The sequence below is a fragment of the Nocardia sp. NPDC050718 genome (assembly GCF_040654235.1).
Lineage (GTDB): Bacteria > Actinomycetota > Actinomycetes > Mycobacteriales > Mycobacteriaceae > Nocardia.
In genome coordinates this window covers 92898-531249 of the sequence record NZ_JBFAHQ010000003.1, presented here as the reverse complement: position 1 = coordinate 531249, position 438352 = coordinate 92898, and the positions used below count along the sequence as shown (strand labels likewise).

Annotated in this window: 419 protein-coding genes, 5 tRNA genes, 1 other RNA gene, 3 pseudogenes and 1 riboswitch (1 of these 429 running past the window's edge); of the genes and pseudogenes, 191 read left to right on the top strand and 237 right to left on the bottom strand. The window is 69.5% G+C overall.

Annotated elements, in window-relative coordinates; all coding sequences use genetic code 11:
- Positions 1-118: 118 nt before the first annotated feature.
- The 3 genes from pstS to AB0H54_RS16920 all read right to left on the bottom strand — a co-directional run bounded on the left by pstS (position 119) and on the right by AB0H54_RS16920 (position 3269).
- Entirely contained in the window at positions 119-1231 is a 1113-nt protein-coding gene (pstS, locus tag AB0H54_RS16930) for a phosphate ABC transporter substrate-binding protein PstS (RefSeq protein ID WP_357346324.1), read from the bottom strand.
- 294 nt (positions 1232-1525) lie between these two features.
- Complete coding sequence (gene mshD, locus AB0H54_RS16925) at positions 1526-2434, bottom strand: mycothiol synthase (RefSeq protein WP_357346323.1); 909 nt, start codon at positions 2432-2434, stop codon at positions 1526-1528.
- Between the two features lie 73 nt (positions 2435-2507).
- A complete protein-coding gene (locus AB0H54_RS16920) occupies positions 2508-3269 on the bottom strand; it encodes a response regulator transcription factor (protein WP_355270996.1) in 762 nt (253 codons plus the stop codon).
- Positions 3270-3453: 184 nt separating this feature from the next.
- Between AB0H54_RS16920 and AB0H54_RS16915 the strand changes: the two genes are divergently transcribed.
- The 6 genes from AB0H54_RS16915 to AB0H54_RS16890 all read left to right on the top strand — a co-directional run bounded on the left by AB0H54_RS16915 (position 3454) and on the right by AB0H54_RS16890 (position 7516).
- Positions 3454-4299, top strand: coding sequence for an LmeA family phospholipid-binding protein (locus tag AB0H54_RS16915; RefSeq protein WP_355270994.1), 846 nt, complete (start codon positions 3454-3456; stop codon positions 4297-4299).
- Complete coding sequence (locus AB0H54_RS16910; RefSeq protein ID WP_357346322.1) at positions 4296-4730, top strand: thioredoxin family protein; 435 nt, start codon at positions 4296-4298, stop codon at positions 4728-4730. The genes AB0H54_RS16915 and AB0H54_RS16910 overlap by 4 nt, the downstream gene beginning before the upstream one ends.
- Positions 4731-4998: 268 nt before the next feature.
- A complete protein-coding gene (locus AB0H54_RS16905) occupies positions 4999-5469 on the top strand; it encodes a DUF4395 domain-containing protein (protein WP_355270991.1) in 471 nt (156 codons plus the stop codon).
- Positions 5470-5500: 31 nt separating this feature from the next.
- Positions 5501-6334: a sulfurtransferase gene (locus tag AB0H54_RS16900; protein ID WP_357346321.1), complete on the top strand. Its 834-nt coding sequence runs from the start codon at positions 5501-5503 to the stop codon at positions 6332-6334.
- Between the two features lie 4 nt (positions 6335-6338).
- Positions 6339-6644 (top strand): DUF1416 domain-containing protein, encoded by a 306-nt coding sequence (locus AB0H54_RS16895; protein ID WP_022565856.1) that lies wholly within the window; start codon positions 6339-6341, stop codon positions 6642-6644.
- A 179-nt stretch (positions 6645-6823) separates the two neighbouring features.
- Positions 6824-7516 carry an FABP family protein gene (locus AB0H54_RS16890; RefSeq protein WP_357346320.1) on the top strand — a complete coding sequence of 231 codons (693 nt, stop codon included), beginning with the start codon at positions 6824-6826 and terminating at the stop codon, positions 7514-7516.
- Positions 7517-7849: 333 nt separating this feature from the next.
- Here AB0H54_RS16890 and cydC read toward each other — a convergent pair whose 3' ends face one another.
- The 5 genes from cydC to AB0H54_RS16865 all read right to left on the bottom strand — a co-directional run bounded on the left by cydC (position 7850) and on the right by AB0H54_RS16865 (position 15597).
- Complete coding sequence (cydC, locus tag AB0H54_RS16885) at positions 7850-9895, bottom strand: thiol reductant ABC exporter subunit CydC (RefSeq protein WP_357346611.1); 2046 nt, start codon at positions 9893-9895, stop codon at positions 7850-7852.
- Between the two features lie 62 nt (positions 9896-9957).
- Positions 9958-11979: a thiol reductant ABC exporter subunit CydD gene (gene cydD, locus AB0H54_RS16880; protein ID WP_357346319.1), complete on the bottom strand. Its 2022-nt coding sequence runs from the start codon at positions 11977-11979 to the stop codon at positions 9958-9960.
- A 3-nt stretch (positions 11980-11982) separates the two neighbouring features.
- A complete protein-coding gene (cydB, locus tag AB0H54_RS16875) occupies positions 11983-13011 on the bottom strand; it encodes a cytochrome d ubiquinol oxidase subunit II (RefSeq protein WP_355270984.1) in 1029 nt (342 codons plus the stop codon).
- Between the two features lie 9 nt (positions 13012-13020).
- Positions 13021-14517, bottom strand: coding sequence for a cytochrome ubiquinol oxidase subunit I (locus tag AB0H54_RS16870; RefSeq protein WP_357346318.1), 1497 nt, complete (start codon positions 14515-14517; stop codon positions 13021-13023).
- A gap of 177 nt (positions 14518-14694) precedes the next feature.
- Positions 14695-15597, bottom strand: a complete 903-nt coding sequence (locus AB0H54_RS16865) for an aminodeoxychorismate lyase (RefSeq protein WP_355270981.1) — start codon at positions 15595-15597, stop codon at positions 14695-14697.
- Between the two features lie 91 nt (positions 15598-15688).
- Here AB0H54_RS16865 and AB0H54_RS16860 point away from each other — a divergent pair, with 91 nt between their 5' ends.
- The 4 genes from AB0H54_RS16860 (at position 15689) to AB0H54_RS16845 (ending at position 18837) form a co-directional block, all read left to right on the top strand.
- Complete coding sequence (locus tag AB0H54_RS16860) at positions 15689-16813, top strand: folate-binding protein (RefSeq protein WP_357346317.1); 1125 nt, start codon at positions 15689-15691, stop codon at positions 16811-16813.
- The gene (locus AB0H54_RS16855; protein ID WP_357346316.1) at positions 16810-17493 is read left to right on the top strand and encodes an MOSC domain-containing protein; all 684 of its coding nucleotides are present in this window, start codon (positions 16810-16812) and stop codon (positions 17491-17493) included. Before AB0H54_RS16860 ends, AB0H54_RS16855 begins: the two co-directional genes overlap by 4 nt.
- Positions 17490-18440: an asparaginase gene (locus tag AB0H54_RS16850; RefSeq protein ID WP_355270975.1), complete on the top strand. Its 951-nt coding sequence runs from the start codon at positions 17490-17492 to the stop codon at positions 18438-18440. Before AB0H54_RS16855 ends, AB0H54_RS16850 begins: the two co-directional genes overlap by 4 nt.
- A 175-nt stretch (positions 18441-18615) precedes the next feature.
- Positions 18616-18837, top strand: a complete 222-nt coding sequence (locus AB0H54_RS16845; protein WP_355270973.1) for a DUF3073 domain-containing protein — start codon at positions 18616-18618, stop codon at positions 18835-18837.
- A gap of 289 nt (positions 18838-19126) precedes the next feature.
- Here the strand turns inward: AB0H54_RS16845 and purM are convergent, their stop codons facing one another.
- From purM to purF, 6 genes are all read right to left on the bottom strand, one after another.
- Positions 19127-20206, bottom strand: a complete 1080-nt coding sequence (gene purM, locus AB0H54_RS16840) for a phosphoribosylformylglycinamidine cyclo-ligase (RefSeq protein ID WP_355270972.1) — start codon at positions 20204-20206, stop codon at positions 19127-19129.
- Positions 20207-20294: 88 nt separating this feature from the next.
- Positions 20295-21968, bottom strand: coding sequence for an ABC transporter ATP-binding protein (locus AB0H54_RS16835; RefSeq protein WP_357346315.1), 1674 nt, complete (start codon positions 21966-21968; stop codon positions 20295-20297).
- Complete coding sequence (locus tag AB0H54_RS16830) at positions 21961-22917, bottom strand: ABC transporter permease (RefSeq protein WP_357346314.1); 957 nt, start codon at positions 22915-22917, stop codon at positions 21961-21963. Before AB0H54_RS16830 ends, AB0H54_RS16835 begins: the two co-directional genes overlap by 8 nt.
- Positions 22917-23933, bottom strand: a complete 1017-nt coding sequence (locus tag AB0H54_RS16825; protein ID WP_355271719.1) for an ABC transporter permease — start codon at positions 23931-23933, stop codon at positions 22917-22919. Before AB0H54_RS16825 ends, AB0H54_RS16830 begins: the two co-directional genes overlap by 1 nt.
- 77 nt (positions 23934-24010) lie before the next feature.
- A complete protein-coding gene (locus AB0H54_RS16820) occupies positions 24011-25627 on the bottom strand; it encodes an ABC transporter substrate-binding protein (protein ID WP_357346313.1) in 1617 nt (538 codons plus the stop codon).
- A 255-nt stretch (positions 25628-25882) separates the two neighbouring features.
- On the bottom strand, positions 25883-27430 hold the full coding sequence (gene purF / locus AB0H54_RS16815; RefSeq protein ID WP_357346312.1) for an amidophosphoribosyltransferase: 1548 nt from the start codon (positions 27428-27430) through the stop codon (positions 25883-25885).
- A 293-nt stretch (positions 27431-27723) separates the two neighbouring features.
- Here purF and AB0H54_RS16810 point away from each other — a divergent pair, with 293 nt between their 5' ends.
- Positions 27724-29001 carry a DUF3533 domain-containing protein gene (locus AB0H54_RS16810; protein ID WP_357346311.1) on the top strand — a complete coding sequence of 426 codons (1278 nt, stop codon included), beginning with the start codon at positions 27724-27726 and terminating at the stop codon, positions 28999-29001.
- A 12-nt stretch (positions 29002-29013) separates the two neighbouring features.
- Here AB0H54_RS16810 and AB0H54_RS16805 read toward each other — a convergent pair whose 3' ends face one another.
- The 3 genes from AB0H54_RS16805 to AB0H54_RS16795 all read right to left on the bottom strand — a co-directional run bounded on the left by AB0H54_RS16805 (position 29014) and on the right by AB0H54_RS16795 (position 31053).
- Positions 29014-29769 carry a GNAT family N-acetyltransferase gene (locus AB0H54_RS16805; RefSeq protein ID WP_357346310.1) on the bottom strand — a complete coding sequence of 252 codons (756 nt, stop codon included), beginning with the start codon at positions 29767-29769 and terminating at the stop codon, positions 29014-29016.
- A gap of 227 nt (positions 29770-29996) precedes the next feature.
- On the bottom strand, positions 29997-30389 hold the full coding sequence (locus AB0H54_RS16800; RefSeq protein ID WP_357346309.1) for a sterol carrier family protein: 393 nt from the start codon (positions 30387-30389) through the stop codon (positions 29997-29999).
- Between the two features lie 31 nt (positions 30390-30420).
- A complete protein-coding gene (locus AB0H54_RS16795; protein WP_357346308.1) occupies positions 30421-31053 on the bottom strand; it encodes a helix-turn-helix domain-containing protein in 633 nt (210 codons plus the stop codon).
- 82 nt (positions 31054-31135) lie between these two features.
- On the opposite strand from AB0H54_RS16795, the gene AB0H54_RS16790 reads away from it, so the two are divergent.
- The 3 genes from AB0H54_RS16790 (at position 31136) to AB0H54_RS16780 (ending at position 32682) form a co-directional block, all read left to right on the top strand.
- Positions 31136-32005: an alpha/beta hydrolase gene (locus tag AB0H54_RS16790; protein WP_357346307.1), complete on the top strand. Its 870-nt coding sequence runs from the start codon at positions 31136-31138 to the stop codon at positions 32003-32005.
- A 63-nt stretch (positions 32006-32068) separates the two neighbouring features.
- Positions 32069-32287 carry a type II toxin-antitoxin system HicA family toxin gene (locus AB0H54_RS16785; protein ID WP_357346306.1) on the top strand — a complete coding sequence of 73 codons (219 nt, stop codon included), beginning with the start codon at positions 32069-32071 and terminating at the stop codon, positions 32285-32287.
- A complete protein-coding gene (locus AB0H54_RS16780) occupies positions 32284-32682 on the top strand; it encodes a HicB family toxin-antitoxin system (RefSeq protein WP_357346305.1) in 399 nt (132 codons plus the stop codon). The genes AB0H54_RS16785 and AB0H54_RS16780 overlap by 4 nt, the downstream gene beginning before the upstream one ends.
- Positions 32683-32700: 18 nt before the next feature.
- On the opposite strand, the gene AB0H54_RS16775 is transcribed toward AB0H54_RS16780, so the two are convergent.
- Both AB0H54_RS16775 and AB0H54_RS16770 read right to left on the bottom strand, forming a co-directional pair.
- Positions 32701-33375, bottom strand: a complete 675-nt coding sequence (locus tag AB0H54_RS16775) for a type II CAAX endopeptidase family protein (RefSeq protein WP_357346304.1) — start codon at positions 33373-33375, stop codon at positions 32701-32703.
- 97 nt (positions 33376-33472) lie between these two features.
- On the bottom strand, positions 33473-35203 hold the full coding sequence (locus AB0H54_RS16770; RefSeq protein ID WP_357346303.1) for an alpha/beta hydrolase: 1731 nt from the start codon (positions 35201-35203) through the stop codon (positions 33473-33475).
- A 144-nt stretch (positions 35204-35347) separates the two neighbouring features.
- On the opposite strand from AB0H54_RS16770, the gene AB0H54_RS16765 reads away from it, so the two are divergent.
- Complete coding sequence (locus AB0H54_RS16765; protein WP_019044829.1) at positions 35348-35638, top strand: YiaA/YiaB family inner membrane protein; 291 nt, start codon at positions 35348-35350, stop codon at positions 35636-35638.
- 47 nt (positions 35639-35685) lie between these two features.
- On the opposite strand, the gene AB0H54_RS16760 is transcribed toward AB0H54_RS16765, so the two are convergent.
- A complete protein-coding gene (locus AB0H54_RS16760; protein WP_357346302.1) occupies positions 35686-37545 on the bottom strand; it encodes an alpha/beta-hydrolase family protein in 1860 nt (619 codons plus the stop codon).
- 22 nt (positions 37546-37567) lie between these two features.
- A complete protein-coding gene (gene purL, locus AB0H54_RS16755; RefSeq protein ID WP_357346301.1) occupies positions 37568-39862 on the bottom strand; it encodes a phosphoribosylformylglycinamidine synthase subunit PurL in 2295 nt (764 codons plus the stop codon).
- 162 nt (positions 39863-40024) lie between these two features.
- Between purL and AB0H54_RS16750 the strand changes: the two genes are divergently transcribed.
- Positions 40025-41335: a glycosyltransferase 87 family protein gene (locus tag AB0H54_RS16750; protein ID WP_357346300.1), complete on the top strand. Its 1311-nt coding sequence runs from the start codon at positions 40025-40027 to the stop codon at positions 41333-41335.
- A gap of 147 nt (positions 41336-41482) precedes the next feature.
- On the opposite strand, the gene AB0H54_RS16745 is transcribed toward AB0H54_RS16750, so the two are convergent.
- Complete coding sequence (locus AB0H54_RS16745) at positions 41483-42775, bottom strand: M18 family aminopeptidase (RefSeq protein ID WP_355270946.1); 1293 nt, start codon at positions 42773-42775, stop codon at positions 41483-41485.
- A gap of 54 nt (positions 42776-42829) precedes the next feature.
- Between AB0H54_RS16745 and AB0H54_RS16740 the strand changes: the two genes are divergently transcribed.
- Positions 42830-43696, top strand: coding sequence for a helix-turn-helix domain-containing protein (locus AB0H54_RS16740; protein ID WP_357346299.1), 867 nt, complete (start codon positions 42830-42832; stop codon positions 43694-43696).
- Here AB0H54_RS16740 and AB0H54_RS16735 read toward each other — a convergent pair.
- Positions 43693-44124 carry a MarR family transcriptional regulator gene (locus tag AB0H54_RS16735; RefSeq protein ID WP_355270942.1) on the bottom strand — a complete coding sequence of 144 codons (432 nt, stop codon included), beginning with the start codon at positions 44122-44124 and terminating at the stop codon, positions 43693-43695. The two genes, AB0H54_RS16740 and AB0H54_RS16735, sit on opposite strands and share 4 nt — an antisense overlap.
- Before the next feature lie 60 nt (positions 44125-44184).
- Between AB0H54_RS16735 and AB0H54_RS16730 the strand changes: the two genes are divergently transcribed.
- On the top strand, positions 44185-45261 hold the full coding sequence (locus AB0H54_RS16730) for a substrate-binding domain-containing protein (RefSeq protein WP_357346298.1): 1077 nt from the start codon (positions 44185-44187) through the stop codon (positions 45259-45261).
- Positions 45262-45315: 54 nt separating this feature from the next.
- On the opposite strand, the gene purQ is transcribed toward AB0H54_RS16730, so the two are convergent.
- Entirely contained in the window at positions 45316-45993 is a 678-nt protein-coding gene (purQ, locus tag AB0H54_RS16725; protein WP_355270938.1) for a phosphoribosylformylglycinamidine synthase subunit PurQ, read from the bottom strand.
- Positions 45990-46226, bottom strand: coding sequence for a phosphoribosylformylglycinamidine synthase subunit PurS (purS, locus tag AB0H54_RS16720; protein ID WP_022565847.1), 237 nt, complete (start codon positions 46224-46226; stop codon positions 45990-45992). Before purS ends, purQ begins: the two co-directional genes overlap by 4 nt.
- A gap of 179 nt (positions 46227-46405) precedes the next feature.
- On the opposite strand from purS, the gene AB0H54_RS16715 reads away from it, so the two are divergent.
- A complete protein-coding gene (locus AB0H54_RS16715; protein ID WP_355270937.1) occupies positions 46406-47050 on the top strand; it encodes an MBL fold metallo-hydrolase in 645 nt (214 codons plus the stop codon).
- On the opposite strand, the gene AB0H54_RS16710 is transcribed toward AB0H54_RS16715, so the two are convergent.
- The 3 genes from AB0H54_RS16710 to AB0H54_RS16700 are packed head-to-tail and all read right to left on the bottom strand — an operon-like array spanning position 47051 to position 50272.
- A complete protein-coding gene (locus tag AB0H54_RS16710) occupies positions 47051-48403 on the bottom strand; it encodes a dipeptidase (RefSeq protein ID WP_357346297.1) in 1353 nt (450 codons plus the stop codon).
- Positions 48404-48413: 10 nt separating this feature from the next.
- A complete protein-coding gene (locus AB0H54_RS16705) occupies positions 48414-48851 on the bottom strand; it encodes a hypothetical protein (protein WP_357346296.1) in 438 nt (145 codons plus the stop codon).
- Positions 48848-50272 (bottom strand): APC family permease, encoded by a 1425-nt coding sequence (locus AB0H54_RS16700; RefSeq protein ID WP_355270933.1) that lies wholly within the window; start codon positions 50270-50272, stop codon positions 48848-48850. The genes AB0H54_RS16705 and AB0H54_RS16700 overlap by 4 nt, the downstream gene beginning before the upstream one ends.
- 176 nt (positions 50273-50448) lie before the next feature.
- Here AB0H54_RS16700 and AB0H54_RS16695 point away from each other — a divergent pair, with 176 nt between their 5' ends.
- Entirely contained in the window at positions 50449-51843 is a 1395-nt protein-coding gene (locus tag AB0H54_RS16695) for a glutamate decarboxylase (RefSeq protein WP_355270931.1), read from the top strand.
- A 51-nt stretch (positions 51844-51894) separates the two neighbouring features.
- On the opposite strand, the gene AB0H54_RS16690 is transcribed toward AB0H54_RS16695, so the two are convergent.
- Both AB0H54_RS16690 and AB0H54_RS16685 read right to left on the bottom strand, forming a co-directional pair.
- Complete coding sequence (locus AB0H54_RS16690) at positions 51895-52596, bottom strand: DUF2334 domain-containing protein (protein WP_357346295.1); 702 nt, start codon at positions 52594-52596, stop codon at positions 51895-51897.
- Positions 52597-52670: 74 nt separating this feature from the next.
- A complete protein-coding gene (locus tag AB0H54_RS16685) occupies positions 52671-53318 on the bottom strand; it encodes a nitroreductase family protein (RefSeq protein ID WP_357346294.1) in 648 nt (215 codons plus the stop codon).
- Positions 53319-53365: 47 nt separating this feature from the next.
- Between AB0H54_RS16685 and AB0H54_RS16680 the strand changes: the two genes are divergently transcribed.
- Positions 53366-53800, top strand: coding sequence for a MarR family transcriptional regulator (locus AB0H54_RS16680; protein ID WP_357346293.1), 435 nt, complete (start codon positions 53366-53368; stop codon positions 53798-53800).
- Positions 53801-53841: 41 nt separating this feature from the next.
- Here AB0H54_RS16680 and AB0H54_RS16675 read toward each other — a convergent pair whose 3' ends face one another.
- Positions 53842-55989, bottom strand: a complete 2148-nt coding sequence (locus AB0H54_RS16675; protein ID WP_357346292.1) for a S9 family peptidase — start codon at positions 55987-55989, stop codon at positions 53842-53844.
- 198 nt (positions 55990-56187) lie between these two features.
- Here AB0H54_RS16675 and AB0H54_RS16670 point away from each other — a divergent pair, with 198 nt between their 5' ends.
- Positions 56188-57150, top strand: a complete 963-nt coding sequence (locus tag AB0H54_RS16670; protein WP_357346291.1) for a DUF2330 domain-containing protein — start codon at positions 56188-56190, stop codon at positions 57148-57150.
- 65 nt (positions 57151-57215) lie between these two features.
- Here the strand turns inward: AB0H54_RS16670 and AB0H54_RS16665 are convergent, their stop codons facing one another.
- From AB0H54_RS16665 to AB0H54_RS16645, 5 genes are all read right to left on the bottom strand, one after another.
- Entirely contained in the window at positions 57216-58148 is a 933-nt protein-coding gene (locus tag AB0H54_RS16665; protein ID WP_355270922.1) for an alpha/beta hydrolase family protein, read from the bottom strand.
- 164 nt (positions 58149-58312) lie between these two features.
- A complete protein-coding gene (locus tag AB0H54_RS16660; protein WP_355270920.1) occupies positions 58313-58735 on the bottom strand; it encodes an HIT family protein in 423 nt (140 codons plus the stop codon).
- A 96-nt stretch (positions 58736-58831) separates the two neighbouring features.
- Positions 58832-60253 (bottom strand): adenylosuccinate lyase, encoded by a 1422-nt coding sequence (purB, locus tag AB0H54_RS16655; RefSeq protein WP_357346290.1) that lies wholly within the window; start codon positions 60251-60253, stop codon positions 58832-58834.
- Between the two features lie 6 nt (positions 60254-60259).
- Positions 60260-60913: a TetR family transcriptional regulator gene (locus AB0H54_RS16650; protein ID WP_218718730.1), complete on the bottom strand. Its 654-nt coding sequence runs from the start codon at positions 60911-60913 to the stop codon at positions 60260-60262.
- 156 nt (positions 60914-61069) lie between these two features.
- The gene (locus tag AB0H54_RS16645; protein ID WP_357346289.1) at positions 61070-62230 is read right to left on the bottom strand and encodes a pyridoxal phosphate-dependent aminotransferase; all 1161 of its coding nucleotides are present in this window, start codon (positions 62228-62230) and stop codon (positions 61070-61072) included.
- Between the two features lie 586 nt (positions 62231-62816).
- Here AB0H54_RS16645 and AB0H54_RS16640 point away from each other — a divergent pair.
- Together AB0H54_RS16640 and AB0H54_RS16635 are read left to right on the top strand one after the other, a co-directional pair.
- Positions 62817-63608, top strand: coding sequence for a M23 family metallopeptidase (locus AB0H54_RS16640; protein WP_355271717.1), 792 nt, complete (start codon positions 62817-62819; stop codon positions 63606-63608).
- A gap of 90 nt (positions 63609-63698) precedes the next feature.
- Positions 63699-64514: a HEAT repeat domain-containing protein gene (locus tag AB0H54_RS16635; protein ID WP_357346288.1), complete on the top strand. Its 816-nt coding sequence runs from the start codon at positions 63699-63701 to the stop codon at positions 64512-64514.
- A gap of 10 nt (positions 64515-64524) precedes the next feature.
- Here AB0H54_RS16635 and purD read toward each other — a convergent pair whose 3' ends face one another.
- A complete protein-coding gene (purD, locus tag AB0H54_RS16630; protein ID WP_357346287.1) occupies positions 64525-65799 on the bottom strand; it encodes a phosphoribosylamine--glycine ligase in 1275 nt (424 codons plus the stop codon).
- Positions 65800-66015: 216 nt separating this feature from the next.
- Between purD and AB0H54_RS16625 the strand changes: the two genes are divergently transcribed.
- Complete coding sequence (locus AB0H54_RS16625; RefSeq protein ID WP_355270903.1) at positions 66016-66393, top strand: PH domain-containing protein; 378 nt, start codon at positions 66016-66018, stop codon at positions 66391-66393.
- 14 nt (positions 66394-66407) lie between these two features.
- On the top strand, positions 66408-66833 hold the full coding sequence (locus tag AB0H54_RS16620) for an HIT family protein (RefSeq protein WP_357346286.1): 426 nt from the start codon (positions 66408-66410) through the stop codon (positions 66831-66833).
- 14 nt (positions 66834-66847) lie between these two features.
- Here AB0H54_RS16620 and AB0H54_RS16615 read toward each other — a convergent pair whose 3' ends face one another.
- The 6 genes from AB0H54_RS16615 to AB0H54_RS16590 form a co-directional block, all read right to left on the bottom strand.
- Positions 66848-67780, bottom strand: coding sequence for an SMP-30/gluconolactonase/LRE family protein (locus AB0H54_RS16615; RefSeq protein WP_357346285.1), 933 nt, complete (start codon positions 67778-67780; stop codon positions 66848-66850).
- A 146-nt stretch (positions 67781-67926) separates the two neighbouring features.
- Complete coding sequence (locus tag AB0H54_RS16610) at positions 67927-68145, bottom strand: hypothetical protein (protein WP_357346284.1); 219 nt, start codon at positions 68143-68145, stop codon at positions 67927-67929.
- A gap of 130 nt (positions 68146-68275) precedes the next feature.
- Positions 68276-68650: a DUF4189 domain-containing protein gene (locus tag AB0H54_RS16605; protein ID WP_357346283.1), complete on the bottom strand. Its 375-nt coding sequence runs from the start codon at positions 68648-68650 to the stop codon at positions 68276-68278.
- 219 nt (positions 68651-68869) lie between these two features.
- Positions 68870-68941, bottom strand: a tRNA-Thr gene (locus AB0H54_RS16600).
- A gap of 127 nt (positions 68942-69068) precedes the next feature.
- Positions 69069-69305, bottom strand: a complete 237-nt coding sequence (locus tag AB0H54_RS16595; protein ID WP_022565839.1) for an MbtH family protein — start codon at positions 69303-69305, stop codon at positions 69069-69071.
- Positions 69306-69425: 120 nt separating this feature from the next.
- Positions 69426-70259, bottom strand: coding sequence for an alpha/beta hydrolase (locus tag AB0H54_RS16590; RefSeq protein ID WP_355270883.1), 834 nt, complete (start codon positions 70257-70259; stop codon positions 69426-69428).
- A gap of 172 nt (positions 70260-70431) precedes the next feature.
- Here AB0H54_RS16590 and AB0H54_RS16585 point away from each other — a divergent pair, with 172 nt between their 5' ends.
- From AB0H54_RS16585 to AB0H54_RS16570, 4 genes are all read left to right on the top strand, one after another.
- The gene (locus AB0H54_RS16585; protein WP_019044795.1) at positions 70432-70590 is read left to right on the top strand and encodes a hypothetical protein; all 159 of its coding nucleotides are present in this window, start codon (positions 70432-70434) and stop codon (positions 70588-70590) included.
- 66 nt (positions 70591-70656) lie between these two features.
- Positions 70657-72192, top strand: a complete 1536-nt coding sequence (locus AB0H54_RS16580; protein WP_357346282.1) for a trehalose-6-phosphate synthase — start codon at positions 70657-70659, stop codon at positions 72190-72192.
- 67 nt (positions 72193-72259) lie between these two features.
- Positions 72260-72976: a response regulator transcription factor gene (locus tag AB0H54_RS16575; RefSeq protein WP_355270880.1), complete on the top strand. Its 717-nt coding sequence runs from the start codon at positions 72260-72262 to the stop codon at positions 72974-72976.
- Positions 72973-74424, top strand: a complete 1452-nt coding sequence (locus tag AB0H54_RS16570) for a HAMP domain-containing sensor histidine kinase (RefSeq protein WP_357346281.1) — start codon at positions 72973-72975, stop codon at positions 74422-74424. Before AB0H54_RS16575 ends, AB0H54_RS16570 begins: the two co-directional genes overlap by 4 nt.
- Positions 74425-74463: 39 nt before the next feature.
- Here the strand turns inward: AB0H54_RS16570 and AB0H54_RS16565 are convergent, their stop codons facing one another.
- The 12 genes from AB0H54_RS16565 to AB0H54_RS16510 all read right to left on the bottom strand — a co-directional run bounded on the left by AB0H54_RS16565 (position 74464) and on the right by AB0H54_RS16510 (position 86009).
- Positions 74464-74952, bottom strand: coding sequence for a h domain protein (locus AB0H54_RS16565; RefSeq protein WP_357346280.1), 489 nt, complete (start codon positions 74950-74952; stop codon positions 74464-74466).
- Positions 74949-75752 carry an Mce protein gene (locus AB0H54_RS16560; protein ID WP_357346279.1) on the bottom strand — a complete coding sequence of 268 codons (804 nt, stop codon included), beginning with the start codon at positions 75750-75752 and terminating at the stop codon, positions 74949-74951. The genes AB0H54_RS16565 and AB0H54_RS16560 overlap by 4 nt, the downstream gene beginning before the upstream one ends.
- Positions 75749-77152 (bottom strand): MlaD family protein, encoded by a 1404-nt coding sequence (locus tag AB0H54_RS16555; protein WP_357346278.1) that lies wholly within the window; start codon positions 77150-77152, stop codon positions 75749-75751. Before AB0H54_RS16555 ends, AB0H54_RS16560 begins: the two co-directional genes overlap by 4 nt.
- The gene (locus AB0H54_RS16550) at positions 77149-78375 is read right to left on the bottom strand and encodes an MCE family protein (RefSeq protein WP_357346277.1); all 1227 of its coding nucleotides are present in this window, start codon (positions 78373-78375) and stop codon (positions 77149-77151) included. Before AB0H54_RS16550 ends, AB0H54_RS16555 begins: the two co-directional genes overlap by 4 nt.
- The gene (locus tag AB0H54_RS16545) at positions 78372-79637 is read right to left on the bottom strand and encodes an MCE family protein (RefSeq protein WP_357346276.1); all 1266 of its coding nucleotides are present in this window, start codon (positions 79635-79637) and stop codon (positions 78372-78374) included. The genes AB0H54_RS16550 and AB0H54_RS16545 overlap by 4 nt, the downstream gene beginning before the upstream one ends.
- On the bottom strand, positions 79634-80701 hold the full coding sequence (locus AB0H54_RS16540) for an MCE family protein (protein ID WP_357346275.1): 1068 nt from the start codon (positions 80699-80701) through the stop codon (positions 79634-79636). Before AB0H54_RS16540 ends, AB0H54_RS16545 begins: the two co-directional genes overlap by 4 nt.
- Entirely contained in the window at positions 80694-81722 is a 1029-nt protein-coding gene (locus AB0H54_RS16535; protein WP_357346274.1) for an MCE family protein, read from the bottom strand. The genes AB0H54_RS16540 and AB0H54_RS16535 overlap by 8 nt, the downstream gene beginning before the upstream one ends.
- Positions 81719-82924, bottom strand: a complete 1206-nt coding sequence (locus AB0H54_RS16530; RefSeq protein ID WP_357346273.1) for an MCE family protein — start codon at positions 82922-82924, stop codon at positions 81719-81721. The genes AB0H54_RS16535 and AB0H54_RS16530 overlap by 4 nt, the downstream gene beginning before the upstream one ends.
- 4 nt (positions 82925-82928) lie before the next feature.
- Positions 82929-83780, bottom strand: coding sequence for an ABC transporter permease (locus AB0H54_RS16525; protein WP_355270863.1), 852 nt, complete (start codon positions 83778-83780; stop codon positions 82929-82931).
- A gap of 5 nt (positions 83781-83785) precedes the next feature.
- Positions 83786-84550, bottom strand: coding sequence for an ABC transporter permease (locus AB0H54_RS16520; RefSeq protein ID WP_355271716.1), 765 nt, complete (start codon positions 84548-84550; stop codon positions 83786-83788).
- A 324-nt stretch (positions 84551-84874) separates the two neighbouring features.
- Complete coding sequence (locus tag AB0H54_RS16515; protein WP_355270861.1) at positions 84875-85777, bottom strand: 3-oxoacyl-ACP reductase; 903 nt, start codon at positions 85775-85777, stop codon at positions 84875-84877.
- 43 nt (positions 85778-85820) lie between these two features.
- Positions 85821-86009: a ferredoxin gene (locus AB0H54_RS16510; protein ID WP_019044780.1), complete on the bottom strand. Its 189-nt coding sequence runs from the start codon at positions 86007-86009 to the stop codon at positions 85821-85823.
- A 188-nt stretch (positions 86010-86197) separates the two neighbouring features.
- On the opposite strand from AB0H54_RS16510, the gene AB0H54_RS16505 reads away from it, so the two are divergent.
- Both AB0H54_RS16505 and AB0H54_RS16500 read left to right on the top strand, forming a co-directional pair.
- Positions 86198-87391 carry an acyl-CoA dehydrogenase family protein gene (locus AB0H54_RS16505; protein WP_357346272.1) on the top strand — a complete coding sequence of 398 codons (1194 nt, stop codon included), beginning with the start codon at positions 86198-86200 and terminating at the stop codon, positions 87389-87391.
- Positions 87392-87413: 22 nt separating this feature from the next.
- Entirely contained in the window at positions 87414-88511 is a 1098-nt protein-coding gene (locus tag AB0H54_RS16500; protein ID WP_357346271.1) for an acyl-CoA dehydrogenase family protein, read from the top strand.
- Between the two features lie 76 nt (positions 88512-88587).
- Here AB0H54_RS16500 and AB0H54_RS16495 read toward each other — a convergent pair whose 3' ends face one another.
- From AB0H54_RS16495 to AB0H54_RS16485, 3 genes are read right to left on the bottom strand one after another with little or no spacing between them, the layout of a single operon-like run.
- On the bottom strand, positions 88588-88956 hold the full coding sequence (locus AB0H54_RS16495) for a Fic family protein (protein WP_355271714.1): 369 nt from the start codon (positions 88954-88956) through the stop codon (positions 88588-88590).
- Positions 88956-89153, bottom strand: coding sequence for a hypothetical protein (locus AB0H54_RS16490; RefSeq protein ID WP_189029939.1), 198 nt, complete (start codon positions 89151-89153; stop codon positions 88956-88958). The genes AB0H54_RS16495 and AB0H54_RS16490 overlap by 1 nt, the downstream gene beginning before the upstream one ends.
- Before the next feature lie 33 nt (positions 89154-89186).
- Positions 89187-89792: a TetR family transcriptional regulator gene (locus AB0H54_RS16485; RefSeq protein ID WP_357346270.1), complete on the bottom strand. Its 606-nt coding sequence runs from the start codon at positions 89790-89792 to the stop codon at positions 89187-89189.
- 99 nt (positions 89793-89891) lie between these two features.
- Between AB0H54_RS16485 and AB0H54_RS16480 the strand changes: the two genes are divergently transcribed.
- A complete protein-coding gene (locus AB0H54_RS16480; protein ID WP_357346269.1) occupies positions 89892-91070 on the top strand; it encodes an FAD-dependent monooxygenase in 1179 nt (392 codons plus the stop codon).
- 61 nt (positions 91071-91131) lie between these two features.
- Here AB0H54_RS16480 and AB0H54_RS16475 read toward each other — a convergent pair whose 3' ends face one another.
- Positions 91132-92775 carry an acyl-CoA synthetase gene (locus AB0H54_RS16475; protein WP_355270851.1) on the bottom strand — a complete coding sequence of 548 codons (1644 nt, stop codon included), beginning with the start codon at positions 92773-92775 and terminating at the stop codon, positions 91132-91134.
- Between the two features lie 60 nt (positions 92776-92835).
- On the opposite strand from AB0H54_RS16475, the gene AB0H54_RS16470 reads away from it, so the two are divergent.
- Entirely contained in the window at positions 92836-93618 is a 783-nt protein-coding gene (locus AB0H54_RS16470; RefSeq protein ID WP_357346268.1) for a crotonase/enoyl-CoA hydratase family protein, read from the top strand.
- A gap of 53 nt (positions 93619-93671) precedes the next feature.
- Here AB0H54_RS16470 and AB0H54_RS16465 read toward each other — a convergent pair whose 3' ends face one another.
- Positions 93672-94088 (bottom strand): VOC family protein, encoded by a 417-nt coding sequence (locus AB0H54_RS16465; RefSeq protein ID WP_355270848.1) that lies wholly within the window; start codon positions 94086-94088, stop codon positions 93672-93674.
- Positions 94089-94241: 153 nt separating this feature from the next.
- Here AB0H54_RS16465 and AB0H54_RS16460 point away from each other — a divergent pair, with 153 nt between their 5' ends.
- Positions 94242-95240 (top strand): sigma-70 family RNA polymerase sigma factor, encoded by a 999-nt coding sequence (locus AB0H54_RS16460; protein WP_355270846.1) that lies wholly within the window; start codon positions 94242-94244, stop codon positions 95238-95240.
- Between the two features lie 13 nt (positions 95241-95253).
- Here AB0H54_RS16460 and AB0H54_RS16455 read toward each other — a convergent pair whose 3' ends face one another.
- Together AB0H54_RS16455 and AB0H54_RS16450 are read right to left on the bottom strand one after the other, a co-directional pair.
- A complete protein-coding gene (locus AB0H54_RS16455) occupies positions 95254-96789 on the bottom strand; it encodes an acyl-CoA synthetase (RefSeq protein WP_357346267.1) in 1536 nt (511 codons plus the stop codon).
- Positions 96790-96811: 22 nt separating this feature from the next.
- The gene (locus tag AB0H54_RS16450; RefSeq protein ID WP_355270843.1) at positions 96812-97849 is read right to left on the bottom strand and encodes an LLM class F420-dependent oxidoreductase; all 1038 of its coding nucleotides are present in this window, start codon (positions 97847-97849) and stop codon (positions 96812-96814) included.
- 61 nt (positions 97850-97910) lie between these two features.
- On the opposite strand from AB0H54_RS16450, the gene AB0H54_RS16445 reads away from it, so the two are divergent.
- Genes AB0H54_RS16445 through AB0H54_RS16425 form a run of 5 tightly spaced genes read left to right on the top strand, consistent with a single transcriptional unit; the run spans position 97911 to position 102389 of the window.
- The gene (locus AB0H54_RS16445; RefSeq protein WP_357346266.1) at positions 97911-98882 is read left to right on the top strand and encodes an OB-fold domain-containing protein; all 972 of its coding nucleotides are present in this window, start codon (positions 97911-97913) and stop codon (positions 98880-98882) included.
- Positions 98883-98891: 9 nt separating this feature from the next.
- Positions 98892-99917 (top strand): thiolase domain-containing protein, encoded by a 1026-nt coding sequence (locus AB0H54_RS16440; RefSeq protein WP_357346265.1) that lies wholly within the window; start codon positions 98892-98894, stop codon positions 99915-99917.
- Complete coding sequence (locus AB0H54_RS16435) at positions 99914-101083, top strand: thiolase domain-containing protein (RefSeq protein ID WP_357346264.1); 1170 nt, start codon at positions 99914-99916, stop codon at positions 101081-101083. Before AB0H54_RS16440 ends, AB0H54_RS16435 begins: the two co-directional genes overlap by 4 nt.
- Entirely contained in the window at positions 101080-101970 is an 891-nt protein-coding gene (locus AB0H54_RS16430) for a TIGR03619 family F420-dependent LLM class oxidoreductase (protein WP_355270838.1), read from the top strand. The genes AB0H54_RS16435 and AB0H54_RS16430 overlap by 4 nt, the downstream gene beginning before the upstream one ends.
- Complete coding sequence (locus AB0H54_RS16425) at positions 101967-102389, top strand: nuclear transport factor 2 family protein (protein ID WP_357346263.1); 423 nt, start codon at positions 101967-101969, stop codon at positions 102387-102389. Before AB0H54_RS16430 ends, AB0H54_RS16425 begins: the two co-directional genes overlap by 4 nt.
- Positions 102390-102449: 60 nt before the next feature.
- On the opposite strand, the gene AB0H54_RS16420 is transcribed toward AB0H54_RS16425, so the two are convergent.
- Positions 102450-103748, bottom strand: a complete 1299-nt coding sequence (locus AB0H54_RS16420; RefSeq protein WP_355270834.1) for a cytochrome P450 — start codon at positions 103746-103748, stop codon at positions 102450-102452.
- Between the two features lie 132 nt (positions 103749-103880).
- Between AB0H54_RS16420 and AB0H54_RS16415 the strand changes: the two genes are divergently transcribed.
- Together AB0H54_RS16415 and AB0H54_RS16410 are read left to right on the top strand one after the other, a co-directional pair.
- Positions 103881-105044: a steroid 3-ketoacyl-CoA thiolase gene (locus AB0H54_RS16415; RefSeq protein ID WP_355270832.1), complete on the top strand. Its 1164-nt coding sequence runs from the start codon at positions 103881-103883 to the stop codon at positions 105042-105044.
- Between the two features lie 365 nt (positions 105045-105409).
- On the top strand, positions 105410-105826 hold the full coding sequence (locus AB0H54_RS16410) for a helix-turn-helix domain-containing protein (RefSeq protein WP_019044759.1): 417 nt from the start codon (positions 105410-105412) through the stop codon (positions 105824-105826).
- A 130-nt stretch (positions 105827-105956) separates the two neighbouring features.
- Here the strand turns inward: AB0H54_RS16410 and AB0H54_RS16405 are convergent, their stop codons facing one another.
- From AB0H54_RS16405 to AB0H54_RS16385, 5 genes are all read right to left on the bottom strand, one after another.
- Positions 105957-106991 carry a hypothetical protein gene (locus AB0H54_RS16405; RefSeq protein ID WP_355270831.1) on the bottom strand — a complete coding sequence of 345 codons (1035 nt, stop codon included), beginning with the start codon at positions 106989-106991 and terminating at the stop codon, positions 105957-105959.
- On the bottom strand, positions 106988-107503 hold the full coding sequence (locus tag AB0H54_RS16400; RefSeq protein WP_019044757.1) for an ImmA/IrrE family metallo-endopeptidase: 516 nt from the start codon (positions 107501-107503) through the stop codon (positions 106988-106990). Before AB0H54_RS16400 ends, AB0H54_RS16405 begins: the two co-directional genes overlap by 4 nt.
- A gap of 11 nt (positions 107504-107514) precedes the next feature.
- A complete protein-coding gene (locus tag AB0H54_RS16395) occupies positions 107515-108777 on the bottom strand; it encodes a hypothetical protein (RefSeq protein ID WP_357346262.1) in 1263 nt (420 codons plus the stop codon).
- 201 nt (positions 108778-108978) lie between these two features.
- Positions 108979-109893, bottom strand: a complete 915-nt coding sequence (locus tag AB0H54_RS16390; protein WP_357346261.1) for an SDR family oxidoreductase — start codon at positions 109891-109893, stop codon at positions 108979-108981.
- Positions 109894-109921: 28 nt separating this feature from the next.
- Positions 109922-110698: an SDR family oxidoreductase gene (locus AB0H54_RS16385; RefSeq protein ID WP_355270825.1), complete on the bottom strand. Its 777-nt coding sequence runs from the start codon at positions 110696-110698 to the stop codon at positions 109922-109924.
- Between the two features lie 69 nt (positions 110699-110767).
- On the opposite strand from AB0H54_RS16385, the gene AB0H54_RS16380 reads away from it, so the two are divergent.
- The 4 genes from AB0H54_RS16380 to AB0H54_RS16365 are packed head-to-tail and all read left to right on the top strand — an operon-like array spanning position 110768 to position 114244.
- A complete protein-coding gene (locus tag AB0H54_RS16380) occupies positions 110768-111532 on the top strand; it encodes an enoyl-CoA hydratase family protein (protein WP_355270823.1) in 765 nt (254 codons plus the stop codon).
- Between the two features lie 5 nt (positions 111533-111537).
- Positions 111538-112419 carry a CoA-transferase gene (locus AB0H54_RS16375; protein ID WP_357346260.1) on the top strand — a complete coding sequence of 294 codons (882 nt, stop codon included), beginning with the start codon at positions 111538-111540 and terminating at the stop codon, positions 112417-112419.
- Entirely contained in the window at positions 112416-113162 is a 747-nt protein-coding gene (locus tag AB0H54_RS16370) for a CoA-transferase (RefSeq protein ID WP_357346259.1), read from the top strand. Before AB0H54_RS16375 ends, AB0H54_RS16370 begins: the two co-directional genes overlap by 4 nt.
- Complete coding sequence (locus tag AB0H54_RS16365) at positions 113159-114244, top strand: nitronate monooxygenase (RefSeq protein ID WP_357346258.1); 1086 nt, start codon at positions 113159-113161, stop codon at positions 114242-114244. The genes AB0H54_RS16370 and AB0H54_RS16365 overlap by 4 nt, the downstream gene beginning before the upstream one ends.
- A 140-nt stretch (positions 114245-114384) precedes the next feature.
- On the opposite strand, the gene AB0H54_RS16360 is transcribed toward AB0H54_RS16365, so the two are convergent.
- Positions 114385-114849 (bottom strand): hypothetical protein, encoded by a 465-nt coding sequence (locus tag AB0H54_RS16360; RefSeq protein ID WP_357346257.1) that lies wholly within the window; start codon positions 114847-114849, stop codon positions 114385-114387.
- 203 nt (positions 114850-115052) lie between these two features.
- Positions 115053-115799 (bottom strand): SDR family oxidoreductase, encoded by a 747-nt coding sequence (locus AB0H54_RS16355; protein WP_357346256.1) that lies wholly within the window; start codon positions 115797-115799, stop codon positions 115053-115055.
- A gap of 87 nt (positions 115800-115886) precedes the next feature.
- Here AB0H54_RS16355 and AB0H54_RS16350 point away from each other — a divergent pair, with 87 nt between their 5' ends.
- On the top strand, positions 115887-116720 hold the full coding sequence (locus AB0H54_RS16350) for a helix-turn-helix transcriptional regulator (RefSeq protein WP_357346255.1): 834 nt from the start codon (positions 115887-115889) through the stop codon (positions 116718-116720).
- Here AB0H54_RS16350 and AB0H54_RS16345 read toward each other — a convergent pair.
- Complete coding sequence (locus AB0H54_RS16345; RefSeq protein ID WP_357346254.1) at positions 116717-118687, bottom strand: molybdopterin-dependent oxidoreductase; 1971 nt, start codon at positions 118685-118687, stop codon at positions 116717-116719. The genes AB0H54_RS16350 and AB0H54_RS16345 overlap by 4 nt on opposite strands.
- Before the next feature lie 179 nt (positions 118688-118866).
- Here AB0H54_RS16345 and AB0H54_RS16340 point away from each other — a divergent pair, with 179 nt between their 5' ends.
- A complete protein-coding gene (locus tag AB0H54_RS16340; protein ID WP_355270813.1) occupies positions 118867-119202 on the top strand; it encodes a hypothetical protein in 336 nt (111 codons plus the stop codon).
- 54 nt (positions 119203-119256) lie between these two features.
- Here AB0H54_RS16340 and AB0H54_RS16335 read toward each other — a convergent pair whose 3' ends face one another.
- The 4 genes from AB0H54_RS16335 to AB0H54_RS16320 form a co-directional block, all read right to left on the bottom strand.
- Positions 119257-120417, bottom strand: a complete 1161-nt coding sequence (locus AB0H54_RS16335; protein WP_357346610.1) for an acetyl-CoA C-acetyltransferase — start codon at positions 120415-120417, stop codon at positions 119257-119259.
- A gap of 46 nt (positions 120418-120463) precedes the next feature.
- Positions 120464-121075 (bottom strand): TetR/AcrR family transcriptional regulator, encoded by a 612-nt coding sequence (locus AB0H54_RS16330; RefSeq protein ID WP_355270812.1) that lies wholly within the window; start codon positions 121073-121075, stop codon positions 120464-120466.
- Between the two features lie 64 nt (positions 121076-121139).
- Complete coding sequence (locus AB0H54_RS16325) at positions 121140-121937, bottom strand: SDR family oxidoreductase (RefSeq protein WP_357346253.1); 798 nt, start codon at positions 121935-121937, stop codon at positions 121140-121142.
- Positions 121934-123121, bottom strand: coding sequence for an acyl-CoA dehydrogenase family protein (locus tag AB0H54_RS16320; protein ID WP_355270808.1), 1188 nt, complete (start codon positions 123119-123121; stop codon positions 121934-121936). The genes AB0H54_RS16325 and AB0H54_RS16320 overlap by 4 nt, the downstream gene beginning before the upstream one ends.
- Positions 123122-123176: 55 nt before the next feature.
- Between AB0H54_RS16320 and AB0H54_RS16315 the strand changes: the two genes are divergently transcribed.
- The 8 genes from AB0H54_RS16315 to AB0H54_RS16280 all read left to right on the top strand — a co-directional run bounded on the left by AB0H54_RS16315 (position 123177) and on the right by AB0H54_RS16280 (position 131555).
- On the top strand, positions 123177-124727 hold the full coding sequence (locus tag AB0H54_RS16315) for a FadD3 family acyl-CoA ligase (protein ID WP_357346252.1): 1551 nt from the start codon (positions 123177-123179) through the stop codon (positions 124725-124727).
- On the top strand, positions 124724-125593 hold the full coding sequence (locus AB0H54_RS16310; RefSeq protein ID WP_357346251.1) for an enoyl-CoA hydratase: 870 nt from the start codon (positions 124724-124726) through the stop codon (positions 125591-125593). Before AB0H54_RS16315 ends, AB0H54_RS16310 begins: the two co-directional genes overlap by 4 nt.
- Positions 125594-126736, top strand: coding sequence for an acyl-CoA dehydrogenase family protein (locus tag AB0H54_RS16305; RefSeq protein ID WP_357346250.1), 1143 nt, complete (start codon positions 125594-125596; stop codon positions 126734-126736).
- A gap of 49 nt (positions 126737-126785) precedes the next feature.
- Positions 126786-127793: an acyl-CoA dehydrogenase family protein gene (locus AB0H54_RS16300; protein WP_357346249.1), complete on the top strand. Its 1008-nt coding sequence runs from the start codon at positions 126786-126788 to the stop codon at positions 127791-127793.
- A gap of 13 nt (positions 127794-127806) precedes the next feature.
- Positions 127807-128859: an acyl-CoA dehydrogenase family protein gene (locus AB0H54_RS16295; RefSeq protein ID WP_357346248.1), complete on the top strand. Its 1053-nt coding sequence runs from the start codon at positions 127807-127809 to the stop codon at positions 128857-128859.
- A gap of 118 nt (positions 128860-128977) precedes the next feature.
- The gene (locus AB0H54_RS16290; protein ID WP_355270798.1) at positions 128978-129430 is read left to right on the top strand and encodes a MarR family transcriptional regulator; all 453 of its coding nucleotides are present in this window, start codon (positions 128978-128980) and stop codon (positions 129428-129430) included.
- A gap of 23 nt (positions 129431-129453) precedes the next feature.
- The gene (locus AB0H54_RS16285) at positions 129454-130704 is read left to right on the top strand and encodes an MFS transporter (protein ID WP_357346609.1); all 1251 of its coding nucleotides are present in this window, start codon (positions 129454-129456) and stop codon (positions 130702-130704) included.
- Between the two features lie 101 nt (positions 130705-130805).
- Entirely contained in the window at positions 130806-131555 is a 750-nt protein-coding gene (locus AB0H54_RS16280) for a DUF427 domain-containing protein (protein WP_357346247.1), read from the top strand.
- On the opposite strand, the gene AB0H54_RS16275 is transcribed toward AB0H54_RS16280, so the two are convergent.
- A complete protein-coding gene (locus tag AB0H54_RS16275; RefSeq protein ID WP_357346246.1) occupies positions 131556-131888 on the bottom strand; it encodes a hypothetical protein in 333 nt (110 codons plus the stop codon).
- A gap of 2 nt (positions 131889-131890) precedes the next feature.
- Positions 131891-133069: a Rieske 2Fe-2S domain-containing protein gene (locus AB0H54_RS16270; protein ID WP_355270792.1), complete on the bottom strand. Its 1179-nt coding sequence runs from the start codon at positions 133067-133069 to the stop codon at positions 131891-131893.
- Between the two features lie 194 nt (positions 133070-133263).
- On the opposite strand from AB0H54_RS16270, the gene hsaA reads away from it, so the two are divergent.
- From hsaA to AB0H54_RS16245, 5 genes are all read left to right on the top strand, one after another.
- Positions 133264-134427, top strand: a complete 1164-nt coding sequence (gene hsaA / locus AB0H54_RS16265) for a 3-hydroxy-9,10-secoandrosta-1,3,5(10)-triene-9,17-dione monooxygenase oxygenase subunit (RefSeq protein WP_355270790.1) — start codon at positions 133264-133266, stop codon at positions 134425-134427.
- 3 nt (positions 134428-134430) lie between these two features.
- Positions 134431-135303 carry a 4,5:9,10-diseco-3-hydroxy-5,9,17-trioxoandrosta-1(10),2-diene-4-oate hydrolase gene (gene hsaD, locus AB0H54_RS16260; RefSeq protein WP_355270788.1) on the top strand — a complete coding sequence of 291 codons (873 nt, stop codon included), beginning with the start codon at positions 134431-134433 and terminating at the stop codon, positions 135301-135303.
- Positions 135300-136205 (top strand): iron-dependent extradiol dioxygenase HsaC, encoded by a 906-nt coding sequence (gene hsaC, locus AB0H54_RS16255; protein ID WP_355270786.1) that lies wholly within the window; start codon positions 135300-135302, stop codon positions 136203-136205. The genes hsaD and hsaC overlap by 4 nt, the downstream gene beginning before the upstream one ends.
- A 17-nt stretch (positions 136206-136222) precedes the next feature.
- A complete protein-coding gene (gene hsaB, locus AB0H54_RS16250) occupies positions 136223-136798 on the top strand; it encodes a 3-hydroxy-9,10-secoandrosta-1,3,5(10)-triene-9,17-dione monooxygenase reductase subunit (protein WP_019044727.1) in 576 nt (191 codons plus the stop codon).
- A gap of 100 nt (positions 136799-136898) precedes the next feature.
- Positions 136899-137444, top strand: coding sequence for a YdeI/OmpD-associated family protein (locus AB0H54_RS16245; RefSeq protein ID WP_357346245.1), 546 nt, complete (start codon positions 136899-136901; stop codon positions 137442-137444).
- Between the two features lie 148 nt (positions 137445-137592).
- On the opposite strand, the gene AB0H54_RS16240 is transcribed toward AB0H54_RS16245, so the two are convergent.
- Positions 137593-138435, bottom strand: a complete 843-nt coding sequence (locus AB0H54_RS16240) for a GNAT family N-acetyltransferase (RefSeq protein WP_357346244.1) — start codon at positions 138433-138435, stop codon at positions 137593-137595.
- 115 nt (positions 138436-138550) lie between these two features.
- Positions 138551-138910, bottom strand: coding sequence for a helix-turn-helix domain-containing protein (locus tag AB0H54_RS16235; RefSeq protein ID WP_357346243.1), 360 nt, complete (start codon positions 138908-138910; stop codon positions 138551-138553).
- Positions 138911-138975: 65 nt separating this feature from the next.
- Here AB0H54_RS16235 and AB0H54_RS16230 point away from each other — a divergent pair, with 65 nt between their 5' ends.
- Positions 138976-139776, top strand: a complete 801-nt coding sequence (locus AB0H54_RS16230; RefSeq protein ID WP_357346242.1) for an SDR family oxidoreductase — start codon at positions 138976-138978, stop codon at positions 139774-139776.
- 25 nt (positions 139777-139801) lie between these two features.
- Here the strand turns inward: AB0H54_RS16230 and AB0H54_RS16225 are convergent, their stop codons facing one another.
- The 5 genes from AB0H54_RS16225 to AB0H54_RS16205 all read right to left on the bottom strand — a co-directional run bounded on the left by AB0H54_RS16225 (position 139802) and on the right by AB0H54_RS16205 (position 143378).
- On the bottom strand, positions 139802-140095 hold the full coding sequence (locus tag AB0H54_RS16225) for a helix-turn-helix transcriptional regulator (RefSeq protein WP_357346241.1): 294 nt from the start codon (positions 140093-140095) through the stop codon (positions 139802-139804).
- On the bottom strand, positions 140082-140441 hold the full coding sequence (locus AB0H54_RS16220; protein ID WP_357346240.1) for a type II toxin-antitoxin system RelE/ParE family toxin: 360 nt from the start codon (positions 140439-140441) through the stop codon (positions 140082-140084). The genes AB0H54_RS16225 and AB0H54_RS16220 overlap by 14 nt, the downstream gene beginning before the upstream one ends.
- A 154-nt stretch (positions 140442-140595) precedes the next feature.
- Positions 140596-141651 (bottom strand): 4-hydroxy-2-oxovalerate aldolase, encoded by a 1056-nt coding sequence (gene dmpG / locus AB0H54_RS16215; RefSeq protein ID WP_357346239.1) that lies wholly within the window; start codon positions 141649-141651, stop codon positions 140596-140598.
- Positions 141652-141663: 12 nt separating this feature from the next.
- Positions 141664-142569 (bottom strand): acetaldehyde dehydrogenase (acetylating), encoded by a 906-nt coding sequence (locus tag AB0H54_RS16210; protein ID WP_357346238.1) that lies wholly within the window; start codon positions 142567-142569, stop codon positions 141664-141666.
- A gap of 23 nt (positions 142570-142592) precedes the next feature.
- On the bottom strand, positions 142593-143378 hold the full coding sequence (locus AB0H54_RS16205) for a 2-keto-4-pentenoate hydratase (protein ID WP_357346237.1): 786 nt from the start codon (positions 143376-143378) through the stop codon (positions 142593-142595).
- Between the two features lie 253 nt (positions 143379-143631).
- Between AB0H54_RS16205 and kstD the strand changes: the two genes are divergently transcribed.
- The 3 genes from kstD to AB0H54_RS16190 all read left to right on the top strand — a co-directional run bounded on the left by kstD (position 143632) and on the right by AB0H54_RS16190 (position 146729).
- Positions 143632-145311, top strand: a complete 1680-nt coding sequence (gene kstD, locus AB0H54_RS16200) for a 3-oxosteroid 1-dehydrogenase (protein ID WP_357346236.1) — start codon at positions 143632-143634, stop codon at positions 145309-145311.
- Between the two features lie 37 nt (positions 145312-145348).
- Positions 145349-146209, top strand: coding sequence for a MaoC/PaaZ C-terminal domain-containing protein (locus AB0H54_RS16195; RefSeq protein ID WP_357346235.1), 861 nt, complete (start codon positions 145349-145351; stop codon positions 146207-146209).
- Positions 146210-146312: 103 nt separating this feature from the next.
- Positions 146313-146729: a pyridoxamine 5'-phosphate oxidase family protein gene (locus tag AB0H54_RS16190; protein WP_355270775.1), complete on the top strand. Its 417-nt coding sequence runs from the start codon at positions 146313-146315 to the stop codon at positions 146727-146729.
- A gap of 7 nt (positions 146730-146736) precedes the next feature.
- On the opposite strand, the gene AB0H54_RS16185 is transcribed toward AB0H54_RS16190, so the two are convergent.
- From AB0H54_RS16185 to zapE, 6 genes are all read right to left on the bottom strand, one after another.
- Positions 146737-147168 (bottom strand): hypothetical protein, encoded by a 432-nt coding sequence (locus AB0H54_RS16185; protein WP_355270774.1) that lies wholly within the window; start codon positions 147166-147168, stop codon positions 146737-146739.
- Positions 147165-148439, bottom strand: a complete 1275-nt coding sequence (locus AB0H54_RS16180) for a DUF58 domain-containing protein (RefSeq protein ID WP_355270773.1) — start codon at positions 148437-148439, stop codon at positions 147165-147167. Before AB0H54_RS16180 ends, AB0H54_RS16185 begins: the two co-directional genes overlap by 4 nt.
- Positions 148436-149398, bottom strand: a complete 963-nt coding sequence (locus AB0H54_RS16175) for a MoxR family ATPase (RefSeq protein WP_357346233.1) — start codon at positions 149396-149398, stop codon at positions 148436-148438. The genes AB0H54_RS16180 and AB0H54_RS16175 overlap by 4 nt, the downstream gene beginning before the upstream one ends.
- 17 nt (positions 149399-149415) lie before the next feature.
- Positions 149416-149943 (bottom strand): hypothetical protein, encoded by a 528-nt coding sequence (locus tag AB0H54_RS16170; RefSeq protein ID WP_357346231.1) that lies wholly within the window; start codon positions 149941-149943, stop codon positions 149416-149418.
- The gene (locus AB0H54_RS16165) at positions 149940-150875 is read right to left on the bottom strand and encodes a DUF4129 domain-containing protein (protein WP_357346229.1); all 936 of its coding nucleotides are present in this window, start codon (positions 150873-150875) and stop codon (positions 149940-149942) included. The genes AB0H54_RS16170 and AB0H54_RS16165 overlap by 4 nt, the downstream gene beginning before the upstream one ends.
- A 138-nt stretch (positions 150876-151013) precedes the next feature.
- Positions 151014-151979, bottom strand: coding sequence for a cell division protein ZapE (zapE, locus tag AB0H54_RS16160; protein WP_357346227.1), 966 nt, complete (start codon positions 151977-151979; stop codon positions 151014-151016).
- Between the two features lie 64 nt (positions 151980-152043).
- Between zapE and AB0H54_RS16155 the strand changes: the two genes are divergently transcribed.
- A complete protein-coding gene (locus tag AB0H54_RS16155) occupies positions 152044-152709 on the top strand; it encodes a transcriptional regulator (RefSeq protein ID WP_357346225.1) in 666 nt (221 codons plus the stop codon).
- Here the strand turns inward: AB0H54_RS16155 and AB0H54_RS16150 are convergent.
- The 8 genes from AB0H54_RS16150 to AB0H54_RS16115 all read right to left on the bottom strand — a co-directional run bounded on the left by AB0H54_RS16150 (position 152679) and on the right by AB0H54_RS16115 (position 160590).
- Positions 152679-153119, bottom strand: coding sequence for an NUDIX domain-containing protein (locus tag AB0H54_RS16150; protein WP_355270763.1), 441 nt, complete (start codon positions 153117-153119; stop codon positions 152679-152681). The genes AB0H54_RS16155 and AB0H54_RS16150 overlap by 31 nt on opposite strands.
- Before the next feature lie 27 nt (positions 153120-153146).
- Entirely contained in the window at positions 153147-153632 is a 486-nt protein-coding gene (locus AB0H54_RS16145) for a GNAT family N-acetyltransferase (protein ID WP_357346223.1), read from the bottom strand.
- A 73-nt stretch (positions 153633-153705) separates the two neighbouring features.
- Entirely contained in the window at positions 153706-154875 is a 1170-nt protein-coding gene (locus AB0H54_RS16140) for a lipid-transfer protein (protein WP_357346221.1), read from the bottom strand.
- Positions 154872-155294, bottom strand: a complete 423-nt coding sequence (locus AB0H54_RS16135; RefSeq protein WP_357346219.1) for a MaoC family dehydratase — start codon at positions 155292-155294, stop codon at positions 154872-154874. Before AB0H54_RS16135 ends, AB0H54_RS16140 begins: the two co-directional genes overlap by 4 nt.
- Positions 155291-156235, bottom strand: coding sequence for a MaoC family dehydratase N-terminal domain-containing protein (locus AB0H54_RS16130; RefSeq protein WP_357346217.1), 945 nt, complete (start codon positions 156233-156235; stop codon positions 155291-155293). Before AB0H54_RS16130 ends, AB0H54_RS16135 begins: the two co-directional genes overlap by 4 nt.
- Positions 156232-157395, bottom strand: coding sequence for an acyl-CoA dehydrogenase family protein (locus tag AB0H54_RS16125; protein ID WP_357346215.1), 1164 nt, complete (start codon positions 157393-157395; stop codon positions 156232-156234). Before AB0H54_RS16125 ends, AB0H54_RS16130 begins: the two co-directional genes overlap by 4 nt.
- Positions 157380-158462 (bottom strand): acyl-CoA dehydrogenase family protein, encoded by a 1083-nt coding sequence (locus tag AB0H54_RS16120; protein ID WP_355270753.1) that lies wholly within the window; start codon positions 158460-158462, stop codon positions 157380-157382. Before AB0H54_RS16120 ends, AB0H54_RS16125 begins: the two co-directional genes overlap by 16 nt.
- Positions 158463-158466: 4 nt before the next feature.
- A complete protein-coding gene (locus AB0H54_RS16115) occupies positions 158467-160590 on the bottom strand; it encodes an acyl-CoA dehydrogenase (protein WP_357346213.1) in 2124 nt (707 codons plus the stop codon).
- Positions 160591-160717: 127 nt separating this feature from the next.
- Between AB0H54_RS16115 and kstR the strand changes: the two genes are divergently transcribed.
- From kstR to AB0H54_RS16070, 9 genes are all read left to right on the top strand, one after another.
- Positions 160718-161332, top strand: a complete 615-nt coding sequence (gene kstR, locus AB0H54_RS16110; protein WP_218720591.1) for a cholesterol catabolism transcriptional regulator KstR — start codon at positions 160718-160720, stop codon at positions 161330-161332.
- A gap of 312 nt (positions 161333-161644) precedes the next feature.
- On the top strand, positions 161645-164215 hold the full coding sequence (gene otsB / locus AB0H54_RS16105; RefSeq protein WP_357346211.1) for a trehalose-phosphatase: 2571 nt from the start codon (positions 161645-161647) through the stop codon (positions 164213-164215).
- 87 nt (positions 164216-164302) lie between these two features.
- On the top strand, positions 164303-164728 hold the full coding sequence (locus AB0H54_RS16100; protein WP_357346209.1) for a hypothetical protein: 426 nt from the start codon (positions 164303-164305) through the stop codon (positions 164726-164728).
- A 478-nt stretch (positions 164729-165206) separates the two neighbouring features.
- A complete protein-coding gene (locus AB0H54_RS16095; protein ID WP_357346608.1) occupies positions 165207-165440 on the top strand; it encodes a hypothetical protein in 234 nt (77 codons plus the stop codon).
- A 93-nt stretch (positions 165441-165533) separates the two neighbouring features.
- Positions 165534-166397: a zinc ABC transporter substrate-binding protein gene (locus AB0H54_RS16090; RefSeq protein WP_357346607.1), complete on the top strand. Its 864-nt coding sequence runs from the start codon at positions 165534-165536 to the stop codon at positions 166395-166397.
- A gap of 5 nt (positions 166398-166402) precedes the next feature.
- Positions 166403-167254 (top strand): ATP-binding cassette domain-containing protein, encoded by an 852-nt coding sequence (locus AB0H54_RS16085; protein ID WP_357346206.1) that lies wholly within the window; start codon positions 166403-166405, stop codon positions 167252-167254.
- Positions 167254-168120 (top strand): metal ABC transporter permease, encoded by an 867-nt coding sequence (locus AB0H54_RS16080; protein WP_357346204.1) that lies wholly within the window; start codon positions 167254-167256, stop codon positions 168118-168120. The genes AB0H54_RS16085 and AB0H54_RS16080 overlap by 1 nt, the downstream gene beginning before the upstream one ends.
- A 63-nt stretch (positions 168121-168183) precedes the next feature.
- Positions 168184-169356, top strand: coding sequence for an acyl-CoA dehydrogenase (locus tag AB0H54_RS16075; RefSeq protein ID WP_357346203.1), 1173 nt, complete (start codon positions 168184-168186; stop codon positions 169354-169356).
- 78 nt (positions 169357-169434) lie between these two features.
- The gene (locus tag AB0H54_RS16070; RefSeq protein ID WP_357346201.1) at positions 169435-170235 is read left to right on the top strand and encodes an enoyl-CoA hydratase-related protein; all 801 of its coding nucleotides are present in this window, start codon (positions 169435-169437) and stop codon (positions 170233-170235) included.
- 3 nt (positions 170236-170238) lie between these two features.
- Here AB0H54_RS16070 and AB0H54_RS16065 read toward each other — a convergent pair whose 3' ends face one another.
- The 6 genes from AB0H54_RS16065 to carD all read right to left on the bottom strand — a co-directional run bounded on the left by AB0H54_RS16065 (position 170239) and on the right by carD (position 174775).
- Positions 170239-170517, bottom strand: a complete 279-nt coding sequence (locus tag AB0H54_RS16065; protein ID WP_357346199.1) for a DUF4190 domain-containing protein — start codon at positions 170515-170517, stop codon at positions 170239-170241.
- Between the two features lie 50 nt (positions 170518-170567).
- The gene (gene rlmB, locus AB0H54_RS16060; RefSeq protein ID WP_357346197.1) at positions 170568-171551 is read right to left on the bottom strand and encodes a 23S rRNA (guanosine(2251)-2'-O)-methyltransferase RlmB; all 984 of its coding nucleotides are present in this window, start codon (positions 171549-171551) and stop codon (positions 170568-170570) included.
- The gene (gene cysS / locus AB0H54_RS16055; RefSeq protein ID WP_357346196.1) at positions 171551-172954 is read right to left on the bottom strand and encodes a cysteine--tRNA ligase; all 1404 of its coding nucleotides are present in this window, start codon (positions 172952-172954) and stop codon (positions 171551-171553) included. Before cysS ends, rlmB begins: the two co-directional genes overlap by 1 nt.
- 132 nt (positions 172955-173086) lie before the next feature.
- Positions 173087-173554: a 2-C-methyl-D-erythritol 2,4-cyclodiphosphate synthase gene (gene ispF, locus AB0H54_RS16050; RefSeq protein WP_194825602.1), complete on the bottom strand. Its 468-nt coding sequence runs from the start codon at positions 173552-173554 to the stop codon at positions 173087-173089.
- Positions 173551-174285 (bottom strand): 2-C-methyl-D-erythritol 4-phosphate cytidylyltransferase, encoded by a 735-nt coding sequence (gene ispD / locus AB0H54_RS16045; protein WP_357346194.1) that lies wholly within the window; start codon positions 174283-174285, stop codon positions 173551-173553. Before ispD ends, ispF begins: the two co-directional genes overlap by 4 nt.
- Position 174286: 1 nt before the next feature.
- Positions 174287-174775, bottom strand: coding sequence for an RNA polymerase-binding transcription factor CarD (gene carD / locus AB0H54_RS16040; protein ID WP_019044685.1), 489 nt, complete (start codon positions 174773-174775; stop codon positions 174287-174289).
- 352 nt (positions 174776-175127) lie between these two features.
- Between carD and AB0H54_RS16035 the strand changes: the two genes are divergently transcribed.
- Together AB0H54_RS16035 and radA are read left to right on the top strand one after the other, a co-directional pair.
- On the top strand, positions 175128-175850 hold the full coding sequence (locus AB0H54_RS16035; RefSeq protein ID WP_357346192.1) for a hypothetical protein: 723 nt from the start codon (positions 175128-175130) through the stop codon (positions 175848-175850).
- 80 nt (positions 175851-175930) lie between these two features.
- Entirely contained in the window at positions 175931-177331 is a 1401-nt protein-coding gene (gene radA / locus AB0H54_RS16030; RefSeq protein ID WP_355270733.1) for a DNA repair protein RadA, read from the top strand.
- 155 nt (positions 177332-177486) lie between these two features.
- Here radA and AB0H54_RS16025 read toward each other — a convergent pair whose 3' ends face one another.
- Positions 177487-178167, bottom strand: coding sequence for a hypothetical protein (locus tag AB0H54_RS16025; protein ID WP_357346190.1), 681 nt, complete (start codon positions 178165-178167; stop codon positions 177487-177489).
- Between the two features lie 81 nt (positions 178168-178248).
- Positions 178249-178872: a carbonic anhydrase gene (locus AB0H54_RS16020; protein WP_355270729.1), complete on the bottom strand. Its 624-nt coding sequence runs from the start codon at positions 178870-178872 to the stop codon at positions 178249-178251.
- 90 nt (positions 178873-178962) lie between these two features.
- Between AB0H54_RS16020 and AB0H54_RS16015 the strand changes: the two genes are divergently transcribed.
- Positions 178963-179841, top strand: a complete 879-nt coding sequence (locus AB0H54_RS16015) for an A/G-specific adenine glycosylase (protein ID WP_355270728.1) — start codon at positions 178963-178965, stop codon at positions 179839-179841.
- Between the two features lie 47 nt (positions 179842-179888).
- On the opposite strand, the gene AB0H54_RS16010 is transcribed toward AB0H54_RS16015, so the two are convergent.
- A complete protein-coding gene (locus AB0H54_RS16010; RefSeq protein WP_357346187.1) occupies positions 179889-180632 on the bottom strand; it encodes an alpha/beta hydrolase in 744 nt (247 codons plus the stop codon).
- 55 nt (positions 180633-180687) lie between these two features.
- Here AB0H54_RS16010 and AB0H54_RS16005 point away from each other — a divergent pair, with 55 nt between their 5' ends.
- The 4 genes from AB0H54_RS16005 (at position 180688) to AB0H54_RS15990 (ending at position 182711) form a co-directional block, all read left to right on the top strand.
- Positions 180688-181011, top strand: coding sequence for an antibiotic biosynthesis monooxygenase (locus tag AB0H54_RS16005; RefSeq protein ID WP_355270725.1), 324 nt, complete (start codon positions 180688-180690; stop codon positions 181009-181011).
- 225 nt (positions 181012-181236) lie between these two features.
- Complete coding sequence (locus AB0H54_RS16000; protein WP_355270724.1) at positions 181237-181437, top strand: CbtB-domain containing protein; 201 nt, start codon at positions 181237-181239, stop codon at positions 181435-181437.
- Positions 181428-182216 (top strand): CbtA family protein, encoded by a 789-nt coding sequence (locus AB0H54_RS15995; RefSeq protein ID WP_357346185.1) that lies wholly within the window; start codon positions 181428-181430, stop codon positions 182214-182216. Before AB0H54_RS16000 ends, AB0H54_RS15995 begins: the two co-directional genes overlap by 10 nt.
- Positions 182217-182252: 36 nt before the next feature.
- Complete coding sequence (locus AB0H54_RS15990; protein WP_357346183.1) at positions 182253-182711, top strand: hypothetical protein; 459 nt, start codon at positions 182253-182255, stop codon at positions 182709-182711.
- A 15-nt stretch (positions 182712-182726) separates the two neighbouring features.
- Here the strand turns inward: AB0H54_RS15990 and AB0H54_RS15985 are convergent, their stop codons facing one another.
- The 4 genes from AB0H54_RS15985 to AB0H54_RS15970 all read right to left on the bottom strand — a co-directional run bounded on the left by AB0H54_RS15985 (position 182727) and on the right by AB0H54_RS15970 (position 184719).
- Complete coding sequence (locus AB0H54_RS15985) at positions 182727-183164, bottom strand: OsmC family peroxiredoxin (RefSeq protein WP_357346181.1); 438 nt, start codon at positions 183162-183164, stop codon at positions 182727-182729.
- Between the two features lie 82 nt (positions 183165-183246).
- Positions 183247-183693 (bottom strand): SRPBCC domain-containing protein, encoded by a 447-nt coding sequence (locus AB0H54_RS15980; protein ID WP_355270717.1) that lies wholly within the window; start codon positions 183691-183693, stop codon positions 183247-183249.
- A gap of 55 nt (positions 183694-183748) precedes the next feature.
- Positions 183749-184069, bottom strand: coding sequence for a multidrug efflux SMR transporter (locus AB0H54_RS15975; RefSeq protein WP_189029701.1), 321 nt, complete (start codon positions 184067-184069; stop codon positions 183749-183751).
- Positions 184066-184719: an NAD(P)H-dependent oxidoreductase gene (locus AB0H54_RS15970; protein ID WP_357346179.1), complete on the bottom strand. Its 654-nt coding sequence runs from the start codon at positions 184717-184719 to the stop codon at positions 184066-184068. Before AB0H54_RS15970 ends, AB0H54_RS15975 begins: the two co-directional genes overlap by 4 nt.
- Positions 184720-184828: 109 nt before the next feature.
- On the opposite strand from AB0H54_RS15970, the gene AB0H54_RS15965 reads away from it, so the two are divergent.
- Together AB0H54_RS15965 and AB0H54_RS15960 are read left to right on the top strand one after the other, a co-directional pair.
- Positions 184829-185437, top strand: a complete 609-nt coding sequence (locus tag AB0H54_RS15965; RefSeq protein ID WP_357346177.1) for a helix-turn-helix domain-containing protein — start codon at positions 184829-184831, stop codon at positions 185435-185437.
- A 31-nt stretch (positions 185438-185468) separates the two neighbouring features.
- Positions 185469-185951 carry a DUF4240 domain-containing protein gene (locus AB0H54_RS15960; RefSeq protein WP_355270710.1) on the top strand — a complete coding sequence of 161 codons (483 nt, stop codon included), beginning with the start codon at positions 185469-185471 and terminating at the stop codon, positions 185949-185951.
- Between the two features lie 3 nt (positions 185952-185954).
- Here the strand turns inward: AB0H54_RS15960 and AB0H54_RS15955 are convergent, their stop codons facing one another.
- On the bottom strand, positions 185955-186806 hold the full coding sequence (locus AB0H54_RS15955) for an ABC transporter permease (RefSeq protein WP_357346175.1): 852 nt from the start codon (positions 186804-186806) through the stop codon (positions 185955-185957).
- 5 nt (positions 186807-186811) lie between these two features.
- Positions 186812-187705, bottom strand: coding sequence for an ABC transporter ATP-binding protein (locus AB0H54_RS15950; RefSeq protein WP_355270706.1), 894 nt, complete (start codon positions 187703-187705; stop codon positions 186812-186814).
- Between the two features lie 213 nt (positions 187706-187918).
- Here AB0H54_RS15950 and AB0H54_RS15945 point away from each other — a divergent pair, with 213 nt between their 5' ends.
- Both AB0H54_RS15945 and AB0H54_RS15940 read left to right on the top strand, forming a co-directional pair.
- Positions 187919-189205 (top strand): histidine kinase, encoded by a 1287-nt coding sequence (locus tag AB0H54_RS15945; RefSeq protein ID WP_357346173.1) that lies wholly within the window; start codon positions 187919-187921, stop codon positions 189203-189205.
- A complete protein-coding gene (locus AB0H54_RS15940) occupies positions 189202-189885 on the top strand; it encodes a response regulator transcription factor (RefSeq protein WP_357346171.1) in 684 nt (227 codons plus the stop codon). The genes AB0H54_RS15945 and AB0H54_RS15940 overlap by 4 nt, the downstream gene beginning before the upstream one ends.
- 10 nt (positions 189886-189895) lie before the next feature.
- Here AB0H54_RS15940 and AB0H54_RS15935 read toward each other — a convergent pair whose 3' ends face one another.
- Positions 189896-190543 (bottom strand): VWA domain-containing protein, encoded by a 648-nt coding sequence (locus tag AB0H54_RS15935; RefSeq protein WP_357346169.1) that lies wholly within the window; start codon positions 190541-190543, stop codon positions 189896-189898.
- 182 nt (positions 190544-190725) lie between these two features.
- On the opposite strand from AB0H54_RS15935, the gene AB0H54_RS15930 reads away from it, so the two are divergent.
- Positions 190726-191196, top strand: a complete 471-nt coding sequence (locus AB0H54_RS15930) for a YfbM family protein (protein ID WP_357346167.1) — start codon at positions 190726-190728, stop codon at positions 191194-191196.
- Positions 191197-191268: 72 nt separating this feature from the next.
- A complete protein-coding gene (locus AB0H54_RS15925) occupies positions 191269-192459 on the top strand; it encodes an MFS transporter (protein ID WP_357346165.1) in 1191 nt (396 codons plus the stop codon).
- A gap of 8 nt (positions 192460-192467) precedes the next feature.
- Here AB0H54_RS15925 and AB0H54_RS15920 read toward each other — a convergent pair whose 3' ends face one another.
- On the bottom strand, positions 192468-193322 hold the full coding sequence (locus tag AB0H54_RS15920; RefSeq protein ID WP_357346163.1) for an AraC family transcriptional regulator: 855 nt from the start codon (positions 193320-193322) through the stop codon (positions 192468-192470).
- Positions 193323-193481: 159 nt separating this feature from the next.
- On the opposite strand from AB0H54_RS15920, the gene AB0H54_RS15915 reads away from it, so the two are divergent.
- Positions 193482-193748 (top strand): hypothetical protein, encoded by a 267-nt coding sequence (locus tag AB0H54_RS15915; protein WP_357346161.1) that lies wholly within the window; start codon positions 193482-193484, stop codon positions 193746-193748.
- 9 nt (positions 193749-193757) lie between these two features.
- Positions 193758-194552, top strand: a complete 795-nt coding sequence (locus AB0H54_RS15910; protein WP_357346159.1) for an LLM class flavin-dependent oxidoreductase — start codon at positions 193758-193760, stop codon at positions 194550-194552.
- Here the strand turns inward: AB0H54_RS15910 and AB0H54_RS15905 are convergent.
- On the bottom strand, positions 194542-195039 hold the full coding sequence (locus tag AB0H54_RS15905) for a hypothetical protein (RefSeq protein WP_357346157.1): 498 nt from the start codon (positions 195037-195039) through the stop codon (positions 194542-194544). The two genes, AB0H54_RS15910 and AB0H54_RS15905, sit on opposite strands and share 11 nt — an antisense overlap.
- A 121-nt stretch (positions 195040-195160) precedes the next feature.
- Here AB0H54_RS15905 and AB0H54_RS15900 point away from each other — a divergent pair, with 121 nt between their 5' ends.
- Positions 195161-195625: a YfbM family protein gene (locus tag AB0H54_RS15900; RefSeq protein WP_357346156.1), complete on the top strand. Its 465-nt coding sequence runs from the start codon at positions 195161-195163 to the stop codon at positions 195623-195625.
- A 60-nt stretch (positions 195626-195685) separates the two neighbouring features.
- Here AB0H54_RS15900 and AB0H54_RS15895 read toward each other — a convergent pair whose 3' ends face one another.
- The 19 genes from AB0H54_RS15895 to ftsH all read right to left on the bottom strand — a co-directional run bounded on the left by AB0H54_RS15895 (position 195686) and on the right by ftsH (position 214599).
- On the bottom strand, positions 195686-198253 hold the full coding sequence (locus tag AB0H54_RS15895; RefSeq protein ID WP_357346154.1) for an ATP-dependent Clp protease ATP-binding subunit: 2568 nt from the start codon (positions 198251-198253) through the stop codon (positions 195686-195688).
- A gap of 280 nt (positions 198254-198533) precedes the next feature.
- Positions 198534-199472, bottom strand: coding sequence for a lipase (locus AB0H54_RS15890; RefSeq protein ID WP_357346152.1), 939 nt, complete (start codon positions 199470-199472; stop codon positions 198534-198536).
- 81 nt (positions 199473-199553) lie between these two features.
- Positions 199554-200156, bottom strand: a complete 603-nt coding sequence (locus tag AB0H54_RS15885; RefSeq protein WP_357346150.1) for an anthrone oxygenase family protein — start codon at positions 200154-200156, stop codon at positions 199554-199556.
- Positions 200157-200282: 126 nt separating this feature from the next.
- Positions 200283-200897, bottom strand: a complete 615-nt coding sequence (locus AB0H54_RS15880; protein WP_355270683.1) for an FHA domain-containing protein — start codon at positions 200895-200897, stop codon at positions 200283-200285.
- 298 nt (positions 200898-201195) lie between these two features.
- Complete coding sequence (locus AB0H54_RS15875; RefSeq protein ID WP_019044650.1) at positions 201196-201558, bottom strand: Lsr2 family protein; 363 nt, start codon at positions 201556-201558, stop codon at positions 201196-201198.
- Between the two features lie 115 nt (positions 201559-201673).
- Positions 201674-203140: a lysine--tRNA ligase gene (lysS, locus tag AB0H54_RS15870; RefSeq protein WP_355271703.1), complete on the bottom strand. Its 1467-nt coding sequence runs from the start codon at positions 203138-203140 to the stop codon at positions 201674-201676.
- A gap of 304 nt (positions 203141-203444) precedes the next feature.
- The gene (locus AB0H54_RS15865; protein ID WP_218720644.1) at positions 203445-203867 is read right to left on the bottom strand and encodes a rhodanese-like domain-containing protein; all 423 of its coding nucleotides are present in this window, start codon (positions 203865-203867) and stop codon (positions 203445-203447) included.
- 8 nt (positions 203868-203875) lie between these two features.
- Positions 203876-204472, bottom strand: a complete 597-nt coding sequence (locus AB0H54_RS15860; protein WP_355270681.1) for a cysteine dioxygenase family protein — start codon at positions 204470-204472, stop codon at positions 203876-203878.
- Positions 204473-204634: 162 nt separating this feature from the next.
- Positions 204635-205417 (bottom strand): type III pantothenate kinase, encoded by a 783-nt coding sequence (locus AB0H54_RS15855; protein ID WP_355270679.1) that lies wholly within the window; start codon positions 205415-205417, stop codon positions 204635-204637.
- A gap of 19 nt (positions 205418-205436) precedes the next feature.
- On the bottom strand, positions 205437-205856 hold the full coding sequence (panD, locus tag AB0H54_RS15850) for an aspartate 1-decarboxylase (protein ID WP_110041391.1): 420 nt from the start codon (positions 205854-205856) through the stop codon (positions 205437-205439).
- Between the two features lie 14 nt (positions 205857-205870).
- Positions 205871-206827, bottom strand: a complete 957-nt coding sequence (gene panC / locus AB0H54_RS15845) for a pantoate--beta-alanine ligase (protein ID WP_357346147.1) — start codon at positions 206825-206827, stop codon at positions 205871-205873.
- Positions 206827-207741, bottom strand: coding sequence for a DUF2520 domain-containing protein (locus tag AB0H54_RS15840; RefSeq protein WP_357346145.1), 915 nt, complete (start codon positions 207739-207741; stop codon positions 206827-206829). The genes panC and AB0H54_RS15840 overlap by 1 nt, the downstream gene beginning before the upstream one ends.
- A 228-nt stretch (positions 207742-207969) precedes the next feature.
- On the bottom strand, positions 207970-209145 hold the full coding sequence (locus tag AB0H54_RS15835) for a DUF6779 domain-containing protein (protein ID WP_357346143.1): 1176 nt from the start codon (positions 209143-209145) through the stop codon (positions 207970-207972).
- A gap of 68 nt (positions 209146-209213) precedes the next feature.
- A complete protein-coding gene (locus AB0H54_RS15830; RefSeq protein WP_355270672.1) occupies positions 209214-209687 on the bottom strand; it encodes a DUF3180 domain-containing protein in 474 nt (157 codons plus the stop codon).
- On the bottom strand, positions 209681-210220 hold the full coding sequence (folK, locus tag AB0H54_RS15825) for a 2-amino-4-hydroxy-6-hydroxymethyldihydropteridine diphosphokinase (RefSeq protein WP_357346141.1): 540 nt from the start codon (positions 210218-210220) through the stop codon (positions 209681-209683). The genes AB0H54_RS15830 and folK overlap by 7 nt, the downstream gene beginning before the upstream one ends.
- Positions 210217-210639, bottom strand: a complete 423-nt coding sequence (gene folB / locus AB0H54_RS15820; RefSeq protein WP_357346140.1) for a dihydroneopterin aldolase — start codon at positions 210637-210639, stop codon at positions 210217-210219. The genes folK and folB overlap by 4 nt, the downstream gene beginning before the upstream one ends.
- Complete coding sequence (folP, locus tag AB0H54_RS15815; protein ID WP_355270667.1) at positions 210636-211508, bottom strand: dihydropteroate synthase; 873 nt, start codon at positions 211506-211508, stop codon at positions 210636-210638. Before folP ends, folB begins: the two co-directional genes overlap by 4 nt.
- Positions 211505-212179, bottom strand: a complete 675-nt coding sequence (gene folE, locus AB0H54_RS15810) for a GTP cyclohydrolase I FolE (RefSeq protein WP_355270666.1) — start codon at positions 212177-212179, stop codon at positions 211505-211507. Before folE ends, folP begins: the two co-directional genes overlap by 4 nt.
- 71 nt (positions 212180-212250) lie before the next feature.
- Positions 212251-214599, bottom strand: a complete 2349-nt coding sequence (gene ftsH, locus AB0H54_RS15805) for an ATP-dependent zinc metalloprotease FtsH (protein ID WP_357346137.1) — start codon at positions 214597-214599, stop codon at positions 212251-212253.
- Positions 214600-215001: 402 nt separating this feature from the next.
- Here ftsH and AB0H54_RS15800 point away from each other — a divergent pair, with 402 nt between their 5' ends.
- Positions 215002-215811, top strand: coding sequence for a hypothetical protein (locus AB0H54_RS15800; RefSeq protein ID WP_357346135.1), 810 nt, complete (start codon positions 215002-215004; stop codon positions 215809-215811).
- Between the two features lie 22 nt (positions 215812-215833).
- On the opposite strand, the gene AB0H54_RS15795 is transcribed toward AB0H54_RS15800, so the two are convergent.
- On the bottom strand, positions 215834-216691 hold the full coding sequence (locus tag AB0H54_RS15795; protein WP_355270661.1) for a DUF1266 domain-containing protein: 858 nt from the start codon (positions 216689-216691) through the stop codon (positions 215834-215836).
- Positions 216692-216788: 97 nt separating this feature from the next.
- On the opposite strand from AB0H54_RS15795, the gene AB0H54_RS15790 reads away from it, so the two are divergent.
- On the top strand, positions 216789-217061 hold the full coding sequence (locus AB0H54_RS15790) for a DUF2277 domain-containing protein (RefSeq protein ID WP_189029638.1): 273 nt from the start codon (positions 216789-216791) through the stop codon (positions 217059-217061).
- Here AB0H54_RS15790 and AB0H54_RS15785 read toward each other — a convergent pair.
- Positions 217046-218269, bottom strand: coding sequence for a helix-turn-helix domain-containing protein (locus AB0H54_RS15785; RefSeq protein ID WP_357346132.1), 1224 nt, complete (start codon positions 218267-218269; stop codon positions 217046-217048). The genes AB0H54_RS15790 and AB0H54_RS15785 overlap by 16 nt on opposite strands.
- Positions 218270-218375: 106 nt before the next feature.
- Between AB0H54_RS15785 and AB0H54_RS15780 the strand changes: the two genes are divergently transcribed.
- Complete coding sequence (locus AB0H54_RS15780; protein WP_355270658.1) at positions 218376-219938, top strand: aldehyde dehydrogenase family protein; 1563 nt, start codon at positions 218376-218378, stop codon at positions 219936-219938.
- A gap of 415 nt (positions 219939-220353) precedes the next feature.
- Complete coding sequence (locus tag AB0H54_RS15775; RefSeq protein ID WP_355280830.1) at positions 220354-221250, top strand: LysR substrate-binding domain-containing protein; 897 nt, start codon at positions 220354-220356, stop codon at positions 221248-221250.
- Here AB0H54_RS15775 and AB0H54_RS15770 read toward each other — a convergent pair.
- Positions 221247-222596, bottom strand: coding sequence for an amidase family protein (locus AB0H54_RS15770; protein WP_357346130.1), 1350 nt, complete (start codon positions 222594-222596; stop codon positions 221247-221249). The two genes, AB0H54_RS15775 and AB0H54_RS15770, sit on opposite strands and share 4 nt — an antisense overlap.
- Positions 222597-222821: 225 nt before the next feature.
- On the opposite strand from AB0H54_RS15770, the gene AB0H54_RS15765 reads away from it, so the two are divergent.
- Genes AB0H54_RS15765 through AB0H54_RS15755 form a run of 3 tightly spaced genes read left to right on the top strand, consistent with a single transcriptional unit; the run spans position 222822 to position 229101 of the window.
- The gene (locus AB0H54_RS15765) at positions 222822-225227 is read left to right on the top strand and encodes a serine/threonine-protein kinase (RefSeq protein WP_357346128.1); all 2406 of its coding nucleotides are present in this window, start codon (positions 222822-222824) and stop codon (positions 225225-225227) included.
- A 45-nt stretch (positions 225228-225272) separates the two neighbouring features.
- Complete coding sequence (locus tag AB0H54_RS15760) at positions 225273-227171, top strand: serine/threonine-protein kinase (protein WP_357346126.1); 1899 nt, start codon at positions 225273-225275, stop codon at positions 227169-227171.
- A gap of 31 nt (positions 227172-227202) precedes the next feature.
- Positions 227203-229101, top strand: coding sequence for a serine/threonine-protein kinase (locus AB0H54_RS15755; protein ID WP_357346124.1), 1899 nt, complete (start codon positions 227203-227205; stop codon positions 229099-229101).
- Here the strand turns inward: AB0H54_RS15755 and AB0H54_RS15750 are convergent.
- Entirely contained in the window at positions 229089-229919 is an 831-nt protein-coding gene (locus AB0H54_RS15750; RefSeq protein ID WP_357346123.1) for an SDR family NAD(P)-dependent oxidoreductase, read from the bottom strand. The two genes, AB0H54_RS15755 and AB0H54_RS15750, sit on opposite strands and share 13 nt — an antisense overlap.
- Before the next feature lie 120 nt (positions 229920-230039).
- Between AB0H54_RS15750 and AB0H54_RS15745 the strand changes: the two genes are divergently transcribed.
- Positions 230040-230639 (top strand): TetR/AcrR family transcriptional regulator, encoded by a 600-nt coding sequence (locus AB0H54_RS15745; RefSeq protein WP_355280841.1) that lies wholly within the window; start codon positions 230040-230042, stop codon positions 230637-230639.
- Here the strand turns inward: AB0H54_RS15745 and hpt are convergent.
- The 4 genes from hpt to dacB all read right to left on the bottom strand — a co-directional run bounded on the left by hpt (position 230636) and on the right by dacB (position 234971).
- A complete protein-coding gene (gene hpt / locus AB0H54_RS15740) occupies positions 230636-231187 on the bottom strand; it encodes a hypoxanthine phosphoribosyltransferase (RefSeq protein WP_218720732.1) in 552 nt (183 codons plus the stop codon). The genes AB0H54_RS15745 and hpt overlap by 4 nt on opposite strands.
- A gap of 48 nt (positions 231188-231235) precedes the next feature.
- Complete coding sequence (gene tilS / locus AB0H54_RS15735; RefSeq protein WP_357346120.1) at positions 231236-232306, bottom strand: tRNA lysidine(34) synthetase TilS; 1071 nt, start codon at positions 232304-232306, stop codon at positions 231236-231238.
- A 61-nt stretch (positions 232307-232367) separates the two neighbouring features.
- Complete coding sequence (locus tag AB0H54_RS15730; RefSeq protein WP_357346118.1) at positions 232368-233432, bottom strand: zinc-dependent metalloprotease; 1065 nt, start codon at positions 233430-233432, stop codon at positions 232368-232370.
- A gap of 12 nt (positions 233433-233444) precedes the next feature.
- Entirely contained in the window at positions 233445-234971 is a 1527-nt protein-coding gene (dacB, locus tag AB0H54_RS15725) for a D-alanyl-D-alanine carboxypeptidase/D-alanyl-D-alanine-endopeptidase (RefSeq protein ID WP_357346116.1), read from the bottom strand.
- Positions 234972-235176: 205 nt separating this feature from the next.
- Here dacB and AB0H54_RS15720 point away from each other — a divergent pair, with 205 nt between their 5' ends.
- Entirely contained in the window at positions 235177-235665 is a 489-nt protein-coding gene (locus AB0H54_RS15720; protein ID WP_355280848.1) for an inorganic diphosphatase, read from the top strand.
- 192 nt (positions 235666-235857) lie between these two features.
- Here AB0H54_RS15720 and AB0H54_RS15715 read toward each other — a convergent pair whose 3' ends face one another.
- Positions 235858-238827 carry a BTAD domain-containing putative transcriptional regulator gene (locus AB0H54_RS15715; protein ID WP_357346114.1) on the bottom strand — a complete coding sequence of 990 codons (2970 nt, stop codon included), beginning with the start codon at positions 238825-238827 and terminating at the stop codon, positions 235858-235860.
- Positions 238828-238935: 108 nt separating this feature from the next.
- Positions 238936-239163, bottom strand: coding sequence for a hypothetical protein (locus tag AB0H54_RS15710; RefSeq protein WP_218720726.1), 228 nt, complete (start codon positions 239161-239163; stop codon positions 238936-238938).
- Positions 239164-239406: 243 nt separating this feature from the next.
- Here AB0H54_RS15710 and AB0H54_RS15705 point away from each other — a divergent pair, with 243 nt between their 5' ends.
- Together AB0H54_RS15705 and AB0H54_RS15700 are read left to right on the top strand one after the other, a co-directional pair.
- A complete protein-coding gene (locus tag AB0H54_RS15705; RefSeq protein WP_357346112.1) occupies positions 239407-240579 on the top strand; it encodes a serine hydrolase domain-containing protein in 1173 nt (390 codons plus the stop codon).
- Positions 240576-242081 (top strand): alpha/beta hydrolase, encoded by a 1506-nt coding sequence (locus AB0H54_RS15700; protein WP_357346110.1) that lies wholly within the window; start codon positions 240576-240578, stop codon positions 242079-242081. Before AB0H54_RS15705 ends, AB0H54_RS15700 begins: the two co-directional genes overlap by 4 nt.
- A gap of 4 nt (positions 242082-242085) precedes the next feature.
- Here the strand turns inward: AB0H54_RS15700 and AB0H54_RS15695 are convergent, their stop codons facing one another.
- The 5 genes from AB0H54_RS15695 to AB0H54_RS15675 form a co-directional block, all read right to left on the bottom strand.
- Positions 242086-242745 (bottom strand): response regulator transcription factor, encoded by a 660-nt coding sequence (locus tag AB0H54_RS15695; RefSeq protein WP_357346108.1) that lies wholly within the window; start codon positions 242743-242745, stop codon positions 242086-242088.
- A complete protein-coding gene (locus AB0H54_RS15690; protein ID WP_357346106.1) occupies positions 242733-243983 on the bottom strand; it encodes a sensor domain-containing protein in 1251 nt (416 codons plus the stop codon). The genes AB0H54_RS15695 and AB0H54_RS15690 overlap by 13 nt, the downstream gene beginning before the upstream one ends.
- 7 nt (positions 243984-243990) lie before the next feature.
- Positions 243991-245760 carry an MDR family MFS transporter gene (locus tag AB0H54_RS15685; protein ID WP_357346104.1) on the bottom strand — a complete coding sequence of 590 codons (1770 nt, stop codon included), beginning with the start codon at positions 245758-245760 and terminating at the stop codon, positions 243991-243993.
- Entirely contained in the window at positions 245757-246254 is a 498-nt protein-coding gene (locus AB0H54_RS15680) for a MarR family transcriptional regulator (protein ID WP_357346102.1), read from the bottom strand. The genes AB0H54_RS15685 and AB0H54_RS15680 overlap by 4 nt, the downstream gene beginning before the upstream one ends.
- 90 nt (positions 246255-246344) lie before the next feature.
- A complete protein-coding gene (locus tag AB0H54_RS15675) occupies positions 246345-247166 on the bottom strand; it encodes a crotonase/enoyl-CoA hydratase family protein (RefSeq protein ID WP_355280860.1) in 822 nt (273 codons plus the stop codon).
- Positions 247167-247273: 107 nt separating this feature from the next.
- Here AB0H54_RS15675 and AB0H54_RS15670 point away from each other — a divergent pair, with 107 nt between their 5' ends.
- Both AB0H54_RS15670 and AB0H54_RS15665 read left to right on the top strand, forming a co-directional pair.
- The gene (locus tag AB0H54_RS15670; protein ID WP_355280861.1) at positions 247274-247750 is read left to right on the top strand and encodes a YbaK/EbsC family protein; all 477 of its coding nucleotides are present in this window, start codon (positions 247274-247276) and stop codon (positions 247748-247750) included.
- A 79-nt stretch (positions 247751-247829) separates the two neighbouring features.
- A complete protein-coding gene (locus AB0H54_RS15665; protein ID WP_355280863.1) occupies positions 247830-248381 on the top strand; it encodes a flavin reductase family protein in 552 nt (183 codons plus the stop codon).
- A gap of 60 nt (positions 248382-248441) precedes the next feature.
- Here AB0H54_RS15665 and AB0H54_RS15660 read toward each other — a convergent pair whose 3' ends face one another.
- Positions 248442-249758: an aminotransferase class V-fold PLP-dependent enzyme gene (locus AB0H54_RS15660; protein WP_357346099.1), complete on the bottom strand. Its 1317-nt coding sequence runs from the start codon at positions 249756-249758 to the stop codon at positions 248442-248444.
- Positions 249759-249805: 47 nt separating this feature from the next.
- Positions 249806-249920: riboswitch (SAM riboswitch) on the bottom strand.
- 205 nt (positions 249921-250125) lie between these two features.
- Between AB0H54_RS15660 and AB0H54_RS15655 the strand changes: the two genes are divergently transcribed.
- The 6 genes from AB0H54_RS15655 (at position 250126) to AB0H54_RS15630 (ending at position 260977) form a co-directional block, all read left to right on the top strand.
- Complete coding sequence (locus tag AB0H54_RS15655) at positions 250126-251316, top strand: ATP-binding protein (RefSeq protein ID WP_357346097.1); 1191 nt, start codon at positions 250126-250128, stop codon at positions 251314-251316.
- A gap of 23 nt (positions 251317-251339) precedes the next feature.
- Entirely contained in the window at positions 251340-253538 is a 2199-nt protein-coding gene (locus AB0H54_RS15650) for a S8 family peptidase (protein WP_357346095.1), read from the top strand.
- On the top strand, positions 253531-254904 hold the full coding sequence (locus AB0H54_RS15645) for a hypothetical protein (RefSeq protein ID WP_357346093.1): 1374 nt from the start codon (positions 253531-253533) through the stop codon (positions 254902-254904). The genes AB0H54_RS15650 and AB0H54_RS15645 overlap by 8 nt, the downstream gene beginning before the upstream one ends.
- 200 nt (positions 254905-255104) lie before the next feature.
- The gene (locus AB0H54_RS15640) at positions 255105-255539 is read left to right on the top strand and encodes a MarR family transcriptional regulator (RefSeq protein ID WP_355280866.1); all 435 of its coding nucleotides are present in this window, start codon (positions 255105-255107) and stop codon (positions 255537-255539) included.
- Between the two features lie 156 nt (positions 255540-255695).
- Complete coding sequence (locus AB0H54_RS15635) at positions 255696-259622, top strand: Pls/PosA family non-ribosomal peptide synthetase (RefSeq protein WP_357346091.1); 3927 nt, start codon at positions 255696-255698, stop codon at positions 259620-259622.
- Positions 259622-260977 (top strand): M1 family metallopeptidase, encoded by a 1356-nt coding sequence (locus AB0H54_RS15630; protein ID WP_357346089.1) that lies wholly within the window; start codon positions 259622-259624, stop codon positions 260975-260977. The genes AB0H54_RS15635 and AB0H54_RS15630 overlap by 1 nt, the downstream gene beginning before the upstream one ends.
- Here AB0H54_RS15630 and AB0H54_RS15625 read toward each other — a convergent pair.
- Together AB0H54_RS15625 and AB0H54_RS15620 are read right to left on the bottom strand one after the other, a co-directional pair.
- A complete protein-coding gene (locus AB0H54_RS15625; protein WP_355280869.1) occupies positions 260962-261147 on the bottom strand; it encodes a hypothetical protein in 186 nt (61 codons plus the stop codon). The genes AB0H54_RS15630 and AB0H54_RS15625 overlap by 16 nt on opposite strands.
- Before the next feature lie 38 nt (positions 261148-261185).
- The gene (locus tag AB0H54_RS15620) at positions 261186-261647 is read right to left on the bottom strand and encodes a DUF2752 domain-containing protein (protein ID WP_355280870.1); all 462 of its coding nucleotides are present in this window, start codon (positions 261645-261647) and stop codon (positions 261186-261188) included.
- 208 nt (positions 261648-261855) lie between these two features.
- On the opposite strand from AB0H54_RS15620, the gene AB0H54_RS15615 reads away from it, so the two are divergent.
- From AB0H54_RS15615 to AB0H54_RS15600, 4 genes are all read left to right on the top strand, one after another.
- Positions 261856-262908: an alpha/beta fold hydrolase gene (locus AB0H54_RS15615; RefSeq protein WP_355280871.1), complete on the top strand. Its 1053-nt coding sequence runs from the start codon at positions 261856-261858 to the stop codon at positions 262906-262908.
- A 184-nt stretch (positions 262909-263092) separates the two neighbouring features.
- On the top strand, positions 263093-263998 hold the full coding sequence (locus AB0H54_RS15610) for a peptidase M12 (protein WP_357346086.1): 906 nt from the start codon (positions 263093-263095) through the stop codon (positions 263996-263998).
- Between the two features lie 28 nt (positions 263999-264026).
- The gene (locus tag AB0H54_RS15605) at positions 264027-264296 is read left to right on the top strand and encodes a hypothetical protein (protein ID WP_357346084.1); all 270 of its coding nucleotides are present in this window, start codon (positions 264027-264029) and stop codon (positions 264294-264296) included.
- Positions 264297-264491: 195 nt separating this feature from the next.
- Positions 264492-264854, top strand: coding sequence for a DUF1036 domain-containing protein (locus AB0H54_RS15600; RefSeq protein ID WP_355280876.1), 363 nt, complete (start codon positions 264492-264494; stop codon positions 264852-264854).
- Positions 264855-264903: 49 nt separating this feature from the next.
- Here the strand turns inward: AB0H54_RS15600 and AB0H54_RS15595 are convergent, their stop codons facing one another.
- Together AB0H54_RS15595 and AB0H54_RS15590 are read right to left on the bottom strand one after the other, a co-directional pair.
- Entirely contained in the window at positions 264904-266268 is a 1365-nt protein-coding gene (locus tag AB0H54_RS15595; protein WP_357346082.1) for a prolyl oligopeptidase family serine peptidase, read from the bottom strand.
- Between the two features lie 9 nt (positions 266269-266277).
- On the bottom strand, positions 266278-266859 hold the full coding sequence (locus tag AB0H54_RS15590) for a helix-turn-helix domain-containing protein (RefSeq protein WP_357346081.1): 582 nt from the start codon (positions 266857-266859) through the stop codon (positions 266278-266280).
- A 117-nt stretch (positions 266860-266976) separates the two neighbouring features.
- Here AB0H54_RS15590 and AB0H54_RS15585 point away from each other — a divergent pair, with 117 nt between their 5' ends.
- From AB0H54_RS15585 to AB0H54_RS15570, 4 genes are all read left to right on the top strand, one after another.
- Positions 266977-267879 carry a hypothetical protein gene (locus tag AB0H54_RS15585; RefSeq protein ID WP_357346079.1) on the top strand — a complete coding sequence of 301 codons (903 nt, stop codon included), beginning with the start codon at positions 266977-266979 and terminating at the stop codon, positions 267877-267879.
- 88 nt (positions 267880-267967) lie between these two features.
- Complete coding sequence (locus AB0H54_RS15580) at positions 267968-269332, top strand: DUF1214 domain-containing protein (protein ID WP_357346077.1); 1365 nt, start codon at positions 267968-267970, stop codon at positions 269330-269332.
- A gap of 329 nt (positions 269333-269661) precedes the next feature.
- Positions 269662-270426, top strand: a complete 765-nt coding sequence (locus AB0H54_RS15575) for a hypothetical protein (RefSeq protein ID WP_357346075.1) — start codon at positions 269662-269664, stop codon at positions 270424-270426.
- Positions 270419-270907, top strand: coding sequence for a PIN domain-containing protein (locus AB0H54_RS15570; RefSeq protein ID WP_357346073.1), 489 nt, complete (start codon positions 270419-270421; stop codon positions 270905-270907). The genes AB0H54_RS15575 and AB0H54_RS15570 overlap by 8 nt, the downstream gene beginning before the upstream one ends.
- Before the next feature lie 483 nt (positions 270908-271390).
- Here the strand turns inward: AB0H54_RS15570 and AB0H54_RS15565 are convergent, their stop codons facing one another.
- The 3 genes from AB0H54_RS15565 to AB0H54_RS15555 form a co-directional block, all read right to left on the bottom strand.
- A complete protein-coding gene (locus AB0H54_RS15565; protein WP_357346071.1) occupies positions 271391-271573 on the bottom strand; it encodes a hypothetical protein in 183 nt (60 codons plus the stop codon).
- 1292 nt (positions 271574-272865) lie between these two features.
- Positions 272866-273708, bottom strand: coding sequence for a hypothetical protein (locus AB0H54_RS15560; RefSeq protein ID WP_357346069.1), 843 nt, complete (start codon positions 273706-273708; stop codon positions 272866-272868).
- Entirely contained in the window at positions 273705-274538 is an 834-nt protein-coding gene (locus tag AB0H54_RS15555) for a sigma-70 family RNA polymerase sigma factor (protein WP_357346068.1), read from the bottom strand. The genes AB0H54_RS15560 and AB0H54_RS15555 overlap by 4 nt, the downstream gene beginning before the upstream one ends.
- A gap of 204 nt (positions 274539-274742) precedes the next feature.
- Between AB0H54_RS15555 and AB0H54_RS15550 the strand changes: the two genes are divergently transcribed.
- From AB0H54_RS15550 to AB0H54_RS15485, 14 genes are read left to right on the top strand one after another with little or no spacing between them, the layout of a single operon-like run.
- Positions 274743-275192, top strand: coding sequence for a hypothetical protein (locus AB0H54_RS15550; RefSeq protein WP_357346066.1), 450 nt, complete (start codon positions 274743-274745; stop codon positions 275190-275192).
- A gap of 5 nt (positions 275193-275197) precedes the next feature.
- Positions 275198-275479 (top strand): hypothetical protein, encoded by a 282-nt coding sequence (locus tag AB0H54_RS15545; protein ID WP_357346064.1) that lies wholly within the window; start codon positions 275198-275200, stop codon positions 275477-275479.
- A 2-nt stretch (positions 275480-275481) separates the two neighbouring features.
- Positions 275482-276108 carry a DUF2637 domain-containing protein gene (locus AB0H54_RS15540; RefSeq protein WP_357346062.1) on the top strand — a complete coding sequence of 209 codons (627 nt, stop codon included), beginning with the start codon at positions 275482-275484 and terminating at the stop codon, positions 276106-276108.
- Position 276109: 1 nt separating this feature from the next.
- On the top strand, positions 276110-276340 hold the full coding sequence (locus AB0H54_RS15535) for a hypothetical protein (protein WP_357346060.1): 231 nt from the start codon (positions 276110-276112) through the stop codon (positions 276338-276340).
- Positions 276340-276636 (top strand): hypothetical protein, encoded by a 297-nt coding sequence (locus tag AB0H54_RS15530; RefSeq protein WP_357346058.1) that lies wholly within the window; start codon positions 276340-276342, stop codon positions 276634-276636. The genes AB0H54_RS15535 and AB0H54_RS15530 overlap by 1 nt, the downstream gene beginning before the upstream one ends.
- Positions 276636-277940 (top strand): FtsK/SpoIIIE domain-containing protein, encoded by a 1305-nt coding sequence (locus tag AB0H54_RS15525; protein WP_357346056.1) that lies wholly within the window; start codon positions 276636-276638, stop codon positions 277938-277940. Before AB0H54_RS15530 ends, AB0H54_RS15525 begins: the two co-directional genes overlap by 1 nt.
- Complete coding sequence (locus tag AB0H54_RS15520) at positions 277937-278260, top strand: hypothetical protein (protein WP_357346054.1); 324 nt, start codon at positions 277937-277939, stop codon at positions 278258-278260. Before AB0H54_RS15525 ends, AB0H54_RS15520 begins: the two co-directional genes overlap by 4 nt.
- Positions 278257-278577, top strand: coding sequence for a hypothetical protein (locus AB0H54_RS15515; RefSeq protein ID WP_357346052.1), 321 nt, complete (start codon positions 278257-278259; stop codon positions 278575-278577). The genes AB0H54_RS15520 and AB0H54_RS15515 overlap by 4 nt, the downstream gene beginning before the upstream one ends.
- A 3-nt stretch (positions 278578-278580) precedes the next feature.
- The gene (locus tag AB0H54_RS15510; protein WP_357346050.1) at positions 278581-278778 is read left to right on the top strand and encodes a hypothetical protein; all 198 of its coding nucleotides are present in this window, start codon (positions 278581-278583) and stop codon (positions 278776-278778) included.
- The gene (locus AB0H54_RS15505; RefSeq protein WP_357346048.1) at positions 278775-279005 is read left to right on the top strand and encodes a hypothetical protein; all 231 of its coding nucleotides are present in this window, start codon (positions 278775-278777) and stop codon (positions 279003-279005) included. The genes AB0H54_RS15510 and AB0H54_RS15505 overlap by 4 nt, the downstream gene beginning before the upstream one ends.
- Complete coding sequence (locus AB0H54_RS15500; RefSeq protein ID WP_357346046.1) at positions 279002-279676, top strand: hypothetical protein; 675 nt, start codon at positions 279002-279004, stop codon at positions 279674-279676. The genes AB0H54_RS15505 and AB0H54_RS15500 overlap by 4 nt, the downstream gene beginning before the upstream one ends.
- Positions 279673-281430 carry a replication initiator gene (locus tag AB0H54_RS15495; RefSeq protein ID WP_357346044.1) on the top strand — a complete coding sequence of 586 codons (1758 nt, stop codon included), beginning with the start codon at positions 279673-279675 and terminating at the stop codon, positions 281428-281430. Before AB0H54_RS15500 ends, AB0H54_RS15495 begins: the two co-directional genes overlap by 4 nt.
- Before the next feature lie 13 nt (positions 281431-281443).
- Positions 281444-281623 (top strand): helix-turn-helix domain-containing protein, encoded by a 180-nt coding sequence (locus tag AB0H54_RS15490; RefSeq protein WP_357346042.1) that lies wholly within the window; start codon positions 281444-281446, stop codon positions 281621-281623.
- Positions 281623-282870, top strand: coding sequence for a site-specific integrase (locus AB0H54_RS15485; protein WP_357346040.1), 1248 nt, complete (start codon positions 281623-281625; stop codon positions 282868-282870). Before AB0H54_RS15490 ends, AB0H54_RS15485 begins: the two co-directional genes overlap by 1 nt.
- 71 nt (positions 282871-282941) lie before the next feature.
- On the opposite strand, the gene AB0H54_RS15480 is transcribed toward AB0H54_RS15485, so the two are convergent.
- The 4 genes from AB0H54_RS15480 to AB0H54_RS15465 form a co-directional block, all read right to left on the bottom strand.
- A tRNA-Thr gene (locus tag AB0H54_RS15480) sits at positions 282942-283017 on the bottom strand.
- Positions 283018-283074: 57 nt separating this feature from the next.
- On the bottom strand, positions 283075-284274 hold the full coding sequence (locus AB0H54_RS15475) for a DNA polymerase III subunit delta' (protein WP_357346038.1): 1200 nt from the start codon (positions 284272-284274) through the stop codon (positions 283075-283077).
- Positions 284275-284521: 247 nt separating this feature from the next.
- Positions 284522-287407, bottom strand: a complete 2886-nt coding sequence (gene topA / locus AB0H54_RS15470; RefSeq protein WP_357346606.1) for a type I DNA topoisomerase — start codon at positions 287405-287407, stop codon at positions 284522-284524.
- Positions 287408-287719: 312 nt separating this feature from the next.
- Positions 287720-287926 (bottom strand): cold-shock protein, encoded by a 207-nt coding sequence (locus tag AB0H54_RS15465; RefSeq protein ID WP_019044597.1) that lies wholly within the window; start codon positions 287924-287926, stop codon positions 287720-287722.
- 434 nt (positions 287927-288360) lie between these two features.
- Here AB0H54_RS15465 and AB0H54_RS15460 point away from each other — a divergent pair, with 434 nt between their 5' ends.
- Positions 288361-290751, top strand: coding sequence for a DEAD/DEAH box helicase (locus tag AB0H54_RS15460; RefSeq protein ID WP_357346036.1), 2391 nt, complete (start codon positions 288361-288363; stop codon positions 290749-290751).
- A gap of 299 nt (positions 290752-291050) precedes the next feature.
- Here the strand turns inward: AB0H54_RS15460 and AB0H54_RS15455 are convergent, their stop codons facing one another.
- From AB0H54_RS15455 to ssd, 7 genes are all read right to left on the bottom strand, one after another.
- The gene (locus AB0H54_RS15455; RefSeq protein ID WP_357346034.1) at positions 291051-291428 is read right to left on the bottom strand and encodes an Rv3654c family TadE-like protein; all 378 of its coding nucleotides are present in this window, start codon (positions 291426-291428) and stop codon (positions 291051-291053) included.
- Positions 291425-291739 (bottom strand): TadE family type IV pilus minor pilin, encoded by a 315-nt coding sequence (locus tag AB0H54_RS15450; RefSeq protein WP_357346032.1) that lies wholly within the window; start codon positions 291737-291739, stop codon positions 291425-291427. The genes AB0H54_RS15455 and AB0H54_RS15450 overlap by 4 nt, the downstream gene beginning before the upstream one ends.
- 41 nt (positions 291740-291780) lie before the next feature.
- Positions 291781-291990 (bottom strand): DUF4244 domain-containing protein, encoded by a 210-nt coding sequence (locus AB0H54_RS15445; RefSeq protein WP_355280889.1) that lies wholly within the window; start codon positions 291988-291990, stop codon positions 291781-291783.
- Between the two features lie 72 nt (positions 291991-292062).
- Positions 292063-292647 carry a type II secretion system F family protein gene (locus tag AB0H54_RS15440; RefSeq protein ID WP_357346605.1) on the bottom strand — a complete coding sequence of 195 codons (585 nt, stop codon included), beginning with the start codon at positions 292645-292647 and terminating at the stop codon, positions 292063-292065.
- An 871-nt stretch (positions 292648-293518) separates the two neighbouring features.
- Positions 293519-294061 carry a type II secretion system F family protein gene (locus AB0H54_RS15435; RefSeq protein ID WP_357346030.1) on the bottom strand — a complete coding sequence of 181 codons (543 nt, stop codon included), beginning with the start codon at positions 294059-294061 and terminating at the stop codon, positions 293519-293521.
- Between the two features lie 1839 nt (positions 294062-295900).
- On the bottom strand, positions 295901-297082 hold the full coding sequence (locus AB0H54_RS15430; protein WP_357346028.1) for a TadA family conjugal transfer-associated ATPase: 1182 nt from the start codon (positions 297080-297082) through the stop codon (positions 295901-295903).
- A complete protein-coding gene (gene ssd, locus AB0H54_RS15425; RefSeq protein WP_357346026.1) occupies positions 297079-298179 on the bottom strand; it encodes a septum site-determining protein Ssd in 1101 nt (366 codons plus the stop codon). Before ssd ends, AB0H54_RS15430 begins: the two co-directional genes overlap by 4 nt.
- Positions 298180-298593: 414 nt before the next feature.
- On the opposite strand from ssd, the gene AB0H54_RS15420 reads away from it, so the two are divergent.
- Positions 298594-299388 carry an HAD-IB family hydrolase gene (locus tag AB0H54_RS15420; RefSeq protein ID WP_355281017.1) on the top strand — a complete coding sequence of 265 codons (795 nt, stop codon included), beginning with the start codon at positions 298594-298596 and terminating at the stop codon, positions 299386-299388.
- A gap of 424 nt (positions 299389-299812) precedes the next feature.
- Here the strand turns inward: AB0H54_RS15420 and AB0H54_RS15415 are convergent, their stop codons facing one another.
- From AB0H54_RS15415 to AB0H54_RS15390, 6 genes are all read right to left on the bottom strand, one after another.
- Positions 299813-300559 carry an oxidoreductase gene (locus AB0H54_RS15415; RefSeq protein ID WP_357346023.1) on the bottom strand — a complete coding sequence of 249 codons (747 nt, stop codon included), beginning with the start codon at positions 300557-300559 and terminating at the stop codon, positions 299813-299815.
- Between the two features lie 11 nt (positions 300560-300570).
- The gene (locus AB0H54_RS15410; protein ID WP_355280897.1) at positions 300571-300735 is read right to left on the bottom strand and encodes a hypothetical protein; all 165 of its coding nucleotides are present in this window, start codon (positions 300733-300735) and stop codon (positions 300571-300573) included.
- Between the two features lie 104 nt (positions 300736-300839).
- Positions 300840-302513, bottom strand: coding sequence for an ABC transporter ATP-binding protein (locus tag AB0H54_RS15405; protein WP_357346021.1), 1674 nt, complete (start codon positions 302511-302513; stop codon positions 300840-300842).
- Positions 302510-303439 carry an ABC transporter permease gene (locus tag AB0H54_RS15400; RefSeq protein WP_355280900.1) on the bottom strand — a complete coding sequence of 310 codons (930 nt, stop codon included), beginning with the start codon at positions 303437-303439 and terminating at the stop codon, positions 302510-302512. Before AB0H54_RS15400 ends, AB0H54_RS15405 begins: the two co-directional genes overlap by 4 nt.
- A complete protein-coding gene (locus AB0H54_RS15395) occupies positions 303432-304358 on the bottom strand; it encodes an ABC transporter permease (RefSeq protein ID WP_355280901.1) in 927 nt (308 codons plus the stop codon). Before AB0H54_RS15395 ends, AB0H54_RS15400 begins: the two co-directional genes overlap by 8 nt.
- Before the next feature lie 60 nt (positions 304359-304418).
- Positions 304419-306047 carry an ABC transporter substrate-binding protein gene (locus AB0H54_RS15390; RefSeq protein ID WP_357346018.1) on the bottom strand — a complete coding sequence of 543 codons (1629 nt, stop codon included), beginning with the start codon at positions 306045-306047 and terminating at the stop codon, positions 304419-304421.
- A 359-nt stretch (positions 306048-306406) separates the two neighbouring features.
- Between AB0H54_RS15390 and acs the strand changes: the two genes are divergently transcribed.
- From acs to AB0H54_RS15370, 4 genes are all read left to right on the top strand, one after another.
- Positions 306407-308365: an acetate--CoA ligase gene (gene acs / locus AB0H54_RS15385; RefSeq protein WP_357346016.1), complete on the top strand. Its 1959-nt coding sequence runs from the start codon at positions 306407-306409 to the stop codon at positions 308363-308365.
- 137 nt (positions 308366-308502) lie between these two features.
- Positions 308503-309768, top strand: a complete 1266-nt coding sequence (nhaA, locus tag AB0H54_RS15380) for a Na+/H+ antiporter NhaA (protein WP_357346014.1) — start codon at positions 308503-308505, stop codon at positions 309766-309768.
- A gap of 31 nt (positions 309769-309799) precedes the next feature.
- Positions 309800-310288 (top strand): phage holin family protein, encoded by a 489-nt coding sequence (locus AB0H54_RS15375; protein ID WP_355280906.1) that lies wholly within the window; start codon positions 309800-309802, stop codon positions 310286-310288.
- Between the two features lie 55 nt (positions 310289-310343).
- Entirely contained in the window at positions 310344-311330 is a 987-nt protein-coding gene (locus tag AB0H54_RS15370; protein WP_355280908.1) for an alpha/beta hydrolase, read from the top strand.
- A gap of 46 nt (positions 311331-311376) precedes the next feature.
- On the opposite strand, the gene AB0H54_RS15365 is transcribed toward AB0H54_RS15370, so the two are convergent.
- From AB0H54_RS15365 to nth, 4 genes are read right to left on the bottom strand one after another with little or no spacing between them, the layout of a single operon-like run.
- Positions 311377-312570, bottom strand: a complete 1194-nt coding sequence (locus tag AB0H54_RS15365) for a MarP family serine protease (protein WP_355280910.1) — start codon at positions 312568-312570, stop codon at positions 311377-311379.
- Positions 312567-313295 (bottom strand): CoA pyrophosphatase, encoded by a 729-nt coding sequence (locus tag AB0H54_RS15360; protein ID WP_355280912.1) that lies wholly within the window; start codon positions 313293-313295, stop codon positions 312567-312569. The genes AB0H54_RS15365 and AB0H54_RS15360 overlap by 4 nt, the downstream gene beginning before the upstream one ends.
- A 14-nt stretch (positions 313296-313309) precedes the next feature.
- A complete protein-coding gene (locus AB0H54_RS15355) occupies positions 313310-313969 on the bottom strand; it encodes a TlpA disulfide reductase family protein (RefSeq protein ID WP_357346011.1) in 660 nt (219 codons plus the stop codon).
- Complete coding sequence (gene nth / locus AB0H54_RS15350) at positions 313966-314724, bottom strand: endonuclease III (RefSeq protein WP_355281019.1); 759 nt, start codon at positions 314722-314724, stop codon at positions 313966-313968. Before nth ends, AB0H54_RS15355 begins: the two co-directional genes overlap by 4 nt.
- Before the next feature lie 155 nt (positions 314725-314879).
- Here nth and AB0H54_RS15345 point away from each other — a divergent pair, with 155 nt between their 5' ends.
- Both AB0H54_RS15345 and AB0H54_RS15340 read left to right on the top strand, forming a co-directional pair.
- A complete protein-coding gene (locus AB0H54_RS15345) occupies positions 314880-315122 on the top strand; it encodes a hypothetical protein (RefSeq protein ID WP_255587266.1) in 243 nt (80 codons plus the stop codon).
- A 167-nt stretch (positions 315123-315289) separates the two neighbouring features.
- A complete protein-coding gene (locus tag AB0H54_RS15340; protein WP_019044571.1) occupies positions 315290-315964 on the top strand; it encodes a Crp/Fnr family transcriptional regulator in 675 nt (224 codons plus the stop codon).
- A gap of 176 nt (positions 315965-316140) precedes the next feature.
- Here AB0H54_RS15340 and AB0H54_RS15335 read toward each other — a convergent pair whose 3' ends face one another.
- Genes AB0H54_RS15335 through AB0H54_RS15325 form a run of 3 tightly spaced genes read right to left on the bottom strand, consistent with a single transcriptional unit; the run spans position 316141 to position 317573 of the window.
- Positions 316141-316938 carry an MBL fold metallo-hydrolase gene (locus tag AB0H54_RS15335; RefSeq protein ID WP_357346008.1) on the bottom strand — a complete coding sequence of 266 codons (798 nt, stop codon included), beginning with the start codon at positions 316936-316938 and terminating at the stop codon, positions 316141-316143.
- 9 nt (positions 316939-316947) lie between these two features.
- Positions 316948-317409, bottom strand: coding sequence for a RidA family protein (locus tag AB0H54_RS15330; RefSeq protein ID WP_357346006.1), 462 nt, complete (start codon positions 317407-317409; stop codon positions 316948-316950).
- Between the two features lie 2 nt (positions 317410-317411).
- The gene (locus AB0H54_RS15325) at positions 317412-317573 is read right to left on the bottom strand and encodes a DUF4177 domain-containing protein (protein WP_019044568.1); all 162 of its coding nucleotides are present in this window, start codon (positions 317571-317573) and stop codon (positions 317412-317414) included.
- A 59-nt stretch (positions 317574-317632) separates the two neighbouring features.
- Here AB0H54_RS15325 and AB0H54_RS15320 point away from each other — a divergent pair, with 59 nt between their 5' ends.
- Together AB0H54_RS15320 and AB0H54_RS15315 are read left to right on the top strand one after the other, a co-directional pair.
- Positions 317633-318670, top strand: a complete 1038-nt coding sequence (locus AB0H54_RS15320; RefSeq protein WP_357346004.1) for an ArsA-related P-loop ATPase — start codon at positions 317633-317635, stop codon at positions 318668-318670.
- Entirely contained in the window at positions 318667-319800 is a 1134-nt protein-coding gene (locus AB0H54_RS15315) for an ArsA family ATPase (protein WP_355280922.1), read from the top strand. The genes AB0H54_RS15320 and AB0H54_RS15315 overlap by 4 nt, the downstream gene beginning before the upstream one ends.
- Positions 319801-319936: 136 nt before the next feature.
- Here AB0H54_RS15315 and AB0H54_RS15310 read toward each other — a convergent pair whose 3' ends face one another.
- Entirely contained in the window at positions 319937-320260 is a 324-nt protein-coding gene (locus AB0H54_RS15310; protein WP_019044565.1) for a WhiB family transcriptional regulator, read from the bottom strand.
- Between the two features lie 374 nt (positions 320261-320634).
- Between AB0H54_RS15310 and AB0H54_RS15305 the strand changes: the two genes are divergently transcribed.
- Positions 320635-323013 carry a transglycosylase domain-containing protein gene (locus AB0H54_RS15305; protein ID WP_355280924.1) on the top strand — a complete coding sequence of 793 codons (2379 nt, stop codon included), beginning with the start codon at positions 320635-320637 and terminating at the stop codon, positions 323011-323013.
- A gap of 57 nt (positions 323014-323070) precedes the next feature.
- Here AB0H54_RS15305 and AB0H54_RS15300 read toward each other — a convergent pair whose 3' ends face one another.
- Positions 323071-323535, bottom strand: a complete 465-nt coding sequence (locus tag AB0H54_RS15300; protein WP_357346001.1) for a GatB/YqeY domain-containing protein — start codon at positions 323533-323535, stop codon at positions 323071-323073.
- 121 nt (positions 323536-323656) lie between these two features.
- Here AB0H54_RS15300 and AB0H54_RS15295 point away from each other — a divergent pair, with 121 nt between their 5' ends.
- The 3 genes from AB0H54_RS15295 to AB0H54_RS15285 all read left to right on the top strand — a co-directional run bounded on the left by AB0H54_RS15295 (position 323657) and on the right by AB0H54_RS15285 (position 326785).
- On the top strand, positions 323657-324619 hold the full coding sequence (locus AB0H54_RS15295) for a metallophosphoesterase (protein WP_357345999.1): 963 nt from the start codon (positions 323657-323659) through the stop codon (positions 324617-324619).
- A gap of 1023 nt (positions 324620-325642) precedes the next feature.
- A complete protein-coding gene (locus AB0H54_RS15290; RefSeq protein ID WP_357345997.1) occupies positions 325643-326647 on the top strand; it encodes a hypothetical protein in 1005 nt (334 codons plus the stop codon).
- A 64-nt stretch (positions 326648-326711) separates the two neighbouring features.
- Positions 326712-326785, top strand: a tRNA-Pro gene (locus AB0H54_RS15285).
- 68 nt (positions 326786-326853) lie between these two features.
- Here the strand turns inward: AB0H54_RS15285 and AB0H54_RS15280 are convergent.
- A complete protein-coding gene (locus AB0H54_RS15280) occupies positions 326854-327441 on the bottom strand; it encodes a hypothetical protein (RefSeq protein WP_357345995.1) in 588 nt (195 codons plus the stop codon).
- Between the two features lie 478 nt (positions 327442-327919).
- Between AB0H54_RS15280 and AB0H54_RS15275 the strand changes: the two genes are divergently transcribed.
- Complete coding sequence (locus tag AB0H54_RS15275) at positions 327920-328624, top strand: GntR family transcriptional regulator (protein WP_357345993.1); 705 nt, start codon at positions 327920-327922, stop codon at positions 328622-328624.
- Between the two features lie 12 nt (positions 328625-328636).
- Positions 328637-330346 carry an allophanate hydrolase gene (gene atzF, locus AB0H54_RS15270; protein WP_357345991.1) on the top strand — a complete coding sequence of 570 codons (1710 nt, stop codon included), beginning with the start codon at positions 328637-328639 and terminating at the stop codon, positions 330344-330346.
- On the opposite strand, the gene AB0H54_RS15265 is transcribed toward atzF, so the two are convergent.
- The 5 genes from AB0H54_RS15265 to AB0H54_RS15245 form a co-directional block, all read right to left on the bottom strand.
- Positions 330303-330941 (bottom strand): arsenate reductase ArsC, encoded by a 639-nt coding sequence (locus AB0H54_RS15265; protein WP_357346604.1) that lies wholly within the window; start codon positions 330939-330941, stop codon positions 330303-330305. The two genes, atzF and AB0H54_RS15265, sit on opposite strands and share 44 nt — an antisense overlap.
- Before the next feature lie 554 nt (positions 330942-331495).
- Positions 331496-332956, bottom strand: a complete 1461-nt coding sequence (locus AB0H54_RS15260; RefSeq protein ID WP_357345990.1) for a catalase — start codon at positions 332954-332956, stop codon at positions 331496-331498.
- Positions 332953-333375 (bottom strand): Fur family transcriptional regulator, encoded by a 423-nt coding sequence (locus tag AB0H54_RS15255; protein ID WP_357346603.1) that lies wholly within the window; start codon positions 333373-333375, stop codon positions 332953-332955. The genes AB0H54_RS15260 and AB0H54_RS15255 overlap by 4 nt, the downstream gene beginning before the upstream one ends.
- Before the next feature lie 293 nt (positions 333376-333668).
- Positions 333669-334658 carry a phosphotransferase gene (locus tag AB0H54_RS15250; protein ID WP_357345988.1) on the bottom strand — a complete coding sequence of 330 codons (990 nt, stop codon included), beginning with the start codon at positions 334656-334658 and terminating at the stop codon, positions 333669-333671.
- Between the two features lie 10 nt (positions 334659-334668).
- A complete protein-coding gene (locus AB0H54_RS15245; RefSeq protein WP_357345986.1) occupies positions 334669-337320 on the bottom strand; it encodes a hypothetical protein in 2652 nt (883 codons plus the stop codon).
- 159 nt (positions 337321-337479) lie between these two features.
- On the opposite strand from AB0H54_RS15245, the gene AB0H54_RS15240 reads away from it, so the two are divergent.
- Together AB0H54_RS15240 and AB0H54_RS15235 are read left to right on the top strand one after the other, a co-directional pair.
- Entirely contained in the window at positions 337480-338718 is a 1239-nt protein-coding gene (locus AB0H54_RS15240; protein WP_357345984.1) for an amino acid permease, read from the top strand.
- A gap of 111 nt (positions 338719-338829) precedes the next feature.
- Complete coding sequence (locus tag AB0H54_RS15235) at positions 338830-340146, top strand: serine hydrolase (protein WP_357345982.1); 1317 nt, start codon at positions 338830-338832, stop codon at positions 340144-340146.
- Positions 340147-340156: 10 nt separating this feature from the next.
- Here the strand turns inward: AB0H54_RS15235 and AB0H54_RS15230 are convergent, their stop codons facing one another.
- On the bottom strand, positions 340157-340582 hold the full coding sequence (locus AB0H54_RS15230) for a nuclear transport factor 2 family protein (RefSeq protein ID WP_357345980.1): 426 nt from the start codon (positions 340580-340582) through the stop codon (positions 340157-340159).
- A 90-nt stretch (positions 340583-340672) separates the two neighbouring features.
- Here AB0H54_RS15230 and AB0H54_RS15225 point away from each other — a divergent pair, with 90 nt between their 5' ends.
- On the top strand, positions 340673-341230 hold the full coding sequence (locus AB0H54_RS15225) for a helix-turn-helix domain-containing protein (protein ID WP_357345978.1): 558 nt from the start codon (positions 340673-340675) through the stop codon (positions 341228-341230).
- A 57-nt stretch (positions 341231-341287) separates the two neighbouring features.
- On the opposite strand, the gene AB0H54_RS15220 is transcribed toward AB0H54_RS15225, so the two are convergent.
- The 3 genes from AB0H54_RS15220 to AB0H54_RS15210 all read right to left on the bottom strand — a co-directional run bounded on the left by AB0H54_RS15220 (position 341288) and on the right by AB0H54_RS15210 (position 344301).
- Positions 341288-342322: an aspartate-semialdehyde dehydrogenase gene (locus tag AB0H54_RS15220; protein WP_357345976.1), complete on the bottom strand. Its 1035-nt coding sequence runs from the start codon at positions 342320-342322 to the stop codon at positions 341288-341290.
- A 3-nt stretch (positions 342323-342325) separates the two neighbouring features.
- On the bottom strand, positions 342326-343591 hold the full coding sequence (locus AB0H54_RS15215; protein WP_218716967.1) for an aspartate kinase: 1266 nt from the start codon (positions 343589-343591) through the stop codon (positions 342326-342328).
- Between the two features lie 137 nt (positions 343592-343728).
- Positions 343729-344301 (bottom strand): dihydrofolate reductase family protein, encoded by a 573-nt coding sequence (locus AB0H54_RS15210; protein ID WP_357345974.1) that lies wholly within the window; start codon positions 344299-344301, stop codon positions 343729-343731.
- A gap of 71 nt (positions 344302-344372) precedes the next feature.
- Here AB0H54_RS15210 and AB0H54_RS15205 point away from each other — a divergent pair, with 71 nt between their 5' ends.
- The 3 genes from AB0H54_RS15205 to AB0H54_RS15195 all read left to right on the top strand — a co-directional run bounded on the left by AB0H54_RS15205 (position 344373) and on the right by AB0H54_RS15195 (position 346774).
- A complete protein-coding gene (locus AB0H54_RS15205) occupies positions 344373-344945 on the top strand; it encodes a TetR family transcriptional regulator (protein WP_355280951.1) in 573 nt (190 codons plus the stop codon).
- A 98-nt stretch (positions 344946-345043) separates the two neighbouring features.
- Positions 345044-345502 (top strand): SRPBCC family protein, encoded by a 459-nt coding sequence (locus AB0H54_RS15200; RefSeq protein WP_355280952.1) that lies wholly within the window; start codon positions 345044-345046, stop codon positions 345500-345502.
- A gap of 69 nt (positions 345503-345571) precedes the next feature.
- Positions 345572-346774 carry a low temperature requirement protein A gene (locus AB0H54_RS15195; protein WP_355280954.1) on the top strand — a complete coding sequence of 401 codons (1203 nt, stop codon included), beginning with the start codon at positions 345572-345574 and terminating at the stop codon, positions 346772-346774.
- Here the strand turns inward: AB0H54_RS15195 and AB0H54_RS15190 are convergent.
- The 3 genes from AB0H54_RS15190 to AB0H54_RS15180 all read right to left on the bottom strand — a co-directional run bounded on the left by AB0H54_RS15190 (position 346761) and on the right by AB0H54_RS15180 (position 350196).
- Positions 346761-347618, bottom strand: a complete 858-nt coding sequence (locus AB0H54_RS15190) for an ion transporter (protein ID WP_357345972.1) — start codon at positions 347616-347618, stop codon at positions 346761-346763. The two genes, AB0H54_RS15195 and AB0H54_RS15190, sit on opposite strands and share 14 nt — an antisense overlap.
- Before the next feature lie 69 nt (positions 347619-347687).
- On the bottom strand, positions 347688-349298 hold the full coding sequence (locus AB0H54_RS15185; protein WP_357345970.1) for a GMC oxidoreductase: 1611 nt from the start codon (positions 349296-349298) through the stop codon (positions 347688-347690).
- A gap of 127 nt (positions 349299-349425) precedes the next feature.
- Complete coding sequence (locus AB0H54_RS15180; RefSeq protein WP_355280959.1) at positions 349426-350196, bottom strand: sulfite exporter TauE/SafE family protein; 771 nt, start codon at positions 350194-350196, stop codon at positions 349426-349428.
- 273 nt (positions 350197-350469) lie between these two features.
- Between AB0H54_RS15180 and leuA the strand changes: the two genes are divergently transcribed.
- From leuA to AB0H54_RS15165, 3 genes are all read left to right on the top strand, one after another.
- The gene (gene leuA / locus AB0H54_RS15175) at positions 350470-352269 is read left to right on the top strand and encodes a 2-isopropylmalate synthase (RefSeq protein ID WP_355280961.1); all 1800 of its coding nucleotides are present in this window, start codon (positions 350470-350472) and stop codon (positions 352267-352269) included.
- A 349-nt stretch (positions 352270-352618) separates the two neighbouring features.
- The gene (locus AB0H54_RS15170) at positions 352619-354244 is read left to right on the top strand and encodes a MinD/ParA family protein (protein ID WP_357345968.1); all 1626 of its coding nucleotides are present in this window, start codon (positions 352619-352621) and stop codon (positions 354242-354244) included.
- A 26-nt stretch (positions 354245-354270) separates the two neighbouring features.
- On the top strand, positions 354271-355056 hold the full coding sequence (locus AB0H54_RS15165; RefSeq protein WP_357345966.1) for a DUF6585 family protein: 786 nt from the start codon (positions 354271-354273) through the stop codon (positions 355054-355056).
- On the opposite strand, the gene AB0H54_RS15160 is transcribed toward AB0H54_RS15165, so the two are convergent.
- Positions 355043-355942 carry a LysR family transcriptional regulator gene (locus AB0H54_RS15160; RefSeq protein ID WP_357345964.1) on the bottom strand — a complete coding sequence of 300 codons (900 nt, stop codon included), beginning with the start codon at positions 355940-355942 and terminating at the stop codon, positions 355043-355045. The two genes, AB0H54_RS15165 and AB0H54_RS15160, sit on opposite strands and share 14 nt — an antisense overlap.
- Positions 355943-356013: 71 nt before the next feature.
- Between AB0H54_RS15160 and AB0H54_RS15155 the strand changes: the two genes are divergently transcribed.
- From AB0H54_RS15155 to AB0H54_RS15110, 10 genes are all read left to right on the top strand, one after another.
- Positions 356014-356943, top strand: a complete 930-nt coding sequence (locus tag AB0H54_RS15155) for an EamA family transporter (RefSeq protein WP_357345962.1) — start codon at positions 356014-356016, stop codon at positions 356941-356943.
- 189 nt (positions 356944-357132) lie between these two features.
- On the top strand, positions 357133-358884 hold the full coding sequence (locus AB0H54_RS15150) for an FAD-dependent oxidoreductase (protein WP_357345960.1): 1752 nt from the start codon (positions 357133-357135) through the stop codon (positions 358882-358884).
- Between the two features lie 104 nt (positions 358885-358988).
- The gene (locus AB0H54_RS15145; protein ID WP_357345958.1) at positions 358989-359606 is read left to right on the top strand and encodes a hypothetical protein; all 618 of its coding nucleotides are present in this window, start codon (positions 358989-358991) and stop codon (positions 359604-359606) included.
- A gap of 57 nt (positions 359607-359663) precedes the next feature.
- Positions 359664-360899, top strand: a complete 1236-nt coding sequence (locus AB0H54_RS15140; RefSeq protein WP_357345957.1) for a MurT ligase domain-containing protein — start codon at positions 359664-359666, stop codon at positions 360897-360899.
- Positions 360896-361612 (top strand): glutamine amidotransferase, encoded by a 717-nt coding sequence (locus AB0H54_RS15135; protein WP_357345955.1) that lies wholly within the window; start codon positions 360896-360898, stop codon positions 361610-361612. Before AB0H54_RS15140 ends, AB0H54_RS15135 begins: the two co-directional genes overlap by 4 nt.
- Positions 361613-361651: 39 nt before the next feature.
- Complete coding sequence (locus AB0H54_RS15130; RefSeq protein ID WP_357345953.1) at positions 361652-362119, top strand: hypothetical protein; 468 nt, start codon at positions 361652-361654, stop codon at positions 362117-362119.
- Positions 362116-362475, top strand: coding sequence for a hypothetical protein (locus tag AB0H54_RS15125; protein ID WP_355280979.1), 360 nt, complete (start codon positions 362116-362118; stop codon positions 362473-362475). The genes AB0H54_RS15130 and AB0H54_RS15125 overlap by 4 nt, the downstream gene beginning before the upstream one ends.
- 235 nt (positions 362476-362710) lie before the next feature.
- On the top strand, positions 362711-363496 hold the full coding sequence (locus AB0H54_RS15120) for an ABC transporter permease subunit (protein WP_357346602.1): 786 nt from the start codon (positions 362711-362713) through the stop codon (positions 363494-363496).
- Complete coding sequence (locus tag AB0H54_RS15115) at positions 363493-364554, top strand: ABC transporter substrate-binding protein (RefSeq protein ID WP_357345951.1); 1062 nt, start codon at positions 363493-363495, stop codon at positions 364552-364554. Before AB0H54_RS15120 ends, AB0H54_RS15115 begins: the two co-directional genes overlap by 4 nt.
- The gene (locus AB0H54_RS15110; RefSeq protein ID WP_357345949.1) at positions 364551-365327 is read left to right on the top strand and encodes an ABC transporter ATP-binding protein; all 777 of its coding nucleotides are present in this window, start codon (positions 364551-364553) and stop codon (positions 365325-365327) included. Before AB0H54_RS15115 ends, AB0H54_RS15110 begins: the two co-directional genes overlap by 4 nt.
- A 3-nt stretch (positions 365328-365330) precedes the next feature.
- Here AB0H54_RS15110 and AB0H54_RS15105 read toward each other — a convergent pair whose 3' ends face one another.
- From AB0H54_RS15105 to AB0H54_RS15080, 6 genes and pseudogenes are all read right to left on the bottom strand, one after another.
- Complete coding sequence (locus AB0H54_RS15105; RefSeq protein WP_355280984.1) at positions 365331-366215, bottom strand: bile acid:sodium symporter family protein; 885 nt, start codon at positions 366213-366215, stop codon at positions 365331-365333.
- Positions 366216-366318: 103 nt separating this feature from the next.
- Positions 366319-367383 (bottom strand): putative zinc-binding metallopeptidase, encoded by a 1065-nt coding sequence (locus AB0H54_RS15100; protein WP_357345946.1) that lies wholly within the window; start codon positions 367381-367383, stop codon positions 366319-366321.
- 4 nt (positions 367384-367387) lie between these two features.
- Positions 367388-368284: a transglutaminase family protein gene (locus tag AB0H54_RS15095; protein ID WP_355280986.1), complete on the bottom strand. Its 897-nt coding sequence runs from the start codon at positions 368282-368284 to the stop codon at positions 367388-367390.
- Positions 368281-371439: a circularly permuted type 2 ATP-grasp protein gene (locus tag AB0H54_RS15090; protein WP_357345944.1), complete on the bottom strand. Its 3159-nt coding sequence runs from the start codon at positions 371437-371439 to the stop codon at positions 368281-368283. Before AB0H54_RS15090 ends, AB0H54_RS15095 begins: the two co-directional genes overlap by 4 nt.
- 27 nt (positions 371440-371466) lie before the next feature.
- Positions 371467-373557, bottom strand: a pseudogene (locus tag AB0H54_RS15085) (transglutaminase family protein); the annotation flags it as partial.
- An 837-nt stretch (positions 373558-374394) separates the two neighbouring features.
- Positions 374395-375666 (bottom strand): annotated as a pseudogene (locus AB0H54_RS15080) (transglutaminase family protein); the annotation flags it as partial.
- A gap of 147 nt (positions 375667-375813) precedes the next feature.
- Between AB0H54_RS15080 and AB0H54_RS15075 the strand changes: the two are divergent.
- Positions 375814-376455 carry a hypothetical protein gene (locus tag AB0H54_RS15075; RefSeq protein WP_357345942.1) on the top strand — a complete coding sequence of 214 codons (642 nt, stop codon included), beginning with the start codon at positions 375814-375816 and terminating at the stop codon, positions 376453-376455.
- Here AB0H54_RS15075 and recR read toward each other — a convergent pair.
- Positions 376452-377060: a recombination mediator RecR gene (gene recR, locus AB0H54_RS15070; RefSeq protein WP_019044526.1), complete on the bottom strand. Its 609-nt coding sequence runs from the start codon at positions 377058-377060 to the stop codon at positions 376452-376454. The two genes, AB0H54_RS15075 and recR, sit on opposite strands and share 4 nt — an antisense overlap.
- A complete protein-coding gene (locus AB0H54_RS15065) occupies positions 377060-377404 on the bottom strand; it encodes a YbaB/EbfC family nucleoid-associated protein (protein WP_355280989.1) in 345 nt (114 codons plus the stop codon). Before AB0H54_RS15065 ends, recR begins: the two co-directional genes overlap by 1 nt.
- Before the next feature lie 224 nt (positions 377405-377628).
- Here AB0H54_RS15065 and AB0H54_RS15060 point away from each other — a divergent pair, with 224 nt between their 5' ends.
- From AB0H54_RS15060 to AB0H54_RS15050, 3 genes are read left to right on the top strand one after another with little or no spacing between them, the layout of a single operon-like run.
- On the top strand, positions 377629-378195 hold the full coding sequence (locus AB0H54_RS15060; RefSeq protein WP_357345940.1) for a hypothetical protein: 567 nt from the start codon (positions 377629-377631) through the stop codon (positions 378193-378195).
- A 44-nt stretch (positions 378196-378239) separates the two neighbouring features.
- The gene (locus tag AB0H54_RS15055) at positions 378240-379070 is read left to right on the top strand and encodes a MerR family transcriptional regulator (RefSeq protein WP_357345938.1); all 831 of its coding nucleotides are present in this window, start codon (positions 378240-378242) and stop codon (positions 379068-379070) included.
- On the top strand, positions 379067-379417 hold the full coding sequence (locus AB0H54_RS15050) for a VOC family protein (RefSeq protein ID WP_355280993.1): 351 nt from the start codon (positions 379067-379069) through the stop codon (positions 379415-379417). The genes AB0H54_RS15055 and AB0H54_RS15050 overlap by 4 nt, the downstream gene beginning before the upstream one ends.
- A 1-nt stretch (position 379418) precedes the next feature.
- Here AB0H54_RS15050 and AB0H54_RS15045 read toward each other — a convergent pair whose 3' ends face one another.
- Positions 379419-379853, bottom strand: coding sequence for an SRPBCC family protein (locus AB0H54_RS15045; protein WP_355280994.1), 435 nt, complete (start codon positions 379851-379853; stop codon positions 379419-379421).
- Between the two features lie 175 nt (positions 379854-380028).
- On the opposite strand from AB0H54_RS15045, the gene AB0H54_RS15040 reads away from it, so the two are divergent.
- A complete protein-coding gene (locus AB0H54_RS15040) occupies positions 380029-381465 on the top strand; it encodes an FAD-binding oxidoreductase (protein ID WP_357346601.1) in 1437 nt (478 codons plus the stop codon).
- Entirely contained in the window at positions 381462-382778 is a 1317-nt protein-coding gene (locus AB0H54_RS15035; protein WP_355280995.1) for a class I SAM-dependent methyltransferase, read from the top strand. The genes AB0H54_RS15040 and AB0H54_RS15035 overlap by 4 nt, the downstream gene beginning before the upstream one ends.
- Positions 382779-382824: 46 nt before the next feature.
- Here AB0H54_RS15035 and AB0H54_RS15030 read toward each other — a convergent pair whose 3' ends face one another.
- Entirely contained in the window at positions 382825-386352 is a 3528-nt protein-coding gene (locus AB0H54_RS15030; RefSeq protein ID WP_357345935.1) for a protein kinase, read from the bottom strand.
- A 253-nt stretch (positions 386353-386605) separates the two neighbouring features.
- Between AB0H54_RS15030 and AB0H54_RS15025 the strand changes: the two genes are divergently transcribed.
- Positions 386606-387481, top strand: a complete 876-nt coding sequence (locus AB0H54_RS15025) for an exodeoxyribonuclease III (RefSeq protein WP_357345933.1) — start codon at positions 386606-386608, stop codon at positions 387479-387481.
- A 74-nt stretch (positions 387482-387555) separates the two neighbouring features.
- Here AB0H54_RS15025 and AB0H54_RS15020 read toward each other — a convergent pair whose 3' ends face one another.
- From AB0H54_RS15020 to AB0H54_RS15010, 3 genes and pseudogenes are all read right to left on the bottom strand, one after another.
- Entirely contained in the window at positions 387556-389706 is a 2151-nt protein-coding gene (locus AB0H54_RS15020; protein WP_357345931.1) for a 3-hydroxyacyl-CoA dehydrogenase NAD-binding domain-containing protein, read from the bottom strand.
- Positions 389707-389745: 39 nt separating this feature from the next.
- A complete protein-coding gene (locus tag AB0H54_RS15015; RefSeq protein WP_355281002.1) occupies positions 389746-390960 on the bottom strand; it encodes an acetyl-CoA C-acetyltransferase in 1215 nt (404 codons plus the stop codon).
- A gap of 1361 nt (positions 390961-392321) precedes the next feature.
- A pseudogene (locus AB0H54_RS15010) lies at positions 392322-394184 on the bottom strand (DNA polymerase III subunit gamma and tau); the annotation flags it as partial.
- A gap of 440 nt (positions 394185-394624) precedes the next feature.
- Between AB0H54_RS15010 and AB0H54_RS15005 the strand changes: the two are divergent.
- The gene (locus tag AB0H54_RS15005; protein WP_357345929.1) at positions 394625-395449 is read left to right on the top strand and encodes a hypothetical protein; all 825 of its coding nucleotides are present in this window, start codon (positions 394625-394627) and stop codon (positions 395447-395449) included.
- 77 nt (positions 395450-395526) lie between these two features.
- A complete protein-coding gene (locus AB0H54_RS15000) occupies positions 395527-396807 on the top strand; it encodes an ammonium transporter (protein ID WP_357345927.1) in 1281 nt (426 codons plus the stop codon).
- A 3-nt stretch (positions 396808-396810) separates the two neighbouring features.
- Here AB0H54_RS15000 and AB0H54_RS14995 read toward each other — a convergent pair whose 3' ends face one another.
- Both AB0H54_RS14995 and AB0H54_RS14990 read right to left on the bottom strand, forming a co-directional pair.
- On the bottom strand, positions 396811-397842 hold the full coding sequence (locus AB0H54_RS14995) for a neutral zinc metallopeptidase (RefSeq protein WP_357345925.1): 1032 nt from the start codon (positions 397840-397842) through the stop codon (positions 396811-396813).
- 225 nt (positions 397843-398067) lie between these two features.
- Entirely contained in the window at positions 398068-398979 is a 912-nt protein-coding gene (locus AB0H54_RS14990; RefSeq protein ID WP_357345923.1) for a neutral zinc metallopeptidase, read from the bottom strand.
- 277 nt (positions 398980-399256) lie between these two features.
- On the opposite strand from AB0H54_RS14990, the gene AB0H54_RS14985 reads away from it, so the two are divergent.
- Positions 399257-400882, top strand: a complete 1626-nt coding sequence (locus AB0H54_RS14985; RefSeq protein WP_355281010.1) for a DUF2207 domain-containing protein — start codon at positions 399257-399259, stop codon at positions 400880-400882.
- Between the two features lie 61 nt (positions 400883-400943).
- Here the strand turns inward: AB0H54_RS14985 and AB0H54_RS14980 are convergent, their stop codons facing one another.
- The 3 genes from AB0H54_RS14980 to AB0H54_RS14970 form a co-directional block, all read right to left on the bottom strand.
- Complete coding sequence (locus tag AB0H54_RS14980; protein WP_357345921.1) at positions 400944-402224, bottom strand: ROK family protein; 1281 nt, start codon at positions 402222-402224, stop codon at positions 400944-400946.
- A gap of 372 nt (positions 402225-402596) precedes the next feature.
- Positions 402597-403316, bottom strand: coding sequence for a hypothetical protein (locus AB0H54_RS14975; RefSeq protein WP_357345919.1), 720 nt, complete (start codon positions 403314-403316; stop codon positions 402597-402599).
- A 105-nt stretch (positions 403317-403421) separates the two neighbouring features.
- Positions 403422-404000, bottom strand: coding sequence for an HhH-GPD-type base excision DNA repair protein (locus AB0H54_RS14970; RefSeq protein ID WP_357345917.1), 579 nt, complete (start codon positions 403998-404000; stop codon positions 403422-403424).
- A 79-nt stretch (positions 404001-404079) separates the two neighbouring features.
- On the opposite strand from AB0H54_RS14970, the gene AB0H54_RS14965 reads away from it, so the two are divergent.
- Entirely contained in the window at positions 404080-404886 is an 807-nt protein-coding gene (locus tag AB0H54_RS14965; RefSeq protein ID WP_355283966.1) for a methyltransferase domain-containing protein, read from the top strand.
- A gap of 42 nt (positions 404887-404928) precedes the next feature.
- On the opposite strand, the gene AB0H54_RS14960 is transcribed toward AB0H54_RS14965, so the two are convergent.
- Positions 404929-406221 carry an aminotransferase class I/II-fold pyridoxal phosphate-dependent enzyme gene (locus AB0H54_RS14960; RefSeq protein WP_357345915.1) on the bottom strand — a complete coding sequence of 431 codons (1293 nt, stop codon included), beginning with the start codon at positions 406219-406221 and terminating at the stop codon, positions 404929-404931.
- 168 nt (positions 406222-406389) lie between these two features.
- Positions 406390-406484: signal recognition particle sRNA small type (gene ffs / locus AB0H54_RS14955), an RNA gene on the bottom strand.
- A 102-nt stretch (positions 406485-406586) separates the two neighbouring features.
- On the opposite strand from ffs, the gene AB0H54_RS14950 reads away from it, so the two are divergent.
- Positions 406587-407537: a hypothetical protein gene (locus AB0H54_RS14950; RefSeq protein ID WP_357345913.1), complete on the top strand. Its 951-nt coding sequence runs from the start codon at positions 406587-406589 to the stop codon at positions 407535-407537.
- A gap of 2 nt (positions 407538-407539) precedes the next feature.
- Here AB0H54_RS14950 and AB0H54_RS14945 read toward each other — a convergent pair whose 3' ends face one another.
- Positions 407540-408091 (bottom strand): helix-turn-helix domain-containing protein, encoded by a 552-nt coding sequence (locus AB0H54_RS14945; RefSeq protein WP_357345911.1) that lies wholly within the window; start codon positions 408089-408091, stop codon positions 407540-407542.
- Positions 408092-408238: 147 nt separating this feature from the next.
- Here AB0H54_RS14945 and AB0H54_RS14940 point away from each other — a divergent pair.
- A tRNA-Ser gene (locus tag AB0H54_RS14940) sits at positions 408239-408326 on the top strand.
- A gap of 258 nt (positions 408327-408584) precedes the next feature.
- On the top strand, positions 408585-409004 hold the full coding sequence (locus AB0H54_RS14935) for a DUF5994 family protein (protein ID WP_355283976.1): 420 nt from the start codon (positions 408585-408587) through the stop codon (positions 409002-409004).
- Here AB0H54_RS14935 and AB0H54_RS14930 read toward each other — a convergent pair whose 3' ends face one another.
- Entirely contained in the window at positions 409005-410453 is a 1449-nt protein-coding gene (locus tag AB0H54_RS14930) for a threonine/serine exporter family protein (protein WP_357345909.1), read from the bottom strand. It abuts the gene before it with no gap.
- Positions 410454-410798: 345 nt separating this feature from the next.
- Here AB0H54_RS14930 and AB0H54_RS14925 point away from each other — a divergent pair, with 345 nt between their 5' ends.
- Positions 410799-411443: a helix-turn-helix transcriptional regulator gene (locus tag AB0H54_RS14925; RefSeq protein WP_355283981.1), complete on the top strand. Its 645-nt coding sequence runs from the start codon at positions 410799-410801 to the stop codon at positions 411441-411443.
- A 265-nt stretch (positions 411444-411708) separates the two neighbouring features.
- Positions 411709-412176 carry a helix-turn-helix transcriptional regulator gene (locus tag AB0H54_RS14920; protein WP_357345906.1) on the top strand — a complete coding sequence of 156 codons (468 nt, stop codon included), beginning with the start codon at positions 411709-411711 and terminating at the stop codon, positions 412174-412176.
- Here the strand turns inward: AB0H54_RS14920 and AB0H54_RS14915 are convergent.
- The 3 genes from AB0H54_RS14915 to AB0H54_RS14905 are packed head-to-tail and all read right to left on the bottom strand — an operon-like array spanning position 412173 to position 416324.
- On the bottom strand, positions 412173-413948 hold the full coding sequence (locus tag AB0H54_RS14915; RefSeq protein ID WP_357345904.1) for a long-chain fatty acid--CoA ligase: 1776 nt from the start codon (positions 413946-413948) through the stop codon (positions 412173-412175). The genes AB0H54_RS14920 and AB0H54_RS14915 overlap by 4 nt on opposite strands.
- A gap of 10 nt (positions 413949-413958) precedes the next feature.
- The gene (locus AB0H54_RS14910; RefSeq protein WP_357345902.1) at positions 413959-415419 is read right to left on the bottom strand and encodes an aldehyde dehydrogenase family protein; all 1461 of its coding nucleotides are present in this window, start codon (positions 415417-415419) and stop codon (positions 413959-413961) included.
- Positions 415416-416324: a hypothetical protein gene (locus AB0H54_RS14905; RefSeq protein ID WP_357345900.1), complete on the bottom strand. Its 909-nt coding sequence runs from the start codon at positions 416322-416324 to the stop codon at positions 415416-415418. Before AB0H54_RS14905 ends, AB0H54_RS14910 begins: the two co-directional genes overlap by 4 nt.
- 133 nt (positions 416325-416457) lie before the next feature.
- Here AB0H54_RS14905 and AB0H54_RS14900 point away from each other — a divergent pair, with 133 nt between their 5' ends.
- Positions 416458-417057 (top strand): TetR/AcrR family transcriptional regulator, encoded by a 600-nt coding sequence (locus tag AB0H54_RS14900; RefSeq protein WP_357345898.1) that lies wholly within the window; start codon positions 416458-416460, stop codon positions 417055-417057.
- Positions 417058-417078: 21 nt separating this feature from the next.
- Here the strand turns inward: AB0H54_RS14900 and AB0H54_RS14895 are convergent, their stop codons facing one another.
- Together AB0H54_RS14895 and AB0H54_RS14890 are read right to left on the bottom strand one after the other, a co-directional pair.
- The gene (locus AB0H54_RS14895) at positions 417079-418518 is read right to left on the bottom strand and encodes a wax ester/triacylglycerol synthase domain-containing protein (protein WP_357345896.1); all 1440 of its coding nucleotides are present in this window, start codon (positions 418516-418518) and stop codon (positions 417079-417081) included.
- Between the two features lie 87 nt (positions 418519-418605).
- On the bottom strand, positions 418606-418815 hold the full coding sequence (locus AB0H54_RS14890) for a DUF397 domain-containing protein (protein WP_189032254.1): 210 nt from the start codon (positions 418813-418815) through the stop codon (positions 418606-418608).
- Between the two features lie 419 nt (positions 418816-419234).
- Between AB0H54_RS14890 and AB0H54_RS14885 the strand changes: the two genes are divergently transcribed.
- Genes AB0H54_RS14885 through AB0H54_RS14875 form a run of 3 tightly spaced genes read left to right on the top strand, consistent with a single transcriptional unit; the run spans position 419235 to position 421389 of the window.
- Positions 419235-419723, top strand: a complete 489-nt coding sequence (locus AB0H54_RS14885; RefSeq protein WP_357345894.1) for a DUF309 domain-containing protein — start codon at positions 419235-419237, stop codon at positions 419721-419723.
- A gap of 9 nt (positions 419724-419732) precedes the next feature.
- Complete coding sequence (gluQRS, locus tag AB0H54_RS14880) at positions 419733-420659, top strand: tRNA glutamyl-Q(34) synthetase GluQRS (RefSeq protein ID WP_357345892.1); 927 nt, start codon at positions 419733-419735, stop codon at positions 420657-420659.
- A gap of 43 nt (positions 420660-420702) precedes the next feature.
- On the top strand, positions 420703-421389 hold the full coding sequence (locus AB0H54_RS14875; protein WP_357345890.1) for an RDD family protein: 687 nt from the start codon (positions 420703-420705) through the stop codon (positions 421387-421389).
- Positions 421390-421459: 70 nt separating this feature from the next.
- Here the strand turns inward: AB0H54_RS14875 and AB0H54_RS14870 are convergent, their stop codons facing one another.
- The gene (locus tag AB0H54_RS14870; protein ID WP_355283997.1) at positions 421460-422023 is read right to left on the bottom strand and encodes a DUF4190 domain-containing protein; all 564 of its coding nucleotides are present in this window, start codon (positions 422021-422023) and stop codon (positions 421460-421462) included.
- Between the two features lie 53 nt (positions 422024-422076).
- Between AB0H54_RS14870 and AB0H54_RS14865 the strand changes: the two genes are divergently transcribed.
- A complete protein-coding gene (locus tag AB0H54_RS14865) occupies positions 422077-422859 on the top strand; it encodes a queuosine precursor transporter (RefSeq protein ID WP_355284091.1) in 783 nt (260 codons plus the stop codon).
- A 33-nt stretch (positions 422860-422892) separates the two neighbouring features.
- On the opposite strand, the gene tgt is transcribed toward AB0H54_RS14865, so the two are convergent.
- The 5 genes from tgt to AB0H54_RS14840 form a co-directional block, all read right to left on the bottom strand.
- Positions 422893-424146 (bottom strand): tRNA guanosine(34) transglycosylase Tgt, encoded by a 1254-nt coding sequence (gene tgt, locus AB0H54_RS14860; RefSeq protein ID WP_357345888.1) that lies wholly within the window; start codon positions 424144-424146, stop codon positions 422893-422895.
- Positions 424147-424204: 58 nt separating this feature from the next.
- Positions 424205-426112 carry an ABC transporter ATP-binding protein gene (locus AB0H54_RS14855; protein WP_357345886.1) on the bottom strand — a complete coding sequence of 636 codons (1908 nt, stop codon included), beginning with the start codon at positions 426110-426112 and terminating at the stop codon, positions 424205-424207.
- The gene (locus tag AB0H54_RS14850; RefSeq protein ID WP_357345884.1) at positions 426109-427842 is read right to left on the bottom strand and encodes an ABC transporter ATP-binding protein; all 1734 of its coding nucleotides are present in this window, start codon (positions 427840-427842) and stop codon (positions 426109-426111) included. The genes AB0H54_RS14855 and AB0H54_RS14850 overlap by 4 nt, the downstream gene beginning before the upstream one ends.
- Before the next feature lie 82 nt (positions 427843-427924).
- Positions 427925-428401, bottom strand: coding sequence for an Rrf2 family transcriptional regulator (locus tag AB0H54_RS14845; RefSeq protein WP_355284008.1), 477 nt, complete (start codon positions 428399-428401; stop codon positions 427925-427927).
- Positions 428402-428448: 47 nt separating this feature from the next.
- Positions 428449-429045, bottom strand: coding sequence for a TetR/AcrR family transcriptional regulator (locus AB0H54_RS14840; protein ID WP_355284011.1), 597 nt, complete (start codon positions 429043-429045; stop codon positions 428449-428451).
- 200 nt (positions 429046-429245) lie between these two features.
- On the opposite strand from AB0H54_RS14840, the gene AB0H54_RS14835 reads away from it, so the two are divergent.
- A complete protein-coding gene (locus tag AB0H54_RS14835; protein ID WP_357345881.1) occupies positions 429246-431540 on the top strand; it encodes an MMPL family transporter in 2295 nt (764 codons plus the stop codon).
- Between the two features lie 172 nt (positions 431541-431712).
- Positions 431713-434001 (top strand): MMPL family transporter, encoded by a 2289-nt coding sequence (locus tag AB0H54_RS14830; protein WP_357345879.1) that lies wholly within the window; start codon positions 431713-431715, stop codon positions 433999-434001.
- 5 nt (positions 434002-434006) lie between these two features.
- Here AB0H54_RS14830 and AB0H54_RS14825 read toward each other — a convergent pair whose 3' ends face one another.
- The 4 genes from AB0H54_RS14825 to AB0H54_RS14810 all read right to left on the bottom strand — a co-directional run bounded on the left by AB0H54_RS14825 (position 434007) and on the right by AB0H54_RS14810 (position 435523).
- A complete protein-coding gene (locus AB0H54_RS14825) occupies positions 434007-434198 on the bottom strand; it encodes a hypothetical protein (RefSeq protein WP_355284018.1) in 192 nt (63 codons plus the stop codon).
- Between the two features lie 187 nt (positions 434199-434385).
- A tRNA-Ser gene (locus AB0H54_RS14820) sits at positions 434386-434476 on the bottom strand.
- Positions 434477-434522: 46 nt separating this feature from the next.
- Positions 434523-434957 (bottom strand): nucleoside deaminase, encoded by a 435-nt coding sequence (locus AB0H54_RS14815; protein WP_357346600.1) that lies wholly within the window; start codon positions 434955-434957, stop codon positions 434523-434525.
- Between the two features lie 26 nt (positions 434958-434983).
- The gene (locus tag AB0H54_RS14810) at positions 434984-435523 is read right to left on the bottom strand and encodes a tRNA adenosine deaminase-associated protein (RefSeq protein WP_218721287.1); all 540 of its coding nucleotides are present in this window, start codon (positions 435521-435523) and stop codon (positions 434984-434986) included.
- A 58-nt stretch (positions 435524-435581) separates the two neighbouring features.
- Between AB0H54_RS14810 and AB0H54_RS14805 the strand changes: the two genes are divergently transcribed.
- Entirely contained in the window at positions 435582-436529 is a 948-nt protein-coding gene (locus AB0H54_RS14805) for a prephenate dehydrogenase (protein ID WP_357345877.1), read from the top strand.
- Between the two features lie 67 nt (positions 436530-436596).
- Here the strand turns inward: AB0H54_RS14805 and AB0H54_RS14800 are convergent, their stop codons facing one another.
- The gene (locus tag AB0H54_RS14800; protein WP_355284023.1) at positions 436597-437214 is read right to left on the bottom strand and encodes a putative glycolipid-binding domain-containing protein; all 618 of its coding nucleotides are present in this window, start codon (positions 437212-437214) and stop codon (positions 436597-436599) included.
- Positions 437215-437263: 49 nt separating this feature from the next.
- On the bottom strand, positions 437264-438352 hold the 3' portion of the coding sequence (locus AB0H54_RS14795) for an ABC transporter ATP-binding protein (protein WP_357345874.1). Its footprint extends 765 nt past the window's final position; the window shows 1089 of its 1854 coding nt (coding positions 766-1854); its start codon lies off the right edge, out of view; the stop codon is at positions 437264-437266.

The window sequence follows — 438352 nt, the reverse complement described above, 5'->3', positions numbered from 1 at the left end:
TTTGTCTTTTTTGGTTGCGGCCGCAAATTCCCATTTACCCCCGCCGGCCGGGGGGCTGTGATATTCCCCCCCCCCCACGGCGGTCACCTCAGGGTGCATGGTCATGGCCAGGAAGCGATCAGGAGATGGCGTTGATCGCGGTGGTCAGCTTGGTCTTGAAGGCGTCCGGCAGCGGCACGTAGCCGGCGTCGGCCAGACCGGCCTGACCGTTGGTGACGACCGAGGTCAGGAACGCCTTGACGGCCTTGCTGGTCTCGGCGTCGGCGTACTTGGAGCACACGATCTCGTAGGTCGCCATCATGATCGGGTAGGAGCCCGCGGCGGTCGGCTTGTAGAACGAGCTGGTGTCGAGCACCAGGTCGTTGCCCTCGCCCTTGACCTTCACACCGTCGATCGACTTGCCGGCCGACTCGGCCGACAGCTTGACCGGGTCCTTGGACGCGGAGGTGATGATCTGCGCGATCGACAGGCTCTGTGCCTTGGCGAAGGACCACTCGTTGTAGGTGATCGAGTTCTTGGTGTTCTTGATCGCGGCCGAAGTGCCCTCGTTGCCCTTGGCGCCCTCACCGACACCGCCGTTGAAGGTCTTGCCGCCGCCCTTGCCCCACGCGCCGTCGGAGGCGGCGTCGAGGTAGAGCTGGAAGTTGTCGGTGGTGCCCGACTCGTCGGAGCGGAAGATCACGGCGATCTTCTCCGCGGGCAGCTTGGCGTTGGGGTTCAGCGCCTTGATCTCGGGGGCATCCCAGGTGGCGACGGAGCCGTTGAACACCTTGGCGGCGGTCGGGCCGTCGAGGACCAGGTCGGTCACGCCGTCGACGTTGTAGGTGATGGCGATCGGGCCGAAGACGGTCGGCAGGTTCCACGCCGGGGCGCCGCAGCGCTCCTGGGCCTTGGCCGGCTCTTCCTTCTTCGAGCTCAGCGCCGAGTCGGAGCCACCGAAATCGGTCTGGCCGCCGATGAACTCGTTCACGCCCGCGCCGGAGCCGCTGGAGGTGTAGTTCAGGGTGTAGCCGTCGCAGTTGTTCTCGTACGCGGCGACGAAGCGCTCCATGGCGTTCTTCTGCGAGGAGGCACCGGAGGCCTTGAGCGCCTTCTTGCCGCCGCAGGCGACGCTGGTGTTGGCGGCGTTGCTGGTGTCACCCGTGGTGTTGTCATCGCTGCCACAGGCGGCCAGGGTCATGGCGCCCGCGGCGACGACGCCGACCAGGGCACTGGTGCGCTTGAAGTTCACTTTTCCTCCGACATTGCTGACGACTCGCTCGGTCCCTCACCGGCCCGGGCGAGTTGGGCGGTGCGGATCGCGGGGAACGCGCGCACCAGGCGACGACTGTGCCGCCCAGAAGTAACGTAAGGTCGCCCGGTTGACAGTTGGCCCGACGTGGGTTAACGCAAAATGAACAGCCCGGCGCGATTAGGGCCACGATTGTGACGTTTGCCCCAGTTTTACTCGCGCGTACCCCGTCAGCCGCGCACTATTCAGCGGCGCAGAAGAATTCACCGCGGGTGTGAGGTGTCTCGCACCCGGTCAGGACGCCGCGTAGGCGACGTCGATATGCGCGGGCGCGAACCCGAGCCGGGTGTAGGTGTGCACGGCGGCCGTGTTGTCGGCCTCGGTGTAGAGCAGCACCTCGGCGAGCCCTTCCGCGCGCAGGTACCGCAGCCCGGCCAGGGTCAGGAGTCTGCCGAGACCGCGCCCCTGCGCGGCCGGATCGATGCCGACCACGTAGACCTCGCCCGCGGGCGCGGCGTCCGGATGCGCCTTGGTCCAGTGGAAACCGAGCAGGCGGGCCGGATCGGCGGCGTCGAAGGCCAGGAACAGCCCGGCCGGGTCGAACCAGGATTCGGCGCGGCGGGCGGCGATGTCGCGCTCGGTCCAGCCGCCCTGCTCGGGATGCCAGGCGAAGGCGGCGTTGTTGACGCGCAGCAGTTCGGCGTCGTCGGCGGGGCCGGCGTAGGTGCGCAGGACGAGATCGTCCGGCACCACCAGCTCGGGTAGCTCCGGTGTTGCCAGCGAGCGGCGCATCTGCCACAGTTCGCGCGCGGTGACCAGTCCGAGGCCCGCGGCGAGCGCCTTGGCGGCGGGCAGGTCACCGTGCGCCCACACCCGCGCGCCGGGTCCGCCCTCGGCCAGCGCGGCGCGCACCAGCTCGGTGCCGACGCCGGCGCCCCGGGCCGTCGGGTCGACCGCGACCTCGGCCATGGCGGGATGTTCGGCATGTGCCGCAACGAGATTCGCGTAACCGACGAGTTCGCCACCGCGTTCGGCGAGCAGATGCCTGGTCGCCGGGTCGGTCTCGGCGAGGGACAGCACGGCCTGCTCGGAGACCGGCGCGACGCCGTCGGCGGCCTTCGCCCTGGCGAGCAGCTCGCGCACCAGCGGCGCGGTGTCCGGCTCGACCCGGCCGGTCCAGGTCAGGGTTGCTGTCTGCGACATCGACGTCCTCCTCGCTGTGCGCGGCGCGCCGTTGCCGCGCCGCGCCGTACCGTCTTGGCGCTGCTCGGCGCGACTACTGCGCGGTGCCGTTGAGCGGGGCCAGCGTGTCGTCGCCGTCGACGTCCTCGTCGGGGAAACTCACCACGTCGCCCTTGGCCGCGGGCGTCCTGGCCGGGCGCACCGCCTTGTAGCCGACGTTGCGCACGGTGCCGATCAGCGATTCGTACTCACTGCCCAGCTTGGCGCGCAGGCGCCGCACGTGCACGTCGACGGTGCGGGTGCCGCCGAAGAAGTCGTAGCCCCACACCTCCTGCAGCAGCTGGGCGCGGGTGAAGACCCGGCCCGCGTGCTGGGCGAGGTACTTGAGCAGCTCGAATTCCTTGTAGGTGAGGTCGAGCGGGCGGCCGCGCAGCCGCGCGGTGTAGGTGCCCTCGTCGATCACCAGCTCACCCAGGGTGATCTTGCCCGTGTTCTCGGGGCTGGCCACACCACCGTTGCGGCCGACCAGCAGGCGCAGGCGCGCGTCCAGCTCGGCGGGGCCGGTACCGGGGAGCAGGATGTCGTCCAGGCCCCAGTCCGCGTTGACGGCCACCAGACCGCCCTCGGTCAGCACCGCGACGACCGGTACCGAGGAGCCGGTGCTGCCGAGCAGCCTGCACAGCCCCCTGGCCGCGGCCAGGTCGGTTCTGGCGTCGACCAGCGCGACGTCGGCACTCCCCGCTTCCAGCAGGGACGACACCTCGGTCGGCGCGGGCCGCACGTTGTGCGCCAGCAGCGACAACGACGGCAACACCGCATCGGGGTTGGGGTCGGAGGTCAGTAGGAGCAGCTCCACCGGGCTCTCCTCCTATCTCGTGGCTCCGCGGACGACAGCAGCCGCGTAGCTACGTCGCCGAAACACAGGTAAGTCGTCTGCAACATTAGCGCGTGCGCGGCCATGACCTCGCAACATGGTGGCCACGAGGTAACGCGTCGGCGCGCGCTTCGCCCGAACGGTAGCGCCGGATAGGCTGGCTCGCATGCGCAAGCTGATCATCGGGCTGCTGTGCCTGGCCGGTGTGGCGGTGGTGATCGATTTCGGCGCCGCCGCCTACACCGAGTACCACGTATCGCGGCAACTACGGGCCGGAGCCGATCTGTCGGCCGACCCCGAAGTGACCATCAAGGGATTCCCGTTCATCGCCCAGGCGGTGTCGGGCCGCTACGACGACGTCCTGGTCCGCGCCCGCAGCATGCGCCCCGACATCCCGGGCGAGATCGCGCTCGAGGCCAATCTCTACGGGCTGCACGCCTCGGCGAGTCAGCTGATCGACGGCACGGCGCGCGCGGTGCAGGTGGACCGGGTCGAGGCCCAGATGGCGATCGAGCCGACCGAGCTCGGCCGCCTGTTCGGCATCCCCGATCTGCAGGTCCTCGGCCCACCCGCCGACAAGGCCGACGGCACCGGCGGTTCGGGCGGTTCCGGCCTGACGACCGCGGGCGCCCATGTGCTCAAGGGCACACTGCCGGTCGCGCCCAACGGCCGGATCCTCGCGCCGGGCGTCACCCCGTCGAACAACACGACCAGGGTCGAAGTGCAGGTCGAGGCCGACCTGATGCTGGACGGGGACAAGATCCGGATCCAGGCCACCCGCTTCTACAAGGACCGCTCCGCCACGGCGGACACCCCGGTCTCGACCACCAAGACCGAGATCCTCGACGTCGATCGGCCAGCGGTGCTCGAGCGCTTCAGCCGTACGATCGATACCAAGGAATTGCCGTTCGGCATCGCCCCCACCGAAGTGGAGGCCAAGGGTGGCCAGATCATCGTCTACGGTGTCGGCCGCTCCCTGACCATCGACCTGGACCGATTGCTGCAACCATGATCGAACTAGCCATCCTCGCCGCCGTCGTGCTGGCCGCCGTCGCGGTGGGCCTGCTGCTGCGGCGCAACCAGGGCCGGGTCCGCCCGGCCACCCTCGACCCCGAGACCGCGCAGCGCGCCCGTCTGCTCGACGCGGCAGGCGTCACCGGCGCCACCCCCGCGGTGCTGCACTTCTCGGCCGACTGGTGCGGCCCCTGTGACGCGGTGCGCCGCGTCGTCGCCGGCGTCACCGCCGACCTCGCCACGTCCCCGAATGCCCCGCGCGACATCGAGATCGACATCGACGCCGACCCCGCGCTGGCAAGGGAGCTCAACGTCCTCTCGCTGCCGACGACCTTCGTCTTCGACGCCGACGGCAAGGAGCGTTTCCGCATCTCCGGAGTGCCGAAGGCGGGCGATCTGCGCACCGCGCTGGAACCGCTGACAGTGTGATCTGGCCCCTTGTTCCGGGGGGCCGGGACATTTCCCGACGAGACCGGGTAAACTACTCCCCGTGCAATCCGACCACGAGCTGATGCTCACCCGACGCCGCACAGTTGATCTGTGTCGGCTCGGTGGTTGTTGCTGCCTGTGCCGCTGAACGGTCGGCTTCTCTCCCGAGATTCCTGACGCCGACCTCTGTCCGCCGCGCGAGTGATCGACACGATCCCCCGGCGAACTGCAGTTCCCACTGAACCGACTCAGCGCAGGAGTTCGCACCATGACCATTTCCCCTGATGCCACCCCCCGGGTGGATGTTCGCGGGCCGCGTTTCGTGGCCTGGATCACCACCGGCGTGCTGGTTCTCGTGCTCGTCACCGCCGCGTTCTCGACCGCCGCCGCAGCGCTCCTGATCGGCCTGCAGGCCGTCGTGTTCGCGATCGGCGCGTCGGCCGGCCCCGCCAAGCACCCTTACGGCCGGATCTACGCCGCGCTCGTCGCGCCGCGCAACGGTCCGACCACCGAGACCGAGCCCGTGCCGCCGCTGCGTTTCGCGCAGCTGCTCGGCTTCGCGTTCGCCGGTCTCTCCCTGCTGGGCTTCGCGCTCGGCTCCCCGATCGTCGGCGCGGTGTTCGCCGGCTTCGCCCTGTTCGCGGCGTTCCTGAACGCGGCGTTCGGGGTCTGCCTGGGCTGCCAGATCTACCCGCTGGTGGCCCGCTTCCGCCGGTCCACTGCCCCGGCATCGAACTGAACCCCTGCAAGTCATCTCTGAAAGGAACAACATGGCTCGCTCCGATGTCCTGGTCTCCGTTGACTGGGCCGAAGAGAACCTCAACGCCCCCGGCGTCGTCTTCGTCGAGGTCGACGAGGACACCTCCGCCTACGAGGGTGGCCACATCGAGGGCGCCGTCCGGCTGGACTGGAAGACCGACCTGCAGGATCAGGTTCGTCGCGACTTCGTGAACCAGGAGCAGTTCTCCGACCTGCTCTCCGCGCGCGGCATCGCCAACGACGACACCGTCGTGCTGTACGGCGGCAACAACAACTGGTTCGCGGCCTACGCCTACTGGTACTTCAAGCTGTACGGCCACAACGACGTCAAGCTGCTCGACGGTGGCCGCAAGAAGTGGGAGCTCGACGGTCGTCCGCTCTCGCGTGACGCGGTCTCGCGCCCGGCCACCCAGTACAAGGCCGCCGCCCCCGACACCTCGATCCGCGCGTTCCGCGACGAGGTCATCGCGGCCATCGGCGCCAAGAACCTGGTCGACGTGCGTTCGCCCGACGAGTTCTCCGGCAAGATCCTGGCGCCCGCGCACCTGCCGCAGGAGCAGAGCCAGCGTCCCGGCCACATCCCCGGCGCGATCAACGTGCCGTGGAGCAAGGCGGCCAACGAGGACGGCACCTTCCGTTCCGACGCCGAGCTCGCCGAGCTGTACAAGGACGCGGGCCTGGACGGCGAGAAGGAGACCATCGCCTACTGCCGCATCGGTGAGCGTTCCTCGCACACCTGGTTCGTGCTGCAGGAGCTGCTCGGCCACCAGAACGTCAAGAACTACGACGGCAGCTGGACCGAATACGGTTCGCTCGTCGGTGCACCTATCGAGTTGGGAGCGTAAATCTATGTGTGCAGCACCTACCCAGGGTCAGGCCATCCCGGCCGGCGTCGACGTGGAGAAGGAGACGGTCATCACCGGCCGTGTCCTGAGCGCCGACGGTCAGCCGGTGGGCGGCGCGTTCGTGCGTCTGCTCGACGGCAACGGTGATTTCACCGCCGAGGTCGTGGCCTCCGGCACCGGTGACTTCCGCTTCTTCGCCGCGCCGGGTTCGTGGACCCTGCGCGCGCTGTCCTCGTCGGGCAACGGCTCGGCCGAGGTCCGCCCCGAGGGCGCCGGCATCCACTCGGTGGACGTCGAGGTCGCGAAGTAAGTACCTCACAACGGCCCTGGTAGTTCCTGTGCGGGAACTACCAGGGCCGTTTTCGTGTCCGCCCGGCGGAGTCGCTAGACTCCGATCGTGGTCCTCTTCTTCGAGATTCTCCTCATCGCCGTGTCGATCCTCATCGGCTGGTTCGGCCTGTACGTCTTCTACCGGCTGTTCACCGAGTCATGAGCGGACTCGCGAGCGAGGGTTCCGATCCGGCCGAGCGAGCGAGCACCGAGCACGACGCTCCGGCCGAGCGTCGAAGCGGCGACGAGGCAGTGAACACCGCTGTCGAACGCGCGAAAGAGACCGGCGTCCGAAACATTTCGGTCCTGCCGGGTCTTCCGCTGCCCGAGGACACCGCGAATCTGCGCGAGGGTCCCGATCTGAACCACGCCATGCTGGCGTTGCTGCCGCTGGTCGGCGTGTGGCGCGGCGAGGGCGAGGGCAATCACTCCACCGACGGCGACTACCGCTTCGGCCAGCAGATCGTCGTCTCGCACGACGGCGGCGACTACCTGATCTGGGAGTCGCAGACCTGGAAGCTCGACGGCGAGGGCAATTTCGAGCGCACCGATCTGCGCGAGAGCGGCTTCTGGCGCGTCGGCACCGAGGGTGACGACGAGATGCTCGAACTCCTGCTCACCCACAGCAACGGCATCGTCGAACTGTTCTACGGCACCGCCCGCACCCAGTCCTCCTGGGAACTGGCCACCGACGTGGTGATCCGCAGTCAGTCCGGCGCGGTCGTCGGCGGCGCCAAGCGCCTCTACGGCATCGTCGAGGGCGGCGACCTGGCCTACGTCGAGGAGCGCGTCGACGCCGACGGCGCCCTCGAACCCCGCCTCTCCGCCCGCCTGCAGCGCTACATCGGCTGACAGACGCACCGAAGGCCCCGCGCGTACCCGTGCGGGGCCTTCGACGTTCTCCGGTGGAAATGGAGCGACCCCCGAGCCGTTCCGCCACGCTCGAGAACATGACGGTCCCGGTTGGATAGGCCGGGGGCTCGGGGGTCGGGTGACTGCCTGGGATTCGCTCAGCGCACCGCTGGGGAATCTCCCGCAGTGGTGCTGCTAGCGGGCAGCCACCTCACGCATCCGATGAACATACATTCTTCAGACCACCTCCTCTCTTGTGTACCGACGAATCTATCGGTGCGCCGCGAGGTCGGCAATTGATTTTCTCGCGGGTCTGACCTGGGCGGATGCCGGTCAGTGCGCGAGGTGGACGAGGTGGCGGGCGCCGGTCGCGTCGACGGTGACGATCGTGTCGGCGCGGTGGTGCGCCGGGAGCTGGTGGGTGACCACGACGACCGTCCGATCCGTGGCGACCAGTCCGCTGTCGATGTCGAGCAGATCCAGCAGCAGCCGCTCCCCCTCGGCGGCCGCCAAGTGCTCGGTGGGCTCGTCCAGCAGCAGGGTGTGCGCCGGGGCGACCAGCGCGCGGGCGAGCAGGAGGCGGCGGCGCTGACCACCCGAGACCGTGGCCGCGCCCGCCGTGAGCCCGGTGTGCACCCCGTCGGGCAGGGAGTCCAGCCAGGGACCGAGGCCGACCAGGCGCAGTGCGGCCGCGGCGTCCTCGGCCGTCAGATCGCCTTTGGCGACCCGCAGGTTCTCCAGGATCGAGGTGCCGAACAGATGGGCGTCTTCGGCGAAGAAGGTGACGCCTTCGCGCGGGGTGTCGAACAGGCCCGCCCAGGCCATGAGCAGCGTCGTCTTGCCCGCACCACTCGGTCCTACCACGACGATTCGACGGCCGTCGGGTAGTGGAATTCGCGACGAGGACGGTTTCTCGCCCGTCCCGCGCCCTGGATCCGCCGAACTGTGGGCGGCGGTGCCGTGACCTGCGGTGTCGGTCGGGCCGGTCGCGGCAGTCGCACCCGGCGCGGCAGTCGCACCCGGCGCGGCAGTCGTGCCCGGCGCGGCAGTCGCGCCCCGCGCGGCAGTCGAGTCGGTCGCGGTGGCCCCGACATCGGTATGGGACGTCTCGGGCGCGGCAGCGTCGGTCGTGGCGGTTTCGGCGGCGCGGAGGCGGTGGAGGGCGGCTCGGGAGGTGGTCAGGGTGGTCGCGGCGGCGGGGAGGGCGCCGACGGCTTCGAAGGCCGACAGGGGGACGAGCACCAGGATGGTGAGGGCCATCGGGGTCATGCCGCCGGGGAGGCCGCCGGTCGGGCCGTAGGCCGCGATGCCGACCAGGAGCGCGCCGAGCGCGCTGACGCCGATCGAGAGCGGGGTGGCCGCGGCGGCCCACGCGCTGTGCGCGGCGGCCGTATCCTCGGCCCGCACCGCGCGCCCATTCGCCGTGTCCGCCTGGGCGAGGGCCGCGTCGAGCTTGCCCGCCACCCGCAGTTCGGCCGCGTGGTCGAGCACGGTGACCGCTTCCGCCGTGAACTCCGCCCGATCGGCCCGCACCGCCTGCTCGGCTTCCCGCGCCGACACCCCCGCCAGCCAGGGCGCGAGCATCCCCGAAACAGCAAGGGCGACAGCCAGAATCCCCGCCGCCGGCACCGAGATGAACGCGATCAGCCCGATCGCCGCCAGCGACAGGATCACCGCCACCGCGACCGGAACCAGCACCCGCACCACCACCGCACCGAGATCATCGATATCGGCCCCGACCCGCACCAGCAGATCCCCCCGCCGCATCTCCCGCAGATCGGCACCACCCGAGAGCGCAGGCAGTTCACCGCTCCGGCGCGAAGTCGCCCCCACATCGACGCCGCTGTCCGGAGACTCGGGCAGATCACCGGCGCGCGTCCCCGCATCGACGGCCACGCCCGGCGCGTTGCGCAGACTGTGGGCGGCGCCCGACCTCACCCCCAGATCGGCATACCCGCCCGACTCGTCCGCAGCGCCCGGCGCCTCACGCAAACCGTCGAGCGCACCCGACCCCTCCCGCGGATCAGCACGTCCGCCGGACGACATCGCCGCGAGCCGGTCCGCCGACGACCCGCCCCACCACCAGATATTCGCATGCGCGAGCGTGCGATACACCGTAGTCCGCGCCGTCGTCATCGCCCGCAGCGCCACATCATGGGTGGCCAGCCGCTCCAGATAGCGGCACAGCCCGCGCGAGATGCCGAGTGCCCGGACGGCGACCACCGCCACGCTCAGGTACAGCACCGGCGGCATCTGCCAGGCCCGCGCGATCAACCACGCCGCCAGCGCGGCCAGCGCGAGCCCGCTGCCCAGCGCCGCCACACCCCAGGCGATCGCCACCACGACCCGCCACGGCGAGAGCGCCAGCAATCGCCACATCTCCCGCAGATCCCCGAGCAACGACCCGCCCCCGGAACCCCCACGCACCGACCCGATTCCACTCACGACACCGACACCCCCTCCACACCACGAACGCCCACGTTGCCCCGTCCGCGCCCGCGCGATCCGGAATCGTCGCCACCGAGCACCGTCGGCGGCTGGGCGGGAGCGGGGTCTTCGATGCCGGGCGCGCTGCTCCCGACCACCTCCACGACGACATCGGCGGCGGCCAGGACGGTCGGGCGGTGGCCGACGATGACGACGGTCGCGCCCGCGGTGGCGAGGGTGCGAAGGGTGGTGAGCACCTGTTGTTCGCTGTGGGAGTCGAGGTGGGCGGTGGGTTCGTCGAGCAGGAGGACGGGGCGGCGGGCGGCCAGGACGCGGGTGAGGGCGAGGCGTTGGCGCTGGCCGAGGGACAGGCCCAGACCGCCCTGACCGACCCGGGTGTCCCAGCGGTCGGGGAGTTCGTCGAGGACGGTGTCGAAACCCGTTGCGGCGCTGATCTCGTCGAGGTCGGCGGCGGTGGAGTGCGCGCCGAGTAGTTCGATGTTCTCGCGCAGGGTGCCGGGGACCAGCACCGGGCGCTGGGGCAGCCAGGCGATGTGGGCCCACCAGCTGTCCGGGTCGAGCGCGCGGACGTCGGCGCCGTCGACGAGGACCGCGCCGGCATCAGGTGCGATCAGGCCCAGAATCGCTTGCAGCGTGGTCGATTTGCCGCATCCGTTCGGCCCGGTGAGCACCGTGATCAGGCCCGGGGCCAGGTCCGCGGTCAGGCGATCGGGCGCGTTTCCGGATCGCGCTGCGATGGTCAACCCCCGCACCACGATGCGCGGTCCCGCTTGCCCACCGCGGTCCGCACGGCACCGGACGATCGCTGCCGCGCCTGGTCCGTCGCCGCGATCCACACCGCCCGGGTCGAGCCCGGCACCGCGCACCGCCTCGGCATCCTCGGCGGCAATCCCGGGCGTCTCGCGCTCAACATCGGTTCCGTGGGCGCCGAGAGCCGCCCCGCCGAGCCGCGAGCCCATCGAATCCGCGTGATCGGCCGACGAATTCGCCGATTCCAGGACCGCGAAAGCCTTGTCGGCCGCGGCCATCCCGTCCTGCGCCGCGTGGAACTTCTCCCCCACCTGCCGCAGCGGCCAGTACACCTCCGGCGCGAGGATCAGCGCGACGAGCCCGGCGTACAAGGTCATCTCGCCGTAGACCAGCCGCAGGCCGATCGCGACGGCGATCAGCGCGACGCTCAGCGTCGCCAGCGATTCCAGCACCATCGAGGACAGGAAGGCGATCCGCAGCGCGCGCATGGTCCGCTGCCGCAGCGAATCCCCCAGCGCCCTGACCTGATTCACCATGCTGGGCCCGTCGGGCCCCTCGCGGCCGAGGGCACGCAGCGTCGGCATACCGGCGAACAGGTCGAGCAGCTGATCGGACAGGCGGGTGGTCGCGGCCAGGGTCGCCTCGGCGCGGCCCTGGGTGAGCAGCCCGATGAGGATCATGAACACCGGGATCAGCGGCACCGTGATGATCGCGATCATGGCCGAGGTCGGATCGTGGAAGGCGATGACCACCAGCACGATCGGCGGCACCAGGCAGGCCAGCAGCAGGGCGGGCAGATAGCCGGTGAACCACCCGCGCAGCCCGCTGAGGCCGTTGCCGACGACCACCGCGATCTCGGTGCGACGGGCGTCGAGTTCCCGTGGCGGCAGTTCGGCACCGGCCCGCAACACCGCCGATTCGAGTTCGGCGACGACCGTCGCACCGGCCCGGTGGGCCAGCCGCGCCTGCCACCAGCTCGCCACGGCGCGCACCGCGACCGCGATCGACAGGCCGATCAATTCGCCTGTCCACGCGCCGAACTCACGCTTGCCGGGATCGGTGATCACCCCGGCCAGCACCCGGCCGAGCAGCACCGCCAGCACCACGATGGTCGCCGTGATGACCAGTGCGAGCAGCACCGACACCACCAGATGCGGCCTGGCCGAACGGGCGTACTTCCACAGCCGTGGGTCGACGGGCGGACGCCTGCCCGGCTGCTGCCGCTCGGCGGCCGATCCGTCCGCGGCCGCGTCCGCCCGTGTCATCGCTCAGTCCTTGCTGCGCAGCGGCAGACCGGTCGGCGCCGGGATCTGCTCGACGGTCAGCCGCTGGCGGAACACCCAGTAGGTCCAGCCCTGGTAGACCAGCACCACCGGGGTGGCCAGCACCGCGGCCCAGCTCATCACCTTCAGCGTGTACGCGCTGGAGGCGGCGTTGTAGATGTTCAGGTCGTAGAGCGGGCTGATGGTCGAGGGCAGCACGGTCGGGTACATCGAGCCCACGATGAGCACGGTCGCCGAGGCCACGGTGACCGTGGTGCCGACGAAGGCCCAGCCGTCGCGGCCCGCCACGTTCGCCGCACCGGTGAGCACCAGGCCGAGCACCGCCGTCACCAGCACCGCCCAGGTCCAGCCGGTGCCGTAGGCGAGCTGGGTCCACAGCCCGAACGCGCCGACGACCACCGCGGTCGGCACCAGCAGCAGCCGGACGATGCGCTGGGCGTCGTCGCGGACCTCGCCGCCGGTCTTGAGGACCAGGAACACCGCGCCGTGCAGGGCGAACAGGATGCCGGTCGCCAGGCCGCCGAGCAGGGCGTACGGGCTGAGCAGATCCCACACCGAGCCGACGATCTGCCGCTCCGCGTCCAGCGGCACGCCGCGCACCAGGTTCGCGAACACCCAGCCCCAGGCCAGCGCGGGAATCCAGGAGCCGATCCCGATGCCGATATCGCACCAGGCCCGCCATTTCGGATCGTTGATCTTGGCGCGGTACTCGATCGCGCAGATCCGCAGGATCAGGGCCACCAGCAGGAGCAACAGCGCCAGGTAGAACCCGGAGAACATGCTCGCGTACCACTCGGGGAACGCCGCGAACATCGCGCCGCCCGCGGTGATCAGCCACACCTCGTTGGCGTCCCACACGGGTCCGATCGTGTTGAGCACGACCCGCTTACGGGTATCGGAGCCCTTGCCGAGGATCGGCATCAGCATGCCGACGCCGAAGTCGAAGCCCTCCAGCACGAAGTAGCCGGTGAAGAGCACGCCGATCAGGACGAACCAGAATTGCTGCAGATCCATCACCGGCTCCTAGTAAGCGAAGGAAAGTTGCTCGACGGCAGGCTCTTCCGGTTTGCGATGCCTGCCGGTGTCCGGGCCGTCGGGCCCGTCGTCCGGGGTCGGCGGCGTCGGCGCGTCCGGCCCGGCGATCGTGTACCGGCGGATGAGGTAGAACCACACCACCGCCAGCACGCCGTAGAGCAGGGTGAACACGATCAGGGAGAACACCACCGTCGCGGGCGCGTGGTCGGAGACGGCCTGCTGCACCGTCATCCGGATGTTCGGGTCGCCGGTCGGGTTGGGCACCACCGCCCACGGCTGACGCCCCATCTCGGTGAACACCCAGCCCGCGCTGTTGGCCAGGAAGGGCGTGGGGATCGCGATCAGGCAGAGCCAGGAGAACCAGCGCTGGTCGGGGACGCGGCCGCCGCGGGTCACCCAGAAGCCGACGAGCAGCAGCAGCACCGAACCGGCGGCCAGGCCGATCATCGCGCGGAACGACCAGTAGGTGACGAACAGGTTCGGCCGGTAGTCGCCGGGACCGTACTTGACGGTGTAGGTCTGCTGCAGGTCGACGACGCCGTCGAGGGTGACGCCGGTGAACTGGCCCTCGGCCAGGTACGGCAGCACGTAGGGCACCTCGAGCACGTGGGTGACGCTGTCGCAGTTGTTGTGCGTGCCGACGGTCAGGATGGAGAAGTCGGGGTCGGTCTGGGTGTGGCACAGCGATTCCGCCGAGGCCATCTTCATCGGCTGCTGTTCGAACATCAGCTTGCCCTGGATGTCGCCGGTGAAGATCACCGCGACGCCGGCCAGCGCGACGACCACCAGCGACGCCCGCCCGACCGGGCGCCACATCGTGCGCGCCTCGTCGAGCTTCGCCGGGTCACCGCTGCGCGCGTTGCGCACCATCCACCAGCCGGCGATACCGGCGACGAAGGTGCCCGCGGTGAGGAACGCGCCCGCGACGACGTGCGGGAACGCGGCCAGCGTCGTGTTGTTGGTGAGCAGCGCCCAGATGCTCTCCAGCTCGGCGCGTCCGGTCTCGGGGTTGTAGTGCGCGCCGACCGGGTGCTGCATGAACGAGTTCGCGGCGACGATGAAGTAGGCCGAGGCGTTCACGCCGAACGCGACGATCCAGATCGTGGCCAGGTGCACGAGTTTCGGGAGCCGGGTCCAGCCGAAGATCCACAGGCCGATGAACGTCGACTCCATGAAGAACGCGATGAGCGCTTCCAGCGCCAGTGGCGCGCCGAAGACGTCACCGATGAAGCGGGAGTACTCGCTCCAGTTCATCCCGAACTGGAATTCCTGGACGATGCCGGTCGCGACGCCGATGGCGAAGTTGATCAGGAACAGTTTGCCGAAGAACTTCGTGAGGCGGTACCAGTGTTCCTTGCCGGTGATCACCCAGGCGGTCTGCATCATGGCGATCAGCGGCGCGAGACCGATGGTCAGCGGTACGAAGATGAAGTGATAGACGGTGGTGATTCCGAATTGCCACCGGGAGACGTCCACAATGTCCATCCGACCCTCCAGCTTCTACTACGACAAGTCGTAGTAGATCGTACGCCCGGATTTACCCCCGTGGCGCGTGACAACCGCCACGACACGCCGAAAAGTTGCTGCACGATTGGATATACGCGGTCCGACCGGGCAATCCCGGCGCCGCAGGGGCACGCCCACCCGTGCCCCTCACACGACTCACCAGTCGCCGATGGTCCCCGGCCGCTCGATCCCCAGATCCACCATATCGATGATTTCCTGCGCGTTGTCCGGTGCCGACATGCGCACACCGTCGAGCTGGTTCACCCGCGCGGCCAGCGTGATGCTCGACAGCAGCCAGATGCTGTCGCAGTCGAACAGGTCGGCGGTGAACAGCGACTGGTACTTGCACTCCCAGCCCTGCTTCTCCGCGACCGCGAACAGCGAACGCTGGGTCACCCCGGGCAGCACACCGCTCTTCGCGGGCGGGGTGATGAGCTGCTTGTCCCGCGCGATCACCACGGTCGAGCGCGGGCCCTCGAGCACGCGGTGCTCGGTGCTGTGGAAGATCACGTCCTCGGCGCCCATCCGCCGGGCGAAGCGCAGCGCGGCCATGTTGGTCGCGTAGGACAGCGTCTTCGCGCCGAGCAGCTGCCACGGCGCGGCCTGCGCGAGGTCGACCGAGATGCCGCGGGCCAGCGACATCACCTTGACGCCTTCGGCGCGGGCGGTCGCGACGCGGGCCGGGACCGGGGAGACGAGCACATACGCGGTGGGCTTCGGGTCCGTCGACGTCAGGCCGGTCGGCGCGTCGTATTCCGAGTCGCGGCCGCGGGTGTAGATCAGCCGCAGCAAGCCCTCTTCCTCGGAACCCCATTCCTTGACCGCGACCTCGACGGCGGCGCGCCACTTCGACAGTCCCGGCTCCGGCAGATCCAGCGCCTGCGCCGAACGACGCAGCCTGGCGAGGTGGAATTCCAGCGCGGTCGCCGTGCCGCCGCGCACCAAAATAGTTTCGAAGACGCCATCGCCGCGCAGTGCGCCTATGTCGTCGGCATAAAGCGACGGCGCGTCCGCATCAGCGACCGCGCCGTCGAGTGTCACAAGAACCCGTTCTCCCATGTGACGAGCGTAGGCGTTATCGGTCCGTTATGCCTATGGCTGCTCCAATTCGGACGCCCGGCTGCGGCGCGTGTCGGTGGACGCGCCTACAGTGGGTGATGTGTCGGTGGTCGTCGCCCCCAGTCCTGTTCTCCACACTCCGGGTGCTGTCGCGGGCGCGCCGGGTTCCCCGGACGCTGCCGTCGCCTGGCATTACGGCGATCCGTTCGGTGAACAGAAGGCCGCCGCGCAGCGGGTCGCGGTGGTCGATCGCTCCCATCGCGCCGTCGCCACGATCACCGGCGCCGAGCGCCTGAGCTGGCTGCACACCATCACCAGCCAGCACATCGCCGCGCTCCCCGACGGGCACAGCGCCGAGAATCTCGACCTCGATCTCAACGGCCGCGTGCAGCACCACTTCGTGCTCACCGACCTCGACGGCACCGCCTGGCTCGACACCGAGGCCGAGCGCGGTGCCGAACTGCTGTCGTTCCTGCAGAAGATGGTCTTCTGGGCCGACGCCAAGCCCGTGGCCGCGCCCGATTACGCCGTGCTGAGCCTGCTCGGCCCGCAGGTCGGCACGCTGCTCGGCGCGCTCGGCATCGACGCGCTGCCCGAGGTCTACGTCGCCGTGGCGCTGCCGGGCGGCGGCTTCCTGCGCCGGATGCCGTGGCCGGGTGACGACGCCTTCGACCTCGTCGTCCCGCGCGCCGACCTCACCGCCTGGTGGAGCAAGCTCACCCAGGCCGGAGCCGCGCCGGCGGGCATGTGGGCGTTCGAGGCGCTGCGGGTGGCCGCGCTGCGGCCGCGGATCGGCGTCGACACCGACGAGCGCACCATCCCGCACGAGGCCCGCTGGATCGGCGGCGTCGACGAGCACGGCGCGGTGCACCTGAACAAGGGCTGCTACCGCGGCCAGGAGACGGTCGCCCGGGTGCACAACCTGGGCAAGCCACCGCGCAACCTGGTGCTGCTGCACCTGGACGGTTCCGCCGACGAGCGCCCGGCCACCGGCGACGACGTCACCGCGGGCGGGCGCACCGTCGGCAGGCTCGGCACCGTCGTCGACCACTACGAACTCGGCCCGATCGCGCTGGCGCTGGTCAAGCGGTCGGTCCCCGCCGGCACCGAACTGGTGGTCGGCAGCATGGCCGCCGCCATCGACCCCGACTCGGTCCCCGCCGACGATGCCGTGCAGGCGGGCCGGGCCGCCGTCGACCGGCTGCGCGGGCGATGAGCCGCCCGCTCCTGCGTGTCGGTGCCACCGGCCGGGTCGAGGCCGTGTGCGTCGTGCACGCCGAGATCGAGGTCCGCGGCCGGGTCGGCCGCAGCGCGATCGACAAGCGTCCCGTCGACGGCCGGGTCGCGGTGAGCACGCTCGGCCTGGCCGGTGACCACGTCTGCGACACCGTCAACCACGGCGGCGTGCACCAGGCCGTCTACGCCTACGACGAGCACGACGCCCGGCGCTGGGGCGGCGAACTCGACCGCGACCTGCCCGCCGGCTGGTTCGGCGAGAACCTGCGCCTGAGCGGGCTGCCGATCAGCGACGCGGTGCTCGGCGCGCACCTCACCATCGGCGACACCCTGCTCGAGGTCAGCGCGCCGCGGGTGCCCTGCTCGAGCTTCCAGCAGTGGACGGGCGAACGGCAGTGGGTGAAGCGCTTCACGCTGCGCTCCGACACCGGCGCCTACTTCCGGGTGCTGACCGAGGGCACGATCGGCGCGGGCGACGAGGCACGCGTCGTGCACGTCCCCGCGCACGGGATCACCGTGCGCGACCTGTTCACCGGTGCCGACCCCGCCCTGCTCGAACGCCTGCGGACCGAGGAGCCGACCATCTCCGACGACGTCCGCAGGCAGATCGACCGGCACACCAGAACCCGCGCCGACGTCGACCTGGAGGTGCGGTCATGAGCGTGGAACTGGTCGAGGTCGTTCGCTCGGGCTTCCGTGAGTGCGTGCACCGCGGGTCGGTGGTGGTGCTCGACGCCGACGGCACCCCGACGCTCGAACTCGGCGAGGTGCACGGCCCGATCTTCCCGCGTTCGACCAACAAGCCGATGCAGGCGCTGACCCTGCTGCGCAACGGTTTCGACCCCGTCGACGACGACGAGCTGGCGGTGGCCACCGCCTCGCATTTCGGCGAGCCCGACCACATCGCCCTGGTCCGCAGGCTGCTCGACCGCTACGGCTTCAGCCCAACCGACCTCGCCTGCCCGCCCGACCTGCCCTTCGAGGAGCGGGCCCGCGCCGCCGCGCTCACCGGCTCGGGTCCGAGCCCGCTGTACATGAACTGCTCGGGCAAACACGCGGCGATGCTGGCCACCTGCGTGATCAACGACTGGCCGCGCACCGGGTATCTCGACGTCGAGCACCCGTTGCAGCAGGCCGTGCTCGCCACCGTCGCCGACGTCACCGGCGAACCGGAGACCGACCTTGGCATCGACGGCTGCGGCCTGCCGATCGTGCCCGTCTCGCTGATCAATCTCGCGCGCGCGTTCGCCGGCTTCACCACGGCCGAGCCCGGTACCGCGCCGCGCCGGATCGCCGATGCCGTTCGGGCGAATCCGCGAGTGATTTCGGGCACGAAGGGCCCGGACCTGCTGGCCATGGCGGCGACCCCCGGCCTGTTCTGCAAGATCGGCGCGGACGGCGTGCACGCGGGCGCGCTCCCCGACGGCCGGGCCTTCGCGTACAAGATCGACGACGGTCACGACCGGGCCAGGATGCCGCTGACGCTGGCGATTCTGCGCAGGCTCGGGGTCGACTGGACCGACCGGCACACCGACCTCGCGGCCACCGCGGTGCTCGGCGGCGACGCCAGAGTCGGCGTCATCCGGGCGATCCCGGGAGTGCTCTGAGACCAGGCGGTTCGGGCGAAGAAGGGGCAAACGGCGGCGGTTCGGTAGTTCTTCACCCACTCCTGGGAGCGCGACCGTCTAACACACGCTAAAGTGTCTGTCAGGAAGAGTATTAATTCGAACGGGGCCGCCAACAAACCCCAGGCCGCCCCGCAGTGACGCGAGGGGGTCAGCCATGGGCCGTGGCCGGGCTAAGGCAAAGCAGACCAAAGTCGCACGTGAGCTCAAGTACAGCTCCGCGCCGACCGACTTCGCGAGCCTTCAGCGCGAGCTGTCGGATAGCACTCCGCACTCTCAACCGAGAAGTGGCGGCGTGATTTCCGATGAGCACGACGCAGACGAGTCGGCATCCCGTTGGAACAACGAGGACGACGACTACGACAGCTGGCGCCGCTGACCGAACGCCGGTGAAGGGGGAGGCCAACGCGGCCTCCCCCTTCAGCCGTTGTCCGGTCCACGGCGCCAGGCTCGCAGGAGTACGGCGAACATCCGAATAGACGACGAGCGTCCTGTGCACACACAGGACGCTCGTCGTGTTCGCCGCCTCGAGGCCCCGACCGCCCCGAGCCGACGGGCACCTACCCCACTCGCTCGGGATAGCCGTTTCTACGGCGAACAAACAAACCGCTGCAAAGACGTGAGCCGGGCCGCAGCAGCGACCCGGCTCACGTGGTGGAGACAGCGCGTCAGAACCTGGGGTGATCGCCCAGCAGCACGGCGCGCGGGGCGTCGGCGTCGGCGGCCTTCTTGACCTGGCCCAGGGTCCAGCAGTCGATGTGGCGGGCGGTGAGCACCGCCAGCGCGCGGTCGGCGTCCTCGGGCGCGACGATGGCGACCATGCCGACGCCCATGTTGAACGTCTTCTCCATCTCGACGCGCTCGACGCGACCGCGCTGGGCGATCAGCTTGAACACCGGCGCCGGGTTCCAGGTGCCGCGGTCCAGCTCGGCGACCAGGCCCGCGGGCAGCACGCGCGCCAGGTTGGCGGCCAGGCCACCACCGGTGACGTGCGAGAAGGTGCGCACATCGGTCTCGGCGATCAGCGCGAGGCAGTCCTTGGCGTAGATGCGGGTCGGCTCGAGCAGCTCTTCACCGAGGGTGCGGCCGAACTCCTCGACATAGCCGGTCAGCGACATCCGGTCGATGTCGAGCAGAACCTTGCGGGCCAGGCTGTAGCCGTTGGAGTGCAGGCCCGAGGAGCCCATCGCGATGACGACGTCGCCGGGGCGAACGCGGTCGGGGCCGAGCACCGAATCGGCCTCCACGACGCCGACGCCGGTGGCGGACAGGTCGTAGTCGTCCGGGTCCATCAGGCCCGGGTGCTCCGCGGTCTCGCCGCCGAGCAGCGCGCAACCGGCCTTGATGCAGCCCTCGGCGATGCCGGAGACCAGCTCGGCGACCTTCTCCGGGACGACCTTGCCGATGGCGATGTAGTCCTGCAGGAACAGCGGCTCGGCGCCACAGACCACCAGGTCGTCGACGACCATCGCGACCAGGTCGAGGCCGACGGTGTCGTGCTTGTCCAGCGCCTGGGCGACGGCGATCTTCGTGCCGACACCGTCGGTGGACGCGGCCAGCAGCGGCTCGCGGTATCCGCCCTTGAGGGCGAACAGGCCGGCGAAGCCACCTAGCCCACCCTGCACCTCGGGCCGGCTGGCCTTCTTCGCCAATGGTCCGAACAATTCGACGGCGCGGTCACCGGCTTCGATGTCCACGCCTGCCGCGGCGTAGGAAGCGCCGGCACCGCTGGGGGTCTGTTCAGTCATTGTGGGGGAAAGCTCCAAACCGAATCGGCGGACAGATGCCTAGTAACTCTAAGTGATCCGCCGGTTCAGCCCGCTGGCGGCTCCTAACTCATTGTTCCAGCTCCGTGGCGAAAGTGGCGGCGATCTCAGCCCGGCGCCCGCGCTGTCGCACGGGGTCGGGGACGGGGACCGCGGCGACCAGGCGGCGGGTGTACTCGTGGCGCGGGTGGCGCAGGATCTGTTCGTTGTCGCCTTCCTCGACGCAGGATCCCTCGCGCAGCACCATGATCCGATCGGCGAGCTGGTCGACGACGGCGAGGTCGTGGCTGATGAACAGGCAGGCCCAGCCGCACTCGCGTTGCAGCTGCGCGAACAGCTCGAGCACCGCCGCCTGCACCGAGACGTCGAGCGCGCTGGTCGGCTCGTCGGCCACCAGCAGGTCGGGATCGAGCACCAGCGCCCTGGCCAGACTGGCCCGCTGCCGCTGCCCGCCGGACAACTCGTGCGGGTACCGCTGCTCGGTGCCCGCGGGTAGCTGGACGTCGTCGAGCAGCTTCCTGACCCTGGCCCGGACGGCGTCCCGGTCGCCGGTGCGGTGCACCACCATCGGCTCGGCCACGCACTCGCCGATGGTCAGGCGCGGATTGAGCGAGCCCGCCGGGTCCTGGAAGACGAACCCGAAGCGCCGCCGGATGGGCCGCAGCTTGCGCTGGGACAGCTCCGCGATGTCCTGCCCACGGATCAGCACCCGGCCCGAGGTGGGCCGCTGGAGTGCCGCGACGCACCGGCCGATGGTCGACTTGCCCGACCCCGACTCCCCCACCAGCCCCAGCGTCTCCCCCGGCCGGATCCGCAGGCTCACCCCGTCGACGGCCCGGAACGCGGGGCGCCCGAACGGCCCGGGGAACTGGACCACCAGATCGCGCACCGCGAGCACCGGCTCGGCGTCGGGGTCGATGGCGGGCCGCGCGCTGGTCGCCGCCCCCAGATGCGGGACGGCGGCCAGCAGCGCCCTGGTGTACTCGGCCTGCGGGCTCGCGAACAGCTCGTGCACCGGCGCCTGCTCGACGACCTCGCCCGCCCGCATCACCACCACCCGGTCGGCCAGGTCGGCCACCACGCCCATGTTGTGGGTGATCAGCACGATCGCGCTGCCCAGCCGGTCGCGCAGGTCGCGCAGCAGTTCCAGGATCTCGGCCTGCACGGTGACGTCGAGCGCGGTGGTCGGCTCGTCGGCGATGATCACCTTGGGCTCGCACGCGATGGCGATGGCGATCATCACCCGCTGCTTCTGCCCGCCGGAGAGCTGGTGCGGGTAGTAGTCGACCCGGTGCTCCGGATCGGGCAGCCCGACCGTGCGCAACAGTTCGATCGCCTTGGCCCTGGCGTCCTTGCGGCCCATCCCGCTGTGCGCGCGCAGGGCTTCGCAGATCTGGAAGCCCGCGGTGAACAGCGGGTCGAGCGCCCGGGCCGGTTCCTGGAAGACCATCGAGACCTCGCCACCGCGCAAGGCGGTCAGCTGTTTCTCGGTCATCGAGGTCACCGCGCGGTCGCCCAGGGTGACCAGCCCGCGCACCTGCGCGGTGTGCGGCAGCAGCCCGATCGCGGTGCGCGAGCTCACCGACTTGCCCGACCCGGACTCGCCGACGATGGCGAGCACCTCGCCGGGGAACACCTCGTAGGACACCTCCCGCACGGCCGCGACCGGCCCGCTGTCGGTGGCGAAGGTCACCGACAGCCCCGACACCGACAGCGCGGGGGTGCGGATCGCCGTCTCAGTCATCGGTCGTCTCCTTCTCGTCCACCGTGGTGACCGCCCGCCGGGTGCGCAGCAGCGGGTTCAGCGTCTCGTCGATGCTCTCCCCGACCAGCGTCATCCCGAGGACGACGAGCACGATCGCGGTGCCGGGGAAGATCGAGGTCCACCAGATCCCGTTGGACACGTCGTTGAGCGCCTTGTTCAGGTCGTAGCCCCATTCGGCGGCCTGGGTCGGCTCGATGCCGAAGCCGAGGAAACCGAGCGCGGCCAGCGTGAGGATGGCGTCGGCGGCGTTGATGGTGATGATCACCGGCAGCGAGCCGGTGACGTTGGACAGGATGTGCCGGAACATGATCCGCGCCGTCGAGGCGCCGGTGACCCGCGCCGCGTCCACGTACGGCTCGGTCTTCACCGCCACCGTCGCGTTGCGCACGACCCGGAAGTACTGCGGCACATAGACGACCGTGATCGCGATGGCCGCCGACAGCATGCCGCCGAGACTGCTCGACGTGCCGCCCGCGACGACGATCGACACCACGATGGCCAGCAGCAGCGACGGGAACGCGTAGATGGCGTCCATGACCAGCACCAGCACCCGGTCGACCCAGCGCCCGACGAAGCCGGACAGCAGCCCGAGCGGCACGCCGACCAGCAGCGAGAGCACCACCGCGATCACGATCACCAGCAGCGCGGTGCGCGCGCCGAACAGCACCCGGCTGAACACGTCCTCGCTGCGCACCGAGGTGCCGAACCAGTGCTCGGCCGAGGGCCCCTGCTGCGGCACGAAAGCGACACCGTCGGCACTGTTCTGGGCCAGCCCGTAGGGCGCGAGCAGCGGCGCGAACACCGCGACGAACACGAAGCCGGCGACCAGCACCAGCCCCGTGACGAGCGTGATCCGTTGCAGCCCAGCGGTCATCGAGAGCAGTCCGGCGCCCGGTATCCGGCGCCGCTTCACCGTTGCGGTGCTCATCAGAACCTCACCCTCGGGTCGATCAGCGCGACGATGGCGTCGACGACGAAGCTCATCACCGCGACCACCAGCGCGATGAACGCGACGATGCCCTGCACCGCGATGAAGTCCCGCGCCCGCAGATACTCGGCGAGCTGATAGCCCAGGCCCTTCCATTCGAAGGTGGTCTCGGTGAGTACCGCGCCGCCGAGCATCATCGCGATGCACATGCCCATCACCGTGATGATCGGGATGAGCGCGTTGCGCACCGCGTGCCTGCCGGTGACCACGCGCTGGGACAGGCCGCGCGCCTTGGCCGCCTCCACGTAGTCGCTGCGCAGCGTCTGGATCAGGTTCACCCGCACCAGCCGCAGGAAGATGCCGCCGGTGAGCAGGCCGAGGGCCACGGCGGGCAGCACCGCGTGCTCGAGCACGTCGAGCACATAGGACGGTTCGCCGTACAGGATCGAGTCGATGATCAGGATGTTCGTCTTCGGCGAGACGTGCTGCAGCGCGAGTTCCACATCGGTACTCGCCCGCCCGCCGACCGGGAACCAGCCCAGCCACACCGAGAAGATCAGCTTGAGCAGCATGCCGACGAAGAACACCGGGGCCGCGTACGCCAGCACCGCCGAGAACCGCAGCACCGCGTCCGAGGTCGAATCCCGGTGTGTCGCGGCGTATCTGCCCAGCGGCACGCCGACGGCGAAGGCCACCAGCAGACCCCAGAACACCAGCTCGAACGTGGCGGCGCCGTAGGTGATCACCACCTCGCCGATGGCCTGGTTGTCCTGCGTCCGTCCGAAGTCACCGTGCAGGAAACCGGTGAGGTACTCCCAATACTGGGTCAGGATCGGACGATTGAGGCCGGCCGCCTCCTTGCGCTGCTCGATCTGGTCCTGGGTCAGCCGGCCACCCATGGCCGCGCTGATCGGGTCGCCGATCACCCGCATCAGGAAGAACACCACCGTCACCAGCAACCACGCGGTCGGCAGAATCAGCAGCAGCCGGATCAGCAGGTACCGCAGCAGCGCCACCTGGCGGGAACCCCCGCCGCGCGTCCACCCGAAACGCCGCGCCCGGATCAGCAATCCGGGCGCGGCGGGTACGTCACTCACTTGCTCAGTACCGTGAACCGGAACTTGAAGGAGCCGTCGAGGGTCTGATCGACACCCGAGACCCCGGGCTTGGACACCGCGACCTGCTTACCCGACAGCAGCGGGAGCGTGGGCAGGAAGTTCTGCGCCAGGTCGGTCTGGATCTTGCGCAGCAGCTCGACCCGCTTGGCCGGATCGGATTCGGTGGTCTCGGCGGTCAGCTGGGCGTTGATGCCGGGGTTCTCGAAGTGCGACTGCAGGAAGTTGTTCGGGCCGAAGAACGGCGAGAGGTAGTTGTCGGCGTCCGGGAAGTCCGGGAACCAGCCGAACTGGTACATCGGGTAGCCGTCGGAGGCCCGTTCCTTCTGGTAGGTCACCCATTCGGTGGACTGCAGGTTCACCTTGAACAGGCCCGACGCCTCGAGCTGCGACTTCACCGCGGCGTACTCCTCGGACGAGCTGGAGCCGTAGTGGTCCGGGTTGTACTGCAGGTTCAGCGTCACCGGGGTGGCCACGCCCGCGTCGGCCAGGAACTTCGCCGCCGCCGTCTTGTCCGGCTTGGCGCCGTAGAGCTGCTTGAGCGGCTCGGCCGCACCCGTCATGCCCTGCGGCACATACCCGTACGCGGGCTGATAGGTGTTCTTGTACACCGCCGAGGCCAGCGCCTCACGGTCCACCGAGGACGCGAACGCCTTGCGCACGGCCAGCTTCTGCTCGGGGGTGTTGCCCGGCATGGTGTTCATGTTGAACACGATGTAGCGCAGCTCGCCGCCGGGCCCGTCGGTGACCTTCACCTTGGAATCGGCACGCAGGGAGTCGATGTCGGTGGGCGTGAACGAGCGGTAGCCGACGTCGATGGCGCCGTTCTGCAGGTCCAGCTTGAGGTTGTCGGAGGTGGCGTAGTACTTGGTGGAGACCGTGGTGTTCTTCGGCGTGCCGAGGATGCCCTGGTAGTCCGGGTTGGCCTTGTACTCGACCAGCTTGTTCTTGTCGTAGCTGGTGATCGTGTAGGGCCCGGAATAGCCCTTGCCCGCGACGACCTCGTCGTCGGTGGCGACCTTGTCGGCCGGGAACACCTTCTCGTCGACGATCGGGCCCGCCTGGGTCGGCAGGATCGTCGGGAAGGTCTGGTCGTTGGCGACCTTGAGCGTGAACGCGACGGTGAGATCGTCGACCACATCGGTCTTGTCGAGATTACCGAGCAGCGAAGCGGGACCGTGCGGATCGTTGATCTTCAGCATCCGGTCGAAGGAGAACTTGACGCTCTTGGCGGTCAACGGATTTCCGCTGGCGAATTTCAGCCCGGATTTGATCTTGCAGGTGTACACGGTGGGCGTGCTGAACTCGCACTTCTCCGCCGCGTCGGGTTTGGGCGTGGTGTCGCCGGGCGCGAAATTCAGCAGATACGAATAGATCTGGTTCTCCACCAGCAGCGAGCCGTTGTCGTAGGCGGCCGCCGGGTCGAGCGAGAAGATCTTGTCCGTCGTGCCGACGACCAGCCCCGCCCCGGACCCCGCCTCATCGGTGCGCCCCGAACCGCAACCCGCCAGCGCGGCCGCGACCACCGCCGCGACACCTACTGCGGCAACTTGTTTCGCGCGATTCTTGCGAGCGCTCAATGCACTGTTCAACATCAGGTCCCATTCTCGAACGCCACGTCGTCGCCGCGCCCGGATCACGGGAGCGGCGACCACACGGTGAGCCAGCGATATATCGGGGGACCGTACAGGCGAACCATTACCGCCCAGTTTCAAATCGGGCGAAAAATTGCGGGGATGTTATGAACTAATCTTACGTAATTATCGGTTACCGGAAATATTCACGTACACAGCGCAAAAGGGGCCGATCAGGTTTATCCTGACCGGCCCCTCCTGGAAAGCGTTGCGGCGCTACGGCCTGCTCAGCGCGTCGACATTCACGTTCTCGCCCAGCAGCTTCGACTCCGGCTGACCCGAGAGCATGCCCTCGAGGACGTTCTTGCCGATGGCCGCTTCCTGCGGCAGCGGGATCGGGTAGTCGCCGGTGAAGCAGGCGGTGCACAGCCGGGTGGCCGGCTGCTCCGTGGCGGCGATCATGCCCTCGGTGGAGATGTAGCCGAGGCTGTCGGCGCCGATCGAACGGCGCACGTTCTCCACCATGTCGACGTAGCTGTCGTCGGCGCCAGTGCCGTTGGCGATCAGCTCCGCGCGCGAGGCGAAGTCGATGCCGTAGAAGCAGGGCCACTTCACCGGCGGGGAGGCGATGCGGACGTGGATCTCCAGCGCCCCCGCCTCGCGCAGCATGCGGATCAGCGCGCGCTGGGTGTTGCCGCGCACGATCGAGTCGTCGACGACGATGAGCCGCTTGCCGCGGATCACCTCGCGCAGCGGGTTCAGCTTGAGCCGGATACCCAGCTGACGGATGGTCTGGCTCGGCTGGATGAAGGTGCGGCCCACGTAGGCGTTCTTCATCAGGCCCTGGCCGTAGGGGATGCCGGAACCCTGGGCGTAGCCGACCGCGGCGGGCGTGCCCGACTCGGGCACCGGGATCACCAGATCGGCCTCGATCGGGTGCTCCTTGGCCAGCTTGCGGCCGATCTCCACGCGGGTGGAGTGCACCGAGCGCCCGGCGATGGTGGTGTCGGGGCGGGCCAGGTACACGTACTCGAAGACGCAGCCCTTGGGCTCGGGGTTGGCGAAGCGCATGGAGCGCACGCCGTCGGAGTCGATGGCCAGCAGCTCGCCCGGCTCGATCTCGCGGACGAACGCGGCGCCGACGATGTCGAGCGCGGCGGTCTCGGAGGCGACCACCCAGCCGCGGTCGAGCCTGCCCAGCACCAGCGGGCGCACGCCGTGCGGGTCACGCGCGGCGTAGAGGGTGTGCTCGTCCATGAAGGTCAGGCAGAACGCGCCGCGCAGCTGCGGCAGCAGCTCCATCGCGGCCTGCTCGATGGACGAGTCGGCCGCGGCGTGCGCCAGCAGCGCCGTGACGATGTCGGAATCGGAGGTCGCGCCGGTCATCTGCGGGCGGCCGTCGATGACGCCAGCCCCGATCAGCCCGAGTTCGCGAGCGCGACCGGCCAGTTCGGCGGTGTTGACCAGGTTGCCGTTGTGCCCCAGCGCCAGGCCGGAGCCGACGGCGGTGGTGCGGAAGATCGGCTGCGCGTTCTCCCAGGTGACGCCACCGGTGGTGGAGTAGCGACAGTGACCGACGGCGATATGCCCCGGCATCGCGCCGAGGGTCTGCTCGTCGAAGACCTGGGAGACCAGGCCGAGATCCTTGAAGACCAGGATCTGGGAGCCGTCGGAGACGGCGATACCGGCCGCCTCCTGCCCGCGATGCTGCAGGGCGTACAGGCCGTAGTAGGTGAGCTTGGCGACGTCCTCATCGGGAGCCCAGACGCCGAAGACGCCGCACTCCTCACGGGGCTCGTTCTCGGGCTCTAGGGGGTCATTCACCGTTTGCTCCCTGTTCGGGCGGGCTGGGGGCACCCGTCATTCTACGGGTGATTCGCACCGCGACGTACACCGCGGCGCAAACCTCGCGCAATCGACCACGGGCGATCACACGGATTCCGCGAGGCACAGCTGCTACCGTGCCGATCGTGACCACCGATGGCAGTGCGCACGAACCCGCTGATTCCCCTACGGTCAACGCCGATTCGGAACCGGGGGATTCCGGGACAGCACCCCGGACCGATGCGACGTCGGCCACAGGCCGGATCTCGCCCCGGCAGTGGGTCAGGATCATCGTGGCGCCGACCACTGTTCTCGCGGTCGTGCTGTCCCTGCTCGGCATCATGTACCTGGCCTACATCGCCGATCCGGAGGGCAACCTGCACGATTTCCCGATCGTCCTGGTCAACCAGGATGTCGGTGACACCATCGACGTCGGCGGGCGGACCGAGCAGGTCAACTTCGGCAAGCAGGTGGCCGACGGCCTGGTCGCCGGTGTCCCCGCCGATCAGGTCGACCTGCGCGTGGTCGGGATCAGCGAGTCCGAACGGCTGATGCGCACCGCCCAGATCTACGGCGCCATCATCATCCCCAGCGACTTCAGCAAACGGCTGGGAATTCTCGGGGTGGGCAGCGTGGTCGGCGGCGAGATCGAGCGCCCGATCATCACCGTGCAGACCAACCCCGGGATGGGCCCGTACTCCGCGGGCATCGTGACCCGCATCGGCGCGCAGGCGATGGCCGAGGTGAACGAACAGGTCGGGCAGCAGCTGACCACGCGGGTCCGCGACACCATCGCCGCGACGCCCGCGGGCGCTCCGGCACCCGAGATCTCCGGCGCCGCGCAGCTGACCCTGGCCCAGCCGATCCAGGTGGTCGAGCAGGACTGGCGACCACTGCGCGCGGGCTCGGGGCTCGGCCTGACCGCCTTCTTCTACGCGCTGCTGATCCTGATGGCGGGCGTGGTCGGCGCGATGGTCATCCACACGATGGTCGATGCCCAGCTGGGTTTCCAGCCCACCGAGTACGGCCCCTGGTACGTGCACTATCCGCCGACGCCGATCTCCCGGTTCCACACCCTGCTGATCAAGTGGGGCGTGATGGTCGTCGTCGCCGTCGTGGTCTCGCTGCTCTACCTGGCGGTGGCGAAGGTCCTCGGCGTGGCCGGTGACCAGCCGACGCAGCTGCTGCTGTTCTCGATCCTCGCGCTGATCGCGGTCGGGATGACCTGCATGGCCTCGCTCGCCGCCTTCGGCACCGCGGGCCTGCTGATCAACCTGGCCGTGTTCGTGATCCTCGGCCTGCCCTCGTCGAGCGGCACCGTCCCGATCCAGGCGGTCCCGACCTACATCGCCTGGCTGGCCGAGTTCGAGCCGATGCATCAGGTGTACCTGGGCATGCGCTCGATCCTGTACTTCGAATCCGACTACACCGCGGGACTGGGCCGGGGGATCTGGATGTCGTTGCTCGGGCTGTTCCTGGCGGTGGTCGGCGGGGTGGCGATCACCAAGTACTACGACTTCAAGGGACTGCACCGGGAGAACATGGTCGGCAAGAAGGAGACCGCCGCCTGACCCCGTCCGGCCTCAGACGTGTCGCATCCAGATGTTGGGTTCGTGGTACACGCCCTGATCGGCGGAGCGGTCGACGCGCAGCACGCTCAGTCCGCCCCGGATCACGTAGTCACCGGACTCCGGCAGCGGCAGGCGGGTCCAGCGTTCCCATTCGGACACCGTGCCCGTCATCGTCTGTGAGGCGGGGGCAGCGGCGAGGATCTTCGCGCCCAACCGCTCATGGGTGCGGACCCAGGGGTCGAACGCCGTTCCGTCGTCGCGGCGCCACGTCATGAAGTTCTCGATCGGCGTGAGCGGATAGAAGGCCTTCGTCGTCGGACGGACCGGCACGATCACCCGGCTGAGCCCGGCCGCCTCGGCGGCCCGGCGCAGGGCCATCAGCGCCTGGCCCGCGTATCCGCGCCCCCGCAGCGACGGAACGACGACAGCGCCGCAGATCACCAGGGTGTCCGGCGTTTCGCCCCGCTCGCGGCCCTCGACGGCCTGGACGAGAGCCTGGGTGTACCCGGTGGGGAGCGTGGCTGTCCGCCCGTCCCATCGGATCGGCACTCCGGAGCCCGACGCGACCGGCACGTCCTGCTCATCCAGCAGCATCAGGCTGAGTTCGGGGAAGAATTCCAGCACTCTGCCCATGTACTGGTCCACCACGCGGTCGGCCCTGATGAACTTGGGGAACTTCTCGTTCGCGAGTTCCTCGGCGTGCTCGCCCACCCACTCCCTGGCATCGGTCCGCACGACCCGCAACATCGTTCGCTCGTTCGACGCCATCCGGCTCCTCCCGCGCAAGGGGACCGCCTGTTGTCGCCCAGCGTCCGGCGGTGCCGATGAGCAGAGCGGGCAGGCCCAGGATTCGAACCCTGGCACTCCTACAGCCATTGTGTGGGTTCTTCGCGACTCCGGGCAAGTAGTCGAGGAACGCCGGAACAGTGCAGGTCAGTGCCGGTAAATCCGGGCGGGATGGCGTGCGCGGGACGACGAGGTGCGCAACCGGCGGCTCACTCCGCCAGCGGGACGATCGGCAGCCATCCAGCGATCTCGCCCGCGCGCAGTCCCGAGACCGACAGCGCACCGGATGCCACCGCGTCGTCGAACTCCAGCAGGCCTGTGGCCAGCAGCAACCAGGTTCGCGGGTCGGTCTCCACCACGTTCGGCGGGGTTCCCCTGGTGTGCCGTGGACCCTCGATGCACTGCACGGCGACGAACGGTGGCACCCGCACCTCCACCGAGTGCCCCGGCGCGTCCGCCGCCAGTGCCCTGGCCGTGCCCCGCACCGCCGCGGCCACCTGGGACCGCTCCGGCGCCGCCGCAGCCGCCGACCGCAGCCAGTCCGCCACCGCGAGCACCGCCGCCCGCACCTGCGCGGGCTCCACCGTCTTCCGTCCAGCCATCCCGGGAACGCTACCGAAGGGGTGCGACGGGTCAGCCGCGTCCGGCGCGGAGGGCATCGATGCGCAGGTCGAGGTACTCGACCATCATCGCGCGGGCATCGACGCCGCCGAGCAGGGCGAGGCGCTTGGTGTGGGCGAGCAGGAGCAGGCCGGACAGGTGGGCCAGGACGTCGGCGGTGATGACGCGGGCGCGCTCCTCGGTGGCGCCGAGTTCCACCGCCGCCGAGACGATCGGGCCGAGGCCGCTCAGCATGGCCGCGTTGAGACCGGCGTCCAGTTCGGCGCCGAGGCCGTGCGGGCGGATGCCGCCGCGGAAGAGATAGAAGCCCAGGTCCAGGTCGCGGGGGTTGCCGTCGTAGAAGTCGAAGAAGGCCAGGCCCGCGGCGCGGAACCGGGCGGCGGGGTCGTCGAGGACGGTCACCGCCGCCACCTCGGCCGAGAGCCGGGCCAGCGATTCGCCGAGCAGGGCGGCGTAGATGTGTTCCTTGCTCGGGAAGTAGGCGTAGAGCGCGCCGGGGGTGTAGCCGGCGGCGGTGGCGATGGCCCGGATATTGGCCGCGTCGACGCCGTCTTCCTCGAAGATCGTCCTGGCCGCGCGCAGGATGATCGCGCGCTTGGCCTCGGCGATCTCGTCGCGACGCCCCGCCCGGCTCGATGCGGCCACTGGTCCCCACTTCCCTTCGATCGGGGCCTCACGCTACATTCTGAACAACGTTCAGCACAGTGAACCACGTTCAGGAGGTGTCATGCCGAGCTTCACCGAGCCGACCGAACCGACGACCCTGCGGTTGCGCAGCTCCGACGAGCTGACCCTGGTGGCCGACAGCTTCGGCACCCCGGGTGGCCCGCTGGTCGTGATGCTGCACGGCGGCGGCCAGAACCGGCACTCGTGGAAGCGCACCGGCCGCGCCCTGGCCGCGGCGGGCATGCACGTCGTCGCAGTGGACGCCCGCGGCCACGGCGACAGCGACTGGTCGCCCACCCGCGACTACACCCGCGACGCCATGGTCGGCGACCTGCTCACCGTGCTCGACCAGCTCGGCGCCACCCCAGGCAACGGCGCGGTCGTCGTCGGCGCCAGCATGGGCGGCATCACCGGCCTGCTCGCCACCGCCACGCCCGGCGGCGCCGCCATCCGCGCGCTGGTGCTGGTCGACATCGTGCCGCGCTCGGAATCCGCAGGCGTGGAACGCGTCATGGACTTCCTCGGCAGGCACCGCGACGGCTTCGACACCCTCGACCAGGTCGCCGACGCGGTCGCCGCCTATCTCCCGCACCGCCCGCGCCCCGACAACGCCGACGGCCTGCTGCGCAACCTGCGCCAGCGCGAGGGCCGCTGGTACTGGCACTGGGACCCGGACCTGCTCACCGGCCTCGAGGACAACCCGCAGGCCCGCATCGACGACATGGAAGCCGCCGCCGAGGCCCTCACCATCCCGGTCCTGCTGGTCCGCGGCGGCAAGTCCGACGTGGTCAGCGACGAGGGCGCCGCCGCCTTCCTCGCCCTGGCCCCACACGCCCGCCTGGCCGAGATCACCGCCGCCGCCCACACCGCCGCCGGCGACGACAACGACGCCTTCACCGACGCCGTAGCAGGCTTCGTCGCCACGGCCTGACCAGCAAAACAGGAGTGTCTAGTCGATTAGACTAGATTACTTCCAGCCGACTAGACTAACCTGGTGATTGCACCGGAACCCACGCGCACGACCTTGAAGCGCCTTGTCGCGGCCGGATTCACCAGCCGACCGGGCAAAGGCAGCCACACGATGTGGATTTGCCGACATGGCGTCGTCACAGTGACCGTGGCATCCGGGCACAACTCGCAGTCACCAGGGATGGTCCGCACCGTCAACAAGGCGATCACCCAGTGCCAGGCGCAATGCACGGAGGAAGCATGACCATCTACCAGATCAACGTGTCCCGGGACGACCGCTGGTGGATCATCCGAATCCCTCAGCTGGACGGCGTCAACGGCAACGTCGAAGGTCTCACCCAGGCGCGGCGCTACGCCGATATCGCCAAGGAAGCGACCGACTACATCTGCACGGTCGCCGATGTCGCCCCGTCGACGATCGAACTCGCCATCACCGCCCATGTCGGCGGCACCGACGTGACTGCCGCCGCGGAGGAAGTCTCGCAAGCACGCGCCGAGGCCGCTCGCCAGGAAGCACACGCAATGCGGGTCGCGACCGCGACGGCCCGGCGGTTGGCCGCCAACGGCGTTCCGGTCCGGGACATCGGCGCCGTGCTCGGCGTGACCTTCCAGCGAGCATCCCAACTGGCGAATTCCTGAGCGGAAAACGACAGGCGGTCAGACCCCGCGACCCGACCTGAGTTCGATTCGTTGGGCCACCAGGGGAAGTACCGCTCCCCCCGCGTTGATCGCCAGGTGCAGCAGCGCGGGGGCGGTCGCGCTGTCGGTGTGCCTGCGCAGCGCGCTGAAAACCAGACCGGCGAGGGTGGTGAGCGCGACGGTTCCTGGCACCGATTCGCCGGTGGACTGGGCGGGGCGGATGTGGCACAGCCCGAAATCCAGCGCCCCCGCCAGGGCCGCGACGCGGGGTTCGGTGGTTTCGTCGAGCAGTGGGTCGAGGGTGCCGCGGAACATCGCTTCCTCGGCCAGCACGGTGCCGACGGGGATGTGCAGGGCGATCCATTCGAGCGTTGACGTCTCGGGAACGCGCTCAGCCACTTCGAGCGGCAGCTTCCGCAGCGCCGGAACCGCCAGGGCCACACAGTAACCGGCGAACACCAGTGCGGCACCGCCCAGGCCCCAGCGAAATCCCTTGGCCGACGACCAGTTCGGCCTCCCCCCGAACACCATCGCGTAGCCGGCCGCGAAGCCGAGGTTCGCCACGGTGCGGCCACGCAGCCGAAGGCGCGACGCGGGCAGCAGCCAATTGCTCCACAGCGGTGGCAGACTCAGCGCGACACCCACCCGCACCCGCTCGCGCAGACCGAGTGCGCGTACTCCGCTGAGCCTCACGACCGCCCCTCGCACCCGCGATCCACACCCGCCGCGGCCCACCGGCGGCACCGCCCACCGCTGGACGCGCGGTACGTGAGCGCCGACGCAGCCCGGCTCACTTGACGGCCCGCTCGTACTCGTCCGCCGATTCCAGTGCGGCCCGGATACTCTCGACGACCTCCGGACTCACCCCCGGCGGCGCCCCGACGGCCAGCCACCCGTCCAGCACCAGACTCCCGTACCGGTGCCCGTGCCCGTCCGAAACCCCTTGGGCATTGGTGAGATCCGCTGTCACCTGCCAGAACGTCACGAACGGCGCCCACCGCATCTGAGTGGACACATCCGGTCCGCGCGGCTCGCTGAGCCAGTCCGGCTGGGTGAGGATCAGGTCGGCCGACCACCACACGATCGGGTCGGACGGGTGCTGGAGATACGCGATGCGGGGTTCGCGCCAGGTCGCGGCGGGACCGAGATCGACCGCGTCATCGGCGAATCGGACGACGAGCCCGTCCGCGTACATCGGCGCCACCGCGGGCGAACCGGGGTCGCGCCGATCGACGAACTGCCGCCACAGCCGATTCGAATTCGGCGGCCCCACCCACAGCGCCCCGTCGACCTTCTCGCGCAGGTCACCGAGCCCGCCGAACGCCTCCTCCGAGCCCTGCGACCCCAGACTCTCCCCGTAGACGAACAGCTTCGGCCGATGCTCCGGCGGCTGCGCCAGCCACCGCTCATACACCGCGTCGAACAGCTCCCGGCCCGCCGCGGCCGCCTTCTCCCGGTCCGACAGGAACGACAGCACGCTGGGCAGATACGAGTACTGCGTGGCGACGATGGCCGTATCGCCCCCGTACAGGTACTCCACCGCGCCCGCCGCTGTCGCGTTGACCCACCCGGTCCCGGTGGTGGTGACCACCACCATGGCCTCGCGCTCGAACGCGCCGGTTCGCTCGAGTTCGGCCACGGCCAGCTGCGCGGCGGTCTGTTCGCCGGTCACCGATTCCAGCCCGACGTAGGCCCGAATCGGTTCGCGCGCGGTCTTTCCCGTCACCTCGGTGATGTCGTCGGCGCTCGGCCCGTTGGCGACGAACCAGCGGCCCTCGAACCCGAGGGTCTGCCACGGCGCGAGTGATTCCGGGCTGCCCGAGCGCTCCGGTTTCGCCGGCTGGAGCGCGTAGTCGGAGGTGTGGTCGTTGCGCACGCTGAACGCGGAGTTGGCGACCGCGAAGAACGCCCGCGAGGCGACACCGTTGAACACCGTCACCGCGAAGACGACCAACACCAGCGCGCCCGCGGCGGGCGCGAGCTCGCGCGGCACCCGCACCCAGCGGTTGAGCTGGCGCGCCAGCACCAGCACCAGGATCCGCAGCGTCCGGTAGACGGCGACGACGGCGACCCCGACGGCCACGCTGAGCAGCCCGGTCCGCAGGTAGGCGGGCGTGGTCGTGCCCGTCATCCCCATCAGCGAGGTGATCTCGCGCTGCCAGCGCGCCGACTGCACCAGCATCAGCGCCGCGACCAGCGCGCAGACGACCAGTACGGTCGCCTTGATCGCGTAGCGCAGCCGGTCCGACGGGCTCGGGATCGGGATCCGCGCGCGCACCCAGCGCCGGAAGAGCCACTCGAGCACACAGCCGAGCCCGTACCCGATCGCCGCGTTGATCCCGCTGATCAGGCCCTGGAACAGCCAGTCGCGCGGGACCAGCGACGGCGTCACCGACAGCGCGAAGAACAGCGTCGCCAGGATCAGGCCGGGGTAGTTGAGGTCGACGACGTCCTCGACCCGGCGCAGCAGCCGGGCGCCGCGCGCACGCAGCGTCACGAGGGTCGAGCCTGTCGCGGACACCAGACCAGTATGGCTGGCCGGTTTCGCCCGGCGGGGCGTTGTGGATGGTGGGTCGGTCACTCCCGGCCGGGTCCGGCAACTACCCATCGCACTCGAGTAGTTTCACGCGCCCGCGCGAATCCCCCGGTCAGCACACTGATGGACATGAGCACACCCAATGCCAAGCCGAAGAACACCTCGGCGTACATGGTCCAGGCCGCGATCGCGTTCGGCGTCAGCCTGATCGGCACCGGCGCCGGGATCGCCTACCTGCCGCTGGACGCCTGGCAGCGCGGCTTCCTCGCGATGTCGGGGCTGTTCCTCGTCACCAGTTGCTTCACCCTCGCCAAGGTCGTGCGCGACCAGCAGGAGGCCCAGTCCCTGATCGGCCGGATCGACGAGGCGCGGCTGGAACAGCTGATCGCCGAGCACAATCCGTTCCGATCGGTGTCGTAGCCGGGTCCGGGCAGCCCCGATCGAGGGGTTCGGTGCTGCCCGGCCGGTTACTTCAGCTGATGCTCGGTGGCGGCCGACTCGACCAGATACGCCTTGATCCGCTCCGCCAGTTCCGGTGTGTAGTCCGGTGGTTCGGCCACCGCGGCCCACGCGTCGGGCACCACGTTGCCGTAGTTGTGGCCGTGCCCGTTGGACACCGTCTGCGCGCGGGGCAGATCCGCCGCGACCTGCCAGAACGTGACGATCGGATACCACGACATCGCCGGGGACACATCCGGTCCGCGCTTCTCGCGCAGCCAGTCCGGCTCGGAGAACAGCAGATCCGGTGACCACCACACCACCGGGTCGGACGCGTGCTGCAGGTAGACGATGCGCGGGTCGGTCCAGTTGTCCGAGGGCCTGCCCAGCTGATCGGCGCTCGCGGCGAAGCGCACCGAGAGCCCGTCGGCGAAGATCGGGGTGATCTCCTCGGTGCCCGGATCACGCCTGCGCACGAATTCCGACCACAGCCGGTTCGAATTGGGCGGACCCACCCAGAGCACGCCGTCGGTGCGATTGCGGATGTCGGCCAGGCCGGAGAACGCGCCCTCGGAGCCCTGTGAACCGAGGCTCTCGCCGTAGACCAGCAGCTTGGGCCTGGCGTCCGCGGGCAGCGCCGACCAGCGTTCGTACACCTTGTCGAACAGCAGCCTGCCCATGGTCATCGACTTGTCGCGGTCGGACAGGAACGACAGGGCGCTGGGCAGATACGAGTACTGCGTCGCCACCAGGGCGCTGTCCCCGTTGTACATCAGCTCGATCGACTCGGCGCTGGTCGAGTCGACCCAGCCGGTGCCGGTCGTGCTGATCACCACCAGCACTTCCCGTTCGAAGGCCTTCGTCCGGTCGAGTTCGGCGACGGCCAGATCGGTCTGCGCCTCGAAGCCGTCGGCCGATTCCAGCCCCGCGTACACCCGGATCGGTTCGCGCGCGGGCTTTCCGGTGACCTCCCCGATGGCCAGCGCGGTCGGCGCGTTGGACACGAACCACCGGCCCTCAGAGCCGAGGGTGTCCCACTTCGCCAACGACTCGGGGCTGCCGGAACGTTCGGGCAGCGTCGGCTGGATCGCGTGCGGGGAGGTGTGGCTGTTGCGGGCGCTGAACGCCGAATTCGCCACGGTGAAGAAGCCTTTCGCGAGCACGCCGTTGAACAGCAGCACGGCGGCGATGATCACGATGACCACACCGAGCGGCCGCGCGAACGAGGCCGGGATCCGGACCCACTGGTTCAGGCCGCGCGCCACGAACCGCACCAGCCGGACCACGCCGCGCGAAAGCCAGATCAGCAGGCCGACGACCACCGCGCCGACCAGCACGGTGCGCGGATAGCCGGAGTCGGAGATCGGTTCCATCGCCATCAGGTCGGTGATCTGGTGCTGCCAGTGCGCGGACTGGATACTCAGCGCGATCGAGACGATCAGGCAGGCCAGCACGATCACGGACTTCACCGCGATCGACGTCCAGCTCGGGCGCTTCGCCCAGATCTCGGCGACCCGGGCGGGCAGGGTGATCCTGGGCCGCACCCACTTGCCCCAGGCCCAGGCCAGGGCCGAGCCGATGCCGTAGCCGATGGTCGCGTTGATGCCGCTGACCAGGCCCTGGAAGAACCAGTCGCGCGGCAGCAGCGACGGTGTCAGCGACCAGCAGAAGAAGATCGTGGCCACGACGAGGCCGGTGTAGTTCGGGTGGAAGAACCGCTCGACCAGATGGATTCCGCGCAGGACCAGATTGTCCGGCGCGGCCGTCTTGTCGGGCGCGACGGGAGTCTCGGGCGCGGCCGGGGTGTCGGGCGCGACGGGAGTCTCGGGCGCGGCCGGGGTGTCGGGCGCGGCCGGAGTGGGAGTCGAGCTCGTGTCCTCTGTGGTCAAGCTCGACTCCTCATCCGACGTTTCAGGCGGTGTGCGCTCCGAACAGCTTAGGCAGCGTGCCCTCGAACGCCTCGCGCAATTCGGCGAGTGTCACCGAGAACTGGCCCTGCACCTCGATCGAATCCGAGCCCTGGTCCACCACGCCGATGCGCACCCACGGCAGCTGCCGCGCGTCGCACATCTTGGTGAAGCGGGTCTCCTCCGAGCGCGGCACCGCGACGAGCACGCGCCCGGCCGACTCGGAGAACAGCTGCACGAACGCATCCGTTCCCTCGGGCAGCACGATGCGGCAGCCGGTCTCGCCCGCCAGCGCGGCCTCGACGACGGTCTGCGCCAGGCCACCCTCGGACAGGTCGTGCGCGGCGGAGATCATGCCGTCACGCGAGCCCGAGGTGAGCACCTCCGAGAGCAGCTGCTCGCGGGCGAAGTCGACCTTCGGCGGCACGCCACCGAGGTGATCGTGCACGACCTGCGACCAGATCGAGCCGTCCAGCTCGTCGTGGGTGTCGCCGAGCAGGATCAGCGACTCGCCCGGCTCCAGGCCCAGGCCGGTCGGGATGCGGCGGTGCACGTCGTCGATCACGCCGAGCACGCCGACCACCGGGGTGGGCAGGATGGCGTCCTTGCCGGTCTGGTTGTAGAAGCTGACGTTGCCGCCGGTCACCGGAATGCCCAGGGCCGCACAGCCGTCCGCGAGGCCGCGCACGGCCTGCTGGAACTGCCACATCACGCCCGGGTCCTCCGGCGAACCGAAGTTCAGGCAGTTGGTGACAGCCTTCGGGGTGGCGCCGGTGGTGGCGACATTGCGGAAGGCCTCGGCCAGCGCCAGCTGCGCGCCGGTGTACGGGTCGAGCTTGGTGTAGCGGCCCGAGGCGTCGGTGGCCAGCGCGATGCCGCGGCCGGACTCCTCGTCGATGCGCACCACGCCGGCGTCGGCGTGCTCGGCCAGCACGGTGTTGCCGCGCACGTAGCGGTCGTACTGCTCGGTGATCCACTTGCGGCTGCACAGCTGCGGGCTGGCAACCATCTGCAGCAGGGTCTCGCGCAGTTCGTCGGCCGTCTTGGGCCGGGGCAGCGTGGCGGTGGTGTCGGCGATCAGCGCGTCCTGGGTGTCGGGACGCTGCACCGGGCGCTCGTAGACCGGGCCCTCGTGGGCGACGGTGCGCGGCGGCACGTCGACGACGGTCTCGCCGTGCCAGGTGATGACGAGGTGGTCGCCGTCGGTGACCTCACCGATGACGGTGGCCAGCACGTCGTGGCGCTTGCAGACGGCCATGAAGGCGTCCACGTTCTCGGGGGTGACGACCGCGCACATGCGCTCCTGCGACTCGCTCGACAGGATCTCGGCGGGGGTCATGTGCTTGGCGCGCAGCGGGACCTTGGTCAGGTCGATGTGCATGCCGCCGTCGCCCGCCGCGGCCAGTTCCGAGGTGGCGCAGGACAGCCCGGCGCCGCCGAGGTCCTGGATGCCGACGACGAGGCCGGCCTTGTACAGGTCCAGACAGCACTCGATGAGCACCTTCTCGGTGAACGGGTCACCGACCTGCACGGCGGGCAGCTTCTTGCGGCCGGTGCCGGTCTCCTCGCCGGAGAAGGTGTCCGAGGCGAGCACGGACACGCCACCGATGCCGTCGAGGCCGGTGCGCGCGCCGAACAGGATGATCTTGTTGCCCGCGCCGGAGGCGAAGGCCAGGTGCAGGTCCTCCACGCGCATCGCGCCCGCGCACAGCGCGTTCACCAGCGGGTTGCCCTGGTAGGAGGCGTCGAAGACGGTCTCGCCGCCGACATTGGGCAGGCCGAGGGAGTTGCCGTAGCCGCCGATGCCGCGCACGACGCCGTCGACCACGCGACGGGTGTCGGCCGCGTCCGCCGCGCCGAAGCGCAGCTGGTCCATCACCGCGATCGGGCGCGCGCCCATCGCCATGATGTCGCGCACGATGCCGCCGACGCCGGTGGCCGCGCCCTGGTACGGCTCGACGTAGGACGGGTGGTTGTGGCTCTCGACCTTGAAGGTGACGGCCCAGCCGTCGCCGATGTCGACCACGCCGGCGTTCTCGCCGATGCCGGCCAGCATCGAGGCCTTCATCTCGGGCGTCGTCGTCTCACCGAAGTAGCGCAGGTGCACCTTGGAGGACTTGTAGGAGCAATGCTCGCTCCACATCACGGAGTACATCGCCAGCTCGGCGTCGGTGGGCCGACGGCCGAGGATCTCCTTGATGCGGGCGTACTCGTCGTCTTTGAGACCGAGTTCCTTGTACGGCTGCGGAGCATCCGGGGTGGCTGCGGCGGTGGCGACGGTGTCGACCTGCAGTGTCACGGGAGACCAGGGTCCTTTCGGCCGGGGGACTTGCCACCAGAGTCTAGTTGCCTACGCGGAAGCCGCCCGCCCAGGGCCTGTGTTGCGAACAAGTGACAGACCTCGCACCCGGCCTGGTCACACCTACGCTTCGCCTCGCTACCTACCCGTTAGTCTGACGCCGTGAACGAGAGTCCGGGGGTTGCCGAGCAGGTCGAGTCGACTGCTCCCGCGCATGACGCGGTGCCGAGTTCCACTCCGGCCGGACCGTCGGATCCCCCACCCGCGCAGACCGACCGGAACCGGCGGCTGCGCTGGCTGGCCGCCGCGATCGGATTGTTCGTCGTCTCGGCCGCGATCGCGCTGCTCGCGCACTGGTGGCACGGCTACATCGACCTACGGGTCTACCGCAACGGCGCCCGCGTCTGGCTCGACGGCGGCGATCTGTACGGACCGATGCCGCCGGTCTACGGGCTGGGTCTGCCGTTCACCTATCCCCCGCTGGCCGCAGCGTTCTTCGTGCCGCTGGCGCTGATGCCGATCCCGGTCGCCGAGGTCGTCGTGCTGGTGACCTCGCTGCTGAGCCTGGGGATCGCGCTGTGGCTGGTCCTGGTCCGGGTGCGTCCCGAGCTCGACCGGATCGCGGTGCTGACCGTGGTGATCGCCGGTCTCGGCCTGGCCCAATTCCTCGAACCGGTCCGCCAGACCTTCAACTTCGGCCAGATCAACCTGATCCTGATGGCCGCGATCGCCCTCGACATCCTGGTGCGCAAACCGTTCTGGCCGCGCGGCATGCTGATCGGCATCGCGGTCTCGATCAAGCTCATTCCCGCGGCCTACCTGCTCTACTTCCTGCTGAAGCGGGACTGGAAGGCCGCGATCACCCTGGTCGTGTCGGCCGTCGGCGCGGTCGGGCTCGGTTTCCTGCTGTTCCCGGCCGATTCGGTGGAGTACTGGTTCGACACCGTCACCGATACGGGCCGCATCGGCACCCCGTATTTCGCGGGCAATCAGTCGATCAAGGGCACGCTGTTCCGCCTGGGGATGGACGAGTCGGTCGCCACCGGGCTGTGGATCGCGCTCTCGGCCGTCACGGTCGCGCTGGCCGCGGTGTGGATGTACCGGCTGATCGGCGCGGGCAAGGACGTCTCGGCGCTGCTGGTCAACGCGGCCGCCGTGCTGCTGGTGTCGCCGGTCTCGTGGTCGCACCACTGGGTGTGGGTCGCGCCCGCGCTGGTCGTCGCCGTCGATCAGGTCACCCGGCGTCGCTCGCGGGCGTTCACCACCGTGGTCGCGCTGTTCACCGTGATGTTCATCATCGGCCCGCAGTGGGTGCTGCCGCATTCCGGCGGCAAGGAACTCGACTGGGCGTGGTGGCAGCAGATCATCGGCAGCGCCTACGTCTGGACCACCCTCGCGGTGATCGTCTACGCCGTGATCACCTACCACCCCGCCAAGAAGGCCCCCGCCGCACCGGAACTCGCGACCGCCTGACAGCGGGATTCGCGCGGCGGCCCGGCCCACACCGGACCGGCAGGCTGCCACGCGGGGACACGTCGCAGCTCGACCTCGGCCACCGCCGACGGATTTGTACCGCGGCCGCCCGTGGCCCCGCCGACGGCGCGGCCCTTCGGTATTCGCTCAGTCCAGGGCAGCCGGGGTGAGGAAGGCGGCGAGCGCGGCGGCGTAGGCGGGAACATCGGCAGCGCCCATGAGTTCGCGGCACGAGTGCATGGCCAATTGCGGTGCGCCGACGTCGACCGTCGAGATGCCGGTGCGCGCCGCCGTCATCGGCCCGATGGTCGACCCGCACGGCAGATCCGCGCGATGCACGTAGCGCTGCAACGGAACTCCCGCCTGGGCGCAGGCCAGCGCGAACGCACCGGCCCCCGCCGCGTCGGTGGCGTAGCGCAGGTTCTGGTTGACCTTGAGCACCGGTCCGCCGCCGACCTCGATCCGATGCGCGGGCTCGTGCCGGTCCGGGTAGTTCGGGTGGGTCGCGTGGGCCATGTCACCGGAGGCGACCACCGAACCGGCCAGCGCGGCCAGGTAATCGGCCCGGCCGCCGCCGCGCGCCAGCACGATGCGCTCGAGCACCGCGGGCAGCAGGTCCGACTGCGCGCCCCGGTCGGACTGGCTGCCGACCTCCTCGTGGTCGAACATCACCAGCACCGGCGTCGCGGCGCCCGGCTCGTCGACGGCGGCGAGGAACGCCTGCAGCCCGGCGTAGCAGGTGCCCTGGTTGTCCAGGCGCGGCGCGCTCACCAGGTCGTTGTCCCGGCCGACCAGCGTGCTCGGCGCGAGATCGTGGGTCATCAGCTCCCAGCCGAGGACGTCGGCACCGTCGACGCCGGCGCGGTCGGCCACGAAATCCAGGAAGGAGGCCGGGGCGTCGCCGATGCCCCAGATGGCGTTCACGTGCCGCTGCGGGTCCAGCGTCACCCCGCGCCGATCCTCGGACAGGTGGATCGCCAGCTGCGGCACCCGCAGGATCGGGTCGTCGATGCGGACCAGCACGTCGCTCATCCGCGCGCCGTCGCGCACGCTCAACCGGCCGGAGAGACCGAGTTCGCGGTCCAGCCAGGAGTTCAGCCACGCACCGCCGTAGGGCTCGAGCCCGACCAGCTGCCAGCCCGCCGTCGCCAGGTCGGGATGCTGCTTCACCCGTAGGTTCGGGCTGTCGGTGTGCGCGCCGACCACCCGGAACGGGTCGGCGGGCGCCGCGTCGAAGTCGGCCCACGCGATCAGCGAACCACCGCGCACCACATAGTGTTTCCCGCCCGCGCTGTCCCACGCCTGCGCCTCGGTCAACGGCGTGAACCCGTTGGCGGCCAGCTCGGCCGCGACCGTCGCGCACACGTGGAACGGCGAGGGCGAAGCATCGATGAACGCGCACAAGCCACTCGCCGTGGCCGCAGTCAGGGATACAGGCACAGCCGCGATCCTAGCCCCAGGGTCGCCCGCCACGCCGGTCCGTAGCCTGGACGAGTGGGCAGTGTGGACGTCGAGCGCCGGTCCGACGGTGACTGGGAATTCGCAGGTCCGGCCGCGGTGATGACGCCGGGTACCGGGATCATCGGCTACCGGGACGCGGCCGGGGCCGGGTTGGATCTGCGCGTCGCCGGCGCGGCGTCGGTCACCGTGCTGATCGAATTCGGGGATCGCGACCTGCGCGTCGACGACGCGTTCGGCAGCCGGACCCTCGGCGGCTTCGTCGCCGGACTGCCCATCGAGGCCGTGCGGGTGCGGGCCGCGCGGGCGGCGTGCGTCGAGGTCCGGCTGTCACCGGTGCGGGCGTACTCGCTGCTCGGGGTGTCCCCGGCGGAGCTGGGCCGGGGCGCGGTCGACCTGGAGGACCTGTGGGGCGCGCGGGCCCGGCGGCTGCGTGCCCAACTCGCGTCCGCCCCGACCTGGGACGACCGCTTCGCGATCACCAGATCGTTTCTCGCGCACGGCGATCGGCCGACGCGCACGCCCGACCCGGAGGTGCTCGCCGGCTGGAGCCGCATCCTCAGCACCGGCGGCCAGGTGCGGATCGGCGCGCTCGCCGCCTCGCTCGGCTGGAGCCACAAGCGGCTGTGGGCGCGGTTCGAGTCCCAGATCGGCCTGACCCCCAAGCGGGCGGCCATGCTGGTCCGCTTCCGGTCCGCGGTCGACGAGCTGCTGGCGGGCACACCGGCCGCCGAGGTCGCGGCGGCCTGCGGGTACACCGATCAGGCCCACCTGTGCCGGGACGTGTCGGCCTTCGCCGACCAGACACCGGGTGCGCTGGTCCCGGCCTACCTGCCCACCATCGCCCGGGACCGCTACCGGGCCTGGGGAAGATTCGTCCAGCGCCCGGCGAATGCCGGCTAGAGCTCGGCGATGACGGACAGCGCGGCGGCCAGCTCGCTGTAGCGCCGCGCGCCCAAGCGGGCACGGAGCTCTTCCTCCGCGAGCTGTTCCTCGGCCCGGATCTTGGTGACCAGCTTCGCCCCGAGACTGCTGAGCCCGATCAGGATCCGGCGGCGGTCGTCGGTGGCGGCGACCCGGAAGATCAGCCCGCGCTCGGCGAGATGATCGGCGTGCCGGGTGGCCGAGGACGGCGCCAGCCGCGCGGCCGCCGCCAATTCCGACATGGTCATGCCGTCGTCGGTGGACAACTGCGACAGAATCGCCCAGTGGTCGGCCGTGAGATTGTCGGCCGACAACGCCGATTCCAGCTGGCGCACCCAGTTACGTTCTGCCGAGCGCAGCGCGCCGTGCAGCGTGGAACACCCACTTATGATGGACACCGATTGCATTCCCACCTGCCGACACATTCATTCGAACAAACCTGTTCGCACTAGGCGTTAGAGTACAGAATGCCCACGTTCGACGAGAGTCGGGACGAAACGATCGAGATTCTCTCGATCGTGCCCACTCAGGGCCCCGGCGGCATCATCGCACCGTCGTGCACCGCCGCCATTTCCCTGGCCGTCGACGAAATCAATAGTGGGACAGGAATTCTGGGCCGGGAAATTCGGCTGACAACCCTCGACGGCGGCCGTCCGCCGTACGAGGTGGCCGCCGAAGTCGACGCGTTCCTGGCGACCGGAATGGTCGGCGCGATCACCGGCTGGCACACCTCCGCCGTGCGCCGCGCCGTCGCCGACGCCGTCGACGGCCGGGTTCCCTACCTCTACGCGACCGATCACGAGGGCCTGCCCGACGAGCGCCCCGGCGTCCTGCTGGTGGGCGAGCATCCCGATCACCAGACCGTGCCCGCCGTCGCCTGGATGGCCCGTGAGCTGGGGGTACGCCGCTGGGCGGTGATCGGCAACGACTACATCTGGCCGCGGCAGACCGTCAACGCGCTGCGCCGCGCGCTGCCCTCACCGGCCGACCTCGTGCTCGAGCAGTACGTGCCGCTGGGCACCACCGATTTCCACGTGTTCCTCGACAGCCCGGCTCTGCTGCGCGCCGACGCGGTGCTGATCCTGATGGTCGGCGCCGACACCGCCCGCTTCAATCGCCAGTTCACCGCGACCGGCCTGCCCGCGATCATGCCGCGACTGAGTCCGGCCGTCGACGAGAACGTGCTGCTCAGCGCGGGCCCGGCGGCCAACGCCAACATGTTCGTCGCGTCGAGCTTCTTCGTCGACGAGCACACCGCCGACGGCCGCGACCGCCGCACCCGCTACCGCGAGCACCACGGCGCCTTCGCCCCCGCGCTGACGACGTTCAGCAATTCCACCTACGAGGCCGTCCACCTGCTGCGCACGCTGGCCGACACCGTCGGCACCCTGGACGTCCCGACCATCTCGGCCAGGCTCGCCGACGGCATCGTCCTCGACGGTCCGTCCACCCGCAACGGCTTCCTCGGCAACCAGGCCGTCGGCCCGGCCCACCTGGCGAGAGCGGAAGGCGTCGACTTCGACATCATCGACCGGCTGCCCTGAAACGGGCGACGCCCCGGTCCTCGAAGCGAGGCCGGGGCGTCGGTGCGGGAGAACTCAGGCGTTGATCAGGCTGTCGATCACCGAGAAGAACATGCCGAGACCGTCGTCGCTCGGGCCGGTCAGCGCCTCGGTGGCGTGCTCGGGGTGCGGCATCAGGCCGACGACCCGGCCGTTGGCCGAGGAGATGCCGGCGATGCCGCGCTGCGAGCCGTTCGGGTTGTCGCCCGCGTAGCGGAACACCACGCGACCCTCGCCCTCGAGCTCGTCGAGCACCTGCTGCGACGCCTGGTAGCGGCCCTCGCCCGACTTCAGCGGGATGAGGATCTGCGCGCCCTGCTCGTAGCGGGAGGTCCAGGCGGTGTTCGTCGCCTCGACCTGCAGCCACTCGTCACGGCAGATGAAATGCAGGCCCTCGTTGCGGGTCAGCGCGCCCGGCAGCAGCCCGGCCTCGCACAGCACCTGGAAGCCGTTGCAGATGCCGAGCACCGGCAGGCCCTGACCGGCCGCGCGCACGACCTCGCCCATCACCGGCGCGAACCGGGCGATGGCGCCGCAGCGCAGGTAGTCGCCGTAGGAGAAGCCACCGGGCACGATGACCGCGTCGACACCCTTGATGTCGGCGTCGGCGTGCCACAGGCTCACGGCCTCGGCGCCCGCCAGCTTCACCGCGCGGGCGGCGTCGACATCATCGAGCGTGCCCGGAAAAGTAATAACGCCGATGCGTGCGCTCACGAGACCCGAACGACCTTCCAGTCCTCGATCACCGTGTTGGCCAGCAGCGCCTCGGCGATCTGCTCAAGCTCGGCGTCGGAGACACTCTCGTCCACCTCGAGCTCGAATCGCTTGCCCTGCCGCACATCCGAGATTCCAGCGAATCCCAGACGCGGGAGCGCGCCGACCACGGCCTGTCCCTGGGGGTCCAGGATCTCGGCCTTCGGCATGACCTCGACCACGACTCGTGCCACGCGTTGCTCCTCATGTGGTGTGGGGGGTTACCTCGGAAATCCTAGTTGACCCGGCCGTCGTACCCGCCTTCCGGGGTAGCGGCGGCTGTGTTCGATGGCGCCGACCCCCGAGGGCCCTGCGTGGCCACACTCCGCTTCCGCCTCCGGGCCCACCGGGATCGGCGGCGATAGCATCGGGTATGCGCATCGCCCACTTCGGTCATTCCTGCATCCTCGTGGAACTGCACGGCGTGAAAGTGCTGTTCGATCCCGGCACCTTCGCGCACGGCTTCGAGGGCATCACCGGACTGGACGCGATCGCGGTGACCCACCAGCATCCCGACCACATCGATCCGACCCGGATCGAGGCGCTGATCGAGGCCAACCCGACCGCCCGCCTGCTGTCGGACCCGCAGACCGCCCAGCAGCGCGGCGAGGGCTGGGAGCCGGTCTCGGCGGGCCAGGTGCTCGACATCGGCGACCTGCAGATCACCGGCGGTGGCGGACGTCACGCCGTGATCCACCCGGACATCCCGGTGATCGACAACACGGTCTTCCAGCTCGGCACCGCGGCCGATCCGGCCCAGCTGGTGCACCCCGGCGACTCGCTGTGGGTGCCGCCGGTCCCGGTCGGCGTGCTCGCCATCCCGGCCGTCGCGCCGTGGATGCGGATCTGGGACACCGTCGACTACCTGCGCGCGGTCAACCCCCGCACCGCCGTCCCGGTCCATTTCGGGATCGTCGAGCCGGCGGCGCAGGGCATCTACTTCGGCAGGCTGACCGAGATGGCCCCGGCCGGAACCGAATTCCGGGTGATCCAGCCGGAGGACCAGGCGCAGTTCTGATCAGCGGTAGGTGCTGAGGAACAGCGCCTCGGCCAGCGCCATGTGCTCGATCTCGGTCGGGTCGACGCTCTCGTTGGGCGCGTGGATCAGGCACTTCGGCTCCTCGACGCCGATCAGCATGATCTCGGCCTTCGGATAGGTGTCGGCGAAGACATTGCACAGCGGGATCGAGCCGCCCTGCCCCTCGGTGGTCACATGCCTGCCGTAGGAGGTCGCCATCGCCTGCTCCAGCGCCGAGCGCGCCGGCCCCTGCTCGGAGGCGACGAACGGCTCGCCGAGCGCCTCCACCTCGATCTCGAGCTGGGCGTTCCACGGCAGGTGCGCGCGCAGGTGCTTCTCCAGCAGGTCGAGGGCCTGTTTGGGTTCGGTGCCCGGCGGGATGCGCAGGTTGAGCCGGGCCCTGGTGCTCGGCTGGATTGCCGCCGACGATCCGACGACGGCGGGCACGTCCATGCCGAGCACCGTCAACGCGGGCCGGGCCCACACCATGTCCGAGACGGTGCCGCTGCCGAGCAGGTCGACCCCGTCGAGCACGCCCGCGTCGGCCCGGAAGTCCTCGACCGGGTACTGCACGCCGGTCCACTTCTGATCGTCGGTGAGCCCGTCGATGGTGGTGTTGCCGTGTTCGTCCCGCAGCGACGAGAGCAGCCGGATCATCGCGGCCAGCGCGTCCGGCGCCGGGCCGCCGAACATGCCCGAGTGCATCGGCCCCGCCAGCGTCTTCACCGTGACCACGACATTGACGTTCCCGCGCAGGGTCTGGGTGAAGGTGGGCACGCCGACCGCGAAGTTGCCGCAGTCGGCCACCAGGATCACGTCGGCCGCGAGCAGGTCGGGATTGGCGACGACGAACTTCTCCAGCCCGCCGGTGCCCTGCTCCTCGGAGCCCTCCGACACCACCTTGATCCCGATCGGAAAGTCCGGCCCGATCGCGCGCAGGGCCGTCAGGTGGGTGACGATATTGCCCTTGCAGTCGGCGGCGCCGCGGCCGAACCAGCGACCATCCTTGTCGGTGAGCGTCCAGACCGGGGTGTTCCAGGCGTCGTCGCCCAGCGGCGGCTGCACGTCGTAGTGGCAGTAGAGCAGCACCGTCGGTGTGCCGGGCGGGCCCGGCTTGTGCCCGATGACGGCCTTGCTGCCGTCGGGCGTCTCGTGCAGGCCCACCTCGGTCAGTCCGGCCGCGGCGAAGGCGTCGGCCACCCACTGCGCGGTCTGCTCGCAGCCCTCGGGCGGGAACTGACGCGGGTCGGCGACCGATTTGAGCGAAACCAGCTCGGTGAGATCCTTTTTCGCCCGGCCCATCAGCCCGGCGATCGTGGTGCGCAACGCAGCCACTTCGGGGGTATCCGTCATCGCTCGCGCCTCACTTCGTGGTGTCGTCCAGCTTCAGGGTGTCGAGATGAGAAAGATAGTCCGACAGGCGATCCGGGCAATAGACGGCGATGGTGAGGGCCACCGCCTGGGTGGTGTCGCGCGGGCCGATCACCGGGCGCTGCCCCGGCCCTGCGGCGCCGTTGGTGATCGAGGCCTGGTATTTCGCCTTGATCAGCGGCGAACTCGGATCCTGGCAGACCGAGCCGCCGTCCTCGCCGAGCGCGTCGGCGATCACCTGCGGCTCCGGTGCGGGCAGGCCCGCCGCGACCAGATTGTTGTGCAGCTGTTCGGCTTTGGTGGTGGCCTGGGTGCTCTCGCGGATCTCGCTGAAGGTGAGCAGGCCGATCAGGGCGAAGACCACCAGCAGCACACCCGCGGTGATGTAGATCCAGCGGCGCTTGTGTTCGGGGGCGTCTCCGGTCGTCATACCTGCTCCCCTTCCGGAACGGCGAGTTTCCAGCTGTCCCTGCGATTTCGGTAGAACAGGTACGGGATCAGCAGACCGACGACGCCCATGCCGCCGCCGACGATGAGCAGATACACCCACGGACTGCCCGCACCGAATTGCGAGGGCGGCACGAAGCCGATCGCGAAGGCCGCGATCGAGGACGCGGCGCCGAGACCGCAGAGCGCGAACAGGGCGGGCGCCCGATAGCCGCGCGGATGATCCGGATCGTCGCGGCGCAGTTTGGCGGCCGCCGCGAACATCAGCACGTACATGATCAGATACACCTGCGTGGTGATCACCGACAGAATCCAGTACGCGCTGGAGACATTCGGGATGAAGGCGTAGAGCAGCGCGATGAAGGTCGTGAACACGCCCTGCGCCACCAGCATGTTCTGCTGCACGCCGTGCTTGTTCATCGTGGTCAGCCAGGGCGGCAGATACCCCTCGCTGCGCCCGATCAGCAACAGTCCCTTGGACGGTCCGGCCAGCCAGGTGAGCATGCCGCCGACCGCGGCCGCCACCAGCGCGATGCCGACGATCGGGGTGAGGAAGCCGACGCCGAAGTGGCTGAAGAAGCCGTCGAACGCCTGCATCACACCGGCCGTGAGACTCAGGCTGGCGGACGGGACGACCCAGCTGATCGCCAGCGCGGGCAGGATGAAGATGACCAGCACCAGGCCCATCGCCAGGAACATCGCCTTCGGGAATTCCCTGGCCGGGTTCTTCAGCGACGACACGTGCACCGCGTTCATCTCCATGCCCGCGTAGGACAGGAAATTGTTCACGATCAGCACCAGGCTGGCCAGCCCGGTCCAGGCGGGCAGCAGGTGACTCGAATCCATCGGCGCCGCAGACGGATTACCCTGCGCGAGAAACACCAGACCGAGCACCACCAGCACGGTGCCGGGAATAAGCGTGCCGATCACCAGGCCCATACTCGACAGCCCGGCCACCGTCTTGGTGCCCTGCGAGGACACGTAAACGCCTGCCCAGTACACGGTGATGATCACGATCGCCACATACAGGCCGTTGGACGCCAGCGACGGATCGATGATGTAAGCGAAAGTACTTGCCACATAAGCGAGCAAGCTCGGATAGTAGAAAATCGTCATGGCGAACTGACACCAGACGGCGAGAAAACCGAGCGGCTTGTTCAGCCCGTCCCCGACCCATTTGTAGACGCCGCCCTGCCAGCCCGAGGCGAGTTCCGCGGCGACCAGCGAGGTCGGTAGCAGGAACAGAATCGCGGGAATGATGTAGAGGAATACACAGGCGAGTCCGTAGACCGCCATCGTGGGCGCCGAGCGGAGGCTGGCCACCGAACTCGTGGTCATCAGCGCCAATGTCACCCAGGACAAATACTTCGTCGTCGTCGCGGCTTTCGTCGCGGAGCCCGTCATCAGCGCTGCCTCCTGCTGTGGATGCACAACTAGCGGAAACCCTTGACCAACTGCCCAAGCATAGTAACTGTTCAGCATCCGCCAAGTAGGCTCGAATCGAGGGCATACGCTATGTAATCGTTGCAGAATGCCATCAGAGCTATCACCTGGCAGTGCAGCTCCTGACTGGAGGAACCGTGGCCGAGAATCTCCGATCCCAAGACCTTTTCAGCCTTCCCGGATTCACCCGCCCCGCTCCGCACGGCGGCTTTCCCGCCGCCGAACTACCCGGCGACGTCGCCTACGAGATCGTGCACGACGAATTGATTCTCGACGGCGTCGCGCGGATGAACCTGGCCACCTTCTGCACGACCTGGATCGACGATCAGGCGCGCAGGCTGATGGCCGAATCGATCGACAAGAACATCGTCGACAAAGACGAGTACCCGCAGACCGCCGAGCTGGAGAAGCGCTGTGTGCGCATGCTCGCCGACCTGTGGCAGGCCCCCGATCCCGCGGCCACGCTCGGCACCTCCACCACCGGCTCCAGCGAGGCCGCGATCCTCGGCGGCCTCGCGGCGAAATTCCGCTGGCGAGCCCGTGGCGGCACCGGCGTGCCCAACCTGGTGAGCGGCCCGGTCCAGGTCTGCTGGGAGAAGTTCGCCCGCTACTTCGACGTGGAACTGCGGCAGGTGCCGTTGCGCGCGAACCGCTACACCCTGCACCCCGACGATCTGCCGAAATACTGCGACGACAACACCATCGCGGTGGTGCCGACCTTCGGTCAGACCTTCACCTGTCTGTTCGAGGACGTCGCGGCCATCAGCGCCGAACTGGACCGCATGCACGCCGCGGGCGGCCCGGACATCCCGATCCACGTCGACGCGGCCAGCGGCGGCTTCCTCGGCCCGTTCACCGCGCCGGAGCTGGTGTGGGACTTCCGATTGCCCCGGGTGAAATCGATCAACGCCTCCGGGCACAAGACGGGTCTCGCGCCGCTCGGGGTCGGCTGGGTGATCTGGCGCGAGGCCGCCGATCTCCCCCGCGAGCTGGTCTTCGACGTGGACTACCTCGGCGGCAACATGCCCACCTTCAACCTCAACTTCTCCCGGCCGGGCGGGCAGGTGATCACCCAGTACTACGACTTCATCCGGCTCGGCCGCGAGGGCTACACCCGCGTGCAGTCGGCGATCTATCTCGTCGCCCGGCACTTCGCGAAAGGCCTGGCCGCGGCCGGCCCGTTCGAGCTGATCCACGCGGCCGAACCCGATCGCGGGATCACCGCGGTCGCCTGGCGGCTCACCGAGGGCGCCGACTACAACCTCTACGATCTGTCCGATCGGCTCCGCGCCCGCGGCTGGCTCATCGCCGCCTATCCGCTGCCCGCCGACCGGCAGGACGAGACGATCATGCGCGCGGTGTTCCGGCACGGCTTCACCGTGGACATGGCCGAACTCCTGCTCGCCGATATCCGGCGCGGTCTGCGCCAGCTCGAAGACAACCCGTGGCGGACCCCACTGACCCGCGAGCAAGCGGGCGGGTTCACCCATGACGCCGCGCCCGAAGTGGCTCTGCCGCACACCCAGCCGTGACAGAGGGCCACCGTCGCGCGCCTGATCGCCGACGCGCGCGACGGTGGCCGGTCAGGCAGCCCTGGCCGCGGTGAACGGCTCCCAGCGGTACACGTCGCTGCGGGCGCCGTGGTACAGCGCCAGGTCGACGGCGTCGAGCATGGCCTGGCGCGGGCCCGAACGCTGCAACTGCGCGGCCGAGATCGCCAGCCGCAGCACGCCGCCGCGCCGGGCGGTGCGCGCCGCGCCCATCACCAGCGCCCGGCACCACCACGGCTCGGCACGGAATCCCTCACCGATTCCGTACACCCGGGCGCGCTGGGCCACATCGCGTTCCAGATCGAGGACGGCGGTCAGGCCGAGCGCGAGCCGGAAGCCGACATCGGGCAGCGCGGCCAGCGCGCCCGCCGAAGCGTCCCAGCGCGGCGCGGCGAAGAGCCGGGTGCGCAGTTGCACCTGTTCCATCACCCGGTCGGCCGCCTTGAGCCGCAGCGTTGCCTCGTGCCTCGGCAGGCTCGCGAACTCCGCGCGACGGGTCTTGGTGGCCGCCTGGTCGTAGCCGTGCAGCACGATCGCGTCACCCTCGAGCCGCCTGCCGCGCAACCACGACTGCGTCGCCGGATCGTCGACCAGCCGGTACTTGTTCTTCAACCGGGGCGCGACCAGCAGGGACAGCCGCACATCCCGCTGGTCCATCTCCGCCGCGAACTCGATCGCGGCGTCGCGGGTCGTGTCCCGGATCCCGGATACGGAAACGATCAGCTCAGCGTTCATGAACCTACGGTGTCAGCCCCAGGTGACACCCGCGTGCTCCACCGATGACGCCCCGACGAACATCCGCGCACGCCTCACCACCGCTGCCAGTGCAGTGTTTGCGCGCGAGGCACGCGCACCGCCGGCCTGAAATCCGTGCCGATCGTGTAGGCCAGCGGCAGGAACGCGGCGAGCATCACCTCGTCATACGGGACATCAAGGGCCGCAGCGAGTTCCCGCTCCAGCGGTGCCTGCGCGGTGGTCCACACCGTACCGAGCCCCCGTACCCGTGCGGCCAGCATGAAGCTCCACACCGCGGGCAGGATAGAGCCCCAGGTCCCCGCCTGGATCTCCACCGACGCGCGATCGGTGCGTCCCTCCACCGCCGGGATCACGAACGCGGGCACCCGGTGGATATTGTCGGCCAGGTACCGCAGGCCGTCGAAGACCCGGGCCGTGGACCCGGGATCCACCTGCATCCGCTCCCGGTCCCGCGCCGTCAGCGGCGCCGCCTCCCCCAGCACCAGCGACCGCCGGAAGATGTCGGCGAGCACCCATCTGCGCCGCGCGTCGGTGACGACCAGGAAATGCCAGCGCTGGCGATTGCGCCCGGTCGGCGCCTGGGTGGCCAGGTCGACGCACTCCTCGATCAATTCGCGCGGCACCGGCCGATCGAAGTCGAGTCGCTTGCGCACTGCCCGGGTGGTGGACAACAGCTGGTCGGGGGTCAGATCGAGGGTCATGCGGGCTCCTAGCGCCGAAGAATGGAGACACCCGCCCGAGGAGTGCCATGCCCTACTTCCCCCGCCTCGCCGCCGAGCGCCCCGATATCGCCCTGTGCCGGGCCTCGACCGCCGTCGCCCGCGCCGCCGAAGCGCACGCGACCGCGCAGGGCCTCGGCGTCGGCCAGCACCTGGTGTTGAAGATGCTGGCCGAGGTCGGCGCCTGCTCCCAGCAGACGCTCGCGGTGGAACTGCGGATCGACCGCAGCGTCATGGTGACCGTCTGCGACGACCTCGAACAGTCGGGATACGTTCGCCGCGAACGCAATCCACTCGACCGGCGCTCCTACGCCGTCACCCTCACCGAAGCGGGCAGCGACCGGCTACGCCGGGCCGAAGCCGCAACCCCGGCCTTCCTGGACGACACCTTCGCCGCGCTCACCGCAGACGAACGCGCCCAGCTCACCACCCTGCTCGGCAAGCTCCTCGCTCCGCACCCCTGACCCACAGAAAACGAAACGAAGCGGGCCAGGAGCACTCACCCCTACGCGTCCGCCAGGCCGACCTTGTCGAGTACCCAGGCGTACTCGAAGCCGACTTCCTTCCACTTCTCGTAGCGCCCGCTCACGCCGCCGTGGCCGGCGCTCATCTCCGTCTTGAGCAGCAGCTCGCTGTCACCGGTCTTGGTGTCGCGCAGCTTGGCGATCCACTTGGCGGGCTCGACGTAGAGCACGCGGGTGTCGTTGAGGCTGGTGATGGCCAGGATGGCCGGGTAGTCCTTGGCCTCGACGTTCTCGTACGGCGAGTACGACTTCATGTACTCGTAGACGTCCTTGTCGGCCAGCGGGTTTCCCCACTCGTCCCATTCGATCACCGTCAGCGGCAGCGACGGGTCGAGGATGGAGGTGAGCGGGTCGACGAACGGCACGTTGGCGAGGATGCCGTTGAACAGCTCCGGCGCCAGGTTGGCGACCGCGCCCATCAGCAGACCGCCCGCGCTGCCGCCGTCGGCGATCAGCCGGTCCGCCGCCGTGGCCCCGGTGTCGATGAGATGGCTCGCGCAGGAGACGAAGTCGGTGAAGGTGTTCTTCTTCAGCAGCGTCTTGCCGTGCTCGTACCAGAGCCTGCCCATCTCGCCGCCGCCACGCACGTGCGCCACCGCGAACACCATGCCGCGGTCGAGCAGCGACAGCCGCGAGACCGAGAACGACGGATCGATGCTGGCCTCGTAGGAGCCGTAGCCGTAGAGCAGCGTCGGCTTCGGGCCCGCCGGGAGCCCGCGGCGCTTGATGATCGAGATCGGGATCCGGGTGCCGTCGTGCGCGACCGCCCAATCCCGGTGCTGTTCATAATCGTTCGCGTCGTAGCCGCCGAGCACCGGCTGCTCCTTGCGCAGCAGCAGCTCACCGGTGGCGGGCACGTAGTCGAACACCTGCATCGGGGTGATGAAGGAGGTGACGCCGACCCGCAGCGTCGGCTGCTCCCACTCGGGGCTGGAACCCGCACCGGCGGAGAACAATTCGAGCCCGAAGTCGAGTTCGGTGAGCTCGCCGTAGCCGTCGGCGGTGAGCGGCCACACCGACAGGCGGGGCAGCGCGTCGCGGCGGTAGCCGAGCACCAGGTGGTTGGCGAAGGCGTCGATGTCCTCGAGCCGCACGTCCTCGCGGTGCCCGATCAGGATCGTCATGTTCGACGGATCGGTGGCAGGCGCCTCGGCGAGCACGAAGTTCTCCGCCTTCACGCCGTCGACCACGTCGTTGTGCAGGATCAGGAAGCGGTCCTCGCCGCCGATCACCGCGTGCTCGGCCGAGTACTCCACGCCCTCGCGACGCTCCAGCAGCACCCGGAACTCGCCCTCGGGATTGTCGGACTCCAGCACCCAGCCCTCGGTGGTGATCTTGGAGCCGAGCCAGATCATCAGGTACTTCTCGGAGCGGGTCGCGCCGACACTGACCCAGTAGCGCTCGTCGGGCTCGTGGAACACCGTCACATCGGCGTCGGACGCCGTGCCGACGCGGTGCCGCCACACGGTGTCGGGCCGCCAGGACTCGTCGACGGTCTGATAGAAGATGTGCGTGCCGTCCAGCGACCAGGTCGCGCCGGGGGCGGCGCCTGCCACCTCGTCGGGCAGCAGCTCACCGGTGCGCAGATCCTTGATCCGCAGGGTGTAGCGCTCGTCGCCGGTGCTGTCGACCGAGTAGGCCAGCAGCGTGCCGTCGTGGCTGAGCGAGAACGCGCCGAGCGCGAAGAAGTCCAGGCCCTCGGCCAGGACGTTGCTGTCGAGCAGCACCTCCTCGCCCTCGATCACCGTGTCGACCTCGAGCTGGGGCGGGGTCCACGCGTCGATGCCGTCGACGTTCGCGTCGATGGGACAGCGGCAGTGCACGCCGTACTGCTTGCCCTCGAAGCTGCGCGAGTAGTACCAGAACTCGCCGAGCCGGGTCGGCACCGAGAGGTCGGTCTCCTGGGTCCGCGCCTTGATCTCGTCGAAGATCTTGTCCCGCAGCGGCTGCAGCTGGTCGGTCTGCGCCTCGGTGAAGGCGTTCTCGGCCTCCAGGTACGCGATGACCTCGGGGTTCTCCTTGTCCCGCAGCCACTCGTACTCGTCGACGAACGTGTCGCCGTGATGCACCCGCTCGAAGGGCACCTTCTTCGCGATCGGCGCCGACACCGTCTCATTCTCGCCAGCCATGGGTCCACCGTAGCCGGACCTTTGCGGCCGGGCCCGCCAACTCGGCCGGGGCGGCGGCCGGGCCGGGCCCGCTCGGTGAGTATTTCTGCGCATGTGCGCGTGGCGGCGAGTGCGTAGCCTGCTCGCATGGGGATGCGGTACGCGGTTCGATCGTTCGTCGTGACTGTCGGGGTGGTGCTGGCGGCAGGGTCCGCGGCGATGACACCGGCGACAGCGTGCGCGTGCGGCGGGGTGGTCAGCGGCGGAAACTCGGCGCGGGTCGACAGCGAGACGGCGGTGCTGGGGTGGGACGGCACCCGCGAGACCGTGCTCATGCGCCTCGGCATGCGGTTCGACGGCGCCGACGCGGCGTTGATCGTGCCGACGCCGACTCCGGCGACCGTCTCGGCGGGCACCGCGGCCTCGTTCAGCGAGCTGTCGCGGCTCACCGCGCCCGAGGTCGTCACCGAGTACCACTGGTTCGGCAGCGACTACTCCTCCGGCGACACCTCGGGCGCCGCGCCCGGTTCCGGGCCCGAGGTGCTGGGGCAGGTGCAGCTCGGCCCGCTGGAGGCGACCACCCTGCGCGGCGGCGACCTCACCGGCGTCCGGGAATGGCTGGATGCCAACGGCTATCAGCTCCGTCCCGAGGTCAGCGCCACCCTCGACCCCTATCTCCGCGAGGGCTGGTCCTTCGTCGCGATGCGGCTGACCAGCGCGAAGCCGCTCTCCGGCGCGCTCGATCCGGTCCGGTTGACCTTCGACTCCGACCGGCTCGTGTATCCGATGCGGATGTCGGCCGCCGCCACGGGACACCAGTCGGTGCACCTCTACGTCTTCAGCGACCACCGGGTGACGCGCACCGACGCCGACACCGCCGGCCAATCCAGCATCACCGAATTCGCCGCCCCCGTCGCCGAACTCACCGATCCCGACCTGACCGCGCTCGCGGCGGGCCGGACCTACCTCACCGAGCTCGCCGTCTCCATCCCCCGGCCCGCGACCATCACCACCGATTTCGCCTTCGGCCCCGCCGCGAACGACGACATCGTCCGCGATCGGGTGGTGAGCCGGGAGTACGTCGAGATCCTGGGCTTCCCCGCGGGTTACGTGCTGCTCGTCGCCGGGCTCTCGGTGATCGGCGTGATCGCGGGCGTCGTGCTTCGGCGCCGGACCGGATAGCCCGGACGCACCGCGGCCCGGCTCTCCGGCTGGTAGCCGTCGAACCGGGCCGCGGGGAAGAACTCTCAGGCCCCCAGTGCGGGACCGATGGTCGGCCAGGAGGCGTGCAGCGCGTCCTGCCAGTAGGACCACGAGTGGGTACCGACCGGGTGGTAGTCGATCTTGGCGCCGATCCCGGCACCGCGCAGGCGCTGGTCGAAGGCGACCATGCAGGTGTTGACGCCCAGTTCGATCGGGCCGCCGAGGAAAATGTTCTCCGCCAGCTGCGGCTTCAGTTCGGCCTCGTGCGGGCCGGGGATGCCGGTGCCGGTGGACATGTAGAGCGCCTTGCCACGCAGCCCCTCGAGCATCAGGGCCGGGTCGTGCGAGGCCCACTCGGGGCTGCCGGGCGCGCCCCACATGTTGAGCGGGTTGCCGCCGCGGTTGGCGATGGAGAACATGATCGCGCCCGCCGCCATCGCGCTGTCGGGACACGCGCTGTAGCCGGCGACGGCCCGGTACAGCCCGGGGTGCCGCGCGGCCAGGATGTAGGCCGCGTTACCGCCCATGGACAGGCCGCCGATGCCGTTGACGCCGTTGCCGCCGAACTCCGCGTCGATCAGTCCGGGCAGCTCCTGGGTCAGGAAGGTCTCCCACTTGTACCGGCCGAAGCGCGGGTCGTCGGAGATCCAGTCGGAGTAGTAGCTGGCCTGCCCGCCGGTCGGCATCACCACGTTGACGTTCTTGTTCCGGAAGAAGGCCTCGGCGTCGGTCGCGTTGGTCCAGGTGCTCTGGCCGACGCCGGGATCGAGGCCGTCGAGCAGGTAGTACGTGGGGCGGGAGCCGCCGCCCGCCGGGTGCAGGACCTGCAGGTCGACGTTGCGGCCCATCGCGGGCGAGGCGACGGTGATCGCCGTGCGGGTGGGGCTGAGGTTGTTCACCCCGATGATCTGCGCGGCGGCTGCGGGGGCGGGGTGCACCACCGTGGGTCCGATCACCGCGATGGCGAAAGCCAGCACTGCAGCAGCAACACCTGTACGACGCACGATCCACCCTCCATAACCGCATGCCAATGACAGTCCAAAGTAACCCAGAGGTGAACGAACTGGAAGCATTCGGCGTTTCGGGCGTTTCTTCAGCAAACTTACCGGTATGCAATGCCCGGTTCGCCCGAAAAGGCAGGTCAGCGGGACAGCGCGCCGCGAATCGAGCCGGCCAGGTAATCGAGATCGGCGCGGGCGGGCGAGGTCGGCCGGGCCCGCAGCCCGAAACCGTCGCCCGGCGTCCGCGGGATCACGTGCAGGTGCACGTGGAAGACTTCCTGCCCGGCCGTGACCCCGTCGGCGAGAAAGAAATTCACCCCGTCGGCGGCCACCTCACTGGACCGCAACGCGGCGGCGATCCGCTGCCCGACCTGGAACAGCTTGCCGCCGAGAGCGGGATCGAGCTCGGCCAGGCTCGGCGCGGCCGCCTTCGGCACCACCAGCACATGGCCCGGCGTCACCGGACGGATGTCCATGAACGCCAGCACATCATCGTCCTCGTAGACCTTGGAGGCGGGCGCCTGCCCGGCGATGATGTCGGCGAAGATCGTGTACGGATTCACCCGAGTACGGTAGCGAAACACCGCACGGACCCGCCGTGCGATCGCCCGCCGCCGGTGCCGCCACAGCGACAGCGGCGGGCTGATCCGCACCGGGACTCAGAGAATCGGCGACGGCGTGTAGCGCGCGGCCGCCGGATTGGCCTCGACCAGCTTCTGCACCTGGGCGACGACCTCGGCGACCTGATCGGACGCGGCGCCGATGAACGCGGACTTGTCGGCCAGCGCGGCGTCGAGCGCGGCGCGGTCCAGCGGCATCCGGTCGTCGGCGGCGAGCCGGTCGAGCAGGTCGGGCTCGCGGCCCTGCTCGCGCATGGCCAGCGCCACCGCGACAGCATGCTCCTTGATGACCTCGTGCGCGGTCTCCCGGCCGACCCCGGCCCGCACCGCCGCCATCAGGATGCGGGTGGTGGCCAGGAACGGCAGGTACCGGTCCAGCTCGCGGGCGACCACCGCCGGGTAGGCGCCGAACTCGGCGAGCACGGTCAGGAAGGTCTCCATCTGGCCGTCGATGGCGAAGAACGCATCCGGCAGCGCGACGCGGCGCACCACCGAGCAGAACACGTCGCCCTCGTTCCACTGTGCGCCCGCGAGCTCGGCCGCCATCGAGCCGTAGCCGCGCAGCACCACCTGCAGGCCGTTGACGCGCTCGCAGGAGCGGGTGTTCATCTTGTGCGGCATCGCCGACGACCCGACCTGGCCGGGCTGGAAGCCCTCGGTGACCAGCTCGTGGCCCGCCATCAGCCGGATGGTGTGCGCGAACGACGACGGGCCAGCGCCCAGCTGCACCAGCGCCGAGAGCACGTCGTGGTCCAGCGAGCGCGGGTACACCTGGCCGACGCTGGTGAAGACCTTCGCGAAGCCGAGGTGCGTGGCCACCTGCTGCTCGAGCGCGGCCAGCTTGCCCGCGTCACCGTCGAGCAGGTCGAGCATGTCCTGGGCGGTGCCCATCGGGCCCTTGATGCCGCGCAGCGGGTAGCGGTCGATCAGCTCGCGCAGCCGGGTCAGCGCGACGAGCACCTCGTCGGCGGCCGAGGCGAAGCGCTTGCCCAGCGTCGTGGCCTGCGCGGCGACATTGTGCGAGCGGCCGGCCATCACCAGCGTCTGGTACTCGGCGGCGCGCTCGGCCAGCCGGGCCGCGATGGCGACACCGTGGTCGTAGACGTGCTCGAGCGAGAGCCGGATCTGCAGCTGCTCGACGTTCTCGGTGAGATCGCGGCTGGTCATGCCCTTGTGCACGTGCTCGTGCCCGGCCAGCGCGTTGAACTCCTCGATGCGCGCCTTCACGTCGTGGCGGGTGACCCGCTCACGCTCGGCGATCGAGGCCAGGTCGACGTGTTCGAGCACGCGCTCGTAATCGTCGAGCACTCCCGCGGGGACATCGATGCCGAGTGCCGACTGCGCCCGCAGCACCTCGAGCCACAGCTTGCGCTCGAGCACGATCTTGTTCTCGGGCGACCAGAGCGCGACGAGCTCCGGGCTGGCGTATCGGGTGGCGAGGACGTTCGGGACAAGGCTCACGAACACTCAGTCTAGTTGCCGCGCCCGTTCCAGCTGCTGGGGCATCATGTTGGGCACCACCGGCGGGGCGACGATGTCGATCATCTCCAGCAGACCGGCCCGTGCGGGCCGCCTCGGCTCCGGGTGCCCCTCGATCAGCGCGGCGACCACGGCGCCGTCCACCACCGCGACCAGCCTGCGCAACTGCTCGGGGCGCACCACTCGATCGGAGCGGCGCAGCACGTCGGCGAGCAGTTCTTCGAGCTGCGTGCGTAGTCGGAGCTGGACCTCGCGTAACTCGGGATGACGAGCCGAGGCGACCGAGCGCTCGTAGCGGGCGATCAGCTGACCGCGCGCGTCCAGATCGCTGTCGTCGGGGCCGACCAGCAGGTCGAGAACGAGGTCGACGGTCGCGTCGGTACCGCGCCTGCGATGGCTGACCTCACCGACCCGGCGACGCATCGCGTCGAGCTCGATCGCGCCGCTGAATTCCACGGCCCTGGCGATCAGATCTTCCAGGGATTCGAAGTAGTAGGTGGTCGAGGCGAGCGGAAGATCGGCCCGCGACGCCACCGAGCGATGTCGTACAGCGTCGAAGCCGCCTTCGAGCAACAGTTCAGCCGCCGCCGCCACCAGGGCCTGGCGACGCCGTTCGCCTTTCGGGGTCGTCGCGGTGGTCACCGTGCCATCGTGCCAGTCATCATCAGTTCAACCGTGCGCAATCGTCATCGGGGAAACGCGGGAAATCGGGATAACTGAGTTTTACCGCATCCCGGCACGGAAGTGTTCGTACTAGGCAAAGTTGTTGTCGCACATCACTGTTGACAGCGGTGCCGATCAACCCTTCAGGAACCTTCCCAACCGGTCCAGTGCTGCGGCGATGTCGTCGCCCGAGCCCGCGAAGGAGAAGCGAACCGTGCGAATGCCGTGCACGGTGTCGAAGTCGAGACCGGGTGCCAGCGCGACGCCGGTGTGCTCGAGTACCTCAGCGCACCAGGCCCGGGAATCGTTGGTCAGATGACCGATATCGGCATAGGCGTAAAACGCGCCGTCGGCGGGGGCGAGTTCGGTGATGCCGATACTCGGCAGGCCCTCCAGCAACAGCGCGCGGTTGCGCGCGTACCGGCGCACGTGGCCGTCCAGCTCATCCTTGGCTTCCGCGCCGAACGCGTGCACGGCGGCGTACTGGGAGATGGCGGGCGGGCACACCGTCATGTTCGAGGCCAGCCGCTGCAGCGCCGGGCGCAGGTCGGCCGGGGCCAGCATCCAGCCCAGCCGCCAGCCGGTCATCGAGAAGTACTTCGACACCGAGCCGATCACCACCGCCTGCCGGGAGGTCTCCCAGGCCGACGCGGTCGGCGTCGCGTCGTCGAAGGTGATGCCGTGGTAGATCTCGTCGGAGATCAGCAGGGTGCCGTGCTGCTCGCACCAGCGCGCCAGCGCGGCCAGCTCGGCCGGGTCGATCATCGTGCCGGTCGGGTTGGCCGGGCTCGCTACCACCAGGCCGGCGGGCGGCTCGGGCAGGGCTTCGAGCATCGCCACCGTCGGCTGGAACCGGGTCTGCGGGCCGCAGTCGAGTTCGACGACCTCGCAGCCGAGCGCGGTGAGCGTGTTCCGGTAGGCGGGGTAGCCCGGCCGGGCCACCACCACGGTGTCGCCCGCGTCGAACGCGGCCAGGAAGATCAGCGTGAACGCCCCCGACGAGCCCGTGGTCACCACGACCTCGTCCGGGTGCACGTCGTACCCGTAGGTCCGCCGGTGGTGCTCAGCGATCGCCTCCCGCAGCGGCAGGATCCCGAACGTCTCGGTGTATCCGAGCAGCTCGTCGTCGATCGCCGCCTTGGTCGCCCGCAACACCGGCGCGGGCGCCTTGGTCGATGGCTGCCCCGCCGCCAGCACCAGCACGTCCCCGTGCGACCTGGCCCGTTCCGCGGCCGCCTTCCACACATCCATCACGTAGAAGGGGGGAATGGTCGACCGGTGCGATTCTCTGGACACCCGACTGACGGTAGAGCACCCGATTGCGGGCGTTGACAGATATGGTCGGCACAATGGCTCCGACAGCGAATACGCAGCCACCGGCGCAGCGGGTCAGGCCGCGTCGGGGCAGGGCCGCGGGGGCACCATGGAGTGGGTAAGGACGGCGGGGCGAGTGCGGCGGACGAAGGCGGACACGGTCGATCGTGCCGCCGCGTCGCCGGTCGAGGACGATGCCGAGACAGCCGCGGGCGGGACTCGCGAGCGGGCCGCCGCGGACCGCGCCGGTTCCGCGGTCGGGGAAAGCCGCGAGCCGGAGGGGGACCCGTCGGTCCGCGACCGACCCGGCGATACGGACTCCGCGTCTCCGGAATCCCTTGGTGCCGAAGACAACTCGGAGCCGACCGCGAGCAAGCGCGTCGTCGGCATCAACGGCCGTGTGCTGCGGGCGAATTGGCGTGCGCAATTGCCGGCGAAAGTCGGTGCGCGCGAGCGCGTGACGACCTGGCTCGGCGAGCATCCGACGGTCGGTGCGATCGCCGGGGAACTGCGCGACGGCGATGTCCGCACGGTGTTCTGGCTGCGCCCCAAGGCGCGGGCCGAGGCGCTGTGGGAGCGGCGGCCGAGCCGGGATCTGGTGCGGCGGACACTGATCGAGCAGCGCGTGCTGATCGCGGGCGTGGCGATCGTCGCGGTGTTCGTCGCGGCGGACGGGCGGATCGGCGGCGATGTCGAAGGCGGCCCGCTGGCCCCGGGTGAGGCGCAGCGCGTCGCGATCGCCTACGTCCCGGAACTCGCGCCGAATCCGCAGTCGACGACGCGCCTGCTCGCCGCCATCGCCAACGGCGAGAAGCGGCGCGAGGCGGCGGTGGTCGCGGCGGCGGCCCGCGCCACCCTCGAGCGCGCGAAGGCCGAGGCGGCGGCCGCGGCCTCGGGCGAGTGGCAGGACTGGATGGGGACGCGGGCGCCGGTGGTCCCCGGCGTCGTGACGCCCGGGTCGACCCCCTCCATCGGCGGCTTCAGCCTGCCCGCGAAGGGCGCGTTCACCTCGGGTTTCGGCTCCCGCTGGGGCACCATGCACCGCGGCATCGACATCGCCGCCCCCATCGGCAGCCCCATCTACGCCGTCGCCGACGGCACGGTCGTCGAAGCGGGGCCGGCCCAGGGCTTCGGCCTGTGGGTCCGCATCCGCCACGACGACGGCACCATCAGCATCTACGGCCACATGTACGACTTCTTCGTCTCCCCCGGCGAACGCGTCCCCGCGGGCATGCAGATCGCCCGCATCGGCAACCGCGGCGACTCCACCGGCCCCCACCTGCACTTCGAAATCGTCCAGAACGGCAACCACGTCGACCCCCAGGCCTGGCTCGCCATGCACGGCCTCCAACTCACCTGACCCGAAACCACTCCGGACCAGAATCGCCGCACACCCCTTGATGATTCGCCTCTCCTACGGCCGACAATGACGCAAAACCACGATCGAGAATTGAATCTGCAACGGCTTCGCGAGCAGATCAATCGAATCGAGTCGGGCACCGAAGACATCGCCGAAGCCGCCGCGGCGGCACGAGCGAAGGCCCGCGTGCAGGAGGCGGAGGAACCGGCGAAGCCGACCTGGTCCGGATCGAATTATCCCGGGATGCCCGAGGGGGACGACTGGCTGGCCGATGTGCCGGCGCAGTATCGGGACGGTACCGGCGGCTTCGAATTGCGGCTTGCCCACGACCTCGCCGCCGTCGGAGTTCGCTGCTATCGACTCACCGACCTCGACAACTACGCGGGGACCGATCCACAAGCGATTCCGGTCTACACGGACTGGCTCGCCAACCTGGACGAGAAGATTCCGGGACCCGAAACACGGCACCGGGAGGGTATCCGGGCTCATCTGCTGCACAATCTCGCCGATCCGGCCGCGTACGGGGATCAGGACGCGATCGCGGCACTGATCGCCCAGCTGCGGCGGAATCCACCCATGCCGTCCGATGTGCAGTGGTGGGCGGCAGAAGCACTGGACAAGATCGCGGGCCCGCAGAACTATGCCGAGATCCTGGCACTGTTCCACGAACTGACCGACGACAACCCACGGGCCGCGCTGCTCCCCTACCTCGGGCGATCGAAGACACCGGAGGCCATCCAGATCGCCGTCGACGCACTCGCTGATCGCGGCACCCGCCAGTGGGCTGTGCAAGCCCTCATCCTCGCGGAAGCCGACGGCACACTGCCGCTCATCGCCCGCTACGCCGACGACGAGAGCGAGCAGGTTCGCACCTGGGTCCGCACGGCGATGGAACAGCTCGAATGATGTGGAGGAACTACCCCTTGCGTTCCGGGACGACGACCTCGGTGGCGCCGATGTCGGTGCGGAAGTGGCTGCCGGGCAGCTTGATCTGGGCCAGGCGGGCGTAGGCGCGTTCGCGGGCCTCGGCGAGGTCGGCGCCGACGCCGACGACGTTGAGGACGCGGCCGCCGGCGGAGACCAGCGCCTTGTCCTCGCGCTGCCCGGTGCCCGCGTGCAGCACCAGCGTGTCGCCTTCCAGCGCACCGTCTTCGGCGCCGGTGATCACGTCACCGGTGCGCGGGCGGGAGGGGTAGTTCTCGGCGGCCAGCACGACGGTGATCGCCGAGCCGTCCTTCCAGCGCGGGGGCTCGACCTCGGCCAGGCGGCCGGTGGCGGTGGCGTGCAGCAGCTCGGCGAACGGGCTGTCCAGCAGGGCCAGCACGGCCTGGGTCTCAGGATCGCCGAAGCGGCAGTTGAACTCGACGACCGCGGGACCGTTGGTGCCGACGGCCAGGCCCGCGTACAGCAGGCCGGAGAACGAGCTGCCCCGGCGGACCAGCTCGGCCGCGACCGGCTTCACCACGTCCTCGACGATCTCGGTCAGCGTCTCCTCGGGCAGCCACGGCAGCGGGGTGTAGGCGCCCATGCCGCCGGTGTTGGGGCCGGAGTCGCCGTCGCCGACGCGCTTGTGGTCCTGGGCGGGCAGCAGCGGGACCACGGTCTCGCCGTCGACCAGGCAGAACAGCGACACCTCCGGGCCGTCCAGGAAGGACTCCAGCAGCACCGGGTGCCCCTGTTCGAGCAGCTCGGCGCCGTGATCGCGGGCCGCGCGGCGGTCGTCGGTCACCACGACGCCCTTGCCGGCGGCGAGGCCGTCGTCCTTGACCACCCAGGTGGGGCCGAAGCGGTCGAGCGCGGCGTCCAGGTCGGCCGGGTTGTCGACGATCTCGCTGTGCGCGGTCCGCACACCGGCGGCCGCCATCACGTCCTTGGCGAACGCCTTGGAGCCCTCGATCCGCGCCGCGTCACCGGACGGGCCGAACACCGGGAATCCGGCGGCCCGCACGGCGTCGGCGATCCCGAGCACCAGCGGCACCTCGGGCCCGATCACCACGAGGTCGGCGGCGACGTCGGTCGCCAGCGCGACCACGGCCTCGGCCGAGCAGGGATCGACGGGACGCAGCTGGGCGTGCTGGCCGATGCCCGGATTACCGGGGGCGGCGATCACCGCCGTCACCGACGGATCCCGGCGCAGCGCCAGGACGAGGGCATGTTCACGGGCTCCGGAACCGATGACGAGTACGCGCACGCGTGACAGATTAGTCGCGCACTTCGCACGTACTTCGCACGCCCCGGCTTGCTGCCCGGTCGGGATATCCGGCGGCGGCCGCCCGACCGCGACGGCTCATCCGTGCCCGCTCCCGGCACCGGGAATTCACTCGCACACGCCACCCACAGCGGGTTCGCTTGGGGGACAATGATGCTGGGTCCCCGGCGGCCGGGGAACGCGCGAGGGGAGCACGGCATGGGACTACTCGACGGCATGATGGGCAACGCGGGCCGGATCGACCCGGCCGCCGCCCAGCAGGAGTACGCCAAGCTGTTCGGCCAGGGTGAGCAGGTCTATTCGGCCTTCATCCTGGTGCGCGACGCGATGCTGTTCACCAACCGCAGGCTGATCCTGGTCGACAAGCAGGGCGTCACCGGCCGCAAGGTCAGCTACCACTCCATCCCGTATCGCTCGATCACCCATTTCGCCGTCGAGACCGCGGGCACCTTCGACCTCGACGCCGAGCTCTACATCTGGATCGGCAGCGGGAACGAGCCGGTCAAGCAGCGGTTCAACCGCCAGGTCGACATCTACGAGGTGCAGGGCATCCTGTCGCACTTCGTGGCGATCTAGCTAGGCTCGCCGCTATGGCATCCGTCTTCAGCGCGATCATCGCCGGACAGCTTCCCGGCCGCTTCGTCTGGGAGGACGACGAGTTCGTCGCCTTCCTCACCATCGCCCCCGTCACCCAGGGCCACACCCTCATCGTGCCGCGCGCCGAGATCGACCAGTGGCAGGACGTCGACCCCGCCGTCATGGCGCGGATGACCGGCCTCGCCCAGCAGATCGGCCAGGCCGTCCGCCTCGCCTTCGACGCCCCCCGCGCCGGCCTGCTCATCGCCGGCCTGGAAGTCCCCCACCTGCACACCCACGTCTTCCCCGCCTACACCATGGGCGACTTCGACATCTCCGGCGCCGACACCGCCCCCACCCCCGAGTCCCTCGACGAGGCCCAGGCCAAGATCAAGGCCGCCCTCCGGAAACTCGGCTACGAGGCCAACGTCCCGGCCTGAGGACGGCGGGGCGCTCAGGGTCCGGGTGGGGTCAGTTCGGTGACTGTTCCCAGGAAGCTCGTCACGTACAGGGCGTCGGGGTTCCAGCCAGGGCCCGCCCCGAAGCGGACCGACGAGGACAGCGGGAGCCCGTGGGCGATCGCGCAGCTCTGCCGGGTATCCAGGTCGACCCGCTCGATCCGGCCCGCGAGGTTGAGCGCCACGTAGGCGGTGCCGTCCGGCCCAACGGTCAGGTCGTCCGCCGAGTTCAGCGGGCCGAAGCCGGGGATGACGGTCTGCGGGGCGGGCCGGGCGGGATCGGCGTAGTCGACGAAGGTGACCACCGTCGCCGGGTCGAAGGTCGTCGAGACGACGAGTCGGTCGCGCGCGCGGTCGAAGGCCAGACCGTTGGTGGAGGTGAGCGACGGCGCGTAGGGCGCCGTCGCGCCCGATGCCGAGACTCGCGTCATGGAACCGGTGCCGACGTCCTTGCTGACGATGAAATCGCCGTTCGGCAGTTGGGCCAGGCCGTTCGGCATCGTCAGGTCGGTGGCGACCGTGGTCACCGCGCCGGTGGCGAGGTCGAGTGCCCGAATTGTCCCGTCCGCGCGGCCCATCAGCGCGGCCGAGACGCTGTTTCCGGTGGTGAAATAGGCCGTGTCGCCGACGACGAGGACGCCGCCGGGCCCGTCGACATCGCCCACGGCGACCGACCTCGTGCCGTCGGCGGCCAGGCGCCGCACCGATCCGCTCGCGCCGGTGGCCGATTGCTCCGACAGCAGAACGTTGCCGCGGCCGTCGAACGCGAGGTTCTCCAGCACGCCGTAGCCGGTCGCGATGGTCCGCGTCGTCCACTGCGCACACGATTCGGGCGCGGCCGCGGCTCGGCCGGGCACGATCAGGACGGTGGCCGCCGCGATGACCGCCGAGACGCCGGTGGCCAGGGACGTCGGACGAAAGCTGTGCATCGGCTCTTCCTGGTTGCTCGCCGGTCCCCCACCCTAAGCCGACCGGATCGCGCGCGAGCGCGGTTCCCGGATTCCGGCCGAAACGGGGAAGGCCCCCGACCGCGCGCCAACGCAGGTCGGGGGCCGGACCGGCCGGGATCGCGCCGCTACTGCGTGACGCAGTGCGGGGGCGGGGCGGGGCTCCAGCTGCCGATGCAGCCCGCGGCGAAGTAGGCGAGCAGGTCGATCACGGCCGAACCGGTCTGCAAGACGACCGGCTGGGCGGTCGCGGGCTGGGCGGGCTGCGCCGGGCTCGCGGTGGCGAGCCCGGCGGAGGCGGCGCCGATCGCGGTGACCGCGGCGGCGAGGATGGCGAAGCGTTTCACGAGGATCCCTCTCGAACAGGTACGCCGGTGTTCGGCGTGCGAGTGAGCCTAGTGAGAAACACCACTGTTTCGGAGTGGATCGATCGCCCCTGCTTTCTTGGGCATGACCGGCCGTCACACAGCCTTTCGATCAGAGCACGGTGCAGGCGAAGTCGCGATCGAACGAGCCGGCGCTTCCGGTGCCGGTGGGGAGATTGCGGGTGGCGTCCGCGATCGCCTCCCCCGGGTTCACCCCTTTACCGAAGCCGACGATCGGGAACCCCGCGACGATCGCGAGCGGACTCGTCACGACCGCACCGCAGCCGTCCGCGAACGTCACCATCGTCCGGCAGTCGATGATGCCCTGACCCTTGCACGCCCGGTCGGCGGCCCGAACAGCGTCGGCTTCCGTCGGATGGTTGACCGAGAACGCGTAGACATTGCCCCACGTGCTGAGGGAAACGGCGCCCCAGTTGACCGGTTCGGCGGTGGCGGGCGGTGCTGCGACAACGGCTGCGGCACTCACCGAGAGCACCGCAGCCGCAAAGGACTTCTTGAACATGGGGAACGACTTCCTCTGCGCGCCGGCTGGTGCGGCGATCGCATGGAAGATACCGCAGCACATAGACGCGAGGTGGCCCCAAAAGTCTTGGGGTCACGGCCGATATTCCTGCCCGAGGACGATGCCGTCGCGCACCACGAACGACAAAGAACCCGACCCGTTGGACGGGTCGGGTTCTGCGAGAGCCCCCTGTCAGGATTGAACTGACGACCTTCGCTTTACAAGAGCGGTGCTCTACCACTGAGCTAAGGAGGCGGGTACGAACAGGCGCCCCGGAGGGCAGCGATCATCATAGCGGGACGCGGCAGCCGCGTGGCATCGGTAGAGGTGCCACGCGGCCGTCGCGCTCAGCGATGTCCCGGCGCAGTATCGGTGTTACTGCTCAGGACTGGGCGCGGGCCGCATCGTCGGCGGCCATCGCGTCACGCAGGCTCTTGGGACGCATGTCGGTCCAGTTCTTCTCGACGTACTCGACGCACGCGGCCCGGCTCTCTTCGCCGAACACGACACGCCAACCCGCCGGGACCTCCGCGAAAGCGGGCCACAGGGAGTGCTGCTCTTCGTCGTTGACCAGAACGAAGAAGCGGCCGTCCTCGTCGTCGAAGGGGTTGGTGCTCAATTTCACCTCACTGGATACTGGCGCTGTGTACGGGATCGCTTCGGGGTGCGAGGCCCCGGGCGTTGTGTCGACCCTAGCAAGGCTGACGTTACTGGTAGGTGGTTACCTCAGCCTCGGCGGTCAGACCGCGAAGAAATCGAGGAGGATCTTGTTGACCGCCTCGGGGCGTTCCAGGTAGCCGTAGTGGCCGGTGTCCGGGATTTCCTGGTACCTGGCGCCGGGGATGGCGTCGGCGACTTCCCGCGACAGATAAGGCGGAATCATCCTATCATCGGCGAAGCCAATTGCCAGACAGGGCACCGTGATTGCGCGATAGGCGGCCACCCGCTCGAACTCGTGGTCCATCGCCCGCTGGGCGCGGATGCCCGGGGTCGCGGGCCCGCCGGTGAACTCGAACAGGTCCAGCCAGTCGCGGGCGGCATTGGTGTCGGACATGGTCGCCGGCGACAGATTCATCACGGCGGTGAGCGCCGCCTCGAATTTGGCGGGCAGCTGCACACCGGCCGCGTCGAGGTCCTGTTCACCGGCCGACAGCGTCTTCTGGAACTGGTCCAGCCTGCCGTGACCGGCCATGAACACGGCCTTGCGGACCAGGTCGGGGCGGGCCAGGGCCAGTTCCTGGGCCACCCGCGCGCCCATCGAGGTGCCCGCGACCAGGGCCGGACCCTCGCCGAGGAACTCGATCAGCGCCGCGGTGTCGGCGACCAGTTCCTCGATCCGCATGCCACCGGCCGCCTCGTACGACGGCGCGATACCCCGGTTGTCGAAGGTGCACACCCGGTACCCGGCCGCCACCAGCGCGGGCACCTGATGGAGTTCCCACACCCGGCCCGGCGATCCGGTGCCCATGATCAACACCACCAGCGGACCGCCGCCCTTGACGTCGGTGCCCTTGGTACGGTCGCCCTTGACCTGATAGTTCAGTGCGATGCCGTTCACCGTGGCCACTGGCATGAAACAAACCTCTCTGCGGGGTGGAGCTGTCCGACACTCACGGTAACGGGACCGCCACGACCCTGCACCGGGGTGGGGTGATCGGGTCGGGAGTTCATCGGCCGTGCACAGGCGACCGATAGTATTGACTACTCGCACGCAGAGCGTTTGGAAACCGGGAGGACGAACCACTATGGCCGCCAAGAGCAGCGCCAACGACATCGCCGACGACGAGCTCGAGCCACTGGCCGACGAGACCGCTCGCCAGGCACAGCGGGTCGTCGCGGCGTACGCCGAAGACGCCGACGAGTGCCGGATGCTGCTGTCGATGCTCGGCATCGGCCCCAGCTGACCCTCCTGACGACCACAATCTCAAAGCGGGACCCTGCGACGCGCAAAGGATGCGTGAGTGGACCAAATGATCGATAAACAGTCCAACGACCGTCCGTCCGAGAACAGCGAACCCGTCGCGGCCGCACCCAGCGGTGCCGGCTCGGGATTCGTGGTCGTCGCGAACCGGCTGCCGGTCGACCTCGAGCGCCTGCCCGACGGAACGACCAGGTGGAAGCGCAGCCCGGGTGGTCTGGTGACCGCCCTGGAGCCGGTACTGCGCAGCAACAAGGGGGCGTGGGTCGGCTGGGCGGGCGTCCCGGACGTCGAGGTCGAGCCGATCATCGAAGACGGTCTGGAACTGCATCCCGTGCCGCTGACGGCGCAGGAGGTCGAGGACTACTACGAGGGGTTCTCCAACGGCACGCTGTGGCCGCTGTACCACGATGTGATCGTGCGTCCGGTCTACGACCGGGCCTGGTGGGCCGCCTATGTCGAGGTCAACCGCCGCTTCGCGGAGGAGACCGCCAAGGTGGCCGCCGAGGGCGCCACCGTCTGGGTGCAGGACTACCAGCTGCAGCTGGTGCCGAAGATGCTGCGCATGCTGCGCCCCGACCTCACCATCGGCTTCTTCCTGCACATCCCGTTCCCGCCGGTCGAGCTGTTCATGCAGATGCCGTGGCGGACCGAGATCGTCGAGGGCCTGCTCGGCGCCGACCTGATCGGCTTCCATCTCCCCGGCGGCGCGCAGAACTTCCTCTACCTGGCCCGGCGACTGGCCGGTCAGCCCACCTCACGCGGGACCATCGGGGTGCGCTCCAAGCTGGGCGTCGTGCAGGTCGGCTTCCGTACGGTGCGCGTCGGCGCGTTCCCCATCTCGATCGACTCCGCCGAGCTCGACGAGCATTCCCGGCGCAGGTCGGTCCGCGAGCGGGCCGCCAAGATCCGCGCCGAGCTGGGCAATCCGAAGAACATCATGCTCGGCGTCGACCGCCTGGACTACACCAAGGGCATCGACATCCGGCTCAACGCGCTGCAGGAACTCCTGGAAGAGGGCCGGGTCGACCCGGCCGAGACGGTGATGGTGCAGCTGGCGACGCCGAGCCGGGAGCGGGTGCAGAGCTACATCAAGATGCGCGGCGACATCGAGCGCCAGGTCGGCCGGATCAACGGCGAGTTCGCCAGGGTCGGCTACCCGGTCGTGCACTACCTGCACCGCCCGATCCCCCGCGACGAGCTGATCGCCTTCTTCGTCGCCGCCGACGCCATGCTGGTCACGCCGCTGCGCGACGGCATGAACCTGGTGGCCAAGGAGTACGTGGCCTGCCACAGCGACCTCAACGGCGCCCTGGTGCTCAGCGAGTTCACCGGCGCCGCGGCCGAGCTGCGCCAGTCCTACCTGTGCAACCCGCACGACCTGGACAGCGTCAAGGACGCCATCGTCGGCGCGCTCGACGACGACCGCGACACCAAGCGCCGCCGGATGCGCTCGATGCGCCGCCAGGTGCTGACCCACGACGTCGAGCGCTGGGCCCGTGCCTTCCTCGACGCACTGTCCCAGGGCAATGTCGCCGGATCGGCCCTGCTCAGCGAGGAAGAGGACGTCTTCCGCGAATCCCGCTGACGCGCTCACAGCTACCTCACAGCGCGGGTCCAGCCACTTCCCAGCCGGGTGGTGGACCATGAGATCCATGAGTGGTGTGCCGGAAGCACCCGAAGCCAGGGTGCTCGTCGTCGACGACGAACCGATGATCGTCGAGTTGCTGGCGGTGAGCCTGCGCTACCAGGGCTTCGAGGTGGCGACGGCGAGCGACGGCGCGGAGGGCCTGGACAAGGCCCGCGCGTTCCGCCCGGAGGCGCTGATCGTCGACGTGATGATGCCCGGTATGGACGGCTTCGGCCTGCTGCGCCGGTTGCGCGCCGACGGCATCGACGCCCCGGTGCTGTTCCTGACCGCCCGCGACGAGGTCGAGGACAAGATCACCGGTCTCACCCTCGGCGCCGACGACTACGTCACCAAGCCGTTCAGCCTCGAGGAAGTGGTGGCCCGGCTGCGGGTGATCCTGCGCCGCTCCGGCCGCACCGCGCCCGAGCAGGCCAGCACCCGGCTGCGCTTCGCCGACATCGAGCTCGACGACGACACCCACGAGGTGTGGAAGGCGGGCGAGCCGGTGGCCCTGTCCCCCACCGAGTTCACGCTGCTGCGCTATTTCATGGTGAACGCGGGCAGCGTGCTCAGCAAACCCCGCATCCTGGATCACGTGTGGCGCTACGACTTCGGCGGCGAGGTCGGCGTGGTGGAGACCTACGTGTCGTATCTGCGCAAGAAGGTCGACACCGGAGACCAGCGGTTGATCCACACCCTGCGCGGCGTCGGGTACGTCATGCGGGAGTCGGCCGCGCGATGAGCCTGCGCGCGCGTGTCGCCCGGCGGTTCTCGGCGATCCCACTGCGCGTGACGCTGGTGCTGATGCTGGTGGCGATGGCCGGATTCGGTTTGGTCGCTTCGGGTTTCGTCGTCACCAAGGCGATGGAGAACTCGCTGCAGAACCGCACCGACCAGCAGCTGACCGACGCCGCCGTCGAATGGGAGCGCCGGGTCGGGATGCCCGCTCCCGCCCTGCCCGCGCCGTCGCCGGATCGGCAGCCGCCGGGGCGGTACTACCTCGAGGCCGAGAGCACCGACGGCACCCGGAACATCACCCTGGACAACGTCTTCGGCACCGACGCCAAGCCGGATCTCCCGGATCCCCCCGCGCTGCAACCGGTCACCGTCGGCTCGCAGGGCGACTCGACCGACCAGTGGCGGGTGCTGACCGTCAACGGGCACCGCGCGTCGGCGACGGTCGCGTGGCCGCTGACCGACGACATCGAAACGGTGCGCAAGCTCGTCGTGCTGCAGGTCGTGGTCGGCGCGATCGTGCTGATCGCCCTGGCCGTGGCCGCCTACTTCGTGGTGCGCGGCAGCCTGCGGCCGCTGCGCCGGGTCGAGGCCACCGCGGCGGCGATCGCGGAAGGTCAGCTGCATCGCCGGGTTCCGGTGCGCGGCAACGACACCGAGGTCGACCGGCTCTCGCGCTCGCTCAACAGCATGCTCACCCAGATCCAGCAGGCCTTCGCCGCGACCGAGGCCTCCGAGGCCGCCGCCCGCGAATCCGAGGCCAGGATGCGGCGTTTCGTCGCCGACGCCAGTCACGAACTGCGCACCCCGCTCACCACCATCCGCGGCTTCGCCGAGCTGTACCGGCAGGGCGCGACCGGTGATCCGGCGATGTTCATGAACCGCATCGAACACGAGGCCCAGCGGATGGGCCTGCTGGTGGAGGACCTGCTGATGCTGGCCAGGCTCGACGCGCAACGCCCCGTCGACCTGAAGCCGGTCGACCTGCTCGCGATCGCCGGCGACGCCGTGCACAGCGCCCGCGCGGTGGCGGCCGCCGAGGGCGAGCACCGGCCGATCACCCTCGAGATCGCCGACGGCACCGGCACCCTGGAGATCCTCGGCGACGATCACCGCCTGCGCCAGGTCCTGACCAACCTGCTGAACAACGCACGCACGCACACGCCGGACGGTACGTCGATCACCGTGCGGCTCACGCCCGCCGCCGACGAGGTGCTGCTCGAGGTCGCCGATACCGGCCCCGGGCTGTCCGCGGCGGAATCGGCGCGGATCTTCGAACGCTTCTACCGCGCCGACGCCTCACGCACCCGCAGCAGCGGCGGCACCGGGCTCGGGCTGTCCATCGTGGCCGCGCTGGTCGCCGCGCACGGCGGCAAGGTGACGGTCGGGCCGACACCGGGCGGCGGGGCGACCTTCGTGGTCCGGCTGCCCCGCGACGACAGCGGCCCGGCCTGAATCAGGCCGGGCCGATGGGAACATCCGTGTCGCGCTGACTCAGACCGGCGTGACCTGGGCGACCAGCCAGCGGTTGTCGGCCTTGTCCAGCGACACCCGCACCCGGCTGCCCGAGGTGGTGCCCTGCGGGGAATCCTTGCTGGTGGTCAGCTGGTTCAGGTACAGCAACACCACCACGTGCTCGGGGTCGGCGGAGACGACGCCCTCGGCCTGCGCGGTGGCCTTGACGGTGAGCTGCTTCTCCTTGGCGCCCGGCGCGATGGCCTGCTCGATCAGCTTCAGGTAGTCGGCGCGGAACTCCTCGGTGAGGTTGTCCGCGGCCTTGGGCAGCTCGGTGTCGACCGTGCCCGGCTCGTAGCTGAACATGGCGGTCACCGTGCGGCTGGCCGTGGTCAGCGCGTCGGTGCGGGCCTGCTCGGTGCGGCTGTGCTGGTAGAGCTGGTAGCCGCTGAGGCCGAGGATCACCGCGGCGATCAGGCCGAGGACACCGAGGCCGCCGAAGACGATCTTTACGCGGTTCCCGCTCATCCGACGAACTCCACCTTCGAGACGGTCATGCCGGTATCGCCCTTGGTGACGGTCACCCGGAACCGGTACTGACGCTGCTGCGGTTCGGCCGAGCCGCTGTTGCTCACCGTCTGCTTGGCGGCGACGAGCACCTTGGCGGTCGTGTCGTCGGCCGACTCGATGCCCGACTCGACGACCTCGCCGTGCGACACCACCTTGGCCTGCTTCACCACGTCCATGAACGGATCGAGGCGACCGTCGAATTCCGTCTTGAACTCGCCCGAGGCCACCGACAGGATGCGGTCGATGTCCTCCTTGGCGGAGTCGGCGCGGATGGTGGTGAGGTTGATGACCGCCTGGCGGGCGGTCTGGGTGTACTCCGCGCGCAGGTCCTCGTCGGCGTCGACCGAGCGAACCGCGAAGGCGGCGAAACCGGCGCCCACGACCAGCGCGAGCACCAGGACGACCGCGGCGGCGAGAGCGAGGATCCGGCCGCGGCCGGTCGGCGTCGCCGCGTCGGCGCCGTCGTCGTCGAGGTCGGCGTCGGACTCCGCCGCGACAGCGGCCTTGTCCAGGACGACGGTCTCGTCGGCGACGGGGAGGACCACGGTCTTGTCCGCGGCGGCCGCAACGACATCCGCCGGCACGGCCTTGTCGGCGACCGGCACGGTCTCGGCCGGAGCCGCCGCGGCGGCCACGACCTCGGTGACCTCGGCGTCGTCCTTGCGGATGCTGACCGTGGCCTGCGTCGGCTCGTCGACCGGCGGACCGGCCGACCGTGCGGCCCGCCTGCGCGGGCGGCGGTTGTCGTTGTCACTCATCGTTGCTGCTCCTCCAACATCGCCTGCCAGCTGGCCGGGACAGTGCCCGAGCCGTCGGAACCGATGTCGCCTTGCCGGTACGTACGTCCGTCGGTGCCCAGATAGGTGCCTGTGGACGGATCATAGGGGCGCGCTGAGGCGGGGGTCACACCGCCCGTGGACGCGCCGGTCGGAGCCGAGGCCGGTGCGACCGGCTGCGGCGCGCCGAACGGCGGGTTGGTGCCCAGGGGCACGTACCCGGTCCGGCACAGTTCGGGAGTGGGCGCCCGAACGCCTGGATTCTCCATGCACGGGCTGTTGCGGATGCCGCGCACCTCGATCGGGGAATCCTGTGCCACCTTGCAGTACAGCCCCTGGGGTGTGTCGATCGGGGTGAAGTCACTCGGCTCGCGCCGCTGGTCGGCGGGCAGGAAGCCGGTGGTGCAGGCGGGCGGGTCCTGGACCGCGGTCATGAAGTTGACCATCGCGCCGTACTTGGTCGGTCCGCGCAGGATGGTCTTGAACGCCGCGATCAGCGGCGGGAAAACGACCAGGAGTTGTTCGACACCAGCGTGATACGTCACGCCGACCTGGCCGAGACTCACCAGATTGCTCGCCAGCAACGGCAGCGTCGGGCGCAGGCTCTGGAACTGCTCGTTCACCTTCTGCATCGCGGAAGGACTGTCGTGCAACAGGTTTCGCAAGGTCGGATCGTGCTCGCGGAGTTGATCGGTGAGGGTCGCGAGATCCGCTGTCCAGGAACGGATATTGGCATCGGACTGGATCTGGGTGTCCAGCAGCGGGCCGATCTGATCGAGCAGCTTCTTGGTCGGCTCCACATCGGTCTCGGCCTGCTGCAACAGCAGCGCCGCCGAGTCGATGAACCGCTGCAGGTCCGGGCCAGCGCCGTTGAACGCCTTGAACGCCTCGTCGATCACCTGGCGCAGCCGGGTGTCGGCGACGGTCGAGAGCAGCTTGTCGGTCTGGTCGAGCAGCGAGCCGACGTCCTGGGGCAGCCTGGTGCGTTCCACCGGGATCACCGAGCCGTCACGCAGATCGCCGGAGCCCGCGCCAGCCTCGGGCACCAGGTCGACGTACTGCTCACCGATCGCCGAGACACTGCGGATCCAGGCGATCGAGTCCTTCGGCACCTTGTAGTCGCTGTCGATCGACAGATCTGCCTCGACCCCGGCCGGGGTGAGCCGGACCGCCTCCACCTTGCCGATATTGGTGCCGCGGTAGGAGACGTTCGCGGTCGGATACAGCCCGCCGGTGGCGGCGAGCTGGACCGTCACCCCGTAGCGCCCGATCCCGAGCATCGCCGGTATCTGGATGTACGTCCCGCCCATCACGACGAGACCGATCACGGTGAGGACGGAGAAGATCGCGAGCTGAATATGGACGAACCTGGTGAGTTTCATCGACCCGCTCCTTCCTGGCCGGGCAGCGGCACGGTGATGCCGGGAATGGAGGGCAGGCCGGGGATCGGCGGCAGGCCGGGCAGGGTCGGCGTCGGCGCCGCGCTGGGCGCGGGCGCCGCCGGGACCTTGCTCGGGTCGCCCGCGTCGGTCGACGTCGACGGCGCGAAGGTACCGAGCACACCCTCGACACCACCGAAGCGGCCACCGAGCGGCGTGCCGGTGAGCCAGTTGGTGTCCAGCCGCTTTCCGGTCAGGTCGAAGGTGATGAAGAGATTGAGGTAGTCACCCTTGATCGCGTTGTCGATGTTCTTGATCGGGAACGGGAACGTCGGCAGCACGGCCATCGCCGCGATGAGGTTGGTGCCGGTGTTCGCCAGGGTTTCCAGCACCGGGCCGAGGCTGGCCAGGTTGGCCTTCAGGTCGTCGCCACTGGTCTGGATGATCCGCTCAGTCACGTCGCTGAGCTCGCCGAGCGCGGTGACCGCCCTGGTGATGTTGGCGGTGCGGTCGGCGAGCACCGTCAGCGCCGGCGGGATCTCGTCGAGCGCGCGGGCGAGCACGTCCTTCTGGGCGGCGAAGCTGCCCGCCACCCGGTCCAGGCCTTCCATCGCGGCGATGATGCTGCCGGTCTGCTTTTCCAGGCCGGTGGTCAGCTCGTTGAGCTGCGGCAGCAGGTCGGCGATCTCGGCCTCGCGACCGTTGAGCGCCGCGTTCATCTCCCTGGTGATGGTCTCGAGCTGGGCGATGCCGCCGCCGTTGAGCACGACCGACAGCGAGGACAGCACCTGCTCGGTGGTCGGGTAGGCACCGGCCCGATCCAGCGGGATCACGTCGTTGTTGCGCAGCTGACCCTGGGCGGGCGTATCGGTCGGCGCGGACAGCTCGAGGTGGTTGCTGCCGAGGAGGCTGGTCTGGCCGATCTTGGCGACCGCGTTGGCGGGCAGTTTCACGTCGGGATTCAGCGAGACCGTGACCAGCGCGTGCCAGCCCTCGACCTCGATGCCGGTGACATTGCCGACCTCGACGTCGTCCACCCGCACCGGCGAATTCCTGGTCAGCGTGGTGACATTGGGCATCTGGATGCGCACGGTGTACGAACCGGGAGCGGTGCCCTCGGAACCCGGCATGGGCAGTGAGTTCAGTCCGTCCCACTGACAGCCGGTCGCGCCGAGCGTCACGGCGACGCCCACCGCCAGCCCGGCGAGCATTCGTTGGGGCCTCATCGATGTCCTCCTGGAACGGCGAGTCCGGCGAGACCGCTCGGCACGGTGATCGGCGCAGCCGTCGGGGGCACCTTCGCCGGGTCCACCTCCGCTTCCAAACTCGGCGGGCTGTAGGTCAGCTGGCCGGGCAGGGCGGTGGTGCCCAGGACCGGGTTGAGCATGATCGGCGCGTAGTTCATCGCCAGCGAGCCGATCACCGGGGCCAGGAATTCCGCGCACAGATCCGCCGACCGGTCCGAGTCGTTCATCTCGAGCGCCCGGATGGAGCCGCAGAGGAAGCTCAACGGATTGGCCGTATTGGGCAGTGCCACCGAGCCGCTGAGCGCGCCCTGGGCAGGCTGGTAGATCTGGTAGAAGTTCACCAGCGCGGTCGGCGCGGAATGCAGCAGCCGTTCGATCTCCGGCCGCTTGTCGGCCAGGATCTGGGTGACATCGGCCAATCGCTCGACACCTTCGGTGAGTTCGGCACCGCTGCCGTCGAGGAAGCGCTTCACGTCCGCGAGCGCCACGTCCAGGCTGTCCAGGCCCGCGCCGAGTTCCTCCGACGCGCCGGCGAGGACCGAGGCCACCGAGGCCAGGCGGCCGCCGAACTGCACGATCTGCTCGTTGCTCGCCGAGAGCACCTCGACGAACTTCTGCAGGTTGCGGATGGTGCCGAAGAGGTCGGTTCGCCCGTCGGACAACGTGGTCAGCGTCGCCGACAGTTCCCGCAGGGTGTCGCGGAACTTCTGGCCGTTGCCGTCGAGGTTGTCCGCCGCGGTGTTGACGAAGCGCCCGAAGGAACCCTGCTCGTCGTCCCCGACGGGCCCGAGCGCCGTCGCGAGATTGGACAGCTCGGCCTTGATGTCGTCCCACTCCACCGGCACCGCGGTGCGCTCGATCGGAATCTGGGCACCGTCGGCCAGCTTCGGACCCCCCTCGTAGGCGGGCGCCAGCTGGATGAACCGGGCCGACACCAGCGAGGGCGCGATCAGCACGGCGCGCGCGTCGGCGGGCAGGTCGACGTCGCCGTCGACGGACATCCGCACCTGCACCCGGCCTTCGCCGGGCTCGATCGCGTCGATCCGGCCGATCGTCACACCCAGCATTCGCACCTCGTCACCCGCGTACAGGCCGTTGGTCGAGGTGAAGGCCGCGGTGATCTTGGTCTTCCCGATACCGAGGCTGAAGTAGACCCCGACCGCGACCAGGGCGACGATCACCGCCACGGCGACCCCGAGCGTCCAACGTGGCACGCCACGAACTTTCGATGCGATGTTCATCGCGGCGGGTCCTCCTCGGAAGGCACGATGCTCGGCGGCGCCGGATGGGTGAGGTAGTCGAGCAGGTCCTGCGGCACATGCTCGGGCCAGACCAGCGCGTCGACCAGCGGGCGCAGCGTGGTACTCGTCGCGTTCACCACGTAGGCGTTGAACCACGGGCCGCTGCCGACCTGCTCGCCCAGCGCCGAGGCGTAGGGGCCGACGTTCTCGAGCGCCTGGGTCAGGTTCTCCCTGTTGCGCTGCAACAGCGCGAGCACCGAATTCAGCCGGTCCAGTGTCGGTTTCATCTGCGCCTCGTTGTCGGCGACCAGCCCGGAGAGCTGCTTGGCGACCGCGTCGACGTAGACGATGAGCTGGTTGATGGCGGCGCGGCGGTTGTCGAGCTCGCCGAGCAGGTTGTTGCCGTCGAGCAGCAACGCGTTGAGCTGCGAACTACGGTCGGCCAGGATCGAGGTGACGTTCTGCGCCCGGCCGAGCAGATCGGTGAGCGCCTGGTCGCGGGTGTTGATGCTGCGCGAGAGCGCGGTGACGCCGTCGAGGGCGTTGCGCAGCGGGCCCGGAGTGTCGGCGAAGGCGGCCGAGAGGGCGTCCAGTGTCTGGTCGATCTGATCCATGTCGAGATCGCGGACGGTCCCGCCGAGATCGCTGAGCGCCTCGTTGAGCGAGTACGGCGAGGTGGTCCGGTCGAGCGGGATGGTGTCGGAGGTACGCAGCGCACCCGGTCCGGTCGGCACCACATCGAGGGACTTGCGACCGAGCACCGTGTTGGTCTTGATCGCGGCGGAGGTCTTCTCGCCCAGCACGATCGACTCGTCCAGGGTGAACTTCACCAGCACCTTCGGGCCGTCGAGCGACACATCGTCGACTTCGCCGGATCGCACGCCGGCCACATGCACCGGGTCGCCGGGCACCAGCCCGCCCGCGTCGGCGAAGAACGCGGTGAACGTCGCGCCGGAGCGGATGAACGGCAGCTTGGTGTACTGCAACGTGGCGAGCGAGATCGTCACCGCCAGCACGATGCCGACGACGCCGATGGTGGCGGCCGACGACTTGCTCTCACTCATTCGGCGTACACCTTCCGCTCGCCTGCGAACCCGGGATTCGCACTTCCATCGGCTGACCGTTCGGGCCGTCTACCAGCAGGACGGTGCCGCAGATGTAGAGCTGCAGGAACGCGCCGTAGGAGCCGATGCGGATCAGTTTCTTGTAGGTGTCCGGTAGCTTCCCCAACACCCATTCGAGCTGGTCGGAGCCGTTGTCGAGGTTGGTGGCCAGCCGGCCGGTCTGCTCGATGGTGTTGCGCAGATCGGGACGTGCCGTGGTCAGCAAGTCGTTGAGTTCCTTCGTCGCACCGGCGATCCGCGGGAGCGCGGCGCCGATCGGGTCGCGTTCGGCGGCCAATCCGCTGACCAGGCGCTGCAATTCGTCGATCGTGGTGGTGAACTGCTCGTCGCGATCGTCGATGGTGGCCAGCACCGTGTTCAGGTTGTCGATCACGCTGCCGATCAGGGCGTCGCGGTCGGCGAGGGTTCGGGAGAAGTTGCCGCCGCTGTTGAGCAGCGAGACCAGCGTGCCGCCCTGGCCCTGGAAGATCTGCAGCAGCGCCGAGGTCAGGTCGTTGACCTGGCCGGGGTCGAGCCCACGCAGCAGCGGTTTGAAACCGCCGAGCAGCAGGTCCAGGTCCAATGCGGGCGCGGTCTGCTCCTTGCCGATGGTGGACCCCTCCGGCAGCACGCGAGCCGAGCCCGGACCTTCCATCAGTTCCAGATACCGGTCACCGACCAGGTTCTCGTACTTGATCGCCAGGCGGGTGCTCGACAGCACGGAGTACTTGGTGTCCACGTCGAACTCGACGTGCGCGAAATCGTCGTCGCCGACCTTCACCGAGGTCACCGAGCCCACCGGGACGCCGGCGATGCGCACCTTCGCCCCCGGCAGCATGCCCGAGGAGCTGGTGAAGACCGCCTTGTAGCCGTTCTCGCTGGAGAACCGCGCTTGGCTCAGAACGATCGCCAGGCCCGCGAAGACCAGTGTCATCACCACGGAGAAGATCGCGAGCTTGACCGTCGTCGCCGTGTTTTTCACCGTGTCACTCCCGGCAGTCCGTCCAGCAGGAGCTGGAACACCATTGGTGCGCTGTCGTTCAAGGCGGGCGGCGCGGTGCGCGGGGTGAACGGCGCGCCCTCGCTGGTATCGGTCACCACGTAGTTCGCATGGCTGTCCGGCACCCGGGTCACGACACCCTCACAGTGCGGTCCACCGGTCGCGTTCACCTTGGGCAGATCCTCGGGGTAGCTGTAGGGCTTCTGGCCGGGCATGAAGGAGGCGTGCATGCCGACGCCCGGCAGGACACCGCCGAATACCTCGTTGGCCAGCGGCATGATCGGACCTATTCCGTCGATGAGGCAGCCGAGCGCGGGCGCGTATTCGAACAGCAGGCTGGTAGTCGGTCGCAGCAGGTCGAGCGCGGTGACGATATTGGCTTCGTTCTCCCGCAGCACCGCACCCGTGGTGTCGGACAGGCCGATCACGTTCACCAGCACGTCGTCGAACTGCGCTTGCAGCTCCGCCAGGGTGCGCGAGGTGACCGTGGCGTTGTCCACGGTGCGCAACAGCGCGCCGGACGCGTCGGCGTAGATGTCGGACACCTGGGCCGTCTTGTCCAGATCCTGTTGCAGCGTAGGCAGGTAAGGGTTGATCTCGCGCAGGTAGCGGTCCGAGCTCACCAGCAGTTCGCCCAGCTTGTCCCCGCGGCCCTCGAGCGCGGTGCCGAGCGCGGTCAGCGTCGCGTTCAGCTTCTCCGGCTCCACCTGGGCGAGCACGTCGGACAGGTGCTGGAACAGCGTGTTGAATTCGACGGTCACCGCGCTGGCCGACACCGTGCTGCCCGGGGCCAGCGCGGTCGAGGCCGGCTGCTCGGGCACGATGAAGTTGACGTACTTGGCGCCGAAGACGGTGGTCGAGCGGATATCGACACCCGCGTTGGACGGCACCAGCTTCAGCTGATCGGGGTCGACTTCCAGCCGCAGCTGCGCGCCCTCGTCGTGCAGGGCGATATCGGTGACGCGGCCGATCTCGACACCGCGCACCTTCACCTTGGCGTCGGGGTCGAGCACCAGGCCGGTGCGTGGTGTGTCCACCAGCACCACCGCGGTGGTGGTGAACGCGCCTTGGAACAGCGCGAGTGCGAAGGCCACAGCCCCGACGAGCAGGGCGACCAGGGCGAGCGCGGCGAGCTTGCGCCCGAGCCCGCCCTGCAGTGCGGCGACGATCCGTGATGTATGCATCGCGCTATCCCGAGAGGTGGAAGTTGCTGGAGGTGCCGTAGATGGCCAGCGAGATCATCAGGGTCACCATGACGACCGCGACCAGCGAGGCGCGCACCGCGTTGCCGACCGCGACGCCGACGCCGACCGGACCGCCCGCGGCGTTGTAACCGAAGTAGGTGTGGATCAGCATCACGGCCATCGCCATGACGATCGCCTGCCCGAAGGACCAGAGAATGTCGCTCGGGATGAGGAACGTCGAGAAGTAGTGGTCGTACACACCGGCCGACTGTCCGTAGATCACCACCGTCGCGAAGCGGCTGGCGACGAAGGAGGCGATCACCGCCAGGGCGTAGAGCGGGACGATCGCGATCATGCCCGCCAGCACCCGGGTGCCGACCAGGAACGGAACCGGGCGCACCGCCATCGATTCGAGCGCGTCGATCTCCTCGGCCACCCGCATGGCGCCCAGCTGCGCGGTCGCGCCGGCGCCGATGGTGGCGGCCAGGCCGATACCGGAGATCACCGGTGCCGCGATGCGGACATTGAGGAAGGCGGCGAAGAAGCCGGTCAGTGCCTCGACACCGATATTGCCGAGCGAGCTGTAGCCCTGCACCGCGATGGTGCCACCGGCCATGAGGGTGAGGAACCCGACGATCACGACGGTGCCGCCGATCACGGCCAGCGCGCCGGAGCCCATGCTGATCTCGGCGATGAGCCGGATCGTCTCGGTGCGGTAGTGCACCAGCGCCCTGGGCACCGAGGCGAGCGCCTGGACGAAGAAGATCGCCTTGTCGCCCAGCGAATCCAGGGATTTCGAGGCGCGATCGAAACGGCGAACCGTCCGGGGGAACTTACTGCGAACAACGAATGCCATCGTGGTCACCGCACCGTGAATTTCAGGCCGATCGCGGTGGCGACGACATTCACCACGAACAGCGCCATGAAGGCGAATACGACTGTTTGGTTCACCGCGTCACCGACACTCTTCGGCCCGCCTTTCACCTGCAAACCGAGGTAACAGGCAACCATTCCGGCGATCAATCCGAACAGCCCGGCCTTGACCTCCGAGAGGATCAACTCGGGCAGATTGGTGAGCAGCGGAATCCCGTTGACGAAGGCGCCCGGATTCACGCCCTGCAGGAACACCGAGAACATGAAGCCACCGACGATGCCGACCGTGCAGACCAGGCTGTTGAGCATCAGCGCGACGAACATCGAGGCGAGCACTCGGGGGACGACCAGCCGGGCGATCGGGTCGATGCCGAGCACCATCATCGCGTCGATCTCTTCGCGGATGGTGCGTGCGCCCAGGTCAGCGCAGATCGCGGTGGCGCCCGCACCCGCCACGATCAGCACCGTGACGATCGGTCCGACCTGGGTGACGGCGCCGAACGCGGCCGCCGCGCCACTGAGGTCGGCGGCGCCGATCTCGCGCAACAGGATGTTGAGGGTGAAGACCACCAACACCGTGAACGGAATCGCGACGAGCAATGTCGGCACGATCGAGACGCGGGCGACGAACCACGACTGGTCGACGAATTCGCGCCACTGGAAGGGACGGCGGAACGCGGCTCGCGCCACATTCGCGCCGAGTTCGAAGAATCCGCCAACTGCCCGCAACGGCACAGCAAGGAGGTCGTTCACTCGGTTTCCTCCTTGTCCGACGGGCGGGCAGACCTGCCCGCGCACCCGTACTTCACCGCCACCCCGATCTGAAGACTGCCCAAAGACTAGAACATGTTCCTGTTGATGTCTGCCGTTTGGCGAGACTATTACCAGGACTTTTTCGCGAAATATGTCGAGGAAACTGAAACGAATCCTGACCGAATGCCATTTACCTCCTGTGAGCCGCCACACACCCCGACGCTCATGTCTACCAACACCTGGACCTGTGATCAACACAACTCGGCAGACATGCCCGTCGTGGCGCGCGGCGAGCCAACACCCGGCAAATCGGTGGCGGGAAGATCAGCCCAGATCGCGGAGCGCGCGGGCCGAGAACGTGTGGTCGGCGGGCCGCTCGGCAAAGTAGCCGTGCAGCGTCGAGGCGAGGTCTTCCTCGGCCCATTCGGCACCGGCGGCGTCGAAGCGGGCCTCCACCTCGGGAGCCGCCATCAGGGCGACCATCGGGCCGTAGACGACGAAGACCTGACCGTTCACCGCGTCGGCGGCGGGCGAGGCGAGGTAGGCGACGAGCTTGGCGACGTGCTCGGGCGCGAGCGGGTCGACCGATCCCTCGGGCGCCTCGGAGAACACGGCCTCGGTCATCGCGGTCCTGGCCCGGGGGCAGATCGCGTTGGACCGCACGCCGAAGCGGGACAGGCCACGCGCGGCCGACAGCGTCAGCGCGGTGATGCCCGCCTTCGCGGCGCCGTAGTTGGCCTGGCCCTCCGGTCCGAGCAGGCCCGCCTCCGAGGAGGTGTTGACCAGCCGGCCGTAGACCGGCGCGCCGGCGGCCTTGGACGCCGCGCGCCAGTAGGCGCCCGCGTTGCGCGAGAGCAGGAAGTGGCCGCGCAGGTGCACGGCGATCACCGCGTCGAAGTCCTCGTCGGACATGTTGAACAGCATGCGGTCGCGGGTGATGCCCGCGTTGTTGACGACGATGTCGAGGCCGCCGAGGGATTCCTGGGCGGTCGCGATCAGCGCGTCGGCCGTCGAGCGCTCGGCGATGCTGCCGCCGACGAACTCCGCCTTGCCGCCCAGCTCGCGAATCGCGGCGATGGTCTCGGCGGCGGCGTCCTCGGTGAGGTCGTTGACGACCACCGCCGCGCCCGCCGCGGCCAGCGCGAGGGCCTCGGCCCGGCCGAGACCGGCGCCTGCGCCGGTCACGATCGCGACTCGGCCGTCCAGTGAAGTCTGCATCACACTCATCGGGCCGACTTTAGAACGTGTTTCACTATCCGACAAGAGCGGATCACGCCAACCGCAGCGCGGCCTTGGGACACTGCGCCACCGCTTCCTCGACATCGGCGACGCGATCGTCGGCCACATCGCCCTCGAGCACGTGCAGATTGTCGTCGTCATCGAGTTCAAACATGTCAGGGGCGATTCCTACGCATACGCCGTTCGCTTCGCACCGGTCGAAATCGACGATGATCTTCATGAGAACTTCCTTCCACGCGGTCTCCGCGACACTAACCCAGACAGCACGGCCCGCGAGGCGGAACAGCTGTCGATTCACTGTCAATACTGGAACATGTTCCAGTTCATATGCAATGATCGGTTTCGGCGGGGCCCATCCCCTGCGCCCCGCCGACGTCCGTTTTCGCAGCTGAGACCGAGGTAGGAACCATGCGCGTCGCGTATACGCCGCAGCAGGAAGAATTGCGCGCCGAGCTGCGCGAGTATTTCGCCCAGCTGATGACGCCGGAACGACGCGCGGCGCTGAGCCTGCAGACCGGCGAGTACGGCGAGGGCACTGTCTACCGCGATGTCGTCCGCCAGATGGGCAAGGACGGCTGGCTGACGCTGAGCTGGCCCAAGGAGTACGGCGGTCAGGACCGCACGACCATGGATCAGCTGATCTTCGTCGAGGAAGCCGCCATCGCGGGCGCGCCCGTCCCGTTCCTCACCCTGAACTCGGTCGCGCCGACGATCATGCAGTACGGCACCGAGGAGCAGAAGAAGTTCTTCCTGCCCAAGATCGCCTCGGGCGAGCTGCACTTCGCCATCGGCTACTCCGAGCCGGGCGCCGGCACCGACCTGGCCTCGCTGCGCACCGCCGCGGTGCGCGACGGCGACGACTTCGTCATCAACGGCCAGAAGATGTGGACCAGCCTCATCGCCTACGCCGATTACATCTGGCTGGCGGTGCGCACCGACCCGACGGCCAAGAAGCACAAGGGCATCTCGATGTTCATCGTGCCCACCGATGTCGACGGCTTCTCCTGGACACCGGTGCACACGATGGCCGGGCCCGACACCAGCGCCACCTACTACCAGGACGTGCGGGTGCCCGCCTCCTCGATGGTCGGGCCGGAGAACGGCGGCTGGTCGCTGATCACCAACCAGCTCAACCACGAGCGCGTCGCGCTGACCTCGGCCGGGCCGCTCTCGCTCGCGGTCAACCAGACGGTGCAGTGGGCGCGCGAGACCACCACCTCCGACGGCAAGCGGGTGATCGACCAGGAGTGGGTGCGCCTGAATCTGGCGCGCGTCTACGCCAAGGTCGAGTACCTCAAGCTGCTCAACTGGGAGATCGCCAGCCGCGCCGACCAGGGCGGCGAGGCGGCACCCAAGCCGTGGGACGCCTCCGCGTGCAAGGTCTACGGCACCGAGCTGGCCACCGAGGCCTATCGCCTGCTGATGGAGGTCGTCGGCTCGCACGGCTACCTGCGCCAGGACTCCCCCGGCGCGGTGATGCTCGGCAGGCTCGAGCGGATGCACCGGGCCGCGCTCATCCTCACCTTCGGCGGCGGCACCAACGAGGTGCAGCGCGACATCATCGCCATGACCGCCCTGCGCCAGCCCGCGTCCGCCCGCTGATCCCGAAAGCCGGTATCCCCTCATGGATTTCACCCCCACCGAAGCCCAGACCGATCTCGCCCGGCTGACCGGCGAGATCTGCGCCAAGCTCGTCACCGCCGACCGGCTGCGCGAACTCGACACCGCGGGCCGCTACGACGAGCAGCTCTGGAAGTCGCTCGCCGAGACCGGCGTGCTGGCCGCGGCCCTGCCGGAAGAGCTGGGCGGCAGCGATTTCGGCATGCTCGAGCAGACCGCGATCCTGCGTGAGCTCGGCCGCGTCGTCGCCGCGGTGCCCTACCTGTGGTCGATCGTCGTCGGCGCGGGCGCGCTGGCGAAGTTCGGCGACGCCGACCAGCGGCAGCTGGCCGCGCGGGCGGGCGCGGGCGAGATCGTGCTCACCGCCGCCCTCGCCGAGGAACTGCGCGCGACCACCGCCGCGCCGGGCATCGTCGCCGAGCCCGCGGGCGCGGCCTGGACCCTGACCGGCACCGCGACCACCGTCCCCTTCGCCGATCGGGCCGAGCGCATCCTGGTGCCCGCCATCACCTCCAACGGTGTCGGCGTCTTCGTGGTCGACCCGGACGACGCGTCGGTCACCCGCACCGCCCAGCAGGTCGTCGACCTGAGCCCCGAGTTCGTCGTCGAGCTCGCGGCCACCCCGGCCACGCTGCTCGGCTCCATCGAGTCCGGCGCCGACGTCCTCACCTGGCTGCGCGAGCACGCCTGGCTCGGCCTGTCGGCCCTGCAACTGGGCACCCTGGAGCGCGCGCTCGAACTGACCGCCGAGCACACCCGCACCCGCGAGCAGTTCGGCAAGCCGATCGGCTCGTTCCAGTCCGTCGCCCAGCGCCTGGCCGACGCCTCCATCGACATCGGTGGCCTGCGCCTGACGGTCACCCAGGCCGCCTGGCGCGTGGCCGAAGGCCTCCCCGCCACCGAGTCCATCCACATCGCCAAGTTCTGGGCGGCCGACGCGGGCCACAAGGTCGCCCACACCGTCGTCCACGTCCACGGCGGCCTCGGCATCGACCGCGACCACATCACCCACAACTACTTCACGGCCGCCAAGCACAACGAATTCGCCCTCGGCGGCGCCACTCCCCACCTCCTCGCCCTCGGCGCCGAACTGGCGGGCTAGCCGCTCGCACACAGCAGGGCCCGTGCGGATCGTTCCCCCGATCCGCACGGGCCCTGCCGCGTTCACCCACCCGCGCCTATCGCGCGAAGCGGACGAGTTCCTTGGCTATGGCAGGCACATCGAGCCGGCCCTGGCACACCGCGAGCACGAACTCCTCGGCGCGATCGATATCGAAAGCCTCGTCCAGCGGACATCCGTTGAGATGCAGGAATACCCAGGTCGCGTACCAGGCGAGGCGCTTGTTTCCGTCCACCAAGCCGTGGTTGCGGGCGAGCGATTCCATCAGCGCGGCGGCCTTCTGCCACAGATCGGGGTAGGCGTCCTGCCCGAAAACGCTCGACTGGGGCCGCGCCGAGGCGGAATCGAGCAGCCCGTAATCACGGACATCCGGCGTACCGAGCCGCTCCGCCAAACTCAGCAGCTCCGGCAGCGTCAGATAGTGGATCACGCCAACCGCCGGTTCAGCTCTTCGCTGACCCGGAGCACATGGTCTGCCGCCTCGTTGAACAATCGCGACCGCTCGTTGATGGCGGCGACGACCGCATCGTGCGCGAACTGCTGCATGCTTCGGCCCTCTGCCTCGGCGCGCTGCCGGAGCGCGTCCAGCTCCTCGTCGGTGAATCGCACATTGAGACCAGCCATAGGCCCGATGGTACCGCGCGGTACCAGCTGGTTCTACGACATTTCGGACCGATCGCCGGAGCCGGGTTCCGAGGTCAGGTAGCGCTGGAGGGTGGGGGCGATGTCGGTGGTGATCTGGTGCGGGGTCAGGTCGACTACCGGGGGGATGCGCAGGATGTAGCGGCACAGGGCCAGGCCGAGTAGCTGGGTGACGATGAGGGCGGCGCGGCGGGGGGCGTCGGCGGGGGTGCCGAAACGGAGGACGGCGGGCAGGACCTGCTGGGCGAAGACCTCGCGGAAGCGGGCGGCGACCGCGTCGTCGGTGATCGAGGAGCGCAGCAGGATCAGCAGGACGGTGTTGTCGTTGTCCTCCCAGATGGTGAGGAAGCGGCGGATCAGCAGCTCCCCCATGGTGTCCGGGTCGGCGGCGCCCAGGTCGGGCAGGTCCAGGTCGATCTGGGCGGCGGCGGCGAAAAGCCCGTCCTTGCTGCCGAAGTAGCGCATGACCATCGACGGATCGATCGCGGCATCGGCGGCGATGGCGCGGATGGTCGCCTTCGCGTAGCCGTCGGCGGCGAAGCGGGCGCGCGCGGCGGCGAGGATGGCGGCGCGGGTGGCGTCCGAGCGGCGGGCCGGGGTCTCCTGGTCGGCGGAAGTCATGCCAACAAGTGTAGGCCAACAACTGTTGACTTTCACCGACGGCCCGGTTTATCGTTATGCCTACAAGCGTTGGCAAACAAGCGTTGACCAGGAGTCGCAATGTCCGCCACCCCACTGCCCGAAGCCACTTCCGTCGTCATCGTCGGCGCGGGCCCCGCCGGTCTCACCGCCGCGATCGTGCTCGCCGAAGCCGGCGTCGACCATGTCCTGCTCGATCGCCTGAGCGAGGGCGCCAACACCTCCCGCGCCGCGGTCGTGCACGCCAGGACCCTGGAGGTCCTCGACGAACTCGACATCGCGAAGGAACTGCTCGCCCGCGGCATCCAGGTCCCCACCTTCAAGGTGCACGACGGCCCGAAGACGTTGGCCACCATCGAGTTCGGCGACCTGCCGACGGCCTACCCCTACACCCTGATGATCCCGCAGGACGTCACCGAGCAGGTCCTGCTCGACCGGCTGCACGCGCTGGGCGGCACCGTCCACCGCCCGATCACCGTCGCGCGGGTCGCCGACGAGAACGGCCACGTCACCGTCGAATACAGCACCGCGGACGACACGACCGGCACCATCACCGCCGACTACGTGATCGGCGCCGACGGCATGCACAGCGCGGTGCGCGACCAGGCGGGCATCGGTTTCACCGGCGACACCTACCCCGCCTCGTTCGTCCTGGCCGATGTCCGGATGAGCTGGCCGACCCCGCGTTCGGAAGTCTCGCTGCACCTTTCGCCCGAGGGCGTCACCGTGGTCGCCCCGCTGCCCGACCCCGCCGAGGAGCGCTACCGCGTCGTCGCCACCGTCGACGAGGCCCCCGAGCACCCGACGCGCGACGACATCCAGACCCTCCTCGACGCCAGGGGCCCGGCGGGCGAGGTGCGCGTCGACGAGGTGCTGTGGAGCTCACGCTTCCGCGTGCACCACCGCGTCGCCGACCACTACCGCGCGGGCCGGATCCTGCTCGCGGGCGACGCCGCCCACGTGCACAGCCCGGCGGGCGGCCAGGGCATGAACACCGGCATCCAGGACGCCGCGCTGCTCGCCCGGCTGCTGGCGAAGGTGGTCGCCGGCGAACCGGACGCGCTGCTCGACGAATACGAGACCGTGCGCAGGCCGATCGCGCTGGACGTCGTCGCGTTCACCGACCGGATGACCCGGATGGCCACCCTGCAATCGAGCCCGGCCCGCACCGCGCGCAACACCGCGCTGCGCCTGCTCACCGGCATCCCCGCGGTCCGCGGCAAGCTGGCCTACCAGCTCGCCGAACTCGCCAACCGCTGACGCACGCGACAGGGGCCCTCCCGGCGACATTGCCGGAAGGGCCCCTGGTGCTGTCGATTACCTACGCGGAGCCCGCGTCGGCGTGCTCGTCGGCAGGCCGCTCATCGGTCTGCGACTTGGCCCACCGGTAGTCCGGCTTGCCCGCGGGCGAGCGCTTGATCTCGTCGACGAACCACAGGCTGCGGGGCAGCTTGTAGGACGCGATCTCCTGGGTCAGCACCGGCTTCAGCTCGGCCAGCGTCGGCCGGTTCGCGCCGCGACACTGCACCACCGCGACGACCCGCTGGCCCCAGCGCTCGTCCTCGACGCCGACCACCAGCGCGTCGAAGATCTCCGGATGCGCCTTGAGCGCGCCCTCGACCTCTTCGGGGTAGATCTTCTCGCCACCGCTGTTGATGCTCACCGAACCACGGCCGAGCATGGTGACGGTGCCGTCCTCCTCGACGCGGGCGAAGTCGCCGGGGATCGCGTAGCGAACCCCGTTGAACTCCTTGAACGTCGCGGCCGACTTGACCTCGTCCTTGTAGTAGCCGAGCGGGATGTGGCCGCTGCGCGCCAGCAGGCCGACGACGCCGGAACCCGGCTCGACCGGGTTGCCTTCCTCGTCGAGCACCTGGGTGGCCGCATCGATCTTCACCCGCGGACCGCCGGTGTGGGTCTGCCCCTTGGCGATCGTCGCCAGGCCGCCGAAGCCGGTCTCCGAGGAACCGATGGAGTCGGTGAGCAGGCGGTTGGGCAGCAGCTCGAGGAACTTGTCCTTGAGCGGCGGCGAGAACAGCGCCGCGCTGCTGGCGAGCACGTACAGCGACGAGAGGTCGTAGGGCTCACCGGTTTCCGGGTTGCCCTCCTCCAGCGCGTCGAGCATCGGCCGGGCCATCGCGTCGCCGGTGATGAAGATCAGGTTGATCTTGTGCTTGTCGACGGCCTGCCAGACACCGTGCCCGCTGAACTCGGGGATCATCACGGCCTTGCCGCCGCCGAACAGGCTGTGGAAGGTGGCCCACTGCGCGCCGCCGTGGATCATCGGCGGGATCGGGAAACGCACCATCTGCGGGTTGGCCGCGCCGATCTTGGCCAGCTCCCACTCGTCCTTGGTGTACTCACCGGTGATGAAGTTGATGCCGGCGCCGAGCACCCGCCACACGTCCTCGTGCCGCCACATCACGCCCTTGGGCAGGCCGGTGGTGCCGCCGGTGTAGAGCATGTAGATGTCGTCGGGCGAGCGCTCGCCGAAGTCGCGCTCACCGGAGGAGGCGGCCAGCGCCGCCTCGTACTCCACCGTGTCGGGCGCGGTCGGTCCGTCGGTGCCGTCCTCGACGACGAGCACCGTCTTCAGGCCGGGCACCTTCGGGCGGACCGCCGCGACCTTGTCGGTGTAGCGGCGCTCGTGGATCAGCGCGACCATGTCGGAGTTGTCGAAGATGTGCAGCAACTCGTTCTCGACGTAGCGGTAGTTGACGTTGATCATCACCGCCCGCGCCTTGAAGATCGCCACCATCGCCTCGACGGCTTCGACGGTGTTGCGGGAGTAGATTCCGACTTTGTCGCCGGGTTTCACACCCTGTTCCAGCAGGTAGTGGGCCAGTTTGTTGGCCCGCTCCTCCAGTTCGGCGTAGGTCGACTCGCGATGTTCGCCGACCAGCACGATCCGGTCGGGCATCAGGTCGACGGCGTGTTCGACGAGATCGGCTATGTTGTAGCTCACAAAGACAAAAATAGAACGTGTTACTGTTTCTGACAAGCTCGAACGTCAGGAGATATCGAAATGGCCCACTGTCTGGTCGAGAAGCGAGACCACGTCCTCATCGTCACGATGAACCGGCCGGAGGCTCGCAACGCCCTCTCGGGCGAGATGATGGCGATCATGCGCGACGCCTGGGACCAGGTGGACAGCGATCCCGATATCCGCGTCGCGATCCTCACCGGCGCGGGCGGGGCCTTCTGCGCGGGGATGGATCTGAAGGCGATGAGCTCGCAGCATCCGGGCGACACCGCCACCGCGGGCACCTGGGACCCGGCCTACCTCCCCGCGCTGCTGAAGGGGCGGCGGCTGAGCAAGCCACTGATCGCAGCGGTCGAGGGCCCGGCCATCGCCGGTGGCACCGAGATCCTGCAGGGCACCGACCTGCGCGTGGCCGGGGAAAGCGCCAAGTTCGGCGTCTCCGAGGCCCGCTGGGGCCTGTTCCCGCTCGGCGGTTCCGCGGTGCGGCTGGCTCGGCAGATCCCCTACACCGTGGCCGCCGACCTGCTGCTGACCGGACGGCACATCACCGCCGCCGAGGCCAAGGAGATCGGCCTGATCGGCCACGTCGTCCCCGACGGGACCGCGCTCGACAAGGCCTTGGCGCTGGCGGGCCAGATCGCCGCCAACGGCCCGCTCGCCGTCCAGGCGATGCTGCGCACGCTGCGCGAAACCGAGGCGATGCCGGAGAACGAGGCATTCCCGATCGAGGCGAAGATCGGTATGGAGGTGTTCCGGTCCGCCGATGCCAAGGAAGGGCCGCGCGCCTTCGCGGAGAAGCGCAAGCCGAACTTCACCGGGCAGTAGTCACCGCGAACAGGGCGCGGGCAGCAGCCTCGCGCCCTGTTCCACCGGGGTGCCTACGCGCCCGGGTAGTTCATGTAGAACGGCTCCCACTGGTGGCCGTCGGGGTCGATGAACGTCCGACCGTGCATCCCCACCTGGGCCTCCTGCGCCCGCTTGTCCTCGTTCTTCTCCTCGGTGGCGCCCGCGGCGACGGCGGCGTCGGTCAACGCGTCGACCTCGGCCGCACTGGCCAGCGACAGCGCGTAGCCGGCGGCGGCGGTGTTGATCGTGTCGGCGATCGGACGGGTGCTGAAGGTCGAGAAGAAGGGCTTGGTCAGCAGCATCAGGCAGATGTTGTCGTCGATGACGATGCACGACGCGTTCTGATCGGTGAAATCCTCGTTGACCTTCCAGCCGAGCGCCTCGTAGAAGCTCTTCGAGCGGTCGAGGTCGGCGACGGGGAGGTTGATGAAGATCATCTTGCTGCTCATGGGTGTCAGCCTTTCGGGAACGTCGTTGCGGTCTCGTTCATGTAGACGCGGCGGCGACGGCGAATTCATCGAGACACGGCGAAGTTCGCGAAATTTCGATGGTCCGTTTTCTCCTCTGTCGAGTGTCGGACCCCTGTGGCATCGTGGGAAACTATGAGCGACGCCACAACCGCTACCACCGGCCCCGACCCCGAAGTCCTGGCCGAATTCGAAACCCACCGGCGCGAATTGTGCGCGTACGCCTACCGCATGCTCGGCTCCTCGTTCGAGGCCGAGGACGCGGTGCAGGAGACCTTCACCCGCGCCTGGCGCTCCTACGATTCCTTCGAGGGCCGCGCGAGCCTGCGCTCGTGGCTGTACAAGATCGCCACCAATATCTGTCTGGACATGCTCGACCGGCCGCAGAGCCGGGCCAGACCGATGGACCTCAACGGTCCGGGCCGCCCCGATTCGCCGCTGCCGGCGCCGCAGCCCGACTATGTGTGGATCGAGCCGATCCCGAACGCGCTCGCCTTCGGCGCCGACCCGGCCGAGCACGCCTCGACCAAGGACACGCTGCGCCTGGCGTTCGTGGCGGCCTGCCAGCACCTGCCGGCGACCCAGCGCGCCATCCTGATCATGCGTGAGGTGCTGCGCTTCTCCGCGGGTGAGACCGCCGAGGCGCTGATGATGTCGCCCGCGTCGGTGAACAGCGCGCTGCAACGGGCCCGCGCCACCATGTCGAAGGTCCAGCCGACCGTCACCGACGGTTTCGACGAGACCGATCCCGAGCAGCGCAAACTGGTCGACGATTTCGTGAAGGCGTTCGAGGCCTACGACATGGACGCGCTCACCACGCTGCTCAAAGCCGATGTGGCGCTGTCGATGCCGCCCTTCGATCTCTGGATCTCCGGGCCGGAGAACGTGGCCGCGTTCATGCTCAGCACGGGCAGCGCGTGCCGCGATTCGCGCATGGTTCCGCTGGCAGGCGCCAACGGCCTGCCCGCCTTCGGCCACTACAAGCCCAGCGGGGAGCCCGGCGTATGGGTGCCGTGGTCGATCACCGTGCTCGAGCTCGAGGGCGACACCATCTCGGGCCTGAACTTCTTCCTCGACACCGAGAAGTTGTTCCCGCTCTTCGGGCTCGCGCCGGAGTGGCGCGAAGCCGTCTGAGCGGGAACATCTTTCAGAGCAGGCGGCGCTTGTACAGCTTGCCGTTGGGATCGCGGGGCAGCTCCGCGCGGTATTCCACCGTGCGGGGCAGCTTGTACTTGGCGAGCTGACCGGCCGCGAACTCGAGGATCTCGGCGGTGAGCGCGTCGTCGCCCGCGGCGCCGTCGACCGGCTGCACGAACGCCTTGACCTGCTGGCCCCAATCCGGGTCGGGCACACCGAGAACCGCCACGTCGGCCACCTTCGGGTGGCTCATCAGCACACCCTCGATCTCGGCCGGGTAGATGTTCACGCCACCGGACAGGATCAGGTCGGAGCGGCGGTCGCAGAGGAACAGGTAGCCGTCCTCGTCGAGGTAGCCGATGTCACCGACGGTGAACAGGTCACCGACGCGCGACTCCTCGGTCTTCTCCTTGGCGTGGTGGTACTCGAAGCTGGACGCGCCCATCTTCATGTAGACCATGCCCTCTTTGCCCGCGGGCAGTTCGGAGCCGTCGGTCTCGTCGAGGATCTTGATGACCGACCACGGCCAGGCCTTGCCGACCGAGCCGGGCTTGTTCAGCCACTCGGTCCCGTTGATCACCGTGCCGCCACCCTCGGTGGCCGCGTAGTACTCGGTGACGACCGGACCCCACCACTCGAGCATCTGCCGCTTGGTCGCCTGCGGGCACGGCGCGGCGCCGTGCACCATGCTGCGCAGCGAGGACACGTCGTAGCGGGCGCGCACGTCCTCGGGCAGAGCGAGCAGGCGATGGAACTGGGTGGGCACCATGTGGCTGTGCGTCACCTTGTGCCGCTCGATCAGCGCGAGCATGTCCTCGGCGTCCCAGCGATCCATCAGCACCAGCTTGTGGCCCATCTGGATCGAGATGGTCGAGAAGTTCAGCACCGCCGTGTGGTAGAGCGGCGAGCCGCAGATGTGCACGTGCTCGTCGTAGGGCGCGAGCTCGAACAGGGCGAAGAAGGCCTTGTTCGGCGCCGGGACCTGGTCGGGATCGGCGCCGGTCAGCGGACGGCGAACGCCCTTGGGGCGGCCGGTCGTGCCCGAGGTGTAGAGCATCGGCGCGCCGACCGAGCGCTCGTCGGGGCGGCCGGTGTCGGCGGCACCGAGCCACGACACCGGGCGGAAGCCCTCGATGGTGCCCGCCGAGAAGCGGGCATCGGCGGGCAGGTTCGCGAGGTCGGCGGCCTCGGCGGCGGTGGCGGCGAACCGCTCACTGGCCAGGAAGGCCGCGGCCTCGCTGTCGCCGAGGATGTAGGCGATCTCCGGCGCGGTGAGGTGCCAGTTCACCGCGACGATGTACAGCCCCGCCTGGTAGGCGGCGAAGTACGCGGCGATCGCCTCCACACCGTTGTGCAGCATGCTGACGACCACGTCGCCGGTGCGCAATCCGATGCCGCGTAGTCCGTTGGCGTAGCGGTTGGCGAGGGTGGCCAATTCTCGATAGGTGATCTCCCTGCCGTCCGGGTCGACGACGGCGATCCGCTCGGGATCGGCCGCGGCGATATTCCACAGTCCGAGGACTTCCGTTGTCTGCTGGCTGCTCACCCCATCGAATTTAGAACCTGTTCTACTCGGTTACAAGGGCTTGAAGGCGACGAAGTTGTTCGGCGTCGGAAACCGAGATCAGCATCATCGTCACGCCGGCGTCCTCCCATTCCTTCAGTCGCGTGCGGACGTGCGCCTCGTCGCCGAAGATCGCGGTGTCGGTGATCAGCTCGTCGGGCACCGCGGCGGCGGCCTCGGCCTTGCGGCCCGCCTGGAACAGCGCGGAGATCTCGTCGACCTCGGCGCTGTAGCCCATCCGCTTGTAGACCTGCGCGTGGAAGTTCAGCTCCGGCGCGCCCATGCCGCCGATGTAGAGCGAGGTCACCCAGCGCATCCGCTCGATCTCGGCGGCCGGGTCGTCGGTGAGGACCACCTGCGCGCTGGCGGCGATCTCGAAATCGGCCCTGCTGCGCCGGGCGCCGGGCCGCGCGAAGCCCTCGTCGAGCCACTCGTTGTACATGCCGGCCAGGCGCGGGGCGTAGTAGATCGCGAGCCAGCCGTCGGCGATCTCGGCGGTCTGGGCGACGTTCTTCGGACCCTCCGCACCCAGCCAGATCGGCAGGTCGGCGCGCAGCGGATGCACGATCGGCTTGAGCGGCTTGCCCATGCCGGTGGCGCCGGGACCGGCGTAGGGCAGGCCGTAGTACTTGCTGTCGGAGGTCACCGGGGCCTCGCGGGCCAGCACCTGGCGCACGATGTCGACGTACTCGCGGGTGCGGCGCAGCGGCTGCGCGAACGGCTGCCCGTACCAGCCCTCCACCACCTGCGGCCCGGAGACGCCGAGGCCGAGAATGGCCCGGCCGCCGCTGAGGTGATCGAGGGTGAGCGCGTGCATCGCCGCCGCGGCGGGCGTGCGGGCCGAGAGCTGCGCGACCGAGGTGCCGAGGCGAACCCGCTCGGTCGACGAGCCCCACCAGGCCAGCGGCGTGAAGGCGTCCGAGCCCCACGACTCGGCCGCGAACACGGCGTCGAAGCCCGCTTCCTCGGCCGCGATCACCAGCTCGCCTGCGTTGGCGGGCGGCTGCGCACCCCAGTAACCGAGTTGCAGTCCGAATTTCATGACCGACGCCCTTTCCGGCGAATCCTTGCCAGCAGAATAAGAACCTGTTCTACTCGATATCGTGACCCAGGGGAATACCGCAGTGGAAGTATTGAGTGCACCCCTTCGGGTGCAGTTCGACTACACCAGGTCCGTCGGACCCATCATCGGCGCCTTCCTGACCGGACTGCGCGACCGCCGGATACTCGGCGTGCGCGGCAGTGACGGCCGGGTATTGGTGCCGGCGCAGGAATACGACCCGATCACCTCGGCCCCGCTGGCCGAGCTGGTCGAGGTCGCGCCGACCGGCACGGTGCAGTCGTGGACGTGGGTGGCCGAACCGCTGCAAGGACAGCCGTTCGACCGCCCGTTCGCATGGGCGTTGATCCAGCTCGACGGTGCCGACACGGCACTGCTGCACGCGCTGGACGTGACCGACCCCGCGCAAGTGCACACCGGAATGCGGGTGCGTGTCCGGTGGGCCGACGAGCCGACCGGCAGCATCACCGATATCGCCTGCTTCGAGCCGGGCGAGACCGTCGAGCAGGCGGCACCCGCCGGCGACCCCGCCGAGCCGGTGACCGTGCTGACCACCCCAGTCGATCTGAGCTACAAGCACACCGCGTCCCCTCAGGAGAGCGTCTACCTGCGCGGTCTGGCCGAAGGCAAACTGATCGGCGGCCGGTCCGAGGCCGGTGGCAAGGTGTACTTCCCGCCGCGCGGGGCCAACCCGACCGACGGTACGCCCACCGACGATCTGGTGGAACTGCCCGACAGGGGCACGGTGACCACCTTCTGCATCGTCAACGTGCCGTTCCTCGGCCAGCGCATCAAGCCGCCGTATGTGGCCGCCTACGTGCTCCTCGACGGCGCCGACATCCCGTTCCTGCACCTGGTTCTCGGCTGCGATGCGTCGGAGGTGCGGATGGGCATGCGGGTCGAGGCGGTGTGGAAACCCCGCGAGGAATGGGGCCACGCGCTGGCCAATATCGATCACTTCCGGCCGTCCGGCGAGCCAGATGCCCCGTACGAGTCCTACCAGCACCACCTCTGAGAGGCGACGTTGAGTACACCAGAAATCGCGGTGGTGGGATTCGCCCACGCACCGCACGTGCCGGAGACCTTCGGCACCACCAACGGCGTCGAGATGCTCGTGCCGTGCTTCCAGCAGCTCTACGCCGATCTCGGCATCACCAAGTCCGATATCGACTTCTGGTGCTCCGGGTCGTCGGACTTCCTGGCCGGTCGCGCCTTCTCGTTCATCTCCGCGGTCGACGCGATCGGCGCCGTGCCGCCGATCAACGAGTCGCACGTCGAGATGGACGCGGCCTGGGCGCTGTACGAGGCGTGGGTGAAGCTGCTGTCCGGCCAGGCCGAGACCGCGCTCGTCTACGGCTTCGGCAAGTCCTCGGCCGCGGCGTCCATCCAGCAGGTGCTGACCATGCAGCTCGATCCGTACCTGGTCGGGCCGCTGTGGCCGGACGCCGTGTCGATCGCGGGTCTGCAGGCCAGGGCCGGGCTGGACGCGGGCCGCTGGACCGAGCAGGAGATGGCCGCCGTCGCAGGCGGTGACATCGACGCGCTGCTGGCCGCGCCGTATGTCGCCGACCCGCTGCGCGCCCACGACATCGCGCCGGTGACCGATGGTGCCGCCGCGATCGTGCTCGCGGTCGGCGATCGGGCCCGCGAACTGTGCGAGCGCCCGGCGTGGATCACCGGAATCGCGCACAACATCGATGCCCAGGCGCTCGGCGGACGCGACCTCACCCGCGCGCCGTCGGCCACCGCGGCGGCCGCCGCGGCCACCCGGGGCGACACCACCGGCTTCGACCTGGCCGAGCTGCACGCGCCGTTCAGTCATCAGCAGCTGATCCTGGCCGAGGCCATCGGCCTGCCCGCCGGGACCACGATCAACCCGTCCGGCGGCGCACTCGCCGCCAACCCGATGTTCGCGGCCGGTCTGGAGCGGATCGGCAATGCCGCCACCGCCATCATCTCCGGCGGCGCGAACCGGACCCTCGCTCATGCGACCAGCGGCCCCGCGCTGCAGCAGAACCTGGTCGCCGTTCTGGAATCGGAGGCACGATGAGCTTCCCCGCGGCGGTGCTCGGCACCGGCCAAACCCATCACGTGACGAAGCGCTCGGACGTGTCCATGGCGGGCATGTGCCGTGAGGCGATCGACCGCGCGCTCGACGACGCGGGCCTGACCATCGACGACATCGACGCCGTCGTCGTCGGCAAGGCGCCCGACTACTTCGAGGGCGTCATGATGCCGGAGCTGTATCTCGCCGAGGCCCTCGGTGCCGTCGGCAAGCCGCTGCTGCGCGTGCATACCGCCGGTTCGGTCGGCGGCTCCACCGGTGTCGTGGCCGCCAACCTGGTGCAGGCGGGCGTGCACGGCAAGGTGCTCGCGATCGCGTGGGAGAAGCAGTCGGAGTCGAATGCCATGTGGGCGTTGTCGATTCCGGTGCCGTTCACCATGCCGGTCGGCGCGGGCGCGGGCGGCTACTTCGCCCCGCACGTGCGCTCCTACATCCGCCGCTCCAACGCCCCGGGGCACATCGGCGCGATGGTCGCGGTGAAGGACCGGCGCAACGGCGCCAAGAACCCGCTCGCCCATCTGCACCAGCCCGACATCACCATGGAGTCGGTGCTGGCTTCGCAGATGCTGTGGGACCCGATCCGGTTCGACGAGACCTGCCCGTCCTCCGACGGCGCCTGCGCCCTGGTGATCGGCGATGCCGAGGCCGCCGCGGTGGTCGAGGCCCAGGGCAAGAAGGTCGCCTGGGTGCACGGCACCGCGATGCGCACCGAGCCGACCACCTTCGCGGGCCGCGACCAGGTGAATCCGCAGGCGGGCCGGGACGCGGCCGCCGCGCTGTGGAAGTCGGCCGGGATCACCGACCCGCTCGAGGAGATCGACGTCGCCGAGATCTACGTGCCGTTCTCCTGGTTCGAGCCGATGTGGCTGGAGAACCTGGGCTTCGCGGCCGAGGGCGACGGCTGGAAGCTCACCGACAAGGGCGAGACCGAGATCGGCGGACGCATCCCGGTGAATCCGTCCGGCGGCGTGCTCTCCTCCAACCCGATCGGCGCCTCCGGCCTGATCCGCTTCGCCGAAGCGGCCAAGCAGGTCATGGGCCGCGCGGGCGACTACCAGGTCGAGAACGCCCGCAAGGCGATGGGCCACGCGTACGGCGGTGGCTCCCAGTACTTCTCGATGTGGGTCGTGGGAAGCGAGCGACCGGAATGAAATTCACCCTCGGTGTCGCGCTGAGCCCGCTCGACCAGCTCACCGAGCTGGCCAAGACGGCCGAAGAATGCGGATTCGCCTCGATCGGCCTGCCCGACTCGCTGTTCTACATGAAGTCCCAGGCGGCCGACTACCCGTACACCCCGGACGGCAGCCGGTTCTGGGGTCCGGAGACGCCGTGGGTCGACCCGTTGATCGCCGCGGCCTCGATGGCCGCGGTGACCACGACGCTGCGGTTCTACACCAACGTCCTCAAGCTCGGCTCGCGCAATCCGCTGCTGCTGGCCCGCCAGGTCGGCTCGATCGCCAACATGTCGGGCAACCGCTTCGGCTTCGGCATCGGCATCGGCTGGGCCCCCGAGGAATTCGAGTGGTGCGGGGTGCCCTACGCCCGTCGCGGCGCCCGGGTCGACGAGATGATCGAGATCATCCGGCTGGTGCTCGACGGCGGCATGGTCGAGTACCACGGCGAGTTCTTCGACTTCGACGAGTTGCAGATCAGCCCGGCGCCGAGCGAGCGGGTGCCGTTCTACGTCGGCGGGCACACCGGCCCGGCACTGCGCCGGGCCGCCAAGATCGGTGACGGCTGGACCTCGGCGATGATGAAGTTCGACGACCTGGTCACCACCATCGCCAGCCTGCGCGAGCTGCGCGCGGAGTACGACCGGTCCGACGTGCCGTTCGAGATCCAGGCCGTGTGCATCGACAAGTTCGGTCGCGACGGCTACCAGGATCTGGCCGACGCCGGCGTCACCGACACCATCGTGGTGCCGTGGCTGTCCGACGGGATCGGCTTCGACGGCGAGCTGGCGGCCAAGCAGGACTCGCTGCGCAAGTTCGCCGCGAAGTACATCGCCGACCCCATCATCGGGAAGGACGAGTCATGACCGAGACAGCGGTGGACCGCTCGGCGCGCGCGGCGGGCCTGGCCTCCCAGGCCGCGGTGCGGGCCAGGGACCGGGCGGCCTGGGTCGCCCTGTTCGCGACCGACGGGATCGTCGAAGATCCGGTCGGCCCTTCGGGTTTCGACCCCGAGGGCGTCGGCCATCGCGGCCACGAGGCGATCGGCGCGTTCTGGGACAAGGCCATCGCGCTGACCGAGTCGATCGAGTTCCTCTTCGAGGACTCCTTCGCCTGCGGCAACGAGATCGCCTTCACCGGCAAGATCCGCACCACCATGGCGGGTCACGTGATCGATGCCGAGGGCGTGTTCACCTACAGGGTCGACGCCGAGGGCAAGATCGCCGCCCTGCGCGCGTTCTGGGAGGTGGACCGCGCCATGGCCACCACCCGCAAGGTGTCCTGAACCGCACCGACGAGAACAGCCCCGGACCTTTCGGTCCGGGGCTGTTTCGTTTCCGGGATATCAGTGCGCTACCGGGCACCCGGAGGTCTTGTAGTCGACCGGCAGTTCCTTGATGCCGTTGAGCCAGCCCGAGCGCAGGCGCTTGGGGTCGGCGACCTTGGTGATGTCGGGCAGGTGGTCGGCGATCGCGTTGAAGATCAGGTCGACCTCGAGCCGGGCCAGGTTCGCGCCGACGCAGAAGTGCGCGCCGGTGCCGCCGAAGGCCAGGTGCTGGTTGTCGGCCCGCATGATGTCGAACTTCTCCGGGTTCTCGAAGACGTCCTCGTCGAAGTTGGCCGACCGGTACAGCATCACCAGACGCTGCCCCTTCTTGATCTGCACGCCGCCGAGCTCGGTGTCCTCGAGCGCGGTGCGCTGGAAGGAGGTGACCGGGGTCGCCCAGCGGATGATCTCGTCCACCGCGGTGGACGGGCGCTCCTTCTTGAAGAGCTCCCACTGGTCGGGGTTCTCCATGAAGGCGACCATGCCGTGGCTGATGGCGTTGCGCGTGGTCTCGTTACCGGCGACCGCGAGCAGGATGACGAAGAAGCCGAACTCCTCCGGGGTGAGCGCCTCGCCGTCGACGTCGGCCTCGATCAGCGTGGTGACCAGGTCGTCGGTCGGGTTGGCCTTGCGCGCCTCGGCCATCTGGTACGAGTAGCCGAGCAGTTCCATCGACGCGGCGACCGGATCGATGTCGACATTGTCGGGATCGTCGTAACCGGTCATGTCGTTGGACCACTCGAAGACCTTCATCCGGTCTTCCTGCGGCACGCCGATCAGCTCGGCGATCGCCTGCAGCGGCAACTCACAGGCGACCTGGGTGACGAAGTCGCCCGAGCCCGCCTCGGCGGCCGCCTTGACGATCTTCTCGGCCCGGTCCGACAGCTCGGCGCGCAGGCCGTTGACCGCGCGCGGGGTGAAGCCCTTGGCGATCAGCTTGCGGAGCTTGGTGTGCTCCGGCGCGTCCTTGTTGAGGATGACGAAGCGCTGCAGCTCGATCTGCTCGCGCTGGATGTCGTCGTTGAAGCGCGGGATCGCGGTGTTCTCGTAGGTGGAGAACACATCGCTGCGTCGCGACACTTCCTTCACGTCGGCGTGCTTGCTCACCACCCAGAAGCCGTCGTCATGGAAACCGCCGACGTCGGGCGACTGCGCATTCCACCAGATGGGGGCGGCCCGCCGCAGCTCGGCGAACTCCTCCACCGGGACACGCTCGGCGTAGATATCGGGGTCGGTGACGTCGAACCCGTCCGGCAGGTTCGGCCGGGTACCCGTTGCGTGACCGGGGCCGGCGTGTTCGGTGCGCGGATCTACCACCAGATGTCTCCTTCGACAAACTGAAACACGTTCTACAATCATTCAAGCACAGGGGTTGCCGTGACGGAAGAACCACGCGGTTTTACCCTGGGCACAGGAACAGAACTTGTTGCAGTTACGAGGGAGAATCAGATGGGCACACCCGTCATCGTCGAGGCCGTGCGTACTCCGATCGGTAAGCGCCGCGGACAGCTTTCGGGACTGCACGCGGCCGAACTGCTCGGCCTGGCCCAGCGCGGGCTGCTCGATCGGGCCGGCATCGATCCGGCCGAGGTCGAGCAGGTGATCGGCGGCTGCGTCACCCAGGCGGGCGAGCAGTCCAACAACGTCACCCGGGTGGCGTGGCTGCACGCGGGCCTGCCCTGGCAGACCGGCGCCACCACCATCGACGCCCAGTGCGGCTCGGCCCAGCAGGCCAACCACCTCATCGCCGGCCTCATCGCGACCGGCGCGATCGACGTCGGCATGGCGTGTGGCGTCGAGGCCATGAGCCGGGTGCCGCTGGGCGCGAACGTCGGCACCGAGGCTGGCCCGCGCAGGCCCGCGTCGTGGTCGATCGACCTGCCCGACCAGTTCGGCGCCGCCGAGCGAATCGCCCGCAGGCGCGGCATCACCCGCGCCGATATCGACGGATTCGGTTTGCGCTCACAGCAATTGGCGGCGCAGGCGTGGGCCGAGGGCCGCTTCGACCGCGAGGTGCTCCCGGTCTCGGCGCCGGTGCTCGACAGCGAGGGCAACGCCACCGGCGAGAAGTTCGAGATGACCAGGGACCAGGGCTTGCGCGCCACCACGCTCGAGGGCCTGGCCGCGCTCAAGCCGGTCGTCGCCGACGGCATCCACACCGCGGGCACCTCGTCGCAGATCTCCGACGGCTCCGCCGCCGTGCTGCTGATGGACGAAACTGTCGCGCGCGACAAGGGTTTGCGCCCGCGGGCCCGCATCCGCACCCAGGTGCTCGTCGGCGCTGAGCCGGAGTTCCACCTCGACGGCCCGGTGCAGGCGTGCACCCGGCTGCTCGAGCGCTCCGGAATGAAGATTTCGGATATCGACCTTTTCGAGATCAATGAAGCATTCGCCTCCGTCGCACTTTCGTGGGCTTCTGTACATCAGCCGGACATGGACCGGGTAAATGTCAACGGCGGTGCGATCGCAATCGGGCATCCGGTCGGCTCCACCGGCTCCCGGCTCATCACGACGGCTTTGCACGAGCTGGAGCGAACCGGCAAGGGCACGGCCATGGTGCTCATGTGCGCAGGCGGCGCACTCGCCACCGGAACGATCATCGAACGCCTGTAGACTGACGATCACCGAAACCGGGCGCCCAGGTTGAACATTCATCCCAGGGCGCCCGGAACGTGTCGTACGCCACACAATCCAGGGGGCGAGGGGGAACATGAGACATCAGCTAACTTTGGGCTACCATCGACCTAAGGTTGAAGAACCCCGCGACGGGCACGAACCCGGGCACCCTCCGGCTCCACAAGAGTCGTTGGCGTGACCCGCAAACGCGACCGTCGCGGCCCCTGCACGCAGGTGAGCGTCGGAAACCGTAGAGAAATCCTGAATCAGGCGTAGGTTTTCAGTTACTGAGCCGCTAATATCAATGATACGTATCCGAGATAACGACTGTTAGTACAGTGAAGGGAATTGGGCGGCTCACAATGGCTGATTTCGCGGCGCGGCTGAACAAGCTGTTCGAAACCGTGCATCCCCCGGGGCGCAAGCCGCACACCAACGCAGAGGTTGCGGCTGCGCTGACTGCCTCCGGGCATCCGATCTCGAAGCCGTATCTCTCGCAGCTGCGGTCGGGACAACGAACGAACCCGTCCGACGAGACGGTGGCCGCCCTGGCGAAGTTCTTCAAGGTCAAGCCTGACTACTTCTTCAACGACATCTACGCGGCCAAGATCGATCACGACCTGGAGCTGCTCGCGCAGCTGCAGGGCTACGGGCTGCGTCGACTGTCCAGCAGGGCATTCGACCTCTCGGAAGAATCACAGAATTTGCTCACCTCCATGGCGGAGAAGTTGCGGGCGAGCGAAGGTTTGCCCGAAATTCCGCCGGACGGAACGGAATAGGAACCACAGAGCGGTCGGCCTGACGCACCTGATGGTGTCCTGGGACCGGCCGTGACAGACGGATACGTGCACAGTGAACGGGCCTGAGACGGTGTGATCCACCAGCTCAGGCCCGTTCTCTGTACTCGTTTCAGCTCGAAGCGGCGGCGCTCTTCGGCGCGGCGCCCGCGGCGGCGACCGCCGAGTCGTACTCGGAGGCGATCGCCAGCACCCAGCCGCGCGGACTCACCCCGGGCGGGGGCGCGATCCAGCGCGCGTCGACGAACAAGTCCCCCAACGGATCTCGCACCCACTCGGCGACGACCGCGGCCCGCTCCGGTACCGACGCGGGCGGCTCGCCCGCCGCCGGGATGACGATGCCGCTGCCGGAGAGCAGGTACAGCGCGTCCATCACCTGGGCCACGTGGTCGGACGCCTTGAGCTGCGTCGACGTGGCGTTCTGCTCGGGCGCGACCACATCGGGGAAGCGGCCGACCATCAGCTTGTGCAACGGCCGGATCCGGCGCAGCAGAATCCGGGCCCGCCACCACAACTCGACCACGATCGACACCGCGCCGAACGCGATCAGCAGGCTCGCGATCTCCCAGGCCTGCCAGCCCCAGGTCGGCTCGCCGGGCGGGGACGGCTCGGCGTGCTGGAAGGCGCGGCCCGCGTTGGCGACCGCGAGCACGGCGACCAAAGCCGTACCCGCCGTGTAGATCGCGATGCCGCGACCCAGGGTGGTCCAGTCCAGATTGCGCAGACCGGTGGTCACGATGAACACCGCGCCGAGCGCGACCACGATCCAGCCGAAGGTGAACGACCACCCCAGCGTGATCGCGATGGCGAGCGCGCCGATGCCGTAGACCACCATCGCGATCTGGCGCAGATTGCGCCGCGAGACCACCGGCCACGCGGCCGAGGCGACCACCGAGGTGGCGGTGGTGAACAGAATCCACGCCGAATCCACGATGCCGGTGGACAACCACCCGCTACGCACCCCGCCGGGCAGCAGATTATCGACGGCCACCGCGATATCGGGAATCGCGACGGTCGACGCGAGCGCGACAGCGGCGACCGCGACGACGATGGCGACGCGGGCGGTCGTCGCGGGCTTCACCAGCACGCGACCCACTCGCGCACCCGCGGCAACCCAGACCAGCAGGGCTGTCAACCAGAGTGTCATCCGAGTGCCTCATCGAATCGAAGGACCGAGACGCCTGCGCCCCGGTTGTTGAAGACGCGCAGCCGGGTCATGAGCATGGCCGCGAAGGTCTCGGCCTCCCACTCGGCGAGATCGTCGGCGCCGTCGTCGACGATCTGCGCGTGGGCGCGCTGACTGAGCATGTAGGCGATCAGGTCGTCGCTGACCTCGAGCGTCGTCTCCACCGCGGGGGCACCTTCGTGGTCGAAGACGATGTGGCCGAGTTCGTGCGCGAGGGTGTGATCCCGGCTCGGCAGGGCGTCGGCCAGGACGATGATGTCGCGTTCCGGGTAGAACCGGCGCTGGCCGCACACGCCCGGGCCCAATTGCGCGCTGGTGATCTCGATTTCGCGCTGCCGCTCCAGCGAGATCGCCGCGACCACCTCATCGAGGGTGGTCGCGTCGGAGTCGGCGGCGACCGCGCACACCGCGTCGACGGCGGCGGCGACGCGGCGATAGGACCGGGAGGTGCTCTGGGTCTTGCTCTTGCTCATCGAAGATCCCCTCACGACCTCGGTCCGAAGAATTCGGCACGCGCCGCGTTCACCCGTGCTTGGGCGGCCGCGGCACCTTGGAAACTCACTGCGCCCGAACCGGTTCCGGCCAGGGTCAACGCGATCAGGCCGCCGATCACCGACAGCAGCTTCGGTTCGGGCAGACCGCTGTTATCGCTGGTCGGCTTGAACTCGGGGTTCGGCTTGGCGGCGGGCGCCGGCGCCGCGGCAGCGGGTGGCGCGGGCGCCTCGACCGCGGGCGGCGCCGCGGCCGGAACCGGTGCCGCCACAGCGATATTCGGGGCGGAGACCGACGGCGCGCCGGGCGCGGGCGGAATCGCGATCGAGGGCAGGGCCGGCGCGGCCGGGACGGAAGGGACCTGGAGCAGCAGCAACAACAGCAGCGGGGAGGCGGAGCCGACCGCGGCGGAACCGACGGCAGCCGAACCGACCGCGGCCGAACCGGCGCCCGCGGAGCCGACGGCGGCCGAACCGATACCGGCCGAGCCCACCGCGGCCGAACCGGTGCCGAGCAGGGCGGAGCCGAGGCCGAGGGTGGCGGACCCGGTACCCACCGCGGCCGAGCCGACGGTGGCCGAACCGGTGCCGAGCACCGCGGCCGCACCGGCCGATCCCGTACCGAGGATCGCGGCCGCACCGGCCGAACCGGTGGCGAGGACCGCGCCCGCGCCCGCAGAGCCGGTGCCGAGGACCGCGGCGACGCCCGCCGAACCGGTGCCGAGAATCGCGCCGACGCCCGCCGAACCGGAGCCGAGCAGCAGGCCGAGACCGGCCGAGCCCGTACCGAGGACCGCGCCCGCGGCCGCCGAGCCCGCCGCCGAACCGGCGGCCGCGGAACCCGCGGCGGAACCGGAACCGGCGACTTCCTTCTTGGGGATGTCCTGGGCGACCTGGCCGGGGATGGTCAGCGGCTGCCACTCGCCCTCGCCGGCGACCGGCGCACCCGAGGGGTGCTGCGGATCGGCCGGGCCGGGCCCGGTGGTGCCGTCGGCGCCGCTCTGACCGTTGTCGTTGCCCTGAGTGCCTGCACCGGAACCGCTGGGGAGGCGCAGTTCGGTGGGCTTGCCGGTGTTCTGACCACCGTTGTTCGGACCGTTGTCGTCCTGGCCGCTGCTGCCACTCCCCGGCGCCTGCGCGGCGGGGGTCGGCGGTTTCTCCGGTGCGGCGACGGCGACTACCGCCGGACCCAGTAGAGCGGAACCGGCCAGCACGCTCGCAGCGGCAAGTACGCGCAAGATGCGACCAACGGCCATGCGCTTGTCATCCCCTTAGTTTTTCAGCGCAGCATTACCCCCGGTCGCGACACATTCCGGGATCGACGAACAGTAGCCCATAGTAAACCCACCCCTGATTCCACGCAGAAGAGAGCAAGAGTCGTCCAGCCCCCTGAACGTGTGTGACATGCCATAAGCGCAGGCCGGGGAGGTTTCCCCGGCCTGCGCTCATAGAGTTTGCTATGCGCCGTACACCGGCTCCGGCGGAGTGCTCTTCTCGATCAGTTCGGCCACCACCGGACCCAGTTCGGCGGGGTTCCAGCGGGCACCGCGGTCGACCGGGGCGCCGTGCCGCCAGCCCTGCGCGAGCGCCACCTTTCCGCCCTCGACCTCGAACATCCGGCCGGTCACGCCCGCCGACTCGGTGCTGCCGAGCCACACGACGAGCGGGGAGATGTTCTCCGGCGCCATGGCGTCGAAGCCCGCGTCCGGGGCGGCCATGGTGTCGGCGAAGACCGTCTCGGTCATCCGGGTGCGGGCGGCGGGCGCGATGGCGTTCACGGTCACGCCGTAGCGGCCGAACTCGGCCGAAGCGGTGAGGGTGAGACCGGCGATGCCCGCCTTGGCCGCACCGTAGTTGCCCTGGCCGACGCTGCCCTGCAGACCGGCGCCGGAGCTGGTGTTGATCACGCGGGCGTCGACCGGACGACCGGCCTTGGCCTCGCCGCGCCAGTACTCGGCCGCGTGCCGCATGGTGGCGAAGTGGCCCTTGAGGTGCACGCGGACCACCGCGTCCCACTCGTCCTCACCCAGGTTGACCAGCATCCGGTCGCGCACGAAACCGGCGTTGTTGACCAGCACGTCCAGACCACCGAAGGTGTCGACGGCCTGGCGGATCAGATTGCGGGCGCCCTCCCAGTCGGCGACGTCGTCGTAGTTGGCGACGGCCTCGCCACCGGCGGCGACGATCTCGTCGACCACCTGCTGAGCCGGGGTCTCGGTGGTCGCGGCGCCGTCGAGCGCGGTGCCGACATCGTTGACCACCACCTTCGCGCCCGCCGCGGCGAAGGCCAGCGCGTGCGCGCGGCCGATCCCGCGGCCTGCGCCGGTGACGATGACGGTGCGGCCCGCGCAGATCAACTGCTGGTCGTCCATGTGAAAGCTCCTGTGTCTATCGGTGGGTCTAGTGGTTGGCGTTGGCGGCGTCCAGGAAGGCCGGGCGTTCGCCGCCGCCGTGGACGAGCAGGGTGGCGCCGCTGACGTGCGCGGCCAGCGGGGAGGCCAGGAACAGCGCGGCGTTGCCCACGTCGGCGGGGTTGGCGAGGCGGCCGAGCGGCACCGTCCGCGCCACGGCCGCCACGCCGTCGGCGTCGCCGTAGTGCAGGTGGCTGAGCTCGGTCTCCACCGGGCCGACGACCACCGAGTTGAGCCGCACCTTGGGCGCCCATTCGACGGCCAGCGAGGTGGCGAGGTTGTCCAGGCCCGCCTTGGCGGCGCCGTAGGCGGCGGTGCCCGGCGACGGCCGGTGCCCGCTGACGCTGGTGATCATCACGATCGAGCCGCCCGCGTCCTGCTTCTGCATGACCGCGTTGGCCTGCTGCGAGATGAGCAGCGGCGCGAGCAGATTCAGCTCCACGATCTTGGCGTGGAACTTGGGGCTCGCGGCGTCGGCCATCGCGAACGGGGCACCGCCCGCGTTGTTCACCACATGGTCGATCCGGCCGTGCCTGGCGACGATCTCGGCGAACATCGCGGCGACGGCGTCGGGGTCACGCACATCGCAGGTGAGGTGTTCGGTACCGCGATCTCCCACCGTGATCGGTTCGTCGGCGGGCCTGCGCGCGCAGGTCAGCACGGTCGCGCCCGCGGCGAGGAAGGCCCGGCTGATACCGGCGCCGACACCGCGGACTCCGCCTGTCACCAGAACGATCTGCTCGGAAAGGTCGATTTCTACAGCCACCGTGCTAACCTACCAAGCAATTGCTTGCTTTGTCTCGGGTTCGCCGAGGCGCGCACGATGGGACTTGCGATGGGGATAAACCGTCACACCGAAACCGAGGGCGTCGAAGTCGTCACTGTCGACTACCCGCCGGTCAACGCACTACCGTCCGACGGTTGGTTCGCCCTGGCCGACGCCGTCCGGGCGGCCGGGCGTAATCCGGAGACCCGGGTGGTCGTGCTGCGGGCCGAGGGCCGCGGCTTCAACGCCGGCGTCGACATCAAGGAGATGAACGCCGACACCGGCCACACCGCGCTGATCCGCGCGAACCACGGCTGCTTCGACGCCTTCGCGGCCGTCTACGACTGCGAGGTCCCCGTGGTGACCGCCGTCAACGGCTTCTGCCTCGGCGGCGGCATCGGCCTGGTCGGCAACTCGGATGTGATCATCGCCTCCGACGACGCCACCTTCGGCCTGCCCGAGGTGGACCGTGGCGCGCTCGGCGCGGCCACCCACCTGGCCCGGCTGGTCCCCCAGCACCTGATGCGGACCATGTTCTACACGGCGGGCAAGCTCACCGCCCAGCAGCTGCACCACTACGGCTCGGTGTACCAGGTGGTGCCGCGCGCCGAACTCGACGCCGCGGCCATGGAGGTCGCCAAGAACATCGCGAACAAGGACGGCCGCGTGATCCGGGCCGCCAAGCGCGCGCTCAACGGCATCGACGTGCAGGACGTGCACCGCTCCTACCGCTACGAGCAGGGCTTCACCATGGAGCTCAACCTCGCCGGCGTCGCCGATGAGATCCGGGCGCGTTTCGACGACGATCTCGCCGCGCAGAAGAAGGAGAAGTAGACGCCATGCGCGACAAGAGAATGACGCTCGACGAGGTCGTCGGCGAGCTGCGCAGCGGCATGACCATCGGCATCGGCGGCTGGGGTTCCCGGCGCAAGCCGATGGCGCTGGTGCGCGCGCTGCTGCGCTCGGACGTCACCGATCTGACCGTGGTCACCTACGGCGGCCCCGACCTGGGCCTGCTGTGCTCGGCGGGCAAGGTGCGCAAGGCGTACTACGGCTTCGTCTCGCTGGATTCGGCGCCCTTCTACGATCCGTGGTTCGCCAAGGCGCGCACCGAGGGCGCGATCACCGTGCGCGAGATGGACGAGGGCATGGTCAAGTGCGGTCTGCAGGCCGCGGCCGCCCGGCTGCCGTTCCTGCCGATCCGGGCCGGTCTCGGCTCCTCGGTCATCGACTTCTGGGACGGTGAGCTGGCGACGGTCCAGTCGCCGTACCCGGCCGCCGACGGCCGGACCGAGACGCTCGTCGCCATGCCGGCGCTGAACCTCGACGCCGCCTTCGTGCACCTGGATCTGGCCGACAAGCACGGCAACGCCGCCTACACCGGCGTCGACCCGTACTTCGACGATCTCTACTGCCTGGCCGCCGAACGGCGCTACGTCTCGGTGGATCGCATCGTCGAGACCGAGGAACTGGTGAAAGCCGTTCCGCAGCAGTCGATCATCCTCAACCGCATGCTGGTCGACGGCGTCGTCGAATCGCCCGGCGGCGCGCACTTCACCTTCTCCGGCAGCTACGGCCGCGACGAGAAGTTCCAGAAGCACTATGTGGCCGCCGCGGCGACTCCCGAGTCGTGGGCCGAGTTCAAGGCTCGCTACCTGGATGTCTCCGAGGACGAATACCAGGCCGCTGTTACCGCTTTCGCCGAGGAGCAGAAGCTATGACGATTACCCGTGCTGAAGTCTGCGTGGTCGCCGCCGCAGAGATCTTCCGCGGAGCCGGTGAGATCATGGCGAGCCCGATGTCGACGGTCACCACCATCGGTGCCCGGCTGGCCCGGCTCACCTTCGAGCCCGACCTGCTGCTGTCCGACGGCGAGGCGCTGTTCTTCGCCGAGGTTCCGGCGATCGGCGCGAAAGCCCCGGTCGAGGGCTGGATTCCGTTCTCCAAGGTGTTCGACGTGGTCGCCTCCGGCCGTCGGCACGTGGTGATGGGCGCCAACCAGATCGACCGGTTCGGCAACCAGAATCTGTCGGCCTTCGGTCCGCTGCAGCAGCCGACCCGGCAGATGTTCGGTGTGCGCGGCGCGCCGGGCAACACCATCAACCACGCCACCAGCTACTTCGTGCCCCGGCACAACAAGCGGGTGTTCGTCGATCAGGTCGACATCATCTCCGGCATCGGTTACGACCGCATCGATCCCGAGAACCCGGCCTACCGCTTCCACCACCTGCACCGCGTGGTGACGAACCTGGGCGTGTTCGACTTCAACGGCCCCGACCACACCCTGCGCGCGCTGTCGCTGCATCCGGGCGTGAGCGCCGACGAGGTCGCCGAGAACACCTCCTTCGAGGTCGCCGAGCTGGGAACCGCGGGCGAGACCCGGCTGCCCTCCGAGGAAGAGCTGCGGATCATCCGTACCGTGCTCGACCCCAAGGGCTTCCGGGAGAAGGAAGTGGCGGCGTGAGCGCGCGGCTGCATACTCCGCTGACCGAGCTGGTCGGCATCGAGCATCCGGTCGTGCAGACCGGCATGGGCTGGGTCGCCGGTCCGCGCCTGGTCGCGGCCACCGCCAACGCGGGCGGCCTCGGCATCCTGGCCTCGGCCACGATGACCTTCGAGGAGCTCGAGGCGGCGATCGCCAAGACCAAGTCGCTCACCACCAAGCCGTTCGGCGTGAACATCCGCGCCGACGCGACCGACGCCACCGCGCGCATCGACCTGCTCATCCGCGAGCAGGTCAAGGTCGCCTCCTTCGCGCTCGCACCGAAGCAGGACCTCATTGCCAAGCTGAAAGACGCCGGTGTGGTGGTGGTTCCGTCGATCGGCGCCGCCAAGCACGCGGTGAAGGTGGCCTCCTGGGGCGCCGACGCGGTGATCGTGCAGGGCGGCGAGGGCGGTGGGCACACCGGCCCGGTCGCCACCACGCTGCTGCTGCCGTCGGTGCTCGACGCCGTCGACATCCCGGTGATCGCGGCGGGCGGCTTCTTCGACGGGCGCGGCCTGGCCGCCGCGCTGTCCTACGGCGCGGCCGGTGTCGCGATGGGCACCCGCTTCCTGCTCACCCAGGAGAGCACCGTCCCCGAGGCCGTGAAGCAGGAGTACCTGGCGCGCGGCCTGCAGGACACGGTGGTCTCGGTGAAGGTCGACGGCATGCCGCACCGGATGCTGAACACCGAATTGGTCGACAAGCTGGAGCATTCCGGCGGCTGGCGCGGACTGTCGGCGGCGGTCGGCAACGCGGCCAAGTTCAAGTCCATGACCGGCATGAAGTGGTCGACGATCATGCGCGACGGTCTCGCCATGCGCAAGACCAAGGACCTCAGCTGGTCCCAGGTCGTCATGGCGGCGAACTCGGCGATGCTGACCAAGGCCGGTCTCGTCGAGGGCCGCACCGACGCGGGCGTGCTGCCCGCGGGCCAGGTCACCGGCATCATCGACAGCCTGCCGACCGTGGCCGAGCTGATCGACGGGATCGTCTCCGACGCCGTCGCCCGGATCGAGGCCGTCTCGGCGCTGACCACCGAGCCTGCCGCCGAGGCCCACTGACCAGGAGCCGTACCCGGCTCCCACCACAAGCTCGCCCCGATCGACGGCCCAGAGCCAACCGTCGGTCACCATGGGGCGATCGAACACCGGACCCGGTGCCGCACTCACGAGGTGCGCCCGGGTCCGGTGCTCTTTTCGGCTCAGAGCGCGAAGACGGTGAACTGCGTGGTGCCGGGCAGATGCGCCAGCGGCGTGGTCCGCACGGTCGCCTCGATCCGGCCGGGGCCGGTGGGCAGGAGCACGCCGACCGCGGGGCCGGTCTGGCCCGCGGGGCCGCCGGCGACGACAGTCGCGGTCGAGCCGCTCGCGCCGGTGTCGAGATTGCGCCAGTCGACGGTGGCTGTCACCGAGCAGCCGCTCTCGTGCGAACCCGGCGTCGCGCTCCAGAAGGTGCCGCGCAGGTAGACCGCGGCTTCGCCGGGCCCGCTGTAGTCGCTGGGACCGGGAATGGCGGTGCCGTCGACCTGGCCCGCGCAGGTCCAGCCGGTGGCCAGCGTGTAGGTGGGGGCCAGGGTGGTGGCGGCCGAGGCGGTCGCCGTCGTGCCGAGGAGCAGGCCACCCGCCGCTGCCGCCACGATCGCGGCCCGGCCGAGGTACTGAGGCATCGCTGTCATCCCTTCGTCGCCGTTCAGGGCTCGGTCCAGCCTGGCACTTCGGGCCGGAGAGCACCAGCGTGCCCGGTGGCCGCGCGTCGACTTCCGCTCCGGCTACCTGGCGCCGGCCCGCGAACGGACCGGTGTGCGCGAAGATCTGGTGGGGTGATCCCGAGCAGGACTGGGGCCGGCCACTTTCGAGGGCGGCGACGGGTTCACCACGGCAGGACGCCGTATTCGACGCTGTCGGCGGCGCCCCACCGGTAGCCCCACAGCTGACCGGTGGGGCCGTCGGCGGGCAGTGTCGCCAGGTGGACGCTGACCTCGGCACCCTGCTCGGCGGTGCGGAAACCGCTGTCGGCGTTGAAGTCCGTGGCGCAATAGCCCGGGTTGGCGGCATTCACCTTGATCGGGGTTTCCCAGAGTTCCTTGGCGTACATGGCGGTGAGCATGGTGAGCGCCGTCTTCGACGCGGGGTACGGGACCGCGGCGGCGGGCCACATCGGCCCGTCCGGGTCCATCATCAGGGTGATGGACCCGACCTCGCTGGATACGTTCACGATGCGGGCGGCCTTCGCCCGGCGCAGCAGCGGCAGCATCGCGTTGGTGACCGCGACGGCACCGAAGACATTGGTCTCGAAGACCTCGCGCATCATCGCCGGGTCGGTCGCCGATGGCGCGCCGAAGCTGCCCGCGATGCCCGCGTTGTTGACGAGAACGTCCAGCACGCCGCAGGTTTCGTCGATGTGCGCGGCGGCGGCGGCGATAGACACGGCGTCGGTGACGTCGAGCCGGATCAGCCGCGCGTCGGCGCCCTCGGCACGCAGCTTCTCGACGGCGGCGGCCCCTCGGCCTGCGTCACGCGCGCCGACCAGAACGGTCATCCCCCGCGCTGCCAGCGCCCGCGCGGTCTCGTAGCCGATGCCCTTGTTGGCGCCGGTGATCAGTGCTGTGGTGGTCATGTCGACGAGCGTGGCAGCGACCGCCCCGCCCAGGGAGGACCAAGCTGTACCACCCTGCGACGGCCTCGCTGCGCCACACTGGAAGACGTGGCGAAACGCGAGGAACTGGCGGCCTTCCTGCGGGCACGGCGGGCGGCATTGCGTCCCGCCGACGTGGGACTGCCCGACATCGGGCCGCGGCGCACCCCAGGGCTGCGGCGTCAGGAGGTCGCGCAGCTGGCAGGCATCTCCGTCGACTACTACATCCGGGTCGAGCAGGCGCGTGGCGCGCAGCCGTCCCGGCAGGTACTGACCGCGCTGGCCCGCGCGCTCATGTTGACCGTCGACGAGCGCGACTACCTCTTCCGGATCAGCGGGGAGACTCCGCCGCCGGTCGTCGGGCCGAATCGCGAGGTGTCCGGCGCCGTGCGGATCATGCTGGACAACCTGCGCGCACCGGCCTACGTCGTGGACGCCGCCTTCGAGATCCTGGTCTGGAACACCGCGGCCACCGCGTTCATCGGCGATCTCGCGACCGTGCCGGGGCACGAACGCAATCTGGTGCGCTGGATGTTCCGGATGCCCGCCGACGATCCGCACTGGACCGACCCGGAGACCCTGCGCTACGTCCGCTCCACCGTGGCCGAGCTGCGCGCCACGTACGCGCGCTATCCCGGCAACCCGGACCTGGCCGCCCTCGTCACCGAACTGCTCGGCACCGCACCACGATTCGCGCGGATGTGGGCCGACCACGAGGTCGCGATCCGCCGCTGTCACACCAAACACCTCACCCACCCGGTCCACGGCGAGCTCGAATTCACCTGCCAGGAGATGCGGATAGCCGATACCGACCAGCGCATGATCGTCTACTGCGCCGAACCGGGCTCCCCCACCGCGCGGGTCTTCGGCTCGCTGAGCACCCCCGCGGCAGCGCCGACCTAGCGGGGACGGATCTCGACGCGGTTGTCGTGGAAGACCGCGCCGCCCGCGTAGTCGGCGTCTCGTTCGGCGATGGTGGCGTTGACGGTGGCGCCCCCGGTGAATTTGGCCCAGCGCCCTTTGGTGGTGGCGGCGACGCCGGGGCGGACGCGGTCGGAGACCTCGGCGACGGCTTCGAAGGAGCCGCGGGTGTTGGTGACCAGGACGGGGGTGCCGTCGGTGATGGCGCGGGCGGTGGCGTCGTCGGGGTGCAGGGTGACGGTGGATTCGCCTGCGCGGCGGCGGAGTTCGGGGTTGCTGCCGAACGTGGTGTTCAGGAAGTAGTGGGAGGCGGCCGAGATGAGCACCAGACCGTCGCCGGGGTCGGCCGGTGGAGTGTAGCCGGGCAGCGGTGACTCGCCCGCGAGTTCGGCTCGGCTGGAAACGAATTGGAGCTTGCCCGCCGGGACCGAACCGGGCTGGATCTTCAGGAAGCCGTCGGCGCGGAGCCGGTCCAGGTCGTGGCCCTTCAGCAGTTGCCTGGCCAGTTCCTCGTCGGAGTCGTAGAGCGCCGGTTCGGTGAGACCGAGGCGGCGCGAGAGCCTGCGGAAGGTCTCGGTGGTGGACAGGCACTCGCCCGGCGGCTCGACGGCGGGTTCGTTCCAGACCAGGTAGAGGTGGCCGTAGCCCGCGATCACGTCGAGGTGTTCGGGCTGCATGGTGGCGGGCAGCACGATGTCGCCGTAGTCGACGGTGTCGGTGCCGAAGTGCTCGAGCACGACGGTGAACAGGTCGTCTCGGGCGAGCCCTTCGATCACCCGGCGCTGGTCGGGGTTGGAGCCGACCGGGTTCGCGCCGATCACGAACAGCGCCTTGACCGGCGGGTTCTCGGTCTCGAGCAGGGCTTCGCCGAGCCGGGTCATCGACAGGGTGCGGACCGGGTGCGGCAGCAGGTCGTCGCGGACCAGCGCGGCGTCGTCGAGCCGGAAGTGGCCGCTGGTCGAATAGTGCAGTCCCCCACCGGGAATCGCCCAGTCGCCGGTGACGCCGGGCAGGCAAGCCAGCACCCGCAAGGCCATGCCGCCGCCCGCGTGCCGCTGCATTCCCTGGGAGGCGCGGATGGCGGTCGGCCTGGTGCGGGCGATCCGTTCCCCGAGCGCGACGATCCGCTCCTGTGGCACGCCGGTGATCGCCGCGGTGCGCTCCGGGGTGAATTCCAGGACGCGGTCGCGGAATTCGGGCCAGCCCTCGGTGTGCTCGGCGAGGAAGCGCTCGTCCTGCGCGCCGAGCGAGACGATGACGTGCAGCAGCCCGAGCGCGAGCGCGGCGTCGGTGCCGGGCAGCGGCGCGATGTGCTCGTCGCAGCGTTCGGCGGTCTTGGTGCGCACCGGATCGATCGAGACCAGGTAGGCGCCGCTGTCCTGGACGAACTTCCACAGGTGGTGCCCGGAGGTGAGCGGGTTGGTGCCCCACAGCAGGATCAGCTCCGACTTCGCGAAATCCTCGGGATCCATGCCGCCGGAGGTACCGAGCGTGTAGCGCAGGCCGGCGCCGCCGGCGACCGAGCAGATCGTCGCGGCGTGGTGCGAGGCACCGAGCACGTTGAACATCCGGCGACCGGGATAGCCCTCTAGGCCCTGGAGGTAGCCGAGGCTGCCGGTGCCGTGGAACGGCCAGATCGCCTCGCCGCCGAATTCGTCGATGATGCCGGTGAGCCGGGTGGCGATCTCGTCGAGCGCGTCGTCCCAGCTGATCCGCTCGAAGCGGCCCGAGCCCTTGGGCCCGACCCGGCGCAGCGGATAGCGCAGCCGGTCGGGCGAGCCGACCTGCTCCAGATAGCGATTGACCTTGACGCACAAGGCGCCCCGGGTCACCGGGTGCTCCTTGTTCCCCCGCAGCGCGGTGGCCGCACCGTCCTCGACGGTCACCACCCACGAGCACGCGTCGGGGCAATCGAGCGGGCACGCACCGAGCACCTTCACCCGACCCATCGTAGGCCGGGGGTACGACAGCCGCCCGGCAGCCGACAGCGGTAACACCGACCGTCCGGAATGTGATGTAAGTCACGTAAGGACGGTTTCACGGATGTGGCGCCGTCGGAGCACGAGATGCGCGGAGGCCCTGTCACAGGTCGGGGCGTCGTGCCCCCACGCTCGGTGGGAGGTAGGAGATGATAAAGCTCGGCAAGAAGATGGTGGTCAGCGCGTCGGCGGCGATGCTGCTCGGCGCGGGGGTGGTGATGGGTGCGGCGCCGGTACAGGCGCAATGGGGTCCGTCGGGATGCTCGGCGTATCCGATCAACAACACGTCGGCGTACTCACAGTGCTATTGGCCGGTCCGGCATCAGGTGCGGATCGAATGCAGGCATTGGTGGGGCTGGTTCGGCAGCAGCTGGGCCACCTACGAACGCCGCGGCCCGATCGCGTGGGATGGCCAGCAGTCCTGGGCCCATTGCGATTTCCCCGGGACACTCCAACGCTGGGATGTCGTGACCTATTGGTGGTGAACGAGGTGTGGTCCCCGGCGGAATCCGCCGAGGACCACCAGACTTCGCCCGGAACTACTTGTCCGCGTCCAGCCGCTCGATGATCGTCACGTTCGCCGTGCCGCCACCCTCGCAGATGGTGAGCAGGCCGTAGCGACCGTTCACCCGCTCCAGCTCGTTGAGCAGCGTGGCGAACAGCTTGGCACCGGTCGCGCCGAGCGGGTGACCGAGCGCGATGGCGCCACCGTTGACGTTCACCTTCGCCGGATCGGCGCCGATCTCCTTGATCCAGGCCAGGACCACGGGCGCGAAGGCCTCGTTGATCTCGATGACGTCGATGTCGTCGATGGTCAGGCCGGTCTTCTCCAGCGCCCACTGGGTCGCCGGGATCGGCGCGCTGAGCATGAAGATCGGGTCGGCGCCGCGCGCGCTCACGTGATGGATGCGGGCGCGCGGGGTGAGGCCGTATTCCTTGACCGCCCACTCCGAGGCGAGCAGCGTCGCGCTGGCACCGTCGGAGATCTGGCTGGCGACCGCCGCGGTGAGCGGGCTGCCCTCCGACAGCGGCTGCAGCGAGGCCATCTTCTCCAGGCTGGTCTCGCGCGGACCCTGGTCGACGGTGAAGTCGCCGACCGGCACGATCTCGTTGTCGAAGCGGCCCTCGGCGATGGCGGCCTTGGCGCGCTCGTGGCTCTGCAGCGCCCAGCGCTCCATGTCCTCGCGGCTGATGCCCCACTTCTCGGCGATCATCTCGGCGCCCTTGAACTGGGAGACCTCGCCGGTGCCGTAGCGCGAGTCCCAGCCCTTCGCGCCGATGAACGAGGACTCGAAGCCGTACGGCTTGGCCGCGAGCATGGCGGCGCCGATCGGGATGGCGCTCATGTTCTGCACGCCGCCCGCCACGATGACCTCGGCGGTACCGCTCATGATGGCCTGCGCGCCGAAGTTGATCGCCTGCTGGCTGGAACCGCACTGCCGGTCGACGGTGACGCCGGGCACCTCCTCGGGGTAGCCGGCGACCAGCCACATGGTGCGGCCGATGTTGCCCGCCTGCGGGCCGAGGTTGTCGACGCAGCCGACGATCACGTCGTCGACGATCGCCGGGTCGATGCCGGTGCGCTCGACGAGACCACGCAGCGCGGCCGCGCCGAGATCGGCGGAGTGCACCTCGGCCAGCGCGCCACCGCGCTTGCCGACCGCGGTACGCACCGCATCGATCACATAGGCCTCCCGCAACGGGGCGTAGGGGCGGCGCTCGGCGGATGCGGTCATGATGGAACTCCTATTTCGCGGTGCTCCCGGGCACGGTCAGCCCGTCGAGCACGATGGTGAGATATTGCTGAGCAAGGCTTTGCACGGTGATCGGGCCACCGGGGGTGTACCAGCGGACCGCGACCCACACGGTGTCGCGCAGGAAGCGGAACGCCAGTTCGACGTCGAGTTCGGGGCGGAAGCTGCCGTCGGACACACCGGCGGCCAGCACCTTGTGCCACAGCTCGCGGAACTCGGTGTTGAAGTCGCGGATGTAGCCGAACCGCTCGACGTCGCGCAGGTTCTTGGCCTCGGCCTGGTAGATGGCGACCGCGGCGTGGTGCCGGTCGAAGGCCTCGTAGGAGGCGATCACCAAGGCTTCCAAGGTCGCTCGCGAGCTCAACCCGGCGGCCGCGATCTCGCGGTAGCGGCCGAACAGGTCGTCGAGGAAGCCGCGCAGGATCTCGTCGACCATCGACTCCTTGGAGTCGAAATGGTGATAGAGACTGCCGGACAGGATGCCCGCCGAGTCGGCGATGTCGCGCACCGTGGTGGCGCGCAACCCGCGCTCGGCGAACAGGTTCGCGGCGAGGTCGAGGAGTTCGGCGCGGCGAGAACGTTTCACGGTGTCGGATGCGGTCACGACGTCATCCTACAACCAAGCACTTGCTTGGTTTCTGGAAACTCCGCACTCGGGCGCCCGCTCGTCATGCGCGCTGACTGCTCACCGAGACCACCTCGCCGGTCAGGTACGAGGTGTAGTCGCTGGCCAGCATGGCGATCGTCGCGGCGATCTCCCACGGCTCGGCGGCGCGGCCGAAGGCCTCCCGCTCGCTCAGGGCGTCGAGCAGCTCGCTCGAGCTGACCTTGTCCAGGAACGGATGCCGCGCGATGCTCGGCGCGACGGCGTTGATCCGCACCCCGAACTCGGCGGCCTCGACCGCGCTGCACCTGGTCAGCGCCATCACGCCGGCCTTGGCAGCAGCGTAGTGCGCCTGGCCGTGCTGCGCGCGCCAGCCGAGCACGCTGGCGTTGTTGACGATCACGCCGCCGTGGCCCGCCGACCGGAAGTAGCCGAGCGCCGCGCGGGTGCAACGGAAGGTGCCGGTCAGGGTGATGTCGAGCACCTGATCCCACTGCTCGTCGGTCATGTCGACGACCGGGGTCTCGCCGCCGAGGCCCGCGTTGTTGACCATGATGTCGATCCGGCCGAGTTCGGCGGCGGCGTCGGTGAGCAGCTGGTTCACCTGCGCGGTGTCGCGGACGTCACAGACCACCGCGCCGACCTTGCGCTCGGGGAACTCCTTGGCGAGCAGCTCGGCGGTCTCGGTGAGCCTGCGCTCGTGCCAGTCGGAGACGACGACGTCAGCGCCCTCTTCCAGGAGCCTGCGCGCGGTGGCCGAGCCGATGCCGGTGCCCGCCGCGGCGGTGATGACGGCCTTGCGGCCGGTCAGCAGGCCGTGGCCGGGGATGGACGGGGGCGGGACGGAGAGCGGACCGGTCACGGGCGGGCCTCCCGCGGCAGGCCGAGCACACGCTCGGCGATGATGTTGCGCTGCACTTCGTTCGAACCTCCATAGATCGTGTCGGCGCGGCTGAACAGGTACAGCCGCTGCCATGCGGTCATGTCGTCGGGACCGAGGACCAGCCCGGCGGCGCCCTGCACCGCCATGGCGAGCTCGCCGAGCCCGCGATGCCAGTTGCCCCACAACAGCTTCGAGACCGACGCGCCACCGGCGTCGTCGACGTCCTCGCTCATGGTGCGCAGCGCGTGCGCGCGCAGGACCCGCAGGCCGACCCAGGCGTTGTCGATGCGCTCGGCGATCAGCGGGTCGTCCGCGGCGCCGGTCCGCCGGGCCAGCGCCTCGATGTCGGCGAGCTCACGGGCGAAGCGGATCTGCTGACCGAGCGTGGAGATGCCGCGCTCGAAGGTCAGCGTGCCCATGGCGATGCGCCAGCCGTCGCCCGGCTCGCCGACCACCAGACCGGCCTCGGTGACGGCGTCGTCGAAGAACACCTCGTTGAATTCGGAGGTGCCGGTGAGCTGTTCGATCGGGCGGACTTCGATGCCCGGCTGGTTCATCGGCACCAGCAGGTAGGACAGGCCCTTGTGCCTGCTCGACCCCTTCTCGGTGCGCGCGATGACGAAGCACCAGTCGGCGACGTGCGCGAGCGAGGTCCAGATCTTCTGGCCGTTGATCACCCAGCGGTCGCCGTCCAGGCGCGCGGTGGTGCTCACCGCGGCCAGGTCGGAGCCGGCGCCCGGCTCGGAGTAGCCCTGGCACCACAGCTCGCCGACCGAGCGCACGCCGGGCAGGAATCGCTTCTTCTGTTCTTCGGTGCCGAAGGCCAGCAGCGTCGGGCCGAGCAGTTCCTCACCCACGTGCGAGACGCGCGCTGGCGCGTCGGCCTTCGCGTACTCCTCGTGGAAGATGACCTGCTGGCGCACGCTGGCACCGCGGCCGCCCCACTCGACCGGCCAGCCGAGGCAGGTCCATCCCGCCGCGGCGAGGTGCCGGTCCCAGGCCAGCCGCTCTTCGAAGAACTCGTGCTCGCGCCCCGGGCCGCCGGTGCCGCGCAGGTCACGGAACTCTCCGGCCAGGTTTTCGGCCAGCCAGTCGCGTATTTCCGCGCAAAACTCCGCGTCGGAGGTCGCGGTATCGGAATCTGAGGTCTGGATCACGCCCACGGCGATAGGATAACCTACCAAGCACTTGCTTTGTTAGCCGATTGGTGAGGACCCCGTGACAACCCCTGCACAGACCACCCCGCAGGCTCTGCGAGACGTCGCCGCGGCGCATCCGCACGAGCCGGCCCTGATCGACGGCGCGACCCGCCTGACCTGGTCCGACCTGCTCGACCAGGTACGGATCGCGGCGCGCGCCCTGATCGCCCGCGGGATCGACCGCGGCGACCGGGTCGCGATGTGGGCGCCCAATACCCACCACTGGGTGGTGGCCGCGCTGGCCGCGCACTCGGTCGGCGCCGCGCTGGTACCGCTCAACACCCGCTATGTCGCCGCCGAGGCGGCCGATGTGCTGGTCCGGGTGGACGCCAAGGCGCTGTTCGTCGCCGGGTCGTTCCTCGGCCGCGATCGCGCCACCGAACTGCGCGAGACCGCGCCGGAGCTGAAGATCGGCACCGTCGTGGTGATCCCGGTCGAGGGCGAATCCGCCGTCGACGACGGGTCGCTGAGCTGGTCGGCGCTGCTCGAGCTGGCGGCGACCGTCACCGCCGAGGCGGGCGAGGAGCGGGCGAACGCCGTCTCCCCCGACGACATCTCCGACATCCTGTTCACCTCCGGCACCACCGGCCGCAGCAAGGGCACGCTCGTCGCGCACCGGCAGGCACTGGGCGTGGTCCGCGGCTGGGTCGAGTGCTCGACCCTGCGCGCGGGCGATCGCTACCTGATGATCCCGCCGTTCTTCCACAACTTCGGCTACAAGGCGGGCATTCTCGCCTGCCTGGTCACCGGGGCCACGATCGTCCCGCAGGCCACCTTCGACGTGCCCGCCGCGCTCGCGCTGATCGAGTCGGAGCGGATCACCGTGCTGACCGGCCCGCCGACGATCTACCAGACCATCCTCGAGCATCCCCAGCGCGACGCACGCGACCTGTCCTCGCTGCGCGTTGCGGTGACCGGCGCGGCGACGGTGCCGGTGGTGCTGATCGAGCGGATGCGCGACGACCTCGACTTCGAGGTGGTCATCACCGCCTACGGCCTGTCCGAGTCGGCCGGTTTCGGCACCATGTGCCGCCCCGAGGACGACGCCGCCACCATCGCCAACACCTGCGGCGGCCCGATCGCCGACTTCGAACTGCGCCTGTCCGAGGCCGGTGAGGTGCTGCTGCGCGGCCCCAACGTGATGCTCGGCTACCTCGACGATCCCGAGGCCACCGCCGAGGCCATCGACGCCGACGGCTGGCTGCACACCGGCGACATCGGCGTCGTCGACGAGCGCGGCTACCTGAAGATCACCGACCGGCTCAAGGACATGTACATCACCGGCGGGTTCAACGTGTACCCCGCCGAGATCGAGCAGACCCTCGCCCGGCTCGACGGCGTCGCCGAGTCGGCGGTCATCGGTATCCCGGACGAGCGGATGGGCGAGGTCGGCAAGGCCGTCGTCGTCCGCAAGGCCGGCTCGACGCTGACCGCGGACGAGGTGATCGCCTTCGCCGCGTCCACATTGGCCAATTTCAAAGTGCCCCGGCTCGTGGAGTTCCGCGACCAGCTGCCCTACAGCGCGGCGGGCAAAGTGCTCAAGCGTGAGCTTCGTGAGGAGAAGTCGTGAGTTCCGAAACCGAGACCGAGGTCGTCACCTATGCGGTGCGCGGGTCGGTCGCCGTCGTCACCATGAACCGGCCCGAGTTCCGCAACGCGCAGAACTCGAAGATGACCTACGCCCTCGACGCCGCCTTCGTGCGGGCCGTCGAGGACCCCGAGGTCAAGGTGATCGTGCTGGCGGGCAACGGAAAGCACTTCAGCGCGGGCCACGACATCGGCACCCCGGGCCGCGACCACGACGCGCACTACGAGAACAAGGCCGCCCTGTGGTGGGACCACCTCGACCGCGCCGGCGGCGATCAGCGCTTCGCGCGTGAGTCCGAGGTGTACCTGGGCATGTGCCGCCGCTGGCGGGAGATCCCCAAGCCGATGGTCGCGATGGTGCAGGGCGCCTGCATCGCCGGCGGGCTGATGCTGGCCTGGGTGTGCGACATGATCGTCTGCTCCGACGACGCGTTCTTCTCCGACCCCGTTGTCCGGATGGGCATTCCGGGCGTCGAGTACTTCGCGCATCCGTGGGTGATGGGGCCGCGCGCGGCCAAGGAGTTCCTCTTCACCGGTGACCGGTTCGACGCCGCCCAGGCCAAGGAGTGGGGCATGGTCAACCGGGTCGTGCCGCGCGAGGACCTGGAGTCCGAGGTGCTGGCGCTGGCCGAGAAGATCTCCGCCATGCCGCAATTCGGGCTCGCGCTCACCAAGAAGGCCGTCAACCAGGCCGAAGACCTGATGGGCATGCGCTCCGGCATGGACTCGGTCTTCGGGCTGCACCATTTCGCGCACGCGCACAACGCCGAAGTCGGCGCCGATTCGCTCGGCGGGATGACCGCCCGCTCGATGAAGGGCGCCGCGACCGAACAGAACGGGACGAAGTAAGTGGACCTCGAGATCGACCCGGCAGTCCGGGAGTTCCAGCTGGAGGTGCGCGAGTTCCTCGCCGCCAATGTCCCCAGCGAACCGCTGCCGTCCATGGACACCGCCGAGGGTTTCGAAGCCCACCGTGCCTGGGAGGCGAAGCTGGCCGAGGCCCGCCTGTCGGCGGTGTCGTGGCCCACCGAGTACGGCGGCCGCGACGCCTCCATCCTCGAGTGGGTGCTGTTCGAGCAGGAGTACTACGCGGCGGGTGCGCCGGGGCGCGTCGCCCAGAACGGCATCTTCCTGCTCGCGCCGACCCTGTTCGAGCACGGCACCGAGGAGCAGCTGGCCCGGATCCTGCCGCGGATGGCGCGCGGTGACGACATCTGGGCGCAGGCCTGGTCCGAGCCCGAATCGGGCAGCGACCTGGCGAGCCTGCGCTCGACCGCGCGCCGCACCGAGGGCGGCTGGATCCTCAACGGCCAGAAGACCTGGAGCTCGCGCGCCACCTACGCCGACTGGGCCTTCGGCCTGTTCCGCAGCGACCCGGACGCGCAGCGCCATCACGGCCTGACCTACGTGATGTTCCCGCTGTCCGCCGACGGCGTCAGCGTGCGGCCGATCCCGCAGCTCGACGGCGAGCCCGGCTTCGCCGAGATCTTCCTCGACGACGTCTTCGTCCCCGACCGCGATGTCATCGGCGCGCCGAACGAGGGCTGGCGGGTCGCCATGGCGACCTCGAGCAACGAGCGCGGCCTGTCGCTGCGCAGCCCCGGCCGGTTCAGCGCGACCGCGCAGCGGCTGATCGACCTGTGGACCGAGACGTCCGAGCCCACCGACACCGCCGCGCGCAACGCCGTGGTGGACGCCTGGCTCGGCAGCGAGGCCTACCGGCTGCACACCTTCGGCACCGTCACCCGGCTGACCGACGGCGGCCAGCTCGGCGCGGAGTCCTCGATCACCAAGGTGTTCTGGTCCGAGCTCGACATCGCCATGCACCAGACGGGACTCGACCTGCTCGGCCCCGCCGCCGAACTGACCAGCAAGTGGACCGACGGCTACCTGTTCTCGCTGTCGGGCCCGATCTACGCGGGCACCAACGAGATCCAGCGCAACATCATCGCCGAGCGCATCCTCGGCCTGCCGCGGGAGAGCAAGCGATGACCGTCGACGCACCGGGCGCCTTCGCCCGTCCGAGCACAGGAGGCCTGCGATGAAGTTCGCCCTCAGCACCGAACAACTCGATTTCGCCGCCGAACTGCGCAAGGTCCTCGACGCCGCGCAGGTGCCCGCCGCGACCCGCGCCTGGGCCGCCGGCGACACCGCCAAGGGCACCGCGCTGCTGCGCCAGGTGGCCGAGATGGGCGCCTTCGGCCTGATCGTCGACGAGCAGTACGACGGCGCCGAGGCCACCCCGGTGGACCTCGTCGTCGCGCTCGTCGAGCTTGGCCGGGCCGCCGCGCCGGGCCCGGTGATCGAATCGGCCGCGGTGATTCCGGCGCTGTTGCAGCGGCTTCCGAACACCGAGCCCGCGCGGCGGTGGCTGCCCGCGCTCGCGGGCGGCGCGCTGCTCGGCACCGTCAGCTTCGGCACTCCGCAGCGCGGCATCGCGCTCGACGCCGATGCCGCCGACCTGGTGCTGGTCGCCGACGGCGGCGCGCTGGCCGTCGGGCGGCGCACCGCGGCGGGACCGCTCGCCTCGATCGACCCGGCGCGCAAGCTGTTCCAGGTCGAGGCCGACGAGGCCGTGGCCGACGATGCGCGCGACGCCATCGACTACGCCTTCGACCTCGGCGTCCTCGCCTGTGCCGCGATGCTGCTCGGCGCGGGCCGCGCACTGCTCGACCAGACCACCACCTACGCCAAGCAGCGCAAGCAGTTCGGCCGCGCGATCGGTGAATTCCAGGCGGTCAAGCAGCAGCTCGCGGACGTGCTGATCGCGCTGGATCTGGCCGAGCCGCTGCTCTACCGCGCCGCCCTCACGCTGGACTCCGACGATCGCGCGCGCGATGTGTCGGCGGCCATCGTGGCCTGCGGCGATGCCGCCCACCGCGCCTCCAGGGCCGGTCTGCAGGTGCACGGCGCCATCGGCTACACCGCCGAATGCGACCTGTCGCTGTGGATCACCAAGGTGGCGGCCCTGCGCACCGCCTGGGGCACCGCCGATTTCCACCGCGGCCGCATCGCCGACGCCCTGCGCGCCGCGCCCGCCGCGGGCTGATCGAAGGAATCTCATGTCATCGAATGAACTGCTCGAATTCCGCACCTCCGTCCGCGCCCTGCTGGCCAAGCACGCCACGCCGGCCGCGGTGCGCGCCGCCATGGACACCGACCTCGGGTACGACCCGAAGCTGTGGACCATGCTGTGCGAGCAGGTCGGGGTCGCCGCGCTCGCGGTGCCGGAGGAGTGGGGCGGCGCGGGCGCGGGCCTGGTCGAATCACTGATGGTGGTCGGCGAATTGGCCCGCACGCTGGCCGGTGTCCCGATGCTCGGTTCCGCCGTACTCGGCGTGCAGGCGATCCTGCTCTCGGGCGACGAGCAGGCCTGCGCCCGGCTGCTGCCCGACCTCGCCGATGGCTCGCGCACGGCCGCGCTGTGCTGGGCCGACGCCGCGGGCTGGGACGCTTCCGGCGTCACCGCGAGCGACGGAAAGCTCAACGGCGCGGCGCATTACGTGCTGCACGGCGCCCAGGCCGACCTGCTGCTGGTCCTCACCGACGACGGCCTGTACGAGACGACGGCCGACGCGGCGGGCGTGGTCGTCGCCCCGACGCCCGCCCTCGATCCGACCCGCGAGCTGGCCGTCATCGCCTTCACCGACACCCCGGCGACGCGGATCGGCACGGCCGACCCGGCGGCCCTGCGCACCCGGCTGCGCGAGATCGCCTGGGCGGCGCTGGCCGCCGAGCAGGTCGGCGCGGCCAGGCGCTGCCTGGAGATGACGGTGGAGTACACCGCATCGCGCGTGCAGTTCGGCAGGCCGATCGGCAGCTTCCAGGCCCTCAAGCACCGGATGGCCGATATGTACGTGCTGGTGGAGTCGGCCGAGTCGACGGCGCTGGCCGCCGCCCAGGCCGTGGCGGAGAACAGCGCCTCGGCCGCCGAGGACGTCTACGTCGCGCGCAAGCACTGCACCGAGACCTTCTCGCACGTGGCCGCCGAGACGATCCAGCTGCACGGCGGCATAGCCATCACCTGGGAGCACGACGCCCACCTGTATTTCAAGCGGGCGCACGCCACCGCCGAGCTCTTCGGCACCGGCCGTCGCCCGGTCGCGGCCGCCTGATCGCATCCCATCGAAAGCCCTGGTCGCGCCCCCGCGGCCGGGGCTTTCGGCGTCTGTGCGAGAGGTCACCGGAGCGACCCCTGGAATTAGATAGTTAGCTTATGCAATAATGTTGTTCGTGCAGCAGACAGAGCAGCCATCCCCGGACGACATCGTGGTCGACCTGTTGGTCACTGCCGGTCGGCTCACCCGGCTCGCCGGGGCGATCAGCGACGACGATCTGCCCCGCGCGGTCCTGCGTGCCCTCGCCGTGCTCGACGAGCACGGCGGGCTGCGGGTCAGCGACTTCGCCCGGATCGATCGATGTTCCCAACCGGCGGCAACGGCGCTGATCGGTCGGCTCGTCGCCGACGGCTTCGCCTCCCGCAGCAGGGACCCGCAGGACTCCAGGGCGGTTCTCATCGAACTGACCCCGGCGGGCCGGAACCGCCTCGTCGAGGCCAGACGCGCCTTCGCGGCCGCCGTGGCTCCCGGACTCGCCGACTTCGATCTCGATCGCCTGATCCGGCTCGACACCGACATGAACGACCTGCTGACAGCCCTGCGTGCGGTTGCCCGCGGTCATCAGTGATGCAACCAGGAGCGCCAGTGAGCATTCCCCAGTTGACTCGCGCCGACGACACCGCCGCCGCAGCCACCACCACCCCGTCCGGACAGCCCAAGGCCGTCTGGGCCGTCGCCTTCGCGAGCGTGATCGCGTTCATGGGCATCGGCCTGGTCGACCCCATCCTCAAGCCGATCGGCGAACAGCTGCACGCGAGCCCGTCGCAGGTCTCGCTGCTGTTCACCAGCTATATGGCCGTCACCGGCGTCGCCATGCTGATCACCGGCGTCATCTCCAGCCGCTTCGGCGCCAAGAAGACGCTGCTGTCCGGCCTGGCGATCATCGTGGTGTTCGCCGCGCTGGCGGGCATGTCGAGCACGATCGGCGAGATCATCGGGTTCCGCGCGGGCTGGGGCCTGGGCAACGCGCTGTTCATCGCGACGGCGCTGGCCACCATCGTCGGCGCGGCCACCGGCGGTGTCGCCAAGGCGATCATCCTCTACGAGGCCGCGCTGGGGATCGGCATCGCCACCGGCCCGCTGCTGGGCGGCCTGCTCGGCGGGATCAGCTGGCGCGGACCGTTCTTCGGGGTCTCGGTGCTGATGGCCGTCGCGTTCATCGCGATCGTCGTGTTGCTGCCCGAGATGCCCAAGCCCGCGAAGCCGACCTCGATCACCGCGCCGTTCAAGGCACTGCGGCACCGGGGTCTGCTGACCGTGAGCATCACCGCGCTGCTCTACAACTTCGGCTTCTTCACCCTGCTCGCCTACACCCCGTTCCCGCTGGACATGGGCACCTACGCGATCGGCTTCATCTTCTGCGGCTGGGGCATCCTGCTCGCGCTGGCCTCGGTGTTCCTTGCGCCGAGACTGCAGGCGCGCTTCGGCACCCTGCCGATGATGGCCCTGTCGCTCGGCCTGTTCGCGGTCGATCTGGCCGTGATGGGCATGTTCACCGAGCACAAGGTCGTGCTGGTCGTCGGCGTCGTCATCGCCGGCCTGTTCCTCGGCGTGAACAACACGCTGATCACCGAGGCCGTGATGATCACCGCGCCGGTCGAGCGCTCCACCGCGTCGGCGGCCTACAGCTTCGTCCGGTTCGCCGGTGGCGCCGCGGCGCCGTGGGTGGCGGGCAAGCTCGGCGAGCACAGCGTCTCGCTGCCGTTCTGGCTCGGCGCCGCCTTCACCGCCGCCGCCGTCGGCGCGCTGTTCGTCGGCCGCAACGCATTGGCCCACATCGACGAGCACGACCCGGCGCCGCACAGCGTCGAGGAAGCACAGGCCATCACCGTCGGCGACTGACCAGCCCGCCCTCGGTGACCCCGAGCGCCTCCGGAGCCATGAGCACCGGGGGCGCTCGTGTGCGCGGTCCGCGTTCACCCGGCGGGCGTAGCGTCGCCCCCATGAGCGATGACAAGCGCGGACGCGTCCGAGTCGAGGCATCACAGAAGCGGGTAAGGGCTTATCTCGGTGGCCGATTGGTGGCCGATACGCTGCGGCCACTGCTCGTCTGGGAGATCCCGTACTACCCCACCTACTACGTCCCGCTCACCGACGTGCACGCCGACCTGGAGCCCAACGGCATCAGCGAGCACTCCCCCAGCCGGGGCGAGGCCACCGGCTACGACGTGGTCGTCGACGGCGTGCGCGCCGACGCGGCGGCACAGCGGTATCCGGACTCGCCGCTGCCGGATCTCAACGACGCCGTCCGCCTGGATTTCGCCGCATTCGACTGGTTCGAGGAGGACGAGCTGATCATGGTCCATCCCCGCGACCCGTACTCACGCGTCGACATCCTCGCCAGCACGCGACAGGTGCGGGTGGAGATCGACGGCGTCACCGTCGCCGACTCCACCTCACCGCGCATCCTGTTCGAAACCGGCCTGCCCGCACGGTATTACCTGCCGCTGCCGGATGTCCGGATGGATCTGCTGACCGCCTCCGACACCCACACCAGCTGCCCGTACAAGGGCACCGCCGACTACTGGAACGTCGAGATCGACGGCACCGAACACCGCGACATCGTGTGGATCTATCGCACGCCGCTGCCGGAGAGCCAGAAGATCGCCGGCCTGGCGTGCTTCTACAACGAGAAGGTCGACATCTACCTCGACGGCGTCCGGCAGGACCGGCCGCACACCCCGTTCAGCTGATCATTCGGGGATCTCGAGCACGCCCTCGTCGACCGCCCACTTGATGGACTTCTCCAGCGACGGGCACGATTCCGGCCTGCCCGGCCGGGCACCGTGCGCGCTGAGCTGGGCGAAGACCGGGCAGTGCGTGTCCGGTCGTTCGGTCCACTGCACCGAGGTCTGGTGCGCGCTGGACTTGCGCACCAGCACCTCGGCGGAACAGGCCTGACACCGCACCGGTGTCAGGCCGTCGTCCAGGTAGTGCTGTTTGTCGACCGTGGTCTGGGCCCGCACCGCGGCCTGCCGCACGGGCTGATCGGCGAAATCGGGGGCTTTGGCCCAGGTCGGTGACATGGTTACACGCCCGCTTCGGCTTCTGCCTCGGCCTTGCGGCGCAGGTTCTCCGCCACCTCGGCCTCCCAGGCCTGGTTGGCCTTGGTGGTGTCGACCTCGAACTCGAAGCGCTGGGTCATCTTCTCGGTGACATCGGCGGCATCGACGTAGAACTGCTCGTACCAGCGGCGCAGCTGGTAGACCGGGCCGTCCTCCTCGCACAGCAGCGGGTTCTCGACCTTGGACTTGTGCTTCCAGATCTCGACGTCCTGGAGGAAGCCGTCGCCGAAGAACTCGGTCATCGAGGCCGCCAGCTTCTCGGCGGTCGCGTCGTCGATGCCCTTGGGCTTCTCCACGGCCAGGCCATATTGCAGCACGAACTCGTCCTGGCTGACCGGGTAGTGGCAGTTGATCAGCACGACCTTGATCTCGTACCCGCCGTAGATGTTGACCAGCGGATTGATCATGTAGGACGGGCCGAAGTAGGACGCTTCCGACTTCAGCAGCGTCTCGCCGCCGTACTTGGCGGCCATGCCGATGTCGGGCCTGCCCTTGGTCTCCAGGAACTGCGTCGCCACATGCCCCTCGAAGACGTTCTTGAAGTACGTCGGGAAGGCATAGTGGATGTAGAAGAAGTGCGCCATGTCAACGACGTTGTCGATGATCTCGCGGCAGTTGGAGCCCTCGATGCGCATCGTGTTCCACGTCCACGGCGTCCAGCCGCTGTCATGATCCTCGCGCGGGTTGCCCTCGGAGTCCGTGTAGGGACCCTCGATGTGCGGGATCGTGACGTCGGCGGGCGGCTCGTTGCCCTCGTGGTCGTGCCAGATGAACAGCTGGCCGTTGCGCTCGAGCGTCGTCCACTTCCGGGTGCGCGCCAGCGGCGGAACGCGGCGCGCGTAGGGGATCGACGTGCACTTGCCGCTGGCGCCCCAGCGCCAGTCGTGGAACGGGCAGGCGATGTCGTCGCCCTTGACCGTGCCCATGCTCAGGTCGCCGCCCATATGCCTGCAGTAGGCGTCGAGCACGCGGATCTCGTCATTGGTGTCGGTCCACACCACGAGCTTGGTCCCGAAGATCTCGATCGCGTGCGGCTTGCCGTCGCGGAAGGTCTTCGTGAGGCCGACACAGTGCCAGCCGCGCGCAAACCTGGTCGGCGTTGTACCGACATCGAGTTCCCTCACCTTGGGGTTGACTGCCATCCCGAACCCTCCTTCTTCACTAGAACACGTTACAAAACGAGGGCGCTTCACGCCAGCTATCCAGCGAACTTCGCTCCGAGCCCCTGTTATATCCGAGGTAGGGCGATCTTCTCGACAGAAATGAGAACCTGTTCTAATCTCAGAGTCGAACAAGAACCGGTTGTCGATCCGACAAGGCAGGAGCGGGCTCCGAAATGACGCAAGAAGTGACCGAACGGGTCGAGGCACTGCTGCCGACACTGCGTGAACGTGCGCAGGAGGCCGAAGACCTGCGCCGCATTCCCGACGAATCCATGAAGGCGCTGCAGGAGACCGGGTTCTTCCGGCTGCTCCAGCCCAAGCAGTGGGGCGGCCACGCCGCCGATCCGGTCGTCTTCTACGACACGGTCCGCAAGATCGCCAGCGCGTGCGGCTCCACCGGCTGGGTGGCCGGCATCATCGGCGTGCACAACTGGCACCTCGCGCTGTTCGACCAGCAGGCCCAGGAAGACGTCTGGGGCGAGGACACCGACGTGCGGATCTCCTCCTCCTACGCCCCGATGGGCGCGGGCCAGGCGGTCGACGGCGGCTACATCGTGCGCGGCTCGTGGGCCTGGTCCTCGGGTTCCGATCACGCCACCTGGGCCGTCCTCGGCGGACCGGTGATCAAGAACGGCAAGCCGGTCGACTTCGGCTCCTTCCTGATCCCGCGCTCGGACTACCGCATCGACGATGTCTGGAACGTCGTCGGCCTGCGGGGCACCGGCTCCAACACCGTGGTCGTCGAGGACGTCTTCGTCCCGTCGCACCGCTTCCTGAGCTTCCGCGCGATGAGCGAGGGCCGCGCGCCCGGCCTCGAGCAGAACACCGACGCGGTGTTCAAGATGCCGTGGGGCACCATCCACCCCACCACCATCTCCACCCCGATCGTCGGCATGGGCTACGGCGCCTACGAGGCGCACGTCGAGCACCAGGGCAAGCGCGTGCGCGCGGCCTTCGCCGGCGAGAACGCCAAGGACGATCCGTTCGCCAAGGTGCGCGTCGCCGAGGCGGCCAGCGACATCGACGCCGCGTGGCGTCAGCTCTCGGGCAATGTCGCCGAGGAGTACGCGCTGCTGCAGGCGGGCCAGGAAGTGCCGTTCGACCTGCGCGTGCGGGCTCGCCGCGACCAGGTCCGCGCGACCGGCCGGGTGATCGCCTCGATCGACAAGCTCTTCGAGTCCTCGGGTGCCACCGCCCTGGCCAACGGCACGCCGCTGCAGCGCTTCTGGCGCGACGCGCACGCGGGCCGGGTGCACGCGGCCAACGATCCCGAGCGCGCCTACGTCATGTACGGCACGCACGAGTTCGGCCTGCCCGTCACCGACGCCATGGTGTAGCCGATGACCCAGACCGCTGAACTCACCTACGAATCGACCTCCCGCTACGCGCAGGTCACCCCCGAACTGAAGCTGCACTACCACGAGGCGGGCGTCGGCAACGGCCCCACGATCGTGCTGCTGCACGGCGGCGGGCCCGGCGCCTCGGCGTGGTCGAACTTCGCCCGCAACATCCCGGTGCTGGCCGAGAACTTCCACGTGATCGCGCTCGACCAGCCCGGTTTCGGCAAGTCCGACAAGCCGGTCGACCACCCGCAGTACTTCGTGCACGCGTCCACCGCGCTGCTCGCGCTGCTGGATCACCTGCAGATCACCGATCGGGTGCACCTGCTGGGCAATTCGCTCGGCGGCGGCACCTCGGTGCGCTTCGCCCTGGACAACCCCAAGCGCGCGGGCAAGCTCGTGCTGATGGGCCCCGGCGGGCTGAGCACCAACCTGTTCGCGCCCGACCCGACCGAGGGCGTCAAGCTGCTCTCGGCCTTCAGCTACGCGCCGACCAGGGAGAACCTGGAGAAGTTCCTGCGGATCATGGTCTTCGACCAGTCGCTGATCACCGAGGAACTGATCGACGAGCGGTTCGCCCTGGCGAGCACGCCCGAATCGCTGGCCGCGGTCCGCGCGATGGGCAAGTCCTTCGCCGGCGCCGACTTCGAGAAGGGCATGCTCTGGCGTGACGCGTACAAGCTGCGTCAGCCCGTGCTGCTCATCTGGGGTCGCGAGGACCGGGTGAACCCGCTCGACGGCGCGCTGGTGGCCACCAAGGTCATCCCGCGCGTGCAGCTGCACGTCTTCGGTGGCTGCGGCCACTGGGCGCAGCTGGAGAAGTTCGACGAATTCAACCGGCTCACGGTCGATTTCCTCGAGGAGAAGCAATGAGTATCCGCGCCCTGGGCTACATGCGCATCGAGGCCACCGACATGGCGGCCTGGCGCGAGTACGGCCTGAAGGTCCTCGGCATGATGGAGGGCACCGGGCTGAACCCCGACGCGCTCTACCTGCGCATGGACGATTTCGCCGCCCGCCTGGTGATCGTCCCCGGTGAGCAGGACCGGCTGCTGGTCTCGGGCTGGGAGGTCACCGACGGTCCCGGCCTGCAGCGGCTGCGGGAGACCCTGGACAAGGCCGGGGTCGCCTTCACCGAGGGCACCAAGGAAGAGCTGGGCGAGCGCCGCGTCGAGGGCATGATCCGGTTCCAGGATCCGTCCGGGAACACCCTCGAGGCGTTCTACGGCGCGCAGTACCTGGGCCGCCGCTTCGTCAGCCCCTACGGCCACAAGTTCGTCACCGCCGAGCAGGGTCTGGGCCACGTGGTGCTGACCTGCACCGACGATGCCGCCGCGCAGGCGTTCTACCAGGACGTCCTCGGCTTCCGGCTGCGCGACTCCATGCGGCTGCCACCGCAGATGGTCGGCCGTCCCGCCGACGGCGACCCGGCCTGGCTGCGCTTCTACGGCTGCAACCCGCGCCATCACGCGCTGGCGTTCCTGCCGCTGCCGAACCCGACCGGCATCGTGCACCTGATGGTCGAGGTGGAGAACTCCGACGACGTCGGCCTCTGCCTGGATCGCGCGTACCGCAAGAAGGTGAAGATGTCGGCCACCCTCGGCCGGCACATCAACGACAAGATGCTGTCCTTCTACATGAAGACTCCCGGCGGATTCGACATCGAATTCGGCTGTGAGGGACTCGAAGTCGACGACGACGACTGGATCGCGCGCGAATCGACCGCGGTCAGCCTGTGGGGTCACGACTTCACCGTCGGATTCAAGCAGCAATAGGAATGGCGGCGAGGGACATGACCGAACAGACACCGGCGATCGACGGCCGGCAATTCCGTAATGTGCTGGGGCAGTTCTGCACCGGCATCACCGTGATCACCGCGCTCGATCCGGCGGGCGAGCCGATCGGCTTCGCCTGCCAGTCCTTCGCCGCCCTCTCCCTCGACCCGCCCCTGGTGCTGTTCTGCCCCACCAAGGGGTCGCGCTCCTGGGCGGCGATCGAGGCGGCGGGCAAGTTCTGCGTGAACGTGCTCGCCGAGGCACAGCAGCCGACCTGCGCGCGCTTCGGCTCGCGGGAGACCGACAAGTTCGCCGGAGTCGCCTGGCACACCTCCGAATTGGGGGTTCCGGTGCTCGACGAGTCGCTGGCCACCATCGAGTGCACCGTCGACTCCGTCGTCGACGGCGGTGACCACTACATCGTCATCGGCCGGGTGCACGCCCTGTCGGAATCGGAGACCACCAACGGTCGTCCGCTGCTGTTCTACCGGGGCCAGTACACCGGCATCGAGCCCGACAAGACCACCCCCGCGCCCTGGCGCGCGGACCTGGACCATTTCCTCACGACCACCAGCCTCGACACCTGGCTGTGAGTCCCGCGGGTGCGGCCGCCCACACAATGCGCGGCCGCACCCGTTTCTTTCGCTTTTAAGTGCTCATTCGGTGAGCACTTTGCGGCGGATCATGGTTCGTATGACCATCGACTACATCACCTGCGCCGAAGCGAGCGACTGGGATTCGTGGCTGGCCGCCCATCACGACACCGCCGGTGAGGTCTGGGTGCGGATCGCCAAGAAGGGCGCCCCCGACCCGTCGGTGACGATCACCGAAACCCTCGACGGCGCGCTCTGCTACGGCTGGATCGACAGCCATCGCCGCGGCCTCGACGCCCATCACTACCTGCAGCGTTACTCCCCGCGCCGGGCGCGCAGCCCGTGGTCGCAGGTCAATGTGGCCAAGGCCGAGGCGCTCATCGCGGCGGGCCGGATGCGCCCCGCCGGATTCGCGGCCATCGAAGAAGCCGTCGCCGACGGACGCTGGGCGGGCGCGTACGAACGCCAGCGCACCGCCGAGACACCCGCCGACCTCGTCGCCGCACTCGCCGACGCACCCGAGACACAAGCCGCTTACGCCGCGCTCGGCCGCTCCGATCAGTACCGGCTTTTCCTGCCGATCCTCAAGGCGACGACCCCGGCCGAACGTGCGACGCGAGTCGCCCAGGCCGTCAGCGCCCTGTAGCGCAACGCGATTGCTGTGCCGAGCGCTACCAGCGTCGAAGCGCTGCCGGTACGCAGGCTGGGGCTGTCGGCCACACCGAGCGAGCGGTGCACGGGCCCGCCGCCGCCGGAGTGTTCGCACCGTGGGGGCTGACCATGCGCCCGGCCCGTCAGACCTCTTTGACCAATACCGCGCGGGTGTAGAGCAGCGAAAACCCTCTGCCCTGCGCATTCTGTTGCGACTTGGAGCCCGGCTGGGTTGTGATCACCGCGAGGTCGCAGCCCGCTGCCGCCGCCTCCGTCAGGCGCGCCGACAGCAGCGCGGTCTGCACCCCGCGCCTGCGGTGCGCGGGCAGCGTCGCCGCACCCGCGAGAGCGGCGACGCCACCGTCAGTCCGCATGCTCGCCCCACCGGCAGGCACCCCGTCCCGATAGGCGAGATAGCGACGGGTGTCACCGGTGGCGGCCATATCCCGCATCACGGCGGCGAGCGCTTCCCGCGGAAACTCCTCGTGCGACGGGACACCCTCGTCATCCGGATGCGCGAACCCGTCGACGACGACATCGAGCCACTGCTCGAGCCCATCCCCCGCGTCCCGCCGCACCTCGACGTCGGCAGACCCCGCCCATCGTCGCCCGCCCAGCTCCGTCCCCAGCACATTCTCGAACGACACCAACCGATACCCCCGCCCGGTCAACTCGGCCCCGATCCGCGGATCCCCCAACTGCGCCAGCTCCACCTGCACCGGCACCCCCACCGCCGCATACGCGCCCTCGATCTCCGCCCACTCCCCCGCCGAAGGCACCCCACCGAACCCGACCCCCACCACCTTGTTCAACGGCGACCCCACCTCCGCGAAACACGCCGCCCCACCAGCGAACTCCCGCACGAACCCACCCGACCCCCGCCCCACCGCCAACCGCGTCGCCCCCACAATGGCATCCGCCTCCAGCCGCTCGACCCGAGCCGCCATCGCACCCCCACAGAACAACGTCCCCAAGTCATCACTCATGAACCACTTATATCCCCCCTGTCCAGCACTTTTCGCGAACCGAGGTGTTCCGTGAGCAGCGCCCGACAGGCCGCTTGCAGCGCAGCGCGGCGATCAACCGTCCAGGCGGCCGCGGCTAGCGGGCGGGGCGCCAGGGGATCCGTCCGTTGCCGTCGCCGCTGGGGGTCCATTGTTCGGACCAGTCCCAGAGAGGTTGAAGGGATTCGGCCAGGAGCGCGCCTTCGGTGGTCAGTTCGTAGGCCCCTCGCGGGCCGTGTTTGCGGGTGAGGCCGGCGGATTGGAGTTGTTGCAGGCGGTCGGAGAGCATGCTCGACGAGCAATTTCCCATCCGGCGGCGCAGGTCGAGGAAGCCGAGGGGGCCGGGTTCGAGTTCCCAGATCACCCGCAGCATCCAGCGCTGACCGAGCAGGTCGATCGCGGCCAGGATCTTCTCGGAGGGTTCGGCGGGGATGCTGTCCCCTGTTGCACTTCTCATTCAGAAGCACGATAGTTGCTTCTGAATCAGAAGCATCTGGACCGCTCGGGGACGGCGGAAGGAGAATGATCGTGGATTCGACGGTGCAGCGGGTGGTGTTGGTGACCGGCGCCTCTCGTGGGATCGGGGCGGAGGCGGCCGTGCAGTTCGGGGCAGCGGGGGCGCACGTGATCGTGAACTTCCGGGAGAAGCGCAAGCGGGCACAGGTCGTGGTAGACCGAATCATCGACGCTGGTGGCAGCGCGTCGACACTCGGCGCGGACGTGTCCGATCCGGAGCAGGTCACGGAGATGGCCGCAGAAATCCGGCAGGCATTCGGTCGCCTGGACACCTTGGTACTCAACGCTTCCGGCGGACTGGAACGCGATGCCGATCCCGGATACGCGCTTCGGCTCAACCGAGATGCCCAGGTGAATCTGGCGACATCGTTGCTGCCGTTGCTGCCGGTGGGCGGCCGGATCGTCTTCGTGACCAGCCATCAAGCGCACTTCATTCACGAAAAGACCGATGTGCCACAGGGTTACATCCCGATCGCCACCAGCAAGCGAGCGGGCGAGGACGCGCTGCGCGCCCTGATTCCCGAGTTCCGGACACACGGAGTCGGTTTCACGGTGGTATCCGGCGACATGATCGACGGCACCATCATCGTCCGCCTGCTGGAACGTCGTGACCCGAGCAGTGTCGAATCACGCCGCGCGGCAGGCCCGCTGCCTACGGTCGAGGACTTCGCCCGAGTGATCGTGCGGGCGGGTACGAACGCGGCCGCCGACGGTGAGACGTTCTATGTCGGCGGCAATGACTACCTCGCGGCGGCCGAAGCTTCGCGCTGGAGTCTCCCACCAGATTTCGCTCGCCACCAGCACTGATCGACCAGGTCGATCGTGGTCGTTGTCAGGCGACGCGCGGGCGCACTTGCACGACCAGGTCGGCATCCAGGGCGCGGGCCAGGCGCTCCAGCACCGGCAGGCTGGGTACGGTTCCGCCGGCTTCGAAGCGAGCGACCGCCGACTGGGTCATCCCCGCCGCGTCCGCGAGGGTGGACTGGCTCCAGCCGCGGTCCTCACGCATACCCCGAATGGTCCGGCCCAACTCGAAAGCCAGCCGAGCGGCGTCGTACGCCTCCGCGGCGCCGGGCTCTTTCAGCCGCTGATCCCGCAGGTCAGCCCACTCACTACGCTCCGTCATCGTTGCCCTCCTCCAGAACATGCCGCTCGACATCGCAACGCCGCATCGCGCCGCGCGCCCGAGCTACCTCACGCCGCTCAACCATCCGTGTCTTGACGAAGACCGTCAGCAAGACGATTCTGCGCCCCGACGCGATCCAATACGTCACACGCACCGCGTCCGATCCCAGATAGAAACGCAACTCCCGGAGTTTCCGGTCGAGCTGTCTCGTATACGGCTCGCCCAGCAGCGGACCGACATCCTGCAGCAAGTCGATGTAGAACGCGGCATGAGCGAACATGTCAGCCGGAAGCTTCTCCAACCATTCACGCACCTCTGGTTCCAGTTCAACGCTACCCCAACCCATAGCGTTGATGCTATATCCACGGCAGGGAAGTCATGCAGAAATGGAATAACCGGCACGGTGCATCCCGGCTGTTCGGACGGAAGCGATCAGGTTGTCCCGAAACGCCGAACGGCGTGGCCCGAGGGTTCGGGTCACGCCGTTTCGAGGTGGGTGGTCAGGCCGAGGCGTTGACCGAGGCTTCGCGCTGGAGTTCCAGGGCGATGTCGATGAGCTGGTCCTCCTGGCCGCCGACGAGTTTGCGCTTGCCTGCGCGGACGAGCATTTCGGCGGCCGAGACGCCGTAGCGTTCGGCTTGGCGTTCGGCGTGGCGGAGGAAGCTGGAGTAGACGCCTGCGTAGCCCATCATGAGGGCCTGGCGGTCGAGGAGGCATTCCGACGGCATGGCGGGGCGGACGACGTCTTCGGCGGCGTCGGTGACGGAGAAGAAGTCGACGCCGGTCTTGATGCCGAGTTTGTCGCAGACGCCGATGAAGGCTTCGACGGGCAGGTTGCCCGCGCCCGCGCCGAAGCGGCGGGCGGAGCCGTCGATCTGAGTGGCGCCGGCGCGCACGGCGTAGACCGAGTTCGCGACGGCGAGGCCGAGGTTCTCGTGGCCGTGGAACCCGACCTGGGCGTCGTCACCGAGTTCGGCGACCAGGGCCGAGACGCGGTCGGAGACCTGCTCGAGGACGAGGGCGCCCGCGGAGTCGACGACGTAGACGCACTGGCAGCCCGCGTCGGCCATGATGCGGGCCTGCTTGGCCAGGTTCTCCGGCGTGGTGGAGTGGGCCATCATCAGGAACCCGACGGTCTCCAGGCCGAGGTCACGGGCGTAGCCGAAGTGCTGGATGGAGACGTCGGCCTCGGTGCAGTGGGTGGCGATCCGGCAGATCGAGGCGCCGTTGTCCTGGGAGATCTTGATGTCTTCCTTGATGCCGACGCCGGGCAGCATGAGGAAGGCGATCTTGGCCTGCTTGGCGGTCTCCGCGGCGGCCTTGATCAGTTCCTGCTCGGGGGTTTTGGAGAACCCGTAGTTGAACGATGACCCGGCCAGGCCGTCACCGTGGGTGACCTCGATGACCGGCACACCGGACGCGTCGAGCGCGCCGACGATGTCACGGACCTCGGTGACGGTGAACTGGTGGCGCTTGTGGTGCGAGCCGTCACGCAGCGAGGTATCGGTGACGCGCACATCGAGTTCGCCCGAGAAGGGCTGCAGGATGTTGTTCATGGTCGAATCTCCTTACACCCGAGCCGAAATGATCTGATCGGCCAGCACGTCGCCGACCTTGGTGGCCGCGGCCGTCATGATGTCGAGGTTGCCCGCGTACGGGGGCAGGAAGTCGCCGGCGCCTTCGACCTCGACGAAGATCGACACCTTCGCCAAGCCACCGGACACCAGCGACGGGTCGTCGAACTGCGGGTCGTTGAGCAGCCGGTAGCCGGGCACGTACTCCTGGATCGACTTCTCCATCCGGAAGATCGACTCGGAGATCGCGTCGCGGTCGGCGTCTTCGGGGATGGCGCAGAAGATGGTGTCGCGCATGATCATCGGCGGCTCGGCCGGGTTCAGGATGATGATGGCCTTACCGCGCTGCGCGCCACCGATGGTCTCCACACCCTTGGAGGTGGTCTTGGTGAACTCGTCGATGTTCGCGCGGGTGCCGGGTCCGGCCGAGACCGAGGACACCGAGGCCACGATCTCGGCGTAGGACACCGGCACGACCCGGGACACGGCCGCGACCATGGGGATGGTGGCCTGGCCACCGCAGGTGATCATGTTGACGTTCGCCGCGTCGCGCAGCGAGTCCAGGTTGACCGGCGGGATCACGGCCGGGCCGACCGCGGCCGGGGTGAGGTCGACGGCGCGGATGCCGGCGGCCTCGTACTTCGGCGCGTAGGCGCGGTGGACGTAGGCGGAGGTGGCTTCGAACAGCAGGTCGGGCTTCTCGTCGAGGGCCAGCAGCCAGTCCGCGCCCTCGGCGGAGGTTTCCAGACCGAGTCCGCGTGCCCGCTTGAGCCCCTCCGAATCGGGGTCGATGCCGATCATCCAGCGCGGCTCGATCTTGTCCGAGCGCAGCAGCTTGTAGAGCAGATCGGTGCTGATGTTGCCGGACCCCACGATCGCGGCGGTGACTTTGCTGGTCACGGTGTACTCCTTGGGAAGTCTGGTCAGCTGAAACGCAGGCGGACGGAACCGAGTCCGGAGAACTCGGCATGGAAGTCGTCACCGGGGCGAGCGTCGATGGCGCGCGTGCAGGAACCGGGCAGCACGATGTCGCCCTTCTTCAACCGCACCCCGAAGGTCGCGACCTTGCGCGCCAGCCACGCGACCGCGATCACCGGATCACCGAGCACCGCGTCGCTGCGGCCCTCGGCGATGACCTCACCGTTGCGGGTGAGCACGGCGTCGATGCCCTTGATATCGATATCGCCGGGCGCCACGCGCTCCTTGCCGAGCACGAAACCGGCCGAGGAGGCGTTGTCGGAGATGGTGTCGGTCAGACCGATCTTCCAGTCGTTGATGCGCGAATCGATGAGCTCGATCGAGGGCGCGTAGGCGACGGTCGCGGCCAGCACGTCGGCCTCGGTGCAGTCCTCGCCGGGCAGGTCGGCGCCGAGCACGAACCCGACCTCGACCTCCACGCGCGGCAGCAGGTACTTGGAGGTGTCGACGGGAACGTCCTCGAAGACCTCCATCTCGGCGAGCAGATGACCGTAGTCGGGCTCGTCGACGCCCATCATCTCCTGCATCGCCTTCGACGACAGCCCCACCTTGTGGCCGACGATCTTCGCGCCGCCGTCCAGCCTGCGCCGGATGTTGAGCAGCTGGATCTCGTAGGCGTCGACGACGTCGATGTCGGGATACCGGTCGACGAGCGGCGGCACGGCCACCCGATCGTCTTCGGCACGGGCCAGTTCGTCGGCGAGTTGAGTTCGTACCGCGTCAGGCAGCACGCGGACCTCCTTGGCAGCACGGTCGATGGTTGTGGCAACACGTCGGTCGGAGCAGGCCGCACAGCGAGGCCTCCAGACCACAAAACTGTAACGGGTTTCCCGGACGACCGTCGCCCATTCACCTGACAATACAACGCAACCTCAGGTGATTTCTATAACACGTTCCAGTATGTGGAGGGGAAACGCCGAGCCCACTGGAACAAGTTCCAGTTTGGACTGTCAAACATCGGACCCCTTCTATAACGTGTTGCACATGAGTGATCGGGAATACGATGTGGTGGTGGTCGGTAGCGGCGCCGCCGGGATGACGGCCGCCCTCGCCGCGGCCCACAAGGGACTGAGCGTGGTGCTGCTGGAGAAGGCCGCGCACTACGGCGGGTCGACGGCCCGATCCGGCGGTGGCGTGTGGATTCCGGGCAACAAGGCGCTGAAGGCCTCCGGCCGGCCCGACGACCGCGAGGACGCGCGCACCTACCTGCACAGCATCATCGGCGACGTGGTGCCCGCCGAGAAGATCGACACCTACCTCGATCGCGGCGCCGAGGCGTTCGACTTCGTCCTCGATCACACCCCGCTGAAGATGAAGTGGGTGCCCGGCTACTCCGACTACTACCCGGAGGCTCCGGGCGGCCTCGGCGACGGGCGTTCGTGCGAGCCGACGCCGTTCAACGGCAAGGTGCTCGGCGCGGAGCTGGCCAATCTGGAACCGCCCTACGCCAAGGCGCCGCTGAACGTGGTCGTCATGCAGGCCGACTTCGTGCGGCTCAACCTGATCAAGCGCCACCCCAAGGGCATGATGCGCGCGCTGCGCGTGGGCGCGCGCACCTACCTGGCCAAGTTCACCGGCAAGCACCTGCTCGGCATGGGCCAGGCGATCATCGCCGCGATGCGCAAGGGCCTGCTCGACGCGGGCGTCCCGGTGCTGCTGAACACCCCGCTCACCGACCTGGTGGTCACCGACGGCAAGGTCACCGGGGTCAAGGCCACCGTCGACGGCGAGACGGTCACCTTCACCGCGCGCTACGGCGTCGTGCTCGGCAGCGGTGGGTTCGAGCACAACGCCGACATGCGCGCCAAGTACCAGCGGCAGCCGATAACCACTGAGTGGACAACGGGCGCCGCGGCCAACACCGGCGATGGCATCGTCGCGGGCATGGCAGCGGGAGCGACGGTCGGATTCATGGAGGACGCCTGGTGGGGTCCGACCATCTTCAAGGGCGGCAAGCCCTGGTTCGCCCTCGCCGAGCGCAATCTGCCCGGCACCATCATGGTCAACGACCGCGGCGAGCGGTTCGGCAACGAGTCGGCGCCGTATGTCGAGGCGGTGCACACCATGTACGGCGGTGAGTACGGCCAGGGCGCGGGCCCGGGCGAGAACATCCCGGCCTGGCTGGTGTTCGACCAGCGCTACCGCAACCGCTACATCTTCGCCGGGCTGCAGCCGGGGCAGCGCTTCCCCTCGCGCTGGCTGGAGAACGACTACATCGTCAAGGCCGACACCATCGAGGAGCTGGCCGAGCGCATCGGCGTGCCCGCCGAGAGCCTCAGCGCCACCGTGACCCGGTTCAACGGCTTCGCGGCCGCGGGCAAGGACGAGGACTACGGTCGCGGCAACAGCCACTACGACCGCTACTACGGCGACCCGACCGTGAAGCCCAACCCGTGCCTGGCCGAGATCTCGCAGGGCCCGTTCTACGCGGCCAAGATGGTCCCCGGCGACCTGGGCACCAAGGGCGGCCTGGTCACCGACACCGCCGGTCGCGTCCTGCGCGAAGACGATTCGGTGATCGATGGCCTCTACGCCGCGGGCAACACCAGCGCGCCGGTGATGGGCCACACCTACGCGGGCCCCGGCGCGACCATCGGCCCCGCGATCACCTTCGCCTACCTCGCGGTGCTCGACATCGCGGAGAAGGCGAAAGCCACCGCGTGACGCACGCACCGACCCCGACCTCGCAGGAGTAAGCACCATGCCCATCGACCTCCAGACCGCGCTCGGCGCCCCGCTGCCGGAGCGCGAGTTCAGCTGGACGCCCACCGACGTGCAGCTCTACCACCTCGGCCTCGGCGCGGGCGCGCACCCGACGGACCCGGTCGAGCTGACCTATCTCGACGACCAGGCACCCCAGGTGCTGCCCACGTTCGCCACGGTCGCGCCGACCCTGCGCGAGACCGAGGCGCCGCGGGTCAGCTTCCCCGGCATCGAGATCGACCTGGCCAAGGTCGTGCACGGCCACCAGGAAGTGGTGGTGCACAAGCCGATTCCGGCCAGCGGCAAGGCGAGCAGCACCGGCCGGATCAGCGAGATCTGGGACAAGGGCGCCAACGCGGTGATCGTCCAGGAGAACACCGTGGTCGGCTCCGACGGCGAGCCGCTGTGGACCGTCCGCTCCTCGATCTTCGCCAGGGGCGAGGGCGGTTTCGGCGGCGAGCGCGGCCCGAGTGCCAAGGCCGCGCTGCCGGACCGCGCGCCCGACGCGGAACTCATCACCCCGACGTTGCCGCAGCAGGCCCTGCTCTACCGGCTCTGCGGTGACCGCAACCCGCTGCACTCGGACCCGGAGTTCGCCAAGGGCGCCGGGTTCCCCGCGCCGATCCTGCACGGCCTGTGCACCTACGGCGTGGTCTGCAAGGCGCTCACCGACGGCCTGCTCGACGGCGACGCGAGCCGCGTCGGCGGCTTCCGCGCCAAGTTCGCCGGGGTGCTGTACCCGGGCGAGACGCTGCGGATCAAGGTGTGGCGCGACGGCGACGAGCTGATCGGCGCCGCCACCGTGGTCGAACGCGAGGACGCGCCGGTGCTCGGCGAGATCGCGCTGAAGATCGCCTGATCGAAACACTGCCCTGGTGGCGGATCGGCCCGTGCCGGTCTCGCCACCAGGGCATTCGTGTGCGCGCGGCGGATCTGTCGGTGCGCGGTGCGACCATCGGACGATGGCGCTCACACACACGGAAAAGCAGGAGTTTCTCGCGCGACCGCACGTGGCCGCGCTGTCGGTCGCCCGCTCCGCCCGGGGCCCGCTGACCGTCCCCATCTGGTACGCCTACACCCCCGGTGACCGGCCGTGGATCACCACCCTGCCCGCCTCGGCGAAGATGCGGGCGATCACCGAGGCCGGTCGATTCACCCTGATGGTCGACACGGTCGAGCCCGAAGTGAAGTACGTGTCGGTGGAGGGACCGGTGGCCGATGTCCAGCCCTCGACCGGCGCGCAGATCGCCGATATCGCCGCGCGGTATCTCAGCGGCGACGCCCTCGAGCAGTACCTGGTCTTCGCGCACGAGCAGTTGGGCGAGCACGTCACCGTCTGGCTGGAGCCCGAACACTGGCTGGGCGCCCTGATCGGGTAGCGCGCGGCTAACCGGCGGGCGGGCGCAGGGTGAGTCCGCCGACCAGCAGGGCGTAGATGAGGACGATGAGGATGGGCGCGGCCAGCGGCGCCCACCGCAATTCCACCGGGACCAGGGCCGCGGTGGCGGCGGCGATGGTGAACAGCACCGCGCCGCCGACCGACGGAATCGTCGTCGGCACAACGCCTTCCGGGGCGTGCAGCACGGCGGCGTTGAGCAGGTAGGTGGTGGCGACCAGGCCGGTCGCGGCCGCGGCGATCACCCCGACGTCGGCGAAGGCGAGCGCCGCGATCACCACCAGCACCGCGCCGACGGCGGCGGGCCGCCACCACCAGCTCACGATCACCAGCGCGAGCGCGGCCACCCCGGCGAACGGGTTGATCAGCGCGACCGCGGCCACCAGCAGCAGTCCGGCGAGCAGGGCGAGGAATCTGGTCATCGGCGCACCCGGACTGTTCGGCGATGGTCGGGCAGCAGGCGCATGGCCTGATCGAGCCTGGTCTCGGCGGGCCAGGCGATGATGTCGACGCCGACGGTGCCCATGTCGCGGTACATCGAGGCCCGCTCCAGCTGCCACATCTTGGCCATGGTCGGGTCGAGACCGTCCTCGAACGGGGTACCGCGCAGCACGTCGACGGCGATCACCACGTGACCGCGTTTGCGCAGGTCGATCAGGGCGAGCGCGAACTGGGTGTCGAGCAGCGTGGAGAACGCGACCACGATCGCGCCGATCGGCACCGCGGCGTGCGGGGCCAGCGTGCCGGTGGTCTCGACGTGCTCGTCACCGACGCCGAGCACCGTGTCGACGATCCGGTAGAACTGCCTGCGCCCGATGTCGGGACGCAGCCAGCGCGGTGTGTCGCCCAGGCACACCACCGCGGTCCGGTCGCCCGCCTGGAGGGTGGACTGCACCACCTGCGCCGCGCCGCGCACCGACAGCTCCAGCGAGGCGGTGGCCGGGCCGGGCGCCTGCTGGGAGGTGTCGACCAGGACGACCACGTCGGCGGAGCGGTTGGTGAAGCGTTCGGTGACATAGAGCCTGCCGCGGCGCGCGCTCACCGGCCAGTTCACGGTGCGCAACTGGTCGCCGGGCGCGTACGCGCGGATATCGGCGTACTCGACACCGGGACCGTGCTTGCGGGTCAGATGGGTGCCGATCCGGTCGGGAAGTTCGGTGCGCGGCAGGCGCATTCGCTGCGGGTCGGCGATCGGGTACACGTACAGCTCGGCCGCGGGCAGCTCGGCGGTGGCCACCGCCAATCCGGCCGGGCTCAGCGCGGAGACCTCGACCTGCACCGGATATCGGCCCCAGCGCTTAGCCGAGAGCGCCAGCTGGAGGCCGGCGGGGGCGCCGCCGGAATCGTGCGATTCCTCGACCTCCACCTCGAGGCCGGTCAGCGGGACGGGCGTCATCCGCAGCAGCGCGTGCCCGCTGTCGACGAAGGCGGCGGCGTTGCAGCCGACCACCTCGCCCTCGAAACAGCGCACCGTGCCGCTGCCGTCGACCTGGATCCTGGTCGGGTTCTGCTGCCACGGCGCGGTGGCGAGCACGCCGAGCATCGGGGCGGCGAAGACCACCAGCTGCCACTGCCCGCGCAACACCGCGACGACCAGTGCCGCCGCGGCGCACCCGGCCAGGATGAACACCAGCGGGGCGGGCCGCCAGCGCAGGTCGACCTCGACCGTCCTGGATTCGTCGCGGTGCTTCATGTGCTGGTGGCGCGGGGCACCGGTAGCCGGCGCAGTAGCTCGGAGATGACGTCCTCACCCCGGATGCGGCGCACCCACATCTCCGGCCGCAGCGTGATGCGGTGCGCCATCGCGGGCACCGCCAATGCCTTCACGTCCTCGGGGATCACGTAGTCGCGGCCGAGCAGCAGGGCGCGGGCCCGCGACATCTGCACCAGATCGAGCTCGGCGCGCGGGCTGGCGCCGACCTCGACCTGCGGGTGGCTGCGCGTCGCCGAGGCGAGCGCGACCACGTAGTTCACGACATCGGGATGCACGGTGACGAACTCGACCGACTGGCGCATCTCCATCAGGCCCTGCGCGTCGACGACCTGGCCGACCTGCGGCGGCGTCGCGCCGCGCTCGAGCCTGCGCCGGATCATCTGCGTCTCGTCCTGCTCGGACAGATACCCCAGCCGCAGCTGGATGGCGAAGCGATCGAGCTGGGCCTCCGGCAGCGGGTAGGTGCCCTCGTACTCGATCGGGTTGTCGGTGGCCAGCACGATGAACGGCTGTGGCAGCAGGAAGGTTTCGCCGTCGATGCTCACCTGTCCCTCGGCCATCGCCTCCAGCAGCGCCGCCTGGGTCTTGGGCGGGGTGCGGTTGATCTCGTCGGCGAGCAGGACATTGGTGAAGACCGGACCGCGACGGAAGTTGAACCGGCCCGAGGACATGTCGTAGATCGTCGAGCCGAGCAGGTCGGCGGGCAGTAAATCGGGCGTGAACTGCACGCGGGTGAAATCCAGGCCGAGCGCGGCCGCGAAGGACCGCGCGATCAGCGTCTTGCCCAGACCTGGCAGGTCCTCGATGAGGATGTGTCCTCCGGACAGCACGGCGATCATGATGAGCTGCAACTCATCTCGCTTGCCGACCACGACTCGGCCCAGCTCACGCAGCACGGCGTCGGAGCGCTGGACGGTCACGTTCAACGGCATGGTCATCGGTGGCCTCTAACCCCTCACATCGTCTGCAATCGGCGCAGGATCTCGTCCAGCGCCTCCCTACCCGGCGCGCGACCGGTCTGGTCGCGCAGTGCGGAATTCGCCGGGTCGACCCAGCGCCACAGTTCGGGACCGAACTGCAGTTGCCCGGCCACCTCGGTGGCCCGCCGGTTCTTGGCTACCCGCAATCCGGTCGACAATTCGAATTCCTTGGCCAGCAGGGGCCGCAGGTGGCGGTCCCAGTCGGCGCGGGTGCCGTCGGCACGGGCGGTCAGCATCTCCGCGCGCGCGTGCCAGCGGCCGAGCATCTCGGCCGGGCCGTTGTCGATGTACTCGGTCAGCGGTTCCTCGCGCACCACCCGCCTGCGCAGCGACCACAGCAGCGTGGCCAGCGCGATCGCGACCGGCAGGGCGACGGCGAGCAGTACGGTGTCGCGGGCCATCCGCACCAGCGCGACCTCCATCAGCAGCACCACCACGACCGCGATGACGATGACGGCCGAACGGCTCATCGCCGCACCGGATTCCGGCGTTGTGGCGCTCATGCGGGTACCAGCCTTCGCTGCAGGTCGGACAGGACGATGCGCAGCAGCTGTTCGGCGCGCATGCGCTGCCATTCGAGCATCGAGTGCGGGCTGAACCGCGCCTCCTCGAACAGCGCGACCAGCTCGCGTGCCGAAGCGTCGTGCAGCACACCGCTTTCGAACGCGCGGGCCAGCACTTCCATGGGGGTGTCGGAGGCCTGCGGGCGGGCGGCGCGGTCGCTGGACAGACCGCGCTCCATGGCCACGTAACAGGCGATGATCGCGGTGCGCGGGTCCTGGCCCGGCGCGTTCATCGCGGCCAGGCCCATCTCGGCGGCCCTGGTGAGCGAGTCGACCGCGCTGGGGGTGACCTCGGGTGCGGCCGGGGCGGCCTGCACCGGCTCGCGGCGGGTGGCCACCGCGACCACGACGAGTCCGAGCAGGGCCACCACGATCAGCACGACGGCCAGCACCGCGGCGATGATGAGCGCGGTGCCGGTGAGTTCGGCGGCGCCGGTGCCGGGATCGGGTGCGGGCGCGTCGGTCGGGGTGGGGACGGGACCCGAGCCCTCCGGCAGGGTCTCCGAGGCCGGGCGCATCGGACGCGCTCCCGGCAGCAGGAACAGTGCGGTGACGCCGCCGGCGAAGACCAGCGCGATCACGGCGAGGACGATCGGTCCGAGCAGGGCCAGCCTGCGCCACCGGAAGCGCGGTGTCGCTTCACGTTCGGCTTGCGGCATGGCCAGCGGGAGACGATGCTGACTGGCGATCACCCCGGCGACCAGGATCACGACCGACACCAGCAGCAGCACCGGCATCACCGCGACCAGCAGCGGCGAGGGCGTGCCGTTCGATTCGGCGGGCCCGGCACCGGGGAGATAACCCCGCAACGCGATCGTCGCGGCGGCGAGCAGGGCGATCACGACGATCGCGCGCGGAATGGGCTGACTCACCCCGATCACAGCTGTACCACCAAACCCCAGAGCCTGCACAAAACAGCCACATAGTTACACGCCGAGTGGTTCGCTCGGGAGGAAATCGATAGTTTGGATGACCTCCCTATTTATTGTCCCCCCGAATTCCGTGTCTTGTTACGCGCCGCGAACGATCGCCGCGCCGACCAGGGGCAACTCACCGAGTCTGCTCGCGGTTCTGGCCAGGTCGGGCACCGCGGGGACACCCGCCGTCAGCGTGGTCACCGGCTCGGGCGCGTGGATCGTGCAGGGCAGGTCGGCGTCGTAGAGGACGTCGACGAGATTGACCAGGCGCATCGCCCAGTCGGGTGGCACCGCGCGCAGCGCAGGGACCGCGCAGACGGTCCAGCGGCGGAATCGGCCGGTCAGGCGCAGGTAGTCGGCGGCGCTGGTCGGCGCGCCGCACAGGTGCGCGAAGTCGAAGGTGACCGCGTCGCCGTCGACTTCGCGCGCCCGCACGGTCCGGCCGTCGCCCAGGTCGAGGTCGACGCCGTCGTCGGTGGGTTCGTCCGGTGCCAGCACGTAGCGACCGGCGACGAAACCGCTGTCGCGGTGGGCGCCGATGGTGCGGTAGTCCAGCGGTCCGTCGAGGGTGACCACGTCGAGGTGGGCCAGGATGCGTTCGATGGTCGGCACGAATCGGTCGTGGAACAGCGGGTTCGGCAGCAGCTCGCGCGGCGGGTAGTTCGAGGTGACGACCAGGGTGCGGCGCTCGGCGAACAGGGTCTCGAGCAGGCGGGCGATGAGCATGGCGTCGCCGATGTCGTGGACGTGGAACTCGTCGAAACACACCAGATCGGCGTCGCCGAGCAGGTCGCCGACGGCCCGTTCGATGGAGCCGAGCGTGTGCGCGGCCGTGTGCAGCGCGGCGAAGAAGGTGTGGAAGTGGAAGCGGCGCTTGCGTTCCGGCGCCGCGCTCGCGAAGAAGCGGTCCATCACCATCGTCTTGCCACGGCCGGGCCTGCCGTGCAGGTAGACGCCGCGATGACGCCTGCGCGGCCTGCCGTGACGATCGAGCAGCGCCGCGAGCGCGTCGGCCGCCGCGACCTGCGCCGGGTCCAGAACAACCGTTCCTGGTGTCATGCCAACCTCCTCGGTCCTCTACAGTTGTAGAGGACCGACGGAACGACGACCAGGGAAGGTGACGATGTCCACAGACCGCCGCGCACAGCTGGTGACCGGCGCGATCGACCTCATCGCGACCAGCGGAATCCGCGCGCTCACCCACCGCGCGCTCGACTCCCGGCTGGGACTGCCGCTCGGCTCGGCGTCCTATTACTTCCGCACCAGGCAGGCGCTGATCGAAGCGGTCGCCGACGGCATCACCGCGCGCTCGCGCGCCGACTTCGCGGCGATGCGCGAAAGGCCCGGCTCGCTCGGCAAACACGCAGCGCAGACCGGGCTCAGCCGCCAGGGCGGGCACCCGGACGACATCGCGCGCGGGGTCGCGGGCTGGCTGGATCGGCTGCTGGACCAGCGGCGCAACGAGCTCATCGCCCGGCAAGCGCTGATCGTCGAGGTGCTCGCCGATCCCCCGGTGCGGTCCCGCCTGGCAGGCAGTTTGTTCTCACTGGACCGGGCCACCGAGTTGTGCACCGCCCTCGGCGCGGTCCGGCCCCGCGACTCGGCGGGTGACTTCCTCGCGCTGCTGGAAGGCCTGGTCTTCGATCGGCTCGCGGGCACGCGCGCCGACCTACCGACAGGTACGCCGGACAGCGTCGAGCAACTCACCCGCCCGCTGTCGATATTCCTGACCGCCGTCGCCGATTCGGCCGCATCTGATCAGGCGCCTGCCCAACCGAATTCGGAATAGGGCTCGTTCGAATTCAGCGCGGCGATTCCGAGCGCGGAATACTCGATCAGATCCGCGGGGAGTTCATGCGGTGTAAACCACTGCACCGCATAGCATTTATCGGGTTCCCGATTGAAAGGCTCGCCCTGCCACCGATCGGCGCGGAAGAACAGCCCGAGGCGCGCGTCCCGGCCGGGCGCGGTCACGTGCGCGACATGGATCAGCCGCAGCGCGGCGGGGTCGATGTCCACCCCGACCTCCTCCGCGGCTTCCCTGGCCGCGGCGGCCGTCACCGACTCGCCGAGCTCCACCTTGCCCGACGGCAGATGCCAGCGGTGGTCGTACTCGTCACCGCTGCGGCGCAGACTCAGCAGGAGCGCGCCGTCGCGGATCAGCAGTAGGTGGACGTCGACCAGGTGGCGTGGGGTCACCCGGTCGAGCCTACGAAACCGGCCGGATCAGTCCAGGTCCCGCTGGTAGTACAGGGCCATCGGTCCGGCGGCGGCGCCCTCGTGGCAGGCGAAGCCGTGCTTCTCGTAGACCCGCCTGGCCGCGGTGTCGTCCTCCGATGTCGACAGGCCGATGAAGGTCGCTCCTCGGTCGCGGGCGCGATCGAGGACACCGGCCAGCAGTGCCGAACCGAGGCCGCGGCCGCGTACGCCCGGGACCACGTAGAACTCGTCGAGATCCACCTCGACGGTCGCCGACCACGTACTGACGCGTGCCCGCAGCACCGCGACGCCCACCGCCGGCGTACCGATCAGCAGGACATCGGTGTCGCCGGCGGCGAGCAGGTCGGCCAGATGCGCGGCCAGCTCGTCCGGTTCGGGAGCGGGCTCGTCGAACTCCCGGTTGAAGTCGACCAGGAGCCGCGCGGCGGCGGCCAGGTCGTCGGCGGTTCCGGTGCGGCGGACGGTCGTCGCGGTCTCGGGCTGGGTAGTCATCTCCACCTCGTTCTCGATGCTCGCCAGTTCGGTTCCGCCACGCGCGTCGACGTTACAAAAGGAGGGCAGGCGGCTACGCGGTCAGGACCAGCCCCGAGGTGGGAACGCCGGTGCCCGCGGTGACCAGGATGCGCTCCAGGTCATCGACCTGGTTGACCGAGGTGCCGCGGATCTGGCGCACCGCTTCGGCGATGCCGTTCATGCCGTGGATGTAGGCCTCGCCCAGCTGGCCGCCGTGGGTGTTGAGCGGGAGCCTGCCGCCGATCTCGATCGCGCCGTCGGCGATGAAGTCCTTGGCCTCGCCACGACCGCAGAAGCCCAGTTCCTCGAGCTGCATCAGCACGAAGGGGGTGAAGTGGTCGTAGAGGATCGCGGCCTGCATGTCGGCCGCGCTCAGGCCGCTCTGGGCCCACAGCTGGTCACCGACCAGACCCATCTCCGGCAGGCCGGTCATGGCGTCGCGGTAGTAGCTGGTCATCACGTACTGGTCGGCGCCGCTGCCCTGGGCGGCGGCCGCGATGATCGCGGGACGCTGCGGCAGGTCGCGGGCGCGCTCGGCGCTGGTCACCACGATGGCGACGCCGCCGTCGGACTCCTGGCAGCAGTCGAGCAGGTGCAGCGGTTCGGCGATCCAGCGCGAATCCTGGTGCTGTTCCAGGGTGATCGGCTTGCCGTAGAAGAAGGCGTTCGGGTTCACCGCGGCGTGCTTGCGATCGGCCACCGCGACGGCGCCGAAATCGGCGCTGGTCGCGCCGGTGACGTGCATGTACCGGCGCGCCACCATGGCGACCTGCGCGGCCGGGGTACCCAGGCCCTGCGGGTAGGCCCAGCCCGCGTCGATGCCCGAGGACGTCGGCGCGGCCGCCAGCGCGGGCGAGAACTGCCCGAACCTGGCGCCGGAGCGCTCGTTGAACGCGCGGTAGGCGACCACCACGTCGGCGACCCCGGTGGCCACCGCCATCGCGGCCTGCTGCACGGTCGCGCAGGCCGCGCCGCCGCCGTAGCCGATGTGGCTGAAGAACTTCAGGCTGGGGATGCCGACCGCCCTGGCCACCGCGGCCTGGGTGTTGGTGTCCATCGTGAAGGTGGTCAGGCCGTCGACGTCGGCGGGCGTGAGCCCGGCGTCGGCCAGTGCCGCGCTGACCGCCTCGGCGGCCAGCCGCAGCTCGCTGCGGCCGGAGTCCTTCGAGAAATCGGTGGCGCCGATGCCGACGATGGCGGCATGCCCGGACAGGCCCGTCATGAGTTCTCCAGAGAGGGAAGGGCGATCACCGCGGTCGCCGTGATGTGCTCACCGAGGCTGTCGCGGCCGCGCACATCGATGGTGACCAGCGCGCCGGACACCGCGGTGACGGTGCCGGAGAGGGTCAGCGTGTCACCGGCGTACAGCGGCACACCCAGCCGCAGCGCGATCGACTTCACCAGGGCGGTGGGCCCGGCCCAGTCGGTGACGAACCGCTGCACCAGACCGGTGTCGGTGAGGATGTTGACGAAGATGTCACTGGACCCGCGCTCGACCGCCTTGTCGCGGTCGTGGTGCACGTCCTGGAAATCCCTGGTGGCCAGGGCCGTGCTGATCACGAAGGTGGGATCGGCGTGGATCACCAGCTCGGGTAGCTGGTCACCCACCGCGACGGCGGTGGGTTCGGTCGTGGCGGTCACTGCGCGGCCTCCCAGTAGGGCAGAACGGTTCCGTCGGACAGCTTTTCGAAGGCGACCCGGACGGGCACGCCGACGGCGACCTCGCCCGGTTCGATGCCGCGCAGCTCACCGAGCATGCGCACTCCTTCGTCGAGCTCGACCAGGGCGACGACGAACGGCAGCTCGCGGCCGGGCACCTTCGGCGCGTGGTGCACGACGAAGCTGAACACCGTGCCGGTGCCGGCGGCGACGACGTAATCGGTGGTCTCCGCCTTGTCCTGCCACAGGGCGGGGATCGGTGGATGCCGCAGCGAACCGTCGGGCAGGCGCTGGATCCGCAGCTCGCCGATCTCGGTACCGGCCCAGAAGAATTCGGTGTCCTTGGAGATGACCGGGCCGACCCGTTCGGCGGGCGCGACCGCGATCTCGGACGCCGCGGGCGCCTCCTTCGCGGCGGGCACGAACTTCAGGATGCGGAACAGCATCTCGGTGACCACCTCGTCACCGACCGACCAGGTGGTGGTGAAGGTGAGGAACCAGCCGTCGCCGAGCCCGGTGCGCTTGGGGCCCTTGAACTCCGAGAGCCGGCTCGAGACGGTCACCTCCTCGCCCGGCCGCAGGTAACGGTGGTAGGTCTGCTCGCAGTTGGTGCCGACCACGGAGGTGAAGCCCGCGTCGTCGAGCAGCTGCGTGGCCAGGCCGAGCGGGTCGTCGGCGGTGCGCACGCCGTGCAGGCCGTTCATCGTCCACACCTGGGCCATGGCGGGCGGGGCGACGATGCCGGGGTGACCGGCGGCCTTGGCTGCGGCCTCGTCGACGTAGATCGGGTTGGTGTCGCCGATCGCCTCGACCCAGTTGTGGATCATCGGCTGGTTCACCGGGTCGCGCCCGGCCCGCGGCGCGGACTCGCCCGCCGCGGCGAGTTTCGAGAGTGCTTCCTGCACGCCCTGCTCCTTGTTCATCGGGGGACGCGCGGCAGTTCGAGGCCGGCGGAGGCGACCAGTTCGCGCATGATCTCGTTGACGCCGCCACCGAAGGTGACGACGAGGTTCTGCTTGGTCCGCCGGTCCAGCCAGCCCAGCAGTTCGGCGGTGCCGGGCTCGGCCGGATCGCCGAAGCGGCCGATGATCTCCTCGACCACACGGCCCGCTTCCTGCAGCGACTCGGTGGAGAAGATCTTGGTGGCCGACGCGTCGGCGATCACGGTGTTCTGCGCCGCGGCCGGGTCGGCGGCCGCGACCTGCCAGTTCAGCAACTCGTTGAGCCGCACCATGGTCCGCACCCGGGCCAGCGCGCGCCGGACCTCCGGCTCGCCGAGCAGCTGACGCTGCGCCGACCAGTCGTGCAGGCGGTCGTAGAGCTGCTCGATCTTGCCCGACGGGCCGAGGCTGACCCGCTCGTGATTGAGCTGGGTGGTGATCAGCCGCCAGCCCCGGTTCTCCTCGCCGACCAGCATCTCCGCGGGCACCCGCACGTCGTCGAAGTAGGTGGCGTTGGTGTGGTGGGCGCCGTCGCAGGTGATGATCGGGGTCCAGGAGTAGCCCGGATCCTTGGTGTCGACGATCAGGATCGTGATGCCGCGGTGGCGCGACTCCACCGAACCGGTGCGGCAGGCCAGCCAGACGTAGTCGGCCTCGTGCGCGCCGGTGGTGAAGATCTTCTGCCCGTTGACGATCCAGTCGCCGTCGCCGTCGCGCACCGCGGTGGTGCGCAGCGCCGCCAGGTCGGTGCCCGCTTCGGGTTCGGAGTAGCCGATCGCGAAATGGATGTCACCGGACAGGATGCCGGGCAGGAACTTCTGCTTCTGCGCGTCGGTGCCGTACTTCTGCAGCGTCGGGCCGACGGTCAGCAGCGTCACCAGGGGCAGCGGCACATCGGCGCGCACCGCCTCGTTGAAGAAGATCTGCTGTTCCATCGGGCCGAAACCCTGGCCGCCGAATTCCTTCGGCCAGCCGACGCCGAGCCAGCCGTCGCGGCCCATCCGGCGCACCACCTCGCGGTAGGCGTCGCCGTGCCGGTTGACCGCCATCTCGGCGTGTTCCTCGGGCGTGACGAGATCGGCGAAATAGGAACGCAATTCCTCGCGCAACCGCCGCTGTTCGGCGGTCAGATCGATGAACATCTTGCTCCCAGAAGGTCGAGGCGCAGGCCCTCGCCACCGAGCAGACGGGCGAGATCCTTGGCCTGTGAGTAGTAGCGGTGCATCGGGTGGGTGATATCCACACCCAGTCCACCGTGCAGGTGATGACATTTCTGCATGGCGCGCGGAACCTCGGCGGCCGCCCAGTAGGCGAGCACCTCGAGATCCTCGTCGATACGGTGCTGGTGTTCGGGCGACGCGTCGTCCTGAGCCAGGGCCCAGGACGCCGATTCCGCCGCCACGTGCAGGGTGCGCGAGACCACGTACAGATCGGCGATCTGCTGGGCCACGGCCTGGAATTCGGCCAGCGGCCTGCCGAACTGTTCCCGGGTGCGCACGTGCTCGGCGGTGAGCGCGAGCGCCCCCTTGAGCAGGCCGTCGGCGACCGCGCCGATGGCGGCCAGCGCGTACCGGTGCAGCCGGGGCAGCACGTCGGCGGGCAGCAGCTGGTCGGCGGGGATCTCGACGTCGTCGAGCACCACGGTCGCCTCGGGGATGCCCGCCGAACCCTCGACCGGCAGGAGCGTGAGCCCCGGCGCGACCGATTCCACGAGCGCGACACCCGCGTCGGTGGGCACCAGGATCCAGCGCGCCTGTTCGGCGTAGATCACGCCGACCTTGCGGCCGGTGATCCGCACGGTGTCACCGTCGCGAACCGCCTTGGTGGTCGGCGCGGTGGTGAACGGCGCGCCCGGCTCGCTCAGGGCGGCGGTGAGCACGGTGCCCTTGCCGACCTCGGCGACCACGCGGCCTGCCAGTTCGTCCGACAGCGACGGCAGCAGCGGCAGCACGCCGAACCCGAAGGTCGGCAGCGCAGGCACCGCGACGGCGTCGGTGGCCAGCTCCATGAGCAGGGCCGACACCTCCAGCAGGCCCATGCCGTCGCCACCGAACTGCTCGGGAACGGCGACCGCGAGCAGGCCGGAGTCGATCAGGCTCGGCCACAATTCCATATCTCGGGCCTGCTCACGTTCGAGCAGGCTCACGACCACCTCGGCTACGGCGTCGGCGCTTTCGTCGCGGGTGAAGTCCACGGCGTCCTCCCTCATCGAGCTAACTGTCCGCATCGCGCGGCAGGCCGAGAATCCGCTCGGCGGCCACGGTCAACAGGATCTGCTCGGTACCGCCCGCGATGGAGAGACAGCGTGTGAGCAAGAATTCTTTCAGGGCTTCGTCTTCCAGGGAGCCTTCTCGATCGGAAAGCTCCAGGGCGTACTCCGCCAGGTCCTGCCGGTGCCGGACACCGACGAGCTTGCGGACGCTGGCTTGGGCGCCCGCGTCGACGCCCGCCATCGTCGCCACCGCGATGCGCTGCTCCAGCAATGAGCCTGCGATCGAGGAGGTGATGAGCTCACCGAAGCGGTCCTCCCGCAGTTCGGTTCCCCATCCGCCGACCGGGAAACGGTCCAGCAGCGCCTCCAGCGCGCCGCCGATACCGCCGCCGCCCATGGCGACACGTTCGGCCGACAGGGTGGTCCTGGCGATCTTCCAGCCGTTGTTCAGCGCGCCGACCAGACCCTCGTCGGGGACGAAGACCTCGTCGAGGAAGACCTCGCTGAAGCGGGCCTCCCCGGTGATCGTCACCAGCGGGCGCACCTGCACGCCCGCGGCGTGCATGTCGACCAGGAAGTAGCTGATCCCGCGATGCTTGGCCGCGGCGGGATCGGTGCGCGCCAGGCAGATGCCCCAGTTCGCTTCGGATCCCAGCGAGGTCCACACCTTCTGGCCGCGCAGCACCCAGCCGCCGTCGACCTTCTCGGCGGTGGTGCGCAGCGCGGCGAGGTCCGAGCCTGCGCCCGGTTCGCTGAACAGCTGGCACCAGGTGACCTCGCCACGCAGGGTCGGCCAGACGAAGCTCTCGATCTGCGCCTCGGTGCCGTAGCGCAGCAGGGTCGGCACCGCCCAGCCGGCGACCGCGAGGTCGGGGGTGGTCAGGTCGGCGCGGCGCAGCTGCTCGCCGATCTGCAGGCAGGTCATCGGATCGGCTTCGCGCCCATACGGTTTCGGCCAGTGCGGCATCACGAAACCGCCCTCGACCAGGGCGCGCTGCTGCTCCTCGGGCGAGAGCGCGGCGATGGCGGCGATCTCGGCGGTCAGCGCGGTATCGCCCGCCACGTCGCCGAGCACGCGCTCGGCGCCGGTGGTGCGGCGCTGCCCGGCCCTGGTGAGCTCGGCGACCCTGGCCCGCCAGCGGGCGGACCCGCCGAGCAGCTGCCGCAGCGCGCTCGCCCGGCGCAGGTAGAAGTGCGCGTCGTGCTCCCAGGTGAAGCCGATGCCGCCGAGCACCTGGATGGCGTCCTTGGCGGTGTCGACCGCGGCGTCGAGCGCGGTGGCCGCGGCGACGGCGGCGGCGATCGGCAGTTCGGCGCCGCCTTCGTCGATCGCGGCGGCCGCGTCGGCGGCGACGGCGCGGATCAGCTCGGTGCGGCACAGCATCCAGGCGCAGATGTGCTTGATCGACTGGAAGCTGCCGATCGGCTTGCCGAACTGCTCGCGGACCTTGGCGTAGTCGACCGCCGTGCGCAGGCACCAGCCTGCGACGCCGGCCAGCTCGGCGACCGCGAGGGCGACGAACAGGTCGGTGACATCGGCGGCCGCCTCGAAGCCGCGCGCCGCCGCGACGGTCACGTCGGCGGCGGTGACACGGGCCAGCGGCACCGTGTGATCGCTGTTCGCCAGCGTGGTGATCGTCACATCGGCCGCCGGGATCAGCAGCCAGCGCACGCCCTCGACGGTGTTCGCCGGCAGCAGCACCTGGGTCTCGGCGTCGGCGCCGTAGACGAAGTCCCACGTGCCGGTGACGGTCCAGCCGTCGTCGGTGCCGACCGCCTTCGCGGTGGGCTCCTCGGTCGGCACGGCGATGCCGCACGGGGCGCCATCGGCGACCGCGCCCCGGGTGATCAACGCGGCCAGCGCGGTGGCCAGTACCGGACCGCCGACCAGGTCATCGGCGGTTTGTTCCAGCAGCACGGCCAGGTCGGCCACGGTGCCGCCCAGCCCGCCGTGCTGTTCGTCGAGCGCGACCTCGAACAGGCCGAACTCGGTCAGCGCGGGCCAGTACTGGCGCCAGCTACCGGCGCCGCCGGCCCGCATTGTTGCAATCGGCGCGACCGAACTCGCCCAGCCCCGCAGCGACTCCGCGGCGGCTTTATGCTCGTCAGTGGTGGCGATGGTCACAAGAAAAACCGCCCTTCCGGCGTGGCTCCCACTCCTAGAACATGTTCTAATATCCGGGCCGGGTGTAAGTCAAGAGACCTACACTTGGCCCGTGTTTTCAGGCGCTCGCAGCGAAAGGGTTTCCACGATGGACAGTCCGGCCCCCACGCCCACCGTGACGACACTGTCCGAGGACGAGCTGAGCTCCAACGCGCAGCGGGAGCGCCGCAAGCGCATCCTCGACGCCACCCTGTCGCTGGCCTCCAAGGGCGGCTACGACGCTGTTCAGATGCGCGCGGTGGCCGAGCGGGCCGATGTCGCCGTCGGCACCCTGTACCGGTACTTCCCGTCCAAGGTGCACCTGCTGGTCTCGGCGCTGGCCAGGGAATTCGAGCAGTTCGAGGGCAAGCGCCGTCCGCTACCCGGCGACGGCCCGTCCGAGCGCATGCACGGCCTGCTCACCCAGATCACCCGGATGATGCAGCGCGACCCCCTGCTCACCGAGGCCATGACGCGCGCGTTCATGTTCGCCGACGCCTCGGCCGCCGCCGAGGTCGACCGGGTCGGCAAGGTGATGGACCGGGTCTTCGCCCGCGCGATGAGCGACGGCGAGCCCGACGAGCGTCAGCTCGCCATCGCCAGGGTCATCTCCGATGTGTGGCTGTCCAACCTCGTCGCGTGGCTCACCCGCCGCGCTTCGGCGACCGACGTCACGGAACGGCTCGAGCTCACGGTCGACCTGTTGCTGGGCGATCGCGGATAGACCACAAATCACCCACGCCCGTTGACACGCGTCGGCTGCGCGTCTTCCCCTGAGAAGATGCATAGCCGACGTCGCATATGCGGAACCATGCATCTACCAGCCCCGCGGGCCTCCCCGACCGGCCCGCGGGCCCGATGAGCTCGGCGAACACGGTCCGCCCCGATGGGCGAAAGGCCCGGAATTAGCGGCGCGGTCGCGAGCAACCGGCCGACACCCGAGCGCACAACCCGCCGCGCCGCTCGCGCGGCAAAATTGACGCAGTATTGTTTTTCGCGCCCCCTGATCAACTCCTCCCATCACTAGGTTGGATGCGTGAGCGCACAGGATCTGCCCTTGGATGTCCGCCGTGCACTGGCGTCGGTTGCGCGCGTGCCACGGCTCTTGGTTGCCTCGGACTACGACGGGACTATTGCCCCGATCGTGTCCGACCCCGCGAAAGCGTTTCCCCAACGGGAATCGGTCAGCGCCTTACGCGCGCTGGCGGGGTTGGCCAACACGACCGCCGCGGTGATTTCCGGTCGGGCACTACGCGATCTGGCCGCGCTGTCGCGCCTGCCGGTCGAGGTGCAGCTGATCGGTAGTCACGGTTCGGAGTTCGACGTCGGCTTCGTGCACGCGATCGACAACGACGCCAAACAACTGCTCGCCGAAATCCAGACCGCGTTCGCGCAGATCGCGGCCGAGAACCCCGGTGTGACCGTCGAGTCGAAACCGGCAAGCGCCGCACTGCACGTGCGCAACGCCAGCCCCGAGATCGGCAGGCGCGCACTGAATTCCGTGCGCCAGGGCCCGGCCTGCTGGGTCGGCGTCCAGGTGACCGAAGGCAAGGCGGTGATCGAGCTCGCGGTGATTCCCACCGACAAGGGCACCGCGCTGGACACCATCCGGCATCAGGAAAGCGCCTCGGCCGCAGTGTTCTTCGGTGACGACGTCACCGACGAGAAGGCGTTCCGGGTGCTGTCGGGTCCCGACGTCGGCATCAAGGTCGGCGACGGCGAGAGCCTGGCCAAACTGCGGGTGAGCTCGACCGAGGACGTGGCGCGCGCGCTGGCGTTCCTGGTGGAGGAGCGCCGGACCTGGCTGGCCGGCGCCAGCGCGCCCCGGATCGAGCGGCTGAGCATGCTGGCCAGCCCGCGCTCGGTCGCGCTGCTCACCCCCGACGCGACGGTCACCTGGTTCTGCCACCCCGAGCCGGATTCCGCGGCGGTGTTCGCGCACCTGCTCGGCGGCGCGGGCGCGGGCCACTTCACGGTGGCGCCGGAGCGGGCGGGCCTGCCGCTGTCGCAGCGGTACGTGGACGGCACGATGACCGTCCAAACCCGCTGGGCCAGTTTGCAGGTCACCGATTACCTGCCGCACGACGTCGCTCCCGACCGCACCGACCTGACCCGGGTGATCACCGGTGACGCGAAGGCTGTCGTGACCTTCGCGCCGCGACCGGAATTCGGCCAGGTGCCGGTGCGCATCGAGGCGGTGCCCAACGGCCTGCGGGTCAGCGGCACCAACGATCCGATGGTGCTGCGCTCGCCCGGCGTGGAGTGGGAGATCTCCTCCGACGGCACCAACGAGCAGGCACGCGCCGTCGTCGATCCGGCCAGCGCGCCGGTGATCCTCGAATTGCGCTGCGGCACCGCCGATCTGGCCCCCTCGATGACGCCGGAGCACCAGCGCCGTCAGCTGGCCGAGCAGTACTGGTCGCAGTGGGCGGCCGGGCTGCAGCTGCCGCCGCTCAAGCCGGATCTGATGAAGCGCTCCGCGCTGACCCTGCGCGGGCTCGTGCACCGCCCGTCCGGCTCGATCCTGGCGGCGGCCACCACCTCGCTGCCCGAGGACATCGGCGGCGTGCGCAACTGGGACTACCGCTACTGCTGGCTGCGCGACGCCTCACTGACCGCGCAGGCACTGGTGACGCTGGGCTCGCTGACCGAGGCCGAGGAATTCCTCGGCTGGGTGCACCGGGTCCTCGACACCCTGCCCGGCCCGGAGCGCCTGCACCCGCTGTACACGATCTACGGCGAGACGCTGCCGCCCGAGGCCGTCATCGACCTGCTGCCGGGCTACGCCGGTTCGCGGCCGGTGCGCGTCGGCAACGCGGCGAACATGCAGGTGCAGCTCGACGTGTTCGGGCCGATCGTCGACCTGATCACCTCGATGGCGCACGAGCGGGAACGTCAGGGCGCGGTCGAGGCGGTCAAGGCACTGCCCGACGCCGACTGGGAACTGGTGCACGCCATGGTCTCGGCGGTGCAGCGGCGCTGGACCGAACCCGATCACGGCATCTGGGAGATCCGCGGCAACCCGCGCCACCACGTGTACTCGAAGGTGATGGGCTGGCTCACGATCGATCGCGCGCTGACCCTGGCCGCGCGCTTCGACCGGCCGGTCGATCCGGAGTGGGCGACGCTGCGCGACATCATCTCCGAGGAGGTGAAGGCGAAGGGCTGGAACGAGGAGGTGCAGTCCTACACCGCCGCCTACGACGGCACCGACCTCGACGCCGCGACGCTGCACATCGGCCTGAGCGGGCTGATCGACCCGGCCGACCCCCGCTTCGCCGCCACGGTGGTCGCGACCGAGGCCGAGCTGCGCAGCGGCGCGACGGTCTACCGCTACCACCACGACGACGGCCTGCCCGGCGGCGAGGGCGGGTTCCACCTGTGCGCCGCCTGGCTGGTGGAGGCCTACCTGCTCATCGGCAGGCGCTCCGACGCCGAAGCGCTGTTCGCCCAGCTCGTCGCGGCCGCCGGGCCGACCGGCCTGCTGAGCGAGGAGTACGACCCGGTCGCCGAACGCTCCCTCGGCAACCACCCCCAGGCCTACAGCCACCTCGGCCTCCTGCGCTGCGCCCAACTGCTCAGCCAGCCCGCCGACGTCCTGGTCTGACGGATCACCACAAAGCCGGGCTCGGACTCCGAGCCCGGCTTTTCCGTGTGGTTCGTACTGGTCCGCCGCACCAGAGGAGATACCACGATGCCATCCGCTGATGGCTACACCGATACCGTGAGCAGCGCACTCGAACGTTCCATGAGCGCAAATACCAGCGTAAGAATCGATGCAATAGAGAAGCTCGCTCCATGGGCCAGCCAATCGGCCGTACTGGCCAGGCTCAGCGACATGCTCCATGACCAGAACGTGACCGTGATGATCGACGCCACGGAGGCCCTGGCTCGAAACGGGGGAAAGGTCGGTATCCGAGCCATCGCGGCCGAGATCGGCCGGACTCCCGACGACCCGGATGCCGACTACATCATGTACAAGATCGAGGAACTCGAAGCGCTCGGCGAAGTGCCGATCTTGGACACTTTGAGATCGTTCGACGTCCTCGCAGAGACCGACGATTTTCGCGCTGGGCTGGCCCAGATCGAGCGTTGCATGGGACATCATAACCCCCGGTGACCAGCCGGATCGCGACTGCGGCAACAGCGACGTCGGCGGTCACCGACCGGTTCACGGAGCCATCTACATCCTGCCGCAGCGACTTGACCCTCGCGGACCTGAAAACGCCGATCGCCTTGACGAGCCGGGCGATCTTTGCGGGACAACTACGAAGCATGCATGGGAACAAGTGGAGCGGAGACTACCGTTAGCGAATTTCATGTTACAGACGTATTTTGGATGAGCTCCATAAGCAAGCACTTCATTGTCGGCAGGATGGTCGGAGTATTTGAAATCGGGCAGAGCGTTACGCTTCGCCAGCAGGATGGAACCACAGTGCCAGGCATTCTCGAAGCCATCAACCTCCACCGGCAGAAGCCAGGTTTCTGCACGCTTGTCTTTTCGGAATCAATATCAAATAGGGTGCAGCCGGGTGATCTCATTCACGATTGAGAACTCAGATCGATCCCGGATCGTCTAATGACCCCTGGTGATCCAGATGCCGAGTGACCACGAGGTCGGCTTGCTCGACACCAACATCATGATCCTGCGTCGGTGGATCGACCCGGCGCACCTGCCCGATGCCATCGCGATCAGCACGGTCACCCTGTCAGAACTGTCGGCAGGCGCACACGAAGTACGCCGCGACGACGAGCAGGACCAGGAGCCAGCCCGGACTTCGGGCCCAGATTTCCGTGTGGTTCGTACCGAGTACTCGTTCCTGCTAAAGTAAAACGGTAACGATTTCCATTATGATCTAGGGCACAGCTCCCCGTGCCTGATCGAGCACGGCCAGGAGTACCGCGTGAACAGTCGATTCGCCCGCATGTGTGCCGGTCTCACGGCGGGAGTGGCGGCCGCGGTCGTGCTCACGGCCTGCGGGGGCAGCTCGAAGGACAGCGACGGTCTCTCGATCGTGGCCTCCACCAATGTGTGGGGCTCCATCGCGACGGCGGTCGCCGGGCCGGATGTGCAGGTCACCTCGATCATCAGCGATCCCGCGGCCGACCCGCACTCGTTCGAGACCTCGGCGACCGATACCGCCAAGATCAGCGACGCCGATCTCGTGGTGTTCAACGGCGGGCACTACGACGAGTTCATCGAGAAGGCCATCTCGGGCAAGAACAAGCGGACCGTCGAGGCGTTCGAGCAGCGGACCGACAAGAGCGACGACAACGAGCACGTCTGGTACGACGTCACCACCGTCGCCGCGGTCGCCGACCGGATCGCCGCCCAGCTCGGCGAGGTCGACGCCGCCAACGCCGCCGCCTACACCGAGCGCGCGACCGCCTTCAAGAACCAGCTGATCGGCGTCAGCACCATCACCGGCACCATCGCCACCCAGCACCCGAACGCGCCGGTCGCCCAGTCCGAGCCGCTCGCGCACTACCTGCTGCTGGCCGCGACCGCGCAGGACAAGACCCCGCACGAGTTCCAGGAAGCGATCGAGCAGGAGACCGACCCGGCGCCCGCCGCGGTCGCCGCCACCCGCGACCTGATCACCGGCAAACAGGTCAAGGCGCTGATCTACAACACCCAGACCCAGGACAAGATCACCCAGGACCTGCGCACCACCGCCCAGAGCTCGGGGGTCAACGTCGTCGAAGTCACCGAAACCCTGCCCGCCGGGGTCGATTACATCCAGTGGCAGACCGCGAACGCCAAGGCGCTCGCCGCGGCGCTGCGCTGATCGCCATGTCCACGACCGAGGGAGCGGCCCCGCCCGCCGCGCCGATCGCCCCCGCCGACCCCGTCGGCGGGGCCATCCGGCTGCGCGGGGCGAGCCTGTCCTTCGGCGAACGCACCCTGTGGCGCGATCTCGATCTCGATGTGGCGCCAGGGGAATTCATCGCTGTCCTCGGCCCCAACGGCTCCGGCAAGACCTCGCTGCTGCGCGTCCTGCTCGGCCTGCTGGAACTCGGCTCGGGCACCGCGGAGGTCGCGGGCGCGCCCGCCGGGGTCGGCAATCCGGGCATCGGCTATGTGCCGCAACAGAAGACGATCGACGCCGGCGTGCAGCTGCGCGGCCTCGATCTGGTCGGGCTCGGCGTCGACGGGCACCGGTGGGGACTCGGCTGGCGTGGCCGCCGGGAGCGGGCGCGCAAGGTCGAGGCCGCCGTGGCCGCGGTCGGCGCGCAGCGTTTCGCGCACGCCCCGCTGGACACCCTCTCCGGCGGTGAGCAGCAGCGGCTGCGGGTCGCGCAGGCGCTCGTCGGCGACCCGGCGGTATTGCTCTGCGACGAACCACTGCTCAGCCTGGACCTCGCCAATCAGCGGCTGGTCGCCGAACTCGTCGACAAGCGCCGCCGCGAACACGACACGGCCGTGCTGTTCGTGACCCACGAGATCAACCCGATCCTGCCGATGGTCGACCGGGTGCTCTACCTGGTCGACGGCGAATTCCGGATCGGCACCCCCGACGAGGTGATGACCTCGGCGACGCTCTCGGAGCTCTACGGCACCGAGGTCGAGGTGCTGCGGGTGCGGGACCGGCTCGTCGTCGTCGGCACCGGCGACGACATGGACGCGCTCGGCGGTACCGCCTGATGGACAAGCTGAACAAGGTGCTGCACCAGATGTTCGACCTCGGCACCACCGCCGACCTGCTCACCTACGACTTCGTCCAGCAGGCGCTGCTCGCGAGCGCGCTGCTCGGGCTGCTCGCCGGCCTGATCGGGCCGCTGATCGTCAGCAGGCAGATGTCGTTCGCCGTGCACGGCACCAGCGAGCTCTCGCTGACCGGCGCGTCGGCGGCGCTGCTGGCCGGTGTCGGCGTCGGGATCGGCGCGATCGCCGGTTCGGTGGTCGCCGCCGTCCTGTTCGGCTGGCTCGGTTCCCGTGCGCGGGAACGCGATTCGGTGATCGCGGTGGTGCTCTCGTTCGGCCTCGGCCTGTCCGTGTTGTTCCTGTGGCTGGCACCGGACCGGGCCGGCTCGAAGTTCTCGCTGCTCACCGGCCAGGTCGCCAGCGTCGGCTACGACGGGCTCGCGCTGCTGGTCACCTGCACCGCGGCCGTGCTCGCCGTGCTCGCGGTGATCTACCGGCCGCTGCTGTTCGCCAGCTCCGACCCCGAGGTCGCGGTGGCGCGCGGGGTGCCGGTGCGGGCGCTGTCGGTGGTGTTCGCGGTGCTGCTCGGCATCACCGCCGCCTTCGGCGTGCAGATCGTCGGCGCGCTGCTGGTGCTGGCGCTGCTGATCACCCCGGCCGCCGCGGCGGCGCAGCTCACCGCGAGCCCGCTGCGGGCGACGGTGCTGTCGGTGGTCTTCGCCGAGGTCGCGGCGGTGGGCGGACTGCTGCTGTCGCTGGCGCCCGGGGTGCCGGTGTCGACCTTCGTCACCGGAATCTCGTTCACCATCTATCTGGTGTGCCGGTTCGTCGGCCACCGCAATCGGCGGCTGGCCACCGCCCGCTGAAATTTGGTGCCACTTGGGGCCGAAATTGCCCGAACCGGGGCGCGGGCGAGCAGACTACACAGCATGATCGACTTCGCCGTCCCGGAAGATCTGGCCGCCCTGCGGGATCGAGTTCGCGCCTTCGTCGCCGAACAGATCGTGCCGTTCGAACGCGATCCGCGCCTCACCGCGCACGGTCCGACCGACGACCTGCGCGCCGAACTCGTCGACCTGGCCAGGGCCGAGAAGCTGCTGACCGTCCAGGCCCCGGTGGAATACGGCGGGCTCGGCCTGTCCCATGTCGAGCAGGCGGTGGTCTACGAGGCCGCGGGCTGGTCGACGCTCGGCCCGGTCGCGATGAACTGCGCCGCGCCCGACGAGGGCAATATGTTCCTGCTCGGCAAGGTCGCCGACCCGGACCAAGTGGACCGATACCTGATGCCGATGATCCGCGGCGAACAGCGCTCGGTGTTCGCGATGACCGAACCCGACGGCGCCGGCTCCGACCCGGGTCAGCTGCGTACCGAGGCGGTGTTCGACGGCGAGAACTTCGTGATCAACGGGCGCAAGTGGCTGATCACCGGCGCCGACGGCGCCAAGACCTGGATCATCATGGCCCGCCTCGCCGAGAACCCGCACCTGCCCGCCGGGCCGACGCTGTTCCTCGCCGACGGCGGCACCGAGGGCATCGTCATCGAGCGGATCATGAACACGATGGACCGCAACTACGTCGGCGGGCACGCCGTCGTGCGGTTCGAGAACCTGACCCTGCCGCCCTCGGCCGTGCTCGGCCGCACCGGGCAGGCCCTGCGCTACGCCCAGCTGCGGCTGGCGCCCGCCCGGCTCACGCACTGCATGCGCTGGCTCGGCGCGGCCGAACGGGCGCAGCACATCGCCGTCGAGTACGCGCGCACCCGCACCGCGTTCGGCAGGCCGATCGGCGAACACGAGGGCGTGTCGTTCATGCTCGCCGACAACGAGGTGGCGCTGCACCAGTGCAGGCTGACCATCTGGCACAGCTGCTGGCTGATGGATCAGGGGCAGCAGGCCAGGCACGAGTCGTCGATGGCCAAGTCCTACGTCTCCGAGGAGCTGTTCAAGGTCACCGACCGCTGTGTGCAGGTGCTCGGCGGGATCGGGATCAGCGACGAGACGGTCGTGGAGATGCTGTTCCGGGACATGCGCGCGTTCCGCCTCTACGACGGCCCGACCGAGGTGCACAAGTACGCCATCGGCAAGCATCTGCTCCGCGAATGACCTCGGGCGCGGCAGGCCGGGCCACGCAAGCCACCGTCTCCGGCCGCTGACGCCCGCCCGCTAGTACCATTCGATCCCATGAGTTCGGAACTGCTCGTCGATGTCTCTGCCGGAGTCGCCGTGCTCACGCTCAACCGGCCGGCCCAGCAGAACGCCGTCACCCCGACGATGGCCGCCGAGCTCAGCGCGGCGCTGCGCCGCTGCGACAGCGAGGACTCGATTCGCGCCGTCGTGATCACCGGCACCGCGCCCGCCTTCTGCGCGGGCGCGGATCTGTCCGCCCGGGTCAACGGCGAGGTGACGCTGGACCCGCCGCCGTGGCAGGTCCGCAAGCCGGTGATCGCGGCCGTCAACGGCCACGCGGTCGGAATCGGGCTGGCCCTGGCGCTGCAATGCGATCTGCGGTACTTCGCCCGCGACGCCGTCTACGGACTCAGCCAGGTCCGCCGCGGCGTCCTCGCCGACGGCTACGCGCACTGGACCGTGCCGCGCCTGGCCGGGCTGGCCAACGCCGCCGACATCATGCTGACCGGACGCACCTTCGACGGCGACGAGGCCAAGTCGATGGGCCTGGCCAATGCCAGCTTGCCCGCGGGCGAGGTACTGCCCACCGCGATGGCGGTCGCCCACGACATCGCCAACGGGCCCGCTCCGCTGCCGGTCGCGCTGACCAAGCGACTGATCTGGGAGAGCCTCGGGATGACGCCAGCCGTCGTCGGGCAGCTCGAATCCGAGCTCAACGCGCACGTCGCCAAGAGCATCGACGGCGGGGAGGCGATGGCCGCGTTCAAGGAGCGCCGTCAGCCCAAGTGGACCGGCAGCATCAGCGCGGAATGGCCGGCCTGGGACGCCCCCGAGGAGCGCCCCAGCCTGGACTGAGGGTCAGAAGTTCCCGTTGCAGGAACCCGCGATGTAGAGCATCGCGAACAACACCATCAAGATGGTGCCGATGATGCCCGCGATGTACCCGATCAACACCTGGGAGCGCCCGGACAGGGCGCCGTAGGACGCGTCGATCTCGTTGAGGGCCCGCTTGCCGAGCACCCACGCGACCGGCCCGAAGATCCCGCAGCAGAACGGGCTGAGCAGCCCGAGCGTCAGGATCAGGTTGGCCTGCGGGTGCTCGACCGTCTCACCGATCGGCTGGTTGGGTATCGCCACGCATCGAATTCTACGGCGACAGAGCCGATTTGCCCGGAAACCGCGCGGGGTCAGCCCAGACGGCGCTGCCTGGCGATGTCGGCGAGGACCACACCGGCGGCGACCGAGGCGTTGAGCGACTCGACCGGACCGGCCATCGGGATGCTCAGGATCGAGTCGCAGTTCTCGCGCACCAGGCGCGAGAGACCCTTGCCCTCGGACCCGACGACGACCACCGTCGGCACGCTGCCGTCGAATTCGTCGAGCGGGGTGTCACCGCCCGCGTCGAGGCCGACGATCTGGAAGCCCTGCGACGCCCAGTCCTTCAGCGTGCGGGTCAGGTTGGTCGCCCTGGCGACGGGCAGGCGCGCCGCGGCGCCCGCGCTGGTCCGCCAGGCCACCGCGGTGACGCTGGCACTGCGCCGCTGCGGGATGACAACGCCCTGACCGCCGAACGCGGCGACCGAGCGGATGACCGCGCCGAGGTTGCGCGGATCGGAGATGTTGTCCAGCGCGACCAGCAGACCCGGCTCGCCGGAGGTCTTCACCCGGTCCATCAGGTCGTCCGGGTGGGCGTAGCGGTACGGCGGCACCTGCAGGGCGACGCCCTGGTGCAAACCGTTGGCGCTGAGCCGATCCAGATCGGTGCGCGGCACCTCGAGGATGGAGATGCCCATATCGGCGGCGCGCTGCACGCTCTCGGAGAGGCGGTCGTCGTTCTCGGTGCCGACGGCCACGTAGAGCGCGGTGGCCGGCACGTCGGCGCGCAGGCACTCGAGCACGGGGTTGCGGCCGAGCACCAGCTCGGGACCGTCGTCGGACTTGCGGCCGACCCGCGGCACCCCGGCCTTACCGGTCGGACGGGACTGCGCCGCTTTGGCTTTGGCGGCGGCCGCGGCGCGCTTGGCGGCGGGATGCTTGGTGCGGGCCTCGGCGGGCGGCGTCGCGCCCCTGCCCTCGAGGCCGCGGCGGCGCTTGCCGCCGGAACCGACGACGGCACCCTTCTTGCTGCCGCCCTTCCTGATCGCTCCGCGTCGCTGTGAATTGCCTGCCATCAGTTCGCCTTTCCGCTAGCTGCGCCCAGCGACCATTCCGGCCCCTGCGGGGTGTCGGTGACCTCGATACCCGCCGCCACGAGCCGATCCCGCGCGGCATCGGCCTCTGCCCAGTTCTTCTCCGCCCGCGCGCTCGCCCGGCGATCCAGCTCGGAGCGGACCAACACGTCGAGCGCATCCAGCGCCGCCGAGTTGTCGGCCGGGGTGTACCAGTGCGGGTCGAGCGGGTCGACGCCGAGGATGCCGAGCATCGCGCGGACCTGACCGGCCAATTCGGCCGCGGTCTCCACGGTGCCCGCCTCCAGCGCGCGATTGCCCTCGTGCACCACGTGGTGAATTTCGGCCAGCGCCTTCGGAATCGCCAGATCGTCGTCGAGCGCGGCGGCGAATCCGTCGGTCCATTTACCGATCGGGACCTCGCCGGCCCGGTCCAGCACGCGATGCACGAATGCCTCGATGCGCTGATACGAGGCGACCGCGTCGTCGAGTGCTTTGTCGGAGTATTCGAGCATCGAGCGGTAATGCGCGCTGCCCAGATAGAAACGCAATTCGACCGGGCGGACCCGGCTGAGCACATTCGGCACCGAGAGCACATTGCCGAGCGACTTCGACATCTTCTCCCCGCCCATCGTCACCCAGCCGTTGTGCAGCCAGTAACGGGCGAAACCGTCACCGGCCGCCTTGGACTGGGCGATCTCGTTCTCGTGGTGCGGGAAAATCAAATCCATGCCACCGCAGTGGATATCGAATTCAGGGCCGAGATAGAACTCGGCCATGGCCGAGCATTCCAGGTGCCAGCCGGGGCGGCCGGGGCCCCACGGCGACGGCCAGCTCGGCTCGCCCGGCTTGGCCGACTTCCACAGCGTGAAATCGCGCGGGTCGCGCTTGCCGCGGGTCGGGGTCTCGCCCTGGTGCACGTCGTCGAGTTTGTGGCCGGACAGCTCGCCGTAGTTCGGCCAGCTCAGCACGTCGAAGTAGACGTCACCGTCGGCGGCGTAGGCGTGACCGCGCTCGATCAGTCGCTCCATCAGCCCGACCATCTGGGTGATGTGGCCGGTGGCGCGCGGCTCGGCCGAGGGCGGCAGCACGCCGAGCACCTCGTAGGCCGCGTCGAAGGCGCGCTCGTGCGTGGCGGCCCATTCCCACCACGGCCTGCCCGCCTCGGCGGCCTTGTTCAGGATCTTGTCGTCGATATCGGTGACATTGCGGATGAACCGGACGTCGTAGTCGTGCGCGAGCAGCCAGCGGCGCAGCACATCGAACGCGACGCCGCTGCGCACGTGCCCGATATGGGGCTGACCCTGCACGGTGGCCCCACACAGATACACCGAGGCACGGCCGGGGACCAGCGGGGTGAATTCCCGCAGGGTCCGCGTGTCGGTGTCAAAAAGGCGCAAGGTCACGGCATTCGATCCTAGTCGGTGGGATGGTGGTGGAGATGACCGGCCGGTTCGTGGCTCGCCGTGGTTGTACCCCGGCGAAAGGAAGCGGCGAGAAGGCGTGGTGCGGCAGGAAATTTTCGGGGCCCGTGCGGGCTACGAACACGCCGCGATCAGACAGGTGGCGATGGCCGCGATGCCCTCGCCGCGGCCGGTCAGCCCGAGACCGTCCGTGGTGGTGCCGGAAACGGAGACCGGCGCGTCGAGCAGCTCGCCGAGCACTTTCTGCGCCTCGGCGCGGCGCGGCCCGATCTTGGGTCGATTGCCGATGACCTGCACCGCGGCGTTGACGACCTCGAAGCCCTCTTCGGCCAGCAGCCTACGGACCTCGGTGAGCATGGCGGCGCCGGTGACCCCGGCCCATTCGGGACGGCCGACGCCGAAGACGGCGCCGACATCACCGAGGCCGGCGGCCGAGAGCAGCGCGTCGCAGAGCGCGTGCGCGGCGACGTCACCGTCGGAGTGCCCGGCGCAGCCGTCGGCGTCGGGGAACAGCAGACCCGCCATCCAGCAGGGACGACCTGGCTCGATGGGGTGCACATCGCTGCCGATGCCGACTCTCATCGCGCGACCGCCTGCGCGGCACGTGGTGCGTCGACGGCGCCCTTATCGGCGCGCAGGGCGTCGGCCAGGCGCAGATCGAGCGGGGTGGTGATCTTGAAGGCGAGCGGGTCGCCGGCGACGGTGCGGACGGCGACGCCGAGGCGTTCGACCAGGCCGGCATCGTCGGTCGCGCCGACCTCGGTGGCGTACGCCTCGCGCAGCAGATCGGCGGCGAAGCCCTGGGGGGTCTGGATGGCGCGCAGGTGGGCGCGATCGGGAGTGCCGGTGACGACGCCCGCGTCGTCGACCGATTTCACGGTGTCGACGACCGGCAGGGCGGGCACGACGGCGGGACTGCCCGCGTGCAGCTCGGCGGCCACCCGCGCGATCAGCTCCGGTGGAGTGAGCGCGCGAGCGGCGTCGTGCACGAGGTAGAACGCGGCGTCGGGCGCGGCCGCGATCCCGGCGCGCACCGAATCGGTGCGCTCGGCGCCGCCAACGACGACCTGCACCGGCACAGGGGGCATCGAACCGCCGGTCAGCGAGGAGGTTGACAGCAGAGCGGACGCGGCATCGACCAGCTCGGCGGGCACGACCACGACGACCCGGTGCACCGCACCGGACGCGATCAGCCCGTCGACGGCCAGCCGGACCATAGGTGTGCCGCCGACCGGGACGAACGCCTTCGGGGTGGATTCACCCAGGCGCACGCCACGACCGGCGGCAGGGACCAGTGCTACGACAGGTCGCACTCTAGGAAGCCGCGGCGAGGACCTCGTCGAGCAGCGATTCGGCCTTGCCGTCGTCGGTGCCCTCGGCGAGCGCGAGCTCACCGACGAGGATCTGGCGAGCCTTGGCCAGCATTCGCTTCTCACCGGCGGACAGGCCGCGATCCTGCTCGCGACGCCACAGGTCGCGCACGACCTCGGCCACCTTGTTCACATCGCCGGAGGCGAGCTTCTCGAGGTTGGCCTTGTAACGGCGGGACCAGTTGGTCGGCTCCTCCGTGTGTGGCGCGCGCAGCACCTGGAAGACGCGGTCGAGACCCTCCTGGCCGACGACGTCACGGACGCCGACATATTCGGCGTTCTCCGCGGGAACCCGAACGGTCAGGTCGCCTTGCGCGACCTTCAGGACCAGATACTCTTTCTGCACACCCTTGATGGTGCGGGTCTCGATTGCTTCGATCAGCGCCGCTCCGTGGTGGGGGTAAACGACGGTGTCTCCGACCTTAAAAATCATGTGTCCCGTGCCCCTTTCGATGTTCACAGTTTAACATGCGACTCGATAACGGCGCGATCAACTGTGCAGGTCAGGGCCACAACGAGGCCATCGTAGGGGTTGACAACGCGGAATTGGTGTGCATTGTGTTGCGCCAGAACGGGTTAACCACCAGCACAGCGAGCCGTATCCGCGCCCCACTCCCCCGGCACCGATCCGGCAACCCCGTCCGAGACACCGAACTGTTACTTCCGCGCCCGCGCGTCGCGAGCCCGGACGCCACGCGCGCGAAGCGAACTACTACGCTGCCTAGTTACTACCCTCCGATCCGCTGTGTGGACGGAGTGAGCCCGGTCGACATGGAGGACAAACCGTGACTGCCCTGAAAGCTGTGACCGCCCCGTCGGCGCGACGTCGCATGGCGACGGTTGCCGCGCTCGCCGCCGCCGCGGGTATCGCCCTGAGCGGCTGCAGTGCCGGCCAGCACACCCAGACCTCGTCGCAGGCCGCCGCGATCAACGGCAACCACGCGGACGTGGGCACGATCTCGCTGCGCAACGTGCACATCATCTACCCGGCGTCCCCGGCGGAGCACGACAAGGGCGGCAAGGCGGTGATCGCGCTGTCGATCATCAACGGCAGCGAGACCGTCACCGACGAGCTGACCAGCGTCACCACCGACCTCGGCACCGTCAAGCTCACCGGCCCGGCGGGCGACCCCAAGTTCGTGCTGAAGCCGCAGCAGACCGTCGTCGCCGGCCCGGTGAAGGTCGCCGCCGCCGAGTCCGACGACCACCACGGCGCCACGCCGACCACCACGGCCGCGCCGACCACCACCGCGGCCCCGACGACCTCCGCGGCGCCCACCACGTCCGCGGCAGGTCACGACGTGCCCTCGATCGATCCCGAGGCCAAGCCCGGCTCGATCGAGATCACCGGCCTGAGCAAGCAGATCTACCCCGGCCTGACCTACAACGTCACCTTCAACTTCAAGGACGCGGGCACCGTGCAGGTGTCGGTCCCGGTCGACGCCGCCGAGGTCGACCGCGTCGAGAACGAGAAGTCCGGCCCGGCCCCCGAGGGCGCCGGTCACTGAGACCAGGCCGAACAGAAAGCCGTCGCGGCGTGTCCGCGGCGGCTTTTCTTTTTGTCGGAGCCGGTCCGTAGGGTGCGCGTGTGGCCAAGACCAAAGCTGTCTTCCGGTGCACCGCGTGCTCGCACGAGGTGTCCAAATGGGTGGGTAAGTGCCCGGATTGCGGCGCCTGGGGCACGGTGAACGAGGTGGCCGTGTCCGCGGCCGCCGCGGCGCCGGGCAGGCGCGCGATGCTGCCGAGCACGGCGGCGGCACCGCTGTCGCAGATCGACGCCAAGATCACCCAGGCCCGCTCGACCGGGGTGAGCGAGCTGGACCGGGTGCTCGGCGGCGGCGTTGTGCCCGGATCGGTGGTGCTGCTCTCGGGTGAGCCCGGCGTCGGCAAGTCGACCCTGCTGCTCGAGGTCGCGCACCGCTGGGCCGCCCAGCGCAGCGAGACCTCGCTGTACGTGACCGCGGAGGAGTCGGCCGGGCAGGTGCGGCTGCGGGCCGATCGCACCGGCGCGGTGCACGACCGGGTGTACCTGGCCGCCGAATCGGACCTGTCGATCGTGCTCGGGCACGTGGAACAGGTGCGGCCGACACTGCTGGTGGTCGACTCGGTGCAGACCATGCTGGCGCCCGAGGTGGACGGCGTGATCGGCGGCGTCACCCAGGTGCGCGCGGTGACCGCGGCGCTGACCTCGCTGGCGAAGGCCAGCGGGATCGCGGTGCTGCTGGTCGGTCACGTCACCAAGGACGGCAATGTCGCCGGTCCGCGCACCCTCGAGCATCTGGTCGACGTGGTGCTGCAATTCGAGGGCGACAAGAACTCGACGCTGCGCATGATCCGCGGCATCAAGAATCGGTTCGGCAGCGCCGACGAGGTGGGCTGCTTCGAACTGCACGAAGACGGCATCGCCTGCGTCGACGACCCGTCGGGCCTGTTCCTGCACCACCGCACCGACACCGTCCCCGGCACCGCGGTGACCGTCGCGATGGACGGCAAACGCCCGCTGGTGGCGGAGGTGCAGGGGCTGACCGTCAAGACCGAGATCCCGCAGCCACGGCGCGCGGTGAGCGGCCTGGACTACAACCGCGTCGCCATGGTGCTGGCCGTCCTGCAGAGCCGTGGGCGGGTGTTCCTGGGCAAGCACGACGTGTACGCCGCCACCGTCGGCGGCATGCGCCTGAACGAGCCGACGGCCGACCTGGCCATCGCGCTGGCCATCGCCTCCGCCGAGGCAGATATCGCGCTGCCCGCGGGCTGGGTGATCCTGGGCGAGGTCGGGCTGGCGGGCGAGGTCCGCAAGGTCACCGGGCTGTCGCGGCGCCTGGCCGAGGCCGAGCGACTCGGCTTCACCACCGCGCTGGTACCGCCCGGATCGGAGAAAACCAAGATCGGTTCGATGCGTATCCACGAGGTCGGCGATCTGCGCTCGGCGCTGCGATTGGCCGAACTCCGCAAATCACGCGCAGCCAGGGAGCCGGTCCCCGTGGAATAACTCCGGCAAACCCGGGATATCGCCGATATCGGCCATTCCCGTGGCAACGACCATTGACATAGTCACCGATCATGCGAAGCCTGCAAATCCACCCGAGTTGAACATGTGACTTATAGCGCACCCGCACAATGCCGGGTGCGCGCGGGCGTCCGCGGCTAGGTCGCGAGGTTGAACGGCTCGGCGGCGCTGCGCACAGCGCCGAGCTGGGCCACCACCATGTAGGCCCCGGCGGGCACCTGTAGCCGATCACCGGCGCAGTTCGGCTGGGAGGTGGTCCCGAACCAGCTGCCCTTGTAGGACAACTGCTCACCGGCTTTTAGCGTCTTCACTTCCGGCGGTCCATCCGGGTTGCAGTCGTTGCTCGCCCACAGCCGACGCTGCCCGTCGAGCGTGTAGACCAGGAACTGCGGGCCGGGACCGAGATCGCGCGAACACGGCGCCGAGGAGATATTGGTGATGACGGTGCCGAATCCGGGCTGATCGCCCACCCGGTACGTCGGCTGGCCGACGGTCACCTTCAACGCGAGCGACTGATCACTGCACGGCTGCGCCGCGGGCTGATCCGTCGGCGAACTGCTCGCCGCGGCGCTCGAGGTGGCGGCGGCGCTGGTCGCGGTAGCACTGCTCGACTCCGCGGCACTGCTGGTCGACGCCGCACTGCTCGCCGGAGCGGTGGTCGACGTGGCCGCGGCATTGTCACCGGACGAGTCACCACCACGCGCCACCATCGTGACGAGCCAGATCACGATCGCGAGCGCGACGACGATGACGCCGATGGCGAGTGCGCGGCGACGCCAGTAGATCTCCGGTGGCAGCGGTCCATTCGGTTCCAGCACGCCTCAACGGTAAGCGCACCGCGCGGGCCCGCGCTCGATGACCTCGGCGTGTCGGGGGTGGAACCGGGACGATCGCCCGGTTCAGACCACCTCGCCGATGTTCCCGACGACGCGACGCAGGTGCACGCGCCCGTCCTCGAGCTTGTAGGTGACGCTCGCGATCGCGCACTGACCGGTGGCGACGCGCTGGGAGATGATCATCGACCGCTGCATCAGCAGCCTGCTGGTCTCCACGACGTGGCGCGCCTCGAACTCGTCGATCGAGCTGAGGCCCTCGCGACGGCCGACCAGGATCGACGGCGTCACGCGCTCGACCACGCTGCGGATGAATCCGCCGGGGACCTCGCCGCCGTCGAGCGCGTCGATGGTGGCCTTCACCGCGCCGCAGCTGTCGTGTCCGAGGACGACGATCAGCGGCACGTTGAGCACCTCGACGCCGTACTCGATCGAGCCGAGCACCGAGCTGTCCACCACGTGACCCGCGGTCCGCACGACGAACATGTCGCCGAGGCCCTGATCGAAGATCAGTTCCGCGGCCACCCGGGAGTCACCGCAGCCGAACAGGATCGCGTGCGGGTGCTGGCCGCTGACGAGCTTGGCTCGGTCGGCGGCGCCCTGGCTAGGATGCAGCAGGGTGCCGTTGACGAAGCGCTCATTGCCTTCGCGCAGCGACTTCCAGGCGCTTATCGGATTGGAACCAGGCATACCGACCATTGTGCACAGACCTGTGGTTACCAGCGAGTCCGCCGCGTTACGCGTCGGCAAAGATGGCCTGGCTGAGGCGGAACGGGAACAGTGAGTATCGACGCGGAAGTGCTGCTGGATTGGTTCACCGAGACGGCACGTGACCTGCCGTGGCGCAGGCCGGAAGCGACCGCGTGGCACATCCTGATGAGCGAGATCATGTTGCAGCAGACCCCCGTGGTGCGGGTCGAGCCGATCTGGCGGGAATGGGTGGCGCGGTGGCCGGTGCCCTCGGCGATGGCCGCGTCCTCGCAGGCCGAGGTGCTGCGCGCCTGGGGCAAGCTCGGCTATCCGCGCCGGGCGCTGCGGCTGCACGAGTGCGCGCGGGTGCTGGCCACCGAGCACGGCGACGTGGTGCCGACCGACGTCGACGTGCTGCTGAGCCTGCCCGGCATCGGTGACTACACCGCCCGCGCGGTGGCCTGTTTCGCCTACGGCCGGCGCGTCCCGGTGGTCGACACCAATGTCCGCCGGGTCGTCGCGCGGGCGGTGCACGGACGCGAGCCGGGCAATCCGTCCTCGCGCGACCTCGCCGAAACCGCTGCCCTGCTCCCGATCTCGGTACCGCGCGCCGCGAAGTTCTCGGCGGCGCTGATGGAACTGGGCGCGCTGATCTGCACCGCCCGCAATCCCGACTGCGCGCGGTGCCCGTTGCCCGCGTGCGCGTGGGTCGACGCGGGCAAGCCCGCCGCCGAGGTGGTCCGCAAGGTGCAGAAGTACGAGGGCACCGATCGGCAGGCGCGCGGCAGGCTGCTCGACGTCCTGCGCGACGCGTCCGGCCCGGTCGAGCGGGTCCGCCTCGACCTGGCCTGGACCCGCGATCCCGGCCAGCGGGCGCGGGCGTTGGACTCGCTGCTGGTCGACGGCCTGATCGAGCAGACCGAGGACGGCCTGTTCGCGCTGGCCGGTGAAGGCGGGGCTGCGGGCTAGTCACCGGGCTGCGCGCCCTCGCCCGGCCGAGCAGACCGTCGGGCTGGTCAGCCCAGTACGCGCCGCAGGAACCGGCCGACGTGGTCGCGATAGACCTCGGGCTGCTCGTCGTGCACCAGGTGCGCGGCCCCGGCGACGAGCGTGTACTCCGCGTCGGGGTGCACTTCGGCCATCGTGCGCATCTGCCCCGGCGGGGTGATGGTGTGCTCGCCCTCGATGAGCAGCACGGGGAGCTCCAGCGACTTCCATTCGGTCCAGAAGTCCCTGGTCCCCCACTCCTCGGAGATGGCACGGAAGGTGTCGACCGCACCGTGCAGCCGATAGCCGTCGGGGCCCGCGGTGAAGGCACGCAGGAAATACGTCCCCGCGACGGGCCCGAAGTAGTCGAGCACCGCCTGGTCGTCAGCGAACGGCTGCGGCCAGGAATGAATGAGCTCGGCCCAGTGCGCGGCGGTGCGGCCGGTGAAGTCGGGGGCGATGTCCTCCACGACGAGGGCGCGGACCCGCTCGGGATGGGTGGCGGCGAAGACCCAGCCGTGGATCGCGCCCATCGAGTGCCCGACGATCACCATCGGCTCGGTGATCGCGGCGGTGAGCTCGGCGAGATCGGCGACGAACGCCTCGGTCGTGAGCTCGGCGGGCGGCACGCGACCGTGCCCGGCGGCGTCGACGGTGTAGAGGTGGCCGTATTCGCGCAGCCACGGCAGCTGATCGGTCCAGGTGCGCGCGCTGCCCATCAGCCCGTGCAACAGCAGGATCGGGACGCCGGTCCCGCCTTCGTCGTACAACACCCTGCCGATTGTGCCCCAGACCGGGATGTTTCCCGCGCGGTCGTATTGTCGGCTCATGGCTGTTGTGAAGATCAATGCGATCGAGATCCCTGAAGGTGCCGGCCCGGAGCTGGAGAAGCGGTTCGCCGCCCGCGCGCACGCGGTGGAGAACTCCCCCGGTTTCCTCGGCTTCCAGCTGCTGCGCCCGGTGGCCGGCGACAACCGGTATTTCGTGGTGACGCAATGGGATTCGGAGGAATCCTTCGCCGCGTGGCGCGACGGTCCGGCCCGGGCAGCGCATGCCGGGAACGGTGGCGAGGGCGAGCGCCCGAAGCCGGTGTCGACCGGTGCGTCGCTGCTCGAGTTCGAGGTCGTCCTCGACGTCCCCGCGAAGGCCTGACGACGGCGTTTCCGCTGGACATGCGGATGCGCGTATTGACGTGGACGCCTCGTGACTGTCACAGTTCGAGGGAACATACGCGAGGGTGCGCGGTAATTCCGGTGAGATTCCGGAGCGGTCGCGCCACTGTATCCACGTACCGGGTCCCCGGTGCCGGAGAGCCAGACACCGGCACCTTCGCACCACACTTCGACCATGGGACGCGTATCCCTGAGGAGGACCCGAATGGCTATCGCGCATTCACCCAGCCGGTCTGCCGGCCTGGACACCCTGGCAACCGTGCTCGTCACGGTCGGTGTCGTTCTGCTTGCACTGCTCGCCCTGTACCTGGTCGGTTTCGATCAGGGGGCCGTCTCGCGTAGCGGGATGTTCCTGCACGAGCTGATGCACGACGGACGTCACCTGCTGGGTGTTCCGTGCCACTGACCGGATCACTCAAAACCCTGCTGTTACGTGGCCTGCTGGCCGGCTTGATCGCCGGCCTGCTGGCCGCCACAGTGGGCTATTTCGTCGGCGAGCCCCAGGTGGACGCCGCGATCGCCATCGAAGAAGCTGCCGCCGCTCCGGCGGATCATCCGCACGAGGCGGCCGAGCCCCAGGGCCATTCGCACGGCGGCGAGGAAGAACCGCTGGTCAGCCGGACCGGACAGAAGGCGGGCCAGTTCCTCGCCCTCGGCCTGGCCGGCATGGCGTTCGGCGCGTTGTTCGCCTCGGCCGTGAACATCGCCCGTCGGTTCACCACCCTGTCGGGGGTCGCGTTGTCGCTGGCCTCGGCGGGATTCGCGTGGGCCGCGATCGTCGCGGTGCCGTTCTTCAAGTACCCGGCCAACCCACCGGCGGTGGGCGATCCGGAGACGATCAACAACCGCACCTGGCTGTGGGTCGCGGCCGTCGTGCTCGGCCTGCTCGCCGTCGCGGCCTCGGTCGCCGCGTACCGGGCACTGGCCGGACAGCTGGACACGCTCCGGCTGATCGCGGGCGTGCTCGCGTTCGTCCTGGTCACCACGGTCGGCTACGTGCTGTTGCCAGGCGTGAACGAGGTGGCCGACGACTTCCCGGCGACCCTGCTGTGGAAGTTCCGGGTGGCCTCGCTGGCCGAGACCACCACATTGTGGGTCGCGCTGGGCCTGGCCTTCGCGGCGCTCACCGAATTCGCTTCGCGGCGTAGCACTCCGGTAGCGGGGCAGGTCGCTACCGCAGGGTGATCCTCGCGGGTATCAGTGGAAGGCAGTGTCGGTGTCATGACCGGCACTGCCTTTTCCGTTTCCGTTTCCGACGCCCGGCCGCGCGCGGTGGGTGTCGCGTTCGGCGGTCTCGTGACCGCGCTCGCGGCCGGTGCCGCCGAGGGACTGCTGCGCGCGGTGCGCGGCGGGGGTGAGTTCGCGGCGACCGCGTCCGGGTTGCTGCCCCGGCTGGCCATTTATCTGGTCGTCGCGGCGGTGGGGATGTACATGGCGAACGGCAGCCGGGTCGCGCGGGCGCTGCTCACCGTCGGGATCGGCGTGGTCGGGTTGCTGTCGCTGATCATCGAGCCACTGGCGGTGCTGCTGTCCACCGACGACTTCGGCGCGCTGTTCGCAGGCCTGGCACCGTCGTCGGCGGTGCTCGCCGGGTGCCGCGCCGTCCACATCCTGGCCGTGGTCGTCGCCATCGCGGCCATGTACACGCCCGCGGCCCACCGCTGGTTCACCCAGCGATGAGCCGCGGCGGGGACATCAGATGATCTCGGCGTCCAGTTCGACCTCGGCGACACCGGCCAGCGCCTTGCTGACCGGGCAGCCGTTCTTGGCGGCGACGGCCGCGGCGTAGAAGCCCTCGGCGTCCAGGCCCGCGGCCACGGCGCGCACGGTCAGCTTGATCTTGCTGATCCGGAAGCCGCCCGCCGGGTCGGGGCCGAGGGTCACGTCGGCGGTGACGTCCAGGCTCTCCGGAGTGCCGCCCGCGTTGGCGATCTCGGCCGACAGCGCCATCGAGTAGCACGACGAATGCGCGGCGCCGATCAGCTCCTCCGGGCTGGTGCCCTCGGCGGTGTCGGCCACGCGGCGCGGGAAGGTCACATCGAACTTGCCAGCACCGGAGCTGACCAGTTCGACCTGCCCGGAACCGTCCTGCAGTCCGCCTGCCCAGAGGGTGCGTGCGCTACGAGTCGGCATGACAATCCTTTCGATTCGTTGGGTGTTGCGTCCGATGACGAACCTACTCGGATCCCGGCCGCTCCCCGCCCGGGTTCGCCGTTCAGGCGACGGTGCCGGTGACCTCGTCCAGGCGTTCCAGCATCTCCGGCCAGACCTGCTGGTGCAGGTCGCGGATGGCGGCGGTGGGGAACCCGGAGTGCCGCAGCCGCAGCCGGATACCCCGGGGCTGCTTGAGGAATTCGGCCGCGACCACGGTCTCCACGCCGTCGGTGGCGGCGGTGACCCAGGTGAACTCGACCCGGCGGTCCTGTTCCAGCAGCAGGACGCGGCCGTAGTGCGGGTTGCGCTTGTCGGCCGTGCCGGTGTCGAAGTACAGGGGTTCGTTGACGCCGGGCCGCCCGAGCACCGATCCGGGCACGGCCAGCCACAGGTCCAGGCCCTGGGTCCAGGCCGCGTAGAGCAGGCTGGGCGAGGCTTTCATCACGCGCTCGACCGTGAGCTCGTGCGGTCGCGCAGACAGGTCCGGGGGGCGAACTGGCTGGTCCATCAGCCGACCTTACCGGCTCGGACCGGCCGTTCGCCGCATCGGGTGTGCGACAGCGTCACTCGGGATTGGTGACGCGGGCCAGCACGATCCCGCCGAGGATCAGCGCCAGCGCCAGCATCCGGCCCGCGCTGAGCGGGTCCTTGTGGACGAGCACGCCGAGGCTGATCGCGCCGAGCGCGCCGATGCCGGTGAACACCGCGTACGCGGTGCCGACGGGCAGGGTGTGCATGGCCCGGGAGAGCAGGTACACCGCGAGCGAGCCGAGGGCGATGCAGAGCAGGGTGGGACCGAGTTTGGTGAAGTTCTCGGTGGGCTTGATGGTCTGCGACCAGATGATCTCGACGAGGCCGGCGAGGCCGAGTACTACCCAGCTCATTTCACGTAATCCTTTGCGAGCAGGCGAACTTCGGTCAGCGCCGCGGCGAGCGAGGCCTCGTGCGCGTCGCGCAGGTGGGCCAGGTTCGGGTCCTGGACGGCGTTGGCGAGTTCGGCGTTGACGAACACGGTGTCGGTGACGGCGTAGTGCCCGGCGAAGAAGTCGCGCAGATAGCGCTCCTGATAGTCGAACGCGGCCTTGGGCGCACCCGGCGAGTAGGCGCCGCCGCGCGCGCCGACCACCACGAACCTGCGCTCCCCCAGCGACATCCGCGGGAAGGTGACCTGGTCGAGCCATGCCTTGAGGGTGGCGGGAATCGAGTAGTTGTACATCGGCGTGCCGATGAGGATCACGTCGGCGGCGATGACCTGCGCGAGCATCGGTTCGACGATCTCCCAGGCGGCCCTGGCGGCGGGGGTCGCGGCCAGTTCCGGGAGCCGGTCGAGGTCGGTGCTGCCCGCGGCGAGGACGGCGTCGCAGAGTTCGGTCCAGCCCTCGTCGATGAACGGCACCGGGTCGACGGCCAGGTCGCGGTAGGTGTACTCGCCGTCGGGTTCCGCGGCGCGCCAGGAATCCACGAATTCCGCGCCGAGCCTGCGGCTGACCGACCGGGTGCGAGCGCTGGCGTCGAGGTGCAGCAGGTGTGTCATGGTCGAACCCTTCCAGAACTGGACATCATGTCCGCTTGTCGATGACTCGACCATAGAACACAAGTGGACAGCTAGTCCACATATTCGTTTCTGGGCTACAGTCGAGACCATGGAGCCTCGATCCGACCTGCTCACCGGCACCGCGCTGGACGCACCGCAGCCCGCCGAGCGCACCGACGCGGCCCGTAACCGGGCCAAGGTGCTGGCGGCGGCGGCCGAGCTCTTCGCCACCCGCGACCCGCGCACCGTCACCATGGACGACATCGCCAAGGCGGCGGGCGTCGGCCGCGGCACCCTCTACCGCCGCTACCCCGACCGCACCGCCATCGCCGTCGCCCTGCTCGACGAGCACGAGCGCGCGCTGCAGGAACATCTCCTGCGCGGCGATCCGCCACTTGGCCCCGGCGCGCCACCGGCCGAGCGGCTCGCGGCGTTCTACGCGGCGATGATCGAATTGCTCTCGGCCCACGCGCATCTGGTGCTCGGGGCGGAGACCGGCGGCGCCCGCTTCGCGACCGGCGCGTACGGGTTCTGGTCGGCGCACGTGCGCGCCCTGCTGGCCGACGCCGGTGTGGCCCAACCGGATTCGCTGGTCGACACCGTCCTCGCGCCGCTGGCCGCCGAGGTCTACCTGCAGCAGCGCGAGCGCGGACTGTCGGCGGAGCAGATCGCCGACGGGCTGACCCTGCTCGCCCACCGGCTGCTCGGCCGCGCCTGACGTGTCGGTCCCTGCCGCTACCGTCACGCGGGTGACGACACTTCCGACCGACACCGAAGCCGCCCGATTCTGGGACCTGATCGAAACCGCCTGGGAGCGCACCGGTTCGGCCGCCGCCCGCCGGGCACTGCTCGACGGCGACTTCGACTACGACCTGCTCGGCCGGTTCATCGACGCCCTGCGCTCGGTGAGCACCGATTTCACCAGCGCCGAACTGACCGCGCTGGATCGCGTCGTCGAGCGGGCGCTCTACGAGATCGACCGCGCCGACATCCAGGAGATCACCGACGGCTCCGACGACGGTTTCCTCTACGCTCGCGGCTTCATCGTCGCGATGGGCCGCGAGCACTACGACGCCGTGCGCGCCGATCCGACTGCCGCGGTGCCGGACGCCGAGTGCGAGGAGCTCTGCTATTTCTTCGCCCACCTGCACGACAAGCTCTACGGCGGGTTCCCCGAGACGGGTTCGGGCATCTCCAGGGAGAGCGCCTCGAACCCGGCCGGGTGGCACTGAGCCTCAGGTCAGATCGCGGCGCGTCATCAGCCCGATGGTGCCGCCCGCGAAGACCAGCACGTACGCGCCGAGCAGGGCCAGCGACTCGCCACGGCCGAGAACGTCGAGGACACCGGGGGTGGCCGGGCCGCCGACCGTGCGCATCGCGCCCGCCAGCGACCCCGCGGCGGTGCCGGGCAGCAGGTCGGTGACGGCCCCGATCGGGCCGAAGATGCCCGCCACCCCGCGCAGCAGGTTCTCCACGACGAGCACCCAGATCAGCCCGAGGCCGACGGCGAGCGCGGGCCCACGGGCGATGGCGCCGATGAGGGCGCCCGCCAGCGTCCACATGCCGAGGATGGCCGCGCCGGAACCGAGGCCGAGCACGGATCGGGTCAGCGAGGGCAACACCAGCGGCTGCCCCTCGCTCACCGCGATCAGCGAGGCGACGCCGAGGTCGACGGCGAACGCCACGCAGACCAGCGCCACCACCACGACCAGCAGGCTCGCCAGCAGCCCGCCGACGGCCGCCGGACGGCTCGGACCCTGCGTGAACACGGTTTTCCAGGTGCCCCAGCCGTAGCCGCTGCCCACCGCGAGCGCACCGAGGACCAGCATCAGCGCGCCACCGAACATCGCCATGCCCTGGGTGAAGACCTCGGGGACGGCGGCGGGCAGGAGCTGGCCGAGCAGCACATCGCGGGGCAGCCCGTCGGACATCGCGCCGCTCTCGCCCGAGGTGTAGGCGAGATAGTTGAACAGGTAGGCGAAGGTCAGGTTCAGCAGGATCCAGACGCCGAGGACGATCCAGAACGCGGGCCAGCGACCCAGCCGCACCGACTCCGCGCGCATGCTCGCCCACAGATCCCTTGTCATACCGGTCATTTCGCGACCTCCACAGCCGTCATCTCGAAGAACACTTCTTCCAGGGATTTCTCGTCGACTCGCAGTTCCAGCAGATCGACGCCCGCCGCGACCACCGCGCGCGCCACCTCGGGCGCGGTCGCGGCGGTCGTCTCGACCCTGATGCCGTCGACGCCGGCGCGGGCGGGCGCGACGGAACGGATCGCCGTGAGCGCGCTGTCGGCGGGCTCGGCGCGCACGACGAGCGTTGCGCTGCCCCGCAATTCGGCCACCGTCGATTCGGCGAGCAGGCGGCCGCCGGAGATCACGCCGACCCGGTGACAGATCTCCTGCACCTCGGCGAGCTGGTGGCTCGACAGCAGCACGGTGTGCCCGTCGGCGGCCAGTTCGACGATGAGCGTGCGCATTTCGGCCAGTCCGGCCGGGTCGAGGCCGTTGGTCGGCTCGTCGAGGATCAGCAGGTCGGGGTCACCGAGCAGGGCCGCGCCGACACCGAGGCGCTGCTTCATGCCGAGCGAATAGGTACGGAAGCGGTCGTCCGCCCGGTCGGTCAGGCCGACGCGAGCCAGCGCCTGTTCGACATCGGCGGGGCGGTGGCCGCGATAGCGGGCCAGCACGCGCAGGTTGTCGCGGCCGGAGAGGTACGGATAGAAGCCGGGGCCCTCGATGAGGACGCCGATGCGGCGCAGGACCGCCGGGTCGCCCGGGGCGCGGCCGTGCACCAGGGCGGTGCCGGCGCTGGGCCGGATCAGACCGGCCAGCATGCGCAGGGTGGTGGTCTTGCCCGCGCCGTTCGGGCCGAGGAAGCCGTAGATCTCCCCGGCGGCGACGCGCATGCTCACCGCGTCCACCGCGCGGTGCTCGCCATAGCGTTTGGTCAGCCCGTCGGTGACCACGATCGAATCGTTCATGCGAATCAGAATCCGCGTCACAGGGGTCGCCGGGCATCCGTCCCGGAGCGACTCCCGCACTACGCCGCGCGGCCTACCCACGCCGTCGCCGACGCTGAGAATTCGCCTCGCCGGGCCCGCCGACCGGCCGATCCGGCCCGATGACGGGGTTCGCGGCGGAATTACGAGCGCAGGCCGACGCGGAGGGCGCGCCTACGCAATAGGGTGAGGGAGGTGAGAGCGTCTGCGAAATGGGAGCGTGGTTCGGTCCTGCAGGACTGGGGTCTGGCGGGTGTGGTCGCGCTGATCCAGCTGGCCGGGAGTTCCGGTGCCAACGCGCATCAGACCGGCGTGCGTTCGCTCGACGCGTTCGCGTATCTGTTGCTGCTCGCGGGCCCGATCGCGCTCGGCTTCCGGCGGGTGCTGCCCGAGCCGGTGCTGCTGGTCGCGCTGCTGGCCGCGGTGGCGTATGTGCTGCGCGACTACGGGTACGGGCCGATCTTCCTGTCGTTGGTGATCGCGTTCGTGAGCGCGGCGGTCAACGGATCACGCTGGCGCACCTACCCCTTGGTCGCGGTCGGCTATCTGACCATGGTGTGGCCGGTGCCCGCGCTGCTCGGGCGCGAGACCGGCGCGTGGCAGGTCTTCGGGCTGCTGGCCTGGATGGGGATTCTGGTCGCGATCGCCGAGGGGGTGCGGCAGCGGCGGGCCGCCGTGGTCGCGCGCAGGCAGCGCGCCGAGGCCGCGCAGCGCGACGCGGAGGCGCAGCAGGCCAGGGCCGCCAGCGAGGAGCGGCTGGCCATCGCCAGGGAACTGCACGACGTACTCGCGCACAGTCTTTCGCTGATCAATGTGCAGTCCTCGGTGGCGCTGGAGCTGTTCGACCGCAAACCGCAGCAGGCCGCGGCCGCGCTGGCCACCATCAAGACGACCTCCAAGGAGGCGCTGGCCGAGGTGCACACGCTGCTGCACGCCATCCGCAGCGGCGCCCCGGTCGCGCCGGTGGGCACCGAGCCCGTCGATGCTGTTGCCGCCGTGGCCGATTCGCCACCGCCGATCGCGCCGGCGCCGCCACCCCGGCCCGCGCCCCGCGCGCCGGTGCCCTCGCTCGACGACCTCGACACCCTGCTGGAACGCACCCGCGCGACCGGGCTCGCCGTCGACACCAAGATCATCGGCACGCCCAAGAAGCTGCCCAGCGTGATCGATGTGGCGGCGGCCAGGATCATCCAGGAATCGCTGACCAACGTGGTGCGGCACGCGCCCGGCGCCACCGCGCTGATCACCCTGCGCTACACCCCCGACACCGTCGACATCACCGTCGACAACACCCGGCCCACCGGCACCGCGGTCCGCACCGGCGCCGGTGGCAACGGGATCATCGGGATGCGCGAACGGGCACACGCGCTCGGCGGCGCGCTGACGGCGGGACCACGGCCGTCCGGCGGGTTCCGGGTGGCGGCCAGGCTGCCCGCCCGGCCGGTGGCGGATTCGGTGTCCGGCGACAAGGAGACGGCATGAGCGAACCGTCCGGCAAGACGACGACGCGGGTGCTCGTCGCCGACGACCAGGCGCTGGTGCGCGGCGGGTTCGTCGCGCTGCTCGACGCCCAGGACGACATCGAGGTGATCGGCGAGGCCGAGAACGGCGAACAGGCCGTCCGGATGACCCGCGCGCTCGTCCCCGACGTGGTGCTGATGGACATCCGGATGCCCATCCTCGACGGCTTGGCCGCCACCAGGATGATCGCCGACGACCCCAAGCTCGCCGCGGGCCGCGTCGTCGTGCTCACCACCTTCGAGCTGGACGAATACGTCTTCGAGGCGATCCGGGCCGGCGCGGCCGGGTTCCTGGTCAAACACACCGAACCCGCCGACCTGCTGCGCGCGGTCCGGGTGGTCGCCGCGGGCGACGCCCTGCTCTCCCCCGGCGTCACCCGCCGCCTGCTCGCCGAGTTCTCCACCCACGCCAAACAACCCCCGCCCGCCGCGCTCGCCGACCTCACCGACCGCGAACGCGAGGTGATGGTCCTCGTCGCCGAAGGCCTCACCAACGCCGAGATCGGCGCCCGCCTCTACCTCAGCCCCGCCACCGCCCGCACCCACGTCAGCCGCATCCTCACCAAACTCGACGCCCGCGACCGCACCCAACTCGTCGTCCTCGCCTACGAATCCGGCCTGGTCCGCCCAGGCTGGCAGTAGCGGTCCCGGCTTACGTGCCCGGGTCGGCCTTGCGGCGTTCGGCGGCGGAGAAGCTGGCTCGGCGGGCGGTGCCCGCGGGGGCGGCTTGGGCTCGGGCGGAGTAGGCGGCGAGGGCGTCGAAGGCGCCACGGACGCCGCCGGCGACCGGGGCGTAGGTGATCGCGGAGTCGCGGTCGAAGCCCAGGTGGGTGCCTACTTCGACGGCGTCCATGTTGGCGCCGAGGAAGACGAAGGTCCAGTTGTAGACGTCCTGCTGCTGGGTGATCAGGGACTTCACCGCGGGGTGGGTCCATTCCCTGCTCGAGTTCTCGTGGCCGTCGGTGAGGACGACGACGATCACGGTGCCGGGGCGCTCGGGCTCGGGGCGGGCCGCGAGTTCGGCGCCGACGTCGGTGACCAGCTTGCCGACCGCGTCGTAGAGCGCGGTTCCACCGCGCGGCAACAGGTTCGGCGGAGGCACCTGGTCCAGCGGCACGTTCGCGTAGACCACCTCGTAGGCGGTGTCGAACTGCGCCAGCGTCACCTCGATGGATTTCGGCACCGAACGCTGCTGTTCGAAATAGGCGGCCAGCCCGCCCTCGGTGTCGGCTTTGATCGACTGCATCGAACCGGAACGGTCGAGCAGTACGGCGATCAGTGTGCGGTTGGAATCGGTCATGTGAACACCCCCGTGTTGTTTTCGCTGTGACGAACAATTCCCACCGTACGCCGATTCACCGACCCCGAAATGCCACCGAAAGCCGATGAAAAGCGAACTCCAAGGCGGCGAACATTCACTGCCTGAGGCTGTCGGGCACCGATGGCCAGGTCAACGAAATCGCTACGAACAGAGGGGGATTCATGGGTGCGGTCATGTCGTTCACCAGGGTGGGCGCGGCCGATCTGGAACGGATCGTCGCGGACAGGGAGCTGGCGGCGCGATTCGTCGAGCAGGTGCGGACTCCCGATACCGAGCCCACCGGCTATCTGGACAAATCCTGGGCGGGCCTGAGGTATTTGTTCGAAGCGGCGCGCACCGGTGTCGATCTGTTCTTCACCGGCCGTCCGCTGGATATCGAGGCGGAGGGCTACAGCGTCTGGAGCCCGGAGGACGTGGCCCACACCGCCGCGTTGCTGCGCGCCCTCCCCTTCGACCAGCTGGCCGCGCATTACGACCCGGAGCGCATGGACGCGACCCTGGTGTACCCGCACGTCTGGGTGCGCGACGGTGACGACGGCCTGCGCGAGCTCGGCTTCCACTACGCCCAGCTGGTGCGGGTCTTCGACTTCGCCGACCGGCACGGATCGGGATTCGTCCAAAGCTTCGCCTGAACCCTGGCGTTTGGGTCGGACCGTGTGGCGTCCGGGTCGCGAACCGGCGCGAGAAGCGTTGTTGCACCGGGCATGACGACGACATCGACCATCGACGCCGCGGCACCGGAGACCGGCCGCCGCGCCTGGCCCGCGCTGCTCACCATGTTCCTCGGCAGCTTCACACTGGTGACGGCGGAATTCCTGCCACCGGGCGTCCTGACCGCGCTCGCCGACGACCTGCGAGTGCCAGAAGGAGTGGTCGGGCTCTCCGTCAGCGCGACCGCGCTGACCGCGCTGCTGGCCGCGCTGGGGCTTGGCTCCCTGTTTCCCCGGGTCGACCGCCGCACGCAGCTGCTGGTGTTGACCATCGGGGCCGCCGCGTCGAACGTGCTGGTGGCGGTGTCGCCGAACATCGCGTTGCTGCTGGTCGCGCGGCTGCTGCTCGGCGTCGCGGTGGGTGGGTACTGGTCGATGGCGCTGGTGATCGCCGCGCAGCTGGTGCCTGCGGATCGCCTCGGCAAGGCCATGATGATCGTGAACTCGGGGACCACCGTCGCCACCGTGGCCGGGGTACCGCTGGGGGTGCTGCTGAGCACCTACGCGGGGTGGCGGACCGTGTTCGTCGTGACCGCGGCGCTGACCGTGGTCGCGGCGGTGGCGGTGCGGGTGATGCTGCCGCCGATCGCGCCGAGCAAGGGCATCGGATTCGCGGCGATGGGCGCGGCCCTGCGGGCGCCGGGGGTCGCGTTGGGGCTGGTCAGCGTGGTCGCGGTGATCGGCGGGCATTTCGCCGGATTCACCTACATCCGGCCCGCGCTCGCCGAACTGCTCCAGGCGGGTCCGTCGGCGATTCCGGTATTGCTCGCGCTGTTCGGAGTGGGCGGTCTGCTCGGGAATTTCGTGCTCGGGTCGCTGGCCGACCGGAGGCTCGGTGTCCTGCTGGTCGCGGTGCCGACGGCCATCGGGCTGTCGCTGCTGGCGATCATCGTCTCCGGTGCGGTGCCGGTGCTCGGCTATGTCGCCGTGGTGGTGTGGGGCGGCGCGTTCGGCGGCATCCTCAACCTGGTGCAGGTGTGGGTGTCGCGGGTGCTGCCCGAGCGGATGGAGGCGGGCAGCGGGCTGGTGGTCGGCGGTTTCCAGCTGGCGATCATCCTCGGTTCCGCGGTCGGCGGGCGCGGGGTGGACAGCATCGGCCTGGCCGCGACCTACGGACTCGCGGCGCTGGCCGCCGTGCTCGGCGGGCTGCTGGTGCGGGTGTCGCTCGCCCGCGCAGCGGGCTAGCGGTCGGGTCAGCCCGAGGTCGAGCGGGCCGCGCGTCGCCATTCCGACGGCGTGTGGCCCGTGTGCCTGCGAAAGGCCCGGCCGAAGGCGGTTTCGGACCGGTAGCCCAGCCGCCGCGCCACCGCGCCGACCGACACGTTGTGCTCGGTCAGGAACAGCTGCGCGCGCTCGACCCGCAGCTTCGTCAGGTACCGCCCCGGCGTGAGCCCGGTCGCCGTCTGGAATCTCGCGGCGAAGCCGGAGCGCGAAGCCAGCGCGACCCGGGCCAGCGCCTCGACGGTCCACTCCCGGCCGGGTTCGGCGTGCATCGCGGCCACTGCCCGCGCCACGCCCGGCTCGTGCACCCGCAGCAACCACCGCTTCGGCGCGCATCCGCGCGCATGCCAGGACTCGACCGCCATCGAGCCGATCAGCGTGGCGACCCGGTCGCCCTGCACCCCGTACGGATCGGGGCAGTCCCGCACCAGGTGCTCCAGCATCGTCGCGGCCAGCGGCGCGTGCCGGACGAATTCGGTGAGCAGCACCCGGCGCGGTAGCGCGTCCATCGCACCGCCCGACCCGACCGGTTCCAGCCGCACCCGCAGCACGGTGCTGTCGGTGAGGCCGGTGATCGCGAGGCGGTTCGGGCGGGGGACGAACAGGAAATCGCCGCTGGCCAGATCCTCGGCCTCGGCGTCGTGATCACCGGATGCCTGGCAGTGGACCCGGACCAAGCCGTCGGTCACCACCAGGGCGGTCGGCTCGCCGGCGAGGTGCTCCCAGCCACCGGCGGGGAGCGCGAACTCGTCCCGGCCCGCGAACCGCCATTGCAGGCCGGCGAGGACATCGTCGAGACCGCTCGCACCAGATTCGATCAGCGTCACCGTGCACAACCTCCGGGTGGATCTCCGACGGATTCACGGTACCAAGGCAGCTCGGCGGCGGTGCGGGCGTGAAATCCCCCGGCCCTACGCGCGCAGACGTAGCCGGGATCGGGTCGCGCGGCCGATGTCCGCGACGGCCGTCGCGAGCAGGCTGAAGTCATGAACATTGTCGACAGCGCGACGACGCTGACCTTCCTGGCCGACCACTACGACGGCGGCTGGCACCCCTGGCCGTTCTTCTGGATCTTTCCGTTGCTGTTCTGGATCACCGTGATCGCGGTCCTGTTCTTCGCGCGCAAACGGTGCGCCGGGCGCGGCGGCGCGATCGGGGCCCTGCGCACCGGGTTCGCCCGGGGCGAGATCAGCGAGTCCGAGTACCGCAGCAGGCTCGCGGTGCTGAACGAGCCCCGGCGCGAGAAGAAGTAGGAGGCCGGGATGCGATTCGGGATCGTGCTGACGCCCAGCTCCGGGGCACAGTGGACACGCGCGGTGGTCGAGGCCGAGCGGCAGGGGTACGCCACCGTGCTACTGCCCGACACCCTCTACACCCCGTCGCCGCTCCCCGCGCTCGCCGCCGCGGCCGCCGTGACGACGACACTGCGACTGCGGCCCAATGTCCTCGCGGCACCCTTGCGCACCCTCGGTTCGACGGTCCGGGAAGTCGCCGCGCTGCAACTGCTCTCGGACGGCCGATTCGAGCTCGGCCTCGGCACCGGCCGACCCGACGCCCGGGGCGAAGCCGTAAAGCTCGGCATGCCCTGGGGTTCGGCGCGCGAACGACGACAGCAGCTGATCGACACCGTGGCAGCGGTCCGGGACCGGGTCGACCCGGCCCCGCCGATCGTGATCGCGGCGAACGGCCCGCGCATGCTGGCCACCGCCGCCGCGAACGCCGATCGCGTCCTGCTCGCCGCCGCCCCGGACGCCACCGAGGACGAACTGGCCGCGATGGTCGCCACGGTCACCGCACACACCGATCGCGACGTCCGGTTCACACTCCAATTGGTCGGTGTCGGTGCACAACTGCCGATCTGGTTGAGCGCGCGCCTCGGCTACACCGCGAGCGCACTGCGCGACGCGAACGCCGCCGGACTTCTCCCCAGCGATCCCCAGGCCGCTGTGGACATCCTCGAATCCCGCAGCGCGCGCTACGGAATCGACGAGCTGATCGTTCCCGGCGAACTCGCCGAGTCGTTCGCACCGACCCTCGAGCTGGCGCTCAGTAGATGACACTCCAGTACGCCTCGACGACCATGCCGATGATGTAGCGCGGATTCTGCGGGTCGTCGGTCACCGTGACGGTCGCCTTGGACAGGTCGATCTTCATGCCGTCACCGTTCCGGAACTGCTGGCTGTTGGCGGTGTAGGTGAAGAACGGCGCCTCGAACGGCTGCGCACGCAGGCCCGGCGCCGCGGCCCGCAGCACGCGGGTAGCGTCGGCCCGTTCGCACACCGCGAACTTCTCCTTGGAGTTCCTGGTCGCGCCGATCAGGAGCACCGGCCGCTCACCGTCGAGGCAGCGCGCACCCGGATCGAGCCAGCCCTGCTTGTCGGCACCGCTCGGCAGCACCCCGTCGACGACCGGGGCCTTCGTCGGCGCGGGTGCCGACGACGCGATCGTCGGCGGCGCGGATCCGGCGTCCTCCGCGCCACACCCGGCCACGGCCACCCCGACAACGAACATTCCGGCGCCACGCGCCTTTACCCACCCGAACACGCTGACAAACCTAGCAATCCGGCGCGCTGAAAGTTCGCGCCGCCCAGCTCTACTCGGCCGCGACATGTCGGTCGGCACTGCTAGCTTCGGCCGGAATCCGCAGGAGGAAAGGAAGTTCCGGATGGGGCTGACCATGTCGTTCACCAGGGTGAGCGCGGAGGAGCTGGCGCGGCTGGCGGCGACGACCGAGTGGCCCGACGATTTCCTCGACGGCCTGGCGGTCCAGGACGGCGGGCCGAGCGGCTATCTGGACAAGGCGTGGGCGGGCTTGGGCTACCTGCTGGCCCAGGCGGACCTCGGGATCGATCTCGTCGACACCGGCCGTCCGCTGGCCCACGAGAACTATTTCGCGTGGTCCCCGGACGACGTGGCCGCCACGGCGAAGGTCCTGAGCCGCTTTCCGTTCGACGAACCTGCGCTGTTCTACGACCCCGCGGCGATGGACGCGGCCGGGGTGTACCCGAACATCTGGGTCCGCGACGGCGAGAGCGCGCTGCACTACCTGCGCCACCACTACGACGGCCTGGAGCAGGTGTTCCGGTACGCCGCCGCGCGCGGATCCGGCTTCCTCCAGCACTTCGGCTGACCCGCACACGACGAAGCCCGCCCCTGGAAATCCAGGAGCGGGCTTCGGGGGTTCAGCTGTTTACTCGCCGGAGGCGGCAGCCTCGGGCGCGGTGCCCTCGGCTGCGCCGGTCAGGACGACCTCGGGCTTGTCGTCGCCCGCCGGAGCCTTGGTCAGCTTCGCCTTGCCGGCGAAGGTGAACTTGGCGTCCTCGCCCTGGCCCTCGCCGTTCCAGCCCTCCACGTCGACCGTGATGGTCTGGCCTGCGCCGATCTCGCCGAAGAGGATCTTCTCCGACAGCTGGTCCTCGATCTCGCGCTGGATCGTGCGACGCAGCGGCCGCGCACCGAGGACCGGGTCGAAACCGCGCTTGGCGAGCAGGCTCTTGGCCTGTTCGGTCAGCTCGATGCCCATGTCCTTGTTCTTCAGCTGCTTGGCGACGCGGCCGATCATCAGGTCCACCATCTGCACGATCTGCTCGCTGGTGAGCTGGTGGAAGACGATCACGTCGTCGATGCGGTTGAGGAACTCGGGGCGGAAGTGCTTCTTCAGCTCGTCGTTGACCTTGAGCTTCATCCGCTCGTAGTTCGAGCCCTCGGCGTTGGACTGGGTGAAGCCGAGGCCGACAGCCTTGGAGATGTCGGAGGTGCCCAGGTTCGAGGTGAAGATCAGCACGGTGTTCTTGAAGTCGACCGTACGACCCTGACCGTCGGTGAGACGGCCGTCCTCGAGCACCTGCAGGAGGGTGTTGTAGATCTCCTGGTGCGCCTTCTCGATCTCGTCGAACAGCACCACGGAGAACGGCTTGCGGCGCACCTTCTCGGTGAGCTGGCCGCCCTCCTCGTAGCCCACGTACCCGGGAGGGGCACCGAAGAGCCGCGACGCGGTGAAGCGGTCGTGGAACTCGCCCATGTCGATCTGGATGAGCGCGTCGTCGTCGCCGAACAGGAAGTTCGCCAGCGCCTTGGACAGCTCGGTCTTACCGACACCGGACGGACCGGCGAAGATGAACGAGCCGGAGGGGCGCTTGGGGTCCTTCAGGCCGGCGCGAGTGCGGCGGATCGCCTTGGAGACGGCCTTGACGGCGTCTTCCTGGCCGATGATCCGCTTGTGCAGCTCGTCCTCCATGCGGAGCAGACGGGTGGTCTCCTCCTCGGTGAGCTTGAAGACGGGGATGCCGGTCCAGTTGGCCAGCACCTCCGCGATCTGCTCGTCGTCGACCTCGGCCACGACGTCCAGATCACCGGAACGCCACTGCTTCTCGCGCTCGGCGCGCTTGGCGACGAGCTGCTTCTCCTTGTCCCGCAGGCGCGCGGCCTTCTCGAAGTCCTGCGCGTCGATCGCGCTTTCCTTCTCGCGGCGGGCGTCGGCGATCTTGTCGTCGAACTCGCGCAGGTCCGGCGGCGCGGTCATCCGGCGGATGCGCATGCGCGCGCCCGCCTCGTCGATGAGGTCGATCGCCTTGTCCGGCAGGAACCGGTCGTTGATGTAGCGGTCGGCCAGCGTCGCGGCGGCGACCAGGGCACCGTCGGTGATGGACACCCGGTGGTGCGCCTCGTAGCGGTCGCGCAGACCCTTGAGGATGTTGATGGTGTGCTCGACGGTCGGCTCGCCGACCTGGACCGGCTGGAAGCGGCGTTCCAGGGCGGCGTCCTTCTCGATGTACTTGCGGTACTCGTCGAGGGTGGTCGCGCCGATGGTCTGCAGCTCGCCACGGGCCAGCTTCGGCTTCAGGATCGAGGCCGCGTCGATGGCGCCTTCGGCAGCACCCGCGCCGACGAGCGTGTGCAGCTCGTCGATGAACAGGATGATGTCGCCGCGGGTGTTGATCTCCTTGAGCACCTTCTTCAGGCGCTCTTCGAAGTCACCGCGGTAGCGGCTGCCCGCGACCAGGGAACCCAGGTCGAGGGTGTAGAGCTGCTTGTCCTTGAGGGTCTCGGGGACCTCGCCGTTGACGATGGCCTGCGCCAGGCCCTCGACGACCGCGGTCTTACCGACACCGGGCTCACCGATCAGCACCGGGTTGTTCTTGGTGCGGCGGCTCAGCACCTGCATGACGCGCTCGATTTCCTTCGAGCGGCCGATGACCGGGTCGAGCTTGCCCTCGAGCGCGGCCTGGGTGAGGTTGCGGCCGAACTGGTCGAGCACCAGCGAAGTGGACGGCGTGCCCGCCTCACCGCGCGAGCCGGAGCCCTCGACGGGCTCCTTGCCCTGGTACCCGGACAGCAGCTGGATGACCTGCTGACGGACGCGGTTCAGGTCGGCACCGAGCTTGACCAGAACCTGGGCGGCGACGCCCTCGCCCTCGCGGATGAGACCGAGCAGGATGTGCTCGGTACCGATGTAGTTGTGGCCGAGCTGCAGCGCCTCGCGCAGGCTCAGCTCCAGCACCTTCTTGGCGCGCGGGGTGAAGGGGATGTGGCCGGACGGCGCCTGCTGGCCCTGCCCGATGATCTCCTCGACCTGGCTGCGCACACCCTCCAGCGAGATGCCAAGCGACTCCAGCGACTTCGCCGCCACGCCCTCGCCCTCGTGGATCAACCCAAGCAGGATGTGCTCGGTGCCGATGTAGTTGTGGTTGAGCATCCGGGCCTCTTCTTGGGCCAGGACAACGACACGCCTCGCGCGGTCGGTGAACCTCTCGAACATCGCTCCCTCACTCTCCTGCTCCGACATTCTGGCAACAGACGCCGCAGTGTGCTCGGTACAACCTAGGGCGTCGGACCGACAACTGTCGCCGTCAGCCTGCCATGAAGCCCGGGGGTTGCGGCCCCCGCCTCCACTCTAGTTGGCAGGGGATTCCGCCGCCGCCGGTCCACCCTATTGATGACCGGCGGCAACATGGTCATTCACTCATAACGCGCACGTCGCGGCATTCGTTTCCCTCGGAGTTTTGCCTACAGCGAAATATGACGGAGCGGTGACGGCCTCAGCCGGTGAACGGCGGCACGAACTCGCACGGAACCGGGGCCTGACGGGCCGGATCCAGGGCGTTGAGGACGTGACCGGCCGCGCGCGGGCTGCCCGCGATGGCCATGTGCTCGGAGTAGTCCTGGGCGCAGCCGTCCTGGACGACGATCGAGGTGGCGTTCGGGCCAGGCACGACGCCGGAGGTGTAGGGCACGACCACCTCCTCCAGCGAGGACACGATGTTGGTGTAGGTGACCTGCGGGCTGTACACGCCGTCGGCGTTGAGCGCGGCCAGGAAGTCGGCACCGGCCATCATCTGTCCGCACGCCTGGCACAGCGACGTGGCGACCGCGTCGAACGCGGGGCCTGCGCCGAGGGCCCGGCTGTAGGCGGCGATGTCCGCGATCCCCAGCGCGTTGGTCCCGAGCCACGGCGGGGCGATCCCGACCAGCTTGTCCACCTTGGCCGCGCCGCCGAGGCGCTTGATGTAGTAGTTGCCGACGACGTTGCCCTGCGAATGGGCGACGAAGTCGACCCGCGCGGCGCCGGTGCTCGCGAGCACCCGGTCGACGAAGGCCGACACTTCGAGCGCGCTCTGCTCGATGGGCCGCATCCCACCGATCGCCGACACCGGCCACGGCAGCCCGTACGCGCCGTAGGTGAGGCTGAAGACGCAGTACCCCTCGTTGGCCAGCAGCGGGACGTAGGCGCCCCAATTCGTCTGCGCCCCACCGCCGGTGCCGTGCAGGAGCACCACCGGATTCGGATGCTCGGCCGAGGGGACACAGCCCGGATCGTTCCCACCGGGGAGCGTGCCGCCCGGATTCGTCAGCTCCGGGGGAATGCCGGCGAAGAAGTTGTAATCGACCGGATACTCCGCGGCGGCGGTACCCGAATTCCCCCAGGCCAGCAGCGCGGCGGCGGCCAGTACCAGCAACGATCTCGAACTACGTCGCATCAAACGACTCCTCACTAGAACGTGTTCCGATCATCATGGAACACGTTCTAGTGATCGCGTGGCCCTATTGGCAGATCGCCATCAACGCTGGAACGGCGCTGCCGCGTAGCCACCGGCCAGCGGCGCGCCCATCGCCTGGGCAACCGGCTGCCCGGCACCCGCACCGGCGGCCGCGGCGCTCGACTCGCCCCGCTGCACACCCGCCGCGAACAGCGCGCCGCACAGCACCAGGAACGCCAGCGTGTGCAGCACCCCGCGGACGATGTTCCAGCGCACCCAGGCCGCCTCGAAGTCGGCCCGCACGGCCGCGGTGTCGGCGATCGCCGACGGGTCGCCCGCCGCGGCGAGCGCGTCGTTGAGCGGCACGTTCAGCGCCGCGGTGACGGCGAAGGCGATCACGTTGAGCGCGAGGGCGACGCCGAGCCAGATCAGCGTGGTGCGGTGCTCCTTACCCAGCGACAGGGCCGCGGCCAGCGCCGTGAACCCGACCGTGCCGAGGAAGCCGAGCATGAACCACGGGTTGATGATCACGACATTGATCTTCTGCATGACGTCGATCAGCGTGCGATCGCCGGTCCGCGCCAGGGCCGGCATCACCGAGATCGCGTAGGCGTAGAACACACCCGCGATCAGCCCGGTGCTGAGCAGCGCCAGAACCATGGCGGCCATCCGAAGTGCGAACATGTGAGGTCTCCTGACTCGTGTTCCGGAGCTCGATCCCTGTGCTCCGGTGTTACGAGTAAGTCAACCTTGTCACGCGGCTCGCCGACATGGTTCAGACGCTCAGGCACCTGCGCGAGCGTCGCGGCCTCACAGATCGTGGTCGGAGATCATCCCGCTCTGCATCGCCAGCGCCGCCAGCCGGGTGCGCTTCTGGTTCTGCGGCAGGTTCTCCACCCCGAATTTCGCGAACAGCGCGCGCAGATGCGTCTTGATCGCGTCGATGGAGAGGAACAATTCCTCGGCGATCTGCTGATTCGAGGCGGGGGTGGCGAAACCGGTGCCGTGCTTGTACGGGCGGCACAGCGCGATCAGCACCGCGCGCTGGGTCTCGGTCAGCGAGCGCATGGTGGGAATGGAACCGGACGCGGTGTGCGTCGCGTCGTCGACGACCCCGCCGAAATCGAAGAAATGCACCAGCGTGGTACCGACCCGGATGCGGTCGCCCGGGCTCAGCCTGCGCCTGCCGATCAGCCGCTCGCCGTTGACGAAGGTGCCGTTGCGGGACAGGCCGTCGTCGACGATGGTCCAGTGCGCGCCCAGGTACTCGACGGCGGCGTGCAGACGGGAGACCTCGGCGTCCCAGCCGAGGACGAGGTCGGCCTGCACATTGCGGCCGATGGTGAACCGCTGCTGCGCGGGTTCGAGCGCCAGCTCGTGCTGGCGCCCCGTGTCATCGGTATACCGCAAAAACGAACTCGCCATGCCGGTCACAGTCCCGCCTCTCCGCGATTTTGGCCGGACTCGTGCGCGTTGGCCGAATCGACGGCGGGCGGTGAGACCTTCGCCCGTTCGCCCGTACCCGGTGAGTTACCCATGTACTCGCCGGATCGGGTCGGACGGTCGGCCATCGCCGACGTGAAAAACCTTGCGCACGAACATCAGTCTATCTCCCCAGGACTTCCCTGGAGTCCGCCGACGCATGTCCCGACCTGCGGGTACACCGTTGACAGCAGAGCGGTCCGGGATCGCCGCGTCAGCAACCCCGGACCGCCGTCGAACTTCAGGCCTTGCCGACTTCCTTGTTGTACGCCTCGGTGATGTCGGCCGAGATGCGGCCGCGCGCGGAGACCTTGTGGCCCTTGCGGCGGGCCCATTCACGAATTGCGGCGCTCTGTTCCCGGTCCATGGAAACTCGGCTCTTCCCCTGCGGTGCCGGCGCCCCTGCCGCCTTCACCCGGCGACGGCCACTCACGCGACGGGCGTTGGCGACCCACTCGTCCAAGCCTTCGCGCAGCCGCGCCGCGTTAGCCTCGGACAGATCGATCTCGTACGACACGCCATCGATAGCGAACTCGATGGTCTCGTCCGCGATGGACTCACCGTCGACATCGTCGATCAGGCTAACGGTGACCTTCTTTGCCATGAGATGAACGTCCTCTCGAAATCGTCAAGCCTGCCTCCAGGCCGAATACCCAGGGCAAGAATACCTCTAATTACGAAAATTCCAACACGAGGTCTTCACCCCGCAAATCGACTGGTCAGCGACTAGTCGGGCGGACAATCGGGAACAGGATCGTTTCCCGGATTCCCAAACCGGTCAGTGCCATCAACAAGCGATCGATTCCCATACCGGTTCCGGTGGTCGGCGGCATGCCGTGTTCCATCGCGGCGAGGAAGTCTTCGTCCAGCACCATGGCCTCGTCATCGCCCGCGGCGGCCAGCCTCGCCTGATCGACGAACCGTTCCCGCTGGATCACCGGGTCGACCAACTCCGAATAGCCCGTTGCCAACTCGAAGCCGCGAACATACAGGTCCCACTTCTCCGTGACGCCGCCCTTGCTGCGATGCTGACGCGTCAGCGGCGACGTCTCGACCGGGAAGTCGCGAACGAAAGTCGGCGCGTACAGCTTGTCGCCATACGCGTGTTCCCACAGTTCTTCGACAAGTTTCCCGTGACCGTAGCCCTTGCCCGTGGGAATTTCCAGACCGACCCGATCGGCGAGCGCCAGCAATTCCTCGACAGTGGTTTCGGGAGTGACCTCGACACCGATCGACTCCGACAGCGACGGATACATCTCGACCGTCGTCCACTCGCCGCCGAGATCATATTCCGTACCGTCGGCCAGTGTCACCACGAGGGTGCCGAATGCCTCCTGCGCGACTTCCTGGATCAATTCCCGGGTCATCTTCGCGGAGTCGTCATAGGTGCCGTAAGCCTCGTAGGTTTCCAGCATCGCGAACTCGGGCGAATGGGTCGAGTCGGCGCCCTCGTTGCGGAAGTTCCGGTTGATCTCGAAGACCTTCTCCAGGCCGCCCACCACACAGCGCTTCAGGAACAGTTCCGGCGCGATACGCAGGAACAACTCCATGTCCAGGGCATTGGAATGGGTGACGAACGGGCGCGCCGCCGCGCCGCCGTGGATGGTCTGCAGCATCGGGGTCTCGACCTCGAGGAAGCCGCGGCGCTCCAGCGCGGTGCGCAGCGCGCGGACCACGTTCACGCGGGTACGGGCCATTTCCCTGGCCTCGGGACGCACGATCAGGTCGACGTAGCGCTGCCGGACGCGCGACTCCTCGTTCATCTCCTTGTGCGCGACCGGCAGCGGCCGCAGCGACTTGGCCGCCATCGACCAGGAATCGGCCATCACGCTCAATTCACCGGTCCGCGAGGAGATGACCTCACCGTGCACGAACACGAAGTCACCGAGGTCCACATCGGACTTCCAGGCGGCCAGCGCGTCGGCGCCGACGCCGTTGAGGCTGATCATCGCCTGCAGCTTGGTGCCGTCGCCCTCCTGCAGGGTGGCGAAGCAGAGCTTGCCGGTATTGCGGACGAAAATGACGCGGCCCGCGATGCCGGCCTGCAGACCGGTCTGGGTATCGGGCTCCAGATCCGGGTAGGCGGCCCGAATTTCGGCCAGCGTATGCGTGCGGGGCACCACCACCGGATAGGCCTCACCGCCCTCGGCGAGCAGCCGTTCCCGCTTGTCCCGGCGAATCCGCATCTGCTCGGGAACATCGCTGTCCACGGCGGAACTGACGGCGCGGCCGGTATCGGCGGGGTTAGGGGTGCTCACATCCGATAACAGTAGCGTGCGCCGGAAATGGATAAGCGGCCCGCCCACGGACGACTCGTCGGTAACCGGACACCGCACCGGCCATTCCTCGGCCGAATGCAATCCACGTCACACCATCGAAACAAACTCACGCACCCGAGGCCCCCGAATCAGCACGCCGACAAGCCAACTCACCCCTGGACGAGCAGTGGCCGGGCCACCGCTCGGGCGGCCCGGCCACCGGCCAGGTGTCCTACAACGAGGCGAGCGCATTCACCTCACGGGCAAAGTGCGGCGCCCCCACGGCGACGGTCAGCAAGCCCGCGGACTTCAATGCCTGGTAGCCGCCGATGAGATCGGTGGCGCGGTGCAAACCGAGCTGCTGCAACGACGCCGCCGCCAAACTCGAGGTGTAGCCCTCCGAGCAGAAGATGATCCATTCCACGTCGTGGTCGACGGCCAGCGACAAACGCGCCGACGAGGTCGGGTCGAGGCGCCATTCCAGGACATTGCGTTCGATGACCAGCGCACCCGGTAGGGAACCTTCACGAACCCGCTGCGCGGCCGGGCGGATGTCCACCAGAATCGCGCCCCTGGCCAATGCGGCGGACAGGTCGTAGACGTAGAGCCTGCGTAGGTCGGCGCGGGCGTTCTCGAGCATCTGATCAATCGTCAAACGACTCATCACAGGTCACCTTCGGGCTGGTCGGTGAGGACGGTTTTGGTTCGCCGCAAGGTGCCGTGTCCGGTCACCTCGTAATAGGACATCGCCGACAACGGCGGGGAATAGGCGTGCACGCTCAGCGTGGGATCCAGCGGGCCGACGGATTCGGCGGCGGCGGGCGCCCGCACCACGTCGTGTACCCAGCCGATCGGGAACGAGGCCTGATCGCCGGCGGCGAGCGTGCGCCTGCGTAACTCGGAACCATTCCAGCGGAATTCCGAGAGCGCGCCGCTGAGCACGGTGAGCGCGCCCAGCGAACCGGCGTGATCGTGCAATTCGGTGGATTTACCCGGCGTCCAGCTGATCAGCCAGACATCGACCTCGTCGTCAGCGATCAGCCGGGTGGCCCAGCGTTCCTCTGTCGGCCAGACGCCGTCGGCGGGCAGCAGGTGATCGTAGCGACCGGCGAGAACGTCTTCGGCGCCCTCGTCGGTGAGTCGCAGCAGGTCAGCGGGCCGCAGCCGGGTCGGCAACGCCGAAGCCACCGCCCGGTCGAGCGGGGGCGTCGCGGAGTAGCCGTCGCGGGCGGACGTCAAGGAAAGGACAGAAGAACGCATGAGCGAATCTCCAGGAGGTGCGAAACGGTCGAGGGGAAAACGTCAGCCTCGAACGGTCGAGGCAGGTCAGCCTCGACAACACTCCTGGGTGCTCACACGGAAGGACACGAGCGTGAGTTTAGCAGTTGACACGCGCTCCGGCGAAAATGACCTGCGCCACAGTCACTTCTTGTTGCGTTCGTAGACGTGGCGCAGCCCCGTCAGCGTCAGATGCGGCTCGTGCTGATCGATGGTCTCCGATTCCGGCACGATCAGCGGCGCGCCCGCGCCCGTCGCGACGACGGTGACATCGGTGCCCGCGAAGGCGTCGAACTCGTCGCGGATGCGATCGATCAGGCCGTCGACCAGGCCCGCGAAACCGAAGACGGCGCCGGACTGCATGCATTCCATGCTGTTCTTGCCGAGCACCGAGCGCGGGCGGGTGAGTTCCACCCGGCGCAGCGCGCTGCGCTCGACCAGCGCCTCGGTGGAGATCTCCACGCCGGGCGCGATCACACCGCCCAGGAACTCGCCCTTGGCCGAGACCAGGTCGACGCAGATGGCGGTGCCGAAATCGACCACGATCGCCGGACCACCGAAGCGGCGGTAGGCCGCCAGGCAGTTGACGATGCGGTCGGCGCCGACCTCCTTCGGGTTGTCCACCAGCAGCGGGATGCCGGTCCGCACGCCGGGTTCGACCAGCACATGCGGCACGTGCGCCCAGTAGCGCGCGAGCATGGTGCGCAGCTCGCGCAGTACCGGCGGCACCGTCGACAAGGCCGAGACGCCGACCACCTGGTCGAGCTCGGCACCGACCAGGCCACGCACCTGCATGGCGAACTCGTCGGCGGTGAGCAGCGGATTGGTGTGGATACGCCAGTGCCGCGCCAGTTTCGCGTGCTCGCCGCTGCCCGTGAACAGGCCCAGTTCGATCCCGGTGTTGCGGACGTCGATCGTCAGCAGCATCGCTGTCCCCCCGCCGCGCTCAGGCGAACGACAGGGAGCGCGGGGAGGTCAGGCCGGAACCCTCGGGCGCGTGCGCCGGGTCCGAACCGAGCTCCACCGGGCGGTTGCGGTCGTCGACGAAGACCACCTTGGGGTCGTAGTCGCGCAGCTCCTGCTCGTCCATCTGGCCGTAGGCGATCAGGATGACCAGGTCGCCGGGGTGCACGAGATGGGCGGCGGCGCCGTTGATCCCGATCACGCCCGAACCGCGCTCGCCGGCGATGACGTAGGTCTCCAGCCGGGCGCCGTTGTCGATGTCGACGATGCAGACCTGCTCGCCCTCGAGCAGATCGGCGGCGTCGAGCAGATCCTGGTCGACGGTCACCGAGCCCACGTAGTGCAGGTCCGCGTGGGTCACCGTGGCACGGTGGATCTTCGACTTCATCATGGTGCGCAACATCGTCGTCGCCTTTCTCAGTTCGCCTGCGCGGCAGGCAGGGAGTTCGCGTCGGGGTGCCCGTCGATCTGGGCGCCGAGAACAATCGGGGCATTGTCGATCAGGCGGGTGTCGCCGACCTTGGCGGCGACGAGCAACCGGGCATTGCCCGCGGTGGGCGCGGGGCCCAGGTTGCTGTCGCGCAGTTCGAGGTAGTCCACGTCGAGACCGTCGACGGCGTCGAGGACGGCGCGCGCCGCCCGCACGACCGCCTCCGGGCCGAGGCCGGCGGCGTGCCTGCCCGCGGCCAGCGCGGCCGACAGGCCGAGCGCCGACTCCCGCTGGGCAGCGTCGAGGTAGCGGTTGCGCGAGGACAGCGCCAGACCGTCGGGCTCGCGGACCGTCGGGTAGGCGACGACCTTCACGTCCATGTTCAGGTCGCGGACCATCTGCCGGATCAGCGTGAGCTGCTGGTAGTCCTTCTCGCCGAAGTACGCCTCGGAGGCGTGCGCGATATTGAGCAGCTTGGCGACGACGGTGAGCATGCCCGCGAAGTGCGTCGGCCTGCTGCCGCCCTCGAGCTCGGCGCCGATCGGGCCGGGCAGCACCGTGGTGCGCGGGCCCTCGGGGTACATGTCGGAGACCGACGGCGCGAACACCAGGTCGACACCCTCGTGCCGGAGCAGTTCGAGGTCGGCGTCGAGGGTGCGCGGGTAGGCGTCGAGATCCTCGTTCGCGCCGAACTGCAGCGGGTTGACGAAGATCGAGACGATCACGACCTGATTGGTCAGCTTGGCCTGGCGGACCAGCTGCAGGTGGCCCTCGTGCAGCGCGCCCATGGTCGGCACGAAACCGATCGTGCGGCCCGCGCCGCGCAGCGCCTTGGTCACCGTGTCGACGACCTCGGGGCTGTGGTGGACGGTCAGCACGCCGGGCTTGTACGCGCCGGTGGCCCGCGCGCCGCCCTGGTGGTGGTGCACTTCTCTGGGTTCCATCAGTGGCCTTCCTTGGCGAGCAGGTCCAGCAGGGCCGGATTGGTCTGGGCGAGTTCGGCGGTGCGCAGCGACATCGCGCGATAGGCGGCGGCCAGGCGCTCGTCCACCGCGGCCAGCGCGGACAGGTGCGCGGCGACCGCGTCGACGTCACCGCGCGCGACCGGGCCGGTCAGCGCGGCCTTGCCGCGGCGCAGCGCGTTGTCCAGCGCGGCGGAGACGAGCGGGGCGAGCAGGCGCTCGGGCAGGCCGCCCGGCTGATCGTCGACCACCGGCTGACCGAGCAGGCCCGGCCCGTCCATCGCCGCGCGCAGCGCGGTGACCGCGTCGACGATGACCGTGACCAGGTGATTGGCGCCGTGCGCGAGGGCGGCGTGGTACAGCGTGCGCTGCTCCTCGGCCACCTTCACCGGCTCGCCGCCCATCTCGATGACCAGCGCCTGGCCGATCGCGTAGCCGACCTCGTCGGCGGCGGTGACGCCGAAGCAGGCGTTGGCGAGGCGGTCGATGTCCTCGTCGTGGCCGGTGAAGGTCATCGCGGGGTGGATGGCGAGGCCGAGCGCGCCCTGTTCGGTGAGCGGCGCGAGCACGCCGACCCCGTGCGCGCCCGCGGTGTGCACCACGATCGTGCCGGGACGCACGACCCCGGCACTGGCCAGGCCGCGGACCAGCCCGGCCAGCTCGGCGTCGGGGACGGCGAGCAGCAGCAGCTCGCTGCGCTGGGCGATCTGCTCCACCGGCAGGATCTGCGAATCGGGCAGCCGCGTCTGCGCCCGGTGCACCGAGGCATCGGAGATCGCGGCGACACCGAACACCACGTGACCGGCTCGCTCGAGCGCGACACCGAGCGCCGAACCCACCCGTCCCGCCGAGACGATTCCCACCGTCAGTCGTGCGGGCGCAGGGTCGACACCCACGTTCGCGCCATCGGAATTGACACTTCTCGAGGTCAACACTGTCCTCTCGATTTGCGTTCCAGTCCCGCAGTGCGGGTACCGGACGTTACGGATCGAGAATATCGGGGAGCCCCCAAGCGCCGCCACGGACCCGTCACGTGATCTACGACTCGTTCGCCACCTGCGGCGATGCCGGAAAACGACAAACCGCCCACGCCGGTGCGGCGCGAGCGGTTCGATGCCGGGGGGTCAGTTGCGTGCGCCGGACTCCGACTGGAGGTTGGCCATGATGTCGGCGACCGACAGGCGCGGGGCGCCCTCTTCCTCGGCGCGGCGACGGCGGCGGGAGCTGGTGCCGACGGTCGGGGTGGTGTCGGCGGGCTTGGGTGCGGCCGGGGCCTGGGTGGCGCTGTCGGCGGCGGGAATGTCCGCGCCCGGCTCGGGGGTGCTGTCCGCTACCGGAACGCCGACGGGCTCGGCCGACGCCGGGGCACCGGCCGTGCTGGTCGGCTCGGCGGCCGTACCGTTCGTCGCGGCACTCTCGGCGGGCGAGCCGTTGGCGGCGTTCGCCGGGGCGGTGTCGGTGATCGTCGCGCCGAATTCGTCGACCTTGCGGGTGTTCGGGGCCGACAGGCGGGGCGGCGGGGTCTTGCCGTTCGACGGGGCCGGGGTGGGCGCGGCGGGCTGCGGCGCCGGAGCGGGCGGTGGTGTCGGGGCGGGCTGCGCGGCCTCGGCCTGCTGGGCCTCGGCGTAGTCGTCGAGCTGGACGGCGGAGGTCTCGGCGGTGACCGGGTCGTCGTAGGGGTCGGCGAAATTGGCCGAAACCGGCTGCATGAAGACGGGTTTCAGCGCGCTGGGCGGTTGCTGCCACGGGCCGAACCAGGCGGCATTGGCATCCACCGGGCTATCGGCGTAATCGTGGTCCGCGTCGTCGAACGCGTCGAAGCCACCGGCGGGCAGGGCGTCGATGCGGACCGCGTCGGCCTGCAGGGCGGGCTGCTCGTCGGGCAGCGGGCCATCGAAGAGGACCTGCAGGTTCTGGCGGAGCAGAGTGAGTTCGGCGCGCAGTGCGGCGATCTCGGAGGCGTCGGCGCCGACTTCGGCGCGCACGCGCGCCTCCACGCCCATCTCGTATTCGCGGCGCGCGTTGATCTCGCGTTCGAGCTGCAACTCGTACACCGTCTGGAGATCGCGCACCTTCGCCTTGTCGACCGCGGCGTCCTTGCGGTACCGAGTCGCCGCCAGGGCGCCGATCACCGCCGCCCACAGGGCCGCTACCAGGCCTACTCGAACGTATTGGACGTTCTCGCTGAAGATCAGGAAAACGCTTGCTGTCAGACCGAGCAGGATGAGCACGCCGATGAAGAGCTTTCCCGCGTCGTCCCGCCGTCGACGGGGCGGAGTGCTACGGGAGGGTGAAACCATGTGGGCCAGGGTAGCCGGAAAGTGCTGGTCGGCCCACCGAACCCGGCGGTGATTCCATCCGCAAGTTGCTAGGTGGTAGCGGGCTCGTCCGGCGGTTCCTCGGGGGCCCGGCAGCAATACTCCAGCCACAAAGCCGCAGCAACCAGGGCGGAACCGGCGAGCAGGCCGACGACCGCGCCCGGCGAATCCGCGGCGGCCGCCGTCAGGGTGCCGCGCTGTGGGAATACCCACAGTAGGAAGCCCAGCCACACACCGGCGGCCAGCGAGCCCACCTGCATGGAGGCCTTCGCCAGCGCGGCCGCGCGCGCGACATTGATCGGATGCAGTTCGTTCGGGCCGTCGCCGATCTTCTCGTCGGCGATCTTGGCCTTGATGACGAACCCGAGCGCCGCCTCGATCGCGGCGACCGGCAGCAGCGACGCGCCCGCCGCGACCGAGATGGTCGGGAAGGTCGAATACGCGAAACGGGTGGCGACCCAGGCGATCGCCGCGGCGACCACCACATTGAGCGCCAGATCGAGCACCCTGGTCGGCTTCAGCACGGGCGAGTGCTCTCGTCCCGCAGCACCAGCTCGGTGCGCACGACCCCGGCGCGCTCGGCCGGGTCGAGGCCGGCCAGCAGGTCGACGATCGGCATGTCGACACCGTCGACCCGCAGCCGCGCCGACGGCTCGACATCGAGCCACGGGACCAGCACGAACGCCCGGTTGTGCGCCTGCGGGTGGGGCAGGATCAGCGCGGGATCGGTGGCGCGGACGACGGCGGCACCGGTGGCGTCGGTGCAGGCGACCACGTCGACATCGAGGGTGCGCGCTCCCCACCGGATCTCCCTGACCCGCCCCGACGACTGCTCGAGGTCCTGCCCGAACCGCAGCCAGGCGTAGTCGTCGAAGGCCGGATCCTCGGCCACCACAACGGCATTGAGGTAGTCGTCCTGTTCGACACCGCCCCACGGCGCGGTCGTGTAGACCGGCGAGACCGCGAGCACCCGCTCCCCCAGCGCGGCGACGACGTCGCGCAGGTGCGCGAGCCGGTCGCCCAGGTTCGAGCCGATCGACAGGACGGCGCGACTCATCGGCGCGGCCCCGGCTCGATCGTGCGGTACCGCGTCGCCACCACCCGCACGTCGGCGAAGGTGTGCGGGATCGGCGCGGACGGCTTGTGCACCACGGCTTCCACCGCCTCGATCCGCGGATCGGTCATCACGTCGTCGGCGATCTCGGAGACCACGGTCTCGATCAGATCGCGCGGTGGACCGGCGACGATGTTCACCGCGCGTTCGGCGAGCGCGCCGTAGTCGACGGTGTCGGCCAGGTCGTCGGAGGCGGCGGCCGCCGCGAAATCGACCCACACCGTCAGGTCGACGACGAACTCCTGGCCGTCGCGGCGCTCGAAGTCGAACACGCCGTGCCTGCCGAACACGCGCAGGCCGCGCAGCTCGATCCGCGAGGTCGCGGACCGGCCGGCGGGCGGTGGCAGCAGCGGTGAGGTCATCGGGTGGCTCCTCGGGCGGCAGTGGCTCGGCGCCACGCGTCGACAACGGCGATCGCGTCCAGCGAGGCACGCACATCGTGCACCCGCACACCCCACGCGCCCTGGCTGGCGGCGATCGCCGAGACCGCGGCGGTGGCCGTCTCCCTGCCGTCCGGCGGACGCGGGCCGGACTCGTCGGCCAGCAGCGCGCCGAGGAAACGTTTCCGGGAGGCGCCGATCAGGATCGGCAGGCCGTCCGCGATCAGCTCGGGCAGCGCGCCGAGCAGTTCCCAGTTGTGCTCGGCGTTCTTGGCGAAGCCGAGGCCGGGGTCCAGGATCAGCCGTTCGGGGGCGACACCGGCGGCGACGGCCAGCTCGACCTGGGCGGCGAGCTCGGCACGGACCTCGGCGACGACATCGTCGTAGTGGTCGGCCGGACCGGTGTGGCGGTAGTCGGCGCCCGCGCGCCAGTGCATGAGGATCCACGGCACGCCGGACTCGGCGACGACCTTCACCATGTTCGGGTCGGCGCGCCCGCCGGAGACGTCGTTGACCACCGAGACACCGGCCTCCAGTGCCGCCTCGGCGACCTCGGCGCGCATGGTGTCGACGCTGGTCGGCACGCCGGCGGCGACCAGGCCGCGGATCACCGGCGCCACCCGGCCCGCCTCGGTGGCCGGGTCGACCCGGTCGGCGCCCGGCCTGGTCGACTCACCGCCGACGTCGATGATGTCGGCGCCCGCCGCGTGCAGCGCGACACCGTGCGCGATCGCGAGTTCGGGATCGAGATAGCGACCGCCGTCGGAGAACGAATCCCCGGTCACGTTCACCACACCCATGACCACACACGAGCGGCCGTCCCGCGGCGCGGTCACGAGGTGCTCGCTCATTTGCGCAGGATCAGGTCCAGCGCCTCGGCGCGCGAGGCGGCGTTGGTCTGCAGCAGGCCGCGCACCGCCGAGGTGGTGGTGCTCGCGCCCGGCTTGCGGATGCCGCGCATGGCCATGCACAGGTGCTCGGCCTCGATCACGACGATCGCGCCGCGCGGGTCCAGCCTGCGCATCACCGCGTCGGCGATCTGGCTGGTCAGCCGCTCCTGCACCTGCGGGCGCTTGGCGTACAGGTCGACGACGCGGGCCAGCTTGGACAGGCCGGTGACCCGGCCGTGGGTGCCGGGGATGTAGCCGACGTGCGCGACGCCGTGGAAGGACACCAGGTGGTGCTCGCAGGTCGAGAACATCGGGATGTCGCGGACCAGCACGAGCTCCTGGTGACCCTCGTCGAAGGTCGTCGCCAGCACCTCGTCGGGCTCGGTGTAGAGCCCGGCGAACATCTCCCGGTAGGCACGCGCCACCCGGGCCGGCGTGTCGAGCAGACCGGGACGGTCCGGATCCTCGCCGACCGCGAGCAGCAGTTCCCTGACGGCGCGCTCGGCCCGGTCCTGGTCGAACGGACGACCGGTGGCCAGCGCCGTCAGGTCCGTCGGGCTCGTCGAGCCGAGTTCGCCGTCGGCGATCGACCCGTTCCCTGTTGGCTCAGCGACCTTCTTGTTGGCCGACACTTCTCCGCACCTCCACATGTCGACGCCGGTGATCGTCCGGCATCCGACGGTCGAGCGTAGTTGGCCGCCGGTCAGCGGCGGCCGTTCGGCCCTTCCCAGTCGTTGTTCTCCGGATCGGTGCCGGGCTGCTGCGGCGGCGCGGCGGGCGGCTCAGCCCACGGCTGGAAGCCACCGGCGTGCCGCGGCTGCTCCGGCTGGCCCCAGGCATTGCCCTGGCCCTGCGGGGCCTGCGGCGGCTGGGGCTGCTGCGGCTCGTCGCGCGGCGGCCAGCCGGGCGCCGACCAGCCGGCCGGGGCGCCGTAGTCGGGCCGCGAACCGTGCGTGCCCTGCTGCCGCGGGATCGCCTGGGTGGGCGCGGCGGGCAGCGGGTAGCCACTGGCGGGCGGAGCGGGCTGGCCGTACTGCGGCGGCTGCGCCGGGTAGCCGTTGGCGGGTTCCAGCGGGGCACCGGCGGGCACCGGGGCGGGCTGCACCGGCGGCCACGGCTCGCCGCGCTCGGCGGCCAGCTCGCCCGGGGTCTTCACCGGGGGCTTGTCGGACGGATGACGGTCACCGAAGTCGTTGAACGCGGTGATCCGCGGCCGCTTCTCGACCCCGGCCAGCACCTCTTCGAGGTCCTTGCGATGCAGGGTCTCGCGCTCGAGCAGCGCGGTCGCCAGCGCGTCGAGCTGCTCGCGGTACTCGCTCAGGATCGACCAGGCCTCGGTGTGCGCGGCCTCGATCAGGTTGCGCACCTCCTCGTCGATCTCGCGGGCCACCTCGTGCGAGTAGTCCGAACCCTGGCCCATCGAGCGGCCCAGGAACGGGTCGCCCTGCTCCTGGCCGTAGCGGACCGCGCCGAGGCGGGCGCTCATGCCGTACTCGGTGACCATGCCGCGCGCGATCTTGGTGGCCTGGTCGATATCGGAGGACGCGCCGGTCGTCGGCTCGTGGAACACCAGTTCCTCGGCCGCGCGGCCACCCATCGCGAACACCAGCCGGGCGATCATCTCCGAGCGGGTCATCAGGCCCTTGTCGTCCTCGGGCACCGTCATGGCGTGGCCGCCGGTGCGGCCGCGGGCCAGGATGGTGACCTTGTAGACCGGCTCGATGTCGGGCATCGCCCAGGCCGCCAGGGTGTGGCCGCCCTCGTGGTAGGCGGTGATCTTCTTCTCGTGCTCGCTGATGATCCGGCTCTTGCGGCGCGGACCGCCGATGACGCGGTCGACCGACTCCTCCAGCGATTCACCGGTGATGACCGAGCCGTGCTCACGCGCGGTGAGCAGCGCGGCCTCGTTGATGACGTTGGCCAGGTCGGCGCCGGACATGCCGACGGTGCGCTTGGCCAGACCCTCGAGGTCGGCGTCGGGCGAGATCGGCTTGCCCTGCGAGTGCACGCGCAGGATCGCGCGGCGACCGGCCAGGTCGGGGTTGCCGACCGGGATCTGCCGGTCGAACCGGCCCGGCCGCAGCAGCGCGGGGTCGAGGATGTCGGGGCGGTTGGTCGCCGCGATCAGGATGATGCCGGTGCGGTCACCGAAGCCGTCCATCTCGACGAGCAGCTGGTTGAGGGTCTGCTCACGCTCGTCGTGGCCGCCGCCGAGGCCGGCGCCGCGCTGGCGGCCGACCGCGTCGATCTCGTCGACGAAGATGATGCAGGGGCTGTTCTGCTTGGCCTGCTCGAACAGGTCACGCACGCGCGAGGCGCCGACACCGACGAACATCTCGACGAAGTCCGAACCGGAGATGGTGAAGAACGGGACGCCCGCCTCACCGGCGACAGCGCGCGCGAGCAGCGTCTTACCGGTACCGGGGGGACCGTAGAGCAGCACGCCCTTCGGGATCTTCGCGCCCAGCGCCTGGTAGCGGGCCGGATTCTGCAGGAAGTCCTTGATCTCGTACAGCTCTTCGACGGCCTCGTCGGCACCGGCCACATCGGCGAACGTGGTCTTGGGCATGTCCTTGGACAGCTGTTTGGCCTTCGACTTACCGAAGCCCATCATGCCGCCGCGACCACCGCCCTGCATGCGCGACATCACGAAGATGAACAGGCCGACCAGCAGCACCATCGGCACGATGAACAGCAGCAGCTGCGACAGCCAGCTCTCCTGCTTGACCACCGTGTCGTACTTCGCGCCGGACTGCTGCACCGCGTCGAAGATCTGCGCCGAGGTCTCCCCGCCGCCCGGATACTTGGCGACGATCTTGGTGTTGTTGTTCGTCGCCTCGTTGCCGTTGTTCAATTCGATGCGGAGCTGCTGCTCCTTGTCATCGATCTGGACGTTCTTGACATTGGCTTTGTCGTTCAGCTGGCTGAGCGCCACGGAGGTGTCGACACTCTCCCAGCCGCGCGTGTCATCGCTGAGAAAGCTGAACAGCCAGATCATGAGCATGATGCCCGAGATGATCGCCAAAGTGCGAAACACTGTCTTGCGGTTCATAGAGCGTCGGCCGGACGGCCCAGTCCTTTCCGGTTATTTCTCCGGGTGTGCCTAGCGAAGCGTCGAGATCGGCGGGTTTCGGATGCGGACATGCCACGTTACCGCGTACGGTCTAGTTCGATACATCGCGCAGTTCGGCTGCTGGTGCAGTTGCACTGGTCAACGTTCAGAGCTGGGGAACGGTTCCCGAAAGCTCCGAACGCGTTGTTGCAAGTGGCCACAATCATGTCATGCCCGCCTTATCGTGGGCGACGACACAACTACAGCGCAGGGGGTATGGACATCGTCGAGCTACGAACACCCACAGCGATTCTGCGCCACGGCCGTGGACGTCTCACCGTTCTGCGGCCGGGTACCGATGGCGAACGGGTTCTCGATGTTCCCATCGCCGACCTGCTCAAAGTGCGTCTGAACCGGCGCGCCGACGACGCGGTGGTGATCGAGATCTACCTGCGTTATCCCACCCCGGTGCTCACCGGCGTGCCCGCCGACCGTACCCCGCTGCCGGTCCTCATCGCCGAACACGACGTGCCCGCCGCGCTCGGCATCGTCGACCGGATCAACGACCAGATCATGGCCACCCAGCGGATCGACGTCGCCGCGCCCGACCTCACCCCGCCCGCGCCCGAGTGGGGCAAGTCGGGACCGGTCCGGGCCGATGTCGAGCGCGCGGTGCGCCGGATGGCGCCGCGCAAGGAGGCCCGCTCGGCGGTCAACGCGCTGCACCGCTACGTCACCCCCGACGAGTACGTGCTCGAGACCGCGATCGCCGTCGCCGCGCCGCCCGCAGGCACCGGCACCGGTCTGCTCGCCGCGACCACCACCCGGCTGCTGTTCATCTCCATCGGCAGCGGCGAGCGCTACGCCCACGAACTGGCCGTCGCCGCGATCCTCGGCGCCCGCACGGTCGACGGCGCGCGCTCGGCACCCGGCGAGGTCGACACCAGGCACGGCGGCTCGGGCATGGACGTCAGCGACGGCAACCGGACGCTGCATTTCGCCGGCGTCGACCGCGCCGACACCGAACGGGTGACCTGCGCGGTCAACTTCGCCGTGCGCAGGCAGGCCGCCGACGGCGCGGCCGGGCCCGCCGACCCCGGCGTGTCCCAGCTCTACGCGGAGTGGGAACTGCTGGTCGAGCGGCACTCGCTCGGCATGGTCGACGACACCCAGTTCCAGCGCTACGGCCGCGGCATCCTGCGCAGCCTCTGACCCGACCGGCCGGGCCGAACGTTCAGTTCGGTTCGGCCGCTTCGGTTTCGGTCTTCTGCTCGGGCTCGTTCAGCTCGATCCGGCGCCACGGGCTGGTCGGGCGGGTCCACAGCCGTAGCAGTTCCATCCGGCGGTCCACGCCGCCGTTCTTGAGCTCGGCGAGGTCCTCGGTGGCCTGCCAGTAGGTCCAGCCGGCCAGGTAGGCGTCGCCGAACTGCCGCCAGTTGCGGTAGCGGCGCTGGGCGGGCGCGAGCGCGCGCATGCAGTACTCCCACGCGACATCGGCATCGATGTAGCCGGCGGTGAACGCCATCCGGGCGACCGCGACGACGCGGGCCAGGTCCCAGGCGGAGATGTCGTTGGGCAGCGGGCGGGCCAGGTGGTCGGTAAAACCGATCTTGATGGCCTGGGCCCAGATGTCGTAGTCGCGGACCAGGGCCTCGGGGTTGTCCATGCCGCGGAACGAACCGACCTGACGGAGGAAGGCGCGGTGCCGGTCGGCGCGCTCGCCGAAGCGGTCGCGCTCGCTGGCGTTGATCGAGGCCATCACCAGCGGGTGCACCAGGGAGTAGAGCGGCGCGTGCATGCCCTCGAGGAGCTGTTCCATCGACGCGCGCGCCTCGGTGCCGTCGGTGATGCCCCACGCGCCGGTGAGAGTGTCGATGGCGAGTTCGCGGCGATCGCCCAGCGGGTGCTCGCGCTCGGGACCGAGCAGCATCGCGTCGTGGAAGGCGTCCCAGCGGGTGGAGTAGAAGGCGCCGAGCGCCAGCGCGCGAAGTTCATCGTCGCTCACACCGGCTCCGGACCAGTGGTCTTCCTCGCGGCCGTCCAGTTCCGGGTAGGGAAAGGTGGTCAGCGCTGGTACTCCCCTGGCAGGCATGCGGCCGAGTCTAGTGCGGCGGGTGCTGTCCTGGGCCTAGGAGCGAATCTCCTTTCTTGGCCTGCCGTGACCTGCCACACAGGTCTATGGTTCTGACATGTGTAGAAATATCACCGTCTTGCGTGGTCTGGAGCCTGCCGCCACCGAGCAGGAGATCTACGCTGCCGCCTTGCAATACGTGCGCAAAGTCGGCGGCATCTCCGGGCTGAGCAGCACCACCAAACCCGCGGTCGACAAGGCCGTCGCGGCCATCGCCGCGGCCACGACGACGCTGCTCGCCGAACTGCCCGATCGCCGGGTCCCGCCGCCCACCGAACCGCCGCTGCGCCGGATCGCGGCCAGGGACGGCGCGGTTCAGGAGACCCCGTAGGCGGCGACGCAATCCAGCGCCACCTCCAGCGCGAGCGCGCGCTCGGACACCGGGTGTCCGAGGATCTCCTCCACCCGGGTGATCCGATAGCGCACCGTGTTCTTGTGCACGCCGAGCGTGCGCGCGGCTTCCTCCGGGCTGCGCTGCGCGCGCAGGTAGGCGTGCAGGGTCTCGCGTAGCCGCGTCGCGACCGGATCGGTTCCGGTGAGCCCGCGCAGTTCGCGGGCGATGAGCCCACGCATCGCGGCCGTGTCGATCCCGGCCAGATAGGCGATCTCGACCTCGCGGTAACTGGTGACCGCGCCCGTGCCACGTTCGGCGACCCGGCGCGCCGCGACGGCCTCCCGATGACTGGCGACGAACCCGTCGACGTGCGCGCCGGGCAGCCCGAACGCCACCCGCACCGGCGCCACCACCTCGCAGCGCGCGATCCGCTCGGCGAGCTCGGCGTCGTCCTCGATCGCCGCCCAGGCCCACAGCCCGCTGGCGCTGGCCGCGACGGTGAGCAGGCCGGTGGCGCCGAGCGCGGTGGCGATCCTGGTCGCGGTGCGGTCGAGCAGGCCGCCGGGTTCCTCGCCCGCCGCGTCGCCGGTCCAGAGCAGGAACGCCAGATGACGTTGCGCGAGCCGGTAGCCCAGGACGATCGCGGCCTGGTCGACATCGACCGACGTGCCCGCCAGCAGCGCCCGCACCAGCTCGGTGCGGGTGTTGAGGGCATCGCGCAGCACCCGCTCGCGCTCGGCCATGAAGGTGCCGGTGAGCTGCTCGATCGACAGGCCCATCCAGGTAGCCGTGCGGTCGAACAGGCGCAGCATGACCGCCCGTTCCAGATCCGGCGGCACCTGCCCCTCGTCGACGGTCTCGGTCATCACCGCGAGCGTCTCGGCGAAGCCCGCCTGGTAGGCGCGCAGCAGGACCCGGATATCGAGGCCGCGGCGGGCGATCGTCCTGGCGAGGACGTGCGCTTCCTCGGGCAGGACGAGGTCGTCGCTGTCGGTGGCGAGGCCGCCGAGGACCACCCTGGCGTGCGCGCGGGTGCTGGCGGCCAGATCACGGCGCAGATCGGGGTCGTCGAGTTCGGGTGACCCGGCCAGCACGGCCGCGTCGAGCCGGGCCAGGATCCGGTCCATCGACTGTGTGCGCAGCAGATCGAACACGAACTCGGCGAACCAGCCGCGCACCTGTTCGGTGATTTGTTCTCCAGACACCAAAAATCCCGATTTCGTTGACGTGAACGGCCAAGAATCCGCGCTCTCATTGTGCCAGGCTGATAGTTGGTGAACTGATTCACACAACGCAGTGGGGAGCACGACAGTGACCGAACTCGACCAGACCGCCGCGGCCGATGCCCAGGTGATCGCGGTACACAATCCGGCGACCGGCGTCCAGACCGGCTCGGTGCCGATCGTCGCGCCGGACGACGTGGCGGCCGCGGTCCGGGAACTGCGCCTCTACCAGCCCGAATGGGAGGCGATCGGCCCCGAGGGCCGCAAGAAGTGGCTGCTGAAGATGCAGGACTGGATGATCGACAACACCGAGCATCTGGCCGCGGTCTTGCAGTCCGAGACCGCCAAGCCGCGCGTCGACGCGCTCATCGACCCGGCCTTCGCCGTGGATCTGCTCGGCTACTACGCGCGCCGGGCCGGCAAGTTCCTCGCCGACGAGCATCCCTCCCCGCACAGCCCGCTGGCCCGGGTGAAGTCGCTGACCGTGGCCTACCGGCCGTACCCGGTCGTCGGCGTGATCACGCCGTGGAACTTCCCGCTCGCGATGCCCGCGATCGACGTGTTCCCCGCGCTGGCGGCCGGCGCCGCGGTGATCCTCAAGCCGTCGGAGGTGACTCCGCTGTCGGCGGTCGAGCTGGCCCGCGGCTGGGCCGAGATCGGCGCGCCGCCGGTGTTCAAGGTGGTCACCGGCGCGGGCGCGACCGGCGCGGCCGTCGTCGAGAACGCCGACTACATCCAGTTCACCGGCTCCACCGCGACCGGGCGCAAGATCGCGACCGCCTGCGCGGAGCGGATGGTGCCCTACAGCCTCGAGCTCGGCGGCAAGGATCCGGCGATCGTGCTGGCCGACGCCGACATCGATCGCGCCGCGCACGGCATCGCCTTCGGCGGCATGTTCAACGCCGGGCAGGTCTGCATCTCGGTGGAGCGGGTCTACGTGGAGGCGCCGGTCTACGACGAGTTCGTCACCAAGCTGACCGCCGCCGTCGCCGCCCTGCGCCAGGGCGAGGACGGGCGCGAATCGAAGAACGACGTGGGCGCGCTGGCCAACGAGAACCAGGTGCGGATCGTGCAGCGCCATGTCGACGAGGCGATCGCGGCGGGCGCGCGGGCGACCACCGGCGGCAAGCGCACCGGGGTCGGCACGTTCTTCGAGCCGACCGTGCTCGTCGATGTCGACCATTCGATGTCGTGCGTCGCCGAGGAGACCTTCGGCCCGACGCTGCCGGTGATGAAGGTGGCCGACGAGGCCGAGGCGATCCGGCTGGCCAACGATTCGATCTACGGCCTGTCGGCGTCGGTGTGGACCGGCGACAAGGCGCGCGGCGAACGGGTGGCCCGGCAGCTGAACGCGGGCGCGGTCAACATCAACGACGTGTTCTCGAACCTGTTCAACCCGGCGATGCCGATGGGTGGCTGGGGCCTGTCCGGCGTCGGCGCGCGCTGGGGCGGGGCGGCGGGCCTGCGCAAGTACTGCCGCGCGCAGGCGATGACCAAGCCGAAGCTGCCCACCATGGGCAAGGAACTGTTCTGGTACCCATACGACATGAACAAGCTGGTCATCGCGGTGGGCGCGATGCGGGCCGCCGGTGCGCGCGGCATCCGCCGCATCGACCTTCCCGCGGTGTGGCGGCTCAAGAGCGGTCGATGAGCACCGCCAGCCGCGTGAGCTGAGGCGGCGAATCCGGCCGTGCGCGCACCGCTCGCCACGGCCGGATTCCACCCACCGAAACCTGTTTGTGACGAAACTCACTGCATCGCAGGGTTTCCCGCACGGACAGTGGTCAGCGGTCTGTTTCATCGCCCGACGGCCTCGCCGGGGCGCACGCCACATCGCGCCGAATCGTGTGAGCCCGGACGCATTTCCGCTGGTCAACCGCCCAGCAGTCACACATCCACCGGTCGCCGCCCGGTGCCTGTCCACAAATGACGCCTCAATGATGCAGCGCACCATGTCAGGCCATATGCTGTGCGATACCAACCTGGTGACTGTTTTGATCCACTTACGCGAACTTCCTTGCCCGTTTTGGCTGGAATTTCCCGACCGATTCTGATAGCAAGGTGCTATGGACCCGCATTTGCGCGATCTGCGGTATTTCGTCGCCGTCGCTGAGGAACTGCATTTCACCAACGCCGCCCAGCGGCTGCACATCGCTCAGCCGACGCTCTCACGCCAGATCCGCCAGCTCGAACGCCAGCTCGACGTGGTCCTGTTCGACCGCAACCAGCGCAGTGTCGCCCTGACCGTCGCCGGTAAGGAACTGCTCGAAGGCGCCCGCAAGATCCTGGAGCTGTGGGAGGTGACCAACGTCTCCCTGCAGGAAGCCGGTGAAGTGCTGCGCGTGGGCATCCAGTCCGCCCTCGGCCGCGGCCTGCTCAACGACCTGGAGAGCGCCAGCGGCCACCGCCTGGCCCTGCACGCCGCCTCCTGGAACGACCCGTCCAGCGGCCTGGCGGGTCGGCAGGCCGACCTGGCCCTGGTGTGGCTGCCGCTGCCCGACCCCAACCGCTACCGCTGGCAGGTGCTGCGCACCGAGCCGCGCTGGGTACTACTACCCGAGAACCACCCGCTCGCCGAGCAGGAGACGATCGAGTTCGCCGATCTGCTCGACGAGCCGTTCGTCGCCCTGCCGACCGAGGCGGGCGCGGTCCGTGACTTCTGGCTCGGCAACGACGCCCGCGGCGGCCGCGCGGCCAAGATCGGCGCCGAGGCGGCCACCCCCGAGGACAAGCTCGAGGCCGTGAGCCTGGGCCTGGGCGTGTGCCTGCTCGCCGAGAACAACGTCCCGATGTACCGCTGGCCCGGCCTGACCGCGCGTCCGGTCGCCGGCCTCACCCCGTGTGAGCTGGCGGTGGCGTGGCGCGCCGACGACACCCGGCCGACCATCCTGGAGTTCGCCGGTCGCGCCGTCGACGGTGGCTTCTCCGAACCCCAGCAGCAGCCGCAGCCGATCGCGGTCTAGTTCGACAGTTCCAGTTGGGCGGCGAGGCCGAGCAAGGTGGCCTCGCTCCCCGGCGGACCGGCCAGCTGCGCCGCGAGCGGGGTGTGCGCCTCGGGATGGGTGCCCATCGGCACCGACGCGGCGGGCCAGCCGACCAGATTCCAGATGCCGGTGAACGGCGCGTAGCGCGCCGAGGCCAGGACGTTCGAGGTCCAGCCCCGCCCGCTCCACTTCCTGGCCTTGGGCGGCGGCGCCGCGAGCGTGGGGGTGATCACCACGTCGAAGTTCTCGAAGAAGTCGACCAGCCGGGCCTCGGTCCGGTCGACCTGGTCCGGGCGCACCAGCCGCAACCGCCGGATCAGCCTGCCCAGCGCCAGGTGCCGCTTGGTGCGGCGCTGCAACAGCTCGGGGTGCGGTAGCCGGGCCGCGTCGGCCAGGCCAGCGCTCGGCCAGCGCAGCAGCATCAGCAGCGCCACGTCGCCATAGGGAAGTTCGACCGGTTCCACCAGGTGACCGGCCGCCGCCGCGCGCGCACCCGCGGTACGCGCTGCCGCCGTCCAGTGTCGATCCACCCGGACCAGTCGCGACGGCGGAGCCACGGCAAGTCCGACGCGTAGTCGCTGTGGCGCGCGTAGCTCGGCCAGATCCGACCGATCCGCCAGCACCGACAGCGCCAGCGCCGCGTCCGACACGGTCGTCGCGAGCACGCCGTTCTCGGCCATGCCACCCCAGGAGTCGGCGCCGATCCCGGCGGGCACCACCTGTCGACCCGGCTTGATCCCGAAGACCCCGCACGCCGCGGCGGGCACCCGGATCGAACCGAGCCCGTCGTTGCCGTGCGCGATCGGCACCAGCCCGGCCGCGACCGCGGCGGCCGCCCCGCCCGAGGACCCACCGGCCGACCGGCCGACATCGCGCGGATTGCGGGTGACGGTGCCGTCCTCGTCGGTCGTCGCCCAGAGGCCGAGCTCGGGCATCGCGGTCACCCCGACCACGATCGCGCCGGCGGCCCGCAGCCGGGCCACCACCGGATGATCGGCGGCCGCGGGCTCGGCCGAGGTGGCGGCGGACCCCGTCCTGGTCGGCACGCCGGCGACCTCGATGTTCTGTTTCACCGCGACCGGCACCCCGGCCAGCGGCAGCTCGTCCAGCTCGTCGCGGGCGGTCAGCTCGCGCGCCTCGGCGCGCGCCTGTTCGGCGCGCACGACGGTGAACGCGTTGATCTTGCGATTCTCCGAGGAGATGCGGGTCAGTGCCTCGGTCACCACGTCGACGGGCGCGATCGTGCCCGCGCGTACCCGGGCGGCCAGCGCCGCCGCCGGGCCGCCGATGGGGTACTCGTCGGCGGGTGGGTGGGAAGAGTTCATCGCCACCTCAGCGTCCGTCACGCCGTCGTCGTCGACGGACTCCCATGCTACCGCTGTGAGGTCATCGTGCATGTGCGGATTCGCCCCCGTCGCATGGTCGTCGAAATTCGGGTGATCTGCTCTCGAGGCGCAAAGTATCATTCGGGTACGGCTCGGGGGCCGATGGTGTCGGGTGTGGCGGAAGGAATTTCGGTCACGCTCCACGCGAACCTTAGGTCGGTTTGGATGAGCGATAACACCGGAAGCGGTGACGGACCCGACACGAGCGCCGGTCCGGGTACAAACGTGCGCGCGAGCATGGTCGACGCGTTCGCCGAAGCCTGGGGAGCCACCGGTCAGCCGCCTGATATGTCCGAGTTCCTGCCCGATGCGCAGACCCTGCGCAGGCAGGCGCTGCACGAGCTGATCCGCGTCGATCTGCGGCACCGGTGGCTGCAGCACGCGGGCGAGACCGTCGCCCGCAAGCGCCTGGCCGACTACTGCGCGGAGTTCCCCGAACTCGCGCGCACCACGCTGCCCGCCGGGCTGGTGTTCGAGGAATTCGTCATCCGCAGGCACAGCGGCGAGCGCGTCGACCCCCGCGACTGCCTGCGCGAATACCCGGATCAGGCGGCGAGCCTGCGCGGTCTGCTCAACACCGACGAGCTCGAACAGAGCACCCACCGCACCGACGATCCCGACCCAACGGTGAACCAACCGCCCGCGTCACGTCGTACTACCCAGGTGACCACGCCCGAGCTCGACCTCACCGCGACAGCGACCGCTGCGGCAACCGCCGCGGCGACCGCCGACGCGTCCGGGCCCGGCGCGTTCGCACCGCTGGACCGGATCGAGATCGGTCAGCGGATCGGCGATTTCGAGCTGCTGACCGGGCTCGGGTCCGGCGCGTTCGCGCGGGTCTTCCTGGCTCGGCAGACCTCGATGCAGCGGCTGGTCGCGGTGAAGATCTCCGCCGACCGCGGCACCGAGCCGCAGACCCTGGCCCAGCTCGACCACGACTACATCGTGCGCGTGTTCGACCAGCAGCTGCTCGACACCGACGCGACGCCGTCCGCGGCCCGCCGCCTGCGCCTGCTCTACATGCAGTTCCTGCCCGGCGGCACCCTGCTCGGCCTGCTGCGCTGGGTCCGCGCGACGCCGCCCGAGGAGCGCAGCGGCAAACTGCTGCTCGACGCCGTGGACGCGGCGATGGAGGAGAAGGGCGAGATCCGCCCGACCGACTCGAGCGTGCGCGCCGAACTGGCCGAGCTGAGCTGGCCGGAGACCGTGGCCTGGCTGGGCAGGCGCCTCGCCGAGGCACTCGACTACGCGGCCGCGCACGGCGTGCTGCACCGCGACGTCAAGCCCGCCAACGTCCTGCTGACCGCCGAGGGCGTACCCAAGCTGGCCGACTTCAACATCAGCTTCAGCCGCACCGTCGCCGGTACCAGCCCGGTCTCGTACTTCGGCGGCTCGCTGTCGTACATGTCGCCCGAGCAGCTGGAGGCCTGCCATCCCGGGCTCGGCCGCAGCGCCGCCGACCTGGACACCCGCGCCGACATCTACTCCCTCGGCGTGGTCCTGTGGGAACTGCTGACCGGCGCGAAGCCCTTCGACGACAGCACCGCCGAGGCGGCGGGCGGCGGCGACGAGACCACCCTCGAGGCCATGCTGGAACGCCGCACCGGCGGTGTCGACCAGGTCGCGCTGGACCGGGTACCCGCGAACTGCCCGGCCGCCCTGCGCCGGGTCCTGCTGACCTGCCTGGAACCCGACCGCTCCCGGCGCTGGCCCGACGGCGCGGTGCTGGCCAAGCAGTTCGACCTGTGCCTCGACGAGCGCGCCCGCGATCTGGTCGACCCACCGCCCAACAGCTGGCGGATGGTGCTGCGCAGGCTGCCGCTGCTGGTGATGGTGATCGCCATCGGCATCCCGAACGCCCTCGCCTCCTGGTACAACATCGTGCACAACCAGACGCTGGTGGTGAGCAGGCTCAGCGAGTCGGCGCAGCAATCGTTCGTGGTGATCACCGCCGGGGTGAACCTCGTGTTCTTCCCGGCAGGCACCGTCCTGCTCATCTACCTGGCCCGGTTCGTGCTCTCGGTGCCACGGGGCATGCGCCACGGCAAACGCTACGACCCGGCGACGCTGCGCCGCACCAGACACGACACCCTGCGCCTCGGCGACCGCTCGGTGATCGTCGCGTTCTCGCTGTGGGCGCTGTCGGGGGTCACCTTCCCGATCGCCCTGCAGCTGGCCTCCGGCGACGTTCCCGCGCACGCGGTCGTCCACTTCCTTGCCTCGCTACTGGTCTGCGGCGCGATCGCGGTCGCCTACCCGTTCTTCCTGGTCACCTTCTACATGGTCCGCTGCATCTACCCGATCTTCCTGCGGCACGGTGAGATCAGCACCGACGACGCCGTCTGGCTGCGCGCGCTCAGCCGCCGCAGCACCTGGTACCTGGCGGTGGCCGCGTCGATCCCGCTGCTCGCGGTGGCCGGGGTGACCTTCCTGCCGCCCACCGACATCCCGCAGGTGATCGTCGCCGTCCGGGTCCTGTGCGTCGGCGGCATCGTCGCCTTCGTCGGCTCCTACCTGCTGTTCCGTCAGCTCGAGGCCGACCTGGCCGCCCTGGAGCGGGTCGTCAGCTGACCGGTGCGATGAACCCGGAGGCCGGGCGCGGCCGTACCACCTGAGGTGAGCTCGACACGCACGACCGAGGCGACCCGGCCCGCGCCCGAGACCGCGTATCCGGCCGACCGGCGTGGCCTCGACCGGATCGAGGTCGGCGCGCGGATCGGCGATTTCGAGCTGCTCACCGAACTCGGCACCGGCGCCTTCGCCCGGGTCTTCCTGGCCCGGCAGCGCTCGATGCAGCGACTGGTCGCGGTGAAGGTCTCCGCCGACAGCGGCAGCGAGCCGCAGACCCTGGCCCAGCTCGACCACGACTACATCGTGCGCGTCTTCGACCAGCAGATACTCGACGGCTCACCCCGGCTGCGCATGCTCTACATGCAGTTCCTGCCCGGCGGCACCCTGCTCGACGTGCTGCGCTGGGTCCGCGCCACCCCACCGGCCGAGCGCACCAGCAGGCTGCTGCTCGACGCCGTCGACGCGGCCATGAAGGAGAAGGGCGAGATCCGCCCGACCGACTCGGCCGTGCGCGCCGAGCTCGCCGGGCTGAGCTGGCCGGAGACGGTGGCCTGGCTGGGCAGCAGGCTGGCCTCGGCCTTGCACCACGCGGCGGGCAACGGCGTGCTGCACCGCGACGTCAAACCGGCCAATGTCCTGCTGACCGCCGAGGGCGTGCCCAAGCTGGCCGACTTCAACATCAGCTTCAGCCGCGCGACCGACACCAGCCCGGTGTCCTATTTCGGCGGCTCGCTGGCCTACATGTCCCCGGAGCAGCTGGAGGCCTGTCATCCGGGCTACGAGCGCACCGCCGCCGACCTCGACACCCGCGCCGACATCTACTCCCTCGGCGTGCTCCTGTGGGAACTGCTCACCGGCGCGAAACCCTTCGACGACACCACCGTCCCCGACGACGACCTGCACCCGGAGATCGCCCTGGTCGCCGCCCTGGAACGCCGCGCCGCGGGCGCCACCGCGACGGCCGTCGACCAGGTGCCCGCCGACTGCCCCGCCGCGCTGCGCCGCATCCTGCTGACCTGCCTGGCCCCCGACCGCGCCGACCGGTGGGCCGACGGCGCGATCCTGGCCGCGCAGTTCGACCTGTGCCTTGACCCGCACGCCCGCGACCTCGTCGACCCGCCACCGAACAGCTGGCGCATCCGCCTGCGGCCGTATCTGTTTCCCATCCTGGCGCTCTCGATCGCGATCCCGAACGTGCTGGCCGCCTACTACCAGCGGCAACTGAACACCGCGCTGCTGCACAGCAGGCTCGACCCCGGCACGCGCGCCACCCAGCGCGAGGTCTCCGACCTCACCAATCTGCTCTTCTTCTCCGCCGGCGGCGCCACCCTGATCTACCTGGGCAGGCGGCTGCTGACCATCCCGCATCGGCTCCGCGCGGGCCGGCGCTGTTCACCCCGTTCCCTCGAGCGGGCCAGACAGGACTGTCTGCGGCTCGGGCATCTGGCTGTCGCGGTGGTGTTCGTGCTGTGGGTCGTCGCGGGGGTGATCTACGCGATCACCATCGGGGTCGCGGACGGCGTGCTGCCGGTCCGCACGGTCGTGCACCTGCTGCTGGTGTCCGCGATCTGCGCCGCCGTCGCCATGACGTACCCGTTCTTCCTGATCACCCTGTATTTGCTGCGCTGCGTCTATCCGATGTTCCTGCACCACGGCCAGGACTTCCGCGGCGATGGCGCCTCGCTCATCGCGCTGGCCGCCTGGTGCCGCCGGTACCTGGTGGTCGCGGCGTCGATTCCGCTGCTGGTCGTCGCCAGCGCGACCTTCCTGCCGGTCCCGGACCTGCTGACCACGCTCACGCCGCTACGCACCATCTGTGTGGGCGGGCTGATCGGTTTCGTCGGCTCCTATGTGCTGTTCCGGATCATCGAATCCGATATCCGAGCGCTACTGCGAGTGACCGGGTCCGGCTATCCGCGCGCGGGTCCGCCGACATCGCGATGAACCACCCGGCGCTCGCGCCCGTACCCCCGGCGTGAGCTCCACACGCACCGCCGAGGCGACCAGGCCCGCACTCGACCGCACCGGCGCGGCGCATCCGACCGATCGGCGTGGACTCGACCGGATCGCGGTCGGTACCAGGATCGGTGACTTCGAGCTGCTCACCGAACTCGGCGCGGGCGCGTTCGCGCGGGTCTTCCTGGCTCGGCAGCGCTCGATGCAGCGGCTGGTCGCGGTGAAGATCTCCGCCGACAGCGGCAGCGAGCCGCAGACCCTGGCCCAGCTCGACCACGACTACATCGTGCGTGTCTTCGATCAGCAGGTGCTCGACACGCCCGCCGACGGCTCCCCGCGATTGCGGCTGCTCTACATGCAGTTCCTGCCCGGTGGCACCCTGCTCGGCGTACTGCGCTGGGTTCGCGCGACTCCGCCCGCCGAGCGCACCAGCGCGCTCCTGCTCGACGCCGTCGATGCCGCGATGGAGGAGAAGGGCGAGATCCGCCCGACCGACTCGGCCGTGCGCGCGCAGCTGGCCCGGCTCAGCTGGCCGGAGACCGTCGCGTGGCTCGGCAGCAGGCTCGCCGCCGCCCTGCACCACGCGGCGGGCAACGGTGTGCTGCACCGCGACGTCAAACCGGCCAACGTCCTGCTCACCGCCGAGGGCGTACCCAAGCTGGCCGACTTCAACATCAGCTTCAGCCGCGCGACCGACACCAATCCCGTCTCGTACTTCGGCGGCTCGCTGTCGTACATGTCGCCCGAGCAGCTCGAAGCCTGCCACCCCGGCTACGAGCGCACCGCCGCCGACCTCGACACCCGCGCCGACATCTACTCCCTCGGCGTCCTGCTCTGGGAACTGCTCACCGGCGCGAAACCCTTCGACGACACCACCGTCCCCCTCGACGAACTGCGCCCGGAGATCGCCCTCGACGCGGCCCTGGAACGCCGCGACGAAGGCGTCACCGCCGCCGCGCTCGCCCAGCTGCCCGCCGACTGCCCGGCCGCGCTGCGCCGGGTCCTGCTGGCCTGCCTGGCCGCCGACCGCGCGGACCGCTGGCCCGACGCCGGTGTCCTCGCCGCGCAGTTCGATCTCTGCCTGGACCCGCACGCCCGCGATCTGGTCGACCCGCCACCGAACAGCTGGCGCATCCGGCTGCGGCCGTACCTGTTCGCGATCCTGGCGCTGTCGATCACGATCCCCAATCTGCTGGCCGCGATCTACAACGCCCAGCTGAACACGGCGCTGATCGTCGACCGGCTCGACCCGGCCACCAGGGAAACCCTGCTGGCGGTCGCGGGCGTGACGAACGTGCTCTTCTTCTCCGCGGGCGCCGCGACCCTGATCTACCTGGCCCGGCGGCTGCTGATCGTGCCCCGGCGGCTCCGCGCGGGCCTGCGCTGCTCACCCGGTGCGCTCGATCGCGCCCGCCGCGACTCGCTGCGGTTCGGCAACCAGGCCGTGGTGGTGGCCGTCGTGCTGTGGCTGTCGGCGGCCGTCGTCTTCGCCGCCACGATCGCGCTGGCGGGCAGCCTGACGCTGCGCACGGCGGTGCACTTCCTCATCGCGGCGGCGATCAGCGCGGCGATCGCGACGACCTACCCGTTCTTCCTGATCACGCTCTACCTCACGCGCTGTGTCTATCCGCTGTTCGTGCACCACGGACAGGACTTCCGCGCCGACGGCGCTGCGCTGACGGGCCTGGTCACGCGGTGTCACCGCTATCTGATGACGGCCGCGTCGATTCCGCTGCTCGCCATCGTGAGCGCGACCTTCCTGCCCATCCCGGACCTGCTGACGACCACCACCCCGCTCCGCGCGATCTGCGTGGGCGGGGCGCTGGGTTTCGCCGGTTCCTACGCGCTGTTCCGCGTCATCGAGGGCGATACCCGCGCCCTGCTGCGGGTGGTCGGCACCCGGCCTCAGCCCGCCTGACGGCTGAGGTCCTCCCACTTCGCGAGCTCCGCGGTGCGGGCCGCGCCGAGGTCGGCGACCATGTCGAAGGCCGCGTCGCCCAGGATGATCCGCTTCGGCGGCTCGGCCATGTCCACCAGGCGGACGACGACGGCGGCGGCCGAGGCCGGATCGGCGTCCTTCGACTCGCTCCACATCTCCTCGAGCCAGGCCCGCACCGGGGCGTAGGCCGGGTTCTGCTCGGTCATGGTGAGCCCGGTGGTGAACAGGCCGGTCTCGTAGCCGCCGGGCTGCACGATGGTGACGGCGATGCCGAACCGCTCCACCTCCATGGCCAGCGCCTCGGTCATCGCGTCGAGGGCGGCCTTGCCCGCGCTGTAGACGCCGGTGGCCGCGAAGCCGCCCGCCGACCCCATGGACGACACCTGGAGGATGTGCCCGGAGCCCTGCTCACGCAGCAGCGGCACCACCGCCTGGCTCACCCACAGCGCGCCGAAGAAGTTGACGTCCAGGTGGTCGCGGGCCTGCCGCTCGGTGAGTTCCTCGAGCATGCCGAGCACCACCCCGCCCGCGTTGTTGACGACGACGTCGAGCCGCCCGAACGCGTCGTACGCCCGCCGCACCCCGGCGAAGACCGCCGCGCGATCGGCGACGTCGAGCGCGAAGGTGACCAGCCGCCCGTCGGCGGCGGCGACGAGATCGTCGAGCGGAGTGACATCACGGGCGACGCCGACGACCCGATCACCGGCCGCGAGGGCGGCCTCGGCGAACGCCCGGCCGAGCCCCCGCGAGGCGCCGGTGATGAACCAGGTGCGGGCTTCGTTGTCTGCGCGGGTCATGTGCGTCTCCTTCTGGTGCGACGAGACGGTTCGTCTCGTTTGCTGAATACGAGGATGGGCCATGATCGATCGATTGTCAAGACGAAACGTCTCGTTTTATTTTCGGGCTAGACTCACCCCATGGCACGAACCCCGGACAGCGCCCGCCGCAGCGAACGGTCCCGATCGGCGATCCTGAACGCGACCCGGGAACTCGTCGGCGAGACCGCTTACGCGAAGCTGACCATCGAGGCCATCGCGGCGCGCGCCGGAGTCGGCAAGCAGACGATCTACCGGTGGTGGCCGTCCAAGGGCGCGGTGGTCTTCGACGCCCTGCTCGCGCAGAGCGAGGACCCCGACGGCGGCGGCATCGAACTGCCGGACACCGGCGACCTCGCGGCCGACCTCAAGACGGTGCTGCGCGCGACGGTCGCCGAATTCGCCGATCCCGCGTTCGACGCGCCGATCCGGGCGGTACTCACCGAGGTCATCAACGACCCGGCGCTGGCCGCGCTCTATCGCGAGAAGCTGGAACAGCCGGTGCACGCGGCCAAGGTCCGGCGGCTGGCCGCGGCACAGCGCGCGGGGCAGCTGCGGGCGGACGCCGACCTGGATCTGGTCGTCGACCTGCTCTACGGACCGATCACCCAGCGCTGGCTACCGCGCTCCGGCCCGCTGGACGCGGCCTTCGCCGACGCCCTGGTCGAGTCGGTGCTGCGTGCCTTCGGGCCGGCGGACTAGGAGTAGACCTTCGGGTCCAGCGTGCCGATGAACGGCAGGTCGCGGTAGCGCTCGGCGTAGTCGAGGCCGTAGCCGACGACGAACTCGTTCGGGATGTCGAAGCCCACGTGCGCGACGTCGACCGGGGTGCGCAGCGCGTCGGGCTTGCGCAGCAGGGTCACCACTTCCAGCGAGGCCGGGTTGCGAGTGGACAGGTTGCGCTTGAGCCAGGACAGGGTCAGGCCGGAGTCGATGATGTCCTCGACGATCAGCACATTGCGGCCCGCGATGTCTTTGTCCAGGTCCTTCATGATGCGCACGACGCCCGAGGACGAGGTGGACGAACCATAGGACGACACGGCCATGAACTCGAGCTGGGTGGGGATCGGCAGCGCCCTGGCGAAGTCGGTCATGAAGAAGATCGCGCCCTTGAGCACGCAGACCAGCAGGAGGTCGCCCTCGGGGGAATCCGGCGGGTATCGCTTGGCGACGATCTCGGCCAGCTCTTCGATCTTGGCTTTGATCTCGTCTTCGGTGATCAGCACCGATGCGATGTCGTCTCCGTACACGGAAGTGGGTTTCCCTTCAGTGGTGTCGATCCCGACCGGGCCGATCCATTATGTGGCATCGTTTCGCGGCTGCGCGCGTACCGTCAGCGTGCCATGCGCGCGCGTCACGACCAACCTGTGGTCCCTGCTGCCCCCGGCCACGGCCACCCCGCCCTGCCCGCGCCAGTTGCTCACGAGTTCGTCGATCGCCTGTAAATGTGCGTTCAGCACGCCGCCGATGCCCTGGTCGGCGAGCCAGGCCCGGATCGTCCGGCGACGCAGCGCCGGGGCGGCAGTGGCCAGGATCTCGATCGACAGCGCGGGTCGATCACTGTCGCCGGGGCCACTGCCGCGATTGCCGGTGGTACCAGCGGGCCGATCCGAGCCGCGTCGGCCGTCGTCGCGCACGGTGGCCGCGCGCAGCAGGTCGGCGGTGAGCACGTCGAGGACATCGCCGTCGGCGCGCAGCTGGTCGGCCGTGCGGGCCAGCGCCTGGGCGACGCCGCCACCGAGCACGTCCTCGAGCAGCGGCAGGACTTCGGTGCGCACCCGCACCCGGGTGTAGGCCGGATCGAGGTTGTGCGGGTCCTCCCACGGTTCGATTCCGAGATCGGCGCACAGCTGCCGCGTCTGCGCCCGCCGCACCGCCAGCAACGGCCGCCCCCACGGCTCGTTCCACGCCGCCATGCCCTGAATCGAACGCCCGCCCGACCCGCGTGCCAGCCCGAGCAAGACGGTCTCGGCCTGGTCGTCGAGGGTGTGCCCGAGCAGCACCGGCCGCTCCCCCCGCACCGATTCCAGCGCCGCGTACCTGGCCACCCGCGCCGCCGCCTCGACCCCGCCGTCGCGCCCGACCTCGACCGCGACTACCTCTACAGCCACACACCCCAGCGCCCTCGCCTGCTCGGCAGCCCGCCCGGCCACCTCCCCCGACCCGTCCTGCAACCGGTGATCCACGACGATCGCGGTCACGTCTCCAGCCTCGACGACAGCGGCCGCGACCAGCGCCAGCGAATCGGCGCCCCCGGAGAGCCCGACCACCACCGGCATCGGCCCACCGCGCGCCGCGACCCACTCCCGCACACCCCGCCGCACCGCCAGCACAGCGGGAGTCTCCGGAAGCCGCACCTGACCCGTCATCGAGCACCGCCGGCCGCCGACGAAACCCCAGCGGCACGCGCATCCCCGAGAGGCGGAACAGTCACAGCACGCGGGTGATCCAGCGGCCCGGATCATCCACCTCGTCGAGGCGGGGCAGGGTCTCCGCGTTCGTCCACACCGTGTTGAACTCCGTGACGCCCACCCGCTCCACCACGGCGTCGACGAACTTCTTCCCACGCACGTACTGCGCGACCTTCGCGTCGACCCCGAGCAGCGCGCGCAGCAACCGCTGCACGGGATTGGTCGGCTTCTTCCTGCGCTGGTCGAAGGCGCGCCGGATATCGGCGACCGTCGGGACGACGGCCGGTCCGACGGCGTCCATGACGTGGTCGGCGTGGCCTTCCAGCAGCGTGCCGAGCATGAGCAGCCGGTCCAGCGCCTCGCGCTGCGGCGGTGCCTGGGCGGCGCGCAGCAGGCCGACGACGCCGCGGCTGTTCGGGTCGTCGAGGGTGTCGCCGTCGCGGCGCGAGCGCACCTCGGCGAGCAACCGGCTCAGCATCTCGCTCATCGGCTCCTCGCCGACCTCGCTGAGGATGTCGACATTGGCGCGCATGTAGTCGGCCAGCCACGGGGCCGAGGAGAACTGCACCCGGTGGGTCACCTCGTGCAGGCAGACCCAGAGCCGGAAGTCGGACGGGTCGACCCCGAGCGCCCGCTCCACGCTGAGGATATTGGGCGCGACCAGCAGCAGCGTGCCGTCCTCGCCGGTGAACGGGTCGTACTGGCCCAGGATCGCGGTCGACAGGAACGCCAGCATGGTCCCGGCCTGCAAGCCCGCGGGCTTGCCGACGAGCTTGCCGGTCGTCGAGACGGCCTCGGTGCCGGTGAGCACGGCCATCGACTCGGCGGCGGCGCCGATCCAGCCGGGCCGGTCGACGATCCTGGCCTCGGGCACCGGCCGGTCGTCGAGCAGTCCGCTGACCTCACGCACCGGCCCTTCGGCCCGCACCGACGCGGTGGCCAGCTCGGCGACGACCTGTTCGGCGGTCTGCCGTGAGGTCCGCGGCCCGGCGGGCGCGAGCACGGCGCCCGTGCGGGCGGCGAGCCGCCAGTCCACCGCGCCGCTGAACCCGGAGGTCGTGCGCCCGGTCTTGTCGTCGGTCATCGCCACCCGCTCTCAGGAGCATCCGCAGTTGCGCAGGGTGCCCGCCACCGCGTCGAGGGCGGGCCTGCTGACCTCCGGCAACCGATCGTTGGACATCAGCGCGAAGGTCAGTACCCGGCCGTCCCGGTCGAGCACATATCCGACCAACGCGCTGGCGACACTCAGAGTTCCGGTCTTGGCCCGCACCCAGCCCGCGCCCTGGCGGTTCTGGGTGACGAAGCGCGGCGCCAGCGTCCCGGTGCCGCCCGCGACCGGCAGGTCGTCCAGCAGCGGCGCGAGAGCCGCTGCGCGCGGGTCGTTCTCGGGCCTGGCCTGGGTTCCGGCCGGTGCCACGGCCGCGTCGCCGGTGGGCTCGGCGGCGGTGGCGATGATGGAGTCGAGCAGCCGCGGCGGCACCCGGTCGTCGACGGACAGCCCGCTGTTGTCGGCCAGATGCAGTCCGGCGACGTCGAATCCGGCGCTGGTCAGCGCCCCGGTGGTGGCGGCGACGGCACCGGCGAAGGACGCCTCGTGCCCGGTCGCGACCGCCAGTTCCCGCCCGATCGTCTCGGCGAGCACGTTGTCGGAGTGGATCATCATGTCGTGCAGCCGGACTCGCAGCGGCGCCGATTCCACCTTCGCGATCTCGGCACCGTTCTGCGCGGCCGGGCCGACCCGCACTGCGGCCGGGTCGACGCCGAGTTCGGCGGCCAGCGCGCGCCCGGCGTCCAGGGCGGGCGTCGAGGTGCGCGGCGAGTAGTCGGCCGACGGATCGAAGCGGCCGCCGTCGAGCATGATCGGTTCGATCGGGGTGATCGAGCCCTCCGGGATGTCGACCGGGTCCCAGCCCGAGGCCATCGTCGGCCCGCGATAGGCGGAGGTGTCGACCACGATCGCGGTGACCTGCCTGCCCGTCGCCTTGATCCGCGCGGCCAGATCGGCGATCCGGGCCCCGTCGGTGTAGTAGCCGCCGTCGGCCCTGGTGGTCAGCGTCGGGTCGCCGCCGCCGACGAGCACCAGCTCGCCCGGCGCGCCGGCGAGGACCCTGGTCGCCACCCGCTGATCGTCGGGCAGCGTGAGCAACGCGGCCGCGACGAGCATGACCTTCGCGGTCGAGGACGGGATCATCGCCTTGGCCGGGTCCTGGCTCCACAGCACCGCACCGCTGGTCGGATCGCTCACCTGACCGGCGAAACTGCCCAGATCGGGGCTGCCGACGACCGGCGCGAGGGCGGCGGCGATCCCGGCGGGCGTCGGCGCGGGCGCGTCCGACCGGGCCGGGGTGACCTCGGCGATCGGCTGCTCGGTGGCCGGCGGCGGGGCCACGGTGAGCCCGCCGTGCCGGAACTCCGGGGTCCACGGTTTCGCGATCGCCGCGAACCCACCCGCGATCACCAGCAGCGCGACCACGACCGCGGACAGCCAGATCCACAGCGACGATCGACCACTCTTCGATCCCGGCTGCTCGGCGTTTCGATCGAGCGCCACGGTCGGCGCTTCGTTGCCATAGGGCGGATGACCCGTGCCGTAGGGCGGATGACCCGTTCCGCGCTGATCCATCAAGCCACCCGGCCGACCGGGATCTCGAACCTCGACATCAACGCCTCACCGATCCTCGACTGTTCCGCCCGACACGCCTCGACTGCGCGCTGAGCCGCCTGCCGCACCGGTGTACCAGCACACCACACTATCCTCGTTGCGCAACGGTTCCCCAGAACGATCTGGCGATTCGGCAGAGAAGCACTCGAACGAGCAAGGAGATGGCGTGGAGTTCGACGTCACCATCGAGATCCCCAAGGGCTCTCGGAACAAGTACGAGGTCGATCACGAGAGCGGCCGGGTCAAGCTCGACCGGTACCTGTACACCTCCATGGGCTACCCGGCCGACTACGGCTTCATCGAGAACACCCTCGGCGAGGACGGCGATCCGCTGGACGCGCTGGTGCTGCTGCCCGAGTCGGTCTTCCCCGGTGTGATCGTGGAAGCCCGTCCGATCGGCGTGTACCGCATGACCGACGAGGCAGGCGGCGACGACAAGGTGCTGTGCGTGCCCGCGGGCGACCCGCGCTGGGACCACATCCAGGAACTGGCCGACGTCTCGGAGTTCGAGCTGTCGGCGATCAAGCACTTCTTCGAGCGCTACAAGGACCTGGAGCCGGGCAAGTTCGTCCAGGGTTCGGAGTGGCTGGGCCGCGCCGAGGCCGAGAAGGTCATCGACGAGTCCTTCACCCGCCTGAAGGAAGCCGGCCACTGAGCTGACGTGCACGAAGAACGGGATGTCCGGAGCAGTTCGGACATCCCGTTCTCGTTGTCCCGGTCCGAACCGCCGACCCCCCGGCGACGACGCGGCGCGCTGGCGCGACAACCGGGTACATAGGGCAATCTATCGCGTGAACAGTTGTGTTCGCCAGCGTCCCAGGATTTTTCGTGCCCGGCGATGATGCCGCTATGACGCGGCGATGATGCCGCGACGAGCGCGCAGCGCGGCGAGGTGGTCGTGCAGCAGCGCCAGCACCGGCGCCTCCAGTTCGGCGTCGAGCCGCTCGTGGGTCAGCTGCGGGTCCTGCATCGACTCGAACGCCTCCGCCGCGGCGACGAAGGACTCCTCCGCCTCCCCCGGCTGCCCGGTGGCCTGCTTGATCAGGCCCTGGAGCACGAGCACCCTGGCCCTGGTCAGCGGCCCGATCGCGCGGGTCAGCACCTGGATCGCCTCGTCGACGACGGGTTCCGCGTCCGCGGCCCGGCCCGCCATCAGCAGCACGTGCGCCAGCCGCGACAGCGCCCAGCCCAGCCGCAGTTCGATCCCGCCCGCCCGGCCGAGCGCGACCGCCTCCTCGCACAGCCGCACGCCCTCGGCCGTCTCGCCCTGATAGACCAGGGTGACCCCGAGTTCGTGCATCGCCATCACCTCGAGCGACCGGTTGCCCAGTTCGGCGGCGAGCGCCCGCGCGGTGATCGCCCGCTCGCGCGCGGCCGGGAAATCGCCCGCGTCGGAGTAGGTCTTCACCTCGTGGACCAGGCACGCGCATTCGATCGCCCGGTCGCCGACCCGGCGGGCCAGCCGGATCGCCCGCGCCGAATGGGCCAGCGGCGCGGCCGTTTCGGTCCCGCGCCGGGTCGAGGACGACAGCAGCTGCGCGGCGAACGCGGTGAGCCTGGCGTCGCTGATGGTGCCGCGATCCAGCGAGAGCGCGATGCGCTGATGGTCGCGGCCCTGGCGCAGCGCGCCGAGCGAGTAGGCGAACAGCGCGCCCAGTGCCACCCGCACCCGGCACTCCACCGAGCGGTCCCCCGCGCACAGCGCGGCGTCGAGCAGCTCCTCCAGTGCCCGCGCCACCTCGATGCAGTTCGCGCCGCCGTCGATGAGTTCGGCGGTGGCCCAGGCGATATCGGCGGCGGGGGCCAGCATCGGGCCGCCCGCCTGCGCGCATTGGCGATACAGCGAGACCAGGTTGTGCCGCTGGCCCGCCAGCCACGCCTGGGCCGCGTGCTCGTCGGCGAACCGCACGCCGGGCGCCGCGGTCGGGCGCAGGTGCTCGGGCAGCCGGGTCCCCGGATTGCAGATCGCGACAGCGTGTTTCACGGTGGCGAGGTAGAAGTCGAGCAGCCTGCGCAGCGCGGTCAGCGGTGGGTCGGCGGCGCCGGTGACCGGCAGTTCCCTGGCGAACAGGCGCAGCAGGTCGTGATAGGTGTAGCGGCCCGGCGCGGTGGTCTCGAGCAGGTTCAGGTCGACAAGGTCTTCGCACACCTGCTCGGCCGCGGCGATGTCGAGCTCGAGGATGGCGGCGGCGCCCTCGGCGCAGATCTCGCCGACCTCGGGCACCGCGAGCATCCGGAACGCCCGCGCGTGCCCGGTGTCGAGCTGGTCGTAGCTGATCCGGAAGGCCAGCTCGACGGCGAGTTCGCCGGTGCGCAGGACGCTGAACCGCTGGGCGGTGTCGCGCAGCCGCTCGGCCACGATCCGCACCGTCCAGGCCGGACGCGCGGCCAGCCGGGCCCCGACGATGCGGACCGCGAGTGGCAGCCCACCGCAGGCGCCGAGCACCGCGGCGACCGCCTCGGGTTCGGCCGCGATCCGGTCGGCGCCCGCGATGCCGGCGAGCAGGCTGTGCGCCTCGGCGTCGGTGAGCACGTCCAGGCGCACCGCGGTGGTGCCCGGCAGCTCGGGCAGGGCCGAGCGGCTGGTGACCAGCACCGCCGACCCGGGTGTCCCGGGGATCAGCGGCGCGACCTGGTCGACCGAGCGGGCGTTGTCGAGGACGACGAGCACCCGCTTCCCGGCCAGTCTGCTGCGGAACTGCGCCGAGCGTTCGGCGGCGCCAGCAGCCAGCTCGCCCTCCGGCACGCCGAGGACGCGCAGGAAGTCGCCGAGGGTGTCGGCGGCGGTGGCCCCGCCGTCGCGGTCCGCGGCGAAACCGCGCAGGTCGACGTGCAGCTGCCCGTCGGGGAACCGCTCGCGCACCAGGTGCGCCACATGCACGGCCAGCGCGCTCTTGCCGATCCCGCCCATGCCACCGATCGCGCAGACCGGCACCCCGGTCCCGGTCGCGGTGAGCCGGGCGGCGAGCCGGTCGACCACCTCGGCGCGGCCGGTGAAGTCGACGACGTCGGCGGGCAGCTGCGCGACCCGCTGCGGCGGCTGCGGCCGGGCGGGTGCTACCGGCTCGCGCGGCGCGCTCAGCTCACCGGCCAGAATGCGCCGGTGCAGGTCGGCGAGCTCGCGACCGGGCTCGATCCCGAGCTGGTCGACGAGCTCACGCCGGGTGTCGGCGTAGACGCGCAGCGCCTCGGCCTGACGGCCGGAGTGGTAGAGCGCGGTCATCAGCAGCGCGCGCGGGCGCTCCCGCAGGGGATGCTCGGCGCACAGCGGGGTGAGGTCGGCGACGGCCTCGGCGTAGCGACCGCGGCGCAGGTCGAGTTCGGCGCGTTGTTCCAGCAGCACGAGCCTGCGATCGGCGAGGTGGGCACGCTGTCGCTCGGCGAACGGGCCAGGCAGCCCGGCCAGCGGGGTGCCGGTCCACAGGCGCAGCGCGGCGTCGACGGTGTCGCCCGCCGCGGCGGGGTCGGTGTGCGGGGAGTCCATCAGGTCGTCGACCTGTTCGATGTCCACGCAGCCCGCAGGCACCCGCAGCGCGTAACCACCGCCGAGCGCGACCAGCACCCGCGGCGGCTCCCCCGCCGCCCGGTCGGGTTCGAGGATCCGGCGCAGATGCAGGATGTGATTGCGCAGCGCGCCGACGGCGCTGGCGGTGGGGTTCTCGCCCCAGACGTCGTCGATCAGTTCGTCGACGGTGGCCGAGCGGCCGGTGCGCAGCAGCAGGGCGGCCAGGAGTGCCCGCTGCTGCCGGGAGCCGAGGTCGAGCTCGACCGTGTCGCGCCAGGCACGGATCTCACCGAGCACGGCGAACGTCAGCATGCGCGGCCAATCTCTCTCACTGGGGGAACTCAGACCGACAATCTAGCCGAACACCGAGAAGGGGCACCCGGCGTCGCCGGATGCCCCTGGGTCGGACGTGCGGGTAACTCAGTACCAGATGTAGAGGTCCCAGCCGTCCCAGTTCTCGGTGCACTCCCAGTAGTAGCCGCCGGTGTAGGACGACTCGCCGTCGGCGCGACAGGCGGCCAGCGTGGCGTAGGTGCCGTAGTAGGTGCCGTACGGGCCGGCGGCGGCGTTGCCCGCCGCGACCGTCGACACCCCGGCGACGGTCGCGGCAGCCAGCAGTCCGGCGGCGATGGTGGTTTTGATGCGCATGTCGTTCGCTCCTCTGTGTTCGTTTTCGACGAGATGAACGGTATGGGCGCGCGAGCGTCGAAACAGCCACCCCTAGGGGGAGTTCCCGCCCCACCATGGGCGTTTCACCTTCCCCACCCCTGGGTCGGTAGTGCTGGCACCACCTTCGATTCGGGCGCGCGCGGCATGGGCGCGAGGCGCGCGTCTTCCTACGCTCGGAACAGTCACCGAAAAGCACGTTCCAGCAGGAGGAAAGCGCAGCTCATGAAGCTATTTCGCAGCAGGTCCCGTCGCCTCGTCGCCGTGGGTGCCTGCGCCGCCGCACTGCTCGCCGTGCCCGCGTGCGGTAGCGCGACCACCCCGGTGGCCGCACCGGCGCCCGAGGTGCGCCAGGCCCTCGAAACCTTGGTGCGGGCGGGCTTCCCCGGTGCCCAGGCCGTGATCACCACGCCCGCGGGCGAGCGGACCGTCACCGCGGGCGTCGGCGATCTCGCCTCGGGCGCGCCGATTCCCGACGGCGCGTTCGTCCGGATCGGCAGCAATACCAAGAGTTTCGTGGCGACCGTGCTGCTGCAACTCGTCGCCGAGGGCAGGGTCGAGCTGGACGCGCCCGTCGAGCGGTACCTACCCGGCGTGGTGCACGGCAACGGCAACGACGGCAATCGCGTCACCGTGCGGCAGTTGCTCCAGCACACCAGCGGTCTGCCCGAGTATCTGGCCAGCGGCGATCCGAGCAAGCCCACCGATCCCGGCTCCCCGCAGCTCGATATCGCCACCGAGGCGGCGCGCCGACAGCACTTCACCCCCGCCGAGCTGGTGCGCATCGCGATGACGATGCCGCCGCAGTACGAGCCGGGCGCCCGCGCGGTGTACACCAATACCAACTACGTGCTGCTCGGCATGCTGATCGAGCGGGTCACCGGCCGCCCGACGGCCGCCGAGATCGCCACCAGGATCCTCGAACCGCTCGGCTTGCGCGACACCTACACGCCCGCCGCGGGCGACTCCGGCCTGCGCGCCCCGCACTCGCGCGGCTATCAAGAGATCGACGGCACCCGAGTCGATTTCACCGAGCTCGATCCCTCGTGGGCCGACACCGCGGGCGACATGATCGCGACCGGCGCCGACCTCAATCGCTTCTTCACCGCCCTGCTCGACGGCAAGCTGCTGCCCGCCGCCCAGTTCGCCGAGATGCGCCGCACCGTACCCTTCGACCGGATGCCCACGGCCGGTTACGGTTTGGGCCTGATCCAGCGCACCGCCTCCTGCGGCGACCAGGTGACCGGGCACGGCGGCAGCATCCCCGGTTTCGGCACCCACACCGGCGTCACCGCCGAGGGCGTCGCCGTCACCCTCGTGGTGAACGAGCTGCCCCGCAGCGAGGAGCAGGCGAAACTGGTCGATCAGGCCTTCGACACGATCGTGTGCGCATCATGAAGCGCCTGATCACCGCCGCGCTCGCCGCCACCGCCACCCTCGGATTGCTCACCACCGCACCGGCGTCGGCCGACCCGCTCGACGACTTCCGCCACCAGGCGCTGTCCTGGCGATCCTGCGACGATCCCCGCCTCGACCCGGCGGGCGCGCAGTGCGCCGATGTCACGGTGCCGGTGGACTATTCGGACCCGGGAGGCGCGACGATGACCGTCGCCATCTCCCGCCTGCCCGCCACCGATCCGGCACAGCGGCGCGGGGTGATGCTGTCCAACCCCGGCGGTCCCGGTGGCCCCGGCCTCGACTTCGTCGTCGACATCCGCGGCGGCATGACCCCCGAGGTCGCCGCCCGCTACGACCTGATCGGCCTCGACCCGCGCGGCATCGGCCGCTCCACACCGGTGAATTGCCGCTGGCAAGAAGGGTTCTGGACCCAGTCGGCCGGACTCGACGCGGCCGACTTCGCCGCGAGCACCGTCCGCCAGGCCGAGCTGGCCGCCCGGTGCGCGACGACGGAGGGCGCCCGCCTGCGCCACATCACCACCCGCAACACCGCCCGCGACATGGATCTCATCCGCTCGGTCCTCGGCGAGGACCGGATCAGCTACTACGGCACCTCCTACGGCACCTACCTGGGCGCGGTGTACACCCAGCTCTTCGGCGATCGCGCCGACCACTTCGTGCTCGACAGCGCGGTCGACCCCGAGCGCTACGGCGCGACCGATCTGCTGCGCGACATGGGCCCGGCCAACGAGGCCGCCTTCGATCTGTGGGCAGCCTGGGCCGCCGCGCACGCCGACGAATACCGTTTCGGCACCGACCGTTTCGCGGTGCGCGAATTCATCCAGGCGATGGTGCGCCGGGCGAAGGACCGGCCGATCCGGATCGGCGAGTTCACCGTCGATCAGCACAGCCTGCCGAACATCCTGTTCGCCGGGCTGGACGATCCGCGCAAGTATCCGATGCTGGCCGGGCAGCTCCGTCAGCTCGCCGACGCCGCCGACGGCGCGACCGTGACGCCGGACCCGCAGCTGGCCGCCACCCTGGCCTTCATGCTGAAAGCGGAGCCACGCGACCTGTCCACCGCCACCGCCGTGCTGTGCGGCGACGCGGCGACACCGCGCGATCCCGCCTGGTACTGGCGCAATATCGAAGACAGCCGTGCCGATCAGCCACTGTTCGGGGCGTTCACGAACAACATCACGCCGTGCGCGTTCTGGGCGCCGCCCGCCGAGCCGAAGACCGTGGTCGACAACGCGGTGCCGAGCCTGATCGTGCAGTCCACCGGCGATACCCGCACCACCTACCCCGGCGCGCTCGGCATGCACCGGGCGCTGCGCGGCTCGCGACTGGTGACCCTGCCGGACGTGCCGATCCACTGGATCTACGGCAACTATCCGAACGACTGTGTCAGCGCCGCCGTCAACACCTACCTGCTCGACGGGACGCTGCCCGCTACCGACCTGACCTGCCGCGACGAGGCCGGGTCCGGCGCGGTGCGGTGACCGCTCACGGCCGTCCCGGCCGGGCGTTGAGATAGGTGAGCACCGCGAGCACCCGGCGGTGACCGGACTCGTCGGCGGCCAGGCCGAGCTTGGCGAAGATGCTGCGAATGTGTTTGAGCACAGCGCCTTCGGTGACGACGAGGCCGGCGGCGATGGCGGAGTTGTCCTGGCCCTCCGCCATCAGCGCGAGCACTTCGCGTTCCCTGGCCGTGAGTGTCGACAGCGGGTCGTCCACGCGGCGGCGCACCAGCAGCTGCGCGATCACCTCCGGGTCCATCGCGGTGCCGCCCGCGGCGACCCGGTGCAGCGAATCGAGGAATCGGTCCACCTTGCCGACCCGCTCCTTGAGCAGATAGCCCACCCCGCCCGCGCCGTCGCCGAGCAGTTCGGCGGCGTAGCTGTCCTCGACATAGGCCGAGAGCACGAGAACCGGCAGGCCGGGGTGCACGGTCCTGGCCCGCACGGCGGCGCGCAGGCCGTCGTCGGTGAAGGTCGGCGGGAGCCGCACGTCGACCACCACCACGTCCGGGCGGTCGGCGGTGACCACCGCGAGAAAGTCCTCGGCGTCCTCGACGGCGGCGACCACCTCGATCCCGGCGGTCTTCAGCAGCAGGACCAGGCCTTCCCGGAGGAGGGCGTCGTCCTCGGCGATCACGACCCGCACGGCAACTCCACGCGCACCAGGGTAGGCCCACCGGCGGGGCTGTCGAGCGTCATCCGGCCGTCGAGCGCCTCGGCCCTGCGGCGGATGCCCGCCAGGCCACCGCCCTCGGTGACCGTCGCGCCGCCGACGCCGTCGTCGCGGATCGCCACGGTCAGCAGTGCGGGTGGTCCGCTCAGTTCGATCGACAGATTCCCGGCCGCGGAGTGCTTGGTGGCATTGGTGACGGCCTCGGCGATGACGAAATAGGCCGCCGCCTCCACCGCCATCGGCCTGCGCGTGATCCCGTTCAGCTCCACCACGCACGGGATCGGGCTGCGCGCGGCCAGCGCGGAGACGGCACTGGCCAGGCCCCGATCGGAGAGCACCGGCGGGTAGACGCTGCGGACCACGTCGCGCAGTTCGGCCAGCGCCGCCGACGCCGTGTCCTGGGCGGTGCGCACCATCCGGGCCGCCGCGTCGGGGTCGCGGTCGCGCAGCTGCTCGGCCAGGCCGAGCTGCATGATCACCGCGGCGATCCTGGCCTGGGCGCCGTCGTGCAGGTCGCGCTCGATGCGGCGCAGTTCGGCGCCGTGCGCGTCGAGGGCGGCGGCCCTGGTCGCGGTGAGCTCGGCGACGCGGTCGGCCAGCAGGGCGTGCTCGTCCGGGGCCAGCAGGGAGCGAGCGACCTTCGCCTGGGCCGTCGCCGCGTCGGGCGTGCGCAGGGTCAGCGCGCCGAAGAGGAGTCCGATCAGCGCGGACACCGCGGCCGTCGGCCAGGAGTGCACGACGAGCCCGTTGCTCCCCTCCAACCCGTCCACGCCCGCCCGCCACAGCACCGGAAGCACCAGATGCTGCACCGCGCTCACCGGGAGGGCCACCGCCAGGCCGGCCAGGGGCAGTCCGATCGTGCCGTGCAGCACCAGCCAGGCGAGGTCGCGGCGGTTCGCCGGGTCGGCGGCCAGGGTCGCGAGCTGTTCGCGCAGGTCACCCGTCAGCGGCCGGTAGGCCGGGGTGATCGGCGTGCCGAGTCGCCGCCCCGCCCTGCGCCGTTCCAGGGTGAGCAGCGGGCGGATCAGCTTCACCGCCTCGGGCAGCGCCGGGATCCCGATCCCGATCAGGCTCGCCGCGGCGACGATGGCCAGCGCGACCACCGCGAACAGCGCCGCGACCCCGGTCAGCCCGCCGACCAGCAGATAGCCGACAGCGGCGGGCAGGCGGCGTATCCGCCGTCCCGCTCCGCCGCTGCCGGTTCGATTCATCCCTCGATCATGCCGGGGGTGCCCCGGCGCGGACGCGGCCACCCGCGTCGTCGCTGCGATCGGTACCGGACTCGGTCGTCTGGGCCGCGGTGTCGGCGAGCGCGCCTGCCGCATCGGCGGCCTTGGTGTCACCGGCCGCCTGGATGCCGCCCTGCATCCGCAGCGGAGCCTCCTTCCAGAACAGCACCAGCAGCAGCGCGAGCGCCGCGACCGCGGTCGCCACCAGGAACACCGTCGACATCGAGTCGGCGAAGCCCACCTGGAACGGCTTGGCCAGCACCGGGTTCAGCTGCTGGATGATCGAACTGTCCTCGAGCACCTGGCCCGCCGCCGAGGTGTCGTGCGCCAGCAGCCCCTCGGCCAGCGCGGCGTCGGCCGGGTTGGCGCTCTGCGCACCCGTGACCACGGCCTGCTGGTAGGTGGGATCGGTGGCCGCCTGCTGCATCTGCTCGGTGATGTTCGGGGTGAGCAGCGAGAACAGGATCGACAGGAAGACCGCGGCACCGAGGGTGCCGCCGATCTGCCGGAAGAACGTGGCCGACGCGGTGGACACGCCCATGTCCTCGGGCGGCAACGCGTTCTGCAGCGCCAGCGTCATCGGCTGGAGCAGATTGCCGAGACCGAAGCCGGTCAGCGCCATGAAGATCATCGCCAGCCACAGCGGGCTGTCGGCGTCGAGCAGGTGCAGCAGGAACAGGCCGATGGTCAGCGTGATCGCGCCGATCACCGGGAAGGCCCGGTACCGGCCGGTCTTCGAGATCAGCCTGCCCGACAGGATCGAGCCGAGCATCAGGCCGAGCACCATCGGCAGCATCTGCAGACCCGCCTCGGTCGGCCCGGCACCCCGCACGACCTGCAGGTACTGCGGCAGCAGCAGCATCCCACCGAACATGGCGGCGCCGACGACGAACGAGATCACCACGCCGAGCGCGAAAGTGGTGTTCGAGAAGATGCGCAGCGGGATCAGCGCCGCGTCACCCATGTACTTCTCCACCGCGACGAACCCGACGACGCCCACCGCGCCGATCAGATAGCAGATCACCGACGCGGTACTGCCCCAACCCCATTCACGCCCCTGCTCGGCCACGATCAGCAGCGGCACCAGACCGATCGCGAGCACCAGCGCGCCGGCGAAGTCGATGCGGTGGGTGGCGTGTGGCTTACGCGGCAGCTGCAGCACCCGGGTCACCACGACCAGCGCGAGCAGGCCCAGCGGCACATTCACCAGGAACACCCAGCGCCAGCCGGTGATGCCGAGGATGGTGTCCTGCCCGGCCAGCAGACCGCCGAGCACCGGCCCGAGCACGCTCGAGATGCCGAACACGGCGAGGAAATAGCCCTGGTAGCGGGCCCGTTCCCGGGGACTGATGATGTCGCCCATGATGGCCAGCGCCAGCGACATCAGACCACCGGCGCCCAGACCCTGGAACGCGCGGAAGGCCGCCAGCTGGTACATCGACGTGGCGAACGTGCACAGCAGCGAGCCGATGACGAACAGCCCGATCGCGGTGAGGAAGAACGGCTTGCGGCCGAACATGTCCGAGAGCTTGCCGTAGAGCGGGGTGCTGATCGTCGCGGTGATCAGGTAGGCCGTCGTCGCCCAGGCCTGCAACGAATAGCCGTGCAGGTCGTCGGCGATGGTGCGGATCGAGGTCGACACGATCGTCTGATCGAGCGAGGCCAGCAGCATGCCGAGCATGAGGCCCGACAGGATGGTCAGGATCTGGCGGTGGGTGAAGCCGGCGGGTGAGTCCACCGGGGCCGCGGTTGTCGTCACGAATCGTTCTCCATCGCGGTAGTGCTCAGTGCGGTCGAGCGGGTCAGCAGGGTCGGGCGGGCCGCGTCGTAGTCGTCGACGAAGCGCGTCAGCAGCGCGGCGAAGGTCGCGCGGTCGTCACCCGACCAGTCCTCGGTGACGATGGCGACGGACTCGCGGCGGCGGGTCCGGATGCGTTCGGCGACCTCCCGGCCCTGGTCGGTCACCTCCAGCACGGTGGCGCGGCCGTCGTCGGGATCGGCGACCCGGCGCACCAGCCCGCGTTCGACCAGCTGGGCGACCTGCCTGCTCACCGTCGACGCGTCCGAGTGCACCGCCTCGGCGAGCGCGCCCGAGCGCATCGGCCCGTCGCAGACCAGCCGGAACAGCACCACGAAGCCCGCCGGGTCGATGCCGGAGCGGTCCTTGATCTGGGCCAGCGTGCGGTCCCGCAGCCGGTGCAGCCGGACGAGCTGGACCGCGATCGCGTCGATCGAGGGCTCGTTCTCAACCAATGCTCTTCACCTTTACTTGCATCAATCAATTAGTTGTGTGATGCAAGTATGTAGACAGAACGGTCACCGGGGCAACCGTTTGACCTACCTTTACTCGCCCTTGAACTCCGGCGCGCGCTTCTGGAAGACCGCCGTGATGGCCTCGGTGAGGTCCTTGGACGGCAGGAAGGCCGCGTTCCAGGTCGACACGTAGCGCAGGCCGTCGGCCACCGCGGGCGCGGTCCGGTGCTCGAGCACGTCCTTGATGCCCTGCACCACCAGCGGCGGGTTCTCGGCGATCTCGCGCGCCATCGCGTGCGCGGCCGCGACCACGGCCTCCTGATCGGCGAACACCTCGTTGACCAGGCCGATCCGCTCGGCGCGCGCGGCGTCGATGTCCTTGGCCGTGTAGGCCAGCTCGCGCAGGTTGCCCTCGCCGATGATGCCGGGCAGGCGCTGCAGCGAGCCGATGTCGGCGACGATCGCGACCTTCGCCTCACGCAGGCTGAACTTGGCGTCCTCGCTGGCCAGCCGGATGTCGGCGGCCGCGATCAGGTCCAGGCCACCACCGATGCACCAGCCGGACACGGCCGCGATCACCGGCTTGGTGCACTCGGCGACCGCGGTCACCGAGTCCTGCATCCCGCGCACGACCTTGAGGAACTCGGTGCGCGGCGCCGCCTTCGCGTCGTCGGCCAGCACGGGCGCGAGCATGCCGCCCATCGCCGCCAGGTCGAGCCCGAAGGAGAAGTGCTTGCCCGCGCCGGTGAGCACCACGGCCCGCACCTGCGGGTCGGCGTCGAGCTCGCGGAAGATCTCCGGCAGCTCGCGCCAGAAGTCGGGTCCCATCGCGTTGCCCTTACCCGGCCCGGTCAGTGTGACCTGGGCAACGTGGTCGGCGATCTCGACGGTGAAGGCTTGCCAATCAGTCATGTGCCGAGTCTATTGGCGCGCCGCCAGGGATGCGCGCAGCCCCTGGGGTCGACCCCAAAAATCCACTCCCCCGGCATATTTCCCGCAATCGTCCTACTCTGGATTTCATGCGCAGGTCGTCTCTTCCGGCGGTCGCATGCCGCGTCGCCGACACGCTCATCGCCCGCGGGCATCACGGCGTCATCGTTTCGCCGGAAACGCCCGCTGCCACCGCCGCCGATGCCGCCCGCGCGATGGGCGCCCATCCCACCGCGATCACCACCTCCCAGGTCTTCCTGCTCGACGACGATCCCGTCCTGCTGCTGGTCGCCGACCACCACCAGGTCGACCTGACGCGCACCGGCAAACGCCTGGAGGGCACCCTCACGCCAGCGCCCACCGCCCTGGTCGAGCGCATCACCGGTCAGCCGATCGATGGCACCGCCCCCGTCGGCCATCCCACCAACCTGCCCACCTGGGTGGACACCGCGCTGGCCGAGCACACCGAGGTGTGGGCCGCCGGCGGTCATCCGAACACGGTGTTCCGCACCAACTTCCGCGAACTCGTGCGGATCACCGCCGGGCTGCCGATCGAGGTCGACTGAGCCTGAGCGGGTGTGATGTGCGCCCACCGGGCCGACCGGACCCTGGGCGCGGTCGCGGCACGGGCGTAGTTTGGGGCGGGTGAGTGAAGTGCGACGTACTCCGTCCGAGCTGGTGGTTCCCGACGATCTGAGCGGGATCACGGCCGAGCAGTACCGGGAGTCGATGCGGCACTATCCGGCCGGTGTCACCGTGGTGACGATCGGCGCCGAGCATGGCCCGGTCGGCTTCACCGCCACCTCCTTCGCCTCGCTGTCCCTCGAACCGCCCCTGGTGTCGTTCAACATCGCCCACACCTCGTCGAGCATCGAGGCCCTGCGCGCCGCCGACTCGGTCGTCATCCACTTCCTCGGCGAACACCAGCACCACCTGGCCCACCGCTTCTCCCGCACCGCCGCCGACCGCTTCACCGACCGCTCCCTGTGGACCACCCTCGACACCGGCGAGCCCGTCCTGCACGGCACCCCCCTCTGGCTCCGCACCACCCTCCACCAGCTCATCGACATCGGCGACCACACCCTCGCCGTAGGCCTGGTCACCCGAGTCCACGACCAAACCCACGAATCCCCCACCGCCGCCCCCCTCCTCTACTACAACGGCAAATACCACCGCCCCACCGCCCTCGACACCTGACCGGCGGAAACGACGAGCCCGGCCCCGCTATCCAGGCGGGACCGGGCATGCGAGGTGAACTCAGCCGAGCAGGCAGGGGGCGGCGCCGGTGAGGGTGTCGGGGGTGAGGGGGCGGGTTTCGGGGGTGGGGTTCCAGAGGCCGTCGGTGGTGGCGTAGGTCCAGGTGGGGCCGGAGTCGACGAGGGTGGTGATGGCGGCGATCAGGCGGTCCACGTCGGCGGCGGTGGTGCCGAGGCCGATGCTGGCGCGCAGGGCGGCGTCGAGGCCGAGGGCGGCGAGGAGGGGGTGGGCGCAGAAGCGGCCGTCGCGGACGCCGATGGCGTGTTCGGCGGAGAGGTAGGCGGCGACCTCGCCGGGGGCGCGACCGGCGACGGTGAAACAAACGATGCCGACGGCGTCGGGGCTGTCGGACCAGATCCGCACCAGATCGACACCGGGGATCGCGGACAGTCCGTCCCGCAGCCGGTCGGCCAGGAACCGCTCGTGTGCGACGAGATCGTCCGCGTCGATCGCGGCGAGCGCGTCACAGGCGGCGGCGATGGCGGCCGCCCCCAGCACATTCGGCGACCCGGCCTCGTGCCGCTGCGGCGCCGCGGCCCAGTCGACCTGCGCCACACCGACCTTGCGCACCGCGCCACCACCGGCCAGGTGCGGCACACCGGCATCGAGCCAGTCCCGCCTGCCGACCAGCACCCCGGCACCGAACGGCGCGTACAGCTTGTGCCCGGAGAAGGCGAGATAGTCGATCCCGGTCTCGCGCAGGGAGATCCGGCGATGCGGCGCCAGCTGCGCCGCGTCGACGAGAATCCGGGCGCCGCACTGGTGGGCGATGGTCGCGAGCCGCTCCAGCGGCAGCACCTCACCGGTGACATTGGAGGCCCCGGTCACCGCGAGCAGAGCGGCGGGCTTGCTGCACAATTCGGCGACGACCCGGCGAATGGTCTCCTCGACGGTGTCGGCGGCCCGCACCACCCGGCGCCCGTGCGCGGTCCACGGCAGGAAGTTCGCGTGGTGCTCGATATCGAGCACCACGGTCTCCCCCGGCACGCAGCCTGCCAGCAGGTTCAGCGAATCGGTGGTGTTGCGGGTGAACACGACGACCTGGTCGTCGGCGGCATCGAGGAACCGGGCGACCGCGCCGCGCGAGGCCTCGTAGCACTCGGTGGAGATCCGCGAGGCGTACCCGGCACCGCGGTGCACGCTGGCGTAGTACGGCAGCAGCTGCGAAATCCGGTCGGTGACCTGCTGCAACGCCGGCGCGCTCGCCGCGTAGTCGAAGTTGGCGTACGCCTCGGTCCCGCCCTGCACGAGCGGAACCCGCAGGTCCGCACCGGACACGGTGGCCAGGGCACAGGTGGGGTCGATAACTGCGGTCATGACGAAATCCCGTCGGCTCAGGGACTCGTTCCCGAAAGGGTGCTGCGAGTCCGCGCTTGCCGCGCCCACTGCGGACGGCGGCCTGGTCGTCACCCGGAGCACCCCACCGCGGAGGAGGGTTGCCGACCAGCTAGCCGGGGCTTGTCGCTGGTACTCGTGACCTGTTCCGAGAGTGGCAGACGATCCCGCGCGCTGTCAACCACCCCGATCGGCGCGCCCGAGCCGACGGGAATCGCCGACGCGCACCCCGCGCGCCACTAGCATCCGACGAAAGGCGACAGCTACGCCGACGACTCGGCAGATCAATGTGGCGCTGCGGGTGGGTTCCGATGTCAAACCGGTACACAAGGGGTGAACTTTGCCCGCGATGGACGCCGTACGATCGAGTGAAGCAAAATCAGTCCATGCCTTCGATCGGAAGAACACCATGTCACACGCCATAAGATCCACACCGGCGGACGTGAACGCCGATCTGGCGGACGAATTCGTCCACCTGGCCCGGGTAGCCCTCGCCGGCCGTGAACAGGACGTGACGATGTTCGTCCGCCGCGCCGCGCGACGGCACCGGACCGACTGCCCGGAACTGGCCGAGGCCCTGATCGGCTTGCTGCGGCAGAACCCGACGCGCGCCAATCCCCTACGTGCCGAACTCGATTCACCGATCCCGGTCGACGGCGACAGCCGCCTGCCGCTGCTGCGCGTGGTGGCGCCCGACGCGACCGCCGAGGTGCCGATCCTGCCCGCCGAGACCTACCGCGTGCTCACCCAGATCGTCGACGAACGCAAGCACGCCGACCGGCTCGCCGCCGCCGATCTCGCCCCGGCGCGCAGCCTGCTGTTCGTCGGTCCGCCCGGGGTCGGCAAGACCATGGCCGCGGCCTGGCTGGCCCACCAGCTGTCGTTACCGCTGGTGGTGCTCGACCTGGCCACGATCATGAGCAGCCTGCTCGGCAAGACCGGCACCAACCTGCGCCACGCCATCGACTACGCCAAGCAGCGCCCGTGTGTCCTGCTCCTCGACGAACTCGACGCGATCGCCAAGCGACGCGACGACGACCGCGATGTGGGCGAGCTGAAACGGCTGGTCACGGTGCTGCTCCAGCAGATCGACGACTGGCCCACCGGCGCGGGCCTGGTGATCGGCGCGACCAATCACGCCGACCTGCTCGACCCGGCGGTGTGGCGGCGCTTCGACGTCACCGTCACCTTCGATCTGCCGGAGACATCGCAGCGCGGCGAGGCGATCCGCCGCTTCGCCGGGCAACCGCTGCCCGACGCCGCCGTCGACGCGGCCGCCCTCGCGTCGAAAGGCTTGTCGTTCAATGACATCGAACGCACGATGCTGCGGTTGCGGCGGCGTTGCGTGCTCGAGGACCAGCCACTGCCCGGCATGCTGGCCGAGCACTCCGCGCGTCTGGTAGCTGAACTTCCGCGGACCGATCGGTTACAGCTGGCACAGACCCTGGTCGGCATGTCAGGCTTGTCTCAGCGCCAGATCAGCGCGCTGACGGGGGTGTCGCGCGATACCCTCCGTGGCTTCACGCACCGACGGGAATAACGTGCTCGCTGGGGGGATTTCGGGTGGCCGGACCGCGATTTCTGATCGGCTTCGGTGAACGGCTGACCGCACCGATCGTCCCCAGCAGAGGCGGCGGTTCGCCACCGCCGCCGGATACGGTCGCGCAGGCGCGGGTCCGGCTCGCGCCGCTGGTACGCACGGCGAGCGAGACCGCGATCGCGCTGCCCAAGGTGGCCTGTCCGGACGACGAGACGGTCACCGCCGTCACCCTGCATCCGCAGTACGTGTCCAAGAGTGGTTATCCGACAAGGTTGCTCGCGTCGATGGAGTTCGACCCGCTGGGCAGCAGGCCGGTGACGATCGCCCCGTCCGGCAACGGTCACCCGCCCAGGGCGAGCACCCTGCTGTTCCTGGCGACCACCCGCGCCAACCTGCGCCTGCTGGCCGCGCGCATCTGCGCCGACGATCCGCTGCGCGGCGGCGAGCTGGGCATCGTCAGCCTCGCGGACTTCCGGCTCAACTCCCCCGCCGACCGCCTGAGATTGACCGGCGCCCAGCCGGATTCGGAAACCGTGGCCGAGCTGGTCCTGCACTCCGACCGCGATATCGCCCTCCAGGGCCTGCTCGATTTCTCCCGCGATCTCGACCTGTCCGTGGCGATCGACCGCAGGCTCGACAACGGCGGGCTGGCCTTCGTCCCGGTCACCGGCACGCACGCCGCGATCGCCGAGCTGGCGGGCTACTCCTACACCAGGGTGATCCGCCGGATGCCGCGGATGCGCACCCAACTCGGCCGCGACATCCGTGCCACCGCAACGCTGTCCGGCTTCCGGCCCGATCTGCCGACGGCCGAGCCGACCGACCGCGAACTCACCGTCGCGGTGTTCGACGGCGGGTTGCCCGCCCGCACCCCGCTCACCCGCTGGGTCGACGCGCACACCTTCGCCGACAGCGCGCCGCCGCATCGCAACTACCTCGACCACGGCCACCGGGTCACCTCGGCGCTGCTGTTCGGCAGTGTCGATCCCACGCAGCCGGTTCCGGTGCCCTACGGCTACGTCGACCACTACCAGGTCCTGGACGAGGACACCGACGACGACCAGTGCGAGCTCTACGCCGCGATCGATCGCATCGATACGGTGCTGCGCCAGCGCAAATACGAGTTCGTGAACGTCAGCATCGGCCCCGAACTGCCGATCGAGGACGACGAGGTGCACGCCTGGACCGCGTTCTGGGACGACTACCTCAGCGACGGCACCACCCTGGCCACCATCGCCGTCGGCAACAACGGCGAGGCCGACCGGCCCAGCGGCAACGCCCGCGTGCAGGTGCCCGCCGACAGCGTCAACGCGCTCGCGATCGGGTCCTCGGATCGCAGTGGCGCCCAGTGGAATCGCGCGCCCTACTCGGCGATCGGGCCGGGCCGTTCGCCCGGCACGGTGAAGCCGGATCTCCTCGCCTTCGGTGGCAGTGATCACGAGCCGTTCCACGTCGTCGGACCCGACGGCACCGCGATCCCCGATTCCGGCACCAGCTTCGCCGCGCCGATGGCCCTGCGCGCCGCCCTCGGCGCGCGCACCCTGTTCGGGCCGAAGCTGGGCGCGCTCGACCTCAAGGCGCTGCTCGTGCACACCGCCGAACGGCGCGGCAGCTCACCGGATTCCGATTCCGGCCACGGTCGGATCGCCGCGACGCTGGCCGAGCTCGTGCTGTGCGGCGACGGCGAAGCCAGGGTGCTCTACCAGGGCGAACTGACCCCCGCCAAGTACCTGCGCGCGCAGATCCCGCTACCCGCCGCGCTCCCCGCCGGCATGGTGCGCATCCGGGCGACGCTGGTCTACGCCACCCCGGTCGACCCCGCCGACCCCGGCAGCTACACCCGCAGCGGCCTCGACGTCACCTTCCGCCCGCACGACGAGAAGTTCGCCGAACCGACCAGAATCCACCCGGACTCGGCGCCGTTCTTCCGTGCCACCGAGCCGGAGACCGAGTCCCTGCGCCGCGACGCGCGCAAGTGGGACACGGTGCTGCACGCCGAGCGCAGCAAGCGGGTCACCAGCCTGCGCAATCCCGTCTTCGACATCCACCACACCGCGCGGCAGTCGGGTCACGCCACGACCTCGGCGCAGCCGATCCGGTATTCGATGGTCATCACCGTGCGCCACGCCAAGGTCGACGACCTGTACGAGCGGGTGCTCAGCGCCTACGTCACCCAGCTGGAGGCGTTGCGCCCGACCGTGGACATCCCGCTCGATGTCTGAGTTCCCCGCGGAGATCTTCGTCGACCCGATCGCGGCACGCAGGCTCAGCTGCCAGAGCGTGTACCGATTGCAGCACCTGGGCGCGCGGAAGTTCCCCTGGCAGGAGGAGACGTTCACCGAGATCCTGCTCGGCCACCTCACCGGCGTCGACTACCGCATCGACGCGGCCTGCCCCGATTGCGAGCCGCCCCGGCGCTGTTCGGCGTGGGGCTCGGCGACCCGCGCACCGGCCGGAGTGCGATTGCTGACCAGGTCGGACGAGGGCGACCGACGCAGCGTGCGATTGCTGACCCGGCCAGAGGAAGGCGGCAACCGGGCACGCGGCAGACGCGGCGTCGGCGCCGACTTCATCTACCGCGTGCAGGATCCCTCAGGTGACCGCGAGGTACGCCTGCTGATCCAGGCCAAGCGGGCCCGCCGCGGCGAACTCGTCAAAGCGGGCGCCCTGCCCGCCGCCCAGCGCGCCGATCTGATCGACGCCGCAACACATTTCGGTGCCACCGCCTATTACCTGTTCTATGCCGAGTCGGCATCGGCGCACGTCGGGCACGTCACCCGCTGCGCGGAACACACCAGCCCGTCGGACACCTCCATCGTGATCGTCGCCGCGCAGGTGCTCCGGCGCGCCTTCGACGAGAACGGAAAGCGCTCGGTCCCAGCGGAATCGGTGTTCTCGCAGGGGCGCACGCTGATGTGCCTCGACGGTTGCACCCCGGCCGCCGGATTGTCCGCGTTCGATCGCGCACTCGGATTCGTCCGCGAGGACACCCCCGACTATCAGCCGGTCGGCGTCGCTGATCGCCTACGGCCCGGCGCTGCACCTGCCACCGATGAACCATCGCTCGGCGTCCCCGCCGGATCCGCATTGCCGGAAATCCCCGCCGTCACAGTCCTGGGCAAACGCGCCAAACCGCCACGGCGGCCACCTTCCGGGCGAGTGACCCGCGGTGGGCACCAAGTACACGACGGTGAGATCCTGTGGGTCGACCTCGGCGACTGGGTACCGGCGGACTCCGACGCCGATGCCGCCGATCCGGACGCCCTCCGCGACCGCGACGGATACGGCTGGTACCCGGGGATCACCACGGAACGCCTGCGTGACTCGGCGCGCATGTACTGGCGTCTCGCGCTCACCCGCGCCGTCGCCGTGCGGTACCTGGCGGCCTGGGCAGAGGGCGAGCTCCGCGCGATCTACCAGGTCGTCGACGATTCCCTGGTCATCCACCACGATCACGACGGCAAGGTCTCCTTCGAGCTCACCGAATTGGCCCCCGACTCCACCACGTATCGCCAGGTCGCGCAGCGTTCCAACGCCTACGTCGGAGCGCGGAAACCGGGCGCTCGCAACGTGGTCGGCTATCCCTGATCGGAGTCGGCGTCGGCAGGCCGGTGCACGCTCACTCGATCGCCTTGCGGCCCGTAACCCCAACGCCCGCACCATCATCGACGCGCACCGCCGATTGCCGATGTGTTGCCCCTCACGCGTTCACCACACAACCATCTCCGAACCCCATTGTGGATCACCCAAATGATTGAGCTCCCCCACTATCTGTTAGGGTGGCCGTCATGTCCACGAACTCGAACTCCGTCCGCGGCCTGCCGCGCTATCCGGTGTACGCGCTCGGACGGCTCACCAAGGCACTGCACGCCGAGATCGATGTCCCGCTGCGCGATCACTGGGTGCTCACCTTCATCGAGGAGAACGCCGACCTGACGCAGAAGAAGGTCGGCGACGCCCTCGGCATCGACCGCAGCGAAGTCGTCCGGCTGGTCGACGCGCTGGAACGCGCCGGCCTGGTCGAACGCACCCGCGACGGCACGGATCGCCGCAAATACCGGCTGCGGATCACCGAGGCCGGGCGCAAGCAGTGCAAGCGCACCGACCGGCTGATCGCCGAGGCCACCGCGCGCGTGCTCGAGCGGCTCGACCCCGAGGAACAGCGCACGCTGCACCGGCTGACGCTGACCGCGCTCGGCGAGTCACCGGACGCACCGTCGTGATCGGCGCCGACGGCACGCCTCGCGCTGCCGTCCGGCCACACCTTCTCCGAGTACCGTTGGCATCTGGTGACCATCCTGTTTGCCCTCCGGTAACCCGCCCGTGAAACAACAAACACCACCGATGGGGGTCGACCGATGAGAGGTGGACTGAGCGCCATGCTCGAGCCACGCACTGAGGACCCGGCGAGCCGGTTGCGTGATCCACTCCTGCGCGCCGACCTGGCCGCGCCGCCGCGCACCCTGGTAGACATCCTGACCAGCACCGCCCTGGCCCACCCCGACGCACCGGCCATCGACGACGGCACCGTCGTCCTCAGCTACATGGAGCTGATCGCCGCGATCGAGGCCAGGATGACCGAGCTGACCGCGGCGGGCGTCCGCCCCGGCGACCGGGTCGGCGTGCGGATGCCCTCGGGCAGCGCCGCGCTGTACGTCACGATCCTGGCCGTCCTCTACTGCGGCGCCGCCTATGTCCCCGTCGACGCCGACGACCCGGAGGAGCGGGCCCGGCTGGTCTTCGGCGAGGCCAGGGTGAGCGCGCTGGCCACCGGCGACGGCATCGAGTCGGCCACCGCGGCCGCGGGCCGCACGCCCGCCTCGGACTGGAACACCCTGCCGACCCCCGCCGACGACGCCTGGATCATCTTCACCTCCGGTTCCACCGGCACGCCGAAGGGCGTCGCGGTCACCCACCGCAATGCCGCCGCCTTCGTCGACGCCGAGGCCAGGCTGTTCCTGCAGCGTGCCCCGATCGGCCCCGGCGACCGGGTGCTGGCCGGGCTGTCGGTGGCCTTCGACGCCTCCTGCGAGGAGATGTGGCTGGCCTGGCGCAACGGCGCCTGCCTGGTCCCCGCCCCGCGCGACCTGGTCCGCACCGGCGCCGACCTGGGCCCGTGGCTGATGCGCCGCGAGATCAGCATCGTCTCCACGGTGCCGACACTGGCCGCCACCTGGCCCGCCGAGGCGCTCGACTCGGTGCGCTTGCTGATCTTCGGCGGCGAGGCCGTCCCGCCGGAACTGGCCGAACGTCTCGCCGGTGGCGCCGAGCGGGAGGTGTGGAACACCTACGGGCCCACCGAGGCCACCGTCGTCGCCTGCGCCGCGCTGCTCGACGGCGGCATGCCGATCCGCATCGGCCTGCCGCTGGACGGCTGGGACCTGACCGTCGTCGACCCGCAGGGCAACCCGGTGCCCGAGGGCGAGACCGGCGAGCTCGTCATCGGTGGCGTCGGCCTGGCCCGCTACCTGGACCCGGCCAAGGACGCCGAGAAGTACGCCCCGCTGCCCTCGCTGGGCTGGGAACGCGCCTACCGCAGTGGCGATCTGGTCCGCAACGACCATCAGGGCCTGATCTTCCTCGGCCGGGCCGACGACCAGATCAAGATCGGCGGCCGGCGCATCGAGCTCGGCGAGATCGACAACGCGCTGCAACACCTGCCCGGCGTCAGCGGCGCGGCCGCCGCCATCCGGACCACCAAGGCGGGCAACAAGATCCTCGTCGGCTACCTCACCGGCGCGGGCCCCGACTTCGACGTCAAGAAGGCCAGGGAGATTCTGGCCGAACAGCTGCCTGCCCCGCTGGTGCCGCGGCTCGCGGTCGTCCCCGACCTGCCGACCCGCACCTCGGGCAAGGTCGACCGCAACGCGCTGCCCTGGCCGCTGCCGAGCGCCGAGGACCAGGCCGAATCCGGTCTCGGCGGCACGGCGGCCTGGGTGGCCGGGCTGTGGGACGCCATCCTGGGCGCCGAGGCCACCGACCTCGACGCCGACTTCTTCGATCTGGGTGGCGGCTCGCTGTCGGCGGCCCAGCTGGTCGGCGCGCTGCGCGAGCGGTATCCGCACATCACCGTCGCCGATCTGTACGACCATCCCCGGCTTGGCTCGCTGGTGGAACTGCTCGACGGCAGCGCGCCGGTCGCGGCGGTCGACGAGCGGGTCGTCGCGCCGACGCCGTTGCGCGCGCAACTCACCCAGGTGCTGGCCACCATCCCGCTGACCACCCTCACCGGATTGCAGTGGGTCACCTGGCTGGCGGTGGTGTCGGCGATCGCGGGCTGGTCCGGCTCGCTGCCGTGGCTGCCGCGGCTGTCCTGGTGGTGGATCGCGCTGGCGTTCGTGCTGTTCATCTCGCCGCTGGGCCGGATGACGCTGTGCGTCGCGGGCGCGCGCGTGCTGCTGGCCGGGCTGCGCCCCGGCACCTATCCGCGCGGCTCCCTGGTGCACCTGCGGCTGTGGGCGGCCGTGCGCCTGTCGGAGGCCAGTGGTGCCGAAAGCCTGTCCGGCGCACCGCTGATGGTGCCGTTCGCGCGGGCACTCGGCGCGAAGATCGGCAAGGGCGTCGACCTGCACACCCTGCCGCCGGTCACCGGCATGCTCGAACTCGGTGACGGCGCCAGCGTCGAACCCGAGGTGGACCTGTCCGGCTACTGGGTCGACGGCGACCTCGTGCACATCGGCGGCATCACCATCGGCGACGGCGCGGTGATCGGCGCGCGCTCGATCCTGCTGCCCGGCACCAAGATCGGCAAGAAGGCCGAGATCGCGCCCGGTTCCGCGGTGTCCGGCAAGGTCAAGGCCGAACAGGAATGGGCGGGCTCGCCCGCGACGAAGGCGGGCAAGGCCCCGCGCCGCTGGCCCGACCACGCCCCCGAGCGGGCCCGGCACTGGCTGGTCGTCTTCGGCCTGTCCTCGATGGCGCTGGCCGCGATGCCGGTCCTCGGGCTGGCCGTCGGCGGCACGTTCATCGCCTGGTGGGTCCGCGAGGAGACCACCATCGGCGCCGCCGCGCTGCGTGGCTTCGCCATCCTGCCGGTGGCGACCCTGCTCAGTCTCGCCGTGTACGCCGCGGCCACCGTGATCGCCGTGCGCCTGCTCGGCATCGGCCTGCGCGAGGGCTACCACCCGGTGCGCAGCCGGACCGGCTGGCAGGTGTGGGCCACCGAACGCCTGCTCGACTCGGCCCGCACCTTCCTGTTCCCGCTCTACGCCAGCCTGCTGACCCCGCTGTGGCTGCGCCTGCTCGGCGCGCGGATCGGCAAGAACGTCGAAGCCTCGACCGTGCTGCTGCTGCCCAAGTTCACCGTGGTCGCCGACGGCGCCTTCCTGGCCGACGACACCATGATCGCCAGCTACGAACTCGGCGGCGGCTGGCTGCGCATCGGCGAGGCCAAGGTCGGCAAGCGCGCCTTCCTCGGCAACTCCGGCATGACCGCGGTCGGTCGCCGGGTGCCCAAGAACGGGCTGGTCGCGGTGCTCTCGGCCGCGCCGAGCAAGGCCAAGGCCGGCTCGTCCTGGCTGGGCAGCCCGCCGGTGCGGCTGCGCCGGGCGGCCGAATCCAGCGACACCTCACGCACATTCGATCCGCCCCTGCGCCTGAAGGTGGCACGCGCGTTCGTCGAGACCTGCCGGTTGATCCCGGTGATGGTGACCTTCGCCATCGGCCTCGGCGTGCTGTTCGTGCTGGCCCTGATCGCCCAGCATTCCGACTACCTCGTCGCCGCCCTGCTGTCCGGCCTGGTCCTGATGGCGGCGGGCGCGCTGGCCGGTGCCATCGCGGTGGCCGCGAAGTGGTTGCTGGTCGGGCGGATTCGGGCCGTCGAGCATCCGCTGTGGAGTTCGTTCGTGTGGCGCAACGAGGTCTCCGACGCCTTCGTCGAGACCGTCGCCGCGCCCTGGTTCGCCCGCGCCGCCACGGGTACTCCCGTGATGAATCTGTGGCTTCGCGGACTCGGTGCCAAGATAGGCCGCGGGGTATGGTGCGAGTCCTATTGGCTTCCGGAGGCAGACCTCGTGACACTCGGTGACGGCGCGACCGTGGAACGCGGCTGCGTGGTGCAGACCCATCTGTTCCACGACCGCATCATGTCCATGGACACGGTGACACTGGACGCGGGCGCCACCCTCGGCCCGCACTGCGTCGCCCTGCCCGCCGCCCATATCGGCGCGGGCGCCACCATCGGTCCGGCCTCGCTGGTGATGCGCGGCGACGTGGTCCCGCCGTCGACCCGCTGGTGGGGCAACCCCATCTCGCCGTGGTCCGGGACCGCCTCGACGCCGGAGTCGAGGCAGCGCGGAGCCGCCTGATGCGGAGCAAGTTCTACGAGGAACCGATCGACGCCTACCTGCCACAGAACGGCAATCGTGGGTACCGCGTGTCCAGGTACGAGCTGGAGCTGGGCTACCGGCCCGCCAGCAACCGGCTGGCCGGGCGCGCGGTGATCATCGCGGTCACGACCACCGTGCGGGGGTGGTTCACCCTCGATCTGTCGCAGGCGCTGACGGTGTCGAAGGTGCTGGTCAACGGGGCCAAGGCCGCGAAGTTCAGCCATCAGCAGGGCAAGCTGGCGATCACCCCGCAGCAGAAGATCCCCGCGGGCGGCGTCCTGGAGATCACCGTCCACTACGCGGGCACGCCGCGGCCGGTGCGCGGGCCGTGGGGCGAGGTCGGCTGGGAGGAGCTCACCGAGGGCGCGCTGGTGGCCAGCCAGCCCAACGGCGCCGCCTCCTGGTTCCCGTGCGACGACCACCCGAGTTCCAAAGCGTCGTACCGGATCTCGATCACCACCGACAGCCCGTTCTACGCCCTGGCCAACGGCACCCTGGTCCGCAAGCAGGCCAAGGCCAGCCAGACCACCTGGGTGTACGAGGCGCCCGAGCCGATGGCCAGCTACCTGGCGACCATCCAGATCGGCAACTACCGCAAGCACCGGATCGGCGCGCCCGGCGAGCCGGTGCCGATGCAGGCCGTCATCCCGCAGCGGCTGCGCGCGAACTTCGACCACGACTTCGCCCGGCAGCCCGAGATGATGGCGCTGTTCACCGAGAAGTTCGGCCCGTACCCGTTCGAGAACTACACCGTGGTCGTCACCGACGACGAACTCGACATCCCGATCGAGGCACAGGGCATCTCGGTGTTCGGCGCCAATCACTGCGACGGCAAGCGTGGTTCGGAGCGGCTGGTCGCGCACGAACTGGCGCACCAGTGGTTCGGCAACAGCCTGACCCTGAAGCAGTGGCGCGACATCTGGCTGCACGAGGGCTTCGCCTGTTACGCCGAGTGGATCTGGTCGGAGGCCGCCGGCGGACCGACCGCGGATCAGCTGGCCAGGGCGGCGCGGGCGAATCTGGCCCGGCAGCCGCAGGACATCATCGTCGGCGATCCCGGCCCCAAGGACATGTTCGACGACCGGGTCTACAAGCGCGGCGCGCTCACCCTGCACGCGCTGCGGCTGGAACTGCGCGACCACCTGTTCTTCGAACTGATCCGGGAATGGACCGCGCGCTATCGACACGCCTCGGTCACCACCGAGGAATTCGTGGATCTGGCAGGTCATTACAGTGTGGCGCCGCTGCGTCCGCTGTTCGCGGTCTGGCTCGGCACCAAGCCGCTGCCGCAGCTACCGCCGCTGGGCGGCCAGGCGCATCAGAAGACCAGGTAGCGCTGGGCGAGTTCCTCGACGAGGGGATCGTCGGACGGCACCATCTCGAGCGCCTCGAGATCGTCGGCCACCGAGATGCTGCGGGAGTCGTCGCGTTCGGGGTCGGGGCCGTCCTCGGCGAGCTGACGCTGCAACTTCCGCCGGACTCGATCCTTCAGTGAATCGCGCATGCCTCCAGACTGCCCGCCGATCCGCGCGGGCACCAGTATCAAACGGGCGTGAGCCACGTTCCCCACGGCGTGTTGCGCACAACGGTATAGACGGCCAGCAATCCGAAGAACGACCACACCAGCACCGGGCTCAGCCCGGGCACCCGCCAGCGTTGTCCGCGCCGGGCACGCAGCAGCCAGTCGACGACGAACACCGCGAACGCGACGACCAGCGGCAGCACCAGCACATTGCTGTGCAGCGAATCGATGATCCGGCCGTCGGTCAGGTTGTGCATCGCCCGCATCCCACCGCAGCCGGGGCAGTACACCCCGAGCAGCGCGTACACGGGGCACAGTCCGTAGGAACCCTCGACGTGCGGATCGCGGAAGTGCAGCAACGCGAGCGTGCCGACCCCGAGTCCGGCGGCGATCAGCGGCGGGGCGAAGCGCTGCCAGGCCGGGCGTGCCGGTTCGCGGTGCGGGGCGCCGGAGAAATCGGCCATGACGGGCGTGCTGTCCACGCTCCTACGGTAGCCGCGCCCGGTCGGGGCCGCCAGCATGCCCGGATCGCGGCGGCACGCTGTAATTTTCCGGCGATTTCGGGCGATTTCACAGTGTCGGCGCGCCCGGTGACCCAGTTCACAACAAATGGGACACTGTGACCCGCTAACACTAGCTAGCACCCCAGCTCGCACTGTACGGTGGCCTACGACACAAAGGAGTGCCGACATGCTTGCAAAGTCGATGATGACGGTAGGCGTACTCACCGCACAGTTCCGTGCCGGACTGCGTACCCGGAGCTTCGCGACAGCGAAACTCAACACCCCCTCCGTCGCGCACCGGGTCGTCCCGGTGACCACCGCGGACGGCGCCGACCTCCGGGTCCACGTCTACGGCCCCGACACCGCCCCCACCCTGGTCCTCATCCACGGCTGGGCGTGCAGCATCGAATACTGGAACCCGCAGATCACCGCCTTCGCCGGTGAGTACCGCGTGGTCAGCTACGACCAGCGCGGCCACGGCGAGTCCACTCTCGGCACCGCCGCCCCCAGCGAGCACACCCTGGCCGACGATCTCGCCGCCGTCCTCGACGCGACGCTGCGTCCGGGCGAGCGGGCCGTTCTGGCCGGGCACAGCATGGGCGGCCTCACCATCCAGGCCTGGGCCAAGCACCACCCCGAGCAGGTGTCCGAGCGCGCCGCCGCCGTCCTGCTGGCGAACACGGCCAACGGCGACATCCGCTGGGAAACCGATCTGCTGCCGGTGCTGAACAAGCAGCTCACCGTCGCCGAGTACCCGGTCACGATCATGGGCGCGCCCGTGCGCATGCCGCAGCCGGTCAGCGAGTCGCTGTTGTTCGCGCCGCTGCCGATCCCGGGTGGCTGGTTCACCGAGCAGCTGTTCCGCTACCGCATCCTCACCCCGGACGCCACCGCCGACGAGGTCGACTTCGCGGTCGGCATCATCCGCTCCTGCCGTCCGCTCGCGCGCGGCCGCCACGCCGCCGCGATGGCCGACATGGATCTGTCGGCGGGCACCGCCAACCTGAACGTCCCGACCACGGTGCTGGCCGGCGCCCAGGACCGGCTGCTCCCGCAGCGCATGTCCCGCTCGATCGTCGACATCCTGCGCCGCACCGGCCACCTGGCCGACTTCCACGTGCTCCCGCACGGGCACCTCAGCAATGTCGAGGACACCGCCGCCTTCGACGCCATCCTGCACCAGATCCTGCGTTCCGCCACCAACTCTCGGGCCACCCGCCGCAACGTCGCCGCCCGCTGACCCGAGTCGGTTCTCCCGAGTCGGTCAACGAGGCCCGACTCGGGAGGAACGCGAACGAAAGGCCCTCGACCACCAGGTCGGGGGCCTTTTTCGCGCCCCTGATCGAGTAGTCGACTACGCGGGACCCGCATCGATTCGCCGTGCCACAGTCACATCCCACGGTTGATTCGATGAGGAGGATCCGATGCGTACCCCACCCGACCACGAACTCCACGGCGACGGCCACCACGAGGAATTCGCGCCCGTCGAGGACCCCGGCTGCGTGATTCCCGCCCTGCCGACCCGGCTGCTGGCGCGCGCGGCCGAAGTCGCCACGCTGCTCAATCCGGTGAACGCGCCGCTCACCCAGAGCGCGGCGACGGAGGGCGGCCTGCCGCAGGTGGCCGAACTGGCGGTGCTGACCTCGAAGTACTGGGGCATGCAGCGCCGCACCCTGACGGTCAGCTTCCTGGAAGCGACCCCCACCGACCTGAAGCAGCGCATCCTCGGCCACATGAACGCCTGGGGCATCGGCGTCACCTTCGTCCTGACGAACGGCACCGGCCAGGTGCGTATTTCCCGTGCCGGCCAGGGCTATTGGTCCTATCTCGGCACCGATGTCCTGCTGATCCCGCAGAGCCGTCCGACGATGAACCTGCAGGGCTTCACGATGGCCACCTCGGAGGCCGAGTACAAGCGGGTCGTGCGCCACGAGACGGGGCACACCCTCGGTTTCCCGCACGAGCATCTGCGCCGCGCGCTGATCGAGCGGCTCGATGTCGCCAAGACGATCGCCCACTTCCGCGACACCTACGGGTGGAGCGAGCAGCAGACGCGGTCGAATGTCCTGACCCCGCTGGACGAACGCTCGATCATGGCGACGCCGAACGCCGATCAGGACTCGATCATGTGCTACCAGCTGCCCGGCAAGATCACCACCGACGGGCAGCCGATTCGCGGCGGCCTGGACATCAACGCCGCCGATCGTGCCTTCGCGCGCTCCATCTACCCGACGCTGTGGCCCTTCTTCAGCGAGACGGCGGACTGGGACGAAGCGGAGGACGTCAGCGTGGAATCCGCACTCGCGCAAGCACATGCCACGGCTGGTTGATCTGCGCGCGGATCCGATCGGAGCGCGGTTGGCGCTCGAGCCCGGCGACATCGTGCTGCTGCCCGCCGCGGGCGCCCGGGTGACCTCGGGCGCGACGGTCGAGGTGCTCGGCGTCTACCGCGACGCCGCCCCGCTCGCGGACGGACGGGTGCTCGCGCCCGAGGGTCCGCCGGACGTGGTGGTACTCGCCGCGCTGACGCCCGGCGACGCGACCGTGCGGCTGATGACCGGCGACCCCTTCCACGGGGCCACCCCACAGGAGTTATCGGTAACCGTAGCCGAAGCAGAAGAAAGGTGAAATCCATGACCGCCGAACCACAAACGGGGCAGGTTGCCCCCGCGCAGGCGCCGGCCGTCCGCGAGACGACCGCGCACACCTCGGAAGATCATCGGGCCGCCAGCCCGGAGCCACCGGCGGGCGCGAGTGTGGCCGCGCCGTTCCACGAGGCCGCGAGTCTGCCGGCCCCGTCACTCGAGCAGGAAGGGTAGTCCGATGCCTTGGTTGGCCTTCCACAACAACTATCACCTGGTGGTTTCCGTCGCGGTCATGCAGGTCGACCCGGATTCCTGCCCCGGCCAGTACGGCGGCTGGGCGACCCACGGCTGGTGGAATCTGAATCCGGGAGAGTCGAAGACCGCGATCTGGACGAAATACGACGCGGCGTACTACTACGCCAGGGCGGGCAACGGTGCGTGGTGGGGTGACGCGAACGGCCCTCGGGTCTACGTCAATCCCTTCGACCGGTTCGACTCCTGCCTCCTGATCGGAACATCCACGTGGGACATCGTGAACATGCGACGTGTGTTCGTCGGCTCGAATCTGCACAACACGCACACCGTGAACCTGAACCCCTGACCCCGATCCGGAAGGTCCCGACCAGCAGGTCGGGACCTTCCGCGTTTTCTCAGGGCAGCAGTAGTCCCCAGTACAGCGCCCACAGCGTGAATCCGGTACCGCCGCACACCAGCAGCGCCCAGCGGACCCGCCCGCCCGTGCCGACACCGTCGAGCAGCCGCCCGCGCCGCGCGACGACGACGCCGAGCGCGGCCACCGCGCACAGCGCGCTCAGTTGCAGCGCCACCCAGGGCAGCGTGCGGCCGAACAGCAAGGGGCCGAACGAGGTCGACTTGGTGGAGGCGACGAACAGAAACAGGGCGATCGTGCCGACGATGCCGATCCCGATCGCCGCCGCCAAGATTCGCGCGGGCCGGGCATGGGACAGGCGCCAATCCCTCTTGAACCCGCTCACCGCGTAGCCGCAGAGGGCGAGAACGGTCCCGAGCAGCAGGATCAGCTGGACCGGAGTGGACTCCCACCAGGCCAGCGGTGCCAGCGGCGTCACCGAATGTCCCTGCACCGCAGGCTGATCCACCTGCCTGTTCGCCGAGCCGGGCAGCCCGTTCACCCAGTCGCCCATGAGCTCGGCGTAGCCGGGCGCGAGCTCGGTGCCCTTGTCGAATCCGTCGGTCGTCGTGAGGCACGCGTGCTGGGCATTCGGCAGTGTGCGCAGCGTGTAGTTCGTCTTGCCGACCCGATCGAAGGCCGCGCGGAAGTCGCGCAGACTGTCACCGGGCGGGGTCAGCCGGTCCTGGTCGCCCCAGATCGCGAGCACCGGCTGCGGAATCCGTTCCAGCACCGGCACCGGATCGTAGTCGGCCTGGGCGAACTGCCCCGCGCCCGCGAGCTGACGGATTCCGTTGCGCCCCAGCACATCGATCATCGATCCGCGCACGCCCGCCGCCGCGAATCTGGTCTCGTTGGCCCAGGTCTGCTGGGCGGCGGGCGCGCCGGAATTGGCGCCGATGGTGATCAGGAAGGCGACATCGGCCGAGCGCGAGGCGGCCAACGGCGCCACCCAGCCGCCTTCCGACAGTCCCCAGAGGCCGACCCGCGACGGGTCGACCTCGGGCCGGCTCCGCAGCGCGGCGATGCCGGACAGCGCGTCGTCGGCGAGCAGGGAGTAGTCACGATGGGCGGGGGTGTAGTCCTCGGCCCGCTTCGCGTACTGCAACGCGACGATGCCCGCACGCGCGAAAGCATCGGCGACCTGTGCGTAATGGGGACTGGGGCTGGTCCCGGAGCCGTGCACGAGCACGACGCCCGGCCTGCCGGTGGCACCCGCCGGTGCGTGGATGGTGCCGGTCGTGGTGGTGCCGTCGGAGCGGGTGACGGTGATGTCGGTGGTGACGCGGTCGTCCGCGGTGGCCGTCGGCGCGGCCGCGACCAGCGCCGCGATCATGGTGGCGAACAGAGCGATACGAATGAGCACGGTGGATCCCTATTGGCTGTCGTTCATCCCCGGGGCCGGGAACGCGATGAACCGGGTCAGTACCCGGCGCGCGCCCGGCCGGTCTTCGGCATGGGTGGCTTGGAAGCGTTTGAGCAGCGCGAGGTACTCCTCGCAGAAGGCGTCGAGTTCCTCGCGGGTCGCGTAGATCGCGCCGCGCGAGAACGGCATCGTGTCGGCCCACTCCCCCAGCTCGGCGCGCTCGGCGCGGAACCGCTGGAAGAGCTCGACATCCTCGGAAATGTGCTGCGCGACCATCCCTTCCAGCAGCTCGCGCATTTCCGGCGACTGGTCCTTGTCCAGCCGGTACCGCAGATCCTTCGGCGGCGACCGCCACCACCGCTCCTTCCCCTTCGCCAGCTCGGGCGCCTCCTCGATGAACCCGTGCTCGGCCAGCTGACGCAGGTGATAGCTGGTCGCGCCGGTGTTCTGACCCAGCTGCGCTGCCAGCGCGGTCGCGGTCGCCGGGCCCTTCTCGGCGAGGGCGCGCAGAATGCGCTGCCGGAGCGGATGGGCGAGCGCGCGCAGCGCGGCGGGGTCGGTGATCTCCCTCGGCGGTACCTCGTCGGTCATAGTTGCACAGTACTCTTTGCATAAATTCTTGTGCAAAGAAGATTGTGCACCTATCGCGCTCCCGCACCGCGTGGCACCATCGAGGCAGCGCTCGACTCGGCCGTCGGACGGAGACCGGTGTACGTCTACACGAACCTTTCCGCCGCGCTGCGCGACACGACGTCGCCACTGCGCACCTACCTGCACCAGCGGTTCCCGCACACCCGCGGCGTGCAGGCCGAGTATCGGCGCGGGGCCGGACCACTGCTGGTCGACACCGGTGGCGCCAACCCCGCGACCCTCGGCGCCGCCTTCGACTTCGCGGTGCGTTTCCTGCTCGTCCCCGACCACCGCCCCGTACTACCGCTGCTCGGATTCTTCGGCCATCCCCGGGAATCGGCGGTCGTGGAGTCGGTGATCGACACCGCGGGCGCGGCCGTCGCCCCGACCGCGGGCGACGTCGACCTGCTCAGCCGCGCCTGCTGGGCCCTGGCCCTGTGCACCGACGTCTACCGCCGCGGCCTACTCCGCGATTCCGCGCTCGCGAATCTCCTGACCACCGACCGCTTCACCCCCGACCACCTGCTCGCTCTCGCCCCCGCCGACGCGATCCGCCAGCTCTGGGAACTGCGCGGCATCGCCGACGACCAACTCCTTCCCCACCTGCGTCCACCCACCGTCCCCGGCCCCACCTTCGACGCCTCGGTCCTGTGCAACGCCGACGCCGACATCATCAGCGACGGCCTGCTCCTCGACCTCAAAACCCACCTCGGCCCGAAGAACCAGCGCACCGGCGTCCGCGCCGACTCCCTCAGCGCCACCGACCTCTACCAGGTCCTCACCTACGCCCTCTTCGACCACACCGACACCTACCGCCTCACCCACACGGGCATCTACTCCGCCCGCTACGGCCACCTCGCCACCTGGTCCCTCCCCACCCTCCTGGACACTCTCGCGGGTCACCCGATCGATCTCGCCGGGGAACGCGACACGGTCTGGGCGCTGCTCGGCGGCCACCGAACAGCCCCGCCACCGGCGTAACTCATCCGTTTCGGATGATTCGGCACCCACCGCCGCGCACCTACCGTCGGAGCATCGCCAGCAAGCCGACACGAAAGGTGGGGTTCGGATGTCAGCTCCGCGGAACTTCGCGAGTCAGCAGGTCACCCCGGCCTATGCCGCCACAGTGGGACGCACCGCGTATCTGTGGGGCTGGCCGCTGGTCAACATCCACAACCGGTTGACGCTGATGGCGAAGCTGCCCGGCCCCGGCCTGCTGGCGGGCATCGTGCCCGCCGGTCCGCCCGGCACCCTCGGGATGCTGCACGACTACATCCGGCCGGAGGAGCGCGTCGTCGCCTGCCCGAACCAGGATGTGGTCTACGGCTTCGGCCTCGTCGACGCCGAACGCGGACCGTCGGTGATCCAGATCCCGGAATTCGGCGATCGGTTCTGGGTCTATCAGATCGTCGATCAGCGCACCGATTCCTTCGTGGAGCTCGGCCGGATGTACGGGACCGAGCCGGGCTTCTACCTCCTCGCCCACACCACCTGGGACGGCGCGGTGCCCGCGGGCATCACCGGCGTCTTCCGCCACGACACCCGGCTCGGCGTCGCCATTCCGCGCGTCTTCCTCGACGACACCCCCGAGGACCGCGAGGCCATCGCGCCGCTGGTGAATCGGATCAGCATGTATCCGCTGTCCGATTTCGACGGCGTCACCAAGGTGACCGACTGGTCGACCGTGCCGTCCTTCGGCGGCGGAGGCAGCACGAGCGGCGAGGCCGAGACCCAGTGGGTCGATCCGGCGACCTTCTTCACCATCCTCCCGCAGGTACTCGACGAGGTTCCGCCACTGCCGGGCGAGGAAGCCCTGTACACGTGGCTGCGCTCGATCGTCGACGCCGCCGACCGCGATCCCGCCGTCGCCGACGCCCTCACCCAGGCCGCGCTCGCGGCCGACGAGGTGGTCACCGAGCTGTTCCAGTTCCGCAATATCGGCCTGCCGGTCGCCGACCACTGGACCACCCAGCGCAACGGCGCCGCCTTCGGCACCGACTACCTCTCCCGCACCGCGATCGGCAAGTCCAACATCTTCGTCAACACCCCCAACGAAACCGCCTACTACTACCAGGATCTCGACGCCGACGGTGACCGCCTGCACGGCGCGAACACCTACACCGTGTACTTCGCCGCGGGCCAGGTCCCCCCGGTCCGCGGCTTCTGGTCACTGACCGTCTACAACAAGCACCATTTCTTCCACCCGAACGACCTCGACCGCTACTCCCTCGGCACCAAGAACCAGGACCTGTCCTACGGCGAGGACGGTTCCCTCACCCTCACGGTCGGCAGCAAACCCCCCACCGACCCGACCCACACCACCAACTGGCTCCCCGCCCCCGACGACGAATTCACCGTCTACCTGCGCGCCTACTGGCCCGACGACACCATCCTCGACGGCACCTGGCACCCACCCGCCGTCACCCGCGACTAGAAACGCCACAGGCCCTTTCCCGGAATTCCCAGGAAAGGGCCTGTGACTGTGGAGCCGCCTGGGGGAATCGAACCCCCGACCTTTTCATTACGAGGGTCAGGCCGAGCGGCTGACCAGCGGAAACGATGCGTTGATCAGCTCGGCGGCACAGGCGTCCGGGTTGTGGATGTCGTCTGCGTTGTCGTCAAGGCTGTCGTCAGCGTCGACGACTGGCCGCAGCCTGCGAGCAGTAGTGGGCTGTACACGGTGGCGCGGCACAGAATCGCACAGGCACAGCCTTTTTGCTGCATGATGGACATAGAAGCAACCACAGGCGAGGAGGTGGCGGCGTGGATGACCTAAGGCGTGAACCAATCACCATTGATCTGGAGGGCGGGCGTGGACTCGACCCCCGCGCGGTCGCCGATGCGATCATCGCCATAGAGACGATGGTTAGAAGCCTCGAAGGCCATGAACCGCACAGCGACCTCGGCCTGACTGGGTTGTCGATGGGTAGCGCCCACATGACCATAATGGCCCCAGCTTCGGATGTGGCCCACCTCCGGCGAGGACTACGCCAACTGTCCAACGAAGCGATAATCCCGCAAGGTTGGAGCCGAAAGGGCGTGCACGCTTTAGTGGAACTCGGAAGGGTGAGTAAGAGACATGGAGTCGAAGAAGTAAATCTTCAATTCATTTCAATGCACCCCATCCGGATTGACTCAATCGTGCAGGAGAATGCAGAAAAAGCTTTGGCCCCAGCATCGGTTGCGCTAGGTTCCGCCCGAGGAGTTCTTTATCGCTATTCAAACGATCAGTCGAAGCACCGGCGATCGGCAGCGTTACGCGACTATCGGACCGGCGATGCAATTGAACTCTCCTTCCCCGCAGCCCTCGCTACACACTTCAAGAGGTTCCTCGATGCCGAGGTTGAAGTCTGGGGAGAAGTTGCACGCGACCAAGAAGGGAAGCTCTTGAAGCTAACAGCCGACGGGATCGAATTACTCACACCTGTCGGGGAGCAAGTCACCCCAGAATCAGTGACTGGCCTGTTCGGCGAAGAGTGGACAGACGGTCTCGACCCTGTCGATTGGGTGAGGGCGCAGCGTGACTAAGCCTAGGCCCCGGGTAGTGGTTGACACCTGCGTCGTCGTCGATCTGCTAACGAACATCGACCCGAGTCGAGCAAGGAACTCAGCGTATCTCCTTGCCGGACATAACGATCGACACGACGTTATCCTTCCCGCGATCGTCCTGGCCGAAATAGCAGGAACTGGCGAGATAAGGGGCGGTCACCTCACTGCGGCCCTAAGGGATGATCGAGTCAACCGAGCATTGAAGTGGATTTCCGATAGCAAATTCATGGTGGCCGAGTTATCCGAGCGGTTGGGCCGGGAAGCAGCGAAGCTAGCAGTCGAACACCAGCTCAAAGGCCCCGACGCCACCGTACTTGCGACGGCGGTCGCATGGAAATGCCAGAAGCTCTATACCCGCGACCATGGAATTCTAAAGTGCGACGGAAAGTTCAACGGTCTCAAGATTCTTGAACCCGAGTCGCCACCTCCACCGGAACCAACCCTGTTTCCAGGCTTGTAGCGAACTGGTCGGCCTTTGCTGAGGTCGGGTTGCGCATGAGGTGGGCTGGCTCCCCGCCTGCCCCATAGGGCCTGCCTGTCACGCGCAGAGGCTCGCGGGTCAAGGGTGGACGAATGTCCATCAGCGCAGCTGACGCGAAGCGCCCTTGAGGTGTGAGGGGCGCGGGATCACAATGCAGGCCGACCCCAGCCAAGGCCGAGCGGCCGACAGGTCGCTATGGAACTCGTTGGAACCGAAAGCTGTTCGGCAACGTCCAACCAGGCATGACAGAGATCGAGCACGTTGTACTCACGCCGGTGCCGCAGTACGAACCGGCGCCCGAATCCACCCCGACCGTAGATCGTTCGGCAACGGTGTGGCGGGACCACCTCGCCGCGGTCGATACCCGCGAGACCGACACCACGACCTAGCCCGAGCGGCCGAAGGTCGCTATCCGTTCGCCAAGCCAGGAGGGCAGAGAAAGGGGCCGTGGCCCCTCCCCGGTTACCGGCTGAGGTAGTTGTCGAGCCACCGGTCGAGGTTCTCGTCGATGTGGCGGGCGCGGGTGTAGTGGAGTTCGCACCGGGCCTGGCTACGCGGCTGGTTGTTGAAGGTGAACTCGTAGAGGTGGGTGGCGGGGTCGGTGCACTCGCGGATGGCGCAGATCGTGCCGGGGGCGATAGCCATGGTCGGGGTCCTTCCGTGTCGGGGGAATCTGGGCACCGCCCGGACCAGGCCGCACCCACCCCGGCAAGGGCTCACTACCCGAGGGGGTCACCCGGCAGACCACTCCACCGCCAGCTCACCCCCTTTGAAATGACGTCGCCGCCGGTGACCCCCTCGGGTGGTGACAACGCTTGGCCCTTGCCGGGGTGGGTGTGGTCTGGTACGCCACTCGGCAGATTCCTCCGACACGGAAGGACCCCGGCCATTCGCCCCCGGCACGATCTGTGCCATCTACGCGAGTGCACCGACCCCGCCGCCCACCTCGGCACCTGACGCAACCAGCTCCGGGTCCGCGAACCGGCTATACCCGTGCCCGCCACATCGGCGAGAACTTCGTGGCTCGGCAACTACCTCAGCCGGTAACCGGGGAGGGGTCACGGCTCCTGGTCTCGGCCCGACGACCACCCACCCAGCGTGCCGATGATCGCTTGGTCTGTCCCGCGTGGACCTGGACCACAGCCGGTCGAGTGGCACAGTGCCGGCCGATTCGTCGTCGACTGCGGGAGAGTCGGTCGGGGACGGCTCCCGTCGCGCCCAGCACTGCTCGGTGAAAAGCAGAAAGCGGCCAGAAGAGGCAGGGCCGCCACGGTATGGCGCTGAGCGTCGCCGACGTGCCGACGCGCCGCGGCGACGTCCGTTTGGAGCCGCGTTGCGCGTCGCAGCGCGGCGGCGGCGCTCCGCGCCGCCGCAGGCGCCCTTGACTCTATATAGCCGAATTCAGCAACCACCTTGTGAAGTGGTTGGCGCTCAACAACTCGGGGACGCTCACCGACTCGGCTTGCACCACGCTGACGAACGACGGATTCGGCTGGGTCTGGCCGGTTCGGTCGTGCTGGGTTCGGGTGGTGACTGTGCGGGAACTGCGGAGGTGAGGCAGGCACGTGAGTCGCGGTAGTGCAAGGGACGGTTCGCCGTTGTGGACAGCTGCCAGACTGTGGATGCGTTGGGGTGCAAACGGTTCCGGCCTGTAGTGGCTCGAGTACGCTGGGGACACCTCCCGCTCAGGGGCGGTACGGGACCTGGTCACCGTGCCGTGCCGAGAAGGGAGGTGATGGACATGGCTAAACATCGCCGGAGCAAGAGGAAAGCCCCGGTCGATTACGGTGTGCTGCTTGCGGCAGCTTCCGTGATCGCCGGGGCTCTGTTCCTGGTCAGCCGAGTTCGACAGGCTAGCTAGTTCCATCAGGGTGGATCGTCGGTGCAACGGCGGTCCACCCGCTCGGCATCACTCGCGTGATGGTCTAAGACTACTACTACTTGCCGCCACGATTGGCGGTATGTGTCGCGGATGGCTCGGCGTGCAGGCGCACGACTGCCACTGTCTTGTCGTCGTGACGTTTGGATCGCGGAAGGACTAAGCCGTTCGGATCGGTTTCGGCTTCCCATGTATGGATGCGGTCGAGGAACCTGTCGAGTTCGACCGTGGACATCTCTGCTACTTCCGACCAGCCCACCCCAAGCGTGGGAGCAAGGTCGACTACACCATCGGTGGCAGTGATGACCCACAAGACCTCATCGACCGTGTATCGCATGTGCAACGCATGCTTGGCCGCGACAGGATCGGCTTCGGCGATCCAATATCCACCAGGCTGATTGCGTTGCGCCCGCTCGGCAAGCTGGAGCTCCTGTAGGACCTTCCGATGTCGTCCACTGAAGCCCTGACCCTCTGACAAGAATCGGCGATACAGGTCAGCCTCCGGCAGTCGGAGCCGCGAAAGGCGGTCGTCAGTGTGCCCGATGACGGTCCCATCGCGCAGACCGACTATCACCGACGAGTCGCCGAGGATCAGCCCCTCGACGGTCTCCGACCCGAATCGAACTAGTGCCACGGTGCTCGACGGCGCAAGTCCCGGCTGGATTCCCAGCGCTTCTACCGTCCTAGCGAGGGAACCTTCGAGAACGTCGACGAGCTCCGTTCCCTGTGCGATCGACTTGGCGAGTTCGGAACCGAGCCGGTCGACGTATTCTCCTGCTGACGGCATCGTGGGGTCGTGCACCGTAGCGCCATCGAGAACGATCACGGCGTCGTCGGTGACGATCAATCGGTCGTCACCAGAGCTGGCGGGCCGTTGCGCGAATTCGATAGTGCGGGTCATGAGGCGACCGAGTACGGGCCGACGAGTAGCCAGCTGCCGGTCACGTGGAGGTCTTGGTCAAACTCGCATTCGATGATGCAGTCCGTCAGCTGCGCGGTCGGGTCGTAGACCGTGGCGAGGTTGGTATTCAGCCAGTGCGCAACGCCTTCGGAGCCGACTGCGGTGATGCCCGCGATGTGGACAATCACGCGATTGTCGGAGATCCGGCGCGAGAGGTAGCCGATGTCCTTCCGGGTGCCGTCAGTGCGAAACGGCGAGAAGTGCCGGCCATCTTCGCGGCGGTCGATGATCGACCACCCCGATTCGGAGCGGTCGAACGCCAACAGAGGATCGTCGGCAAGCAGGTGGCGCGCTACCGGCGCCGACTTCGGACCGCAAACGATGATGCAATCACCCGCGGGCACCTGTTCCGTATCAGGGTTGATGCCGAACTGCGTCGTGGTCAGGGATAAGTCGCTCAGCTTCCGCTGAAGGCTGTCCCGCGTTGCCTCATCGTTGCTGTCGATGAAGGCACGCTCTCGACCCTCTTCGAGTCCAATCCGACGAGGAACCCCGATCGCGACAGGGCCAACGCCGAAGAACGCCCGCTCGGGTGGTGGGGCTGAGGTGCGTATCTGACTGATCCGGCCCTTTGTGAGTCCAAGCCGGTCGCCGATCTCCGAGAAGCTCAGCCCCAGATCACGGTTGGCCTGCTCGATGGCGGCCCGACGTAGCCGAGCCAGCTCGGCCGAGCGCTGCTGATAGACCGCGATGAGTTCGCCAGCACGTTGCCCGCGCCTGATCGGATCCGGATCGTTGCGGATTGCGTCGAACTCATCCTCGGTAGCCACAACTCAGAGTTTAGAACCCCTTGACGACATGTGGGGCGGTGACCTAGCCTGGGTTTACTCCCCCTAAACCATCGACCACCACTCCACACTTCAGCGGTTTAGAGGGGGTAAACATCAGTTTGTTTATGCCGCTCGACACCACGGGGCACACCGACAGACCTAGTCGACTTCCACCGAAGCCCCCACTCACAAGGAGACAAGAAAATGGCACTTCTGCGCGGTTTCCGCTTCCCGGTCTCGCAGTCCGAGGCGTTCCCGATGGGCCTGGTGCTCAACGGTCAGATCGAGCCCGCGATCAAGTACAACCCGGACCGCAACGCGGTTCCCGAGCAGCTGCGGGACTACAACCCGAAGACCAACGAGGGCACGGGCCTGCTGATGTGGAAGGCCAGCATCACCGACAACCACGAGCCCAAGGCCAAGCGCAAGACCTTCGAGCTGATCTTCCTGGCGGAGAACGTTCCGGTGCCCTCGACCGACGAGCTCGCCCCGGGTACCGGTCTCCGGCTGATCGAGGTCGAGGGCCTGATGGCCGAGCCGAAGGTGATGGGTCAGGGCGAGTTCAAGTACCAGGGCTACCAGTTCTATGCAGGTGGCATCAAGGGCGACAACTCCGGTTCGCGCAATGTCTCGGCCGACCGCAAGGCCGCGTGATCGCGATGTCGTTCATCAGCACTCAGTCGTCGTTGTCACGAGGCATCGTCGTCAGCTACTCCGCTCCGCGTCCGGCGCCCTATGACGAGCACGTGATCATCCCGGCCTACTTCGACGTCGAGCTCGACATGGATTCCGGCTACGCACGCCTGGCCCTGACGGTCGAGGATGCCCGGGTTCTGCTCGAACGGCTGCCGCGCCTGGTGATGGAACATGATGCTGCCGAGCATGTCCGGGCCGAGCAGATCGCGGCCGAGAAGTCTGCGGCCGAGTTCAAGGCGGCGTGACCGTGAGTACGGCGGATCAGCAGCCCCAGAGCATTCGGTGGGCACGCTGGTCCGCCGTTCTCATCGTCCTGGCCATCGGTGCCGCCGCGTTCGTCCTGTCGTTCGCGGCCCTGCGTGACCTCGCGGTCATGGCCCACACTCCCACTCATCTCGCGTGGCTGTTCCCGGTGATCGTGGACGGCACCATCATCCAAGCCACTATCGCTGTGCTGGCCCTCGCGGACAGCGCCGAGCGGACCTTCTTCACCCGTGTTCTGGTCGCCGGAGCAACGGTCTCGATCGGCGGCAACATCGCACACGCGCTGGTCTCCGGACACGGTGCCCTCGCGGCCATCCTCGCGGTGATCGCCCCGGCCGCACTGCTTCTCGACACTCACGGCCTGGCGGTGCTGCTGCGCTCGCGCAACACCTCGACCGATCCCACCCCGCACCCCGAGCAGGCGCCGGTGGTCGATGCGGCCAAGCCCGATTCTCCCGAACCTGTTGCTCCCGAACCTGTTCCGGCACCGCTGCCGCAGAGTTCGCCGATTCCGCCGGTACCTGTCCGGCCGACCACCCCGCCGCCGGTGCGAGTGGTTCAACCTTTCCAGCCGCCGCGCCCGGTCGCGGTCCCTTCAGGAGGTAACTGACATGTCGCACACGTGGCCTTATTCGGTGTTGTTCACCGCGGGCCGTGAGGTGATCCCGGGGATGCGGTTCGTCGACCGTGTCCACGGCATCTACGAGTTCCCGTTCGACGCGGTGCGGGTGGTGTTGGGCGCGGGTGAGCTGTACCTGACCGTCGACGATGCCGCCAAGCTGATCGACGAGCTGACCCACGCCCTCGACGGCCGTACCGCGACGCTGCGGATGGTGTCGTGATGGCCGCGCGTATGGCTCTGCTGGCCATCCCGGCCGTGGTGGGTCTGTTCCTGTCCCCGGTCATCGTCCCCGCGGTCCTCGTCGGCGACGACCACGACACCACCGCCGTTCCGACCGTCACCGCCGATCGCTCGGGGTGCTCGATGTTCTGCGCCGAGGTGGCGGAGTGCTCGATGTTCTGCGAGAACCCCGCCCCGACAGAGAAGACTCCGGCCGAGGGCTCGCCGGACTTCGAAATCTGCATCCGCTGCGGCCTGCCGATCCCCGGTCTCGGTCTCCCGAGGGAGGCCGCCTGATGGGTACCACGATCGTTTCGCTGTCGACCGTGATCAGTGCCGGGGTGCTGCTGTGGTGGCGTCACCTCGACCGGGTCACGCCCGCGGCTTCTGGCGAGGACCCGTTGGCCCATGTGCCGGCCGAATTGCGGGTCGCGGTCTCGGTGATGACGGACTCGATGCAACTGGCCTACATGTGGCTGGCGCTCGGCCTGGGCAGACCGGACAGGGGATGGCCCAACGTGTTGACGTTGACGCGTGTCCCGTCCGGGGCTGTCGCTGAGGTGCAGTTGCTCGGCGGGCAAGCGGTCACCGACTGGACCAACGAGGACACCCGAGCCCGGCTCGCCGCCTACCTCGGTGTCCCGAAAGTCACTGCCCGCGAGGCCGATCCCGGATTCATCGAGCTCGAACTACGGTGCTGGGACACCCTGGCCGACCCGGTCACCGCCCGCCCCGATGCGTTCACCGCGACCGGGGTCGACCTGGAGGCCGTACACGTCGGTGTTCGTGAGGACGGTCGTGCGTGGCTGCTGCGCGTTCTCTACGCCCACATCCTGCTCGCCGGTGCGACCGGTTCGGGTAAGGGCTCGGTGCTGTGGTCGGTGATCCAGGGTATCGGCCCGGCGATCAAGGCCGGGTTCGTGGACGTGTGGATGGCAGACCCCAAGGGCGGCATGGAGTTCGGTGCCGGTGAACGGATGTGGGTCCGCTTCTGCTGCGACACCGACAGCATCCTGGCGATGCTCGAAGAAGCCGTTCATGTGATGGACGAGCGGACTGCTCGCCTGCGCGCCGCTGGGGTCCGCAAGCACGTACCCACCACCGACGAACCGCTGATCCTGATCGTCATCGACGAGGCCGCTTCGCTGTCGTCGTATGCGACCCGCGACCAGCAGGAGAAGTTCCGCCAGCTCACCGGCCAGCTCCTGTCCAAGGGCCGCGCGGTCGGGGTCTCGGTGATCGCCGCGTTGCAGGACCCGAGCAAGGAGACGATGCCCAACCGGCAGCTGTTCCCGGTCCGGATCGCGCTGCGCCTGGACGAACCGACCCAGACCACCATGGTCCACGGTCAGGGCTCCAAAGACCGCGGTGCCCTGTGCCACGAGATCCCCGACACGACCCCCGGTGTCGGTTACGTCGGCGAGGACGGCACGAGCACGTTCGTCCGGGTACGTGCGTTCTGGATCGACAACGACCGGGCCGACGCGATTGTCGCCGCCTACGCCCCCGCTGCTGCCGACACGGCTCCACAGGGTGACTACTCCGATTTCGACCCGGACTACATCCCCGGCGAAGACGACGAGACGGGGCTGGCGGCATGAGTGACTTCATCACCGGCACGTTCGCTGTGTGCCGATCGTGCGGGCATCTGTTCTGCGACGAATCGTGGGTCCGGCCGGTCGAGTTCATCGACCAGGCGCAGGCTGCCGCCTACTTCACTCGCCCGCGTCGCGGCTGGGCTGTCGATGAGCAGGGGTTGGTGTGCTCGACGTGCCTGCTCACCCGCGCGTGTGTCGCGACCGGCCACGACTACAAGCGGGTCCATCGCCGCTGGCGACCGTTCACCAAGACCGGCTGGCGGTTCCAGACCTGGTGGATGTGCCTGGGCTGCGGTGCGAACACCTGGGAGGGACGGATATGAAACGCGGATTCCAGACCGAAGCGCACGTGGTCGTCTACTGCGACTCCTGCGGCGACATCTACACCGACCGCGAAGGCGAATCGATCTGCTTCACCACCACCCACCAGGCCGCCGAGCTCCTCACCGCCGACACCGCCACCGGCTGGGTCTACGACGGCGACACCATCCGCTGCGACGGCTGTGTAGCCGCGGCTGAATGTGTCGAGTCGGGCCACCGGTTCATCGCGATCGGTTGGCCCACCATCTGGCCAGTTCCCGTTCCCGCACCGCGCGAATGCAGCGTCTGCGGACTCCCCGACACCGAACAGAAGGACTGAAACATGCTCTCCGACAACAAGACCCGCGACTACGCCGCCGTCGTCGACCTGCAAGCCCACCGCCGAGGCCGCCTCGAACGCGCCGGTCACGACCCCCGATCGGTCGCGCTGCGCCTGCTCGCCGAAACCGGTTCCGCTCCGGCCTGGAACGACTACACCGACGGCGCCAGCGACTGGGACGACTGGGGTGACGCGGCATGAGCAACACCAACCCGCACCACGCCAAGCACTGGGGGCTACTGGTCGGCGAAACCGTCAAACCATTGCCGAAGGTCCGCGGTGCCTCCGATGCCTACGTCGCCGCCGCCAAAGCCCGCAAACCTTGGCCTGAGGTGGTCTACCGCCATCACCCTACCGACCCGTGGCGCACCTTCTACAGCGATGACGAAGTGCCCACGCAACTCGAATTTGATTGGGATGCAGCATGATCCGCGCAACCACCTACAACACCCCGACCGGATCGGTCACCACGACCACCAACGGTGGCGGGTTCTCCGATGTCGTGATGGACCTGCTCGGCCGTGCCTTGATCGCGGTCGTTGCCGGCGGATTCCGGGTGATCTGGTGGGCGGTGCTGTTCCCGGTCATCTCCGTACCGGTCTCGCTCGCTGCCGCTGTGGGTTGGTTCTACGGCTGGCCGTTCGGGGCCGGGGTGGTCGGAGTGACAGTCGCGGGGATGGTGCTGTGGCGACAGAGGAGTCCGCAGACCTTCGAGCGCTGGCTCTCCGGCCGTATCCGGTCCCGCTGGTTGACCTGGTTCCGCTACCGCCGTCGCTGGGCCTCGGTCATGGGCGCGTGCTCGCTCACCAAGTCCGGCGGTGAGGCCGTGCAGGTTCCGCGGCTGGTCTCGGTACGCATCGGGGAATCCCTCGACACAGTGCGGGCGAAGATGCTGCCCGGGCATTCGCCGGCCGATTGGGAGAACCGCGCCGAGCAGCTGGCCCACGCCTTCGGCACCCGTCACGCCGCTGCCGTGATCGTCGGTCCGGCCCTGGTCGAACTCACCTTCCGCCGATCCGATTCGCTCGCCGATCCGATCGTCGCTGACTTCGAATCGGTCGCCGGGTTCAAGGCCCTGCCCACACGCAAGGCCGCATGACCACCACCAACACCACCATCCATCCAGCTGAGGGAGGCCACACCATGGACACCACCACCGACACCCCGGATTCCATGGCTGCGGCCTCCCTCGACGATATGACCGCTGCCCAGCGCCGCGCGATGCCGTCGTTGAAGGACATCGCCGAAGCTGCCGCCGAACGGGAAGGCGTGTGCGCTCGTGTCGTTCCGATGCGCGCCGTCGACGACCGGACCGGCAAGATCTCCTACATCGGCGCCCCGTGCAAGTGCCGCTTCGAAGCGACCTGCCCGGCGTGCGCCAAGGCTTACCGCGCCCTGCGCATGACCCAGCTCCGCGAGGGCTGGTGCCTGGACAAGGAACCGGTCGACGAGACCGTCGAGCCCACCCAGGAACAAACTGACCTCCTCTCCGCCCGAGTGCACCTGTTCGACCAGTTCCGACAGGCCCGCACCGACGAAGACGACGAGTTGGCCGACTCGATCCGCGCCTTGGTCGCCGAGATCGACGACGAACTCCGCGAACTCGGGGTGAAGGGCCGGTTCCCGTCGTTGGACGGCAAGCCCGCTCGTAAGGCCAAGTCGACCCGCCGCCGTCAGGACGTGCCCGACCTGCCTCGCCGCAAGGTCGAAAAGCGCACCCTCGGTGAGGTCTACAACGGCTACCAGCCCTCCACCTTCCTCACCCTCACGTTGCCCTCGTACGGCGCGATCAACCGCGTCTGGGACCCCGATGCGAAGGACGGTAAGGGCGAATGGGTTTCGGATGGTTCCCCTGTGGAGCCGGACACCTACGACTACTCCCGCGCCGCTCGGGACGCGATCCACTTCGCCGCGCTCTATGACCGGTGGGTTCAGAACCTGCGTCGCGCGGTGGGCTGGAACGTGCAGCTGTTCGCCAGCGTCGAACCCCAGAAACGGGCGGCCCCGCACCTGCACATCGCTATCCGGGGCTCGGTGCCCAACGCGCTGCTGAAGGCGGTCACCGCGGCGACCTACCGCCAGATCTGGTGGCCCCACTTCGACCGCGAGGTCTACACCGGAGACAACATGCCCGTCTGGGACTATTCGGCCGGCACGTTCACCGACCCGAAAACCGGTGCCCCGCTGACCACCTGGGATGACGCGCTGGCGGTGATGGACGAGGTAGACGACCTCGAACCCGCCCACGTGATCCGGTTCGGGGTGCAGGACAAGCCGAAGCAGATCCTCGGCGGCACCGACAAGATGAATGTCAAAGTCCGCTACCTGGTCAAGTACCTGACCAAGAGCGTCGGTGACCTGCTCGAACCGGAATCACGGCGCGTGGCCGAGCATTACGACCGGCTCCACGCGGAAATGTGCGTGACGCCGTGCTCGCCCAAGTGCGGGGTGTGGCTGCGGTACGGGATCGTGCCCAAGGGCGCCAGCGAGAAGACCCAGCCCGGCTACTGCAAGACCAAGGCCCACCGCCGCGATTTCCTCGGCCTGCCCGGTCGCCGGGTGCTGGTGTCGAAACTGTGGACCGGCAAGACCCTGCCGGATCACAAGGCCGAACGTCAGGAATTTGTTCGGCAACAGCTCGCGGCCGTGGGCATCGAGAAGCCCGACACGTCGCATATCCGCGTCTATCCCGCCCCGCCGGGCGACCCGGACGCACCACCGCGTGAACACCTCGTGATCGCGGCGGCGAACGTCAAGCAGATGTGGCGCATCGAGTACGACACCGTCCGCCTGGCCCGTGCTGAGGCTCCACCAGGCACACCGATTTCCGTTCAGCAATCCGAAGCAGCATAGGGAGGACAGAGACATGGGCGAGAAGTTCATGACAGTGCAGGCAGCGGCGGACGTGCTCAAGGTGAGCCGATATTCCGTCTACCAGCTGATCTGGTCCGGCGAAGTCCAGTCGGTGAAGTTGGGCAGATGCCGGCGAATCGTTCGGCAATCGTTCGATGCCTACGTGGCGGATCTCATCGAGAGTGCCGCGTGATGGCTGAGAAGAAGGGTAGGCGCAGTCCGAACGGCTCCGGCACGATCGGCCGGCGTCAGGACGGTCGATTCGAGCTCAAGCTGTTTGTGGATGCCCCGGACGGCACCCGCAAGCGGATCAGCGTCTACGGCGCGACCTGGGAAGAAGCCGACGCCGAACGCACGCGGCTCAAGGAGCTGGCTCGCCGGGGCGCTCCGGTCGACGTGACCACGATGAATGTGCGCCAGTACCTGACTGGCTGGCTGGACACGGTGGTAGAGCCCTCGGTCCGGCCGACAACCTACGTGACCTGGGAAGCGCTGGTGCGGCTGTACATGATTCCCGGTCTGGGCAAGCGGAAGCTGAAGGCGCTGCAAGCTGCCGATGTTCGTACCTGGCTGAACAAGCTGGCCAGTCAGTGCCAGTGCTGTGCGCAGGGCAAGGACGCTCGCCGGGCCGAACGGGAACCCTCCCGCGCTCGATGCTGCGCTCTCACGCCTGCGCAGTGCTGCAACCAGTACCCCAGCGTCGGGACCCGGCGAACGATCCTTCGTGTCTTGCGGGCTGCTCTGCAAGATGCCGTCGACGAAGAGGTCCTGGCCCGCAATGTCGCCAAACAGGTGAAGATGCCCGCTGGTCGGACCCGCAAGGAGAAGCCGTGGTCGCAGGCGGAGGCGGAGCAGTTTCTCAACACCGCCAAGGATCACCGGCTCTACGCGATGTGGTCGGTCGCTCTGGCCATCGGGCTGCGCCGCGGTGAGGCGATCGGACTGCGCTGGGACGACGTGGACCTCGAACACGGATCGGTCGACGTCACCCAGGCCCTCTACCGCGTGAGTGGCACGCTCGACCTGTTCGACGTCAAGACCGAAGACTCAGAAGCCATGGTGCCGCTGCCGCCCAAGCTGCTCAAGATTCTTCGGCAACACCGTGCTGACCAGCTCGCCGAGGACCGAGCCTTTCTCGACGCGAACAAGCTGGACCTGGTGTTCACCTCGACGCGGGGCACGCCGCTGGAACCGCGCAATATCAACCGCGCGTTCGACGGGCTGGTGAAGAAGGCCGGTGTTCGCCCGATCCGCTTGCATGATCTGCGTCACTCGTGCGCGACTCTGCTGTTCGCTCAGGGTGTTCCCGCCGCGACCGTGCAGCGGATCCTGCGGCACAGCTCGATCGCCACGACCACCGGTATCTACATGGAAGTGATCGAACGAGTCCGGCGTGACGCGGTCGCCAGCATGGACTCCCTGTTCGGCGACGAGACCTAGGACTGTCGTCAAATGGTGTCGTCAGAAACCACAAAGGCCCTTCCCGGATTCCCGGAAAGGGCCTGTGACCTTGGAGCCGCCTGGGGGAATCGAACCCCCGACCTTTTCATTACGAGTGAAGCGCTCTACCGACTGAGCTAAGGCGGCGTGCCGTCAGGCGACGCGAGTCTATCGCGGGAACGGCCGGAACGCGAAAACGGGTGGTCAGGTGGAGCGGGCGGCGATCAGGGTGGCGACCATGGCGGCGACGGCGAAACGGGGTTTCACGTTGAGGTCGAGGGCTTCCCGGCATGCCAGGACGGCGTCGATGCTGCGGAGCAGGCCCTCGGGGCGGACGTTGGTAGCGAGGTCGGTGATCTCGTCGGCCATGTCGGGGTGGGTGAGGGTGATGGGGACACCGCGGCCGGCGAAGCGCATGGCGAGGGCGTCGCGGTACATCCCGGCGACGTCGATGAGGGCGCGGTCGAGGGCGTCGCGGCCGGTGCGGGTGGCGCGGGACTTCTGGCGGCGCTCGAGTTCCTTGAGCACGCCCGCCGAGCCGCGGGTCGCCGAGGCCGCGCCCTTGCCGGTGCCGCCCGCGCCGAGGGCGGTGGCGAGTTCGTCGCGTTCGCGGTCGTCGCGTTCGGCGCTCATCTGCTTGGCTTCGTCGTCGGCCGATTTCACCAACTCGTCGGCGGCGGCGTAGGCCGCGCCCGGCCGTTCGGTCGCGCCGACCAGGGCCAGTGCCCGCTGACGTCGCTTGCGCGCGTCCTCGTCGGTGGCGAGCCGGCGCGCCCGGCCGACGTGCCCACCGCTCACCGCGGCCGCCCAGTCGGCGGTCTTTCCGTCGAGCTGATCCCGCTCGCGCAGGACCTGGGCGATGGCGGGGACCGACGGCGTCACCAGGTGCACGTGCCTGCACCGCGAGCGGAGGGTGACGGAGATGTCCTCGGGATCGACCGACGGCGCGCAGAGCAGGAACACGGTCCGGTCCGGCGGCTCCTCGACGACCTTCAGCAGCACATTGCCCGCCGCCTCGGTGAGGCGATCCGCGTCCTCGACCACCACGACCTGCCAGCGTCCGGTGCTCGGCCGCCGGGACGCGACCTGCACGATCTCGCGCATCTCCTTGGTGCTGATGCTCAGCCCCTCGGGGACGACGCGCCGCACGTCACCGTGGGTACCGGCCATCGTGGTCGTGCACGCGTGGCATCGACCACATCCGACGGTGTCGGGGTCGGTGCATTGCAGCGCGGCGGCGAAGCACAGCGCCGCGACCGACCGACCGGATCCGGGCGGACCCGTGAACAGCCACGAATGCGTCATCGCCCCGGTCACGACGCCCGCGCGGGCCGCCGTCGCGGCAGCCGTCAGCTCGGCCTCGACCACGTCCTGGCCGACCAGTCGATCGAAGACACCTGCCACGCGCTACACCCTAGCCGCGCGGTCCGACACTGATCCGAACGGCCGGACCGCCCGCAGCCGGACACGCGGATTCGGCACCAGGACTGCCGGCCGCGCCACCGCATCTTCGCCAGCCGTGAGCCTCTGGCGCCGCACACACCGCAATCACAGCCGGACAGAGGGCAAGCGGCTGTACGGCCGACGCGCACCGGGCGGCAGCGAATCGACCAGCCTCCGCCGGGTGCGTGCCGCCCCGCGCCGCTCGGTGTCAGTCCGCTTCGGTACCAGCGGTTTTCGCCGCCGCCTTCTTCGCCGGTGCCTTCTTGGCCGCGGTCTTCTTCGCCGCGGTCTTCTTGGCGACCGTCTTCGTCGCCGTCTTCGTCGCGGTCGACTTGGCCGCCGTCTTCTTCGCCGGCGCCTTCTTGGCCGCCTTTTTCGCGGTGGTCTTCTTCGCCGCCTTCTTCACCGGACCGCGGGCCCGGCGATCGGCGAGCAGCTCGGACGCGCGCTCGTCGGTGATCGACTCGACCTCGTCGCCCTTGCGCAGGCTGGCGTTGGTCTCGCCGTCGGTGACGTACGGGCCGAAACGGCCGTCCTTGATCACCATCGGCTTGTTCGTCGCCGAGTCGTTGCCCAGTTCGCGCAGCGGGGCCGCGCTCGCCGCCTGCCGACCGCGCCGCTTCGGCTCGGCGTAGAGCTTCAGCGCCTCGTCGAGGGTGACGGAGAACAGCTGGTCCTCGGTCGCCAGCGACCGCGAATCGGTGCCCTTCTTCAGGTAGGGCCCGTACCGGCCGTTCTGCGCGGTGATCTCCTCGCCCGAGGCCGGGTCGTTGCCGACCACGCGGGGCAGCGAGAGCAGCTTGAGCGCGTCGTCGAGGGTGATCGTCGCCAGATCCATCGACTTGAACAGCGAGCCGGTGCGCGGCTTGACCTCGGCCGCCTTCTTGGTGGTCTTCTTCGCCGGGGTCGCGGCCGGGTCCGGCGCGGGCGGCTCGGGCAGGATCTCGGTGACGTACGGGCCGAAACGTCCCTCCTTGGCGACGATCTCGTGCCCCGACACCGGGTCGACGCCGAGCGAACGGCCCTCCTGCGGCGTCGAGAACAGCTTCTCGGCGACCTCGGGCGTCAGCTCGTCCGGCGGCAGATCGTCGGGCAGGTTCGCCCGCTGCGATACCGGATCGCCGTCCGGGTCATCGGGATTGACGACCATCCGCTCCAGGTACGGACCGAACCGGCCGACGCGGACCACGACATCGCGGCCCTCCTCGTCGACGAACATCTTGATCGAGTTCACTTCGCGGGCGTCGATGTCGTCGAGTTGCTCGCCGACCATCTTCTTCAGGCCGCCCGAGCGCGCCACCGATCCCTCGGCGCCGTGATCGCCACCGAAGTAGAAGCTGGACAACCAGTTTCCGCGCTGTTCGCGGCCACCGGCGATCGCGTCGAGGTCGTCCTCCATCGCGGCGGTGAAGTCGAAGTCGACCAGTCGTCCGAAGTACGCCTCCAGCAGGCCGACCACCGCGAACGCGACCCACGACGGCACCAGCGCGCTGCCGCGCTTGTAGACGTAGCCTCGATCGAGGATCGTCTTGATGATCGAGGAGTACGTCGACGGGCGGCCGATGCCGAGCTCTTCGAGCGTCTTGATCAGCGACGCTTCGGTGTAGCGCGCGGGCGGATTGGTGCTGTGCCCGTCCGGGGTGAGCTCGACGGCGGTGACGCCCTGGCCCTCTTCCAGTGCGGGCAAACGCGATTCGGCGTCGTCGGACTGGCCGCCCGCTTCCTCGTCCACACTCTCGACGTAGGCCTTGAGGAAGCCGGGGAAGGTGATCGTGCGACCCGAGGAGGAGAACACGCACTCCTCGCCGGTCCGGGCGGTGCCGGTGATGCGCAGGGTCAGCGTGGTGCCGCGCGCGTCGGCCATCTGCGAGGCGACGGTGCGCTGCCAGATCAGCTCGTAGAGCCGGAACTCGTCCTGGTCGACCTTCGAGGCCAGCTGGCCCGGGGTCATGAACGTGTCGCCGGAGGGGCGGATCGCCTCGTGCGCTTCCTGCGCGTTCTTGACCTTGCGGGTGTACTGGCGCGGCGTCGGCGAGACGTACTCCGCGCCGTAGAGCTGGGTGGCCTGCGACCGCGCGGCGGCGATGGCCGACTCCGACAGCGTGGTCGAGTCGGTACGCATGTAGGTGATGTAGCCGTTCTCGTACAGCCGCTGCGCCACCCGCATCGTGCGCTCGGAGGTGAAACGCAGCTTGCGCCCCGCTTCCTGCTGCAGCGTCGAGGTCATGAACGGCGGGTACGGCTTGCGCGAGTACGGCTTGGCCTCGGCGGAGGAGACCACCAGGTCGGCCCCGTCGAGCGCCTCGGCCAGCCGGCGCGCGTACGCCTCGTCCAGCACGACCACGCCGGAGGCCGACTTGAGCCGACCATCGGAGCCGAAGTCGCGACCGGAGGCGACCCGGTCGCCCTCGACCTGGACCAGCCGCGCGCCGAAGGTCCGCGGATTGGTCGAATCGGAGTTCTCGTCGACGCCCGCGTCGAGCTTGGCGGCGATATCCCAGTACTCGGCGGAGCGGAACGCCATGCGCTCCCGCTCACGCTGCACGATGACGCGGGTGGCGACGGACTGCACGCGGCCCGCCGACAGGCGCGGCATGACCTTCTTCCACAGCACCGGACTGACTTCGTAGCCGTAGAGGCGGTCCAGGATGCGGCGGGTTTCCTGCGCGTCGACCAGGTCGTTGTCGAGTTCGCGGGTATCGGCGGCGGCCGCGAGGATGGCCGGCTCGGTGATCTCGTGGAAGACCATCCGGCGGACCGGGACCTTCGGCTTGAGCGTCTCGAGCAGGTGCCAGGCGATCGCCTCGCCCTCGCGGTCGGGGTCGGTGGCGAGGTAGAGCTCGTCGGCGTCGGCCAGCAGGCTCTTGAGCTCGGAGACCTTGGCCTTCTTGTCCGGGCTGACGACATAGATCGGCTCGAAGTCGTGATCGACGTCGACGCCGAGGCGCGCCCAGGACTGCCCCTTGTATTTGGCGGGCACGTCGGCCGCGCCGCGCGGCAAGTCACGGATGTGGCCCACCGAAGCCTCGACCGTGTAGTTGCGACCCAGGTAAGGCGCGATCTTGCGGGCCTTCGTCGGGGACTCGACGATCACGAGACGACGCAGGGGACGCCCCTGGTCGGCTGAACTGCGGTCTCGTGTTGCCACCGGCGAACACCTTCCTTCTATATCCGCGCGTCGGGAGGTCCGCTCGGTGCGCGGCTGGGGCAGACGGCGCGACGTTCGGACATCGCCACCAGTGACGTTTATACCTTGCGCACTTGGGTAGCTGCGTCCACGGCGGCTGGCGCCGCGGGTTTCCGGCCTCTTCGGCCTGGAGAACTTCTGGGCGACCTTACCCCTGAAATGGCTCGTCCCCCACCTCCGCGCAGGAGGTGGGGGACGGGCGTTGATTCGATTCGCAGCTCAGGAGAGCGCGCGAACGCCGGTGGCCTGCGGGCCCTTGGTGCCCTGGCCGACCTCGAACTCGACCTTCTGGTTCTCCTCGAGGGTACGGAAGCCCGTGCCCTGGATCTCCGAGTAGTGGACGAAGACGTCAGCGGAGCCGTCCTCGGGCGCGATGAAGCCGAACCCCTTCTCCGCGTTGAACCACTTCACAGTTCCCTGTGCCATTCTGTTCCTTCTCTTTCTTACCGGAACGGCGGACAACTGGGTTCGTCCACCGGGTCCGTTCCGACCGCTGTACTGTTGGTCCCCCTGCAAGGAAAGCCTGAGCACGGCGTTCGCAACATCGATCCTGCTGATGGTTTGGACTTTCGATCCGTCCCTCGAACACAGAAGCTTGCGACCGAGACCCAGTGAACCATGTCCACGAGCAATTCAACAGTCGAGTTACCGACAATTTGCAAAATTCTTGATCTTGCGAATGCGCAGGTGAGGGAGAGATTGGGTGAATCCGTACTTCCAGTCTGTTTGCTTCACGATAACCGGGTGAGCTTCCAGCAAACCTGCTGTGACCCAGGTCGCTATTGGGTTACGAAATCGCAGGTAGCGCTCGCCGCACACACACGTTTCACACTTCCGGCGTGGCGCGAGAGGGCTATGGGATGAATCCGGCAGAGCGGACCGAGGTCCAGCCGACAGCTATCGGCGAGAGCTACGGGCGATCGTTGCTGAATCGTGTCCTGGTCGAGGCGGCGTCCGGCGGCGACCCGCTGACCCATGTCGCCGAGCTGCCCGCCCGGCCCGCGCGCACCACCGAATGGCCGGACTGGGTGCCATCCGCGCTGGTCACAGCATTGGATGCGGCCGGGATCGAGCGCCCGTGGGACCACCAGACCCGGACCGCCGAGCTGGCGGCGGCCGGAAAGCACGTCGTCGTCAGCACCGGGACCGCCTCCGGGAAATCTCTCGGCTATCTCCTGCCGGTGCTCACCGCGCTGCACGACGACCCGCGCGCGACCGCGCTGTACCTGTCCCCCACCAAGGCGCTCGGTGCCGATCAGCTGCGCGCGGTCGGTGCGCTGATCCACGACAATCCCCTGCGTGAGGCCCATCCGGCGAGCTACGACGGGGACACACCCGCCGAGATCAGGCAGTGGGTCCGGGCCAATGCCCGGTGGATCTTCACCAATCCCGACATGCTGCACGTCGGGATGCTGCGTTCGCATCAGCGCTGGGCGCGCGTGCTGCGCAATCTTCGCTATGTGGTGGTCGACGAATGCCACTCCTACCGGGGCGTGTTCGGTTCCCACGTCGCCCTGGTGCTGCGCAGGCTGCGCCGGCTCGCCGCGTTCTACGGTGCCGACCCGGTGTTCATCCTGTGCTCGGCCACCAGCGCCGACCCCGGCGCGTCGGCGAGCAGGCTGATCGGGGCGCCGGTCACCGCCGTCACCGAAGACGCCTCGCCGCACGGTGCCAGGACCGTCGCGCTCTGGGAGCCACCCTTGAGCACGGCCGTGACCGGCGAGAACGGCGCACCCGTGCGCCGGACCGCGACCGGCGAGGCCGCCAAGATCATGGCGAGCCTGGTGGCCGAGGGCGCCAGGACGCTCACCTTCGTCCGCTCGCGCCGGGGCGCCGAGCTGATCGCGCTCGACGCCCGGCGTGTCCTCGCCGAACGAGCTCCTGAACTGCAGGAACGGGTCGCGGCCTACCGCGCGGGCTACCTGGCCGAGGACCGCAGGGAGCTGGAACGATCGCTGTCGGAGGGCACGCTGCTCGGCGCGGCCAGCACCAACGCGCTCGAGCTCGGTGTCGATATCGCCGGTCTGGACGCCGTGGTCATCGCGGGTTTTCCCGGTACCGTCGCCTCGTTCTGGCAGCAGGCGGGGCGCGCGGGCAGGCGATTGCAGGGCTCGCTCGTCGTGCTGGTCGCCACCGACGATCCGCTCGACACCTACCTCGTCCACCATCCGGACGCCCTGCTCGCCCGGCCGATCGAGGCCACCATCACCGACCCGTACAACCCCTACGTCCTCGGGCCCCAACTGCTGTGCGCGGCCATGGAACTGCCGCTCACCGACGCCGAGGTGACCGAGCTCAGAGCCGACGCCGTGCTCGCCGACCTGGCCGACGAGGGCTTGATCCGGCATCGTCCCGGCCCCCGCGGCGCGCCGGGCCGGTGGCACGTCACCGCACACACCCATCCACACGACGCGGTGGATGTGCGCGGTGGCCTCGGCACGCCGGTGGCCATCGTCGACGCCGAATCCGGGCGCCTGCTCGGCACCGCCGACGCGGGCCGGGCGCCCGCCACCCTGCACAACGGCGCCGTACACCTGCACCAGGGCGAGACCTACCTGGTCGACGAACTCGACCTCGACGGCGGCGTCGCCTTCGTCAACGAGGTGGACCCCGGCTTCACCACCAGCGCACGGCAGGTCACCTCGATCACCATCGAAGCGACGACCGAAGAGCGCGTATTCGGTGCCGTCACCACAGCATCCGCGCAGGTCGCGGTCACCCATCAGGTCGTCGGCTACCTCCGCACGCTGGTCACCGGCGAGGTGCTCGACCAGGTCGAGCTCGATCTGCCCGCCCAGACCCTGCACACCAAGGCCGTCCTCTATACCGTCACGCCCACGCTGCTCGCCGCCGCCGGAATCACCGACGACGAGCTCCCCGGGGCACTCCACGCCGCCGAGCACGCCGCGATCGGCATGCTGCCGCTGGTCGCCGGCTGCGACCGCTGGGACATCGGCGGGGTCTCGATCGCCGAGCATCCCGACACCGGCGCGCCGACCGTGTTCGTCTACGACGGGCAACCCGGCGGCGCGGGCTTCGCCGAGCGAGGATTCGCCCAGCTGGACGCCTGGTTGGCCGCCACGCTCAGCGTCATCCGCAGCTGCGGCTGCCAGGACGGGTGCCCGTCGTGCGTGCAGTCACCCAAGTGCGGCAACGGGAACAACCCGCTGGACAAGGACGCGGCGGAACGGCTCCTGGTGGCCGTCCTGGGCGAGTTGCGGGCACACCCCGGCACGACAGCGGATTCGTAATACCGACGCGCCGGTGACGTGACCGACGCTACACCCCACTGCGAGAATGCTGGTCGCTCGACCATTTTTCCGTTGACCAGCGACGACGCCGCCCCGAGTCGGTCGCCCTCGAATAAAAAGGATGACTCTTCTGTTAACTGACGCATTGCCGACGGGCGCCCACGAGTAGGCCACATCATTATTTTCGTTTAGTTCTCTCCTCATAAAAGAATGTGCATGGAATTCCGGGAATAGCGCTCGACGGAATTACGGATTAGTTCGGTGCGGAACAACCACCGACCAGTGATAACACTTCCGTGTCACACACTCTCATCCACCGGACCCGCCCGCGCGGCGGCCGCGATCATACGCACGCCGAACACTCCGAATGCCGCATTCGCTTCCACCACGACCACCACATCCCACTGCTCGACCACACACCGCGCCACCCGCACACCCATCCGTCGGCCGACCTCAGCGGCCTCGGCACAGGCCGCCTCGGCACCCTCGGCCAGCACACTCGCCGCACCCAGCGCACCGAGGTCGGCCGCCGCCTGCGCCCGATGCCGGGCGACCACCACCACGCCCACCTGACCGATCACGAGGGTCAGCGCGATCAGCCCGGCGAGCGCCACGCACGCGAACACCGTCGCCCCGCCGGCCTCCCCGGCGAGCCACCGCGCTCGCGCCCAGGTCATCGACCGACTCCCGGCTCGGTGACCGCGACCGCCTCGGCGCGCAATCGCAGACCGGGAAGGAGTGCGGTGCCCGCGCCGACGACCGCCACCACACGGTCACCCTCGTGGCGGATCTCGACCGTCGCCCCGGGCGGTGCGACCGTCCGAGCCGCCGCGACAGCGTTCGTCGCGTCGCCACGGGCGGTCAATCTCGCCGCCTCGCGGGCCGCGTCGACACAACGCACCTGGGTCGACGCGGCCAGCAGAGCTCCGACGCACAGCACCACCACCGACACCAGCGCGGCGAGGGCGATGGCGGCCTCGACCGTCACCGCACCCGCGTCATCACTGAGACTACCTGTGCCGCAACGATTTACACACTCGTGTTGAGTGCCTTGTCGATGATCTGGGTCAACGCGTTGACGATGCTGTCCCCCGTCACCACCCCGTAGAGCACCGCACCGAACGCGGCCGCCGCGATAGTGCCGATCGCGTACTCCGCGGTGGACATGCCGTCGTCGTCGATCAGCAGGCGCATGATCCGTGCCCGCGCTCCTATATATACGGCGCGTACGAACGTCATCGTGATCCCCTCTCCTTCCACACCACCCGGCCGATCCGCGTGGTGACGTTTCGCCGGCCTCGACGAGGCCGGTCACAGCAGGCCGCCGTCGCCGAGAACCCGGTCCGCCAGGCCGATCACGACGGGAACGATGCCGAGGCAGACGAAGGCGGGCAGGAAGCACAGCCCGAGCGGCCCACCGATCAGCACACCCGCCCGCTCCGCCCGCGCGACCGCGGCGTCCTCCACCGCCTCGCGCCGCTGGTCCGCCAGTTCGCCGACGGCAACCGCCAGCGAGGAACCGGAGCGCGCGGAGCGCCGCGCCAACCTCGCGAGTGACTCCACCTCGTCCGCACCGGCCGACCCGACCGCATCCGCCGCGGCTCGCTCCCAGGCCGTCGCCGCATCCGCTCCGAGCGCCAGCAGATCGGCCGCCCGGAGCAGCGCGGCCCGCAACACCGGCGGCGCGGTCCCCGCACTTGCCCGCGCGGCCGCGGCCATCGGTAATCCCGCCCGCAGACACGCCGCCAGCAGATCGAACGCCGACGCCGACCCCAGCGGATCCGTTTTCGCCTTACCCCGACCCGCCTCCAGCACCGCCGCCGACGCAGGCGGAGGCCCGAGCGCTCGCACCCGCCGACTGACCGCCACCCGCGCCGGCAGCAAGGCCACCGCCATCGCGGCCACCAGCAGCGCGGCAGGCGGTGGCGGCCCTTCCAAGTAGTGCACAGCAGTCCTCCCCACGACGTTTCCCGAATCAACCCAGGGCCCGAACACACCTTCCGTCAACGCATTACGCGAGGGCGGAGACGATCGAAATCGCGGACCGGCGCTCAACCCACCCGCGCACACCAGTGGTCGGTGCGGGTAACTCGCGTGCGCCGGAGCTAGAAGGCGCCCCCTGTAGTCCCGGATCGCCTAGTCGCCTGGTGATCACTGGTCTTCCGCCCGAGCACCTAGCTCACGCGCACCCGGCCTACGCACGCACCCGGCCCCCGCACCTCGCCCACGCGCGCCTGGCCTACACACCTCACTCACGCGCACCCGGCCTACACACCCCGCTCAAGCGCACCCGGCCTACACACCCCGCTCAAGCGCACCCGGCCTACACACCCCGCTCAAGCGCACCCAGCCCACGCACCCCCGCTCACGCGCACCCAGCCCACGCACCCCGCTCAAGCGCACTTGGCCTACGCACGCACCGGCCCGCGCGCCTAGCTCACCCGCACCTGGTCTACACACCTCACTCACGCGCACCCGGCCTACGCACCTCACTCACGCACACCCAGCCCACGCACCCCCACTCACGCACACCCAGCCCACGCACCTCACTCACGCGCACCCGGCATACGCACGTCAGTCACGCGCACCCGGCTCACGCGCACCCGGCTCGCACACCAGGGCGCGGCGTCGGCGATAGCGCGAGGCTGGGAGCCGGGACCCGATCACCGTGGTCGCTGATCGTCACCTGTCCTCGTCCTGACATCGCGACCTCTCGCGAAGTGGGCCCGCGTCGGTACCTCTGACCGGGAGCCCGGGTCCAGGGGTGTCACGCGGTTCCTCGGCGGGTGATGGCATCTGTCCACAGCAATCCACAGCAGGCCAGGCCTGCGCCTAGTGGCAGGAGCAGTTCGCCTGCGGCGGAGCCGAAGAGCACCGATAGTGGTGCGGCGCCCATGAGCTGGCCGAGGCCGATGCCGACGAGGGGTAGGCCGGCCAGGACGGTGGCGGAGGCGCGGGCGCCGGCGAGGGCGGCTTCGGTGCGGTCGCGGAAACGGATGCGGCCGAGCAGGTCGGTCCTGGCGGCGGACAGCAGTTCGGCCAGGGCGAGGCCGTGCTCTTCGGCGACCCGCCAGGCGGTGGCGACCCGCGACAGTTCCTCGGCGACCGGCGACTCCGGGTGCAGCCAGCCGTCGGCCCCGGAACCGCCGAGCCTGCTGCGGCCCGCGCTGATCGCGAGCACCCGGGCTGCTTCCCCGCGGGACTCCGCGGCCGCGGCTTCGGCGGCAGCGCTCGGATGCGCGCCGACCCGCAGTTCACCGACGACCGCCTCGAGACCGGCCAGGAGATGGCCGCACTCCGTCCGGCGCACACGCTCACCATGACCGCGCCGATTCCGCATCGCGACGGTGGCGCCCACCATGAGCACCGCCAGCCCCGTCCCGATCCCCAGCGCGAATGCCGTGCACCCCAAGCCGATTGCCGCAACCAACGCCACCGGTATCCGCCGTATCGCGCGCGTCCCGCCCGCATCGAACAATCGCCGAAAACGCCGCCGATCGCCCGCGGCGGGAAGCAGTAGTACCGCCACCGCGCAACAGAGCAGTCCGACCGCCATCGCCACCTCCGTGCCGTTCTGTCGTCGATTCCACGTCCGGTACCGAAGTCACCTCCCCAGCCGACGAGGGCGGTGAATCGCGCGACGCCACGGGCAGGGGTCCGGTCGTCGACAGCAGCGCGGCCGAACCGGCCGAACCCGCCGAACCAGCAAGCATCCAGGTCGGGCGTGGAGCGAGCGGGGTTGTCCGCGCCGGGAGCGTCCCCGACGCAGGTCCGCCGGACCGCACCGCTTCTGCCACCGAGAACGCGACATCGAAAGCCAACTCCCCTAAGGGATCTGGTCCGGTTTCGATCGGCGACCTCGCCTCTGCGCCACGAAGGGCTCGGAGGCCGCCGCAGCGGCGCCCGCGGTGCCGAGGGCGCAAGTCCGCGGTCACGGGGAACGAGTGCGACGCGGTGCGATACCGCTGCGGCGTATCACCTGGGTCTGCTCGCATTCGCCGAGCCAACGATGTCGCACACGGTTCTACGCTCGGTACCGCCGGCGGCGGGCACGCATCGTCGACGGAGACCCCGACAGCGGATTCCCTGCCGCCCTGTCGCCCGCGACTCGAAAACAATTCCTGCAGCGACACTCTCAACGTTCGCACCCCAAGCGTCACCGCACCGCTCAGGCGAACCGATCGCCTCGACCGATGTGTACTGCCTGCGCCACTACCCCGCTCCCTCTTGGCCCGCACTCGACTTCGCTTGCCATCCACCGCGAAGGCAGTATCGGTACGAACCGGCCACACGCCCGTAGTCGTAGCCGACAATCCAGGCTCACGGCGAGACCAGGCACCGCCGCGATCCCGATCCCGATCCCGATCCCGATCCCGATCCCGATCCCGATCCCGATCCCGATCCCGATCCCGATCCCGATCCCGATCCCGATCCCGATCCCGGAAGGGATGATCTCCGACCTGCGAGAACGCGTCTATCTCGCGGACCGGCCACACGCCGGCGCCCGTACAAGCAGCTCCGCCGCCCCTTCGGGTTCGCGTCGAGAGCAGGCCCGCTCCGGCACCCGAACCGTGCCATGCGCCACCGGGCATCGGCGATACGTCCCCCTCGCGATCCGACCGACCGTCGGCGCTCGTGCCAGCGGGTTCACCAATCGCGCTGGTACGCAGCGCAACCCGATCGTTGAGATGCGCGATCGCAGTGTTGTCGCAGATCGTCCACAAGCAGGCACTCCCATTCGACGTCTCGGGCCCGCCGTACGCCTGCTCAGGATCACAGTCCTGAGCAGGCGGTTCATCGGCATTCAGACGCGCGTCGTTTTCGCAGTCCGGCCGAATCCCGGACCGCACGGCAGCAGACTCATCACCCCGGTCGCTGTTCACCGAGCTTCGGTCCACTTCCCACGAAGACCCCGCGTCGATGCGGACTGGCCACATGCCGACACCGGTACTCGGCATCAACGCGCCACCACGATCCCGGCCCGAATCATCGCCGACCTGCGGGGACACACCCTTCCCACGAGCCGGTCGACTATCGGCCCGCGCTCTCTCGGACGCACACTCCCGCTGACTGCGAGCCGATCCCGAGCCACTTGCGTGCGAAGAACCGCCGTTGCGGCGGACCGGCCAAGCCCCTGCCCCCGTGGTTCTCATCCGAGCCTCCCCTCGATCAGGCGGGTGAGTTCTGTGGCGGCGGGGGTAGGGGCGTCGTCGGAGCGCCAGGCGGGAGTGATGCGGATGCCGGTGCCCGCTCGGTCGAGGACGCCGATTTCGCGGAGGCCGCGGGTGCCGTCGGCGCGGCGGTGGACGTGCAGGACGACCTGGACGGCGGCGGCGAGCTGGCTGTGCAGGGCCGCGCGGTCCATGCCGCCGAGGGCGGCGAGCGCTTCCAGGCGGGCGGGGACTTCCTGCGGCGAGTTGGCGTGGACGGTGCCGGCGCCGCCGTCGTGGCCGGTGTTGAGGGCGGTGAGCAGGTCGACGACCTCGGCGCCGCGCACCTCGCCGACGACGATGCGGTCGGGGCGCATGCGCAGCGACTGGCGGACCAGGTCGCGCACTGTCACCGCGCCGACGCCCTCGACATTGGCGGTGCGGGCGACCAGCCGCACCACGTGCGGGTGGACGGGGGCCAGCTCGGCGGCGTCCTCGACACAGATGATCCGCTCGGCCGGATCGACCGCGGCCAGGAGTGCGGAGAGCAGGGTGGTCTTGCCCGCGCCGGTACCGCCGACGACGAGGAAGGCCAGCCGGGCGCGAACGATGTCGGTCAGCAGCTGGAGCGCGGCCGGTGGCACCGAGCCGGCGGCGGACAGAGCGCGCAGTCCCTGGGTGGCGGGACGCAGGACGCGCAGGGACAGGCACGTGCCGTCGTGCGCGACGGGTGCGAGGACGGCGTGCAGGCGGACACCGAACGCGTCGCCGAGCGTCGCCTCGGTGCCGGTGAGCTTGCCGTCGACCCAGGGTTGCGCGTCGTCGAGCCTGCGGCCCGCGGCGAGGGCGAGGCGCTGGGCGAGACGGCGGACTGCGGCCTCGTCGGCGAACTGGACCTCGGTTCGCTCGAGTCCGTGACCACGGTCGATCCAGACCGAGTCGGGTCCGGTGACGAGCACATCGGCGACCCGGGGATCGTGCAGCAGCGGCTCGAGCAGGCCCGCCCCGGTCATCTCGGTCTGCAGCAGGCGCAGCGCCCGCAGCAGGTCGGTGTCGGCGAGCACGCCGCCCGCTTCGGCGCGGATCGCGGCGGCCAACTGCGCAGCGTCGGGGACACCCGGGTGCTCGGCGAGCCGTTCGCGCACCCGCTCGAGCAGCTCGACGGTGACGAAGGTGGTCATCGCGCCGCACCCACCATCGACAGCACGGCATCGGCGGCGTCGCGCAGGGGACCGCGCCTGCGCACACTGAGCCCACCTCGTTCCAGGCGCGCGGCAAGGCCCGACTGCCCGCGCACCGCGGCCAGCAGCGGCAGGCCGAGCACCTCGGCGACTTCGGCGCCACGCAGTCCACCCGGCGCGGGGCCACGAACGACCAAGCCCCGATTGGGGTTTTGCGCACCCAGGTAGGCTGCCACCACTTCGGCGGCGGCGACAGCGCGCAGCCGCGCGGGGACGACGAGGACCACCAGGTCGGCGGCATCGACCATCGCGTCCGCCGCCGGGCCACGCTCACCGGACACATCGCAGACGACCAGATCTCCTGCTGCCCTGCCGGATTCGATCACCGCGCGGACGGCGGCCGAGGTGAGCTCGGTCGGTGGCCGCCCGGCACCGTGCCGCCCGCACGACAGCACCGCCAGCCCGGTGGTCGCGGCAGGCAGCGCGCTGTGCAGCGCGGCCGCGGAGACCCGGCCGTCCTCGATGACCAGATCCGGCCAGCGCAGGCCCGCGACGTTCTCCATCCCCAGCACCAGGTCGATGCCGCCGTCGAGTGGAGCGCCGTCGATCAGCACCGTGTCCGGCCGTAACTTCCGCGCGGCGGCGCGCAGGGCGATGGCGGCCGCGAGCGTCGACGCGCCCGCGCCACCGCCGGCCCCGGCGACCGCGACGACCACGCCTTCCCCGGTTCTCGACTCGGCGTGCTCGGCGAACTGCTCGACCAGCGCGACCGCGTCCGAGGGCAGCGCGACGACCCGCTCCGCGCCGACCGCGGTGGCGGCCTGCCAGTCGGGTACCGCGGGTTCGCCCTCGGTGACGAGGACGATCCCCGGCCGTCGCGGGTACCCCGCCGCGGCGGCAGCGGTGGCGGCGGCGGTGTCGAGGATCACCAGCCCCGCGCCCGACCACGCGTGCCGCCCGACGGGCAGGCCGCGTTCGTCGGTGACGCGTTCGGCGGCCGCCGCGACCCGGCGCACTTCGGCGCGCAGCCGGGGATCGCGCACGAGCACCAGGGCGGGGGCGAGTCCGGTGGCGGAGGGTGCGGCGAGGAGGTTCATGCAGCTCAGCGTGGCCGAGCCGGGAATTTCTCAACAGCGGTCCGAGCGCGATTGTGGATAACTCGGGGGTGTGGAGAACTTATTCGACCTACCCGGAAATAGAGGACGGCCCCAGCCGGGGGGGAGGAGGCTGGGGCCGTCGGGTTCAGCCCCGGGGGGTCGGGCTGAACGCGCCTGGACCATGTCCAGGTGCCAGCAATACTACACCTATCCCCCGGCGCAGGCGCAAGTAGCGTTCGCCACCATCTTTCGGCGATTCGCGGCCTCCGGCGTCCCCGGGGCAAACTCTCGCGGCGCCCCGGAAGGGCGGTTCCTGCGCGCCGCGCGCGGCGTGCCTATTCTGTTGTCGTGACGGCCGAACGCGACCAGACTCCGCTTCCGGACACAAGACTCGCCCCTTCGGGCCGAGCGCCGGTGCCGGGCGGACGCGTCGCGGCCTTCTTCGATCTCGACAAAACAGTGATCGCGAAGTCGAGCGCGTTCGTGTTCAGCAAACCGTTCTACGCGCAGGGTCTGCTCAATCGCCGAGCCGTGCTGGAGAGCAGCTACGCGCACTTTTTGTTCCTGCTTTCCGGTGCCGATCACGACCAGATGGAACGAATGCGGGCAAACCTCGCCAACATGTGCGCCGGCTGGGATGTCGAGCAGGTGAAATCCATTGTGGCCGAAACGCTTCACGATCTGGTCGACCCGCTGATCTACGCCGAGGCGGCCGATCTGATCGCCGATCACAAGATCCGCGGGCACGACGTGGTGATCGTCTCGGCCTCCGGCGAGGAGATCGTCACGCCGATAGCCGAGGTGCTCGGCGCCTCGCACACCGAGGCGACCAGGATGGTCGTCGAGGACGGCAAGTACACCGGCGACATCGAGTTCTACTGCTACGGCGAGGGCAAGGTCGCCGCGATCGAAAAGCTGGCGGCCACAGAGGGTTACGACCTGTCCCGGTGCTACGCCTACTCCGATTCGGTGACCGACCTGCCGATGCTGAGCGCGGTCGGCCACCCGACGGCGGTGAACCCCGATCGGGCGCTGCGCAAGGAGGCCGTGGCCCGGGGCTGGCCGGTGCTCACCTTCTCCAACCCGGTGTCGCTGTGGTCGCGCTTCCAGGCGCCGTCGAGCACCACCGTGGCGGCCACCGCGGCCCTCGGAGTGAGCGCGATCATCGCCGGCGCGATCAGTTACCGACTGCTGCGGAAACGTCGCTGACCTGCGACGCCCCAGCACGAATCGCCCGGCGACACGCCGAAAACAGTCGTATCCGGTGATGCCATCGATACGCTTGCTGTGAGTGCCATCACAGTGTAAGAATGGAGTCACGGAAGGACGGAAGGCCAAGACGGAGCCGGAAGAGAAGGTTTCGCCTCCCATCCCACCCTTCCCAGCACGGACGCCAGGCACCCACGCGGAGCGCGCCGCGACAAGGGCAGCAGAGTTGTGGGCCTGCGAAATTCGGGCAGTCGTCGGCGAACGCCTCGCACAGGTTGCGGGGATGAACCGGCGGGGTTCGGATGATCGCCGAGGCCACCGAACACAACCCACCGAGCACGCTTGGTAACCGGGTTGTCCGTGCTAGCGGGCGGTGAGGCCGAGTAATCGGCACGCCGCCCGTTTCGATGTCCGGGGGTGGGTCTCAGCCCGCGGCCGCGTCGGCGATCGAGTTCGCCTCTCTGGCACCGTCTTCGAGCGCGCCCGCGCAGAACAGCACCCAGCCGCCGACCCCCTCCGGGGTGCCCATGCCGAACCCGGCGGCCGCGTCGAAGTAGGCCTGGCGGCGCCGCAGCCAGAACACCTCCGGCACGCCGAGGCTGCGCGGGTCGAGCCCGCTCGACACCGTGACCAGGCGCGACGCCGCCCGCGCGACGACACCGTCGGCGCTGCCGAAGGGTCGCAGCGACAACAGCTCGCCGTGCACGACCGCCGCGAGCACGGGCGCGGGCGCCTTGCTCGCCTGGACGGTCTGCACCAGCAGGTCCAGCCGCTCGGCGACGCCGGGAGTCGAGCGCGGCCTGCCGAGTTCCTGCTCGTCGGCGACCAGGTCGGCGGCGGCGAGCAGGTGCAGCCGGGCCAGCGCCTGCAGCGGCGCGCGCTGCCAGGTGCCGACCAGATTCGTCAGCGCGTCACCGTCGAGCGCCTGCCCGACCCGCAGCGCGCCGGCCAGCACCGGATCGCTGACCTTGCCGTCGGCGGGCAGGTCGGTGCTCGCGCCCTCGATGGCGGCCGAGGACCGCGCGGCGCGCACGGCCGCCTCGGCGGCGGTCGTCGCCCAGCCACGCCGGTTCGACTTGTGCCGATGCACCGCGGCGAGCGCGTCGCGGGCCTTGTCGGCGGCTTCACGCACGCCGGGCAGGTCGACCAGGGGCTGCAGCGGATCAGTCACGGCATACGAGGCTACCGTCCGACCACCGCGCCCCCGACGACCACGTGCAGACCGCGCACCCCCGGCCAGGTGCGGTCCGGCCACAGCTCCTCGGCCAACCGCTTGGCGGCCGGGGTCAGCGCCCGGCGCCTGCGCGCTTCCAGCTCGGCCTGCCGTTCGGCCTGAATGCGATCCATCGGCGTCTCCTACCCCTGCGATCCACCACGCACCACCTCGGACCCGGCTCACGGTACGCCGGTGAGCTGCGCGGACGGGGCGTTTCGAGCGGCGGAGCCGGGCCTCACCCGGCGAGCAGCTCCCGGCCCGGAATCGCGTCGAGCAGCGCCCGCGTGTAGTCCTGCTCCGGCGCCGCGAACACCTCGTCGGTGGTCGCGGACTCGACGACCTCGCCCGCCCGCATGACCAGGACGTGGTCGGCGATCTGCCGGACGACGGCCAGGTCGTGCGTGATGAACAAGTAGGTCAGGCCGAGCTCGGCCTGCAGATCGTTGAGCAGGGTGAGGATCTGGGCCTGGACCAGCACGTCGAGCGCCGAGACCGCCTCGTCGCAGACCACCAGCTCGGGCGAGAGCGCCAGCGCCCGCGCGATCGCCACCCGCTGACGCTGCCCACCCGAGAGCTCGTTCGGATACCGGCGCAGCACCGACGACGGCAGCGACACCTTGTCGAGCAGATCGCGCACCACGGCCTCCCGCTCGGCCGGGGTGCCGATCTTGTGCACCCGCAGCGGCTCCTCGATGGTGCGGAAGATGGAGTACATCGGGTCGAGCGAGCCGTAGGGGTTCTGGAAGATCGGCTGCACGCGACGCCGGAAGGCGAACGCGCCCTTGGGGTCCAGCGTGGCGACGTCCTTGCCGTCGAAGGACACGCTGCCCGCGGTCGGTTCGAGCAGGCCGAGCACCATCTGCGCGATGGTCGACTTGCCGGACCCGGACTCGCCGACGATCGCGGTGGTCGTCCCCCGGTCGACGCTGAAGCTCACATCGTCGACCGCCACGAAATCCGTGGACTGCCACGGCCGCTTGCCGCGGATCTTGAACGTCTTGGACAGATTCCGCACCTCGAGCACGGTGTCGCCGACATTGTCCCCGGCCTCGGCCACTTCCACGGCCTGCGCGCGCACGGCGGCGCGCTGCCGTGACGACGACATCCGCTGCGCCGCCAGCGACGGCGCCGAGTTGACCAGTTTCCTGGTGTACGCGTGCTGCGGATCGCGCAGGATCTGCAGCGCCGGACCGGATTCCACGACCCGGCCGCGATACATCACCACCAGGTGCTCGGCCCGTTCCGCGGCCAGGCCGAGGTCGTGGGTGATCAGCAGGACCGCGGTGCCGAGCTCGGCGGTCAGCTGTTCGAGATGACCGAGGATCTGCCGCTGCACGGTGACGTCCAGCGCCGAGGTCGGCTCGTCGGCGATGAGCAGCTTGGGCCGGCACGACAGCCCGATCGCGATCAGCGCGCGCTGGCGCATACCGCCGGAGAACTCGTGCGGATACTGGTTCACCCGCCGCTCGGCGTCCGACATCCCCGCCTCGGCGAGCAGTTCCACCGCGCGCTTGCGGGCGGCGTCGCCGGTGGCGATGCCGTTGGCCGCCAGCGTCTCCCGGATCTGGAAGCCGATCTTCCACACCGGGTTCAGGTTCGACATCGGGTCCTGCGGGACCAGGCCGATGCCGTTGCCGCGGATCGCGACGATCTCCTTCTCCGACGCCTGGGTGAGGTCGTTGCCGTCGAACAGGATCTGCCCGCCGGTGACCTTGCCGGTGCCGGGCAGCAGATCGATGATCGCGTGCGCGGTCGTCGACTTGCCCGAGCCCGACTCACCGACGATGGCGACGGTCTGACCTGGGAAGACGGTGAGATTCACGCCGCGAACGGCGGGTACCTGCTTGCCGTCGGTGGTGAAACACACGTCGAGATCGCGGATCTCGAGCAGTGGGGTGGCCTCGCTCATCGGGTGCGCTCCTTCGGATCGAGCGCGTCGCGCACCGCGTCACCGAGCAGGATGAAGCTCAGCACCGTGATGGCCAGCGCGGCGGCCGGGTAGAACAGGATCGGCGAGGTACGGATCTCGTACTTCGCGCGGGCGATATCGGCGCCCCAGGCGACGATGTCGGGCGGCAGGCCGACACCGAGGAACGACAGGGTGGCCTCGGTGACGATGAAGACGCCGAGCCACAGCGTGGCGACCACGATCAGCGGACCCGCCGCGTTCGGCAGCACGTGCCGCATCAGGGTCCCCAGCCGCGACACGCCCAGCGCCTTGGCCGCGGTGACGTACTCGCTGTTCTTGGCCTCGATCACCGCGCCGCGGGCGATGCGCGCCGCCTGCGGCCAGGTGAACGCGACGAGGATCAGGATCACCGTCAGCACCGTGGTCGGCCGCAGCAGCTGCAGCAGCACGATCGCCGCCAGCACCATCGGGATGGCGTAGAAGACCTCGGCGATCCGCGAGACCACGGTGTCGAGGAAGCCGCCGAAGAACCCCGACAGCGCGCCGAGAATCCCGCCGACCAGCAGGAACAGCATCGCCGCTCCGATCCCGACACTGACCGAGGCCCGCGCGCCGTAGATCGTGCGCGCGTAGACGTCGCAGCCCTGCTTGTCGAACCCGAACGGGTGACCGGGACGGGGGCCGTCCATGCCGAACTCGCCGAGGCACAGCTTCGGGTCCTGGCTGGTGAACAGCGACGGCCACACCACGACCAGCAGCACCAGCACGATCAGCACGACCGCGACCAGGAAGACCGGATTACGACGCAACCGCCGCCACGCGTCACCCCAGATGCTGGTCGGCGTGCCCGTGTCGACCACGCGATCGGTGGCCAGCACCTCCACCTCGTCGGCGGGGGCCACGTAATGCTGTTGGCTCTCATGCATAACGGATCCTCGGGTCCAGCGCGGCGTAGAGCAGGTCGATGAACAGGTTGGTCAGCAGGAACACCACGACGAGCACCGTCACGAACGACACCACCGTCGGTGGCTCGCCGCGGGTGATCGCCTGGTACATGGTGCCGCCGACGCCGGGGATGTTGAAGATGCCCTCGGTGACGATCGCGCCCGCCATCAGCGCGCCGAAATCGGCGCCGAGAAAGGTGACCACCGGGATCATCGAATTCCGCAGGATGTGCACGGTGACCACCCGCCTGCGACCAAGCCCCTTCGCCGTCGCGGTGCGCACGTAGTCGGCGGTCTTGTTCTCCGCCACCGAGTTACGGGTCAACCGCAGCACATACGCGAACGACAGCGACCCGAGCACGAACGCCGGGACGAGCAATTCCCCCAGGCTCGCGTTGCCGGTGACGGTGACCGGCGCGATCCCCCATTTCACCCCGAGGAAGAACTGCGCCAGATAGCCGACGACGAACACCGGCACCGCGATGATCACCAGGCTGGCGATCAGCATGGTCGAATCGAAGAGCTTGCCCTTGCGCAGGCCCGCGATCAGGCCGAACACGATGCCGAACAGGCCCTCGATGAGGACAGCGAGAAACGCGAGTTTGATCGTGATCGGGAAGGCGCGCTGGAGTTCCTCGCGCACCGGCCTGCCCGAGAACGAGGTGCCGAAATCGAGGGTGAGAATCCCCTTCAGATAGTGCAGGTATTGCACGATGAACGGCTGATCGAGGTGATACCGGGCGCGCAGTGCCGCCTCGGCCGCCGGGGTCAGCGGTTTCTCACCGGCCAGCGCCTTGATCGGGTCGCCGGGGATCAGGAACACCATCGCGTAGATCAGCAGCGTCGCGCCGAGGAACACCGGGATCATCTGGAGCAGGCGCCGAAGTATGTACCAAGCCATCTTTCCTCCGAAAACGACTGGGGCCGAGCCACTTACCGTGGCCCGGCCCAGTTCCGAGTGTTATTTCTCGATGTTCTCGAAGTCGAACAGACCGTTCCAGGCCAGCTCGGCCTTGGTCACCCGGTCGGATCGGCCCGCGGCGGCGACATAGTCGAACACCGGGATGTCGGCCATGTCCTTGATCATGATCGTCTGCGCCTGGGCGATCAGCTTGTAGGACTCCTGCTGCGTCGGCGCGGCCATGGCGGCGTCGAAGAGGCGGTCCACCTCCGGGTTGTTGTAATCGACGTTGTTGGTGTCGGAGTAGCTGTAGTACTGCGAGGACAGGAACTGCATCATCGTCGGGTAGTCGCCCTGCCAGCCGTAGCGGAAGGCGGTGCCGATGGTCTTGGCGTTCACCGCGTCACGCACGTTCTTGAACGTGGGCACCGGGTTGGCCACCGCGTCGATCCCGAGGGTGTTCTTCACGCTGTTGGCCACGGCCTCGATCCAGGCCTGGTGACCGCCGTCGGAGTTGTAGGTGATCGTGTACTTACCCGACCACGGCGAGATCGCGTCGGCCTGCGCCCACAGCTTCTTGGCCTGGTCGGGGTTGTAGTCGAACACTTCCGAGCCCGGCAGGTTGCCGTCGAAGCCGGGCAGCGTCGATGCGGTGAAATCGCGGGCGGGAATGCGCAATCCGTTGAAGATCTTGTCGATGATCTGCGGGCGGTTGATCGCCATCGAGATCGCCTTGCGGCGCAGCACGCCTTCCTCGCCGGCGAAATGCGGCACGCTGGTCTGGATGCCGATGTGCTGGTTCTGCGCGGTCGGCTTGGTGATCGCGCGGTCGCCCAGGTCGCTCTTGTAGGAGGTCAGCGCGCTGTCGGGAATGGTGTCGAGGGTGTCGAGATTGCCCGCCTGCAGATCGGCGTAGGCGGTGTCGAAGGACTGGTACATGACGAACCGCAGGCCCTTGTTCTTGGCCGGGCGGCCGCCGGGGTAATCCGGGTTGGGGGTCAAGTCGATCTTGACGTTGTGCTCCCATGAGCCGAAGGCGTAGGGGCCGTTGCCGATCGGCTTCTCGCCGAAGGCCTTCATGTCCTTGAAGGCGGCGTCGGGCAGCGGATAGAACGGCGCGTAGCCCAGCGCGCTCTCGAAATCGATCGAGGGGGATTTGAGTTCGACGGTGAAAGTGCGGTCGTCGACCACCTTCAGGCCCGACATCGTCTGCGCCTTGGGCTGTTCGGCATTCACCTCGTCGAATCCGACAATGGGGGTGAACACGTAACTCTGCAGCTGAGCATTGGAGGCGAGCGCGCCGTAGTTCCATGCGTCGACGAAGGACTTGGCGGTCACCGTGGTGCCGTCGGTGAACTTCCAGTTCGGCTTGATGGTGATCCGGTACGACTTGCGATCGGCGGTCTCGATCTTCTCCGCCATCTCGTCGTGCGCCTCACCGGTGGCGTCGTAGTACTTCAGCCCGGCGAACAAACGGTCGACGACGCGACCGCCCATGTTCTCGTTGGTGTTGGTCGGTACCAACGGATTCTGCGGTTCCCCCGCGTTGGTGGTGACGATGCTCGCGTCGGCACTGTCGTCGGACGAGCACGCGGTCAGGCCGAGGCTTGTGGCCGCCAGGCCCGCTGCGATCAGCGCGGTCGCTCTGATGAATCTCAACGCTCTCTCCCGGTTCGATTCCCGTGGCATAACGCTCGGAGGTTAGCCACTTCGGCCCGGTTTTTCAGTGAACCGAGCCTTTTTCGCTTCACATGTATCAGTACGGTTACTCGACGGAAACGCAGGAAAAAATGCCGAGCCCCTCATGCTCGGCAGAAAAAAATGAACAATTCTCGGAACCATCAGCTGAACGGTTGATTTAAAACGATAGCCCGCGACCGGCCGGTCTGTCCGCGAAGTCATCGGATGAACCGGCGCCGATTGACCATGCCGAAACCTTGCCGACACAACGTCGACGACAGCGCGACCGGGTTGACTACGCTCGAGGGAGCAGGGGTGAGCCCCGCGCGACCGACCCGACCGCACCAGGCATGTGAGGCTGATTCGACATGACCGAAACCGCTGCAGGACACCAGGATTCGTATCCCCCGAGCGCGGAGTTCGCCGCCTCCGCCAACGCGGGCGCCGACCTCTATGAGCGCGGCGAGACCGACCGTGACGGCTTCTGGGCCGAACAGGCGAACCGCCTGCACTGGCACACGCCCTTCACCCAGGTACTGGACTGGAGCGACGCCCCGGTCGCGCGCTGGTTCGCCGACGGCGAGCTCAATGTCGCCTACAACTGCGTCGACCGCCACGTCATCGACGGACACGGCGACCAGATCGCCATCCACTGGGAAGGCGAACCCGGCGACTCGCGCGACATCACCTATCGCGAACTGCTCGAAGAGGTCTCCCGCGCCGCGAACTACCTGACCGAGCTCGGCCTGGAGGCGGGTGATCGCGTGGCGATCTACATGCCGATGGTGCCCGAGGCGATCGTGTCGATGCTGGCCTGTGCTCGGCTGGGACTCACCCATTCGGTGGTGTTCGCCGGTTTCTCCCCGACGGCCCTGCGGCAGCGCGTCGACGACGCCGAGGCCCGGCTGATCATCACCACCGACGGGCAATGGCGGCGCGGCAAGCCCGCCCCGCTCAAGGAGGCCGTCGACGAGGCGCTCGCGGCCAAGGGCGACGTGCCGTCCTCGGTGGAGCACGTGCTCGTCGTGCGCCGGGTCGGTACCGAGGTGCCGTGGACCGACGGGCGCGATCTGTGGTGGCACGAAACCGTCGGCACCGCTTCGCCGACCCATGAGGCGCAGGCCTTCCCCGCCGAACACCCCCTCTTCATCCTCTACACCTCCGGCACCACCGGAAAACCCAAGGGCATCCTGCACACCACCGGCGGCTACCTCACCCAAGCCGCCTACACCCACCACAACGTCTTCGACCACAAAGCAGGCACCGACGTCTACTGGTGCACCGCCGACATCGGCTGGGTCACCGGACACAGCTACATCGTCTACGGACCCCTCGCCAACCGCGCCACCCAGGTCGTCTACGAAGGCACCCCCAACTCCCCCACCGAACACCGCCACTTCGAGATCATCGAAAAATACGGCGTCACCATCTACTACACCGCCCCCACCCTCATCCGCACCTTCATGAAATGGGGACGCGAGATCCCCGACGCCCACAACCTGACCACCCTGCGCCTGCTCGGCTCCGTCGGCGAACCCATCAACCCCGAAGCCTGGCGCTGGTACCGCGACGTCATCGGCGCCTACACAACCCCCATCGTCGACACCTGGTGGCAGACCGAAACCGGCGCCATCATGATCTCCCCCCTGCCCGGCGTCACCGCGGCCAAGCCGGGCGCGGCCATGCGCGCGCTGCCCGGTATCTCGGCGACGGTGGTCGACGAGGAGGGCAAGCCGGTCCAGCTCGGCGAGACCGAGGCCAACGGCTACCTGGTGCTGGACAAGCCGTGGCCGTCGATGCTGCGCGGCATCTGGGGCGACATGGAGCGGTACCGGGCCACCTACTGGGAGCGCTACGCCGAGCAGGGCTGGTACTTCGCGGGCGACGGCGCCAAGCTCGACACCGACGGTGACCTCTGGGTGCTCGGCCGGGTCGACGACGTGATGAACGTGTCCGGCCACCGCATCTCCACCGCCGAGGTCGAGTCCGCGCTCGTCGGGCACCCGGCCGTGGCCGAGGCCGCCGTCGTCGGCGCCAGCGACGCGACCACGGGGCAGGGCATCGTCGCCTTCGTCATCCTCACCGGTGACTCGGCGGGCCGAGCAGGCGACGGCCTGGTCGACGAGCTGAAGGCCGAGGTGGCCAAGGAGATCAGCCCGATCGCCAAGCCGCGCGAGATCCACATCGTGCCCGAGCTGCCCAAGACCCGCAGCGGCAAGATCATGCGACGGCTGCTGCGCGACGTGGCCGAGGGCCGCGAACTCGGCGACACCTCGACCCTGGTCGATCCGGGCGTTTTCGAGGCGATTCGGGCCGGCGGCAACTGAGGCGGGACGCGCCGCGAACGCGCAGGATACGGCCGGTGGCGTCGGAAGTCACCGGCCGTGTCCGTTAGAATTGCGTTCAGGTGTGCCGGGAAGACTGGTCGGCATGCGGTCGTGAATCTCCAGGTACCGCCGGGTGGATGAGCGCCCGCAGCGCCGTCGACCCCGCCGGAAGGCCCCCTGTGATCACCCGTGTTCGTTCCGAGCTCACCCGCTATCTCCGCACCGAGACCGTCGGTGGCGCACTGCTGCTCATCGCCGCCGCCGTCGCGCTGATCTGGGTGAATTCACCCTGGGGCGCGAGCTATCAGACGATGGTCGACACCCGGCTCAGCATCCCCGCGCTGCACCTGGATCTCACCCTGGCCGACTGGACCAAGGACGGGCTGCTCGCGATCTTCTTCTTCGTCGCCGGGCTGGAGCTCAAGCGCGAGTTCGTCGTCGGCGAGTTGGCCGACCCGAAACGGGCCGCGTTGCCGATCATCGCCGCCGTCGGCGGTGTCGTCACCCCAGCGCTGATCGCGATCACGGTCGGGCACGGCGTGCCCGGGATGGACAGCGGCTGGGCGATCCCGGTCGCCACCGACATCGCCTTCGCACTCGCGGTCCTCGCCATGACCGGCTCGCGCATTCCCGCCAGCGCGCGGGTGTTCCTGCTGAGCCTGGCCGTGGTCGACGATCTGCTCGCGATCATCCTCATCGCGGTGCTGTTCACCGCGTCGCTGTCGATGCTGTGGCTCGGGGTCGCGCTGGCCTGCTGCGCGGCGTGGGCGCTGGCGCAGCGGCAGCGGCTGCACACACCGCTGTTCTATCTGCCGGTCGCGCTGCTCTGCTGGTACGCGCTGCACGAGGCGGGCATCCATCCGACGCTGGCCGGTGTGGCACTCGGACTGCTCACCAGAGTGCGCAAGGACCCGGGCGAGAAGATGGCGCCCGCCACCCATCTCGAGCATGTCGTGCAGCCGATCTCGGCGGGCATCTGCGTGCCGCTGTTCGCGCTGTTCGCCTCCGGTGTTCCGCTCGACGCCGCGGTGTTCGGCTCGCTGTTCACCGACCGGTTGTCGCTGGCGATCATCCTCGGACTGCTGCTCGGCAAGACCATCGGCATCTTCGGGATCAGCTGGCTCGCGATCCGGTTCGGCGTCGCGAAACGACCGGTGGGGCTGGAATATCGCGACATGTTCGCCCTGTCGGTACTGGGCGCGATCGGGTTCACCGTTAGCCTGCTGGTGGCGGAACTCGCCCTGGCCGATGTCGGTGACGACGCCATCGATCTGGCGAAGGCCGCCGTCCTGGTGACCTCCATGGCAGCATCGCTGCTCGGATCGGCGCTACTGTTGCGCCGAGGACGTGTGCACCAGGCGCGCCGCGAAGCGGACGAGCTACAACCGGACAGTGAGGCCTAGTAGTGCCAGGACAGGGAGAAGGGTCGACGAAGTGAGTTACACCCAAGGCGGAAATGACGGTCGCACGGTCACTTCCATCCCGTTGACCGACGCCAACCCGCCCGGATCGGCGAGTTTCGGCAGCCTCGTCCGCGATGCGACCGAACAGATGTCCACACTGGTCCGCGCCGAGGTCGCGCTGGCCAAGGCCGAGGTCACCGCCGAGGTCCGCAAGGGACTCACCGGCAGCGTGTTCTTCATTCTCGCGCTGACCGTGCTGCTGTTCAGCTCGTTCTTCTTTTTCTTCTTCCTCGCCGAACTGCTGGACGTGTGGCTGTACCGCTGGGCCGCGTTCCTGATCGTGTTCGTGCTGATGGTGATCACGACGGCCTTGCTCGCGTTGCTCGGCTGGCTCAAGGTCCGCAAGCTGCGGGCACCGGAGAAGACGATCAACTCGCTCAAGCAGACCGCCGAGGTGCTGCCCGCGGCGCTCACCCACAGCGAGCCCGCTCCCGCGCTGGAGAAGTCGACCCGTCGATGACGCGCCGGGCGGGCCCGGTCGCGACGGCCGGACCCGCCTACTAGGCTCGATCGGCGTGTCGTCCAACTCATTCCCGGATCCGTCCAGCGTCCGTTACGACGGACCGTGGACCCACCGGGACGTGCACGCCAACGGGATCCGCTTCCACGTCGTCGAAGCCGACGGAACGGACCGCGCGGATGCCCCGCTGGTGCTGCTGCTGCACGGCTTCGCCGACTTCTGGTGGTCGTGGCGGCACCAGCTGACCGGGCTCACCGAGCACGGGTACCGCACCGTCGCCGTCGACCTGCGCGGCTACGGCGACACCGACAAACCACCGCGCGGCTACGACGGCTGGACCCTCGCCGGTGACATCGCCGGCCTGATCCGGGCGCTCGGCCACACCGAGGCCACGCTCGTCGGGCACGCCGAGGGCGGCCTGGTCTGCTGGGCCACCGCCGTGCTGCATCCCCGGCTGGTCCGCTCGATCGCCCTGGTGAGTTCGCCGCACCCGGCGGCGTTGAAGAGCGCGGTCCTGCGTGATCCGGCGCAGCGCCGCACCTGGCTGCCGGATTTCCTGCGCTACCAGCTGCCGCGCTACCCGGAGCACCTGCTCACCCGCCGCGACGGCGCCGAGGTGGAGCGGCTGCTGCGCGAGCGGGTCGGCGAATCCTGGTCACGCACGGCCGAATTCGCCGAGACCGCGGCCCGGATGCGCACCGCCATCCGGATTCCCGGCGCCGCGCACAGCGCGCTGGAATACCAGCGCTGGGCCTTCCGCAGTCAGTGGCGGCCCGACGGCAAGCGGTTCATGGCCACCATGCGCACGCCGATCGACATCCCGGTCCTCGGGCTGCGCGGCGAGCACGATCCCTACCTGCTGCCGACCACGTTCCACCGTGGGGCGCGGCTGTCGCCGGATCGGACGCTGGTGTCGATCCCGCGCGCGGGGCACTACGCGCACCAGGAGAACCCCGGCAAGGTCAACGAGGTGCTGACCACCCGCTGGCGCGAACAGAACGGCGTCAACGGCTCGCCCAAGGACGGCCTGGTCTCCCCCTGACCGAGTTCGTCCCGGGCAGCCGGCGGCCGCCCGGGACGATCCGCGCTCAGTTCAGGACGCACCCACCGGTGGGAACCGGGCTCCCGCTGGTCTGCGCGGCCGCCAGTTCGGGGGCGATCTCGCGCAGGGTCAGCACGTAGCCGGTGTCGTCGTCGGTGACTGCCGCGCCGAAGACCACGCCGAGCACCTGGCCCTCGGTGTCGACCAGCGGTCCGCCCGAATTGCCGGCCCTGACCTGACCGCGCACGGTGTACACCTCACGCGTGATTTCACCATCCTCGTGGATCGTCGGGCCGGTGAGGTCGAGGGTCTCGCGGACACGGGCGGCGCTGGCGGTGTACGGGCCGCCGCCGGGGTAGCCGAGCACGATCGCGCTCTCCCCCGAGCTCGCCGCCTCCGGCGCCTGCGGCACGACCGGCGCCGTCAGACCCGGCACCGCGAGGACCGCGATGTCCTTGGACGCGTCGAACAGCACCACGCTGGCCTCCATCGGCCCGCGCGCGGTGTCGACCGACACGCTCGTGGTGCCCGCGACGACGTGCGCGTTGGTCATCACCCGTTCCGGCGCCACGACGAAGCCGGAGCCCTCGAGCGCCCGCTGGCAACTGGGCGCGACACCGCGGATGCGCAACACGCTCTGCTGGAGCGAAGCCGCGACCGGACTGGCGAGCACGCTCGCGTCCGGCGGCTCGACCGCGGCGATCGGCGCCCGGCCGAACGGCCCGATGACATCCGGCAGCCCGGACGTGTCGAGCAGCTTGGAGAATTCGTTGGGCAGCTTGCGCAGCCACTGTGGCGCCACCGAGTTGACGTCGGCGAGCACTCGCGACCCGTTGATGGCGGCCGCGACCCCCGGTTGGGACGCGGTGGCCAGCGGCAGCGCGAGCAGCCACGCCGCGACCAGCACGGTCGCCGCCTGTAGGACGGCACCGACCACACTGTCCACGCTGCGCGCGGCAGGATGCCGGATACCGGTGCGCGCGGCCCGGCCGAGCACCATGCCCGCGACCTCACCGACGATCACCAGCAGCACGATCAGCAGGATGCCGCCGAGCAACCGGCTGCGCCCCTCACTGAGGTGCTTGAGGATGTGTGGCGCGATCAGAATGCCGGCGACGGCGCCGAGCGCGACGCCGAAGAACGCCAGCGCCGAGGCCACCGCGCCCTGCCGCCAGCCGGTGGACGCCGCGACCAACGCGATCAGCACCACCGCGATATCGAGCCATACCGACGGGCTCACAGGGTCATTCCGACCGCAGCCAACGAGCTCTCCAAGTCACGCACGTCGCCCCGATCCCAGTCTCTTTCCCACCCAGCCGTTTTGATGATTCCGGCGAGGATACCGCCGGTGAGCCCCCAGACCAGCATGCCGTCGACCTGGAACGCGGGACTCTGGTAGCCGAGACTGCCACGCACCATGAATCTGTGTGCCGGATCGAGCAATTCGGTCAGCCGAACACGGACGACACGCTCGGTTTCCGCCTGATCGACGACGCCGACCGCGCTCGGTGCTCGCCAGTAGCCGAGGACCGGGGTCACGTCGAACTTCGACGGCGGAACGAACAGTTTCGGCAGCATCGCGAAGGGCTGCACGCCCGCCGGATCGAGGCCGGTCTCCTCGGCGGCCTCGCGCAGCGCGGTGCCGATCGGGCCGTCGTCGCCCGGGTCCTCGGCGCCACCGGGGAACGCGACCTGGCCGCGATGCTGCCGCATGGTGGACGCGCGCTGGGTGAGCAGCACGTCGGCGTCGGCGGGCAGCCCGCCCGGCGCGGCGGAGTCTGCCTCCGGCGAGCCGCCGAACAGCACCAGCACGGCGGCCTGGCGCGGCTTGCCGGTGATCGACATGGCCCGGCGCAGCGCGCGAGAGGTGGCGAGGGTGTCGTCGGCATCGGGGCCACCGTGCCGGATCGCGGCGGTCAGCCAGGACGGGAGGCCGGACTCGTCCAGCCGTAGTACACCGTTCATCACAACGTCCTTCGTCATACCGCGATCCGAACGCCGAGCTCCTCGGCCACCGTGTCGGCGATGTCGGCGACATCGGCGAACGTGCGAACCTCGACACTGGCAATCGTGCCGTCCGCGCGCACGAGCACCGACACCGGGAGTACCGCGGGCGCCCCGACGGCGGTGCGCACGCTCGCCCGCGGGTCCTCGATTCCGGGCAGCGTGATGCCCAGGCCGTCCAGCCGCGACAGCGCCTTCACCTCGTCGGGATCGCTGTGCACGGTGAGCACGGTGAGCTGCGAGCCCGCGCGCTGCGCGAATTCCTGCAGGTGGGGCAGCTCGACAGCGCACGGACCACACCAGTACGCCCACAGGTTGAGCAGCGCGGGCTTGCCGCCGAGCGCGGCGGCGAGATCGACGGGCGCGCCGTCGGCGAGGCAGTTCAGGGTGATCCCGGCCAGCGGACCCGATCCGGTCGGCTGGGCCGGGGCCGGGCACGGCGCCAGACCCGCCGCGGCCCGCTGCTCGGCCGACGCGGTCGCCGGTTGCTCGGCCAGCGGCGTGGACGGGCCCGCGTTCTCGGAACCACCACGCGGCCACAGCGCCACCGCCGCGGCGACGACCAGGATCAGCGCGGCCAGCGCCCAGCGGACCGCGGGCCGTCGCACCGGCGACGGTTCGGCGGGATCACTCACAGGCCGACCAGATCGAGCAGGTGCTCGCGCTCAGGCCCCTTGACCAGATCGGCGGCGGCCACCGGATCGGTCGGCCCGATCCCGAACGACGGGCAATCGTTGGCGAGCACGCAGGCGCCGCACGCCGGCTTGCGCGCATGACACACCCGGCGACCGTGAAAGATCACCCGATGCGAGAGCATCGTCCACTCCTTGCGCTCGATCAGCTCGCCGACCGCGTGTTCGACCTTGACCGGATCCTCGTCCTCGGTCCACTTCCAGCGGCGCACCAGCCTGCCGAAATGGGTGTCGACCGTGATTCCCGGCACATCGAAGGCGTTACCGAGGATGACGTTCGCAGTCTTGCGTCCGATGCCCGGCAACTTGACCAGTTCCGGCATGGTGTGAGGCAACTCACCGTCGAATTCGGTGACCAGCGCCTGGCCGAGCCCGATGAGCGAACTGGTCTTGTTCCGGTAGAACCCCGTCGGCCGGATGTATTCCTCCAGCTCGGCCCGGTTGGCCTCGGCGTAGTCGCGCGCGCTGCGGTACTTGGCGAACAGCGCGGGAGTGGTGAGGTTCACGCGGACGTCGGTGCACTGGGCCGACAGGATCGTCGCCACGGCCAGCTCCAGCGGAGTGGTGAAATCCAGCTCGCAGTGCGCGTCGGGGAAGGCCGCGGCGAGGGTGCGGTTCATCCGGCGTGCCCGCCGAACCAAACCGATCCGCGTTTCCGCAGCTATCGCACGGTTCTTGCGCTTGCGCGCCGCGGAGATACCGGTGGGCGCCGCGGCCGTTTCGGCGTCGCCTGCGGCCGCGGTGGAGGGGGAGACGGGCACCTGTCCACCATACGGAACCGCTACGACAACATCGGGTGGCCAGTTTGCCGCCTGTGTTCCATCTGAGACCTGGACCGTGTTTACTGCCTGTCATGCAAGGACTCGCTGTGGTGCTCTTCCCAGTGCTGTTGATGCTGTTCGCGCTGGGGATGGAGCGGGTCGAGAATCGGCTCCGAAAGCTTCTCGAACCCGACGAAGAGGTTCAGCAGTACCTGGACAACGCCAGCAACGCCGAAGTGAAAGAGCTGACGAAGCTCGGCCTCCCCGCCGCGGTCGCGCGGATGCGCAAGCGCCGCTCACGGACCGCCGAAATGGACGTCGCTCGGGCCAGCTGATCATCGTTCCACCCTGGGCACAACCGCCCGTTCACACTCCGCGCACAGTGCGCAATCCACTCTTTACGTGGTGTCTGTCACTGTGCTGCTGTGATGCCGCGTAGACTGCGCTGTTGGTCGATTCGCTCGACCAGGTTCGCAAGCCATATCCCATAAGGAGCACATTCGTGGACGAGGCCCTCGCCAGAGCAGGCATCTTCCAAGGCGTCGAGCCCACCGCGGTGGCCGCGCTCGCCAAGCAGCTGCAGCCCGTAGATTTTCCGCGCGGCCACGTCATCTTCAACGAGGGCGAACCCGGCGACCGGCTGTACATCATCACCTCGGGCAAGGTGAAGATCGGCCGTCGGTCCCCGGACGGCAGGGAAAACCTGCTGACCATCATGGGTCCGTCCGACATGTTCGGTGAACTGTCGATCTTCGACCCGGGCCCGCGTACCTCGACCGCCACCACGGTCACCGAGGTCCGCGCGGTGACGATGGACCGTGACGCGCTCAAGGCGTGGATCGATCAGCGCCCCGAGATCGCCGAGCAGCTGCTGCGCGTGTTGGCCCGACGCCTTCGCCGCACCAACAACAATCTCGCCGACCTGATCTTCACCGACGTGCCGGGTCGCGTCGCCAAGGCGCTGCTGCAGCTCGCTCAGCGCTTCGGCACCCAGGAAGCGGGCGCGCTGCGCGTGACCCACGACCTCACCCAGGAAGAGATCGCCCAGCTGGTCGGCGCCTCCCGTGAAACCGTGAACAAGGCGCTGGCCGACTTCGCGCATCGCGGCTGGCTGCGCCTCGAGGGCAAGAGCGTGCTGATCTCGGATTCCGAGCGGCTCGCACGTCGCGCTCGCTGAGGCGAGTAGTCAGTTCGTCGACGTCTCGGCACGCCGGGACCACCGGTGCGGCTCCGCAGGAAGAGGGCCTCGTCCGCACCACTGTGGTTCCGGCGTGCCGTCGTCGTTTCAGCAGGTCTGTCGCGCAGGCCGGCGGCCGACGCGCGGATCACCGCACGTCGGCCGCCGGCCCGGGCTCAGGCCCCGCGTTCGGCCCGCAGATATTCCAGCTGTGCCTTCACCGAGCTACGCGCGGCGGGCCACAGCCGTTTGTCCACATCGGCGTACACCTTGCGGACGACCTCGAAAGCACCCGCGTCCTGGCCCAATTCGACCAGCGCCGCGCGGATCTGCTCGAGCCGTTCACGCCGGTGGTTCAGGTAGTACCGCACCACCGGGGCCGCGTCGGGATGATCGGGACCGTGCGCGGGCAGCAGTGCCTTGCCAGCGCCACGCTCGAGCAGCAGCTCCAGCGAGCCGAGGAAGTCGGCGAGCGCGCCCGGTGACGAGGCCAGGACAGTCGTGCCCTGGCCGAGCACCGTGTCACCGGTGATGATCGCGTCGTCGAGCAGGAAGCTCACCGAGTCGGCGGTGTGGCCCGGGGTGGCGAGCACGGTGATCCGCAGGCCCGCCGCCTCGACGACCTCGCCGGCCACCAGCGCGCTCACCTCACCGCGCAGGTAGCTCGGATCCACCGAACGCACCGGCGTCCCGGTGGCCTTCACCAGGTGATCGATGCCGCCGGTGTGATCGGGGTGGTGATGGGTGATCAGGGTCAGCGCCACCCGGCCGCCGGTGGCCGCGACGATCGCGGCCGTGTGCTTCTTGTCCTTCGGCCCCGGATCGACGACCACGTAGTCGTCGCTGCCGGGAGCGCGCAGCAGCCAGGTGTTGGTGCCGTCGAGCGTCATCTGCGACGGATTGTCCGCCAGTAGAACCGATGCCGTCGGCGTGACCGCCCTGACCTGGCCGTACGCGGGATGTTCCAGTGCCATGACGGCTGCCTATCCGACCTCGACGATCAATTCCACCTCGACGGGAGTGTTCTTCGGCAGTTCCGAGACACCCACCGCGGAGCGCGCGTGCACGCCCGCCTCGCCGAAGACCTCGCCGAGGAACTCCGAGGCGCCGTTGATCACGATCGGCTGATCGGTGAATCCCGGTGCGGAGTTGACGAACCCGACGACCTTGACGATCCGCACCACCTGGTCGAGCCCGACCAGATCGTGCACGGCGGCCAGCGCGTTCAGCGCGCACAGCCGCGCGGCCTCCTTGGCCTGCTCCACATCGACGTCCGCGCCGACCTTGCCGACCGCCGACAGCTCACCGTCGACGAAGGGCAGCTGGCCGGAGGTGTACACCAGCGAACCGGTGCGCACGGCCGGGATGTAGGCCGCGACGGGAGCGGCGACCGGCGGCAGGGTGACCCCGAGCCGATCGAGCGCGTCCTTCCACGCGGTGGCCACGGCTACTTCTGCCGCTTCAGGTAGGCGACGTGCTGCTCGCCGGTCGGGCCGGGCAGCACCGTGACCAGCTCCCAGCCGTCGGCGCCCCACTGGTCGAGGATCTGCTTGGTCGCGTGCGTCAGCAGCGGCACGGTGGCGTACTCCCACAGGGTGACTTCACTCATGGTGTGAGTTTAGGGCGCACCCCGACCGCCGCCGAGAAACGGGTTATAGGCTCGGCCACGTGGGAGCACCAACAGCAGAGCCGGTTTCGTCGGTTCCCGAACCGTCGACCGGATGGCCACAGCGCGCGGCCACCGCCCGCTTGCACTACGTCACCGGCAAGGGAGGCACCGGCAAGTCGACCGTTTCGGCCGCACTCGCGCTCGCCCTGGCCGCGGGGGGACGCAAAGTGCTGCTGGTCGAGGTGGAGAGCCGTCAGTCCATCGCGCAGCTGTTCGACCGGCCGCCGCTGCCACCCACCGAGACCCAGATCGCCAGTGCCGACGGCGGCGGTGAGGTGTTCGCCCTCGCCCTCGACATCGAGCACGCGTTCCTGGAATACCTCGACATGTTCTACAACCTCGGCTTCGCGGGCCGGGCGATGCGCCGGATGGGCGCGATCGAGTTCGTCACCACCATCGCGCCCGGTCTGCGCGACGTGATCCTCACCGGCAAGATCAAGGAATGCGTGGTGCGCGCCGACAAGAACGGCAAGCCCGCCTACGACGACATCGTCGTCGACGCGCCGCCGACCGGCCGGATCGCGAGCTTCCTCGACGTCACCCAGGCCATGGCCGAGATCGCCAAGGGCGGCCCGATCGCCTCGCAGGCCGAGGGCGTGTCCAAGCTGCTGCATTCGGACCAGACGATGATCCACCTGGTCACCCTGCTCGAGGCACTGCCGGTGCAGGAGACCGCCGACGCGGTCGCCGAGCTGGCGGCCAACGACCTGCGGATCGGCACGGTGATCGTCAACCGGGCGGCCGAATCCCGGCTCACCGCCGTCGATCGCGCGCTGGCCGTGCGCGGCGAGCTCGACACCACCGACATCGCCGCCAGTCTGGCGAAGGCCGGAATCACGCTGCCCGACGAGGATTTCGCGGGTCTGCTCACCGAGACCGTCGACCACGCCGTCATGCTGACCGCGCAGGACGAGAGCGCCGCCGAACTGGCGCGGGTCGACGTGCCCCAGCTGCACCTGCCCGCCCTCGGCGAAGGCATGGACCTGGGCGGACTCTACGAACTGGCAGAACAGCTATCCGCGCAGGGAGTGCGATGAGCGAGCAAGTGACCACCACGCCCCCGCTGGATGTCTCCCGGATCATCGCCGATCCGACGGCCCGCGTGATCGTCTGCTGCGGTTCCGGCGGCGTCGGCAAGACCACGACAGCGGCCTCGATCGCGCTGCGGGCCGCGGAGGCGGGTCGCAAGGTCGTGGTGCTCACCATCGATCCGGCGCGCAGGCTGGCCCAGTCGCTCGGCGTCGCCGAGCTGGACAACACCCCGCAGCGCGTCGATCTCGGTCCCGAGGTGCCCGGCGAGCTGCACGCGATGATGCTGAACATGCGCCGCACCTTCGACGACATGGTGCTCGAGCACACCAGCGCCGAGAAGGCCGAGCAGATCTTCGCCAACCCGATCTATCAGACGGTGGCCTCGTCCTTCGGCGGCACGCAGGAGTACATGGCGATGGAGAAGCTCGGTCAGCTGGCCGGGCACAAGGAGTGGGACCTGATCGTGGTCGACACTCCGCCCTCGCGCAACGCGCTGGACTTCCTCGACGCGCCCAAGCGGCTCGGCAACTTCCTCAACGGCAAGATGATCCGGCTGATCATGGCGCCGGGTCGCGGCGTCGGCAGGTTCGTCACCGGGGCGATGAGCCTGGCGATGCGCGGTGTCTCGACGATCGTCGGCGGCCAGATGCTCAAGGACGCCTCAACGTTCCTGCAGTCGCTGGAGTCGCTGTTCGGCGGTTTCCAGGACCGGGCCGAGCGCACCTTCGCGATGCTGTCGAAGCCGGGCACGCACTTCCTGGTGGTCGCCGCGCCCGAACCCGACGCGCTGCGGGAGGCGTCGTTCTTCGTCGACCGGCTGTCCACCGAGCAGATGCCGCTGGCCGGCCTGGTGCTGAACCGGACCCACCCCGCGCTGTCGGGACTGTCCGCCGATCACGCGCTGACCGCCGCCGATCAGCTCGATGGGACGGACCCGCTCGCCGCGTCGGTGCTGCGCATCCACGCCGAGCGGGTGGCGACGGCGAAGCGGGAACAGCGGTTGCTGCATCGCTTCACCGGCGCCCATCCGCGGGTCCCGATCGTTTCGGTTACCGCGCTGCCGTTCGAGGTCTCCGACCTGGAGGCGTTGCGTGCGGTCGGTGACCAGTTGGCGGGCAAACCCGCCGCGGTCTGAGCTGTCCGGTCCGAATCCAGAGCTCGATTCAGACATTTCAGCTATAGCTCACAATTTCGTAACACTCGCCAACGGCGCCGATTCCGCAAACCCAGCGGTCTCGGCGCCGTTTGTGATAACGCTGCGGTCTCGCCTGCTAGATCGCCACCTGGTGCTGGCGCTGGGCCTGGAAGAAGTCGGCCCACGACGTCACATCGGGATGCTGCTTGAGCAGCGCGCGCCGCTGCCGCTCCGTCATCCCGCCCCACACTCCGAACTCCACCCGGTTGTCCAGCGCGTCGGCGCCACACTGCATCAACACCGGGCAATGGCGGCAGATCGTCGCCGCCTTGCGCTGCGCCGCACCACGAACGAACAGCTGATCAGGGTCCACTTCCTTGCATCGCGCCTGGGCAACCCAAGCGATCCTTGCCTCGGCCTGCTCTACATCCAGTCGAGCGATGGGGGTTGTGATGTGCATTTTGATGTGCCCCTTTGCAGTCCGAACACCGTTGTGCGGCGCTCCAGAATCGCGAGCGCGGATCACAGCAACCCAACTACCGCTGCGGTCCGCACCACATTCCACTTTGAGTGTTAGCTCTATCACACTGGGTTCTCAATCTAGGTAAAGGTATGGCGCTTGCGCAAGACCACCCCCCGATTTTTTGGTACGGCCGTCCATTCAAATCAGGGATCCGACCGGGCAGTCCTGCTGTTCACCGGCGTGGCCGGGCGCGACACGCCGATGTGATCATTTTGTTGACACGCCCGAGCAACCCCCCTGGCACCGACCGGACATCACCTGTCGAGCAGCACAGCCGTGAACACCGCCACCCCACCCTTTAGGCTGGGCGGGTGCCGATCACTCAAACGCTCGCGAGGCTGGCCGGCAGCTGCGCGCTGGCCTCCGTGCTAGTCGCCGGGCTGTTGTTCCCCTTGGCCGGTGGATTCGGGTTCATCTCCAACCGAGCCGCCGATGCCGTCGACAACGTGTCAGCCGAACTGGTCGAAGGCACGGTCCCGGCCGTCTCGACCATGGTCGACGCGAACGGCGCGCCCATCGCCTGGCTCTACGAGCAGCGACGGTTCGAGGTGCCGAGCGATCGCATCTCCAACAACATGAAGCTGGCGATCGTGTCCATCGAGGACAAGCGCTTCGCCGACCACAAGGGCGTCGACTGGCAGGGCACGCTGCGCGCGTTCCTCACCAACACCTCCTCCGGTGAGGTGCAGCAGGGCGCATCCACGCTCGACCAGCAGTACGTGAAGAACTTCAACCTGCTCGTCGTCGCGAAGACCGACGTCGAACGCCGGGCCGCGATCGAGACCACCCCCGCGCGCAAGCTGCGCGAGATCCGGATGGCGCTCACCCTCGACCGCGAGCTGAGCAAGGACGAGATCCTCACCCGCTATCTGAACCTGGTGCCCTTCGGCAACGGCTCCTACGGCATCCAGGACGCCGCGCAGACCTACTTCGGCGTCGATGCCGCCGACCTGAACGTCACCCAGTCGGCGATGCTGGCGGGCATGGTGCAGTCCAGCTCCAAGCTGAACCCGTACACCAACGTCCAGGGCGTCACCGATCGCCGCAACACGGTGCTCGACACGCTGATCCAGAACATCCCCAACCGCGCGGAGGAGTTCCGCAAGGCCAAGTCCGAGCCGCTCGGTGTGCTGCCGGAGCCGAAGGGCCTGCCGCGCGGCTGCATCGCCGCCAACGACAAGGGCTTCTTCTGCGACTACGCGCTGCAGTACCTCGCCGAGTCGGGCATCAGCCGCGAGCAGGTGGACAAGGGCGGCTACCTGATCAAGACCTCGCTCGATCCGGTCCTGCAGGAGTCGGTGAAGCGCTCGGTGAACGAGCAGGCCGACCCCAACCTCGACAACATCGCCGAGGTCATGTCGGTGATCGCGCCCGGCCAGGACTCGCACCCTGTCCTCGCGATGGCGTCGAGCCGCACCTACGGCCTCGACCGCGACGCCAACCAGACGCTGCTCGGCCAGCCGTACTCGATGGCCGGTGACGGCGCGGGCTCGATCTTCAAGCTCTTCACCACCGCCGCCGCGATGGAGAAGGGCCTCGGCATCGCCGCCCAGGTGGACGTGCCGGGCACCTACGCCGCCAAGGGCATGGGTTACTCGAACTCGCCGGGCTGCCCGGCCGACTCGTGGTGCGTCAAGAACGCGGGCAACTACCCGGGGTCGATGTCGGTGACCGACGCGCTCGCGACCTCGCCCAACACCACGTTCGTGAAGATGATCCAGGACGTCGGCGTGGCCGCCGCGGTGGACATGGCCGTGCGCCTCGGCATGCGGACCTACACCGAGCCGGGGACCTCCGGACACGGCAACACCAGCCTGGCCGACCACATCAAGAACAACAACATGGGTTCGTTCACCCTCGGCCCGTTCGCGCTGAACCCGCTCGAGCTGTCGAACGTGGCCGCCACGATCGGCTCGGGTGGCAAGTGGTGCCCGCCCTCGCCGATCAAGGAGGTCGTCGACCGCAGCGGCAAGGCCGTTCCGCTCACCCAGCAGGCGTGCGAGCAGGTGGTCGACCCCGGTCTGGCCAACACCCTCGCCAACGCGATGAGCAAGGACGACGTCAGCGGCACCGCGGCGGGCGCCGCGCGGGCCGCGGGCTGGGCCGCGCCGATGTCGGGCAAGACGGGCACCACCGAAAGCCACCGTTCCTCGGCGTTCCTCGGCTTCACCAACTCGCTGGCCTCGGCGGTCTACGTCTACGGCGACAGCCCGACCCCCGGCGAGATCTGCTCGTTCCCGCTGCGCAACTGTGGCGCCAGCAACGCCGCGGGCCTGTTCGGCGGTAACGAACCCGCGCGCACCTGGTTCAACGCCATCAAGCCGGTCCTCGACCGGTTCCCGCCGCCCGGCCTGCCGCCGGTGGACGACAAGTACGTCCGTGGCGCGAACAACTCCCAGGTCCCGGATGTGGCGGGCAAGTCGCAGGGCGAGGCAACCTCGATCCTGTCCGGCGCCGGATTCCAGGTGTCGGCGGTGACCAGCCCCGGCTCGCAGGCCAAGGGCACCGTGATGGGCAGTTCGCCGAACGGCATGGCCATCCCCGGCTCGGTCGTCACGATCTACATCAGCGACGGCTCGGTCCGGGTGCCGGTGCCGACTACGCCGCCGCCGGCCGCGCCCGCGCCCGCGCTGCCCGGTCTCCCGCAGATCCCGCGCCTGCCACCGATCCCGATCCCGGTGCCGCGTTAGGAACGCGAACAGGGCCGCCGTCCTTCGGGACGGCGGCCCTGTTCGTTGTCCGACTGCTCAGAGGCGGGCTTTGACCGCCGCGGACAGCCGCGAACCGTCGGCCTTGCCCTCGGCGAGCGCGGTGGCCGCCTTCATGACCTGACCCATCTGCTTCATCCCCGGCCGCTCGCCGATCTCCTCGGCGACCTGGGCGATCGCGGTGTCGGCCACCTGGGCCACCTCGGCCTCGGTCAGCTGCGTCGGCAAGTACTCCTCGATGATCTCTTCCTCGGCGCGCTCGTTGGCGGCCAGCTCGCCACGCCCGTTCTGCTCGTAGATCAGCGCCGACTCGTTGCGCTTCTTGGCTTCCTTCTGCAACACGGAGACGACGTCGGCATCGGAGAGTTCCCTCGCCTGCGCTCCCGAGACCTCGGCGTTCTGGATCGCGGCGAGCAGCATCCGCAGGGTCGACAGACGCAGAGTGTCCTTGGCTTTCATCGCGGCGGTCATATCCGCGCGCAGTTGCGATTTCAGTTCCGACATGCGCCTCACGCTAGCTGTTCACCCGGCGGAGTCCCATCACATTTTCATCGCAACCGAATTTCCGACCGTTTGTGCGGAAACACACGCGCCGTTCCGGGAGGGGGTCGCCTATGCTGGGCAAATGCCCGTTATCTCGACGTCCGCTGTCCGCCGAACCGCGTTGGGAGCCGCCGGGGCCGCCGTCGCCGGAATCGGCTACGCCACGCTGATCGAACGGAACGCGTTCGTCCTGCGTGAAGCCACCATGCCGGTCCTCGCGCCCGGCTCACCGACGCTGCGGATTCTGCATGTCAGCGACCTGCACATGATGCCGGGCCAGCAGCTCAAACAGCAGTGGCTGCGCGAACTCGACCGGCTCGAACCCGACCTGGTCGTGAATACCGGCGACAATCTTTCGCACCCCAAGGCCGTGCCCGCCGTCGTGCAATCACTCGGTGCGCTGCTGGCCCGTCCCGGTCTGTTCGTGTTCGGTTCGAACGACTATTTCGCGCCGGTGCCGAAGAATCCGCTGAAGTATTTCAAGAAGGATCATCGCCGCGTTTACGGTGACCCGCTGCCCTGGCAGGATCTGCGCGCGGCGTTCACCGAACGCGGCTGGCTGGATCTGACCCACACCCGTCGCGACCTCGAGGTGGCGGGCATCCGTATCGCCAGCGCGGGCGTCGACGACCCGCACCTGCGGCGCGATCGCTACGACACGGTCGCGGGCGCGCCCAACCAGCTCGCGCAGCTGAGCATCGGCGTCACCCACTCGCCCGAGCCCCGGGTGCTCGACCGCTTCGCCGAGGACGGCTACGACCTCGTGCTCGCCGGCCACACGCACGGTGGGCAGCTGGTGGTGCCCGGTTACGGCGCGCTGGTGACCAACTGCGGCATCGACAAGTCGCGGGTGAAGGGCGCCTCGCAGTGGGGCGAGCACACCCAGCTGCACGTCTCGGCGGGCATCGGCACCTCGCCGTGGGCGCCCTACCGATTCTGCTGCCGCCCGGAGGCCACCCTGCTGACGCTGGTCGGCGCCCCGCCGAAGCGGCCGTCGGCCGACACCGGCCACGGCATCTCGGCATCGGAGGCCGTCGCCCGCTAGGGTTGCGCCCCGAACGACGTTTGTCAGTAGGGGATGACAGTGAGCAGTGGATCCGACGACCGGCGCAACGACCCGACCGTATTCGGCGGTTCCGGCGCTCCCGACCCATCCGACGCGCAGTGGCAGCGTCCCGGTGCGGTGAACCCGCCCCCGGGCGCTCCCACACCGGCGGATCCCGCTCCGGGACAGCCCAATCCCGATCCCACCACGGTGTGGACGCCCGGCAGCACCGGTCTCCCACCCACCCTGCGCTGGGACGGCTCCGGCCCACCCCCCGGCCTCCCCGAGCCCACCCAGTGGACACCGGCGGGCCCCCAACAGTGGGACAACCCGCCTCCCGGACACCCGCAGCCAGGCCAGACCGACGCCACCCAACTGCGCGGCCCCTCGGCCCCTGCCCCATGGCCTGGCACGAATCCCTCTGCCGGACAGCCGGGTTCACCGCAGCCGTGGCAGCCAGGCCATGCTGACGCCACCCAGCTGCGCACCCCCACCGAACCCGGCCCGTGGCCCGGCGCGAATCCGCCTGCCGCGCCGCCAGGGCAGACCGACCCGACCCAGCTGGGGAATCCCGCGGCACCGTGGCCGGGCGTGAATCCCCCAGCAGCACAGCCTGGTTCGCCGCAACCATGGCAGCCCGGGCAGGCCGACGCCACACAGCTGCGCGGCCCCGCTGACCCCACCCCATGGCCCGGCGCGAACCCCCCAGCCGGACTGCTCGGCGCTCCCCCGCCGGGTCAGGCCGACGCCACCCAACTGCGTAATCCGGCCGAGCCAGCGCCTCGTCCCGGCGGGATTCCGCCCGTTGGGCAGGCCGACCCGACCCAACTGGGCAATCCTGCGACACCCTGGCCGAGCGCAAATCCCGCTGCGGCACAACCAGGTTCGCCGCAACCATGGCAGCCCGGCCAGGCCGACGCCACACAGCTGCGCGGCCCCGCTGGCCCCACCCCATGGCCCGGCGCGAACCCCCCAGCCGGACCGCCAGGGTCGCCGCAGCTCGGTCAGGCCGACGCGACCCAGTTGCGCACCCCCAACGCGGGGTGGCCGGGTACGATTCCGCCCGCTGGGCAGCCGGGCCAGCCCTGGGGCGCGCCCGCAGGTCAGCCGCAGTGGGGCGCGCAACCGCCTGCGGGACAGCCGAATCCCGCGCAGCAGTGGGGACAGCCGCAGTACGGCGAGGTGCCGCCGCTGGAGCAGTACGGCAACCAGCCCTACGGACAGCCGCCGTACGGCCCGCCCGGGCGGAAATCCGGGAGCAAGGCCGTGGTCTGGGTGGCGGCCGGTGTCGCCGCCCTGCTGCTGGCCGGTGGCGCCATCACGGCGTTCGCGCTGACCCGGGGTGACGACGACCCGGCCACCACCGCGAGCGGGAGCACCACCCCGTCGATGGTCAGCGCCCTCACCACCACCGGCGCGCCGCCGCCGTCGAGCAGCAAGCCGCAGCCCAGCTCCACCGCGCCGTCGCCGTCCGGCGCCGCGGGCAACCGCACGCCGCTCATCTCGGGCTATCAGGTGGTCGCCTCGCCTGATCGCGGCGCCGCCTACGACGTGCCGCCGAGCTGGAAGGTCGCCACCGAGACCACCATCGGCGGCGTCGGCGAACCGCCGGGCGACACCGTCATCGGCAAGGGCTACGCCTCCGACGGCCGCGACTACTGCCCCGGCTCCACCCGCACCATGTCGCTGCTCACCGGCTCCAAGCAGGCCGACCACGCGGCGGCGGGCGCCGAGCTCGGCACCAAGGCCGCGCCCCTGGCCTACACGGGTGCCACCGGCACCCCCGGCCCGGCCCAGCCGCTGAAGTCGATCGACGGCAAGACCGACGGCATGTTCACCGAGACCACCGGCACCGTCCCCAACCCCAAGCCCGGCTGCGCGTCGACCTTCTCCATCTACACCTACGCGTTCAAGGGCGCGAAGGACGGCAGCTTCGTGATGGTCATGATCGCCGACACCGGCGTCCCCGACGCCATCGACGCCGCCACCGCCAAGCGCATCTTCAGCTCGGTCCGAGCCCTCAACTAGCCCCCTGACCAGCCGGTTTAACAATCCCGACCACCTCGTTGTAAGCTACTTCAGGTTCGCCTCACGGGGTGTGGCGCAGCTTGGTAGCGCGCTTCGTTCGGGACGAAGAGGTCGCAGGTTCAAATCCTGTCACCCCGACGTGTTGGTTGAGACACAGAAGAGCCCCTGATCAGTTCACTGGTCAGGGGCTCCTCGTTTATCCGGGGTCAGGCCAAGATCTCCGCCTTCAGATCCGGCCGGTCCCGCTCCTCCGCGAACACCAGTCCGCGCTCGCACAGCAGGTCGACGAAGTACGCGTACGGACTGTCGTCGCTGTTCACGGCCATCATGAACAGCAACGCCACCAGGTCGTTCGTCGACTCCGGCGACCATCGGTAGCCGACCGCTGGACCGTACTGGTCGAAGATCGGCGCACCGTTCCCGGGAGAGTTGAACCAGACGCCCTCGACGCGTCGCACCAGCCACTCGCCGATATAGGTGACGAATTGGTCCGCGAGATGATCGTTTTCGGGCGCGTACTGTCCGCCCTCGCCACGGACGGCGAATTCGATCTGGGCAGTGATCCAGTCGAACGCGGCGACGCTGAATCGGTCATCGAGCGAGGGGCGGCCCTCGGTACCCCGTACCGCTTCCAGCCCGGGCAGCGTCTCGGTGAACAACCGCTCGATGCGGGCGTCGATCGCGGCCGGGTCGCTCCACGCGAGCCAGGCCACGGAATGCTGGGCGTCGGCGTCGAAAAATCCGGGGTCAAGATCGCTGTCTGCCGGAGTGGCCCGTCTCGCGTCGGTTCTCACGTTCCCTCATATGCCGTTGTGGTCGCAACCGAGCGATGCTACAGCCGCCGCGGCACTCGCACCCGGCTATCCGGCGCACCGGCCGGATCAGTGGTGATCGCGACGGGTCGGGCGAGGGACGGACGCGCCGCGGAGCAGGGGTTCTTCGTAGGGAGGGGGCGTTTCGCGGTCGAGGGGGTTGGGCCACCAGACGGTGATGGCGATGACCGAGAACAGGCCGAGGATGAGGGCCACGATTGCGGCGGATGCGTTCATGGGTCGCCCTTCCGGGTGAGCGGAGTGGGAGCGCGGCGGTGGGCTCGGTGAAAGACTGCGCGCGGACTGTGTCACCCGAGGTTCCCTGCGTGTTCGAAGGTGGTTGAGAAGTGCTCTCCACGCGAACGCGGCCTTGGTGAGATGCGGCGGTGTGAGGACCCGATAACCTGACGCTTACTTTCTGTCACTTGATAGAAATTCCCGGTCGATAGCGTATACACCCATGTCGACAAGGGTGGATGCACCGGATGACGGCGCGGGCAGACCGCTGCGAGACGTCGTGTACTCGACGTTGCGCGCGGAGCTGATGAACGGCGACATCCGCTTCGGCGAGCGCCTGACCGAGCCGAAGCTGTCGACCAGATTCGGCATCTCCCGCACGCCGGTGCGCGAGGCGCTGACCATGCTCTGCTCGGACGGCCTGCTGGAACGCGAGGAATTCGGGTTCAGCCCGGTCCGGCCGAGCGTGGCCCGCATCCGCGACCTGTACGAACTCCGGCTGACACTCGAACTGGGCGGGATGACCAGGGTGCGCACCGACCCCACCCTCACCCACGACGAACGCCTGCTGCGCGCCGAACAGCAGCGCTGGCTGGCCCTGCAGGCCGACCCGCCCGCCCAGGAGCCGGGGTTCGTCGTGGTCGACGAGGAATTCCACGTCGCCCTGCTGACCGCGGCGGGCAATGCCGAGATGGTGCGCGCGCTGATCGCGGTGAACTCCCGCATCCGGCACGTGCGCATGTACGACTTCATGATCAACAACCGCATCGAGACCACGATCAGCGAGCACCTCGGCATTCTCGACGCCGTGCTCGCCGGCGAGCTCGAGCTGGCGCAGCGACTCCTGCACACCCACATCGGCGACTCGCTCGATGTCGTGCTCGACCGCATCTCGCGCGCCGTCGCCGCCATGTCCATGAGCGATTAAGGAGACCCCCCCATGTCAGCAGGACTACTCGACACCGCGACCGCGAGGGTCGCCGCGGCCTACGCCCGGATCGCCGAAGTGGACCGGCCCGAGGTCTGGATCACGCTGCGCTCGGAATCCGAACTGGCCGCCGAGGCAGCGGAACTGGAGCGCCGGATCGCCGCGGGCGAGGAACTGCCGCTGGCCGGACTGCTCGTCGCCGTGAAGGACAATGTCGATGTCGCGGGCCTGCCGACCACCGCCGCCTGCCCCGAATTCGCCTATCCGGCAACCGAAACCGCCGCGGCCGTCGCGCGGTTGGTCGCGGCGGGCGCGCTGGTGCTCGGCAAGACCAATCTGGACCAGTTCGCCACCGGCCTGGTCGGCACCCGGAGCCCGTACGGCGCGGTCCGCAATGCCCTGTATCCCGAATTGATCTCCGGCGGTTCGAGTTCCGGCTCGGCGGCGGCGGTCGCCCTCGGCATCGCCGACCTGGCGATCGGCACCGACACCGCCGGATCGGGCCGCGTGCCCGCCGCGCTGCACGGCATCGTCGGCATCAAGGCCAGCCTCGGGGTGATCCCCGCGCACGGCGTCGTCCCGGCCTGCGCCGACTACGACGCGGTCACCGTCTTCGCCGCCGACCTCGACCTGGCCGTCACCGCGGCAAGGACCATGGCGGGCCCCGACGCCCGCGATCCGCGCAGCCGCGCCTGGCCCGCCGACGCGCGCCTGGCCGCCGCACCCCGGCCGAAGGTGGCGATCCCCCGCCCCGAGGACCTCACGCCCCTGAGCCCCGCCTATCGGCAGGCTTTCACCGACACCGTCGCCACCCTGCGTGATCAGGGCGTCGCGGTGCACGAGATCGACATCTCCCCGCTGCTGGACGCGGCCCGCCTGCTCTACGACGGCGCGATCGTCGCCGAGCGGTACGCGGCCGTCGGCGCGTTCGTCGACAAGGGCGCGGCCGGGCTCGACCCCACCGTCGCCGGAATCATCGGCGCGGCACAGGAACTGGACGCGCACGCCTTCGCCACCGATCTCGACACCCTCGCCCGCGCCAGGGCGGCGGCCACCGCGCTGCTGACCGGCTACGACGGCCTGCTGCTGCCGACCACCACCGAGCATCCGTCGCTCGCCGAGGTGGCCGCCGACCCGGTGGCGATCAACCGCAGGCTCGGCACGTACACCAACTTCTGCAACCTGCTCGATCTCGCCGCCGTCGCGGTGCCCGGCGCGCCCACCGCCGCCGGATTGCCGTTCGGCGTGATGGTGGTCGTCCCCGCCTTCGCCGACCAGCTCGCCGTCGACCTGGCCGCCCGCCTGACCGGCACCCCACCACCGCTGCTGGTGGAAACCGGTGTGCCGCTGGCGGTGTTCGGCGCGCACCTGCGCGGCCAGCCGCTGCACTGGCAGCTCGAACAGCTCGGCGCCCGATTCGCGGGCGAGATCACCACCAGCGACGCCTACCGGCTCACCGCGCTCGACACCACCCCACCCAAGCCCGGCCTGGTCCGCCACGGCGACGGTCGCGGCGCGCCGATCCTGGGCGAGCTGTTCCTGGTCTCCCCCGGCGGTCTCGGCCGTTTCCTGGCCGAACTGCCCGCACCGATGGCGCTGACCAGCATCGAGCTGTCCGACGGCCGCTCGGTGATCGGATTCGCGTGCAGCTACGACGCCGCCGTCGCCGCCACCGACATCACCGGCTACGGGGGCTGGGTGGCGTACCTGCGGGCTCGCTGACGTCGATCCCCAGCTCGGTGAGCAGGCCCGTCACGCGGCGGCCGATGTCGTCGCGGATGGGCCGCACCAGCTCCAGTTCCAGACCGGCCGGGTCCTCGATGATCCATTCCTCGTAGCGCACGCCGGGCACCAGCGGACAGGTGTCGCCACAGCCCATCGTGACGATCACGTCGGCGGCCCGGATGATCTCGTCGGTCCACGGCTTCGGATACTCGCGCGAGATGTCGACGTCCACCTCCGCCATCGCCGCCACCGCGGCCGGATTGAGCTGCTCGCCCGGCACCGACCCGCCCGACCAGGCGACCGCGCGGCCCAGCGCCAGCTCCTCGAAGAAGCCGAGCGCCATCTGCGACCGGCCCGCGTTGTGCGTACACAGGAACAGCACCGTCGGGCGGGGCGTCGCGACCTTGCCTTCGACCTTGGCCAGCGCCTGGAGCCGCTGCCTGCCGAAACGTTCCGCCAGCAACGGGAGATACAAAGTCACCGTCGCCCTGGCGGCGAAGTCGTCGTAGGAGGTGTGCAGGAAACGATGGATCGTCGCCGGCTCGAACATCGTCGCGAACTCTTCGCGCAGCCGTACCTCGGCACGATCCAGCGCTTCTCGGTGCTCGGCGATTTCGACCACCCCTCAACCCTGACGGCGAATGCCGTCGAACGCAAACGACCGGGCCGGTCACCCCGCGAACAGACCGGCCCGGTCGGCGTACCCCGCGACACCCGCGGAACAGCTCCGGCCCAGTCCTTCGGTGTGGTTACCGTCGGCAGTGCGTCTTCAGCGTCTGGAAGAGCCACCTTCTGGTCTGCACCGCCGGGTCCGACTGATCACCCCTCGAGACCGGTCGGACCCGGTTGTTCCGGTGTCTGGAGAAAGGATGCGATGCCCGTCTCGAGAGGTTCTTAAGAACAACTTGTCAGCATCGGCCGATTCTTCGGCGATGATGGAAGTACCGACAAGATGGAGAGCGACGATGGAGACCGTGATCGTCTGGTTGCTGGCGAGCCTGCTGTACTGGTTCAGCAACTTCTGACCGAAGAAACATCGACGGCGCGGAACGAAATCCGCTCCGCGCCAACCCATTTCCTGCGGACACGACGCGAGGCAGGCAGCCTTTCGGCGTACCTGCCCCGCTTCAGCTTCGATGTGGTGGATCAGCCCTCCCGGCCTGCCCGCACCCCTTCCTCGACGCGCTTGCCCAGATCGGCGTCGACATTGCGCCAGTACTCGAATACTCGACTCAGTACCGGTTCGCTGACGCCGGCCAGCACGTGCCCGACGATATTGTCGGCCAAACGCTCACGCGCCGCCTCGTCGAGGACCTCGCGCACCAGCGTGCCCGCCTGGGTGAAGTCGCCGTCCTCGCCGTGCTCGACATAGCCTGCCCGCACCATCGACGGATCGAATTCCCACAGCCCGCCGTCGCCCGCCGCGGCCGGGTCGGCGTGCGGCCCGCCGAACGAGTTCGGCGCGTAGACCGGCACGTCGGCCGGGTTGTACTGGTATCGCATGGCGCCCTCCTTCGAGTAGGAGTTCACCTCGGCGGCCTTGGCCTGGTTCGGCGGCAGCTGCGCGTAGTTGGTGCCGATGCGGTAGCGGTGCGCGTCGGCGTAGGCGAAGACCCGGCCGAGCAGCATCTTGTCCGGCGAGAAACCGATGCCGGGGACGATGTTGGACGGCTCGAACGCGGCCTGCTCGATGTCGACGAAGAAGTTGCCCGGATTGCGGTTCAGCGTCCAGGTGCCGACCTCGATCAGCGGGTAGTCCCGCTGCGACCACACCTTGGTCAGGTCGAACGGGTTGAACCGGTAGCCCTCGGCCTCGGCGACCGGCATGATCTGCACCTTCAGCGTCCAGCTCGGGAACTCGCCGCGCTCGATCGCCTCCCAGAGGTCCTGGCGGTGGTAGTCGGGATCGGAACCGGCGAGGGTGTCGGCCTCGGCCTGGGTGAGGAACTCGATGCCCTGGTCGGTCTTGAAGTGGTACTTCACCCAGAACCGCTCACCCTCGGCGTTGATCCACTGGTAGGTGTGCGAGCCGAAGCCGTCCATGTGGCGATAGGTCTTGGGCAGGCCGCGGTCACCCATCAGCCAGGTCACCTGGTGCGCCGACTCCGGGCGCAGCGTCCAGAAGTCCCACTGCATGTTGTGGTCGCGCAGGCCGCTGCCCGGCAGGCGCTTCTGCGAGCGGATGAAGTCGGGAAACTTCATCGCGTCCTTGATGAAGAAGATCGGGGTGTTGTTGCCGACGAGGTCGTAGTTGCCGTCCTCGGTGTAGAACTTCACCGCGAACCCGCGCGGGTCGCGCCAGGTGTCCGGGCTGCCCTGCTCACCGGCCACGGTCGAGAACCGCACCAGCGATTCGGTGCGCGCGCCCGGCTGGAACAGCTTGGCCTTGGTGTAGCGGCTGACATCGCCGGTCACCACCAGCTCACCGTAGGCACCGGACCCCTTCGCGTGCACGATGCGCTCCGGCACCCGCTCGCGGTTGAACTGGGCCAGCTTCTCGATCAGGTAGTGGTCGTGCAGCAGCACCGGTCCCTGGGTTCCGGCGGTCAGCGATTCGTCGTCGCTCTCGACGGCACTGCCGGTGTTCGTCGTGGTCGGCTTGGTCATTTCGCGGCCTCCTGGTTTCGACAGTCGGGGCACAACCCCCAGAAGACGACCTCGGCCTCATCGATCGCGAAACCGTGATCGTCCGCGGGCTGCAGACAGGGCGGGGCGCCGGTCACACAATCGGTGTCGACGACCAGCCCACAACTTCGGCACACCAGGTGATGATGATTATCCCCGGTCCTGGTCTCGAACCGGGCAGGCGAACCCGCGGGCTCGATCCGCCGCAGGATTCCCACTCGCACGCAGGCGCTGAGCACGTCGTACACGGCCTGCGTAGACACCGCGCCCAGCCGCGCCCTGGCGGCCGTCGCGATCGTCTCCGCGTCCGAATGCGGGAGCGCGGCAACAGCGTCCAGCACCGCGATCCGGGGCGCGGTCACCCGCAACCCGGCCTCGCGCAACAGTCGGCAAGCGTCCATCTCCTCGGTGTGCACAGCATCCACTCTGCCGGTTTTCTGGAATAAGTCAAGAAAACTAGTCAATCAAGCAGCCGTTGCGCGGATCACATCCGAGGCGCGGAATAGCTCGAAGGGAGCCTTGGTTGAACACCACTGTCGGCGCCCGAACAGCCCCGGGCCTCACCCCTTTGTCGCTACGAGCGACCACCCGCCGAGAGGCGCTTGTGGGGCGTCGACACCCTGACGGGCCGTCCACGCGGCGGCCCTTCGACTCGAACGCCGCCAGGTCTCCCTCATCGACCTGGCGGCGTTTGTCATGGGTGCAACGCGTGATCCGGTGCCGGAGTGCGACCACCCGCACGTCCGGGCAAACTCTCGACGACACCGACCATCTCCCGGTAGCGGTCCGCGGCCGGCGAACCGGGGAACCGGACGTTGTGCCGGTAGTAGCGATGGAACGCAATGATCAAGGCGGACAACTCGACCATGTCGAGCAGCACGCCCGTTCGCTCTGCCACCGTCAGCGGCAGGACGGACGAATAGCCCTCGACGATCGCGTCCATCCGGCTCGGGACCAGACAGCCATCGACGACTCCGAGCCCGAGCACAGCCATGCCGAGGTCGAGCAGCGGGTCCTCCAGACACGCTGTCTCCCAATCGATGACGACGAGGTCGTCCTGGTCGCTGACGATAATGTTGTCCGAGTACAAATCGCCGTGGATGACGACATCGGGCCGACCGCTACCGACGCCGTCCAGGGTGGCCAGCCGGATATCCAACCATTCGGCGAAGGACCGATCGCCGAATTCCGTGGTGTGAGAGCGTTGCTCGGCCGTCAGGCGGCGCCCATCCGAGGGCAGCCGGTGATCACCCACCACGGCAGGCACCGACAAGCTGTGCAGACGGGCGAGGGCGACACCGGCTCGACCGAGATACTCCGCCGGCAGCACTCCGTGCACCCGCCCGCGAACCCACTGCTTCACGATCATGACCCGACCCGCGATAGTGACGACACGTTCGCCGCCGCGGGCACGAACCAACCGCGTCGTATCGAACAGCTCCGGCTGGCCTACGGGGCCTGCCAAGCCTTCCAGCAGCAAGGTCAGGCGGTCCGCGCTGCCTGGATTGTTGTCCAGGACGGTGAGCGCGTAATCGACCTCGGCTCCGTCGCGGGTGCCCCTGAGCCGGAAACTCGAATTCGCGGCACCGCCGGGTACCGGCTCCAGCGGAGCCGGGTCCTCGACACCGTAAGCCGCGGAGATCGTCACCAGGTCGAGGTCATCCGCCGTCGTGTAGTCAGCCATGCCCGATTCGTCAGTTCCTCCCAGTAGCGGCGAGCTCAGCTCGCCGATCCGCGACCAATCCGCTCCACCGCTGTCTCGCCGTGTCCGCTCCCTCGATCCAATCAGCACGCAAGCGCGACGGCGAGTCCTGACCGGTGAACATATAGGCGATCTCGATGAGATAGGCGAACTCCGCACCCCGGACACAGTCTCGAAGCCGCATCCGCATGCGGTCGTTCAGTTGCGGCGAATCCAGGACAGCCGCATGGAAACACGCCGCGAGTCGAGCGTATCCGGCGAGCGAGGTCAGGCCGATGGCCGTGGCGGAGGCCGCGACGTCGTCCGCGCGCCGCGGCAGGTCCGCGTCGTGGCCTGCATCGACCACCAGTCCGGCGACCTGCAGCAGCATCTCGGCCCAGCCGACCCGGGCACCTTCGATCAGCGCGTGCGCCTGCGCTACCTGAACCGTCGCGCGGGCCCGGTCCTGGAAGGCGGCAGCGAACGCGAGGTACGACTGGCACAGCGCCGCCTCGCCGGACAGCCCCGCCGCCGATGCCTGATCCCTTGCCACGGCCAGCGAGGTACAGGCCAACGCGATATTGCCCTGGGACCACCAGAGCTCCCCCAGCGTTCGCTGTTGCCTGCCGGAGGCACCGAGCTGCTCGGCGAGTTCGAGCGCGTTCCTGAATCTGCCCAGCCTGCGCAGCAGATGATGCAGACCACGTCTGGCATCGGGCGCCAAGCGGCCACCTCGATCCGCGACCGACCGCATGCCTTCCATGGAGGCATCGAAATTCCCGAGGTCACGGTCGCACATGGCGATGTAGTACTCGGGAATCTCACGCATTCGCGCTGGTAGATCGCCCACCGCCAGGACCGCGCGCAATTCCTGGACGATCCGTTGTCGATGGTCGCTGTTGCGGCGCGCGATCACCGAGAGTGTCACGGCGAGCGCATGGGCTGCGGCGGCATCGGTCGACATCGCTCCTTCGGGCTCGTCGAGATCGATCGATTCGACCACCGAGTCCCGCGCGAAATCCACGGCGGCGTCCTCCAGCCAGCCCAGCGGCAACGAGAAATCGCGGGCGAGTCGAAGTCCCGCGCGCAGGCAAGCAACGAGAACGCGGCGGTCGCCCTCGGCCTGACCCCACTGCGCACCGAACGCGTCGAACGCGCGGCGGGCTGCCCGACGCCAGTCCGCCGCGCTCCACGGATCACGGGAGTCGGCATCGAAATCAGCGTTGCGGATCGCCGAGCGCACCAGCTTGTGCAGCCGGTACGGCCACAGCGCTGATTCGTCGAATTCGACGAACGGTCGCTCGACCAGACAGACCGCGGCGCCGTCCCGTGGCAACCCCGCCACCGCCGTGGCCAACTCGATCGAGAAGGAGTCGAGCAGGCTGACCGCCCTGACCACCGACTGCTCGTCGGGGGTCAGATCCCGGAAGGTCGCCGTCACCAGCGCGGCGAAGTCGCGGTCGAAGGCATGGACCGGCGGGATCGCGCCCTCGCTCTGGTGCAATTCCATGAACAGCGAGGCGGCCATGTCGAGGTAGAGGGGCAACCCTTCTGAACGTGCCGCGATCAGCCGGCGATGTTCCCGGGGAATCATCGGGCGCCCGTCGCTGGTCAGTCGCTGCGCCAGAAACGCCTCGCGATCGTGCGGCGACAGGTAGCCGACGAGGTGCTGGCGCGGCTCGCCGACATCGGAGCGCAGCAGCGGCCAGCGCACAGCGCCGGTCCGCCACAGCTTCTCCCGCAGCCGGGCGTCGTCCCATTGCAGTCGATTGCGGCCGGTCACGACGAACAACACATTCGGCATGAGCCAGACCAGCCGATTGATCAGCCGCTCGTTCTTCCGGTTCCCGCGCTCGGCGATGTCTTCGAAGGTATCCAGCAGAACCACCGGCAGCAGGGCCTGCTTCGGTGGCAACTGCGCGATATCCCAGGCGAGCAGGTGCGGGTAGTAGCTCAGCGCGTCCAGGTCCGGCTCGGCCTCGAGCAGGGTCGGCAGCCGACGACAGCGCAGCGCACGCGCGTGGTCGTTACGATCCCGCAGCGCCTTGACCAGTGCGATCAGGCTCTGCCCGACCAGGCCGCCGACCATTCCTGGCAACTCGAAATTGTCGGCGACCTCGCCGAGGATCTCGTCCACCTGCTCGGGCAGCCGTGACGAGATGCGGTTCAATCCAGTCCGCGCCCGCAGATAGTCCTCGAGCGACTCTCCGGGATGGTTCGCCTCCCAGTACCGGCTGAGGGCGAGATCGAACGCGGGCGCACGGTGACCGCGCGACGAAATCGCGGCACGGATGGCGAGCACGACCGATTCCAGTTCGAAGGTCGTGCTCTTGGCCAGGTCGAGGTAGACCGGCACGGTCTGCGGCAACGCGGGTTCCGGCACGGCCCAGTGCGTCATCGCTACGTCGTCGCCACCCAGCCTGCGTGCGATCTGCTGGGCGAGCGTGGTCTTTCCGATCCCGCCGACACCGTAGAACACCAAGACGTTGCGGCGCGGGCCCTCTAGATCCTGGATGTCGAACGCCGGTCCCGACACGGCTTCCCAGACATTGCGGACGCTGTCCACCACCGCGGCCCATTCACCGTCGCGGTCGGAGAACACCTCATGGGCCTGGAAGTCAGCCGCATTGCTCTGAAACGCATTGTCGAGATTCGACGGTGGCATATACAGATCCCCCTGACCAGATGGTCGACGCGAAATGCCCTCTGCGAGTATCCCATCCCAGCACAGTCGACGCCGCCGATGTTCAGATCGGGAAAGCCCGCTCGGTGCCCGCGGCCGCGTCCGGTCGCGGGATGCCGGGGGATGTTCGACGATGAGCGCATGACTTCCGATCTGCCGTTGCGACGTGAGCTGGGTGTGCGGGACTCGGTGGTGATCGGGCTGGGGGCGATGGTGGGGGCCGGGGTGTTCGCGGCGTTGGGGCCCGCGGCGGGGGTGGCCGGGTCGTGGTTGCCGGTGGCGTTGGGGGTGGCGGCGGTGGTGGCGTATTGCAATGCGATGTCGTCGGCGCGGCTGGCGGCGGTGTATCCGGTGTCGGGTGGGACGTATGTGTACGGGCGGGAGCGGCTCGGGGAGTTCTGGGGATATCTGGCGGGGTGGGGGTTCGTGGTCGGGAAGACGGCGTCGTGCGCGGCGATGGCGTTGACCGTGGGGAGTTACGCGTGGCCCGCGCAGGCGCACGGGGTGGCGGTGGGGGTGGTGATCGTGGTGACCGCGATCAACTACGTGGGCGTGCAGAAGTCGGCGCTGGCGACGCGGGTGATCGTGGGGCTGGTGCTGGCGGTGCTGGCGGCGGTGGTCGTGGTGGGGATCGGTGGGGATCATTCGGCGGCAACGGTTCTCGACGCGGAGATCGGGCCGTACGGCGTGTTGCAGGCGGCGGGTCTGCTGTTCTTCGCGTTCGCCGGCTACGCGCGGATCGCCACGCTCGGCGAGGAGGTGCGCGACCCGGCGCGCACGATTCCGCGGGCGATCATGCTCGCGCTGGCGGGGGCGCTGGTGGTGTACGCGCTGGTCGCGGTGGCCGCGCTGCTGACCCTCGGGTCCGGTGGGCTCGCGGCGGCGGGTGATCCGCTGGCGCGGGTCGTCGAGGCGGCCGGGGCGGGTTGGCTGGTGCCGGTGGTGCGGGCCGGGGCGGTGCTCGCGGCGGCGGGGTCGCTGATGGCGCTGATCCTCGGTGTCTCGCGGACCACGCTGGCGATGGCGCGCGACGGGCATCTGCCGCGTCCGCTCGCCGCGGTGCATCCGCGCTACGCGGTGCCGCATCGGGCCGAGCTGGCGGTGGGCGCCGTCGTCGCGGTGCTGGCGGCGACGGTGGACCTGCGGGCGGCGATCGGGTTCTCCTCGTTCGCGGTGCTCACCTACTACCTGATCGCCAATCTGTCGGCGGCCACGCTGACAACGGCCGAGGGCAGGCCGCCGCGCTGGGTGCCGGTGCTCGGGGCGCTGGGCTGCGTCGTCGTCGGGTTCGCGCTGCCGATCGGATCGGTGCTCGCCGGCCTCGGGGTGCTGGCCGTCGGCGCGACGATCTATCTGGTTCGGGGTTTTACGGGTAGATGAACATGCCCGTGATTAGGGGATCGGGCGGCCCCGCTATACAGGTTACGGACGGCGGCGCGGGCTAGTCTCGGCCATATGGGGCTGATCAGGGGATTTTTCGCGGGAACGATCGTGGCTGCACTGGCTTCGGCGACTCTGGTCGCCCCACCCGCGGTGGCCGCCCCCACCACCCCGAAGACGTGCGCGGTGACCTCCGAACGCGACCTCGAACGCGCCCGTCCGGAACAGGTCGGACTCGACCCGGCCAAGCTCGACGAGGCCCTGCGGTTCGCCGACACCCGCAACCGGCTCAATGTCCAGGTGTTCCGGCACAATTGCCTCGTCGGGGAGGGCCCGCGCAACGACGAGACCGGCGACGTGGCGTGGAACATCTGGAGCGTCACCAAGTCGGTGGTGTCGCTGCTCGCCGGAATCGCTTCCGATCAGGGCAAACTCGAGATCGGCGCCCCGATCGACCGCTATCTGCCGACCGGCCTCGGCGACGCGCTGCACCGGTCGATCACGGTGGAGAACCTGCTCACCGAGACCTCGGGGATGAAGGTCGGCGTGCTCACCGAAGGCATCACCGCGGTGATCCCGGTCGACCCGAACAGCGCGATCCAGGCCCTGGCGGTGGAGCTGACCAACCCGCCGGGCACCACGTTCAGCTACAGCCAGCGCAATGTCGACCTGCTGTCGTGGGTGATCGAACTGGCCGTCGGCGAACCGCTGCAGCAGTTCGCGCAGCGCGTGCTGTTCGACCCGCTCGGCATCCCCCGCTCGGACTACTACTGGGCGCGGGACCGGTCCGGGCACACCTACGGCTACGCCCACCTGCTGCTGCCGCCCAACGATCTCGCCAAGATCGGCCTGCTCGTCGCCAACGACGGCCGCTGGGGCGCGCACCGGGTGATCTCGGCCGACTACCTGCGTGCGGCCCGCACCCCGTCACCGCAGAATCACTGCTACGGCTACCTGTTCTGGGTGGGCGCCGACTGCGCGGAGTCCCCCGATTTCCTGCCCGCCGACGGCTTCTTCATGTCGGGGCTCGCCTTGCAGAACGTCTTCTTCCTGCCCGGTCTCGACCTGATGGTCATGTGGACCGGCGCGTTCGGCAACGAGACCGCCTACGGCGCGAGCGGGGTGATCGCGCATCCCGAGGAACTGCCGCACGAGTTCTTCCGCCGGCTGTTCGCGGCGTTCACCGATGCGCCGACGCCGGTCGCCGAACCGTATGTCGAGCCGCCGGTGGAGTTCGATCCGGCGCGGCTGATCGACGCCAACATCCTGCTCGCGGTCTTCGGCATCGGTCCCGGCGCCTATCCGGGCTGCACCGTCTTCGAGTGCCTGAACCAGCCGCTGGCCGCGCCGTTCGCGAGCATTCCGCCGGGGTGCGCGGTGCTGGTCTGCCTCGGCGACGATCCACGCACCCCCGGGATCCGGCGCTAGGTCGCACCGGTCAGGATCGTGAGTCCCCATCGTCGTTGCCGGGATGCCGGAAACGGGACGAGTCCAGGTAGTCGCGGTACAGCACCACCTCGCCCGCGCGCACCCGGATCACGTTGATCGCGGAGCGGACCCGGACACGTTCCGCACCGGGACGGGTCACCTCCACCTCGGTCTCCACCACCACGACCTCGGGGTCGTCGGTGGCGTAGATCTGCGGATGGACGGCGTGCACCTGGACCGCCGAGGTGGCCGCCCAGCCCTGCTGGAGGGCATCGCGGATCGCCGTGCGGCCGACGATGCGGCCGGGGACGCCGGGCGGCGCGAACGGCATCTCGAAGACGGCGTCGTCGGCGAATTCGGCGGTGAAGGCCGTCGCGTCGCGGGCGGGGAGAACGGCCATCAACCGCTCGACGAGCTGGACCGGGCTTTCGGTCATCGGAACATCCTTCATAACCGGAACGATGGACCCGCTTATCATCCGGAACCAACGCCCCGGTTGTCAACGGTCCTCGCTAGAATCGCCACCGTGCCCGACGAACCACGCCCGCTGCGCGCCGACGCGCGCCGCAATCGCGCGCTGGTCCTCACCGCGGCACAGGAAGCCTTTGCCGCCGAAGGACTTTCGGTGCCGATCGACGAGATCGCGCGACGCGCAGGCGTCGGCGCCGGCACCGTGTACCGGCACTTCCCGACCAAGGAAGCGCTGTTCACGGCCGCGATCATCGACCGGGTCGAACGCGCCGCGGCCTATGCGCGGGAGCTGTCCGAGGCCGACGATGCCGGGGCGGCGTTCTTCGAATTCCTGGCATTCCTCGGCCGGGAGAACGGCGTCAAACGCGGTCTCGCCGACGCTGTCGGCTCGGACCGGCTGGCCACGCTCGGCGCGTCGGCCGACCTGCCCGGCGCCATCGGCACACTGCTGCGGCGCGCGCAGCGGCACGGCGCGATCAGGTCCGATATCGATGTCGACGACCTGATGCTCATCCTGAAGGCCGGATTCGGCGCCACCCGCGAAGCCGACGAGCGGCAGCGGCAGCTGACCTTCGCGGTCATCCTGGACGGACTGCGCCGGACCGAGTCCTGAGCACGAGAACGGGCCTGCCCACCGGAATCGGTGGGCAGGCCCGTTCGACGGCGTTGCTCAGCGGTTGTTCAGCAGGACTTCCGCGATCTGAATGGTGTTGAGCGCGGCGCCCTTGCGCAGGTTGTCGCCGGAGATGAACAGCGCGAGGCCGCGGCCGTTCGGGACGCCCGGATCCTGGCGGAGGCGGCCGACCAGCGAGTCGTCCTGGCCCGCGGCGGCCAGCGGGGTCGGCACGTCGACCAGGCGCACGCCCGGCGCCTTGGCCAGCAGTTCCTGCGCCCGCAGCACCGAAAGCGGTTCGGCGAACTCGGCATTGATCGACAGCGAGTGACCGGTGAAGACCGGCACGCGCACGCAGGTGCCGCTGACCAGCAGGTCGGGCAGGCCGAGAATCTTGCGGCTCTCGTTGCGCAGCTTCTGGTCCTCGTCGGTCTCGCCGGAGCCGTCGTCGACCAGCGCGCCTGCCAGCGGGATCACGTCGAACGCGATCGGGGCGACGTACTTGTTCGGCGCGGGGAACTCCACGGCGCTGCCGTCGTGCACCAGCTTCTCGGCATCGTCGGCCACCGCGCGGATCTGCGTGGCGAGCTCCTCGACACCGGCCAGGCCGCTCCCGGACACGGCCTGGTAGCTCGAGACGATCAGGCGCTGCAGGCCCGCCACGTCGTGCAGCGGCTTGAGCACCGGCATCGCGGCCATGGTGGTGCAGTTCGGGTTCGCGATGATGCCCTTGGGCAGGTTGCGCGTGGCCTCGGGGTTGACCTCCGAGACGACCAGCGGCACATCGGGATCCTTGCGCCAGGCCGAGGAGTTGTCGATCACGGTGACACCCGCCGCGGCGAAGCGCGGGGCCTGCACGCGGGACATGGTGGCACCGGCCGAGAACAGCGCGATGTCGAGACCCGACGGATCGGCGGTCTCGGTGTCCTCGACGACGATCTCGCCGCCGCGCCACGGCAGCGTCTTGCCGGCCGAGCGCGCGGACGCGAAGAACCGCACCTCGTCGGCCGGGAAGTTGCGCTCTTCCAGCAGCTTGCGCATGACGGCACCGACCTGACCGGTCGCGCCGACGACGCCTACCCGTACACCCATGGTTTAACGCCCCGTTCCGCCGTGGACGACGGCGGCCTCTTCGCCGCCGAGATCGAAGGCCTTGTGCAGGACCTGCACGGCCTCGTCGAGTTCGGTGTCGCGCACGAGCACCGAGATCCGGATCTCCGAGGTGGAGATCAGATCGATGTTGACGCCCGCGTTGGCCAGCGCCTCACAGAAGGTGGCGGTGACGCCCGGGTGCGACTTCATGCCCGCGCCGACCAGCGAGACCTTGCCGATGTGGTCGTCGTAGAGGACCTGCGCGAAGCCGATCTCGTCCTGCCGCTTGGTGAGCATCTCGACCGCGCGGGCGCCGTCGGTCTTGGGCAGGGTGAAGGTGATGTCGGTCTTGCCCGTGTCGACCTTGGAGATGTTCTGCAGCACCATGTCGATGTTGATCTCGGCGTCGGCGACCGCGCGGAACACCTTGGCCGCGTAGCCCGGCTCGTCCGGCAGGGCGACGACGGTCACCTTGGCCTCGCTGCGGTCGTGCGCGACGCCGGTCAGGATTGCCTGCTCCACGGGAATGTCCTCCATCGATCCGAAAACAGTGGTGCCGATCTTGTCGGTGTAGGACGACCGGACATGAACGGGAACGTTGTAGCGGCGCGCGTACTCCACGCAGCGCAGCATGAGCACCTTCGAGCCGCAGGCCGCCATCTCGAGCATCTCCTCGTAGGAGATCTTGTCGAGCTTCTGCGCGTCGCCGACGATGCGCGGGTCGGCGCTGAAGATGCCGTCCACGTCGGTGTAGATCTCGCAGACATCGGCTTTCAGCGCCGCGGCCAGGGCGACGGCGGTGGTGTCGGAACCACCGCGGCCCAGCGTGGTGACGTCCTTGCTGTCCTGGCTGACGCCCTGGAAACCGGCGACCAGCACGATCTGTCCCTCGGCCAGCGCCTCCTGCAGGCGGCCCGGGGTGACGTCGATGATCTTGGCGTTGCCGTGCGCGCCGGTGGTGATCACGCCGGCTTGGGATCCGGTGAACGAGCGTGCTTCGGCGCCGAGCGAATGAATCGCCATGGCCACCAGCGCGTTCGAGATGCGCTCGCCGGAGGTGAGCAGCATGTCCATCTCGCGAGCAGGCGGCGCGGGGGCCACCTGCTCCGCGAGATCGAGCAGCTCGTCGGTCGTGTCGCCCATGGCCGAGCAGACCACGACGACGTCGTGGCCCTGCTTCTTGGTCTCCACGATCCGTTCAGCGACGCGCCGGATCCGCTCGGCGGTGGCCACCGAGGATCCTCCGTACTTCTGAACAACGAGAGCCACGGCTAGGTCCTTCACGATCGACAGTCAGGCTTGGTATCAGCGACCTAGACTACCGGCCCAGGTCCACCGGATTTGCCGCTACCTCCCCAGCCTGTGGAAAACGACACAGGCTCGTCACCTGTGGATAACCGCGGAAATCAGGCCCGGACGAACCAGGTGACCTGCGTGCCGTTGTCGAATTCCTTGCGCTGCACCGGCGTGAAGGATGTCGGTTGGAAGACGCCGGTGAACGCGTGTACGCCGTCGCCGGCGATGACCGGGTAGCTCTTGACGACCATCTCGTCGATCTCGCCGATGAGCTGACCGGCCAGGTTCCCGCCGCCGCACAGCCAGATGTCGCCGCCCTCCCCTCGCTTGAGCTCGCGGACCAGCTCGGCCGGATCGCCGGCGAAGATCTCGACACCGGGGTGATCGGCCTGGTCCAGCGAGGACGAGACGACGTACTGCTTCAGGTGCGAGAACGGGCTCTCGACGTGCTCGCCCGGGAGGATGTAGGTGCCGCGACCCATCAGCACCGTGTCCCACTTGGCGGCGGGCAGCTCGGGGTCCATCCCGATGTGCGGGCGGATATGGGTCGGGATCGAATCGGGGAACTCGGCCGTCATCCATTCCATGTAGTTCTGCGGCGTCGGATAGAAGTCCACCTCACCGCCGGGACCTGCGATGTAGCCGTCGAGCGAGACACCGATGTAGTAGACAAGCTTTCGCATGGGTACCGCCTAAGTTGTTGTACTCTGAATGAAGTGGTTTGAACGTAGTACTACAGACGGAGTGGTGTCAAGTGCGAACTAATCCCGAACGACGGCAGGCGCTGCTGGACGCGGCGATCGAGGTGCTGGCAGGCGAGGGCGCGCGCGGCCTCACCTTCCGCGCGGTGGACAAGCAGGCCGGGGTGCCCGTCGGCACCGCGTCCAACTACTTCACCAGCCGCGACGAGCTGCTCACCCAGGCAGGCACCCGCTTCTACGAGGTGGTCCAGCCGACCGAGGAGACGATGGCGCTGGTCAGCGAGGGGCCCAAGACGGTCGAGAACATCACCGCGCTGATGAAGGAGGTGGTCGGCCGGCTCGAATCGCACCGCACCGCCTACCTCGCGCTCCTCGAATTGCGGCTGGAGGCGACCCGGCGCCCGGAGCTGCGCGAGGTGCTCACCGAGCGGGTCAGGGCCGACCTCGATTTCAATGTCCGCAACCACCTGGCGTCCGGCCAGCCGGGCGACGAAGCCTCGGTGCTCCTGCTGTATCTGGCCCTGAATTGGCTCATCGTCGAACACCTCACACTGCCCGGAATCTTCACCGAGCAACAGAGCATGGAACTGATCGAAACCGCCGTCGAGCGGGCAATACGCCCCTGACCCGGTCATTTGTCCAGACCATAGACGTGTTGACGATCACTGGTACAACTGTGCACAATCGGGCGCGAAGACAGCGGGGGTTCGGAGGACAGATAGACATGCGCTCGAAGACCCACATCCGTTTCACCGTCGATGCCCCGCTCGATCAGGTCATGGATGCCCTGCTCGCTGTCGATCGTCTAGCCGAATGGTCACCGTCCTACAGCGACGTCCGCATCGGCCCCCTCGGCCCCGACGGCAGGCCGCGCCGGGTGTTCGTCACCGCCCACTTCATGGGCGACTCCGATTCGCAGGTCCTCGAATACTCCTGGGACTACAACCGGGTGTCCTGGGACGTCGTCGACAGCAGCCGCGGCTCCAAGGGCGGCGGCTCGTTCGAGCTGGCCGAGGGACCCGAGGGCACCGAGGTCGACCTCCGGGTCGAACTGCGCTACCCGCTGCCCGTCCCCGGCGTGCTGTTCAATCGCACGCTGCGCAAGGAGAACAACGAGGTCGTCGCGAACTTCATCGACTTCGCCGAGCGGTATCCCGAGATCGAGCGTTACGGCGTCGGCTAGCGGTTGCGCCGACGGCGAAAGCGCCGTCCGTTCCGCGCGGACGACGGCGCCGGGTGCGACGATGTGCGCATGATCGGTACTCGACGGGCTCGGTTCCAGCAGGTGGCCGAAGGCGCCTCGGTGACCCAGCTCGAACTGTTCTTCGACCTCGTGATCGTCTTCGCCTTCACCATGGTCACCGCGCTGGCCGCCGACGATCCGACCGCGGCCAACGTGGTCCGCGCCGGGCTGGTGCTCGCGCTGATGTGGTGGCTGTGGATCGCCTACTCCTGGCTGGGCAATGTGGTCAGGGCCGACGAGGGCATCGCCCGGATCGCGATGTTCGTCGCGATGGGCGGCGCGTTCATCGCGGCACTGACCATCCCCGAGGCGTTCGACGACCTCAGCGGCGGCTGGTTCGGCCCGCTGGTCTTCGCCATCGCCTACCTCGTGGTCCGGCTGGTGCACGTCTCGATCTTCTGGGTGATCAGCGCCGAGGACTCCCAGCTGCGCGGGCAGGTGCTGCGCTGGGCGATCGGTTCGATCACCCTCGGTACCAGCCTGCTGGTCGTCGCCGCCATGACCGACGGCCTCACCCAGATCCTGCTGTGGCTGGGCGCGATCGCCGGCGACATGCTCTGGACCTGGTTCGCGGGCAGCGACTGGCGGATCAACTCGGCCTCGCATTTCGCCGAGCGGTACGGGCTGATCGTCATCATCGCGCTCGGTGAGTCCATCGTCTCGATCGGCATCGGGGTCGCGGGTCTGCCGATCTCGTGGCCGATCGCGCTCGGCTCGATGCTCGGCCTCGCGGTGTCGGGCCTGCTGTGGTGGCTGTACTTCGACGTCGCGGCGATCTCGATCGAGCACGCCTTCGCGCATTCCCGCGGCGCGCACCAGATCAAGATCGCCCAGCGCAGCTACACCTACGGGCATTTCCCGATGATCGCCGGTGTCATCGCGCTCTCGCTCGGGCTGAAGAAGGTGCTGTACTACGTCGGCGACGCCTCGCACCACAAGCTCACCGACGCGCTGCACGGTATTCCGCTGATCGCGCTCTACGTCGGGCCCGCCCTGTTCCTGCTCGGCGTGATCGCGGCGAAATACTATGCGACCAAGTCGATCTCGCTCCCCCGCGTGGTCACCGCGGTGATCCTGGTCGCGCTCGTCCCGGTGGCGACGAAGCTACCGGCGCTCGCCGCGCTGACGCTGCTCTGCGCGGTGCTGGCCCTGCTGGTGATCTTCGAGACCGTGCGCTACGCGACCCCGCGCGACGAGATCAGGCACGCTTGACCTGATCGAGGTGGTGACGCACGCCGTGCTCGGCGGGCGTCGCCCCGCGGTGCGACGGCGGCACGTTGATCCCGGCGCGCACCGCGTCGTTGATCTGATCGAGGTTCTCCCGCAGCATGTCGGCGACCAGTTCGTCGGTGCGCGGATCGTCGAGCAGCTGGCGCAGCATCCGGTACACGGTGTCGGCGACGAGCCGGATGATGTCGTCGTGGAACGGGAGGTAGCGCAGCTTGCTGGTCGCCGGGTCGTTCTTGATCAGGTCGACGATCATCTGGTCGACCTCGGCGTGGTTCTCCTCCAGCGCCGCGGCGATGTTCTTGGTGTAGTGACCTGCCCGCAGGACCTTGGAGACCTCGTCGAGGATCGCGATCGTCATCGGGCGCTTGATCACGTCGACGATGGTGCCGACGAACCGGTTCACCACCGTCGCGGTGACCCGCTCGCCCAGCGCGCGATCGGCGACGCGGCCGAGCCGGATCAGGATCACCACGATCCGCAGCAGCCGGAACCCGCGGAAGATCGGGCTGGTCACCGGGATCATGCCGAGCACTTCGTACCAGTAGATGAACGGGAAGCTCCACGGCCAGCCCGCCCGGCGCCACCGCCAGAGGAACTCGATCAGGAAGATGCCGCAGATCGTCCAGTCGGTGACCACGATCGCGTGATAGGTCGTCCCGGAGACCGGGAAGAAGGTGACCCACACGACCAGCGCGACCGAGATGATGGCCAGCACCAGCATGAACAGATCGGTCTTCAGCGACGGCGTCTTGGCCCGCACGTCCGGCAATGCCTCGACCCGCTCGATGCCCGGTGAGGCCACCTCGGTACTCCCTTCGAACGCCATCGTCCTTGCCGAGCGTACGGCCGAATCGGCGCGGATCGGTCACATTGCGCGCGACCGTCCGCGCGAGTGTCAGCGACCGGCGCCGATGACGGCCGCGATATTGCGTTCGGCCAGCGCGGTGATCGTGAGCGAGGGGTTGACCGTGGCGGTGCTGCCGGGGATCGCCGCGCCGTCCATCACGTAGAGACCGGGGTGCCCGTGCACGCGGCCGAACGCGTCGGTCGCCTTGCCGAGCACCGCGCCGCCCAGCGGATGCGCGGTGAACTGGGCGTTCGCGTCGTAGCCGAGCGCGCCGTACTCGGCGACCGCGCCCGCGCGTTCGGCGATCCGGTGATCGACCGCGCGCGCCGCGTCGACGACGGCGTTCTGCGCGCCCGCCGACCAGCTCAGCCCGACACCGCCGCCGTGGTAGCCGAAACGGGCCCTGGTCGAGTCGAGCACCATGCCGAGCGAGGCGAGCGCACCGGTCTCGAACGGAATGCCGGGGATGTACCAGTTCTCCAGCGTCAGCGGGACGCCGGACGCGTCGAAGATGCGGCTCGCGCTCGGCACGCCCTGGCCCTGGCCCGCCACCGCGCTCGCGCCGCGGGCCAGCACCACGTCACCGTTGGTGCCCCAGCCGTCGCCGACGTGCTCGTTGAGGTTGGGCAGCGCGCCGGTGGCCTGGGCCCGGACCAGCAGTTCGGAGGTGCCGACGGAACCGGCGCCGAGGAACAGCTTGTCGCAGGTCAGCGTGCGGGTGCCGAGGTGCTGACCGGTCGGGGCCAGTTTCGTCACGGTGACCACGAACTTGCCGCTCGCCTCCTGGGCGATGGCGTCGACGCGGTGGCCCGGGTACACCTGGGACCTGCCGGTCTCCCTGGCGTAGCGCAGGTAGTTCTGGTTCAGGTCGAACTTGGCGCCGTTGGAATTGCCCAGGTTGGAGCGGGCGGCGGTGGCCGAGGCGCGGGAGTTGCCGGCCAGCTCGCTGCGCAGCACGTCCCAGGTGAAGATCGAGTCGTTGGCCACCGGCTGATAGCCGGCGGCGCGGACCTGGTCGTCCCAGGCGCGCGAGTGCGCGAACGGCGCGGACTGGTAGATGTCGGCGGGCATCGGGTCCAGCCGCAGCATCTCGCGCACCCGCGGGTAGTAGACGCGCTCGAGCTCGCCGTAGTCGACGACGCCGCCGAAGACGTGGTCGAACAGCTTGCGCTCCGGCGCCACCATCGCGCCGGTGAAGATCACCGAGCCGCCGCCGACCGCGGCCGCGCGCCACACGTCGATCCCCGGGTACTCGGTGACATCGAGGACGCCGCCGAACTTGCCGAAGCTCATCGGCACCTTGGTGACGCCGGTGAAGCTGGTGCGGTGCCAGAAGCCGCGGCCGTCGGGCAGGTCGTCGCCGGTGAAGATCTCCCGCCACGGGTCGTTGGGCCAGCGCGAACCGCGCTCGAGCACGGTGTTGGCGATCCCGGCCTGGGCCAGCCGCAGGGCGGTGACGGCGGCACCGAAGCCGGAACCGATGACGATGGCCTCGGTGTGCGCGGGCGCGTCGGGGATGGGCTCGAAGATCTCCGGTACCCAGGTACGGAACATCGCCTCGCGCGGATCGGCCGCGGCGGCCGTGGTCGTCAGCGTCGTCCCCATGGCACCGGCGATCGTCGCCAGTCCCGCCGCCTTGAAGAAGGCACGTCTGTGCACCAGGCCACCTCCCTCATCACGCATGGCCGAGCGCAGGATACCCCGTGTGAAACGCCAATGGTGTTCAACCGAGGGGCCTTTGGTGGTAGTCACAACCACCGGGCGGACCGCATGACGCGGCCCCCGCTCACCCGGACGTCAGCAGCCGGATCACCGCGATCGTGCCGACGACGACGATCACCGCGCGCAGGACGTTCGGCGAGAGCCTGCGGCCCACCTTCGCGCCCAGCTGGCCGCCGATGATCGAACCGACCGCGATCAGCGCGACGGCCTGCCAGTTCACCTCGGCGATCAGGATGAAGATCACCGCCGACACCGCGTTGACGATCAGCGCCAGCACGTTCTTCACCGCGTTGAGCCGCTGGATGTCCTCGTGCACGAACACCCCGAGCAGGCCGAGCAGCAGCACGCCCTGGGCGGCGCCGAAGTAGCCGCCGTAGATGCCGGTGCCGAACACCGCGACCAGCAGGATCGGGCCGCCGTGCGCGGGGGTGGCCGCGTCACCGTCGGCCCTGCGCCGCTTCACCCAGGCCGCCAGCCGGGGCTGCACGACCACCAGGATCAGCGCGGCGATGATCAGCACCGGCACGATCGCCTTGAAGGCCTCCGCGGGCATGACGAGCAGCAGGATCGCGCCGGTGATGCCGCCGAGCAGCGAGGCGGTGCCGAGCTGCAGCAGTCGCGACCGCTGTCCTTCCAGTTCGCGCCGGTAGCCGATCACCCCGCTGACCGAGCCGGGGACCAGACCGATCGTGTTCGACACGTTCGCCGTCACCGGCGGCAAACCGAAGGCAAGCAGGGTGGGGAAGGTGATGAGCGTGCCGGAGCCGACGATCGTGTTGATGCCGCCCGCGGCGATGCCCGCCGCGAGCACGGCCACTTGCTGTAACCAGGTCATCCGAGTTCCTTTGTGACGTCTCGTCGGACGCGATGGTCCGTACAAGCGTGCGATTCGCTGAAAACCGTACCGCTCGCGAACTACCGGCCGGTTTCCCCAGGCCGCTTACCAGCGGGGTAGGGCACGCGGTAAGCTCGAAGGATCATGCAGCGGGCACTTCTTCTCGGCCGCCGCGACGGGTTCTGATACGGACCGGCTCCCGTCGCGGGGTTCCAACGCGCCGGTCGACCCGCTCCCACCAGGGAATCCACTCACATCCACGGAGAAACTTGCATGTCCTCGGCTGACGCATTCGTATCCGCTTCGCGCACCATCACGGCCCCCGGCAAACCCGCACCGGCCGACCAGCCCGCCTGGAACCACCAGAAGAACTCGTCGATGCCGTCGTTCCGGTACCGGCCCTTCGCCGAAGAGGTCGAGCCCATCTCGGTGCCCGACCGCACCTGGCCCGACAAGATCATCGATCGCGCCCCCGCGTGGTGCGCCGTCGACCTGCGTGACGGCAACCAGGCGCTCATCGACCCGATGAGCCCGGCCCGCAAGCGCCGCATGTTCGACCTGCTCGTCCGGATGGGCTACAAGGAGATCGAGGTCGGCTTCCCGGCCGCCAGCCAGACCGATTTCGACTTCGTCCGCGAGATCATCGAGGACGGCGCGATCCCCGCCGACGTCACCATCCAGGTGCTGACCCAGTGCCGCCCCGAGCTGATCGAGCGCACCTTCGAGGCCTGCAACGGCGCGCCGAACGTCATCGTGCACTTCTACAACTCCACCTCGATCCTGCAGCGTCGCGTGGTCTTCCGCGCCGAGCGCGACGCGGTGAAGAAGATCGCCACCGACGCCGCCACCCTGTGCCTGGAGATCGAGCAGCGCTACCCCGACACCGAGTGGCGCTACGAGTACAGCCCGGAGTCCTACACCGGCACCGAGCTGGACTACGCCCGTGAGGTCTGCGACGCGGTCTCGGCGATCATCGCGCCGACCCCGGCCAAGCCGCTGATCATCAACCTGCCCGCGACCGTCGAGATGGCCACCCCGAACGTGTACGCCGACTCGATCGAGTGGATGCACCGCAACCTGGCCCGCCGCGATTCGATCGTGCTGTCGCTGCACCCGCACAACGACCGCGGCACCGCCGTCGCGGCCGCCGAGCTGGGCTACCAGGCCGGCGCCGACCGCATCGAGGGCTGCCTGTTCGGCAACGGCGAGCGCACCGGCAACGTCTGCCTGGTGACGCTGGGCATGAACATGTTCTCCCGCGGCATCGACCCGCAGATCAACTTCTCCGACATCGACGAGGTCCGTCGCACGGTGGAGTACTGCAACCAGCTGGCCGTGGCCGAGCGCCACCCGTACGGCGGCGACCTGGTCTACACCGCCTTCTCCGGCAGCCATCAGGACGCCATCAACAAGGGCCTGGACGCGATGAAGGCCACCGCCGACGCGCAGAACGCCGACGTCGCCGACATCACCTGGGAGGTCCCGTACCTGCCGATCGACCCGAAGGACGTCGGCCGCACCTACGAGGCCGTCATCCGGGTGAACTCGCAGTCCGGCAAGGGCGGCGTCGCCTACATCATGAAGACCGATCACGGCCTGGTGCTGCCGCGCCGGCTGCAGATCGAGTTCTCGCAGGCGATCCAGGCGATCACCGACGGTGAGGGCGGCGAGGTGACGCCCAAGGAGATGTGGGACGTCTTCGCCACCGAGTACCTGAACCCGATCCTGCCGCTGGAGCGGATGCGCCAGAAGGTGACCGCGTCGGAGACCGACGGCGGCGTCGACACCATCGTCGCCACGGTCAAGGTCGACGGCGTCGAGCAGGAGATCACCGGGTCCGGCAACGGCCCGCTGGCCGCGTTCGTCGACGCGATCGCCACCGTCGGCTTCGACGTGCGGGTGCTCGATTACAGCGAGCACGCCATGTCCGCCGGTGACGACGCGCAGGCCGCCGCCTACGTCGAGGTCGCGATCGGCGACAAGGTCGTGTGGGGCGTCGGCATCGCCACCTCGATCACCACCGCGTCGCTGCGAGCCGTCGTCTCGGCGGTCAACCGCGCCGCCGCGCGCTAGTTCGACACCGCGAAGGCCGGGTCCGCGACGCGCGGGCCCGGCCTTCGCCGGTTGTGCACAGGGCCGAAAGGGCTGTGGACAACTCGGGCCCGACCGGTCGGCTTCGGTGCGGATCTACCGGTTGAGCTGCGCGCATGCCGGGCTGGAGCGGTTCTCCGGGCGGCCGCCCCCGGCGCGCGGAAATTAGCACCGTGCTAGCGTTTTGGTGCACATTCAGCGCCGAGCTTCCTGCTCGTTCATCGGGCAAAGTGGGGGAACTGTGACCAACAACGACCATAATCCGACGTCTCCGCCCTGGCTGCAGAGTCCGTCGGCTGAGACGGCCGACGCTGCGTCCGGATCCGCCGGGGTGCAGACGGCCACCGACGACGACCTCGAGCCGACGGCCGCCACCGCCGAGCAGGCCGACGACGCCGCCGAGCCGCAGCCCGCCGAGGCCGCCGCGGCCGAGCCGCACGCCGGGCTCGCCGAGCAGACGGTGTTCCAGCCCGGTGGCTTCGTGCCGGGCCCGTTCGCGCCGAACCAATATCCGGGCGCGCCCGATCCGTACCAGAGCGGTGGCGCGCATCCCGTCGTGAACGGTCCCGAACAGCAGCCGTGGCCCGGTCAGCCCGGGCCGGGCACCGAACAGCCGTGGCCCGGTCAGCCGGTGCCCGGCGCCGAGCAGCCGTGGCCCGGTCCGCAGGCCACCGGTGAGCAGCCGTACCCCGGCGCTCCCGGGCCGTACCCGGGCGCGCCCGAGCAGCCGCAGTTTCCCGGCCAGGAGCAGCAACCGCCGCAGGGCCAGCAGTCCGAACCCATCTACAGCTGGGCGCCCCCGCCGCCGCCGATGTACCAGCCGCCGATGCCGGGTGGCATGCCGCCCGGTCAGGTGCCCGGCCAGCCGGGTCCGCTCGGCCCGCCGCCCGGACAGCCGCAGTGGCAGGGCGGACCGGCGCAGCAGCATCAGCCGTTCCAGCCGCAGCACGTGCCCGCACCCGGTCAGCCGGGCCATTCGGTCAACGACCTGAACCTGCTCAAGCGGGCCCGCAAGGCGCCGCGCAGCGGATGGCGCCGCGCTGTGCACAAGGCCTCCGGCGGCATGATCAACCCGGGTGAGTCGGCGGCCGACGTCGTCCATCGCGACCTCGCCGAGCGGGTCAACCAGCCGGTCCGCGGTGACTACCGGATCGCGATCCTCTCGCTCAAGGGTGGCGTCGGCAAGACCACCACCACGGTCGGTCTCGGTTCCACCTTCGCCTCGCAGCGCGGTGACCGCGTCATCGCGATCGACGCCAACCCCGACCTGGGCACCCTCGCCCACCGGGTGCCGCGCCAGACCCGCTCGACGGTGCGCAACCTGCTCGAAGACCAGAACATCACCCGCTACTCCGACGTGCGCGCGCACACCTCGCAGGCCCCGAGCCGGCTGGAAGTACTCGCCTCCGAGCAGGACCCGGCCGTGTCGGAGGCCTTCAGCGAGGCCGATTACCGCAAGGCGATCGGCATCCTGCAGTCGTTCTACAACATCATCCTGACCGACTGCGGCACCGGTCTGATGCACTCGGCGATGTCGGGCGTGCTCGACATGGCGAGCTCGCTGGTGCTGGTCACCTCACCCGCGATCGACGGTGCGCGCAGCGCGTCGGCGACGCTGGACTGGCTCGACCACCACGGCTACAGCAAGCTCGTCGAGCGGACCGTCGTCGTCGTGAACGCCTCGCGCCGCGGCGCGTCGACGGTCGACCTGGACCAGCTGCGCAAGCTGTTCCTCGACCGCACCCGCGCCGTGCAGATCGTGCCGTTCGACGATCACCTGGCCGAGGGCGCCGAGATCGACCTCGAGCTGGTCAGCAAGCCGACCAGGCGGGCGCTGCTCGAACTGGCCGCCATGGTCGCCGACGATTTCGGCTACCACGGGCAGCAGCAGAGCCAGCAGTTCCCGCCGCCGGGGCAGTCCTACCAGGGCCAGCAGTACCAGCCGGGGCAGTACTGACGTAGCCGAATCAACTGGGGGGGAACGTGTCCGAGGTCGATGCCGCGCGCCATATCGCGGGTGTGGCGGCCGGAGCCGGGCTGGGTCAGCACCGGGCGGCGTACGCACCCACGGTGATGGCGTGGAGCCGGATTCGCGTGATCGGCGTCGTGGCGGGTGTCGCGCTCGCGGTCACCGCCCTGGCCTTCGTCATCGAGCAGGCCGGGATCGCCTGGATCACCGGGCTGACCGCGCTCGGCGCCGTCTTCGCGTTCGTCCTGAGCACGGCACAGGCGTGGTGGCACGAGCGGGAGACCGCGGGTAACCGGCTCGCCGTCTACGACCACGGCCTGGTCGCGGTGCTGGGCGGGCACATCAGTGTCGCGCGGTTCGATTCGACGACGGTGCTGCGGAAGATCGCCCGCACGCGTGCCGACGGCGGGCCGGTCAGCGCCGTCGCCACCTACACGCTGACCGATCTCGCCGGTCGGCACTTCGTGCTCGACAGTTCGTTCACCGACGCCGAGCAGTGGGGCGACTGGATCCAGCGGGCCGTCACGGCGGCTCAGCTGCCGCGGGCGCTCGCGGCCCTCCACGCCGGACACCGCCTCGATTTCGGCCACATCTGGCTGACCGGCACCGAGATCGGCACGCGCACCAAGAGCGTGCCGTGGCACCAGGTCCAGGGCCTGCGGACGGACTCCGGCTGTGCCGAGATCGCCGTCGAGGGCAGATGGTTCGAGCTGAACTCGACCGCGATCGCCGACATCCCCAACGTCATGGTCCTGCGCGCGCTGGTCGAGCGGCTGTGCGCGCCGGTCAGCGCGCGCTGACGTCGCGGGCCGCGGCCTCGAAGGCGTCGAGCACCGCGGCGATGGCGGGGCGCCGGTGCGCCTGCGGCCGGGTGAGGAGTTCGTACACCCGCGCCGCGCGCACGCCGGCCAGCCGCAGCACCGACAGCCCGGGATGCGCGACCGCGAAGCGCGGCATCAGCGCGACACCGTAACCCGAGGCCACCAGCGTTTCGATCACCCGGAACTCGTTGAGCCGCTGCGCGATCCGCGGTCGCACCCCGGTGATGGTGGCGATCGATTCGAGCACGTCGTCGACGGGGAATCCGCCGCGCACGCTCACCCACACCTCGTCGGCCAGCTCCTCCGGGCGGACCGCGGGTCTGCCCGCCAGCGGGTGCGTCGCCGCGACCACGACGTCGATCGGTTCCCGCATCAGTACCCGCGCCGAGAGCCGGGGACCGGCGGGCGATGGCGCGCGTTCGTCGCGATGGGTGAGCACGATGTCGTAGTCGGCCAGCAGCTTGGGCGCCTCCGACGGCGGCAGGTCCTCGTCGCCCGCGACGAGCTGCACGCCGCTGCCGGACAGCGCGGTGAGCACCGGCGGCAGCAGCAGCGCGGCGCCGGACGGGAACGACGCCACCCTGACCTGCCCGCGCGGCGAGCCGCGGTAGTGCGCCATCTCGGCGGTCGCCCGCTCCATCGCGGCGAGCACGTCGTCGGCCCGCAGCACCAGCGCCTGTCCGGCGTCGGTGAGCCGCACCCGGCGCCCGTCCGGCTCGAGCAACGCGACGCCGGCTTCCCTGGCGAGCACCTTCAGTTGCTGGGAGACCGCCGACGGCGTCATCGACAGCGCCTCGGCGACGGCGGCGACCGTGCCGCGATCGGCCAGCTCGCGCAGAATCCGCAGTCGGTCGATGGAAAACATGAAGTAAATCTACTTTATTGATCCACTTTTATTCGATTGTCCTGATGCTTCGCCAACCGCACGATTAGGGCGTGACCACCCGCGACCGCCTGCTCGGACTGACCGTCGTCGTGCTCTGGGGCATGAACTTCCTGGCCATCCGGATCGGCCTCGACCACTTCCCGCCGTTCTTCTTCGCCGCGCTGCGGTTCGCCGTGATCGCGATTCCCGTGCTCGTCTTCATTCCGCGTCCCGCCGTGCGTACCCGCTGGCTGCTGCTCTACGGCACCGGGTTCGGCATCCTGCAGTTCGCCTTCCTGTTCACCGCGATGCGCACCGGCATGCCCACCGGCCTCGCCTCGCTGGTGCTCCAGTCGTCCGCGCCGTTCACGGTGGTACTCGGCGCCGTTCTGCTGCGCGAGCGGCTGCGGCCGGTGCAGGTCGCGGGCCTGGCGGTCGCCGTGCTCGGCATGGTCGTCATCGGCGCCGATCGGCTGGCCGATGCCACGCTGCTCCCGGTCCTGCTGACGCTGGCAGGTGGCCTGGGGTGGGCGTTCGGCAATATCGGCGCGCGCCAGGCGGGCGCCGACTCCCCCGGCTTCGATCCGCTGCATCTGACGCTGTGGATGTCGGTGATCCCGCCGCTCCCGCTGCTGGCGCTGTCGCTGGCTGTCGAGGGGCCTGACACCGGTTTCCGCGCGCTCGGCGCGGCGGTCTCGTCCACCGCCGGGCTCCCCGCGCTGGCCGCGCTCGCCTATATCGCCCTGCTCGCGACGGTGTGCGGATCGGGCCTGTGGACGTATCTGATGAGCCGCTATCCGGCGGGCACGGTGGCGCCGTTGTCGCTGCTCGTGCCGGTCGTCGGGATCGCCGCGGCCTGGGTGGCCCTGGACGAGCGGCCGTCGGTGGCCTCGCTCGTCGGCGGCACGATCGTGATCGCCGGCGCCTTCGCCGCGACGACCACCCGGCAGCCGCGACCGCAACCGGACCCGGTGCCCGACCGCGGCCTGGTGCAGGTCTAACGTCCAATTCAGCGCACAATCGCGAAGGCTCTGGCTAGCATGTGACCGATCGCGCGATGCGTTTTCCGCGCGACCGGTCGGTTTCGAGCTCGGGCGAACGACGTGCAGGTCGCAACAGCCAGGTCTTCGCCGCGCTCTAGAGTGGTAGCAAATCGCAGGCAATACTCGAGCAAGGCAGCTGAACAGCATATGGCGCAACGGTGGCCCGTCTCGCGGAGGACTTTTCTCCGCGGCGCAGTCGCAGCTGGGGTGGTATCGGCAGGAGCCGTGGCGGGCGCGCCGGGTGTCGCGCTGGGCGCGCCTCCCGGCCGCCGGGTCGCGGTCCTCGGCGGCGGCGTCGCCGGGCTGACGGCCGCGCACGAGCTGGCCGAACGCGGTTTCGAGGTGACCGTCTACGAGGCCAGGGCCTTCGGCGGCAAGGCGCGCAGCGTGCCGGTCCCCGGCACCGGCCGCGACGGCAGGCCCGATCTGCCCGGTGAGCACGGCTTCCGCTTCTTTCCGGGCTTCTATCAGAACCTGCCCGACACCATGCGCCGGATTCCCGTCGCGGGCAATGCCGACGGCGTGTGGAGCAACCTGCTCACCGTGCCCGAGGCCAGGTTCTCCCGCCGCGACACCGACGACATGCTGCTCGCCCTGCCCGACGGCTTCACCAACCCGAACACCCACCCGGACGCGATCAGGGAGACCCTGGCCGCCACCCTGTCGACGATGACGAAGATGCCGCCCGCGGAGGTCGGCTACTTCGCCAACCGGCTGCTGGTGTTCAACAGCAGTTGCGAGGCCCGCCGCTTCGGCCAGTGGGAGCACACCTCCTGGTATGACTTCGTGCACGGGCACGAGCGCTCACACGAATTCCGCGCGATCGTGTCGCGTTCGCTCACCAGCATCATGGTCGCGGCCAAGGAGAATCTGGCCAGCACCCGCACCATCGGCAGCATGGGCGAGCAGTTCCTCGGCAATCCGCTCGGCCTGGGCAACGACGGCGGCCTGGACCGGGTGCTGAACAACGCCACCAACATCGCCTGGATCGACCCGTGGGTGCAGCACCTGCGCGGACTCGGCGTGCGCTTCGAACTCGGCGCGCGCGTCGAGGAACTCGTGGTGCGAGACAGGCGCATCGGCGCCGCGCGGATCACCGACGCCACCGGCGCCCGCACCGTCGAAGCGGACTATTTCGTCACCGCGCTGCCGGTCGAGCAGGCACGCAAACTCTGGTCGCCGCAGGTGCTCGAACTCGCGCCGGAACTGGCCGCGACGGATCGGCTGTTCGTCGACTGGATGAACGGCATCCAGATCTATTTCCGTTCCCCGCTGCATATTTCGCGTGGGCACACGGCGTTCGTCGATTCCCCGTGGTCGCTCACCTCGATCAGCCAGAACCAGCTGTGGACGCACAAGCTGAATTCGTTCGGCGACGGCTCGGTGGCCGACTGTCTCTCGGTCGACATCTCCGATTGGAATACGCCGGGCATCCTGTACGGCAAGCCCGCCGTGGAATGCACGCACGAGGAGATCTTCCGCGAGGTCTGGGCCCAGCTCGCCGCGCACCTCAACGATCGCGAACAACTGCTCCGCCCGGCCGACGTCCATTCCTGGTTTCTCGATCCGGGGATCACCTGGCAGGGCAGCCGGAACGCGAATGCCGATCCGTTGCTCATCAATACCGCGGGCTCGTGGGACGCGCGGCCGGAAGCGCACGGATCGATCGAGAATCTGTTCCTGGCAGGCGATTACGTGCGCACCGATGTCGACCTGGCGACGATGGAAGGGGCCAACGAATCGGCGCGCGCCGCGGTCAACGCACTGCTCGACGTCGCGGGCTCATCGGCCCAGCGCTGCCGCACTTTCCGGCTGCGCCGCACGCCCGAACTCGAGCCGCTGCGGGTGATCGACGCCGATCGCTACGCTCGGGGATTACCCAATATGTTCGACGAATGATTGTGAACTGTTGGAACGCCCAGAACGCGCGTTGCGTCCGGGTCGGGTTCAGCCGACAATAACGACCGTCTGTTCGAATCTCGGTGTTAGCGGGGGGATTTCTGGTGAATCTGCGCGTGCTCGGCTCGATCGCGATAGCGGCGGCGGTGGTGTCCGGGTGCGGTCCGGTCGGCCCGCCCGAGATCGAATTCGGCGCGGCGGCCCCGGCCGCCGTGCCCATCACGGTGACGCTACCCGCCACCGTCGACAATTGGCCCGACGCCTGCGCCGTTCTCACCGACGCCGAGATCACCGCGATCCTGCCGCAGGCCACCAACCTCAAACGCGCGCCGCAGACCGTGCAGCTGCTCGACGAATCGGTGCGCAATATCGCCCAGGGCGGGTGTCAGTTCACCTTCGACCTGCCGGATCTGCCCGCGTCCTCGGGCAACGCCAAGATCACCGTCACGTTCTCCTCGGTCGGCGAGGAATCCGCCGTCGCCGCCTACTACGCCGATATGAAGCGCTTCACCGGTGACCCGGTGGCTCCGGAGTGGGGCGCCACCGAATGCACCTACGGCAAGATCATCGAATCCACCGTGGCCTGTCATCGGGGGAATTTCGCGTTCGCGGTCAGCGGCGACTCCTCGGTCGGCGGCCTGGACAGCCCCGCGCACTTCCAGATCTGGCGCGACGAGGTCACCGCCGAGATCGTGCGAACCCTCGTCGCACGGATGGGCTGACGCACCTCACACCGCTCCCGCACGCGGCCCGCGACTGCGCGCACATAGACTCGCGGCGTGGCAGACATCTCGGTGCGTGGGCGCCTGGCTTTGCGAGCGGCGGCGGCAGCGTCGTGGGCTTCGCAGAAGGCGGGTCGCGGCAAGGGTTCGATGATCGGCGGCCTGATCGCGCTGAAGATCGATCCGACGATCATGACGCAGCTCGGTCGCGGCAGGCGGACAGTGCTGATCACCGGCACCAACGGCAAGTCGACCACCACCAGGATGACCACCGCCGCGCTCGGCACCCTCGGCCAGGTCGCCACCCAGGCCGACGGCGCCAATATGGACGCGGGCATCGTCGCCGCGCTGAGCGTGCACCAGGGGGTGCCGCTGGCCGCGATCGAGGTCGACGAGCTGCATCTGCCGCACGTCAGCGACGCGCTCGACCCGGCCGCCGTCGTACTGCTGAACCTGAGCCGCGACCAGCTCGACCGGGTCGGCGAGATCAACATGATCGAGCGCAAGCTGCGCGCCGGACTGGCGCGGCATCCCGGCACCGTCGTCATCGCCAACTGCGACGACGTGCTGGTGGCCTCCATCGCCTACGACCACCCCAACGTGGTGTGGGTATCGGCGGGCAGCGGCTGGGCCGTCGACGCGACGAGTTGTCCGCGCAGCGGCGAGCCGATCGTCTGGGAGGGCGAGAACTGGCGCTCGACCGGCGCCGATTTCCATCGTCCGCAACCGGATTGGTGGCTCGAGGGCGACGACCTGTGCGGCCCCGACGGTTTCCGCGCGCCGCTGCACCTGGCGCTGCCCGGCCGCGCGAACCGCGGCAACGCGGCGCAGGCCGTCGCCGCGGCGGTCGCGATGGGCGCCGAGCCCGCCAAGGCGACCGACGCGACCGGCACCGTGCGCGAGATCGCGGGCCGCTACCGCACCGTCACCGTGGGCGAGCACGACGCGCGGCTGCTGCTCGCCAAGAACCCGGCGGGCTGGCAGGAGGCGCTGTCGATGATCGAGCCGACCTCGGCCGGTCTGGTGATCGCGGTGAACGGGCAGGTGCCCGACGGTGAGGATCTGTCCTGGCTCTGGGACGTGCGGTTCGAGCACTTCGAGGGCGTGCAGGTGGTGGCCGCCGGTGAGCGCGCCACCGACCTGGCCGTGCGCCTGACCTACGCGGGCGTCGAGCACACCCTGATCCCCGACCCGCTGCGCGCCATCGCCTCCTGCCCGGCCGGGCACGTCGAGGTGCTGGCCAACTACACCGCGTTCCGCGATCTGAACCGTGACCTGGAGGCGCGCGCATGAGTGAGTCGACCATTCGCATCGGCCTCGTCCTGCCCGACGTGATGGGCACCTACGGCGACGGCGGCAACGCGCTGGTGCTGCGCCAGCGGCTGCGCATGCGCGGCTACGACGCCGAGATCATCGACATCACCCTGGCCGACCCGGTGCCGGACTCGTTCGACATCTACACCCTCGGCGGCGCCGAGGACTCGGCCCAGCGCCTGGCCACCCGGCACCTGCGGCAGTACCCCGGCCTCCAGCAGGCCGCCGCCAAGGGCGCCCCGGTGCTCGCGATCTGCGCCGCCATCCAGGTGCTCGGCAACTGGTACGAGACCTCGGCGGGCGAGAAGGTCGACGGCGTCAGCCTGTTCGACGTCACCACCTCCCCCCAGGAAACCCGCGCCATCGGCGAGGTGACCACCACCCCCGTCCTGGACGGCCTGTCCGCCCCGCTGACCGGCTTCGAGAACCACCGTGGCGGCACCCTCCTCGGCCCCGATGCCGCCCCGCTCGCCAAGGTCACCCGCGGTGTCGGCAACGGCGTCGGCGACGGCACCGAAGGCGTCGTCCAGGGTTCGGTCATCGGCACCTACCTGCACGGCCCCGCCCTGGCCCGCAACCCCGAACTCGCCGACCTCCTCATCGCCCGAGCCCTCGGCATCTCCCCCACCGACCTCGCCCCCCTCGACCTCCCCGAGGTCGACCGTCTCCGCCGCGAACGCCTCCGCGCCTGATCACGGGGTTATCTGAACTAGTTCTGATAACCTGGGCGCATGAGCGCGACAGCCACGTGGTCCGAGTTCCTGCGCGACCCGAACCGGATCATCGAGGAGATGGAGGCGAACGGGGACGTGATCCTCGTTCGCCGCTCGGCTCCGCCGGTCCGGCTGTCGAGTGCCGATGCCGAGGCGGCGGCGTCCGACGCGCTCGGCGTCCTGATGCAGTTGCTGACTGTCGCCATGGACGACGAGGTGCTGGAACGCATGGTGGCGCGCCTGGCTGTCGTCTTCCCCTGGCTGGAACTACTACCCGAGCCCGCTCGGATCGAATTCGTCGGCGAGTTCCTCGCCATCGCGCGCGGTGGGATCTCGGTCGGCCGGGTGGACCGGCTCAGCACCACTCTCGAATCGTGGAAGGAAACGGCGCGCGCGTACGCCGACCCGGCGCTCAACGTCGACGGTTCCGACCTGCACTACCTGGACGACCCTGAAGCAGTACCTGCTCCAGGGGCCGGGGAGTGAGCCGCCGCTCGGAGGTACCGCGGCCACTGAAACGGGCCGAGTTCGAGATCGTCTTCATCACCAGCCAGGCCCAGAAAGGCTGGACCGACTGCTTGGCAGCGGCGCGCAATGCCATCGTCGACGCCTGGGACCAGCTCACCCGCGAGCCCGAAACCGTCTCGGCCCGGCTCTACCCGCTCAAGGCCGATCTCCGCTACGGCCGATACCAGGGCCGCACGTTCGAGCGGTTCCAGTACAAGTTCACCGACGGCGGGCGGCTCTGGTACTTCGTCGACCACGCGCCCAAGGGCAGCCGCACGGCGGGTCGGGTACTGCTCGAGCGCTGTATGCCCGGCCATCCGAAGGAAACCGACTGAGCGCTGGGCCAGGCGACCGACCCGACTTCGGCTCAGCTCGACTTTTACCCTCCCGGAGCCGCTACCTGCGCCGATAGCGTCAGACCCCGCATGTGTCGCCGAATCCACCGCCGACACCCCGGTGGGAGGAGTCGGCGTGACCGAAGTGGCGGAGGCGACGGAGGAGCGGGCGGTCGGGCCCGCGACCGCGCCGTCGGCCGGATCGCGGCCGCGTCGCGGGCGGGGGCGGCGGGCGCTGGCCGCGGTGGTCGCGGTCGGCCTCGTGCTGACGGGGTGGACCGTGGTGACGGCGGCGGGGCTGGTTGATCCGCTGTATCTGCCGTCGCCGCGGGCGGTGTGGGACGCGTTCGTGCGGGCCAATACCCGGCATCGGATCGCCGACGGGGTGGATCGGGTCGTCATCGGGGAGCAGGGGTATTTCCTCTGGGAGCATCTGCTGGCGAGTCTGCAGCGGATCGCGGTCGGGGTCGGGGCGGCGATTCTGGTCGGGCCGCTGGTGGGGTTCGTGATGGGGATGGTCGCGCCGGTGCGCTGGGTGGCCGAACCGGTGCTGAACTTCCTGCGCGCGCTGCCGCCGCTGGGCTACATCGGTCTGCTGATCGTGTGGTTCGGCATCGGTGACACCTCCAAGATCTGGCTGCTGTTCCTGGCCGCGTTCCCGCCGATCGTCATCGCCACCCTCGACGGCGTGCTCGGCGTCAAGCGGGACTACCTGAACGCCGCGCGCTCACTCGGCGCCGGCCGCGCCCAGGTGGTCGCGCTCGTCGTGCTGCCCGCGACGCTGCCGACGGTCATCAGCGGCATCCGCATCGCGACCGCGTTCGCCTGGACCACGGTCGTCGCCGCCGAACTCAACAACGGCATCCCCGGCATCGGCGGCCTCGCGTATATCGCGGGCACGCAACTGAATACGCCCCTCACCATCGCCTGCATCATCGTGATCGGCGTGGCGGCCATGCTGCTCGACGCGGCGATCGTCTTCATCGGCACCAAGGCCGTCCCCTGGAAAGGCAAAGTATGAAATCCGCACTGCGCGAGGTCGTCGCGACCTCGGTCGCGCTGTCCGCTGTCGTCGCCGTCACCGCGGGCTGCGTGGAATCCGGTCGCGTGGACACGAGTTCGGCCGCGGCGAGCTGCCCGTTCGCCGCCGACACCGGTGTCACCAGCACGGTCCGCCTCGGGTTCCAGGCCATCCCCAATGCCGATCTGCTGGTGAAGGACCGGAATCTGCTGCAGGCGTGCCTGCCGAACGCGAAGATCACCTGGAGCCAGTTCGCCTCCGGCGCCGACGTGGTGCAGGCCTTCGGCGCGGGCAGCCTCGACATCGGCACGCTCGGTTCCAGCCCGGCGACGAAGGCGCTGTCGGCGCCGTTGAACCTGCCGGTGCAGGTGGTGTGGATCCACGATGTGATCGGCACGTCGGAATCGCTGGTGGTGAAGGACAAGTCGATCACGGCACCGGCCGGGCTGCGCGGCAAGAAGGTGGCCACGCCGTTCGGCAGCACCTCGCACTACAGCCTGCTCGCCGCGCTCGACAAGGCCGGGCTCACCGGCCAGGTGGAGCTGATCAACCTGCAGCCCGACGCGATTCCCGGTGCGTGGCAGGGCAATCAGATCGACGCGGCCTGGGTGTGGGACCCGACCCTGTCCAAGCTGACGGCGGCGGGCGGCACAGTGCTCACCAGCAGCGCCGAGACCGCCGCCGCGGGCGCGCCGACCTACGACGTGGCGCTCGCGAGCCGCGAGTTCCTGGCCGACAACGCCGCCTTCGCCAAGACCTGGGCGAAGGCGCAGGACTACGCGGTGGGCCTGCTGCGGACCCAGCCCGCCGAGGCCGCCGTCTCCCTCGGCGCGCAGCTGGGTATCGCGCCCGACCAGGTCGTCCCCCAGCTGACGGGCTATCAGTACCTGCCCGCCGCCGAGCAGGCCGGACCGCGCTACCTGGGCGGCGGATTCGCCGACGATCTCACCGGCACCGCGCGATTCCTGCTGAGCCAGGGCGGCATCGCCGCGGTCGGCAGCGAGCAGCAGTACCGCGACGGCATCTCGGCGACGGCCGCGGCGGGCGCGTCCTCGTGACCGCCGAACGGGTGACGATGACCGGGGTGAGCAAGCGCTACCCCGATCCCGAGGGTGACGTCGAGGTGCTCGCGCCCATCGACCTCACCATCGAGCCCGGCGAATTCGTCTGTGTCGTCGGCCCGTCCGGCTGCGGCAAATCGACGCTGCTGAACATCCTGGCGGGCTTCCTCCCGCCCAGCGGGGGCGAGGTCCGGGTCGGCGGCCGGGTGGTCGACAGCCCCGACCCCGATCGCGGGGTGGTGTTCCAGCAGGCCACGCTGTACCCCTGGCTGTCGGTGCGCGGCAATGTCGAGTTCGGCCCGAAAGTCCGTGGGGTGGACAGGAAGACGCGCCGCGCGCAGGCCGACCGGCTGCTCGAGCTGGTCGGCCTGGAACAGCTCGCCGAGCGCAAGCCCTACGAGCTGTCCGGCGGTCAGCAGCAGCGCGCCCAGATCGCCCGGGTGCTGGTGAACGATCCGGGCATCGTGCTGATGGACGAGCCGTTCGGCGCCCTCGACGCGCTCACCAGGGAACGCCTGCAACGCGAGCTGCGCACCCTCTGGCGCGACCGCCGCAAGACCGTCCTGTTCGTCACCCACGGCATCGAGGAAGCCGTGCTGCTCGGCACCCGCGTCCTGGTGATGGGCGCGGGTCCCGGCCGCGTGGTCCACGACGTGACGCCCACCTTCAAGGACGACGTCGGCCCCGACTTCGCCGATATCCGCGCGCACCCGGAATTCGGCGCGCTCCGTGACGAACTCGCCCGCCACATCTACGCGGCGCACGCCTGAGCCTCACTCGGCCGCGGCCACCGCGGTCCTGGTCCGGCGGCGGGTGATCAGGAACCCGAAGACGGCGGCGGTCGGGAACATCAGGATGCCGTAGATCGCGGCGGGCACCGCCATCTCGGTGCTGTCCAGGACGCTCAGCGCGATGGTGATGGCGATCGTGCTGTTGTGCACGCCGACCTCCATCGAGCAGGCGATGGACTGGCGGCCCGTCGCGCCGAGCAGTCGCGGCACGAAGAACCCGATGGTCAGGCTGATCACGCAGAACAGCACGGCGATCGCGCCGATCTTCGGGAAGTGGGTGGAGAAGTCCTCGGATTCGGCGGTCAGCGAACCGACGATCACCAGCAACAGGATGACGGCCGAGCCGATCCGCACCGGGCGGTCCATCCGCTCGGCGAACGCGGGCGCCCAGCGGCGCACCAGCATGCCGATGCCCACCGGGACGAGCACGATGGCGAACACCTGGACCACCTTGCCGAATTGCAGGCCGACCGAGTCGCCGCTGCCCGCCGGGTCGAAGTAGTCGATCGCGAAGTTGGTCACCAGCGGGACGGTGGCGACGGCGATGACGGAGTTGACCGCGGTCAGCGACACGTTGAGCGCGACGTCACCGCGGAACAGATGACTGAACAGGTTCGCCGTCGTCCCGCCCGGCGACGCGGCGAGCAGCATCATGCCGACCGCGAGGATCGGCTCCAGATCGAAGAGCAGCACCAGGCCGAACGCGATGACCGGCAGCGCGATCAGCTGACAGGCCAGGGCGATGGCGACCACCCGCGGGCTCTTCGCGATCCGGGTGAAGTCGGCGGTGGTGAGCGACAGGCCGAGGCCGAACATGACCACGGCCAGGGCCAGCGGCAATCCGACGGATATCAGCGGTGAGTTCATAGCCATCCTCATCGAGCACCGAGTTTGAGACTCGCTAGTCTCAAACCGAGAGGGTAGTCAGCTGTGACCCGGATCGCAGCGAAAACGGGCAAATCGCCTAACGCTAGGCGACGACCTGGGACGCGGCGGAGTCACTGCGCTCACACAGCTCGTGGACGAAGCGCATCTTCTCCAGGACATGATCGGGCAGCACGAACGGATAGAGGTCGTCGTGTCCCATCGACCGGTTGACCATGTTCAGCGACCAGGCCAGCGGCAGCCACAGTTCGATGATCTTGTCGAAACCGGCGCGCCCGACCTGCGGACGATCGAGGGTGGCGCCGGCCGGGGCGAAGCCGAAGGCGGCGGCGGTGTCGAGGGTGTCGCGGATGTGCAGATAGTGCGCGAAGGTCTCGGCCCAGTCCTCCGCGGCGTGCATGGTCGCGTAGGAGGAGACGTAGTCGCTCTCCCAGCCGGGCGGGGCGCCGTGCGAGTAGTGCCGGTTCAGCGCGTCCTGGTAGTCGGCGTACGGGTCGCCGAACAGGTCCCGGAACCGGTGCAGCGCTTCGTCGTCGGCGACCAGCACGGTGAAATAGTAGTGCCCGATCTCGTGCCGGAAATGGCCGAGCAGGGTGCGGTACGGCTCGGCCATCTCGATCCGCAGCTGTTCGCGGTGCGGGTCGTTCGCCTCGGCCAGATCGAGGGTGACGACCCCGTCGATGTGCCCGGTCAGCACGCCGTCGGTGCGGCTGGAGAGCAGGTCGAAGGCCAGGCCGTGGGTGGGATCGGCGTCGCGGCCGACGATCGGCAGACCCAGCTCGACCAGTTCGAAGATCAGGCGGCGCTTGGCCGCCTCGGCCTCGGCGAACGCCGCCAAGCCGTCGGCGTCGGCGTCGTTGGGCCTGGTCCTGGTGAGCGCGCACGACGCGCACAGCATCGGTCCCGCGCTGCGGTCGGTCGTGGAGACCAGCCAGTTGCACTGCGCCACATGCAGGTTGTCGCACAGCCGGAACCGGTCACCGTCGACGACGCCGCCCGCGTGATCGATCGCCGCGTCACCGGGCGGATCGCCGATCACCACCAGCGCGCGCTCCCGCAGGCTGAAGCCGAGCGGGCTCGAGCACGACAGGCAGACCGAGTTCTCGAAGGCCAGCTGCTGCCCACAGTTCGGGCAGACGAAATCACGCAAGGGACTACACCTCCACCGGGGCAACATCGACCGAGACCGTGATCGTGGACTGTTTGGCGTCGGTGTAGATGATGCCACGCAGTGGCGGAACATCCTGGTAGTCACGCCCCCACGCCACGGTCACGTAGCGCTCGTCGGCGAACTGGTCGTTGGTGGGGTCGAAGGCAATCCAGCGGCCGGTGCGGTCGGTCTCGTCGGTCCCGGGCAGCCAGACGGCCGCCCACGCGTGGGTGGCGTCCACCCCGACCATGCGCTCCTTGCCCGGCGGCGGATCGGTCGCGAGGTAGCCCGAGACGTAGCGGGCGGCCAGGCCACGCGACCGCAGGCAGGCCGCGCCGATCCGGGCGAAGTCCTGGCAGACCCCCTCGCGCGCGACGAAGACGTCGGCGACGCTGGTACTCACCGTGGTCGAGCCGGAGCGGTACCGGAAATCCTGGTGGATCCGGGTGTTCAGCTCGGTCACGGCCTCGAGCAGCGGCCTGCCCGGCGGAAAGCTCTGCGCGGCGTACTCGGCGACCTCCGGCGTGATCTCGGGCGGCAGCAGGTCGAGGGTGAACTCGACCGCGAGCGGCCCGGTGGCCGTGCTCGGCCGGGCCGCCTCCCACGGCACGTCGGCGCCCGGCGTCGTCGACGGGTGCTCGCCGTCGACGTCGACGAGCGATTCGCCGGTGACCTCGAGCGTCCGATGTTCCGATGTCACATGGAAATACGTGGTCGTGTTCCCGTAGACATCGGTGCCGACCGAACGGTCCGACGGCACCGGGTCGATGTGGATCTCGTGCTCGAGCTGCCGCTGACCGGCGAATTCGCGCGGGGTCAGATAGGCCCGGCCGTAGGAACTGGTGACCTCGTCGGAATAGCTGTAGGTGGTCCGGTGCACCACCCGGTAGCGCCTGCTCATCCGACCATCCTGGTATTGCCCCACAGCGGCTGGATACCCACCGGCACAGCGAGTTTGGTGGTCTCGAACGACTCCGACAGCTTGCGCAGCCGCAAGTGCACCCCCTCCAGCAGTTCCACCAGCTCGGTCCGCACGCCCTCGGCGTCGGTCTGTTCGAGGTCGGCCGGGTCGACGCGGCGCAGCATGCGCTGGGCGTCGGCGAGCAGCCGCTGCGAACGCGACGCGCCCGCGCCACCGGGCAGCGCCTGGAAGTCGGCCTCCAGCCGATCGAGCTGGTACACCAGCGAGCGCGGGTTGCCCGCGTCGAACAGCAGCAGTCCGGCCAGCGCGGCGACATGCGCCGAACCACGGTGGCGGCGGCGGTAACTCACCGCCGACTCGGTGGTGACGAGCACCGAGTCGGTGACCACCCGCTCCACCTCCGGCGACCTCGCCTGCGCCAGTGCGGCATTGAGCAGCGAGGTCAGCGCGAGTCCGCGTTCGATCCGCTTGCCGATGTCCATGACGTACCAGCCGGTGTCGCGCACCATCGATTCCGCGCCGATCCCCGACAGCGACAGCAGCGCGGCCAGCGCGAGCGCGTGCACCGAGGAGAGCGCGGTCTCCTTTTCGGTACTGGCGGCCCGGAATTCGGCCAGCGCGCGGTCGACGGCGCCGATGACCATCCAGGTGTCGGCGGAGAGCTGGTCACGCACGGCGCGGGCGGCCGATCCGTAGTGGTCGACCGCGTAGGACAGCGACCCCGGCAGGTTCCGGTCGCCGGTGAGCGCGGACAGGTACGCGAAGCCGTCGGCGGACGCGCCGGCGACGGTCCGTCGTCCCGCGCCACCGCCGCCCGCGGCGTCCATCGGCCGGGTCGTGAACTGCCCCTGCTTCTGTCGTGTGCGTGGCACGGCGGGTTCGGTGTCTCCCGACTGCTCCGCCGTCCGCTCGGCGGCCGTACCGGTGGTGCGCAGCGCGCGGGCGAGCGCACTGGTGCCCGCGCGCTCCCACGGGGCTTCCGGGTCGCCGGATTCCGGTTCCGTGGCCTCCGCATCGGCCGGGTCCGGAGCGCCGGTGTCGTCCGCGGCCGAGCGCCGCTTCCCGGTTTCCGGCGGCGGGGCAGCGCCGTCAGCGGCCGGGGCCCGAGAGGCGTTCCCCGGCTCCTCGACGGCGGCGGATCGGTCGGTTTCCTGGGCCGTGGCGGCACCGTCGGCCGAGCCGGTCGTAGCGGCGGCGGATGCCGCCCGCACCGCGGAATCCGGTGCGGTGGATCCGTCAGCGCCCGCGTCCGCCGGGGGCGACACCCGGACGAGCGCGCCGACCGGCCCGGTTCCATTGGGCAGCACGGATTCCGGCGCGTTGGTGCCGGTGGTCACCGACAGCGCGCGCATCAGGATCGGCAGCGCCTCTGCGCCGTCCAGCCAGGGCCGGTAGCGGTAGTCCTGGTAGACGTCGTGGGTCGCGGCGAGCAGGCGGACGACGGATTCGGCGCGCTCGCTGTAGCGGCCCATCCAGAACAGGTCGTTGAGCACACGGGGCGAGCTGACCGCCTCGACCACCGGCACGGCGCGACGCAGCCGCTCCTCGTGCGGCGTCTCGGCGCCGACGGCGGGCGCGGTGGCGGGTGCGGCGCGCACCCAGACGTCCTTGGCCGCCACCTTGATCACGCTGCGGGTCGGCTCCAGCCGCATCCGCTGCTGGCCGAGCCCACCCGACATCGCGGTGTAGCCGCCACGGCGGGCCAGCGAGAACAACCGCATCCCGACCGGCGCCGGCTTCAATCCCGCCTCGCCTTCGACGGCGGGCGCGACCGAGAACTCCGCGGGTTCCTGACCGACCCACTTCCACCGCTCGGCCTCGATCCGGGCGGCGAGCTCGGCGCGCTCGGCGGCGGCCAGGCTGGGCCCGAAGATGGTCGACCCGTCGACCGCCGACCGGATCACCAGGTCACCGACATGGGCGACGAGATGCGCGCGCTCGGTGTCGTCGCCGCCCCAGTAGGCGGGCGTGCCGTCGAGCAGCAGGTCGGTGCCGAGGACGGAGCGGGCGATCCGGGGCAGGAACGCGCTCAGCGCCGGCGATTCCAGCAGCCCGGAGCCGAGCGTGTTGACCACCGTCACCGCGCCCCTGCGCAACACCTCGACCAACCCGACCACGCCGAGGCGCGAATCCGGCCGCAGGTCCAGCGGATCGGAGAACTCCGCGTCGACGCGGCGCAGCACCACGTCGACCCGTTCCAGGCTGCCCAGCGAGCGCATCCACAGCGCGCCGTCGCGCACCACCAGGTCGGCGCTCTCGACCAGCGGGAAGCCCAGCATCTGCGCGAGATAGGCCTGGTCGAACGCGGTCTCGGAGTGCGAACCGGGGCTCAGCACCACGACCACCGGCTCCTCGCCGTCGGCCAGTTCGGGCGCGGCTTCCTCGAGCATCAGCCGCATGGCCCGCGCGAACGGGGTGAGCGGGCGCGGGCCGGCGTGCTCGAACGCCTCGGGGATGGCCGAGGCGACCACGCGCCGATCGGCCAGCGCGTACCCGGCGCCCGAGGGCGCCTGCGCCCAGTCGGCCAGCACCCGGAACTGTCCGTCGCTCCAGCGGCTGATGTCGCAGGCGTGCAGGAACAGCTGGTGCGTGCCGGGGATCGTGATGCCGTGCGCCGCCCGCACATACCCGGTGTTGCCGAAGACGATCTCCGGCGGCAGCAGCCCCGAACTCAGCAGCCTGCGCGGGCCGTACACATCGGTGAGCACCTCGTCGAGCACCAGCGAGCGCTGCACCAGACCGTTCTCCAGCCGGGTCCAGTCGTCGGCCGAGACCAGCAGCGGGATGGGATCGAGCCGCCACGGCATCGGCGTCGCCGTGTCGTCACCGAGGCCGACCTCGGTGTAGGTGACGCCGTCGTCCTCGATCTGCCTGCGGACCCGGAGATCGATCCGGCCGAGCCCGCCGGTGCCCTGGTCGACGAAGTCGGACGAGAGCTCCGACCACATCGACCGCACCCGCCCGCGACCGTCGACCAGTTCGTCGTAATAGCCCTGGGTGGGCCGACCGCACTCGTCGAAGCGCGATCCCGCCTTGCTCTCGGCCCGGTACCGCGCGAACTGCTCGGCGACCTGCGCGCGTGCGCCCGGTGCCGTCCGGTTCCCGTCCCGTAGCGCCTCGTCGCGCTGTGTCACCGAGCCGACCTCGCTTCCTGTTGTTGCCTACCGGCCGCCGGTCGCGCCCCACACGGTTCGCGCGCGACGTAGATCCAGGATGCCCGGTGCACCGACATCGGTCGACTGCGCCGCGATCTTCGCACGGAGTTCGGCCGGGTCCATCGGATTCACGGTGTGTCCCGCCGCTTCGAAGCGGCGGTTGCGCCGGGACTGGGCCGCCACCGCGTTCACGGGGGCGTCGTCGAAGGCGCGACCGCCGGGGTGCACGACGTGATAGGTGCAGCCGCCGTGTGAGAGTCCGGTCGCCGCGTCGACCAGGTCGAACACCAGCGGCGCGTCCACGGTGATGGACGGGTGCAGCGAGTTCGGCGGCTGCCAGGCGCGATAGCGCACGCCGGCGACCTGCACGTCGGCCTTGTCGGTGGTCAGCAGCGGCACCGGCATCCCGTTGCAGGTCACCACGTACCGGCCGCGATCGGCGCCGACCACCCGCACCTGCAACCGTTCCACCGACGAATCGACGTAGCGGGCCGTGCCCTGCCCGGTGGTCTGCTCGCCGAGGGTCAACCACGGTTCGATCGCGCCGCGCAGTTCCAGTTCGACATCGCCGATCACCGCGGTCCCGATCCGCGGGAAACGGAACTCGGTGAACGGGTCGAGCCAGCTGGTGTCGAAATCGATGCCGTGCGCGCGCAGGTCGGCCGCGACCTCGGCGATGTCGCTCATCAGGAAGTGCGGCAGCAGGTAGCGACCGTGCAGGTTGGCTCCGTGGCGCAGCAGCGGCGCCCGGTACGGCTGGTCCCAGAACATCGCGACCAGGCCGCGCACCAGCAGCGACTGCACCATCGCCATCTGGAAGTGCGGCGGCATCTCGAAACCGCGCAGTTCCAGCAGGCCGAGCCTGCCGCGCGCCGAATCGGGGCTGTAGAGCTTGTCGATGCAGAACTCGGCGCGGTGGGTGTTGCCGGTGAGATCGGTCAGCAGGTGCCGCAGGGCGCGGTCGATATGCCAAGGGGCGGATTGGATCTCGGCCGGGGTGGCGTCGCCGAGCGCCTGTTCGGCGGTGAGCCGGGCGATCTCGGCGAAGGCGATCTCGAGTTCGTAGAGCGAGTCCTCGCGGCCCTCGTCGGCGCGCGGTGCCTGCGAGGTCGGCCCGACGAAACGGCCCGCGAACAGGTACGACAGCGCCGGATGCCGCTGCCAGTAGGTCAGCATCGACACCAGCAGGTCGGGCCTGCGCAGCAGCGGCGAGCGCGCGGGCGTCACCCCGCCCAGGGTGATGTGGTTGCCGCCGCCGGTGCCGCCGTGGGTGCCGTCCACGTCGAACGACTCGGTGCTCAGCCGGGCCAGCCTGGCCTGTTCGTAGAGGGTGTTCAGCACCTCGGCCTGTTCGGCGAAGGAACTGGTCGGCATGATGTTCACCTCGATCACGCCCGGATCGGGGGTGATCGAGAACGTTTGCAACAGTGGATCGTTCGGCGGGGCGTAGCCCTCCAGCACCACCGGCTGGCCGATCGCGACGGCGGCGGATTCCACCCGGGCGATCAGATCGAGGAAGTCGGCCAATTCGCTGACCGGCGGCAGGAACACGTGCAACCGGCCCTCGCGCACCTCGGCGACCAGCGCGGTCGTCGGCGTGAAATGCGCGGGCTCCACCTGAGCGGGCGGTTCGACCCGCTCCGGATCGAGCGGCCGCTGGTACAGCGGGTCGGCCTCGGGCAGCACCGGCGGCGACAGCCACGACACCGAGCCGATCGGCAGCCGCAGACCCGCGGGCGAGTCACCCTCGGCGAGCACGATGCGTCCCGGCCCGTCCTCGTCGCGGCCCCGTCGCAGCTGCCAGTCGGCACTCGCCCAGCCCGCGCCATCGGCCCGGCGATGAATCGGCAGCACGAAGGCCGCCGGCTCGTTGACCGCCTGATCCAGGCTCTCCACCAGCCGCTGCCGCACCTCGGGCGAGTCTTCCCCTGGGTCGATATCGGCGGGCGGTGGATCGCCGTACGGCGCGGACACCGTCGCCGCCAGCCGGGCCAGCGGGTCCTCGAAGGCGGGCCGCACCTGCCCGGCGGGCAGCCCGAGCGTGTCCGCGATCCGCGCGACCAGATCGCGCGCGGCATCGATATCGGCCGCGGGCCGCCGATCCGCCAGCGTCCCGGCCGAATTCAGCGGCTGCGTATCAGCGGCCCTGACCCCCGCCTTCTTCCGCCGCCGCTTCCCCTTCTTCTTGTCCTTCTGCTTCTTCCCCTTCGCCGGCTTCCCCGCCTCGGCCGTCACCACCTCGACCGGTTCCCCGAACGCCGCCGTCTCCCCGGACGCCGCGTGGTTCCCGATCTCGGTCACCCCAGCGTCCGCAGCCGCATCGGCACCGAGCACCTCGGCAGCCGCGGTCAGGTCGGCGGACGCGGACTGCTCCCCCGGCTCGGCCAGCTCAGTGGTCTCGCCCTCCGAGCTGGTCTCGGCCAGACCTTCGGCCACGGCCGGATCGGCGGACTCGGTCAGCACGCCAGACGCAGCCAGCACGCCAGACGCGGACAGCTCGGCAGGCTCCACCAGTTCGGCGAGGTCTGTCTGCTCGGCCAGGTCGGCCTGCTCGGCCAGGTCGGCCTGCTCGGCCAGGTCGGCCTGCTCAGCGAGGTCGGCCTGCTCAGCGGGCTCGATTGTCTCGGCAGACACAGCGGAGTCGACGGACGCGACCGAGCCGACAGATTCGGCCACGGCAACGGACTCGGCCAGGTCGGCGGGTTCTACCAGTCCGGCGGCATCGATTGCCTCGCCGGACGCAACCGAGTCGGCAGACGCGATCGAGTCGCCGGGCTCGGCCGAATCAGCAGACGCGGCCATGTCGCCGGGCTCGGCCGAGTCAGCGGGCTCGGCCGAGTCAGCGGGCTCGGCCGAGTCGCCGGGCTCGGCCGGTGTGACAGGGGTGTCGATGAGCGTCGGTGGGCCTGACAGCACGCGCTGGGCGACCGGGGTCCACGGGTCGGCGAGGAGGTCTTGGCGGCGCCAGACCGGTTCGCCGTCAGCACGCCAGGCGATGGCGATCTCCCAGCGCGGCAACGGTTCTCCGGGGTACCACTTGCCCTGGCGGTACTGGACGATGCCGGTGGGGGCGTAGAGCGAACGCAGGCGGTCGGCCAGGTCGACGGCGCGCTCGCGTTTGTGCGGGCCGTCGGCGTCGGTGGTCCACTGGGCGCTCATCTGGTCGTCGATGGAGACGAAGGTGGGTTCGCCGCCCATGGTCAGGCCGACGTCGGCGGCCGCCATCCGCTTGTCGATGGCGGCGCCGGAAGCGGTGATCCGCTCCCACTGGGAATCGGTGTAGGGCAGGGTGACTCGCGGGTCCTCGTGCACCCGGCGCACCACATTGCTGAATTCGAGGGTGGCCTCGGTGATCCCGGTCGCGCCGGTGATCGGGGCGGCGGCGCCGGGATGCGGGGTCGCGGCGAGCGGGATGTGGCCTTCGCCGGCGAACAGTCCGGAGGTGGGATCCATGCCGATCCAGCCCGCGCCCGGCAGGTACACCTCGGTCCAGGCGTGCAGATCGGTGAAGTCGGCGCTGGGCCCCGACGGCCCGTCCAGCGACGGCGTGTCCGAGGTCAGCTGCACCAGGTACCCGGAGACGAACCGCGCGGCCAGCCCGAGTTCGCGCAGGATGCCGACGAGCAGCCAGGCCGAGTCCCGGCAGGACCCGAGCCGGGTGCGCAGCGTGTGATCGGGCGACTGCACGCCGGGCTCCATCCGCACCGTGTAGTCGACGGTGTTGCGCAGCGCGTAGTTCAGCTCGACCAGGTAGTCGATCGAGCGGATCCGTCCCTGTGCCCGGTGCACCCGCACCCAGTCCTTCAGCAGCTCCCCCGGCCCCGAGCCGGGCTCCGCCTCGTCGACCGGGCGCAGGTAGGGCTCCAGGTCCGCGGCCAGCGCCGCGGGATAGTCGAACGGGAAGTACTCGGCGTAGTCCTCGACGAAGAAGTCGAACGGATTGACCACCTCGAGATCGGCGATCAACCCCACGGTGATCGACAATTCCTTGGTCGGTTCCGGAAACACCAGCCGCGCAACGAAATTGCCGAACGCGTCCTGCTGCCAGTTGATGTAGTGCGCGGCCGGCGACACCTGCAGCGAGTACGCCTCGATCGGTGTCCGCGAATGCGGCGCCGGCCGCAACCGCACCTCGTGCGGATGCACCTCGACGAGACGGTCGAAGGAGTACGCGGTCCGGTGCTCGAGTGACACCTTGATGCCCATGCACTCAGTTGACCACAGACCACCCGCGCGGCGGGGCGTGACGAAACCGGAGTTTCCCGACGGGCATCAGGTCGAAACCCGCAGGCAACACAGCCGCACCAAAGGCTGCCGAACCAGCACGAACCGACCGACCCGTAGGCTGACCGGGTGAGCTACGACCACATCCTCTTGCCGTCCGGCGTCGCCACCTCCGTCGACGAGGTGGACGCGTACCTGGCTGCCCAGGAAGGTCAGCCGGAGTCCGCGGAGATCGTCGAGATCGCGACCGAACTGAACGCCCGCAACGCCGAACTACCGGTGGACGACTCGTTCCTGAGCGTCGAGTCGGTCGGCGGCGCGAACGGGGCGACGCTCTACATTCCCTCGCCGTACGACGCGATCGGCTTCGTCCGCAACCTGCTCTTCGACCTGGCCACCCCGCGCGGCTACGCCGTCTACGACCCGCAGCTGACCTGGCTGATCGACCCGGCCGGGCACGTGCCGATCGCCGTCACCCACGGCGGCGCCGGCGAATTCCCGTATCTCACCGAGGAACTGGCGCGGCGCTGGGTCGCCGGACTGGCCGACCCGAACCCGTACCTGATCGTCGAGCGCGGCGAGCAGCGCTACATCCAGACCTACCGCGACCCGAGCGGCCCCTACACCCTGGAGTACCGCGACGGGTCCCCGGACAAGCACTTCGGCGCCACGATCGACGATCCGGCGCAGGTCGCCGACATCATCTGGGCCTGGACCACCGAGGACCCCGCCGCGGGCAAGGGCGTGGACTGGACCCGCGTCGAGTTCTAGAGCGCCCGCCGACCAGACAGCGCGCGGCCCAGCGTCAGCTCGTCAGCGAACTCCAGGTCGCCGCCCATCGGCAGGCCCGAGGCCAGCCGGGTGACGGTGAGCCCGGGGAAATCGCGCAGCATGCGCACCAGGTAGGTGGCCGTCGCCTCGCCCTCGGTGTTCGGGTCGGTCGCGATGATCACCTCGCTCACGTCGACGCCGTCGTCCTGATTGCCGATGCGGGTCAGCAGTTCCCTGATCCGCAGCTGATCGGGTCCGACGCCGCTGAGCGGATCGAGCGCACCGCCGAGCACGTGGTAGCGACCACGGAACTCGCGGGTGCGCTCGATCGCCTGCACGTCCTTGGGTTCCTCGACCACGCAGATCATCGTGCGGTCGCGGCGCGGGTCGGCACAGATCCGGCACAGCTCACCGTCGGCGACGGTGCCGCACGACACGCAGAACTGCACTCCGTCGCGCACCTTCTGCAGCGCCGCCTGCAACCGGTCGATCTCCGGCGGCTCCACCTGCAGCAGGTGGAAGGCGATGCGCTGGGCGCTCTTCGGACCGACGCCGGGCAGCTTGCCCAGCTCGTCGATCAGATCCTGGACCGGACCCTCATACATCAGAAGTCGGGCAGACCGGGCAGCGAACCGCCACCGAGTCCCTGCGAGAGCGGGCCGAGGCGCTCGGCGGCCAGCTTCTGCGCGTTGGCCATGGCGTCGTTGATCGCGCCGATCACCAGGTCCTGCAGGCCGTCGACATCGGACGGATCGACGACCTTCGGGTCGATCGTGAGCGCGGTGACCTCACCGCTGACCTTGATGGTCGCCGCGACCAGACCGCCACCGGCCTGACCCTGCACTTCGGACTCGGCGAGCTCGGCCTGGGCCTGCATCACGGCCTGCTGCATCTGCTGGGCTTGGGCGAGCAGGGCCTGCATATCGAACTGACCACCATCGGGTTGCACAGCACGTCCTCTCAGAAGTTTCGTCCGCGTCAAGCGTAGTCCTCACGCGCCGCCGGGATACTCCCACACCCGCCCCGGCGATGGCGCATACCGACCGGGCCGTTACCCGTGACCTGCTCGGTAACAGGTTGATTGCTGCCTGTCCGCGATGAAACCCGCCCGGGGACTCGTGCCTAGGATCGAACCTGGGTCGGGACAGGGTTCAGCAATCCGAGGGAGAACTGATGAGTGTCATTCGCGCGTCCTTGATCACCGCCACGCTCTCCGCCGTCGGCCTGCTCGTTCTGCCCACGGCGCCCGCGTCGGCCGACCCGGGCGCGGAGATCACCGACTACGGTCGCGGCTGTGTCGTCGACCCCGGCAATTCCGCGGTGACCCTGGATTCGCTGCGTTTTCGCTGCAGCGTCACCCAGCAGGATCAGATCTACCGCGACGCGCGCGAGGGCGCGGTGCCGACCGGCGTCACCAACGGCTGGCTGACCCGCCCGCCGCAATTCGAACCGATGGCGGCGTCGCTGTGGATCGGCAAGGTGTTCCGCACCGGACCCGACGGCGGCAGCCTGACCAATCGCGTCACCAGCGCGGGCATCGAGGCCTTCCCGGCCGACGTCTACCGGGCGGGGTCCATCCTCGACGGCGGCCCGACCTGGGCCCTGAACTACGCGCCGTCGCCGACACCGCAGGTCTACGACGAGATCCGCGAGATCAGTCCGGGCGTCTGGTTCGGCTACTCGTGGTGGCGGGAGGGCGACTGGCCGCTGATGGCGGCCTTCGTGCTCGCGCCCGCGTGAGTCGTTGTTGACCCTCCCCCCGCTGGAGGGTGTTGGCTGAGCTCATGACAGCCACCGTGGCGATCGGCGAGTTCGCCCGCCTCACCCATCTGAGCGTCAAGACGCTGCGCTACTACCACGAGATCGAGCTGCTGGCCCCGGTCGCGGTGGACGCGGGCACCGGCTATCGCCGGTATTCCACCGACCAGGTCGAGACCGCGCACCTGATCCGCAGGCTGCGCGATCTCGACATGCCACTGCCCGAGATCCGCACGGTGCTCGCCGCGGCCGAACCCGCCGACCGCGACGCCACCCTGCGCGCCCATCTGACCAGGATGGAAGCCGAATTACAGCGCACCCGCGACGTGGTCGCCTCGCTGCGCGCGCTGCTCACCGTGCCCGCGCCGCCGCTGCGGGTGGACTACCGGGTCGAGCCCGCGTTCACCGCGCTCACCCGCACCGAATCGGTCGACCGCGACGCGATCGCGCCGTGGTGCGGCACCGCGTTCGAGCAGCTCTACGTGAGCCTGCTCGCCGCGGGCGTGACGCCGGGCGGGGTCGCGGGCGCGACCTATTCGACCGAGTTCTTCACCGAGGCGGCCGGGGCGGTCACCGCGTATGTGCCGCTGCCGCCCGGCACGGAGCTGGTCGTACCCGACGGGCTCGCGATCACCGCGTTCCCGGCCCGGCGCTTCGCCATCGCCGTGCACACGGGCGCGTTCGAGGACTTCGACCGCACCTACGGCGCGCTCGGCAGCCACGTCGCCGAGCACGACACCGTTCTTCCCGACGAACCGGTCCGCGAGCGCTATCTCGTCGGACCGGACATCACCGATAACCCGGCCGACTACCGCACCGAAGTGTGCTGGCCGATCACCGAAGGAGAATCCCGATGACTCTCGCCCTTGGCAACGTCACGTTCGACTGCGACGACGCGAGCGCGCTGGCGCAGTTCTACGCCCAGCTGCTCGATCGCCCCGTCGACCCGGAGGCCTCGGCCGCCTTCGCCACCGTCGGCCAGACCTCGGGCGCCTCGCCGGTGCTGATGTTCGTCCAGGTGCCGGACAAGACGCCCGGCAAGAACGTCGTGCACCTGGACTTCCACTCCGTCGAATGGCGTAACTACGTCGAGCGCGCGATCAGCCTGGGTGCCAAGCACGTCGGCGACTTCGACGAGTACGGCCAGCAGTGGGTCACCCTCGCCGACCCCGAAGGAAACCTCTTCGACATCGGCAAGGAGTGAACTAGGCCAGTTCGCGGGCCAGGTTGGCCAGCACCTCGGCCTGGATCTTCTTCAGGCCGAGGGGCGCGAAGATGCCCTCGAAGATGCCCGAGACGCCGCCGGCGCCGGTCCAGGTGGTGCGGAGGGTGACCTGGGCGCCCGCGCCGTCCGGGGTGACGGTCCAGGTGTTGACCATCGAGGAGTTGGCGTCGCGCTCGGTGAGGATCGAGTCCGACACGGTGACGCTCGCGCGCACGTTGCGCGAGCGCTTCTCGGTCGCCTGCAGCGTCCACTCCACCACGGTGCCCGCGCCCTTGCCGCCCTCGACGACCTTGTAGTCGCGGTAGTGCGAGGAGAGGATGCGCGGGCGGATCGTCTCGTAGTCGCCGATCGCTTCGAGCGTGCGCTGCGGATCCGCGGCGACGACGATCGAACTGCTGGCGCTGACCTGTCCCACTGTTGACTCCTTGTCGGGGGTGCGATATCTCGACCGGGTTACATCCTGCCCTGTGCCTCACCGGATCGCCCGACCAGGTTGGGCGAAAGGGAAACATGTGCGTGACATTTCATCGTGGCGGGGCGGTATTCGGTAGCCCGACGGACACGGTCGTACTAGCGTCGATGACGTGGCAGTGAGTCTTTTGGGTAGGGCCGGCCACGAACCGGCCGCACGCGAGTCTGGATATGCCGCGCACCGGGAGGGTGTGGAGCGACTGCTGGCAAGCTATCGCGCCATTCCACCCGGCGCCGTCGTCCGCTTGGCGAAGAAGACGTCGAACTTGTTCCGGGCCAGGGCGGCCACCACCGCGCCCGGCCTCGATGTGTCGGGCCTCGGGCGGGTGATCGCGGTGGACCCGGAAGCGAGAACCGCCGACGTCGCCGGGATGACCACCTACGAGGACCTGGTGGCGGCGACGCTGCCCTACGGGCTGGCGCCGCTGGTCGTGCCGCAGCTCAAGACCATCACGCTGGGCGGTGCCGTCACCGGTCTCGGCATCGAATCCACGTCGTTCCGCAACGGCCTGCCGCACGAATCCGTGCTGGAAATGGACGTGCTGACCGGTTCCGGCGAGATCGTCACGGTGAAACCCGAGGGCGAGACCGCCGATCTGTTCCGCGGCTTCCCCAACTCCTACGGCACGCTCGGCTACACGGTCCGGTTGAAGATCGAGCTCGAACCCGTCAAGCCGTATGTCGCGCTGCGCCACGTGCGCTTCCACGACCTGCGCGAACTCGAAGCCGAGCTCGAGCGCATCGTCACCGAGCGCAGCTACGACGGCGAGCAGGTCGACTACCTCGACGGCGTCGTGTTCACCGCGACCGAGAGCTACCTCACCCTCGGCAGGCAGACCGACGAACCGGGCCCGGTCAGCGACTACACCGGCATGGACATCTACTACCGCTCGCTGCAGCACGCCGACGGTGTGAAACGCGACCGGCTGACCATCCACGACTACCTGTGGCGCTGGGACACCGACTGGTTCTGGTGCTCCCGCGCCTTCGGCACGCAGAACCCGAAGATCCGCCGGTTCTGGCCGAAGGCGTACCGCCGCAGCAGTTTCTACTGGAAGCTGGTCGCCCTCGACCGCAAGTACCACATCGGTGACCGCCTGGAGGCCCGCAAGGGCAATCCGCCGCAGGAGCGGGTGGTCCAGGACATCGAGGTGCCGGTCCACCGCACCGCCGATTTCGTCGAATGGTTCCTGAAGGAAATACCGATCGAGCCGATCTGGTTGTGCCCGTTGCGGTTGCGTGAGACCGCCGGCGACCCGGCGGGCGAGCGGCCGTGGCCGCTGTACCCGCTCGAACCACGGCGCACCTACGTCAACGTCGGGTTCTGGTCCGCCGTCCCGACCGTACCGGGACAACCGGAAGGAGCGGCCAACCGCGCGATCGAGCAGACGGTGTCCGAATTCGACGGGCACAAGTCGCTGTACTCGGACGCCTATTACGCCGAGGACGAGTTCGCCGAGCTGTACGGCGGCGCGACCTATACCGAACTGAAGAACCGTTACGACCCGGACCAACGACTGCTGAATCTGTATTCGAAGGCGGTGCAACGCAAGTGACGACATTCAAGGACCGATCCGAGGTATTCGCCGAGCTGGGAAACCGGCTCACGATCGCCGAGGTGTTCGAGACGCTCATCGACGGGGACATCCCGATCCGGCTGACCGCCTACGACGGCAGCGCCACCGGACCGGAGGACTCGCGGTTCACCCTCGACATCAAGACGCCGCGCGGCATCAACTACCTGGCCTCGGCCCCCGGCGACCTCGGCATGGCCCGCGCCTACATCGCGGGCGACATGGTCGCCGACGGCGTGCACCCCGGCGACCCCTACGAGATCCTGAAGGCCATGCAGGCGATGAAGTTCCATCGCCCGTCGGCGTTGTCGCTGGTCACCATCGCCCGTTCGCTCGGCTGGGAGCGGCTCAAGCCGATCGCGCCGCCGCCGCAGGAGACCCTGCCCCGCTGGCGCCGGATCGCGCTGGAGGGCCTACGCCATTCCAAGACCCGCGACGCCGAGGCGATCCACCACCACTACGACGTCTCGAACACGTTCTACGAGTACGTCCTCGGCCCCTCCATGACCTACACCTGCGCGGTCTACGGCGAGCCCGACTGGACCCTGGAGCAGGCCCAGGAGAACAAGTACCGGCTGATCTTCGAGAAGCTGCGGCTGAAGGAAGGCGACCGGCTGCTCGACATCGGCTGCGGCTGGGGCGGCATGGTCCGCTACGCGGCCCGGCGCGGAGTGAAGGTCATCGGCGCCACGCTCTCGGCCGAGCAGGCCGCCTGGGCGCAGCAGAAGATCGAAGAGGAGGGTCTCGGCGAGTTCGCCGAGGTCAGGCACAGCGATTACCGGGACATCCCGGAGGGCGAGTTCGACGCGGTCTCCTCGATCGGCCTCACCGAGCACATCGGCGTGCACAACTATCCGTTCTACTTCGGCTACATCAAGGACAAGCTGCGCGACGGCGGCCTGTTCCTCAACCACTGCATCACCCGGCCGGACAACACCCGCACCACCAAGGCGGGCGATTTCATCGACCGCTACGTGTTCCCCGACGGCGAGCTGATCGGCTCGGGCCGGATCATCTCCGAGGTCCAGAACATCGGCCTCGAGGTACTGCACGAGGAGAACCTGCGCGAGCACTACGCGCTCACCCTGCACGAATGGTGCAAGAACCTGGTCGAGAACTGGGATGCCTGCGTCGCCGAGGTCGGCGAGGGCACCGCGAAGGTGTGGGGCCTGTACATGGCGGGTTGCCGGCTGGGCTTCCAGCGCAACGTGGTGCAGCTGCACCACGTGCTCGGGGTGAAGCTGGACAAGAACGGCAGCTGGGACGTCCCGCTGCGCCCGTGGTGGCAGCCGTAATCCGATCCTGAGCTCGGGTGCGTGGCCGCGCACCCGAGCCATCGGCTCAGACCAGGAGCTCGTCGAGGAAGTGGCCGGGCACCTCGGCCAGCAGTGGATGCGGTTGTCCCTCATGGGATTGCGTGCGCAGGACGTGCAGCAGTCCGACCACCCCCGGCCCCGCGTCGAGCAGCGGCCTGGTCCAGCCGAGGTCGGCGCAGGTGCGCAGCACCGGCAGGACCAGTCCGGTCGCCTCGCCGACCCACCCCGCCGAGGCAAGGCACTCGGCGAGCAGCAGCGTGGCGTCCAGTTCCGCGCGCGGACGGGACTGATCGAGCAGCCGCGCGTAGAGCACCCGCGCGTGCCGGGCGGCCCGGTCGTCGGCCCGCAGGCGCTGTTCGGCCAGCAGCGTCCTGATCTCGGCGAATTCGCGCGCCTCCGCGATGAGTACCGCCGCACCGGACTTGGACCGCTTGCCGTTGCCCGACAGGTCGGTGGCGAACTGGTCGGTGCCGTCACCGGCGGGCAGACCGAGGCGCGAACGCTCGGCCCGCACCTGCGCGTCGAGCCGGGCCAGCCCGTTCGCCGCCGCCACCCGCGCGCCCTCGGCCAACCGCGCCGACGCCGTGTACTGGTCACCGAGCGCGGCCTTCACCCGCGCGCCGATCACGAAGGTCGCGACCAGGAAGTCGACCGGTCCGACCCGGGTGACCAGCTCGTGGCTCTCGTCGAGCAGCCGGTCAGCCAGGTCCAGATCACCGCGCCGATAGGCGACCTCGCCCAGCAGCGCGGCGGCCACCCGCGCGGCGTCCGAGCGCGGCCCGGCCCGGTCCCGCGCCGTGTCGTAGGCCAGTTCGAAACACTCGGTGGCGGTGGCGATGTCGAGCTGCTCGTAGGCGGCGGCACCGCGCGCGCACAGGCCGAAGACCGGGCCGAGCGGGTCCTTGGACCGCACGTGATACTCGACCGCCCAGTCCTGCATCTCGGTCGCGCCGACGAAGTCGAACTCGCACAGCCGAACGAACGACACCAGGTTGGCCGCGGTCGAGACCGTCCACGCGGGCAGCTCGTCGGGCGACTCCAGGCAGGTGGCCAGCTTGTCGGCCACCCCGTCGAGGTCGTCGTGCGCGACCCGGTCGGCGGCCTCGAGCACCGTCGCCGCGCAGCGCTGTTCGGCCAGTTCCGGTTCGCCGCCGCCACCGCGCGCCAGCAGGTTCGACAACCGGCCCAGCGCGGTGCGCGCGGTGCTGGTCTCCTGCAGGTTCATATTCGCCCGCGCGACCGCCATCAGCAGCTTCGAGCGGGAAGTCACCTGCTGCACCGGCAGTTTCGAGACGCTGCCGAGCAGCGTGGCCAGCCGGGACCGGTCGATCAGGTCCATGCCGCCGCTCTCCAGCAGGTCGGCGGCGAGTTTGAGATCGGTGGCGGCCAGCGCGTGGTCGACCGACTTGCGCAGCAGCTGATGCTCGGCGTACCAGCGAGCCGCCTTGCGGTGCAGCGCCTTCGCGCGACCGGGGTGTTCGCGTTCGAGCCGGGCCCGCAGGTACTCGGCGAACAGCGGCTGCATCCGGTACCACTCCGGGTCGTGCTCGATCCGGTGCAGGAACAGCTCACGCTGTTCGGCCTGTTCGAGCATGGCCGCGCCGTCGGGGACGTCGGCGAGCACGGTGGCCAGCGAGCCGTTGACCCGCTCCACCACCGAGATGGCCATCAGGAACTCCAGCAGCTCCGGCGCGATGCTGTCGAGAACGTTCTCGGCCAGGTACTCGCGCATACCGTGCCCGCCCTCGGCCAGCGAGCTGAGCAGCTGGACCGGGTCGGCCTTGCCGCGCAGGGTCAGGCTCACCAGCTGGATGGCGGCGGGCCAGCCCTCGGTGGCGGTGTGGATCTGCTCGACCTGCTCGTCGGTGAGCGCGAAACCGTTGCGCTCCACCAGGATCTGGCGGGTCTCGGCCTCGGTGAGGCGCAGCTCGGCCGGGCCCAGCTCGACCAGCTCGTCGCGCACCCGCAGCCTGCTGATCGGCAGCCCGGACTGGTCGCGGCTGGTCACCACGAAACGCACATGGTGGCAACCGTTGTCGAGCAACGCCGCCATCGCGCGGTGCACGCCGGGGTCGCGGACGCGGTGCCAGTCGTCGACGACGACCACCACGCTGCGATCGCTGGCGTGGATCTCGTCGATCAGGGTGGCGATCACGAAGGCGGACGCGTCGGCGGGACGTTCCTCGAGTACCTGCTCCAGGCCTGCGCCGACATCGGGGCGCACCCGGCGGATGGCCTCGATCAGGTGGGCCAGGAACCAGATCTCGCTGTCGTCGTCCTGGTCGACGCCGAGCCAGGCCACGGGGATGTCTCTGGCGACCAGGTCGGCCCGCCATTGCGCGGCCACCGTGCTCTTGCCGAACCCGGCGGGCGCGTGCACCAGCGCCAGCCGGCGATTGCCCCCCGCGCGCAGCACGTCGAGCAGCCGCTGGCGCGGGAACGGCTCGCGGGCCGGGGTCGGCGGCCGGAACTTGGTGGCCGCGGTGGGCGGGAAGGTGCCGGTGGATCCGCCGCCGCCGGTGCGCAGTGGTACCGAGGCGCCCGCGGGTTGCAGGGTGAGCGGCCAGCTGCGCCGGGCGGTGACGGCCTTGAGCGCCTCCGGGGTCCCCGCGTCGATCTCGGCGGGCTCGGTGTCGAGCAGGGCCATCTCGTCGGGCATCTGGCCGTGCGCGCGCTGCACCTCGCGCAGCATCTCGCCGAACTCGTAGGCCGAGGCGGGCCGGTCGGCCGGATCCGGGGACATCGCCGCCTCGATCACCGCGGCCACGTCGTCGGGGATGTCCTGGGCGCGCAGGTCGGGCACCGGCTGGGTGGTGATGCGCAGGAACTGGGCGACCACCTTCTCGCCGGCCTGCCGTTCGAAGGCGGCGTGCCCGGTCAGCAGGGCGAACAGGGTCGCGCCCAGCCCATAGATATCGGACTGAACAGTTGGTTCTTGTCCCTTGAGCACCTCGGGCGCGGTGAACGCGGGCGAGCCGGTGATCAGGCTGCTCGAGGTCTGGAAGCCACCGGGAATGCGGGCGATCCCGAAGTCGGTGAGCTGCGGTTCGCCGTACCCGCTGATCAGCACGTTCGCCGGTTTCACGTCCCGGTGCAGAATCCCGGCCCGGTGCGCGGATTCGATCGCCGCGGCCAGCTTCACCCCGGCCCGCAAGGTGTCGGCCCAGGTCAGCGGGCCTCGATCATGGATGAGGCGTTCGAGCGAACCCCGCGAGCAGTACGGCATCACGATCAGCGGCAGCCCGGTCGCGGTCACGTCGACCTGCAGGATGTCGACGATGTTCGGGTGGCCGGAGAGCCTGCCCATCGCCTGTTCCTCGCGCAGGAACCGTTCGCGGCTCTCCTCGTCGATCTCCGAGGACAGCACCTTCACCGCGACCACCCGGTCCAGCGCGGGTTGCAGACACCGGTAGACCACGCCGAACCCGCCGCGCCCGATCTCCTTGGCCCCGGTCAGGCCCATGGCGTCGAGCTCGGCGATCACGGTCTCGTCGACCTCGCCGGGAGCCTGCTGGCGCTGCGTGTTCGCTATGCGCGTCTGCTGCGGATCCATGTGACCACCTCACACATCGAATCGGCGTCACCGGCGTATCGGTCGGCGTGCGACCTATCGGGCGCGCGCCCGAATATCCGCACATATCCAAGCTAGCGCGATATGGCATCCATCGGGTGGAGATTCGATGCTGTGGCGGCCACGGTTGGCCGACACCGGAGTTCGGCGCCGCGCCATCGTCGGCGAGCGTCGGCCGGTGACCAGGGCGGTCCCGGCGCCTAGGGCGGTGAGCGGCTCCGGCACAGTGTTGCGCATGAGTTCGTCGGTCGTCGATTCGTTCACTGTCGCCACGTTCAATGTCAACGGGATTCGCGCGGCGCGGCGTCGCGGGTTCGACACGTGGCTGCGGGCTCGGTCGGCCGATGTCGTCGCGCTGCAGGAACTGCGTTGTCCCGCCTCGGAAGTGGGAACTTTTCCGGGCTACTCGGCCGCTGTCGACGTCGGTTCCGTGGCAGGCCGGAACGGGGTGGCGGTGCTCACGAGAGTTCCCGCCGCCGCGGTGCGGACATGGGTGACCCATCCGCCCAAGGCACGCGGGCTCGGCGAGTTCGCCACGCAGGGTCGCTATATCGAGGTCGACCTGGCCGACCGCGCGGTGACGGTGGCCTGTCTCTATCTCCCGAAGGGCGGGCTGCCCGCGCATCTGCAGCGTCCGGGATCGATGCGTGAACAGCCCGACGGCGGTCGCAAGTACGAGCGCAAGCACCGGTTTCTCGCGGCGTTCGCCCGGGAACTGCGCCGGAACCGACTCGCGGCACTCGCGAGTGGACGCGAGTTCCTCCTCGCCGGCGACCTGAACATCGCCCACACCCAGCACGACGTGACCAACTGGCGTGCCGCGCGCACGATGGACGGCTTCCTGCCCGCCGACCGCGAGTGGTTCGGCACGGTGCTGGGCACCCGCAGGCTCGTCGACGTGGTGCGGCAGGTGCACGGCGAGCGACCGGGGCCGCTCACCTGGTGGAGCTGGGCGGGCCAGTCGTTCGTCAAGGATGTGGGCTGGCGGGTGGATCACCAGCTCGCGACACCGAACCTCGCCCGGCTGGCCACGGCCGTCGCCGCGGACAAGGAATCGTCACCCGGCGAGCGGCTCTCCGATCACGCGCCGCTCGTGGTGACCTACGGCTGACTCGGCCCGAAACGGCAGAAGCCCGCCACCGCGAACGGTGACGGGCTTCCGGTCCGGCCGGAGCCGGGTGCCGCTTACTTGCGCAGCGAGGCCGGGACCTCGAAGCGCGGGCCGAACTTCTTGGCCAGCTCGTCCGCACGGGCCACGAAGGCCTCCTGGCCACCGGGGTAGCCGACGATGAACTGGTGCGAGCCGCCCGACCAGGCCGGGAAGCCGATGCCGAAGATCGAGCCGATGTTCGCGTCGGCGGTGCTGGTCAGCACGCCTTCGTCGAAGCACTTCTGGGTCTCGATGGCCTCGGCGAACATCATCCGGTCCTTGAGGTCCTGGAAGGTGACACCCTCCGGGAGCTCACGCTGCGAGTTGTAGATCCCACGCAGGTCGTCCCACAGGCCGGTGGCCTTGCCGTCGACGTAGTCGTAGAAGCCAGCGCCGCCCAGCTTGCCGGTGCGCTTGTGCTCGTTGACCATCGAGTCGATGACCTCGGCGGTCTTCGCGGACGCGGCGTTGAGCTCGCCACCGGCAGCAAGGATGGCCTCGGCGGTCTCCTTGTAGATCTTCTGCATGGTGGTGAAGTTCAGCTCGTCCGAGAGCTTCAGCGGCGCCGCCGGGTAACCGGCCTGCAGGCCCGCCTGCTCGATGGTGGACGGGTCGATGCCCTCGGCGACCATCGCGATGGCCTCGTTGATGAAGGTACCGATCACGCGCGAGGTGAAGAAGCCGCGGCTGTCGTTGACGACGATCGGGGTCTTCTTGATGGCGAGGGTGTAGTCGTACACCCGGGCCAGCGCCTCGTCGGAGGTCTTCTCGCCCTTGATGATCTCCACCAGCGGCATCTTGTCCACGGGGGAGAAGAAGTGGATACCGATGAAGTCCTCGGAGCGCTTCACACCGTCGGCCAGCAGGGTGATCGGCAGGGTCGAGGTGTTCGAGCCGAGCAGCGCGTCGGCGTCGACGATGTCCTCGATCTCCTGGAAGACCTTGTTCTTGAGCTCCGGGTTCTCGAACACGGCCTCGATCACGAAGTCGACGCCCTTGAAGTCGGCGGCGTCCGCGGTCGGGGTGATGCGAGCCAGCAGCGCGTCGGACTTCTCCTGGGTGGTCTTGCCACGGGAGAGGGCCTTGGCCTCGAGGGCCTCCGAGTACGCCTTGCCCTTCTGGGCGGCTTCGAGCTTGACGTCCTTGAGGACGACCTCGTAGCCGGCCTTGGCGGAGACGTAGGCGATGCCCGCGCCCATCATGCCGGCGCCGACGACACCGATCTTCTTGATCTCACGCTTCGGCACGTCCTTCGGACGCGAGCCGCCACCGTTGATGTGGTTCAGGTCGAAGAAGAACGCCTGGATCATGTTCTTCGCGACCGGACCGGTCAGCAGGCTCGTGAAGTAACGGCCCTCGATGGTCAGCGCGTTGTCGATGTCGACCTGCGCGCCCTCGACCGCCGCGGCCATGATGGCGCGCGGGGCGGGCATGTTGGTGCCCTTGATCTGCTTGCGCAGGTTGGCCGGGAACGCGGGCAGGTTCGCCGCGAAGGCCGGGGTGGACGGGGTGCCGCCGGGGATCTTGAAGCCCTTCTTGTCCCACGGCTGGGCCGCCTCGGGGTTGGCCGCGATCCACGCCTTGGCGGCGGGCAGCAGCTCCTCGACCGAGGACACGACCTCGTCGATCAGGCCGATTTCCTTGGCCTTGGTGACGCGGTGACGCTGACCCTGCAGCAGCACCTGCATCAGCGCGCCCTGCAGGCCGAGCATGCGCACGGTGCGGGTCACGCCGCCGCCACCGGGCAGCAGGCCGAGGGAGACCTCGGGCAGGCCGATGGCCGAGCCCTTGACGTCGGCCGCGACGCGGTAGTGGGTCGCCAGCGCGATCTCCAGGCCACCGCCGAGGGCGGCGCCGTTGATGGCGGCGACGACCGGCTTGCCGAGCTGCTCGAGGCGACGCAGCGGGGCCTTCACGCGGGTGACCATATCCATGACCGCGGCCGCGTCCTCCGGGCCGACCTGCATCATGTTCTTCAGGTCGCCGCCGGCGAAGAAGGTCTTCTTGCCGGAGGTGAGCACGACACCGGTGATGTCGTCCTTCTCGGCCTCCAGGCGGTCGACGGTCGCGGCCATCGAGTCCAGGTAGGCGTCGTTCATGGTGTTGGCGCCCTGGCTGGGGTCGTCGATCGTCAGGACGACCACGCCGTCGGCGTCCTTCTCCCAGCCGATGATGTTGTCAGTCATAAGTTTTCGTTCTCTCCTATGAGAAGTTTCGGCCGGGGATCAGACGCGCTCGATGATGGTGGCGACACCCATGCCGCCGCCGATGCACAGGGTGACCAGGCCGTAGCGCGCGTTGCGGCGCTCCAGCTCGTCGACCACGGTGCCGGTGATCATCGCGCCGGTGGCACCCAGCGGGTGGCCCATGGCGATCGCGCCGCCGTTGACGTTCAGCTTCTCGTCCGGGACGTTGAGGTCCTTCTGGAACTTCAGCACCACGGAGGCGAACGCCTCGTTGATCTCGACGAGGTCCATGTCCTCGATCGTCAGACCGGCCTTGGCCAGCGCCTTCTTGGCGGCCGGGGTCGGACCGGTCAGCATGATGGTCGAGTCCGCACCGGAGGTGGCGGTCGCGACGATGCGGGCCTTCGGGGTCAGACCCGAGTTCTTGCCCGCTTCCTCGGAGCCGATCAGCACCAGGGCGGCGCCGTCGACGATGCCCGAGCTGTTGCCACCGTGGTGGACGTGGTTGATCTTCTCGATGTAGGTGTACTTCTGCAGCGCGACGGCGTCGAAGCCACCCATCTCGCCGATGCCGGCGAAGGAGGGGTTCAGCTTGCCCAGGTCGGCGGCGGTGGTGCCGGGACGCATGTGCTCGTCGTTGTCGAGCACGACGAGGCCGTTCTGGTCCTTGACCGGCACGATCGACTTGGCGAAGTAGCCGCCGGTGGTGGCCTTGGCGGCCAGCTCCTGCGAACGCACCGCGTAGGCGTCGACGTCATCGCGGGAGAAGCCCTCGATGGTGGCGATCAGGTCGGCCGAGATGCCCTGCGGCACGAAGTAGCCGTCGTAGTTGGTGGCCGGGTCGAGCGCCCACGAGCCGCCGTCGGAGCCCATCGGCACGCGCGACATGGACTCGACGCCACCGGCGATGACGAGGTCGTCGAAGCCGGAGCGAACCTTCTGCGCAGCCAGGTTCACGGCCTCGAGGCCGGAAGCACAGAAGCGGTTGAGCTGGAAGCCACCGACGGTGTCGGGCAGACCCGCGATGGTGACGGCGACACGGGCGATGTCCATGCCCTGGTCACCGACGGGGGTGACGACGCCGAGGATGAGGTCCGAGATCTGGTCCTCGTCGAGGTTGGGGAAGCGGCCACGCAGCTCCTGGATCAGACCAACAGTCAGATCGATCGGCTTGACCGAGTGCAGCGAGCCGTTCTTCTTGCCGCGGCCGCGCGGAGTGCGGATGGCCTCGTAGATGTAGGCCTCTGTGGTCATATCGGAGTGTTTCCTTCCTTGGGGTGCGGTGGCCGCACGAACGCCACGACCAACTGTCTCGACGCCGTACAAATCCGGCAGCGCCGACGGAGCACAGAGCCATGCTCCATCCGGCGATTCCGGCCACCCGTTCATACTACCGTGGTGTGCGAACTCCGGTTAACTTAACGTGGTCCAGCCGGTGGCTGTCAACCATCCAGACTCTTCGCTCCGAGCTCGTCTCGCAGCAACGCCAGAGCGACCTCGTCCGGGTCTTGCCGATCGCCGGGAGCCACCGGCTCCGCGGCGGCGGCCAGCATCTCCTGCTCCTCTTCCGGGGTCGGCGGCGCCAGCACCGCGTCGCCCGGCCTCGAGCCGTGCCCGGAATCGCCACCGGACCGGCTCGAATCGGGCCCGTACCCCTCGTCGGGGCCGGGGTCGTCGGGAAGGTCGGGGAAATCGGGCGGCGGGATGTCGTCGTCGGCGGCCCGCTTGGCCTGCCCCGGCGCACCCGCCTGATTCCCGTTGGCCTGGCTGGGCCGGGAGAACTTGGGCCGCCCCGCCGGCTTGGCCTCACCCTGCCCCGCACCGCGCGCCGGAGCACTCGCCGCCTTCGCCGCCGGACGCGGCGCGGGCGCACCCGTCTCCCAGCGCACATCCAGCTCGCGGCCGAGCACCGCACGCACCGCCGACCGCACCGCGTCGATATTGCGCGGATCCGACAGCCGCTGCGCCAACGGCGGACTCTGATGCGCGAACACGATCACGTCACCCTCGGCCCGCGACACCGCCGCCCCCGACAGCAACGCCTGCAAGGTCGGCCCGAACTCCCGCACCTTCCCCTTGATCTCCGCCCAGGCCCCGTCTACCAGGGCGACGAGGTCCTCGCTCGGCGCGGCGGCCGGTTGCGGAGCGGCGTCGGGCTCCGGCCGCTGGGCAGCGACAGCGGGTTCGGGCTGGTGCGCGGCAACAGGCTCCGGCCGGTGAGCGGCAGCGGCCGATTCCGGCCGATGGGCAGCAGCGGAGTCCGGCCGCTGCGCAGCAGCAGGCTCCGGCCGCTGTGCAGCGATAGCAGGTTCCGGCCGCTGCGCGGCAGCGGTGGGTTCCGGCCGCTGTGCGGCAGCGGGATCCGGCCGTTGCGCGGCAGCGGGATCCGGCCGTTGCGCGGCAGCGGGATCCGGCCGTTGCGCGGCAGCGGGATCCGGCCGCTGTGCGGCAGCGGGATCCGGCCGCTGTGCGGCAGCGGGATCCGGCCGCTGTGCGGCAGCGGGATCCGGCCGCTGTGCGGCAGCGGGATCCGGCCGATACGCGGCGCCGGGTTCAGACCGGTGCACGTCAGCGGACTCTGATTGATGCGCGGCGCTGGAAGGTTCCGGCTGGTGTGCCGCGGCGGGTACCAGAGCGACGTCCGCCGCTCGCGACGCCGCGGGCGGAGATGCGACCGGCTCCGGGGCTGGGAAATCACCCACCCGCGTGGGCGAATCACCTTGCGGTGCCGATGTTTCCGTTCCGCGCGTGATTGCCGCACCGGATTGCGGGACAGCGCCCGGCCCGGAGGGTTCACCCTGGCCGTTCAGCGCCAGGTCGGGATCTTGCCCGATCACAGCCCCACCGGGGCGCTGCCCGCTCGTATCGGCCGGAGGCTCGGCGAGCGCCGCCGCGGCGGACGCAGCATCCCGCTCGACCACCGAAGGCGCCTGCGAGGCAGTCGTTTCCGACCCGGGGGCAGCGGACGGGCGGTCACCGGAGGGCCCGGTCTGCACATTCGACTGGGCGGACGGCTGCGACGCCATATCCCGCACCGGCGCCACGGTCGAGGCAGAAGCATCCGATCCGCCTGCTGCGGCCGATCCACCAGCAGCAGCCGATCCACCAGCAGCAGCCGATCCGCCGGTAGCAGGGCGCTCACGGTTTGGCGCCGACGGCGCAGAACCGCTTGCGGCCGCTTCTTTTTCGGCGCGGGCGGCGGCCAGGAGTTCGGCGCCGCGGCGACGGTTCTCGCCACCCGCGGGGCGGGGGGCCGGGGCGGCGGCGGGCGTGGCGGTGGGTTCACCGACGGCGGGGCCGGGGCGGGCGGGAGCGATTGTGCCACCGGCGAATCCGCGCTCCAGGCGTTCCAGGCGCTGGAGGGTGGCGGATTCGGCGTCGGAGACCGACGGGAGGAGCATGCGGGCGCAGATGACCTCGAGCAGGAGGCGGGGGGCGGTCGCGCCGCGCATTTCGCCGAGGCCCTCGTGCAGGAGTTCGGCGTAGCGGGTGAGAGTGGCCGGGCCGAGGCGTTCGGCCTGGTCACGCATGCGTTCCAGGACGTCGCCGGGGCCGGAGACCAGGCCGCGCTCGGCAGCGTCGGGGACCGCGCGCAGCAGGATCAGATCGCGCAGGCGCTCGAGCAGGTCGACGGCGAAGCGGCGCGGGTCGTGGCCCGCCTCCATCACGCTGTCGATGGTGCCGAACAGCGCGGCGCCGTCGTCGGCGCCAAGCGCGTCGATCGCGTCGTCGATCAGCGCGACATCGGTGACGCCGAGCAGCGAGACCGCGCGCGGATAGGTGACACCCTCGGGCCCGGCACCGGCCAGCAGCTGGTCGAGCACGCTCAGGCTGTCGCGCGGGGAACCCCCGCCCGCTCGGATGACCAGCGGATACACCGCCTCCTCGACCGGCACGTGCTCCTGCTCGCAGATCTTGCCGAGCAGGCCGCGCATGGTCGCGGGCGGCAGCAGCCGGAACGGGTAGTGGTGGGTGCGCGAACGGATCGTCGGCAGCACCTTGTCCGGTTCGGTGGTGGCGAAGATGAAGATCAGGTGGGCGGGCGGCTCCTCGACGATCTTGAGCAGCGCGTTGAAGCCGGCCGTGGTGACCATGTGCGCCTCGTCGACGATGAACACGCGATAGCGCGACTCGGCGGGCGCGTAGAACGCGCGATCACGCAGCTCACGGGTGTCGTCGACACCACCGTGACTGGCCGCGTCGAGCTCGATGACATCGAGATTGCCCGCGCCGCCCGGCCCGAGCGCCACGCAGGACGCGCACACCCCGCACGGCGTGGAGGTCGGCCCCTCCACGCAGTTCAGCGAGCGGGCGAGGATGCGCGCCGAGGAGGTCTTGCCGCAGCCACGCGGACCGGAGAACAGATACGCGTGACTGATCCGTCCGGTATCCAGCGCCGTACTCAGCGGGTCGGTGACATGCTCCTGACCCACTACCTCAGCGAACGTCGCCGGTCGATACTTCCGGTACAGAGCCACGGCCCACAGGCTACCGCCGCACTGTGACATGTGGATGAGCGGCCGACGCGTCACCGTCTCGCCCGCATCCCGTCGCATAAACGTGATACAGATCACAGTTCGAGTGCAGGTTCGGAGCGGGTGGGCAAACCCGGTCGACGAGGCGCTACGGCCGAGTTGTCGACTATTTCACGCGCGGCGAATGCCCGGAGGAACGGCGGTTGATCCTGGTTGTGACGGAAATGCGTACCCGTTCCCCGATTGACAGCCCCTTTCCAGATGTAACGAAACAATCAATCGTCGTGACAGCAGCGCAAGCGCCTGGCTACCGTGGATCTCGGCAACTTCGGTGGCCAAACCTTCATCAGGTTGGTGACCCCGGCCGGTCCCTCATCCCGACCGGGGCACAACCTTCGCGCACCGTATCGCTCCCCCACCGCCGACCGGAGGAACGTTTCACCGTGCTGTCGTGTGATGACATCGCAGCCGCCTGGCTCGCCCACACCGACTTCGCCGGCGACCACGCCGCGGTCGGCCTGCTGAGCCGGGCGATCAGCCCCCAGGACTTCGACATCAAGCGCGATTCGCTGCCCGTCGCCGCCGCGGCGGACCCGGCGACCGCCGCGGCCATCCTGCAACTGCTCGAACGCGGGCAGGTGCCGACCATGGCGGCGATCCGCACCCTCACCGCGCAGAACGAGATGCGCCGCGAGGCCGAGCGGATCGAGCGTCTCGGCAGGCGCGCCCAGCGCAGCATCGACGAGTTCGGCCGCATCCTGGCCCGGCTCGCCGCCGCCCACTGGACCGACCACGGCATCGGGCCGACCCGCCGCGACATCCTCGCCGACGCCGAGGTCTCCGAGCTCATCGCCGAGCGGGTCGGCGAGATCGCGCCGTCGGCGGTCAAGCACCTGTGGCTGATCGAGCGGGCGCAGCGCGCGGGCTGGATCGCCTCGAACGCGAACCCCGGTTCGCTGTGCCCGGCCCGCCGCTGGCACACCACCAAGTACGGCAACCGGGTCTCCCAGAAACCGGTCAACATGATCGGCAAGCTGGTCGCCGGATTCGTCGTCGAGCACGCCGCCGAGCGGGGCAGGCCGCCGAGCTGGGCCGCGCTGGCCAGGGACGCACGCGACGATCGCGGCAGGCGGGTCTTCTTCGATGTGGCCGACGCGCATGCCCAGCGACGCTGGCTGATCACCGCCGAATGGCTCGCCGACGGCGATGACCTGCCCGTTCCCGGCAAGCGCGGCACCAGGGCGCTGGCGAAGGAAAACCGGGGCTAGAACCCGGGCGACACCAGCGCGGACGGTGAGCATTCGGTAATTTCCTTGCAACGCAATCACGCGTGAAAGGAGTTACCGTGCCCGCAACGATCGATCCTGCGGCCACCGCCTGGCTTCTCGCGGCTACCGCCATGGTGCTGTTGATGACGCCGGCGCTGGCCGTCTTCTACGGCGGGATGGTGCGCTCCACGGGCGTGCTGAACATGCTGATGATGAGCTTCATCGCGATTCCGCTGGTCACGGTGGTGTGGCTGGTCGCCGGGTACAGCCTGGCCTTCGGTGACGACGCGGGCGGCGGCCTGATCGGCAACCTCGAGCACGTCGGCCTGGCCGGGATCGATCCCGGCTCGGTGCGCGGCACGATTCCGGAGCTGCTGTTCGTCACCTTCCAGCTGACCTTCGCGATCCTCACCGCCGCGCTGGTCTCCGGCGCGATCGCCGACCGCGCCAAGTTCTCCGGCTGGATGGTCTTCGTCCCGCTGTGGACGCTGGCCGTGTACGCCCCGATCGCGCACTGGGTGTGGGGACCCGACGGCTGGCTGCTCGGTTTCGGCACGCTCGACTACGCGGGCGGCCTGGTCGTCGAGATCGCCTCGGGCGCCTCGGCGCTGGCGCTGGCCCTGGTGCTCGGCCCGCGCATCGGCTTCAACATCGACGCCATGCGTCCGCACAATCTGCCGTTCGTGCTGCTGGGCGCCGGTCTGCTGTGGTTCGGCTGGTTCGGCTTCAACGCCGGTTCCGCGCTCGGCGCCACCGGCACCGCGGCGGCGGTCTTCCTGAACACATTGGTCGCGGGCAGTCTCGGCATGCTCGGCTGGCTGATCGTCGAGCAGGTCCGCGACGGCAGGCCGACCACCTTCGGCGCGGCCTCCGGCGCGGTGGCCGGTCTGGTCGCGATCACGCCGTCCTGCGGCGTGATCAACACCCTCGGTGCGGTGATCGTCGGCCTGGCGGCCGGTGTCGTGTGTTCGTTCGCCGTCGGCTGGAAGCACCGGGCGGGCTACGACGATTCGCTCGACGTGGTCGGCGTGCACTTCGTCGGCGGCATCGTCGGCACGATCCTGATCGGCCTGCTCGCCACCGAGGTGATGACCGGCGGGGTGAACGGCCTGTTCTACGGCGGCGGCTTCGCCCAGCTCGGCAAGCAGCTGGTCGGCGTGCTCGTGGTCGCGGCGTACGCGTTCGGGGTGTCGTTCGTGATCGGCAAGCTGATCGACAAGGTCATCGGGTTCCGCGTCAGCAAGGAAGACGAGACCGCTGGCATCGACTTCGCCCTGCACGCCGAGACCGCGTACGCCGAAGGCGTGCACGGGAGTTCGCCGCGTCGCTTCGGCGAGGGGCACTACGGGGGTCAGTGACCCCTAGCTGACCTCGTCGGCCGGGGACAACCAGGTGTTGCATTCGAAGTTGCGGTTCTTCGAGTAACCCTGGTTGTACCAATTGCCGTTGTGCTCAGGCGTGCCGTGATCGCGGTGGCGGCCGTTGCCGTCACCGCGGTTGTAGTTGTGTTTGACCGCGGCGTAGCCCTCCTGCGAGGTCCACGAACCGCCCGCCTCCGCCGAGCCGATGTACATGCCGCCGAAGCAGCTGGCCTGCAATTCCATTCGGCGTGAGGTCTCCAGCCCGCCCGCCGAGGTGGCGCCCTGCTCGCGGCGCTGATTCGACGAGGCCTGGAGCAGTCCGGTCAAGCCCTGCACGTGGTGGCCGTATTCGTGCGCGTACACCGACAGCGCCTCCATCGGCGGGTACGGCGTGTTGTGCAGGACCAGCCCGGCCGTCGACATGTAGATGGTGCTCGACGCGCTGCAGTAGAACGCGTCGCTGGTGGCGCCGCCGCACGGCGAGGACAGCTCGGACGGATTCACCGCGACCTCGAGGCCGGGGCTGCGGAACGGGAGGTTCGCCGCGGCCAGGTTGGTCCGCCACATCTGGTCGAGGCATCCCTGCGCGGCCGCGAAGAAGGCCTTGGCCGTGGCCGCGTCGGTCGACCAGCGCGGCAGATCGCAGTCCATGTTCGGCAGGAAGGCGCTGCTGTCGCGGAACAGCGGATGCTGGCCGAGCGCGATCACCGGTTGCGGCCCAGCGGGTTTCGTCGTCGTCGGCGCGGTGGTGCGGGCCGAGGTGCGCACGGTGGTCTGGGTCGTGGTGGTCGGTGCCGGAGTGGCCGAGCTGCTGTAGGTGAAACTCGGCGTCGTCGTCTTGGCGACGTTCTTCTTCGACGAGTCCTCCGACAGCGAGACCGCCGCGACCAGCAGCGCGCCGACGATCCCGCACACCGTCAGTACGGTGAGCAGCGACCCGAACCAGCCGCCACCACCTCGGCGCGGCGGCGGATACCCCTGCGGCGCATAGCCGTACGGCGGCGGCAGCGGGCGCGGGTACATCGGCGGCATCGGCCTGCCATACGCGGGCGGAACCGGTCTGCCATAGGGCGGCTGCGGCGGATACACGACACTAACTCCAGCACTTCATCGAGGTTCGACAACTTCGCAACTGATCTCGCGGCTACATGGGTAACTCACCGGGTACGGGCTGACTGCCACTCGGGTTTCCGCCAGCCGCCGACGCCACCGGATGTGCGCCCGAGTCCGGCCAGAAATCGCGGGGAGGCGGAACCGCTAGCTCACTTCGCTCGCGGCGGCGGTAAAGGTGTTGCACTGGGAGGTGAGGTTGCGCTGCAACCCGGCCTCGAACCACTGCCCACCGTGCTCGGAGGTGCCGTGATCGCGCATGTCGCCCGGGCCGTCACCGCGGCCGTAGGAGTCCTTGGTGGCGACGGTGACCTGCGAGGCCGACAGCGAACCGCCGCCCTTCGACGACGCGATAAACATGCCGTCGAAGCAGTTGGCCTGCAACTCGACCCGGCGTGAGAGCTCGAGCCCCTTGGGCGAGCGGGCGCCCGCGTCGACGCGTTCGGAGTTGGCCTTGCGCAGGATGCCCGACTGGGCCTGCACGTGGTGGCCGTACTCGTGCGCGAACACCGACAGGTAGACGACCCAGTTGTCGCGGAACTGATCGGTCTGCAGCTGGCTGATCGGCATGTAGATGGTCTTGTTCGCCGCGCAGTAGAAGGCGGCGAAGTTGCTCGTCGACCCGGTGCACGGCGTGGTGATGCCCGCGGTGGTCGCGGTGACGCTCAGCGTCGGCGACTCGAACGGCAGGTTGTTGGCCGCCAGCAGCGGCTTCCAGGCCGCCTCCAGGCAGGTCGCCGCCGATTCGAAGAAGGCGCGCGCCTTCTCGACCTGGGTGCCCCACGGCGCGTAATCGCAGGACGCGGGCACCAGGGTGCCGTCGGCGTCGGTGAGCAGCGGATTGTCGGCGGTGGCCGCGGGCGCGGTGCCGGGCTGCGGGGTGTAGGTGGTGCTCGGCTTCGGGCCGATCGCGCCGATGCCCGCGTCGAGGCCGGTGCTGACGGCGAACTTCACCAGGCCGCCGACCACGAGGAAGACGACGACGAGGAACAGCGAGGTCAGGCCGCCGCGGCGTTTGCGCGGCGGCGGGGTCGGCCTGCCGGGCGGGCCGTAGGGCATCGGCGGCGGCCGGTAGCCGGACGGCGGACCGTAGCCCTGTCGCGGTCCGTAGCCCTGTGGATAACCTTGCGGCTGTTGATAACCGGGCGGCCCGTAACCGGGTTGCGGTCGATATCCCGGGGGCTGCCCATAGCCAGGGGGCGGCGGAACCGGTCGTCCACCTGGACCGACCGGGCCATAACCGTACGGTGGTTGGGTCACGCCCCCGTACCCCCTCGTCTCGTGAGTCGCCGACAGCCGCTGACGCAGAATAGCAAGCTGTCTAGAGTAAGCAGCCATGCTGACTTTTCGGGGGGGCGCCGCAGGCGCGCTGCTGCTCGCTTCGGCGGGATTGCTCGCGGCCGCGCCGGTAGCCCACACGGAGCCCGCGCCGGCCGGCGTCACGATCACCGCCGATCTCACACTGACCGATGACGGTGTGCTCCAGGTCACCGAGACCGTCGGGGTGCCCGCCGACGGCAACTTCACGATGTCGCTGCCGTTGCGCCTGAAGGTCGGCGACGACGTCGAGCGCGTCTTCAAGGTCACCGATGTCACCGCGAGCGGCGCAGGCACCGCCACCACGGTCAACGACCAGTTCGTCGTCGAGGCGAAGCCTGGTGAATCCAAGTTCACCTATTCGGTGCACAACACCGTCTCCGACGCGCCGGGCACCCAGGTGTTCCACTGGCTCGGCGTGATGAACGCCGATATCGCCGCGCTCGACGTCTCGGTGATCAGTCCCAGCTATCAAATGGGCATCGTCGACTGCAAACTCGGCCCGGCGGGCAGCCCCAAGCCGTGCGCCGATGTGCACACCGAACCCGACGGCGTGCTGTACCTGAGCCAGCGCGACCTGCGTAAGGGCGATGCGATCGACCTCACCCTGCAGCTGCCGCCCGGCACCGTGCCCGCCAACGCCGATGTGCGCGGCGGCGACTCGGACAACTTCTTCGCCTTCACCACCCCGGTGCTCGCCGCGTTCGGCGCGCTGCTGCTGGCGCTGGCGGCGATGATCGCCTACGTGCTGACCGCAAGGAAGCGCGCCGCGGCGGCGCTGGCGGGCAGCGACACCTTCCAGCCGATCGTCCAGCAGGGCGGCCGGGTGGACTTCACCTCCCCCGACGGCGTGCTCCCCGGTGAGGCCGGTCTGCTGCTCGACGAGCACGTCGACCCGGTCGACATCGCCGCCACCGTCGTCGATCTCGCGGTCCGGCGCTACATCTGGATCACTCCGGTGAACGCGCGCGGCGAGGACGACTGGCGGATCAGCCGGGTCAACGCGCCCGACGATCAGCTGCGCGACTACGAGCGCACCGTCTACGACATGCTGCTACCCGAGGGCACCGACACCGTCGCCGTGCGCGAGCTGCGCGCGCCGGGCCGGATGCAACTCGACCCGATCCGTGCCGCGATGCGCGCCGACGCGGTCGCCACCGGCGCCTTCGCCGACCCGAAGCAGCGCGCGCTCCCCCGCTGGATCGGCGGCGCGCTGATCGTCCTCGGCGTGATCGCCACCGTGGTGCTCGCGCTGACCTCCGGGCACGCGCTGGTCGGCGTCGCGATCGCGCTGGCCGGTGTGGCCGCGATCCTGCTGCCGAACTACCTGCCGACCAGGACCACCCTCGGCGACACCGTCGCGGGCCGGGTGCGCGCCATGCAGCGCGGCCTGGATACCGTGGCCCGCGAACAGATCCCGCCGATCGACCAGGAGACGGTGTTCTCCCGCGCCCTGCCGTACACGGTGATCAGCGGCCGGGCCGACAACTGGATCCGCGCCTTCCGCGACATGGACCCGTCGGCCGATTCCCAGCCGGGGCTGTACTGGTTCGCGGGCTACGACCGCGACCGCAACCTGCACCGTTTCGCCGCGCAGTTCCCGTTCTTCATCACCGCCTTGGAGGGCGCCTTCAACCCCCGCTAGCGAATGCCGAACGGCCGCTTCGACTGTGTCGAGGCGGCCGTTCGTCTGTCCGAGGCTCCGCTCAGATCCGGCGGATGGCCGCCAGCGGGTCGGCGTAGAGCGCGCTGAGCGAGGTGACAACGGCGGCGAATTCCTGCACCTTGCCGCCGAATCCGCTGATCCGGATGTCGGTGGGCGGGAGCTGGGTGCTCTGGGTGAAGGCCCTGGCGACGTGCGGCAGCGCGGGGCGGTACCCGGTGAACGCCTGGCCGCCGAGGACGACGCGGTCGGGGTTGAGCATGTCGCGGACCAGCGCGACGGTCTGCCCGAGCATCGTGGCCCGCTCCGCGAGCAGTTCCCGCGCGCCGTCGGACCCGGACTCGGCGGCCCGGTACAGGTCGGCGATGGTGGTGCCCGCGGTGCCGTTGTGCGCCGGGATGATGCCGCGGCCGACGGCCCTGGCCTGCAGCGCGCGATCGCCGACGGTCACTTCCAAGCAGCCGCGACGGCCGCAGGTGCACTGCACGTCCGAGCCGGTGGGCAGGTGCGCGATGGAACCGGGGCCGTTGTTCGGGGTGTGCACGCGGCCGTCGAGGGTGACGGCGATGCCCGCGGTCTCGCGGACGTAGAAGTAGAGGCTGCTGCCGTTCTGGGTGGCGGGCAGTTCGGTGTCGGGCTCGGGCCTGCGCGCGTCGAAGGTCGGCAGCAGCAGCTCCGAGGCGGCCATCGCCTCGACGTGCGGCGCGACCGAGACCGGCAGCTCCAGCACGTCACCGAGCACCTGACCGATCGGGGCGCCCTTCCATTCCAGCTTGGGATGGTCGACCACCCCGGTGTGCGAATCGACGCGACCGCCGATGGCGACACCCGCCCACAGCGGGGTGCGCCGATGCCAGCGCTGCAGGAACGCCTTGGCGCTGCGCGCGACGGTGGTGACCGCGAACTCCTGACCGGTCTGCGGGGTCGCGATGGCGAGGCCACCCAGAATCCGGCCGCGCAGATCGGCCGCGACGATCTTGGTCGCCGCGGCGCCGATGTGGATGCCGAGCGTGAGGTAGGCGTCGTGGTCGATCTCGAACGGCACGCGGGGCCTGCCGACCGCGCCGGCGGCGGTCAGATCGGGCCGCTCGCGCAGCAGACCGGCCGAAAGCAGCGAGGCCACCTGGCGATTCACGGTGGCGATGCTCAGACCCGTTGCCCGCGCGGCATTGTCGCGCGAGACCGGGCCGGAGGCGGCGGTCCGCAGCACGGCGGCGGCGGGGTTGTCGCTACGGCGCAGTTCCGGGGCGACGACGGGGCGGGAAACCCGAGGACGACCGGCGCCCACCCGAGCGGCGGGGCGATCGATGATGGGAGTAGACATATGAAGTTCCTTGCTGAAATCCCGTTGTCCCAACGGAATTGCCGACACGTATGGCGTGGCAGCTCGCGAGCCGCAGAAGGCTCAGCTGCAGCATCAGGAACGACAAAGTTCACGCGTCAACGGCAACCGCAAGCCCAGAGCGGCGGTCACATAGGTGACCCGCTTGGCGAGAAGATGGTTGCCGGACATAACAATCAAGTTAACACCTAACCCGGACCCATCCAACCCGAACCGGCGGATTGTGTCGCGACGCACAACATATTCGCAGGTCAGAAGGCCGCGTGGGGCGCGCGAAGCCGATTCCGGTCTACCCGGGCAGACGACAGAACCCCTCCGGAACCGTGGTTCCGGAGGGGTCGCTGAGCCGCGTGACTACTTGGCCGGCGCAGGAGCCGGGGTCGGGTACGGCTGGGTGATGGTGATGAAGTACTGGATCGCGGCACCGATCGCGACCGGGGCGGTCACGAAGATCTGACCCGCGATGACGCCGAGGGCGCCGATCGTGGTGGCACCCACGACGCAACCCGCGATCGGGCCCGCGCCGAACAGCGCCAGCAGCACACCGGTCGCCACGAGGCCGGCACCGGCACCCGCGATGCAACCGACGGCAGCGCCGCCGAGGCCACCGACCAGCGTGCCGATGGTGGCACCCAGGGAAATGGTCTGGGTCAGACGCGACCAGGCGGCCTGCTCACGCTCGTACTCGTTCTTCCAGGGAGCCTGGTTCTCGAACGGCAGGGCGACGGGCTTGTAGACGGCCTTGGAGGCGTCATAGACCGGGCTCAGGGTGGCCTTGTTGCCCGAGATCTCGGCCGCGATGGGCAGCTCGAACTCGTCGAGGCGGAAGGTCAGCGGGGTACCCGCGACGGTGGTGCCGTTGGCGGCCTTGACCTTGAAGGCGCCGTCCTCGACGACGAGCGAGCCCGCATCGGTGGTGATGACAGCCTTCGAGTCCTCGACCACCTCGGCCGAGTAGTTGATCACGTCGGCGCCCTCGTCGGCCGGCGCCGGAGCCGCGTAGGAGGTGCCCGCAGCAACACCGGTCGCCATGGTCACGAGCGCCGCGACCACGGCGAGCTTCCTCATCTTCATAGAACTGCCAATCCCTCATCGGTTGTCGATCTGTTCGAGAAGCCAGCTTCGAGCAGACGACCACCGATGACGAGGGAAAAAAGCAGGCAGATCGTAACTAGGAATTCATCCGGCGGCTTTCGCGGCGGCTTTCGCCTGCTTCTTGAATTCCCTAACTTCGGCGAGGGTTTCGGCGTCGACGACATCGGCGACCGAGCGGCGCGAGCCCTCGTCGCCATAGGATCCCGCGGCCTTTCGCCAGCCATTGGGATGTACGTCACGTTGCTTGCCGAGCAGCGCCAGGAAGATCTTGGCCTTCTGCGCGCCGAAGCCCGGCAGGTCCTGTAGCCTGCGCAGCACCTCCTTGCCGTCGGGATCGCCGCTGGTCCAGAGGTTGGCGGGCACACCGTCGTAGTGCTCGATGACGTATTGGGCCAGCGCCTGCGCCCGGCGGGCCATCGAGCGGCCGTAGCGATGGATGGCGGGCGGGGTGGCGGCGAGCTCCTCGAATTCGGCCGGATCGGCCTCCGCGATCCGGCGCAGATCGAATCCGCCCATGCGCTCGGCGAGTTTGCGCGGCCCGCGAAACGCGTGCTCCATCGGATACTGCTGATCGAGCAGCATGCCGAGCAGCAACGCGAAATCATCGGTGCTGAGGAGTTCGTCGGCCTCGGCCTCCTGCGCGAGACACAGCGTTCGAGTCATACATTCATCGTGACACATTTCACTAGTAGCCTCTGGATCCATGCTCCCGAGGACTGCAGCTTCCACGATGGCGGTAAGTATGACCGACTACACCCCTCGCCCTGACCGCTTCGATCAAGCGGGCCAGGACCAACTGATCGACGCCCACGACCTGGAGGTCACCCAGCCCGGGATGCGCAGGCTACGCGCCTGGAGTCACGCCGCGCTGGCCCTGCAACCGGGCGAGAGCGCCCTCGACATCGGCTCCGGCACCGGCTCGGAGGTGTTCGTCTTCGCCGACGCCGTCGGCCCGACCGGCACCGCCGTCGGCGTCGAACCCGACCTCAACCTGCTCACCTCGGCCCAGCGCCGCGCCGGTGAGCGCGAGTCGACGGCGACCTTCGCCACCGGCGACGCCTACGGCCTGCCGTTCGGCAACGAGAGCTTCGACGCGGTGCTCTGCGAACGCGTCTTCCAGCATCTGACCGCGCCCGCCCGCGCCGCGGCCGAGATCGCCCGCGTGCTGCGGCCGGGTGGCCGCGCGGTGGTGGTCGACAGCGACTGGGCCACCTCGATCGTGCATCCGGGCGACCCGCGGGTGGTCGGCGCGGTGATCGACACCCTGATCTCCTCGACCACGAACCCGCTGTCGGGCCGCAGGCTGGCCGGGCTGCTCAGCGGCGCCGGACTGGTCGTCGACGAGATCGGCTCGCACGCGCTGGTGCAGGACCGCAGCGTCGGCGCGGGCGCGCTGGTCAGCCGGATCGCCGGGCTGGCGGTGCTGCGCGGGGTGATCACCGAGGCCGAGCACGCGCGGCTGATCGCCGACCTGCAGGCGGGCGCCGATCGCGGTGACGTCCACGTCTCGGTGACGATGTTCGGCGTGCTGGTGCACAAGCCGAGCTGAGCCGAGGGCCGGGCGCGTTTGCACGCGCCCGGCCGCGCTCGCTCAGTGCTCCGCGAGCAGCTTCTCCGTCGCCGCGAGCAGCACGCAGGTCGCCAGCCCGTCCATCGCCTTCTCCAGCTCCGGCAGCTGCGGGAAGGAGGGGGCGATGCGGATGTTCTTGTCGTCGGGGTCCTTGCCGTACGGGAAGGCCGAGCCGGCGGCGGTGAGGGCGATGCCCGCGTCCTTGGCCAGCGCGATCACCCGCGCGGCCGTGCCGTCGAGCACGTCGAGGCTGATGAAGTAGCCGCCCTTGGGTTCGGTCCAGGAGGCCACCTTGGACGCGCCGAGCCGGTCCTCGAGGATCCGGCGCACGAGCGCGAACTTCGGCTCGAGCAGCCTGCGGTGCTTCTGCATGTGCTCGCGCACGCCCTCGGCGTCGGTGAAGAAGCGCAGGTGCCGCAGCTGGTTGAGCTTGTCGGGGCCGATGCTCTTCTTCGACGCGTGCCCGAGGTACCAGTCGAGGTTGGCCTTCGAAGCGCCGAAGAAGCTCACGCCCGCGCCGGCGAAGGTGATCTTGGAGGTGGAGGCGAATACCAGCGGACGGTTCGGGTTGCCCGCCGCCGCGGCCATGCCGAGCACGTCGAGCACCGGCGCCGCGGTGTCGGTGAGCGGGTGCACCGCGTAGGCGTTGTCCCAGAACAGCCGGAAGTCCGGCGCGGCGGCCTTCATCGAAACCAGCTCGCGGACAACCTCTTCGGAGAAGACGGCGCCGGTCGGGTTGGCATAGTTGGGTACCGCCCACAGGCCCTTGATCTGCGGGTCATCGGCGAGCAGTGCCGCGATGGCCCTGGTGTCGGGGCCGTCGTTGTTCATCGGGACGGCGATCATCTCGATGCCGAGTGCCTCGGTGATCGCGAAGTGCCGGTCGTAGCCGGGGGCCGGGCACAGCCACTTGATCGTCTCCTCCGCCGCCCAGCGGCGCGGGGAGTCCGGCGTGCCGTAGAGCATCGCGAAGACGATGTTGTCGTGCATGAGCTCGAGGCTGGCGTTGTTGCCCGCGATCAGCTGCTCGACCGGGATGCCGAGCAGTTCACCGAAGATCGCGCGCAGCTCGGCCAGGCCGTTGAGGCCACCGTAGTTGCGGCAGTCCACACCCGACCCGTCGCGGAAGTCGCCGTCGCCCGGGAGGGAGAGCAGCGACGCGGATAGGTCGAGTTGTTCCGGCGAGGGCTTACCTCGGGTGAGGTCCAGGGTGAGCTTCTCGGTCTGGAGCGTCGCGTAATTCGCGGTCTGGGACTCGTGCTCGGACACGAGTTCCGCGTGGCTCATCAAACCGATCTGCGTTTGCCGGGGCATCCTGGGCAGCCTTTCGAAGCAGCAAGGTGGGTGGTGCACGCTGCGCGTGCCGACACCCGCAACGTTACCCGGCGGTTGCTCGGAATCGGTGGGGTATCCGGGGCCGAATCAGGCTCGCACGCTGCGAAGGTGCGTAGGCGGATCGATCCGGCGGGGGTCCCCTATAAATAAAGGGGACCCCGCGCACCCGGCAGAGCCCGTTGACCCTTGCTGCCTTCCGGCCCTGGGGGAGTTCACAGGATGCGCGCCGCGCGGGATCCGTCGGCCAGTGTAGCGGTTCGATGTGCCCCTCGCAGCGGGGGGTCGATACGATCGCGTCGAATCGACGGGGCTTGTCCCGTATCGAAACCGGAGGGGGCCGAACCATGACGAATTCCCAGCAGGGATCCGGCGATCAGCCTGGACAGTCCGATCCGACCGTGCACTGGTGGTCGACGCCGACGAACGCGGGCGCCGATCCCACGGTGTTCAATCCGGCCGCCGACCAGCCGCAGCCGGGGTACGGCCACCCGGCGCAGGGGCAGCCCGGCTACGGCCGGTACCCCTCCGTCCCGAACGCGCCACAGGCCGGTTATCCACAGCAGCCCCCGCCCCCGTACGGCCCCGGCTACCAGCAGCCCGCCTACGGGATGCCGCCCCGGCCGTCCGGGAACAAGAACGGGCTGATCATCGCCGGTGTCGTCGGGCTGCTCGCGGTGGTCAGCATCGGTGTCGTCGGCGTCGCGGTCGCCACCCGTGACGACCCGTCCGACCCGCTGACCTCGATGGAGAACGACCGCAAGAAGAAGATGGAGGGCGACTACGCGATGACCTCCATCTCCAACGCCTGCTCGCTCATCGACCCGACGGTGCTGAAGAAGTGGTCCTCGGACCCCAAGGGCAGCCCGGAGCACAAGGAGACCCAGCCCACCAGCTCCACCGGCGGCAGGCTCTCGTGCACCGCGGACTACTCGAGCAAATCGCCCCGCAGCAAGTACCAGACCAACGACGCCGAGATCGACCTGGACGTCGAATTCAACGACGCCTACGGCGACCCCTCCTACACCCGGTGGAAGGAATACGACACCGGCACTTCGGGTTCGGGCCTCGCCTCGGGCCCGGTCACCGGGATCGGCGCTGAGGGCTACTGGAAATCCGAGACGCGCGACGTCGTCGGCCCGCGGCTGACCTACACCGTCGCCGTCGCCGACAGCAATGTGTCGGTGAAGGTGCAGATCACCCTCTCGCGGGCCGAGGGCGAGACCATCAATACCGACGAGGTCGCCACGGTCGCGAAAGCCCAGGCGCAGAAGGCGCTCACGGGGCTGAAGAAGTAGCCTCAGCGCGGCTCGAACAGCAGGTCGGCGGCGCGGGCCAGCACCTGGGTGCGGGTGCGGCCCTCGTGGTCGGCGGCCAGGAAGTGCCCGCCGATCACCGCGCAGAAGGCGAGCAGGCTGCGGGCCTCGACCTCGTCGGGGTCGGCGCAGAAGGCGCCGATCGTCTCGCGCAGCAGGTCCATTCGGCGATTGTCGACCCGGCGCAGTCGCGCGGCGACGTCGTCGTCGCGGCGGGCCCAGTCGCGGATCGCGAGGTCGATGGGCAGCAGCCGGTCGCTGGAGAAGGTGAGCACACCCGCCAGGCGGGCTTTGGCCTTCGGGTCGCCCGCCCGCTCGACCTGTTCGAGCACCTGGTCGACCGCCTCGCGCTCCCACTGCTCCAGCATCGCCACGAGCAGGGCGTCCCGATCGGCGAAGTAGCCGTAGAACCCGCCCTTGGTGACGCCGATGCGCTTGGCCAGCGCCTCGACCCGGACCGCGTCGACGCCGGCGGCGGCCAGCACGCTCAGCCCTTCCTCGACCCAGCGCCCCCGGGGAGTTCGCGCGGTACCCACGACGTGTTCCACCTCATATCGCCTCGGCCGGACCGCCGGATGAGCGGCCGGAGCAACCAGTGTACGGAGCCGTATAGTCTCCCGATCCACCCTGACCGACCCGACCCGTTTTTACACCGGGGCACCGGGACCGCTATGCTGCTCCACGGAGGATTCGCCTAGTGGCCTATGGCGCTCGCCTGGAACGCGGGTTGGGTTAACGCCCTCAGGGGTTCAAATCCCCTATCCTCCGCCACAGCAGGGCCCTGATCGGTTCGCCGGTCGGGGCCCTGTTCGTTTAATCGGTGGATCTGTCGGTGGGCTTCCGTAGAGTGAGCCCCGATGGTGCGGGAAACCCCCACCAACCCACCCGCCGGTGTCGCCGCCGTCCCAGATGTGTGCGTGCCGACACAGCGGAGTGGGTACCCATCCCCAGTGCCCGTCCGTAAACGGACGGCGTGCGCCGGTCGATTGTTCTTCGACGGCGCCCCAGACTTCAGGAAGAAAATTCGTAGTGACTACATCACCTGACACGAGCATCGGCCGCGACGCGTCCGGGCCGATCCGGCTGATGCTGCGTGAGCGACATGCCATCACGGGCCCGATCGACGGCGCCTGGTGGCCGCGCACCGACCAGCCGATGACCGAACTGCACCAGCTGGTGCAGGCCGTCTCGCCGCGGATCGGCAAGCTGGCCCGGCTCGGATTCGATTGGCATGCCACCGAATCCGAGGCGTCGGCCGAGCAGGCCTCGCGCATCATGCATCTGGTGGGCAGCAACGGCGCCGACCTCGCGCTGCTCGTCATCCCCGCCTCGACCGAGGCACCCGCGGCGCGCAGTCAGATGCGCTGGGCCGCGGGCAAACCGCGCGTCCAGGACCCCGCGCCCGCCGAGACGGCGGCCGACGGGCCGCGCACCCTCGTCCAGACCTGACTATCGATCGCTGGTGTAGGTCGGGTCGAAGTCGCGCGGCGCGCCACGGCGGCTCAGCAGGCGGTCGAACCATTCGCCCAGGATGACGCCCGCGGCCAGCGCGCACCCCACACCGAACGCGCCGAGGATCTGCCCGAACCCGAGCAGCGTCTCGTCCTCGAGCAGCGCGTACAGGCCGCGATACACCTTCAGACCCGGCAGCAGCGGCGTGATGCCGGCGACCGCGACGACCAGCGGCGGCGTGAGCGCGCGGCGCGCCATCAGACCACCGGCCAGGCCGATCAGCGTGGCCGCCATCCCGGAGGCGACGACCGGACCGAACCCGATGTCCTGGGCGACGAGGTAGGCCACGGTGCCCGCCGCGCCGCTCAGCCCGGCCGCGAACAGGGCCCGGCGTTCGGCGTAACAGGCCATCGCGAAGGCGATCGCGGCCACCGCGCCCGCGCTCAGTTTGATCGCCAGGAATTCGGTGTCGCGACCCGCGCTGTCCGCGATCTCCGGCACCGCGATCCCGAGCATGGTCGAAACCCGCAGGGCCAGGCCGATACCCGCGACGATGCCGCCGGTCATCATCACCACTTCGAGCATGCGCGCGGCCGCCGTGATCGGCGCGCCGGTGATGGCGTCCTGCACCGAACCGACCAGCTGCTGCCCGGACAGCAGCACCGTGATGCCCGCGGCGACGATCAGCGCGGCGTCGGCCCGCCAGTGATCACTGATCGCGGCGAGCGCGATGGCGGGCGCGGCGGCGATGACACCACCGACCAGATGCTGGAAGAAGATCGGCAGGCCGAGCTGGTGCAGCGCCCGGTTGACCACGTCGATCAGCGCCGTGGTCGCGAAACTGATGACGGCGAGCAGCGCGCCGCCGCCGAGCAGCACCGCGATGGCCGCCGCCAGCAGGGACCAGCCCATCGTCGAGACCCAGCGCGGATACGGGTGCGCCCCGGAGACGATCTCGTCCAGCGCGGCGTGCGCCTGGTCGACCGGGACGACCTGGCTGCGGATCCGCCGGGTCAGCCGGTCGACCGCGGCCAGCCGGGTGAAGTCGAGCGAGCGATACTTCACCACCCGCATATCGCTGGCCGGGGGCAGGCGCGGGCCGCGATCGGCCCAGATGCGGATGGCGTCGAAGGTGACGTCGATATCGCATTTGTCCAGGCCGTAGGTCGAGGCGATGAAGCGCACCTGCGCCGAGGTGTCGATGACACCGGTACCGGCGGCGAGTACCACCTCCCCCACCCGCACGGCGAGGTCGAGCACCTGCGACACCTCGGCGTCGTCGGTGAGGTCGATCGGCTGCAGCGGGGTGGGGGCGATGGTGATGTTGTCGGCCGTGGCGCGCTGCGAGGGCAGCACGAACGGGCGGCGCAGTCGCCATCGCGAGCGCGGCCCTGGACGGGCGGTGATCGTGTCGCCGTCGCCTTCCATTGCCGGGTCCGCACTCATACTCTCGACCGTAACGGCGTTCGAGGCCGGTTCGCCGTCTCGCAACGAGTTCGTCAACGTGTCGTTTGCCGCACGCGGCCGATCTCAGATGTCCTCGATCAGCCCCGTGCTGTAGGCCGTGGCCGCCAGGTGCTGGAGGCAGCGCGGACCGCAGCCGTCGTGCTGAGTCAGCACGAAACGAGCCTGCTGAAGCGAGAAGATGGGAGAATCGGCCACGCAGTCGGCATGCGCGGCGCGCCAGCGGTCTTCGCGACCACGGGTGGCGGCCCGCGATGTGGGCGGGTCTGGTGCGGATGTGTCCAGCAGGGTGTGACGGTAGGGGCCGGCGATGGAGGCGATGACTGTATGAACACCGGGACGGGGAAGGTGATCCAGGAGCGGCGGCGGTTGCTCGGGCTCTCGCAGCCCGCGCTCGCGACCGCGATCGGGGTGAGCTCGCGGCAGATCACCCGGTACGAATCGGAGGAACAGTCGCCGACGCTGCCGGTGGCGATCCGGCTGGCCGACGCGCTGCAGATCTCGCTCGCCGAGCTGGCGGGCATCGTCGACAACCGGATCGATCTGGCGGGCCGCTGGTGGGCAGCCTGGCAGAAAGCGGCGCACCACGGCGACGAGGTCGAGGTAACGCCGGTGACGATCCGGCACGAGGGCGACCACCTGCTCATCGACTCGGCCGCCGAACCCGCTGCGGCGCAGGACGACCCGGCCGCGCAGATGCGCGGCGAGATGCGGGTGTGGGACGGTGACGCGCTCACCGGCTGGGTCCGTGGCATGGATGTCGCGCGGCCGATCGGCACCATCTACTACTCGCTGCACCCCCAGGGCGCTCATGCGGTCGGCTCGTGGACGACGAAATCCGGCCCCGACGGTGTCGTCCGCGGCTGGAGCGCGCTGGCCAGGGAGAAGTCCGACGCCGAGAAGCTCCTGTCGGAACTGGTTCGCACCGACGGCACGGTCGAGTCGTGGCCGGGGAGTTCGCGCTCGGCCTGAAGCCGGCGCAGGATGTCGCCGACGGTCGGCCGCCCCGGCTCCACGGGTGGCAGCAGTAGCAGGTAGCGGGTCAGCGCTCCGAACACGAACAGGCCCACAGCAATCCACAGGTAGATGTCCATCTGTCCCCTCCGAACCAGTCGGTACTACGCGGGTGGCGCGGTATGGTGGTGTCGAAGCCACCGCAGCAAAGTATGGTCGTCGTCAAGACCTTTTGGACAGCAAAAAGCGTCTACAAACGTCTACAGTTCGCTACGGTGTGTCCATGTCCAGTCGGGGCGAGCAGGGGAACGACGAGATCACCGTCGTCGGGGCACGTTTGCGACAGCTCCGCGAGGAAGCCGGACTATCCCTGACCGCGCTGGCCACCCGCGTCCCGTACAGCCGGGCGGCCCTCGGCCACTACGAAACCGGCACGCGCGCAGCGTCATCCGAGGTGATCGACTGGTATGAGCGCGTGCACGCCCAAGCGGCACCCGCGCTCCCCGGCACCCGGCGCCGCGACCCGCGCGCCGCCGACACCGCGCTGGCCCGCGCCATCGCGGCCGGTCGCGGCACCACCCGCCCGCTCATCGAGATCGACCGACCACACCGGGGCGACAACGGAACCGGCTTCTTCTGCCCCTTCCGCATCGACGGCCTGATCGAAGGCGAGGCCGCGGGCACCGACGCCGCCACCGCGCTGCACTCGGCCCTGCGCGCCATCGGCGTCGAGCTGCGGCGCGTGCGCTAACCCCCTGTCGCGTACAACGCCTCGATGACGTGCGCATACCGCTGACCGATCGGCTTGCGCCGGATTTTCATCGTCGGCGTGAGTTCCTCGCCGCCCGGTTCCCATACGGTGCCGAGGATCTGATGACGTTTGACCTGTTCGACGCGCGCGAGCGAGGCGTTGCCCCGCTCGATCCCCGCCGCGACGAGCCCGCGAATCCGCGGGTCCTCGGCCAGGGCAGCGACGGAGAGGTCCGCCAGACCGAGCCGCCGGGCCGCGGCCGCCGCGGCATCGGGGTCGAGGGTGATCAGTGCGACGTTGTACGGCCTCGCGTCGCCGATCACGGCGATCGAGCCGATCAGCGAACACGCCGACTTGACCGTGTTCTCGATGTTCGACGGCGACATGTTCTTGCCCGCGGCATTGATCAGGATGTCCTTCTTGCGGTCGATGATCCGGACGTAGCCGTCGGCGTCGATGGTCGCGATGTCCCCGGTGCGTACCCATCCCCCGGCGTCGATCGCCGTGGCCGTGAGTTCGGGCGCGGCGCGGTACCCGCCGAAGCAGACCGGGCCGCGGATCAGCAGCTCGCCGTCATGGTCGAGGCGTACTTCGTTGCCGGGCAGAACTTTTCCGACCGAACCGAGCCGGGTCGCCGACGGCGGGTTGATCGTGCCGATGCCCGCCGTCTCGGTCATCCCCCATACCTCGGCCACCGGCACCCCGAGCGCCGCGAAGTACTCGAGCAGACCGGGCGCGATCGGCGCGGACCCGCAGATCGAGACCCGCGCCCGGTCGAGTCCGAGGGTGGCGCGCACACTGCGCAGTGCGGCGTCGAGCCGATCCGACTCCGTGGTGTCGACGACAGATGGCTCGATTCCGTTCCGCTGCGCGCGATGTCGTTCGCGGCCGAATTCGATCGCGCGCCGCAGCGTGTTCCGGGTGTCCGCGTCGGATTCGGCATCGATCGACGCCTCGACGAAGGCACGGAATTTCTCCCAGATCCGGGGCACGGCGAACCACAGTGTGGGGCGGGTGTCGCGGAGCGCGGGCAGCAGCGATTTCGGATCGTCGAGGTAGGTGACCTGCAGTCCGTGCACGGCCATCCAGTACAGCGTGGACACCCGGTCGGCGATGTGGGCCGCGGGCAGGAAGGAGATGATGCGGTCGCCGAACCGCATCGGCACCACCTCGTCGATGCCACGGGCGGCGGCCAGGATGGTGGAGTGCGTAATGGGAACGCCTTTCGGATTCCCGGTGGTGCCCGAGGTGTAGACGAGGGTCGCGATGTCGTCGGGTCGCACCGCCCGCCATGCCGTGTCGAAATCGAACCCGGCCGAACAGGCGGACTCGAGCAGGTCGAGGGTGAGGTCGGCGCTCGGATGGGGTCCGTCGACCGTCACGATGTGCGCGAGGTCGGCGCCGCTGCGTGTGATGGTGTCGACCATGGCCCGCTCACAGATGATCACTCGCGCGCCCGCGTGCCCGAGCACATAGGCGAGTTGCTCCGGCGAGGAGGTGTTGTACACCGACAGCGTCGTCGCGCCCAGATGCATGGCGCCGCTGTCGATCCAGGCGAACTCGGGACGGTTGCCCATCATCAGCGCGACCACGTCGCCACGGCGCACGCCATGGGCGTGCAGGCCCTCGGCGACCGCGCGAACGCGACGGTCGTACTCGGCCCAGCTCACCGCGATCGAGTCGCCGGGCGTGCGCACGGCGGTGGCTCGCGGGTCGATGGTGCGGGTCCGCTGGAAGGCGGCGCAGACGGTATCGGGTGCTTCGGTGTGCATCGGCGGTGTCCTAACGGCCGTGGAGCCAGGTGATGAGGCGGGGCAGCAGACGGTCGAGCCACGGCGGCCGCCGGAAGCTGAGCAGGCTGATCCCGGGGATCGGAAAACGCTGGGTGGCGATCGCGCGGGTGCGGGTGAACTCCTGTAGTCCCTCCGGCCCGTGAATCCGGCCGAATCCGCTGTGCCCACGCCCGCCGAGCGGCAACGACGCGATCGCCGCGAACCCGAGGACGGAGTTCACCGAGACCTGACCGGTGTCCAGTTGCTGGGCGATCTCCCGCGCCCGGCGGCGCGAGAAGACCGCCGCGGCCAGCCCGTACGGCAGATCGTTGGCCAGCCGGACCGCCTCATCGATCGACTCGACCGTCGTCACGGTGACAGTCGGCCCGAAGGTCTCCTCTTGGATCGCCGCGCAGGTGTGCGGCGGATCGACCAGCACGACCGGTTCGATGTAGCGGGTGCCGATGCTGTCGCTGCCGCCCAGCATGGTGAAGGCGCCGGCGGCGATCGCGTCGTCGACATGGCGGCGGACGATATCGAGCTGGCCCGGCATGGTCATCGGGCCGTACGCGATACCGGGCGCGACTCCGCGCAGCACCTCGTCGAGCTCGGCCAGGAACCGGTCGCGGACCGACCGCTCGACATAGACGCGCTCGATCCCGACACAGGTCTGGCCCGCGTTGCCCATCGCGCCGAACGCGATCGCGTCGGCGGCGGCGGGCAGATCCGCGTCCGCGGCGACGATCGCCGCATCCTTGCCACCCAGTTCGAGCACGACCGGCACGAGCTGTTCGGCGCACGCGCCCATGACCTTACGCCCCGTGGCGGTGGAGCCGGTGAACGCGAGCTTGTCGACACCGGCCCCGCACAGTGCCGCGCCGGTCTGTCCGTCGCCGGTGACCAGCGTCAGGATGCCCGGTGGCGCTTCCGGATTCGCGCGGGTGAAGGCATCGACGTACCAGCGGGCCACCAGCGGGGTGTACTCACTCGGCTTGAACACCACCGTGTTACCGGCCGCGAGCGCGGTCGCGATCGACCCGTTGGGGGTGTAGAGCGGATAGTTCCACGGCCCGATGACACCCACCACGCCGAACGGCAGCCGTTCGACCCGCGCCGAGAAGTTCCGGGTGAGCAGGCCGGGCGACCGCTTGGTGGGGCGCAGGACCCGATGGGCGTTCTTCGCCGTCCACTCGATGTGTTCCAGGCTGAGCAGCAGTTCGAGGGCCGCGTCGGCACGGGGTTTGCCGTTCTCCCGGTGCAGCAGATCGATGAGCTCCTCGGCGTGCCGGGCGAGCTGACGGCGCCAGGCCAGCAGGTGCCTGCGGCGGCCGGGGTATCCCTGATCCTGCCACCACCGCGCGGCGGTGCGCGCCTGCGCGGTCGCGGCGCGCACCTCCTCGGGGTGCAGCACCGGGACACGTCCGAGGACCTCGTTGGTGGCGGGATCGAGACTGTCGATATGGGTGGTCACCGGGCCTGGCCTTTCGCGGCGGTGGGACGCGGCCGATGGCCCAGCGTCGACACCTGGAGTGGGCGGGAATGATCCGCGCCGAAGTGATCGGACCACGAACGCTGCGGGCGATGCGGTCGCACCGCTTGCCAGCCCAGATACGCGCCGACCAGCCGGGGCATCATGGTCCGCAATGTCTGCGGCGGCGCGGGCAGACCGTGGACCGCGCGGAGGTCGTCGGGGAACAGCGTGAGCAGGATGTCGTCGGCCCAACGATGCGCGCGGGCGGGAAACCAGCGTTGCCGCCAGTCCGAGAAGAGCTGGTCGACCAGCGCCCGGCCCCCGGCGGTGGCGGCGTACGCGCTCTCGTAGGCCAGGGTCCAGTCCAGGAAATCCGTTCGGGTACCGGGTACTTCGAGCCCCATGTACGTACCGACACCGCGCCAGAAGTGATAGCGCGACGTGCGCTCGTTCTCGGTGAAGACGTCGAGCCCGAGGTGATCGACGATGCGGTCGGCCTCGAACGCCAGCGACCCCAGGGTGTAGAGCTTGTCCTCGGCGGTGATGCCGAAGCGGGCGTGGATCTGCTCCATCCGGTCAATCACCGCGCGGCCCTCGGGGCTCGAATGACCGTGCCGCAGCATCTCCCCGAAGAACAGCAGCGTGTCGTTGTTGCGGCGGCGGACGTCGGCCATCATGTCGCCGGTGCCGGTGCGATAGACGATCCGGGCGATCGATGGCACGGCGACCTGCCTGGCGAAGGCCACGGTATAGGCCGCGTGGGCGAAGATCGCGTCGCCGTACCGGACCTCGACGCTCAAATGCGTGGCTTCTTCGTTGTCGGCCACCGGGTCCAGCTGAGCTATCCGCCGCCCGATCGCGCGGCCCGTCACCAGCCGACGGGCCATGAAGGGGGTAGTTGACATCGTTGTCCTCCGATTACCACCGAGCCAAAGTAGGAACGCAACCGTTCTCACTATCAGTCTGCAAACGAGAACGGCACCGTGTCAAGATCTCACTGCGTTGCATATTGGAACGCCGACGTGTCAACATTGCGGAGTGACCGGAGTTGTCCGCCCCTACCGCGGCGTCGCCGCCGAGACCCGGCGCGAGCAACGACGCAAGGATCTGATCGACGCGTGCCTCGACCTCGTCGACGAGTCCGGGGTCGGCGCGGTCACGGCTGAGGCGATCTCGGCCCGCGCCGGACTGTCCAAGCGGTACTTCTACGAGAGCTTCCGCGATCGCGACGCCATCCTGATCGCCGCCATCGACAGCGTGCTCGGCCCGATGGGCACCGAACTCAGGCAAGAACTGGCCCGGTGCGGCTCCACCGACGAGCGGGTCGAGCGCGTCGCGCGGGTGCTCGTGCGCACCTTCACCGCGGATCGAAGGGTGGCCGCCCTGTACACCTCGGCCCCAGGCAACAGCGCGCTGGCGGCCAGGCGGCGGGAGATGATCGACGAGTTCACCCCGACCCTGGTGCGCGATGTCCTGCGCGCCGATCCGGACGACCCGCGCGCGCTCGCCACCACGCTGCTGATGGTCGCGGGGACCACCGAGGTACTCGATCGCTGGCTGCGCGGCGACCTGGCGCTCGACGAAGCGGAGTTCATCCGAACCCTGACCGCCCTCGGCAGGCGCCTCGCCGCCCCGTGAGCTACCGGCCTGCGGCGCCGGTCATCGCCGATGCGCCGCGACCACCGCGTCCAGCGCTTCGGCGAGCAGGGCGAGATAGCGGTCCGGATCGGGCAGCACCCGCACATCCGAATGCACCGACAGCGTGATGGTTTCGCCGATCCCGTGGACGCCGTGGGTCAGGTGCATGACGGCGCCGAGGGCGGGGAAACCGCCGGTGAACAGGACGGGGGCGCCGGCGAAGGTGAGGTCGGCGTCGCCGCGGTAGACGCTGGAGACCACGGTATTGCCGTCCAGGGCGACGGGCACGCTGTCCAGGTCGGCCCCGGCGACATCGCGGGCGGCGAAGACGGCCGGGACCGTCGCGCCGACTCGATCTCGTACGGCGAGTAGTGGATTCAGCGCGCGCTCCCTGCGGGTCGCGAGGTCGTCGGCGATCAGACCGGCGCGGACGACGAGATCGGGTTCGTCGATGTGCAGATCGATCGACAGGCCGCGGTAGTGGTTGCGTGCCACGCCGGGGCCGGGCAGCGCCATCGGCAGCGCGGTGCCGAGGCGGTCGGACTGGACGCCGCGTTCGGCGAGGTAGGCGGCGAGCGCGCGGGAAACCGCCGTCAGGGCAACGACTGTCACGGTACGGCCGGGGACCCGGATCCGCGCCGCGTCGACGACGAGCATGCGGACCCGATGGTCGAACACACCGACGGGAGCACTCGGATTCAGCGGGTTCGGCGCGAATCCGGCGGTCGGCGCCGGTACCGCACCCGCCGCGGTGCGGTCGGCGAGTTCGCGCTGGGCCAGTTGCGCCGCGCGTCCCCGGCGCGCGGTGGTCACCAGCTGCCAGGGAAACCGCAGCACCCCAGCCACTCTCGGACCGGCGGTCCGGATGCTCCGTGCACAGATTTGTCCCCAGTAATCCACAGGACGGGTAAGAGTTTTCACAGGCTTGACCGGGGGATCTTCCGAGTTGTCCACAGCCACACCGGGAGAGCTGGGGATAACTCCGTCCATCGGCGCCGGGGCGAACAGTGCGCGCGCGAGAGCGGCCGCCCTGGTGCCGTCGGCCAGGGCGTGCGACACCTGCAGCACGACGACGAGCACGGGACCCGACGCCGCGGGCGCCTCCAGTACGTCGCGGAAAACGTGGATACGCCAAGGACTTTCGGTGCCGTCGACGCCGGTACCCAGCAGTTCGCCGACGCGGTCGAGCAGCGCGGACCACCGGAGTCCTTCGGGACGGTGGTGCACGAATTGCTGGGACGTGAATTCGGCGGGCTCCCACCGCGGATAGTCGAGGTTGCCCGGAATCTCCCGAATCCGGATCCGCAGATCCGGAATGCGCGCCGAACGGTCGGCGATGAAAGCGCGGAGTTCGTCTGCGCTGCTGTCGTTTTCGGCGAAACAGTAGAGCAGGAACACATCATTGGCGCCGCGGCGCGACAGCCAGAACATCGTCGCGTCACGCGCGGCCATCGTGGTCATCCGGCCACGATAGGCCACACCACTGAGAAGGCCCCGAGTCCTACCGACCCGGGGCCCGTGCTGCCTTCTCGAGGCGCATGGCGCGGCTCAGCCGCGCGCGAACTCTCCCGCGGTGACGTCGGCTAAGAACGCGCGCCACTCTCCCGGTCCGAAGGCCAGCACGGGACCGCGACCGCGATCCTTGGTGTCGCGGACCGCGACATCGCCGCCGGCGAGAAAGGCCACTTCCACGCAGTTCCCATCGGGTCCGCTGTAGGTGCTCTTCCGCCACACAGCGTCCGTCACATCAACTTCCACGGCACTTACTCCTTTGCATGATCGAGAACGGGATTACTCCAGGAATCGTTGCAACATTCCGATATCCGGTGCGATCGACGAGTTACTTCATGGCACACAGAGCACTGCCACACGGTGCGCGCAACCGACCGGCACGAACCAGCGCATCGAGGCGTTTCCGCCTCCGGGGGCTGCCCCCGCGGAAGAAACACTAGCAGGTCTTCCGCAAGTTTGCGGATGAGAATTTGCTTTCTCATATGGGTTTGCCAAGCTTGCGAAGCTTCACGTTTGCGGGAGCATTGCCGGACCTCGGTACCCATTCCCGAACCGGCTGACACATCAAGTTTTACATCCGTGTGATTAGTCCGTGATACGTCAATTTCTCGACTGTCTCAGCCGCCTCGCGAGCACCACCGACGGCGTCGGTGGATCATGGGGTGATGATCTCCCGTGACCGCGATGCCGCAGGTCGTGCCCGCAACGACCGCCCCAGGGACCGACTCGGCAGGCCGCTGCCCCCCGGCAGTGCCGGAGTCGCCCGAATTCCGGACGACCTCGAGCTGGCACCCCAGCAAACTCTCACCTTCGCTCAGCAACTGCTGGACGACGGTTTGGCATTCAATGCCCACGAGGTATTGGAGGCGGCGTGGAAGAACGGACCGGTTGCCGAGCGGATGCTCTGGCAGGGGCTGGCGCAATACGCCGTCGGCATCACCCACATCCAGCGTGGAAACGCCAAGGGCGCGGGTACTCTGCTGCGCCGCGCGAGCGAGCGGCTCGGGGCCTACCCGGCGAATGCTCAGCAGCACGATGTCGACCGGACCGGGCTGATCGCCCACGCGGCCGTGCTGCTCGCCGCGCTGGACGCGGGCGGCCCGATCGCCGAGGAGCAGCTGCGACCGCGGCTGTGCCACGTCTCGGCCACCTAGGATGGTGCGGTGCCAACCAGCCCCTCCACCGGCGCGGGCCGGTACGCCCCGAGTCCCTCGGGTGAACTGCACCTGGGCAATCTGCGCACCGCGATCCTGGCCTGGCTCTTCGCCCGCACGACCGGACGCGACTTCCTGCTCCGGATCGACGATCTCGACCGGGTCCGCCCCGGCGCCGCCGAACTCCAGCTCGACGACCTCGCCGCCATCGGCATCGATTGGGACGGCCCCGTGGTGCGCCAATCCGACCGGCTCGCGCGCTACGACCGAGCCATCGCCACGCTCGCCGCGGCCGGGCGCACCTATGACTGTTTCTGCACCCGCCGTGAGATCCAGCAGGCCGCGACCGCGCCGCACGGACCGATGGGCGCCTACCCGGGCACCTGCCGGCACCTGAGCGACGCCGAGCGCGCGGCCAAGCGCGCCGAAGGACGGCCTGCCGCACTGCGATTGCGCGCCGACGTCGACGACTACCCGATCACCGATCTACTGCACGGCGAATACCGTGGCGCCGTCGACGATCTGGTGCTGCGCCGCGGCGACGGTATCCCCGCCTACAACCTCACCGTCGTCGTCGACGACGCGGAGCAGGGCGTCGACCAGGTGGTCCGCGGTGACGACCTGCTGCCGTCCACCCCGCGCCAGGCCTACCTCGCGGAGCTGCTCGGATTGGCCGCGCCGCAATACGCGCATGTCCCGCTGGTGCTCAACGCCGAGGGCAAGCGGCTGGCCAAACGTGACGGTGCCGTGAGTCTTTCGGATCAGCGCGCCCTGGGCAACACGCCCGAAGATGTGGTGGCGGCCATCGCCGATTCCCTCGGCTACGACGCGCGGACAACAACCGAGCTCCGTGAAGTTTTCGACCCGGCGCGGATACCGGCAAAACCGTGGATACTCGAGCCTATCGGGTTGTTCCGACCAGAGGGATGTCCGTAACGTACGCATCGACCGATCTCCTGATCACGACGAGGACGAATTTATGACCAGCGGTGGTTACGACCCCAACCAGTACCCGCAGGGCGGTCAGCCCGGCGGCTACGGCCAGGACCCCTACGGCCAGCAGCAGCCGGGTTACGGCCAGCAGCAGCCGGGATACGGGCAGCAGCAGCCGTACGGGCAGCCCCAGCCCGGCTACGGCCAGGATCCCTACGGCCAGCAGCAGCCGGCCTACGGCCAGGACCCGTACGGCCAGCAGCCCTACCCGGGCGGGCAGGGCGGATACGGCCAGCAGGGGTACGGCGGCGTGCAGCCGGCCGACCTGGGCGTCCGGATCGGCGCGCGCGTCATCGACAACCTGATCGTCAGCCTCCCGCTCGCGATCGTGCTGGCGCTGGTGTTCAGCGGCAGCACCTACCAGTTCGTCGGCGGCGCCGTCGTTTCGCTGGCGGTCTACGGCTACTTCATCGCCATGGAAGTCACCCAGGGCACCTCGCTCGGCAAGAAGATGCTGGGCCTGCGGGTCGTCGCCCCCGGTGGCGCGCCGAACCTGACCCCGGAGCAGTCGGCCAAGCGCAACCTGTTCCAGATCGTCGGCCTGATCCCGTGCGTCGGTGGCCTGATCAGCCTCGGCCTGGCGATCTACATCATGGTCACCATCTCCCAGGACCCGAACAAGCAGGGCTGGCACGACAAGTTCGCCGGCGGCACGCAGGTCGTCAAGGGCTGATTTCCCGGCTGACCACAAACGTCAGGGGCGCTTCCGAATCCGGAAGCGCCCCTGTTCGTTTCCGCGGAAGTCAGTACGACGAGGAGGAATCCAACCCGCCCGCTACCCCGAGCACGATGACGAACACCACGTACAGCAGGCCGAGCACGAGCGTGATCGCACCGATCCAGATGCCGGCCAGCGCCATGCCGCGACCTTCACCGCCGCGCTCCTTGATCTGGTTGAGCGCCATCACCCCGAGCACGATGCCGACGATCGAGCCGATGCAGGTGCACAGGCCGACCAGCGAGGAGACCAGCGCGCCGATCGCCAGGCCGTTGGTGCCCTGCGGCTGCGGGAACCCGCCGTAGGGCTGGTACCCGCCCGCGGCGGGGTAGGCACCGTAGCCGGGCTGCTGCGGCGGCGGCTGCTGCGGATACTGCGGCGCCGACGGCTGCTGGTAGTTCGGATACTGCGGCTGCGACGGCGGAGGGGCGGGCTGCTGCGGGTACTGCGGCGCCGACGGGTAGCTGGGGGGCTGCGACGGCTGCGCGGACGGGTACTGCGGCACCGAGCCCGGCGCGCCGGACTCCGGCGACACGCCGGAGCCGCCGTACTGCTTCCACCATTCGTCGGAATCGCCGGGATTCGTCATTGGTACAGCGTATTCCACAACCGACGCCCGTGAGGTACCGCGACCTTGGTTGGATAGGAGCCGTGACTGATGCAAACACTCTCGACCAACCTGCCGAATCTGGGCACCCCGCGCCGGACCACGCGGCATTCGCCCAGGTTGCGCGGGGGTTCTACCCGGTAATCGTCGCCGTGTTCACGGCGACGCTGATCATCTCCAACATCTGTGCCACCAAGGGCGTCGAATTCTTCGCCGACAAATCGGTGATGCTCGGCCCGCTGCAGATCCTGCCGATCGCGACCGACGGCGCCTTCTTCCTGTTCCCCCTCGCCTACATCCTCGGTGACGTGCTCAGCGAGGTGTACGGCTTCCGTGCCACCCGCCACGCCATCTACACCGGCTTCGGCGCGCTGCTGCTCACCGTCGCGTGCTTCGCGATCGCGATCCGGCTGCCCGCCGCCGGCTTCTACGAGAACCAGGAAGCGTTCCGCACGGTCCTCGGCACCACCCCGCAGCTCGTGCTCGCCGGCCTGGCCGGTTACTTCGTCGGTCAGCTGCTCAACTCGGCCACCCTGGTGATGATCAAGGAACGCACCAAGGAAAAGCACCTGTGGGCGCGGCTGCTCGGCTCCACGGTGATCGGCGAGTTCGCCGACACGCTGATCTTCTGCTCGATCGCCGCCACCGCTATCGGCATCGACAGCTGGCAGTCGTTCGTCAACTACGTGATCGTCGGCTTCCTGTGGAAGACGCTGGTCGAGATCCTCGTCATGCCGATCACCTACCGCGTGATCGCGATCCTCAAGAAGACCGAACCGACCTACGCTCCGGCGAAGGTCGACGCCCTGCACGACTAGGCGGCAGGCGGCGGATCGGCCTCCGGTCCGCCGCTACGCCCCCGGGGCCTTGATCCGGCCCTGCCACTGGCCCAGGAATTCGGTCTTGAACTCGTCGAAGTAGCCGCCCTCGATGCTGGCGCGGATGCGGTCGACCAGCCGCACGGTGAACCGCTCGTTGTGGATCGTGCAGAGCGTCGCCGAGAGCATCTCCTTGGCCTTGAACAGGTGATGCAGGTAGGCGCGGGTGTAGTGCGCGCAGGTGTAGCAGTCGCAGTTCTCGTCGATCGGGGTGAAATCGCGGCGGAAGCGGCTGGTATTGATGTTGAACCGGCCCTGGTCGACGTAGATCGCCGCGTTGCGCGCCACCCGCGACGGGTTCACGCAGTCGAAGGTGTCGGCGCCGTTCTCGATGGCGACGAACATGTCCTCGGGTTCGCTGATGCCGAGCATGTGCCGCGGCTTGTGCTCGGGCAGCTCGTCACAGCACCAGCCGACGATGGTGCCGAGATTGTGCTTCTCCAGCGCGCCGCCGATGCCGTAGCCGTCGAATTCCGTTCCGCCGGCCCCGCGGATCTCCTCGAGCTCGCGACAGGCCTTGCGGCGCAGGTCTTCGTACTGCGCGCCCTGAATCACCGCGAACAGCGCCTGATAGGGCCGGTGCCCGCGCTCGCCGGTGAGCTTCTCGTGCTCATCGATGCAGCGCTGCGCCCACTCGTGCGTGCGCTGGAGCGACTTCTCCTGGTAGCCACGGGTGTTCAGCAGGGTGGTCAGTTCGTCGAAGGCGAACATGATGTCGGCGCCGAGCTGATGCTGGATGCCCATCGACACCTCGGGGGTGAAGCGGTGCTTGGAGCCGTCGAGGTGCGAGCGGAAGGTGACGCCGTCGTCGTCGACGGTGGCCAGGCGCTCCTTGCCCTCGGCGATCACCTCGTCGGAGCGGATGTCGACCGCTTCCATCGCGAGCACCTTCTTGAACCCGACGCCCAGCGACATCACCTGGAAGCCGCCGCTGTCGGTGAAGGTGGGGCCCGCCCAGTTCATGAAGGTGCCGAGACCGCCCGCCTCGTCGACGATGTCGGCACCGGGCTGCAGGTACAGGTGGTAGGCGTTGGCGAGCAGTGCCTGCGCGCCGAGATCCTTCATCGTCTCCGGCAGCACCGCCTTCACCGACGCCTTGGTGCCCACCGGGATGAAGGCGGGCGTGGCGATCTCGCCGTGCGGGGTACCGATGACGCCGGTACGGCCGTGCCGCCCGCCGTCGAGACGGGTGCCTACGGTGAAGGAGAACTCGCTGGGATCGGCCACCAGCCCATCGTGCCAGGACCGCCCGGCGCGGCACCCGCCCGGGTGACGCGCCGGTCGCCTACAGTTCCGCCGCCGCGAACTGCGCGTTGTAGAGGCGGTAGTACGCGCCGCGCTCCTCGAGCAACCGCTCGTGCGAGCCGTGCTCGACGATGCGCCCCTTCTCCATCACCACGATCAGATCCGCGTCGCGGATGGTCGAGAGCCGGTGCGCGATGACGAAGCTGGTGCGGTCGCGGCGCAGGGCCGCGGTCGCCTGCTGGACCAGCAGTTCGGTGCGGGTGTCGACCGAGCTGGTCGCCTCGTCGAGGATCAGGATCGACGGCTTGGCCAGGAACGCGCGCGCGATGGTGATCAGCTGCTTCTCGCCCGCGCTGACACCGCCGCCCTCCTCGTCGATCACCGTGTCGTAGCCGTGCGGCAGCGCGTGCACGAACCGGTCGACGTAGGCGGCGCGGGCCGCGGCCAGGATGTCGTGCTCGGAGGCGTTCGGATCGCCGTAGGCGATGTTCTCCCGGATCGTGCCCTTGAACAGCCAGGTGTCCTGCAGCACCATGCCGATCCGCGAGCGCAGATGGTCGCGGGTGATGGTGGTGATGTCGACGTCGTCGATCGCGATGGTGCCCGCGTCGAGCTCGTAGAAGCGCATGAGCAGGTTGACCAGGGTGGTCTTGCCCGCGCCGGTCGGGCCGACGATCGCGACGACGTGGCCGGGGTCGGCGACCAGCGACAGCCGCTCGATGACCGGCACCTCGGGGTCGTAGCCGAAGGAGACCGCCTCGAACTCGACCCGCCCGCGATCGACCGGGCGCTGGTTCTCCGTCTCCGGATCCGGGCTCTGCTCCTCGGCGTCGAGGATCTCGAAGATCCGCTCGGCCGAGGCGACGCCGGACTGGAGCAGGTTGGCCATCGCGCCGATCTGCGTGAGCGGCTGGCTGAACTGGCGCGAGTACTGGATGAACGCCTGCACGTCACCCAGCGACAGGTTGCCGGTGGCCACCCGCAGGCCGCCGACCAGCGCGATGAACACGAAGTTCACGTTCCCCAGGAACATGATGGCCGGCATGATCAGGCCGGAGATGAACTGCGCCTTGAAGCTCGCGTCGTAGAGCTTCTGATTGCGCTCGTCGAACTCCTTGCCGACCTCGCGGCTGCGGCCGAACGCGGTGATGATCTCGTGGCCGGTGTAGGCCTCCTCGACCGAGGCGTTCACCGCGCCGGTGTACTTCCACTGGTCGACGAAGTGCGGCTTGGACCGCTTGGCGATCTGCGCGGTGACGATGATCGCCGCGGGCACGGTGAGCAGTGCGATCAGCGCCAGCAGCGGCGAGATCCAGAACATCATGATCAGGATGCCGACCACGGTGAACAGCGAGACCAGCAGCTGGCTCATCGTCTGCTGCAGGCTCTGCGAGACATTGTCGACGTCGTTGGTGACGCGGCTGAGCACGTCACCGCGCGGCGCGGAGTCGAAGTAGCGCAGCGGCAGCCGGTGCAGCTTGTCCTCGACGTCGTCGCGCAGGCGCTTGACTGTCCGGTTGATGACGATGTTGAGCAGATAGCCCTGCAGCCAGCCGAACACTGAGGCCGCCACGTACAGGGAGAGCACGATCAGCAGCACGCGCGCGACGGCGTCGAAGTCGATGCCGGTGCCCGGGATGACGTTCATCGCCGAGAGCATGTCAGCGCGGGTGTTCTCGCCGCGGTCGCGCAGCATCTGGATGGTCTGCTCTTTGCTGAACCGCGGGTCGAGCTGCTTGCCGACGAAACCGTCGAAGACCAGGTTGGTGGCCTTGCCGAGCAGGTAGGGGCCGAGCGTGTTGAGCACGACCGAGGTGATCACCAGCGCGACGATCACGCCGACGGCGAAGCGTTCCGGCGCGAGCCTGCGCAGCAGTCGCTTCAGCGACGGTCCGAACGACTTGGCCTTCGTACCCGGCGCGCCGGGTACCGGAGCACTGGGCCTCATCGAGCCTCCTCCACACTCAGCTGGGACTCGACGATCTCGCGGTACTCGGGACAGCGCTGCATCAGCTGCTCGTGCGTGCCGATGCCCGCCATCGCGCCGTCCTCCAGGACGACGATCTGGTCGGCGTCGCGAATGGTCGCGATCCGCTGGGCGACGATGAGCACCGACGCGTCGGCGGTCTCGGGCTTGAGCGCGGCGCGCAGCCGGGCGTCGGTGGCGACGTCGAGCGCCGAGAACGAGTCGTCGAACAGGTAGACGCGCGGCCTGCGCACCAGCGCGCGGGCGATGCACAGGCGCTGGCGCTGCCCGCCCGACACCGTGGTGCCGCCCTGGGCGACGGGGGTATCGAGCCCCTGCGGCATCTCGCGCACGAAGTCGGCCGCCTGGGCCACCTCGAGCGCGTGCCACAGTTCCTCGTCGGTGGCCTCGGGCTTGCCGTAGCGCAGATTGCTCGCGACCGTGCCGGAGAACAGGTAGGCCTTCTGCGGCACCAGGCCGATGCCGCCGCGCAGGAGTTCGAGGTCGAGGTGACGCACGTCGGTGCCGCCGACGTAGACCGCGCCGTCGGTGACGTCGATCAGCCGCGGGATCAGGTTGATCAGGGTGGTCTTGCCCGCGCCGGTGGCGCCGACGATCGCGGTCGTCGTGCCGGGGGCGACCTGGAACCGGATGCCGCGCAGCACCGGCTTCTCCGCGCCGGGGAAGGCGAACTCGGCGAATTGCAGGTCGACCGCGGCCGGGTCGGCGGCGAAGGGCTGCGGCAGCCGCGGCGGCCGGACCGAGGACTCGGTCTCGAGCACCCCGCCGATCCGGTCGGCCGAGACGGCGGCGCGCGGCGCCATCATCGCCAGGAACGAGGCCATCATGACGGCCATCAGGATCTGCATGATGTAGGACAGCATCGCGGTGAGCGAGCCGATCTGCATCGTCCCGTTGTCGACGTGGTGACCGCCGAACCAGATCACCGCGACGGCGGTGACGTTGCTGATCAGCATGACCGTCGGGAACATCAGCGCCATCAGCTTGCCGACCCGCAGCGAGGCGTCGGTGAGCGCGGTGTTGGCCATTCCGAAGCGCCAGATCTCCTGCCGCTCGCGCACGAACGCCCGCACCACCCTGATGCCAGTGATCTGCTCGCGCAGCACCCGGTTCACCTCATCGATGCGCGCCTGCATCTGCCGGAAGCCGGGCACCATGCGGGCCACGATCGTGCCCATGGCCAGCGCGAGCGCGGGGACCGCGATCAGCAGCAGCCAGGACAGGCCGAGATCCTCGCGCAGCGCCATGATGACGCCGCCGACGCACATGATCGGCGCCATCACCAGAATCGTCACCGACATGACGATGAGCAGCTGCACCTGCTGGATGTCGTTGGTCGAGCGGGTGATCAGCGACGGCGCGCCGAACAGGCCGACCTCCCTGGCCGAGAACGTCTCGACCCGGTGCAGCACACCACCGCGCATGTCCCGGCCGGCGCCCATGGCCGCCTGGGCGCCGAGGTACACCGACGCCGACGAGGCCACGATCTGCACGCAGCTGACCGCGAGCATGAACAGGCCGGTGGACCAGATGTAGCCGATATCGCCCTTGGTCACGCCGTTGTCGATGAGGTCGGCGTTGAGGCTGGGCAGGTAGAGCATCGCGATGACCGAGATCAGCTGGAGCACGAGGACACCGGCCAGCTGAGCGCGGTACGGGGCCAGGTAGGTCCGCAGCAGGGTGATCAACATGGTGGTCGCAGGCTACCCCGCGCGGGTGACCGTCGCCGCCGACTTTTACCCGCCCTGTGGACAAGTCCAGCCTGTGGATGAACTACGCGCCGGCGGGGGTCCGCGGCTCGCGACGCGCCCAGGCGCCGGGGTCGGCGATCAGCTCACCGATGAAACCCGGCAGTCGGTCGGTGGCGATATCGGCGATGGAGACGTTCTCCAGCACGGCCCTGATGTTGACCCGCAGCGCGATCCACACCTGCTGCAGCGGTTCGGCGGCGCCGGGGTAGCGCACGTCCTCCGGGCGCTGCCCGCGGACCGAGGCCAGCGGTGATTCGACGGCGCGGATCACGTCGGCCACCGAGATCTCCGGCGCCGGCCTGCCGAGCCGATAGCCGCCGTCGGGGCCGCGCCTGCTCAGCACGAGGTCGGCGCGGCGCAGCTCGGCCAGCACGGTCTCGAGCACCTTCGGTGGGATCTGCGCGGCGGCGGCGATCGCCTCGGCCTTGACGACGCCGTCGGTCGCGGCGAGTTCCAGCAGCGTTCGCACCGCGTAATCGACCCTGGCGGTGATATGCACGTGTCGAACTTACGCGGTCGACCCGGCGGGAGCGGCGGGCCGCCCGCTCAGGCCGACCGCCCGCAGGCGGTCAGCACGCAGGTCGCCGCGTCGAGCAGGGTCTTCTCGACCATCTCGTCGGTCGCGCCGGGCGCCAGTTCCGACGACAGCAGCGCGACCCCGAGCACCTCGATGGCGGCGGCCGCGCGCAGCATCGCCTCCTGGTCCGGGTCGGGACCGGCCAGCCAGGTGCGCAGTTCCCTGGTCGGCTCCATCAGATCGGGGTAGCGATCGGCGATGGCGTTGACGATCGCCGCGGTGTCGCGCACACACAGCGCGCCTGCGGCGCGGTGCCGGATCATCCCGCGCAGGTAGGTGCGCAGCACCGCGCGGATGCCCTCGTCGTTGTACGGGACGGCGTCGATGTCGGTGACGATGTCGCGCATGTGGTCGATGATCGGATCGATGATCGCCAGGAGCAGATCCAGCTTCGACGCGTAGTGGTAGTACAGCGACGCCTTTGTGATCCCCACCATATCGGCGACCTCGCGCAGGCTCGTCTGCTCGAAACCCTTGGCGGCGAAAAGCTGCACCGCGGCGTCGCGAATAGCCTGCTTGGTGCCTCCACCTGCGGAAACGGCGTCGACGGTGTCTCGGGGAGCCATGTATTCAATCCTCCCATCACTGCGGGTGACTCACTGCGCGCCCCCGAAATCGAGGTTGCCTCTCCACTTACTGGATCGGTAGTCTACCTACCGCACGGTAGGCAGAAAACGACGATGTGGAGGCGGGTCGTCAGGGGAGACCCGCATGTGCTGTCTACGAGCCTGATCCCACCCGAGTTCTTCGCGCTAGGAGCACCCTCGTGTCCGTATACCTGTACAGATGGGGAAAGTTCGCTTTCCGCCGTAAATGGATCGTGCTACCGGTCTGGTTGTTGCTGTTCCTGCTGCTCGGTGGCGTCGGCGCCGCCTTGAGCAAGCCGATGACCAACGACTTCAGCATGCCCTCGCTGCCCTCGGCCCGTGCGAACGAGATCCTCGACAAGCACTTCCCCGGCATGTCCGAGCAGTTCAAGTTCGACGCCGTCTCCGGCACCTATGTGATCGGCGCCCCGGAGGGCCAGAAGCTCACCGACCCGGCCAACCGCGCCGCCGTCGACGCGCTCATCACCAAGCTCGGTGAGCTGCAGATCGTCGATCACGCGAAGCCGCTGATGAGCCCCATCGAGATGACCGACAAGATGGGCTGCCTCGCCAACCCAGACCCGTCGCAGTGCTCGGGCGCGCCGCTCAACGTGCTCAGCTCGACGGCGCCGGAGAGCGTCGCGGTGCTGACCGTGCCGTTCAACATCGAGGGCGTCACCGACGTCACCGACGTCGAACGCGATGCCGCCTACGAGGTCGCGGCCGAAGCCCGCAACGCCGGCCTGACGGTCGAGCTCAGCGGTTCCATCGCGATGGAGCAGGAGCAGCCGAGCGGCAAGTCCGAGCTGATCGGCATGGGTGTCGCGCTGATCGTGATGGTGGTCGCCTTCGGCGCCATCGTCGCCGCCGTCGTCCCGATCGTCACCGCCATCGTCGGCCTCGGCGCGGCGACCTCGCTGATCATGCTCGGTACCTCGGTGATCGAGGTCCCCAGCTTCACCACCTTCCTCGCCTCGATGATCGGTATCGCGCTGTCGATCGACTACGCGCTGTTCATCGTCTCCCGCTACAAGCACGAACTGGCCGTGCGTGACTCGGCCGAGGAAGCCGCAGGTACCGCGCTCGGCACCGCCGGTTCGGCCGTCGTGTTCGCCGGTCTGACCGTCATCATCGCGCTCGGCGCGCTGAGCATCGTCGGCGTGCAGTTCCTGACCTTCATGGGTCTGGGTGGCGCCATCGCCGCAGGCTTCGCCGTGCTCACCGCGATCACCCTGATGCCCGCGCTGATGGGTGCCTTCGGCAAGACCCTGTTCAAGCCGAAGCTGCCGCTGGTCGCCCAGAACGACCCCGAGGACGAGAACTCGGTCACCAACGGCCAGCGCTTCGCCCGCCTGATCGGCAAGGCCCCGTGGGTCGCGCTGATCCTGTCGGTGGTCGTGCTCGGCGCGCTCGCCGCGCCCGCCGCGGGCCTGAACCTGGGTCTGCCCGGCGAGGACTCGGCCCCGAAGACCTCCACCGTCCGCAAGGCCTACGAGCTGCGCACGGAGGGCTTCGGCGAGGGCAGCAACGGCGTGCTGATGGTCGTCACCGACCTGAGCGCGGTGCCGGAGAACCAGCGCGAGGCCGCGGTCGGCGCGCTGCGCGACAAGCTCGCCTCCTACGACGGCATGGACTACGTGACCGAGCCGCAGTGGAGCGAGAACAAGCAGGGCGCCATGCTCAACGGCGTGCCGAAGTCCGGCCCGAACAACCAGGCCACCAAGGATCTGGTCGCCGAGGCGCGCGGCGCCGAAGCCGACCTGAAGGCGCAGTTCGGCATGGAGTACGGCATCACCGGCACCACCGCCATCTACGCCGATGTCGACCACGTGCTGCTCAGCAAGATCGTGCCGTACCTGGCGATCGTCGCCGGTGCCGCGTTCATCCTGCTGATCCTGGTGTTCCGCTCGATCCTGGTCCCGCTCACCGCGGCCCTCGGCTTCCTGCTCTCGATGGCGGCCACCTTCGGCGCCACCGTGCTGATCTTCCAGCAGGGCAAGCTCGGCCTGATCGAGGACCCGCAGCCGCTGGTCAGCTTCCTGCCGATCATGCTGATCGGCCTGGTGTTCGGTCTGGCGATGGACTACCAGGTGTTCCTGGTGACCCGCATGCGCGAGGAATTCGTGCACGGCAAGTCGCCCAAGGACGCGATGGTCTCCGGCTACCACCACGGCGCCCGCGTCGTGACCTCGGCGGCGATCATCATGATCTCGGTGTTCGGCTCGTTCATCCTGGAAACCGACGTCACCGCGAAGTCGTTCGGCTTCGCGCTGGCCGCCGGTGTCGCGATCGACGCCTTCATCGTCCGCATGATCGTGGTGCCCGCGCTGCTGGTCATCATGGGCAAGTGGTCGTGGTGGATCCCGAAGTGGCTCGACCGCATCCTGCCCGACATCGACGTCGAGGGTTCGAAGCTCGAACAGCTCCGCAACCAGGACGCCGAGACGGTGAAGCACCCGCTTCCGGTCTCCTGACCCGCTCGAATCGGACGACCCCGCGATCCATCCCGGATCGCGGGGTCGTCCTGCTTTTTCGCCCGTCGCGCCTGGCACGTTGCTTGATATCGCGGTGGCCTGGCACCAGACTCGGACTGGTTAGACCCGGCTCTACCTCCCGCTCCGCACCGATCACCGCGAGGAGAAAACCGTGTCCGTCTATCTGTACCGGTGGGGCAAGCTGGCCTTTCGCCGCAAATGGATCGTGCTACCCGTCTGGCTGGTCTGTTTCCTGATCCTCGGTGCCCTCGGCGCCCAGCTCCAGAAACCGATGACCGACGACTTCAGCATGCCCAACCTGCCGTCGGAACGGGCGACCGAGATCCTCGACAAACACTTCCCCGGCATGTCGGAGGCCTTCGCCTTCGACGCCGTGACCGGCACCTACGTGATCGGCGCGCCCGCCGGGCAGAAACTCACCGACCCGGCCAACCGGCAGGCGATCGATGCGCTGATCGGCCGGCTCGATCAGCTCGGCATCGTCGATCACAGCAAGCCGATCCCGAATCCGATCGCGATGACCGAGGAGATGGGCTGCCTCGTCCCCGAGCCCGACCCGTCGACCTGCAGCGGCGCGCCGCTGAACGTGCTGAACAAGACCGCCCCCGACACCGTCGCGTACTTCAGCGTCCCGTTCACGATCAAGGAATTCGCCGACATCACCGCCGCCGACCGCGACGCCGCCTACGCCGTCGGTGACGCCGCCCGCGCGGCCGGGCTGACGGTCGAGATCAGCGGCACCATCGCGATGGAACAGGAGATGCCGAGCGGCAAGTCCGAGCTGATCGGCATGCTGGTGGCCCTGGTGGTGATGGTCGTCGCGTTCGGCGCGATCGTCGCCGCGTTCGTCCCGATCATCACCGCGATCGTCGGCCTCGGCGCGGCCACCTCGCTGATCTTCCTGTCCACCTCGGTGCTCTCGATCCCCAGCTTCACCACGTTCCTGGCCTCGATGATCGGCATCGCGCTCTCGATCGACTACGCGCTGTTCATCGTGTCCAGGTACAAACACGAACTGGCGGTACAGGATTCGCCGGAGGAAGCGGCCGGTACGGCGCTGGGCACGGCGGGCTCGGCGGTGGTGTTCGCCGGGCTCACCGTCATCATCGCGCTGGTCGGGCTGAGCATCGTCGGCGTGCGGTTCCTGACCTTCATGGGTCTGGGCGGCGCGGTCGCCGCCGCGTTCGCGGTCCTCACCGCGATCACGCTGATGCCCGCCCTGCTCGGCGCGTTCGGCAAGACGCTGTTCAAACCGAAGCTGCCGCTGATCGCCCAGCACGATCCCGAGGACGACAGCATCGTCACCAACGGCACCCGGGTGGCCAGGGTCATCGCGAAGTGGCCCGCCGTGACGATGGTGCTGGCCATCGTGGTGCTCGGGCTGCTGGCCGCGCCGGCGATCAACCTGAACCTCGGCCTGCCCGGCGAGGACAGCCTGCCCAAGTCGACCACCGTCCGTAAGGCCTACGACTTGCGCACCGAGGGCTTCGGCGAGGGCAGCAACGGCATCCTGCAGATCGCCGTCGACCTCAGCGACACCCCCGTCGACCAGCGCGAGGCCGCGCTGCTCGCCCTGCGCGAGCAGCTCCAGTCCTACCCGGACATGGAATTGGTCACCGAGCCGCAGCTGAGCCAGGACGGCGCGGGCGCGCTGATCAACGGCATCCCCAAGTCCGGCCCCAACGCCCAGACCACCAAGGACCTGGTGCAATCGGCGCGCGACGCCGAACCGGGACTGCACGACCAGTACAAGATGTCCTACGGCATCACCGGGACAACGGCCATCTACGCCGATATCGACCACGTGCTGCTCAGCAAGATCGTCCCCTACATGGCGATCGTGGCTGGCGCGGCGTTCATCCTGCTGATCCTGGTGTTCCGCTCGATCCTGGTCCCGCTGACGGCCGCGCTCGGCTTCCTGCTCTCCATGGCGGCCACCTTCGGCGCGACCGTGCTGATCTTCCAGGAGGGCAAACTGGGCCTCATCCAGGACCCGCATCCGCTGGTCAGCTTCCTGCCGATCATGTTGATCGGCTTGGTGTTCGGCTTGGCCATGGACTACCAGGTGTTCCTGGTGACCCGCATGCGCGAGGAGTACGTGCACGGCGCCGATCCCACCGACGCCGTGGTCAAGGGCTATCACCACGGCGCGCGCGTGGTCACCTCGGCGGCGATCATCATGATCTCGGTCTTCGGCTCGTTCCTGCTCGAGTCCGACGTCACCGCCAAGTCGATGGGCTTCGCGCTCGCCGCCGGCGTCGCCCTCGACGCCTTCGTCGTCCGCATGGTGCTCATCCCCGCGCTGCTGGTCCTGCTCGGCAAGTGGGCATGGTGGCTGCCGAAGTGGCTGGACAAGATCGTCCCCGACATCGACGTCGAGGGCGCTCGCCTGCGCGAACTACAGCAGCAGGAGAAGACCCCGGTCCCCGCGCACACCTAGCCGGGCTACTGGCTCGGCTGCGGTACCTCGCACTGGCTGACCCGCGGGTTCAGGCCGATGTAGTTGGCCGGACCCGCGGCGGCGGTCACCGCGATCGTCGCCCAGTCGGAGCACTCCTTGGGCAGCTGGGCGAAGTAGTGTCGCTGGCCCGCGGCGAGCAGCCCCACGGCTACCCAGCCCAGCACGACCAGAACCATGAGCTTCCCCCCGAGCCCGATCCCGGACTTCGCGGGTGGCGGCTGTCGCCCGCGCATAAGACATCGTTCCTTCCCGGATTTCGGTACTACCAGTCTATTACGTGCGACCCCGGCGGGCGGGGCCGTACCGAGTGAACAGCCGACGAAAAAAGAGCCCCTCACCTGGCATATCAGGTGAGGGGCTCTGTGGCGGTGGCGGAGGGATTTGAACCCTCGGACGGGGGTTACCCGTCACACGCTTTCGAGGCGTGCTCCTTAGGCCGCTCGGACACGCCACCGCCGACTACGATACCGGAGGGGGTGCCGGATCGTTAAATCGGCTGGTCAGCGCTGAGTTCGGAAGAAATCGTCGAGGAGCGCGACGCACTCCGGTTCGAGGATGCCGCCGCGCACCTCCGGGCGATGATTGAGCCTGCGGTCGCGCACGACGTCCCAGAGCGAGCCGACGGCGCCGGTCTTGGGTTCCCAGGCGCCGAACACCACCTTGCCGACCCTGGCCAGCACCAGCGCGCCGGCGCACATCGTGCACGGTTCCAGGGTGACGGCCAGCGTCGCGCCCTCGAGCCGCCAGCCGTCGCCGTGTACGGCGGCCGCGGCCCGCAACGCGAGGACCTCGGCGTGCGCGGTCGGATCGCCGAGGGCTTCCCTGGCATTGGTCGCGCGCGCGAGTTCGCGGCCGTCGGCGTCGAAGACGACGGCGCCGACCGGCACATCACGCGGGTCGGCGTCGGCGGCGGCCGCGATCGCGGCGCGCACCATGTCCTCGTCGGTCACTGCCTCGGCGGTCACCGAGGCAGTTTGTCCAGGACCGCCGCGAATTCGGTGGCGAAGCCGAGCCGCTGGGCGATCATGCCGAGCTGCTCGTCGGGGTAGAGGTCGGTCTCGGCGAGGATCACGCTGAGCACGGGCTCGGGCAGGCCGAGGTCGGCCAGCACGCCGAGGTCGCCCTCTTCCCACGGCTCGACGTCGTCGAGGTCGTCGGGGTCGATGTCGGGGATCTCGACGTTGAGCGCGTCGAGGACGTCGGCGGCGATGTCGTAGTCGATCGCCGCGGTCGCGTCCGAGACGAGCAGGCGGGTGCCGCTCGGCGCGGGGCGCAACACGATGAAGAACTCGTCATCGACGTCGAGCAGCCCGAATACCGCCCCCGAGCTGCGCAATGCCTTCAATTCGGTCTCCGCGACCGACAGGTCGAGGAGCGCGTCGTGGCTGAGCGGACTGCATCGCCACGTGCCTTCTTCGCGGACCACCGCCACTGCGAACCCTTCGACGTCGAAGTCGTCGTCCGACGTCGCCCTGTTCGTGCCCGAGCGCTGTGCTGCCATGGACCAAACGGTAGTCTGTCCCGCCCGTAATGATGAACTCGTGTGCCAATCTGTTCCGATGACCCTCGACCAGCGTGCTGCTGTCTGCGTCCTCGGAACCGGTTTGATCGGCGGCTCACTGCTGCGCGCCGCGGTCGCGGCGGGGTACCCGGCGTTCGGCTACAACCGCTCGGACTCGGGTGCGCAGGCGGCGCGTCGCGACGGTTTCGACGTGTCGACCGACCTGTCCGCGGTGCTGCGCCGGGCCGCCGCCGAGAACGCGTTGCTGGTGGTCGCGGTGCCGATGCCCGCGGTCGAGCAGCTGCTGGCCGAGATCGCCGCGCTCGCCCCCGGCTGCCCGGTGACCGATGTGGTGAGCATCAAGCGACCGGTGGCCGACGCGGTGCGCAAGCACGGGCTCGAGGCCAATTTCGTCGGCGGGCATCCCATGGCCGGGACCTCCGAGTCCGGCTGGGCGGCAACCGATCCCGACCTGTTCCGCGACGCGGTGTGGGCGGTCGGGGTCGACGAGGGCACGCGGGTAGAGCCGTGGACGCGGGTGACCCGGCTGGCGCTGGACTGCGGTTCGGTGGTGGTTCCGGTGGTCGCCGACGAGCACGATCAGGCCGTCGCGCGGATCTCGCATCTGCCGCACGTCCTGGCCGAAGCGCTGGCGGCGGCCGGCGCCGACGGCGGCGCTCTCGCGCTCGGCTTGGCCGCGGGCTCCTTCCGCGACGGCACTCGCGTCGCCGGTACCGCCCCGGACCTGGTGCGCGCCATCTGCGAACCGAACGCCGCCGCGCTCGGGCAGGTGCTCGACGAGACCATCGCCGCTCTGGTCACCGCACGGGACGCATTGCGCGCGGACGGCACCCTCGGCGACGTTGTCGAGGCGGGTTACCGTGGCCGCACCGCATACGAGGAGCGCACGCGCTGGGAGATCACCGGGATCGTCCCCGGCGCGGACGGCTGGCTCGACGAGCTGCACCGGGCCGGACAGCGTGGCGGGGTGCTGCGCGCACTGTGAACCCGGCCGAGCGCGCTGCCATCCGGGCCGGGCGGTGGAAGTCGGCGCCGCACCGGCCGACTCGGCGTCACGCCCGTTCGGCCAGCCCCGGGTAGTCGAGCACGAAACCCTCCGGATCGACCGTCAGCGTCGCGCTGGAGACCGGGGACAGCACGTTGATGCCGTCGGCGGCGCTCGAGTAGGTGAGCTCGGCCTCCTGCACCAGCAGATCGGGCAGGCGCACGTAGACGACCGGGACCTGCACGTCGCCCACCGCGTTCTGCAGGCCGAACCGGCGGATCGGCAGCGTGTTGAAGAACGGGCTCAGCACCACGTCGACATCGAGCGCGCCGGCGAAGGTGGAGCGCACGTGGCTGCCGCCCGCGTCGACGAGCCAGTAGTCCTCCTCGTCCCGGGAGATGGACGCGTGCCGTTCCCCGGCGGCGGTGGTGGTGCGCAGCGACAACCGCCGCGTCGCGCCCGCCTCGTCGGTGACCAGGTCGTAGGACGCGCTGAACGCCGGGTGCTCGTCGCACGCGCTGCCGATCATCCGGCCCGCCGCCCTGATCCGGTTGCCGTTGAGGGTCACGCGGACCGATTCCATCCGCGTGTTGTCGTGGGAACGCCAGGTGAGCACCGCGGGCCACCGGGAGGCCGGTCTGTTCTCGGTGGGGCCTGCGGCCGGGCCCGGGGCTGGGGTCGTCACCTCTCTACGGTAAGCGACACCAGCCCCGCTGCTGTACAACACGGTGGCATCAGACCAGCGAATCCCGCCAGGCGGCGTGCAGTCCGGCGAAGCGGCCCTGTCCGGCGATGAGCTCGGCGGGTGAGCCGTCCTCGACGACGCGGCCCGCGTCGAGCACCAGCACCCGATCGGCAATGGCCACCGTGGACAACCGATGCGCGATGATCACCGCGGTGCGCTCGCGCAGCAGCGTCTCCAGCGCGTGCTGGACCAGCCGCTCGCCGGGGATGTCCAGGCTCGAGGTCGCCTCGTCCAGCACGATCACCGCGGGGTCGGCCAGGAACACCCGGGCGAACGCGACCAGCTGCCGCTGACCGGCCGAGAGCCTGCCGCCCCTGGTGCGCACATCGGTCGCGTACCCGTCGGGCAGCGACCGGACGAACGCGTCCAGGCCGACCGCCCGCGCGGCCGCCGTGACCTCGGCATCGGTCGCGTCCGGCCTGCCCAGGCGGATGTTGTCGGCGATGGTTCCGGAGAACAGGTACGCCTCCTGGGTGACCATGACGACGTGCCTGCGCAGCTCGGCGTCGGCCAGCCTGCGCAGATCGACACCGTCCAGGGTGACCACGCCACCGCTCGGGTCGTAGAACCGGGTGAGCAGCTTGGCCAGCGTCGACTTGCCCGCGCCGGTGGCACCGACCAGGGCCACCACCTGCCCGGCCGGGATGGCCAGGTCGAACTCCGGCAGCACCGGCGACTCGGCCGTGTAGCCGAACCAGACCCGATCCATCCGCACCGCACCGGTCGCCCGGTCCAGCGCGATCGGATCGCCGGGTTCGGCGACCGCGGGCTCCTCCTCGAGCACCCCGGAGATCTTCTCCAGCGCCGCCGCGGCGGACTGGTAGGAGTTGAACACCTGGGCGAGTTCGTCGAGCGGGCCGTAGAACTGGTCGAGGTAGAGCAGGTACGCGGCGAGCACGCCGATCGCCAGATTGCCCTCCATCACCTGCCAGGCGCCGACCAGCAGCACGATCACCGTGGTCACCTTGCCGATGAAGTTGGACAGGCCGACGTAGTCGCCCATGCCGCGGATCGCGGTGGTGGTCGCCCGCTGGTATTCGTCGTCCTCGCCGCCGAGCACCTCCTGGTTGCGGTCCTC

Excerpts from the sequence above, each read along its gene's own strand:
- mshD (WP_357346323.1), bottom strand. The coding sequence starts at position 2,434 with ATGTCGCAGACAGCAACCCTGACCTGGACCGGCCGGGTCGAGCCGGAC.
- AB0H54_RS16915 (WP_355270994.1), top strand. The coding sequence starts at position 3,454 with ATGCGCAAGCTGATCATCGGGCTGCTGTGCCTGGCCGGTGTGGCGGTG.
- AB0H54_RS16910 (WP_357346322.1), top strand. The coding sequence starts at position 4,296 with ATGATCGAACTAGCCATCCTCGCCGCCGTCGTGCTGGCCGCCGTCGCG.
- AB0H54_RS16905 (WP_355270991.1), top strand. The coding sequence starts at position 4,999 with ATGACCATTTCCCCTGATGCCACCCCCCGGGTGGATGTTCGCGGGCCG.
- AB0H54_RS16900 (WP_357346321.1), top strand. The coding sequence starts at position 5,501 with ATGGCTCGCTCCGATGTCCTGGTCTCCGTTGACTGGGCCGAAGAGAAC.
- AB0H54_RS16895 (WP_022565856.1), top strand. The coding sequence starts at position 6,339 with ATGTGTGCAGCACCTACCCAGGGTCAGGCCATCCCGGCCGGCGTCGAC.
- AB0H54_RS16890 (WP_357346320.1), top strand. The coding sequence starts at position 6,824 with ATGAGCGGACTCGCGAGCGAGGGTTCCGATCCGGCCGAGCGAGCGAGC.
- cydC (WP_357346611.1), bottom strand. The coding sequence starts at position 9,895 with ATGTGGCGATTGCTGGCGCTCTCGCCGTGGCGGGTCGTGGTGGCGATC.
- cydD (WP_357346319.1), bottom strand. The coding sequence starts at position 11,979 with ATGACACGGGCGGACGCGGCCGCGGACGGATCGGCCGCCGAGCGGCAG.
- cydB (WP_355270984.1), bottom strand. The coding sequence starts at position 13,011 with ATGGATCTGCAGCAATTCTGGTTCGTCCTGATCGGCGTGCTCTTCACC.
- AB0H54_RS16870 (WP_357346318.1), bottom strand. The coding sequence starts at position 14,517 with ATGGACATTGTGGACGTCTCCCGGTGGCAATTCGGAATCACCACCGTC.
- AB0H54_RS16865 (WP_355270981.1), bottom strand. The coding sequence starts at position 15,597 with ATGGGAGAACGGGTTCTTGTGACACTCGACGGCGCGGTCGCTGATGCG.
- AB0H54_RS16855 (WP_357346316.1), top strand. The coding sequence starts at position 16,810 with ATGAGCCGCCCGCTCCTGCGTGTCGGTGCCACCGGCCGGGTCGAGGCC.
- AB0H54_RS16850 (WP_355270975.1), top strand. The coding sequence starts at position 17,490 with ATGAGCGTGGAACTGGTCGAGGTCGTTCGCTCGGGCTTCCGTGAGTGC.
- AB0H54_RS16845 (WP_355270973.1), top strand. The coding sequence starts at position 18,616 with ATGGGCCGTGGCCGGGCTAAGGCAAAGCAGACCAAAGTCGCACGTGAG.
- purM (WP_355270972.1), bottom strand. The coding sequence starts at position 20,206 with ATGACTGAACAGACCCCCAGCGGTGCCGGCGCTTCCTACGCCGCGGCA.
- AB0H54_RS16835 (WP_357346315.1), bottom strand. The coding sequence starts at position 21,968 with ATGACTGAGACGGCGATCCGCACCCCCGCGCTGTCGGTGTCGGGGCTG.
- AB0H54_RS16830 (WP_357346314.1), bottom strand. The coding sequence starts at position 22,917 with ATGAGCACCGCAACGGTGAAGCGGCGCCGGATACCGGGCGCCGGACTG.
- AB0H54_RS16820 (WP_357346313.1), bottom strand. The coding sequence starts at position 25,627 with ATGTTGAACAGTGCATTGAGCGCTCGCAAGAATCGCGCGAAACAAGTT.
- AB0H54_RS16805 (WP_357346310.1), bottom strand. The coding sequence starts at position 29,769 with ATGGCGTCGAACGAGCGAACGATGTTGCGGGTCGTGCGGACCGATGCC.
- AB0H54_RS16800 (WP_357346309.1), bottom strand. The coding sequence starts at position 30,389 with ATGGCTGGACGGAAGACGGTGGAGCCCGCGCAGGTGCGGGCGGCGGTG.
- AB0H54_RS16790 (WP_357346307.1), top strand. The coding sequence starts at position 31,136 with ATGCCGAGCTTCACCGAGCCGACCGAACCGACGACCCTGCGGTTGCGC.
- AB0H54_RS16780 (WP_357346305.1), top strand. The coding sequence starts at position 32,284 with ATGACCATCTACCAGATCAACGTGTCCCGGGACGACCGCTGGTGGATC.
- AB0H54_RS16765 (WP_019044829.1), top strand. The coding sequence starts at position 35,348 with ATGAGCACACCCAATGCCAAGCCGAAGAACACCTCGGCGTACATGGTC.
- AB0H54_RS16735 (WP_355270942.1), bottom strand. The coding sequence starts at position 44,124 with ATGCAATCGGTGTCCATCATAAGTGGGTGTTCCACGCTGCACGGCGCG.
- AB0H54_RS16730 (WP_357346298.1), top strand. The coding sequence starts at position 44,185 with ATGCCCACGTTCGACGAGAGTCGGGACGAAACGATCGAGATTCTCTCG.
- AB0H54_RS16715 (WP_355270937.1), top strand. The coding sequence starts at position 46,406 with ATGCGCATCGCCCACTTCGGTCATTCCTGCATCCTCGTGGAACTGCAC.
- AB0H54_RS16710 (WP_357346297.1), bottom strand. The coding sequence starts at position 48,403 with ATGACGGATACCCCCGAAGTGGCTGCGTTGCGCACCACGATCGCCGGG.
- AB0H54_RS16705 (WP_357346296.1), bottom strand. The coding sequence starts at position 48,851 with ATGACGACCGGAGACGCCCCCGAACACAAGCGCCGCTGGATCTACATC.
- AB0H54_RS16700 (WP_355270933.1), bottom strand. The coding sequence starts at position 50,272 with ATGACGGGCTCCGCGACGAAAGCCGCGACGACGACGAAGTATTTGTCC.
- AB0H54_RS16690 (WP_357346295.1), bottom strand. The coding sequence starts at position 52,596 with ATGAACGCTGAGCTGATCGTTTCCGTATCCGGGATCCGGGACACGACC.
- AB0H54_RS16685 (WP_357346294.1), bottom strand. The coding sequence starts at position 53,318 with ATGACCCTCGATCTGACCCCCGACCAGCTGTTGTCCACCACCCGGGCA.
- AB0H54_RS16680 (WP_357346293.1), top strand. The coding sequence starts at position 53,366 with ATGCCCTACTTCCCCCGCCTCGCCGCCGAGCGCCCCGATATCGCCCTG.
- AB0H54_RS16675 (WP_357346292.1), bottom strand. The coding sequence starts at position 55,989 with ATGGCTGGCGAGAATGAGACGGTGTCGGCGCCGATCGCGAAGAAGGTG.
- AB0H54_RS16670 (WP_357346291.1), top strand. The coding sequence starts at position 56,188 with ATGACACCGGCGACAGCGTGCGCGTGCGGCGGGGTGGTCAGCGGCGGA.
- AB0H54_RS16625 (WP_355270903.1), top strand. The coding sequence starts at position 66,016 with ATGGGACTACTCGACGGCATGATGGGCAACGCGGGCCGGATCGACCCG.
- AB0H54_RS16620 (WP_357346286.1), top strand. The coding sequence starts at position 66,408 with ATGGCATCCGTCTTCAGCGCGATCATCGCCGGACAGCTTCCCGGCCGC.
- AB0H54_RS16615 (WP_357346285.1), bottom strand. The coding sequence starts at position 67,780 with ATGCACAGCTTTCGTCCGACGTCCCTGGCCACCGGCGTCTCGGCGGTC.
- AB0H54_RS16590 (WP_355270883.1), bottom strand. The coding sequence starts at position 70,259 with ATGCCAGTGGCCACGGTGAACGGCATCGCACTGAACTATCAGGTCAAG.
- AB0H54_RS16585 (WP_019044795.1), top strand. The coding sequence starts at position 70,432 with ATGGCCGCCAAGAGCAGCGCCAACGACATCGCCGACGACGAGCTCGAG.
- AB0H54_RS16580 (WP_357346282.1), top strand. The coding sequence starts at position 70,657 with ATGATCGATAAACAGTCCAACGACCGTCCGTCCGAGAACAGCGAACCC.
- AB0H54_RS16575 (WP_355270880.1), top strand. The coding sequence starts at position 72,260 with ATGAGTGGTGTGCCGGAAGCACCCGAAGCCAGGGTGCTCGTCGTCGAC.
- AB0H54_RS16570 (WP_357346281.1), top strand. The coding sequence starts at position 72,973 with ATGAGCCTGCGCGCGCGTGTCGCCCGGCGGTTCTCGGCGATCCCACTG.
- AB0H54_RS16565 (WP_357346280.1), bottom strand. The coding sequence starts at position 74,952 with ATGAGCGGGAACCGCGTAAAGATCGTCTTCGGCGGCCTCGGTGTCCTC.
- AB0H54_RS16560 (WP_357346279.1), bottom strand. The coding sequence starts at position 75,752 with ATGAGTGACAACGACAACCGCCGCCCGCGCAGGCGGGCCGCACGGTCG.
- AB0H54_RS16555 (WP_357346278.1), bottom strand. The coding sequence starts at position 77,152 with ATGAAACTCACCAGGTTCGTCCATATTCAGCTCGCGATCTTCTCCGTC.
- AB0H54_RS16550 (WP_357346277.1), bottom strand. The coding sequence starts at position 78,375 with ATGAGGCCCCAACGAATGCTCGCCGGGCTGGCGGTGGGCGTCGCCGTG.
- AB0H54_RS16545 (WP_357346276.1), bottom strand. The coding sequence starts at position 79,637 with ATGAACATCGCATCGAAAGTTCGTGGCGTGCCACGTTGGACGCTCGGG.
- AB0H54_RS16540 (WP_357346275.1), bottom strand. The coding sequence starts at position 80,701 with ATGAGTGAGAGCAAGTCGTCGGCCGCCACCATCGGCGTCGTCGGCATC.
- AB0H54_RS16530 (WP_357346273.1), bottom strand. The coding sequence starts at position 82,924 with ATGCATACATCACGGATCGTCGCCGCACTGCAGGGCGGGCTCGGGCGC.
- AB0H54_RS16525 (WP_355270863.1), bottom strand. The coding sequence starts at position 83,780 with ATGGCATTCGTTGTTCGCAGTAAGTTCCCCCGGACGGTTCGCCGTTTC.
- AB0H54_RS16515 (WP_355270861.1), bottom strand. The coding sequence starts at position 85,777 with ATGAGTGTGATGCAGACTTCACTGGACGGCCGAGTCGCGATCGTGACC.
- AB0H54_RS16510 (WP_019044780.1), bottom strand. The coding sequence starts at position 86,009 with ATGAAGATCATCGTCGATTTCGACCGGTGCGAAGCGAACGGCGTATGC.
- AB0H54_RS16505 (WP_357346272.1), top strand. The coding sequence starts at position 86,198 with ATGCGCGTCGCGTATACGCCGCAGCAGGAAGAATTGCGCGCCGAGCTG.
- AB0H54_RS16500 (WP_357346271.1), top strand. The coding sequence starts at position 87,414 with ATGGATTTCACCCCCACCGAAGCCCAGACCGATCTCGCCCGGCTGACC.
- AB0H54_RS16490 (WP_189029939.1), bottom strand. The coding sequence starts at position 89,153 with ATGGCTGGTCTCAATGTGCGATTCACCGACGAGGAGCTGGACGCGCTC.
- AB0H54_RS16485 (WP_357346270.1), bottom strand. The coding sequence starts at position 89,792 with ATGACTTCCGCCGACCAGGAGACCCCGGCCCGCCGCTCGGACGCCACC.
- AB0H54_RS16480 (WP_357346269.1), top strand. The coding sequence starts at position 89,892 with ATGTCCGCCACCCCACTGCCCGAAGCCACTTCCGTCGTCATCGTCGGC.
- AB0H54_RS16470 (WP_357346268.1), top strand. The coding sequence starts at position 92,836 with ATGGCCCACTGTCTGGTCGAGAAGCGAGACCACGTCCTCATCGTCACG.
- AB0H54_RS16465 (WP_355270848.1), bottom strand. The coding sequence starts at position 94,088 with ATGAGCAGCAAGATGATCTTCATCAACCTCCCCGTCGCCGACCTCGAC.
- AB0H54_RS16460 (WP_355270846.1), top strand. The coding sequence starts at position 94,242 with ATGAGCGACGCCACAACCGCTACCACCGGCCCCGACCCCGAAGTCCTG.
- AB0H54_RS16450 (WP_355270843.1), bottom strand. The coding sequence starts at position 97,849 with ATGAAATTCGGACTGCAACTCGGTTACTGGGGTGCGCAGCCGCCCGCC.
- AB0H54_RS16435 (WP_357346264.1), top strand. The coding sequence starts at position 99,914 with ATGAGCTTCCCCGCGGCGGTGCTCGGCACCGGCCAAACCCATCACGTG.
- AB0H54_RS16430 (WP_355270838.1), top strand. The coding sequence starts at position 101,080 with ATGAAATTCACCCTCGGTGTCGCGCTGAGCCCGCTCGACCAGCTCACC.
- AB0H54_RS16425 (WP_357346263.1), top strand. The coding sequence starts at position 101,967 with ATGACCGAGACAGCGGTGGACCGCTCGGCGCGCGCGGCGGGCCTGGCC.
- AB0H54_RS16415 (WP_355270832.1), top strand. The coding sequence starts at position 103,881 with ATGGGCACACCCGTCATCGTCGAGGCCGTGCGTACTCCGATCGGTAAG.
- AB0H54_RS16410 (WP_019044759.1), top strand. The coding sequence starts at position 105,410 with ATGGCTGATTTCGCGGCGCGGCTGAACAAGCTGTTCGAAACCGTGCAT.
- AB0H54_RS16405 (WP_355270831.1), bottom strand. The coding sequence starts at position 106,991 with ATGACACTCTGGTTGACAGCCCTGCTGGTCTGGGTTGCCGCGGGTGCG.
- AB0H54_RS16400 (WP_019044757.1), bottom strand. The coding sequence starts at position 107,503 with ATGAGCAAGAGCAAGACCCAGAGCACCTCCCGGTCCTATCGCCGCGTC.
- AB0H54_RS16395 (WP_357346262.1), bottom strand. The coding sequence starts at position 108,777 with ATGGCCGTTGGTCGCATCTTGCGCGTACTTGCCGCTGCGAGCGTGCTG.
- AB0H54_RS16390 (WP_357346261.1), bottom strand. The coding sequence starts at position 109,893 with ATGGACGACCAGCAGTTGATCTGCGCGGGCCGCACCGTCATCGTCACC.
- AB0H54_RS16380 (WP_355270823.1), top strand. The coding sequence starts at position 110,768 with ATGGGGATAAACCGTCACACCGAAACCGAGGGCGTCGAAGTCGTCACT.
- AB0H54_RS16375 (WP_357346260.1), top strand. The coding sequence starts at position 111,538 with ATGCGCGACAAGAGAATGACGCTCGACGAGGTCGTCGGCGAGCTGCGC.
- AB0H54_RS16370 (WP_357346259.1), top strand. The coding sequence starts at position 112,416 with ATGACGATTACCCGTGCTGAAGTCTGCGTGGTCGCCGCCGCAGAGATC.
- AB0H54_RS16360 (WP_357346257.1), bottom strand. The coding sequence starts at position 114,849 with ATGCCTCAGTACCTCGGCCGGGCCGCGATCGTGGCGGCAGCGGCGGGT.
- AB0H54_RS16355 (WP_357346256.1), bottom strand. The coding sequence starts at position 115,799 with ATGACCACCACAGCACTGATCACCGGCGCCAACAAGGGCATCGGCTAC.
- AB0H54_RS16345 (WP_357346254.1), bottom strand. The coding sequence starts at position 118,687 with ATGGGTCGGGTGAAGGTGCTCGGTGCGTGCCCGCTCGATTGCCCCGAC.
- AB0H54_RS16340 (WP_355270813.1), top strand. The coding sequence starts at position 118,867 with ATGATAAAGCTCGGCAAGAAGATGGTGGTCAGCGCGTCGGCGGCGATG.
- AB0H54_RS16300 (WP_357346249.1), top strand. The coding sequence starts at position 126,786 with ATGAAGTTCGCCCTCAGCACCGAACAACTCGATTTCGCCGCCGAACTG.
- AB0H54_RS16295 (WP_357346248.1), top strand. The coding sequence starts at position 127,807 with ATGTCATCGAATGAACTGCTCGAATTCCGCACCTCCGTCCGCGCCCTG.
- AB0H54_RS16280 (WP_357346247.1), top strand. The coding sequence starts at position 130,806 with ATGAGCGATGACAAGCGCGGACGCGTCCGAGTCGAGGCATCACAGAAG.
- AB0H54_RS16275 (WP_357346246.1), bottom strand. The coding sequence starts at position 131,888 with ATGTCACCGACCTGGGCCAAAGCCCCCGATTTCGCCGATCAGCCCGTG.
- AB0H54_RS16270 (WP_355270792.1), bottom strand. The coding sequence starts at position 133,069 with ATGGCAGTCAACCCCAAGGTGAGGGAACTCGATGTCGGTACAACGCCG.
- hsaA (WP_355270790.1), top strand. The coding sequence starts at position 133,264 with ATGACGCAAGAAGTGACCGAACGGGTCGAGGCACTGCTGCCGACACTG.
- hsaD (WP_355270788.1), top strand. The coding sequence starts at position 134,431 with ATGACCCAGACCGCTGAACTCACCTACGAATCGACCTCCCGCTACGCG.
- hsaC (WP_355270786.1), top strand. The coding sequence starts at position 135,300 with ATGAGTATCCGCGCCCTGGGCTACATGCGCATCGAGGCCACCGACATG.
- hsaB (WP_019044727.1), top strand. The coding sequence starts at position 136,223 with ATGACCGAACAGACACCGGCGATCGACGGCCGGCAATTCCGTAATGTG.
- AB0H54_RS16245 (WP_357346245.1), top strand. The coding sequence starts at position 136,899 with ATGACCATCGACTACATCACCTGCGCCGAAGCGAGCGACTGGGATTCG.
- AB0H54_RS16240 (WP_357346244.1), bottom strand. The coding sequence starts at position 138,435 with ATGAGTGATGACTTGGGGACGTTGTTCTGTGGGGGTGCGATGGCGGCT.
- AB0H54_RS16235 (WP_357346243.1), bottom strand. The coding sequence starts at position 138,910 with ATGAGAAGTGCAACAGGGGACAGCATCCCCGCCGAACCCTCCGAGAAG.
- AB0H54_RS16230 (WP_357346242.1), top strand. The coding sequence starts at position 138,976 with ATGATCGTGGATTCGACGGTGCAGCGGGTGGTGTTGGTGACCGGCGCC.
- AB0H54_RS16225 (WP_357346241.1), bottom strand. The coding sequence starts at position 140,095 with ATGACGGAGCGTAGTGAGTGGGCTGACCTGCGGGATCAGCGGCTGAAA.
- AB0H54_RS16220 (WP_357346240.1), bottom strand. The coding sequence starts at position 140,441 with ATGGGTTGGGGTAGCGTTGAACTGGAACCAGAGGTGCGTGAATGGTTG.
- dmpG (WP_357346239.1), bottom strand. The coding sequence starts at position 141,651 with ATGAACAACATCCTGCAGCCCTTCTCGGGCGAACTCGATGTGCGCGTC.
- kstD (WP_357346236.1), top strand. The coding sequence starts at position 143,632 with ATGAGTGATCGGGAATACGATGTGGTGGTGGTCGGTAGCGGCGCCGCC.
- AB0H54_RS16195 (WP_357346235.1), top strand. The coding sequence starts at position 145,349 with ATGCCCATCGACCTCCAGACCGCGCTCGGCGCCCCGCTGCCGGAGCGC.
- AB0H54_RS16190 (WP_355270775.1), top strand. The coding sequence starts at position 146,313 with ATGGCGCTCACACACACGGAAAAGCAGGAGTTTCTCGCGCGACCGCAC.
- AB0H54_RS16185 (WP_355270774.1), bottom strand. The coding sequence starts at position 147,168 with ATGACCAGATTCCTCGCCCTGCTCGCCGGACTGCTGCTGGTGGCCGCG.
- AB0H54_RS16180 (WP_355270773.1), bottom strand. The coding sequence starts at position 148,439 with ATGAAGCACCGCGACGAATCCAGGACGGTCGAGGTCGACCTGCGCTGG.
- AB0H54_RS16175 (WP_357346233.1), bottom strand. The coding sequence starts at position 149,398 with ATGACCATGCCGTTGAACGTGACCGTCCAGCGCTCCGACGCCGTGCTG.
- AB0H54_RS16170 (WP_357346231.1), bottom strand. The coding sequence starts at position 149,943 with ATGAGCGCCACAACGCCGGAATCCGGTGCGGCGATGAGCCGTTCGGCC.
- zapE (WP_357346227.1), bottom strand. The coding sequence starts at position 151,979 with ATGACACCAGGAACGGTTGTTCTGGACCCGGCGCAGGTCGCGGCGGCC.
- AB0H54_RS16155 (WP_357346225.1), top strand. The coding sequence starts at position 152,044 with ATGTCCACAGACCGCCGCGCACAGCTGGTGACCGGCGCGATCGACCTC.
- AB0H54_RS16145 (WP_357346223.1), bottom strand. The coding sequence starts at position 153,632 with ATGACTACCCAGCCCGAGACCGCGACGACCGTCCGCCGCACCGGAACC.
- AB0H54_RS16140 (WP_357346221.1), bottom strand. The coding sequence starts at position 154,875 with ATGACGGGCCTGTCCGGGCATGCCGCCATCGTCGGCATCGGCGCCACC.
- AB0H54_RS16130 (WP_357346217.1), bottom strand. The coding sequence starts at position 156,235 with ATGAACAAGGAGCAGGGCGTGCAGGAAGCACTCTCGAAACTCGCCGCG.
- AB0H54_RS16125 (WP_357346215.1), bottom strand. The coding sequence starts at position 157,395 with ATGTTCATCGATCTGACCGCCGAACAGCGGCGGTTGCGCGAGGAATTG.
- AB0H54_RS16120 (WP_355270753.1), bottom strand. The coding sequence starts at position 158,462 with ATGAGGGAGGACGCCGTGGACTTCACCCGCGACGAAAGCGCCGACGCC.
- kstR (WP_218720591.1), top strand. The coding sequence starts at position 160,718 with ATGGACAGTCCGGCCCCCACGCCCACCGTGACGACACTGTCCGAGGAC.
- AB0H54_RS16100 (WP_357346209.1), top strand. The coding sequence starts at position 164,303 with ATGCCATCCGCTGATGGCTACACCGATACCGTGAGCAGCGCACTCGAA.
- AB0H54_RS16095 (WP_357346608.1), top strand. The coding sequence starts at position 165,207 with ATGCCGAGTGACCACGAGGTCGGCTTGCTCGACACCAACATCATGATC.
- AB0H54_RS16090 (WP_357346607.1), top strand. The coding sequence starts at position 165,534 with ATGTGTGCCGGTCTCACGGCGGGAGTGGCGGCCGCGGTCGTGCTCACG.
- AB0H54_RS16085 (WP_357346206.1), top strand. The coding sequence starts at position 166,403 with ATGTCCACGACCGAGGGAGCGGCCCCGCCCGCCGCGCCGATCGCCCCC.
- AB0H54_RS16080 (WP_357346204.1), top strand. The coding sequence starts at position 167,254 with ATGGACAAGCTGAACAAGGTGCTGCACCAGATGTTCGACCTCGGCACC.
- AB0H54_RS16075 (WP_357346203.1), top strand. The coding sequence starts at position 168,184 with ATGATCGACTTCGCCGTCCCGGAAGATCTGGCCGCCCTGCGGGATCGA.
- AB0H54_RS16070 (WP_357346201.1), top strand. The coding sequence starts at position 169,435 with ATGAGTTCGGAACTGCTCGTCGATGTCTCTGCCGGAGTCGCCGTGCTC.
- rlmB (WP_357346197.1), bottom strand. The coding sequence starts at position 171,551 with ATGGCAGGCAATTCACAGCGACGCGGAGCGATCAGGAAGGGCGGCAGC.
- ispF (WP_194825602.1), bottom strand. The coding sequence starts at position 173,554 with ATGAGAGTCGGCATCGGCAGCGATGTGCACCCCATCGAGCCAGGTCGT.
- carD (WP_019044685.1), bottom strand. The coding sequence starts at position 174,775 with ATGATTTTTAAGGTCGGAGACACCGTCGTTTACCCCCACCACGGAGCG.
- AB0H54_RS16020 (WP_355270729.1), bottom strand. The coding sequence starts at position 178,872 with ATGCCTGGTTCCAATCCGATAAGCGCCTGGAAGTCGCTGCGCGAAGGC.
- AB0H54_RS16005 (WP_355270725.1), top strand. The coding sequence starts at position 180,688 with ATGGCTGTTGTGAAGATCAATGCGATCGAGATCCCTGAAGGTGCCGGC.
- AB0H54_RS16000 (WP_355270724.1), top strand. The coding sequence starts at position 181,237 with ATGGCTATCGCGCATTCACCCAGCCGGTCTGCCGGCCTGGACACCCTG.
- AB0H54_RS15990 (WP_357346183.1), top strand. The coding sequence starts at position 182,253 with ATGACCGGCACTGCCTTTTCCGTTTCCGTTTCCGACGCCCGGCCGCGC.
- AB0H54_RS15985 (WP_357346181.1), bottom strand. The coding sequence starts at position 183,164 with ATGCCGACTCGTAGCGCACGCACCCTCTGGGCAGGCGGACTGCAGGAC.
- AB0H54_RS15980 (WP_355270717.1), bottom strand. The coding sequence starts at position 183,693 with ATGGACCAGCCAGTTCGCCCCCCGGACCTGTCTGCGCGACCGCACGAG.
- AB0H54_RS15975 (WP_189029701.1), bottom strand. The coding sequence starts at position 184,069 with ATGAGCTGGGTAGTACTCGGCCTCGCCGGCCTCGTCGAGATCATCTGG.
- AB0H54_RS15970 (WP_357346179.1), bottom strand. The coding sequence starts at position 184,719 with ATGACACACCTGCTGCACCTCGACGCCAGCGCTCGCACCCGGTCGGTC.
- AB0H54_RS15965 (WP_357346177.1), top strand. The coding sequence starts at position 184,829 with ATGGAGCCTCGATCCGACCTGCTCACCGGCACCGCGCTGGACGCACCG.
- AB0H54_RS15955 (WP_357346175.1), bottom strand. The coding sequence starts at position 186,806 with ATGACAAGGGATCTGTGGGCGAGCATGCGCGCGGAGTCGGTGCGGCTG.
- AB0H54_RS15950 (WP_355270706.1), bottom strand. The coding sequence starts at position 187,705 with ATGAACGATTCGATCGTGGTCACCGACGGGCTGACCAAACGCTATGGC.
- AB0H54_RS15940 (WP_357346171.1), top strand. The coding sequence starts at position 189,202 with ATGAGCGAACCGTCCGGCAAGACGACGACGCGGGTGCTCGTCGCCGAC.
- AB0H54_RS15935 (WP_357346169.1), bottom strand. The coding sequence starts at position 190,543 with ATGACCGATTCCAACCGCACACTGATCGCCGTACTGCTCGACCGTTCC.
- AB0H54_RS15930 (WP_357346167.1), top strand. The coding sequence starts at position 190,726 with ATGGGTGCGGTCATGTCGTTCACCAGGGTGGGCGCGGCCGATCTGGAA.
- AB0H54_RS15925 (WP_357346165.1), top strand. The coding sequence starts at position 191,269 with ATGACGACGACATCGACCATCGACGCCGCGGCACCGGAGACCGGCCGC.
- AB0H54_RS15915 (WP_357346161.1), top strand. The coding sequence starts at position 193,482 with ATGAACATTGTCGACAGCGCGACGACGCTGACCTTCCTGGCCGACCAC.
- AB0H54_RS15910 (WP_357346159.1), top strand. The coding sequence starts at position 193,758 with ATGCGATTCGGGATCGTGCTGACGCCCAGCTCCGGGGCACAGTGGACA.
- AB0H54_RS15900 (WP_357346156.1), top strand. The coding sequence starts at position 195,161 with ATGGGGCTGACCATGTCGTTCACCAGGGTGAGCGCGGAGGAGCTGGCG.
- AB0H54_RS15895 (WP_357346154.1), bottom strand. The coding sequence starts at position 198,253 with ATGTTCGAGAGGTTCACCGACCGCGCGAGGCGTGTCGTTGTCCTGGCC.
- AB0H54_RS15890 (WP_357346152.1), bottom strand. The coding sequence starts at position 199,472 with ATGCGACGTAGTTCGAGATCGTTGCTGGTACTGGCCGCCGCCGCGCTG.
- AB0H54_RS15885 (WP_357346150.1), bottom strand. The coding sequence starts at position 200,156 with ATGTTCGCACTTCGGATGGCCGCCATGGTTCTGGCGCTGCTCAGCACC.
- AB0H54_RS15880 (WP_355270683.1), bottom strand. The coding sequence starts at position 200,897 with ATGGCGAGTTCGTTTTTGCGGTATACCGATGACACGGGGCGCCAGCAC.
- AB0H54_RS15875 (WP_019044650.1), bottom strand. The coding sequence starts at position 201,558 with ATGGCAAAGAAGGTCACCGTTAGCCTGATCGACGATGTCGACGGTGAG.
- lysS (WP_355271703.1), bottom strand. The coding sequence starts at position 203,140 with ATGCGGATTCGCCGGGACAAGCGGGAACGGCTGCTCGCCGAGGGCGGT.
- AB0H54_RS15860 (WP_355270681.1), bottom strand. The coding sequence starts at position 204,472 with ATGCGTTCTTCTGTCCTTTCCTTGACGTCCGCCCGCGACGGCTACTCC.
- AB0H54_RS15855 (WP_355270679.1), bottom strand. The coding sequence starts at position 205,417 with ATGCTGCTGACGATCGACGTCCGCAACACCGGGATCGAACTGGGCCTG.
- panD (WP_110041391.1), bottom strand. The coding sequence starts at position 205,856 with ATGTTGCGCACCATGATGAAGTCGAAGATCCACCGTGCCACGGTGACC.
- panC (WP_357346147.1), bottom strand. The coding sequence starts at position 206,827 with ATGGAACCCAGAGAAGTGCACCACCACCAGGGCGGCGCGCGGGCCACC.
- AB0H54_RS15835 (WP_357346143.1), bottom strand. The coding sequence starts at position 209,145 with ATGGTTTCACCCTCCCGTAGCACTCCGCCCCGTCGACGGCGGGACGAC.
- folK (WP_357346141.1), bottom strand. The coding sequence starts at position 210,220 with ATGAGTCGCGCCGTCCTGTCGATCGGCTCGAACCTGGGCGACCGGCTC.
- folB (WP_357346140.1), bottom strand. The coding sequence starts at position 210,639 with ATGACCTCACCGCTGCTGCCACCGCCCGCCGGCCGGTCCGCGACCTCG.
- folP (WP_355270667.1), bottom strand. The coding sequence starts at position 211,508 with ATGAGCGAGCACCTCGTGACCGCGCCGCGGGACGGCCGCTCGTGTGTG.
- ftsH (WP_357346137.1), bottom strand. The coding sequence starts at position 214,599 with ATGAACCGCAAGACAGTGTTTCGCACTTTGGCGATCATCTCGGGCATC.
- AB0H54_RS15795 (WP_355270661.1), bottom strand. The coding sequence starts at position 216,691 with ATGCCTGCCAGGGGAGTACCAGCGCTGACCACCTTTCCCTACCCGGAA.
- AB0H54_RS15790 (WP_189029638.1), top strand. The coding sequence starts at position 216,789 with ATGTGTAGAAATATCACCGTCTTGCGTGGTCTGGAGCCTGCCGCCACC.
- AB0H54_RS15775 (WP_355280830.1), top strand. The coding sequence starts at position 220,354 with ATGGACCCGCATTTGCGCGATCTGCGGTATTTCGTCGCCGTCGCTGAG.
- AB0H54_RS15770 (WP_357346130.1), bottom strand. The coding sequence starts at position 222,596 with ATGAACTCTTCCCACCCACCCGCCGACGAGTACCCCATCGGCGGCCCG.
- AB0H54_RS15765 (WP_357346128.1), top strand. The coding sequence starts at position 222,822 with ATGAGCGATAACACCGGAAGCGGTGACGGACCCGACACGAGCGCCGGT.
- AB0H54_RS15750 (WP_357346123.1), bottom strand. The coding sequence starts at position 229,919 with ATGACCCGCGCAGACAACGAAGCCCGCACCTGGTTCATCACCGGCGCC.
- AB0H54_RS15745 (WP_355280841.1), top strand. The coding sequence starts at position 230,040 with ATGGCACGAACCCCGGACAGCGCCCGCCGCAGCGAACGGTCCCGATCG.
- tilS (WP_357346120.1), bottom strand. The coding sequence starts at position 232,306 with ATGACGGGTCAGGTGCGGCTTCCGGAGACTCCCGCTGTGCTGGCGGTG.
- AB0H54_RS15730 (WP_357346118.1), bottom strand. The coding sequence starts at position 233,432 with ATGACCGACGACAAGACCGGGCGCACGACCTCCGGGTTCAGCGGCGCG.
- dacB (WP_357346116.1), bottom strand. The coding sequence starts at position 234,971 with ATGGATCAGCGCGGAACGGGTCATCCGCCCTACGGCACGGGTCATCCG.
- AB0H54_RS15715 (WP_357346114.1), bottom strand. The coding sequence starts at position 238,827 with ATGCTGACGTTCGCCGTGCTCGGTGAGATCCGTGCCTGGCGCGACACG.
- AB0H54_RS15710 (WP_218720726.1), bottom strand. The coding sequence starts at position 239,163 with ATGCGCATCAAAACCACCATCGCCGCCGGACTGCTGGCTGCCGCGACC.
- AB0H54_RS15705 (WP_357346112.1), top strand. The coding sequence starts at position 239,407 with ATGAAGCTATTTCGCAGCAGGTCCCGTCGCCTCGTCGCCGTGGGTGCC.
- AB0H54_RS15700 (WP_357346110.1), top strand. The coding sequence starts at position 240,576 with ATGAAGCGCCTGATCACCGCCGCGCTCGCCGCCACCGCCACCCTCGGA.
- AB0H54_RS15690 (WP_357346106.1), bottom strand. The coding sequence starts at position 243,983 with ATGAATCGAACCGGCAGCGGCGGAGCGGGACGGCGGATACGCCGCCTG.
- AB0H54_RS15675 (WP_355280860.1), bottom strand. The coding sequence starts at position 247,166 with ATGACTGATTGGCAAGCCTTCACCGTCGAGATCGCCGACCACGTTGCC.
- AB0H54_RS15670 (WP_355280861.1), top strand. The coding sequence starts at position 247,274 with ATGCGCAGGTCGTCTCTTCCGGCGGTCGCATGCCGCGTCGCCGACACG.
- AB0H54_RS15660 (WP_357346099.1), bottom strand. The coding sequence starts at position 249,758 with ATGACCGCAGTTATCGACCCCACCTGTGCCCTGGCCACCGTGTCCGGT.
- AB0H54_RS15655 (WP_357346097.1), top strand. The coding sequence starts at position 250,126 with ATGGACGCCGTACGATCGAGTGAAGCAAAATCAGTCCATGCCTTCGAT.
- AB0H54_RS15645 (WP_357346093.1), top strand. The coding sequence starts at position 253,531 with ATGTCTGAGTTCCCCGCGGAGATCTTCGTCGACCCGATCGCGGCACGC.
- AB0H54_RS15640 (WP_355280866.1), top strand. The coding sequence starts at position 255,105 with ATGTCCACGAACTCGAACTCCGTCCGCGGCCTGCCGCGCTATCCGGTG.
- AB0H54_RS15635 (WP_357346091.1), top strand. The coding sequence starts at position 255,696 with ATGCTCGAGCCACGCACTGAGGACCCGGCGAGCCGGTTGCGTGATCCA.
- AB0H54_RS15630 (WP_357346089.1), top strand. The coding sequence starts at position 259,622 with ATGCGGAGCAAGTTCTACGAGGAACCGATCGACGCCTACCTGCCACAG.
- AB0H54_RS15625 (WP_355280869.1), bottom strand. The coding sequence starts at position 261,147 with ATGCGCGATTCACTGAAGGATCGAGTCCGGCGGAAGTTGCAGCGTCAG.
- AB0H54_RS15615 (WP_355280871.1), top strand. The coding sequence starts at position 261,856 with ATGCTTGCAAAGTCGATGATGACGGTAGGCGTACTCACCGCACAGTTC.
- AB0H54_RS15610 (WP_357346086.1), top strand. The coding sequence starts at position 263,093 with ATGCGTACCCCACCCGACCACGAACTCCACGGCGACGGCCACCACGAG.
- AB0H54_RS15600 (WP_355280876.1), top strand. The coding sequence starts at position 264,492 with ATGCCTTGGTTGGCCTTCCACAACAACTATCACCTGGTGGTTTCCGTC.
- AB0H54_RS15590 (WP_357346081.1), bottom strand. The coding sequence starts at position 266,859 with ATGACCGACGAGGTACCGCCGAGGGAGATCACCGACCCCGCCGCGCTG.
- AB0H54_RS15580 (WP_357346077.1), top strand. The coding sequence starts at position 267,968 with ATGTCAGCTCCGCGGAACTTCGCGAGTCAGCAGGTCACCCCGGCCTAT.
- AB0H54_RS15565 (WP_357346071.1), bottom strand. The coding sequence starts at position 271,573 with ATGGCTATCGCCCCCGGCACGATCTGCGCCATCCGCGAGTGCACCGAC.
- AB0H54_RS15560 (WP_357346069.1), bottom strand. The coding sequence starts at position 273,708 with ATGACCCGCACTATCGAATTCGCGCAACGGCCCGCCAGCTCTGGTGAC.
- AB0H54_RS15550 (WP_357346066.1), top strand. The coding sequence starts at position 274,743 with ATGGCACTTCTGCGCGGTTTCCGCTTCCCGGTCTCGCAGTCCGAGGCG.
- AB0H54_RS15545 (WP_357346064.1), top strand. The coding sequence starts at position 275,198 with ATGTCGTTCATCAGCACTCAGTCGTCGTTGTCACGAGGCATCGTCGTC.
- AB0H54_RS15535 (WP_357346060.1), top strand. The coding sequence starts at position 276,110 with ATGTCGCACACGTGGCCTTATTCGGTGTTGTTCACCGCGGGCCGTGAG.
- AB0H54_RS15530 (WP_357346058.1), top strand. The coding sequence starts at position 276,340 with ATGGCCGCGCGTATGGCTCTGCTGGCCATCCCGGCCGTGGTGGGTCTG.
- AB0H54_RS15525 (WP_357346056.1), top strand. The coding sequence starts at position 276,636 with ATGGGTACCACGATCGTTTCGCTGTCGACCGTGATCAGTGCCGGGGTG.
- AB0H54_RS15520 (WP_357346054.1), top strand. The coding sequence starts at position 277,937 with ATGAGTGACTTCATCACCGGCACGTTCGCTGTGTGCCGATCGTGCGGG.
- AB0H54_RS15515 (WP_357346052.1), top strand. The coding sequence starts at position 278,257 with ATGAAACGCGGATTCCAGACCGAAGCGCACGTGGTCGTCTACTGCGAC.
- AB0H54_RS15510 (WP_357346050.1), top strand. The coding sequence starts at position 278,581 with ATGCTCTCCGACAACAAGACCCGCGACTACGCCGCCGTCGTCGACCTG.
- AB0H54_RS15505 (WP_357346048.1), top strand. The coding sequence starts at position 278,775 with ATGAGCAACACCAACCCGCACCACGCCAAGCACTGGGGGCTACTGGTC.
- AB0H54_RS15500 (WP_357346046.1), top strand. The coding sequence starts at position 279,002 with ATGATCCGCGCAACCACCTACAACACCCCGACCGGATCGGTCACCACG.
- AB0H54_RS15495 (WP_357346044.1), top strand. The coding sequence starts at position 279,673 with ATGACCACCACCAACACCACCATCCATCCAGCTGAGGGAGGCCACACC.
- AB0H54_RS15490 (WP_357346042.1), top strand. The coding sequence starts at position 281,444 with ATGGGCGAGAAGTTCATGACAGTGCAGGCAGCGGCGGACGTGCTCAAG.
- AB0H54_RS15485 (WP_357346040.1), top strand. The coding sequence starts at position 281,623 with ATGGCTGAGAAGAAGGGTAGGCGCAGTCCGAACGGCTCCGGCACGATC.
- AB0H54_RS15465 (WP_019044597.1), bottom strand. The coding sequence starts at position 287,926 with ATGGCACAGGGAACTGTGAAGTGGTTCAACGCGGAGAAGGGGTTCGGC.
- AB0H54_RS15460 (WP_357346036.1), top strand. The coding sequence starts at position 288,361 with ATGAATCCGGCAGAGCGGACCGAGGTCCAGCCGACAGCTATCGGCGAG.
- AB0H54_RS15455 (WP_357346034.1), bottom strand. The coding sequence starts at position 291,428 with ATGACCTGGGCGCGAGCGCGGTGGCTCGCCGGGGAGGCCGGCGGGGCG.
- AB0H54_RS15445 (WP_355280889.1), bottom strand. The coding sequence starts at position 291,990 with ATGACGTTCGTACGCGCCGTATATATAGGAGCGCGGGCACGGATCATG.
- AB0H54_RS15440 (WP_357346605.1), bottom strand. The coding sequence starts at position 292,647 with ATGGCGGTGGCCTTGCTGCCGGCGCGGGTGGCGGTCAGTCGGCGGGTG.
- AB0H54_RS15430 (WP_357346028.1), bottom strand. The coding sequence starts at position 297,082 with ATGACCACCTTCGTCACCGTCGAGCTGCTCGAGCGGGTGCGCGAACGG.
- ssd (WP_357346026.1), bottom strand. The coding sequence starts at position 298,179 with ATGAACCTCCTCGCCGCACCCTCCGCCACCGGACTCGCCCCCGCCCTG.
- AB0H54_RS15410 (WP_355280897.1), bottom strand. The coding sequence starts at position 300,735 with ATGGATCGCATTCAGGCCGAACGGCAGGCCGAGCTGGAAGCGCGCAGG.
- AB0H54_RS15405 (WP_357346021.1), bottom strand. The coding sequence starts at position 302,513 with ATGAGCGAGGCCACCCCACTGCTCGAGATCCGCGATCTCGACGTGTGT.
- AB0H54_RS15400 (WP_355280900.1), bottom strand. The coding sequence starts at position 303,439 with ATGCATGAGAGCCAACAGCATTACGTGGCCCCCGCCGACGAGGTGGAG.
- AB0H54_RS15395 (WP_355280901.1), bottom strand. The coding sequence starts at position 304,358 with ATGGCTTGGTACATACTTCGGCGCCTGCTCCAGATGATCCCGGTGTTC.
- AB0H54_RS15390 (WP_357346018.1), bottom strand. The coding sequence starts at position 306,047 with ATGCCACGGGAATCGAACCGGGAGAGAGCGTTGAGATTCATCAGAGCG.
- acs (WP_357346016.1), top strand. The coding sequence starts at position 306,407 with ATGACCGAAACCGCTGCAGGACACCAGGATTCGTATCCCCCGAGCGCG.
- nhaA (WP_357346014.1), top strand. The coding sequence starts at position 308,503 with ATGAGCGCCCGCAGCGCCGTCGACCCCGCCGGAAGGCCCCCTGTGATC.
- AB0H54_RS15360 (WP_355280912.1), bottom strand. The coding sequence starts at position 313,295 with ATGAACGGTGTACTACGGCTGGACGAGTCCGGCCTCCCGTCCTGGCTG.
- AB0H54_RS15345 (WP_255587266.1), top strand. The coding sequence starts at position 314,880 with ATGCAAGGACTCGCTGTGGTGCTCTTCCCAGTGCTGTTGATGCTGTTC.
- AB0H54_RS15335 (WP_357346008.1), bottom strand. The coding sequence starts at position 316,938 with ATGGCACTGGAACATCCCGCGTACGGCCAGGTCAGGGCGGTCACGCCG.
- AB0H54_RS15325 (WP_019044568.1), bottom strand. The coding sequence starts at position 317,573 with ATGAGTGAAGTCACCCTGTGGGAGTACGCCACCGTGCCGCTGCTGACG.
- AB0H54_RS15315 (WP_355280922.1), top strand. The coding sequence starts at position 318,667 with ATGAGCGAGCAAGTGACCACCACGCCCCCGCTGGATGTCTCCCGGATC.
- AB0H54_RS15310 (WP_019044565.1), bottom strand. The coding sequence starts at position 320,260 with ATGCACATCACAACCCCCATCGCTCGACTGGATGTAGAGCAGGCCGAG.
- AB0H54_RS15300 (WP_357346001.1), bottom strand. The coding sequence starts at position 323,535 with ATGTCGGAACTGAAATCGCAACTGCGCGCGGATATGACCGCCGCGATG.
- AB0H54_RS15295 (WP_357345999.1), top strand. The coding sequence starts at position 323,657 with ATGCCCGTTATCTCGACGTCCGCTGTCCGCCGAACCGCGTTGGGAGCC.
- AB0H54_RS15275 (WP_357345993.1), top strand. The coding sequence starts at position 327,920 with ATGTCGACAAGGGTGGATGCACCGGATGACGGCGCGGGCAGACCGCTG.
- atzF (WP_357345991.1), top strand. The coding sequence starts at position 328,637 with ATGTCAGCAGGACTACTCGACACCGCGACCGCGAGGGTCGCCGCGGCC.
- AB0H54_RS15260 (WP_357345990.1), bottom strand. The coding sequence starts at position 332,956 with ATGACCAAGCCGACCACGACGAACACCGGCAGTGCCGTCGAGAGCGAC.
- AB0H54_RS15255 (WP_357346603.1), bottom strand. The coding sequence starts at position 333,375 with ATGGACGCTTGCCGACTGTTGCGCGAGGCCGGGTTGCGGGTGACCGCG.
- AB0H54_RS15250 (WP_357345988.1), bottom strand. The coding sequence starts at position 334,658 with ATGGCTGACTACACGACGGCGGATGACCTCGACCTGGTGACGATCTCC.
- AB0H54_RS15245 (WP_357345986.1), bottom strand. The coding sequence starts at position 337,320 with ATGCCACCGTCGAATCTCGACAATGCGTTTCAGAGCAATGCGGCTGAC.
- AB0H54_RS15240 (WP_357345984.1), top strand. The coding sequence starts at position 337,480 with ATGACTTCCGATCTGCCGTTGCGACGTGAGCTGGGTGTGCGGGACTCG.
- AB0H54_RS15230 (WP_357345980.1), bottom strand. The coding sequence starts at position 340,582 with ATGACCGAAAGCCCGGTCCAGCTCGTCGAGCGGTTGATGGCCGTTCTC.
- AB0H54_RS15220 (WP_357345976.1), bottom strand. The coding sequence starts at position 342,322 with ATGGGTGTACGGGTAGGCGTCGTCGGCGCGACCGGTCAGGTCGGTGCC.
- AB0H54_RS15210 (WP_357345974.1), bottom strand. The coding sequence starts at position 344,301 with ATGCGAAAGCTTGTCTACTACATCGGTGTCTCGCTCGACGGCTACATC.
- AB0H54_RS15200 (WP_355280952.1), top strand. The coding sequence starts at position 345,044 with ATGCGCTCGAAGACCCACATCCGTTTCACCGTCGATGCCCCGCTCGAT.
- AB0H54_RS15195 (WP_355280954.1), top strand. The coding sequence starts at position 345,572 with ATGATCGGTACTCGACGGGCTCGGTTCCAGCAGGTGGCCGAAGGCGCC.
- AB0H54_RS15190 (WP_357345972.1), bottom strand. The coding sequence starts at position 347,618 with ATGGCGTTCGAAGGGAGTACCGAGGTGGCCTCACCGGGCATCGAGCGG.
- AB0H54_RS15180 (WP_355280959.1), bottom strand. The coding sequence starts at position 350,196 with ATGACCTGGTTACAGCAAGTGGCCGTGCTCGCGGCGGGCATCGCCGCG.
- leuA (WP_355280961.1), top strand. The coding sequence starts at position 350,470 with ATGTCCTCGGCTGACGCATTCGTATCCGCTTCGCGCACCATCACGGCC.
- AB0H54_RS15160 (WP_357345964.1), bottom strand. The coding sequence starts at position 355,942 with ATGTTTTCCATCGACCGACTGCGGATTCTGCGCGAGCTGGCCGATCGC.
- AB0H54_RS15150 (WP_357345960.1), top strand. The coding sequence starts at position 357,133 with ATGGCGCAACGGTGGCCCGTCTCGCGGAGGACTTTTCTCCGCGGCGCA.
- AB0H54_RS15135 (WP_357345955.1), top strand. The coding sequence starts at position 360,896 with ATGAGTGAGTCGACCATTCGCATCGGCCTCGTCCTGCCCGACGTGATG.
- AB0H54_RS15130 (WP_357345953.1), top strand. The coding sequence starts at position 361,652 with ATGAGCGCGACAGCCACGTGGTCCGAGTTCCTGCGCGACCCGAACCGG.
- AB0H54_RS15115 (WP_357345951.1), top strand. The coding sequence starts at position 363,493 with ATGAAATCCGCACTGCGCGAGGTCGTCGCGACCTCGGTCGCGCTGTCC.
- AB0H54_RS15105 (WP_355280984.1), bottom strand. The coding sequence starts at position 366,215 with ATGAACTCACCGCTGATATCCGTCGGATTGCCGCTGGCCCTGGCCGTG.
- AB0H54_RS15095 (WP_355280986.1), bottom strand. The coding sequence starts at position 368,284 with ATGAGCAGGCGCTACCGGGTGGTGCACCGGACCACCTACAGCTATTCC.
- recR (WP_019044526.1), bottom strand. The coding sequence starts at position 377,060 with ATGTATGAGGGTCCGGTCCAGGATCTGATCGACGAGCTGGGCAAGCTG.
- AB0H54_RS15060 (WP_357345940.1), top strand. The coding sequence starts at position 377,629 with ATGAGTGTCATTCGCGCGTCCTTGATCACCGCCACGCTCTCCGCCGTC.
- AB0H54_RS15055 (WP_357345938.1), top strand. The coding sequence starts at position 378,240 with ATGACAGCCACCGTGGCGATCGGCGAGTTCGCCCGCCTCACCCATCTG.
- AB0H54_RS15050 (WP_355280993.1), top strand. The coding sequence starts at position 379,067 with ATGACTCTCGCCCTTGGCAACGTCACGTTCGACTGCGACGACGCGAGC.
- AB0H54_RS15030 (WP_357345935.1), bottom strand. The coding sequence starts at position 386,352 with ATGGATCCGCAGCAGACGCGCATAGCGAACACGCAGCGCCAGCAGGCT.
- AB0H54_RS15025 (WP_357345933.1), top strand. The coding sequence starts at position 386,606 with ATGAGTTCGTCGGTCGTCGATTCGTTCACTGTCGCCACGTTCAATGTC.
- AB0H54_RS15020 (WP_357345931.1), bottom strand. The coding sequence starts at position 389,706 with ATGACTGACAACATCATCGGCTGGGAGAAGGACGCCGACGGCGTGGTC.
- AB0H54_RS15015 (WP_355281002.1), bottom strand. The coding sequence starts at position 390,960 with ATGACCACAGAGGCCTACATCTACGAGGCCATCCGCACTCCGCGCGGC.
- AB0H54_RS14995 (WP_357345925.1), bottom strand. The coding sequence starts at position 397,842 with ATGCCGCCGATGTACCCGCGCCCGCTGCCGCCGCCGTACGGCTATGCG.
- AB0H54_RS14990 (WP_357345923.1), bottom strand. The coding sequence starts at position 398,979 with ATGCCCTACGGCCCGCCCGGCAGGCCGACCCCGCCGCCGCGCAAACGC.
- AB0H54_RS14985 (WP_355281010.1), top strand. The coding sequence starts at position 399,257 with ATGCTGACTTTTCGGGGGGGCGCCGCAGGCGCGCTGCTGCTCGCTTCG.
- AB0H54_RS14980 (WP_357345921.1), bottom strand. The coding sequence starts at position 402,224 with ATGTCTACTCCCATCATCGATCGCCCCGCCGCTCGGGTGGGCGCCGGT.
- AB0H54_RS14975 (WP_357345919.1), bottom strand. The coding sequence starts at position 403,316 with ATGAAGATGAGGAAGCTCGCCGTGGTCGCGGCGCTCGTGACCATGGCG.
- AB0H54_RS14970 (WP_357345917.1), bottom strand. The coding sequence starts at position 404,000 with ATGACTCGAACGCTGTGTCTCGCGCAGGAGGCCGAGGCCGACGAACTC.
- AB0H54_RS14965 (WP_355283966.1), top strand. The coding sequence starts at position 404,080 with ATGACCGACTACACCCCTCGCCCTGACCGCTTCGATCAAGCGGGCCAG.
- AB0H54_RS14960 (WP_357345915.1), bottom strand. The coding sequence starts at position 406,221 with ATGCCCCGGCAAACGCAGATCGGTTTGATGAGCCACGCGGAACTCGTG.
- AB0H54_RS14950 (WP_357345913.1), top strand. The coding sequence starts at position 406,587 with ATGACGAATTCCCAGCAGGGATCCGGCGATCAGCCTGGACAGTCCGAT.
- AB0H54_RS14930 (WP_357345909.1), bottom strand. The coding sequence starts at position 410,453 with ATGAGTGCGGACCCGGCAATGGAAGGCGACGGCGACACGATCACCGCC.
- AB0H54_RS14925 (WP_355283981.1), top strand. The coding sequence starts at position 410,799 with ATGAACACCGGGACGGGGAAGGTGATCCAGGAGCGGCGGCGGTTGCTC.
- AB0H54_RS14920 (WP_357345906.1), top strand. The coding sequence starts at position 411,709 with ATGTCCAGTCGGGGCGAGCAGGGGAACGACGAGATCACCGTCGTCGGG.
- AB0H54_RS14915 (WP_357345904.1), bottom strand. The coding sequence starts at position 413,948 with ATGCACACCGAAGCACCCGATACCGTCTGCGCCGCCTTCCAGCGGACC.
- AB0H54_RS14905 (WP_357345900.1), bottom strand. The coding sequence starts at position 416,324 with ATGTCAACTACCCCCTTCATGGCCCGTCGGCTGGTGACGGGCCGCGCG.
- AB0H54_RS14895 (WP_357345896.1), bottom strand. The coding sequence starts at position 418,518 with ATGACCACGATGGCCGCGCGTGACGCGACGATGTTCTGGCTGTCGCGC.
- AB0H54_RS14885 (WP_357345894.1), top strand. The coding sequence starts at position 419,235 with ATGATCTCCCGTGACCGCGATGCCGCAGGTCGTGCCCGCAACGACCGC.
- AB0H54_RS14875 (WP_357345890.1), top strand. The coding sequence starts at position 420,703 with ATGACCAGCGGTGGTTACGACCCCAACCAGTACCCGCAGGGCGGTCAG.
- AB0H54_RS14870 (WP_355283997.1), bottom strand. The coding sequence starts at position 422,023 with ATGACGAATCCCGGCGATTCCGACGAATGGTGGAAGCAGTACGGCGGC.
- AB0H54_RS14855 (WP_357345886.1), bottom strand. The coding sequence starts at position 426,112 with ATGAGGCCCAGTGCTCCGGTACCCGGCGCGCCGGGTACGAAGGCCAAG.
- AB0H54_RS14850 (WP_357345884.1), bottom strand. The coding sequence starts at position 427,842 with ATGTTGATCACCCTGCTGCGGACCTACCTGGCCCCGTACCGCGCTCAG.
- AB0H54_RS14840 (WP_355284011.1), bottom strand. The coding sequence starts at position 429,045 with ATGGCTCCCCGAGACACCGTCGACGCCGTTTCCGCAGGTGGAGGCACC.
- AB0H54_RS14825 (WP_355284018.1), bottom strand. The coding sequence starts at position 434,198 with ATGGTTCTGGTCGTGCTGGGCTGGGTAGCCGTGGGGCTGCTCGCCGCG.
- AB0H54_RS14815 (WP_357346600.1), bottom strand. The coding sequence starts at position 434,957 with ATGGTGCGCGCCGCGATCGCGGCCGCCGCCGACGCCGACCCGCGTGAT.
- AB0H54_RS14810 (WP_218721287.1), bottom strand. The coding sequence starts at position 435,523 with ATGGCAGCACAGCGCTCGGGCACGAACAGGGCGACGTCGGACGACGAC.
- AB0H54_RS14805 (WP_357345877.1), top strand. The coding sequence starts at position 435,582 with ATGACCCTCGACCAGCGTGCTGCTGTCTGCGTCCTCGGAACCGGTTTG.